This is a genomic window from Actinomadura rugatobispora (assembly GCF_055379765.1).
In genome coordinates this window covers 2,167,849-2,629,221 of sequence record NZ_AP029191.1, presented here as the reverse complement: position 1 = coordinate 2,629,221, position 461,373 = coordinate 2,167,849, and the positions used below count along the sequence as shown (strand labels likewise).

Genomic DNA, 461,373 nt, shown 5'->3' with positions numbered 1-461,373 from the left:
GCGGACGATGCCGTAGTCGTTGCCCGGGAAGCTGGTGCCCGACCGGGTGCCCAGCACCGTGCTGCCGCCGGAGTTGGCGTACCAGGTCGACCCGATGTTGGTGCAGTGCCCGGCGGTCAGGAAGTAGTCCGTGCTGCCGCTGCGCACGTTGAAGCCCAGCGAGCAGCGCGAACCGCCGGTGTAGATGGCCTGCCCGCCCCCGATGAGCGTGTTGAACGTGCCGGCGACGTGCTCCAGCCGGATCGTGTCGCCCTGCTTCTTCGCGACGCTCTTCAGCGCGGCGAGCTTGCTGCCCGTGACGGAGTCGTCGTAGGACAGGACGACCTTGTTGCTGACCGGGTCGACGGCCCACGCGGTGCCCGCGGTCTTGACCGAGCGGTTCAGCGTGTCGGTGACCTTCTTCAGCTCGTCGCCGTCGCGGGCGACGGTGCGGGGGACGGCTCCGGCGGCGCGCACCTGGTCGGCGGACTTGGCGTCGGTGACCGTGACGACGAGCTTGCCGTTGTCGAGGTAGGAACCGCCGGAACGGGTGCCGAGCCGTTCCGACAGGCTGGTGGCGAGCACGCCCGGGTTGTCGGACTGTACCTGCGGCGCCGCCGGCGCGGGTGCCACGGTCGCGGCGCTCGCGGCGGGGGCGGTGACCAGAGCGGTCGCGGCGGCGATGACGGCTGCTCCGACGACAGTGGCGGGGGGGATGGATCGCATCCTCACTGTGCCTCCAAGTCGTCAGGACGCCTCCGGGTGAGGTGTCCTGAGTGACTTGGATCTTCAAGGCACGGTCAATCCCGCACAAGACGGAGAAGTTGACCAATGATCTGACAGACTATGGCAACACTGAGAAAATGCCGTGTCAGTGTGGGGTCGGGGTACCGGTGTGTCGTCCGCGCCTGAGTGTGAGAGCTCCGGCTTGGCCGGATGCGGACGCTTCTGCGGGCGTCCGCCAAGATCGCTCCCGGCTCGGCGCGGAGGTCAGCGGTCGCCGCGGCGCAGGCCGCGCAGAAAGCGCCACAGCAAGGGCCGCGCCGGCCGGCGCGGCGGGCGGGTCCTGGATCGCTGCGGCGCTGATCGATCTGGGAGGGTGACGCTCTCGACGATGCGGGCGACGAGTCGGCCTTCGGCATCGCCTCGCAGGTGAAGCGCGACTTCATTGCGGGGCTGTGCCGCACCCGCAGCACGCACCACGGCGATTCCCGTGAGGCCGGACGCGCCACGTACGCCCGACTCCGCGCCTGCTACTCCCAGGGGCAGGCTGAATCCGGAGAGCCTGGCCATACTCGGTCGCATGAACGACGCAACGCGCGGCAAGTCCCTCCTCGGTGAGTTCCTCTCCACGCGTCGGGCGCGGTTGAAGCCGGCGGACGTGGGGCTGCCGGACTACGGCGACCGGCGGCGGGTGCCGGGGCTGCGGCGTGAGGAACTGGCCCAGCTCGCCGGTGTCAGCGTGGCCTACTACATCCGGCTGGAGCAGGGACTGTCGCTCAACGCCTCGCCGCAGGTCCTCGACGCGCTGGCCACGGCTCTGCGGCTGGACGACGCGGAGCGGCGGCACCTGCACACCTTGTCCGGTGATGCCCGGCAGAGACGCCGCCGGCTCCCCGCCGAGCGTGTCACCCCGGCGGTGCGCCAACTGGTGGATGCCTTCGGGGACTCACCCGTGGTCGTCCTCGGCCGGCGCTCGGACATCCTGATGTGGAACCCCGCCGGGCATGCGTTGTTCGCCGGGCACTTGGCCCCGGACAGCCCGGAGCAAGCGGCCACGCGGCCCAACACCGCCAGGCTGGTTTTCCTGGACGCCCACACGCGGGACCTGTACGTGGACTGGCCCAGGAAGGCGCGGGACGTGGTGGGCAAGCTGCGGCAGGCGGTCGGCGAACATCCCGACGACCCGCAGCTGGCCTCCCTCATAGGCGAGTTGACGATGCGCAGCCCGCAGTTCGCCACGCTGTGGGCCGAGCACCGGGTGCGCGCCTGGGACATGGCCGAGTACCGGATGCGCCATCCGGTGGTCGGGGAGCTGGACGTGCTGCAGCACTCGCTCCCGGTGCCCCGGGGGCAGGGGATCCGGCTGGTGGTGACGACGGCGGCGCCCGGCTCCGCCGCCCAGGCGGCACTGCAGTTGCTCAACCAGACCCTTGCGGACATGGCGGCAACCGCCCACCCCGTACGCGTCGTTTCTCCCGTGCACTCCTGACCCGGCCGTCCGGCCGCCGCAACACCCCGACCCGCCTGAACATCACCCGGCAGCCCCCGGCCCAGGGAGTACCGCGGGGACCTCGTCACGCGCGCCTCCCGTCGCCGATGACCCTCGATGCGGAAGCGCTCAAGGGGACGTTCCTGACGACGGCCGACGCCCTGGTCGCCGCCTTCGAGGTGCCGGGAGCTCGCCGCCCTGCTCGGACGTGACATCGCCGGGTGACCCCCGGGCGGCTCACCGCACTACACACCGACACCATTTCTCCCGAGGAGCGGAAACGATGAAGAGGACGAAGCTGAAGATCGCCATCGCGAGCGCGGCGGTCGTCGCCGTCGCGGCCACCGGGACGGCGTTCGCCATGAGCGGTCCCTCTGCCGGATCCGACTCCACGCAGCCCCGGATCGGGCGGAGCACGCAGAAGACGCCCGGCGTCATCAAGGCCGACGGCGCGAATGTGTTCCCGCACTCGCTGGACTTCGACGCGCAGTCGAAGACGTTCTTCGCCGGCTCGCTGAAGCACGGCAAGGTCTTCGCCGTCGGTCCGGACGGAACGGTGCGCACCCATATCGACGATCCGCAGCTGGTGTCGGCGCAGGCCGTCCTCGTCGACCGCGAGCGGGACCGCATCCTGGTCAGCAATGTGGACTACGGCACTGCCGGCCGTTCCAAGAAGGACAAGCCCTTCCACGTCGCCGGTGTGGGCAGCTACGACCTGAAGAGCGGCAAGCAGCGCTGGTGCGTCGATCTGACCGCGGTCGCCCTCGACGGCGAGCGGCATCTGATCTCCGACGTGACGGTGGCGCCCGACGGCACCGTCTACGCCGTCGACGAGCTGACCCCGACGGTGTTCCGCATCGACCGCAGGGGACGCGCCTCGGTCCTCCTGCGGAACGACCTGCTCAAGGGCACGCTGGACATCCCCGACTTCCTGAACGATGTGGGCATGTCAGCGGTGCAGTGGGTGAAGGGGAACCAGCTGATCATCGCCATGGCCGACGGCTCCCTGGTGCGTGTGCCCGTCCAAAGTCCCGAAGACGCGCAGAAGGTGAAGCTCGACAAGCCGCTGGGGGCGCCGACGGCCGGCATGCGGCTCCTGAAGGACGGCTCGATCGCGGCGGTCAGCAGCGGTCTGCTGTCCGGCAGGCCCGCCGATATCCAGCGCGTGGAGCCGCGCGACGGCTGGAAGGAGGCCACGGTGAAGGTCACCGACACCGTCAAGGATGCCGTCACCAGCGACGTGACAGCGGGACCCGGTACGACGACGTACGCGCTCAGCGGCGGGCTGGCCGACCTTCTCGCGGGCAAGCCCAACGACGGATTCGCCCTGACCCCCGTCGAGACCGGCTGAGCCGTAGGCCGTTCCCCGGCGGGCGCCGCTCCCGCGACCTGTCCCGGAGCCGGCATGGTGCGGTAGACCTCCCGCGGGCGGGCTACCGCACTTCTGGCCGTGCGGACGGAGCACGGCCGGCCGCCCCGTTCGGGCACGCCGGTGAACGCCTGCACGAGTGGATGTTCGCCACCCGGTTCTGGCATGCGATGGGCGGCGGCCGGGACGGGGGCACCGGCGCCGACCACGCGTTCGCCGCGGCGCACGGTGCCGGCTTCGGCGCGGAGATCATGGGCGTCGGCACGTTCGGCCCGCCCGGCTGGCAGGACGACCCCGGCTACGAGGGCGCGTGGGGCGCCAACCCGCCGTTCCGCACGCCGGTCTTCGTGCTCACCCACCGGCCGCGGCCGTCGATCGAGATGGAGGGCGGCGCCACGTTCCACTTCCTGGACGCCTCACCCGCCGAGGCGCTCAAGGCGGCCCGCGAAGCGGCCGGTGGCCAGGACGTGCGTCTCGGCGGCGGACCCTCGGTGATCCGCGACTTCCTCGCCGAGGGGCTGGTCGATCACATGCACGTGGTGCGGGTCCCCATCGTGCTCGGCCGCGGTGCAGCGGTGACCGCGAGGCGATCGAGCCGTGGGCGGCAGACCATGGACGCCTTTCGATGACGTGTCACCGGCGCCGGGCATGACCGGGATCTGGTGGGGCTTGCTCGCCTGGAAAGTGTCTTCTGGATTGGTGCGAAATGATCTCCGGCCAACTCTATCCGCCCTTCGCGGAGATATTCTTCTTGGCTGGACGGTCGCTCCCGGCGGGGGCTCGGGGCTAGGGGGTGGGCCTCCTGGTGGGGTGTCGGGCGGGCATGGCGGATGTCACGGTCCCCGTGCCTGAGTGGGGACCCTGCCTGGTCAGGTGCCTGCTAGGGGACGGCGGTCGAGGGCGCTAGGGGGGCGGGGGTAGGGGCGGCTAGGGGCTACCTCGCCTCCGGGTGCCGCATTAGAGTCCAGAATTGCTCATGAGTCGATAAACAATTGAATATCGGATTTCTTTGAGTCGAACCAGGGGAGCAATTCGTGCAATCGGCGACGGGGGAAATCGAAGAGGAGCCGGTGGTCCAGGTCGAGATCGGCGCGCTGTCGGGTGCCGACTCGCCCAGGATCTTCGGCGAGAATCCGGACCATGTGGAGGCGCTGGCCGCGGCCGGGGCCGAGCTTCCGCCGATCATCGTGCACCGCGCGACGATGTCGGTCATCGACGGGATGCACCGGCTGAGGGCGGCCGAACTCGGCGGCCAGGACACGATCGCGGTCAGGTTCTTCGACGGGGACGAGGCCGACGCCTTCGTGATGGCGGTCAAGTCGAACATCGCGCACGGGCTGCCGCTGTCGCTGGCCGATCGGAAGCGGGCGGCGCAGCGCATCATCGCCTCGCATCCGCGGTGGTCGGACCGGATGATCGCGTCGGTCACCGGGATCGCTCCGGGGACGGTGGCCGAGATTCGCAGGCGGGCGACGGCCGAGCCGGCCGCCGAGACGGCGCGGATGGGGCGCGACGGGCGGGTCCGGCCGATCAACGGCTCGGAGGGGCGGCGCATCGCCTCCGAGCTGATCACCGAGAACCCGGACCTCTCGCTGCGGCAGATCGCGCGGCGGGCGGGGATCTCGCCGGAGACGGCCCGGGACGTCCGGAACCGGCTGCGCCGGGGAGAGGATCCACTGCCGCGGCGGCGCAGCGCGCCCGTCAGCCTGGCCGGCCGGCGCGCGGGCCGGGCCGCCGCCGCGCCCGTGCCGGCCCGCGTGCCGGCCGACCGCACGGCGGTGGTGGAGAGGCTCAAGGCGGATCCGGCCCTGCGGTTCAGCGAGACCGGCCGGAACCTGCTGATACTGCTGAACATCCACACGATGAAGTCGGCGGACTGGGACGACATCATCAGCAATGTCCCTCCGCACTGCGGGGACATCGTCGCCCGGCTGGCCAGGGACTGCGCGGACGTCTGGGCCGATTTCGCGGCGAAGGTCGAACGGCAGGTCGCCGGCATCGTCTGACGGCGGGCCCGAACCGCGGTGGTCTTCCCTTCCGGGGGAGGCCACCGTTCGCCCTCCCCGCCGGTCAGCCATCGCCGCGCAGCCTCGCCCGCAGATCGGTGCGGCGGTTCACCTGGAGTTTGCGGTAGACCCGGGTGAGGTGCTGCTCCACGGTGCTGACCGTGATGAGCAGCTTGTCGGCGATCTGGCGGTTGGTCCATCCCTCGGCCGCCAGCGTGGCGATCCGGCTCTCCGCCTCGGTCAGGTCGCGGGCATCGGGCTCGGGGTCGGGGGCCCGGTCGCCGGGTGCGCCCGGGTTCCGGGTGCGGCCGAGCTCTCCGGCCGCGAGCGCCGACTCGTACCGGTCGCCGCTCTGCTCCAGGACGTCGACGGCCTCCTGGAGCCACGCGTTCCGCTCGTCTCCCTCGGCGGCCATCCCCCGCACCCGCAACGAGATGCCGCGCGTCCTGGAGGGGCCCGGCGGGACGAGGGCCAGTTGCGCCTCGATCAGCTCGACGGCGCGTCCGGCGTCGCCGAGGGCGATGAGCGCCTGAGCGGCGTCGCTCCGCCAGGTGATCAGCCCGGGCCGGTCGAATCCCCAGGCGGTCATGAGCCCGCCGCAGTGCTCGAAGTCGGCCAGGGCCGCGGCCGGATGCCCGGTCGCCAGGTGGTACCGCCCGCGGGCCTGCAGGTAGTGCAGCCCGCACGGGGACTGGAACGTGGCCTCCGGCACCGGGACGTCCAGGTAGGTGGCGGCGTCCTCGAACCGGCCGAGCGCGGTGGCGGCGAGCACCATCACCGACAGCGGCAGGCCGATGGCCACGCCCCAGCTCGCCGGGGAGATCCGGGTCAGGGCGGTCCGGGCGTGCCGCTCGGCCCCGGCAGGATCCCCCTGGCGAATGGAGATCACCGCGCGGGCGGCGGCCAGGACGGCATGGGCGACCGGTTCGCGCCGGGTCGCGGCCTCGGTCAGGAGCGGGTCGCACCACGTCGCCGCCTGATCCGGCCGGTCGGCGTAGACCAGCGCCGCCAGCGCGGCGAGGGGCGACTCCGAGAGCTGCTCGCCGAGCCGGGTTCCCTGCAGGACCTGTTCGGCGGTGGCGATCACGTCGCGGTCGGACGCGCCGGTCAGCACCGCCGACAGTGCCGAGGCGGCCCGCACCCGACGGTCCGCGGAGGCGGCGGCGTCCCGCCTGCCGGCGGTCGCCGTCGACCGGGGCGCCGCGCGGCGCACCACGTCCGGGTAGACGCACGACATCAACAGCGTCACGGCTTCGAGGTGGGCCGAGGCCCCGATGGGGCGCGGTGTCCCGGGAGCGGTCAGCCGCACCAGCAGCCCGGCGGCCTCCTTCACGCGCCCGCACCACATGAGGTGGCCCAGGAGCCGGGCCGTGTGCCGGCCGGTGAGCAGGCCGTCGCATGCGGCGGAGACCAGCGCGGGCAGCAGCCGGCCCGCGGCGGACGGATCGATCCGCCACTCGGTGCCGGCCAGCGCGCTCGTGATCCGTGCCCGCTGCCGCTCGTCGGAGTCGGTCCGGTGGGCCAGCCGCAGGCAGGACAGCGCGGTGTGCGTCTCCCTGGCGGCCAGCGCCTGTTCGGCCGCCTCCTCCAGCACGGGCACCGCCCACGCGGCCTCGGTGTCGCCCACCGCGACGAGCTGGCCGGCCACGACCGCGGGGGCCGCGCCGTGCTCGTGCAGCAGCCGGGCCGCCCGGCCGTGCAGCGCGGAGCGCTCGCCGGGGGCGATGCTGTCGAGCACTCCGGCCCGGGCGGCGGGGTGCCGCCACCGGCCGCCACCGAGGAGCCCGGCCCGGTTCATCAGCTCGATCGTGTCACGGACATGCTCCGCGTCCATGTCCAGCAGGCGGCCGAGCAGAGCGCGCGAGGGTGCCGGCTCCTCCAGGACGGCCAGGGCGCGGGCGACCGCGACCATCGCCGGCCCGCCCCGCCGCAGGCAGGTCAGCAGGGCCTGGGTGTACGCGGCGTCCACCAGGGGCTGGTCCGGTGGCCGGACCAGGTGCCTGTTGTCCTCGAGCAGGGCGTGGGCGAGCAGCGGATTGCCGCCCGTGATCGCCTGCCATGTCATGGCCAGCCGATGGCCGGCCGGGTCGCCGAACCGGGGTGCCAGCAGCCGGGCCTGGCCGCGTCGCGAGAGCGGGCGCAGGCGGATGTGCCGGCTGTGCGGCAGGCTCAGCAGCTCGGCGTTGAACGCGGGGTGCTCCTGCCACGGCCCGGCCGGCTCGTTGAGGACCATCAGGACGCGGGCCGATCGCACCCGGTGGGCGGCGTAGAGCAGGAATTGCAGTGAGGCGGTGTCGGCGTGGTGCGCATCGTCAATACCGATCACCAGAGGGGCGTGCCGAGAGGCGGTGAGTAGTACATCATTCAACTTCTGGAGGACGGCTCCGGTGGTCTCGGTGATGTCGATCGGGGAGAAGTCGTCTCCGGCGAATGCCGCGCCCATTGCCTCGTCGAGGAGCCGCGTCACATCCGATCCGCCGCACGGCAGGGAGGCGATGCCGCGGAATATCTGCCGCACCACCCCGAGCGGGATCTTCCGCCGCCCCGGTGTGGCCGCCGCGCTGAGGAAGAACGCGTCGGACGCCGTCGCGGTCTCGGCGAATGTGTGCAGCAGTGCGGTTTTCCCGGCGCCCACCGTGCCGCTGACGACGGCGACTCTGCCCCGGCCGGCCTGCGATTCGCTGAAAAGGTTCGTGAGCCTGGTCAGTTCTCGTTCGCGCTCGATCAGATTCATGCCCCTGCTCCCCGAGGATGGAGGCATGCCGACCCCGGCGGCGGGCGCCGTCGCCAGTGCCGAAACCACCGTCGCTGCCATCCCCGACTCCCTCGCGTCGCAGGTCGCCCGTCCCGTGGGGCGACGACGCCAGGAGTAGATCACGCATCGAGTCACAAGGACGTAACGAGCCGCGGCGGTGCCCCCGTGCACCCGAGACTCCTGGTCAGAAGACGTTTCCGCCGCCCCCGGCCGGTGAGTCTCACCCGCCGCCGGGGTTAGATCCGGGTCGCGCCCGCGAACCTCCGCGGCGAGGCGGCGGTCGAACCGGAGTGGGTCCGCCAGAGGGCTTCCCGGCCACGCGAAAGGGTGGCGGTGCGGGGTGTTCCCGAGAGGCGCCGACCCCGGAACCCGGCGCGGGCCGGGAACCGTCCGCACGCTGTCCACCGGAGGCCGAAGGGGGTTCTTGACGCGGCGCTCGAACGGTGTCAACTGATCATAGACCTTAGAGAGATTCAAATGGCAGAAAGCGGTCAAGGTGGGGCTATGGCTACAGAGCCGTTGATCAGGAAATAATGATCACGGATTCATCACGGGGGAGTCGAAGCGTCGTAACGGGGTGGTCGGCAGCGGAGCGAGTCAAGATCATGCCGTGCCGCACACCGGCACGGCCACGGCCGGTCAATGATCGGCCGTAGTTCTGCCGGCTTCGAGACGTCGCACGCGATGACGGAGTCCACGGGGGTGATTGGTCAATGGGGGTCGCCGATATTTCTCCTACCAGGCGCCCGGTCACCGGAAGGGTGATCCTGATCGAGGGGGCGGCCGCCACGGGAAAGACGCGGCTGATGCACATCCTCGCCGGGCGCGAGGCGGCGGCCGGCTCGACCTTCCTCAGCGCCTCGGCGTCGAGCGTCGAGCGCAACCTGCCGCTGAGCTCGGTGAGCCAGCTCTTCCAGCACCCCGCGCTGACGGCCGCCGAGAGCGAACGGGCCGAACGCCTGCTGGGCGACGGCACGCTCGCCGCGATGGCGCACCGGATCGGCGCGGAGCCCGGCCCCGACGGCGACGCGGACTCCGGTGCGGTCGCCCGGGTGCCGGCGACGATCTTCAACGGCCTGAGCGCCATCCTCCTCGAGGTGGCCGGACGCGGTCCGCTGGTGATCGGGATCGATGACATCCACCACGCCGACGAGCCGTCCCTGCAGTTCCTGCTGTACCTCGGCCACCGGCTGAGAACGACCTCCGTGCTGATGCTGCTCACCGAGTGCCTGCGCCCCACCCGGCCGCACTCGCCGCTGCTCACCGATCTGCTCCGCCAGCCGTACGCCCAGCGGGTCAGGGTCAGGCCCCTCACCGGGCAGGGAGTCGCCGAGATGCTCGCCGAGCATCTCGGTCCCCTGCCCGCCCGGCGGCTCGCGCCGGAGTGCCACGAGGTCAGCGGCGGCAACCCGCTGCTCGTCCAGGCGCTCGTCGAGGACCTGCGGATGTCGGGCCCGGCCCGCCCCGCCTGCTTCGTCTTCGGGGAGGCGTTCCGGCAGGCGGTCCTGACCTGCGTCCACCGGTCGGATTCCACGGCGCTCGCCCGGGGGCTGGCGGTGCTTCCCGACCATCCCTCCCCGGGGCTGCTCGGCGAGCTGGTCCGGCTCGACGCCGAATCCCTCGGCCTGACCCGCGAGGTGCTGCGGGCCACCGGTCTCATCGACGGCGGCGGCCGGATTCATGAGGCCGTCCGCGCGGCGGTGCTGAGCGGTATGCGCCCCGACGAGCGCACGGCCCTCTACCTCCGGGCGGCGGAGGTGCTGCACGCCCACGGTGCCTCCGCGGAGGTCGTCGCCGGCAGCCTCATCGCCGCCGACCGGGCACGGGCCCCGTGGGCCGGCGCCGTGCTCCGGGAAGCGGCGGGGCAGGCGCTGGCCGCCGGCGGGGTGACCGAGGCGGTCGGCTACCTCAGGCTGGCCCTGCGGGAGTGCGCCGACGACGACCAGCGGCCGGCGATCCATCTGGAACTGGCCGGCGCCGAGTGGCAGCTCGGCCCGGCGACCGCGGCCCGCCACCTGCCCGAGCTGATCCGCGGCCTGCGGGAGGGGCGGCTCCCCGCCCACGCGGCGGCGGTCCTGGTCGCCTGGCTGTTCTGGCTCGGGCGGATCGACGAGGCGCTCGAGCTCATGCACGAGGGGGCCGGCCCCGCCGACGCGCCGACGGTGACGTACGGCACGACGTTCGACGTGCCGCTGTGGTGGCTGCGCCACGCCTACCCGGGGTTGTTCCGGCAGGAGATTCTCGACGATCTGCCGTCCCTGCCCTGCGGCCCACGAGAGAAAGCGCTTCCCACCCCTCTGGCGCCGTCCTTCGGGTGCGAGGCCAGGCTGGCCGGGACACTGGTGCGCGGCGCCCACGAGGAGACGCTCGTCGAAGCGGAGGAGATCCTCGGCGCCGCGGGCCAGACGTTGCGGACGCTGGCCCCGGTCGTCGCCATCGCGGCTCTGGTCTATGCCGACGAGCCCGGTGAGGCGGTCCGATGGCTCGACTCCTTCGACGGGTCCGCGGCACGATCGACGCCTCTGGTCAACGCGTTCGCCAGTGTCCTGCGGGCACTGATCCATCAGCGCCACGGCGATCTGGAAGCGGCCGTGACATGCGCGCGGGGGGCCCTCACGGACCTGACGCCCAAGGGCTGGGGCGTGCTCGTCGGGTTCCCGCTGGCCATCCTGGTGCTGGCCCTGACGGCGATGGGGAGGTTCAAGGAAGTCGAGGAGCACCTGGACGTGCCGCTGCCGGGCCCGCTGTTCCGCAGCCCGCTGGTTCTGCCCTACCTGCAGGCACGCGGCCGCTACTACCTCGCGACCGATCGCCCGCACGCGGCGCTCGCGGAGTTCAGGGCGTGCGGCGAGCTGATGACCTTCTGGGAGTGCGACGTGCCGGGGTTCGTCGCGTGGCGGATCGACCAGGCGGAGGCCCATCTCGCGCTGGGGGAGCGCGAGGAGGCCGGCAGGCTCGCGGCCGACCAGCTGAAGCGGCTGCCCGACGGCCAAGGGCGGCAGGCCGGCGCCCAGCTGAGGACGCGCGGGATGACCCTGCGCGTGCTGGCCGCGGCGGCCGACGCCGACCGGCGCACGGCACTGCTCACCGAAGCGGTGGAGGCGCAGGAGAGCTCGGGCGACCGGCTTGAACTGGCCCGCGCGCTGCTGGACCTGAGCGCGTCCTACCGGAGTGAGGGCCGGTCGTGCCGCGCCACGGCGCTGGAACGGCGGGCTCGCTCGCTCGCGGCCGAGTGCGGGGCCGAGTTGCCGGTGAGCATGGGCCCGGCGAGTGCGGCGGACCCGGCGGACGTCGCGGAGGGCGATGGAGCCGACCCGGGCTCCGATCCGTTGTACGGGCTGAGCGAGGCGGAGCGGCGGGTGGCCGAACTGGCGGCCGACGGCTACACCAACCGGCAGATCGCACGCAGCCTGCACGTCACGATGAGCACCGTGGAACAGCATCTGACCCGCGTGTACCGCAAGCTGAAGATCGGCCGGCGAACCGATCTGCCGCTGTTTCTCATGCCCCTGTCACGGGATTCCACCGGCTAGGCCGAGAGTGGCATTCGTCACACGCGGCTCCCGGGGCCTTTCAATGGACACCTCCGATCTGGCGGTCACCCGTACGAGGGCGTTACGATCAATTCGCCCCCGTAGCCCAAATGGCAGAGGCAAACCCCTTAAAAGGGTTCTGGTTGTCGGTTCAATTCCGATCGGGGGTACCGCACCCGCCGCCCGGCCGAACGCGGGGCCCTCCTCCGGGGCCCCGCGTTCGCTTCCGGCGTCTCGACCGCGCACGGCCCCGCGATCACGGTCGGACGGCCGGGCCCGACCGGCACCGGCCGGACGAGCAAGAGAATGAACAAAGAATATGGCGTGCGGAAACTGTGCACCACCGTCACGTTGCGGACGGTCCGGCCCTATTGGGCTGTCCAACCGTGGAGGATTCCCGCTTGGACATGGACGCTCCTTGTCGGGCGGATGCCGTCGTGTAATCCTTGGCCGGGCTCAGGAAGCGCTCCACCATCAATGCCCGGGGGATCTTCATGGCCGGACGAGGCAGCGAACAGGGCACGTGCGCGGACGGTCGCCTTATGAAAGGCGCACCCGGCGATTTCGCGCGACCGGTGGAAGAGGGCATGAACCCCGTGCTGCGCGGGTTCGTCGCGGAGCGGGAGCGGCGGAACGCGGCCGATATCGCGGGCTTCGGCCGGACGGGCCTGCGGCCCCGCGGGGCGGGACGGCCGGCGGGCATCGGCCCGCCCGACCCCGCCACCAAGATCCTCGGCCGTACCTGGGCGGCTCCGCTGGCCGTCGCCCCGCTCGCCGGGCCGGACCTGGCCTGCCCGAACGGCGAACCCGCCATGGTGCGGGCCGCCGCCGCGGCCGGTGTCCCGGTCGTGGTGAGCGCGTACACCGGCCGGACCTTCGCCGAGCTCGCCGCGACCGCCGACACGACCTGCTGGCTGCGGCTCCCGCCGTACAAGGACCGCGCGGTGACCCGGCGGCTCGTCGAGCGGGCCGAGCGGGCGGGCTTCGAGGCGCTGATGGTGGCGGCGGACGTGCCCTGCCTGACGGTGGCCGCGGCGCCCGCGCACCTGGCCGGCCCGTCCGATGCCCACGGCGACCCCGCCGATCCGGTGGAGGTCGAGTGGCTGCGTTCGGCCTGCTCGCTGCCCGTGTTCGTCGCCGGGCCGCTGAGCGCGGCGGACGCCTCGCGCGCCGTCGACGCGGGCGCCGCGGGGATCGTGGTCACCGGCCGCCCCGGGGGGCGGGGAGCGATCGACGTCCTGCCCGAGGTCGCGGCGGCCGTGGCCGGTCGCTGCCCGGTGCTGCTCGACGGCGGGGTCCGCGGTGGAGCCGACGTCCTGATCGCGCTCGCCGCGGGCGCCGACGCGGTGTGCCTCGGCCGTCCGGTGCTCGACGGGCTGGCGGCGGACGGGGAGTCCGGAGCGGCGCGCGTGCTGGACGTGGTCGTCACGGAGCTGAAGGAGGCGATGACGTTCACCGGGGCGGGCTCGGTCGCCGACATCGGTCCCGGTCTCGTACGGACGCAGCCGGGCCCGGTCGCCTCGGACCCGCCGGGCTCCGGCCCGGTGGAGCCGGCGCCCCGGCCCGCCGGGGCCGACCTCCGCAAAAGGGAGCTGCACGGCAGCGTGTCCAGCCCGGTGCTGGACACGATGACCTTCCTCAACGAGATCACCCTGCGCTATCCGGACGCGATCTCGTTCGCGCCCGGCCGCCCCTACGACGACCTGTTCCAGAACGAGCAGATCTTCGGCTACCTGCGGCGCTACCTCGACCACCTGGCCGCCCAGGGCCGCTCTCCGCACGCGCTGCGCACCAACCTGTTCCAGTACGGGCCCACCGCCGGGCAGATCCAGGACGTCATCGCCGACTCGCTGCGGATCGACGAGGACATCGACGTCCCGCCCGAGTCCATCGTGGTGACGGTCGGAGCGCAGGAGGCGATGCTGCTGGTGCTGCGCGCGCTCATCGCCGGTCCCGACGACGTGCTGCTGGTGTCCAGCCCCTGCTACGTGGGCATCACCGGCGCCGCCCGGCTGCTGGACATCGCCGTGACCGGGGTCGAGGAGCGGGCGGGCGGCGTCAGCTGCGCCGACCTGGAGGCGGCGATCCTGGCCGAGCGTGCCCGCGGCCGCCGCCCCCGCGCCTTCTACGTGGTGCCCGACCATTCCAACCCGTCGGGGACCACGATGGACCTGCGCTCGCGGCGCGAGCTGCTCGCCGTTGCGGCCAGGCACGACATCCTCGTTCTGGAGGACAACCCCTACCGGCTGGTCAGCCCCGGCCCGCCGCCGCCGACCCTGAAGTCCCTGGACCGCGAGCGCCGGGTCGTGCACCTGGGCTCCTACTCCAAGACGGTGTTCCCCGGCGCCCGGGTCGGCTTCGTCATCGCCGACCAGCGGGTCGAGGACGAGACCGGCCGGACCGGGCTGCTGGCGGACGAGCTCGCCAAGATCAAGAGCATGGTGACCGTGAACACCAGCTCGCTCAGCCAGGCGGCCGTGGCGGGCGCCCTGCTCAGCGCCGGCGGCCGGCTCTCGGAGTTCAACGCCCCGGCGGCCGCCCACTACGCGGGAACCATGCGGGCCACGCTGGAGCACCTGGACCGGCGTCTCCCGGCCGGCCGCCGCGCCGCGCTCGGCGTGCGGTGGAACAAGCCCGCCGGGGGGTTCTTCCTCACGGTCGAGGTGCCGTTCCGGACCGGCAACGCCGCGCTGAACCGCTCCGCCCAGGAGTTCGGGGTCATCTGGACGCCCATGACCTACTTCCATCCCGAAGGAGGGGGCCACCACGCCCTGCGGCTGTCCACCAGCTACCTGACCTCCGCGGAGATCGAGGAGGGCACCGCCCGGCTCGCCCACTTCATCGAGGCGCAGAGCAACGAGGCGCAGGCATGACGGCCCTCCATGAGCAGCGAGACCACAGGCGCAAGCACGGGAACGTCCCACTGTGACGGGACGCGAGAGAAAGGCGCTTTCCGTGATCGAACGCGGAGTCACACCGATCAGGAGCAAGCCACGAATGTGGGGATGGACCTTCCGATGACCTTGAACCTCGAAACCCCGGAGAACCTCGGCGCCGTACCGGAGGCCGTACCGAACGCGGGACCGGACGCCGCGTTCCTCGACGCCGAGCCCGCCTTCTTACCGCCCGGCCCCCACCTCGCCCGGATGGTGGGGGTCGGGACGGCCGTGACCGCGACCTCCTACTCCCAGCAGGAGGTGCTCGCCGCGTTCGGGATCACCGATCCCAAGGTGCGCTCGGTCTTCCTCAACAGCGCGATCGACCGGCGCAACCTCGCCCTGCCCGAGCCCGGCGCGTCCGGTGCGCGGGTCTCCGAACCGCAGGGCGACCTGCTCGACAAGCACAGGCGGCTGGCGGTCGAGATGGGCGCCGAGGCGCTCCACGCCTGCCTGAAGCGGGCGGGCGCCGAGCTCTCCGACCTCGGGCACCTGTGCTGCGTCACCTCCACCGGATTCCTCACCCCGGGGCTCAGCGCCCTGCTCATCCGCGAACTGGGCATCGACCGGCACTGCAGCCGCGCCGACATCGTCGGAATGGGTTGTAACGCCGGGCTGAACGCCCTCAACGTCGTCAACGGCTGGGCCGTGGCGCACCCCGGCCGGCTCGCCGTCGTGCTGTGCGCGGAGGTCTGCTCCGCCGCGTACGCGATGGACTCCACCATGCGGACCGCGGTCGTCAACAGCCTGTTCGGCGACGGTGCCGCCGCGCTCGCGCTGATCGCCGAACCCGCGGTGGACGCCGGCGGGCCCGCCGCGGGCGCCGAGCGGGGCCCGCGCATCCTGAAGTTCGCCAGCTGCATCATCCCCGAGGCCGTGGACGCGATGCGCTACGACTGGGACCGCGACCAGGGCCGGTTCAGCTTCTTCCTCGACCCGCAGATCCCGTACGTGGTCGGCGCGCACGCCGAGATCGTCGCCGACCGGCTGCTGGCGGGCACCGGCCTGCGGCGCAGCGACGTACGGCACTGGGTGGTGCACTCCGGCGGCAAGAAGGTCATCGACGCCGTCGTGGTCAACCTCGAGCTGAGCAGGCACGACGTGCGGCACACCACCAGCGTGCTGCGCGACCACGGCAACGTTTCCAGCGGCTCGTTCCTGTTCTCCTACGAGCGGCTGCTCGACGAGGGCGTGACGAGGCCGGGCGAGTACGGCGTCCTCATGACGATGGGTCCCGGCTCCACGCTCGAGACCGCCCTGGTCCGGTGGTGAGCGGACCTGATGAACACCGATCCAGTGGTGATGGCGGAGCAGACGGGAAAGGGCGGGGCTGACATGTTCGAGGCGGGTACTCCGGCGGGCATCGATGAGGGGCTGACGGTCCGGGTCGACGGGGCGGCCGCGTTCTCGGCCGGGACGGTCAGGGCGCTCGGCGCGGTCTGCGACCGGGCCGAGGACCACGCGGGTCCCGGCGTCGTGGTCGTCCAGGTCACGGGTGCGCCCGAGGGCGCGTGGACCGGCGCCCTCGACACGCCGCTGGTCACCAAGTGGGAGCGCGTGCTGCGGCGGCTGGAGAGGCTGCCCATGACCACGGTCGCGGTCGCCGCCGGCGATGTCGGCGGTCCGGCCCTGGACGCGCTGCTGGCCACCGACCTGCGCATCGCCGGCCCGGACGTGCGGCTGCTGGTCGCGGGCGACGGCGTGGCGACCTGGCCCGGCATGGCGGTGTTCCGGCTGGTCCAGCAGGCGGGAGCCGCGGCGATCCGTTCGGCGCTGCTGTTCGGCGTGCCCGTCGAGGCGTCGCGGGCGCTGGGCCTCGGCCTGCTCACCGAGGTGGCCGACGACCCGGCCGCCGCGCTCACCGCGGCGGCCGGGCGGTTCGGCGGCTTCTCGGGCAGCGAGCTGGCGATCCGGCGGCGGCTGATGTTCGACGCGGCCACCATGAGCTTCGAGGACGCGCTCGGCGCCCACCTGGCCGCCTGCGACCGCGCGCTGCGGCAGCTCGCCGAGGCGGGGACGGCGTCGTGACGGCGCCCGCCACCGCGCCGCCGAGCGAGGCCGTAGGAGGCGCGGCGTCCAGGCGAACCGTGCAGTGGACAGTCCTCGCGGACGCGGTGCGTCGCTTCGAGGACCTGGTGTCGGCGGCGCCGGAGCCCGTGGAACGCTCGCCCGAGCAGCGCTCGGCGATCGCGGCGGCCGCCGCGGAGGCCCGGAGGCTGCGCACCCGGTTCATGGACGCGCACGCCGACGCGGTCTACGACGACCTGACCGGGGGCCGCACCGCCCACCTGCGGATCGGGGAACTGGTCGAGGCCGCCGCGAACGCCTACCCCGGGCTCGTCCCCACGGCGGAGCAGCTCGCCGTCGAACGGGCCCGCCCGCAGGCGGGCAAGGACGGCCGGGAGATCGACCAGGGCATCTTCCTGCGGGCCGTGCTGCGTTCCCCGGTCGCGGGCCCGCACCTGGTCGACGCGATGCTCCGGCCGACCCCGCGGGCGCTGCGGCTGCTGCCGGAGTTCACCCGGACCGGCCTGGTCGAGATGGAGGCCGTACGGCTGGAACGCCGCGACGGCGTGGCGTACCTGACCATGTGCCGCGACGACTGCCTGAACGCCGAGGACGACATCCAGGTCGACGACATGGAGACCGCCGTCGACCTGGCGCTGCTGGACCCGGCGGTCGGCGTCGGCATGCTGCGCGGAGGGGAGATGACCCATCCCCGCTACCGCGGCAGGCGGGTGTTCAGCGCGGGCATCAACCTCAAGCGCCTGCACTCCGGTGACATCTCGCTGGTCGGCTTCCTGCTGAGGCGCGAGCTCGGCTACATCAGCAAGCTCGTACGGGGCCTGCGCGTCGAGGGCGAAGGCGGCGCGGAGGGCGGTACCGGAGGGGACGGGGCGTGGCAGTGGCCGACGGCGGACAAGCCGTGGGTCGCCGCCGTGGACGCCTTCGCGATCGGCGGCGGAGGCCAGCTCCTGCTGGTCTTCGACCACGTGATCGCCGCGGCCGACGCCTACCTCAGCCTGCCGGCCGCGCAGGAGGGGATCATCCCGGGCGCCGGCAACTACCGGCTCGGCCGCCTCACCGGACCGCGGGTGGCGCGCCAGGTCATCCTCTCGGGCCGCCGCATCTGGGCGACCGAGCCCGACGCCCGGACGCTGGTCGACGAGGTCGTGGAGCCGCGCGACCTCGACGCGGCCATCGAACGCGCCGTGGGACGGCTGCGCGGCCCGGCGGTGGTCACCAACCGCCGGATGCTGAACCTCGCCGAGGAACCGCCGGAGGAGTTCCGCCGCTACATGGCCGAGTTCGCGCTGCAGCAGGCGCTGCGGATCTACGGGGAGGACGTCATCGACAAGGTCGGCCGCTTCTCGACCGGGCCGTCATGACCGGCGAAGCCGGCACCGGGTCCGCGGACGACGACGTCCGGGTGCGGTACGAGAAGAAGGACCATGTCGCCCGCATCACCCTGGACCGTCCGGCGGTGCTGAACGCGATGGACCTCCGCACGCACGAGGAGCTCGCCCTCATCTGGGACGACGTGGAGGCGGACGACGAGGTGCGGGTGGCGGTCCTGACCGGTGCGGGCGACCGTTCCTTCTCGGTCGGGCAGGACCTGAAGGAACGCGCCCGGCTCAACGCCGAGGACGCGCCCCCCACCACGTTCGGCAGCCGCGGCCTGCCCGGCTGGCCGCGGCTCACCGAACGCTTCACCACCCTGTCCAAGCCGGTGCTCGCGCGCGTGAACGGCTACGCGCTCGGCGGCGGCTTCGAGCTGGCCCTGGCCTGCGACATCATCGTCGCGTCCGAACACGCCGTCTTCGGCCTGCCGGAGGTGCGGCTCGGCCTGGTCCCCGGCGCGGGCGGCGCGTTCCGGCTCGCCCGGCAGCTGCCGCTGAAGGCGGCGATGGGGCACCTGCTCACGGGCCGCCGCATGTCCGCCGCGGAGGCACTGCGGTTCGGGCTGGTGAACGAGGTCGTCCCGCACGACGCCCTGGACGAGTGCGTGGACCGGTGGACCGGTGACCTGGTCCGCGGCGCTCCGCTGTCGGTGCGGGCGATCAAGGAGGCGGTGCTGCGGTCCGTCGACATGCCTCTGGAGCAGGCGTTCGCCACGCGTTACGTGTGGGAGGAGCGCCGGATGCGCAGCCGGGACGCGGTGGAGGGCCCGCGGGCCTTCGCCGAGAAACGGGACCCCGAATGGTCCGGACACTGAGGAGGACGGCGATGACGACCAGTCCTGGGGAGAACTACGAGAGCGGATCCGGGCGGTCGCACGCGGCCCGGGTGAGCGATTCCGGCCGGCCGGACGAGCAGGGGCAGGTCCGGAGCGGAGCGGAAGGCGGGCTGGAAGACGGGCCGGAACGGGGGAGCACTCCGCGGTCCGCACTCGCCCACGAGATCACCGAGATCCTGCTGGCGCAGGCGCCCGAGCTGCCGGGCGAGCAGGTCGTGCGGGTCCGGCAGAGCCTGCTGGACCTGGCCCGCGCGCACGGCTGGTCCGGCGCCTGACCTTTTCCGGAAACCCCGTGGAGAGGGGCTCGCCGATGAATTCGGCGGGCCCCTCTCTTTTGTCCAAGTGTTTTTCTGAACAGTTGGACGGTGCGGGTAAGTGTCCATTTATGCGGCGTTGCAGGGTTCTCGGGGTCGCCGCTATCTTTGCGAAGGAATGTGCAAGAACAAGTGCTTTCCTTTGTCAAAGGAGTGATCATGGCGAATCCTTTCGATGACGAGAACGGCACCTTCCTGGCCCTCGTCAACGACGAGGGCCAGTACTCGCTCTGGCCGTCGTTCGCCGACGTGCCCGCCGGCTGGACCGTCGCGCACGGCGAGGAAACCCGGCAGGCCTGCCTGGAGTTCATCGAGCAGAACTGGACGGACATGCGGCCCAAGAGCCTCATCGAGGAGATGCGCGAGTACGAGACCGCGCGGTGACCCGTCCCCGCCAGCGGCCACAGTGAGCGAAAGGAGGTTTCCGTGCCATGATCGGCGGTCCGGGGCCGATAATCATCAACGGGTTCGGCGATGACGAAGAGCCGCCGACCCGGCAGCGGATAAAGCCGGGCACCGTCCGGCGGATCCTCCCTTACGCGAGGCCGTACCGCGTGCGCATCGCCGGTCATCTGACGCTGACCGCGCTCACGGCGTTCATCGCGGTGTCGATTCCGCTGCTGTTCAAGTACATCCTCGACCAGGGCGTCATGCCCCGTGACACCGGCATGGTCGTGATCCTCGCGCTCGCGGTCGCCGGGCTGGCACTGCTGGAGGCGGGCTCCAGGCTCGCCCAGAGCCTGCTGTCGGGGCGGATCGGCGAGGGGCTCATCTACGACCTGCGCACCGAGGTGTTCGACCATGTCCAGCGGCAGCCGCTGGCGTTCTTCACCCGCGCGCAGACCGGGTCGCTGATCAGCCGGCTGAACACCGACGTGCTCCAGGCGCAGCAGGCGGTCACCTCGCTGCTGTCGAGCGCGCTGTCCAGCCTGCTGACCCTGGTGCTGGTGCTCGGCACGATGTTCTACCTCTCCTGGCAGATCACGCTCGTCGCCCTGGCCGTGCTGCCGTTCTTCCTGCTGCCCGGCAGGCTCGTCGGGCGCCGGCTGCAGCGGCTGGTGCGGGAGTCGATGCAGCAGGACGCCGCGATGGCCTCGGTGATGCACGAGCGGTTCAACGCGGCCGGGGCGCTGCACACCAAGCTCTACGGGCACCCGAAGGCCGAGGCCCGGCTGTTCGCCGCCCGCGCGGCCCGGGTCCGCGACATCGGCGTCATCACCTCCGTCTACGGCGAGCTGCTGCTGATCACGGTGATGCTGCTGACCTCGCTGGCCACCGCGATGGTGTACGGCCTCGGCGGCGTCCTGGTCATCGACGGCGCGATCCAGATCGGCACGCTGGTGGCCCTGGCGACCCTGCTGACCCGGCTGTTCGCCCCGATCAACCAGCTGTCGAGCATGCTGACCCACGTGATGACCGCGCTCGTCAGCTTCGACCGGGTCTTCGAGATCCTCGACCTGAAGCCGCTGATCGCCGAGCGCCCCGACGCCCGCGCCCTGCCCGTCCTGTCCGCCGCGTCCCCCGTGCCCGAGAACGGAACGGCGCCGGAGATCGAGTTCGAGAGGGTGTCGTTCCGGTACCCGTCCGCCGCCGAGGTGTCGCTGGCCTCGCTCGAGTCGTTCGCGCTGCCCGTACCCGAACGCGCCCAGAACGCCATGACCCTGCGCGAGGTGAGCTTCCGCGCGCCCGAAGGGAAGCTCACCGCCCTGGTCGGCCCCTCGGGCGCCGGCAAGACCACGCTCACCCACCTGGTGACGCGGCTGTACGACCCGGACTCGGGCGCCGTGCGGATCGCCGGTCACGACCTCCGCGACGTCACGCTCGACTCGCTGCGCGAGACGGTCGGCGTGGTCACCCAGGACGCCTACCTCTTCCACGAGACCATCCGGTCGAACCTGGAGTACGCGCGTCCCGGCGCCACCGAGGAGGAACTGATCGAGGCCTGCCGGGCGGCGCGGATCTGGGAGCTGATCTCCTCGCTGCCGGACGGCCTCGACACGGTCGTGGGCGACCGCGGCCACCGCCTGTCCGGCGGAGAGAAACAGCGCGTCGCCATCGCCCGGCTGCTGCTCAAGGCCCCGCCGATCGTCATCCTCGACGAGGCCACGGCGCACCTGGACTCCGAGTCCGAGGCGGCCGTGCAGCGCGCGCTGAAGGCCGCGCTGGCCGGCCGCACCTCACTGGTCATCGCGCACCGGCTGTCCACCATCCGTGAGGCAGACCAGATCCTGGTGCTCGACGCCGGTGAGATCGGCGAACGCGGCACCCACGAGGAACTGCTGGAGCACGAGGGCCTCTACGCCGAGCTGTGCCGCACCCAGTTCGCGGCCGCCCGTCCGTCCCCCCGGAACGGTGCTCCCGCCGGCTTCCCCGGCGGCCCGCCGCCCATGCACGTCGGCGGCCCGCCGATGGGCCCGCCGATGGGGCCGCCGCCGTTCGGCCCGCCACCGGGAATGCCTCCAGGGCCCCCGCCGGGCCCGCCGCCCGGACGGTGAAGGTGCGGAACCGAATGAAAGGGCCTCAGGTCGAGATGGAGCGGAACGACACGGCCCAGCCGGTGCCGGACGCGTCATTGGCGGAACTGTTCGAGCGGCGGGTCCCGCAGTCCCCGGACGCGATCGCGGTGGTGTCCGGGGATGTCGCCCTGTCGTACGCCGAGCTGGACGGGCGTGCGAATGGTCTGGCGCATGCGCTGGTCGGCCGTGGGGTGCGGCCGGGTGATCTGGTCGGTGTGGTGATGGACCGGTCGGCCGATCTGGTCGTGGCGTTGCTGGCGGTGTTGAAGGCGGGTGCGGCGTATGTGCCGCTGGATGCGGGGCATCCGGTGGAGCGGCGGCGGGCGATCGTGGCCGAGGCCGGTGTGTCGGTAGTCCTGACCGGCGAGGACTTGATCGAGGAGCCGCGTCCGGACGGCCCGGACGTGCGGGTGTCCGCGGAAGACCTGGCGTACGTGATGTACACGTCGGGGTCGACGGGTGTGCCGAAGGGCGTCGCGGTCACGCATCGCAACGTCGTCGCCTTCTGCCTGGACCGGTGCTGGCGTGATGACGTGGTGGAGCGGGTCCTGGTCCAGGCGAACCACGCGTTCGACGCCTCAACCTATGAGCTGTGGGTGCCGTTGCTGCGGGGCGGTCGGCTTGTCGTCGTTCCGCCTGGTGAGGTGGACGCGGTCGAGCGTGGTCGGTTGATCGCTGAGCACGGGGTGACCAACGTGCATGCCACGGCGGGGTTGTTCCGGGTGCTGGCCGAGCAGTCTCCGGAGATCTTCGCCGGGGTCCGGGAGGTCTCGACCGGCGGCGACGTGGTGTCGTCCGCCGCGATCCGGGCGCTGCTCGAAGAGCACCCGGGCATGGTCGTGCGGACCACCTACGGGCCGACCGAGACGACGGCGTTCACCACTCAGTTCTCCTTCACCGAGCCGGAGTCGATTCCGGCGTCGGTCCCGATCGGCCTGCCGATGGACAACACGCGCGTCTACGTCCTGGACGAGCTTCTGCGGCCCGTTCGACCGGGCGTGGTCGGCGACCTGTACGTGGCCGGTGCCGGGCTGGCCCGAGGCTATGTGCGGCGGGCGGGTCTGACGGCCGAACGCTTTGTGGCGTGTCCCTTCGCCGAGGGACGGATGTATCGCACGGGCGACCTGGCCAGATGGAACGACGCGGACGTCCTGGAGTTCGCCGGGCGGGCCGACGAGCAGGTGAAGATCCGGGGCTTCCGGATCGAGCCCGCCGAGGTGGAGGCCGTGCTGGCCGCTCACGAGCGGGTCGGCCAGGCGGCGGTGATCGCTCGTGAGGACCGGCCAGGCGTGAAGCGGCTCGTCGCCTACGTCGTCCCGGCCAACGGCCGATGCGAGGAGGGCGAGCTCCGTGACTTCGTGGCCGATCGGCTGCCGGACTACATGGTGCCCGCCGCGTTCGTGGCCCTGGAAACCCTGCCCGTCACCGTCAACGGCAAGCTCGACCGCGCCGCCCTCCCCGCTCCCGACTTCGCCGCGCGGGCCATCGGCCGTGCACCCGAGACTCCCACCGAGGAAGCGTTGTGCGCGCTGTTCGCCGAGGTGCTGGGCCTGGAGACGGCGGTGGGAGCGGACAGTTCCTTTCTCGAACTCGGCGGAGACTCGCTGCTGGCGATGCTGCTGATCGCCCGCATCCGGGCCGGGCTGGACGCCGAGGTCGGCATCGGCGAGCTGTTCGCCACCCCGACCGTGGCCGAGCTGGCCGCGCTGATCGAGAGCGGGCGGGACGGCGGGACCCGGGCGGCGCTCACCGTGCGAAACCGGCCCGAGGTCGTCCCGCTGTCGTACGCCCAGCAGCGCATGTGGTTCGTGAACCGGCTGGAGGCGGCGGGAGCCGGGGCCACTTACAACGTGCCCCTGATCCTGCGGCTGTCGGGCGAACTGGACGTCGGCGCGCTCGGAGCCGCGCTGGGCGACGTCGCGGACCGGCACGAGAGCCTGCGGACCATCTTCCCCGGCGACAGCGACGGAGTGCCGCGCCAAGAGGTTCTGCGGGGCGCCGCCGGCCGTCCGCAGCTGGTCGTGGACGACCTCGGCGACCGGGACGTCGCCGAGATCGTCGCCGCCGAGATGCGGCGCGGCTTCGACGTGGAACAAGAGCTGCCCTGGCGCGTCCGGCTCCTGGTCGCCTCGCCCACCGATTCCGTCCTGGTCGTGATGGCGCACCACATCGCGGTGGACGCCTGGTCCACCGGCGTGCTGGCGCGCGACCTCGGCATCGCGTTCGCGGCGCGGTGTTCGGGCGGCGTGCCCGAGTGGGAGCCGCTGCCCGTCCAGTACGCCGACTACACGCTCTGGCAGCGCGAAGTGCTCGGCGAACCCGACGACCCGGGCAGCCTGATCTCCACCCGGCTCGGCCATTGGCGCGAGGCGCTGGCCGGGCTTCCCGAGGAGATCGCCCTGCCGACCGACCACCCGCGGCCCGCGGAGGCGACGCACGAGGGCGGGGCGGTTCCGGTACGGGTCGCGCCGATGGTGCACGCCCGGCTCGCGGAGGTGGCGCAGGGCCACGGCGCGACGACGTTCATGGCGATCCATGCGGCCCTGGCGATGCTGCTGACCCGCATGGGCGCGGGAACCGACGTTCCGCTGGGCACCGCGTTGGCCGGGCGCGATGACGCGGCGCTGGAGGATCTCGCCGGGTTCTTCGTCAACACCGTGGTCTTGCGCACGGATGTGAGCGGCACCCCTTCCTTCGGTGAGATGCTCGCCCGGGTCCGGGAGACCGATCTGGCGGCTTTCGCGCACCAGGACCTGCCGTTCGAGCGGCTGGTGGAGGACCTCAACCCGGCGCGTTCGCTGGCACGGCATCCGCTGTTCCAGGTGATGCTGACCCTGCAGAACGTCCCCGAGGCGCAGACGCCCTGGGACCTGTCCGGCCTGCGGGTGAGCCCGCAGGCGCCGTCGGGCGCGACCGCGGCGGCCCGGTTCGACCTGTCGTTCATCCTCACCGAGCGCCGCGACGCGACGGGCGCCCCGGCCGGGATCGACGGCGGGCTCGAATATGCCCGCGACCTGTTCGAGGAGCCGACCGCCCGGTCTCTGGCCGACCGGCTGCTGCGGGTGCTGGAGCAGGTCGCGGCCGATCCGGACGTGCGGATCGACGAACTCGACGTGCTGGACGCCGGGGAGCGGCGGCGGGTGGCCGAGGACTGGAACGCCACGTCCCGGCCTGTGCCGGAACGGCCGCTGCCGGAACTGTTCGAGGCGCAGGTGGCGCGGACCCCGGACGCCGTGGCGGTGGTGGGCGACGGTGTGGAGCTGAGCTACGCGGAGCTGGACGAGCGGGCCAACCGGTTCGCGCACGAGCTGATCGCCAGGGGAGCGGGCCCCGAAAGCCTCGTCGGCGTGGTGATGGAGCGGTCGGCCGACCTGCCCGTCGTCCTGCTCGGGATCATGAAGGCGGGCGCCGCCTATCTGCCGGTCGATCCCGCCTACCCGGCGGACCGTATCGGGTTCATGCTCGCCGACGCCGGACCGGTGATCGTGGTGTGCGGCCAGGAGACCGCGGACCTGGTGGGCGATGATGCCGGGGTCGGCCGGTTGGTGTGGGACGATCCCGCGACGTCCGGCCTGCTCGCGGCCCGTCCCGCCACCGCGCCGACCGACGCCGATCGGGCGGCGCCGCTGCTTCCCGACCACCCGGCCTACGTGATCTACACGTCCGGGTCGACCGGGACGCCCAAGGGTGTGTCCGTCTCGCACCGGGGGATCGGGAACCTGGCGGCGGCGCAGATCGACCGGTTCGCGGTCGGCGCGGACGCGCGGGTCCTGCAGTTCGCGGCGCTGAGCTTCGACGCCTCGGTCTCGGAACTGTGCACGGCGCTGTTGCCGGGAGCGGCGCTGGTGCTGGCCGGCGCCGACCGCATGCCGCCGCGTGGCCGCCTGGAAGACCTGGTGGCGGAATTCGGCGTGACGCACGTGACGGTGCCGCCCTCGATACTGGCCGCGGTCGGCCGGCTGCCCGAAGGGCTGCGCACGGTGGTGGTGGCGGGTGAGGCGTGTCCTCCGGCGCTGGTGGAGCGGTGGTCGGCCGGTCGTCGGTTGATCAATGCGTATGGGCCGACCGAGACGACCGTGTGCGCCACGATGAGCCTGCCCCTGGCGCCCGGGGGCGCGGACGGCGGCGCGGTCCCGATCGGCGGGCCGATCTGGAACACGCGGGTATTCGTGCTGGACGACTTCCTGCGGCCCGTCCCGCCGGGTGTGACCGGGGAGTTGTACGTGGCGGGCGCGGGGCTGGCGCGCGGGTATGTGGGCCGGGCCGCTTTGACGGCGGAGCGGTTCGTGGCGTGCCCGTTCACCGATGGCGGCGAGCGCATGTACCGGACCGGCGACCGTGCGCGGTGGACCAGATCCGGGGAGTTGGTGTTCGCGGGCCGGGCCGACGACCAGGTGAAGATCCGCGGATTCCGGATCGAGCCCGGCGAGATCGAGCAGGTGCTGGCCGGTCACGACCAGGTGGGCCCGGTGGCCGTGATCGTGCGCGAGGACCGGCCCGGCCTCAGACGGCTGGTCGCCTACGCCGTCCCCGCCGAGGGGGCGACGCTGGACGGCGGCGCGCTGCGCGAGCATGCGGCGGCCCGTCTGCCCGACCACATGGTCCCGGCCGCGGTGGTGGTGCTCGACGCGTTGCCGGTCACGGTGAACGGCAAGCTGGACAGGGCCGCGCTGCCCGTACCGGACTTCGGGGCGCTCGCGCCGGGCCGAGGCCCCGTCACCGTGGCCGAGGAACTGCTGTGCGGACTGTTCGCCGAGGTCCTGGGCCTGGAGCGGGTCGCCGCGAACGTCTCCTTCTTCGAACTCGGCGGCGACTCGCTGATGGCGATGCGGTTGATCGCGCGGATGCGGGCCGTTCTGGACGCCGAGGTGAGCGTCCGCGAGCTGTTCGCCGCGCCGACCGTCGAGCGCGTGGCCGAACTGGTGAGCGGCCGCGACGGCTCCGCGGCCTGGACGGGACCGACGCCGCGGGAACGGCCGCCGGTGCTTCCGCTGTCGTTCGCCCAGCACCGGATGTGGCTGCTGAACCGCATCGAGGAGGACGGCGCGCGCGCCGCCTACAACATCGCGCTCGCGCTGCGGCTGTCGGGTGATCTGGACGTCGCGGCGTTGGAGGCGGCGCTGGGGGATGTCGCGGACCGGCACGAGAGCCTGCGCACGGTCTTCCCCGAGAGCGACGGGCTGCCGCGTCAGGAGATCCTGCACGGTGAGGCGGGCCGGCCCCGGCTGGCCATCGCCGAAGCCGGTGAACGGGACTTCGCGAGCGCGCTGGCCGCCGAGACCGGGCAAGGGTTCGAGCTGGCGCGGGAGCTGCCGTGGCGGGCTCGGCTGCTGGTACTGCCGGACTCGGAGTTCGTGCTGTCCGTGGTGGCGCACCACATCGCGGTCGACGGCTGGTCGATGGACGTCCTGGCCCGCGACCTGGGCACCGCCTACGCGGCGCGGAGCGCGGGCGGCGTTCCCGGGTGGGAGCCGCTGCCGGTCCAGTACGCGGACTATGCGTTGTGGCAGCGTGAGGTTCTGGACAGCGTGCTTCCGGCACAGCTCGCGTACTGGCGCGAAGCCCTGGCGGGCCTCCCTGAGGAGATCGCCCTCCCGGCGGATCGTCCCAGGCCCGCGGCCGCCTCTTTCCGGGGTGGTACGGCACCGATCCGGTTGGACGCGCGTGTCCACGCCGGGCTGGCGGAGGCCGCCCGTCGGAACGGTGTCACGATGTTCATGGTCGTGCAGGCCGCGTTCGCCGCTCTGCTGGCCCGGATGGGCGCGGGCACCGACGTTCCGATGGGCACGCCCGTGGCGGGCCGGGGCGAGGCGGCGCTGGAGGACCTGGCCGGGCTGTTCCTGAACACGGTGGTGTTGCGGACGGATGTGAGCGGCGACCCGTCGTTCGCCGAGCTGCTGGAGCGGGTGCGGGAGACCGACCTGGCGGCGTACGCGCATCGGGATCTGCCGTTCGAGCGGCTGGTGGAGGACCTGAATCCGGCGCGTTCGCTGTCGCGGCACCCGCTGTTCCAGGTGATGCTGACGCTGCGGAACATTCCGCCGGCGAGCTGGGATCTGCCCGGCCTGTGCGTGACCGAGCTGCCGGTCGAGACGCTGCCCGCCAAGGTCGATCTCGCCGTCACCCTGGCCGAGGAGCCCGACCGGGCGGGGATGACCGGTGTCCTCGAATACGCCGCCGATCTGTTCGATGAGGCCACGGCGAGGTCACTTGCACGGCGGCTGGTGCGGGTCCTGGAACAGGTGGCCGCCGACCCGCGGGCGCGGCTGGGCGACCTTGAGCTCTTGGAGCCCGACGAGCGGACCACGGTGCTCACCGGCTGGAACGACACGGCTCGTCCGGTGCCGGAGGCGTCTCTGGCCGAGTTGTTCGAGCGGCAGGTGGCCGAGTCTCCCGATGCGGTGGCGGTGGTGTTCGACGGTGTGGAGCTGACCTACGCCGAGCTGAACGAGCGGGCGAACGGTCTGGCGCACACGTTGATCGCCCGGGGTGTGCGGCCCGGACATCTGGTCGGTCTGAGGATGAGCCGCTCGGCCGATCTGATCGTCGCGTTGCTGGCGGTGTTGAAGGCTGGTGGGGCGTATGTGCCGCTGGAGGAGCGGCGGCGGGCGGTCGCAGCCGAGGCGGGCGTCTCGCTGGTCCTGACGGATGCGGATCTGACCGGGGAGTCTCGTGCTGACAACCCGGGCGTGCGGGTGTCGGGGGATTCGCTGGCGTATGTGATGTTCACGTCGGGGTCGACCGGTGTGCCGAAGGGCGTGGCGGTCACGCATCGCAATGTGGTCGCGTTCTGCTCGGATGGGCAGTGGCGTGATGACGTGTTGCGGGTCGTGTTGGTGCAGGCCAACCATGCTTTCGATGCGTCGACGTATGAGGTGTGGGCGCCGTTGCTGCGCGGCGGACGGCTAGTCGTCGTGCCTGCGGGTGAGGTGGATGCGGTTGAGCGTGGTCGGCTGATCGCTGAGCAGCGGGTCACGCATGTGGTTGCGGCGGCGGGGTTGTTCCGGGTGCTGGCCGAGCAGTCGCCGGAGATCTTCGCCGGGGTCCGGGAGGTGCTGACCGGCGGGGACGTGGTGTCGGCCAATGCCATCCGCGTGCTGCTGGAGACCCATCCGGGCATGGTCGTGCGGACGACCTATGGGCCGACCGAGAACACCGCGTTCACCACCCAGCTCGCGTTCACTGACGCGGGGGCCGTCCCGGCCCCGGTGCCGATCGGTGTGCCGATGGACAACACCCAGGTCTTCGTGCTGGATGAGTTCCTGCGGCCGGTTCCGCCTGGTGTGGTCGGCGAGCTCTACATCGCGGGCGCGGGGCTGGCGCGCGGCTACATGGGCCGGGCGGGTCTGACCGCGGAGCGGTTCGTGGCGTGCCCCTTCTCTTCCGGGCGCATGTACCGGACCGGTGACCTGGGCCGGTGGACGTCCGCCGGAGTCCTGGAGTTCGCGGGCCGGGCTGACGAGCAGGTGAAGATCCGGGGGTTCCGGATCGAGCCTGCCGAAGTGGAGGCGGTGCTTGCCGCTCATGAGCGGGTCGGTCAGGTCGCGGTGGTCGCTCGCGAAGACAGGCCCGGCGTGAAGCGGCTGGTCGCCTACGTCGTTCCCGCCGGTGTGAACGGTGTGGACGAGTCGGCGCTGCGGGCGCATGCCGCCGAGCGTCTGCCGGACTATATGGTTCCCGCCGCCGTGGTCGTGCTGGACGGGCTTCCGGTCACCGTCAACGGCAAGCTCGATCGTGCGGCGCTTCCGGCCCCCGATTTCGCCGGGCAGGTCACCGGCCGGGCCCCGGCGTCGGTGGCCGAGGAGATCGTGTGCGGGTTGTTCGCCGAGGTCCTGGGGTTGGATTCGGTCGGTGCGGACGACTCGTTCTTCGAGCTCGGCGGCGACTCGATCCTGTCGATGCTGGTGGTGTCGCGGGCTCGTCGTGCGGGCCTGGTGCTGTCGGCGCGGCAGGTGTTCGAGCACAAGACCCCGGCCGGGCTCGCACGCGTCGCCGACCAGGTCGATTCCACCGACCGCACCACCGAACGCGACGAGGCGACCGGCTCCGTACCGCTGACCCCCGTCATGCGTGAGCTGGCCGAGCGAGCAGGACTGGCGGGCAAGGTCGGCCAGTCGATGACGGTGGCGGTGCCGCCCACTCTCGACCTGGACCGGCTTGTAGACGCGGTCCAGGTCGTCCTGGATCACCATGACGTGTTGAGGGCGCGGCTGGAGGAGGACGAGGGGGACTGGCGGCTGAACCTGCCGCCCGCCGGTGCGTGTGCGGCAGTCGGCTGCGTGCGCCGTGTGGAGTCGGCCGCTCAGGATCCGATGCTGGCAATCGATGAGGCCGCCGGCCGGCTTGATCCTCGGGCCGGTGTGATGCTGCAGGTGGTCTGGCTGGATGCGGGGCCGGACGAGCCGGGGCGGCTGGTGCTGGTGGCTCATCACCTGGTGATCGACGGGGTCTCGTGGCGGGTGCTGGTGCCGGATCTGGCGGCGGCGTACGAGGGTGTCGTGCTGGAGCCGGTCGGCACGTCGTTCCGGCGCTGGGCGACCGAGCTGGCGGCGCAGGACCGTCGTGACGAGCTGCCTGCCTGGACCCGGATTCTGGAGGGTCCCGATGTCCGGCTGGAGAACACGGAGCCCGGCGGGGAGCGGCTGGCGGCGCTGACCCTCCCCACCCAGGTCACCGCCGAACTGCTCGCGCGCGTTCCGGCGGCCTTCCACACGAGTGTCGAGACCGTTCTGCTCGCCGGGCTGGTGGCGTCGGTCGGTGAGCGGCGGGACGTTTCGGGCGGCATCCTGGTCGATGTCGAAGGGCATGGCCGCGAGCCGTTGACCGGCGACATGGATCTGACCCGTACGGTCGGCTGGTTCACCAACTCCTACCCGGTCCGCCTCGACCCCGGCACCGGGCTGCCTCCCGGCCGCGTGGTCAAGCGGATCAAGGAGCAGCTCCACGCCGTTCCCGGTGACGGCCTGGGCTACGGCCTCCTGCGCCACCTCACCGATCTGCCCAGGCCGCAGATCGGATTCACCTACATGGGCCGCTTCACTGCCGCCCGAGCGGAGTGGTCCCCGATCGAGGAGGGGCTCGGGCGGACGTCCGGCGGCGATGTGCCCGCCGCACATGTCCTTGAGGCCGCCGCGCTCGTCCAGGACTTGCCCACCGGGCCCGAGCTCACGGTTTCACTCGCCTGTCCCGAAGGCCGGATCACGCGGGAGGCACTGGCCGAGCTGGCCGACGGCTGGGTGGAAGTACTGGAGGCTCTGGCCGCCGATCTGGACGGCGGAGGCCACACTCCATCGGACTTCCCGCTGGTGGCGCTCACGCAGGACCAGGTCGACGAGCTCCAGGCCGTCGAGCCCGACCTGGCCGATGTGTGGCCGCTGTCACCGTTGCAGGAAGGGCTGTTGTTCCACGCCCGCTACGACGACCAGGCGCACGACCTGTATGTGGAGCAGCGCGTACTGGAACTGGCGGGGCCTCTGAACGCAGACGTGCTGCGGGCCTCGTGGGACGCGCTCCTGGATCGGCATGCCAATCTGCGGGCCGGATTCCGGCAGCTCGTCCAGGTGATCGCGCACGAGGTGGCGGTGCCCTGGCGCGAGCTGGATCTGTCCGGCACGGCGGAGGCCGAGGCACGTGCGGACAGGCTGGCGGCCGACGAGCGGGCCCGGGGATTCGACCTCGAGGTCCCGCCTCTGTTGCGGCTGCTGCTGATAAGGCTGGACGACACGCGGTACCGGCTGGTGCTCACGATGCACCACATCCTGATGGACGGCTGGTCGCTGCCGATCCTGTTCGACGAACTGGCGCGGATCTATGCCGCGGGCGGCGACGCGAGCGCTCTGCCGCCGGTGACCCCGTACCGCGAGTACCTCGCGTGGCTGGCCCGCCAGGACAAGGACGCTGCCCGTACGGCATGGGCCGGTGCGCTGGCCGGTACGACGGAGCCGACGCTGGTCGGCCCGGCCGAGCATGGCGGGGCAGAGGTGCTGCCCCGCTATGTGTACGCGCAGGTCGACGAGCAGCTGACCGAGACGCTTCGCGAACTGGCACGCGGGCACGGCCTGACACTGAACACGGTGGTCCAGGGCGCCTGGGCGGTGCTGGTGGGCCTGCTCACGGGCCGCCGCGATGTCGTGTTCGGCACTTCGGTGGCCGGACGTCCGGCCGAGTTGCCGGGCGTGGAACGCATGGTGGGGTTGTTCCTCAACACCGTGCCCGTGCGGGTCGAACCGGACGCGGCGAAGCCTGTCGTGGAGATGCTGACCGAGTTGCAGGCTCGCCAGACCGAGCTGTTCGACCACCAGTACCTGGGGCTGGCGGAGATCCAGCGGGTGGCCGGTCCCGGAGCCACGTTCGACTCCCTCCTTGTGTACGAGAGCTTCCCGCGTGACCCGTCCGGGTCCTCGGACCCCGGCCACCTGAACATCGTCGGGATGACCGGAGAGGACGCCGCGCACTATCCACTGATCCTGGGCGTCCTGCCGGCCGAGGGCCTGCGAGTGCGGCTGGACTACCGGCCCGACCTGTTCGACGAGCGGATGGCCGAGGGCCTGGTCGCCCGGTGGGTCCGGCTTCTGGAGCAGGTCGCCGCCGACCCGAGCGTACGGGTGGGCGAGCTGGAGATCCTGGACGAGGCCGAACGGCGCCAGGTGGTGCTCGACTGGAACGACACGGCCCGTCCCGTGCCGGATGCGTCCGTGGCCGAGTTGTTCGAGCGGCAGGCGGTCCGGACTCCGGACGCGGTCGCGGTGGTGTCCGGGGATGTCACGTGGTCGTACGCCGAGCTGAACGAGCGGGCGAACGGGTTGGCGCATGCGTTGATCGGACGGGGTGTGCGGCCCGGACATCTAGTCGGCCTGAGGATGAACCGTTCGGCCGATCTGATCGTCGCGTTGCTCGCCGTCCTGAAGGCCGGTGGGGCGTATGTGCCGCTGGAGGAGCGGCGGCGGGCGGTCGCAGCCGAAGCGGGCGTCTCGCTGGTCCTGACGGATGCGGATCTGACCGGGGAGTCTCGTGCGGACAACCCGGGCGTCCGCGTGTCCGGGGATTCGCTGGCGTATGTGATGTTCACATCGGGGTCGACCGGTGTGCCGAAGGGCGTCGCCGTCACTCACGCCAACGTGGTCGCGTTCTGCTCGGATGGGCAGTGGCGTGATGATGTGCTGCGGGTCGTGTTGGTGCAGGCCAACCATGCTTTCGACGCCTCGACGTATGAGGTGTGGGCGCCGTTGCTGCGGGGCGGACGGCTTGTCATCGTGCCTCCGGGTGAGGTGGACGCGGTCGAGCGTGGCCGGTTGATCGCTGAACACGGGGTGACCAACGTGCATGCCACGGCTGGGTTGTTCCGGGTACTGGCCGAACAGTCTCCGGAGATCTTCGCCGGAGTCCGGGAGGTCTCGACCGGCGGCGACGTGGTGTCGGCCAATGCCGTCCGCGCGCTGTTGGAGGCCCATCCGGGCATGGTCGTGCGGACGACGTACGGCCCGACGGAGAACACCGCGTTCACCACCCAGCTCGCGTTCACTGACGCCGAGTCGATTCCGGTTCCGGTGCCGATCGGTGTGCCGATGGACAACACCCGGGCGTATGTCCTGGACGAGTGCCTGCGCCCTTGCCCGCCAGGTGTGGTCGGGGAACTCTACCTCGCGGGCGCGGGGCTGGCGCGCGGCTATGTGTGCCGGGCCGGGCTGACGGCCGAGCGGTTCGTGGCGTGCCCTTTCGCGGGCGGGCGGATGTACCGGACGGGTGATCTGGCGCGGTGGACCTTCGCCGGAGTCCTGGAGTTCGCGGGCCGGGTGGACGAACAGGTGAAGATCCGGGGGTTCCGGATCGAGCCCGCCGAGATCGAGGCCGTACTGGCCGAGCACGAGCAGGTCCGCCAGGCAGCGGTGATCGCTCGCGAGGATCAGCCGGGCGTCAGGCTTCTGGTCGCCTACGTCGTCCCCGCCGGTGTGGACGGTGTGGACGAGTCGGCGCTGCGAGCGCATGTCGCCGATCGTCTGCCGGACTATATGGTTCCCGCTGCCGTGGTCGTGCTGGACGGGCTTCCGGTCACCGTCAACGGCAAGCTCGATCGTGCGGCGCTTCCGGCCCCCGATTTCGCCGGGCAGGTCACCGGCAGGGCCCCGGCGACGGAGGCCGAGGAGATCGTGTGCGGTCTGTTCGCCGAGGTCCTGGGGCTGGAGGCGGTCGGTGCGGACGACTCGTTCTTCGAGCTCGGCGGCGACTCGATCATGTCGATGCTGGTGGTGGCGCGGGCGCGCCGCGCGGGCCTGGTGCTCACCGCGCGGCAGGTGTTCGAGCACAAGACCCCGGCCGGGCTCGCACGCGTCGCCGACCAGGCCGACTCGACCGACGGTCCGACCGAACGCGACGAGGCGACCGGCCCCGTACCGCTGACCCCGGTGATGCGCGAGCCGGCGGCGCGGACGGACCGCTTCTCCCAGTCGATGCTGATCACGGCTCCGGCCGGGCTGGACCTTCCCAGGCTGACACAGGCCCTCCAGACGGTCCTGGACCACCATGACGTACTGCGGGCGCGGCTGGAGCAGGTCGACGGCGAGTGGCGGCTGAACGTACCGCCTCCCGGTACGCGCGCGGCCGCGATCTGCGTACGTCGCGTCGTCTGGACCGGGCAGGATCCGGTGACCGTGGCCGACGAGGCCGCCGGGCGCCTCGACCCTCGGGCCGGTGTGATGCTGCAGGTGGTCTGGCTCGATACGGAGTCGGACGAGCCGGGACGCCTGCTGCTGGTGGCTCATCACCTGGTGATCGACGGGGTCTCGTGGCGGGTGCTGGTGCCGGATCTGGCGGCGGCGTACGAGGGTGTCGCGCTGGAGCCGGTCGGCACGTCGTTCCGGCGCTGGGCGACCGAGCTGGCGGCGCAGGACCGTCGTGACGAGCTGCCTGCCTGGACCCGGATGCTGGAGGGCTCCGACCCGCCGCTGACCGATCGGCCGCTGGATCCCCGCCGGGACACCGTCGCCGCGGGCATGCACCGCGTGGAGCTCCCGGTGTCGGCTTCGGTGACTTCGGCCCTGCTGACGCGTGTTCCGGCGGCTCTGCACACCGATGTCGAGACCGTTCTGCTCGCCGGGCTGGTGGCGTCGGTCGGTGAGCGGCGGGATGTCTCGGGCGGCATCCTGGTCGATGTCGAAGGGCATGGCCGGGAGCCGTTGACCGGTGACATGGACCTGACTCGTACGGTCGGCTGGTTCACCAACTCCTATCCGGTTCGCCTCGACCCCGGCACCGGGCTGCCCCCCGGCCGCGTGGTCAAGCGGATCAAGGAGCAGCTCCACGCCGTTCCCGGTGACGGCCTGGGCTACGGCCTGCTGCGCCACCTCACCGGCATCCCGACGCCGCAGATCGGGTTCAACTACCTTGGCCGCTTCTCCGCTTCGGCTCCCGCCGGGGCCGCCTGGCAGCCCGCCGGTGACGCGGCGCTGGGCGGGGCGGCGGACGCGGACACGGCGGCCTCCCATGCCCTTGAGGCGGGCGGGCTGGTGCTCGACCTGCCCACCGGGCCCGAGCTCACCCTGTCACTGGTCTCCCCGGCCGGTCTGCTGGACGTCGCGCAGCTGCGCGAGCTGGCGGCGAGCTGGGCGGACATGCTCACGCATCTGGTCGCGCACTCCGCCGAGCCGGACTCCCGCGGTCATTCCCCCTCCGACTTCCCGTTGGTGGCCCTCTCGCAGGACCAGGTCGACGAACTCCAAGACCTCGCTCCGGACCTCAGCGACGTGTGGCCGCTGTCGCCGCTGCAGGAAGGGCTCCTGTTCCACGCCCGCTACGACGCCGACGCCGGTGACGTTTACATCTGGCAACGTGCTCTGGACTTTACGGGGGCCCTGGATACAGGAAGGTTGCGGGCTTCGTGGCAGGCGTTGCTGGACCGGCACGCCGGCCTGCGGGCCGCGTTCCTGCAGCCGGCCGGGCTGGAACAGTTCGTTCAGGTGGTCCGCCGGGACGTGGCACCGCCCTGGCGCGAGATCGACCTGTCCTCGGCACCGGACGGCACCGCCGCCGAGGCCGAGGCCGGGCGGCTGGCGAACGAGGAGCGGGGGCGCGGCTTCGACCCGGCGGTGCCGCCCCTCATCCGGCTCCTGCTGATCAAGCTCGGGGAGCGCCGCCACCGGCTGGTGATCACGATGCATCACGTCGTGCTGGACGGCTGGTCCCTGCCGGTGCTGTTCGAGGAGCTGTCCGAGGTGTACGGGGCGGGCGGCGACGCGAGCGGCCTGGCGCCGGTGACCCCATACCGCGAGTACCTTGCGTGGCTGTCCCGCCAGGACAAGGACGCGGCCCGTACGGCATGGGCCGGGGCGCTCGCGGACGCCGGTGAACCGACGCTGGTCGGCCCCGCCGACTCCGCCGGGAGCGCCGCCATGCCGCGCCAGGTGACGATCCGGGCGGGCGAGCGGCTCGCCGAGACGCTCCAGGAGACGGCCCGTGCGCGGGGACTGACCGTGAACACGGTGGTCCAGGGCGCGTGGGCGGTGCTCGTCAGGATGCTGACCGGCCGCCGCGACGTCGTCTTCGGCGCGACGGTCGCCGGTCGTCCGGCCGAGCTGCCCGGCGTGGAGCGGATGCTGGGACTGTTCCTCAACACCGTCCCGGTGCGGGTCGTACTGGACCCGTCGAAGCCGTTCGCGCGGACGCTCGCCGACCTTCAGGATCGGCAGACCGCGTTGATCGACCATCAGCACCTCGGGCTCGCGGAGATCCAGCGCGTCGCCGGGGCGGGCGCCTCCTTCGACACCCTGGTGGTGTTCCAGAACTATCCCGCCACACCGCCGCGTTTCGGCGGGCCCCAGGTCGCCTGGGCGGGCGGCGAGGACATGGCGCACTACCCGATCACGCTGGTGGTGGCGCCGGCCGAGGGGTTCGAGGTCCGGCTGGAGTACCGCCCGGACCTCTTCACCGAGGAGACGATCACCGATCTCGCCGGGCGCCTCGTTCGGCTGCTGGAACGGATCGCGGACGACCCCGGGCTCCGGATGGGCGACATCGACGTGCTGGAGCCCGCCGAGCGCCGCCGGATCCTGCACGAGTGGAACGACACCGCCCGGCCGTTCCCGGACGGAACGCTGGTGGACCTGGTCGAGCGGCAGGCCGCCCGGACACCGGACGCGACCGCGGTCGTCGGCGGCGGTGTGGAGCTGACCTATGCCGAGCTGGACGAACGGGCCAACCGGCTCGCGCACGAGCTGATCGCCAGGGGAGTGGGCCCGGAGGACCTGGTCGGGGTCGTCATGGAACGCTCGGCCGGGTTGTTCGCGGTGCTGCTGGGCGTGATGAAGGCGGGCGCGGCGTACGTGCCGGTGGACCCGGGCTATCCGGGCGAACGGGTGGCGTTCATGCTGGGGGACGCCCGCCCGGCCCTCGTGGTGAGCACGCGCGCGACCGCTGGCCTGGTGGCGGACGCGGACGCGGGCCTCGCACAGATCGTCTGGGACGACCCCGCGACGGCGGCCGTCCTGGCGGCCCGCCCCGTCACCGCGCCCACCGACGCGGACCGGGTGGCGCCGCTCCACCCCCGCCACCCCGCCTATGTGATCTACACGTCCGGGTCGACCGGCGCTCCCAAGGGCGTGGTGGTCCCGCACCGGGGCGTGGTGAACTACGTGACGTGGCGGGCCGGCGCGTACGGCTGGCGCCCCGGAGACCGGGTGCTGCAGTTCGCGTCGGTGTCGTTCGACACCTCGGTCGCGGAGATCTACCCGGCGCTGGCGGTGGGCGCCACCCTGTGCGTGGCCCGCCGCGACACCGACCTGCGGCTCGAACTTGAGGAACTGGCGGTCACGGTCGCCACCTTCACCCCGTCGGTGCTCGACTCGCTCGCCCGCGACGGCGGAGCCGAGTCGCCGGCGCTGCGGAACATCCGGAGCATCGTCACGGCGGGCGAGGAGTGCGGTCCCGAGCTGGTGCGGCGGTGGGCACCGGGCCGGGCGTTCTACAACGAGTACGGCCCGACCGAAGGCACCGTCGACGTCACCTGCTGGACCTGCCCGCCCGAGATTCCGGACAGGGTTTCGCTGGGGCCGCCGATCGGCAACGTGCGGGTGTTCGTGCTGGACGGGTTCCTGCGCCCGGTGCCGCCCGGCGTGATCGGCGAGCTGTACGTGACGGGCGCCGGGGTGGCGCGGGGCTATGTGCACAGGCCGGGGCCGACGGCCGCGCGGTTCGTGGCCTGCCCGTACGGCGACCCGGCCGACGGCTCCGGCGGCCGGATGTACCGGACCGGGGACCTGGCGAGCTGGACGCCGGACGGCGAGCTGCTGTTCGCGGGCCGCGCGGACGACCAGGTGAAGATCCGCGGTTTCCGGGTGGAGCCGGGCGAGATCGAGGCGGTGCTGTCCGGTCACGAGCGGGTCGGGCGGGCCGCCGTGATCGCCCGGCAGGACCGGCCGGGCGTCAAGCGCCTGGTGGCCTACGTGGCGGGGGACGGCCTGGACCCCGCGGAGCTGCGCGCGTACGCGGCCGAACGGCTGCCGGACCACATGGTGCCCGCGGCCGTGATGGTGCTGGACGCGATCCCGGTGACCGTGCACGGCAAGCTGGACAGGGCCGCGCTGCCCGCCCCCGACTTCGCCGGGCAGGCCGGGAGCCGCGCCCCCGCGACCTCGGCGGAACGGCTGCTCTGCGAGCTGTTCGCCGAGGTCCTCGGGCTGGAGAAGGTGGGCGCGGACGACTCGTTCTTCGAGCTCGGCGGCGACTCGATCATGTCGATGCTGGTGGTGGCGCGGGCGCGCCGCGCGGGCCTGGTGCTCACCGCGCGGCAGGTCTTCGAGCAGCGCACCCCGGCCGGGCTCGCCCGGATCGCGGGCGTGGCCACCGGAGACGAGGGCACCGCACCGGCGGGGGCCGAGGACGTCGCGACCGGCCCGGTGCCGCTGACTCCGGTGATGCGCGAGCTGGTCGCGCGGTCCGGCCCGGCGGCCCTGGCCGGGCGGTTCTGCCAGTCGATGCTGGTGTCCGTGCCCGCCGGGATGCGGCTCGAACCCCTCACCGCTGCCGTACAGGCGCTGCTTGACCGGCACGACATGCTGCGAGCCCGGCTGGAGGCACCGTCGCCGACCGGAGGGTGGCGCCTGCACGTGCCGCCCGCCGGTGCCCCCGAGGCGCTCTCGGCGGTGGCCTGCGTGCGCAGGGCCGACGTGACGGGGCTTGACGGCGCGGCCCTCGCGGACGCCGTGGCGGCGCAGGAGGACGAGGCCGTCGGGCGGCTGGACTCGCCTGCCGGAATGCTCGTCCAGGTGGTGTGGTTCGACGCGGGACCGGACGCGCCCGGACGGCTCCTCCTGGTCGTGCACCACCTGGCCGTGGACGGCGTGTCGTGGCGGGTGCTGATCCCCGACCTGGCCGCGGCGTACGAGGGGGCCGCGCCGGCGCCGGCGGGGACGTCGTTCCGGCGGTGGGCGACCGAGCTGGAGGCCCAGGCGGGCGACCGCGGACGCGCCGGGGAGGCGGCGGCCTGGACGGAGCTGCTGGCGGGCGACGAACCCCCGCTCGCCCACCGTCCCCTGGACCCGCGCCGCGACACCGTCGCCGCGGGCATGAACCACGTCGCCCGGACCGTACCCGTTCAGATCACCAGGGACCTGCTGACCCGCGTCCCGGCGGCCTTCCACGCCGGAATCGACGACGTCCTGCTGACCGCGCTCGTCCTGGCGGTCGCCGAGTGGCGGCAGGGGCGGGGCCGGGACGCCGAGGGCGGCACGCTGGTCGACGTCGAGGGGCACGGCCGCGAGCCGCTGACCGGCGACATGGACCTGACCCGTACGGTCGGCTGGTTCACCAGCGCGTATCCGGTGCGGCTCGACCCCGGCGAGACGGACTTCGCCGAGCTGCGCTCCGGCGGGCCCGCCGCCGGCCGGGCGGTCAAACGCGTCAAGGAGCGGCTCCGTGTCGTACCCGGTGACGGGCTGGGCTTCGGGATGCTGCGCCACCTCAACCCCGGCACCGCGGCGGCCCTGGCCGCACTGCCCGTGCCGCAGATCGGGTTCAACTACCTGGGACGCTTCCCCGCGCCCTCGCCGGCGGACGGTACGGCCCTCGCGCTCTGGGAGCCCGCCGGGGAGACCGCCGTGGGAGGCGCGGCCGACCCGGAGATGGCGGCCGCGCACCTGATCGAGGCGGGCGGCCTGGTGCGGGACCTGCCCGAGGGGCCGGAGCTGACGGTGACCCTGATGTCTCCGGCCGGACTGCTGGAGGAGGCCGCGCTGGACGGGCTGGCCGAGAGCTGGGCCGCCATGCTCGGCGGACTGGCCGCCCACACCGCAGAACCCGGCAGCGGCGGCCGCACCCCGTCCGACTTCACCCTGGTGACGCTCGCCCAGGACGAGATCGACGAATTCGAGATCAGGCTCGCAGACGAGAGGCGAACACGGTGACCCAGATGCGGATCGAGGACGTGTGGCCGCTGTCCCCGCTGCAGGAAGGGCTGTTGTTCCACGCCGGATACGACGGGGACGCCCAGGACCTGTACGTGGTCCAGGGCGTGGTGGAGCTGACCGGGACGCTGGACGTGGCGGTGCTGCGCGCGTCCTGGGAGGCGCTGCTGGCCCGCCACGCGAGCCTGCGCGCGAGTTTCCAGCACCGCGCCTCGGGCGCGCCGGTCCAGGTGATCGCCGAAGGCGTGCCGCTGCCGTGGCGGGAGGAGGACCTGTCCGGCCTGGCCGGGCCGGAGGCCGAGGCGGAGGCCCGGCGGCTGGTGGAGCGCGACCGCGCCCGGCGGTTCGACCTGGCGGCACCGCCGCTGCTGCGGCTGACGCTGATCAGGATGGGCGAGGCGCGGCACCGCATGGTGTTCGCCTCGCACCACATCGCGCTGGACGGCTGGTCGCTGTCGGTGCTCCTGGAGGAACTGTCCGAGGTGTACGCGGCGGGCGGCGACGCGGGCGGCCTGCCGCCGGTGACTCCGTACCGGGACTATCTGGCATGGGTGGACCGTCAAGACAGGGACGCGGCGCGGACGGCATGGCGCGAGGCGCTGGCGGGCGCGGACGAACCCACGCTCGTGGCCCCCGCGGGCCCGGCCGACGACGACCCGGCGAAGCCCGGCCACGTGATCGTGACGACGGGTGCGGACGCGGCACGCGCGCTCGCGGCGACGGCCCGCGCGCGGGGCCTGACCGTGAACACGGTGGTGCAGGGCGCGTGGGCGGTGCTGGTCGGCCTGCTGGCGGGCCGCTCCGACACTGTGTTCGGCACCACGGTCGCGGGCCGTCCGGCCGAGTTGCCCGGCGTGGAGCGGATGCTGGGCCTGTTCATCAACACCGTCCCGGTACGGGTCGTGCTCGACCCGTCGAAGCCGTTCGCGCGGATGCTGGCGGAGCTCCAGGACCAGCGGACGGCGCTGATCGATCACCAGCACCTCGGGCTCGCGGAGATCCGGCGCGTCGCCGGGGCGGGCGCCTCCTTCGACACCCTGCTGGTCTACCAGAACTTCCCGCGCGACCCGTCCGGGCCGCTGCGGTTCGGCGGGGTGACGGTCACCGGCGGCCACAGCGAGGACGCCTCCCACTACCCGCTCACGCTGATCGTGACCCCGACCCCGGACGACGGTCTCGAACTGCGCCTGGACCACCGCCCCGACCTGTTCGGCGAGGAGGACGCGCGGGCGCTCCTGCACCGGCTGGCGCGGGTCCTCGATCGCGTCGCCGCCGACCCGGAGCTGAGCGTCCGCGACCTGGACCTCCTGTCCGGCGAGGAACGGCGGCAGGTGGTGACCGGGTGGAACACCACGACCCGGGCCGTGGCGGACAGGCCCCTGCCGGAACTGTTCGAGGCGCAGGCGGCGCGGACCCCGGACGCCGTCGCGGTGGTGGGCGACGGGGTGGAGTTGAGCTATGCGGAGCTGGACGAGCGGGCCAACCGGTTCGCGCACGAGCTGATCGCCAGGGGACTGGGCCCGGAGGACCTGGTCGGCGTCGTCATGGAACGGTCGGCCGAGTCGCCGGTGGTGCTCCTGGGGATCACGAAGGCGGGCGCCGCCTACCTGCCCGTCGATCCCGAGTACCCGGCGGAGCGGATCGGGTTCATGCTCGCCGACGCCCGTCCGGCCCTGATCGTGTGCACGAGCACGACCGCGGGCCTGGTGGGCGATGATGCCGGGGTCGGCCGGTTGGTGTGGGACGATCCCGCGACGTCCGCCCTGCTCGCGGCCCGTCCCGCCACCCCGCCGACCGACGCCGATCGGGCGGCGCCGCTGCGTCCCGGCCACCCGGCCTATGTGATCTACACGTCCGGTTCGACCGGGACGCCCAAGGGCGTGGCGGTCCCGCACCGGGGGATCGGGAATCTGGCCGCGGCGCAGATCGACCGGTTCGCGGTGGGGCCGGAGTCCCGCGTGCTGCAGTTCGCGGCGCTGAGCTTCGACGCCTCCGTTTCCGAGCTGTGCACGGCGCTGCTCGCCGGGGCCGGGCTGGTGCTCGCCGCCGCCGACCGCCTGCCGCCGCAGGGCGCCCTCGAGGACCTCGTCGCCGAGTTCGGCGTGACGCACGTGACGCTGCCGCCGTCCGTGCTGGGCGCGGCCGAGTCGCTGCCGGAGGGGCTGCGGACCGTCGTGGTGGCGGGTGAGGCGTGTCCTCCGGCGCTGGTGGAGCGGTGGTCGGCCGGGCGCCGGATGATCAATGCGTACGGGCCGACCGAGACGACCGTGTGCGCCACGATGAGCCCGCCCCTGGCACCCGGGGCCGTGGACGGCGGCACGGTCCCGATCGGCGAGCCGATCTGGAACATGCGGGTATTCGTGCTGGACGACTTCCTGCGGCCCGTCCCGCCGGGTGTGACCGGGGAGCTGTACGTCGCCGGCGCAGGGCTGGCACGCGGGTATGCAGGCCGGGCCGGTCTGACGGCCGAGCGGTTCGTGGCGTGCCCGTTCACCGGTGGCGGCGAGCGCATGTACCGGACCGGCGACCGTGCGCGGTGGACCGGGGCCGGGGAACTGGTGTTCGCGGGCCGCGCCGACGACCAGGTGAAGATCCGCGGATTCCGGATCGAGCCCGGCGAGATCGAGGCGGTCCTGACCGCCCACGAGCGGGTCGGCCAGGCGGTGGTGATCGCCCGCGAGGACCGGCCCGGCGTCAAGCGGCTGGTCGCTTACGCCGTCCCCGCCGACCAGCCCTCCAGAGTCGACGGGCGGGCGTTGCGGGAGCACGTCGCGGCCCGCCTTCCCGATCACATGGTCCCGGCCGCGGTGGTCGTGCTGGACGCGTTACCGGTCACGGTGAACGGCAAGCTCGACAGGGCCGCGCTGCCCGTACCCGACTTCGCGGGGGCGGTCACCGGGCGCGCCCCCGCCACCGCCACCGAGGAACTGCTGTGCGGCCTGTTCGCCGACGTCCTCGGGCTGGAGCGGGTGGGCGCCGAGGACTCGTTCTTCGAGCTCGGCGGCGACTCGATCATGTCGATGCTGGTGGTGTCCCGGGCCCGCCGGGCCGGGGTGGTCATCAGCGCGCGGCAGATCTTCCAGGAACGCACCCCCGCGGGGCTGGCGCGCGTGGCCGAGACGGTCGCCGACGCTGACGCCTCCGCATCCGAAGCGGCCGAGGACGTGGCCACTGGACGGGTACCGCTGACCCCCGTGATGCGCGAACTGGCCGAACGCGCGGGTCCGGCCGCGCTCACGGGCCGGTTCTGCCAGTCGATGCTCGTCTCCGTCCCGTCGGGGACACGACTGGAGCCCCTGATCACCGCCTTTCAGACCGTCCTCGACCACCACGACGCGCTGCGGGCCCGGCTGGACGCGGACGCCCGGTGCCTGGTGGTGCCGCCGCCCGGCGCCGCCGAGGCGCTCTCCGCGCGGGCCTGCGTGCGGCGGGTCGACGCCGTCGGGCTGCGGGATGAAGCGCTGGCCGAAACCGTGGCCGGGCATCGACGCGACGCGGTCGCCCGCCTGGACCCGTCCGGCGGCGTGCTGGTGCAGGCGGTGTGGTTCGACGCCGGTCCGGAGGTGCCGGGGCGGCTGCTGGTGGTGGCCCACCACCTGGCCGTGGACGGGGTCTCGTGGCGCGTGCTGATGCCCGATCTGGCGGCGGCGTATGCGGGGAACGCGCTGGAGCCGGTCCGGACGTCCTTCCGGCGGTGGGCGATCGCGCTCGCGGAGCAGGCGGTCGGTCAGGAGCGCGTCGGAGAGCTGCCGCAGTGGACCCGGATGCTGGCCGGGCCCGACCCGCTGCTCGGCGGGCGGCCCCTGGATAAGGAGACGGACACCGCCGCGGAAACCCGGCGCGAGGCGCTACGCCTCAAGGGCGAGGTGACCTCGGCGCTGCTGACCGGTGTTCCGGCGGCGTTCAACGCGGGGGTCGACGACGCCCTCCTGGCCGGACTGGTCGCGGCGGTGGACGAACGGCGCCGCCGCCAGGGCCGCCGCGCGCCCGGCGGAATGCTGGTCGATGTGGAGGGCCACGGCCGTGAGCCGCTGGCCGAGGGCATGGACCTGACCCGGACGGTCGGCTGGTTCACCGCGCAGCACCCGGTACGGCTGGACCCCGGCGGAACCGGCTACGCCGACGTGCGGGCCGGAGGCCCGGGGGCCGGGCTGCTGGTCAAACGGATCAAGGAGCAGCTGCGGGCGGTTCCCGGCGACGGGCTGGGCTACGGGTTGCTCCGCCACGTCAACGAGGCCACGGCGCCCGCCCTCGCCGCGCTGCCGGTGCCTCAGATCGCCTTCAACTACCTGGGCCGCTTCACCGCCTCCTCGTCCGCCGCCGGAGACGGCTGGCGGCCCGCGGGGGAGGCGGTCCTCGGTGGGGCCCCCGACCCGCGGATGGCCGCCACGCACGCGCTGGCGGCGTCCGCGCTGGTACGGGACCTGCCCGGCGGGCCCGAGCTGGAAGTGTCGCTGACCTGCCCGGCCGGTCTGCTGGACGCCGGCGAGCTCCAGGAGCTGACGGCCGGATGGGCGGCCATGCTGCACGGCATCGCCGCCCACGTCACCCGGACGGGCGGCGGCGGCCTCACCCCTTCCGACGTCCCGCTGACGGAGATCAGCCAGGACGAGCTCGACGAGTTCGCGGCACTGGCGGAAGACCTGGGGCAAAGGGGGATCGCGTCGTGACAGGTTCCGCGCTGGCCGAGGTCTGGCCGCTGTCGCCGTTACAGGAAGGGCTGCTGTTCCACGCCCGGTACGACGAGGGCGCCCGCGACGTCTATGTGGGGCAGCGGGCGCTCGACCTGACCGGCCCCCTGGACGCCGCCGTACTGCGGGCTTCGTGGGAGGCGCTGCTGGACCGGCACGCGAGCCTGCGCGCGGGTTTCCAGCGCCGCGGCTCGGGCGTCCCCGTCCAGGTCGTCGTCCGGGGCGTGGCCCTGCCGTGGCGGGCGGAGGACCTGTCGGACCTGGACGAGGAGGCCGCCGAACGGGAGGCCCGGCGGCTCGCCGCGGAGGAGCGGGACCGGCGCTTCGATCTCGCGGCGCCACCGCTGCTGCGGTTGCTGCTCATCGGCTTCGGACCCCGGCGGCACCGGCTGGTGATCACCACGCACCATCTGGTGATGGACGGCTGGTCGATGCCCGTCCTGGTCAGGGAGCTCACCCAAGTCTACGCGGCGGGCGGTGACGCGGGCGGCCTGCCGCCGGTCACGCCGTACCGGGACTACCTGGCGTGGCTGGCCCGCCAGGACAAGGACGCGGCGCGGCGGGCCTGGAGCGAGGAGCTCGCGGGCGTGACCGGGCCGACCCTGGTCGCCCCGGCCGACCCCGGGCGGGAGCCGGTTCTGCCCCACCACGTCATCGCGCCGGTCGACGCCGCCCTGACCGAGGCGCTGCGCGAGACCGCCCGCAGGCACGCGTTGACGTTGAACACGGTGGTCCAGGGCGCGTGGGCGGTCCTGGTGGGCCTGCTCGCGGGCCGCCGCGACGTCGTCTTCGGCGCGACGGTGGCCGGACGGCCGGCGGATCTGCCCGGTGTGGAGCACATGCTCGGCCTGTTCATCAACACCGTGCCCGTACGGGTCGGGCTGGACCCGTCACGGCCGGTGGCGGAGATGCTGGCCGAGGTCCAGATCCGGCAGGCCGAGCTGTTCGACCACCAGTACCTGGGGCTGGCCGACATCCAGCGCGCGGCCGGTCCCGGCGCCACGTTCGACACCCTCGTGGTCTATGAGAGCTATCCGCGCAGCCCGGACGGCCCGCCGAGGCTCGGTGACGTCGAGCTCGGCGGAGCCGGCAGCGTGGACGCCTCCCACTATCCGCTCACGCTGGTGGCCACCCCGGGCGACCGGCTCGAACTGCAGATCGACTACCGGCCCGACATGTTCGACGCGGCCACGGCACAGGCCCTGGCCGGTCGTCTGACGCGCGTCCTGGCCCAGATGGCCGCCGACCCGGAGGTCCGGGTGGGCGATCTGGAGGTGCTCGGCGAGGCCGAGCGTCACCAGGTCCTGGTGGAGTGGAACGACACGGCTCGTCCGCTGCCGGATGTGTCGGTGGCGGGGTTGTTCGAGCGGCGTGCGGCGGAGTCTCCGGACGCGGTCGCGGTGGTGTCCGGGGATGTGGAACTGACCTATGCCGAGCTCAACGACCGGGCCAACGGTCTGGCGCATGCGCTGGTCCGGCGGGGTGTGCGGCCCGGGGATCTGGTCGGTGTGCTCATGGAGCGGTCGGCCGATCTGATCGTCGCGTTGCTGGCGGTGTTGAAGGCCGGTGCGGCGTATGTGCCACTGGAGGAACGGCGGCGGGCGGTCGCCGCCGAAACGGGCGTCTCGGTGGTCCTGACCGGCGAGGACTTGATCGAGGAGCCGCGTCCGGACGGCCCGGACGTGCACGTCTCGGCGGACTCCCTGGCGTATGTGATGTACACGTCGGGGTCGACCGGTGTGCCGAAGGGCGTCGCCGTCACTCACGCCAATGTGGTCGCGTTCTGCGAGGACGGAAGCTGGACCGATGAGGTGGTCGAGCGGGTCCTGGTCCAGGCCAACCACGCCTTTGACGCCTCGACCTATGAGCTGTGGGTGCCGTTGCTGCGGGGCGGGCGGCTGGTGGTCGTTCCTCCGGGTGAGGTGGATGCGGTCGAGCGTGGTCGGTTGATCGCTGAGCACGGGGTGACCAACGTGCATGCCACGGCCGGGTTGTTCCGGGTGCTGGCCGAGCAGTCTCCGGAGATCTTCGCCGGGGTCCGGGAGGTCTCGACCGGCGGCGACGTGGTCTCGTCCGCCGCGATCCGGGCGCTGCTGCAAGAGCACCCGGGCATGGTGGTGCGGACCACCTATGGCCCGACGGAGAACACCGCGTTCACCACCCAACTCGCGTTCACTGACGCCGAGTCGGTTCCCGCCTCGGTACCGATCGGTGTGCCGATGGACAACACCCGGGCGTATGTCCTGGACGAGTTCCTGCGGCCTGTCCCGCCGGGTGTGGTCGGGGAGCTCTACCTCGCGGGCGCGGGGCTGGCGCGCGGCTATGTGGGCCGGGCCGGTCTGACGGCCGAGCGGTTCGTGGCGTGCCCTTTCTCCTCCGGACGCATGTATCGGACGGGTGATCTGGCGCGGTGGAACTTCGCCGGAGTCCTGGAGTTCGCCGGCCGGCTCGATGAGCAGGTCAAGATCCGGGGGTTCCGGATCGAGCCCGGCGAGATCGAGGCGTTCCTCGCCGCCCACGAGCAGGTCGGCCAGGTCGCGGTGATCGCTCGTGAGGATCAGCCGGGCGTGAAGCGGCTGGTCGCCTACGTCGTCCCCGCCAACGGCAGGTGCGATGAGGGCGTCCTGCGCGAGTACATGGCGGAAGGGCTGCCGGAGTACCTGGTCCCGGCGGCCGTCGTGGCGCTGGACCGGCTTCCTGTCACGGTCAACGGCAAACTCGACCGGGCGGCTCTGCCCGCGCCCGACCTCGCCGGGCCGCGCGACGGCCGGGGCCCCGCGACGCCGACCGAAGAGGTGCTGTGCGGGCTGTTCGCCGAGGTCCTCGGCCTGGAGACGGTGGGCGCCGAGTCCTCGTTCTTCGAGCTCGGCGGTGACTCGCTGCTGGCCATGCGGCTGGTCGCCCGCGTGCGGGCGGTGCTGGAGGCGGAGGTGAGCATCAGGCAGATGTTCGCCGCCCCGACGGTCGCCGGTATGGCCGGGCTCATCGACGGGGAGCGGCCCGGCGGCGCGCGCGCGGAACTGGTGGTGCGGGAGCGGCCGGAGGTTCTGCCGCTGTCGTACGCGCAGCAGCGCATGTGGTTCGTGAACCGGCTGGAGGCGGCGGGAGCCGGAGCCGCCTACAACATCCCCCTTCCGCTGCGGCTGACGGGTGACCTGGACATCGCCGCGCTGGAGGCCGCGCTCGGCGACGTCGCCGACCGGCACGAGAGCCTGCGGACGATCTTTCCGGCCGTGCACGGCGTCCCGCACCAGGAGATCCTGGAAGGCGCGGTCGGCCGTCCCCGGCTCGCCGTCTCCGAGATCGCCGAGGACGGGCTGCCGGAGGCGCTGGCCGCCGAGATGCGCCGGGGCTTCGACCTGGCCCGGGATCTGCCCTGGCGGACCACGCTGCTGGCGTTGTCGCCGACGGACCACGTCCTGGTCGTGGTCGCGCACCACATCGCGGTGGACGGGTGGTCGATGGGCGTGCTGGCCCGCGATCTGAGCACCGCGTACGCGGCACGGCGGTCCGGGAGCGCGCCCGGGTGGGAGCCGCTGCCGGTGCAGTACGCCGACTACGCGCTGTGGGAGCGCGAGGTCCTGGGCGACGCCGATGACTCCGGCAGCCTGCTCTCGGCTCAGCTCGCGTACTGGCGCGCGGCTCTGGCCGGCGTCCCCGAGGAGATCGCCCTCCCGGCGGATCGCCCGCGGCCCGCGGAGGCGTCGTTCGACGGGGCCTCGGTGCCGGTGCGCGTGGGGCCGCGGGTGCACGCCCGGCTGGTGGAGGTGGCGCAGCGGACCAGGACCACGACGTTCATGGTGGCCCAGGCCGCGCTGGCGGCGCTGCTGGCCCGGATGGGCGCGGGCACCGACGTCCCGGTGGGGGCGGTGGTGGCCGGGCGCGGCGACGCGGCGCTTGAGGACCTGGCCGGGTTCTTCACCAACACGCTCGTGCTGCGCACCGACGTGAGCGGCGACCCGACCTTCACCGAGCTGCTGGCGCGCGTACGGGAGACCGACCTGGCCGCGTACGCGCATCGGGAGCTGCCGTTCGAGCGGCTGGTCGAGGACCTCAACCCGGTCCGTTCCCTGGCGCGGCATCCGCTGTTCCAGGTGATGCTGGCCTTCCACAACATCCCGCAGGCCCGGACCCCGTGGGACCTTCCCGGCGTGCGCGTACGGCCCCTGCCGCCGCTGGAGGAGACGGTGACGGCCAAGTTCGACCTGTCGCTCGCGCTGGCCGAGCAGCGGGACGAGGCGGGCGCCCCCGCCGGGATCACCGGGGACATCCAGTACGCCACCGACCTGTTCGACGAGCCGACGGCGCGGGCGCTCGCCGAGCGGCTGGAACGGGTCTTCGAGCAGGTCGCTGCGGACCCGAAGCTGCGCGTCGGCCAGCTCGACCTGCTCGACGAGGCCGAACGGCGGCGGCTCGCCGCGCACCAGGCCGCCGTTTCGGACCGGCCGGCGCCGGAGGTGACGCTGCCCGAGTTGTTCGAGCGGCGCGCGGCCGAGACCCCTGACGCGGTGGCGGTGGTGTCCGGTGAGGTCTCCTGGACGTACGCGGAACTGGACGAGCGGGCGAACCGGCTCGCGCACGAGCTGATCGATCGCGGCGCGGGGCCGGAGACGCTGGTGGGCGTCGTCCTGGAGCGTTCGGCCGAGCTGGTCATGACGGTGCTCGCCGTGGTGAAGGCGGGCGCCGCCTACGTTCCGGTCGACCCCGGATATCCGGACGGCCGCATCGCCTACATGCTGGCCGACGCGGCTCCCGCCGTCGTCGTGTGCACGAACGCGACCGCGGGCGCGGCGGCGGCCGGCGGTGGCGGGGACGGGCGGCTGGTGCTGGATGATCCCGCGGTCGCCGCGGCGCTCGCCGCACGTCCCGGCACGCCGCCCGCCGATGCCGGCCGGGCCGTGGCGCCGCGCCCCGGGCACCCGGCCTACGTGATCTACACGTCGGGCTCGACCGGCCGGCCCAAGGGCGTGGTGGTCCCGCACGCCGGCGTGGTCCGGCTGCTGACCGAGACGGAGCACTGGTTCGGGTTCGGGCCCGACGACGTGTGGACGCTGTTCCACTCCTACGCCTTCGACTTCTCGGTGTGGGAGCTGTGGGGGGCGCTGGCGTACGGCGGGCGGCTGGTCGTGGTGCCCTATCCGGTGTCGCGGTCGCCGCGCGACTTCCTGGCGTTGCTGGCCGCCGAGCGCGTCACCGTGCTGAACCAGACGCCGTCGGCGTTCTACCAGCTCATGGCGGCCGACACGGAGGCGCCCGCGGCCGGTCTGGCGCTGCGGTTCGTGGTGTTCGGCGGCGAGGCACTGGAACCGGCGCGGCTGGCGGGCTGGTGCGCCCGGCGCCCCGAGGCGGTGCCGGTGAACATGTACGGCATCACCGAGACCACCGTGCACGTCACCCACGCGCCGCTGGACGCGCGGACCTGCGCGGAGGAGAGGGCGAGCGTCATCGGCGTGCCGATCCCGGACCTGCGGGTGCACGTCCTGGACGACTGGCTGCGGCCCGTGCCGCCCGGAGTGACCGGCGAGATCTACGTGGCGGGTCGCGGGCTCGCCCGCGGCTACCTGGGCCGCCCGGAGCTGACCGCCGCGCGGTTCGTCGCGGAGCCGGGCGGCTCCGGAGGCGCCCGCATGTACCGGTCCGGCGACCTGGCGCGGCGGCGCCCGGACGGCACGCTCGAGCACCTCGGCCGCGCCGACCAGCAGATCCAGCTGCGCGGCTTCCGGGTCGAGCCGGGCGAGATCGAGTCCGTCCTGGCCGCGCACCCGAGGGTCTCCCAGGTCGCGGTGGTCGCCCGCGAGGACCGGCCCGGCGTCACGCGCCTGGTCGCGTACGCGGTGGCCGGCGGCGTCGACGGACCGGCGCTGCGGGAGTACGCGGCGGCGCGGCTGCCCGAGCACATGGTCCCGGCCGCGGTGGTGATGCGGGACACGCTGCCGGTGACCGTGAACGGGAAGCTGGACAAGGCCGCGCTGCCCGCCCCCGACTTCGCGGGCGCGGCGAGCGGCCGGGGCCCGGCGACGCCGGTCGAGGAAGTGCTGTGCGGGCTGTTCGCCGAGGTCCTGGGGCTGGAGCGGGTCGGCGCGCAGGCGTCGTTCTTCGCGCTCGGCGGCGACTCGCTGCTGGCGATGCGGCTGATCGCGCGGGTCCGGGCGGTGCTGGGCGCCGAGATCGGCATTCGCGAGCTGTTCGCCGCGCCCTCGGTCGCGGGCGTCGCGCGGCTGGTGGCCGGCGACCCCGAGGGCGCGCGGGCCGAGCTGGTGGCGCGGCAGCGGCCGGAGACCGTGCCGCTGTCGTACGCGCAGCAGCGCATGTGGTTCCTCAACCGGCTGGAGGAGGACGGAGACCCCCTCGCGGTCGCCGCCTACAACGTGCCGATGGCGTTGAGGCTGATCGGCGATCTGGACGTCGCGGCGCTGGAGGCGGCGCTCGGCGATGTGGCCGACCGGCACGAGAGCCTGCGCACCCTGTTCCCGGACGCCGGCGGCGTGCCCCGCCAGGAGGTCCTGACGGGCGCGGCGGGGCGGCCGCGCCTGGTGGTCGGGAAGGTGGCCGAGCGGGATCTGCGGGAGGTGATCGGCGCCGAGATGACCGGGGGCTTCGACCTGGCCCGGCGGCCGCCGTGGCGGGTCCGGCTGCTCGTCGTGTCACCGTCCGAGTTCGTCCTGGTCATGGTCGCGCACCACATCGCGGTGGACGGCTGGTCGATGGGCGTGCTGGCCCGCGACCTGGGCGCCGCGTACGCGGCCCGCCGGTCCGGGAGGGCGCCGGGGTGGGAACCGCTGCCGGTGCAGTACATCGACTATGCGCTGTGGCAGCGCGAGACCCTGGGCGACCCCGACGACTCCGGCAGCCTCATCTCGGGGCAGCTCGACTACTGGCGGCGGGCCCTGCGAGGGGCGCCGGAGGAACTGGTGCTGCCCTGGGACCGGCCGCGTCCGGCGGTGGCCTCGTACGAGGCAGGGACCGTCCCCGTCGAACTCGACGCACGCCTGCACGCGCTGCTGGTGGAGGTGGCCCGGCAGAGGGGCGTCACGATGTTCATGGTGGCGCAGGCGGCGCTGGCGATGCTGCTGGCCCGGGTCGGTGCCGGCACCGACATCCCGGTGGGGACGGTGGTGGCCGGACGCGGCGACGCGGCCCTGGAGAACCTGGCGGGCTTCTTCGTGAACACGCTGGTGCTGCGGACGGACGTGAGCGGCGACCCGTCGTTCACCGAGGTGCTGGAGCGGGTGCGCGAGACCGACCTGGCGGCGTACGCGCACCAGGACCTGCCGTTCGAGCGGCTGGTCGAGGACCTCAACCCCGCCCGCTCGATGAGCCGGCACCCGCTGTTCCAGGTGATGCTGGCCGTCCACAACATCCCGCCGGTGGACTGGGACTTCCCGGGCGCGCAGGTGGCCCCCATGCCCGGCGGATCGATGTCGGCCAAGTTCGACCTCTCGGTGACGCTGGAGGAGCACCGGGACGAGGACGGCTCTCCGGCCGGTATCGGCGGTGAGATCGAGTACGCCGTCGACCTGTTCGACGAGGGCACCGTCCGGGAGCTGGCCGGACGGCTGGTGCGGGTCCTGGAGCAGGTGGCCGCCGACCCGGAGACCGGCCTGGGCGACCTGGACGTCCTGTCCGGCGAGGAGCGGCGCCGTGTCGTCGAGGAGTGGAACGACACGGCCCGGGAGGTGCCGCGCGATTCGCTGGCGGGCTTGTTCGAGGCGCAGGTCGCGCGTTCCCCCGATGCGGTGGCGGTGGTGTACGAGGGGGAGCCCTGGTCGTACGCGGAGCTGGACGCGCGGGCGAACCGGATGGCGCACGAGCTGATCGCGCGCGGCGCCGGACCGGGCGGCCTGGTCGGCGTCATGCTGGACCGGTCGGCGGATCTTCCGGCGGTGCTGCTGGGGGTCATGAAGGCGGGCGCCGCGTACGTTCCGATCGACCCGGAGTATCCGGCCGACCGCATCGCCTACGTGATCGAGGACGCGTCGCCGGGCGTGACGGTGTGCACGACCGCGACCCGGGAACTGCTGCCCGGAGCGGCGGGGCAAGAGTTGCTGGTGCTGGACGACTCGCCTGTGGCGGACCGTCCGGCGACCGCGCCGTCCGTGCCGCTGCACGCCGACGCCCTCGCGTACGTGATCTACACCTCGGGCTCGACGGGACGTCCCAAGGGAGTCGCGGTCGGTCATGCGGCGGTCGTCAACCAGCTGCTCTGGATGCAGGGCCGGTACGGGCTCGCGGCCGATGACCGGTCGGTGCAGAAGACTCCGCTGGGGTTCGACGTCTCGGTGTGGGAGCTGTTCTGGCCGTTGATCGTGGGTGCGGGCGTGGTGGTGGCCCGGCCCGGCGGTCATCGCGATCCGGCCTATCTGGCCGAGTTGATCGTGCGCGAGCGGGTCACCACGGCCGAGTTCGTTCCCTCGATGCTCGCGGCCTTTCTCGAGGAGGAGGGTGCGGTCAGGGCGGCGGGGAGTCTGCGCCGGGTGTTCTCGGGCGGGGAGGCGCTGCCGGCAGGGTTGGCGGCCGAGTTCGGTGAGCGGCTGGGGGTGCCGCTGGACAACTCGTACGGGCCGACGGAGGCGACGAACAGCGTGACGGCGTACACGTGCTCGTCCGTGGCCGGGACGGGTGCGGTGCCGATCGGGCGTCCGGTGTGGAACACGCGCCTGTTCGTGCTGGACGAGTTCCTGTGCCCGGTCCCGGCGGGAGTGGCCGGGGAGTTGTACATCGCCGGGGTCCAGCTCGCGCGGGGATATGTCGGCCGGGCGGGCCTGACCGCGGAGCGGTTCGTCGCGTGCCCGTTCACCGGCGCCGGTGCGCGGATGTACCGGACGGGCGACCTGGTGCGGTGGGACAAGGCCGGGGAGCTGGTGTTCGCCGGTCGCGTGGACGAGCAGGTCAAGATCCGGGGTATCCGGATCGAGCCCGGCGAGGTCGAGTCGGTGCTGGCCGGCGACGCGACGGTCGGTCAGGTCGCGGTGATCGCCCGCGAGGACCAGCCGGGTGTGAAGAGGCTGGTCGCCTACGTCGTCCCGGCCGACGGCGCCGGCGGCGTGGACGAGGCGGCGCTGCGGGCGCGCGTCGCGGACCGGCTGCCCGACCACATGGTGCCCGCGGCCGTGATGGCGCTGGACGCGCTGCCGTTGATGGTCAACGGCAAGCTGGACCGGGCCGCGCTGCCCGCGCCTGACCTGGCGGGCCGGGCGACCGGCCGGGCCCCGGCGACCGTGGCCGAGGAGATCCTCTGTGCGGTGTTCGCCGAGGTGCTCGGGCTGGAGACGGTCGGTGCGGACGATTCGTTCTTCGCGCTGGGCGGCGACTCGATCATGTCGATGCTGGTGGTGGCGCGGTCCCGCAGGTCGGGCCTGCTGATCACCGCGCGGCAGATGTTCGAGCAGCAGACCCCGGCCGGGCTCGCCCGGGTCGCCGAGCCGGTGGCCGCGGCCGGTCCGGCGAAGGCCGAGGACATCGCGACGGGGACGTTCCCGCTGACCCCGGTGATGCGCGAGACGGCCGAGCGGGCGGGCCCGGTCGCGTTGACGGGCCGGTACTGCCAGTCGATGCTGCTGACCGCGCCGCCCGGCCCGGACCTCGACACCATGGCCGCGACGCTCCAGGCGGTGCTGGACACCCATGACGTCCTGCGCGCGCGGCTGGAGGCCGACACCCCCGAGATCGCCACGTGGCGCCTGGTGGTGCCGCCCGCCGGGGCGCCGGCGGGGCGGACCTGCCTGCGCCGCGTGGACGTCGGCGGGCTGGACCCCGCGGCGGTGGCGGAGGCGATCGAGACCCACTCCTGGCAGGCGATGAGTCGCCTGGACCCGCGCGGCGGCGCGATGGTCCAGGCCGTGTGGTTCGACGCGGGCCGGGACGTGCCCGGCAGGCTGCTGCTGGTCGTCCATCACCTGGTCATGGACGGGGTGTCGTGGCGGGTGCTGCTGCCCGACCTGGCCGCGGCGTACGCGGCGGTGTCCGCCGGACGCGAACCCGACCTGGAGCCGGCCGGGACGTCGTTCCGGCGCTGGGCCGAGGAACTGGCGGCCCAGGCGGCCGGTACGCGGCGGACCGCCGAACTGCCCGAGTGGAGGCGGATGCTCGCCGGTCCGGACCCGCTGCTCGGCGACCGGCTGCCCGATCCGGCTCGCGACACCATGGCCGAGGGCATGAACCGGGTCGCGCTGCCGGTGCCGGGAGAGGTGACGTCGGCGCTGCTGACCCGGGTCCCGGCGGCGTTCCACGCCGGGGTCGACGACATACTCCTGGCGGGCCTGCTGGCCGCGATCGCCGAACGGCGCCGCGGGCAGGGGCGCGACCTGGTCGGCGGGGTGCTCGTGGACGTGGAGGGCCACGGCCGCGAGCCGCTGGACGACGACATGGACCTCACCCGCACGGTCGGCTGGTTCACCAACGGATATCCGGTGCGCCTGGATCCGGGCGGAGCGGATCCCGCCGGGGTGCGGGCCGGCGGCGAGGCGGCGGGTCACCTGGTCAAGCGGGTCAAGGAGCAGCTGCGGGCCGTGCCCGGGGACGCGCTGGGCTACGGGATGCTGCGCTACCTCAACCCGGAGACCGCGCCGGTGCTGGCCGCGCTGCCCACCCCGCAGATCTCGTTCAACTACCTCGGGCGCTACGCCACCTCCGAGGCGGACGGAGCCCCGGCCGCGGGCCGGCGGGCGGAGGTGCCCTGGCAGCCCGCCGGGGAGACGGCGCTGGGCGGCGGCGCGGACGCGGACATGGCGGCCACGCACACGCTGGAGGCCGCCGGACTGGTGCGGGACCTGCCCGGCGGGCCCGAGCTGACCGTGTCGCTGACGTGCCCGGCCGGGGTGCTCGACCGGACGGCGGTCGAGGAGCTGACCGCCGGGTGGGTGGACATGCTGGGCGGCCTGGTCGCTCACACCGCCGATCCCGAGAGCGGCGGATACACCCCGTCCGACTTTCCGCTCGTGGCCCTCGCACAAGATCAGATCGAGGAACTCCAGGCGAAACTCGCGCAAGGAATGGGCTGAGCCCGGCGGCGCGGCCCGGAAACAATTATCCGGCCGAATCGAACGAGGGATTCTGGTCAGTTGGACACGGCCTTACCAGGGCTCTCACTTGGTAAAGTCCAAAATTGGTTGAGTTTGCACGAGGCTTTGTTCTGGCGGGGCGAGAGGGAGCTCGATGACTCAGATCCGTATTGAGGATGTGTGGCCGCTGTCGCCCCTGCAGGAAGGGCTGCTCTTCCACGCCTGGTATGACGAGCGGGCGCGCGACGTTTATGTCGGGCAACATATTCTGGATCTGGCCGAACCCCTCGACACCGGGCTGCTGCGAACCTCCTGGCAGGCGCTGCTGGACCGGCACGCGAGCTTACGCGCGGGATTCCAGCAGCCCACCGGGGCGCAGCAGCTCGTCCAGGTGATCGCGAGCGGTGTGCGGGTGCCCTGGCGCGAGCTGGACCTGTCGGGACGGCCCGCCGCGGAGGCGGCGGAAGAGCTCGCGCGCGCCGCCGAGCAGGAGCGGTCGCGCAACTTCGACCTGTCGGTGCCGCCGCTGCTGCGCCTGCTGCTGGTGAAGCTGGCGGGCGGCGAGTACAGGCTCGTGGTCTCGATGCACCACATCGTGCTCGACGGCTGGTCGTCCCCGATCCTGTTCGACGAGCTGGCCCGGATCTACGCCGCGGGCGGTGACGCGGGCGGCCTGCCCCCGGTGACGCCGTATCGCGAGTACCTGGCATGGCTGGCACGCCAGGACAAGGACGCGGCGCGGCGGGCCTGGCGGCGCGCGCTGAGCGGGCTCACCGAGCCGACGCGCGTGGGCCCGGCCGAGCCGCCGAGCGCGCCGGTGATGCCGCACTACGTGACCGTGCGCGCGACGGAGGAGCTGACGGAGCGGCTGCGAAGCCTGGCGGGCGGCCGCGGCCTCACCCTGAACACGGTCGTCCAGGGCGCCTGGGGACTGGTGCTCGGCAAGATCACCGGCCGGGCCGACGTGGCCTTCGGCGCCACGGTGGCCGGGCGTCCGGCGGAGCTGCCGGGCGTGGAGCGCATGCTCGGGCTGTTCACCAACACCGTCCCCGTGCGGGTCCGCCTGGAGGCCGGCGAGCCGTTCGGAGAACTGCTGGCCAGGCTCCAGGGCGAGCAGTCGGAACTGCTGGCCCACCAGCATCTGGGCCTGGCGGAGATCCAGCGCGTGGGCGGTCCCGGCGCCAGGTTCGACAGCCTCATGGCGTACCAGAACTACCCGCGCGTCGGTGGCGGCGGTCAGCCGGGCCCCGGCGGCCTGAAGGTCACCGGCGCCGAGGGCGAGGACGCCTCCCACTACCCGCTCACCCTGCTGGCCGCCGCCGCGGACCGGCTCGACCTCGGCCTGGAATACCGGCCGGACGTGTTCGGCGAGGAGGCGGCGCAGGCTCTGCTCGACCGGCTGGTCCGGGTGCTGGAGCAGGTCGCCGCCGACCCGACGGTCCGGACGGGACAGGTCGGGGTGCTGTCGGACACCGAACGCCGTCATGTCGTCGTGGAATGGAACGACACCGTCCGGGATGTGCCGGGCGAGTCGTTGGTGGACCTGTTCGAGGCTCAGGTGGCGCGGTCCCCGGACGCTGTGGCGGTGGTCTGTGAGGGGACCGGGTGGTCGTACGCGGAACTGGACGCGCGGGCGAACCGGATGGCGCACGAACTGATCGCGCGGGGGACCGGGGCCGGCGCCCTGGTCGGTGTCGCGATGGACCGGTCGGCGGAACTGCCCGCGGTGCTGCTGGGGATCATGAAGGCGGGCGCCGCGTACGTTCCGATCGATCCGGAGTACCCCGCCGACCGCATCGCCTACATGCTCGGCGACGCCCGCCCGGCGGTGGTGGTGTGCACGACCGCGACCGAGGAACTCCTGCCCGGCGAGGCGGGAGCCGAGCGGCTGGTGATCGACGAACCGTCGGCCGCCGCCGCGCTGGCGGCTCGTCCGGCGACCGCGCCGTCCGTGCCGCTGCACGCCGACGACCTCGCGTACGTGATCTACACCTCGGGCTCGACGGGACGTCCCAAGGGAGTCGCGGTCGGTCATGCGGCGGTCGTCAACCAGCTGCTCTGGATGCAGGGCCGGTACGGGCTCGCGGCTGATGACCGGTCGGTGCAGAAGACTCCGCTGGGGTTCGACGTCTCGGTGTGGGAGCTGTTCTGGCCGTTGATCGTGGGTGCGGGCGTGGTGGTGGCCCGGCCCGGCGGTCATCGCGACCCGGCCTATCTGGCCGAGCTGATCGTGCGCGAGCGGGTCACCACGGCCGAGTTCGTTCCCTCGATGCTCGCGGCCTTCCTGCAGGAGGAAGGAGCCGTGCCGGCCGCCCGGACCCTGCGCCGGGTGTTCTCGGGCGGGGAGGCGCTGCCGGCAGGGTTGGCGTCCGAGTTCGGTGAGCGGCTGGGGGTGCCGCTGCACAACCTGTACGGGCCAACGGAGACGACGATCGGTGTGACCGCCCAGCCATGTTCCGGTATGGGCGGGTCCGGTGCGGGCGCGTCCGATGCGGTGCCGATCGGTCGTCCGGTGTGGAACACGCGGGTGTTCGTGCTGGACGAGTTCCTGCAGCCGGTCCCGGCAGGGGTCGCCGGGGAACTGTACGTCGCCGGGGCCCAGCTTGCCCGTGGGTATGTGGGGCGGGCCGGTCTGACGGCGGAGCGGTTCGTGGCGTGCCCGTTCACCGGCGCCGGTGAGCGGATGTACCGGACGGGCGACCTGGCGCTGTGGAACGAGGCCGGGGAACTGGTGTTCGCCGGTCGCGTGGACGAGCAGGTCAAGATCCGCGGTATCCGGATCGAGCCGGGTGAGGTGGAGGCGGTCCTGGCCGCCCACGAGCAGGTCGGCCAGGTCGCGGTGATCGCCCGCGAGGACCGGCCGGGTGCCAAGCGGCTGGTCGCCTACGTCGTCCCCGCCGAGGGGCGGACGGACGCGAGCGCGAGCGCGCTGCGGGAGTACGCGGCCGCGCGCCTGCCCGAATTCCTGGTGCCCGCGGCCGTGGTGGTGCTGGACGCGCTGCCGGTGATGGTCAACGGCAAGCTGGACCGGGCCGCGCTGCCCGCACCCGACCTGGCGGGCCGGATGACCGGCCGGGCCCCCGCGACCCTCACCGAGGAGATCGTCGCCGGCCTCTTCGCCGAGGTTCTCGGGGTGAGGAGGGTGGGAGCGGAGGATTCGTTCTTCGAGCTGGGTGGTGACTCGCTGCTGGCGATGCGGTTGATCGCGCGGGTGCGGGCCGTTCTGGAGGTCGAGGTCAGCGTCCGTGAGTTGTTCGCCGCCCCGACTGTGGCGGGTCTGGCGGGTCTGGTCGACACCGGGCGGGGTGGTGCGCGGACGGCTCTGACGGCGCGGGAGCGTCCGGAGGTCGTGCCGCTGTCGTACGCCCAGCAGCGCATGTGGTTCCTGAACCGGCTGGAGGGAACCGGTGCCGGGGCCGGCTACAACGTGCCGCTGGCGCTGCGGCTGTCGGGTGATCTGGACGTCGCGGCGCTGGAGGCGGCGCTCGGCGATGTGGCCGATCGGCACGAGAGCCTGCGGACGATCTTCCCCGCGGTCAACGGCGTGCCACGTCAGGAGATCCTGCACGGCGCGGCGGGGCGGCCGTCGCTGGCGGTGACCCGGACCGATGAGCAGGGTCTCCCCGAGGCCGTGGCCGTCGAGCTCGGGTACGGGTTCGAGGTCGACCGCGAGTTGCCGTGGCGGGCGCGGCTTTTGGAGTTGTCGGGGTCGGAGTTTGTGTTGGTGGTGGTGGCGCATCACATCGCGGTGGATGGCTGGTCGATGGATGTGCTGGTGCGTGATCTGGGCGTGGCGTACGCGGCGCGGCGTTCGGGCGGCGTGCCCCAGTGGGAGCCGCTGCCGGTCCAGTACGCCGACTATGCGCTCTGGCAGCGCGAGGTTCTCGGCGACCTGGACGATCCGGACAGTGTGATCTCGGCTCAGCTTGGTTTCTGGCGTGAGGCGCTCGCGGGCATTCCCGAGGAGCTGGCGTTGCCGGTGGATCGTCCGCGTCCGGCGGAGGCGTCTTTCCGGGGTGGGTCGGTGTCGGTGGGTGTGGGTGCGGAGGTGCATGCGCGGTTGGTGCGGGTGGCTCAGCAGCGTGGTGTGACGATGTTCATGGTGGCGCAGGCGGCGTTGGGGATGTTGCTGGCGCGGTTGGGTGCGGGGAGTGATGTTCCGGTAGGTACGGCGGTGGCCGGTCGTGGTGAGGAGTCCCTCGAAGACCTCGCTGGGTTCTTCTTGAACACGTTGGTGTTGCGGACGGATGTGGGTGGTGATCCGTCGTTCGCTGAGGTGTTGGAGCGGGTGCGGGAGGCCGATCTGGCGGCTTTCGCGCATCAGGATCTGCCGTTCGAGCGGCTGGTGGAGGACCTCAACCCCGCCCGTTCGCTGGCACGGCACCCGCTGTTCCAGGTGGCGCTGACGCTGCATCACGTGTCCGAGTCCCGATCGCTGAACGTGCTGCCCGGCCTGGACGTCCGGCCGCTGCGGACCGACGAGATGGTCTCGGCACGGTTCGATCTGGAGATCACCTTCGCCGAGTTGCGCGACGAGCGCGGCGCCCCCGCGGGCATGAGCGGAGCGATCGACTACGCCGTGGACCTGTTCGATGAGGGGTCTGTGCGGGCGTTGGCGGAGCGGTTGGTGCGGGTGCTGGAGCAGGTGGCCGCGGATCCGCGGGTTCGTGTCGGGGATCTGGAGGTGCTGGCGGCCGATGAGCGGCACCGGGTGCTTGAGGGGTGGAACGACACCTCCCGGTCGGTGCGGGAGGGGACGCTGGCGGAGTTGTTCGAGGCTCAGGTGGCGTGTTGCCCGGATGCGGTGGCGGTGGTGTTCGAGGGCGCGGAGCTGAGCTATGCCGAGGTGGATGCCCGTGCCAACCGGGTTGCGCATGAGCTGATCGCTCGGGGCGTGGGCCCTGAGGATGTGGTCGGTGTGCTGGTGGAGCGGTCGGTGGACCTTCCGGTGGTGGTGCTGGGGGTGGCCAAGTCCGGTGCCGCTTACCTGCCGATCGACCCGGAGTATCCGGCCGATCGGATCGGCTTCATGCTCGGTGATGCTCGTCCCGCCGTGGTGGTCTGCACGCAGGCGACCGCGGGCCTGGTGGAGGGTTTCGGGGTTGAACGCCTGGACCTGACGGCCGTCTCCACTGGTCGGGATGCCGCGCCCACGGATGCGGACCGGGTGAGGCCGTTGCGTGCCGGTCATCCGGCCTATGTCATCTACACCTCGGGGTCGACGGGGACGCCGAAGGGTGTGGTGGTGACGCATGCGGGTGTGGGGAGTCTGGCGGACTGGCAGATCGAGCGGTTCGGGTTGGGTGAGGGTGCGCGGGTGCTGCAGTTCGCCGCGCTGGGGTTCGATGCGGCGTTCTGGGAGCTGTGCATGGCCCTGCTGACCGGTTCTGCCCTGGTGCTGGCGGATCCGGATCGGATGCAGAGTGATCTGGAGGGGTTGGTCGGTGAGGCGGGGGTCACGCATGTGACGCTGCCGCCGTCGATGCTGGCGACGGTCGGGGAGTTGCCGGCCTCGCTGGGAACGATCGTGGTGGCGGGTGAGGCGTGCCCGTCAGGTCTGGTGGAGCGGTGGTCGGCTGGGCGGCGGATGTTCAACGCCTACGGGCCGAGTGAGTCGACGGTCTGCGCGACGATGAGCCCGCCCCTGGACGGTGATGGGGTCGTCTCGATCGGCGGGCCGATCTGGAACACGCGGGTGTTCGTGCTGGACGACCTGCTGCGCCCGGTGCCACCGGGCGTGGTCGGCGAGCTCTACATCGCCGGTCCGGCGCTGGCCCGTGGATATGTCGGGCGGGCCGGGCTGACCGCCGAACGGTTCGTGGCGTGCCCGTTCAACGGTGGGCGGATGTATCGCACGGGTGACCTGGCCAGGTGGGACGAGGCGGGCGTCCTGGAGTTCGCCGGTCGTGCGGACGAGCAGGTGAAGATCCGGGGCTTCCGGATCGAGCCCGCCGAGGTGGAGGCCGTGCTGGCCGCTCACGAGCAGGTCGGCCAGGCGGCGGTGATCGCTCGTGAGGACCAGCCAGGCGTGAAGCGGCTCGTCGCCTACGTCGTCCCGGCCAACGGCCGATGCGAGGAAGGCGTGCTCCGTGACTTCGTGGCCGATCGGCTGCCGGACTACATGGTCCCCGCCGCGGTGGTCGTGCTGGACGCGTTGCCTGTCACGGCGAACGGCAAGCTGGACCGGGCCGCGCTGCCCGCCCCGGACTTCGCGGGCGCGGTCACCGGTCGCGGTCCGGCGACACCGACCGAGGAGGTGCTGTGCGGGTTGTTCGCCGAGGTCCTCGGGCTGGAGACGGTGGGAGCGCAGGACTCCTTCTTCGAGCGTGGCGGGGACTCGCTGCTGGCGATCCGGCTGATCGTCCGGATCCGTGCGGTCCTGGACGTCGAGATCGGCATCCGCGAGCTGTTCGGCGCCCCGACCGTCGCCGAACTGGCCCGAATCCTCGACAACGACCGGCCCGGCAACACCGGCGTCGCGCTCACCGCACGCCAACGCCCCCAGAACGTGCCACTGTCCTACGCCCAGCAGCGCATGTGGTTCCTCAACCGACTCGAAGAAGCCGGCGCGGGCGCCGCCTACAACGTCCCGCTCGCACTGCGCCTGTCGGGTGACCTGGATGTCGCGGCGCTGGAGACGGCGCTGGGGGATGTGGCCGACCGGCACGAGAGCCTGCGTACGGTTTTCCCCGAGAGCGAAGGGGCCCCACGTCAGGAGATCCTTGAGGGGCGGGAAGGCCGTCCCGGGCTCGTCGTCACCGAGATCGGTGAAGAGGAACTGGACGCGGCCGTCGCGAGGGAGGTCGGGCGAGGGTTCGACCTGCGCCGGGAGCTGCCCTGGCGTACGACGCTGCTAGTGCTGTCGCCGACCGAGTACGTGCTGATCGTGGTCGCGCACCATGTCGTCGTGGACGGCTGGTCGATGGGCGTCCTGGCCAACAACCTGAGCGTGGCGTACACGGCGCGGACGGCAGGGGCCGCCCCCGCGTGGGAGCCGTTGCCGGTGCAGTACGCGGACTACACGCTGTGGCAGCGCGAGGTGCTGGGCGACCTGGACGATCCCGAGAGTGTGATCTCGGCGCAGCTCGGCTACTGGCGGCAGGCGCTGGCGGGGATTCCGGAAGAACTCGTCCTGCCGCTGGACCGGGCGCGTCCGGCGGAGCCGTCCTTCCAGGGACGTGCCGTACCGATCCAGGTGACCGCGGAGACGCACGCCGCGCTCGTGGAGATCGCCCGGCAGCGTGGTGTCACGATGTTCATGGTCGCGCAGGCGGCGCTGGCGCTGCTGCTGGCGCGGATGGGCGCGGGGACCGACATTCCGCTCGGCACGGCGATCGCCGGTCGCGGTGAGGAGGGCTTGGAGAAGCTCGCGGGCTTCTTCATCAACTCGTTGGTGCTGCGAACGGATGTGAGCGGCGACCCGTCGTTCGCCGAGCTGCTGGAGCGGGTGCGCGAGACCGACCTGGCGGCTTTCGCGCACCAGGACCTGCCGTTCGAGCGGCTGGTCGAGGACCTCAACCCCGCCCGCTCGCTGGCACGGCATCCGCTGTTCCAGGTGATGCTGGGCGTCGACGCCGTCCCGTCGGCAGAGACCCCCTTGGACCTGCCGGGTCTGCACGCCCAAGCCCTTCCGCCGGACGAAACGCAGGTGGCCAAGTTCGACCTGTCGGTCACGCTGGCCGACCATCGGACCGAGGACGGCCTGCCCGCCGGCCTCGGCGGAGAGATCCTCTACGCGACGGACCTGTTCGATGAGGCGACCGCTCGGGCGCTGGCGGACCGGTTGGTTCGCGTTCTGGACAAGGTCGCGGCCGATCCGTGGGTGCGGGTCGGTGATGTGGAGGTGCTGGAGGAGGTCGAGCGGCGTCGGGTGCTGCTGGACTGGAACGGCACTGCCCAGCCGGTGCCCGATGCATCTCTGGCCGAACTGTTCGAGCGGCAGGTGGCCGAGTCTCCGGACGCGGTGGCGGTGGTGTTCGAGGGTGCGGAGCTGACCTACGCCGGGTTGAACGAGCGGGCGAACGGTCTGGCGCACGCGTTGATCGCTCGGGGTGTGCGGCCGGGTGATCTGGTCGGTGTGCTGATGGACCGCTCGGCCGATCTGATCGTCGCGTTGCTCGCCGTCGTGAAGGCCGGTGGGGCGTATGTGCCGCTGGAGGAGCGGCGGCGGGCGGTCGCAGCCGAAGCGGGCGTCTCGCTGGTCCTGACGGATGCGGATCTGACCGGGGAGTTTCGTGCGGACAACCCGGGTGTCCGCGTATCTGGGGATTCGCTGGCGTATGTGATGTTCACATCGGGGTCGACCAGTGTGCCGAAGGGCGTCGCGGTCACTCACGCCAACGTGGTTGCGTTCTGTTCCGATGGGCAGTGGCGTGATGATGTGTTGCGGGTCGTGTTGGTGCAGGCCAACCATGCTTTCGATGCGTCGACGTATGAGGTGTGGGCGCCGTTGCTGCGGGGCGGTCGGCTTGTCATTGTTCCGCCGGGTGAGGTCGACGCGGTTGAGCGTGGTCGGCTGATCGCGGAGCAGCGGGTTACGCATGTGGTTGCGGCGTCGGGGTTGTTCCGGGTGCTGGCCGAGCAGTCGCCGGAGATCTTCGCCGGTGTGCGGGAGGTGTTGACCGGCGGGGATGTGGTGTCTGCCAATGCCATCCGGGTGCTGTTGGAGACCCATCCGGGCCTGGTCGTGCGGACGACGTACGGACCGACCGAGAACACCGCGTTCACGACGCAGCTCGCCTTCACTGACGCCGAGTTGGTTCCGGTTCCGGTGCCGATCGGCTTCCCGATGGACAACACCCAGGTCTTCGTACTGGATGAGTTCCTGCGGCCGGTTCCGCCTGGCGTGACCGGCGAGCTCTACATCGCCGGTGCGGGGTTGGCGCGCGGCTACATGGGCCGGGCGGCTTTGACCGCGGAGCGGTTCGTGGCGTGTCCCTTCTCTTCCGGGCGCATGTACCGGACCGGTGACCTGGGCCGGTGGACGTCCGCCGGAGTCCTGGAGTTCGCGGGCCGGGCCGACGAGCAGGTGAAGATCCGCGGTTTCCGGATCGAGCCCGCCGAGATCGAGGCCGTCCTCGCCGCCCACGAGCAGGTCGGTCAGGTCGCGGTGATCGCTCGCGAGGACCGGCCCGGTGTGAAGCGGCTGGTCGCCTACGTCGTTCCCACCGATGAAGACACCGGCGCGGACGAGGCGGCGCTGCGAGCGCATGTCGCGGCGCGACTGCCGGACTATATGGTCCCTGCCGCCGTGATGGCGCTGGACGAGCTTCCGGTCACCGTCAACGGCAAGCTCGACCGTGCGGCGCTTCCGGCCCCCGACTTCGCCGGGCAGATCACCGGCCGAGGGCCGGCGACGGTGACCGAGGAGATCGTCTGCGGGCTGTTCGCCGAGGTCCTCGGGCTGGAGACGGTCGGTGCGGAGGACTCGTTCTTCGAGCTCGGTGGTGACTCGCTGCTGGCGATGCGGCTGATCGCCCGGGTGCGGGCCGTTCTGGACGTCGAGGTCAATATCCGTGAGTTGTTCGCCGCGCCGACGGTCGCGGGCATCGCTCGGCTGGCCGATGGCGAGCAGGCCGGTGGCACGCGGGCGGCTTTGGCGGTGCGGGCGCGTCCGGAGGTCGTGCCGCTGTCGTACGCCCAGCAGCGCATGTGGTTCCTCAACCGGCTCGAGGAGAGCAACGTCCGGGCCGCCTACAACGTCCCGCTCGCCCTGCGCCTGTCGGGTGATCTGGACGTCGCGGCGCTCGAGGCCGCGCTGGGGGACGTGGCCGATCGCCACGAGAGCCTGCGCACGGTCTTTCCGGAGACCGGCGGGGTGCCGCGGCAGGAGATCCTGCACGGTGAGGCGGGCCGGCCGTCGCTGACCGTCGTGCGGGTCGACGAGCGTGAGGCGGGCGGGACCGTCGCCGCCGAGATGGGCCGCGGGTTCGACCTCGGCCGCGAGTTGCCCTGGCGGACGACTCTGCTCACGATCTCGGAGTCGGAGTACGTGCTGGTCGTGACCGCGCACCACATCGCGGTGGACGGCTGGTCGATGGGCGTGCTGGCTCGCGAGATGGGCGTGGCGTACGCGGCGCGGCGTTCGGGGAGTGCCCCCGAGTGGGAGCCGCTGCCCGTCCAGTACGCCGACTACGCGCTCTGGCAGCGCGAGGTTCTCGGCGATCTCGACGACCCGGACAGCCTGATCTCCGCGCAGCTCGCGCACTGGCGTGAGGCCCTCGCGGGCATTCCCGAGGAGCTCGCCCTGCCGGTGGACCGTCCCCGTCCGGCGGAGGCGACCTTCCGGGCCGGCTCGGTGCCGATCGAGGTGGACGCGCGGACCCACGCCGGGCTGACGGAGACCGCCCAGAAGAGCGGCGTCACGATGTTCATGGTGACGCAGGCGGCGTTGGCGTTGCTGCTGGCGCGTTTGGGCGCCGGTACCGACATTCCGGTCGGTACCGCCGTCGCAGGCCGCGGTGAAGCCGTGCTGGAGGATCTCGCCGGCTTCTTCATCAACACGTTGGTGTTGCGGACGGACGTGAGCGGCGATCCGTCGTTCGCCGAGCTGCTGGGGCGGGTGCGGGAAGCCGATCTGGCGGCGTACGCGCATCAGGATCTGCCGTTCGAGCGGCTGGTCGAGGACCTCAACCCGGTCCGGTCCCTGGCGCGGCACCCGCTGTTCCAGGTGATGCTGACCGTGCAGAACCTCCCGCAGGATGAAGCTCCCATGGAGCTGCCCGGTCTGCGTGCCCGTCCGCTGGTCGAAGCGGAGGAGGAAGCGGCGTCGGCCAAGTTCGACCTCTCGTTTTCGCTGGCCGAACACCGGACCGCGGACGGCGCTCCGGCGGGGATGAGCGGGGGCATCCACTACGCCCGCGACCTGTTCGACGAGGCGACCGCCCAGGCCCTGGCGGACCGCATGGCGCGGGTGCTGGAACAGGTCGCCCGCGATCCACAGGTGCGGGTCGGTGATGTGGAAGTGCTCGGCGAGGCCGAGCGTCACCAGGTCCTGGTGGAGTGGAACGACACGGCCCGTCCGGTGCCGGAGGCGTCTCTGGCCGAGTTGTTCGAGCGGCGGGTAGCCGAGTCTCCGGACGCCGTGGCGGTGGTTTTCGAGGGCGCGGAGCTGACCTACGCCGAGCTGGACGGCCGAGCGAATGGTCAGGCGCATGCGCTGGTCGGCCGTGGGGTGAGGCCGGGTGATCTGGTCGGTGTGGTGATGGACCGGTCGGCCGATCTGATCGTCGCATTGCTGGCGGTGTTGAAGGCTGGTGGGGCGTATGTGCCGCTGGAGGAGCGGCGGCGGGCGGTCGCAGCCGAGGCGGGCGTCTCGCTGGTCCTGACCGATGCGGATCTGACCGGGGAGTCTCGTGCGGACAGTCCGGGCGTGCGCGTGTCGGGGGATTCGCTGGCGTATGTGATGTTCACGTCGGGGTCGACCGGTGTGCCGAAGGGTGTCGCCGTCACTCACGCCAACGTGGTCGCGTTCTGCGGGGACGGAAGCTGGACCGATGAGGTGGTCGAGCGGGTCCTGGTCCAGGCGAACCACGCGTTCGACGCCTCAACGTATGAGGTGTGGGTGCCGTTGCTGCGCGGTGGCCGCTTGGTGATCGTTCCTCCGGGGGAGGTGGATGCGGTCGAGCGTGGCCGGTTGATCGCTGAGCACGGGGTGACCAACGTGCATGCCACAGCGGGCTTGTTCCGGGTGCTGGCCGAACAGTCCCCGGAGATCTTCGCCGGGGTCCGGGAGGTCTCGACCGGCGGCGACGTGGTCTCGTCCGCCGCGATCCGGGCGCTGCTGCAACAGCACCCGGGCATGGTCGTGCGGACGACCTACGGGCCGACGGAGAACACCGCGTTTACCACGCAGGTCCCCTTCACCGACCCGGCGGCTGTTCCGGCCTCGGTGCCGATCGGTGCGCCGATGGACAACACCCGGTCGTACGTGCTGGACGGATTCCTCCAGCCGGTGCCACCGGGTGTGGTGGGCGAGCTCTACATTGCGGGCGCGGGTTTGGCTCGGGGGTATGTGGGGCGGGCCGGGCTGACGGCGGAGCGGTTCGTGGCGTGTCCGTTCGACGGCGGGCGGATGTATCGCACGGGTGACCTCGCCAGGTGGAGCGAGGCCGGAGTACTGGAATTCGCCGGTCGCGTGGACGAGCAGGTGAAGATCCGTGGTTTCCGGATCGAGCCCGCCGAGGTGGAGGCCGTGCTGGCCGCTCACGAGCAGGTCGGGCAGGCGGCGGTGATCGCGCGTGAGGACCAGCCGGGCGTGAAGCGGCTCGTCGCCTACGTCGTCCCGGCCAACGGCCAGTGCGACGAGGGCATGCTGCGTGACTTCGTGACGGAACGGCTCCCGGACTACATGGTCCCCGCCGCGGTGATGGTGCTCGACACCCTGCCGGTGACCGTGAACGGCAAGCTGGACCGGGCCGCGCTGCCCGCCCCGGACTTCGCGGTCGCGGTCACCGGTCGCGGCCCGGCGACACCGACCGAAGAGGTGCTGTGCGGCCTGTTCGCCGAGGTCCTCGGGCTGGAGACGGTCGGTGCGGAGGATTCGTTCTTCGCACTGGGCGGGGACTCGCTGCTGGCGATGCGGTTGATCGCACGGGTCCGGGTCGTCCTGGACGCGGAAGTGGGCATCCGGGACCTCTTCACGACGCCGACCGTCGCCGGTGTGGCGCGTCTGGCGGACGCCGACAGGGGTGGGGTACGGGCCGAACTGGCGGCGCGGTCGCGTCCGGAGGTTCTGCCGCTGTCGTACGCCCAGCAGCGGATGTGGTTCCTCAACCGGCTCGAAGAGGACGGCGCGGGCGCCGCGTACAACATGCCGCTGGCGCTGCGGCTGTCGGGTGATCTGGACGTCGCGGCGCTGGAGGCGGCGCTCGGCGATGTGGCCGACCGGCACGAGAGCCTGCGCACGATCTTCCCCGAAGCCGACGGGGTTCCTCGCCAGGAGATCCTTCACGGCACCGCCGGCCGGCCCGCTCTGCCGGTCACCCAGGTCGGCGAACGCGACCTGGACGACGTGCTGGCCGCCGAGATGGGCCGCGCGTTCGACGTGGAGCGCGAGCTGCCGTGGCGGACCCGGTTGCTCAAGCTCTCTGACTCGGAGTTCGTGCTGGTCATGGTCGCCCACCACATCGCGGCGGACGGCTGGTCGATGAGTGTGCTGGCCCGCGACCTGGGCACCGCCTACGCGGCGCGGAGCGCTGGCGGCGTTCCCGAGTGGGCCCCGCTGCCGGTGCAGTACGCGGACTACGCGCTCTGGCAGCGCGAGGTCCTCGGCGACCTGAACGACCCGGAGAGCGTGATCTCCACTCAGCTCGGCCATTGGCGCGAAGCCCTGGCCGACCTTCCGGAAGAGCTTGCCCTGCCGATGGACCGTCCCCGTCCGGCGGAGGCGTCCTTCGCCGGTGGGTCCGTGTCGGTGCGGGTGGACGCGGATGTGCACGCGAGGCTGGTCGAGATCGCCCGGCAGCGCGGTGTCACGATGTTCATGGTCGCGCAGGCGGCGCTGGCGACGCTGCTCGCCCGGACGGGTGCGGGCACCGACATTCCGATGGGCACACCGGTGGCCGGACGCGGTGACGCGGCCCTCGAAGATCTGTCTGGGTTCTTCCTGAACACGCTGGTCCTGCGGACGGACCTGAGCGGTGATCCGTCGTTCGCCGAGCTGCTGGACCGTGTGCGGGATGCGGACCTGGCGGCTTTCGCGCACCAGGACCTGCCGTTCGAGCGGCTGGTCGAGGACCACAACCCGGTCCGGTCCCTGGCGCGGCACCCGCTGTTCCAGGTCATGATGACCTTCCAGAACGTCCAGGCGGAGACGCCCTGGCTGCTGCCCGGACTGCGTGTTCGGCCGCTTCCGCCGCCGGACGGCGCGGAGGCCGCCAAGTTCGACCTGTCGGTCACCTTCGCCGAGATGCGTGACGAGCAGGGCGCTCCGGCCGGAATCGACGGCGGCATCCAGTACGCCACCGACCTGTTCGATGAGGCGACCGCTCAGGGACTCGCAGACCGGTTGACCCGGGTGTTGGAGCAGGTCGCGGCCGATCCGTGGGTGCGGGTCGGTGATGTGGAGGTGCTGGAGGAGGTCGAGCGGCGTCGGGTGCTGCTGGACTGGAACGGCACTGCCCGGCCGGTGCCCGATGCATCTCTGGCCGAACTGTTCGAGCGGCAGGTGGCCGAGACTCCCGATGCCGTGGCGGTGGTGTTCGACGGTGCGGAGCTGACCTACGCCGGGTTGAACGAGCGGGCGAACGGTCTGGCGCACGCGTTGATCGCTCGGGGGGTGCGGCCGGGTGATCTGGTCGGTGTGCTGATGGACCGCTCGGCCGATCTGGTCGTCGCGTTGCTCGCCGTCGTGAAGGCTGGTGGGGCGTATGTGCCGCTGGAGGAGCGGCGGCGGGCGGTCGCCGTCGAGGCGGGCGTCTCGCTGGTCCTGACGGATGCGGATCTGACCGGGGAGTCTCGTGCGGACAGTCCGGGTGTGCGGGTGTCGGGGGATTCGCTGGCGTATGTGATGTTCACGTCGGGGTCGACGGGTGTGCCGAAGGGTGTCGCCGTCACTCACGCCAACGTGGTCGCGTTCTGCTCCGATCGGGAGTGGCGTGATGATGTGTTGCGGGTCGTATTGGTGCAGGCCAACCATGCCTTTGACGCGTCGACGTATGAGGTGTGGGCGCCGTTGCTGCGCGGCGGACGGCTAGTCGTCGTGCCTGCGGGTGAGGTGGACGCGGTTGAGCGTGGTCGGCTGATCGCGGAGCAGCGGGTTACGCATGTTGTTGCGGCGTCGGGGTTGTTCCGGGTGCTGGCCGAGCAGTCGCCGGAGATCTTCGCCGGTGTGCGGGAGGTGCTGACCGGCGGTGATGTGGTGTCGGCCAATGCCATCCGGGTGCTGCTGGAGACCCATCCGGGCATGGTCGTGCGGACGACGTACGGACCGACCGAGAACACCGCGTTCACGACGCAGCTCGCATTCACCGAGGCGGGGGCCGTCCTGGCCTCGGTGCCGATCGGTGTGCCGATGGACAACACCCAGGTCTTCGTGCTGGATGAGTTCCTGCGGCCGGTTCCGCCTGGTGTGACCGGCGAGCTCTACATCGCGGGCGCGGGGCTGGCGCGCGGCTACATGGGCCGGGTGGCTTTGACCGCGGAGCGGTTCGTGGCGTGCCCCTTCTCTTCCGGGCGCATGTACCGGACCGGTGACCTGGGCCGGTGGACGTCCGCTGGCGTCCTGGAGTTCGCGGGCCGGGCTGACGAGCAGGTGAAGATCCGCGGATTCCGGATCGAGCCCGCCGAGATCGAAGCCGTCCTCGCCGGCCACGAGACGGTCGGTCAGGTCGCGGTGGTCGCTCGCGAGGACAGGCCCGGCGCGAAGCGGCTGGTCGCCTACGTCGTCCCCGCCGATCACGACGCCGGCGTCGATGAGGTGGAACTGCGGACGGGCGTCGCGGTGCGGTTGCCCGACTACATGGTCCCGGCGGCCGTGGTCTCGTTGGACGCTCTCCCGGTCACGGCCAACGGCAAGCTCGATCGGGCCGCCCTTCCCGCCCCGAACTTCGCCGGGCTGGTCACCAGCCGTGGCCCCGCCACGGCGGGCGAGGAGATCCTTTGCGGGCTGTTCGCCGAGGTCCTCGGCCTGGAGACGGTCGGTGCGGAGGATTCGTTCTTCGAGCTGGGCGGTGACTCGCTGCTGGCGATGCGGTTGATCGCGCGGGTGCGGGCCGTTCTGGACGTGGAGGTCAGCATTCGTGAGTTGTTCGCGGCGCCGACGGTGGCGGGTCTGGCGGGTCTGGCCGATGCTGGGCGTGGTGGTGCGCGGGCGGCTTTGTCGGTGCGGGAGCGTCCGGAGGTCGTGCCGCTGTCGTATGCCCAGCAGCGCATGTGGTTCCTCAACCGGCTGGAGGAGGCCGGGGCGGGCGCGGCGTACAACGTGCCGCTGGCATTGCGCCTGTCGGGTGACCTGGACGTCGCGGCGCTGGAAGCAGCGCTGGGCGACGTTGCGGACCGGCATGAGAGCCTGCGCACGGTCTTCCCCGAGACCGGCGGGGTGCCGCGCCAGGAGATCCTGCACGGCGAGGCGGGCCGGCCCCGCCTGACGGTCAGCGGAATCGACGCCGAGGACCTTGGTGGAACCCTGGCCGCCGAAGTGGCGGAGGGCTTCGAACTGAGCCACGGGTTGCCGTGGCGGGCGCGGCTTTTGGAGTTGTCGGGGTCGGAGTTTGTGTTGGTGGTGGTGGCGCATCACATCGCGGTGGATGGCTGGTCGATGGATGTGCTGGTGCGTGATCTGGGCGTGGCGTACGCGGCGCGGCGTTCGGGCGGCGTGCCCCAGTGGGAGCCGCTGCCGGTCCAGTACGCCGACTACGCGCTCTGGCAGCGCGAGGTTCTCGGCGAACTCGACGACCCGGACAGCCTGATCTCGGCTCAGCTCGGGTACTGGCGTGAGGCCCTCGCGGGCATTCCCGAGGAGCTCGCCCTGCCGGTGGACCGTCCCCGCCTGGCGGAGGCGTCTTTCCGGGGTGGGTCGGTGTCGGTGGGTGTGGGTGCGGAGGTGCATGCGCGGTTGGTGCGGGTGGCTCAGCAGCGTGGTGTGACGATGTTCATGGTGGCGCAGGCGGCGTTGGGGATGTTGCTGGCGCGGTTGGGTGCGGGGAGTGATGTTCCGGTAGGTACGGCGGTGGCCGGTCGTGGTGAGGAGTCCCTCGAAGACCTCGCTGGGTTCTTCTTGAACACGTTGGTGTTGCGGACGGATGTGGGTGGTGATCCGTCGTTCGCTGAGGTGTTGGAGCGGGTGCGGGAGGCCGATCTGGCGGCTTTCGCGCATCAGGATCTGCCGTTCGAGCGGCTGGTGGAGGACCTCAACCCCGCCCGTTCGCTGGCACGGCACCCGCTGTTCCAGGTGACCCTGACCCTGCAGAACCTCGCCCAGAACCAGTCGTCGCCCTGGGAACTGCCGGGTCTGCGCGTGCGAGGGCTGGAGTCCAACGAGATGGTCTCGGCGCGCTTCGACCTGTCGATCACGTTCGCCGAGGCGCGCGACGAGTACGGAGTCCCGGCCGGGATGGACGGTGACATCCAGTACGCCGTGGACCTGTTCGATGAGGCCACCGCGCAGGCCTTGGCGGAGCGGTTGGTGCGGGTGCTGGAGCAGGTGGCCGCGGATCCGCGGGTTCGTGTCGGGGATCTGGAGGTGCTGGCGGCCGATGAGCGGTATCGGGTGCTTGAGGGGTGGAACGACACCTCCCGGTCGGTGCGGCGGGGGACGCTCGCGGAGTTGTTCGAGGCTCAGGTGGCGCGTTGCCCGGATGCGGTGGCGGTGGTGTTCGGCGCGGAGGAGTTGACCTATGCCGAGGTGGATACCCGTGCCAACGGGGTTGCGCATGAGCTGATCGCTCGGGGCGTGGGCCCTGAGGATGTGGTCGGCGTGCTGGTGGATCGGTCCGAGGATCTGCCCGTCGTGGTCTTGGGCGTGGCCAAGGCCGGTGCCGCTTACATGCCGATCGACCCGGAGTATCCGCCGGAGCGGATCGGCTTCATGCTGGGTGATGCCCGTCCGGCCGTGGTGGTCTGCACCAGCGCGACCGCGCACCTGGTGAGCGACCGGGAACGTCTGGTCTGGGACGACCCGGCGACCGCGTCGGCACTGGCCGCGGCGCCCTCCGACGCCCCCCGCCGGGCGTCCCTCCGGCCCGACCACCCCGCGTACATCATCTACACCTCCGGCTCCACCGGCCGTCCCAAGGGTGTGGTGGTCACGCATGCGGGTGTGGGGAGTCTGGCGGACTGGCAGGTCGAGCGGTTCGGGGTGGGTGAGGGTTCGCGGGTGCTGCAGTTCGCGGCGTTGGGGTTCGACGCGGCGTTCTGGGAGCTGTGCATGGCTCTGCTGACCGGCTCTGCCCTGGTGCTGGCGGATCCGGATCGGATGCAGAGTGATCTGGAGGGGCTGGTCGGTGAGGCAGGGGTCACGCATGTGACGTTGCCGCCGTCGATGCTGGCGACGGTCGGGGAGTTGCCGGTCTCGCTAGGAACGATCGTGGTCGCGGGCGAGGCGTGCCCGTCGGGTCTGGTGGAGCGATGGTCGGTCGGACGGCGGATGTTCAACGCCTACGGGCCGAGCGAGTCGACGGTCTGCGCGACGATGAGCCCGCCCCTGGACGGTGATGGGGTCGTCTCGATCGGCGGGCCGATCTGGAACACCCAGGTGTTCGTGCTGGACGACCTCCTGCGCCCGGTGCCACCAGGCGTCGTCGGCGAGCTCTACATCGCCGGTCCGGCGCTGGCCCGTGGATATGTCGGGTGGGCCGGGCTGACCGCCGAACGGTTCGTGGCGTGCCCGTTCACCGGTGGTGGCGAGCGCATGTACCGGACCGGTGACCGTGTGCGCTGGACGCCGGCGGGTGAGCTGGTGTTCGCCGGTCGTGCGGACGAGCAGGTGAAGATCCGCGGTTTCCGGGTCGAGCTCGGCGAGATCGAGGCGGTGCTGGCCGGTCACCCGACCGTCGGCCAGGTCGCGGTGGTCGCGCGCGAGGACCGGCCGGAGGTCAAGCGGCTGGTCGCCTACGTCGTCCCGGCCGACGGCCGGTGCGATGAGGGCGCGCTGCGCGACTTCGCGGCGGAACGCCTTCCGGACTACATGATCCCCGCCGCGGTGGTCGTGCTGGACGAACTGCCTGTCACGGTGAACGGGAAGCTGGACCGGGAGGCGCTGCCCGCTCCCGATTTCGCCGGTCCGGTGATGAGCCGTGGTCCGGCGACACCGACCGAAGAGGTCCTGTGCGGCCTGTTCGCCGAGGTCCTCGGCCTGGAGACGGTGGGGGTACAGGACTCCTTCTTCGAGCGCGGCGGGGACTCGCTGCTGGCGATCCGGCTGATCGTCCGGATCCGTGCGGTCCTGGACGTCGAGATCGGCATCCGCGAGCTGTTCGGCGCCCCGACCGTCGCCGAACTGGCCCGAATCCTCGACAACGACCGGCCCGGCAACACCGGCGTCGCGCTCACCGCACGCCAACGCCCCCAGAACGTGCCACTGTCCTACGCCCAGCAGCGGATGTGGTTCCTCAACCGACTCGAAGAAGCCGGCGCGGGCGCCGCCTACAACGTCCCGCTCGCACTGCGCCTGTCGGGCGACCTGGACATCGCGGCCCTGGAGGCCGCCCTCGGAGACGTCGCCGACCGGCACGAGAGCCTGCGCACGCGGTTCCCCGACGAGGGCGGGGTGCCGCGCCAGGAGATCGTGCACGGCGCCGGCGGCCGTCCTGAACTGGTGATCAGCGAGGTCGCTCCCGACGGCCTGGACGAGGCCGCGGTCACCGAGATGGACCGCGGCTTCGACCTCGCCCGCGAACTGCCGTTCCGCGCCCGGCTCCTGGCCGCGCGCTCCGCACCGGCGGCGGAACCGGAGTACGTGCTGGTCGTGGTCGCGCACCACATCGCGGTGGACGGCTGGTCGATGGGCGTCCTGGCCCGCGACCTCGGTACCGCCTACGCGGCCCGCCGCGCCCACGGCGCACCGGGCTGGGAGCCGCTGCCCGTCCAGTACGCCGACTACGCGCTCTGGCAGCGCGAGGTCCTGGGCGACCTCGACGACCCGGACAGCGTGATCTCGGCGCAGCTCGGCTATTGGCGTGAGGCCCTCGTGGGCATTCCCGAGGAGCTCGCGCTCCCCGCGGATCGTTCCCGCCCGGCGGAGGCGTCCTTCCAGGGCGAGTCGGTGCCGCTGTGGGTGGGGGCCGACGTTCACGAACGCCTGCTGGAGGTGGCGCAACAGCACGGCGTCACGATGTTCATGGTGGCGCAGGCGGCGCTGGCGATGCTGCTGGCCCGGGTCGGCGCGGGCACCGACATCCCGGTGGGGACGGCCGTCGCCGGACGCGGGGACGCCGCGCTCGAGGGCCTTGCCGGCTTCTTCGTGAACACGCTGGTGCTGCGGACGGACGTGAGCGGCGACCCGTCGTTCAGCGAGGTGCTGGAGCGGGTGCGCGAGACCGACCTGGCGGCTTTCGCGCACCAGGACCTGCCGTTCGAGCGGCTGGTCGAGGACCTCAACCCCGCCCGCTCGCTGGCACGGCACCCGCTGTTCCAGGTGATGCTGACCCTCCACAACCTGCCCGAGGCCCAGGAACCCTGGGAACTGCCGGGCCTGGACGTCCGGCCGCTGGACACCGAGGACAAGCTGGCGGCGCGGTTCGACCTGTCGGTCATCCTGGCCGAGCAGCGTGACCGGCAGGGTGCCCCGGCCGGAATGGCGGGCGGCGTCCACTACGCCACCGACCTGTTCGACGAGCGGACCGCGGAGGTCCTGGCAGGCCGGCTGGTGCGGGTGCTGGGACAGGTCGCCGCCGATCCGGGACTGCGCCTGCGCGAGATCGAGGTGCTGGACGCGGACGAGCGGCGCCAGGTCGTCCGCGACTGGAACGCCACCGACCGGCCGCTGCCGGCCGCCTCGCTGCCGGAGCTGTTCCGGCGCCGCGTGGCCGAGACCCCGGACGCGGTCGCGGTCGTGTCCGGTGATGTGGAGCTGACCTACGCCGAGCTCGGCGGGCGGGCCAACCGGCTGGCGCACTCGCTGATCGATCGTGGAGTGCGTCCCGGGGATCTGGTCGGTGTGCTGATGGACCGGTCGGCCGACCTGATCATCGCGTTGCTCGCCGTCGTGAAGGCGGGTGCGGCGTACGTCCCGCTGGACGCCGGTCATCCGGCCGAGCGGCGCCGGGCGATCGCGGCCGAGGCGGGCGTCTCGGTGGTGCTGACCGCCGAGGATCTGGTCGAGGGGTCGCGGGCGGACGACCCGGACGTGCGGGTGTCGGCGCAGCAACTCGCCTATGTGATGTACACGTCGGGGTCGACCGGCGTGCCGAAGGGTGTGGCGGTCACGCACGGCAACGTGGTCGCGTTCTGCCTGGACGGCAGCTGGGCCGACGAGGTGGTCGAGCGGGTTCTCGTCCAGGCCAACCACGCCTTCGACGCCTCCACGTACGAGGTGTGGGTCCCGCTGCTGCGCGGCGGCCGGCTGGTCATCGTCCCCGCGGGCGGCGAGGTGGACATCGCCGAGCGCGGCCGGCTCATCGCCGAGCACAAGGTGACCAACGTGCACGCGACCGCCGGGCTGTTCCGGGTGCTGGCCGAGCAGTCACCGGAGATCTTCGCCGGGGTGCGGGAGGTGTCGACGGGCGGTGACGTGGTGTCGGCCAACGCCGTCCGGGCGCTGCTGGAAGAGCACCCGGGCATGGTCGTGCGGACGACGTACGGGCCGACCGAGAACACCGCGTTCACCACGCAGCTCGCGTTCACCGAGGCGGGCGCCGTCCCGGCCTCGGTGCCGATCGGTGTGCCGATGGACAACACCCGGGCGTACGTGCTGGACGGGTTCCTGCGCCCGGTGGCGCCGGGCGTGGTCGGCGAGCTCTACCTGGCGGGTGCCGGGCTGGCGCGTGGATACGCCGGCCGTCCCGGTCTGACGGCGGAGCGGTTCGTGGCGTGCCCGTTCACCGGTGGACGGATGTACCGCACGGGCGACCTGGCCCGCTGGACGTCCGCCGGCGTCCTGGAGTTCGCGGGCAGGGCCGACGAGCAGGTGAAGATCCGCGGGTTCCGGATCGAGCCCGCCGAAGTCGAGGCCGTCCTCGCCGCCCACGACGGCGTCCGCCAGGCGGCGGTGATCGCTCGCGAGGACCGGCCGGGCGTCAGGCGGCTCGTCGCCTACGTCGTTCCCGCCGATGGGGGCACCGGCGCGGGCGAGGCGGCGCTGCGGGCGCATGCCGCGGCGCGGCTGCCCGACTACATGGTCCCGGCCGCCGTGGTCTCGCTGGACGCGCTCCCGGTGACGGTCAACGGCAAGCTCGACCGTGCCGCGCTCCCCGCGCCCGCCCTCGCCGGGCCGGTGACGAGCCGTGGCCCGGCGACGCCGACCGAAGAGGTGCTGTGCGGGCTGTTCGCCGAGGTTCTCGGCCGGGAGACGGTGGGCGCGGAGGACTCGTTCTTCGAGCTGGGCGGTGACTCGCTGCTGGCGATGCGGCTGATCGCCCGCGTGCGGGCGGTGATGGACGCCGAGATCAGCGTCCGTGAGCTGTTCGGCGCCCCGACCGTCGCGGGCCTGGCCGAACTGGCCGACGGTGATCGTGGCGGCGCCCTCCGGACGGAACTGGCGGTGCGAGAGCGTCCGGAGGCCGTGCCGCTGTCGTACGCCCAGCAGCGCATGTGGTTCCTCAACCGGCTGGAGGAGGCCGGCGCGGGCGCCGCGTACAACATGCCGCTCGCGCTGCGCCTTTCAGGCGACCTGGACATCGGCGCCCTCGAAGCCGCGCTCGGCGACGTGGCGGACCGGCACGAGAGCCTCCGCACGGTCTTCCCGGGCGACGGCGGGACGCCCCGGCAGCAGGTCCTGGAAGGCGAGGCCGGACGGCCCCGGCTGACGGTGACCCGGGTCGACGAGCGCGACCTGGACGGGGTGCTCGGCGGCGAGATGGCGCGCGGGTTCGACGTGGAGCACGAGCTGCCGTGGCGGACCCGGCTGCTGGAGCTCTCGGAGGCGGACCACGTGCTGGTCGTGGTCGCGCACCACATCGCGGCGGACGGCTGGTCGATGGGCCTGCTGGCCCGCGACCTCGGGATCGCCTACGCGGCTCGAAGCGCGGGCGGCGCGCCCGGCTGGGAGCCGCTGCCCGTCCAGTACGCCGACTACTCGCTCTGGCAGCGCGAGGTCCTCGGCGAACTCGACGACCCGGACAGCCTGATCTCCGGACAGCTCGGCTACTGGCGCGAGACCCTCGCCGGCCTGCCGGAGGAGCTCGCGCTCCCCGCGGACCGTCCCCGCCCGGCGGAGGCGTCCTTCAAGGGCGGCTCGGTGCCGTTGCGCGTCGACCCCGACGTGCACGCCCGCCTCGTCGAGGTCGCCCGGCGGAACGGCGTCACCATGTTCATGCTGGCGCAGGCGGCGCTCGCGGTGCTGCTGGCGCGGACGGGCGCCGGAACCGACATGGCGTTCGGCACCGCCGTCGCGGGCCGGGGCGACGCGGCCCTGGAGGACCTGGCCGGGTTCTTCCTGAACACGCTGGTCCTGCGGACGGACGTGAGCGGCGACCCGTCGTTCGACGAACTCCTGGCGCGGGTGCGGGAGGCGGACCTGGCGGCGTACGCCAACCAGGACCTGCCGTTCGAGCGCCTGGTCGAGGACCTCAACCCGGTCCGGTCCCTGGCCCGGCACCCGCTGTTCCAGATCTGGATGACCTTCCAGAACATCCCGCAGGCCGACACCCCCTGGGAACTGCCCGGACTGCGCGTCCGGCCGCTGCAGCCGCCGGACGAGACGGAGACGGCCAGGTTCGACCTGGCGGTCACGTTCGCCGAGGTCCGCGACGAGCGCGGCGTCCCGGCCGGGATCGACGGCGGTGTCCAGTACGCCGTCGACCTGTTCGACGAGGGCACAGCGCGGCTGCTAGCCGATCGGCTGGTCCGCGTGTTCGAGCTGGTGGCCGCCCACCCGGACCGGAAGGTCAGCGGGCTGGACGTCCTGTTCGACGACGAGCGGGACCGCGTGCTCGAAGGCTGGAACGACACGTCCCGCCCGGTGCGCGGGGGAACGCTGCCCGAGCTGTTCGAGGCGCAGGCCGCGCGCGTTCCGGACGCGCTCGCGGTGACGTACGGCGAGGCGGAGCTGACCTACGCCGAGCTGGACGCCCGCGCGAACCGGCTGGCGCACACCCTGATCGATCGCGGAGCGGGCCCCGAGGGCCTGGTCGGCGTGCTCATGGATCGTTCGGAGGACCTGCCCGTCGTGGTTCTGGGCGTGGCCAAGGCCGGGTCCGCCTACCTGCCGATCGACCCGGAGTATCCGCCGGAGCGGATCGCCTTCATGCTGGGTGACGCCCGTCCGGCCGTGGTGGTCTGCACCAGCGCGACCGCGCACCTGGTGACCGACCGGGAACGCCTCGTCTGGGACGACCCGGCGACCGCGTCGGCACTGGCCGCGGCGCCCTCGGACGCCCCCCACCGGACGTCCCTCCGGCCCGAACACCCCGCGTACGTCATCTACACCTCCGGCTCCACCGGCCGCCCCAAGGGCGTGGCAGTCACGCACGGCGGTATCGGCGGCCTCGCGGACTGGCAGATCGACCGGTTCGGGCTGGGCGAGGGCTCACGGGTGCTGCAGTTCGCCGCGCTGGGCTTCGACGCGGCGTTCTGGGAACTCTGCATGGCCCTGCTGTCGGGCGGCGCGCTCGTCCTGGCCGACCCCGACGGCATGCAGGACAGCCTGGAAGCCGTGGTGACGGACGCCGGTGTCACCCACGTGACGCTGCCGCCCTCGATGCTCGCGACGGTGGAGGACCTGCCCGAATCCCTGAGCATCATCGTGGCCGGAGAGGCATGCCCGCCCGCCCTCGCGGCCACGTGGTCGGCCGGCCACCGGATGTTCAACGCCTACGGCCCCACCGAGTCCACGGTGTGCGCCACGATGAGCGCGCCCCTGACCCCCGGAGGCGGCATCTCCGTCGGCGGCCCCATCTGGAACACCCGGGTCTACGTCCTGGACGAGTTCCTGCGCCCCGTCCCGCCCGGCGTCACCGGCGAGCTCTACATCGCCGGCCCCGCCCTGGCCCGCGGCTACGTCGGCCGCCCCGCGCTCACGGCCGAACGCTTCGTCGCCTGCCCCTTCGCCCCCGGACGCATGTACCGCACCGGCGACCTCGTCAGCTGGACACCGGCCGGCGAACTCGTCTTCGCCGGCCGCGCCGACGACCAGATCAAGATCCGCGGCTTCCGCGTGGAGCCGGGCGAGATCGAGGCGGTCCTGTCGGCCCACGCCCAGGTCGCCCAGGCCGCGGTCATCGCCCGCGAGGACCGGCCGGGCGTCCAGCGCCTGGTCGCCTACGTCGTCCCCACCGAGGACGGGGTGCCCGCCGACATGCTGCGGGAGTTCGTGGCGATCAGGCTGCCGGACCACATGGTCCCGGCCGCGGTCGTGCTGCTGCCCGAACTGCCCGTCACGGTGAACGGCAAGCTCGATCGCGCGGCCCTCCCGGCGCCGGACTCCGCCGCGGCCGGCCGCCCCCCGGCCACCCCGGCCGAGGAGATCCTCTGCGACCTGTTCGCCGAGGTCCTCGGCCTGGACCGGGTCGGCGCGGAGGACTCCTTCTTCGAGCTGGGCGGCGACTCCCTCCTCGCGATCCGCCTGATCTCCCGGATCCGCGCGGTCCTGGACGTCGAGGTGAGCATCCGCACGCTGATCGGCACCCCGACCGTCGCCGAGATCGCCGCGTCGCTCCACGAGCACGACCGCACCGGCGACTTCGCGCCGGTGGTGGCCTTCCGTACCGAGGGCGACAAGCCCCCGATCTTCTGCGTCCACCCCGGCGGCGGCCTCGGCTGGAGCTACGCCGGACTGGCCGACCACTTCCCGGACCACCCGGTGTACGGCCTCCAGGCGAGTGGACTCGACGGCGAAGGAGACCTCCCCGACACCGTCGAGGAGATGGCCGACCACTACCTGTCCCGGATCCGCGCCATCCGGCCGACCGGCCCGTACCACCTCGTGGGCTGGTCCTTCGGCGGCGTGGTGGCCCAGGCGATCGCGGCCCGCATCCCGGACGAGGTCGCGATGCTGGCCGTCATCGACGGCTACCCCTACCGCGAGACGGAAGGGGCGGGCGTCGCTCCCCGAGCCCGCCTCCGGCCGGTCGCGGCCGAACCCGACGCGTCGCTCTCGGCCCTGCACAAGGTCGCGGAGAACAACACGCGCCTCCTCATGGAGCACGTGCCGGCCCCGTTCCCAGGCGACCTCCTCCTGTTCGTCGCCAAGTTCAACCGGCCCGACGACACACCCGCCACCGAGGCCCCGGAAGCCTGGAAGCCCTACATCGAGGGCACCGTCCGCAGTCACGACATCGCCTCCGACCACCACCGGATGCTGGAGGGCGAACCCCTCCAGGAAATCGCCCAGCTGATCTCCACCGCCCTCCGCGCCTTCTGAAACCGCCCCGAAACCCTTGCGGCGATAGAACTGTTCAGGAACAGACAAGTCGTCAGAGGGAGAAAAAGCAATGACCGGAAATACCGGAAGGTTCAGGGGTGTCGCAGTTCCGTTCGCCGTGGGGCTGAGCGCGTTCGCGCTGCTGACGAGCGCCTGCGGCTCGTCCGGAGACGACAAGCCCAAGTCCGTGGCGGTGGCGCCCGGCGGGAGCGCCGCGCCCTCGCAGAGCGGCAACGGCGGCGAGAAGATGCCGAGCGATAAGGAGATCTACGCCGGCCTCCTCAAATACTCCCAGTGCATGCGGTCGCACGGGGTCAGCAATTTCCCCGACCCGGTACCCGGCAAGGGCCTCCAGGTGAATGGCAATGCCGTCGGGGCCAACTCCGCGACCACCAAGGCCGCCGAAAAGGCGTGCCAGTCGCTGATGCCCGCCGGCGGAAGCGGCGACAACCCCGCGCAGGACCGGGCCAGGGCGCTGAAGCACTCGAAGTGCATGCGCGACCACGGCGTGACCAGGTTCCCGGACCCCAACCCCAACGGCGGGGCCGCCCTCGACGGCGACAAGATCGGCATGGCGCCGGACCACCCGGTCTACCAGGCGGCGGAGAAGGCCTGCCAGAAGTACGCCGGCGGCGACACCCACGGAAGCTCCGCCGGCTGACCGGCGTCGACGCATCGACGGCCCGGCCGGGCTCCCGTACCGACCCCCGTACCGGGCCCGCTTCTCCACCGGCCCGCTCCCCGTACGGAGGTTCTGCGTGTCCACGTCGCACGGTCCGTTACCGACGACGAAGGAAGATCGTTCCGACGCTCCCGCGCCCCCCGCCGGAGCCGCGCCGAGGCCGCGCCGCCGCTGGGAGGTGTGGCGCTCGCCGGACGGGCAGCCGCCCTGGGCCCGTCCGGCGCTGCTGGCCGTCGCGGCGGTCGCCGGCCTGCTGTTCTCCTGGAATCTGCACGATGCCGGGTACGCCCCGCTGTACTCCGTGGTCGCCAAGAGCATGTCGATGAGTTGGAAGGCGTTCCTCTTCGGCGCCGTCGACCCGGCCGCCACGTCCACGGTCGACAAGCTGGCCGGGTCCTTCGTGTTCCAGGCCCTGTCCGTCCGGATCTTCGGGTTCCACGAGTGGTCGCTCGCGCTGCCGCAGGCGATCGAGGGCGTCATCACGGTCCTGGTCATGTACCGGGTGGTACGCCGCTGGCAGGGCCCGGCGGCGGGGCTGCTCGCCGCCGGCCTGCTCGGGCTGACGCCGATCGTGACGTCGATGTTCGGCCATTCCATGGAGGACGGGGCGCTGACGATGTTCCTCGTGCTGGCCGCCGACTGCTACCAGCGGGCGGTCAACGAGGCGCGCCCGCGTTCCCTGGTGCTGGCCGGCGTCTGGATCGGCCTCGGGTTCCAGTGCAAGATGCTGCAGGCGTGGATGGTCGTCCCGGCGCTGGCCCTGGGGTACCTGCTGGTGGCCGACGTCGCCCTGCGCCGCCGGATCCGGCACCTGCTGATCGCGGGGGCCGCCCTGATCGTCGTGTCGGCGTCCTGGACCATGCTCTTCGTGCTGACGCCGGCCGCGGACCGTCCCTACGTCGACGGCACCACCAACGACAAAGCGCTGTCGATGGTGTTCGGCTACAACGGCCTGGACCGCCTCGGGATCATGGTGCCGGGGACGCTCCGCGGCGCCGGATCCCAGGACGGCGGCAACGGCCCGGCGACCCAGAGCAAGGGCACCGACCCGAACGCACCCGGTGCCCCGAGCGGCCAGGACGGTGGTACGAGCCAGGGCGGAGGGCCCGGCAACGAGGACACCGGCGGCCCGGGAACCCATGAAGGCGGGGGACCCGGCGGCAAGGACGATCGGGGCCCGGGCACCACGAGCGGAACGGCCGACAGCGGACCCGACACCGCACCCGGCACAGGACCGGACGGCGCCGCCCCCCGGGCCGGGACGTCGGAGAGCTCGGGAGGCTGGACCAAGCTCCTGAGGCCCGACATCGCCACGCAGACCGGCTGGCTGTATCCCGCGGCGCTCCTGTCGCTGGGCCTCGGCCTGGTGTGGCACCGCCGGGCCGGCCGCACCGACCGGACCCGTGGCGGGTACCTGATGTGGGGCACGTGGTTCGCGCTATCCGCGCTCGTCTTCTCCAAGATCGATGTGTCCCACAAGGCCTACCTCGCGACCCTGAGCGTCTCGATCGCGGCCCTGGCCGCGGCGGGAATCGTCGCGATCTGCCGCGCCCACCGCGCGGGCGGCAGGCGTGCCTGGGCCCTTCCGGTGCTGGTGGCCGCCGAACTGGCGTGGACGATCCACCTCTCCAGGGACTACCCGAGCTTCCTGCCGTGGCTGGTCCCGCTCGTCTCGGCGGTCGGCGGGGCGGCGCTGGTGGTCCTGGTGGTGGCCCTCGTCAAGCCCTGGGCGCGCCCCCGCATGGTCACGGCCGCGCTGGTCGCCGGAGTCGGCGCGGTCCTGCTCACGCCCACCGTCTGGGCCGCCTCCGTACTCGACTCCCGCTACGCGGGCGACTCCTTCGAAGCCGGCGCCGGACCGGGCAACCACCGCGAGCCGGGTTCGCACTACGAACTGACCGGCCACCAGCGCGCGCTGCTCCGCTACACCCGAGCCCACGCCAGGGGCGCCGACCACCTCTTCGCCACGACGTCCTTCGACACGGCCAGCACCTTCATCGCCGGTGCCGGCGCGAAGGTGCTGCCGATCGGCGGCTTCCGCGGCTCCGTACCCGCACCGACGCTGTCACGGATCAAGGAGCTGGTGGCCGACGGCGACCTGCGCTTCATCCTCGTCGGCGGCTCGGCCGACATCGGCTACTCCGGTACGCCCATCACCCCGACCGTCAACGACGTCATCCAGTGGACGCGCTCCGCCTGCACCCCGGTGCCCGAATCGTCCTATGCGGGCGCGGGCGCCGCCCAGCCCAACCCCCAGGAGCTCCTGTACGACTGCGGCAACTCCTGACGAACGAACGCCGAGGCCCCGCGGTGGGGCCTCGGCGTTCTCTTGTCTTCTCGAGCATGTCTCGAAGTGGCCTCAAGTACCGCGCGAGCGCGCTACCTGCCCGGTGAGGCGAAGCCGAAGGCGAGCCTCACCGGGCAGATCGCGAAGCGATGTCGCGCTCGCCAAGGCCCGGTTAGGTGCGAGCCGCCAGGCGAGTGCCGTGGGCCGGGACTAGAGACACAGCCGCCAGGCGAGCGCCGTAGGCCGGGACTAAATAGAGCACGGGCGGTGGAGCCAGGACAGGAGGTCGGGGGAGGCCATGGTCTCCACGCGTTCGCGGTAGTGGGCCAGTTCTTCGCCAGCCAGCAGGGCGCGGCCCGAGCCGGAGGTGCCCTTGCGGAAGAACGCGCGGTTGTCGGTCAGGGCCTTGGCCGCCTTGGGGACCAGCAGGTCGGCGCGGGCGCGCATGTGCTTGAACGTGGCCGCCTCCACGAGGGCGGGCCAGGTTCGGTCGGGGACGCTGATTCCCAGGCGGCCGGCCAGGCGGCGCATCTCGTGGTCGAGGTCGAGGGACAGGTCTTCGTAGTGGACGAGCACCACGTTGGGTTCGTCGCGGCGCTCCCAGGCGTCGGAGAGGTGCCAGACGAGGCGCTGGAGCGAGTCGGGCTGCCAGTCGTCGCGGTCGACCCAGGACAGCACCCATTCGCGCACGGGCGGGATCCGGGGGCGCTCGCCGGCCGGCAGCCCCTCGAAGTGGTGGTAGCGGGAGACCGCCACGTCGAGCGGGTGCCGGGCGACGACGATGTAGGTGACCTCGGGGGCCAGCGGCAGCCCGTCGAGCGGGGTGTGGGTCTTGATGAAGCGGCGGTGCTCCTGGGCGGCCAGCGAGGCGTACACCTCGTCGGCCGGGGTGACGAGCTGGTCCAGCCAGGGGGACAGCTCCGCGAGCGGGGCCGGCAGCTCGGGGGTCTGGAAGACCAGGAGCGCACAGATCATCTGGGTCCAGGTCGTGCCGCTCTTGTGCGCCGTGCTGACGACGATGTCGCCCGGGCGGAACGGGAAGCCGAGCCACCGGGTGCTGTCGTCCTCGGGGGTGCGGTAGACCATCGCGGGCTTGCGCATGGTTCCTCCCGCTCAGAAGTCCGGCAGGGCTTCGATCAGGCTGAGGGCGTACGGCAGCTCGATCACCCGGTTGGGGCGCAGTCCCGCCTTGCCGAGCAGGGCGAGGTACTCGTCCTCGCCGCGTTCGCGGGCGCCGTCGTAGAGCGCCAGCATCCGCATGTCCAGGTCCTTGCCCAGGTGGGGACGGTCGTCCTCGGGCAGGAGGATGTCCAGCAGCAGCGCCCGGCCGTGGTCGGGCATGACCTCGCGCATGTTGGTCAGGATGCGCAGGGCGCCGTCGTCGTCCCAGTTGTGGACGATGTTGGAGAGGATGTAGGCGTCCGCCGCGGGGACCGAGGTGAAGAAGTCGCCGGCGACCAGCTCGCAGCGGTCGGCGACGCCCTGGTCGGCGAGGAAGCCGGCGGCCCGGGCGACGACCGGTTCGAGTTCGAACAGGAGACCGCGCAGGTTCGGAGCGGCCCGCAGGATCGTCGCGAGCACGGTGCCCACGCCGCCGCCCAGGTCGGCGATGACGCCGATCCCGGAGAAGTCGTACTCGGCGACGACGGCCTCGGCGATGGAACGGGACCGGGTCGACATGTGGGCGTCGAAGTGGTGCCGGGCCTCGGGGTGCTGCTCCAGATAGCCGTACATCGTTCCGAAGCGGGTGGCGAACGGGGACCTGCCATCGCGGACCGCCTCGGCCAGGGAACCCATCGCCTCCAGGAAGTCCGGCGCCCCCTGCGGGATGACGACCGAACGCATCGAGCGCGGCACGTCGGTGCGCAGGGTCTCGCCCGCCGGGGTCAGGGCGTACCTGCCCAGGCCGTCCTCACCCGGGACGCTGCGTACGATGCCGAGACCCGCGGCGGTGCGCAGCAGACGGCTCAGGGCCAGGCGGTCGCCGCCGCAGCGTTCGGCGAGCGTGTCGACCGTCAGCGGGCCCGAACCTAACCGGTCCGCGAGTTCGAGGTCGACGAACGCGTACAGCGCGGAGAATCTCCACTGGCCGCGCAGCACTTCCCAGATCTGCGCGCGCGGGTCGTCGTCGTCGACGACGTTCTTGTCGCGCACGGTCGTGGTCTCGAGCACTTTCCGCCTCCTTCAGCGGGGGATGTCCTCCGGACGTCGCTCGACTCCGGACAAGAGCGGGAGCAGGTCAAGCGCGCGGCCGGGCGGGTCCCGCGCCGTTCGCGAGGGAGGGGGCGCGCCGGTGGGCGGGGGCGGGCGGGTCCGGGGCCTGGAAGCTCACGGTGATCTCCAGGCCCCCGCCGGGGCGCGGCTCCACGGTGATGCCGGCGTCGTGGGCGTCGGCGACGGCCCGCACGATCGGCATGCCCAGGCCGAGGCCGTCCTTGCGGGTGCGCTCGGCGCCGAGCCGCTCGAACGGGCGGAAGAGCCTGTCGACGGCGTCGGCGGGCACGACGGGGCCGGTGTTGACCACCGTCAGGACGGGGCGGCCGTCCCGGACCCCGGTGCCGACCCGGACGTGGCCGTCCGGGACGTTGTGGCGCAGCGCGTTGTCGACGAGGTTGACGATCAGGCGTTCGGCCAGCCGGGGGTCGCCCACCGCCGTCGCGGGCGAGAACCGCGTGCCGATCCGCAGGCCGCGCTGCTCGGCGTCTTCCTGCCGGATGATGACGACCTCCTCGGTCAGCCGCGCCAGGTCGAACGGCTCGCGGGCGCTGAGCCCGGCCTGCCCTCGGGCCAGGGTGAGCAGCGCCGCGATGAGCCGTTCCTGCTGCGCGCCCGCGGCGAGCACCCGCTCGTGGGCCTCCCGGAGCGTGTCGGCGGTGGCCCCGGGGTCGGACAGCGCGACCTGCGCGACGGTGCGCTGCCGGGCCAGCGGCGTGCGCAGCTCGTGCGAGGCGTTGGCGATGAACTGGCGCTGCGTCAGGAACGAGGACTCCAGCCGGGCGAGCAGCTCGTCGAAGGTGTCGCCGAGCTCCTTGAGCTCGTCGCGCGGGCCGTCGAGGGCGAGCCGTTCGTGCAGGTTGGTCGCCGAGATGTCGCGCGCCGCCGCGGTGATCGTCCGCAGCCGGTGCAGGATGCGTCCCGCCACGATCCAGCCCAGCCCGATCGAGATCACCGTCATGATCCCCAGGGCGATGCCGGACTGGATGATCAGCTGGTGCATCTGCTCCTCGTGCTGCCGTTTGGCGAGGAGCTCGGCCGTCCTGGCGTCGGCCATCGGCTGCTCGGCGGCCGGGTTCGGGTCGACGCCCTCGAGCTGCCCGCTCTGGCTCTGGCGGCCCTCCGGGACCGGCGGGTACCCCTGCGGCGGCTCGGGGGAGCCGACCATCGCGTTGACGCTGTTGTCCTTGCCCTTGTAGATGTAGCCGTCGGCCGTGGCGTGGTCCATCAGCACGTACGTGATCGCCAGCAGCGCGGTCCCGCAGACGAGGAACAGGGCGCCGTACAGCAGGGTGAGGCGGAGCCGGACGGTGCGGTTGGGCAGGCGGAGCCGCGACGTGCGCGCGGCGGCCCGTGCCGCGTGCCGAGCGGACGGCCGTCCCTGGGCGGCGGGCCGCTCCTGGGCGGGGGGTTCTTCCCGGGCGGCGGGCTGGTGCGAGCGCATGGCGGCCTCAGATCCGGTATCCGGACTTGGCGACGGTCTCGATGACCGGCGGGTCGCCCAGCTTGGCGCGCAGCCGGCTCATGGTGACCTTGACGGTCTTGGTGAACGGATCGGCGGCCTCGTCCCAGACCCGTTCCAGCAGCTCCTCGGAGGAGACGGTACGGCCCTTGGAGGCGATCAGCAGCTCCAGGACGCCGAACTCCTTGGGGGCCAGCTCGAGCGGCCGCGACCCGCGGTGGGCGCGGCGCCGGGCCGTGTCCACGACGATGTCGCCGTGCTCGAGCACCGGCGGGACCATCGGGTGGGCGCGGCGCGCGAGCGCGCCGATCCGCGCGACCAGCACCGGGAAGTCGAAGGGCTTGGGCAGGTAGTCGTCGGCGCCGATGCCCAGCCCGTCGACCATGTCCTCGGCGGTGGCGGCCGCGGTGAGCATGAGCACCCGGCTGCGGCACTGGGCGGCGATCAGCTCGCCGCAGATCTCGTCGCCGTGCAGGCCGGGCAGGTCGCGGTCGAGCACGACCACGTCGTAGTCGTTGAGCAGGGCGCGTTCGAGCCCGGCGGGGCCGTCGAGGGCGAGGTCGACGGCCATCCGGGCCCGGCGCAGGCCGGTGGCGACCGCCCGGCCCATCTCCTCGTCGTCTTCGATCACAAGAACACGCACTGCCGCTCCTCCCGATGGGGATCGAGGGCCCCCGTCTGAACAATTCGCGCAGTTGGACGGAAAGCCCCACGGCGCCGCGGGCCCACAGCCACAGGCGCCCGCGTGCCCACGGCGCCCCGCGCTGTCCCGCCTCTCCCATGATGCCCGGCGATGGGTTTCAGCGCGGTTTCGGTCAGACCCCGCAGGTTATTCCTGCCAGTCGGCTCCCCTGGCCGGGGCGGCCTTCAAGGTCACCGGCAGGCTGCTCATTCCGGACAGGAAGTTGGAATAGATGTGACGGCCGGGCCCGGTTTGTTCGATGTCGTCCACAAAGGTGCGCAGACCGTCCAGCATCGCGTTGATCTCGACGCGGCCGAGATGGGCGCCCAGGCAGAAATGGCGGCCGTAGCCGAGGGACAGATGCTTGTTGGGGGAGCGGGACAGGTCGAACCGGTCGGGTTCGGAAAAGGCTCTTTCATCCCGGTTGGCGGAGGTGAACCACAGGGTGACGAGGTCTCCGGAGGCGATCGTGCGCTCGCCCACGGGGACGTCGACGAGGGCCGAACGCCCGAAATGCATGGTCGGCGTGGTCCAGCGGAGCACCTCCTCCCCCGCGCTCTCCACGGTCACCTCGCGGTTCTTCAGGGCCCGCCACTGGTCGGGGTTCTCGACCAGGGCCCGCACGGCGCCGATCATCGACAGCCGGCTGGTCTCGTCCCCGCCCATGATCAGGCTGTAGCAGTTGAGGACGATGTCGTCGTCGCCGAGCCGCCGGCCCCCCACCTCGGCGGTCGCCATGAGGCTGATCGGGTCGGTGCCGGGGCGGCGGCGGCGCTGCCGGAGCAGGTCGGTGAAGTACAGCAGGATCTCGCCGCGCGCCATCCGGTCGACGTCGGATCCGGGCGACTCGTAGTCCGAGGCCAGCGCGGACTTGGTGAGGCGGAGCACCTCCCGCCGGTCGGAGACGGGGACGGCGAGCAGGTCGCAGATCGTCTCCAGCGGGATGACGGACGCGATGTCCTTGGCGAAGTCGCATTCGCCGCGCTCGGCGGCCTCGGTCAGCAGCGTCCTGACCAGCCCGCGGACCCGCAGCGTCACGTCCTTCAGGGCGCGGGGCGCGAAGGCCTGCAGGAGAAGGCTGCGCAGGTCGGTGTGGTGCCGGCCGTCGGTGACCGCGAGCATCCGGCCGGCCCCGGTGTCGCCGCCCTGCAGCATCGTGGCCAGCACGTTCCCGCGCTCGGAGGTGAAGCGCTCGTCGTCGCGGAGGATCCGCGCGACGTCGTCGTGGCGGCTGATCACCCAGAAGCCCGGCCGCCCGGCGGCCGCCGGATGCCGGTACACCGGCTCCTCGGCCCGGAGCCGCCGCCAGACCTCGATCATGTCGTGGTCCAGATGGCTCTTCGGGTCCACCAGGTCCGGGACCGCGATCTGCTGGGCAGTCATGCGAGAACCAACTCCTTCGGCTGCGGGCGGGACGCGCGAATCGACGCGCGGAGACAATGTGCGAACGGCATGGGCGCGGAGTGCCATTCGCCGCGGTCACTTACTGCGGCTGATCAGCGCAAACCGGCGGGGTCCATCCGATTTTTCACCGTACCGGACCGGTTTCGCGTTCTCAAGGGAGTGCCCGCGCCGCCGCGAATGGCGAATTTGGACAGTCGCGGAAAGAGGCGCGTTCATGCATGGTGGGCTGGGCGGAAAAAGAAGTTTCGGTCACGCGGCGCCGCTTCGCGGGGTCGCCGGATAGCACACATCACGGTGTCAAAGCCACCCGCCGACGGGTTCCGCTCTGATACCTCGCCGAAACCCCCTGGCCCGTAGAACGGGCCCCATCGAGGTTCAGCCTTGGCCGAGGGCATGGAAAAGGAGCTGCACATGGACGCGAGCACAGAACACGACGGCGGCCGGGAGGCCCGGCCGCGCGCACGTCGGCGCCGTGCCTGGCCGGTGACCGGCTCGCTGGTCACCGGGGCGGCGGCCCTCGCCCTGCTGGTGGGCGGTTGCGGGGGAGACCCGGAGGGCGAGGGCAAGGAAGTGGCGAACGTCGGCCCCAGCGGCGGATCGTCCGCGCCGGCCAACCAGGGCGCGGGCCCCGGGGTGTCCAAGGACGAGGTCAAGAAGATGGCGCTGGCCTACTCCCAGTGCATGCGCAAGAACGGCATCACCGAGTTCCCCGACCCCGACTCCAACGGCGGGCTCTCGATCGACGCGCAGAAGGTCCAGCAGTTCTCGCCGCAGTTCAAGAAGGCCGACGCGGCGTGCAAGTCGCTGCTGCCCGCGCCCCCGGCCGGCGGCGTCCCCGAGAACCGTGCCGCGGGCCTCAAGTACGCCAAGTGCATGCGGGAGAACGGTGTCCCGAAGTTCCCGGACCCCAAGCCCGGCGGCGGCATCGGCATCGATGGCGACAAGCTCGGCGTCGACCCGGCCGGACCGGTGTTCAAGAACGCCGAGAAGAAGTGCCAGCAGCACCTCGCCGGCGGCGGAAAGGGCGACACGCAGGGCAGCGGCCCCGGCGGCCCCTGATGGTGGACGACGGCCCCTCTCCGAGATTCGCCGGGCACCCCGGCCCGAAGGTTCGTGGAACGAATCGACCCCGGGCCCGGTGAGCGAACCGCGCCGTGTGCCGCGCGACGAACCGCGATCTTGAACCCTTTCCAGCCTGGCAGGCGGCGGACCGGCACCGCCAGGCTGGGGAGGGTTCGCTCCGTGCCGCCGTGGCGGCGTTTCCTCATGTCCGATACCTGCGCGGGCAGTTCGCGGCGAAGCCGAGCGGAACGAAACTGTTCCGAAACCGCCGGTCCCGTAAAACCTACTTAGAGCGCCTCAGTGCGACTTCGAGCACGACCCGGCATGCGGATGAGGAGTTGCCATGGAAAGCGGTGGTGAGTCGTGAACGCACTTCCCACATCATTGCAGAATGACGCCGACAAACCGGTCGAACCGTCGGCCGCGCAGCGCCGCCGGCGCCGCCGGGTCGTGCTGCCCGCCGTGGTGGTCGTCGTGGCCGGGCTGGGCATCGCCTACGTGATCACCGGTCCGCTCGACGACGGCAAGGCCGGGGACACCGGCAGCGTGGCCCCCACCGGCACGGCGACGATCACGAAGGGCCGGCTGTCCGCCCGTACCTCGGTGAACGGCACGCTGTCCTTCGCCGGCTCCTACCAGGCGATCAACCAGGGGTCCGGGACGTACACCAAGCTGCCGAAGACCGGCAGGGTGTACCGGCAGGGCGAGGTGCTGTACCGGGTCGACGGCAAGCCGGTGATCTTCCTCGAGGGCGCGTCCTCCCCGTTCTACCGGGACCTGAAGCGCGGCCTGTCGGGCACCGACGTGCGCCAGCTCAACGCGGCGCTGGTCGCGCTGGGCCACACCGCGGGCGGCTATCTCGACCCGCGCTCCAAGTACTTCGGCTGGGCCACCGAGGACGCGCTGCAGGATCTTCAGGACGACCTCGGCCTCGACGACACCGGGACGCTGACCAGGAGGCAGGCGGTGTTCCTGCCCAAGGACAAGGTCAGGATCACCTCGGTGCCCGTGACCTCCGGCACCGCCGCCAAGGCGGGCGAGGTCGTGGTCAAGGCCGGCTCGACCGAGCGCACGGTGACCGTCGCGGTGGACGCGGCCATGCAGTCGCAGGTCAAGGAAGGCGACAACGTGACGATCACGCTGCCGAACATGAAGAGCACCCCCGGCGTGGTCACGTCGGTGGGCACGGTCGCCAAGAAGACCTCGACCGGCGGCGCCACCATCACCGTGCGCATCAGGCCGACGGACGAGAAGGCCACCGGCACGCTCGACCAGGCCCCGGTGGGGGTGTCGATCGTCACCGAGAGCGTCGAGGACGTCCTGGCGGTCCCGGTGAACGCCCTGCTCGCCCTGCTCAACGGCGGCTACGGCGTCGAACTGGTCGAGGCGAACGGCGCGCGCCGCATCGTCCCGGTGACGCTGGGCCTGTTCGACAACACCAGCGGCACGGTCCAGGTCAGCGGCAAGGACCTGGCCGCCGGCCGGCGCGTCGTGGTGCCTGCGTCATGATCGGCGGGAAGGCCGCGGCGCCGACGATGCCGGACCCGGCCGGCGTGACCGGCGGCGGCGACGACCGGGCGGTCCTGCAACTGGACTCGGTGAGCAAGCTGTATCCGGCGGCGGAGCCCGTGGTGGCCCTGGCCGGGGTGAGCTTCACCATCCAGCGCGGCGAACTCATCGCGATCGTGGGCCCCTCGGGTTCGGGCAAGTCGACCCTGCTGCACGTGATGGGCACGCTCGACCGCCCCACCTCCGGCGTCGTGCGCATCACCGGCATGGACGTCGCGCGGATGAGCGACCGCGACCTGGCCTCGCTGCGGGCGACCACGATCGGCTTCGTGTTCCAGCAGTTCTTCCTGGCGCAGCATTCCACGGCGCTGGAGAACGTGGCGGACGGCCTCCTCTACGCGGGCGTGAACCGCGCGGCGCGCCGCGCGGCGGCCGCCGAGGCGCTCCACCGCGTGGGGCTGTCGCACCGGGCCGACTTCCTGCCGTCCAAGCTGTCCGGTGGCGAACGGCAGCGGGTGGCGATCGCCCGCGCCCTGGTCGGACGGCCCGCCCTGGTCCTGGCCGACGAGCCCACCGGCAACCTCGACAGCAAGACCGCCGAGTCCATCTACGGGCTGCTGACCGACCTCAACGCCGAGGGCGCCACCATCGTCGTGATCACGCACGACCGCGACCTGGCCGCCCGGCTGCCCCGCCGCATCGAGGTCCTGGACGGCCGCATCGTCAACGACGTCCGCCACCCCGCGGCACCTGACAACGAGGCCCGAGCGGACGCGCCCACGGCGCTCCGGGCCGACCGCACCGAAAGGCCGCACCCGTGACCGTCATCGCTCCGCGCCGGATGCAGCCGGCCGACCTGGCCCGGGTCGCCAGCGTCGGGTTGCGCACCCGGCGGATGCGCGCGGCTTTGTCGGCCCTCGGCATCGCCATCGGCGTGGCGTCCATCGTCGCCGTGCTCGGCCTGTCCGCCTCGTCCCAGGCGGGGCTGCTGGCCGAGATCGACCGGCTGGGCACCAACATGCTGACCGTCAGCACCGGCAAGGACCTGTCGGGCAAGGAGGTCCCGCTGCCCAAGACCGCACCCGGCATGATCGCCCGGATCGGGCCGGTGGAGCAGGTGCAGAGCACCGGGGCGACGAAGGCCAAGGTCTACCGTTCGCCGCTGGTGCCCGCCGTCAACACCAACGCGCTCACCGTACGGGCGGCGACCCTGCAACTGCCCGAGGCCGTACGCACGACCGTGCTGCGCGGCCGCTACCTGAACGCCGCCACCGCGACGCAGCCGGTGGCCGTGCTCGGATCCAGCGCGGCGCAGCGGCTCGGCATCGACCGTGTCCGCGCCGGGCAGCGGATCTGGCTCGGCGACCAGTGGTTCTATGTCGCGGGCATCCTCGGACCGGCCAAGCTGGCACCCGAGATCGACTCCTCCGTGCTGGTCGGCTTCAAGGCGGCCGAGCAGTACCTCGGCTTCGACGGTCATCCGACCACCATCTACGCACGGTCGCAGACCGACCAGGTGGACAACGTGCACGCCGTCCTGGCGGCGACCGCCAACCCGCAGTTCCCCGGCCAGGTCACGGTCAGCAACCCCTCGGAGGCGCTCGTCGCCCGGGCCGCCGCCGAGTCGGCCCTCAACGGCCTGTTCCTGGGGCTCGGCGCGGTCGCCCTGCTGGTCGGCGGAGTCGGCGTCGCCAACACGATGATCATCTCGGTCCTGGAACGCCGCTCCGAGATCGGCCTGCGCCGCGCGCTCGGCGCCACCCGAGGACATATCCGCACCCAGTTCCTGAGCGAGTCCATCCTCCTGGCCGGCCTCGGCGGCGCGGTCGGCGTCGCCTGCGGGGTGCTGGCCACGGTCGTCTACGCCTCCGCCAAGGACTGGGCCGTGGTGATCCCGCCCACGGCCTGGGGCGGCGGAGTGGCGGCGGCCGTGGCGATCGGCGGCGTCGCCGGCCTCCTGCCCGCCCTGCGCGCGGCCCGGATGCAGCCCACCGAAGCCCTGCGAACGGTCTGAGGGAGCACCATGCCCATCGTCAACGGCATCAACTACGAAGAGTACGGCGCCGGCGACCCCGTCGTGCTCCTCGCCGGCACCGGAGCCCCGGGCCGGGTCTGGCGCACCCACCAGGTCCCCGCCCTGATCAAGGCCGGCTTCCGCGCGATCACCGTGGACAACCGCGGCATCCCGCCGTCCGAGATCTCCGCGGAGGGCTTCACCCTGGCCGACATGGTCGCCGACACCATCGGCCTGATCGAGCACCTCCGCCCGTCCCCCTGCCGCCTGGTCGGCTTCTCCATGGGCGCGATCATCGCCCAGGAACTCCTGACCACCCGTTCCGACCTGGTGAGCCAGGCGGTCCTGATGGCCACCCGAGGCCGGACCGACGCCCTCAGCGCCGCCGCCTCCCACGCCGAACTGGAACTCCTGGACAGCGGCGTCAAGCTGCCCCCTCGCTACGAGGCGGTCGTCAACGTGGTCCGCGGCTTCTCCCGCCGCACCCTGAACGACGAGCGCCTCGTCCGCGACTGGCTGGACATCTTCGAGATGTCCCCGATCAGCACCATGCTCAGCCGTTCACAGCTCTCGATCGACACCATCCCCAACCGCCTGGAGCGCTACCGGACGATCGAGTCCGCCTGCCTGGTCATGGGCTTCACCGACGACCTCATGGCCCCGCCCCACCTGGCCCGCGAGGTGGCCGACCACATCCCGGGCGGCACGTACCGGGAGATCGCACACTGCGGCCACTACGGCCAGCTGGAGCAACCCGAAGCCGTGAACGCGGCCATCCTCGACTTCTTCCGTCCCTGACCAGGAAGGACTTCTTCCGGATGGCGATGGCTTCACCGCGCCGACGCTGCCGTGGTGGCATCATTCCGGCATGGGCAGAGCCGACAGCGACGAGGCGTACGTCATCGGTCTGTGCAGCGAGGTCCTGGGTGAGCAGGCCGTGACCCAGCACCGGTTCGATTGGCTGCTGGGCGACCCGACCGCTGACGGTCGAAGGGCCAGGCTCCCTGTCGATGGCTACTGGCCGGGCCGCGGGCTCGTGGTCGAGTACCGGGAGCTTCAGCATGACCGGCCCGTACCGCACTTCGACAAGCCCGACAGGTTGACCATCAGCGGAGTGCACCGTGGCCGGCAGCGGGCGATCTACGATTCCCGGCGCGACACCGGGATCCCGGCGCACGGCCTTCGGCTGGTGGTGATCCGCCCGTCGGATCTGGACGCCGACAGCCGGGGCCGACTGCGCCGCGCCCGGGCATCCGACCTGGCGACGGTACGCGCACTCCTCGCCTACGACAGCGACGAGGACCGGGTCGTCCACGTCTTTCGCACGTGGCTGGTCGCTCAGGGCTGGAGACCGGTGACGCCGACCGACCGGTGGACCGATCTGGAGGCCACCCGCGGCCAGGAGCGGCTGGTCTGCGAAGCCAAGGGGCGTACCGGCGAAAGAGGCATCGACACCGACATCGCCTACGGGCAGTTGCTGCGTCGCATGACCGATGAATCAGTATCCGTGAGTTACGTGCTCATCTTCCCATCGTCTTCACTGCAGGCGGCCAGGCGCGTCCCAGCCCACGTACGGCGCATGCTGCGGATCGAGCTGTACGAGGTGACCGATGACGATCGAGTGTGCCACCACCCCGCTCAAGCCACATTGCGGCGCTAGGTCACCAGGTCAGACGACCCGTTCCACGCGCACGCGGGGAACGCGGACACCGCGGTAACGCGATCAGATCGGGCAGAGCCCGTCGCTGATCCAGGCCTGCAACCAGATCGAGCTGGCATCGTGCCGGCGCCGCAGGTGATGAAGAGGCTGACGGAACTGCGGCAGCCGAACTTCGGCGGGGAGCCAGCGCGAATTCGACGTCGCCGGGTACGGGCGGAAGGCCGGCGGCATCACCAACGCGAGGGCCGACGGCAAGGTCAATGCCTGGCTCGGGGTGAAGCTTCTGACCACGGTGATCCCGGCGGCGGGCGGCCCGGGCAAGGCGTGGCTGGACGAGGAGAAGGCGTTCGACACCGGCGGCGTGACGGCCCCGAACAACTTCACCGCGCCGGTGGACGTCGCGCCAAGAACGCCTCTGCGTTCAAGAGCGAGATCCAGAACGGGCAGGCTCGTGGTCACCGGCACGAAGCCGTTCGGCCGCCGGACGTGTGGTACGGGCCGGCGCTGGAGGGATTGCGGAGTGAGTGATTACTGACTACGCTTCGGCTCAGGTCGGGTGTGGTGCCGGTCACAACATCGGGGCCACTCGCACTGTGGGAGTGACATGCGCATTCGTCATCGGTCCATGGCCACGCTCGCCGCGGTTTCGCTGGGCGCGACGGGGTGCGGCCCGGCCGGGGGGAGCGCGGCGGACGGCGACGGCCCGATCAAGCTGGGCATCATGGCGGGGCTGCAGACCAACTCCTACTCCCATCCCTGGGTGCCGCAGGGGGCCAAGATCGCGGCGGCGGCGGTCAACGACGCGGGCGGGATCGGCGGCCGCAAGGTGGAGATCGTCGTCTGCGACGACAAGGGCACCCCGCAGGGCGCCGCGCTGTGCGCGCAGAAGCTGCTGAGGCAGGACAAGGTCCTGATGATGGTCGGCAACGACGGCAACATGGAGGCGGGCCTCGTCCCGACGCTCAAGGCGACCAAGAGCATCTCGTGGGCCAGCCTGGGGTCGAGCCTGGATTCGCTGAAGAACGACCGGGTCTACGTGCTGCAGCCGGTGCTGGTGCAGTACTGGATCCTGCCGCAGATGCTCCCGCCGGCCACCAAGAAGGTCGCCTACGTCTCCTCGGACAGCGTCATCGCCCGGGAGAGCCAGAAGCGGGCGACCACCTACTACCCCAAGTCGATCTCGATCAGCTCGGTGACGCTGCCGGCGACCACCGCCGACTTCCAGCCCGCCTGCCTGAAGATCAAAGAGTCCGGCGCGGACACCGCCGTGCTCGCGATCAGCGCGGGCCAGAGCCCCATGCTGATCCAGACCTGCCACCAGATCGGGCTGACCGGGCTGCGCTGGGCGATCCCCAGCATCGAGGTGTCGCCGCAGCTGACGAAGACGCTGATGCAGTTGCGGCAGCCGAACCTCGGCGTCCTGGCCTACGGCGGGACCGTACGCAAGGACTTCGAGGCCGACGTCGCCAAGTACGGGCCGAAGGTGGGCGGCCTCACCAACCCCATCGCCGACGGCGTGATCAACGCCTGGCTCGGAGTGAAGCTGCTCACGAAGGTCGTCCCGGCGGCGGGCGGGCCGGACGCGGAGAAGATCAAGGCATGGCTGGACAAGCAGAAGGCCTTCGACACCATGGGCGCGACGGCTCCGATCGACTTCACCGCGACGCCGGTGCCCGCCATGCCGCGGATCAAGAACACCTCGGCGACCAGGGGCGAGTACCAGAACGGCAAGCCCGTGGTCACCGAGCCCAAGCCCTACACCATCAAGACCCCCTAGCCCCAATGCCGGGTAGTTAGGCCTGTGGGCTGGTTGTCCAGGGGTTTGGTGGATCTTGGAGACGTGGGAACGGAGATCCAGTAGAACGGGTGATCTTCTACCATCGTCCGTCTGACCTACTGGATCTCCGTTGGGTGTTGAGTCTGCCAGGTCTGCTGGGGCCTGTGCCATGGGTTCGGTCGACCGTTGGGCGGGCGGGGTGTTCGCGCCCGGGCATCTGGGGGAACTGACCCGGATCGTGCCGTTCGAGATGGTGGACGAGGTGCTGGCCGAGACGCGGTCGGCGCAGCGGCGGGTGCGGCGGTTGCCGTCGCGGGTGGTGGTGTATCTGCTGCTGGCGGCGGGGTTGTTCGAGGGGCAGGGCCTTGGGCAGGTGTGGGCGCGGCTGGTGTCGGGCCTGGAGGGGCCGGGGTGGGTGCCCTCGTCGTCGGTGCTGGCCCAGGCCCGCCGCCGGGTGGGGGTCGCGCCGCTGCGGGCGTTGTTCGATCTGCTGGCCGGTCCGCCCGCGGGGGCGGTGCGGTGGCGGGGGCTGCTGGTGTGCGCGATGGACGGCACCACGATGAGTGTCCCCGACAGCCCGGCCAATCTGGCGGCCTATGGTCATCAGAGCGGCAGTCATGGCGGGTCGGGCTATCCGCTGGTCCGGCTGGTCGCGGTGGTCGCCTGCGGCACCCGCACCGTGCTGGGGGCCGGGTTCGGCCGGTTCGCGACCGGTGAGACGGCCTACGCGCCCGAGTTGTTCGGCTGCCTCAAGGCGGGCATGCTGCTGCTGGCCGACCGCAATTTCGCCGTCAAAGCCCTGGTGGCGGCGATCGCCGGTCCGCAGGGCACCGGCGCGGACCTGCTGATCCGCTGCAAGAGCAACCGGCCGCTGCCCCGTCTTGAGACCCTGGCCGACCGATCGTGGCGTTCGGTGCTGGGCGGGGTGCCGATCCGGGTGATCGACGCCCAGATCACCCTCACCCTGTCGGGCGGCGGGCACCGCACCGGCCATTACCGGTTGATCACCACCCTGCTGGATCCGCGCCTCCACCCGGCTGCGGAGATCGTGAGGCTCTACCACCAGCGGTGGGAGATCGAGACGACCTATCTGGAGCTGAAGTCCACCATGCTGGGCGGCCGTGTCCTGCGCTCGCGTACCCCGCAGGGCGCCGACCAGGAGATCTACGCTCTGCTGGCCGTCTACCAGGCGTTGCGGCTGGCGATGGCCGACGCCACGGCCGGCGGCGGCCTCCCCGCCGACCGGGCCAGCTTCACCGTCGCGCTGCTGGCCGCCCGCGACCAGGTCGTCCACGCCGCCGGGGTCATCGCCGGCACCGTCATCGACCTGGTCGGACAGATCGGCCGGGCGGTCCTGGACAACCCGCTGCCCGCCCGCCGAGACCGCAGCTGCCCCCGCATCGTCAAACGAGCGATCTCCAAACACCGGGCAAAAGGCCAGGTCGACCGCACCAACCACCGGGCGACCCTCACCATCGACATCCTCCACCCACCTGAGTTGACGCCCACCCCAAGCCCTTAACTACCCGGCATTGCCCCTAGCCCTCCAGAACGTCCTGGCCCGCTGAGACGTCCCACCCCTTCAAGGTGTCGGAATCCGGGCAGGCTGGTCGCTTGGTGGGTCGACTCGCGACCCTCGCGGTGGGGCCATCGCCGAATCCTCGGTCCGGGGCATCGGATCGGTGAGGGCGCCGTTCGGCCGCGATCCTGGCCGCGGCCGGGCGGGTGTCGTGGCGCGCGACTTCCTGCACTGTTGCTGTTCCCTGGCCACCCCTCTGGGCAGCGGTGATGCCGATCTCTCGATCCATCATTACAAAGATTGCAAGACTATTGCCTTTGGTTGGGGCAAGCGTTAGATTCGGCTGTTGAGAACCTCGTTCTCTTCCAGGTGATACGTTCACGCCGAGCTCGCTGGGAGTCCGTCACCATGGTGATGCAAGGGGCGCGCTGGGCCGGAGCGGCTCACCCCGCCGAGTCGGCCGTTCGGCGCCAACGGCCTGCGCACCGGTCGTCCGGACGACCGCGTCCACGTGGCGCAGGTGGCTGCTGCGCCCCCGGCCAGGCGCTGAGAGTCAACGGCGGACGCAACATGTGATCGCCCAGCAAGAACCCGCCCCCAATCAACCACCCCCCCGAGTAGCCGAAGCGCCTAGATCCGGGCCTGCGAAGCCGCAGGCCGATGTCGTCGTGCTCGGAAACGGGCCGGACTCGTCCGACGGCCTCGGCATGGCTTCACCCCACGCGCCCAGCGGCCGTCCGGCCCGGCGCCCACCACCCCCTACGGAACGCCATCACCGAATGGCGTCGAAAGAAGGCGAACGATCACATGATCGGGATGCTGAAGCTCACGTCGATCGCCCGCGCACCGGCCATCACCGCCGGGGGCGGGGCGGGCGCCTCTGCCGGAGCATCGGACGACGACGCCATCACGATCGGGGCGGGTGGTGTCAGCGGACACCGGGATCTCGGCCGGGCCGAGGACGTCACCGGCCAGAACATCGGGGTCAACGCGGACGCAACACCTGACCAGAAGGAAAGATCATGAGAGCACCGCGCATCCTCGTGGCCGCCGTCGCCGCGATGACGATGGCCGCCGGCACGGCGTGCGGCCCGGGAACCGACGCCTCGGCGCCGTCGGGGACGGGGCCGGGCGGCAAGCCGTTCAAGATCGACGTTCTTCTCGGTCTGAGCGGCGACTACGCGCCGGTGGGCAAGGTGATGGCCCAGGGCGCACGCGCGGCCGCTTCCGTGATCAACCAGCAGGGCGGCGTCTTCGGCAAGCCGGTCGAGCTCAACGTCATCGACACCGCCGGCGACCCTGTCCAGGCCGTCACCCAGACGCGGAAGCTGGTGGCCGACGGTCGCCCCCAGGCCGTGGTCCCCGGCATGGTCACCGCCGACATCATGGCGACCGCGCCGCTGCTGGCCCAGGCGAAGGTCTTCATGGCCACGCACGGGCCGGATCCCAGGCTGAACGACCCGAAGAAGTACCCGTACCTGTTCGGCACCACCTACCTCCGGGACCAGATGGCGACCTCCCTGGCGGCGGAGTTCACCGCGAAGGGATTCAAGAAGGTCAGCCTGATCACCGCGGAGAAATCGGGCTCGGTGGGCGCCCAGACCATCAAGGACGTGCTCGGGACCAAGGGCATCACCACGAACATCGTGACGGTGCCGGTGGCCGCCGTCGACGCGACGTCCCAGATGCAGCAGGCGCTCGACCTCGACCCCGACGTCCTGGTCCTGGACTCCTACGGGCCCCCTTCCGCCGCGATCGTGCAGGCCCGCACGAAGCTGAAGCCCGACGTCCCGACGTACGCGAGCCAGAACTTCTCGTCGGGCGACCTTTCGGAGAACGGGCCTGCGAGCGCCTACGACGGGGTGCGGCTGCAGTCGCTCTCCTTCGCCGTCAAGGGGCATCCGACCACGCAGACGCAGGCGTTCAAGGCCTTCTTCGACGCCACCCGCCAGCAGACCGGCGGCACGTTGGAGTTCAGCATGAACACCTACGTCGTCACCTATAACGACGTCATCCTCGCGGCCTACGCGGCCAAACTCGCCAACAGCACCGACCCGGCCAAGATGACCGCCGCGATCGAGAAGGCGGGTCCGGCGCAGATCCCCTACTTCCTCGGGCCGGTGAACTTCTCCTCGAGCAACCACTACCCGAGCTTCGGCCCGGAGTGGTGGGCGTTCGCCGGCTACAAGGGCATGGACAACTCGCAGATCGTTCCGGCCACGCCGTGACGACCATCTGGACGGGCCTGGCGATCGGCGCCGTGTACGCCCTCGTCGCCGTCGGCTACAACATCACGATGGCCCAGAGCGGGGTCTTCAACTTCACGCAGGGCCAGATCATGGTCTTCAGCTGCTTCTTCGCGTGGTTCATGATGGTCGACCTGGACCTTCCGTGGTGGGCGGCCGCGATCGCCGGCGCCGTCGCGTGCGGCCTGATCGGGCTGCTGGTGGAACTCCTCGCCATTCGCCCGGTCGTCGCCCGCCACGGAGCGCACGGCCACGCCGTGCTCGTCACCACCGTCGGCGCCTTCGTCATCATCCTGGGCGTCCTGGCGGCGACCTGGGGGCGGACGCCCAAGTCGCTGCCCTTCTTCGGCGGCACGGAGACCGTGACGCTGCTCGGCGGGAAGCTCGCCCCGGTGGACATCTGGCTCGTCGCCCTCGCCGTGGTCGCGGCACTGGCGATGCACCTGGTGTCCGGACGCACCGCGTGGGGGCTCAGCGGGCGCGCTGCCACCGACAACCCCGACGCGGCGAGGGCGAAGGGCGTCAACGTCACGGCGCTGCGGACCACCGCGTTCATGCTGGCCGGTGGCCTCGGGGGCCTGCTGGGACCGGTGATCGCCCCGAAGGTCGGCGTCAGCGTCTCCATCGGGGTCTCGCTCACGATCTACGGCTTCGTCGCACTCGCCCTCGGCGGGTTCGGGAGCTACCTCGGCTGTCTCGTGGGAGGCGTCGCCGTCGGTCTCGTCCAAGCGTTCGCCGGCCGGTACTTCGGCGCGGAGTACCCGCCCCTGATCCTGTTCGGGCTGCTGGTGATGATCCTGCTGGTGAAGCCCACCGGCTTGTTCGGCCATCGCGGATTGAGGGTCGTATGAGCATGCGTCAACGGCTGTCCGCCCTCGCGCTGGACACTCCGGCCCCCGCCATCGCGGCCTTCGTCCTGGTGGCACTGCTGCCCCTGTTCGGTCTGGCCGGCTACTGGCAGCAGCAGCTCGCCCTGATCGCCATCTACACCCTGATCTGCAGCGGCCTGAACCTGAGCTTCGGTTACGCCGGCGAGCTGGCACTCGGGCAGGTCGCCGTCTTCGCCTCCGGCTCCTACATCAGCGCGATCCTGTACCAGCACGGGGTCACGGACATCCTGGCGGGCTTCGCCGTCGCGGCCTGCCTGGCGGCCGTCACGGGACTCCTCACCGGAATTCCCGGCCTGCGCCTGAGCCGATGGGCGCTCGCCCTGGTGTCGTTCTTCTACGTCCTGCTCGTTCCGGAACTGCTGAAGCTCTTCGAGTCCGAGACCGGTGGTACGGCGGGACTCGCCGGCATCCTCGCTCCGACCTTCTTCGGCTGGCCTCTCGGCACGACCGGGTTCTACGTCGTCGCGGTCGTGGTGACCCTGCTCTGGCTGCTGCTCCAGCGCAACCTCATCGTGTCCCGCTTCGGCCAGTTCCTGCGCATTCTTTCCGCGAGCCCGACCCTGACCGAGAGCCTTGGCGGCTCGGTGTACCGGTTGCGTGTCCAGGCGTACGTCATCGGCGCGCTTCCTGCCGGGCTCGCGGGAGTGCTCTACACGTACCTCACCGGCTTCGTCAGTCCGGAAGCCTTCACGCTGCACATGCTCATCGCGCTCCTCGCCGCGACGGTCGTGGGGGGTGCCGCCAGCGTCTGGGGCGCTCCCGTCGGAGCCGCGATCCTGGTGCTCGGGCCGCTGCAACTGAAGTCGTTCGAGGAGTACTCGACGCTGGCCTACGGTGTCTTCCTCGTCGTCATCGGGACCGCCTTCTCAGGAGGCCTCGCCGGCCTCGCCCGGAAGTTCCGTGACCGGGCGCTCCCTGGCCGCGGATCGCAGGGCACCGTCGAACGTCCCGCGGATCTGTCGATTCCCGGCACGCGGATGGTCGTGGCCGGGGTGGAGAAGAGCTTCGCGGGCCTGCGCGCGCTTTCCGGCGTCGACCTCACGGTGGAGCCGGGGACGATCGCCGCGATCATCGGCCCGAACGGCGCCGGCAAGACCACGCTGCTCAACCTCGTCTCCGGCCTGCTGCCGGCCGACGCCGGCCGGGTCGAGCTGGCCGGTCGTGAACTCACGGGCCTGCGGGCGCACCGGGTCAGCCGGCTCGGCGTGGGCCGGACCTTCCAGACCCCGGTCGGCCTCGGGTCGATGAGCGTCCTGGAGGTCGTCGAGTCCGGCCGGTTCCGGAAGGGGGACATCGGCGCCCTGTCGGCCGTCCTCCGGCTGCCGAAGTACCACCGGGTCCGGAAGGCGGACCGGGAGGCGGCGGTCGCGGCGCTGTCGTTCGCCGGCCTCGAGCATGCCGCCGCCCAGGACGCGGCGTCCCTTCCCCTCGGGACCCGGCGGCTGCTGGAGGTCGTGCGATCGGTGGCGGGCGAGCCGAGCGTCCTGCTCCTCGACGAACCGGCAGCAGGCCTGGACGACAACGAACTGCGGGAGCTGGGCATGCTGATGCGCCGGATCCGGGACGCGGGCGGGACCGTCGTGCTGGTCGAGCACAACGTCCCGTTCGTCATGGACGTGGCGGACCAGGTCTTCGTCATGGAGCTCGGCCGCGTCATCGCGGCCGGACCACCCGAGGTGGTCCGGCGTGACCAGCGCGTCATCGACAGCTATCTCGGCCGCCGCGGCCGGCGGGAACCGGACGACCTTGATTCGAGGACGACGTGATGGATGAGTCGACCAGCCCGCCCGCCCTCGATGTCGCCGACCTCCAGGTCGCGTACGGCGACCTCGTCGCGGTCTGGGAAGCCTCGCTGCAGCTGATGCCCGGCAGGATCACCGCGCTGGTCGGCCGGAACGGAGCCGGCAAGACGACGTTGCTCTCCGGGATCTGCGGACTCCTGCCGACGCGATCGGGCAGCGTCGCCCTCGACGGACGGACCATCACCGGCCTGCCACCGCATAGACGCGTGCGGCTCGGCATGTCGATCGTGCAGGAGGGCAAGCAGGTCTTCCGGGACCTGTCCGTTCACGACAACCTGCGCGTGGGTCTGCGCGGCCGCCGATCCCGTCAGGACGACGCGACGATCCTGGAGGAGCTGTACGAGCGCTTCCCGGTCCTCGGGGAGCGGCGCAGGCAACGAGCCGGGGCGCTGTCCGGCGGCCAGCAGCAGATGCTGGCGATCGCCACGGCGCTTGCCGCCCGGCCCCGGGTGCTCCTCGTCGACGAGCCGTCCTCGGGGCTGGCCCCCGTGATCACTGATCAGGTGTTCGAGCTTCTGGACCGGCTTCGCGCGGAGGGCCTCGCGATCCTGCTCGTCGAGCAGCTCGTCGACGAGTTGCTGGGCGGCATCGCCGACGACGTGGTCGTCCTCGACCGGGGACGGGTCACCCTCCGGGACCGTGCCTCGAACCTCTCCGCCGAGACCATCGCGAACAGCATCTACTCCTCCCTCTGACCACGACGGCCGCGTCCGGCCCGACCTTGTGAGCGTGCGGCCCGGTTCCGGACGGGATCAGTGTTCGCGCAGGAGGGCGCCCGCGCCGTACACCCGGTCGTGGACGCCGTTGTCGCGCAGTGCCATCCACCACGTGGCGGCGTTGATGGCGATGACCGGCAGGCCCAGCCAGCGTTCGGCCTCGTCGGCCAGCCGCACCATCGACAGGTTGGTGCCGCATTGGACGAGCGCGTCCACCTCGCCCCGCGTCAGCTCCTGCAGCGCCTCCCGCAGGTCCTTCTCGGGTACGTGCGCGATCGACACCGCGGTCGGGCACCTGAGGCCGATGATGCGGTCGACCTCGAAGCCGAGCTCGGTGAAGAACCGCTCGACGTTGGCGTCGCCGACCGGCTGGTACGGGGTGACGATCCCGATGCGCCGCGCGCCGTAAAGGTGCAGGGCGCGCTCGCAGGCCTCCGCGCCGGTCGCGACCCGCAGGCCGGTGATGTCGTGGATCTGCTTGACGAACTCCTTGTTGCCGGCCACGCCGCCCCAGAACGTCTCGGCGGACATGCCCATCACCATGTAGTCCGGCTCACAGGTCAGCACCCGTTCGCAGGCCGCGCCGATCTCGTCGCGGATCTGCTCCAGCAGCCGTTCCATGCCCGCGTCGCCGGCCATGTTCTGGTCGCGGATGTGGATCCGCGAGAAGTGGGACGTCACGCCCGGGACGCCCATCCGGGAGAAGTCCGGTTCCACGATCGTGTTGGTGGACGGCGCGATCACTCCGAACTTGCGCCGCCAGCCGAGAGCATCGGTCATGCCGCTTCCTTCCCTGTCGGTACGGGCTCGCGGGCCGTCCTGGCGAGCCGCCAGGCGGCGAACGCGAACGCCGCCTGCGCGACGGTGTTGCAGGACTGCTCCACCCATTGCAGGGCGATGGACTGCTCGGACCTGGCCGCCATCGGGCCGAGCAGGTACTGACCGGCCAGCCAGAGCCCGAACAGCACCGCCGCGAGCACGTCTCCCTCGCGGCGGGCGGCCCGTACGAGCAGCACGGCCACGACGGTCACGGCGATGATCGTCCACACCATTGCGGGCCAGGTGTCGCGCAGGACGGCAGCGGCCGCGAGCACCGCCGACAGCGGGACGGCGAGCACGGCGGCGTGCGGCGTGCGGCGCAGGTCCCGCGACAGCGCGTACGCGAGCACCGTGAAGCCGAGGGCCAGCAGCGGGAACAGCGCGTGGTACAGCCATGGCAGGTCGGGGCCGTCGAGCGCGACGATCAATTTCCAGCCGGCCTTCGCGAACCCGCCCGCCAGCAGCAGGCCCGCCGCAGCGGGCACCAGGGGGTGCCGGTGCCGCAGCAGCATCACGCCGGCGGCGGTGAGCGCCACCGGGACGAAGTCCTCGGCGGCCAGCGCGATCGGGTAGTCGGTCATGCCGGGCGCTCCGCGTCCCCGAACAGGTCGCGCTTCCGGAACGTGGCCAGCGCGAACCGTCCCATGATCTTGGGGGTGGTGAGCCAGGCGACGGTGCCGCCGTTGCGGGTACCGGCCAGGACCTTGTCCGCCAGCCAGGGCGTCACGGTCTCCACCTGGTCGGCGAGGATGTTGAAGACCTTCTTGGCCTTCGCCAGCTCCTTGGGGGAGTAGTCCCGGATCAGCAGATCGGTGACGACCATGCCGGGGGACAGGTGCGCCACCTTCACGGGCCCGCCCTTGACCTCCTTGGCCAGGCCGGTGGTGAGGTAGTCGCTGCCGCGCTTGGTGGCCCCGTACGCGATGAGCCCCGCCACGGTCCGCCCGTCGCTGCCGAGTCCGGCCATGTTCCACACGGTGCCGCCGCCCTGGGCCGTCATGCCCCGTACCGCGACGGCGCTGCCGTGCAGGACGCCGAGGAGGTTGGCCGACACGACCGTCTCCAGCTGGTCCGGCGGCAGTTCGGTCAGGGGGCGCCGGGCGGTGGAGACCCCGGCGTTGTTGATCCAGTGGTCGATCCGGCCGAACGCCCCGGCGGCCTCGTCCCAGAGAGCCTGCACCTGGTCGCGGTCGGCCACGTCGCAGACGGCCCCGACCGCGCCGTCGCCCAGCTCGGCCAGCGCCTTGCCGACCGATTCCGGCGACCGGCCGCAGATCGCCACCCGGGCGCCCCTGGCCAGGAACTGCCGGGCGAGGCCGAGCCCGATGCCGCGGGTGCCGCCGGTGACGACGACCGCGGGCCCGCTCCCGGTCATGCCGCCTCCCAGGCCAGCACGCCGTGCAGGACGCCGGCGAGGACGTTGCCCTTGAACAGTTCGTACACGACCGCGAGCGTCTCGCCGGCGGACATCCCCGGCCGCGCGTCGATCATGAATTCGCGGCCCTTGGCCTTCCACACGTCGCCGAAGTGCAGGACGGGGTAGTTGGCGCGCCCGAACGCCTGGGCGTTGCCCCAGGCGCCCGGCCCTTCGTAGAAGGAGCGGAACCCGTCCCGCCGGACGTCCACCGTGTGGTTCCGGTCGAGCGCGCCGGACCAGGTGACGCGATGGCGGGTGCGCAGCAGGTCGAGGGGCTCCAGCTCGATCGACACGGCCACTTCACCGGCCGGTTTCTGGTCGGCGCCCCACAGCTCGCACGTTCCGCTGTACGCGCCGCTCGCCTTGGTCGGGAGGACGTACGGGACCGGCCCGTTCCGGGTCTCGCCGTCCAGGAACCGTTCGATCTCGGCCCGGGTCCCGGCGTTGGTGTCGTAGTCGGTGCTGCGCCTGTAGACGCCGTTGAAGCAGCCCACCAGAGCCCACCCCTGGTAGAGGGTGGACGAGTACACCTGGGTCTCGCCGTCGGGCAGCACGTGGTTCCAGGTGTTGAGGTCCACCTGCCAGCCCGGTCCGTAGTAGTGCGCGTCCACGAACCCGCCGTACGGTTGCCCCGTACCGTGGAAGTCGGGCCCGGTGTAGACCCGGTCGCTGTCGGAGTCGACCACGCCGAACGCGAACGGCGCCCCCAGCCGGAACCTCCCGGCCAGCGGGCCGCCGCCCTCCAGCCCGCCGTCCATGTAGTACGTGGTGCTGCCGTTCTCGAACACCGAGGAGCGGCGGATGTCCTCGTACCCCTGCCAGGTGCCGGTGGCGTCGAACAGCGACGGGCGGCCGTGCCATTCGCCGGCGATCCGGGTCTGCCACTCGCTCGGCTCAGCCATGGGAGGCCCCCGTCTCGTTGGTGAGCAGTTCGGCACGGAGTTCCTCGGCCTGCTCGTCGCCGAGGAGACGGGCGACGTTCGCCCAGACGGGGTCGACCTCCGGGCTGAAGAGGGCGGCGCGGTTCCGGGCGTCGCGCGCGGCGAGGCCGGTGTCGGAGAGCGTGCCGAGCACGTCGTCGGGGACGCCCTTCACCAGCAGCTCGCGCCAGTGCTCGAAGTAGCGGTCGAGGTAGGCGCCGATCTGGTCGAACTGCTCCTCGGTGGCCCGGTCGACGAGCATCCAGGGCGACATCATGGCGTGCTGGCGGGGCCCGATCGCGGCCGTGGACGGGCCGAACCGTTCCCGGACCTCCTCGTAGGCCGGGGTCAGCGGCTGGAACACCGCGTTGACGTACTCCAGGTGCGCGCCGAGGTCGGCGCGCGGCACCAGGTCGATGTGGTACGCCAGGTTCCCGCCGGCCATGACCGCGTCGAGCGTGAAGTGCGGGACGGCCGACTCCGTGCCGGTGAAGGCGAAGACCATGTGGCTGTCCATGCCGATGGCCTCGACGGTCAGGCCGATGCGGACGATCTTGGCGATCCGTTCGCCGCGCAGGACCTCCAGCGTGCCGACCGGTTCGGGGGACATCGGTCCGGTCAGGTCCTTCGCGCGGACGGTGGTCAGCTCTTCGATGCCGGCCAGCGCCGCCATGGTCCGGTCGCTCAGGGCCTTGGGCCGCGACACGCTCACTCGCTCTCTCCTTCGGTGGTCCGTTCGCGGGGGCGGGGGTCGGCGCCGCGGGCGCGGTGCTGCCAGGCCCGTGCCAGCTCGGGGTTCTCCCGGCGGGCCGGGGAGGGGATGACGGCGGCGTTCCCGGCCCGGCCGCCGGCCACCGCCGCGTCGTCGTCGCCGACCCACCAGCCGTCGGCCATGAGCTTCTGGCGGCGCCGCCGGTAGGCGACCTGGAGGGCGTCGCTGCGCAGGTGCAGCTCGTCGGGCAGGTCGTAGGGCAGCAGTTCGGGGCGCTGGCTCTCCACCACGGGCTTGTCCTGCAGCAGGATGCTGCGGATCCGCTTGCGGGCGTCGCGGTCGGCCCACCTGCCGGTGAAGAAGTTGCGGTACCCGACGATCTTGACGAGGGTGCGGTCCCGGCTCAGCGGGATGTTGTGGTCGTAGAGGATCATGTCGCCGAACGGCAGCCGGACGTGCAGCTTGACGATGTTCGGCAGGTACCAGCCGTTGGTGACCACGACCTCCGCGGGCCGCTCCTTGTAGAGCCGCTTCCACAGACCCCGGGCCGGCGGCGGGCTGAGCCGGATGTCGGCCACCGCCGACCAGTCGTCCTCGGTGATGTCGTAGTCGGGGATCTGCGGCTTGTCGGGGTTGCCGAACCGGGTGCCGTGCACGAACGGCGTGTGCGCGGCGTCCACCACGTTCTCGAACGTCCGCTCGTAGTTGGCCTCGATGACCATGTCGACGTACACGGTGCTGAACGCGGGGTCCTCGTGCTCGGGGAACGCCGGGATCGGCGGGCGCTCCTCCGCCGGCAGGTCGCCGAGGAACGCCCAGATCAGCCCGGCCTGCTCGCGGACCGGGTAGGAGTCGACCCGGGCCTTCTTGGGGATGCCGCGCCCCTCCGGATTGGCCGGGATCTTCGCGCAGGCGCCGTCCGGCTCGTACTGCCACCCGTGGTACGGGCAGGCGATCCGGTCGCCGACCAGCGAGCCCGCCGACAGGGCGGCGCCGCGGTGCACGCACAGATCGGAGAGGCAGACCACGCTCCCGTCGCGCTTGCGGTAGAGCACGAAGTCCTGGCCGAGACACGTCACCTTCGTCGGGGCACGGGTGACCGCGTGCGCGAACTCGACCGCGTACCAGAAGTTCTTGAGCATGGGGCTCCCTATCGGCGCCGCAGGTCGATGAGCGCCGGGTCGGCGTTCGGGGTCACGTCCTCGCCGCGCACGTGGGCGCGCAGGAACGTCACGACCAGGTCGGTGAAGGCACGGCGGCTCTCGCCGGGGTCGGTGTCGGGGTCCAGGTCGAGGAAGGCGCGGGCCGCGGTCGGGTCGACCGGGTCGGCGACGGCGAAGTGGTTGGCGCCCTTCACCACGGCGAGCAGGTCGCCGGGGCCGGCCAGCGCCTCGGTGAACGTGCGGGTGACCGGGTCGGACGGGACCGGCTCGCCGTACCGGTCCGAGCTGCCCGCGATCACGCCGTCCCGGGTGCCGACGCCCAGCAGCACCGGGCAGTCGGCCTGGGCGGGCAGCACGGTGCCGGGCGGCCAGCCCAGCATGGTGGCGACCATGGTGTGGGTGCCGTAGGCGAAGCAGGCCCGCACACCGGGGACGAAGCGGGCCGACTGGAGCACGACGGTGCCGCCGGCCGAGTGCCCGCCGAGCGCGATCCGGTCCAGGTCGAGCACCCCCTTGAGCAGGTCGATCCCGCCCAGCGCGTCCAGCACGGCGGGGATGGCCGGGCAGGTGGGACGGGTGCCGTACGCGTCGGGCCGGGCCGCGTCCACGTCCACGCCGGGTGTCAGCCCGTACTGCCCGCCGAACAGTTCGGCGACCCGGTCGAAGGTCACGACGGCGAAGCCGGCGGCGGCGATGCCGGCCGCCAGGGGCCGGTAGGCGGCCTGCTCGACGTTCACGCCGGAGCAGAACAGCACCACCGGGTACGGGGCGCCCGCCGGATCGGGCGGGAACACCCCGGTGAGCCGCTCGGCGTCGGTGCCCTCGGCCCGGGCCGGATAGTAGACCTTCAGGTGGGCGGTACCGAACGGCGAGGGGCCGCCGGTTCCGGCCGGCCACCACAGGGAACGCACGTTCATGGGCGCGGCAGTTCTCGGTCGCCGCCCCACAGGGCGCGGACGAGGCGGTCGGTGGTCTCCTCGCCGAAGTAGCGGACGCCCATCACGTTCGCGGGGTCGCGTTCGGCGATGTTGCGCCGGGCGGCGAGGTCGGCGGCGGCCAGCGCGGCCCGTTCCTCCCCGGGTACGGGCGCGGCCTCGTCGACCCAGCCGAGCCAGCGGTCCACGTGCTCGTCCAGCAGCCGCTCGACCAGGTCGATGTTCTTCTCCGAACGGGGGAAGGAATAGCAGTGCGCGGTGGGCGAGAGGCTCGCCCGGATGAAGCCGGCGCGGCTGGTGAACCACTCCAGTTCCGGGTTCTCCTCCCGTACGGCCAGCCACGCCTCGTCGAGGGGCCCGTAGTAGGCGTCGTAGTACGCGCCGTCGGCGAGCAGGTTGGTACGCGGGACGGAGTCGACGTAGAACCAGCCCTCCGGCCAGACCAGGAGCGCGATGCCGAGGTGCGGGACCCGGATGTGCGGGCCGAGCCACACGGTCAGGTGCAGATTGGCGAACCCCGCCGTCGGATCGCCGAGCCAGGAATGCACCATCCAGTCGACCTCGGGCCCGCTGTAGGCGGCCAGCCGCCCGCCGGGGCTCTCAGGAGGGTTCCCGTACGACTCCAGGGCCTCGGTGGAGGGGTCCCGGGACAGCTCGAACCGCGCGTCGATCTTCGCCTTCAGCCCGGTCAGGATGGACTCGTAGCGGTGGAGGGTCTCGGTCACGTCGATGACGGGGGACTCGTCGAGCATCTGCTCGACGTGACGCAGGGTTTCCTTCAAAGGGGGCTCCGCTCAGTGCGTGACGGCGGGTGTTTCGCCGGCAGGCGCGTCGCCGGCCGGCGCGGCCAGCGCGGCGAGGGCGTGCGCGGGACGCCCGCCGACCAGATCGGTGTTCTTGGAGACGAGCCGGTTGACGGCCTGGGCGGGGTGGACGGCCGCCATCGTGACGGGGCGGGAGGCGCGGGTGACCACGGGATGGCTGATGCGGCCCTCGAACGGCCCGTCCCAGGAGGTCCACAGGGTGAAGTCGGCGGGGAGGGCCAGGACGAGGCCGTCCTCCGGACCGGAGGCGATGACGTTCAGCCGGTTCTCGGCGGCGCGCTCGGGCAGGCCGAGCGCGGTCTCCCACTCCTCCAGCGGCGTGAACGGCACCGCCACGGCGTCGGCTTCGGCGATGGCGGCGAGCCGGAACGTCTCGGGGTAGAGCGCGTCGTCGCCGACGACGAGCGCGAGGCGTCCCCACGGCAGCGTGAAGATCTCCAGGCGCTCGCCGTATTCGGTGGCCCAGGGTGCGTGCCGGGAGCTGGCGTGCAGCTGGGGCTGGCCGCCCGCCAGGCCGTCCGCGTTCACCAGGTAGGCGGTGTGCGCGCTGCCCGCCCGCACGCTCGTCACCACATGCGCGGAGGTGCCCTCGACCGCGCGGGCCAGGGTCTCGACGACGGCCGCCGGGTCGGCGCCGGTGCCGAACGCCAGCTCCGGCAGGACGATGAGCTCGGCGCCCGCCCGCGCGGTCTCGCCGGTCAGGTCGGGGGAGCGGACGGCGGCGGCCGCCAGCTTCCCCGCACCGGGCGCGGCGGTGCGGGGAAGCGGCGGCCGGACGATCGGGGCGTACAGCCTCGGCCTGCGGGCGGCGAACACGTCGGTGCCGTCCGGGCGGGTCTTGGGGTCGGCCAGCGCGGGGTCGATGTCGGCGACGACGACCGCCTCGCCGGTGCGCGGCCCCTTGGCCAGCACCGTCCCGTCGGGGGCGACGATCTGGCTCTCGCCCGCGCCGTCCAGCAGGCCGGGCGGCACGCCGAGCCGCCCGGCGATCGCGGGCAGCAGGTCGGCGGGCAGCAGCGGGCCGACCTTGTTGGCGGCCACCACCCACACCCTGTTCTCGGCGGCCCGGACCGGGACGTGCAGGCTCGCCTCGTCGGTGGCGAAGGAGTTGAGGCTGTTGAGCAGCACCTGCGCGCCGCGTACCGCGAGGTCCCGGGGCACGTCGCTGGTGACGCCCTCCATGCAGGAGTACAGGCCGAGCCTGCCGTGCGGGGTGGCGATGACGGGTCCGGCGGTGGTGCCGGGATCGAGGTGGTCGCCCTCGGCGCCCATCAGGGTGAGCTTGTCGGACCGGCCGAGCAGCGCGCCGTCCGGGCCGTACAGGAGGCCGGCGACGGTGACCCGGCCGGCTTCGGCCAGCGTCACGTTGATCTTGAGATGGACCCGGTGCTCGGCGGCCTTGGCGGCGATCGCGGTCAGGAACGGACCGTCCAGGGTGCAGGCGTGCCGGCGGGCGCTGGCGCGGTCCTCGTACCAGGACAGCCGGTTGCAGAATTCCGGGAACGCGATGAGCCGCGCCCCCTCCGCCGCCGCCCGGTCGGCCATCCGCAGGCAGGTGGCGAGGTTGCCGGCGACGTCCAGGCCGGCGGCGAACTGGACGGCGGCGACCCGGACCGATCCCATGCGGCCTCCCGGCTCTCGAAGGGCGGTTCTGCGGACTTGGTTCCACTAGCGAAACGGCGTTTCCAAACTCTACAATCGCGGTCCACCCGCCCGCCAGATCCCCGAGGCGGAAACTTCACCCGACCAGCCCGGAGGCCCGCGGATGCTCACCCACGTCGTCCTGATGAAGTTCACCGACCCGGCCGACGCCCCCCACGCCAAGGAACTGCTCGAAGGACTGGCCGGCAGGGTCGCCGAGATCCGCTCCATCACCGTCGGGCTGGACGTTCTGCGCACGGAGGCGTCCTTCGACCTGTGCATGACCACCACCCATGACTCGGCGGAGGCACTGCGCGGCTACCAGGAGCATCCGGCCCACCTGGAGGCGGCCGGCTGGCTCCGGCCGCGGCTGGCCGCCCGCTCCGTGGTCGACTACGAAGGCGGCGATCACGAGGGCTGACCGGCGGGCGGGACGGCGCGGGCCGCCGCGGCGTCGGCGTCGGCGTCGTAGTGCCGCCGCCCGCCGAAGGTGACCAGGGTGCCCGCCAGCAGCGGCAGCAGCAGTGCGGTGAACGCGCCGCGCAGCGAGCCGGTCAGGTCGGAGGCCGCGCCCACCAGGAGCGGTCCCGCCGCGCCGCCCAGCGTGATCAGGAACTGGAGCACCGCGAATCCCAGCCCCCGGCGGTCGGCGCTGACGACGTCGGCGGTGGCCGCCGTCAGGTTGGGGATCGCGATGGAGAAGCCGGTGTTGGCCAGGAAGTAGAACGCGATCTGCCCGGGCAGCGCCGGGATCAGCACCGCCCCCGCCAGGCCGGCGGTGCCGATCGCCAGGCCGATCGCGCCGATGTGGACCCGCCACCCGGGGGACAGGCCGTGCCGCCGGTCCCCGTACCGGCTGCCCAGCAGCGTGCCGAGGACCATTCCGGCCAGCCCCACGCCCCCGGCGATGGCGGCCGCGGGCCCTTCGGCCAGGTCGTAGGCGCGCTGGTAGTAGCTGGGCATCCAGTAGAAGAGGCCGCCGAGCCCGAAGAACAGCATCGTCAGGCCGAGGACCACCGAACGCAGCGTGGGGATGGCCAGCAGGGTGCGCAGTTGCGCGGCCACCGGCTCCGGGGACGCCGCTCCCGCGGTCTTCGTCGTGCCCGTCGTGCCCGTCGTGCCCGTCGTGCCCGCCGTGCCCGCCGTGCCCGGCGCCTGTGCAGGTGCCGGGTCCGGTGTCGTGTCGGGTGTCGTGTCGGGTGCCGGGTCCGGTGGCGTGCCGGGCGTGGCGTCCGCACGGCCGGCGCGCATGGCCTCGATGCGGTCGCCCAGGCCCCGCACCGGCTCGCGGACGGTCAGGCAGAGCAGCGCGATGACGGCGCCCGGCACGGCGACCAGGAAGAACATCATGCGCCAGCCGAAGGCCTGGGCCAGCGCGCCGCCCGCCATGATGCCCAGTGGCAGGCCGGAGTAGTAGGCGAAGCGTTCCAGCCCGTACGCGCGGGCCCGGCCGGGGCCGGGGTAGTAGTCGGCGATGAGGCTGGAGCCGGAGGGGTTGTAGAGCAGTCCCGCCCCGCCGAGGAAGACCCGGACCGCGAACAGCGTCGCGTACGACTGGACCAGGCCGCTGCCCAGCGTCAGCAGCGACCAGACCGCCACCACGGCGGCGATGGTCCAGGTCCGCCGGGTGCGGTCCGCGAGCCGCCCGGCCGGGATGAGCAGGATCACCCCGGCCAGAGCGGCGGCGGTGGCGATGGCGCCGCCGGCGGTGTCGGAGAAGCCGAACTCCTCCTGGATCCGGGGGAGCGCCCCGGCCATCAGGTTGGCCTCGACCCGGTCGATCAGCGCCACCAGGGCGACGCAGACCGCCGGCCACCAGCCGAACGGGGCGGCCCGCCCCGGATCGACGGGGACCGGCGGCCGCCCGGCATACGCCGTGATCCTGGGGAGCGGGGCCGGTGAGGGTTCGGTGGTGGCGGTCATCGTGCCCCGTTCTCTCGGTGGAGACAGCGTGCGGGTGGTGCGGTGGCCCCGGTCGGGGGGCGCCGGGTCAGGAGGCGCCGGTCAGCGTCTCGATCTGGCCGGCGTTCAGCAGGCCCTGGTAGTAGGAACCGCCGGGCAGGTACGCGGCCGTCTGGGTGCCGTCGAAGGCGTCCTTGACCCAGGCGCCCGCGAATGTCTGCAGGGCCGCGATGTCGGTGGCCTTGGGCGTGCCGCACGCGACGGTGCCCACGGCGTCGGTGCTGGCGCCCTCGGCGTCGGTGTGCGCGCCGCCCGTGAGGCGGACGCCGACGAACGGTCCGCTCACCTTGGCCTGGACGGCGTCGGTCCCGCTTCCGCTGTTGTTGCAGATGCCGTCGGGCGCGGAGATCGTACGGACCGTGCGCCCGGTCCCGCGCAGCGCGTCCAGGCCGGTGTCGAGGTTGCCGCCGATGAACGACTTCACCGGGTCCAGCAGGACCAGGCCGCGCACTCGCGCCCATGCGGCCGGGTGGTTCCCGCGGATCCGGCCCGCGACGTAGGTGACGGCCTCGCCGCCCGCCGAGTGCCCGGAGAAGACGAGCTTGTCCGGCAGGGTGAGCTCCGGCCGGCCCGCCTCGGCCTTCGCCTTGGCGAAGCTCCGGCCGAGCTTGTCGGACGGATCCGCCATCTTGCCGAACAGATCGGCGACGTTGCCGAGGAAGTCGGTGTTGTTGCCGATGTTCTGCAGCGTGCAGCCCAGCAGGTGGGCCGAGGGCAGCGTGGGCGCGAAGACCAGGTAGCCGGCCGAGGCGTACTTCCCGGCCAGATCCGCGATGTGGTCGTTGGCGCGGGCGAAGCCGTGCTGGAGCCACACCAGGCCCTTCGGGGAACCCGCCGGGAGGTACCAGTCGGCGCTCTGGTTCAGCATCGTGAACGCGCAGCGGATCTCGACGGTGGTCTGGACGCGGGTGACCGCGGCCTGGGCGGGGGCGATGGGGCCGAGAGCGGTCACCGCGAGTGCGGCGGTGGTGGTGGCGGCGAGGGTGCGGATGGCATGGACGCGCATGCTGCCTCCGAAGGCAACCAACCCCGTTTCTCTAGAGGAAACGGAGTTTCCAATATTGCCTTCATTAAGCGGTCCCGCGGAGCAGAAGGCAACGGGGCGTGGAACGCGATTCGGTAACGCTCTCGCGGCCGTCACAGCGGGTAGGCGCCCGCGTCCATCCCGCCGCCGCCCGCGCGGAACGCGGCGGGGGCGTGGACGGCGCACGTCTGCACGTACTCCAGCAGCCCCTCGACGCCGTATTCGCGGCCATGGCCGCTGCGCTTCACCCCGCCGAACGGGGCGTGCAGCGCCATCCCGGTGCGGTTGTGGGTGTTGACGAAGGTGAAGCCAGCCTCGAAACGGCGGGCGAACGCGAACGCGCGCTCCTCATCGGCCGACCAGACCGAGGCGCCGAGGCCGAGCTCGCCCGCGTTGGCGCGGGCCACCGCCTCGTCCTCGGTGTCATAGGGCAGCAGCGGCACCACCGGGCCGAACTGCTCCTCCGCCACCACCGGGGCGTCGTCGGCCACGTCCGTGACAAGGGCCGGACGAACGAAGTGGCCCCGTTCCAGGTCGACGCGCACCGCGCCCAGCCCGGTGACGGTGCCCCGTTCCGCCGAATCCGCGATGAGCGCCCGTACCCGCTCGGCGGCCGCCGCCGAGACGACCGGGCCGACCGTCGTCCCCTCGGTGAGCGGGTCGCCGAGCACCAGCGCCCGCTCCGCCGCCGCCAGGTACGCCTCGCGGACCTCGGCCAGCCGCGACCGCGGCGCGTACAGCCGCTTGGCCGCCATGCAGACCTGCCCGGCGGTGGCGAAGGAGGCCATCACCAGCCGGTCCATCGCCGCGTCCGACAGGTCCGCGTCGTCCAGCAGCACCACCGGGTCGTTGCCGCCCAGCTCGAGCACCGCCGGCGTGAGCGCGGCGGCGGCCGCCGCCCCGATCGCGCGGCCGGCCGCGGCGCCGCCGGTGAAGGCGACCCGGTGGACCGAAGAGTGCCCCACGAGCGCGCCGCCCGCCTCGGCCCCGCCGTGCACGACGTGCACCAGTCCGGGCGGGAACGCCGCCAGTACCCGCGTGACCGCCAGCGGTGCCAGCGGGGACGGCTTGACCACGGCGGTGTTGCCCGCCGCGAGCGCCGGGCCGACCTTGAGCAGCGCGAGGATGACCGGCGCGTTCCAGGGCGTGATCGCCGCGACCACCCCGTACGGGCGGCGCCGCAGCACCAGCCGCCCGGCCGCGTCGTCGGTCTCGCGGTCGGCGTAGGCGGCGGGCGCCCGCGCGGCGGCCCAGCGCAGGTACGCGACGGAGAACCGCAGCTCGCCCGCGCAGTCGGCCAGCGGCTTGCCGGTTTCGCGGGCCAGCAGCACCGCCGTGCCCGGCAGCATGGCCTCGACGGCGTCGGCGGCCCGGAGCAGGACCGCGGCCCGCTCCCCGGCGGGGACCTCGCGCCAGGAGCGTTGCCGGTCCGCGGCGGCGCGGACGGCCCGGTCCACCCCGGCCGCGTCCGCCACCGGGACGCGGCCCACGATCTCCGCCCGCCGGGCCGGATTCTCCCGGACGATCTCGGCCGGCATCAGGCGACGTCGCGCAGTGAGGCGATCATGGAGCTGCGCAGCAGGTACCGCCGTGCCTCGACGGGGTCGGCGGCCAGCCTCCGCAGCTCGTCGTGGTACTCGCCCGGATCGCCGGAACGGAGCCGCTCCCAGTTGGCGTGCGTCGCCCGCCGCACGAACGTTCGGGCCGTTTCGCGGCGCGCTTCCGCCACGGCGTCGAGCGCCTCCTCGGGGCCGCCCTCGATCACGGCGGCGAGGGCCCCCGCCATGAGCACGGCGTCGTGGATGCCGCTGTTCATGCCCATGCCGCCGAGCGGGTTGTTGACGTGCGCGGCGTCCCCGGCCAGCAGCACGCGGCCGGCGCGGAAGCTTCCGGCGATCCGCTGGTGCACCCGGTAGAGGGTGGCGTGCGCGACGTCCCACGCGGTGTCGGCGACGCCGCGGAGCCGGTCCGGAAGCCGCTTGAGTTCGTCGCCGTCGTCGGTGCCCTCCGGCGTCGGGAACAGCACCCGCCAGTGGTCGGGCGTGCGCAGCAGCACCAGCCACTCGGCCGGGTCGAAGACGTAGTTCACCGCGGCGATGCCGGGCAGCAGCCTCGCGACGTCGGTACGGGTCGAGGCGACCAGGAACCGTTCCGGGTACGTCATGCCCTCGAACGGCACCTTCAGGGCGCGCCGGACCGCCGAGCCCGCGCCGTCCGCGCCGATCAGCCAGTCACCGCGCACCCGGCCGCCGTCCGCCAGAGCCGCCTCGACCCCGCCCGCGTGCGGCAGCACCGACCGCACGGCCGCGCCGAAACGCACTTCGCCGCCCGCCGCGAGCAACCGGTCCCGCAGGAGCGGGGTGAGCTTGCTCTGCTCGCACTGCACGCGGAACGGGTACGGGGTGTCGCCCGCCAGCACCGACAGGTCCAGCTCGGCGATGATCCCGCCGCGCCGTTCCCGGTACTGGAAGGTCCGCGAGACGAGGCCGCGCCCGATCAGGTCGTCGAGCACGCCGAGATCGGCCAGCATCTCCAAAGACGGCGGATGGAAGGTGGAGGCGCGCGACTGCGCCGCCAGCTCCGGGCCCGCCTCCAGGACCGTGACCGGTACGCCGCGCCGGGCCAGGGCCAGCGCGGCGGTCAGCCCGACCGGTCCCGCCCCGGCGACCAGCACCCGCGTCACGGCGTGTCCCTGGACTGCGGCGTGTCCCGGGAGTGCAGCGCGAAGCCGTCCTCGACACCGACCACGCGCGGGTTGGTGAAGAAGCGCAGCGTCTCGGCGGTGCCCTCCTCGCCGAGCCCGGACGCCCCCCACACGGGGCGCGGCGCGAACAGGTGCAGGCTCAGCACGCTGGAGCCGTTGACCTTGACCTCGCCGGCGCGGATCCGGCGGGCGACGGCCAGCGCCGCGTCCTCGTCGGTGCCGGTCACATACCCTTCCAGCCCGTACGCCGTGCCGTTGGCCAGCGCGACGGCCTCGTCCAGCGTCCGGTACGGGTGGACGGTCGCGACCGGCCCGAAGATCTCCTCGGTGGCGTCGACGGGATCCACCCCCGTGACCAGCGCGGGAGCCAGGTAGTTGCCCCGGTCGGGCACCGTGGTGGCGGACCGGACCCGGCCGCCGAGCGCGTCGCGGCGGGCGGTGACGCGGTCGCGGTGCCGGGAGTGGACCAGCGGCCCGAGATCGGTCTCCGGATCCAGGGGCGGGCCGGCGCGCAGGGCCGCGAGCCGCTCGCCGATCGCCTCCAGCAGCGGGTCCAGGGCGCCCGCCGGCACGATCAGGCGGCCGAGGGCCCGGCACCACTGGCCGTTCAGGGTGGTGAGCAGGTCGACGGCGGCGCGCGCGGCGCGCCTCAGGTCGGCGTCCGGCATGACGACCAGCGGGTTGTTGCCGCCCAGCTCCAGCTGAACGGGCTTGATCCCGGCGGCGCAGGCGGCGGCCACCGACCGGCCGCCGGCCGTCCCGCCGGTGAACGACACCGCGCGGACACGGGGATCGCCGGTCAGCCGCGCGCCGGTGCGGGCGTCGCCGTGGACGAGCTGGAAGGCGCCGCCGGGGACGCCGCGTTCCGCGAGCGCGCCCGCGACGGCCTCGGCGAACCGCTGGCTTCCGTACGGGGCGTACTCGCTGGGTTTGAGGATCGCCGGGCAGCCGGCGGCCAGCGCGTTGGCGACCTTGTGCGCGGCCATCGGCGCGGGGGCGTTCCACGGGACAAGGCACAGGGCGGGACCCCAGGGCAGCCGCCGCACCTCGACCGGGCGGCCGTCCTCGCGGGTGCGGGCCGTGTCCAGGCCGCCGCCGCGCAACTGCTCGGCGGCCAGCCGGAACGCGCCGGTCACGATCACGCCGAGGGGGGCCGCCTGCCGGATCGGGACGCCGGTGGCGGCGGCCTCCAGCGCGGTGATCTCGGCGGCCACGGGCTCCAGGGCGCCGCTGACCGCGTCCAGCAGGTCCGCACGTTCGGCGGCCGGGACGGCGGCCCAGCCGTCCGCCGCGCTCTCGGCCGCGGCCAGCGCGCGTTCCAGGCGTTCCTCCGGGGTGACGGGGGCCGGGCCCAGTGCCTCGCCGGTGGCCGGGTCCTCCAGGATCGGGCCGGTGCCGGCCGGGGAGGCGGCCCACTCCCCGGCCACCAGATCGCGATGCGGCGGGGTCATTCGGGCACGCTCGCGAACAGCTCGTTCTCCTTGTTCTCGGTGATGATCTGTGCCGCTTCGAGCCGGCCGCGCTCGGCCGGGAACGTCATGACCAGCCCCATCGCCAGGTCGCGCAGCGCGCGCCCGACGATGCCGTCCATCGTCGCCGTGGAGGTGCCGCACGCCTTGAACGCGCCGAGGGCGACCTGGAAGCACGCCTCGGCGATGTCGCCCTTGGCGATCCGCCACTGCCGGTAGACCTCGGGTTTGGGCCGCAGCGGCGGCTCGGAGGTCTCCAGCTCCAGCTGGCGGCGGATCCAGAGGCAGGCCGTCTCCAGCCGCTCGGTCATGTCCCCGATGATCACCTGGTGCATCGGGGAGGACGCGATCGGGCGCCCGGAGTCGGCGAAGGTCTTCCGGGTGAGCCGGTCGACGGCGAAGTCGTACACCGTCCGCGCCGCTCCCAGGTAGCAGGCGGAGATGGCCACCTGGTTCCCGACGAAGCTGCCCCGGCTCATCGTCAGCATCCGCACGAAGGCGCCGGGGACGGTGAGCGCCTCCTCGGCCGGAATGAACACGTCGGTGAGCGTCACCCCGTGGTTGTTGGACGCGCGCATGCCCAGCCCGTTCCACGGGGTGCGGGACGCGACGCCGGGCGCCTCGCGCGGTACCAGGAACAGGGCCAGCCCGTCGGCGTCGGACGTGCCGTCCAGGCGGGCGGTCACGAGATAGGTGTCGGCGACCCCGGTGGCGCAGCCGAACGACTTCACCCCGTTCAGCACCCAGCCGCCCTCGGCCGGGACCGCGGTCGTGGCGATGGCGATGTTCGCACCGGAGCTCTTGACCTCCTCGCTGGCGAAGTTGGCCATCCACGTCCCGGCGGCCATCCGGTTCAGTACCTTCTCGGCGAACGCCCGGACCGGCTTGACCTCCTCGTCGCCGGTGAAGAGCCCGGCCTCGATCGCCTCCAGCGGGAGCAGGCCGCGCGAGGCGCTGGTGTTGTGGAAGAAGTACGCCAGGGCGGTCGACGGGCAGGCGGTGCCCATCGCGTAGGTGGCGGCGGCCAGGTCGCGCAGCCCGCCGCCGAGCCCGCCGTACTCGGCGGGCACCACGAGGCCGAGCAGCCCGGCCTCGCGCAGCAGCGCCACGTGCCCGATCGGGAACTCGGCGGCGCCGTCCGCGGCGGCGGCCGCCTCGCGCAGCGCGGGCAGGACCGACTCCACGCGTTCGGCCCGTTCGCGTTCGGCCGCGGTCATGTTCTCGACGAGCCGTTCGCCTGTGGATGTCATCGGAACGGTCCCCCTTCGCTTGGTCCGGATGCGGGGCGGTCGAGGCGGTAGGTGCGTCCGGGCAGTGCCGAGCCCCATATCGCCTCCAGGTCCGTGGCGGCCGTCACCAGTGCGGCCCGGTCGATCGGTGCGGCGACGCCGAGGCGGGCGGCGAGGAACAGCACGTCCTCCGCGCACAGCCCGCCGTCGATGCCGCCGAGTGTCGCGTCGAAGTGCCGCACGCCGCTCTTCATCGCGGTCAGCGCGTTGGCCGGCCCCAGGCCGTACGCCTCGCGCAGCCGCACGCGCAGGGGCACCGGCCGGACCCGGGGCACCGCCTCCTGGAGCAGGTTGCGGACCTGCAGCGGCGAGGCGGCGTCCGGGCCCTCGTCCAGGGCGACCTCGGCGCAGCCGGCCGCGACCAGCCGGTCGGCGGCGGCGAGCACCTCGGTCTCCCTGGCGGGCGCGAACGCGTCGGGCACCCGTCCCACCACGCCGAGGCCGCGCTCGCGCGCCGCGCCGATCAGGCGGAGGGCGCCCGGGGTGTCGGTGACCTCGACCATGATCGGGGCGCCGTGCGGCAGCACGGGCAGCCGCGCCGGCTCCTCGACCAGCGTCGACCAGGACGGGCGGCGGGGGACGGCGGCACCGGGTTCGTCGGCACCGGGTTGGTCGGCACCGGCCTGGACCGCCGAGGGCAGGGCGGTCGCCGGGACCCGGACGCGGACCCCGGCCGCGTGGACGGAGTCCAGCAGCAGGGCCGCCCCGGCCGGGGTGACCCGGGTCCGGGCGGAGCCGAAACCGCGCAGCCGGCGGTCCAGCGCGGCCGCCAGGCCGGTGTCCGCGAGCGTCACCTCGTCCGGCAGCGGGTCGGCGAGCTGGCCCCAGGCGCGGGAGTGGAAGAGCAGCGGCGCGGTGCGGCGGGAGACCTCGGCGGCCAGCACCTCGCCCACGAAGATGGTGTGGTCGCCGCCCGGATAGGCGTGCGCGACCCGGCAGTCCAGCCAGGCCAGCGCCCCGCCGAGCACGGGGGCGCCGGTGGGCGCGGCGGTCCACGGCTGCCCGGCGAACCGGTCGCCGCGGTCGCGGCCGGCGAACCGGTGGCCGATGCCGGTCTGGTCCTTGCCGAGGAAGCTGACGGCGAAGACGCCGCTGCGCTCGATCAGCTCGTGCGTGTGGATGCCCCTGGCGAGGCAGACCAGGACCAGCGGCGGGTCGAGGCTGACACTGCTGAACGAGCTGGCCGTCATGCCGTGCCAGCGGTCTCCGGCGGTGGTGGTGACGACCGCGACGCCGGTCGGCCACTGGCCCAGCACCGCCCGGAACGTCTGCGCGTCGACCGCCACGGCATCGTTCCTTCGTTTCGCTAGAGGAAACATTGTAACGCTCACGGTAACGATCGCCGGATCGGGTGTCAACGCCCGAGCGGGCCGCAGGTGTTTCCCTAAGGGAAACGCCATGCCCTAGACTGCGACTGGCCCACCCTGGTCCGTCGGAAGGAACCGCCGTGTCGCGCAATGCGACCTCCCAGAACGCCCCCGCACCCGCCGCCGAGGAGGGCGAGGGACAGAGCCGCTCGATCGCCGCCGTCGAGCGCGCGATGGACGTGCTGCTGCTGTTCGGCCGGAGCGCCCGGCCCGACCTGGGGGTGACCGAGATCGCCACCGAGCTCGGCCTGACCAAGGCCGCCGTGCACCGCATCCTCACCGCGCTGCGCAGCCGCGACCTGATCACCGTCGACCCGGTGAGCCGCAGGTACGCGCTCGGGCACGCCGCGATCGGGCTCGGCCGCGCCTACCTGGCCCGGATGGACCTGCGCGCGATCGCCGCCCCCGAACTGCGCCGCCTCTCCCAGGAGGTGGGGGAGACCGCCACCCTGTCGATCCGCCGGGGCGACACCCGGCTGTACGTCGACCAGGTCGTTCCGCCGCACGAGCTGCGCGTCGACGTCAGCCTCGGCATCCCGTACCCGCTGCACGCGGGCAGTTCGTCCAAGGCGATCCTGGCCTTCCTGGACCCGGTGGAGGTCGATGGCCTGGTGGCCCGGCACGGGCTGGAGGCTCTCACCGGCAGGACGATCGTCGACGAGTCCCGGCTGCGCAGGGAACTGGCGGCGATCCGCAAGCGCGGCTACGCCTCGTCCCAGGGCGAGCGGCAGGAGGGCACCGCGTCGATCGCCGCGCCGATCTTCGACAATGACGGCCGGGTGATCGCGGCGTTGAGCGTGGCCGGCCCGCTGACCCGGTTCAAGGCGCGGATGGCCGAGTGCGCGCCGCCGCTGCTGGAGGCCGCGAGCCGCATCTCCGGCCGGCTCGGCCACGACGGCTGAGGGAGCGGCCACCGCTCACAGGTCGGCGCCGGGCTTGAACACGCCGAGGGCGGCCGCGCCCAGGACGGCCGCCCAGATTCCGAACACGTACGGCAGGCAGCCGTCCACCGAGCGCTTGAGCGCACGCTCGACCTGCGGGGTGGAGCCGCCGCCCAGCAGCGCGTCGAAGGCGGGACCGAACGGGCGGAGCGTGACGCGGATCCCCAGCCCGCAGGCGATGGCGAGGGTGTAGAGGGCCAGCTTGGCGCCGAGCCAGCGCGGGTCGGTGCCGACACCGAACGGGCGGTCGGCGAGCAGGGTGTAGCCGGCGACCACGGCGAGCGCCGCCACCAGGGCGATCCGCACCGCCCAGTCGGCGCGGCGCACCCAGGGGAACCCGCCGTGCGTGCGGTGGTCGGCGACGGTGGCCGCCAGCCAGGCCAGCGCGAAGATCCAGACCAGCGTGACCTGCCACCAGCCGAAGGCGGGCGCGCCGAACAGTTCGGCGCCGTGCGGATCCAACGCCATCAGCGTCACCCCGCTCGGCAGGAACAGCACCAGGCAGACCTTCGGGCCGAGGTCGAGCCCGCTCATGACGCTGAGCGCGGCGGCGCGGGCGGCCGGGGCCAGATCGGGCTTGAGCACGTACCGGCTGGAGTAGAAGACCCCGAGGTCGCCGCCCAGCCAGAAGACGAAGAGCACCAGGTGCAGCAGGATCCACCAGCCGTGCGCGTGAGCCCCCACGACCATCCCCTTGCTTTGGAAACGAAGTTTCGTTGTGGGGAACGTTAACACGTGCCGGTCAGGTGCCGGCGGCGCGCGCCCGCCGGCCCGCCAGCTCGGCGAAGACCACCAGCCGGTAGGCGGCCGAGAACTTCGGATGGCAGGTGGTGAGCGTCAGCATCGCCTTGCGGGGCTTGCGGCCCGGCTTCATCGGCACCGGCGCCGCCACGTCGGTGCGGCTCGGCCGCACGATGGTCCGGCCGGTCACCTTGTAGACGTACGTCGTGGTCGCGGTGTCGACCAGGATCTCGTCCCCGCGCGCCAGCTCGCCGTTGCGCTCGAACGGCCCGCCGTAGGTGGTGCGGTGCCCGGCGACGGCCAGGTTCCCGACCTCGCCCGGACCGGCCGTCCCGGGATAGTGGCCGGGTCCCTTGCGCAGGTCCGCGACGCCCACGCCCTCCACGACCGCGTACCGGTACGACGAGCCGAACCTCGGCACGCGCAGTAGCGCGAACGCGTCGCCCTCCGGCACGGCCGGGGGCGCGGCGCCCCGCCCGCCGCCGCCGTCCGAGCCCGTTCCGGCCAGGGCCCGCACGCGTTCGGAGTTCCACCGGCGTTCGAGATCGTCGTGCAGGTCGCCCTGCCGCCGTTGCGTGAACCCGCCCGTCCCCCAGGACAGGTAGCCGACGAACATGGCGAGGATGAGGCCGGCCGTCAGCGACATCTCGGCAAGGCTCCTCAGGACCGTGCGCATGGCCACGAACCGTAACCCGGAAAAAGGGAAACGGCGATCCCCACAATGAAACGATTCTGTTTCCGGCGCGGGCCATCCCTTGACATCGTGCGCCCGCACGGCTTCGCTATGTCCACGTTGCGAAACTATGTTTCCCTATGCGAAACAGAGTGCGGCGGAGAGGAGTGGCGACACACGATGAGACGCTCACGAACGGCTCTGCGCGGCGCGGCCGCGGCCATCACCGCGGCCGGCGCCGTCGCGATCCCGGTCGCGGCGGGCACCGCGTACGCCGGCACGGGACAGATCCCCTACCAGTGCCAGATCTTCGGTACCCGGTTCGATTACAACGCGACCGTGACGGTGACCGCCCCGGCCGCGGCGAAGGTCGGGGACGAGGTGAGCGTCGACGTCGACTTCTCCGACCTCCCCGGGGTCGCGCCGCTGCCCGTCCAGAAATGGACCACCTCCGGATCGGTGACCGTCTCCGGGGCGCAGTCGGGCACCCTCCCGATCAAGGCGCCCGAACGGACCGGCCCCGTCCCGGCCTACGGACCGCTCCCGATCGGCAAGGTCTCCGGCAGGCTCACGCTGAGCGCGCCCGGTGACGTCGGCCTCGCGCCCGCCGGGCTGTCGATCCTCGCCGACGCCGGCGCCCAGGCGACCATCGCCTGCACGCCCGTGACCACCCCCGCGCCACTGGCCACCATCAAGGTCGAGGAGGGCGGGCAGGACGGCCCGGACGCCTCGGTCGAACCGCCCACCGTCGTCCAGGGCGGCGCGTTCACCGTCTCCGGCACCGGCTGGCGGCCGGGCGCGGCGGATCTGACGCTGTGCGACGCCAACGGCGCCGCCTGCGAGCCGGACGATCTCACCGGCGTGACGGCCTCGGCCGACACCGCGGGCAGGCTGACCGCGTCCGGGAGCATCGCCGAGTCCGCCGCCGTCGGTGCCCGCACCCTGATCATCGCCCAGGGCGCGGTCACCAAGAGACTCGCCCTGACCGTCACGGAGAAGGTGACGCCGCCCGACGGCGGATGCGGCGACAAGCCGGCCTCCGAGTGCGGCGAGCAGAAGATCAACCTGACCGTCAACGGCGGTCCGCTCACCATGTCCCGGCAGCCGGGCGAGGTCGACCTGACCCCGGTCACGCTGAACGGCACGGAGCAGAACGCCACCGGCTCGCTCAAGGACGTCGAGGTCGTCGACGCTCGGGGCGGCACCACCGGATGGTCGCTCACCGGCACGCTGACCGACTTCGGCTCCGCCGCCGGCACGAAGATCCCGGCCGGGAACCTGTCCTGGACCCCCCGCTGCACCGCCGGCCCCGGTGCCGGCACCGTGACGCCCGGCAGCGCGGGCGCGCTCAGCACCACCACGGCCGCGACCCTGTGCCGCGCGCCCGACGGCGCCGGGAAGATCACCGGCGGCACCTTCACCGCCGATGCCGGCCTCGACCTCAAGATCCCGCCGACGACCGGCGCCGGCCGCTACACCGCCATCCTCACCCTCACCCTGTCCTGACCGTCCCGCATCCGCTCGACGCCACCCGAGGTGATCGATGAGCCCGCGATCCCGGATCGCCGCCGCCGCGGCGTCGGCGGCCCTGGCCACCGCGCCCGGTGCCGCCCTCGCGGCGGCGCCGGCCGGGACCGCGGCGCCGCCCGCGCCCGCGCCCGCGAACGGGAACGGGTCCTGGTCGGTGGGCCCGGTCAACCGCAGCGCGGCCCTGGCCGCGCGGCCCAACTTCGCGCTGGAGGCACCGCCCGGGGAGACCGTCCGGGACGCCGTGCGGATCACCAACCTGACCGCGGCCCCCATCACCTTCCGCCTCTACGGAGCCGACGCGTACAACACGCCCAGGGACGCGGGATTCGCGCTGCGCACGGCGGAGGAGAAGGCCCAGGACGTCGGCGCCTGGATCGCCCTGAAGAGCACGACGCTGAAGGTCCCCGCGCGTACCGCGAAGGAGGTCCCCTTCACCGTGAAGGTCCCCGCGCACGCCACCCCCGGCGAGCACATCGGCGGCATCGTCGCGCTGAACACCGCCGTCGAGAGCGTCCAGGAGAGCGGCGGCGCCCGCGTCGGGATCCGGCGGGCCGTCGGTGCCCGCGTCTACCTGCGTGTCAGCGGGCCGCTGACCCCCGGCCTGCGCCCTGACGGGCTCACCGTCGCCCGGACCGAGCCGCTGGTCCCGTTCCTGCGGAAGGGGCGGGGAACGATCCGCTACACCGTCGTCAACACCGGCAACCAGCGGATCACGCCGACCGCGCGGGTCTGGGCCACCGGGCTGTTCGGCCGCCGGATCGAGCAGTGGCCCGACCGGCGGCTGCCGGAGATCCTGCCCGGCCAGCGCACCGAGATCACGCTGCCGTGGAACGGCACCCCGCCGATCGACGCGGTGACCGTCCGCGTGGAACTCACCGACGGCGACGGGATCAGAGCCCGCACGCAGGTCGGTTTCACCACGGTGCCCTGGGCGGTGCTGATCGTCCTTGCCGGCTCCATCTTCCTGGTGTGGTCGGTGCTGCCCCGGCTGATCCGCCGCTGGCGGGAACGGGCCGGCCTGGGCGGAACCGACGAGACGGGGGTGTTCCTGTGAGGATCCACGCGCTCGCGGTGCTGCTCGCCGCCGGGCTGGCGGTCCCGGCGTCGGCCGTTCCGGCGCAGGCCGTGCCCGGAGTCATCCGGGCCGCCGCCCCCGGCGTGGGCGTCCAGCCCACCGGCGCCGCGGCCGGCACCGCGGCCCGGGTACGCGGCAGCGAGTGGACGCCCGGAACGACCGTGCAGATCCAGATCTGCGGTGCCGGCGCGGTGCACGGCTCGGCCGACTGCGACACCGAGCGCGGCGTCACCGCGATGGTCGCCCCCACCGGGACGTTCGAGGCCGGCCTCACCGTCGGGGCACCGCCCGCCGCCTGCCCCTGCGTCGTCCGGGTCGCCACCATGCCGGGCGGTACCGCCGCTCCGGCCACCGCCACCGCGCCGTTCACCGTCGAGGGGCACCGCGTCGAGCGCATCGTCCGCGACGCCGTGCCGGTCCGCGCCGACGTGGTCGGCATGGAGATCGTCGGCGGCGGGGAACGCGGCGAACTGTTCGGCGGCACGCCGCGCCGCACGCTGGTGCTCCGGATCCGCAACGCGGGCCCGGAACCCATCGTGGACGCGCCGCTGGTCGTCGGATGGGGCGCCGGGGCCACGGCCGACAGCCCGCTGGACGCGCCCGCGACCGGTACCCTCCGGCCCGGCCAGACCGCCACGTACCGGGTTCCGGTCCAGTTGCCGCCCGCCTCGTTCGGACGCTTCGTGGTCGGCGGCCGGTACGCGGGCTCGGTCCCGTTCGAGAGCTCCTTCAGCACCTATCCGTGGGGACTGCTCGGCGTGAACCTGCTGGCGGCGCTGCTCCTGCTCCTCGGGATCCGGCTGGCGCTGGGCCGCCGCGCGGCGGCCCGCCGCCGTCGGCGTCTCGCGGCGGTCCCGGCGGCGTCCCGCCAGGCGGCTCCGGACACCGGGCCCGTGGTCGAGGTCACCGACCTGATCGGCTACCTGGACTCGGCGGCGCGCTCACCGTCGGGAGCGTACGTGGTCGACCGGGACGAGCTGATCGGCTACCTGGAGGGACGGCGCGGCGGCGCCGCCGACGCCGTCGACCTGGAGGCGCTGGACCGGTTCCTCGCCCCGGCCGGGGAGGAAGGCCGATGACCACCCGGCCGATGACCACCGGGCCGATGACCACCGGGCCTGCGCCGCCGCGCGGCCGCGCCACCGTCGCGGCGGCCGGCCGGCTCGCCGTGCCCGCCGCCGGAACGCTCGCGGGCGGCACCGTGCTGCTGCTCGCCGACGCCCTCGGCGGCGTCGTGAAGGTTCCCGGCGACGTGGTGACCTACATGGCGCTCACCGGGCTGCTGCTCGCGTGCGCCGGGCTACCGCCCGTGCTGTGGCAGGCGCGGCGAATGCCCGCGCACGGCGCGACCGCGGTCGCCGGCGCGCTCGCCTGCCTCGCGATCGCGCTGGCGGGATCGGTGCCCGCCGTCCCGGTCTTCGCCACCGGCGTGATGCTGGCGGGCCTCCTCGCCGCCCCGCTGCTCGCGGTGCCCCGGGCGCAGGCCGTCCGGGCGCCCGGGGCGCCGGCCTGGTGCCAGGCCGCCGCGCTCGCCGGAGCGGCCGTCGCCGCCTGGCTCGCGACGGCCCACTCCGCCGAGCCCGGTACGGCACTGCTCTTCGCGGGCCTGCCGGCCGCCCTGCTGGCGCTCGCCTCGATCGCGGTCCCGTACACGGTCCCGGCACCGCCCGCCCGGCCGGTGGCCCGGCTCCGGGACGTCGCCGGCGGGGACGTGCGCGCCGCCCTTCCCGCCTACCTGGCGGCAGGCTGGGTCGTCGGCGCGTCGCTCATGGGCGGGCTGCACCTGCTGCTCTTCCGCTGGAACCTGGTCGGTGAGCAGCCCGTGCGGCATCTGGCCTGGGCGCTGCCGCCCGCCGTGGTGCTGGTCGTGCTCGGGCGCCGGACGGCGGAGGCGGCGCGGACCCTACCGTGGCTCCTGCTGGCCGGCGCGGCGGCGCCGGTGCTGATGGCGACCGCCCCTGGGCCGGTGCTCCTCGCCGCCGGATTCACGGTCGCCGCGGCCGCCGCCTGCCTGGCCGTCGCCGCGCTCGACACCGCCGTGCTGCGCCCGCTGCCGTACGAGCGGCACCTGCCCGCCGCCGGGCTCACCGCGGTCGCGGCCGTGGCCGGCGGCCTCGCGGGGTACGGCTGCGTCACCGCCCTGCGCGGGATGCTCGCCGAGGGATCCGCGCTGACGCTGACGGCCGTCCCCCCGATCCTCGCCGCCCTCGCGGCCCTGCGCGTACGCGGCCGGGAGGCGCGGCGGCCGCCGCCGTTTCTGGAGGTCCGCGCCCTGGTGGTACCGCGGGGGCCGGTCCGGCTCCGCCGGATCCACCTGAGGGTGGAGGCGGGGGAGATCGTCGCGCTCACCGGCCCCGGCGCGCGGGTGCTGCTGGCCGCCCTGGCCGGCCGGGTCCCGTCCCGGGGCAAGGTCCTGCTCGGCGGCGCGGATCTCGCCTCGCCGGCCGCCCGGCGGCGGACGGGGCGGGGGCTGTGCCACCTCGCCGGCCCCGATCCGGGCGTCCCGGACGCGCTGCCGATCGCCGAGGGACTGGCCGGCCGCGCCCGCGCGATGGGGGCCGTCCGGCCGGAGGACGCCGCCCGTTCCGTACTGGAGGTGTTCCCGGCACTGCGCGGGCGCGGCGCTGATCTCGCCGGGACGCTGGACGCGCCCGAGCGGAGCCTGCTCTCGCTCGCCGAGGCCCTGCTGGCCCGCCCCGGGCTGCTGCTGGTGGACGGCATCGCCGACGGGCCCTGCGCCGGCGCCGCGCACGCCGTTCTGCGGCGCCTGGCGGCCACCGGCACCGCCGTCGTGCTCGCCGGACCGGCGGGACCCGGAACCAGGGCACTCGCCAGCCGCGTCTGCGCCGTCGGCCATGACCGCGTCACCGAACTCCCCGATCCCGCACCCGCCGAGGCCCGCCGGCCGTCGCCGGCGGCCTCCAGCACCGGAGGTCCCGCCCTGTGATCGCGATCGTGCTCGCCGCGCTCGTGGCGGCCCCGCTCGCCGTCCCCGCACCCGCCGTCCCCGCACAGGGGGCCGCCGCGCCGGCGCTCCGGGTCAGCCGCAGCACCGACCTCTCGGAAGGCGACGCGATCACCGTCACCGGGAGCGGTTTCCGTCCCGGGCTGAAGTCGGTGGCCGTGGGGCTGTGCCGGGAGGGCTACACCAACGGGCTCAGGGACTGCGATCTCGGCGGCGGCGCCACCTTCGTCAACATCGACGCCAAGGGCGCCTTCCCCACCGTGAAGCTCAAGGCTCGTGTGAAGTTCAACGGCATCGACTGCATGGCGCGCCAGTGCGTCATCGGTGCCGCGCCCCTGCCCACCACCAACCCGCCCGCCGTCGTCAACGCCAACACCGCGGTCGTCCGTGTCGGCTTCAAGGGGTCGTCGTTCAAGGGCGGCGCCACCCAGGCGCCCGCGGCGGCGCCCGCGCCGTCCGCGGCCCCGGATACGGGCGGCCCGTCGATCGCGCTCTGGGCCGCCACCGCGGCCCTGCTGATCCTTGCCGGAGCCGCTGTCGCCGCCGTCCAACGCCGCAGCCGATGACCAGAAGGAGCGATCCATGACCGCCATCAGAAAGCGTGCCGGTACCGTCGCCGCGCTCAGCGGAGCCTGCCTGCTGGCGCTCGCCCAGCCCGCCCTGGCCGCACCGAAGATCGACGCGAGCAAGACCACCGGGCTCAAAGCGGGGGACACCATCACCGTCACGGTGACCGGCCTGACCCCGGGCGAGACCTTCGTGACGCTCGGCCTGTGCGAACCCAAGCCCAAGTTGCCGACCGACTGCGCCGCGCAGTCCACCGGCGCCGCCATCCAGGGCACCTCGGACAGCGGCGGCAACTTCCTGACCCAGGCCGGTGCCAAGGAGGCCAAGCTCAAGATGGTGGCCAAGGCCGGGGACGTCACGTGCGCGTCCAAGGCGGGCGCCTGCGTCGTCGCCGTCACCGCGCTCGGCGCCAACATGGCGGCCAACACCGCGGAGATCCCGCTCACCTTCACCGGCGGCGGCGGAGGAGACGGAGGCGGTGGAGACGGCACTGGCGGCGGCGACACCGGTGGTGGTGGCGGTGGCGACGGGGGCGCCCTGCCGAACACGGGCAGCCCCGACGGCCTGCCCACCTACGCCCTGATCGCCTCCGCGCTGATCATGGCCAGTGGCGCGGTCCTCTTCATCATCCCGCGCCGCCGCAGGAACGAATCGTGAGGCGGGGTCGGACGGCCGCGGCCGCTCTCGCCGGCGCCCTGCTCGCGGCCGCCGCGTTCCCGGCCGCGGCCGCGGCGGCGCCCGGACCCATCACGTACACGACCACGGTGAACGGTGACCCGGCCGACGTGTACGCGCCGGCGCCCGGCGACATCAAGGCCGACCTGCCGGTGGCCCTGCTGCTCCAGGGCGCCAACGTGGACAAGTCCGCGTACGCGGCGTACGCCAGGGCGGTGGCGGGGTACGGCTTCACCGTCGTGGTGCCCAACCACCACCGGGTGGTCTTCGGGCAGCCGGGCCTGTTCGCCGAGGAGGCCCAGGCGACCTGGACCGTCGCCTGGGCGCGCGGCGAGGACGGACGGAGCGGATCGCCGCTCGAGGGCAAGATCGACACCGGCTCGCTGGTGCTGCTCGGCCACTCGTTCGGCGGCGCGGCCGGGCTGACGCTGACCACCGGCGCCTGCGTTCCCCCGTTCTGCGGTACGCCCGCGGGTAAGCCGGCCGAACTGAAGGGCGCCGCGTTCTTCGGTACCAACAACACCCCGCCCGGCGGATCGGGCAACCCGCCCGTCGCCAACACCGTCCCGGTCGCCCTGGTCCAGGGAACGGCGGACGGGGTGGCACCGCCGGCGGCGGCCCAGGGCACCTACGGCGCCCTGCAGTCGCCGCCCAAGATGCTCGTGTCCGTCACGGGCGCCAACCACTACGGGATCACCGGCACGCAGAACCCGGCGGGCGCCCTTCCCGACCCGTCCCCGCAGACGGTGTCCCAGGAGACCAGCGTCAAGGCCTCCGCCCGCTGGAGCGCCATGTTCCTCCGGACGGTCCTGGGCGACGCCTGGTCGGGAGTCTGGCTCTGGAACGTCGGGGATTCGGTGGACGACGCCGTCACGGTCCAGTACGTCCGCTGACGACCGGCGCTCCCGCGGGCCGGCGCTCCCGCGGCCCGCGGGAGCGCCGGCTCAGCGGGGTTCGGCCAGGTAGGCGAGCGCCGCGTCGAGGGAGATCACCTCGGCGTACTTGGCCTGCAGGTCGAACAGGCTCGCCTCGTGCGGGCGCGGATCGCGGTCCCCGCAGGCGTCCCGTACCACGAGGGGCACGAATCCGTGCTGTACGGCGTCGACGGCGCTGGCACGCACGCAGCCGCTCGTGGACAGCCCGCACAGCAGCACCGTGTCGATGCGCATGGCCGTCAGCGTGGCGGCCAGCGAGGTACCGAAGAACGCACTGGCGTACTGCTTGACGATGACGGTCTCGTCCGGTTCCGGGCGCGGGTCGGCCGGGAATCGGCCGAGCGGGTTGCCCGCCTCGAAGCAGGCCAGCGCCGGGACCTTGCGGTAGAAGAGCCCGCCGTTCCGGCCGCCGGGATCGAACTCGACCCGGGTGAACAGGACCGGCACGTCCCGGCCGCGTGCCCCGGAGACCAGCCGCGCCGCCGCGGCCACGGCCTTCTCCACTCCCGCGTACAGCGGCGAACCCCGGTCGAGGTAGGCCCGGACGATGTCGACGGCGACGACGGCAGGGCGGGCGCCGGGCGCCAGCGTCCCGCCGAAGCCGGCCGCCTCGTAGTCGGATTCCAGATCACCGGTCATGCGCGCGGCCTCCTCCATCGACTCGGTGCGCGAAGGCGAACCCCGCCGCGCGGAGCCGCCCCGACGTCACCGGTACGGCCGGAGTCCGGATCTCGCCCCGGTAGACCAGCTCCGGCAGCCCCTCGGCCGCGCAGATCTTCCCGAACGCCGCCGCGTTCGTCGGCGGCACCGTCGCGTCCGGGACGGCGTTGTAGACACCGGTGAGCTCCCGCTCCACCACGAACTCGAGCGCCCGCGCCGCGTCCCGGTGGTCGATCCGGTACAGCAGTGACTCCGCCGCGAACGGCACGCTTCCGCCCAGCACCTCGTGCGCGAACCGGACCCGGGCCGGGTAGTCGATGTCCCGGGGATGTCCGTACACGTCGGGGATCCGTACCACCGCCCCCCGCGGCGAGGACAGCACCGCCTCCTCCGCCGCGACGAAGTTGCGCGGCGACGCGTCCGCGTCATCGGTCGTGGGAGTCGCCTCGTCGATCAGCGATCCGCTCCCGGCCCCGTACACCGACGTCGAGCTGGTGAACACCACCCGCGGATGGACGGCCACGGCGGTCCGCGCGCTCGCCGCCAGCGTGTCGGCGTACTCGGCGACCCGCCGCGCCGCGTCGAAGGAGCGCGACAGGCGCGGGCTCACGGTCAGCACCACCGCGTCCGCGCCCCGCGTCGCCTCCGCCACGGCCGCGCTGTCGGATCCGCGCAGCACCGCGACGTCCGAGCAGACCTTCCGCAGTTCCCCGACCCGCTCGGACGAGGTCGTCGTCCCGGTGACGGCATGCCCCGCCGCACGCCACCGCCGCGCGAGCTCCATCCCGACATTGCCGCACCCGATGATCACGTACCGCACGCCCACCTCCATGGAAACGACGTTTCCATCATCTCACCCGGACGCGTTCCCGCGCACCCGTCGGACGCCGCCCGCCGGCTCCGCCCAGGGGCGAGCGATCACCGCGCCCGCCCGGCGGCCAGGCGACGGCCCAGCAGGCGGCCGAAGGTGAGGGCGGGGGTGATGAGCATGCCGCCGCAGAAGCTGTTGCCGCAGGTGGCGGCGGCGCCGATCACCTCGCCGGCGGCGTGCACCCCGTCCATCGGGGTGCCGTCGGTACGGCGCACGCGCAGGTGTTCGTCGACGTCCAGGCCGGAGAACGTGACGAGGGCGATGGCGTGGTTCCGGATGGCGAAGAACGGGGGTTCCGCGATCGGGGCGGGCAGGTGGGTGCGGCCGAACTCGGCGTCGTGCCGGGCGGTGACCGCCTCGTTGTAGCGCTCGACGGTGGCGGTGAGACCGTCCGGAGCGATGCCGGCGAGCGCGGCCAACTCGGTGAGCGTGTTCGCCTTGTGGACGCCGGCGCGTACGCCCGCCTTGGCCGAGACGTCGTCCGGGCTCCAGCCGACGACCATCGGTACGGAGCTGCGCCGCGCCTTGTCGTCGAAGACCGTCCAGAACGTCCCGTCGGCGGACGTGGCGAGCGCGCGTTCCTTGAGGTCGATGCTCGTCTCGTCCTCGGCGACGAACCGGAGCCCGGTCCGGTCGACGTAGATCTCCCAGGGGAGCCGTTCGGAGGCGATCAGCAGCGGGCGCTCGTCGTAGTACGCCCTGCCGGGGGTGGTGGGATGCGGGAGCCCGCCGAAGGTCGGCAGGTACAGGCCGCGTCCGGCGATCGCCGCGCCCGCCTCCCGCGCGATGACGATGCCGTCGCCGGTGGACGTCGGATGCGCGGCACTGACGAGGGCCGCTCCCTCGAGCTCCTCGAACAGCTCCCGGTCGGAGGCGAAGCCGCCGGTGGCGAGCACGACCGCGGGGGCCGGCACCTCGACCTCGTCGACACCGCCGCGCAGGACGGTGACGCTCGGCGCGCCGCCGGGCCGTTCGGTGAGGCCGATCGCGGCGCTGCCGAGCCACAGGTCGACGCGCCCGGCGGCGATCTGCTCGTCCAGCAGGCGCCTGAGCACGGCGAGGATGGACAGGCCGGCGTCCTTGCCGTAGTGGGTGCGCGGGACGCGGTACGGCTCGTGGCCGTAGACCAGCCGGGGCGACTCGGGCGCGAACTCGAACCCGTGGCCGTCCAGCCAGTCGATGGTCTCGGGAGCATGGCGGGCGGCCAGTTCGACCAGGTCGGCGCGGGCGGTGCCGCCGCTGATGCGTTCGATGTCGGCGATGTGCTCCTGGACGGAGTCCTCGATGCCGCGTTCGCGCTGCCTGCGGGTGCCGGCGGCCGACATGTGGCCGCCGCTCGTGTGCAGGGTGCCGCCGATCCTGGAGTCCTTCTCCACCAGCAGCACCCGTGCGCCGTGGCCCGCGGCCTCGACGGCGCAGGGGATGCCCCCGGTGCCGGCTCCGACGATGACGACGTCGTACTGGTGATGCATCGGCAACACCCGCTCCTTTGTTCCGGATAAAGGAACAAGGTTCCATTGATCAGGCTTCCATGGTGCCTGCCGTGCCGCCTCCGTGCAATCCGGGTGGGGCCGCCGTCATACCGGGCTCGTCAGGCGGGACGGTGGCCGAACCGCTCCGACAGCCGCCGCACCGCCTGCAGCAGCGCCTCGGCGCAGGCCTCGGCCTGCTGGGTGAACCGGTCGATCGGGCCGCTGACGCTGATCACGGCGATCGGCCGGTCCCTCTCATCGAGGATCGGCGCGGCGACCGACGCCGCGCCCGCCTGCCGCTCGGCGGTCGAGCGGGCGTAGCCGCGGGCGCGGATCTCCTGGATCTCGCGCCGCAGCCCGGGAGCGTTCGCGATGGTCGCCGGGGTGAGCCGCTCCAGCGCGGGCTGCGCCAGATAGTGGTCCACCTCGTCGTCCGGCAGGAAGGCCAGGAACGCCTTGGACGACGCGCCGGCGTGCAGCGGGTAGGGGACGCCCAGCGTCACCGACATGATCAGCTCGCGGCGCGGCAGCACCTGGTCGATGTAGGAGCGCGTCCAGCCGGACCGGACCGACAGCGTCGCGGTCTCGACCGTGAGCTCGGAGAGCGCGACCAGTTCGGGACGGGCGACCGTCCGCACGTCGATCTGCTCCAGGTACGCCATCCCGAGCTTCATCGCGCCGAGACCGAGCGAGTAGCGCCGCGTCGCCTCGTCCAACTCGATCAGCGCGTGCCCGCGCAGCGAGGTGAGGATGCGGTGCACCGCCGCCTTGGAGAGCCCGAGCGCGTTGGCGACCTCGGTGACGCCGAGGGTGGCCGACCGCTGCTCCGCGAAATACATCAGGACGTCGGTGGCCCGCTCCACCGTGGAGATCGTCTGGCTGGTGCCTCCGCGCTCCTCGGCGCCGGGCGAGCGCTCGCTCGAGCGGACGGTGCTGCTCATGGACGTGGTTCCTTCCAGATCCTCTGGCCGGACATCGGCGCACGCCGGTCGGGCGTGAGGCGGTTTCGTTTCGTTAAGTGTAATTCCGTTCCACTGGGCGGGCCCTCTGCCCCTCCGAGAACCGTAGCCGACCGCGAAGGGAACACGAACCTACGATGTGAACAGGGGGCCGTCCCCTCGGGCGCAGCGGCTGGGCGGTGCGCACCCGCGACCTGGACGCGGCGCCGGCCGGCGTCAGGTGCACGGGCGGCCGGGTCCTCGGAGAGCCGGCCGAGGGCGCCGACCCCCTGCACGGCAACGGCGCCGCGACGCCGACCACCACACCGAACGGCGTCTCCAGGCAGGCGGCACCCCGTCCGGCGGCGAGGCGCAGATACCCTCCCGTCTATCCGGTCCTACATGCCGTCGCCGTTCCAGCGGCCGGCGGAGCGGCTGCGGACGGGGCGGCTGGACAGGATCGGGGCGGGGATGGGGTCGCCCTTCCGCCAGTTGCGGCCGGCGCCCCAGACGTAGGCGAGGTCGTCCGTGCGCTCGTCGGGGTGCTCCAGGGAGCGCGGGTCGGCACCCCAGTCCGCGTTCACCGGAGCGTGCTCGTGCTCGTGGTCGTCGTCGCCGTGGCCGCCCTGGAGGCGGGCGGCGTCCACGGCCTTGGCGATGGCGAGGAGGCTCTTGTCGGTGCCGGTACCGTGCTGGACGTACTCCTCGTCGATCTCCCCCTGCTCGCGCTGGTACCGGACGGAGGCGCGCAGGTCGGCCAGGTCGCGGTCGCTGCGGCCGGGGGCTCCGGCGCCCAGGTCGTGCGAGGACGTCGACCAGCGCATGCGGCCCTCACCCGGGCCGTAGTTGATGGCCTCGCCGCCCCAGCGGACCCACTCGCTCTGGGTGTACCAGTTGAACAGCTCACCGTCGGAGCGCAGCAGCCAGGTCGCGCCGCCCTCCAGGCTGGTGAAGTGGCCGTGCTTCACGCGGGCGGGACGGAAGAAGTAGGTGCCGAGGTCCAGGGTGCCGAAGTTGTACTCCATGTGCCCCTGGACGGTGTACGCCTCCTCGTAGCACGGGTGGTGCGCGAGGCGGTGGTCGGTCCATCCCTCCTGCGCGTGCACGAGCCGGGTGTAGAAGCCGGTCTCCGGATCGACGTGCAGGTACTTGATGAACAGGCCGGGCATCGGGCCGGGGTTGGGAACGGCGTCCCACGTCATCGCCTCGGTGTCGATGACGATGACGTCCTCGCGGGCACCCTTCCAGCGCGTCGCCCTGGTGCTCTCCACCGCGTCGAAACCGGCGTCGCCGTACTCGCGGTAGTGCAGCAGGCGGGTGCCCTCGCTGAACGTGATCGCCTCGGTCGGGACGCCCTTGGGCGCGTAGACGTAGCCGCCCTTGCCGATCTCCTTGCCGTTGTAGGTCATCGACCCTTCGAGCACGTGGTATTCGGTGTTGGCGTGGTGGATGCCGGGGCCGCGTCCCCAGTCGGTGTGGAAGTCGACCCGGAGGGAGCAGGAGCCGTCCTCCTCGTCGACCGACAGCCGGCGCTCGCTGGCCCGGCCCTCGCCGCCGACCAGTTCGGCGCCGTGCCAGACGTAGTCGTTCTCCTGGATGAGCTCGACGTGGGGTCGCATCAGGGCACCTCTCCGGTATTCGGCGTATTCGGGGAATCGGTGGTGGCGGGCCGGGCGGTCAGCGGTCGCGGAGCTCGCGCTTGAGGACCTTGCCGGCGGCGTTGCGGGGAAGCGCGGTGAGGAACTCGACGCTGCGCGGCACCTTCGGGCCGGACAGCCGCTCGCGGCAGTGCGCCTCGAGCGCTGCGACGTCGACGGACGCGCCGGGGAGGGCGACGACGTAGGCGGCGACCCGCTCGCCCCACCGCTCGTCCGGCAGCCCGACGACGGCGCAGTCGGCGACGCCGGGGAAGGTGCCGAGGACGTCCTCGATCTCGCGGGGGGCGATGTTCACCCCACCGGAGATGATCATGTCCTTCTTGCGGTCGACCACGTAGATGAAGCCGTCCTCGTCCCGGGTGACGATGTCGCCGCTGGTGAGGAAGCCGTCAGCGGTGGTGCAGCCGCCGGTGGCGGCGTCGTCGCGCAGGTAGCCGTTCATCAGGAACGGGGAGCGGCTGAACAGCTCGCCGCGTTCGCCCGGCCCGACGGGCTCGCCGGCGGGATCGACGACCCGGACCTCGGTCATGTACCAGGGCAGCCCGACCGATCCGGTGCGTTCGGCGTCGGCCGGCCGGCAGTTGGTGACGATGCCCGCTTCGGTGGAGCCGTACAGCTCATGGACTCCGGCATGGGGGAAGGCCTCCATGACCCAGTCCTTGAGGACGGCGGGCAGGGCCGCCGCGTTGAAGTAGAGGGTGTCGAGGCTGGAGGCGTCGTACCGGTCGAGGGCATCGGACGCGCGAAGCGTCTGCGCGTGGGTCGGCACGAGGAACGCGGACTGGGCGCGGTGCCGCTCGGCGAGCGCGAGCATGTGCTCGGGGTCCCACTTGGGCAGCATGACCACGGTGCCGCCGGCCACGACGGGCGCGTAGTCGAAGACCATCCCGGCGCCGTGGTACATCGGTGCGACGGCGAGGCTGACGCGGCGGGCGCCGAGGCGCCATTCCATGGCGGACAGGTAGCACATCAGCGTCCGGGCGCGGTGGCTGCTGAGGACGCCCTTGGGCTTCCCGGTGGTGCCCGAGGTGTAGTAGAGGCAGCAGGCGTCGTTCTCGTCGACGGGGACCATCGGGTCGGTGGCCGGCGCGGACTCCAGCGCCTGCTCGTACGAGGCGACGCCCGTCCCGCCGATCTGGAGGACGACCTCGACCGGCACCGGCGGTTCCGTGTCGGAGATGTGGGCGCGTGCGCCGGAGTGCTCCAGGATGTGGGTCGTCTCGGCGTCGGTGAGCCTGGTCCCGATGGGGACCAGGACCAGTCCCGCCTTGGCCGCCGCGGCGATGACCTCGGGGTACTCCAGGCGGTTGCCGAGCCGGACGGCGACGCGGTCGCCGGGCCGGAGCCCGCCGGCGAGCAGTGCCCGCGCCAGCCGGCTCGACCGTTCGTCCAGGGTCCGGTAGGTCAGGCCGCGGTCGCCGTCGATGACGGCGACGGTGTCCGGCGTCGAGGCGGCGAACTCGCGCACGCCCCCGGCCATCGTGAGCGACGCGCCGCCTGGGAGTAGTGCCATGACACCACCTCCGTGGTCAGCGGATCCGTGTTCCACAATATGGAATTGAGTTCCGTTGTGCGTACCCGAGAGCTTGCCGGGTGTGCGTATCGCTCGTCAATGCCTGGCTTCGGGAAAGTCTGACGTTTAACGTACGATGGCGCGCGTGACCGCCGACAGGGCCCCCGACCGGCCGCCAGCTCCCGTCCCGGCGTACGCCGGGATCGCGGCCAAGCTGCGCGAGCGCATCATCGCCGGGGAGTTCAAGCCCGGTGACCGGCTGCCCATCGAGCCGGAGCTGTCGGCCGAGCACGGGGTCAGCCGGAGCACCGTCCGGGAGGCGCTGCGGCTGCTGGCCAGCCAGAACCTCGTCACCACGACCCGCGGCGTCGCCGGCGGCAGCTTCGTGGCCTATCCGCGGCCCGACCAGATCACCGAGTACCTGGCGACCAGCCTCAACCTGCTCACCCTGGACACCAAGATCACGGTCGACCAGCTGCTGGAGATCAGGGAGATGCTGGAGGTGCCCGCCGCCGGGCTGGCCGCCGCGCGCGGCGACGAGGCGGGCCGGGCGGAACTGCGCGGCTCGCTGTTCGACCCGAGCGCGCTCGACCCGGCGGAGATCTTCGCGCCCAACCGGCACTTCCACGCGGTGCTGCTGAAGATGGCGGGCAACCCGTTCCTGGAGGTCGTCACGCAGCCGGTGTTCCGCGTGCTCAACGAGCGGTTCCTGCGGGAGAACGCGCCGGTCCGGTTCTGGTACCGCGTCGACCACGACCACCGGGAGATCCTTTCCCGGATCGAGGCGGGGGACGAGGCGGGCGCGCGGGAGGCGTGCCACGCGCATCTGGAGAACCTGCGCGAGACCTACACCACCATCGATCGCACCCGCCTGACCGGCGCCTGACCGGCACTCGACCGGCCCGCCGGGCGCAGCCGATCCCGACCTCGTCGATGAGGGTGCACCGGTGGCGGGCGCCGTTCCCGATCCACTGCCGCCGGAAAGCCGATCTCCACCTCCCTCAGCTTGTCGGAACGCCGTCACGGTAAGCGGAACCAATGGGCCGTGCGCGAGGGGCGAAGGGTTGACGGGCTAAAAGTCTGACCTTTAGGTTCGGAAGGGCCCCTCGAGGGGCCCTTCCGGAGGAGGCGCGGGTTGACCGTCCACGAAGCCCAGATCGGCCGCTACTACGAGGACTTCGCCCTCGGCGAGGTGTTCCGGCATCCGTTCGGACGCACGATCGGCGAGAGCGACAACACCTGGTTCACGCTGCTCACGCTGAACACGAACCAGAACCACTTCAACGCCGACTTCGCCGGACGCTCGCCCACCGGCAAGGTCATCGTGAACTCGGGCCTGACGGTCGCGCTCGTGCTCGGCCTGTCGGTGATCGACATCAGCCAGACCGCGCTGCTCAACCTCGGCTGGACCGACATCAGGCTCACCCATCCGGTGTTCGTCGGCGACACCCTGTACGCCGAGTCGCTGATCACCGAGATGCGCGAGTCGGCGTCCCGGCCGTACGCGGGCATCATCACCGCCCGTACCCGCGGCCTGAACCAGGACGGCGACGAGGTCGTCTCCTGGACGCGGACGGTCATGGTCTACAAGCGCGGCGCTCCCCACGACAAGAACTACTTCCCAGCGGCCAAGAGCGGGCCGATGACGGGATGAGGATCACCTACGGGCCGTGGGGCGAGACCTTGGCGGAACTGGTCGCCGCCGCCCGGGCCGCCGAGGAGGCGGGAGCCGAGGCGCTGTGGCTGCCCGAACTGCACCGCAGCGCCACCGTCTCCGCCGCCGCCGTCATCGCGGGCACCGGCCGCGCCCAGGTCGGCACGGCGATCGCGCTGGCCTTCACCCGCAGCCCGATGACCACCGCGCTGGAGGCCCTCGACCTCGCCGAGATGTCCGGCGGGCGGTTCGTCCTCGGCCTCGGCACCGGCGTGAAGCGGCTCAACGAGGACTGGCACGGCGTCCGGTGGGAGCCTCCCGCCGCGCGGCTCCGCGAGACCGTGGCGATCATCCGGCACTTCGCCGCGCACGCCGGATCCGGCGAGCCGATGACCGTCGAGGGCGAACTGGAAAGCCTGCGCGTGCGCGGCTACCGGCGCCCGTTCCCGGCGACCCGCTTCCCGCTCTACCTCGCGGGGATGGGGCCGGTGATGACGAAGCTGGCCGGAGAGATCGCCGACGGCTGGATCTCGCACGAGCTGTGCTCGCCCGCGTGGCTGCGCGAGCGCGCCCTCCCGCTGCTGCGTCCCGGCGTGGACGCCGTCGTGTCCGCGGCCTGCTCGATCGATGTCGACCCGGCCGAGGCGCGCCGCCGCGCGGCCGGGCTCACCGGCTTCTACGCCTCGGTCCGCAGCTACGCCGGCTTCTTCGCCTTCCACGACCTCGCCGCCGAGCAGGAGGCGGTGATCGAGGCGTTCCGTTCCGGCGCCGGCGCCGCCGGTCTCGCCGCCGCCGTGCCCGCTCGGATGGTCGACGCGCTCACCCTCGCCGGCACCGCCGACCAGGTCGCCGAGCGCATCGCCGGCTACGCCGGGCACGCCACCACGATCAAGCTGACGCCCCCCGTCCACGGGCTCGCACCCGGGGAGATCCGGACCGCGCAGGCCCGGATCATCGACCTGATCAAGGAGCTGCCATGAGGCCGCTGGAGGACGTGCGGATCGTCTCGCTGGAGCAGTACGGCGCCGGACCGTTCGGCTCCCTGCACCTGGCCGACCTCGGCGCCGAGATCATCAAGATCGAGGACCCCCGGACGGGCGGCGACGTCGGCCGCTACGTCCCCCCGTACGCCGAGGGCGAGGACTCGCTGTTCCACGAGGCGTTCAACCGCAACAAGCGCTCGGTGCCGGTCGACCTGACCACCGAGGCCGGGCGGACGGTGTTCGAGGAACTGGTCCGGATCTCCGACGCGGTCTACTCCAACCTGCGCGGCGACGTGCCCGCCAAGCTCCGCATCACCTACGACGACATCAAGCACATCAACCCGCGGATCGTGTGCTGCTCGCTGACCGGGTTCGGGATGACCGGGCCGCGCGCCGAGGAGCCTGGCTACGACTACATCCTCCAGGGCCTCGCCGGGTGGATGCACCTGACCGGTGAGCCGGACGGGCCGCCCGCCAAGTCGGGACTGTCCCTCGTGGACTACTCGGGCGGCTACGTCGCGGTGCTGTCGATGCTCGCCGCCCTGCACGCCGCCCGCCGCGACGGCGTAGGCATGGACTGCGACGTCTCGCTGTACGACACGGCGATCTCGATGCTCACCTATCCGGGCGTGTGGCACCTCAACGCCGGGTTCACCCCGTCCCGCACCCGGTACTCGGCGCACCCGTCGCTGGTGCCGTTCCAGAACTTCCGCGCCAAGGACGGCTGGCTCGTCGTCGGCTGCGCGAAGGAGAAGTTCTGGCGGCGGCTCACGGCGGTCCTCAACCGCTCGGAGCTGGCGGACGACCCGCGCTTCGCGACGTTCGCCGACCGCCAGCGCAACGCCGCCGAACTGCTCGGCCTGCTGGAACCGCTGTTCCTGGCCCGGACGGTCGCCGAGTGGCTGGAACCGCTGTACGCCGCGTCCATCCCCTGCGGGCCGATCAACGACGTGGCCGCCGCGCTCGCCGAGGAGCACACCGCCGCCCGCGGGCTGATCGTGGAGACCGACCATCCGCGCTACGGGACGGTGCGGAACCTCGCCTCTCCCGTCCGTGCCGGTACCGAACCGCCCGCCTACCGCCGCGCCCCGCGGTGCGGTGAGGACCTCGCGCACGTCACCACCGAGGTCCTCGGCTTCACCGAGGAGCGCGTCGCCGAACTCACCGCCGCCGGTGCCTTCGGGCCGGAGCGCGCCCCATGACCGTCGCCCGCGACCTGGCGGGATGGGCGCTCGGGCTCACACTCGACACCGTTCCCGAGCCCGTGCGCCGGGCCGCCGTCCGGCACATCCTGGACGGGCTCGGCTGCGCGGTGGCGGCGGCCCGGAGAGGAGCGGCCGACGCGGCCGTCCTGACCGCGCGCGAACTGGGCGGAGGGCGCCCCGAGGCGAGCATCATCGGGCAGCCGCGCGGTGCGGTACGCGTGACACGCGCGGAGGCGGCGTTCGCCAACGGCGTCCTGACGCACGCACTCGACTTCGACGACACCCACGCGGGCGGGCTCGTGCACGCCTCCGCGCCCGTCGTCCCCGTCGCGCTGGCCGAGGCCGAGGCGCTCGGCCTCGGCGGGCCCGACATGCTGCTCGGGACCATCGCCGGGCTGGAGGCCATCTGCCGGCTCGGCGCCGCCGCACCGCACGGCTTCCATGCCCGCGGTCTGCATGCCACCGCCGCCTGCGGTGTCCTCGCCGCCGCGCTCACCTCGTCCCGGATGCGCGGGCTGAGCGCCGACGCGACCGTTCACGCGCTGGGCATCGCGGGCAGCCAGGCAGGCGGGCTGCTGGAGTTCCTCAACACGGGAGCGTCCACCAAGCGGCTGCACCCCGGTTTCGCCGCGCGCGCCGGAGTGCTCGCCGCGACCTTGGCGTCCCATGGCGCGACCGGACCGGACACCGTGATCGAGGGCGAGTACGGCCTGTACGGAGCGCTGCTGGGCCGTCGCGTCGAGCCGGCGGCGATCACCGGCGGGCTCGGCGAGCGGTGGGAGCTGACCCGGATCACCGTCAAGCCCTATCCCGCCTGCCAGCTCATGCACGCGCAGCTTGACGCCGCCCGCGAACTCCACGGACTGGAGATCGCGGATGTCACCGCCGAGGTGCATCCCGACGCCGCGTCCATCGTCTGCGGGGACGGCAAGGAACGGCCGCGCACGTCCTACGACGCCAAGTTCAGCCTGCCGTGGAGCCTCGCGGCGATGATCGTCGACGGTGCGGTGACCGCCGCGACCTACGACCGGATCGACCGTCCCGAGGTGCTCGACCTGGCCGCCCGGGTCCGTACGGAGGTCGCCGGCTACGGTGGCGCCGCCGCCGACCAGCCGGGACGGCTGCGCGCCGTCACGCCCGGCGGCCGGGAGATCCTCGCCGAGGTACCGCGGAGCGGCGGCGGACCGGACGACCCGGACATCGAGCGCGCCGTCCGGGACAAGGCGTGCGCCAACCTCGGTTCCGCGGACCATGTGGACCGGATCCTCGGCCTGCCCGGCTTCGCGTCGGTTCGACCGCTGCTCACCGTTCTGGAGGAAGAGTGACCGTTCGCCTGTCCGCCTGCACGGGGACGATCGCAAGCGCGTACGAGAGGGCCTTCGCGGCGCTGGCCGAGGCCGGCGCCGTGCCGGGCGACGTCGTCCACGTCATCGAGTACGCCACCGCCGCCGCGCTCGGGTCCTACGCCGGCGTCGAGGCCGCGCGGCGGGCGGCGCTCGGCGACCACCGCGTGCCCGTGGCGACCGTGGCCGTGGAAGCGCTCCCCGGCGGGGAGGACCTGGCCGTCGAGCTGACCGCCCACCCCGGTGGCGGTGAGCTGATCGAGGCCGCCCCGGACGACGGCATGCACCGCGGCGGTCTCCGGATCGCCGGCGGCATCGTCTACCTGCCGAGCGTCCATCCGCGCGGCGGCGACTTCCGCTCCCAGTACCGGCAGTGCCTGGAACAGGCCGCCGACCTGCTGAAGGCCGCCGGGCTCGGCCTCGGCTCGCTCGTGCAGACGATCGACTACACCGCGAGCGCGACCCGCGCGGAGTACCCGCGCTGCGGCCGTCCCCGCAAGGAGCTGCTCGGCACCGAGGACGGCGTGTTCCCCGGCGCGGCGGGCATCATCGTGGACCGGCCGGTGATGCCGGGCGCGATGGTGTCGCTGGACGCGATCGCCTCCACCGCGAAGCTGCGGACCGTCAACCCCGGCTGGAAGCGGTACGACACGCTCACCTACAAGCCAGGGGTGGCGGCCGGCGACACGCTGTTCCTGTCGGGTTTCGGCGCGCTCGAACCGGCCACGCAGAAGAGCGTCTTCGACGGCGACCTGCTCGCCCAGGCCGAGTACACCTACGCGTCCATCGCCGCGACGCTGCGGGAGGCGGGCCTCGGCGACCGGCCTCCCTACGGGAGCGTGGTCAGGCTCGTCGAGTACATCACTCCCGCCGCCGTCGAAGGCTACGACCAGGTCGCCGAGATCCGCCGGACGTACTTCGGCGACGCGCCCGCGCTCTCGTCGCTCGTCTGCTCCGCGCTGCTGCGTCCCGAGTTCCTGATCGAGGTCGTCCCCACGGCGGTGCTCGCGTGAGCCTGCTGACCGAGGAGATGCGGGCGCTCATCGGACGCGAGGTCGTCTACACGGCGCCGGAAGAGCTCGGCCGCGCCTCGATCCGCTACTTCGCCGAGGCCGTCGGCGACCGCAACCCGCTCTACACCGACGACGCGTACGCGCGCGAGCACGGGTACGCGGGCGTGATCGCCCCGCCGACCCTGATCTTCGAGACGAACCAGTACACCGGCCTGCGCCGCGGCGACGACGGCTTCGCCGGGCACACCTGGCATCTGGACGTCCCCGGGACCCGGCTGGTGCGCGGCGGCAACACCTACGAGTTCCACCGGCCCGTCCGCCCGGACGACGTGATCACCGCGACCTGGCGGATCAGCGACATCACCGAACGGGTCACCGGCCGGGGCCAGGCGATGCTCGTCGTGACCTCCAGAGCCGACTACACCGACCGGCACGGCGAGCGGCTCGCCGCCAACGAGGAGACCCTGATCTACGTGGAGATCGCATGACGGCCGTGGGGGACACGGTCCCCGAACTGGTCCGCCGTATCGAGCTCGCCGACATGGTCGCCTACGCCGGCGCGACCTGGGACTGGCACCGCATGCACTACGACCCGGCGTTCCTGGAGCCGCGCGGTCTGCCCGCCCCCGTCGTCGACGGCCAGGTGTTCGGGGCGCTGCTCGCCGAGCAGGTACAGGACTGGCTCGGTCCGTCCGCGCGGCTGACGAAGCTCGGCTTCCGGTTCAAGAACCTGGTGTTCGCGGGCGAGACCGTCCGCTGCACCGGAACGGTGACCGCGACCGGCGGCGGCCTGCTGACCATCGAGCAGCAGATCGAGGTGGTGGAGGACGGGCGCGTCGCCGTCGCGCCCGCGGGCTGCGAGGTCCGGCCGTGACCGTCGCCATCGCCGGCGTCGCCGAATCCGACCTCGGCGTCACCGGAGCCTCCATCCTCGGGCTCCAGGCACAGGCGATCACCCGCGCGCTGGACGACGCCGGGCTCGCGCTCGCCGACGTCGACGGCATCGCCACCACCGGGGTCTCCCGGTTCTCCGCCACCCAGATGGCCGACTACCTCGGGATCCGGCCGTCCTGGACGGACTCGACGTTCGCCGGCGGATCCGCGTTCGAGATGTTCGTGGCGCGGGCCGCCCAGGCGATCGAGGCGGGGCAGTGCCGTACCGTCCTCATCACGTTCGCCTCCGACCAGCGATCCGCGCGGTCGCGTTCGCTGAGCGGTGCCGTCGAGGCGCACACCCCCGAAGCGATCTTCGAGTCGCCGTACGCGCCGCTGTACCCGATCTCGTACTACGCGATGGCCGCCCAGCGGTACCTGCACACCTACGGCGCCGCCCGCGAGCAGCTCGCCGAGGTCGCCGTCGCCGCCCGCGCATGGGCGCTGCTCAACCCCAAGGCGTTCCGGTACGGCAAGGGGCCGATCAGCGCGGCGGACGTCCTCGCCGCGCCGATGATCTCCACACCGCTGACCACCGCCGACTGCTGCCTGGTCACCGACGGCGGTGGCGCGATCGTGCTCACCTCCCTGGAACGGGCGCGCGACCTGCGCCGGCGTCCCGCGCTCGTGCTCGGCTACGGCGAGTCCACGACCAACACCGGCATGACCACCGCCGACGACCTGCTGCGGCCGGGCTCGTTCGACTCGGGGCGCCGGGCGTTCGCGATGGCCGGGCTGACGCCGTCCGACGTGGACGTCGCCGAGGTCTACGACTCGTTCACGATCACCGTCCTGCTGACGCTGGAGGGTCTCGGCTTCTGCGCACCGGGCGAGGCCGCCGGGTTCGTCGCCGGCGGCCGGATCCGTCCCGGCGGCGACTTCCCGCTCAACACCAACGGGGGCGGCCTGTCCTACTGCCATCCGGGCCAGTACGGGCTGCTGCTGCTCGTCGAGGCCGTCCGGCAACTGCGCGGCGAGTCCGGTGACCGGCAGGTCCCCGGCGCCGAGATCGCGCTCGCGCACGGTACCGGCGGCATCCTGTCCAGCCACGCCACCGTCCTGCTGGGAGCGGACCGATGATCGAAGACGAGTGGTGGGACGCCACCCGGGAGCGCCGCCTGGTCGTCCAGCGATGCCCGTGCGGGCATGTGCAGCACTACCCGCGCGAACTCTGCACCGGCTGCGGCGGTACCTCCCTCACCTTCGCCGACACCTCGGGGCACGGCACCGTCGACTCCTTCACCGTCGTGCACCGCGCGCCCGCGCCCGACCTGGACGTGCCGTACACCGTGGCGCGGGTCCGGCTCGCCGAGGGCCCGATCATCCTCACCCATCTGGACGGCCCCGGGCCGTGGACCTGCGACGAGCCCGTCCGGCTCGGCTGGCGGCCGCTCCCGGACGGCCGGAACCTCCCCGTCTTCATGAAGGAAGCCCGATGGACTTCGAACTGACCGAGGAGCAGCGGCTCTTCCGCGACACCCTCCGCGACTTCGTGAACCGCGAGATCCGTCCGGTGGTCCGGGAATGGGAGGCCGCGGACCGGTACCCCGCCGAGATCGTCGAGACGATGAAGGAGCTCGGGCTGTTCGGGCTCACCGTTCCCGAGGAGTACGGCGGTCTCGGCGTCGACATGGTCTCCTTCGCCCTGGTCTTCGAGGAGATCTCCAAGGGCTGGATGGGCATCGCCGGGATCCTCGGCAGCCACTCGCTGTCCTGCTGGATGATCGCCAGGCACGGCACCGCCGAGCAGCGGGACCGCTTCCTGCCCGACCTGGCCGCCGGCCGCCGCCGTACCGGCATCGGCCTCACCGAGCCGGGCTGCGGCACCGACCTGCAGGGCATCACCACCACCGCCCGCCGCGACGGCGACCACTACGTGATCGACGGACGCAAGACGTGGATCACCAACGCGCGCCATGCCAGCCCGCTGCCCGTCCTGGTCAAGACGGACCCGGCGACCTACCCGGCGCACCGGGGAATGTCCGTCCTGCTGGTCGAGGACGGCTTCGAGGTGCTGCGCGACCTGCCCAAGCTGGGCTACAAGGGCACCGAGTCCTGCGAGATCGTGTTCGACGCCGTCCGCGTCCCGGCGGGGAACCTGCTCGGAGGGGTCGAGGGACGCGGCATGCAGCAGGTGCTATCCGGCTTGGAGACCGGCCGCATCAACGTCGCCGCCAGGTCCCTCGGCATCGCGCAGGCGGCCTACGACGAAGCCCTGCGGTACGCGGCGCGGCGGGAGGCGTTCGGCCGGCCGATCCACGACTTCCAGGCGATCCAGCTCAAGATCGCGGAAATGGCGATCAAGGTCCAGGCCGCCCGTCTCCTGGTCTACTGGGCCGCGTCCCGGGCCGACGCCGGCGACCGCGTCGACATGCAGGCCGGAATGGCCAAGACCTTCGCCAGCGAGGCCGCGATCGAGTGCGCCCTGACCTCGATGCAGGTCCACGGCGGCTACGGGTACTCCAAGGAGTTCGCCGTCGAGCGCCTCTACCGCGACGCGCCGCTGATGAGCATCGGCGAGGGCACCAACGACATCATGCGCACCGTGATCGCCAAGGCGCTGACCTCCGGCAAGGAGACGGTCGGGTGACGACCACCTGGCTCTACGTGCCGGGCGACCGCCCGGACCGGCTCGCCAAGGCCCTGCGCACCGGTGCCGACGAGCTGATCGTCGACCTGGAGGACGCGGTTCCCGTCGCCGCGAAGGAACGCACCCGGGAGTCGGTCGCCGGCTGGCTCCGCTCGCTGCCCGCCGACCGGCCGGCCGTCACCGTCCGCGTCAACCCCGGGGAGCTCGGCCACGCCGACGTCCGGGCGATCGCCGGTGCCGGCCTCGACGGCCTGTGCGTCGCCAAAGTCGAGAGTGCCGGCGAACTGCGTACCCTGGACATCGTCCTCACCGGCGCGGGCATGCCCGGCCTTCCGGTCGTCCCGCTGCTGGAGTCGGCGGCGGCGGTCCTGGCGGCGCCGGAGATCGCGGCCGCGCCGCGGGTCGCCCGGCTCCAGCTCGGCGAGGCCGATCTCGCCGCCGACCTCGGTGTCACGCCCGGGCCGGACGAGTCCGAACTGCTGTGGGCCCGGTCCCAGGTGGTCGCGGCGTCCGCCGCGGCCGGCCTGCGCCCCCCGATCGCCCCGGTCTCCACCGAGTTCCGTGACCTGGAGGCGTTCCGCGTGACCACGCTGCGCCTCAAACGGCTCGGATTCCGTGGCCGTGCCTGCGTTCACCCCGCCCAGCTTCCGGTCGTCGCGGAGGTCTTCACCCCCTCGTCCGCCGAGCTGGATCGGGCCCGCGCCATGCTGGCCGGCTACGAGGCCGCGCTGGCCGCCGGCTCCGCCGTCTTCGTCGGCGACGACGGCCGCCTCGTCGACGAGGCCGTCATCCGTGCCGCGCGCGAGCTGCTGGCCTGAGGCCCGGGGCGCCGACGCCGCGCTTCCAGAGAGGTCCGGCACCGGACTCCGGCCGGGCCTGCCGGTGCCGATGACTCTGTCACCCCATGCCTGGATGAGTCCGCCGAGTCGAGCACGGCGCAGGACGCGGATGCCGTCGACGCCAAGCCGTTCAGTGAATGCAGGGCGGTGTATTCATGATCGAGAACGTAGGCCGGCCGCGGCCGCAGGGAGGATGACCGGAGTCGCGAGGTGCTCCTCCAGCCGAGTGGCCATGGAGTTACACGGGGGATGGCTGCCCCCACACCCGCCCCGGGCGCGATATCACAAGCGTTAGGTGACGGCTCCTAGGAGGGCGGGGGATCGATGAAGACGTCCCGGTCAAGGCGTGACCTGTCCAGTTGGGCGGTCAGGGTGGCGAAATCGAACGCGTCCACAGCGGCGGTCGTGCCGGTGAAGACGGCTGAAGCGCTACCTGCCGGAACGACCACTTCCGCGGGGACCTGCAGCACCTGGTTGTCGCTGCTCAGCTTGATGGTGAGGGGCACATCGGTAGTGGTGCCCAAATGGATTGTCCCTTGGAACGTCTGACCTCCGTACAGCGGCCAGGGTATTTCGACGTCCTTGATACCCGGCCGTACGCGAACGTTGAAACTGCGGCTTCCGACGCCCTCGATGTCTGCGGTGACAGTGGCATTGCCGTCAATATCGTAGGGCGCTGAAAACTGGAAGTTCAGTGTGCCGCCGACCCCTTCGTTCAGCGTCCGGGAACTGGGAAGGTCGAGCCGCGGGTTGTCCGAGGAGAAAGTGACTTCCACGCCCCCGTGCGGGACGGGGTTGGGTAGGTTGAGGGTCATACCGTATGCGCCGCTCCCGTACATCTCCTGCGGACCGGTCAGACTCCAGTCGCCAGGGTCGTAGGTCCACGCCCGTAGTGCGATTACGGAGGACCTGTTCTGGCCCGGTAGTTTGGCGGTGACGGTGACGTTGGCGTCCTGTGGAATACGGACGGTCCTGCCGAAGGAGCCTGCAGTCCCCAGAGTTCCGCTTTTTATGGTGATGGACGTGGGCAGTTGGAGCGCGTCGTTGTCGCTTTCCAGCGTGATGGTGATGCCGCCTTCAGGGGCGGTGCCGTTCAGGCCCACGTCGAGCCAGACGGCATCGCCGCTTATGACGGAACTGGAGGTCGACAGGAACTTCAGGCCGGGCTGGAGTTCAAGCGGTCGGCTGAGTTCCTGGCCATGCAAGGTCGCGGTGACGGCGACGTTGAACGGTCCGTAGATGTAGTCCGGTTGATGCGTGCCGATGGGAACGGTGGCCTCGGTGGCACCGGCCGGGACGGTGACGCTGTGCGGCACGCTCACCCATGTCGGGTCCGCGGAGGCCAGTGCCACGGTGACGGCCCGGCGCGACGCGCAATCCAGCCGTACCTTGCCTTGTGCCGCAGCGCCCGAGTGCACTTTCTCGCTCGGCAACTCCAGGCCGACGAGTGCCGGATGGCAAGCAGGCGATCCCCGCATCTCGGCATTGGCCGGCATTATGAGACCGGGGTATCCGATGACGAGTGCAACGATCGCGGTCCGGATGAGGCTCCGCAACCCCTTGACCTGATACAAGCCACGTCCTTTCATGACGTTCGGCGGTTGTACGGCTCAGTGGAACCTGACCCGACGTTCGGGGGGCCCGGCGCCGGCCACGGCCGCCGAACGATTCCCACCTGCCGGGGAGGGGCTACTTGTAGACGGCTTTGAAGGTGAGGCCAGGGCCTTGTTGACCCGCGTAGGCGGATCGGCCGAGGTAGAGGTAGGGGCCGCGGTATTTGGCGTCGTTGACGGTGGCACCGGGTGAGGTGACGTCGTAGCGGCGGATGTAGATGCCGGTTCCGGTGACCTTGATCTGCAGTTTGGCCAAGGTGCCGGTGACGGGGGCCTTGGTGTTGATGCTCTTCAGCAGGACGGTCCTGCTCGGCTCCTTGCGGTAGAGCTGGAGTTGGCCGTTCTGGCGGAGGATGAGGTTGTATCCGGCGTTGTGGGGATCCGCGGCGGCGTCGGTGAAGGCGTGGTCGCGGTCGGCGGAGAAGTAGACACCGCCCCCACGTGTCTTGTCGGCTCCGAGAGCGGTGAACTTCATCCAGACGCGCAGCTCGTAGGTTTTGGGAACCGGTGAGGCCCAGCCCTGGCGGACGAACATCGGGTAGCTGCCGCGGGGCACGCCCCACCAGTCGGGGGCGGTGAAGGAGCCGCGGTCGGGATGGGCGGCGGCGAGCCGGTTGGCGGCCTGCACCTGGCCGAGGTGGCCGTACCACCAGTTCTGGGTGGCGAACGGGTCGCCGGCACGGCGGTAGCGGGCATGGTCACCGCGGGCGTAGGTGGGGTCGTCGCTGTCGATGCCGCGGACGCCGAGGGCGTAGAGCTGGTCGCGGCGGTAATGGCGGTTGACGTCGTAGCAGGTGACGACGAGTCCGGCGGTCACGTACTGCTTGATGGTGCTGTCGGGCAGGCCCTGCCACAGGGAGACGCGGTCGATGCCGTCGGCCTTGATGGCTTCCGGGGTGTCAATGGCGGCCTGCTGCGCGTTTCCGACGATGACCTGGACGGTGAATCCGGCCCGGCGTGCCAGGACGGCGTCGGAGCGGGAGAAGGTCTGGACCTGGACCGTGTTCTGCAGACCGCGTCGTGTGAGCGTGTCGATGGTGAGCCGCATGGCGGCGGTGTCCTTGGGGTGGGCGAGCAGCGGCTTGAGGCCGGCGTAACGGTCCAGGAGTTCGTTCAGCAGCAGAGGATGGGTGTCGGCGGCGGTGCCGCCGAACCAGGAACGCGGGTCGATCACCAGTTTCTTGAACGCGGCGCTGTCGAGATCGGTGACCGGGCCGGTGGATGTGGAGATGCGGTCGACGGTGGGGTCGTGCCAGACGGCCCCGGCGCCGTCCTTGAGTACCTGGACGTCGAATTCCAGCATGTGCGAGTCGGGGTCGGCCACGCCCCGGTCGAATGCTGCCGTGGTGTTCTCCGGGGCGAGAAAAGCGCCTGATCCCCGGTGTGCGATCACGAAGCGTTGCGGGAGTTCATTGATGCGTGCCCGGGTGTACGCGGATGCGTTTCCGTCAGTGCTTTGGGCGACGACCAGCAGGGGTGACAGGCAGGCGGCGACGACCGCAACGGATGTGAGGCGCACGAACGTGGAGTGTAAGCCGGTGGCTCCAGTTCAAGGGTGGCCGGCACCGGCCGGTTTGAATTGTTATCGAGCCGACAGCCGGGATGGCATACCTCTTTTCCTGACTCCTTGATCGGCAACTTGGTTTACCGGTGGACACACGATTGGTCATGTGGCCTATGTCACAAGATCGCCCTCTGGGGAACTTGATCACTGCTTGATACGTTCACGCTGCTCAAGTCGGATCCTGTCGCTTGGGCTTCATGTTCTGTTCTCCTTGGTGGGGGTGCAGTGTCCGCAGTCGATGGGATCCCGAGTCGCTTCGCACGCACTCGCCGGACTAGCCGCAGGTCGGTCGCCTTCCTGCTCGTCGCCGGTATTGCTGGCGCCTTCTTGCAGGCCGCCGCCACAGTTCCGGCATTCGCCGAAGCAGGTCCTCCGGCGCCGCCCGAGGGTTCGGAGGCGGCGGCCGGCCTTGAGGCGGCGAGAACGGGGAAGCCCGTTGAGGCGACGGCACTGCGCACGGAAACCTCGACGACCTGGGTCAACCCGGATGGCAGCGCCAAGCTGGAGGTGACAGGCCTTCCTCAGCGTGTACGGCGCGCGGATGGGTCGTGGACTGGAATCGACCTCACGCTCAAGCGGCGCTCCGACGGCGCGTTGGAGCCGGTCGCGAGTCCGGCGAAGGTGGCATTCTCCGGAGGAGGCAGCGGGCCCCTCATCTCCTTCACGGACCGCAGCGGGCTTCGTTCGATCCAGCTCGGCTGGACGAGAGAGCTGCCCGAGCCGACCGTGAACGGCGCGACCGCCACCTATGCGTCAGTGCTTCCGGACGTGGACCTGAAGGTCACGGCGACCGTGTTCGGCTACAGCGAGGTTCTGGTCGTCAAGACCGCCGAGGCCGCCAAGAACGCAGCGCTCGCCGAGATCCGTTTCAGCACGCGGACACAGGGTGTGTCGCTGCGTTCGGACGGCCACAACGGCGTCGACGCCGTCGACGAGGCAGGCCGGCGGATTTTCCACGCCGGATCGCCGAGGATGTGGGACTCCGGTGGTGCGGCACCGGCGCAACGGTCGGGCACCACGGTGTCGGCCTCGGACGAGCCCGCGGTCGAGATGCCCACGAAGATCGGGCCGGACTCGATCAGCATCGCTCCGGATCAGCGGATGCTCACGGACCCGGCCACCAGGTTCCCCGTCTACATCGACCCCGACTTCACCGAGGGCCGGAATCACTGGGGCTACATCGACAAGGCATATCCCAGCAATGTCTGCTGGGACAACTCCTGCAAGTACAGCGACGGGGACCCGATCCCGCCCAGGTCGGGCAGCTATAACGGCGCGGGGCCGATCCGCTCGCTGTTCCTCATGGATGTCGACCCACTGCCCAAGGGCTCCTTCGTCGGGCAGGCGGTCTTCTCCATCACCGGTACCTGGACTCCGGACTGGTCCTGCACGGCCAAGCCCGACGTGGAACTGTGGCAGACCTACACCGTCAACGGGAACGAGACCTGGAACAACTTCACCGGATCCGACCATTGGCTGGTCAGGCAAGACGTGCAGAACGCGTCGCTGGGCCATGACAACTGCGGATCGAAGTCGCTGGAGTTCAACGCGCTGGCCGCGACCCGGCGCGCGGCGGCGGGTGGATGGAACAATCTGGCGCTGGGGCTCAAGGCACCCAGTGGCAGCGAGGACAGCAACAGTTCCTGGATGCGTTTCAAGCTCGACCCGAAGCTGACCGTCTACTACAACCAGCGCCCGAACCAGCCGTCCCAGCTCAAGGTCAATGGCAAAACGTGTTCGGCGACCACGTGGCCGCTGATCGGGAAGATGTCGGGGCGTCAGGCTCCGGTGGTGTCGGCCATCGGCACCGATCCTGACGGCGCCAAGGGGCAGAAGCTGACGGCAATGGAGTTCGAGTGGGGAACCTACGACCCCGCCACCAAGATCATGACGAAGGTCGGTGCCCCGCACGACACGCATGATGACGACTCGGGCCGAACGTGGCAGACCGCGATTCCTCAGGATCTGTCGAAGAGCCTGAGCGACGGGACGTACTACGTCAAGGCTCGCTCGTACGACACCTGGCAGACCGATGAGCAGGGCGTCAGCTACTGGAGCAACCCCTGTTACTTCAAGGTCGACACCGCGGTGCCCGACGAGGTCGTCACCATCACTCCGGTCGCCGGCGAGGGGGAGACGGCGCCTGTGTACGGGGCGGACACCTGGGGCGGCGGTATCAACCGGGCGGGATGGTTCGAGATCAAGGCTCCGCAGGTCGGGACGACCAACGACGTGGCCTATTACCAGTGGTCACTGGGCAGCGACCAGCCGACCAACCGGGTCACCGCGGGCACCGACACCGACCGCACCGCCCGGATCAGTGTGACGCCCGCGCAGTTCGGCCCTGCCGTTCTGTACGTGAAGGCATACAGCCAGGCCGGCAACACTGGGCACTCGCTGTTCTCCTACACCTTCAATGTGCAGGCCCCCGATTGTGGTGAGGGCGCTTACCGGCCGTGCCCGCAGATGAGCGCCGGTTTCTGGACGATGGGGGAGGGGAGCGGCGGGGTGAGCCAGGACATGTCCGGCAAGAACCGTCCGCTCATGTTCGGCGCTCCGGCCTTCTGGGCGGAGGGCCGGCCCGGCTTCGGCAAGGCGATCGGCTTCGACGGCCTTGCCGCATGCGGTAACACCAGCACCCAGGTCATCTCCTGCCCGAACAACCCAAGCGCCAAAGTTCCCGTGATCCGCACCGACCAGAGTTTCACGGTCTCGGCGTGGGTCAATCTGAAGAGCCTGCCCCGGCACAACATGGTCGTGGTGAGCCAGTCCGGCAACCATGGCCCCGGGTTCTCGCTGTACTACAAGTACATCAGTGACACCGAGAGGTACTGGTCATTCCTCATGACCAAGACCGATGCGCTGCCGTCCGATCCGAACTACGAGGCGCGCCGGTCGATATCCAATGGCGAGTATCCGGCGCAACAGGGAGTGTGGACCCATCTCACCGGGGTCTATGACTCCAACGAGGGCACGCTCAGCCTGTACGTCAACGGCAGGAACGTCGGAGAAACCGATGTCGTCGACCCGAACGGGTTCCGCCCGAACTGGAACGCTGTCGGCAGCGTTCAGGTCGGGCGCAATTGGTACAACGACAAGTACACCGACTACCTGGACGGCTATATCCAGGACGTCCACATATACCCAGGAGCGTTCAACGGGACGCTCGCGGGCCTGGTGAGAGCGGACGCCAATCCCAACGTGCGGCTTCCGCCGACCGGCTCCTGATTGTCAGCCGTAACGGACGGCGGGGTCGGTAGGGATGCCCGGCCCGCACCGCCGATAGCACGACCGTGTCCCGTTCAGCGTTCTCGATGCGTGGATTTTCCTCGGAGGAAACGTGCGTGGCTGGCTGAGCAGTGCCTGGTGGTCGGGGTGGCGTAAGGTCCTCCTGGCCTCGGTTATCGCGCTTGCGTTGCTCGCGGAGTTGCTGGCGACGACGCCCGCCTCGGCCTATCCCACACCGCGCGGTGACCAGCGTCCCAAGACGCAGCAGCAACGTCCGGTCAAGACGCGCAAGGTACCGGCGAAGTCATCCAGGATGAAGACCTCGAACGGCCATCGACCGGTGGTGACCGATCGGGGACCGAAAGCCGGCAAGGCCGTCGTCGAGATACCCGAGGCCGCCGAGGCTGACCGGCAGCCGACGGCCCAGCGGACGACTCCCGTGGTGCAGGCCGGTGACCTCCCTGTCTGGATCGGCCCTGGGCAGCCACCGGCCGGGCAGCGCGCCGGCACACCTGCTCCCGGAGCGCGGCCGGAGAAAGTGGACGTCGAGGTCCTCGACCGGAAGACCGCGGACCGAGCGGGCGTGCAAGGCGCTCTCATCAAAGTGGGTGCCTCCGCGACCGCGCTGTCCACCACCACATCCTCAGGCGCAAGTTCGATCTCGTTGCAGCTCGACTACTCCGGATTCCGCAGCATGGGAGGCGCAGGCTGGGCACAGCGCCTCCGGCTGGTCAAGATGCCGGACTGTGCGCTGACCACGCCCGACCACCCGCAGTGCCAGCCGCAAGCACTCCCGCGGTCCCGCAACGACGCGCATTCCAACCGGCTGAGCGCGGACGTTGAACTCGCCCCCGCGGGCGGGGCACCCGTGCTGCTGGCGGCTGTCGCCTCGGTGTCCGGGGCGGCGGGCGACTTCTCCGCCACGCCGCTGTCAGCGTCGGCGACCTGGCAGGTGTCTCCCCAGTCCGGAGCGTTCTCCTGGTCCTACCCGGTGCGGACGCCTCCGTCGTTGTCCGGTCCGACACCCAAGATCGGCCTTTCGTACTCCTCGTCCGCGGTCGATGGGCGCACGTCGTCGACCAACAACCAGACCTCCTGGCTGGGTGAGGGCTTCGACTACTGGCCCGGCTACATCGAACGCAAGTACAAGGCGTGCCCGGACGACGGTCACACCGGCAACCCGCCGCCGGGCGACCAGTGCTGGGGCGGCGACAACGCGACCATGTCGCTCAACGGCTCCGCCACCGAACTGATCAAGGACGAGGACACCGGGGTCTGGCGGCCGAAACTCGATGACGGCTCCAAGATCGAACTGCTCACCGGGGCCACCAACGGGGACGACAACGGCGAACACTGGCGGGTGACCGTCGCCGACGGCACCCAGTACTACTTCGGCCTGAACCGGCTCCCCAAATGGGCCCTCAACAGCCCCGAGACCAAATCCACCTGGACCGTCCCCGTCTCCGGTGACGACACCGACGAGCCGTGCAACAGGTCTTCCGGGTTCGCCGACTCGTTCTGCGACCAGGGCTGGCGTTGGAACCTGGACTACGTGGTCGACCCGCGAGGCAACGCGATGTCGCTGTGGTACGGCACGGAAACCAACTACTACGCCAAGAACAAGGTCACCAAGCCCGGAACCCTCTACATCCGCGGTGGATACCTCTCCCGGATCGACTACGGTCAGCGCAGCGACACCATCTTCTCGGCGAAGGCCCCCCAGCAGATCGTCTTCGATGTCCAGGAGCGCTGTTTCAAGGCGGCGACCGAATGCGTCGACAGCAAGTTCACCGAGGCCAACAAGGCGAACTGGCCCGACGTCCCGGTCGACCAGCATTGCGCCAAGGACGCCACGTGCACCAACAAGTTCGCACCCACATTCTGGACGCGCAAGCGCCTGGCCGCAATCACCACCCAGGTGCTGAACGGCACCACCTACAAGCCGGTCGACACCTGGACCTTCGACCAGTCCATCGTCGCCGCCGGGGACACCTCGGACCCGTCCCTCCGGTTGAACGGCATCACCCACACCGGCAAGGCGACCGGCGCCGGCGTGACGGGCGGTGCCGTCAGCCTGCCGAAGATCAAGTTCGGCTACAGCCAGATGCCCAACCGGGTGGACGGCATCGGCGACGGCCTGCCCGCGTTCATCAAGTGGCGCCTCACCGGCATCGAGAACGAGCACGGCGGCGCCACCAACGTCACCTACTCGGACGTCGACTGCGCGGGTTCGTCGCTGCCCGCACCCGCGAGCAACACCCGGCTGTGCTTCCCGCAGCGCGTCACCCGCCCGGGGGCGACCGATCCCAACGACCTGATCACGGACTGGATGCACAAGTACGTGGTCAAAGAGGTCAACAACGCCGACTACGTCGGCGGCGCGCCCGCCGAGGTCACCCAGTACCAGTACCTCGACCAGCCCGCCTGGCACTACGCCGACGACGACGCCCTGGTCCCGGCCCGCTACAAGACCTGGTCGGAATGGCGCGGCCACTCCAAGGTCCGCACCCTGCACGGAGCTCCGGGCACGATGCAGACCCGTACCGACTCGCTGTACTTCCGCGGCATGGACGGCGACCGTACCAAGGCCGACGGCTCGGAGACCCGAACGGTCAAGGTCACCGACTCCGAAGGCACCGAGATCGGCGACCGCGACCAGTTGCAGGGGTTCCTGCGCGAGCAGATCAGCTACCAGCAGGCGTCCGGCGGAGAGTTGTCCGCCACGATCAACAGCCCCTGGGAACACGGCCCGACCGCCGAACGCGGTGGCAACAAGGCCTGGCGGATCGATACCGCCAAGATCCGCACGCGCACCGCGCTGAGCACGCCCGGCTCCTACCGCCGTACCGAACTCGTCAAAGACTTCAACGACGACGGCACGGTCAAACAGCAGTGGGACAAGGGGGACATCGGCACCACCGTCGGTGACGGGGACGACCTGTGCACCAAGACCACCTACACAGGCAACGACGCGAAGGGAATCTGGGGCCTGGTCGACAGGTCGTGGACGGTCGCCAAACCCTGCGGCGAGACCCCGTCCCTGCCCACCGACGCCGTCTCCGACGTCAAGACCACCTACGACCTGGCCTACGGCGAGCAACTCAAGACAGAAGAGGTCGATTCCTACACCAACGGAACCCCGGCCTACACCACCACCTCGCGAACGGTCTACGACGGCCTCGGCCGCGTCAGCGAAACCTACGACGCGCTGAACAACAAGACCACCACCACGTACACGGCCACCGGCGGCGTGGTCACAGGGCGGACGGTCACCAACGCGCTCAACCATGCCGCCACCCAGACGCTCGAACCCGCATGGGGCCTGCCCACGCAGACCAAGGACGCCAACGGCAACACCAGCACCATGCAGTACGACGCCCTCGGGCGTCTGGTGAAGGCCTGGGGACCTGGCCGCACAACCGACAAGACACCCAACGCCGAGTTCGCCTACCAGATCAGCACCACCGCGCCCACGGTCATCACCACGAAACAACTGATGCCCAACGGGCAGCAGAAGGCCGGCTACCAACTCTTCGACGGCCAACTGCGCGCACGGCAGACCCAAGGACCGGCCAGCGGCTCAGGCCGAGTCCTCACCGACACCTACTACGACAGCCGTGGCCTGGCCTGGAAGACCAACGCTCCGTACCTGGACACCACCGGCGCCCCCGGGACCACGCTGCTCACCCCCGTACAGGACAACGCCGTCCCAAGCCAAACCCTGGTGACCTACGACGGCGCTGCACGTCCCACTGCCAGCACCCTCTACAGCTTCGCCACCCGCAAGTGGGCGACCACCACCGCCTACGGCGGCGACCGCACCACCGCCACGCCACCGCAGGGCGGCGTCCTGTCCACCACGCTCACCGACGCGCGTGGCAAGAAGACCGAGCTACGCCAGTACAAGAACGGCGTCGTCAGCGACAATCCCGCTGACTACGACGCCACCAAATACACCTACACCCCGGCCGGTGAGCCGAAGACCCTCACCGATCCGGCCGGGAACCAGTGGAAGTACGACTACGACCTGCACGGCCGCCTCAAGACGGTCGACGACCCTGACCGCGGACCGGCGCAGTTCGAGTACAACGCCGCAGGGGGCCTGACCAAGAGCACCGACGCCGAGGGCCGCGTCCTGAAGTTCACCTACGACGCGCTCGGCCGGCGCACCTTCGAGCACCAGGTCCGCGACGACGGCACCGAGACCAAGCTCGCCGAATGGACCTACGACAAGGTCGTCGGCGCCCTCGGCAAGCCTTCCGCCTCCATCCGCTGGGTGGGCGACCAGCCGTACAAGCAGGAGATCACCAAGTACGACGCCGCCTACCGGCCGCTGGAGAGCCAGGTCACCATCCCCGCCGCCGAAGGCGGCCTGGCCAAGACCTACCAGACCAAGCTCACCTACAACGCCGACGGCAGCATCGACACCCTCGGCATGCCCGCCGCCGGCAACCTCGCCGGCGAGACGATATACCACGGCTACAACGGCCTCGGCCAGCTCACCACCGTCGACGGCCTGGACGCCTACGCCCAAGGCGCCACCTACACCGACTTCGGCGAACTCTCCCAGCTGTCGCTGGGCACCCACACCTCCAAATGGGCCTGGCTCACCAACTACTACGACGACGCCACCCGCCGGCTCACCCGCTCGCGCACCGACCGCGAGAACATCGGCGCGGGCGACGACGACGTCAACTACACCTACGACCCGGCCGGCAACGTCACCAAGATCGCCGACACGCCCGCGAACGCGCCCGCCGACGTCCAGTGCTTCGACCACGACTACCTGACACGCCTCACCCAGGCCTGGACCGCCACCGACGACTGCCGGCAGAAACCCACCAAGGACAACGCCGGTCAGATCGTCGGCGGCCCGCAGCCGTACTGGCAGTCCTTCTCCTACGACCTCACCGGCAATCGCACCAAGAGCACCAACCACGACGTGGCCGGTGACACCACCAAGGACCACACCAGCACCTACACCTACGACGGCAACGGCAAGGGACAGCCGCACACCCTCACCTCGGTCACCACCACCTGGGGCGGACCCGGCGTCCCCGAGAGCGGCACCGCGCAGAACACCTACGAATACGACAAGACCGGCAACACCACCCTGCGCCAACGCGGCGGAGACGACCAGACCCTGAGCTGGGACGCTGAGGGCCGCCTGGCCAAAGTCACCGACCCCGACGGCAAGACCAGCAGCTACCTCTACGACGCCAACGGCAATCTGCTCATCCGCCGCGACGCCGACGGCAGCAGGACCCTCTTCCTGGACGGCCAGGAACTCGAACTCGACGCCTCCGGGACCGTCACCGGCACGCGCTACTACAGCCACGGCGACTCCATCATCGCCGTCCGTACCGCCAAAGGACTGTCCTGGCTCATCCCCGAACGCCAGGGCAGCGCCCAGATCGCCATCGACGCCAAGACCCAGGAGATCACCCGCCGCCGCTACCTGCCCTTCGGACAACTGCGAACCGCGCCGACCGACTGGCCGGGCAACAAGGCGTTCGTCGGCGGCACACCCGACCCCAACACCTCGATGCTCCACCTCGGAGCCCGAGAATACGACCCCGAAACCGGGCGCTTCGCCTCCGTCGACCCCATCCTCAACGCCGGCGACCCCCAATCACTGAACGGCTACGCCTACGCCAACAACAGCCCGGCCACCAACACCGATCCCGACGGGCTGATGTGCCATTCGATCGAAGGCAAGATCGAATGTTTCAACGGCGACGGCGTCAACCGCCAGCCCACCAAGGACGGCAAGGGCTACAGGGTCGTCGGCCGCCCGAACGGCTGGGCCCCCGGGTTCTATGCCCCCAGGCGCAGCTCCGGTCCCTCCGCCGCCGAGGTCCGAGCCCAGCTTCTCGAGGCCGCGGCGGCCGCCATGCGCGCCCGCGTCGCCGGCGCCCAGGCCCGCATCGCCAATGCCGCCAAGGTCCTCGCCAAGATCGCAGCCGACGAACTCGGCATCACCGCGGGCATCGACTGCTTCACCACAGGAGACCTGGGCTCCTGCGGCGAAACCGTCCTCAACGTCGTCACCAGCGCCGCCGGCGGCATCGCCGCCAAACTCATCGGCAAGTACGCCCTCAGATGGGGCAAGGCCGCCCGCCTGGTGAAACGCCTCTGGGGAGCCGTCTCCGACATCGCCGGAGGCATCAAGGACTGGTTCAAGGCCAACCGAGCCCTCAAAGCCGCCGAAAAAGCCGCCAACACAGCCAGAGCCGCCGCCGACGCCGCACCAGATTTCCGTGATGGGACTCAACCCAGGTTCTCTGTCGATAAAGATGGGGTAGCCACCGACCACCATGCCGACCCGAATGACTTGGTTAATCCGCTAGAGGGAACGACATATACACAAAAAGTTCGAGATCAGATCGAAAGCGGCGACAATCACGGATTCCCGGCAATTATCGACACAATTCCCATGGCAAGAGATGCCTCCGAAATTGCTGGCGGCGATGGCGTTCTTAGGATCCATGTTAAGCTGCCGGGGGCGGTTAACGGTAGACAAGGGACATTTCATTGGATCATTGAGCCAGATGGAATGATCAACCACAGATTCTTTGATCGGAGAATGAAGTAGTGGCGGCACCGAAGCAAGAACGACTCCTCGCGGCACTTCCGCATAGGTTGCAGGCCCTGGCCGTTGACCTGAGTAGCGAGGGATCCTTCGAGTACGCATTTCCTGTCGCTAATTGTGACGAGGTCTTCGAGGCGCTTGTGGCGTCGGGGTTCGTACCGACGGGCGGAGACCTTTGGGAGCCGCTCAGTGATGGATTCGGTTCCACAGGTGAGGGCTGGTACTTCCAGCGCGATGAAGGTTCTTCCGCAGCGGAGACCTTGACGCTCGCTAGACGCCGTTGGGACGCATTTAGGATGACCTTGCTTGACGGGGACGTAAGATATGTAACCTTTATGGGGAGCTTTCCTGAAAATGAAGTGAGGTAGACGTGGGGCCGTGTCATTGGGCGGCATGTCGAAGCAGACCATCGACTTTGGGTCACTGATTGGCATATATTATAAAGACGTGTCAAAATATGAATATTGGCGCACGAATTGTCCTCCAAGGCCACCTGAAATACCGTGCATGATGCTGAACGTCGGTTGGTTGGCATGTGGCCATTCATACGAAACGGGAGTGTTTCCGGAACCGGCACTGGAGAGATTGATCGAGCTGGCAGCCAGCCTGGCAGTCGGCCCAATTCGCCCAACTAGTGCCCCGTATCTGAAGTAGCTTTACTCTTGCCCCGAGTGAGATCATGCCGATTGTGGATCTTTCGAAGCGGCAGCGTTCGGCGCTTGAATCGGTGGTCGGTGAGGGCGGGTATGACGGGTCGGTCGCGGCTCGTGCGCAGATTGTTCTGTGGTGGGCGGACGGTCGTTCGGTGGCCGAGATCGTGCGGTTGTCGGGAGCGACGAAACCGACGGTGTACAAGTGGCTGGACCGATATGAGCGGTCCGGGCTGGACGGTTTGATCGATCTGGAGCGGCCGGGCCGGCCACGCGGGATTTCGCAGCGGGTGCGGTCCCGGATTGTGGCGCTGACCCGGACATCGCCGCCCGAACGGCTGGGCGCCCGGGTTCTATGCCCCCAGGCGCAGCTCCGGTCCCTCCGCCGCCGAGGTTCGAGCCCAGCTTCTCGAGGCCGCGGCGGCCGCCATGCGCGCCCGCGTCGCCGGCGCCCAGGCCCGCATCGCCAATGCCGCCAAGGTCCTCGCCAAGATCGCAGCCGACGAACTCGGCATCACCGCGGGCATCGACTGCTTCACCACAGGAGACCTGGGCTCCTGCGGCGAAACCGTCCTCAACGTCGTCACCAGCGCCGCCGGCGGCATCGCCGCCGAACTCATCGGCAAGTACGCCCTCAGATGGGGCAAGGCCGCCCGCCTGGTGAAACGCCTCTGGGGAGCCGTCTCCGACATCGCCGGAGGCATCAAGGACTGGTTCAAGGCCAACCGAGCCCTCAAAGCCGCCGAAAAAGCCGCCAACACAGCCAGAGCCGCCGCCGACGCCGCACCGAAGTTGTGCAAGAAGAACAGTTTTCTGCCTGACACAAGGGTCAGGTTGCCCGACGGCAGGACCAAACCGATCAAGAAAATCAAGGCCGGGGACAAAGTGCTGGCCACTGATATCAGGACAGGCAAGACTTCACACCGCACCGTTGTGGCGACGGTCGCCGGGGCCGATATCAAGAACCTCGTACAGGTGAATATTGATAGTGACGGGGACCGCGGCGTCAAGGCCGACGTGATCATTGCCACCGGCAATCATCCCTTCTGGGTCCAATCCCTCTCCCGCTGGCTGCCCGCCGAGCAGGTGAGGGCTGGAATGTGGCTACGTTCCGACACGGGCACCCAGGTTCGGGTAACCGCCATCCGGACTTGGAGCCAGTATCAACATGTCCACAACCTCACCGTCGCTATCGATCACACCTACTATGTTGAAGTCGGTGCGACTACGAATTTTGGATTGGTCTCCATGATCAATGCCATGACCGACCTTCCTGGGGCATTCGCAAGAGCTCAAAGCTCGGGCGATGGGGTTCTTCATTTCTACGAGCGCGATGGTCACCTGACCGTGCAGCGCCACGCTGATCGAGTTCGCGTGACATGCAGCTATGTCGACGGGGTCATGGACGTGAGCGATAAAGAGCTGGCGATCGCCTTGCTTGACTTTGTCCATAAGGGCACCACGTCTCTTATTGAGGATTATCCGGATCTCTTGAAAAATCCCAGCTTCCTCGGTCTCGCTTACAAAAATTGAAGTAAGCATGTTAAGAGGGGGAGCCGGGCGGGTCAACGGGGTGGGCGTCGGGAACGCCATCTATGATGAACGCGCCATAGTCCGCGGCCGCCTGCCGGTGGGCCAGCGCCTCCTGGCAGGGGGCTCTCGCGCCATACGTTTGCCTCTCTGACGCTCGGAAACCGGTGGATCAAGGACGCCGTCGAACGGCTCGCCCTCAAGGGGCTTGATCGCGTCATACCCGACGGCGGGTGTTACCGGGTGGCCTACCCGCGGACGACGCCACCCGCCGGCTCACCCGCCCGCGCACCGACCGCGAGAACATCGGCGCGGGCGACAACGACATCAACTACACCTACGACCCCGCCGGCAACGTCACCAAGATCGCCGACACGCCTGAACGAGCTGGAGACCGAGTCGCTGCGGTCCACCGGCGCGGTCCTCACCCCGGCCACCGTCCGGGCCGTCTACCAGCTCGGAGCCGACGACGCCGAGGTGCTGTTCAGCGCGGTGACCTGGCTGCGTCGGCACCCGGACGCGGGAGCGTGGACCGCACGTCAACTCCCGGTCCCCGGCATGCACACCAAGTGGCTCGACACCCATGGCGCGCTGCTGCGCGACGTCGCGGGACGCGACGTCCGGGACGAGGTCCGGCCCCGGCCGGCCGTGCTGCACCTGACCTACGTCGACCCAGGCCACGCCGCGTCGGGCCGTCGCAGGCATGACGCCTGGACCACCGGCGACACGCACGACATCGCCTACCGGCCGCGGATCGTTCTCGTCGTCGAGAACCGCGACTCCCGGCTCTGGTTCCCACCGGTGCGGGACACGATCGTGGTCGAGGGCGGCGGTAAGGCGGCCGGGACCCTGCTCGCTAACGTGCCCTGGATCCGCGCTGCGGAGCACGTCGCCTACTGGGGAGACATCGACGCGGACGGATACGCGATCCTCGACCGGTTCCGCGCCGCGCTGGCCGAGCCCGGACCGGACGAAGCGCCACCGAAACCGGTCACCTCGATCCTGATGGACGCCACGGACCTGCACCGCTACGCCCGGCACGGGGTGAACCATGACAAGGCGGGTCGCCCCATCAAGCCGTCCCCGGTGATCCTGCCGCACCTCACCGAAGCCGAGACGACCGCCTATGACACCATCGCGACTGCAGGCCCCACCCCGTTCCGCCGGATCGAACAGGAAGCCATTCCCCTCGCCCACGCCGCAACCCGGTTGCTGGACGTCTGCATGAGATCCCCTTCGTCACCGGGCCGCAGCCGTTGTCACCCGATCGATGGGGCGTAGGGTTTCAAGCCTGTTCGCCAAGCGGCGGGCCCGTCTCAGGAAGCCTCGCGTGCCGGCCGGAACATCGTGTTCGACACCGGCGGCGTACGAGGATGGACGCAGCGGGGATTGTGGGGACACCGGTTTCCAGGTCGAGGTGGCCAGTCTGACGACCTGTCCGACCAGGAAGGTCGATCTCGCGGTGGAGGCTCCGCCGTCGGCTTCTCCGGTCATGACCATGGCAGGTCCGGCGCCGGCACCGCTGGAGTCGGCGGGCAGGAGGCCTCTCGCGCTGTCCGGTAGGGCGGAGGCGCGTGATCTCGCCGGCTCAGCTCTCGCCGTTTCCGGGCCCGTTGCCGCCGAGGAAGTAGAACACCGCGAAGGTGAACAGCACGGTGGCTCCGAACACTCCGCACCCGTACTCGATCGCCTGCGGAAGCGAGTCGCCGTCGAGGCGCTGCAGGATGCCGCCGACCAGCGCGGCGATGACACCGAGGAGGACGGCGATCGTCGCGAGCAGGGCACGGACGGTACGCGATCTGTGCGACCGGGGGGCGGTCATGATGCTCCCTCCAGGGTGTGGACGGTTTCCAGCAGGCCGTTGACCAGTCCGTCGGCCAGAGCATCGCGTGTGGTCTCGGCGGCCTTCACCAAGGCGTGGTGCGCGATGATCTGCGTGTCGAGGGCGTCGACCGCCAGGCCGATGCGGCGCTGCTCGTCGGCTGGCGGCAGCTTCACCGGAAGCGCCCCGAGGTTCGCGGCGCTGATGGACGGGATGGCACTGGCCGCCCCGCTGCGCGCCTCGATCCACTTTTGGACCGTCGGAGACGAAAGGAGCGCCAGCAGGTAATCCGGTTCCACGCCGTCGTCGGGGCGCAGACGCATGAGGTTGGTGGACGGCAGCCACCCCTCCTCCGCCGCGGTGACGAGCGCCGTCGGACCGACCGAGCCGGTGCGAACGATGAGAACGTCGCCTTGCCGGACCTGGTACTTCTCCAGTGCACGCGCGCTCTCGACAGAGAGCAGGACGGGGTCTTCGACCGATATTCGATGGTCCCTCAGGTGCGCGGGCATCACCAGAGGGACGCCATGGGGCGCGCGTTCGGCCTTCTTGACGAGGCTGTGGGACGGGCCCGCCTGGATGCGGCACAGATCAGCCAATCGCACCTCCCGCCGGTCACTGACGCGACCGCGCTCGTCCAGCGTCCGGTGCGCGATGCTGATGCGGGCGGCCCGCGCATCGGCTTCCCGGGCCTGCTCCGTCTGGAATTCCAGCGCGGCCGCCGGTCGTGGAACCTGGATTCCGGTCTCACCGCCGGGCCAGAACGGCGTCTCGGGAAGGTGGTCTGAAGGGACGAGTGAATGGCTGCGCTCCGCGATGTCCGCGACCGGGACGGCGGCGGCCGCGCCGCGACCGCCCAGCGCCTCAAGCCACCTGTCGTCCCCGGAACGCCACCGGTGCACGCACTCGACCAGGGCGTCGATCTCGTCCTGGGCGAGGACGCGCTGCTTGCCGGTCTTGACGCCGAACCGGCGGGCGTCGATCAGCAGGATGCGCCCGCCCTGTGCCGCCACCCGACCGGTGGGATGCCTGAGGACCCAGATCATCGCTGGAGCGGCGGTTCCGGCGAAGAGCTGGCGGGGCAGGGCGATGACGCACTCCACCGCCCCGTCCTCGATCATCCTCCTCCGGATGTGCAGTTCCCGGGCGTCGGTGGACACCGCCGCCCGATTGGGCATCAGCACACCGGCCCGGCCGCCCGGTGCGAGTGACCCGAGGATGTGCTGGAGCCAGGCGTAGTTGTCGTTGTGCGGTGGTGGAGATCCGTAGACCCAGTCCTTGCCCGGCTCCTCGTGGCGGCCGTGCCGCCGGCTGTTGAACGGCGGGTTGGACACAACGACATCGACCTGCGCGGAAGGCGAAGCGGTCTGATGAGGCTGAGGAGCCACACTCAGGTCCACCTGCGGGACGCCCAGCGCGTGGAGCCTCATCCCTGCGATCTCCAGCAGGTCCCGCGAGGGGCTGGTTCCCGAGAACCGCAGGCCGGGGGAGACCTCCAACGCCCCTGCCAGGAACTCTCCGCCGCCCAGGAAGGGGTCATGGATGCGCCCGGCGGCGCGGCCGTCCTTGAGCAGCAGATCGATCATCGTCCTCACCACCGAGCGCGGGGCGAAGAACGCCTCGTCGGCCGGTTTGCTCCAGGTCTGGAAGCGGTCGAGCAGTGGGTGGAAGGCGTCCACCCCGAGTTCCTCGCACAGCCGCACGATGTGCGCCACGTCGTCGACGGCCTCGGCGTCGAGGTCGTCGAGCCGGACCGCCGATCCCGGTGGCAGGCCAGCCGATTCCAGCGCCGCCGCGACGCGGCGGCCGATCGCCCGCAGCAACTCCTGCGGAGACCATTGCTCGTCGAGTGCGCCGCGCACATCGTCGCGCAGCCGGGACCATGCCGGACTGTCTCGGTGGCGCAGCAGGATGAGGGAGGACAGGAGGTGGAGGTAGACGGTCGGGTGCTCGCGTCCGCGGACTCTCACCGAGAGCGGTCCGAAGAGCTCGGTCAGGATCTCCTGGGTACGAAGGGCGGCAGCGTCCTCGTCCGGGGCGGCGGTCATGAAGCAAGTCTCGGGGAAGGACGCCCTGAGGGCAACTGCGCATCATGATGCGCACTTCCGCTGAGCCGGGAGAAGCCGGCCGGCCTGCTGACCGAGCGGCAGGACGCGATGGCCGCCCCGGAACGGGTTCTCGCGCCACACAGGGAACCCCGACTCCGACACGCCCAGGACGCGGCAGCACGCCTTGATAGGCAGCCGCCGTCCGTCCATCACCTCGATCGCTTCGAACCGTTTTGGGGCACGGCCTGCTGCATAGGTTGGATCGCCCGCTGGGTCACCGCCGGTTCGGTCTCCACGCGCGCGATCCGGCGCCGGGACGCCGCGAGTCCTGCGTGGCCGGCCGCTGCCAGCCTCGGCTCCAGACCCGCGTCGATGTGGTCCTGGCCCAGCCGGATGTAGATGCTCCGGTTGGGCATCTGCACATCCGCAGCGCCCTGCCGGACCGGCGGGCCGTCCTTGACCGGATGCAGCACTCGCGGCGGAACTCGAGCGGTGGCTCCCGGGCCCTTCTTCAAGATCCGAGTCAGGGACGTCACCGAACCCGGTGAACTGGATTGCCAGACGCTCGGGACGTACTTCTGGTTGTCGGCCGGGTCTGGCCTGGGGGCCGAGGGCGGGCCGTGGCCCGTCGGCTTGCGTTCCTGACGACGCCCGAGTACGACAGTGATCGGGTTGTCAGGACACGGCCTGCAAGGGTGAGTCTGGCTCGTATCATGACTATCTGCACGACGGGCGATCCAGTGTGGCGGTGATGATGCCGGCGCGGCGAGGCAGGTGTGCATGGATGACCTCAAGCCATCCGACCCCCGCGTGATCGGAGGCATCGAGTTGCGGGGCAGGCTCGGTGAGGGTGGCATGGGGGCTGTCTATTTCGGGCTTACCGCGGACGGGGAGCAGGTTGCGGTCAAGGTGATCCGGGACGCGATGGTCGGCCATCAGATCGTCCGTGAACGGTTCAACCGCGAGATCAAGGTGATGGACATGATCCGCGGGCCCGGTGTGGCGGGGCTGGTCGCCGCCGCGGCGGAGGGCGAGGAGCCACCATGGCTCGCCATGGAGTACGTGCGCGGCCTCACGCTGCGGCAGTACGTCGAAGGCCGCGGCACGCTGGCCGCGGCGATGGGCGCCGCGCTGGGTGACCTTCTCGTCGAGGCGCTGATCGCCGTCCACACGGCCAAACTGCTGCACCGCGACCTCAAGCCCGGCAACATCCTGCTGGGGTCGGAGGGGCCGAAGATCATCGATTTCGGGCTGGCGGGGCTGCTGGAGGCGCTGGAGGATCAGGAGCTCACCTCGACGAACGAGACCTTCGGCACCCCGGTCACCATGTCTCCGGAGCAAGTGGAGAGCGCCAAGAACCTGACGCCGGCGGCCGACGTGTACTCGCTGGGCGCGACGCTGATCTACGCCCTGGCCGGTCACTTCCCGTATCAGCGTCCGAACAAGAACGCGCTCTTCCACGCGATCACCGACTCGAACATCGCGCCGGACCTGAGCGGCCTGCCGCCCACGCTGGAGCCGGTGATCGTCGCGATGGTGGCGCACGAGCCGGCTTCGCGCCCGACCCTGGCCGAGGCCGCCGACGAGTTTCGCCGAGTGTGCAAGGAAGCGGGCCTGTCGCCGAGGGACGCTCGTGTGCACCTGGCTACCCTCACCTTCGTCAAGCGCGACACCGACCCGCCGTCCGACTTCGACCCGCCCTCGCAGGCGTGGCGCCGCCGTCCCGTCACGGTCCCCGTGCCACGGCCCGCGATCCAGGCGCTGGCGGACCGGATCCGCGCCGCCTACGCGACCTCGACACGGCTTTGAGATGAAGGAGTTCTGCGAGTGACCATCGCACATCCGCAGGCCACGCCGTTCGCGAACGGCGCGCGGATCGAGGTGCGCGACGCCGAGTGGATGGTGCGCACCTGCACCCCGGTCGAGCGGGGCTACATGGTCCGGGCGGTGGGGGTCTCGGAGTTGGTCCGGGACGAGGACGCGATCTTCTTCACTGACATCGAGGACGTGCGCCCTTTGCGTCCGGAGGACACTGAGCCGGTCGCCGACACCACGCCGGCCTTCGCCCGCGGCCGCCTCTACCTCGAATCCGTGCTGCGCCGCACTCCTTTGCCGCAGACCCAGCGCGGCCTGGCACTGGCCGATCGGTTCCTCCTCGACCCGCTCACCTACCAGCAGCGCCCCGCCGAGCTGGCGCTGCAAGGGCTGCGCCCCCGCATCCTGCTGGCGGACGTGGTCGGCCTCGGCAAGACCCTGGAGATCGGCCTGATCCTCGCCGAGCTGATCAGAAGGGGCCGGGGGGAGCGGATCCTGGTCGTCACGCCCCAGCAGGTTCTCGAGCAGTTCCAGCACGAGCTGTGGACGCGGTTCGCGATCCCGCTGGTCCGGCTCGACTCGGTCGGCCTCGAGCGCATCCAGCGTGACATCCCGGCCGGCCGCAATCCGTTCCTGTTCTACAAGCGCGCCATCATTTCGGTGGACACGCTGAAGAACCAGGGCAAGTACGGGCAGCACCTGGAGAACATGCACTGGGACGCCGTCGTCATCGACGAGTCCCACAACCTCATCAACGAGGGCAATCTCCGCAACCGGCTGGCCAAGCTCCTGGCCGCCCACACCGATGCGCTCCTGCTGGCCAGCGCGACCCCGCACAACGGCAACGCCGAGTCGTTCGCCCAGCTCGTCCGGCTTTTGGACCCCGCCGCGATCGCCGACCCGAAGAACTACTCGGCCGATCAGATCAAGCACCTCTACCTGCGCAGGACGAAGGTCAGCCCGGAGGTACGCGACCAGATCGGCGGCCGCTGGCCGGACCGCGGCCCCTCCGTCGCGGTGCGCTGTCCGGCCACGCCCAAGGAAGAGCGGATCTTCGAGGAGCTGACCCAGGTCTGGCTGGACGGGCCGGAGCGCACCGGCGGCCCCCTGGCCGGCCCGGACCGGCGGCTGTTCCCCTACACGCTGCTCAAAGCGTTCCTGTCGTCCCATGTCGCGCTCGCCTCGACGGTGGGACGACGCCTCAAGAACGCGACCGAGCCCCGCGAGATCGAGGCCCTCACCGACCTGGCCGCTCTTACCGGAGCGATGCAGGACAAGGACTCGGCCAAACGCCGCGCCCTCATCGACAAGCTTGAGGAAATCGGAGTCGGAGGCGGCAAGGCGACCCGCGCGGTGGTGTTCTCCGAGAGCGTTCCCACCCTGAACTGGTTGACGGAAACGGTCCCGGCCGAGCTGGGCCTGCGGCCCGATCAGGTGCTGCTGATGCACGGCGGCATCGGAGACCAGGAGCAGCAGCGGATCGTGGAGGAGTTCTCCCTGCAGGACAGCGAGGTCCGGCTGCTGGTCACCGGTGACGTGGCGTCCGAGGGCGTGAACCTGCACCGCCAGTGCCACCACCTGATCCACTACGACCTGCCGTGGAGCCTGATCCGGATCGAGCAGCGCAACGGCCGTATCGACCGCTACGGCCAGGAGCACCAGCCGCAGTTCCACGCGCTGATCCTCACCTCCGAGATCGAGGGCGCCAAGGACGACACCACCGTCGCCGAGAAATTGCTGCGCCGGGAGGAGGAGGCGCACCGCAGCCTGGGTACGGCCGAAGCGGTCACCCGCGAGTTCACCGCCAAGAAGGAAGAGGACCGACTCATCAAGGACCTGCTCGCCGGCAAGACCGTCGAGCAGTCCCTGGACGAGGCGCCGCCCGCCGGGTTCGACTTCCTGGCCGACCTGATGGGCTCCATGGAGCAGAACACCCAGGAACCGCCGCCCAGCGCGCCCGACCCGAAACTGTTCGAGTCCACCGAGGCGTTCGTCCGAGAGGCGCTGCGGACGGTGGTCCCCGGCCTGCGCATCGACGACGACGGGGAACTGCTGGCCTTCGAACCGCCGCCGGACCTCATCCAGCGGATGTCGGCCCTGCCCGCCTCCTACCTGCGCAGGCACAAGGTGCACGAGCGGATGAAGGTCACCTTCAACCGCGCCCTGGCCCAGCGCAAGCTGGACGAGGCCCGCCGCACCAAGACCATGTGGCCGGACATCGCCTACCTGTCGGACCTGCACCCGATGGTGGAGTGGCTGGTCGACAAGGTGCAGGTGCAACTCGTACGGCAGCAGGCACCCGTGATCACCGCCCAGGTGGACGAGCCGGCGTTCCTGCTGCAAGGCATCTATTCGAATGCTCTGGGGCAGCCGCTCGTCGTGGAGTGGATGGCGATCGACGGCCTGCCGCACTGCCCGCGCGTCCGTGACATGTTCGAGGTGCTCGCCGAGGCGGGAGTCGGCCCCCAGATGATCAACACGCTGCGTCCGCCGGACCTCGACCGCCTGCGCCCCCTTGTCCGGAACGCGGTGGAAGAGGCCCGCCGCCGCCTGGACGCCCGCCGCGACGAGCACGCCGAGCAGGTCGAGAAGCAGCTCAGCGGGCCTCGCGAGCGGCTCGTGGATTGGGAGCAGACGTCCCTGTCCGGCATTCCGGCCGAGGGACGAGGCGCCCGCAAGCGCGACGACGTACGCGACACGGCCGACCAGCAGCGGCGGCTCATGGAGAGCATCCGCACCACTGGGGAGCCGCTGCTGCGCGTCCTCGCCGTCCTGGTTCCGCATGATGACTGAGCGGAGCGAAGGACTGACCGCTGTTCTTGCTGGGGGTGTGGGGGTTCGTCCCCCCACAGGGGGAGGGGAGTGACCATGACGTTCGATTCGCTGGTCAACCGCGGCGACTACTTCTCGGCGCACTACCTGGCCGAGGTGCTGCCCAAGGACCTCAAGAAGAAGGACGGCCTGTTCGCCCGCTGGACCGAGCAGGAGAAGCGCTGGCGCGACGAGCACAAGGGTGGCGAGGAGAACCAGGACGAGGAGAGCGGCTGGCCGACTCCCCGCGCCGGTCTGCGCGCCCTCCGCAAGCCGTACTTCAAGGCGCGCCCCACCTTCGCCGACTACCTGGAAGCCGTCCGGGACGACGCGCCCGTCCGTCCCGACCCGCTCGAGTACAAGAAGTCGCTGCACGAGCTGCACGGCCACGTCCTGCGCGCTCTCGGGTACGAGGCGGAGCCCCGCACACTCACCGTCACACATTCCGGCGGTGCCTATGAGGTGGACGTCGCGTACGCGGGCCCGCACGACCGCCCTCTCGTCGTCGCGATCGAATGCGGCTGGGCCCCCGATGTGGACGCCGCCCTCGACCCCGAACTGTCCGGCCTGCTGCTGCGCGGGGTCGAGCTTGACGGCAGGGAGACGATCGAGACCGGGGACAAGCTCGCGTCCTGGCTGCTCAACAGCGAGGACCCGCCCCGCTACGTGCTCATCCTGGCGGGCGGTGTGGTCATCCTCGCGGACCGGATGACCTGGGGCGAGGGCCGCTACCTCGCGGTCAGCCTGGACGTCGCCCTGGGCCGCGGCACCGCCCTGCCCGACGAGCTCGGCACCATCGCGGCCCTGTTCGGCGCGGACACGCTGCTGCCGCCCGAAGAGGGCGGGACGGAACGGCTGGCCGAACTACTCACCAGCTCCCGCCAGCACGCCGTCGGCGTCTCCAAGGAATTGCGCGATGGACTCCGCGACTCCGTCGAGATCATCGCCAACGAGGTGCTGAATCGCCTGTACGAGCAGGGCGTGAAACCCGCTGACCTCATGGAGCCCGCCGCGTTCGCCAAGGAACTCGGCCGCGAATCCCTCCGCTACCTGTACAGAATCCTCTTCCTTCTGTACGCCGAGGCACGTCCCGAACTGCACGTGCTGCCCGCGGACGATGAGGCGTACGTCAAGGGGTACAGCATGGCCCGCCTCGGCGACCTGCTCATCCGGGAGTTGGTGTCAGAGGAGTCCCGCCGCGGATTCCATTTCTACGATTCGCTGGACCTGCTGTTCCGCATGGTCAACGACGGCTACAACCCCCGTGGAGGGACGGAGCCCGGCGAGTCCGAGGGCGAAGGACTGCGCTTCGAGCCTCTCAAGAGCGACCTCTTCGACCCGGAGCGCACCAGGCACATCGGGACGTTCGTCCTCGACGATGACGACGAGAACCCACGCCGCATCGACACCCGCCTCCGCAACGAAGCCCTCCGGAAGGTGCTTCGCCTTCTCATGCTGGCCAAGGGGAAGCGGAAGGAGCGGGGAGGTTTCATCTCCTACGCCCAGCTCGGCATCAACCAGCTGGGAGCGGTGTACGAGGGGTTGATGTCGTACACGGGGTTCATCGCCAAGGAGGAGCTGTACGAGGTCGCCAAGAACGGCGACCCCAAGGACGGCTCCTGGATGATCCCCGCCCACAAGGTCGCCGACTACGACGACTCGGTGTTCGTGCGCCGCATCGACGAAAATGGAATCAAGACCGGCGAGTGGGTCAGCTACAAGCCCGGATCGTTCGTCTACCGGCTGGCCGGCCGCGACCGCCAGACCAGTGCCTCGTACTACACGCCCGAGTCCCTGACCCAGGTCACCGTCCAACTCGCGTTGCAACATCGACTTGACCAGGACGGGACGACCACCAAGGCCCGCGAGATCCTCGACTGGACCATCTGCGAGCCCGCCCTGGGCTCCGGCGCGTTCCTCAACGAGGCCATCAACCAGGTCGCCGCCGAATACCTCAAGCGCCGCCAAGCCGAGTTGAGGAGTGAACGCCTCGAAGGTGAGCGCTACATCCAGGAACTCCAGAAGGTCAAGGCGTACATCGCCCTGCACAACTCCTATGGAGTGGACCTCAACGAGACCGCCGTGGAACTGGCGGAGGTCTCGCTCTGGCTGAACGTCATGCACGAGGGCCTCCAGGCCCCCTGGTTCGGCCTCCACCTCCGCCGAGGCAACTCACTCATCGGTGCAGGCCGCCGCCTGTACGCCCCGGACGCTCTGAAGAAGGGTGCCTGGCTGACCACCGCCCCCAACGACCACCCATTCCGGGACGGTCCGATCCCCCATGGACACATCCACCACTTCCTGCTACCCGCCCAGGGCTGGGGAGCGGTAGCGGGCGAGAAGGAGGCCAAGAACCTCGCCCCCGAAGAGGCGAAGCAACTGGCCGCCTGGCGCAAACGCCTCCGCACCTCCCCTTCTACTGGGAAGAAGCGCTCTCAGACTGAACGCCTTCAAGGCTTGGCTCGCCGGGCCGAGTTCCTGTGGGGCCTGGTCATCAGGCGGCTGGAGCTTTCCGAACGTGAGATCAGTCGGCGTGTGGACGTCTGGGGCGCTGAGGATCTGCCCGAGCCCAAGGAGGCTATCCCCAGGGAGGAGATCAAGGAGAGGCTCACCAGGCAGGGGTCGCCCTACTGGCGCCTCAAGACCGTCATGGACGCCTGGTGTGCCCTGTGGTTCTGGCCGCTCGACAAGGTCGGTCTCTTGGACGGAACGGACGAGCAGTACGAGGTGCTCAAGGCCCCGCACGTTATCAGCCGTGTCGCCGAGCCGCAGAAGGCGGAAGAAGCAGCCACTACGGACTCGCTCGTTGTTCAGCAGCGATGGGAGGCGCCCACCCTGGACGGGGCGCTACCTCCTGCCCAGCAGGAACTTGCTCTCCAGAAGCAGCGCCGCAAGAGCCAGCCAGCCAAGCCGCGCGTCAAGCGCCGCACGGTGACCCCGTTGAACAGCCTTGACGACTGGCTCGACTTCGCCGAGGCACTCCTGGGCGCCGACGACTTGGACGAAGAGCGTTCTCTGTTCCCGAAGTCTGACCTTCTCAGCGACCTAGACCAGTACGAGAGGGCGCTTCCGACTTGGATGGGCATGGAGGACGAGTGGAGACTGGAAGAATTCTTCCCCTGGCTCCACACCGTCCAGAACATCGCCGAGCAGCAAGGCTTCTTCCACTGGGAACTGATATTCGCCCAGATCTTCAACAAGGGCGGCTTCGACCTCCAGGTAGGCAACCCACCCTGGGTACGACCCCGCTGGGAAGAGGCAGTTGTACTGGCCGAACTTGCACCCTGGTTCGTGTTGGCGACGGAGCAAAATTCTATCTATAAGGAAGAACGGAAGCGGAAACTTCTCGAGCCGAACTCTTCGCGCGACTACTTCCTGAGTGAACGGACCAGAATCAGTGGTATCGGCAGCTTCTTGCAATCTGAGCCAACTTTTTCACTGCTAGTTGGCACGCAGCCAGATCTGTATCGCGCATTCATGTGCCGTGTGTGGAATAGTCTCAACGGTGCGGGAGTTGGCGCATTGATACACCCCGACACTCACTTTGGTGGGGCTCGCGAAGGGCGTTTGAGGGCTGCTGCATATAGGCACCTGCGCCTACATGCAACTTTCGTGAATGCTGGTAACTGGGCATTCCAGGACCTGGTGCGGACGCAGGAGTTCGGACTGCATGTGTACGGCCCTCGCAGTGAGATCAGTTTCGTCCATTTGAGCGATCTATATAGTGCTCAGGTGCTCTCGAAATCGTTGGTGCACGATGGGCAAGGGGAACTTCCCGGTATCAAGTACAAAGGCACCTGGGATACCCGTCCTCATAAGGCTCGGGTCATCAGTGTTGATGAAGAGGTGCTGGACGGCTGGAGAAAGCTCACCGTAGGCGCCGAAGTTCCTGTTGAGGAGACACCGTTGCTGTATCCGGTGACAACGGCGGAAGCGGACGGTATCGAGTTGTTGGCCGCTTATCCTCGACGCTTGGGGGATAGTAACCCTTATGTTAGTAGTGGATATCATGAAAAGGGGGCCAAAGACGAGGGTTTGATTCAGTGGAAAACAATGCGGCCAGAATCGCTGGACGACGTGGTCCTGCAGGCACCGCATTTTGCGATTGGGACACCCTTCTACAAGCAGCCCAAGATCCCTTGCCGCACCCATCACGACTATGTGGCGTGGGATGTTAGGCAATTGACCTCAGATGCGATCCCTATCACAAATTATCAGAGGGCTGCCGATCCCTCCCGTTTTCAATTGGCCCAAGATAGGTGGGGCGATTCTCGCTATACGGAACACTATCGCATGGCATGGAGGTCATTTATCGACCCAAAGGCTGCCGAGCGATCGCTGTTCGCAGCGTTGATCCCGCCAGGACCTGCCCATGTCCATACCGTCTACAGTATGGCAGTGCCCGTGGAGGGGAAAACTGGCACTCTGGGCAATGGTGTGAATATTGATAATCACGCCACTGCCCTCTTGGTCGGTTTCTGGGCCTCTATTCCTCTGGACTACCTGCTTCGCGTGACAGGTCGTGGGCATCTCCAGCGAGCTGAAGCTTTTGCGATGCCCGTGGGGGAACTGCGCCACCCATTTGCATCGGCAATGCTTTTGCGGACATTGCGGCTTAACTGTATGACAGAGGCCTACGCTGCATTGTGGAAGAGCGTATATTCTGCCAGTTGGTCAACGGAGACATGGGTCGTCAACTGGCCGCAAATGCCAGCGCTGGAAGCAGTGGGGCCACAGTGGGATCGAGTAACGCCGCTGCGTACGGAATACGAACGTCGTGCAGCCCTCGTCGAGATCGATGCGCTTGTTGCTGCATGGCTTGGGTTTTCGGTGGAGCAGTTGATTGCGATCTACCGTGCCCGCTACCCGATATTGGCTGATCGTGATTCGGCGATGTGGTTTGACAGCTCCGGTCGAAGGCTTTCAGCGGACCCATATGCATTTGGTTATGGGCAGACGAAAGAACACTTCAAGCACCTCCAGGAGCATCTGGAGCATCCGGAAAGGGTTCCTGCTCCGGAGGGGTACACGCCGCCGTTCTACAAGGCGGATCGGGAAGCTGAGTATCGGCAGGCACATGCCGTGTTCTCGGAGCGGCTGGAGCGGGCTAAGGCTGAGGGGTGGACGCCTGATGGGGAGTCGGCGTCGTGAACTCGGCTTCGACTGGCTTTGAGGCGGCTCGTTGCGTCGGCCAGGGCGTGAGGCTTGGGTGTGATCGGCAGCAGGCATATGGCTGCGGCGGCTCGTCTACCGGCCAAGACTCGGGAGGGGTGGGGTGTGTCAGCGAAGCTGCGCGTCTCTGATGCGTCCGCTGGCTCCATGCCCGATGTCGTGGGGCGGTTCCGGTTGGGGCGTCTTAAGGGGCGCAGGCCTGTTGCCTTGGACGGATGGCGGGTGACGACCGGCGATCAGCGTGTTGCCGACAACGTGGCCGCGCTGTTGGGTGGCACGCCGGAGGAGTGGGTTACCGAGGGCGAGGACGACATTGAGGTCCTGACGGACGCCGATGCCGTTGAGGTGATCTTGGATGGCCCCGACGCCATAGCGGCGGACCTCATGCTGTGGGGGATGGATGGGACCATCCTTCACCACTGTGATAGCCAGGCGTTTCTGAGTGGTGACCGTCCCGGGCAGCCGTGCGGGTGCCCTGAGCTGGTGGCAGACCGCAAGGCTGCGGCGAAGTCGGGACGGGGGCCTAAGCCCCGTACGAGGATCACGTTTCGGCTGCTCGGCGCTCCTGGCCTCGGGAAGTTCTGCATGACATCGGGGTCGTGGGATCTGGTTCGCGTGCTGCACGAGTATGCGGACGCCCTTGAGGGTGTTGGCGGGCCTGCTGCATGCGTGCTCAAGCTTGAAACGGTGTCCTTCACCCCTGAGCGTGGGCCGTACAAGGGGCGGGTGATCTCGTACAAGAGGCCGGCCTTGGCGGTTTGTGGTGCGTATGAGCATGGTGCGTCTGGCTAGGCCCGCGCCCGTCGTGGAGTCGTCAGGGCTTGAGGCGGGCCCACACCCACTTGCCTCCGCTGGGATCCCTCGTATAGCCGCAGCTGCTGGCGATCGTCGCGACGATGTTGAGGCCCCAGCCGCCGTTGTCGTCCCAGTGCTCGGGGGAGAGGTCGAGATCGTCGAGCGTGGGCTCGGTCGGCTGGCCGGGTGTCGGGACACGGTCGGACGAGTCCCAGACGGCCACGAGGATCTCTTTGGCCTCCCGGCTGAGCCGGTACGTGATCTGTTGGCCGGGCGTCGCGTTGACCGCATTGTTGATCAATTCGGAAGCGACGAGGAACGTGTCGTCCGAAATGTGAGAGTGGCCCCACTTTATAAGTCGGGCATTTGTAAGCGTTCTGGCCATTCCAGCTGCTGCTGCCGATGCCAGCATGGGAAGGATCAGTTCGTCCGTCTTTGTTGTCACGTCATCCTGCCCCTGACTTTGTTGTCGCTTTCTTGTGGCAAGGATCACGCGGTCGCTCTACTCTCGCCTGTATCAACAGAAGGCGAAAACCTGGAGGGCCCGTGGTGAACGTTCGAGACCCCCTAGACCCCAAGATCTCGATGTGGCACTTCCTCGCCTACTACCTTCGGTTCGTACGCGAGAAAGAAGGGCTGTCCCTCGCTCAGTGGGGGAAGATCATCGGGATGGCGCGATCGAGTGTTTCGAATATCGAAGCCGGGCGCGCCAAGCTCCAGGTGGACTACGCGAGACGTCTGGACGTGAAGTTCGAGACGGGTGGGCTGTTCGAGTTGCTTCTCTGGTACGCCCGCATGGCGCACGATCCGAACTGGTTCCGCCAGTACAGCCAGCACGAGAAGCAAGCGGCCGACATCAAGGTCTACCACGGGCAGGCAGTGCCGCTCCTGCTCCAGACCGACGACTACACCGAGGCTTACGGTCGACTCAGTATGTCCATGGACCGCGAGGCGGTCCTGGCCGGGCGTATCTCCAGGAAGCGGGCCATCCTGGAGCGGGAACACCCGCCCTGCATCTGGGCCCTCCTGGACGAGGCCGCTCTCGCACGTCCGGTCGGTGGCCCAGAGGTCATGGCGGCTCAGCTCCGGCATCTCCTGGAAATGGCGGATCGCTGGAACGTGATCCTGCGGATCATTCCTTTCTTGGCGGGAGAGTACGAGGGAGCCGACGGGTTCTTCCAGCTCATCGGCCTGCCTGACCGGGACATCGCCTACGCGGGCGCCCAGGGAGGCGGACGGCTGATCGAGATGGCAGACGAGGTCAAGTCGTACGTTGATACGTTCGAGCGTATCGGCGCAAAGGCCGAATCTCAGGCGAGGTCACGTGACGTGATCAAGCAGTACTTGGAGAGGTACCCATGACCGTTCAGTGGCGCAAGAGTTCCTACAGCGGCACAGCGAATGACGACGTGTGCGTTGAGCTTGCGCGTCTTCAGCAGGGCGTCGGAATCCGGGACTCCAAGGACCCGGACGGGGATCGGTTCACGGTGAGCGGTGCCGTGTTCGGGGTGCTGGTGGAGAAGATCAAGGCGGGTGGCCTCGACCGGCCGTGACGGCCTCCGTTAGGGTGCGGCGGGCCTCCTGACCTGGCCCGCCGCGCCGGGCCGGTCGGGTGGACGACACAGAACGAAAGGGGTGCGTGGTGAGGCCGACGCTGGCAGCCGATGAGGTGCGGCGCAATCTGACCCAGTACCTCACCACGACGTTCGCGCTGGCGGACGACCAGGTGCGCGAGGGGCTCGAACGGTTCCTCAACCATGACGAGCAGGGCATCTTCCGTGGGCCCTACCTGCGGATCCGGACGCCCTTCCGCAAGGTCGGCGACGACTGGCGCAACCCGCTGGAGTTCATGCCGGACGGCCCGGCGCCCTACCTCCACCAGGCGAAGGCGTTCGAGCGGCTCAGCACCTTCAACAAGGAAGCCCAGCCGACGCTGATCACGACGGGGACCGGGTCGGGCAAGACCGAATCCTTCCTCTACCCCGTCCTGGACCACTGCCGGCGGGAGCGCAAGAAGGGCAAGACCGGGGTCAAGGCCCTCCTTCTCTACCCGATGAACGCGCTGGCGACCGACCAGGCGAAGCGGCTCAGCGACTACCTGTCCCAATCCGGCCTGGGGGAGGTCACCGCCGGGCTCTACATCGGTGACACCCCCGACACCGAGTACCCCAGGGTGCAGACGCGGCGGACGGTGATCCGGCGGGAGCGGCCGGACATCCTCATCACCAACTACAAGATGCTCGACCTGCTACTCCAGCGGGCCGCTGACCTCCCGCTTTGGAAGGACGCCGACCTCGCCTACATCGTGGTGGACGAGTTCCACACCTACGACGGGGCTCAGGGCACGGACGTGGCCATGCTCATCCGGCGCCTGGCGGCGGCAACCGGGCACAGCCGTCCCGGCAGGCCGCTCGGGAAGATCTGCCCGGTCGCGACGAGCGCGACGCTGGGGCAGAGCGGGCCTGGCGCGGCGGCACAGATCCGGGCGGTGGCCGAGACCGTCTTCGGTACCGCGTTCCCCGAGGGCTCGGTGATCGGCGAGGACCGGCTGCCGGTCGACGCATGGATGGGGAGGATCGACTTCGGGCTGCCGATTCCCGAACCCCACGAGCTGGCGGCCCTGCCCGACCCGCACGACGACCCCGGCGCGATGGACCGGATCATGGAGGCGGTCACCGGCACCCGCGCGCTCACGCCGCCCGAACTCGGCGAGAAGCTGCGCGCCCACATCCTCACCCGCGCTCTGCTCGAAGTGCTGGACGGGGAGCCCAAGACCCTTGAGGAGATCCTGGAGGTCCTGCCTCTCAAGGGGGCCTACAGCTGGGGTGACGCCGTCCGCCGGTCGCCCACGCAGGCCGCCGTCGCCCTGTCCCGGTTCGTGGCGCTGCTGTCGGTCGCCACCGAGGTCGCCGACTCCCGCGAGCGTCCCATCCTGCATGTCGAGACGCACCTGTGGATCCGGGCGGTGTCGCGGCTGCTGCGCGCGGTCGGGCCCCGTCCCGGGTTCGGATGGTTCGGCGAGGCGCCCCCGCCGATGGACGCGGAGACCACGCTGGCCGGCGGCGGGCGGGAGATGCTGCCCTCCATCTACTGCCGGCACTGCGGCCGGGCGGGCTGGGCCGCGATCTCCCCGGAACGCGACCCGCAGCAGCTCGACACCGACCCCGCCCGCATCTACCGGGCCGCGATCGCCGAGAAGGGCCGCGTCCGCCCGATGATCACGGCGACGGAGAGTGAGGTCAAGGCTCAGGCCGAGGGCAAGCCGGGCCCGCCCGTGCTGGTCCTGACCGACGGAGGGCACCGGCTCCGCCCGCTCGACCCGTCCAGAGATCTCGGCGAGAACCGCGACACCCGCGATGTCTGTGTGCTCGCCGACATCGCCCACAACAGGACGAGTGTTCGCGCCGCCGAGAACGACCACTGTCCCGCTTGCGGCATGGAGCAGGGCACCCGATTCCTGGGAGCGGGGCTGGCCGCGCTGGCGTCCGTGGCCGTCACCGAGCTGTTCACCGGTGGTCAGCTCGAGGGCCCCCAGCGCAAGACGCTGCTGTTCAACGACGCCGTCCAGGACGCCGCGCACCGGGCCGGGTTCGTCGCCAACCGCTCCTTCGGCTTCTCGCTGCGGCTGCTGCTGGCCCGCGGGCTGGACTCCGAGCGTCCCGTCCCGCTGAACGAGCTGATGGCCGAGGTGGTGAAGGAGGCCAGCGTGCCCGAGTACCTGCCCTCCGTCGTCCCGCCCGACCTGCACGACCGTGACGACGTTGACGCGTTGCTGGCGGGGGAGAGCGAGGGGGCCGCCCGCACCTGGGACCTCATCGGCGAGCGGCTGGCGTTCGCCACCGTCATGGAGTTCGGCCTGCGTTCCCGGCAGGGCCGCACGCTGGAGCTGACCCGCACCGCCGCCGCCGAGGTCCTGCTGGCCGAGCCCGAACGCGTCGGGACGCTCGCCCGTGACCTGTTCCTGGGCACCGCCGCGAGACTCGAGGGCATGCCCGACGAGACCATGTTCATCCGGTATGTGCGAGGCCTGCTGGAACGCATCCGGATGCGCGGCGGGATCAAGCACCACTGGCTCGATCCCTGGATCGAGCAGGCGGGGACCAAACGCTTCCTGACCATCTGGGGACGGCGGCCCGACGGCATGCCCGCCTTTCCCCGGGGACTGCCCGCACCCCGCTTCGTCCTGGACCGGCCCAAGGGACCCAGCGAGTTCGACGGGATTCACGGGACCGCCGGACAACCCTCCTGGTACCAGTACTGGACCGCCCGATGCCTCGGACTGGACGCGGCGGGCGCCACCCACTACCTCAGCCGTGTCCTCGACATGCTTGTAGACGAGGGCGCCCTCGCGCGCCGCACCACAGGGGACGGCACCACGAGGATCTACGGACTGCTGCCCGGCCACATCCAGGTCTGGGGACTGGCCGACCCCCAGGCGCCCGCCGCCGGCGTCCACTGCGTCGTCTGCAACTGGAAGCAGACCGTCCACCCCCTGCGCCTGCACGAATGGGTGGACGCGCCCTGCCCGCGCTACCGCTGCGGCGGGCACCTGGCCGCCAACCAGGACGAGCGGTTCCGGGACGACTACTACCGGCGGCTCTACCAGAAGCGCGCCCCGTTCCGAGTGATCACCGCGGAGCACACCGGCGCCCTCACCCGCCCGCAGCGCGAGAAGGTGGAACGCGCGTTCCGCGAGGGGAACCGTTACAACGACCCCAACGTCCTGGCCTGCACGCCGACGCTGGAGCTGGGCATCGACATCGGCGACCTCTCCGCCGTGGTCATGGCGTCGCTGCCGCCCGCGCCCGCCAACTACGTGCAGCGGGCCGGTCGTGCGGGACGCCAGACCCGCAACGCGCTCCTGCTCACCTTCATCGGCCGCCGGGCGCGCGAACGGTACTACCTGGCCGAACCGCGCGACATGATCGCCGGGGACATCGTCCCGCCCGGCTGCTACCTGTCGGCCATCGAGATCCTGCAACGCCAGTACCTCGCGCACCTGGTCGACCTGGCCGCCCGGGAGAGCACGCTTCCCGGCGTCCTGCCCATGCCCCGGCTCGCCTCCGCCCTCTTCGGCGACTCCGGCTGGTTGACAGGGTTCCGCGCCGCCGCGCTGGAGCACGGCCCCGCCCTGGTCGAGCCGTTTCTCGCCCTGTTCGGCCCCGTCGGCGGCGAGCCCGAGCGCGGCCTCACCGAAGAGGCCGCGCGGCGATTGCGTGCCTTCGCCGCGGAGGGCATCGGGGAGGCCATCGACCGGGCCGCCGCCCTCTGGGACGAGCGCCTCACCGACCTGCGCGGCCGCACCGAGGTGATCGAGGCGGCGATCGGGGCGCTGGTGGAGTCCGACCCCACGCACAACGCCCGTCAGCGTGAACTGCGCGCCGAGCGGGACGCCGTCCGCAGGCGCATCGGGGAGATCGGCCGCGCCGACGCGCACGGCACCATGGTCGAGTTGGGGCTGCTGCCCAACTACTCGCTGATCGACACCCCCACCGCACTGGAAGCCACCCTCACCTGGGAGGAGCGGAACACCGACGCGGACGGGCCGGTCGCGGGCGGCGAGCCGGAAACCGGGCCGGGCCGTCCCGGACGACGCCCTGGGACGCCGCGCGGAGCCGACCGCCGCTACCACAGCGAACTGCGCGAGTACGAGCGCTCCGCCGCCCAGGCGCTCACCGAACTCGCACCGGGCAACTACTTCTACATCCGCGGGTACCGGCACCAGATCACGGGCGTGGACGTCGGGACCCGGCAGCGTCCCACCTACGAGAAATGGCGGATCTGCCAGAAGTGCGGCTACGTCCGCACCCCGCCCGCATCCGATGACACCAGCCGATGCCCGCGCTGCCGCAACCATCTGATCGGTGACAGCAGCGCGCTCCATACCGTGCTGGTCCCGACCAAGGTCACCGCACACGACCGCCGCGACGACGCCCGCATCCGCGATGACCATGACGAACGGCAGCGCCGCTACTACGAGCGCGCCGTGGCCGTGGACATCCCCGGCGAGACCATCGAGCGCCCCGGATCGTGGCGGCACGCGCACCGCGCCTTCGGCATCGACTTCACCCGCCAGGCCAAGATCCGCACCTTCAACCTCGGGCCGCTGCGGATGGACCGTCCCGCGGGGGACCCCTTCGCCGGGGAGCTCAGGCGCATCTCACCGTTCGTCGTCTGCACCGAATGCGGCGGTGCGACGGCCGAGACCGCGCAGGGCGGCGTCCAGCAGGGCTTCGACCCGGCGGGCGGTGGCGCGGGGTCCGCCACCTCCGGGTACGACTTCTCCGAAAGCCACCACCGGCCCTGGTGCCCCCAGCGGCGCGGCGGCGACGCCCCGCAGGAGCGGATGATCCTCGCCCATGAACTCGAGACCGAGGCGCTGCGGATCCTGGTTCCGGTGGCGACGACGATGATCCCCGAGCGCACCGCCACGTTCAAGGCCGCGCTCATGGCCGGCATCGCCCGCAAGTACGGCGGCGACCCCGACCACCTGCGGATCACCCCCGCCACCATGCCCGACCACCTGCACCACAGCGGGCACGAGCGGCGCTTCCTGGTGCTGTACGACACGCTGCCCGGCGGCACCGGCTACCTGCACCGGCTGTCCACCGAGTCCGGGCTGAAGGAGGTCCTGGAACACGCCCGGGACGTCGTCGGGAACTGCGTGTGCGCCGGCGACGACACCAAGAGCGCCTGCCACCGCTGCCTGCTCGCCCACGCCGCCGACGACGAGTTCGACATCGTCGACCGGGGCCTGGCGGAGGAGATGCTGGACGACCTGCTGGACGGCTGGGAGTCCGCCGAGGTCGCCAGCACCGACGACATCTCACTGTGGGACCAGGTCGAAAGCGAACTGGAGGCGCGGTTCGTCGCCGGGCTGCGCACGTGGGCCGCCGAGCCCGGGGCCGGGCGCGCGCTCGGCCCGGCCGGGCGGATCAACGACCGCCGCACGGCCGACCTGCGCGTCACCGGCCGCGACGGAACCGTCGTGCACTGGCAGGTGATCCTGCAGAGCGCCATCAAGGGCACCCGGCCCGACGTGATCTTCCGGCGCCTGGACGCCGCGCCGCTGGAGGTCGCCGTCTACCTCGACGGGTATGAGTACCACGCGTCCCAGCGGCACAACCGGCTCGCCGACGACGCCGCCAAACGCGCCCGGCTGCGCGCGCACGGACGGGTGGTCCTCCAGCTCACCTGGGACGACATCCGCCATTGGGAGACGGGCGAGGAAGCCGCCGACCCCGTCTGGCACCCCTACGGTGGCGTCGCGCAGGATCGGGCGCGGCAGACGTACCGGCAGGCGGGCCTGGATCCCGCCGAGCTGCCCGACCTGATCTGGACCAGCCCCATCAACACCCTGCTCGCCTTCCTGGCCGATCCAGATCAGGAGCGCTGGCTGCGGCGTGCGGAGGCCGCCGTGGCCGGCGCCGCCAAGGGAGCGTCGTGGTTCACACTCTGCCCCTCCGATCGCGTCCCCGAACTGGCGGCAGCCGTGTTGCGGGGGCAGACCCCTCCGGCCGTGCGCCAGGGTGACGTGATGCTGTTCCGCGCCGAGGACGCTTCCCAGTGCCCGGTCGTCGGGCTGGCCACCGCCGCGGGCGTATGGAGCGGGTTCACCCTCGTCGACGACCGTCCCGAAACGGTGCACGACGACGACCAGGCGCACAGGCGCCGCTGGAAAGCCTGGCTGTATTGGGGGAACCTGCTCCAGTTCCTCTCCCATGGGAGAGGCGAGGGCGGGCAAATCGCCGCGACCGCACTGGACACCTTCGACACCGGAGCCCTCGCCGCCGCCGGCGGCCACGGTCTGTTCAGTGAGCTGAGCCTGCTGGACCTCGACCCGGACGACACGGCAGGCGGCCTGGCCACCCAGCCGGGCGGCGAACCGGACGAGAACGAGTCGGCCGAGGACGCGGCCGCGGCCGCGGCCGCGGAGCCCGCCGCCGAGCCCGTCCCGCGCGGCGCCGGAGAACCCATGGAGCCGCCGCCTGGCTCGGCGTGGGCGGAGGTGCTCGACCTGCTCGACCCCGACGAACCGGGGCTCGCCGAACTGGCACGCGGCCTCATGGAACGCGGCCTGCCAGTGCCCGAAATCGGCTACGAACTGGGCGAGAACGCCTGGCAGGCTGAGCTGGCCTGGCCGGACCGCAAGGTGGGAGTCGTGCTGGCGGGCAACGACCAGGAGGCCACCCAGCGGTACCAGGCGTACATGCGCGCGAACTGGGAGGTTCGCACCGCCCGCTGGTGGACCGTGGACGAACTTGACGAGCGGATCAGGGGAGAGGACACGTGAGCGAGCGTGCGAGCGGACCGATGAGCACAGCAGTCTTGCTCGCGGCGCCGACGAAGGAGGTCGCGTGAGCGGGGCGACGCTGCGGCTGCTGCAGGAGGCGGACGACGAGATCCGGAAACTTCCCAGAATCGTCAAAGGCGCGATCTACGACTTCCAGCACAAGTTCCGGGAGAACCCTGACGCCCCCGGTTTGCGCCTCAAGCAGCTCAAGGGCGGCGGCCCCCGGCTGTTCTCCGCGCGGGTCAACGCCGAGTACCGGGCGCTGCTGCTGCACATCGATCGGCGCAACTACGTCCTGGTCGCCGTTCGGCACCGCAAGGACGTCTACGAGAATCTCGACCGCTACCGGTACCAGATCAACGAGGTCACCGGTGCGATCGAGTTCATGGACATGGTGTCGGTGCGGGCGGGTGCCTCGTCCCCGGCGCCGGAACCCGCGCCGTCACCGGAGCCGCTGTTCGCCGCCCACGGGCAGGAGCGGCTGCGTGAACTCGGTGTCGCCGAGCCGCTGCTCCCGCTCGTCCAGAAGATCACCACGGAGGAGGAGCTGCTCGGCCTCATCGAGTACGCGCCCGCGCACACCCGCGAGGTGCTGTTCGCGCTGTACGAAGGCAAGACCTTCGACGAGGTCTACGACCAGGTCACCGCCCCGGTCGCCGCGCCGGCCGAGGAGTCGATCGATACCACGGACTACGTGACCGCGCTGGCCCGCCCCGCCACCCGCGTCACAACGGAGGACGTCGCGCTCCGCCCTGTCCTCGACGGTGCCTTCGACCGCTGGAAGGTCTTCCTGCATCCCACCCAGCGGCGGCTCGTCGGACGCGACTACTCCGGCGCCACCCGGGTCAGCGGCGGTCCCGGCACCGGCAAGACCATCGTCGCGCTGCACCGGGTGAAGTACCTGGTGGACCGGCTTCAGCCCGGTGATGACAAGGCCGTGCTGCTCACCACGTTCAACAAGAATCTGGCAGCCGACCTGGAGAAACGGCTGAAGGAGCTGGGCGGGGAAGAGCTGGCCGCCCGGGTCCGGGTGGTCAACATCGACAAGCTGGCCACCGAGATCGTCAGCAAGGCCGAGCCGGGCGGGCGCCGCCGCTGGATCGACGACGGACGCGCCATTCAAGAATGGCGCGACATGCTGACCGAACTCGGCCACATGACCTGGGACGCCGATTTCCTGCACGCGGAATGGACCCAGGTGATCCTCGGTCAGGCGATCAACTCGCGCACCGCCTACTTCCGTGCCCGCCGCGCCGGACGCGGCCGCAACATCGGCCGCGCGCAACGTGACGAGATCTGGAAGCTGGTCGAGAAGTTCAGCATGCGGTTGGACGAGAAGAACCTGTGGACCTACCGGCAGGTCGCCGAGCGTGCCGCCCGACTGGAGATGGCCCGCGCCGAGCGGATTCGGGAGCACGCCGCGCAGGAGATGAACATCCACGCACAGGACGCCTCGATCGCCCTGAAGAAGCCCCGCTATCAGCATGCCGTCGTCGACGAGGCGCAGGACCTGGGCGCCGCGCACTGGAAGATGCTGCGGGCCATGGTCCCCGAGGGCCCGAATGATCTGTTCATCGTGGGCGACACGCATCAGCGCATCTACGAGAACTACGTCTCTCTCGGCAGCCTCGGCATCAACATCCGGGGGCGCTCGTCCCGGCTGACGCTCAGCTACCGCACCACCCACGAGATCCTCGGATCCGCGCTCGGCCTGCTCGGCGAGCAGTCCTGGGACGACCTCGATGACGGCACGGACGACCTGGACGGCTACAGGTCGCTCCTGCGTGGCCCGCTACCCGTCCTGCGGTCCGCCGCGTCCTGGGAGGCGGAACTGGACCTCATCGCCGAGCAGGTCGCCGAGTGGAACGACGGGCCGGGTGCTTCGATCGCCATCAGCGTCCCGGAACGGCACATGGTCGCCGACGTGGAGTCCAAGCTGGGCAGGGCGGGCGTCCTCGCCGCCGCCATCGGCCCGGACGGCCCCAAGAAGGACGACGTCGTGCACGTCGGCACGATGCACCGCTTCAAGGGCTTGGAGTACCAGCACATGATCATCGCAGGAGTGGCGGACGGGCTCGTCCCCCAAAGCTACGTCCGCCAGTACGAGACCACCGACCGTGTCCGGTACCGCAGAGAGATACAGCGCGCCCGCTCCCTGCTCTTCGTGGCCGCCACCCGCGCCCGGGATTCTCTGGTTATCACGTGGCACGGCACCCCCAGCCCGTTCCTCCCCGCGCCCGGCACGTAGCCGGCTCTTCGCTGGTCTGCCCTGCCTCAAGGTCACTCTGGGGGGCCGGCCCTGGTGGGACAGTTCTTTCGAGCAACGCTGGAACCTCGTCCGGCACGCTCAAGTAGGTCGTTTCGACCCCATCGGGATACTGAGCGACGAAGACCGGCAATACTTGACCGCTCTCGCCGTTGACGGCCTGCAGGACCAGGCGACCTCATCGTCGTCCCGCATGCCGTTGTCGCCGCCTCGGCGACGTTCTGGGCCGACCCCGAGTGGAGCGACGTGCCGCCCCAGGGCGTCGAACTCCTCCAAGGCGCCGCCGGGGCAACCCGCACATGCTCGTCTCGGAACCCGGGACGTGCCGCTGGACCGCCAAGGATTTCGACCGCGAGACCCTGGCGATCGGCGTCTTCGAGGCCAAGGCCGTCGTCTACCTGATGCACCCGAGCACGGCGCCTCCGGGTGCGGGCTCGGCACCTGCGTCGTCCGGCGGCGGCGCGAGCACGAGAGCGGCCGCTCCCCTGGTCGCCGACCGGCAGCCTGGTGGCCGGCTGATCGTCCGTTTCAGGCCGTCTGTGGATATTCGCGTTGATCCCTGATCGGGCGGGGCCCAAGATACTGCTGTGACGAAGTGGCAGAGGGCGACGGGCGTCGCCGTGACGGTGTCGGGTGCGCTGTGCTTGAGCGCGTGCGGCGGCGGGACGACACCAACTTCGCGTGCGGCGGGGTCGCCGTCCGCGACGCCGGTATCGATGGAGCAGTACCGCGCCACGCTGAAGAGCGCCGTCGATCCGCTGGAGACCGAGCTGGCAGACTTGGCGAAGGCCAAGGCGTACAAGGGCTTGCAGGGTCGCGTCAACGACGTCAAGGCCGCCGTGACCCAGGCCGCCGCCAAGCTCCGTCCGGTCACCCCGCCTGCCGAGGCCGCCCGGGAGCACACAGGCCTCGTCAGTGCCCTCGAGCGGTTCGAGAGCGTGGTCGGCGGCCTGGGCGGCGAGGTCGGCTCGCGGAACCTGTGCACCGGGGCGGCGGTCCGGGCCAAGATCGGCGACGCGGACGGCACGGGCGCGCTCCGCTCCGCCATGGCGGCGGTGCAGGCCAAGGTGCCGGGCGGGCGGCGGACGCTCACGCTGCCGTCCGCCGGCCAGAAGCCGGGGTCGCGCCCGTCCAACGGGGCGCTCATCCGGTCGGGCGGCGGCGGTGGCAGCGGGCGGCTCACCATCGACAACAGCGGCGGCTCGGACGACGCGCTGGTGACGCTCGGCAAGGGAAGCAAGCCGATGCTGTCGGTCTTCGTCCGGCAGGGTAAGAAGCACACGGTCAACGGTGTGCCGGACGGCGCGTACACGGTGTTCTTCACCGGCGGCACCAACTGGGACGGCGCGGCCAAGGCGTTCGGCCGCGAGTGCGCCTTCCAGAAGTTCGAGGATCCGCTCGACTACACCACCACCCGGACAGCCACCCAGATCCGGTACAGCACATGGAGGATCACCCTTCAGGAGGTCGTCGGCGGGAACGCGCGCACCTCGGACGTGGATCCCGACGACTTCCCCGAGTGACGGTCACGAGATCGCGTCGCTGTAGGGTCCGGCGGGCTCAGCCTCGCACCACGCCGTCACAGCCGACGAGTTCGCAACCGTGAGGACTTCGCTCGATCTGTTGGTCGCTTGCGTCGGGGACGTGGCAGGAACTGCGCGCCGGGTGGCGGGAGTTCACCGCGCACCGCGGGTGTGGATCCTCACTCTCCAGTTCACCGCGGTTCCCGGGCCTGGGGCGTCATCACCGCTGTCGAGGCCGTGGGCGCGTTCCTCGGTGCCGTGATCGCGGCCCGGCAGACTGCTGCCGTCGCTGCGTTGGCCCTCGCCTGCGTGCGGGCGACGATCGGGCCGGTTCCCCGACTGGTCCGGGATGAAGAGGAACAGGGCGTCCCGGCCGAGAGCAGCGGTGTGCGGGGGGCCGTTTCGGCGGCGCATGAGGCCGGGAAACGGCCGCCGATATGGCCATTGGGGGCGCGGGTGTCACGGCGAGCGAACATGGAGCAGCGTGGGTGGGCCAAAAAGGGCCCATAAAGACTGATGGGCATTCGCGATACTGCTGCGAATGCCCAAGCCGTGGCGGGTGCGCCGTCAGGGACTTGAACCCCGAACCCGCGGATTAAGAGTCCGCTGCTCTGCCAATTGAGCTAACGGCGCCTGTCGGTGTGGAGGGGGGTGGTGCGTCCCCTCCTGGCGACAGGAAGAAGGTTAGCAGGACGCGCGGACCAGTGCGAATCGATTAGTCCTGGGCCGGGAGGACGCTCATCATGCCTCGCCAGAGGGCGATGGCGGTGGCTCGGGAGCCGACGCCCAGCTTGGAGTAGATGCGGTTGACGTGGTTCTTGACGGTCTTCTCGCTGAGGAAGAGCTGGCGGGCGATCTCGCCGTTGGAGCGGCCGGTGGCGATCAGGTCCATGACCTCGGCCTCGCGGGCGGACAGGCCCAGGGTGAGGCGGCTGGCGGCGCGGAGGCCGCGGATCAGGTCGGGGACGGTGAAGGAGCCGGGGACGAGGTGGCCGCAGGCGCCGGCGCGGAGGGCGGGTTCGGCGGCGTCCCGGTCGGGGGCCAGGACGAAGACCCGGGAGGCTCGGCTCAGGGGGGCGGTGTGGTGGGTCGCGTGGGGGGTCAGGAGGACGACGTCGGGCCGCAGGCGTTCGGCCAGGGCGATCGCGTCATCGGAGGTCTCGGCGACGACCTCCAGTTCGGTGCTTCCGTTCAGGAGGGAGACCACGTCGGCGCGGGCGCGGGGGTCCTTGTCCACTACGAGAACGCGCAGGGGGGCCGTTTCGTCGACACTCATCCCGGCTCCGGTGGGGTGTCAGTGGCGGGTTATTGCGTCGGAGCATAACCGGCCGATCTTCAGGAGTCGACGAGCTTGCCTGACAGCTCGGTGGCGTAGAAGTCGAAGAAGCCGTCGACGTCGGGGCCCGCGTTCATGAGGGTGAGATGGTCGAAGCCCGCGTCGGTGAACTGGCGGACGACCTCCGCGTGGCGGTCGGGGTCGGGGCCGCAGCCGAAGGCGCGGCGCATGTCGTCCTCGGTGATGGACGCGGTGGCGGCCTCGAAGTTGATCGGGTTGGGGAGTTCGGACTGGACCTTCCAGCCGGTCAGGCCGAAGCGCATCAGGCGGTGCGCGGACGCGGCGGCGGTGGCCTCGTCCTTGGCGTAGGCGAGGGGGACCTCGCAGTAGCGGGGGCCGGTGCCGCCCGCCCCGGTGTACGCGGCGATCACGTCGGCGTCGGCCTCGGTGGCGAAGAGGCCGTCGCCGAGGGACGCGGCGATCTCGGCGGCGCGGTCGCCCGAGGCGGCGACGGCGATGGGCGGGAGCTCGGACGGCAGGTCGAACACGCGGGCGTCGTCCAGGACGAGGTGCTTGCCCTCGTAGGAGTGGTATCCGCCCGACCAGAGCAGGCGGATGATCTCCAGGGCCTCGCGGAGCATCGCGTGCCGGACGGTGACCGACGGCCAGGGGGCGCCGGTGACGTGTTCGTTGAGGCGCTCGCCGGACCCGACGCCGAGGGTGAAGCGGTGGTCGGACAGGATCGCGGTGGTGGCCGCCGCCTGCGCGATGATCGCCGGGTGGTAGCGGATGAACGGGCAGGTCACGCCGGTGGCCAGCCCGATCCGTTCGGTGCTCGCGGCGGCCGCGGCGAGCATCGACCAGACGAAGCCGCTGTGCCCGTGGCTGTAGAGCCAGGGATGGTAGTGGTCGCTGATCTCGACGAAGTCGAAGCCGGCCCGCTCGGCCTGCCGGGCCTGCCGCACGATCTCCTTGGGGTCGTACGCCTCGGCGAAGAGCTTGTAGCCGATCTTCACGGATGCCTCCCGGTGACGGTGCGTAGTGGGGAGGTCTGCCCGTGAGCGGTTCGGTTACACGTAAGGGCCCGGTCGCCGTTTACCGGCGGCCGGGCCCTTGTGCGTGGGGTGAGTGACGGGATTCGAACCCGCGACATCCAGGACCACAACCTGGTGCTCTGCCGACTGAGCTACACCCACCGTGGCCGGGACGCGACCCGGCTTCAAAGAGTGTAGCGGTTCCGGGAGGGTGGTTGGCCACCCGGTTTTTCAAGCGTCGCCCACGATCTGGGCGGCGAGGGACCGCGCGGTCTCCGAGTCGGGGCCCGGATGCGGGACGAAGATCGCAGAACGGTAGTACCGCAGTTCCTGGATGCTTTCGGTGATGTCGGCGAGGGCGCGGTGGCCGCCCTTCTTCTCCGGGCTGGCGAAGTAGACCCGCGGGTACCAGCGGCGGGCGAGCTCCTTGATGCTGGAGACGTCGACCATGCGGTAGTGCAGGTGGGCGTCCAGCGCGGGCATGTCGCGGGCCAGGAACGAGCGGTCGGTGGCGATGGAGTTGCCGCACAGGGGGGCCTTCTTGGCGTCCTTGACGTGCGTGCGGACGTAGCGCAGCACGGTCTCCTCGGCCTCGGCCAGGGTGACGCCGCCGGGCAGGACGTCCAGGAGCCCGGAGGAGGTGTGCATGTCGCGGACGACCTTGGACATCTGGGTGACCGCCTCCTGCGGCGGTTTGATCACCACGTCGACGCCCGCGTCCAGAATGTTGAGCTCGCTGTCCGTCACCAGTGCCGCAATCTCGATCAGCGCGTCGTCGCGCAGGTCGAGTCCCGTCATTTCGCAGTCGATCCAGACCAGCCGCTCGTTCATGGGTCAACCCTACGACCAGGAATGACCGCGCGGGTCATCGAGTATTGATCGACTTTACCCGGTGAGGTGGGGCGGGACGGGGATTCCGGGGCGGAGCGCGGGGTCGGGGACGGGGTCGCCGAAGACCTGCCGGACGGGGAGGACGCCCGCCCAGACGTCCAGGGCGTGGTCCTCGGCGTCGTCCGAGGGAGGGCCCTGGCGTACCTTGACGGACGCTTCCCGCAGGGAGAGGGCGAGGACGGTGGTGGCGGCCAGTTCCTTGGGGGTGGGGCGGCGGGCCAGGTCCCACTGGCCGGGGGCGAGGCTTTCGGTGATGGCGCGGAGGCCCTCGAGCTTCTCGTCGTCGCCGATGAGGCGGTGGGGCGTGCCGTAGATGACGGCGCTCCGGTAGTTCACCGAGTGGTGGAACAGGGAGCGGGCGAGCACGATGCCGTCGAGGTGGGTCACCGTGACGCAGATGTCCTGGGACGGCCCCGCGAGGAGGCTGCTGGCCCCGGTGGAGCCGTGGAGGTACAGGGTGTCGCCCGAGCGGCCGTATCCGGTGGGGATGACCCTGGGGGAGCCGTCGACGACCACGCCGAGGTGGCAGATCCGCGCCTCGTCGAGGATCTCGTAGAGCGCGGAGCGGTCGGTACGGGAGCGTTCGTTCCTGTACCGGCCGAGGCGGGTGCGGTCTGTCGACGACAAGGGTGTGCTGCTCATGGGTTCTACGCTAGGAAAGAAGTGGCATGGCATGAAGGGCCACTTGGCGCCGATACGTGGAGACCACTTTGACCTTCGACCTGCCGTTGTCGGTGGAGCGGGCCTCTGGCGAGCCTCTGAACGAGCAGCTGGCGGTGCAGTTGCGGGCCGCGATGCGCGAGGGACGGCTCCTGGCGGGGGAACGGCTGCCTTCCAGTAGGGCGCTGGCCGGGTTGCTCGGGGTGAGCCGGACGGTGGTCATGGAGGCCTACGGGCAGTTGTACGCCGAGGGCTGGCTGGAGGGCAGGCACGGGTCGGGGACGTTCGTCGCCGACATCGCGCCGCCTAGCCCTGTGCGGCCTTTGCCTGAGGCGAGCGTGCGTGGTGAGGAGGACGGGCCGCGGATCGATCTGAGGCCGGGGATCGCCTGGGTCGGGGCATTGGACACGCCGGCGTGGCGTCGTGCCTGGAGGCAGGCGGCGGCGGTGACCACGCCCCTCAAGTGGGAGCCGTGGGGGCTGCACGGTCTGCGCGTTGCCCTGTCGGACTACGTGCGCCGCAGCCGAGGCGTGGCGTGCACCGCCGAACGGCTTCTGGTCACCAGAGGTGCCACGAACGGGCTGGACCTGCTCGCGGCCACTGTTCTGGGCCCCGGGGACAGAGTGGGTGTGGAGGAGCCGGGCTATGTCAAGGCTCGCCAGGTGCTGCAGGCGCGAGGCATGGAAGTGGTGCCGTGCCCGGTGGACGGGCAGGGGCTGGTCGTGGACGGGCTCCCCGAGGACCTGAAACTGGTCTACACGACGCCGTCCCACCAGTACCCCTTGGGAGGGGTGCTTCCCGTGCCGCGCCGCCAGGCTCTGCTGGGCTGGGCCCGGCGCACGGGCGCCTTGGTCGTTGAGGACGACTACGACGGGGAGTTCCGGTACGACGTCGCACCGCTCCCCGCCCTCTACGGCCTCGATCCCGAGGTGGTCGTCTATCTCGGTACCTCGTCCAAGATCCTGACGTCGAACATGGGGGTCGGCTGGCTGGTGGCCCGTCCCGACCTCGTCGAGGCCGTCGCGCGTCGCAGGGAGGAGCTCAGCGACCGTACGGCCGTCGGTCCTCAGGAGGCGCTCCGCGTCCTGCTCGAACGCGGAGACCTGGAGCGGTATGTAAGGCGCATGCGTGCCGAGTACGCGCGCCGCCGGGCGGAGGTGACGCGGGCATTGGAGGGCATGCCGTTGCGCGGGGACACCGCCGGCCTCCATCTGGTGGTGGAGATGCCGGCGGCGGTGACCAGGAAAGTGGTGCGCGAGGCGTACCGGCAAGGGGTGCTGCTGGACGACCTCGAACGCCACTACGCCCAGGCCCGGGGTGTGTCCGGGCTGGTGGTCGGTTATGGAGCGGCGGCGAGCACGGGTGAGCTCAGGACCGCATGCTCGCTGGTTCGGGAACTGGCGTTCCGGTTGATGGAGGGGGTGCGGGTATAGGGGCCGCCGCGCCGTCCGAGGGAGACGGGGCCGAGGTCGCCAGCGGTGCGGAGATCCGGCGCGGTGGGGGTGTGCTCCTGGGGTAGAGGGGCACGGCCTTGGTGTCCTCTGGTTTCGCCTGGGGCACGCTCGCGGGCTCCACGGGATCGGTGATGTTTCCCAGGGGGTCCAGGGGATAGTGCTGGGCGACGGACACCACCGCTCCCAGAGGGGCGGCCCTCCGCGGTAGTGGGACGGCCACGCAACTTCCGTTCGTCCCGGCCGAGCCCTCCGCCGAGCCCCCTGCGGTGCCCCCCGTGACGGATCCGGCGACGGCGGGGACTGCGCCGGCGGGTACGGGTTCAGGGGTGTCCTGCGGGGGCACAAAGTCTGGAGAGTCCCGCATGGGTACCGGCCGCGGTGCGTCCCCCACCGGCGGTGCCTCCCCAACCGGCACGGGCCGGGGCTCCTGCTGTGCCGGGATCGGACGCTGCCTCGGGAGCGCGGTGACCGGGGTGTCGGGGCCGGTGACGCGCCGGATGTCGATGCCGCCGGGGTCGGGCCGGTGCAGTCCGGGCACCTGGGACGCGCCGAAGTGGCCGCCGCGCGCCCAGTCCCGGCGGCCCCGCTGGGAGTGGTACGACTGCGGCGACGGCAGCGGCGGACCGGCCGGCCAGCGCCGGACGACCCCCCACGCGTCCAGCCAGCCCATGATCGTGTCGAGGCCGTGCAGCAGCGTGCCCGTGAACGGGTCGCGGGCATGGCCCACCACCATCACCTGCACGCACACCCGGCCCTCGTGGCCGACCGTGCCCTCCAGCAGCCCGCCGGCACGGGTCACCGGGACCAGTTGGATGATCTCCCCCGAGCACGGGTTCCATACCAGGTGCGCCGGCGTCTCCTCGCGGAGCAGGTCGGCGGCGACGGAGCGGGCCGAGACCACGCGGGGGTCGGACTCGCTGCTGAACCAGACGACGCGCGGCGCACCCCCTCGCAAGGCTCCACCGTCCTGTTTCACGGGCATGCGGCCTACTCTCGGCAGCCATGCGTCTGCCACGGTGTGTCCCCCCCAATCGGGCGGTCTGGCCCCGAATGGTGTAGTTGCTCGTTCTAGTCCTCGTTCGTAGCCCAGCCGGACTTATAAGTCCAGCCTGCCGCCCGTGGGCTGTTTCGACGGACGACAGGGGGGCTGTCCAGTGGGTCCCATTTTGATCGACTATGGGGGCCGCTGCGTACCCTCCGGGCATGGTGAATTACCCTCGGGACACCGCGTTGAGGCGGCCGCGAGGCGCCCGGTGCCGGGCGGTACGGCGTTGACGCAGGTGGTGGACGGAAGTCAGCCGTCCCGAAAGTATCTTGCGGCGAACGGCCAGAAGTGGCCGAGGAGTTACGAAGCGGCTACGGAGATCATCCGTTGCCGCCACCCAGGAGGGGCCGCGGGGCGAGACGGGCCGGACGGGCCGGATGGGGCGGTGCGGGGAGGCGGTCGCCCGGTCTCGCCGGGGGGGTGGGCTTCCCATGGCCGACCGAGCAGCGTTCTAATAATGGGTCATGACCGTTGACGCTGAACTTCCGGCCGGGGTCCCCGGCATCGACGTCCCCCGGTTGGCGGACTGGCTGGCACGCACGCTCCCCGGCACCGGCCGGATCACCGCGATCGACCTGATCGCGGGCGGGCGGTCCAACCTGACCTACGGGATCACCCTCGACGGCGGCCGCCGCGTCGTGCTGCGCCGCCCGCCCCTCGGCCACGTCCTGCCGACCGCCCACGACATGGGCCGCGAGTACCGCGTGCTGTCCGCCCTCGGCGGGGGCAGCGACGTGCCGGTGCCGGCCACGCTGGCGTTCTGCGACGACGAGGAGGTCATCGGGGCGCGCTTCTACCTGATGGACTTCGTGGACGGCCGGGTCCTGCGGTCCAGGGACGACGCCGCGGGCATGACGCCCGAGCAGGCCGCCGCCCTCAGCGAGCGGCTGGCCGAGGCGCTCGCCGCGATCCACACGGTGGACCTGGCGGCGACCGGCCTGGAGGACTTCGGGCGGGCCCAGGGGTACATGGCCCGCCAGCTCAGGCGCTGGGGCAAGCAGTGGGACAGCTCGCAGGAGGCCGTCCGGGCCACCGGCGCCGAACGCGACCTGCCCGAGTACGACCGGCTCGTCGCGCGGCTCGCCGAGCGCATCCCGGAGGGCGGGGACGGCCCCGCGGGGCTCACCGGGCTGGTGCACGGCGACTTCCGGCTCGACAACGCGCTGGCGCGGCTGGAGCCGCGTCCCGAGATCGCGGCCGTGGTCGACTGGGAGATGTCGACGCTCGGCGACCCGCTGTCCGACCTCGGCCTGACCCTGGTCTACTGGGCGGAGGCGGCCGACTCCGAGAAGGTGATCCTGCCGGTCGGCGGCACGATCACCATGGCGCCCGGGTTCCACTCCCGCCGCCGGTTCGCCGAGCGCTACGCGGAGCTGAGCGGGTTCGACCTGGGCGCGCTGGACTTCTACGTCGCGTTCGCCTGCTTCAAGCTCGCCGCGATCCTGGAGGGCATCCACGCCCGCTACCTGCAGAAGGCGACGGTGGGCGAGGGGTTCGAGAAGATCGGCGAGGGTGTCCCGGTGCTGCTGGGCCGCGCGCACGACATCCTCGACGCGGGCTCGGTCTGGTGAACTGAGCCGGCGTCCGGCCGCGGCCGGACGGCCGGACGGGACGCGGGGCCGGGCGGGCGGCGGATCGCCCGGCCGGCCCCGTCCCGTCTCAGCAGTAGGAGACGGAGGCCGAGCCGCCGGGCGAGAACGACACCGAGCCGCTCCGCTTGCCCCAGCACCAGCCGTTGGTGCGGGACACCCGGACGCCGGTGGACTCTCCCGCGCCCAGCCGTCCGGAGCCGCCCGCGCTGAGTTCGCCCGAGGCCCCGGTGACGGTCCAGTTCACCGCGCCGCCGACCGCCGTGATCCGGATGGTGCACGACTCGTTCACGCCCATGCTGCAGCCGGCCACCGACAGCGTGCCGGGCCGCGGCGGTCTGGGCTTGGACGTGGTGGGCCGCGGCGTGGGCGACTCGGTCGTCGGGGTCTCCGACGGCGACGGGCTCTCCGACGGCGAGGCGCTGGTCGAGGACACCGACGGCGACACCGACTCGCTCGGGTCCACGCCGCCGGGGAGGGACGGGTCCGGGCCGGGACCCGACGGGTCCGCCGACGTGCCGGGCGACTCCGGGCCGGTCGCGCCGGTGTTCTCGTTGGCGCCCGCCCCGCCGATGGCGGTCATCGCGACCGCGACGAGGGCGATGGCGGCGACCCCGCCGCCGATCGCGGCCACCAGCCGGCCGTTGCGGCGCCCTCCGGCGGCGCCGCGGTCGCGGGCGCGCGGCGGGGGCGGCTGGTAGGGGACGGGCCAGCCGCGGGCGGTGAACGGCTCGGCGTAGGCGGCGATGGCCCGCCGGTTGTCGGCGCGGTCGGCGGCGGTCGCCGCGGTGAGGACGTCCAGCCGCAGCTCGCCGGGGATGGCCGCGATGGGCAGCACCGCCAGCAGCCGGTCGGCGGGCAGCGGCGGGGTGTCCCGGCCGCCGCAGGTGGGGCAGCTGTCCACGTGCCGGATCAGCGACCGGGCGGCCTGCGGCGCCAGCGGCCACGACTCGGTGAGCGCGGAGACGCTGGGGCAGTCCTCCCAGTGGTTCTGGGCGATCAGCGCGGCGTGCAGCGCGATGCCGAGGTCCTCGAGGGTCTCGTCGAGGAGCTGCGCGGCCTCGTCCGGCGGGATGCCGAACAGCCCGGCCAGGTCGGTGGCGTCCAGCTCGTGCCGGGCCGCCAGGTCGATCGCCTCGCGCTGGCGTCCGCTCAGCGCGGCCAGCGCGCTGTGCGCCAGCGCCCGGCGCTCCTCGCGCCGGGAGAGCTGCTCCTCGGTGAGGTCGCCGTCGTCGGCCTCGGGCGCCTCCTGCCCGGTGTGCCGGTTCGGGCTCTCCCGCCGGCGCATGCACTCCTTGCGGGCGAGCGCGTACAGCCAGCCGCGCAGCCGCTCCGGCTGGCTCAGGCGGCCGACGTGCTCGCGCGCCATGATCAGCGTGTTGCGCAGCGCCCCCGCCGCCTCCACGCGGTCGCGCAGCAACCCGTGGCAGTAGTCGAAGAGGAACGGCGCGTAGGTGTCGTAGACCTCGGTGAGCGCGATGACGTCGCCGGCACGCAACGCATCCGCCAGCCGAGGATCGTCGAACTGACCGGGACCTGGCCCAGCGGACACGGGAATCGCCCCCAGGTGATCGGTGATCTCGGATTGCCCCCGAGGAGGCCCTGACGCTTGTCATGGCGCTCCGGTTGCCCGATCTTGCCACCAAATAGGAGAGATTTCTGCATCTTGTGGGATTCGTGTGACCGGTGTAACACGGCCCGTGGTCATAACAGCACGTCACGGGCCGGTTTCTGAATACATGACGAATCGGAAAAACTTCGGGGAGGCGGAGGTATGGAGCGTTCCGTACAAAACGACCCCCGGAGGTCCGGGGGTCGTCGCCTTCCACCAAGCCGGGGCGGCCGGCCCAGGTCGGCCCTGCGCTCAGCCGCCGGGGCCACCGGGCTGGCCGCCGCCGTCGTTGTCACGGCACTCCCAGCTCACGGCCGCCGAGCCGCCGGGTGAGAAGGAGACCGAGCCGGTACCCGAGCCGCCGTCGCAGCCCGGACCAGATGCCATCACGGTCGTCGACGCGCCCGCGGCCAGCCGCCCGCCGCCGCCCGCCTGGACGCCGCCACTTCTGCCGATGACCGCCCAGTTCACCGCTCCGCCCACGGCTTGCACCGTGATGGGGCAGGCCCGCTCACCGCGTTCGATGGTGCAGCCCGACACCGACAGGGTGCCGACGGACGGACGGCTCGACGACCTGGTCGGCGTCGGCGTCCGGGACGCGCGCGTGCGCGTCGGGGTCGGCGTCGTCACCGTCGGCGTCGGTGTCGGGGACGTGGTGGTCGGGGTCGGCGTCGGCGACTCCGACGGCGACTCCGACGGGTCGGCGGGCGACTCCGACGGCCCCGGCGCGGAGGAGCCCGCGCTCGGGCCCACGGCGCCCGTGCGGTCGTCCGAGGAACCCGGGAGCACCATGAACGCCCCCACCGCCAGGACGATCACCGCCGCCGCGGCGGCGATCGCCGGCCACAGCCGCGGCGTCCCGGACCGGCGCGGCTCTCCGTCACCGCCACCGCCGCCACCACCACCGGCGGCGGCGCGCTCGGCGGGCAGCGGCCAGCCGTGCCCGTCGAACGGCTCCGCCGCGTACGCGATCGACGCCAGGTCGCCCGCGTAGGCGGGGTCGGTCGCCGTGGCCAGGATCCGCCCGCGCAGGTCGGCGGGCATCAGCGCGACCGGCAGCGCCTGCAGCAGCCCCGCCGTGGACACCGTGCGGTGCCGCCGCTCGGTGCACGTCGCGCACGTGTTGATGTGCCGGATCACCTTGCGCGCGACCGCCTGCGGCAGCGGCCACTCGCCGCCCTCGGTCAGCGCCGCGACGGCCGGGCAGTCACCGCGCCCGTCGCGGGCGATGACGACCGCGGCGAGCGCGCCGTCGAGACGGTGCCGCGCCTCGGCCGCCAGCTGCTCGGCCTCGTGGGACGGGACGCCCAGTACCCCGCCGATCTCCACGGTGTCCAGCCCGTGCCGCAGCAGCAGGTCGAGCGCCTCGCGCTCGCGGCCGCGCAGCCCCGCCAGCGCGTTGTGCACCAGCCTGCGGGTCTCCTGGCGCTGCGCCCGCTCGTCGGCGTCCAGGAACATGTCCTCGACCTCGGGCGCCTCGAAGCGCTCGGCCGGACGGTCGGGGTCGTGCAGGCGGCGCAGGCACTCGTTGCGGACCAGCGCGTACAGCCAGCCGCGGAACAGGGAGGGGTCGTACAGCCGACCGGCGTGCGCGTACGCGGCGAGAACGGCGTCGTGCAGCGCGCCGGCGGCCGATTCCTGGTCGCGCAGCAGAGCGTGACAGTAGTCGTACAGTCGCGCTGCATAACGGTCGAGGAGCTGGATGAGGGCTTCGGCGTCGTTCCCGGCGGCGAGCGAGCGCGCCAGGCGTTCGTCGTCCGCACGGTCGGGACTCGGCCAACCGGAACTGGACCAACCGGACACAAGGTCCTCCTGCGGGGGGAGACATCAGCGGCCGTTCGACGGCCTGTGAAACCACATCCGGGGGATCGCCGGGCGATCGCTCCGCGGATCTCGTCTGCCCCTGACCGGGGACTGCCCCGCCCTCGTGCGCGGGTAGGTCGGAGGCCCGACGGCCCCGCTCCCCGTCGGGCCTCCGAATACAAGACGAGCGGCGCCCGCGTCTGGTTGACACGGGTTGGCCGAGAAATCTCGGAGATTTCGGAGCCGACGGGGCCGAGAGGGAGAGTTCCAGGTCAGGGACGGTGCTGGGGGAAGGGATGGACTAGTTCTGGATGCGCCGGGAGAGCATCTGAAGGAAGATCTTCGAGATCTCCTGCGGGGTCATCGCGACCGCCGTCGCGCCGCCGGTCGCCTTCGCGATCCTCTCCAGCTCATTGCGGTCCACCCCGTCGCCGAACCCGATCATGTTGACCTGGATCGGCTTGTTGGGGTCCTTCATGTCCTCCAGCCTGGCCAGCGTCTCCTTCAACGTCGGTCCGTTGTCGTCGTCGTTCTTGCCGTCGGTCAGCAGCAGGATCGAGTTGCCGAACTCGGGCTTGTAGGTGTCGCTCATCTTCTTGTACGCGGCCAGCACGACGTCGTACAGGCCGGTGTCCCCGTCGGGCTTGGGACGCATCTGCTGCAGCGTGGACAGCACCAGCTGGCGGCGCGTGATGGAGCCGATGCGCTCGCCGAGCGGGCCGATCGACACCGTCTCCCGCCAGTCCTGGCGCCCCTGCATGTTGGTGGAGAACAGCCACTGGCCGAGCTCGGTGTCGTTCGACATCATCGCCAGGCCGCCCTGGGACACCTGCGCGATGGCCTGCAGCCGGTTGGTGTTCGGCCCGACGACCTCGGCCATCGAACCGGACACGTCGATGAGCGTCAGCATGCGCAGGCTCAGCGACAGCTTCGCCCACGACTGCATGACCGCCGCCACGTCGCTCGCCTTGGGCGCCGGCAGCTGGCGCGGCCGGGACGGGCTCACCCCGAGCCTGGCGTCGAACCCGGTCGGCGCCTTGCCGTCGGCGGCGCGGAACCCGAGCGCGCGCACGTCGTTGCGGGTCGCCTCGCTGTTCATCGCCCGCTCGAACTGCCGCGCCGCGGCGCGCTTGGCGTCGTCGTCGGCGGTCACCGCGAGGGGGTAGTCCATCGACAGCGTGCCCTCGATCGGGTACAGCGCCACCGCGGGCTCGGCCGGGCCCTTCCGGTTGTAGGTCCACAACGCCTGCTCCGACGACAGCGAGATCGGCTGCTTGCCGGTACGGCCCTTCCTGAACTGGGCGAACTGGGCGTCCACGGTCGGCAGCGTGCTCTCGCGGACGGTGCGGACGATCCCCGTGAAGATGGACTCGCGGTTGGGGTCGTTGGTGAGCAGCGTGCTGGTCACCATCAGCGCGCCCATGCCCGCGCCGTTGCGGACCGGGTCGGGCACCAGCAGCCGCACCGCGCCCTGCGGGATCATCTGGTTCTTGGTGACGCCGCCGCCCGCGGTGCCGCCCGCGGCCTTCAGCAGGTTGTCCCAGGACGGCGTCGCGGTGACGCCCTGCCGCTTGAGCTGCGACGCCAGCGTCTGCGGCAGCCCGACCACGATCGGGCTGCTGGCGACGGAGGTCTTGGTGGTCTGGACGGCGTCCTTGCCCTTCTCCGAGCTGCCGACCAGCGACGTCCACAGGGACGAGTCGGGGATCCACACGTCGGGGCGCTGGTTGGAGCCGGTCGCCACGCCCTGCCCGGACAGCAGCGTGGTGACGGCCGCCGGCTCGGACTTGGCGACGGTGGCCTGGACGCACTTGCCGCCGGACTCGTTCTTCGCGTTGTTGAAGCGCTCGGCGGCCTTGACGACGGCGGGCTGGATGTCGGGGGCGGCGGCCACGTTCAGGGTGATGGCGTCGCCGCTGTCGCAGTCGGCGCCGGCCCCCGCGAACGCGTACACGCCCACGCCGAGCAGCACCGCGAGGCCGACGGCGCCCGCCATCGGGCCGATGAGCGCGGTGGCGCTGCGCCGCTTCTTGCGGCGCGTCCCGTAACCGCCGGTGCCGTAACCGCCCGAGCCCGAGGAACTGGACGGTCCGCCCGGACCGCCGTAGCCGCCCGAGCCGCCATACCCGCCCGAACCTCCTGGGCCGCCGTAGCCGCCGGAGCCTTGGGAACCGCCGTATCCGCCCGAGCCGCCGCCCGTTCCGCCAGAGCCGCCCGAGCCGCCCGAGCCGCCCGTGCCGTACGGGCCGGAAGCGGGCGCTCCGCCGTACGGCGACGACGGCCTGCCCGGCCCGGTCGGACCGCCGTCGGAACTGCGGATCGAGTCGTACTCGCTGTACCCGGAACCGGGAGGCTCCGGGGGAACCGGAGCGCCGAGAGGAGAGGACGCCGCGCTGTACCCGCCGCTGGACGAGCCGCGGCCGAGGCCGTACCCGCCCGCGTCGGAAGCACCCGAGAACGGCGAGCCTCCCGGCGGACGCTGCACGGACCAGTCGGGCTCATCGGCGCCGCCCGGTGCGCCCGGTGGTCCGGCCTGATTCTGGGGGATGGGCTGCGCGGGCCGGCCCGGCGGCGCGCCGAACCAGTCGGAGGAACCGTCGTTGGCAGGACCGAAGACGGGCCTGGACGCGTCATGCCCGTCACCGCCCGGCGGCTCGTCCGGGATGTCATTTCTATGACGTCCACTCACGATTGCCCTCGATTCACCCGAATCCCTCGATGTTCCCCGGCACTGTAGTAGTACGAACGGAAGGTTACAAAGAACTCATATCGGAAGACCATGCAGGTCATCCGCTTGACTCTGTAGGATCCGACGATCGCCGTCGGTGTTGTCACGCACCGCGTTCGAAGCCGTACGCGACGGCACGGCAACTTCCCGCCCCGGCCGGGCATCAGACGGACGAGGGCTCCAAGGGGGACGGAGCGTCTCGCCCGCGAGGGCGCGCGGCCGACGAGGGGATGCCGTGAGCGACACAGAAGTGCCGCAGGAGCAGCCGCGGCAACAGCCGCGATCCGCGGAGCGGAAGGCCGTCCCGAAGCCGGCCTTCCGTGTGGAAGAGCCCGCCCGCTGGCGGCCGCTGCTGGCCTGGGCGGGCGTCGTCGGCTGGGGGAGCTGGGCCGTGCTGCGGCTGGCGGGCGGCGACCGCATCCCCGGTGTCGGCGCGGCCGCCGCGCCGCTGCTGGCCGTCACCCCGTTCGTGGTCGCCGCCTCACCGATCCCCGTCCTGGTCGCGCTGCTGACCCGCCGGTGGTGGGCGACGGCGACGGCCGCCGCGATCGCGCTGGCACTGGTGGCGTCGGTCGCGCCGCGCGCGGTCGGAGGCGGCCAGCCCGCCGCGCACGGCCCGGCGCTCCGCGTGATGAGCGTCAACCTCTTCGTCGGCGAGGCCGACGCGGACGCGCTCGTCGACCTGGTCCGGCGCGCCCGCCCCGACGTGCTCAGCGTGCAGGAACTCAGTCCCGGGGCGGCCGGGCGCTACGAGCGCGCCGGACTGTCGCGGCTGCTGCCGCACGCCGTGCTCGACGCGCGCTGGGGCGCGTCCGGTTCCGGCCTCTACTCCCGCCTCCCGCTGCGCGAGCTGCCGCCGCCCGGCCCCACCCAGATGGCCACACCCAGGGCGGCGCTCACCCTTCCGGGAGGACGCGCGGTGGAGGTCACCGCCGTGCACCCGGTGCCGCCGATCACGTCCCGGGCCTACATGGCCTGGAAGCACGACATCGAACTGCTCCCGTCCGCTCCGGGCGGGAGCGAGCCGGTGCGGATCCTCGCGGGCGACTTCAACGCCACCCTCGACCACGCCACGCTGCGGAAACTGATCGGCCGCGGCTACGCCGACGCCGCCGACCGCGCGGGCGCCGGGCTCATCCCGACCTGGGGACTCGGCGGACCGCAGCCGCCCCTCACCCTCGACCACGTCCTGCTCGACCGCCGCTGCGCCGTGACCGGATTCACCGTCCACGACGTCCGGGGCAGCGACCACCGCGCCGTCGTCGCCGAGATCCGCCTCCCCTGACGGGGCCCGGAGGCCGACCGGGCAGAATTGGAGCATGGCCGCCCGACTCGTTCCCGTCTCCGACCCGGGGGACCCGCGCCTGGCCGACTACGTGCGGCTGCGCGACGTCAACCTGCGCAAGAGCCTGGAGACCGAGCACGGGCTGTTCATCGCCGAGGGCGAGAAGGTCATCCGCCGCGCCGTCGGCACCGGGTACCCCGCGCGGTCCTTCCTGATGGCCCGCCGCTGGGTGGAGCCCCTCGCCGACCTGCTCGACACCGTCGACGCCCCGGTGTACGTCGCCGACGACGCCACCGTGGAGGCCGTCGCCGGATTCCAGGTCCACCGCGGCGCGCTCGCCTCGATGGAACGGCTCCCGCTGCCGCCGGTCGAGGACACCGTCGCCGGGACGCGCCGCATCCTCGTCCTGGAGGACCTGGTCGACCACGCCAACGTCGGCTCCATCTTCCGCTGCGCGGCCGCGCTCGGCATCGACGCGATCGTGCTGTCGCCGCGCTGCGCCGACCCCCTCTACCGGCGCGCCGTGAAGGTCTCGATGGGCGCCGTCTTCGCGATCCCCTACGCCCGCATGACCAACTGGCGCGACGGACTGGACGCGCTCCGCGAGGCGGCCGGGTTCACGCTGCTCGCGCTCACCCCCGACCAGTCGGCCGTGCCGCTCGACAAGGCCGCCCTCGGCGAACGCGTCGCGCTGCTGCTCGGGGCCGAGGGCGACGGGCTCTCGTCACGCTGGCTCGCCGAAGCCGACGAACGCGTCTGCATCCCCATGAGCGGCACGGCCATGGCCAACGGCGTCGACTCCCTCAACGTGGTCGCCGCGGCGGCCATCGCCTGTCACGCCCTGATGCGCTCCTGAGCCGCCGCGCTCACTTCCCGAAGAGGCCGCGGCGGGGGCGCCGGTGGTGGCCCTTGGACCGTCCGGCCGCGCGGGCCGTCCGCGCCGACACCGGAACGGTCCGGCGGCGGCCCAGCCGCAACTGCGTCATCAGCAGCGAGAACGCGACCAGCAGCGCGGCCAGCCACGCGATCTGCGTGCTCGCCATCCGCTCGAAGGTGAGGTCCTGCGCGACGGGCGCCGTGTTGTTGCGCAGCCGGCTCTCGGGGGTCGGCGCCGTCTGCGGCGCCACCGACGGGCTCGGCGGTGCGATCGGCGGCAGCGCCACCTGCGGGCTCGCCGGAGCGCTCGGCGTGTTGAACGAACCGTTCGGCGTCGGCGGCGCGTACGAGGACCCCGACCCGGACCCGCTTGACCCGCCCGAGTCGTTGTCGTCATCGTCCTTGTCGGACGACTTCGTCGGCGTGGGCGTCGGCTTCGGCGTCTTGGTCGGCGTCGGCTTCTTCGTGGGCGTCTTCGTCGGCGTCGGTGTCGGCGTGCTCACCGGCGTGTACGTGACCGTGCTGGTGGCGACCTTCTCCTCGGTGGTGGAGGAGTCGACCGTGAACGTCACCGTCACCTTGGTCGTCTTCGTGATGTCCTTGGGCACCGTCACCGAGGTGAGCGGAATGACCTGGCCATCGTCGGCGGGGGTGAGCTTGGGCGTCAGGTCGCAACTCGGCACGCACGCGCCCTTGAGGTTGATGTCGACGCCGGTCGCGGGCTCGGCGACGGCCGTCAGCGACGTGACCTTGACGACCTCGGCGTCACCGTTGACGGCCTTCACCGACGCGGGCAACTCCACGATCGTCCCGGCCCTGGCCTCCTTGGCCGCGTCGAGCACGACCTCCAGCGCGGGCTTGAGGTCGTCCTCGGGGGCCGCCGCCTGGACCTGTGCGGCGCCGACGGCGAGGATCGCCGCCGTGCCGAGCCCGATGAAGACCGGTTTGCCTGTCGACCGGGGAAGCACAGCCCCAGCACCTCCGTCGCGCCGTCGCGTTGGTCGCAGCAATCATGCGAACACGGATGGGTGGGTCAAGGCAACCCGTCGTCCGCATCTTCATACGATCAGATGAATTCTTCCTGCAGATCCTCGATCTCGGCGCGCGGCGCCCAGCTCTGCCACACGCCGTGGTCGATCCGGTCCAGGCCGAGATGTTCGGCGACCGGGGCGCGGCCCCCGCTGTACTCGACGCGCAGCCAGCCGTCATGCTCGCCCACGACGACGAACCGCTCGCCGCGCCACCGGCAGATGGTGCGGATGTACCGCAGCTCCTCCACCTCGGAGGCCGGGACGACGCGACGGAAGCGGCCGGGACGGAGCTCCTCGAAGCCGTCGGTGGGCTCCGGCGTGTAGAGCCGGATCTCCCCGTCGGCGCCGGGGGACGCCTCGAACTCGCGGCCGAGCCAGCGCGCGAGGTAGCCGTCGCGGATCACTGTGCCGCCCCCTGTCCGGCCTGGCCTTCCCAGCCCTCCTGCCAGCCCGGCGTGCCGGTCTCCGGGCGCAGCCAGGCGAGCCGGTCGGGATCGTACATCGCCACGAACCGCTCCGTCCGGTCCTCGGCCAGGTAGTACATCTCCGCGCCGTACGGCAGCCGGACGCTGTCGACCTTGTACTCGCGGATGGAGCCGGCGCTGCCGGGCGCGAAGCCGCCGCCGTGGAACGGCGCGCGCTCGATGACCCAGCCGTCCTCGCCCCAGGCCGCCAGCTCCTCCTCGGTCTGCCCGCCGAACGGGATGCGGTACAGGTCGGGGCAGTACGCGGGCCAGCGGATCACGTGCACGCCCTGGTCGCCGGGCTGGAACGAGGAGTCGTCGTAGAGCAGGCCGAGCGCCTCGTACAGCTGGATCGGCGTCTGCAGTTCGGCGACGTCGGAGGTGGGGTGGACGAAGCCGCCGACGCGGTCGTAGCCCTGCTCCAGGTACCACTCGACGTGCCGGTGCGACACGACCTTCTGCATGATCGTGGGATGGGCGACGCGGTCGCCTTCGGGTTCGGGCAGCGGTGCGGGCGCCGGGCGTTCCGGCTCGGGCGCGGGCGGCGGTGCCTGCGGTCCGGGGGCGTCCTGGTCGTGGACGGCGGGCAGCGGCACGTCGGTGGCCGTGGCGCCGGCGACGGGGTGGGGCGTGTGCGCTTCCGGCGGCGGCTGTGCCGCCGGCGGGTGCGGCTGCTGCTGCGGAGCGGCCGGTGCCGCCGGAGGGGGCGGGACTTCGGGGCGCGGCTGCACGAGCCCGACCCGCACGGCCCATTCGCTGAGCGCCTGCACCTGGTCGCCGCGGAGCGACGCGCCGATGCGGGTGCCCGTGTTGAGGAGCATGGCCCAGTCGACGTGCGGCCAGGAGCCGATGAGCTCGCGGAAGTCGGCGTACACGAACCGGGACTCCGGGAGCACCTCCCGCAGCCGGACCAGCGAGGTGAACACCCGCACGGCCGAGTCGCCGCGCAGCGCCGCCTCCCAGCGGAACTCCCGCTGGACGGGGGTGACCTCCAGCGGCGCGTCGGCGGGGATCGGGACCAGCACGTTCGCGGCCAGCAGCACCCGCAGGAACGCGTCGGAGTCGCCTGCGAGCGCCGCCTCGTACAGCTCCTGGTCGATGCGGTTGCCGGGCTCGAACTCGGCCTCCGGCGGCGCGGGACGCGTCTCGGGCGGCGGGTCCTCGGCGCGGATGGGCTCCGTCGGCGTGGGGGCGGGCGGTACGGGGGCGGGCGGTGCGGGGGCGGGCACGTCCTGCGGTTCGGCCGCTTCGGGCTCGGGCGCCGCGGGGGCGTCCGCCGGTGGGGGGACGGGCGCGGCGGCGTCCTGGGGCAGCGGCTCGGGCGCGGGCACCGGCTCGGGCAGCGGTTGCCGCGGTGGCTCCGGCTGCGGCTCGGCCTTCGCCTGCGCTTCCGGCTGCGGTCGCGGTTCCGTTTCCGGTTCCGGCTGGGCGGCGGGCGGCGCCGCGGCGGCGGCGTCCGAGCGCGCCGGGCCGCTGAGCGCGCGGGCCTGCTCGCCGGGCATCGTCGCGTCGATGGGCGTGCCGGGGTTCAGGACGAGCGTCCACTCGGTGTCCGGCCAGGCCGACACCATCTCCAGCAGGCTCGGCATCACGAACCGCGACGTCCCGATCGCCTCGGTCATCCACTTGAGCGAGGTGAACAGCTGGATGGAGACCTTGCCGTGGACGGGGACCGGGCGCCACGGGAACTCGGCGCCGTCGGGCGCGATGCCCCACGGCGTCTCCTGCTCGGCCGGGACGAGCACCTGCGCGCCCAGCAGCACCTTGAAGAAGGCGTCGGTGTCGCGGCGCAGCGCCGCGTCGAACAGCCGCTGCTCGACGTCGTTCTGCGGCTCGAAGGACTCCGACATGCGGCGGGCCGCGCGCTGGTCCGCCCAGGTCGCCAGGCCGGACAGCTGCTCGGCCAGGATCGTCCCGCCCGCGGGGGAACCGGAGTTGATCGCCAGCGGCCGGTCGCGGTCCGGCCAGTAGCGCAGCACGACGGTGAACGGCAGCGTGATGTAGTCGGTGCCCGCTCCGGCGGTCGCGGCGGCCTCCACCAGGCGCTCCCTGGAGGTGAACAGCGGGATCACCGTCGCCCCGTCGATCTCCCGCGTCTGCCACGGGAACCCGGGACGGCCGGGCCGCAGCAGGTAGTCCATGTCCTCCGGGATCGGCAGCAGCACCTCCGCGTCCGCCAGCGTCTGGAGGAACAGGTCGTGGTCGTTGTTGGCGGCGGCGCGCAGCAGCGAGCGCTCGACTTCGTTGGCGGGACGGAACTCGGGCCGCCGGGGCTCCGCGCGCGGCAGGTCGCGGTGCTGCTCCTGCAGTTCCTCCCAGGGCGCCCCGTCGGCACCGGCGGGCGCCGTGGCGGCGGGGGGCTCGGTCGCGTCCGCCGGGATGGCGGGGGTGTCGAGCCGCGTGGCGTCGGCGGCGTCGGGCGGCGGCACGGTCGTGTCGGCGCCGAGCGCGGCGGCGACCCCGCCCTCGGGCAGCTGCGACAGGCCGTCGGGCGGCGCGTCCGGAGCGGGCGCGTCGGGCGCGGGCGGCGGTACGGCCGGGGCGCCTTCCTGCACGGGCACGCCGGGCTCTGCACCCACCGGTGGCGGCGGCGTCTGAGCAGGCGGGGACGGCGGCTGCGCGTTGTGCTCGCGCTCCACCGCGTCGAGCGGAGCCGACGGAACGGGCGGACTCGGCGGGCTCGGCGGAGCCGCCGGGACGGGCGGGGCGGCGTGCTTGCCCAGGCCCTTGCCCGCCGCGTGCGCCGGGGCCCGCCGGCCGTCACGCAGCGGATCGGCCATGCCCCGGCCGACCTTCGGCGGACGGCTGTCGCCCTCCACCACCTGCTTGATGAACCACGACGGCAGGCGCGACTCGATGGGCAGCACCACCTCGTCCGCCCCGCGCGCCGGCGCGTCGACCGCCAGCCACCACCGGGTGTCCGGCCACGTCTCGGCGAGGTCGCTGAACCTCAGCGTCAGGAAGTGCCGGTACGCCGGCCCGAGGCATTCCCGCATCGCCGCCGCCGAGGTGTAGGCCAGCACGTGCGTGCGGCCCTCCTCCTCCTGCACCGGCCAGGTCGCCTGGGCCCGGTCGGCCAGCACCTCGTCGGCCAGGTCCGGCGGCACCGGGATCACCAGTTCGCTCTCCGCGAGGACGCGGAAGTAGCCCTCCTGGTCCCCGGCCCGCACCGTCTCCTGTAGTCGGCGCTCGAGTTCCGACGTGGGTCGCCACGCGTCGGCCACGATCGCCACCCCCTGTATCAGTCACGCCTGCGTCAATCCCGCGCCGCCGTCGCGCCGCCCTCGTCCGAGCACCGCCGGTGACCCGGCGAGGCTCAATCCTGCCCGTCCCGGGCCCGATGACCGGGCTCTTGACGCGCAAGTTACGGACTCGCCTTACGCTACATGGGCGAACAGGACCAAAGTGCCCCCGGCGACGCTCCGCCCGGCGGACGATCCGCCCCGCGCACCGTCCGGCGGCCGGGGAACGAGCCTCAGCCGCGCGGCTCCCGGACGAGCTCGGCCAGCGCCCGCAAGAGCCGGTCGACGTGCTCCTCACCCGTCCCCAGTCCGAAGCTGGCGCGCACCGCCGTGTCGCCCTCGCCGCACCCAGCGCCGTCCGCGGCGGCGCCGGAGAGCAGGTGCCCGACGAACGGATGGGCGCAGAACTTCCCGTCCCGGACACCGATGCCGTACGACCCCGACAGCGTAAGCGCAGCGTCGCGCGCGTTCCACCCGTCCACCACGAATGACACGATCCCGACGCGAGGCACGCCCGTGCCCCACAGCGTCAGCTCCCGCACGCCCGGCAGCGCGGCGATGCCGCGGCGCAGCCTGGCCAGCAGCCGCTCCTCCCGCCGGACCAGCGCGTCCCAGCCGGTCGCGGCGAGGGTGTCGCAGGCGGCGGCGAGGGCGATGGCGCCCAGCACGTTCGGGGTGCCCGCCTCGTGCCGCCGCTGCGCGTCCGCGGACCAGCGGACCCGGTCGCCGTGCGCGCTCACCGAGTCGCTGGCGCCGCCGCCCTTGAGGAACGGCTCCGCGGCGCGCAGCCAGTCCGACCGGCCCGCCAGCACCCCGGCGCCGAACGGCGCGTACAGCTTGTGCCCGGAGAAGGCGACGTAGTCCACGCCGAGCGCGGTCATGTCGAACGGCCGGTGCGGGACGTACTGGGCGGCGTCCACCGCGATCCGCGCCCCGTGCCGCCGCGCCGTGCGGGCCAGCTCGGCGATCGGCCACACCTCGCCCGTCACGTTCGACGCCGCCGTGACCACCAGCAGCCTCGGCCCGGCCGGCGCCGCCGCCAGGGCCCGGTCGGCGGCCTCGATCGCCTCGGCCGGGTTCGCGGGGGCGGGCAGCCGCACGGCGCGCCGCCAGGGCAGCAGGCTCGCGTGGTGCTCGGTCTCGAACACGACGGCGGTGGTGCCGGGCGGGGCCGCGTGCGCGAGCAGGTTCATCGCGTCGGTGGTGTTGCGAGTGAAGACGACCGCCGCGCGCGTCCAGGCCCCGAGGAACCCGCGTACGGTCTCGCGCGCGCTCTCGTAGGCGTCGGTGGTGACCTGCGAGGCGTATCCGGCGCCGCGGTGCACGCTGCTGTAGTACGGCAGCGTGCGGGTGACGGCCTCGTGCACCGCCTCCAGACAGGGGGCGCTGGCGGCGTAGTCGAAGTTGGCGTAGGCGATGCTGCCGCCGTCGTCCAGGGGGACCGGCGCGCCGGTCCCGATGACGCGCGGGAGGTCCGGCTCGTGCCGGGGGACGCTCGGCTCACGCGGCGGTACGGGGGTGCGGGGCGCCGGAGCGGACGGAACGAGCGTGGAGATACCGGCGGACGACATGCGTGCGACCCTCCCAGGGTCCCGGGGACCCCATGGAGTGTCCGGCCCTGACGGCCGCGACCGGGTGGGATCCGCGCTTGCCGGGACGCGGGTTCGCGTCCGGCCAGGTCCTCACCCGGGGCACCCCATCGCGGACGAAGGGTTGCCGGTCAGCAAGCCGGGGCTTGTCGCTGACGCTCATGACCTAATGCGGAAGTATATGCGGGTGCCGACGGGGAGCAAAGAGAGGGATGCGATGAGGAACGCGGCGGTTCGAGCGCTGACCGGGGGAGTGCTGGCGCTCGGCGCTCCCGGGCTGCTGGGCGGGTGCGGGCTTCTGGGAGGCGACAACTCCGCCCAGGTCTGCGCCGACACCAGGAAGGCGTTCGAGCAGTACATCACCCAGGTCAGGAGCGTCGCCGCGAACAAGCCCGAGCAATGGAAGCAGGCCACCGAGCAGCTCGCCGGAAAGGTCGAGGGGCTGTCGGGCCAGGCCGAGAACCCCGAGCTCAAGAAGGCGCTGAAGGAGGAGGGCGGCCGCCTGCGCGGGGCCGCCACCTCGGTCGGAACGGGCGACGCCGCCCAGCTCAACACGGTGATCACCCAGACGCCGCAGCGGATCGGCCGCGCCTGCGCCTGACCCGCCGCCCCTGGCGGTCGAGCGCGCGGCGGCCGAGCGTGGCACCGTGCCGAGGCGCGTCGTCTCGGGTGACGAGGAAGGGGCCCGGCGTTTCCGCCGGGCCCCTTCTCTCATCCGCGTAGTCGGCCGGGATCGGTGCCGCCGCCCCCACCACCGGGGTCGCCGGGATCGCCGGGGTCACCGCCCCCGCCGCCGGGATCGCCCGGGTCACCGGGCTCGGGCGGCAGCGGCAGCTCGGGGCCGTCGTCGGTGGGCGGGGTCGAGGGCTCGCGGCCGGGCCCCTCGGAGCCGGGCGGGCGCGACGGGCCGGGCCCGGTCGCCGGCGGCCCGCCGGGACGGTCGGACGGCTGCCCGGAGTACCCGCCGCCGGGGGTCACCGACGGCGACCCGAACGACTTCGGCGAGTAGTTCATGATGGAGACCGCGTCCGCCATGAAGGTGCGCCACACCTGGGCCGGAAGGGCACCGCCGTACGTCCCGTACCCGGGGATGTTCAGCGGCCTGCTGTCACTGCGGAACATCGACACCGTCGTGGCCATCTGCGGGATGAACCCGTTGAACCAGATCGCCCGGCCCGCGTCGGTGGTGCCGGTCTTGCCCGCCACGTCGCGGCCGTCGGCCAGCTGCGCCCCGGTGCCGGTGCCGCCGCGGACCACCTGCTGCATCGCGTACGTGGCGTCCCGCGCCACCTGCTGGCTGAAGACCCGCTCGCCCTTCTCGGTGAACGTGCGGGTGTGCTCCTTGTTGTCGGTCACCGACTTCACCACGAACGGGGTGCGGTGCTGGCCCTCGGAGGCGAACGTGGCGTACACCCCGGCCTGCTGCACCGGGTGCACCGAGATGACGCCCAGCGGGAAGGTCGGCGCGGTGTTGGCGCCGTTGGCGGTGAGCTGGCTCCTGGGGATGCCCATCTTCTCGGCCATCGCCGTCACCTTGTCGAGGCCGACCTTCTGGCCGATGTGGATGTAGGCGGTGTTGACCGAGTTCTGGGTGGCGCCGACCAGGTTCACGTAGCCGAAGCTGCGGCCGCTGTCGTTGCGGACGGGGGTGCCGGCGAAGTACTGCGGCGAGGACCCGTCGACCGAGTCGTACAGCTTCATCCCGTCGTCGAGCGCGGTGGCCAGCACGATCGGCTTGAACCCGGACCCGGCCTGCGCCCAGTCGCCGAACGAGCTGCTCAGCGCCTCCACCAGGTAGTCGCGCCCGCCGTAGAACGCCAGCACCTGCCCGGTCGCCGGGTCGACCGACACCATCCCGGTGCGGATCTTCTTGCTCATCCCGGCCGGGGCGTTGGCGGTGACCGCGCGGCGCGCCGCGTCCATCAGCCGCTTGTCGAAGGTCGTGGTGATCTTCAACCCGCTGCGGTTGATCTCGTCCTCGCTGTAGCCGCGGCGCTCGATCAGCTCCTTCTTGGCCACATTGACCATGTAGCCCTTCTGGCCCTTGAGGATGTTGGTGATCTTCTGCTTGACCGGCATCGGGAAGGTCATCGCCGCCGCGTCGGCCTGGGTGACCGCGCCGTCCCGGACCATGTTGTTCACCACGGCCCGCCAGCGCTGCTCGGCGTAGACGCGGTTCTGGCCCTCGGGCTCGGCGAAGTTGCTCGGCTGCTGGATCGCCGCGGCGAGGAAGGCGCCCTGCGCGGGGGTCAGCTGGCTGACGTCCTTGCCGTAGTACGCCTTGGCGGCGGCCTGGACGCCGTAGGCGTCGCGGCCGAAGAAGATGGTGTTGAGGTACTGCTCGAGGATCCAGTCCTTGGACTTCTCCCGCCCGACCTTCAGGGAGACCATGATCTCCTTGAGCTTGCGGGTGACCGAGCGCTCCTTGCCGATGCCGCCGTAGTAGTTGCGGACCATCTGCTGGGTGATGGTGGAGCCGCCCTGCAGCTGCTCGCCGGTGACCGTGGACCAGAACGCCCGCCCGGTGCCCCGCACCGAGACCCCGGGGTCCTCGTAGAAGCTGCGGTTCTCGGCCGCGATCACCGCGTCGCGCACGCCCTCGGGGATCTGCTTGATCGGCACGGCGTCGCGGTTGGTGCCGGTCTTGGCGATCACCGTCTTGCCGTCGGCGTAGTAGAACGTCGGGCCCTGCGCGATGGCCTGCTGCTGCGGGGAGGGGACGGGCGTCAGGAGATAGGCGACGCCGAACGCGGCCACCGCGAACCCGAGGAATGCGAGAACGGCGAACAGGGTGCGGCGCGCGTAACGGACGGGCCTGCTGCGCTTCTTCTTGGGCGGCTTCTTACCGCCGCCCCCGCCCTTTCCGGGGGCGCTGCCCGCGCCATTGCCCGCGCCCTTCTTGCCGCGCCTGCCCTTCTTCCCGGGAGGGGCGTCAGGGGACGCGGCAATGGGGGAGGCGACGGTGGCGGAGGGGTCTTCGGCCGGGGGCTCGGCGGGGGCGGAGCCGTCGGAGGTCGCGTCGGAGCCGCCGGCGGGGGCGGGCTCGGCGGGGGCGGGGGAGAGGGGCTCCGAGGGGGCGGGGGCGGGCTCGTCGAGGGGGGCCGGTGCGGTCTGCGGCGCGGCCTCCGCCTCGGTGGCGGGTTCGGTGGCGGGGTCGGCGGCGGGCTCGGCGGCCTCGCCGGTGCCGGTGGTCTCGGTGGCCGCCTCCTGCCCGTTCAGGACGGGGGCTTCGAGGGCGTCGACGGGCTCGAAATCGCGGGTCGTACCGGAATCGGAGCCGAGGCCGGTGCCTTCGTCCAGGTCGGGGGCCTGGTCCGGGAGAGGCTTCTCGGACGGGTCCGTGACCTCGTCCCGGGGAGCGTCCGTGCCGGTGGTGTCGTCGTCGACGATCGGGGTTCCGTCGCGGACGGTCTCGCCGAGGGGCGGGTCGTCCGGAGGCGTCTCGTCCTCGGGCGCCGCCTCGTCCCTGGGCGCCTCGTCCGCCGGGGGGTCGTCCACGGGAGTCTCGTCCGGAGGTGTGTCGGCCAAGGTGGCCTCGTCCGCGGGGTCGGGGTGGTCGTCGGTGCCGGTCCCGGTCGTGCCGGGGACGCCGTTGTCATTCATGTTCGCGGCGATGTCGTCATTCTCGGATTTGTCGGATTTGATGTGGTCCGGGGCGGTGCCCTTCACCCTGCCGCCCGCGGCCGGGCCCTCATCATTACTGCTCACAAGCCCCCCGTGATTCATTTGTTACCGACGATACCCGAGGGGTTCGCCGGGTTCGGCGGGTCAAGCGCACTGCCATGGCTTTCCCTCAATAAGGACGGCCCGGAAGCCCGAACGGTTGTCGTGATCGTTACCGGGCCTCGTTTCCGTGCCCCGCTCCCGGGGCGCGCGGAACGCCGGACGGCGGGCCACCCCTCCGGATGCCCCGCCGTCCGATGTCGCGGAACCGCGCCAGGCGCGCTCTAGGCGGCCGTCACTTGGGCACGGTGCCCAGGATGTCGACCAGGAAGACGGTGTGGTCGGTCCCCTTGATCCCGGCCTGCGGGTTGCCCTCCTTGCCGTACCCGTCCCCGGGCGGCAGGAGGAGCATCACGCGGCTGCCGATCTTCTGCCCCTGCAGGCCCTTGAAGAAGCCGGTCATGCCCTCGGTGGCGTTGAGCGGGAAGGTGGCCGGCTCGCCCTTCTCCCAGCTGGAGTCGAACTGCTTGCCGTCGCGCCAGATCAGGCCCTTGTAGTGGACCACGGCCACGTCGTCCTTGGTGGTGGCCGGTCCCGTGCCCTCGATCAGGGTCTTGACCTGCATCTTCTCCGGCGGGTCGGCCTTGGGGATGGTGACCTTGGGGCCCTTGCCCGGCTCGACCGCCCCGACCGTCGGCAGGTCCTTGTCGTCGAGCGGCTTCGGGGTGCCCTTGGCCTCGGCGTTCTTCGGGTACGAGGCCAGCACGTCCACCACGAAGACCACCGAGTCGCCGCTCTGCAGGCCGAGCTGCTGGCCCTGCTCGCCGAAGCCCTCCTTGGGCGGGATCTCCAGGATCACCCGGCTGCCGGCGGTCTGGCCGGCCAGGCCCTTGTCGAGGCCCTTGAGCTCGGTCTTGCCGATGGTCATCGGCAGCACCTGCTGGCCCGCCGGGCGCTCCCAGGACGAGCTGAGCTTCTTGTTGGTGCTCTCGTCGGGCTTGTCCGGGTCGGTGCTCTTGGCCCACTGGTAGAAGGTGAACTTCACCAGCGTGGTGTCCCCGTTGGCGATCTTGGTGCCGGTGCCCTTGATGGGGGTGGTGACGTTGAGCCGCCCGGTCGGCTGGAGGTTCTTGGGAATGCTCACCTTGGGCGCCGAGCCGAGCGCCCCGGTGGCCTTGATCTCCGGCCCGGGACGGCTCAGGTAGTCGGGGACCGAGTCGGGGAGGAACCGGTGCCCCTGGGTGTAGCTGATCGCCCAGGCGACGGCCACCACGGCGACCACCGCGACGGAGATCCCCGCCATCCGCTGCCGCTTGGCCTGCGCCGCGGTCTTGCCCGACGGGCGCGGGCCGCGGCTGCGGCTGCCGCCGCTGATCCCGTGCGGGGTGAACTCCGGGCTCCGGATGTTCTTGGCGTTCGGCAGCTTGGCCTTGGCCTTGACCGTACGCTCACCCCGGGGCTTGTCATCCTCGGACATGTTTCCTCACTCGCTCCGGGCTCGACGACACCACGAGGTCACACCCTGCCACCGTGGACCTAAGAAGGCTGTGAAAACAGGGCAAAGAAGACCGGCCCAATGTACCGGCTCCGACGCAATCTACCGGTCGGGGGAGTCGAGGACCCCGTTCAGGAAAATCGCGGTGATGGCGGAGCTGGCCTCCTCGACGCCGAGCCGGCCGCGGATCACCCGTGACACCGCGCCCTCCAGCAGCGCCACATAGATCTCGATCATCGTGGCCACGGAGACGTCGCCGCGGAAGGAGCCCTCGGCCGCGCCGCGCTCGAACAGCCCGCGCATCGGCTCGATCAGCTCGCGGTCGAGCTTCCTGGCGTCGCCGGGCGTCTTGTGGAACAGCTCCAGGGCCCGCCATTTGCCGGCCGCCCCGACGAACGCGCGGGTCAGCCGGGCCAGGCCCTCGGGCACCGTGGCGGTGTCCAGCCCGGCGTCGGCGACGCGCGCGGTGAGGTCGGCGAAGGCGGCGTCGTACAGCGCCTGCCGCAGTGCCTCGCGGTTGGGGAAGTAGCGGTAGAGGGTGGCCCGGGCCACCCCGGCGGCCTCCGCGATGTCGGTCATGCTCGCCGACTCGCCGCGCTCGGCCAGCACGGCGGCCGCGGTCTCCAGCAGGCCGGTGGCCACATGGTCGCGAAGGGCGGGACTCCTCATCATCATCACGGCCGACTCTATCTCCCTGTCCCAGTATTTGACAGCCTTGTCTCTAAGATGAGACATTCTGTCTCGCTACAGAGATGTGATGACAAAAGATCTGATGGGAGCCTCAGGTGGCCGCGTACTTCTACCGGCTGGGCCGGTTCGCCTTCCGCCGACGGCGCTGGGTCCTGCTCGTCTGGGTGCTGCTGCTCGGGCTCAGCGGGACCGCCGCCGCGACCCTGTCCGGGCCGACCGACAACGCCTTCTCGATCCCCGGCACCGAGGCGCAGCGGGCGATCGACATGCTGGACGAGCGCTTCCCGCAGGCCGCCGGAGGCGGTGCCACCGCCCGGGTGGTGTTCGCCGCCCCCGAAGGGCGGCGGCTCACCGAGCCGTCCGCGCGGGCGGCGGTCGGGCAGGCCGTGGCCGCGCTCAGGGCGGGGCCGCAGGTCGCCGCCGTCCAGGACCCGTACCAGGCCGGTGCCGTCAGCGCGTCCGGGGCCGTCGCGTTCGCGCAGGTCACCTACCGCGTCGGGGCCACGGACCTGAGCGAGGAGGCGCGCGCCGCGCTGGAGCGGGCACCCGACCCCGCCCGCGCCGCCGGGATCCGGGTCGAGATGGGCGGCGACGCGACCGAGGCCGAGGGGGGGCCAGCACCTCATGGAGGTCATCGGGGTGCTGGCGGCCGCGGTGGTGCTGGTGGTCACCTTCGGCTCGCTGGTCGCCGCCGGGCTGCCGCTGCTCACCGCGCTGCTGGGCATCGGGATCGGGGTCACCGCGATCACCGCCGCCACCGGGTTCACCGACCTCAGCTCCTCCACCCCCACGCTGGCGATCATGCTGGGGCTGGCCGTGGCGATCGACTACGCGCTGTTCATCGTCTCCCGCTACCGGCAGGAGCTGGAGTCCGGCGGCGACCCGGAGGAGGCGGCCGGACGGGCCGTCGGCACGGCCGGGACCGCCGTGATGTTCGCCGGGCTCACCGTTGTGATCGGCCTGGCCGGCCTGACCGTGGTCGGCATCCCGATCCTCACCGAGATGGGGCTGGCGGCCGCCGCCACCGTGGTCGTGGCCGTCCTGATCGCGCTGACCCTGCTGCCGGCGCTGCTCGGCTTCGCCGGCCCGCGCGTCCTCGGCCGCCGCGGCCGGGCACGGCGCTCCGCGAACCCGGACGCCGCCGGCGGGTCCCGGGCGGCGGCACGAGGCCCGATGGGCATCCGCTGGGCACGGCAGGTGACGCGGCGGCCGATCCCGTTCCTGCTGGCCGCCGGAGCCGTGCTGATCACCCTCGCCGTCCCGGTGACCGACCTGCGGCTCGGCCTGCCCGACGACAGCATCTCGGCGCCCGACACCACCCAGCGCCAGGCCTACGACCTGCTCGCCGAGGGCTTCGGCCCCGGCTTCAACGGACCGCTCACCCTGGTCGTGGACGCCGCCCGCAGCGACGACCCGCGGGCCGCCGCCCGGCACGTCGGCGACGTGGTGTCCCGGACGCCCGGCGTCGCCGCCGCCCGGCCCGCCGCGTTCAACCAGGCCGGCGACACCGCGCTGATCACGGTGATGCCGCGCAGCGGGCCGAGCGAGCAGGCCACCACCGACCTGGTCGAGCGGCTCCGCGGGCAGGCCCCGGCGATCCGCGCCGCGACCGGGGCGTCCATCGCGGTGACCGGGCTGACCGCGCTCAACATCGACATGTCCGCCACGCTGGCCGACGCGCTGGTGCCCTACCTGGCCGTGGTCGTCGGCCTGGCTCTGGTGCTGCTTCTGCTGGTGTTCCGGTCGGTGCTGATCCCGCTGAAGGCCACCGCCGGGTTCCTGCTGAGCGTCGCGGCCACCTTCGGCGCGGTCGTGGCGGTGTTCCAGTGGGGCTGGGCCGGGGCGCTGTTCGGCGTCGAGCAGACCGGCCCGATCATCAGCGCGCTGCCCATCTTCCTGATCGGGCTGGTGTTCGGGCTGGCCATGGACTACCAGGTGTTCCTGGTCACCCGGATGCGCGAGGCGTACGTGCACGGCGCGGACCCGAAGGAGGCGGTGGTCACCGGGTTCGCGGACGGAGCGCGGGTGGTGACGGCCGCCGCGATCATCATGGCGGCGGTGTTCTCGGGGTTCCTGCTGGCCCCCGACCCGCTGGTGAAGTCGATCGGGTTCGCGCTGGCCGCCGCCACGCTGTTCGACGCGTTCGTGGTGCGGATGACGATCGTGCCCGCGCTGATGACGCTGATGGGCCGCACCGCCTGGTGGCTGCCGCGATGGCTGGACCGGCTGCTCCCTGGGATCGACATCGAGGGCGACTCCCTCGCGCCGGCGCCCGCCGCCCCGCCGGGGCCGCGCGAGCCGGAGGCCGCGGCCCAGGGCGCCGGGACCCGGGGCGGTGCCCAGTGAGCGCCGACATGACCGGTAAGACCGTGGTGATCACCGGGGCCAGTTCCGGCATCGGCGCCGCGGCGGCCCGCCGCCTCGCCTCGATGGGGGCCGACGTCGTCCCGGTGGGCCGCTCGCCCGAGCGCACCGCCGCCGTCGCCGCCGGGCTCGGCGTCGAGCCCCTGGTCGCCGACTTCGCCTCGCTCGACCAGGTCCGCCGGCTCGCCGACGACCTGCTGGAGCGCTGCCCCCGCATCGACGTGCTGGTCAACAACGCCGGGCAGCTCGTGCCGTCCCGGAAGCTGACCACCGACGGGCACGAGATGACCTTCCAGACCAACCATCTCGCCCCGTTCCTGCTCACCACCCAGCTGCTGCCCCGGCTGCGCGACAGCGCCCGGCACGGGCCGGTACGGGTGATCACCACCTCCAGCCTGGGCAACCGGTTCGGGCGGCTGCGGCTGGACGACCTGGAATGGGAGCGGCGCCGCTACGGCGGAGGGTGGATCGCCTACTCCACGACCAAGCTGATGAACGTCCTGTTCACCCGGGAACTGGCGCGCCGCACCGAGGGGACGGGGATCGAGGCCGTGTGCTTCCACCCTGACCCCGGCCCCCGGCGGGACCGTCCCGCCGGGGCGGTCGTCCCCACCCGCGACGAGGCCGAGGGCGCGACCGTGACCCAATTCGCCTCCGGGTCCCGGGCGGTCAGGGCCGTCTCGCGGACGCCGCTGCGCAGGTTGCAGCTCAACAGCGGTGTCGGTGCGAGCCCGCTGGTGTGGCTGGCCTCGGCCCCGGAGGCGGGCGGGGCGAGCGGCTCCTATTTCCACGGGTTCCAGCGGGACGCCAAGGTCCACCCCAAGGCGGACGACTCCGACCTGGCGGCCCGTCTGTGGGGGCGCTCGGCCGTGCTCGTCGCCCCCTACACATAGAAGGAGGAGTCACGCCGCCGCGGGGCTCGGCTGGAAGGGACCGATCAGCCGTTCGGTCACCTCCCACAGCCGCGCGGCGGCGTCCCGGTCGCGGGCGGGGGGCGACGGCGCGGACAGGGCCGCCCGGTCGTAGTAGCCGCCGTTGCCCTCCACCGGCTCGACGGCGAGCCTGATCACGGCCGGTGCGGCACGGTCCGTGCTGATCGCCGTCGCCTGCGTCGCCAGCACCAGCAGCCGGGGGAACTCGCGGCCCAGGTCGCTGCGGACCACGCCCGGGTGCAGCGCGTTCACGATCAGCTCGTCGCCGTGGCGGCGGGCCAGTTCCAGCGTGAACAGCATGTTGGCCAGCTTGGTCCGGCTGTAGACGAGCGCGGGCTCGTACCCGGACTCGGCCTGCAGGTCGGCGAAGTCCAGCGTCGGGTTCCGGTGCCCGCGCAGGCTGGTGTGGTGCCCGGCGCTGTTGACGTTGACCACCCGCGGCCGGTCGCGTCCCGCCGGGTCGCCGGGCACCGACCCCTTCCGCAGCAGCGGCAGCAGCGCCCCGGTGACGGCGAACGGCGCCAGGTGGTGGACGGCGAAGTTCAGTTCGTGGCCGTCCTCGTTCACCCGCCGCCGGGGCAGCATCACCCCGGCGTTGTTGATCAGGGCGTCGATCCGGCCGGTGAGGCCGGGCACCGCGCCGGTGAACGCGCGCCGTCCGGCCACCGTGGACACGTCGCCGACCAGGACCTCCGGGTCGGGGCCCGGCCGCCGGCGCAGCTTGTCGCGCAGCGTCGCGGCCCGCTCGGCGTCCCGGCCCACGGCGATCACCCGGTGCCCGCGCTCGGCGAGCTTCAGCGCGACGGAACGGCCGACGCCGCTGGTGGCGCCGACCACGACCACCGTGCGCGGGGCGGCCGGGTCCGGCCCGCGGGCCGCGCCGGTGCGCCTCACCGGGCACCGTCCCCGGCCGGGGCGCCCCCCGGCGCTCCGGCGCCGGCCTCGGCGGCCGCGCGCAGCCCCAGCGCGCCCGCCAGGACCCGGTCGCGGACCCGTACCGGCAGCCGGGAGATCGTCAGCAGCAGCCGGGCGTCCCGCCCGGCGTTGTAGACGGCCTTGGGACGGCGCGCCTCGACCGCCTTCACCAGGGTCTTCACGACGCCGCCGGGCTCGGCGCCCGCCGTCCGCGCGGTCGCCCGCTCGACGGCGTCCAGACCGGGCCGGTAGAGGTCGACCACGCGCGGGTCGATCTGGGCGAGCGACTTGCGCGCCGCCGTCTCCGCCTTCCCGAAGATGGCGGTCCGCACGGCTCCGGGCCGGACGATGCTGACCGGGATCCTGAACGGTGCCAGCTCGACCCGGGCCGCGGCCGAGAACGACTCCAGCGCCGCCTTGCTCGCCGAGATCGGGCCGTTGTAGGGCATCGCGAGGCGGGCGGTGGGCGCGCTGACGTTGACCACGCGGCCGCGGCCCTCGCGCAGCAGCGGCAGGAACGCCCGCGTCACGGCCATCGGGCCGTAGACGTTGATCTCGAACTGGCGGCGCAGTTCGTCGGCCGGGACCAGTTCCACCGGGCCCTGCACGATGATCCCGGCGTTGTTGACCACCGCGTGCAGGCCGTTCCCGGCGCGGTCTTCGCGGACGCGGGCGGCCGCCGCCTCGACGGCCGCCGGGTCGGTCAGGTCGAACCGCAGCGGCCGGACGCCGGGCAGGCGGGCCAGATCGGCGGGCAGCTCGCCGCGCGCCGCCGCGTACACCGTGTACCCGCGCGCCGCCAGCGCGGTGGTCAGCGCGTGGCCGATCCCGCCGGTGACCCCCGTCACCAGCACGGCCTTTCCTTCGGTCATGATTCGATCTCCCTTACCTGGGGACATGTACCTAGGGACATAAGTCTGCATGGTCCGGCGGACATGTCAAGATGGGGCCCACATTTCGGGGCGGTTGACGGAGGAGCACATGTCGCTGCGGTACGGCCTGCTCGGCCTGCTGGCCGAGGGGCCCGCCAGTGGTTACGACCTGAACAGGCGATTCCAGGAGACGCTGGGCGCGGCCTGGCCCGCCCAGCACCCCAAGATCTACGCCGAACTCGGTCGGCTGGAGTCCGACGGGCTGATCGAGGTGGACAGCCACGGCCCGCGGCGGCGCAAGGCGTACCGCATCACCGAGTCCGGCCGGACCGAGGTGCGCCGCTGGCTCGTCAAGGGCGCGGACGAGGGCGCCGACCACACGCTCCGGTTCGAGCCACTGCTGCGCACCTTCTTCCTCTGGCTGATGGAGAAGGACGACGCGATCCGCTACCTGGAGGGGGAGGCCGAGTACTACAGCGAGTGGGCCGACCTCTTCCGCGGCATGGCCGAGGCCAAGGACAGGGGCGACTACGGCACCGCCCCGTCCGTGCAGTCGTTCCGCATCACGATCGAGGCGGCGATCCGCATGTACCAGGGGCTGGCCGACTGGGCCCGCTGGGCGGCCGAGTTCACCGAGGAGGGACGGCTGCACCAGCAGGACCCAGAGGGCGACGAAGCGGGGCAGGAGCCGCAGGACGGGCAGGGCGGCTGACCGTCCCTGGCCTTAGCGCGAAAGGCGCGGCCTCGGGCCTGTGTAGCGCAGGACGTAGATTCCCCGGTTCTTGTCGCTGATGTAGATGAACCCGCGCCGGTCCACCACCACGTCCTCGGTCTGCGTCACCAGCTTGTCCTCGGGCAAAGGCATGTAGCGCTTCTTGGGGTCGGCGGGCAGGAAGTGCCCGATCTCCTGCGGGAGCCTCCTGTTGGAGACGTCGTAGATGCGCAGCCCCGCGTTGAAGTGCGCCATATAGAAGATGCCCTCCTGACGCTCCACCGCGGGGTGGTACTGATGGTGGTTCATGTTGTGAGGGCCGCCCCAGCCCCCGCGCGTGTAGAAGTCCTCGTAGGGCGCGTCGGGGTGCGGCACGGGCTCAGGGAGCAGTGACAGCAGAAACGGCTTGCTCGGGTTGGAGATGTCCACGATCGAGGCGTGGTGGGCCGCGCCCTTGCCGTAGGAGACGTCCTCCGAGTTCACGAAGGCGATGCCCTGCTCGGGCAGGGGCAGCACGCCGTGCACGCCGAAGAGCGAATGGAACGGCGGGCTGAACGGCAGCGTGCTGACCGGCTTGGGATCCGACACGTCCGAGATGTCGAGGACGACCATGCCCGCCCCGCCGTAGGGCAGGTAGGCGAGGTTCCCCGACACGTACGCCGGGCCGTGCAGGGAGACGGTATTGCCCGCGCCGCAGCAGAACCCGTGGAAGTGCCCGGAGCTCGTGCCGCCGTGCGCGGGCGTCTCGCCCTCCTTCTGTCCGGGCACCCACCACCGCCCGGCCTCCTTGGGACGGCTCCGGTCTGAGATGTCGAGGATGACGTAGATGTTGCCGCGGTAGCCGGGCATCCCCGCGGCGAGGTGGACGTAGCGCCCGCCCGAGTAGTGGTTGCGGTGGGTGCCCGTGCCCTTGGTCCTCCAATGGCTGAGGCGGCGCGGGTTGACCGGGTCCTTGATGTCCCAGATGACCACGCCCTCCTCGAACGGGTCGTCCGGGGTCGGGTCCAGGTGCACGGGGAACGGCTTCTCCAGCGCCGTCACCATCGTGTCGCCGGACAGGTCCATCTGGAGCGTCATCGTGTGCACCGGCCCCGGGATGTGGTTCACCAACTCGGGCTCGCGCGGGTCGGTCACGTCGACGACGCTCCAGCCGCCGAGGTAGTCCGGGGCGATGTTGAAGTGCGCCACGTATAGGTACCAGCGTCCGTTCACCTCCCGGACCGCCATCTTGAAGCCGGGGTGCTCGCGCAGGTCGCTGTAGCCGACGACCTCCACGTTGTGCGCGTACGACCCGTCGGGGAGCTTCGTCCCCACGGGCCGCCCGGCCTGCCGCGCGGGCGGGGCCGCGGCCTGCGCCGTCCCCTGCTGGGACGCCGCCGCCGCGAGCCCGCCCAGCGTCGCCGCCGACGCCTGGAGCGCCCGCCGCCGGGAGATCCGGTTCTGGTCCGCCACGTCTTCCTCCTGACATCAAGACCTCTATATGTCCTTAGGAACATATGATGCTGGACATGAACCTTGGTAGATGTCAAGGCTGCCAGGTGGCGGGCGCGGGGTCAGAGCCCTGCCAGCGCGCCGCCGTCCACCAGCACCGAGACCCCGGTCTGGAAGCTCATGTCGGGCGAGGCCAGGGCGAGCGCGGCGGTGGCCATCTCGTCGGGCGTCGCCATCCGCTTGAGGCCGTCCACGTTGGCCTGGGCCCAGCGCGCCTTCTCCCGGCGCCACTCCTCGTCCGACATGGGCGGGTAGAAGGCGCGCTGCGCGTCGATCATCGCGGTGTCGGTGGTGCCGGGCGCCAGCGACACCACCCGGATCTTCGGGCCGAGCTCCAGCGCCGCCGCCCGCACGATCCCGCTCACCCCGCCCTTGCTCGCCGAGTACGAGCTGAGCCCCGGACGGCTGGCGAACTCGTTGGACGAGCCGGTGACCAGGATCACCCCGCCCTTCTCCTCCATGTGCGGGACCTGGTGCTTGATCGACAGGAAGACCCCGCGGGTGTTGGTCTCCAGCGTCGCGTCGAACTCCTCGACGGTCTGGTCCCTGAGGGGCTTGAACGTCTGGATCCCGGCGTTGTTGAGCGCCACGTCGAGACCGCCGTACCTGCGCGCGACCCGGTCGACGAACGACTTGACCTCGTCCGGCCGCCGCACGTCGGCCCGGATGTAGGTGGCCTCGCCGCCCTGCCGCCGGATCTCCGCCTGCACCTCCCGCCCGAGGTTCTCCCGGCGGCCGCAGAAGCCGACCTTGGCGCCCTCCCGCGCGAACGCGATCGCGGCGGCCCGGCCGATGCCGGAGGTCGCGCCGGTGATCACCACCACCTTGCCCTCGTAGCGGCGCTGTGCCCGTCCCGCCTGCGGCGCCGGCGCGGTACGGGCCGCGGCGGGCCCCGCGGCCATGCCCAGCCCGGCCGCCCCGGCGGCCAGCGCCCCGCCCGTCAGCATCGCCCGCCGGCCGAGCGCGCCCCGTTCGTCACCCATGATCGTCTCCTTCAAATGCGAGTGATCGCTCGTATTGATCCGAAGAATACGAGCGATCACTCGTATAGGCAAGGCGGGCTGGAGTTCGCGGCGCCCGGGGCTGCCGTCTGAGGCCCCCTGCCGGTTGAGGGCAGCCCGCCGTCGCGGTCGTCGGGCCCGGGGGCAAGGCCGTGCCGCCGCGGACCGTTGCCGTCAAATATTCTCGCCCCGTGTCCAAAGGTGATCGACTCCGGTAATGAATCCGCGTTTTTAGCGGTGCCTTTTTGTGGCGGCCGGGTGCCATTTCAGAAGTCGCCGTCATGGGCCGGGAGGGGCGGGCGTCCGGCCCCCCGGGGGGAGTAAGGGTTTCCTGGCTTCCGGGATAGATCCGGCTGGGAGCGCGGTGCGTCCAAGCGACCAGTCCCCGCAATGCCGTCCCGCACTACGGAAACGGCCGGATCCGGCCGTGGCATGACCATCGTCCGCCGCCGTGCCCGCGGTGGCGGACGCGAGCCCTTCCGCCTCTCCCCGGAGGCCGGCCGGGAACGCGGTCCGAAATGGGAATGAACATTCTTGTTCTTTCCGTCATCTCAATGGATATCCAATTGCCAGGGGGCACCACGATGGCGTCAGGTCATGTCCACTCCCGCCTGCCGACCAGGAGACCCACCCGCGCGCGGGGGCCCGGAACCGACGCGACCGCCTTCACGCCGATCGTCGGCCGCGACGCCGAGCTGGGCCTCCTGCGCGAGCAGCTCGCCGATCCCTCCGTCCGGCTGCTGACCATGACCGGGCCCGCCGGGGTGGGCAAGACCCGGCTCGCGCTGGCCCTGGCCGACGACCTGGGCGGCCCGCCCGAACTCCACGACCTGGCCGGATACGACCGGGCCGCCGACGTCCTCGACGCGCTGGCGGCACGGCCCGGCGAACGCGACCGGCTGATCGTCCTGGACCAGGGGGAGCACTTCACCGAGGCGCTGGCGGCCGGGCTCCCGAGGCTGCTGGCCGACCGGCCCGAGACCCGGGTGCTGCTGGTGAGCCGCGAGCCGCTGCACCTGTACGGGGAGCGGGTGCTGCGCGTCCCGCCCCTGGCCCGCGTCGCCGCGCTGGAGCTGTTCCGGCAGCGCGCCGTCGCGGTCCGCCCCGGCTTCTCGCTGGACGGCGGCGTCCGCGCCCAGGTGACCGGGCTGTGCGAGCTGCTGGACGACCTGCCGCTGGCGATCGAGTTCGCCGCGGCACGGTTGAAGCTGTTCCGCCCGGCCGAGCTGCTGGACCGGCTGCGCGCCGGGCAGGACGTCCTGTACGGCGGCCCCACCCTGTCGCACCACGCGAGCATGCGCGCGGCGATCGGCTGGAGCTACGACCGGCTCACTGGGCAGGAGCAGGCGGTCTTCCGCGCGCTGGCGGTCCGCGAGGGAGCGTTCTCGCCGATGGACGACACCGATCTGGCGCCCGAGCTCATCGAGACGCTGGTGGACAAGAACCTGCTGGTCCCGCTGCCGTCGCGGGGCGGCGAGCCGCGGTTCCGGGTGCTGAACGTCGTCCGGTCGTTCACCCGCGACCTCGGCCGGTCACCGCACGTCCCGGCGCCGCGCGCGGCGGCCGGGGCGGAGCCCGCGCGCTCCCGGACGCAGCCGCTGACCCCGCGCGAGCAGGAGGTGGCGATGCTGGTCGCGCAGGGGCTGACCAACCGCCAGATCGCCGGGCGGCTGGGCATCGCCGAGTGGACGGCCGTCAACCACGTGCGGAACGTCATGCGCAAGCTCGACTGCACCTCGCGCGTCAACGTGGCGAGCTGGGTCCTGCGGGACGGCGCGGTCGCCGGCGCCGTCGACTGAACGCTCCACACGAGAGCGGGCGGCCGGAGGGATTCTCCGGCCGCCCGATTCCGGGTGGAGGTCAGGAGGCGATGGACTCCAGTGCCTCGGTGTCCAGGGAGTCGAGGTCGTAGCCCATCTCCTCGGCCAGTTCGAGGGCCTTCTCGATGAGCGTTTCGACGATCTGGGCCTCGGGGACGGTCTTGATGACCTGCCCCTTCACGAAGATCTGGCCCTTGCCGTTGCCGGAGGCGACGCCGAGGTCGGCCTCGCGCGCCTCGCCGGGGCCGTTCACCACGCAGCCCATCACGGCCACGCGCAGCGGCAGGTCGAGGCCGTCCAGCCCGGCCTGCACCTCGTTGGCCAGCCGGTAGACGTCGACCTGGGCGCGTCCGCAGGACGGGCACGAGACGATCTCCAGGCCGCGCTGCCGCAGCCCCAGCGACTCCAGGATCTGGGTGCCGACCTTGACCTCCTCCACCGGAGGAGCCGACAGCGACACCCGGATGGTGTCCCCGATCCCCTGCGACAGCAGCGCACCGAACGCCACCGCCGACTTGATCGTCCCCTGGAACGCCGGACCCGCCTCCGTCACCCCCAAGTGCAGCGGATAATCGCACGCCGCCGCCAGCTGCCGGTACGCCTCGATCATCACCACCGGATCGTTGTGCTTCACCGAGATCTTGATGTCCCGGAACCCGTGCTCCTCGAACAGCGAGCACTCCCACAACGCCGACTCCACCAACGCCTCCGGAGTCGCCCGCCCGTGCTTCTCCAACAGCCGCTTGTCCAGCGACCCCGCGTTGACCCCGATCCGGATCGGCACCCCCGCCTCCGAGGCCGCCCGCGCGATCTCCCCCACCCGGTCGTCGAACTTCTTGATGTTCCCCGGATTCACCCGCACCGCCGCACACCCGGCATCGATCGCCGCGAACACGTACTTCGGCTGGAAATGAATATCGGCGATCACCGGAATCGGCGACTTGCGCGCGATCACCGGCAACGCCTCCGCGTCATCCTGCGACGGCACCGCCACCCGCACGATCTGGCACCCCGACGCCGTCAACTCCGCGATCTGCTGCAACGTCGCGTTCACATCCGCCGTCAGCGTCGTCGTCATCGACTGCACCGACACCGGCGCGTCCCCGCCCACCGGCACATCCCCCACCATGATCCGCCGGGACGCACGGCGCGCGGCCACGGGCGGCGGCGGTTCCCCGGGGCGGCCGATCGGCGGTATTCCGAGTGCGACGGTCATGTTCGTCCTCCAGACGTGGTGAGAGCGGTGAGCGGGGCGGCGGACTCGACGGCGGCGGCGATGCGCGGGCCGGTCAGGCCGCAGTCCTCCAGGATGCGCGGGCGCTTGCCGTGCCCGATGAACCGTTGCGGGACGGCCAGCGCGGTGACCGGGACGCGCACCCCGGCCTCGCGCAGCAGCGCGGCCACCGCGTCGCCCACGCCGCCCGCCTCGCCGTTGTCCTCGACGACCGTGACCGTCGCGTGCGCGGCGGCGAGTTCGGCGAGGGCGGGGTCCAGCGGTGCGACCCAGCGCGGATCCACCACCGTGGACGCGACGCCGCGCGCCTCCAGCAGTTCCGCCGCCTCCATGCACGGCCCGGCCATCGCCCCGGCGGCGACGATCAGCGCGGCGTCGCCGCCGGGCGCGGTGCTCTCGCGGAGGACGTCGACCGCGCCGTGGGAACGGACGGCCGCCACGTCCGCCGCGACGGCGCCCTTGGGGAAGCGGACCGCGGTCGGCCCGTCGTCGACGTCCACGGCCTCGGCCAGCAGCTCGCGCAGCCGGCGGCCGTCGCGCGGCGCCGCGACCCGCAGCCCCGGCACCACCCGCAGGATCGACAGGTCCCACATGCCGTTGTGGCTGGGCCCGTCGTCGCCGGTGATCCCGGCGCGGTCCAGGACGAACGTCACCGGCAGCCGGTGCAGCGCCACGTCCATCATGAGCTGGTCGAACGCCCGGTTCAGGAACGTCGCGTACACCGCCACGACCGGGTGCAGCCCGCCCAGCGCCAGCCCGGCCGCGGACGCGGCGGCGTGCTGCTCGGCGATGCCCACGTCGAGCGTGCGGTCCGGGTGCGCGGCGGCGAACGCGGACAGGCCGGTCGGCTCCAGCATCGCCGCCGTGATCGCGACGAGGTCCGAGCGCTCGCCGCCGAGCCTGGCCAGCTCCGCTCCGAAAACGTCCGTCCAGGTCTCCTGGGCGGGGCCGGTGCCCGAGGCCATCGGGCGCACGGCGTGGAAGCGGTCCAGGTCGTCGTTCTCCGCCAGGACGTAGCCCGCGCCCTTCACGGTCACCGCGTGGACGACGACCGGGCCGCCCATCGCCCGCGCCTCCCGCAGCGCCTGCTCCAGGGCGGGGATGTCGTGCCCGTCCACCGGGCCGATGTAAGCGAGGCCCAGTTCCTCGAAGATGGACGCGCCGGCACTCCCGGCGCGCAGTTCGGCGAGGTGGCGGGCGAGGCCGCCGACCGTGGGCGCGTACGAGCGGCCGTTGTCGTTCAGGACGACGACCACGTCCGCGTCCGGGTCTCCGCCGATGTTGTTGAGCGCCTCCCAGGCCACGCCGCCGGTGAGGGCGCCGTCCCCGACCACCGCGACCACGGCGCCGCCGTCGCGGTCCCCGGCGATCCGCCGGGCGCGGGCGAGCCCGTCGGCGATGGACAGGGCGGTGGAGGCGTGCGAGTTCTCGATCAGGTCGTGCTCGGACTCCTCCCGGGACGGGTAGCCGGAGAGCCCGCCGGGCTGCCGCAGCCCGCCGAACCCGCCGGCCCGCCCCGTGACGATCTTGTGGACGTACGCCTGGTGGCCGGTGTCCCACAGGATCCGGTCCCGGGGCGACGCGAACACCCGGTGCAGCGCCAGCGTCAGCTCCACCACCCCGAGGTTCGGGCCCAGATGCCCGCCGGTCCGGGACACCCGGTCGACGAGGAAGCGGCGGATCCCCGCGGCCAGCGACCGCAGCTCGTCGGGCGGCAGGCCGCGCAGATCCTCCGGGCCGGTGATCGTCTCGGGTGTCATGTGAGGGCCCTCCCGTCGTCTCCGCTCGTCCCGCCGAGGCCGCCCGGCAGGGCGAACACGACGTCCTCGGTGGCGGTCCGCTCGATCTCCAGCCCCGTGTAGCCGAGCCCCGCCAGCCGGTCCACCAGTTCGTCCACGAGGATCTCCGGGGTGCTCGCCCCGGCGCTGACGCCGACCGCCTCGACGCCGTCCAGCCACGCCCCGTCCAGGTCGGCGGCCGACGGGACCAGGTGGCCCGGCGTCCCGGCGGCGCGCGCCACCTCGACCATGCGCAGCGAGTTGCTGGAGTTGGGGGAGCCGACCACCAGCACCAGGCCGGTGCGGGCGGCCAGCGCCTTCACCGCCGTCTGCCGGTTCTGGCTGGCGTAGCAGATGTCGTCGGAGCCGGGGCCGCGCAGCCGCGCGAACCGCTCCCGCAGGGTGCCGACGATCTCCGCGGTGTCGTCGATCGACAGCGTGGTCTGGGTGAGGTAGGCGACGTCGGCGTCCGCGTCCAGGTCGAGGGCGCGGGCGTCCTCCGGGGACTCGACGACGATCGTGCGGTCCGGCGCCTCGCCCTGGGTGCCCTCGACCTCCTCGTGCCCGGAGTGGCCGATCAGCAGGATGGTGCGGCCGTCGCGGTCGAACCGGCGCGCCTCCTGGTGCACCTTCGACACCAGCGGGCAGGTCGCGTCCAGCACCCGCAGCCCGCGCCGCGCCGCGTTGTCCCGCACGGCGGGGGAGACCCCGTGCGCGGAGAACACGCAGACCGCGCCCTCGGGCACCAGGTCCTCGGTGTCGGTGAAGACCGCGCCGCGGCGCTCCAGCTCGCCGATGACATGCCGGTTGTGGACGATCTCCTTGCGCACGTACACCGGCGGGCCGTGGATCTCCAGGGCGCGCTCCACCATCCGGATCGCGCGCCGCACGCCCGCGCAGAACCCGCGCGGCTCGGCCAGGACGACCCTCTTCACGGCGCGCTCCGCAGGCGGGCGGCGGCGCCGTCCCAGGTGATGAGGACCCGCTCGGGCGCCTGCGCCGCGGTGTCGCTGTTCCACGGGACCTCCGCCTCGGGCACGGCGAGCGCCAGCCCCGGCAGCCGGTGCAGCAGCGCGTCGAACGCCAGCTCCAGCTCCATCCGCGCGACCGGCGCGCCCACGCAGAACGCGGGCCCGGCGCCGAACGTCAGGTGCTGGTTCGCCGTGCCGCGGCCGATGTCGAACCGCTCCGCGTCCGGGAAGTGCGCCTCGTCGCGGTTCCCCGAATGGCGGGCGACGAAGACGGTCGAGCCCGCCGGGATCAGCACTCCGCCGACCTCCACGTCCTCGACCGCGTACCGGGCGATGCCGTAGCCGGCGCCCGGCGGGGTGAAGCGCAGCAGCTCCTCCGACACCCGGCGCAGCCTCGCCTCGTCGCGGTGCGCCCGCGCGGCGGCCAGCTCGGCCGGGTGCCGGAACAGCGTGAGCAGCCCCTTGCCGATCTGCGCCGCCGTCGTCTTGTACCCGGCGACCAGCAGCGTCATGACGGTCACGAACAGCTCGTCGTCGTCGAGCCGGCCGTCGTCCTCGTCCCGGACCGCGACCAGCGCGCTCAGCATGTCGTCGGCGGGGGTCCCGGCGCTTGGCGTCCGCCAGGGCCTTGGCGTAGTCGATCAGCGCGGCCGCGGCCTCCATCCGCCGCTCGGAGGTGAACGCGGCGTTCAGCATGTCGTCGATCCAGCCGCGGAAGCGCACCTGGTCGGCCACGGGCACGCCGAGCATGTCGCACAGCACGGTGATCGGCAGCGGGTAGGCCAGCGCCTCCATCAGGTCGGCGTCCGGCCCCCGGTCGATCATCGCGCCGACCAGCCGGTCCACGATCGCCTGGATGCCGGGCCGCATCCGCTCCACCCGGCGCGCGGTGAACGCCCGCGCGACCAGCCGCCGCCAGCGGGTGTGGTCCGGCGGGTCGGCGAACGGGTTGCCGTGGTTGCCGAACCCGATCGCGGTGTTCATCCGGGCCGCGTCCGGGCGGGCGGTGTCGCGGCTGAACCGCCAGTCCGACAGCACCGCCTTGGTGTCGGCGTACCGGGTGACCAGCCAGGCCAGGTCGCCGCTGGGCAGCCGGACCCGGGCCACCGGCTCGCGCTCCCGCAGCTCCGCGAATTCCGCCGGCATCGTCATCGGATCGGTCTTGGCGAAGGGGAAATCATGCGCCACCGGGCAGGCGCTCGGCTTGGCGGCCATACGGCGTTCCTCCTCGTGGATGGGAATGAGAACGCATCGTAGGAAGGAGCGGCCGCGAGGGGGATGGCAGGCAATGGTCGGCATGTTCCTGTCGGCTGGATCCTGCTGGCTGAACCTTGCTAGCTGGGGGTTGCCAGTGCGTCCGACCAGCACTTCCGCCTACTTTCGGAGCGACCCAGAGTGGACTGGGGCCCCGCGCGACCAGTTTCCGATCGTCGAAAGGGGTGGTTCCGCGTGCAGTCACACGCCGGAAAGACCGCCGATCCGTCGTCCGTGCCGGACGGGGCGCGCGCAGTTCCCGGAGAAGGCGTGCTCCCGCAGGAATACCTGACGCTGCTGAATTCGGAATTCGAGTTGTGCTGGGCGGGCGGGGACCGGCTGCTTGACGCCATCTGCCGGTACGCGATGGCGCCGGGCGGCAAGCTGCTGCGGCCGATCCTGCTGCTGGAGTCGGCGGTGGCGGCCGGGGGCCGGGCCGCCGACGTGCTGCCGGCCGCGGTCGGCACCGAGTGCGGGCACGTGGCCAGCCTCGTCCACGACGACATCATCGACGGCGACGACACCCGGCGCGGCCGTCCCGCCGTGCACCGCGAGCACGGCCGCGACAACGCGATCATCGCGGGCGACGCGCTGATCTTCTTCCTGTTCCGCTGCCTGTCCGACTGCCGCGCCACCGGGGTCGGCGACGACCGGATCGTGTCCGCGCTGCGGGTGGTGGCGCAGGCCGGCTACGACATGTGCCACGGCCAGTCGCTGGAGGCCGAGGTGTGCGGCGACCTGAGCTGCGACACCGAGACCTACCTGGAGATGATCCGGCTCAAGACCGCCGCGTTCTTCCGGGCCGCGTGCCAGAGCGGCGCGATCCTGGGCGGCGGGTCGGCCGAGGCGGTGCGGGTGCTCGGGGCCTACGGCGACCACCTCGGCGCCGCGTTCCAGATCCACGACGACCTGCTCGCCTACGACAGCACGCCCGAGGCGACCGGCAAGTCCGCGGTCAGCGACATCCGCAACCGGCGGCTGACGCTGCCGGTGATCCTGGCCTACGAGACCGGCTCGGACGCCGACCGCCGCACGCTGGAGGACGTCCTGCGCGGCGTCCAGGACGACACGCTCGGCGAGGACGCCGCGTTCGCCGCCGTGCACGGCGTGCTGGAGCGGACCGGGGCGCTGGAGTCCTCGCGGGGACGCGCCCGGTGGCACTCGGCGCGCGCCCGCGAGCAGCTGGCGGTGCTGCCGCCCAGCCCGAGCGCGGACCGGCTCGCGCACGTCGCCCGGCTCGCGGTGACCAGGGACCGGTGACCCGATGATCAGGGCGCATCTGGAGACCTGGCGGCCGTACACCCTGTTCTACCCGGGTCTGGTCGGCCTGGCCGGGGCGGTGCTGGCCGCGCCGCACGCCTCCGGCTGGCGGCTGGCGGGCGCGTGGGCGGTGCCGACGCTGGGCTGGCTGGCGGGGCTGTACGGCGGCGACTACTTCGACCGCCGGCTGGACGCGGCGGCCAAGCCGCACCGCCCGATCCCGTCGGGCCGGATGCGCCCCGGCACCGCGCTGGCCTGCATGATCGCGTGCGTGGCGGCGGGCGCGGCACTCGGCCTGCTGCTGAACTGGCGCACCGTGCTGCTGGCGGGCGGCGCGCTGGCGGCGGGCATCGCCTACAGCACCGTGTTCAAGGCGCGCGGCGTCCAGGGCAACCTGGTCCGCGGCGGGATCACCGCGCTGGCCCTGGGGTTCGGAGCGCTCGCCGCGACGGCCGAGCCGGGGGCGGCGGTGCTGTGGGCGGCGGTCCTGTTCCTGCTGCACGACGCGGGCTCCAACCTCGTCGGGACGCTGCGGGACGTGGACGGCGACCGCGAGGGCGGGTACGAGACGCTCCCGGTGCGGCGCGGCACGGGCTTCGCGCTCGGGGTCTGCGCGGCGCTGTACGCGGCGTGGCTGGCGCTGGCGGTGTCGGCGCCGCTGGTGCTGCCGTCGGCACCGGGCGCCGCGGCGTTCGCCGCGCTGCTCACGGCGGCGGCGTGCGGCGGGCTGGCCGCGCTGGTGCTGCTGGCGCGCTCGCCCCGTCCGATCCCGCGGCGGGCCGCGCTGCGCGCCCACGAGATCCTCGTGCTGGAGCGGATCGTGCTGGCCGGGGCGTTCGTCGCGCTGGGCGGCGGGCCGCGGCTGGCGCTGCCGGTCACGGCGGCGGCGCTCGCGGTGACGTGGGCGGCGCAGCGGCGGATGCGGCTGCGGTACGAGTTCGCCGCGTCCGCGGCGGAGGCGGAGACCGCGCGGGACGGCGACGCCCCGGCGGTCGGCGCGGACGCCGTGGTCGACTACGTGCGCCGGCAGCTGGCCGCGCTCCCGGACACCCTCAGCTCGCTGCGGCGCTGGGACCGGCGGATCGTCATCGAGATCACCGACCTGGACCTGAGGGTGGAGCTGGCCGTCGCGGGGGGCCGCATCCGCCTGGTCGAGCCCGGCGACTCCGGGGCGGCCGACGGTGCCGCGACCGTGTCGATCTCGACCGCGAGCCACGTCTTCCGCGACATCTTCCTGCTGGCCCGTACCAGCCCGAGGCACGCCTACATCGCGGGCGCCATCGACATGAACGCCTCGCCCCGCGACATGATCCGCCTCAACCAGGTCTTCAACGAGTTCCGCCGCAACGCGAAGGCCGACGCCCCGGTCGCGCGGTTCTCCGTCACCGAGCGTTCCCAGCCCGTCCAGGAGGACGAGGAGAGCCTGCCGCCGCGGGTCGTCATCAGCGACACCACCCTGCGCGACGGCGAGCAGATGCCCGGCATCGCGTTCGGCGTCGCGGAGAAGGTGGAGCTCGCCCGCCGCCTGGACGCGCTGGGCGTGCCGCTGATCGAGGTCGGCTACCCGTCGGTGTCGCCGGAGGAGGCCGAGGCGGTGCGCGCCGTCGCCGGACTCGGGCTGGACGCGACGATCCAGGTCATCGCGCGCCCGGTGCGGGCCGACATCGACGCCGCCGTGCGGTCCGGCGCCGACAGCATCGCGCTGTTCGCCGGGACCTCCGACGCCCACGTGCGGGCCAAGCTGCGCACCACCCCCGAGCGGCTGCTCGCCCGGGTGCGCGGCGCGGTCGTGCACGCCAAGGAGTCGGGACGGCAGGTGGTGTTCGCCGCCGAGGACGCCACCCGCACCGACCCCGGCTACCTGGTGGAGATCTTCACCGCGGCGGCCGACGCGGGCGCGGACGCGGTCGGCGTCGCCGACACCGCCGGGGTGGCCACGCCGTGGCGGATCGCGCGGCTGGTCCGCGAGGTGGCCGCGCGCACGTCGCTGCCGATCGCGATGCACTGCCACAACGATCTGGGCCTGGCGACCGCGAACTCGCTGGCCGGGCTGCTGGCGGGCGCGTCCGCCGTGCAGTGCTCGGTGCTGGGCATCGGGGAGCGGGCCGGGAACGCGCCGCTGGAGGAGGTCGTGCTGGCGCTGGAGACCGCCTACGGGCATCCGACCGGGCTCGACCTGACCGCGCTGACCCCGCTGGCGCACCATGTGGCCGCGCTGGTGGGGGAGCGGGTGCCGCCGACCCGTCCGGTGGTGGGCGGGCACGCCTTCACCCACGAAAGCGGCCTGCACGTCGACGGGCTCGTGCGAGACTCGAGCAGTTACGAGCCCTACCCGCCCGAGCTCACCGGCCGCCGCCGCCGCTTCGTCTTCGGCAAGCACTCGGGCCGTACGGCGCTGCGCCAGGTCCTGTCCGACCACGGGCTCAGCCCCAGCGAGGACGAGCTGGCCGCGCTGCTGGCCCATGTCAAGCGTTCACCGGGGGCCGACGACCGGTCCGTCCTGGAGGCCGCCCGCACGCTCGCCGAGAGCGCCGCCGGCGGGGAGGGCACCGCACTGAGGAGTGAAAGGTGACGATCCAGACAATGCCCCAGATTACGCACCCTACCACCATCGAGGTGCGCGGGCTGGCCAAGCGCTACGGCCGCCGCCGGATCTTCGAGAACGTCGGATTCACCGTCCCGCGCGGCGCCCTCGTCGGCATCGAGGGCGAGAACGGGGCCGGCAAGTCCACCCTGCTCAAGTGCCTGGTCGGGCTGCTGAAGCCGGACGCCGGGACGGTCGCGCTGCACGGCCGGATGGGCTACTGCCCGCAGGAGCCGCTGCTGGCCGACAGCCTCACCGCGCGCGAGCACTTCACGATGTTCGGCGCCGGCTACGGCCTGAGCGCCCGCGAGACGGCCTGGCGCTCGGAGCGGCTCATGGAGACCTTCCGCTGCGAGAAGTACGCGCGCACCCGGGTCGACCGGATGTCCGGCGGCAGCCGGCAGAAGATCAACCTGATCGTCGCGCTGCTGCACCAGCCCGACGTGCTCGTCCTGGACGAGCCGTACCAGGGCTTCGACTACGAGACGTACCAGATCTTCTGGGCCTACGCCGAGCGGTACTGCCAGGAGGGCGGCTCGGTCGTGGTGGTCAGCCACATGCACACCGAGAAGCACCGCTTCACGACCATGCTCCAGCTCGCCGAGGGCACCCTCGCCGAAGGGAGGGCGTCGTGACGGTCACCTCCGCCGCCGAGCCGGCCCCGGCCGCGCAGCGCATGAACGGCACGCTCACCGTGACCCGGATGTTCGTGGTCGAGCTGGCCCGCCGCTGGCCCTCGGTGCTGTTCATGATCTTCATGCCCGCGTCGTACTTCCTGGTCAGCTATCTGACCACGGCCGGCGACGCCCGGGTGCCCGACCAGGTCTGGACCGGCGACGGCCACCAGACCGTCAACGTCCTGGACCGCGACCTGCGCGCCATCTACCTGGCCGTGCTCGGCACCAGCGTGACCAGCTCGTTCGCCGCGCTCACCACCGTGCGCTCCAGCATGGGCGTGATGCGGCGGCTGCGGCTGGCCGGCTACCGCGCGGGGCAGCTGCTGTCGGCCCGGCTGCTGGTGCTGCTGCTCATCACCGCGCTGTCCACCGCCGTGTTCATGGCGATCTTCGTGCCGCTGGTGAACCTCCAGTCGGTGCTGATCGTGACCGGCGCGTTCCTGCTGGTCGGGCTGATCGGGGTGGCCATCGGCACGCTGGTCGGGCTGGTCGTGCCCCGCGAGTTCGAAGCGTTCATGCTGGTCGTCGCCATCGCCGGGGTGCAGATGGCGCTCGGCCGCGGCGACTCCTCCGCCGAGGAGTACATGCCCTACACGCCCGCGATCGACGCGATGAAGGCGGGCGCGTTCACCCGGACGGGCGATCTGGCGCTCCAGTTCGGACAGGGCCTGGTGTACGTGGCCGTCGTCTTCGGCCTCGTCTTCGCCGTCTGGAACCTGCGCACCCGCGTCTGGAAGAGAGGGGAACGCCCATGAACGCCGCCACCGCGGCAGCCACGGGTACGACCGGAACGTCCTGGCTGGAGAACTACATGGACCGGGCGTCGGCCGGCGCGCTGGCCGCGCCGCCGTCCGCCTGGTGGATCGTCACCCGGGCCTGCAACCTGAAGTGCTACTACTGCTTCGCCGACGCCCGCAAGCGCGATCCCGACGAACTGGACACCGCGCAGGCCAAGGCGGTGCTGGACGACTTCGCCGACAGCGGCACGATGTTCGTCACCTTCCTCGGCGGCGAGCCGCTCACCCGCAGGGACATCTACGAGCTCGTCGACCACTCCACCGACCTCGGCATCTACACCGCGCTCCTCACCAACGGCCTCAACGTCCGGAACAACAAGATCGACCGCCTGGTCGAGGGCGGGCTGGAGATGATCGGCGTCTCCATCGACAGTAAGGACGACGCCGTGCACGACGCGGTGCGCGGCGTCCCCGGCTCGCTGGCCGGCGCCAAGGGCACCATCCGGCACGCGATCCGGCGCGGGCTGCGCACCAGCGTGCGGATCGTGGTCACCGAGGACAGCTACCCGGCCATCCCCGACCTGTTCCGCTGGGCGATCGACGAGGGCGTCGAGGAGCTGATCCTGCTGCCGATCTTCATGGTCGGGCGGGCCGCGGGCGGCGCCGAGGACCGCCGCGCCGACATCGCCGGCAAGGAGCTGTTCCTGTCGACGCTGCGGCGGCTGCACGACATCGGCGCGCCGCTCGGCATCAGCGTCCCGCTCCAGGAGAAGCTGGCCTGCCCGCAGGGCATCGAGCTGAACGCGCCCGACGACGAGCTGCACCACGCCGGGCACGCGGTCGGGTTCGAGAAGTCGGTCGGCTGCAAGGTCGGGCGGTTCATGGTGAGCGTCCAGCCGAACGGGACGGTGTACCCGTGCCCGTTCGTGCACACCGAGATCGGTGACCTGCGGGAGCAGAGCATCACCGACATCTGGCAGGCGCCGCTGATGCGCCGGGCGCGCGGCGAGGACCTGGGCTGCCTGGCCCGCTCGGTGATCCACACCGGCCGCGCCGACGCCCTCGACCCGACCTACCACGGCGACCCGGAGGAGCTGCTCGCCGCGCTGCCCGAGCCGGAGGGCCGCCGCCGCAAGCTCGTCACCGTCCCGGGCACGATCCCCGGCACCGCCCCGGCCGCGGCCGCGCCGCGCGTCGTCGAAGGACTCTCGCTCGCCACCCACCGGACCCGGAGCGCGTCATGACCGTTTCCCCCACCTCCCCCGAGTCGATGACGGCGGCCGACGTGGTCGCCGAGCTGCGCGAGATCGTCGCCGCCGGGCGCGGCAACGACACCCTCGCCCGGCGCCTGGAGGGCGGGTCGCTGATCGTCCTGTTCGAGTTCCCCGAGCCGTACACGATGCGGGTGAGCGGCGACGACCGGCGCGTGGACGAGGGCGGGGTGCCCTACGAGGACGCCGACGTCGTCATCCGCGCCGAGCCGCTCACCCTGCACCGGCTGACCAGCGGCGAGCTGGGCGGCCGGGAGGCGATCGTGGGCGGGCTGCTGGACATCCGCAAGGCGCCCGAGCTGAACAAGCTGCTGCTCATGCGGGGGATGTTCAACGTCCACAAGAAGGCCCGCGCCCGGGGAGAGGCGCCGTGACCGCCGAGATCACCGGGACGGCCCCGGCCCCCGCGCGGGTCCGGGACGCGCTGGCGGCGGCGCTGGACGGGGTGTTCGCGCTCCAGCGCCCGGACGGCTCCTGGCAGGGCGTGCTGCCCTCGTCGGCGGTGTCCACCGGCTCGGCCGTCATCGCGCTGCACGCCGCCGGGGAGTCGCCCGACCTGGTGACGGCGGGGGCGCGCTGGCTGCGGTCGGCGCAGGAGCCCGACGGCGGCTGGGGCGACGCTCCGGGCGGGCCGTCCACGCTCAACGCGACCGCGATCGCCGTGGCCGCGCTGCGCGTCGTCGAGGGGCGCCGCGCGGACGACGCCGTGGCGCGGGGCCTGCTGCGCATCGATGCGTTCGGCGGCATGGACGCCGTCGGCGACCGCGAACGCTGCACGCTCAAGGCGGTCTGCCAGCAGTACCTGGCCGAGGCGGGCCTGTACCCGGAGGAGCGGCTGGGGCGGATGCCGTACGAGCTGCTGCTCGCCCCGGCCTGGCTGCGCAACAAGCTGTCGTTCACCGTCCCCGGCCTGGCCGCCTGGGGCGTCATGCAGGGCCGCACCCGGGAGTTCGGCTCGGTGCGGCGGCTGGTCAACCGGTTCGCCGAGCCGCGCGCGCTGGCCTACCTCGACGACATCCGGCGGTACGAGGGCCCGTCGGGCGGCGTCGAGGAGTCGCCGCTGATGGCGTCGATCGTCGCGTTCGGCTACCACCGCGCGGGGCTGCGGCCGGTGCCGTACCTGGACTACCTGCGCGGCACCGTCCGCCCGGACGGCTCGTGGCCGATCGACCGCGACATCGAGTTCTCCGTCAGCGTCTACCTCGTCCAGGCGATGTTCGACGCGGGCCTCGACGGCGACGAGCGGCTGCGGCGGATCGAGCCGTGGATCAGGGCCGCGCAGCGGTCCTCCGCGTTCGCCCCGACCGGCTGCCCGCCCGGCGGCTGGGGCTGGTCCATGCCGTCGGGCTGGCCGGACACCGACGACACCTCGGGCGCGGTCGCTTCGCTCGCCGGGCTGGGGGCGGGCAAGGGCGACCCGTCGCTGCGCCGCGGCGTCGCCTGGCTGCTGCGCATGCAGAACCGCGACGGCTCCTGGGGGTGCTTCACACGGAACGCGCGCGTGTCCATGGACGCCCCCTGCGCCGTGATGACCGCGCACGCGGTGCTCGCGCTGTGGCGGGCCGGGGCGGGGGACGGCACGTCCGGGGCGACCGCCAGGGCGGTGCGGTGGTTCGCGCGTGCGCAGCGCGGCGACGGCTCGTTCGCCACGCCGTGGTTCCGCGACTACACCACTGGGACGGCCCGCGTACTGGAGGCGCTGTCACGGCTCGGGCTGTCCCGTACGCCCACGGGGGTGCGTGCACGGAACTGGCTGCTCGCCCACCAGCACCCCGACGGCGGCTGGGGTGACGGGCGCGGCGGGGCCGCCACCGTGGAGGAGACCGCGTGGGCCCTCATCGGCCTGATCGGGGCCGGTGACGCCGACGACCCCGCCACCGCGCGCGGCATCGCCTGGCTGCTGCGGCACCAGCGGGACGACGGCCTGTGGGAGCCCGCCATGGTCGGCGTCTATTTCCTTGACCTGACCTACTGGTGCGACCACTTCGCCAACGCCTACGCCCTCCAGGCCCTGGCCCTCTACGCCTCTGCCCTGGACGGGGGCGACGGTGGCTGACCACGACGCGATCATCTGCGGAGCGGGTGTCGCGGGCCTCGCCCTGGCCCGGACCCTGCTCCGCCAGGGGCGGCGCGTGGTCGTCCTGGACAAGCAGCCGGGCGCGCGTGACGTCCACAAGGGGGAGCTGATCCAGCCGCGGTCGTTGCAGATCCTCGAATCGCTGGACGTGCTGGACGGCCTGCGCCGCCAGGGGGCGATCGCCGCGCACAGGCTGTGCTGCCGCACGGCCGACGACGACGAGATCGCCTCCCTCGACTACCGGCCGCTTCCAGGGAACTTCAACCACTGCCTGGTGCACTACTACGCCTCTATACAGCGAGCACTTTCGATTGATGTCCCCGTCTCGTACGGCACGCGCGTAGAAGAGCTGGTGTTCGACCCCGCCGGCCGGGTCGCCGGTGTGCGCCTGGCCAGCGGCGAGGAACTGCGGGCTCCGCTCGTCGCCGCGTGCGACGGGCACTCCTCGCGGCTGCGCGCCCAGGCCGGGATCGACGCGTCCCGCCACACCTACGGCCACCAGCTCGTCGGCTACGACTTCGCCGCACCCGGGCTCGGCACCGACATCGTCGCCCACCTCACCGACGCCGGGCTGCGGCTGCTGTTCGCGATGCCCGGCGGCCGGGCCAGGCTCTACGCCCAGATCGACCCTGAGGAGCGCCGCGCGATCGGCGGCCGGGACGGGCTCACCGCCTGGACCCGCCGTATGGCCGACGCCGTTCCCGCGCTCGCACCCCTGGCCGACCCCCTGATCGACAGCGCCGCCGACGCCCGCGTGATGGCGGCCTGGCGGTTCAACGCGCCGCACTGGACCCGTCCCGGGCTGGCGCTGCTCGGCGACGCCGCGCACTGCGTCCACCCGATGGCGGGCCAGGGCATGAACGCGGCGATCGCGGACGCCTGGGCCCTCGGCGAGCACCTCGCCTCCTTGGACGCCCTCACCCCCGGGACCGTCGATCCCGCCCTCGCCCGCTACGACGCCACCCGGCGCCCCCGCGTCGACTACGTCGCGCGGCTCTCCCACAACCTGGCCGGCCTGTTCACCGACACCTCCTGGAAGGGACGCGTCGTCGCCCGCCGCATGCTCCGCCGCAACCGGCACAACCACAGGCTGCAGCACATCATCACCTACAACATGTCCGGCCTGGGCGTGCGCCGCTTCACCACGCGCGACCGCTTCATCCAGCTCGGGCTGATCAGGGACAGGCGCTCCCACGTCCTCCCGGAGGTGTCCGTTGACTTCTGAACGACGCTCCGTCCCGCCCGGCGCGCTGCACCCCCTGGTCCTGGTCGGGCTGGCGTGCGGGCCGTTCATCTCGATGATCGACTCCAACGCCGTCAACGTCGCCATCCCCGGCATCGTCCGCGAGATGGACAGCACGGTCTCCACCGTCGGCTGGATCGTCGGCGCGTACCTGCTCGGCATCGGCGCGTTCCTGCCCGCCACCGCCTGGCTGGCCGACCGCTTCGGCAACCGCCGCGTCTACATGGTCGCGCTGGCCGCCTTCGGCGCGGCCTCGGCCGCGTGCGCGTTCGCGCCGACCATCGAGGCGCTGATCGCGCTGCGCGCGGCGCAGGGCGTGGCGAGCGCGCCGATGATCCCGCTCGCGCTGGCGCTGCTGTTCGCAGGCGGCTCGGCCGGCGGGTCCGGCGGCTCGGGCGGCGGCGAGCGGGCCCGGCCGCCCATGGCCGCGGGCCTGTGCTTCTTCCTGGCCCCCGCCCTCGGCCCCAGCGCCGGCGGGATCCTGGTCGAGGCCGCGAGCTGGCGGTGGATCTTCCTGGTGAACGTGCCGCTGGTGATCGCCGGCCTGCTCTCCTGCCTGAAACTGCCGCGCGACCGGCCCGTCCCCCGGGCGGACCGCCGCCCCCTCGACACGGTCGGCATGCTGCTGCTGGCCGCCGGCGCCACCGGGGTCGTGCTCAGCTCCTCGATCATCCCGACCGACGCCCGGCTCGGCTGGGCCGTCGCCCTGGTCGGCGTCGACCTGCTGGCCGCCTACATCTGGTGGCAGCTGCCGCTGCGCCGCCCCGCGCTGTCGCTGGGCCTGGTCAAGAGCCTGGCCGGCGCGATCCCGGTGGCGGTGTCCGTGGTCGCCTCGCTGGTGCTGTTCGCCGTGCTGTTCCTCATCCCGATCTTCATGATGGAGGTGCAGGGCCGTTCCGCCATCGCCACCGGCCTGGTGCTGCTGCCCCAGGGCATCGTGATGGGGCTGTGCACCGGGCTGGGCGAGAAGCTCGTCGGCTCCCTCGGGTTCCGCGCCACGGTCGGCGGCGGCATGCTCGTCCTGGCCGCCACCTCCGCGCTGCTGCTCCTGGTCACCCCCGGCACCCCGGCGTGGACGATCGCGCTGCTGCTGGCCGGGCGCGGGATCGCGCTCGGCCTGACGCTGCAGCCGATCATCATGGGGACGCTCGGGCGGCTGCCCCGGACCGAGGTCGCCGACGTCAGCACGCTGTTCAACGTCGTCCAGCGTCTCGGCGGGTCCCTGGGTGTGGCCGGATTCGCCGCGTTCTACCAGTTCCGGTCGTCGTCCGAGGGGGCGGCCACGGCCGTGCCGTTCCACGAAACGGTGTGGCTGATGACGGGCCTGGCCCTGGTCGGGGCCCTGCTGGCGATGTTCCTCCCCGGACGCACCGCCCCCCGAGAGCACACCGCCCACACCCACACGCACCAGGACCCGTGCGAGACGGTGCCCGACAAGATCGTGGCGGCCGCACCGCCACCGGTGCCGGCGGCCCCGCCCTCGGAGCCGCCCTCCTCTGAGCCGCCCTCCACGGCGCCGGCGCCGCTACCGCCGCTGCACAGCTGCCCGAACTGCCACCACCCGATCTCGATCACCACGCTCGTCCTGCCGTCCCCGATGGACGTCACCACCATCACCACCGGGCCCCACCGCATACCGGTGAGCACGGGCCCGCCCAGCCGGTGAACCGGTCGCGCGGCGCGTACCCGGCCCCCTACCGGAGAGGGTGCGGGCGGCGGCCGGGCAGCGCCCCGGGCATCGCCGGAAGGCGTCCTGCGTGTCGGCGCGCCCGTTCGGTCCGCCTGGGCCGAGACGCGGTTGATTTGGGTTCGACTCCTGCCGGGCGGTCCTCTCCGGCCACCGGCCGGGGCGCACGGCCCTGCGGGCTCCCGGTACGTGGCGACGCGTCCGGGAACGCCCCCGCCGTGCCCCTGCGGCCGGAGAGGCCCGCTTGCCCGGCGAACCGGAGGTAGGCGCGATGGCACAGGTGACGGTCATGGAGCGGGAGCGCGTCAGCACCACGGTCACCTGGGCGGTCGGCGACCCGATCACGTTCACGACCGCCGCCGCCTCCGCCCGCGACATGCTGTACGCGGCCGTGCAGGAGGCGATGTGGGACGCCGTGGCGGGCGCCGCGCTGGACGACCTGGTCGCCGACCGGGAACGGCTGTCGTCCGGGCTGCTGCCCGCCGTGGCAGGGCACCCTGCGGGCCGCCGCGGAACCGGGCACGCAGATCGTCCTCGACCCGCGTCCCCGTACGCCATGATCGGAGGCCGGCGAACAGGAGGAGGACGGGCATGGCCGACATGTCGTGGCTCGTGGGTGAATACTCCGAACGGAAGGCGGCGGCCGAGGCGCACGTGACCGAGTGGGTCCCCTACTCGGACGCGGCCTTCGAGACCGAGCCCCTCTACGGACTCCGCAACCGCTTCCGGGCAGGGATGCCGGTCGACGACGCCGCCGAGGCCCACTACATGTACGGCCTGGACGGGGAAGGCCGCGCCTGGGCGGAACGGCAGGCGGTGGAGTTCGAGGGCCAGTTCTACGAATCCTTCCGCGTCCTGGACGACGGAGGCCGCGTCCTGGAACTGGCCCTCTACGACTACACGCCGCAGAAGAACCCGATCCGCCACCAGACCTTCTCCTACGAGAACGGCGTGCTGGCCGAGACCGCGTACCAGGCGAAGGGCGGATACGGCCGGACGCGCTACGTCCACGAGGACGGGCGGCTGGTCCGCATCGAGGACGAGCACGGCGAAAGCCCGGAGCGGCTGCGGCCCTTCGCGCGGGTCCTCGTCCACTACGACGAGCACGGTGAGATCGCCAGGCTGACCCAGGACGCCATGACCATCTACCGGGCCTGGCCTCCGGACCTCACACCGGACGACGCCGAGCGGGCCTTCCTCGATCTCTTCGCCGAGGCGCTGCCCGCCGCCGTGGCCGCCGCGTCGCCGCCGGTCCGGCCCGCCTGCCTCTGGCTGCAGTACATGCCCGGCCAGTTCAGCGTGCTCCCGCCCCTCGCGCTCTTCCCGGAGGAGGACGGCGACGCCGGGATCGCGGAGATGCTGACCGACTTGACCGCCCACGAGATCGACCTGGACGAGGACCGCCACCCCAGGCTGCACGAACTCGCCGGGCTGCTCGACCAGACCCCGCTCGACGACGACCGCGTGGGCGCCCTGATGAGCCGGGCGGCCCGGCGCCTCAACGCCCTCGACTGGACCCGTCACCTCCCGGTGCCCGGCGACTTCTTCGTCTTCGCCGCCGACATCGAGCAGATGTGTCTGGAGGATGCTCTCCGCGAGGCCGCCGGAGCGGAAAGGGCACGGCGCCTCCTCGCCCTCATCGAGAGGTGAGGCGGGCCGCCGCTATTCGCGCATCGGATTCCAGGAGGTCACACCGGTCACGTCCTGCTCGCGCATGGTGCGCAGGTACGGCCGTGCCCGGCCGCCCTTGACGCTGCCGTGGTGGCAGGCGAGCGCGTCCGGCTCCAGGGCCTCGATCTTGTCGAGGGCGGCGTCCAGATGCTCCCTGGACGGGAAGACCCCGACCGTCTCGTAGAACCCGATCATGGCGTCGGAGTCGTCGCCGTCCGACACCGCCCGCCCGCCCAGGGTCGGGGTCGCGAAGACGTCCGAGGCGAACAGCGTCCCGGTCGCCTCCTCGTAGGCCAGCATGCCGTCCAGGGTGGGCACGTACGGCGTGATCAGCGCGACCAGCCGGTGCTCGCCCAGATCCAGTTCGTCGCCCTCCTCCAGGGCGAGCGGTGCGCGGTCGCCCACCTCCGGCAGGGTGGTCATCGCGCCGATCGGGCTGCCCACCGGCAGCGCGTGCGGCGCCTGCCCGAGGAAGGGCTCCAGGGCGCCCGCCTCGTCCCCCTCCCAGTGCGGGACGACGATGTAGCGCAGCCCGCGCGGGTCGATCACCCGCCGGACGGCGTCGTAGGTGTCCTGGTAGGCCTTGCGGAAGCCGGTCTCGACGAGCGTGGGGGCCTCGTCCCGGATGACGAAGCAGCTGACGTCGAAATCCGGCTCGAGCTCCAGGTTGACCCGGAAGATGTCGGTACCGACTTCGGAGATGGTCGACATGGTCGCCTCCCGAACCTCGCGGACCATCACGCCCGGCGGCCGCCGGGCCGTCCCTCCCATTGAACCACCGCACCCCGCCGACCAGGGAGATCAGTCCGCCGGGCGGGGGATTTGTCCGTTCGCGGATCGGGGGGCCGGGGGGACTGCTTAGATCATCGGCATGCAGATGGTGCGGAAACCGTGGGGTGTGGCCGCCTACGGCGCGGCCAGCGTGAAGGCGATGCCCGACCTGGTGCGGGCCAGGTTCATGGTCGTCCGCCTGGAGCAGACGCCGTCCGAGGCGTTCGCCTCGGCCAACCGCGCCGTGCAGGCGGTGCGGGAGACGCTGCGCCGGCACGGGGTGCCCGACTCCGCCGTCGAACGGTCCCGGCTGGGCCTCAAGAGTTCGTGGGCCTATGGGACGGAGCGCAAGTTCCTCGGCTACCAGTGCCAGGCCGCGTTCTCCGTCGAGTCCGGGAACCTGGAGGACGTGCAGCCCCTTCTGGTCGATCTGGTCGACGCCGGAGCGAACGAGATCGAGGCCGTCGACTTCGACGTGACCGGCAAGGGCGAGATGCGGGCCGAGGCCCGCCGGAAGGCGGTCAAGGCGGCGCGCAGGAAGGCCGAGCTGTACGCGGAGGCCGCCGGGGTGCGGCTGGGCGCCGTCCTGCACATCGACGACGTCGACCCCGAGCAGGTCGGCACCGAGCGTTACATGAGCCACTCGTCGGCCGGCGCCGCGTCCGGGGAGGACCTGGCCCCGGGGCACGTGGTGGTCTCGGCGGCGGTCGTCCTCGGGTTCGCCATCGCCCACGGCTGAGCCGCGCAGGCCGGCCCCCGCGGGGAGCCGGCCTGAAGGGCGGGGGCGGTCAGGAGATCTTGCCGAGGCCGCGCGCCAGCACGGTCGTGGTCTTGGCGAAGACGGTGTCGTCGACGGCGCCGTCCTCGGTGTTCCGGTTGGTGTAGACGGCGATGATCAGCGGTGCGCCGGACGGCGGCCAGGCGATCGCGATGTCGGACGCGGCCCCGTACACGCCGCCGGTCCCGGTCTTGTCACCGACGGTCCAGCCCTCGGGAAGGCCCGCGCGGATGCGCTTGTCGCCGGTGGTGTTGGCGCGCAGCCAGTCGTTGAGGCGCTTGCTGTCCTGCGCGACGAGGGCCGGGCCGAGCGTCAGCTTGCGCAGGTCGGCGGCCATGAACGCGGGCATGATGGTGTCGCGCTTCTCGCCGGGCGCCCAGATGTTGAGATCGGTCTCCCAGCGGTCGAGCCGTCCGACCGGGTCGCCGAGGGAGCGGTAGAAGCGGGTGAGCCCGGGCGGGCCGCCGATCTGCTTCAGCAGCACGTTCGCGGCCGTGTTGTCGCTGGTGGTGATGGTCGCGTGGCAGAGCCGCGCGGAGGTCAGGCCGTTCTCGATGTTCTCCTTGAGCCCGGTGACGGGGGAGTGCGAGACCACGTCGTCCGCCGACCAGCGCAGCGTGCGGTCCAGCAGGCCCGGATCGGCGGTGCGCGACCTGTGCAGGATCGCGCCGCACAGGATCGCCTTGAAGGAGGAGTTGCTGGGGAAGCGCTCGTGCGTCCGGTAGCCCACGCTCCTGCCGGTGGCCGTGTCGATGGCGAACGCGCCGATCCGTCCCTGGTAGGAGGTCTCCAGGCTGCGCAACTCCTTGGCGACGTCTGCCTGAGTCGAGGGGCCCTGCTGGACGGTGGTCCCGGTGCGCGCCGCGCGCTCGCCGGCGGTCGAGGTCCCGGCGCCGCAGGCCGCTCCGGCGAACAGCGTGGTGATCGCCAGGGCGGAGGCCCCGAGTTTCGCCCGGAGCCCCCGGTGGTGGACGTGCCGCATCACAGATTCCTCGCTCTCGCCGACTGTCTTCGTTCCGGCACGAGCAGACCAGAGCGCCTTCCGTGATGTCCAATACTGATATTGGGCTCCGGCTGATACGGGTTTCCATATCCACCCAGGTCGGACGGGGCGCGGGGGCGGATCTACCTATGCGCGGTCGAGTACCCGGGCTCATGACGCGGGCCGCCGGCGCGCCGACCATGGGCCCATGGTCCGAAACGTGCTCGCCTACGCCCTGCTCGTGGTGCCGTGGAACGTGCACTTCCAGGCCCGCCGGCTCGTTCAGGAGATCGGGGCCGGCCGGGCACGCGGGCTGGAGGTGCCGCCGGAACGCGAGGCCGAGGCCCGCCGGATCGCGGCGCGGGCCCGGACGGCCGCCGTGTGCGGCCACGCGGTCTCCGCGGCCGTCGTCGCGGTGATCGCCTTCTTCTCCGGAGCGGTGATCGGGTACTACTTCGCCGGCTTCTACCTGCTCAGCACGTTCTTCCGGCCCGCCCACGCGTGGTTCGCCCACCTGCGCAGCCGGCTCGGCACGATGCTGCGGGAGGTCCGGTATCCCCGCGACGACGTCCTCGACCTGGTCGAACGGCTCACCTTCCTGGAGGGCCGCGTCGAGGCCATGCGGCTCACCACCGAGCACCTCCACCAGGCCGATCACACGCTCGAACGGCGGCTGGAGGCGGTGGACCTCACGGGCCGGCGCGCCGCCGCCGACCTGAACGGCAGGCTGGACGCCCTGGGCCGCCGGTTCGAGACCACCGTGGCGCAGCTGACCGACGACCAGGAGCTCATCACGGGCATCAAGGCGTTCCTGCGGCTCCTCCGCGCCGACCCCGCCTGATCGGCGGGGTCGTCCCGCAAATAACCGGGCGCGCCGCGGAGGGCCTCCGGGGTAGTGTCCCGGCGATGGTTGACGACGATGGCCACTTCGGCGAGTCCGTCGCGGCGACGTACGACGAGGCGTCGAAGGAGATGTTCGAGCCCGGCGCCGTCGAGCCCGCCGTCGACGTCCTCGCGGAGCTGGCCGGCGACGGCCGGGCCCTGGAGCTGGGCATCGGGACCGGCCGCATCGCGCTGCCCCTGTCCCGCCGCGGCGTCCCGGTCCACGGCGTCGACCTGTCGCGGGCGATGGTCGCGCGGCTGCGCGCCAAGCCGGGCGGCGACGCGATCGGCGTGACGATCGGCGACTTCGCCACCACCCGCGTGGACGGCTCGTTCTCCGTCGCCTACCTGGTCTTCAACACCATCATGAACCTGACGACGCAGGACGCCCAGGTCGACTGCTTCCGCACCGTCGCCCGGCACCTGGAGCCGGGCGGCCGCTTCGTCGTCGAGGTCGGCGTCCCGGACCTGCGCAGGCTCCCGCCCGGCCAGGACGCCGTGCCGTTCCAGGTGGGGGAGACGCGGTGGGCGTATGACGTGTACGACGTCGCCACCCAGTCGATGAGCTCCAACTACGTCGAGATCGTCGACGGCCGCGGCACGTTCACCTCGATCCCGTTCCGGTACGTGTGGCCCTCGGAGCTGGACCTCATGGCGCGGCTGGCCGGGATGCGGCTGCGCGACCGCTGGGCGGGCTGGACGCGCGAGCCGTTCACCGGCGAGAGCCGCGGGCACGTCTCGGTGTGGGAGAAGCCCGCTCCCTAGCCTGTGACCGGCTCCGGCCGCCGCGTGGTGATCTCTACGGCTTCGTCGGCCAGTACGGTCTGGGCGAACGCACGACCCGGGTAGATGTAGGGCCGGGGGCGGACGATGGCCGGGAGTGGATGATGGCGGAGCGCACCGCGGTGATCGCCGGCGGCGGGATCGGTGGCCTGGCCGCGGCGGTGGCGCTGTCCCGGCGGGGGTGGCGGGTCGAGGTCTGCGAGCGGGCCGCGGAGTTCACCGAGATCGGCGCGGGCCTGTCGCTGTGGCCCAACGCCCTGAGGGCCCTTGCCGCGCTCGGCCTGGACGGCCAGGTCAGGGAGGTGGGCGCGGTCGAGGCCGGCGGCGGCGTGCGCGACCGTACGGGACGCTGGCTCGCGCGTACCGACAACGCCGTCCTCGAAGCGCGGTTCGGGGCGCCGCTGGTCGTGCTGCACCGCGCCGAGCTGATACGGATCCTGGCCGGGGCGCTGCCGGACGGGGCGCTGCGCCCGTCGACCACGATCACCGGGGTGCACGACGACGGCGACGCGGTGGTGGCCGAGCACGACCGGGGAAGTCTGCGGGCCGCGCTCGTGATCGGCGCCGACGGCCTGCGCAGCGCGGTGCGGCGCGCCGGGTGGCCGTCGGCCGCGCCGCCCCGGTACGCCGGGTTCACCGCCTGGCGCATGGTGACCGAGCCGCTGCCCGAACCGCTCGCCGGCGGCGCCGTGACCTGGGGGCGCGGCGAGGAGTTCGGCTTCACCTCGATGAGCGGCGGCCGCGTCTACTGTTTCGGCGCCGCCGCGACGCCGGAGGGCGGCGCCGCCCCGGACGGGGAGCGGGCCGAGGTGCGCCGCCGGTTCGAGGCGTGGCCCGAGCCGATCCCCGCCCTGCTCGCCTCGGTGCCCGAGGGCGGCGTGCTCCGCCACGACATCTACACCCTGCCGCCCCTGTCCACGTTCGTCAGCGGCCGGATGGCGCTGCTCGGCGACGCCGCCCACGCGATGACGCCCAACCTGGGGCAGGGCGGGTGCCAGGCGCTGGAGGACGCCGTCGTCCTGGCCGAATGCCTCGGCGGCGCCGCCGGGGACGTCGCCGCGGCCCTGGCCCGCTACGACCGCCTGCGCCGGCCCAGAACGCAGCGCGTGGCACGCCGTGCGGCCCGCCTGGGCGCCGTCGGGAACGTGGCCTGGCCGCCCGCGGTCATGGCGCGGAACGTCGCCGCCAGGCTGCTCCCCACGTCGGTCACGCTGCGGTCCATGGCACCGATCCTGGGCTGGAGAGCCTGATGCCCGACTGGACCTACCATCCGCTGCGCGGGCCCGCGGGCGCGCTGCTGGGGACGCGCCGCTCGCAGCGGGCCGCGCTGCGCGCGCTGGCGACGCTGACCTCGCTGCCGGGCGGGCGCCGGACGATCGAGGCCGTGTTCGGTCACACGGCGCCTCCGTCCGCGCTGGCCGGGACCGTCGCCGGCATCGCGGTCGGGTCGCGCCTGGGCGCGGTCGTGCCGCCGGACGTCGCGCGCGACGCCGTCCGCGCGCTGCCCACGCAGGGCGCCGGTCTGGTCGTCGTGGAGCCGGTCGGCCCCGGCGACGTGGACGCGGTGCGCCGGGCCGCCGCCGGGCGGCGGTGCCCCGTGCTCGTGCGGACGGACGATCCCGAGGTCACGGCCGCGCTCACCCCCCATGTGGACGCGGTGCTGGCCGTCGGCGGCGCGGAGACGGCCGAGCCCGCGACCGCCGCCGTCGCCGATGCCCTGGCCGCGCTGTCCGCCGATCCGGGCGGGGCGGTCCTGGCGACCCCGGAGATCCTGGTGGAGGCGGGGCCCGGCTGGTTCCAGCGGGTGGCCGAGGCGGTCACGCCGACCGATCCCGCGCCCCGCGTGCGCGAGGTGGGGCTCGATCCGCGGCGATGGCCCGCGTGGTGGTGGGGGATGTGCGTCGGGATCGGGATGATCGTCGCCGGTCTGGGCGCGGCCGCCATCACCCTCGGCCCGCTCCTGCTCTGGTACGACCAGGGCTTCCTCGGCCTCGACCGGGCCGGGCTCCACGGAGCCAACCACCAGCTGGTGCACTTCCTGCAGCACGACCGGATCACCATGGCCGCCACGATGGTGACCATCGGCGTGCTCTACACCGGGCTGGCCGCGGGCGGGATCCGGCGCGGGTGGCCGTGGGCGCGCAACGCCTACCTGGTCTCCGGGTTCATCGCGTTCCCGACGCTGTTCTACTTCCTGGCGTTCGGGTTCGTGGAGCCGCTGCACACCGCCGTCACCGTCACGCTGTTCCCGATGTTCGTGGTGGCCGTGCGGCGGCGTCCCGTCCTCCCGCGCTGGACGCTCGCGGCGGACGGGCCGGAGACCGAGCGGCGGCGGGCGCTGCTGGGGCAGCTCCTGCTGATCGTCACCGGGGTGGGGCTGTTCGCCGGGGGCGCGGCCGTCTCGACCGTGGGGCTCACCCACGTGTTCGTGCCCAGCGACCTGGCCTTCCTCCAGACCACCTCCGGCGAACTCAGCGCCGCGAACCCGCGCCTGCTGCCGTTCATCGCGCACGACCGGGCGGGGTTCGGCGGCGCGCTGATGGCCGCCGCCGCGGCGATCACGCTGCTCACCGCCTGGGGCTGGCGGCGCGGCGAGGCGTGGCTGTGGTGGTCGCTGGCGGTGGCGGCGGTCGTGGGGTTCGTCCCGCCGGTGGCGGTGCACGCGCACATCGGCTACACCGACCTCCTGCACCTGGCGCCCGTCTACGTCGGGATCGTCCTCACCGCCCTGGCGCTGGTCCTGGCCCGCCCCTACCTGTGCGCGCGGCGGTGACGTCCGCGCCCGTCAGGTGGTGACGAGCGTGGACAGGTGGGTGAGCATCCGGTCGGGGTCGGGCTCCAGGCCGGTGAAGAGCCGGAAGGCGTCGGCGGCCTGGAAGACGACCATGCCGCCGCCGTCGAGGGTGCGGCAGCCGAGCCGGCGGGCGCGCTGGAGGAGCCGGGTGTCGAGCGGCCGGTAGACGATGTCGGCGACCCAGAGGCCGGCGTGCAGGTGGCCGGCGGGGAGCGGAGTGCCGGGGTGCGCGGTCATGCCGATGGGGGTGGTGTTCACCAGCCCGTCGGCGTGCCGGAGGGCGGCGGCCAGGTCGGCGGTGGTGGCGGTGCGGGCGCGGCCGGAACCGAAGTGCCGGGCCAGTTCGGCGGCGAGGCTGCGGGCGCGGGCGGGGTCGGTGTCGACGAGGGTGAGGCGGTCCGCGCCGAGGGTGAGGAGGGCGTGGGCGACGGCGGCGCCCGCTCCTCCGGCGCCGAGCTGGACGATGTGGCCGGTGGGGGCGTCGGGGAGGCCGCGGGCGAAGGAGTGCGCGAAGCCGGTCCAGTCGGTGTTGTGGCCGATGGCTCTGGGGCCGTCGAAGGTGACGGTGTTGACGGCGCCGAGGCGGGCGGCGTCGGGGGACAGCTCGTCGAGGTGGGGGATGACGGTCTGCTTGCAGGGGTGGGTGATGTTCAGCCCGGTGTAGCCGAGCCTGCGGGCGGCGCGGATCAGCTCGCCGGGATCGTCCGGGGCCACGTCGTCCAGGTCGATGATCTTGTAGAGGTAGCGCAGGCCGTGGTGGTCGGCCTCGCGCTCGTGCAGGGCGGGGCTGAGGGAGGTGGCGATGCCGGAGCCGATCAGCCCGATCAGATGCGCGGTCATCCCGGCCCGCTCCTTCGGCTGTGTTGTACGAACTAGTACGTTCGTAAGCCGATGCTACCGGACGGCCGCGACGATCAGCAGTGCCGCGGCCGATCCGCGCCTCCGGGAGCGGCCGGATCAGCCCGGGGCGCCGGGGGACGGCAGGGGGCGGTGGCCCAGGGCGGCGAGCAGGCCGGTCATGAGGCCGATCTCCTTGCGCTGCTCGGCGGCCATGAGCCTCGCCGTCCCCCGCACCTGCGGATGGGCGGCGTCCCGCGCGGCGGCGGCCGCCATGACCAGCCCGCCCTCGTGGTGGCGGATCATGAGCTGCAGGAACCGCACGTCCAGGTCGCGGCCCTTGGCCCGGCCCAGCCGGTCCAGTTCCTGCTGCGTGGCCATGCCCGGCATCGCACCGCCCCCGCCGCCCCCGCCGCCCCCGCCGCCGCCAGAGGCGCGATGACCGGCCGTCCCGTGACCGGTGTGGCCGGGGCGGTCCGGGGCCATCCAGGTCATCGGCGGGCCGGAGGGCACCTGGGGCGCGTTCCAGAGGCCCAGCCAGCCCTGCATCTGGCCGATCTCCTTGATCTGGTTGAGCTCCATCGCGGAGGCCAGCTGCGCGACCGACGAGCCCGTCCGCCCGCGGACCGCCTGGGCCATCGTGACGGCCTGCTGATGATGGACGATCATGTCCTGGCTGAACCCGACCTCGACCTCGCCGGGGGCCGCGACCCGTGCCGCGGCCCCTCCCGCCGGCCCGTCACCGGGCAGCAGCATCACCGACCCCGCGCCCAGCACCATGAACCCGACGGCCGCGAGCACGCGTCCCGCGGCGGCCCGCGCGCTCATCGCAACGGGTAGGCGTTGTTGCTGAAGCGCAGCAGCAGCGCCCCGTTGTCGTCGCACGACACCCACAGCCGGTCGCCGTCGAAGCGCGGCGGCGACATGCACCAGTCGGCGGTCATGTCCGTCTCGCCCGTGTAGAGCGGCGGCTTGCCCGGGTAGTTCTCGAGGATGTCGGAGAAGTGCGCGCCGAACGGGACGAACGCGTGCGCCGAGTTCCGCAGCTGGTCGCGCTTGCCGACCTGCGCGGGCGGGTTGAAGTAGGCGATCTCGCGGGGCGCCCGCAGGTCCCGGATGTCGAACACGCGGATCCCCGACTGCGCCCAGCCGCAGGCCATCGCGGTCGGATCGGCGAGCCGGTCGAGGGTGCAGTAGTGCGAGTCGTAGCCGAAGATCCCGTTCTTGGCGGTGTCGGCCCCGCGCCGCTGGGCGTGCTCGGGCCGGTTGATCTCCAGCTTGAGCTGCCGCACGGTGACCGGCTTCGTCTCGTCGGACATGTCCAGGATCCGCGCGCCGCCCGACCCCAGCTCGTCGACCGCGACCATGTAGGGCCGCCCGCGGTGGGTGAACGGGATCGTGTGCTGGGTGACCAGCCCGTCGGACCACGTCGTCCCGGAGACGCGGCGCAACTGCGGCTGCGGCTTGCGGTCCTGGATGTCGCCGGCGTCGAGGGTGGTGAAGCCGGTCGGGATGTCGGCGACGTGGATGCGCCTGCCGTCCGCGCTCACGCCGATGCCGTGGTTGACCAGTCCGGTGGAGCCGTTGTAGAGCACCTTCGGGGACCTCGGGTCGGACATGTCCAGCGCGGCGATGGTGCCGCCCACCGTCCCGGTCGTCCAGTACGTGCGGCCGTCGGCGGACCAGGCGGCCTCGTGGCCGGGGAACAGGCCGGGCAGGGTGAGCTTGGTGCCGTTGATCCCGTTCAGCAGCCGGGGCTTGGCGCAGTCGGTCTTGATGTCGTACACGGAGACGAAGAAGCCGCCGCTGAGGAGGCCGACCGACACCGCGGCCAGCAGCCCGCGGCCCTCGTGCACCTTGAGGGTCTCCCACGTCCCGCCGAGCGTGGCGGGGCTGACCAGCGAGTCGCTCAGCCGGGGCCGCGCCGGATCGGACATGTCGACGACGTTCACGCCCGGCCGCTTGGCCGACACCGCGCTCGGCAGGATCGTCCCGAGGTACTGGCAGTGGCCGTAGGACGCGCCGACCGTCGCCTGCCCCTGGCCCTGGTAGCGGCTGAGCAGTTTTAGGTTGCACTCGTAACCGCGCTGGCTGCGTCCGCTCTCGCGGTCGGCGAGGGGGACCTGGCCCTGGAGGCCGGTCTCGGGCGCCGAGCCCGGCCCGCAGTCGGCGCGGGCCACGGTGGTGTCGACGGGTGCCTGCGCCGCGGCCCGCTCGACGCCGCCCGCCACCAGCGACCCGGTGATCGCGGCCAGGGCGAGCGCCCCGGCGGCGCGTCTGCCGGTACGCCGGGTCTGGACGGGGGCGGGCGCGGGCGCGTCCGGCACTGGGGCGCCGAGGTCGGTCGGCGTGCTCATGGGAGGCTCCTGGGGGGTGGGAGGCCGGCGGACGCCTAGCGAAACGCTCGCGTTCTTTTGAATGCCGACCCACTGTAAGCACGCCCTTGCCATCTGTTCAGTGCTCCAGGGTGAGTGATTTCCGGGCGGATTTGTGGCCGCCGATACAAGCCGGAAAGGAGCGCACCTCCGGATCCGACCGGTGAACCGCCGGGGCGGGCACGGCCGTACGACCTTCCGTCAGGCCCCAGACGACCACGGCCTCCGGCGAAGCTCTCCCGGCACAGCCCGGCGTGACGCGCGCCCGGACCCTCACGGAGGATCGCGTGCACGGAGGAAAGACGGTTCCACCGACGAGCCCCCCGGCCGCGTACGACGACACGTACGGCGGCGACCGGGATCGGCGGCGGGCCGCGGCCATGCGCCGCACCGTCCCCGACCTGGCGTGGCCTCCGCCGAGCGCGCCTCCGCACGGGCCGCCTCCGCACGGGCCGCCTCCGCAGCGGGCGGCGCCGCGTCCTGCCGTGAGCCCGGACAACCTGACGGCCCCCCTGGTGAACGACCCCCGGGCCCAGCCCCCGCGCTACGCCCGGCACGGGGACCAGCCGCTCGCCCGGCGGGAGCGGCCGTCCAGAGCGCAGGCCGCGCCCGCACGGCAGAAGGCGCCCGCCGCGAAGATCGCCGGCAACCGGCTCCTGGTGGTCATGCTGTTCTGGACGATGCTGTCCGCCAGTGTCGCGCTCTGGGTGTTCAACACCCCGCCCAGCGCGGTCAGTGAGCCCGCCGAGGTCATCACCGCGGCCGGGCGGGTCACCGGTCTGGGCGGCGGGTTCCTGCTCCTGGCGCAGGTGCTGATGATGAGCCGGGTCGCCTGGCTGGAGACCTGGATCGGCGGCCACGACCTGATGCGCTGGCACCGCCGCCTGGGCGCGTGGCTGCTGGTGATGGTGCTCGCGCACGCCGGGTACATCACGGTCGGCTACGCGCTGACCGAGGACGTCACGATCGCCGACGAGACCGTCACCCTGTTCACCACCTACGACGGCATGGTCGGCGCGTTCACCGCCACCGGGATCATGGTGGCGATCGCCGCGCTGGCGATCCGCGGCGTCCGCCGCCGCCTGCCCTACGAGCTGTGGCACTGGCTGCACCTGGCCACGTACGCGGTGCTGATCCTGGGCTACGGGCACCAGTTCGCCAACGGCGCCGAGCTCTCCCGCGGGGGCTTCGCCGCCTGGTACTGGGCGGGCCTGTACGCCCTGGTGATCGCCTGCCTGGTCTGGGGCCGGGTGGTCGAGCCGCTGTGGCTGAACCTGCGGCACCGGCTCCACGTCATCGACGTCGTGCCCGAGACGGAGACGATGTTCTCCGTCTACGTCGGCGGCCGCCGCCTGGACCGGCTGGAGGCCCGCGCCGGGCAGTACTTCCGCTGGCGGTTCCTGAACGGCGGGGGCTGGTGGCAGTCCCACCCTTTCTCGCTGTCGGCGGCGCCCAACGAGCAGTGGCTGCGGCTGACCGTCAACGCGGTCGGCGGCCACACCGCGCGGCTGCGCCACCTGCGGCCCGGCACCAGGATCCTGGCCGCCGGACCCTCGGGAACGTTCACCGCCGGCCACCGCGTCCGCCAGCGGACGCTGCTGATCGCGGGCGGCAGCGGCATCGCCCCGATCCGCGCGCTGCTGGACGAGCTCCCGAGCGACACCGTGGTCATCTACCGGGCCGCCGACGCCTCCGGCATCGCCTTCGGCGACGAGCTGCGCGGCCTGGCCCGCCGCCGCGGCTTCACCGTCCACTACGTGCTGGGCTCGCGCGACGAGCCGGGCCCGCGCCGCCTGCTCACGCCCGAAGGGCTCCGGGAACTCGTCCCGGACGTGCGGCACCGCGACGTGTACCTGTGCGGCCCGCCCGGCATGGTCGAGGCCGCGATCGCCACACTGCGCCGGCTGCGGGTGCGCCGCCGGCAGATCCACCGTGACCCCTTCGAGTTCTGAGAACCCTGAGCCGCGACCGACCCCTGGGAGACAACGAGATGCGCCGAACCACCGCGGCCGTCGCCGGCACGCTGACCGGGACGGCCCTGCTGCTCGCCGCCAAGTTCGGGACGAGCCCGCCCGACCCCGTCGCGACCGACCAGGCCGCGGGCGAGACGGACGGGGCCGCCCCCGCACCCGCCCCGTCGGGCACCGCGCGCGCCGGGGGCGGGGGCGCGGCCGCCGCGAACGGGCTCAAGAACGGCGTGTTCCGGGGCACGGCCTCGGTCAACCCGCACGGCCCCATCCAGGTCACCATCAGGGTCGCGGGCGGGCGGATCACCGGGGTCAGCGCCACCCACGCCACGTCCCCGGCCAAGACCGTGCAGGTCAACCGGCGGGCGATCCCCGTGCTCCGGCAGGAGACCCTGACCGCCCAGAGCGCCCGGATCGACACCGTCTCGGGCGCCACGTACACCAGCGGCTCGTTCACCGCCTCGCTGCAGTCGGCGCTGGCGGCGGCGAGGGCCTGAACGGGAGCGCGAGCATGCATCACATCGAGCACGTCATGGGGACGGCGGTCAGCATCGACATCGCCGACCTGCTCCCGCGCCGCGACCTGGCCGGCCTCGTCGAGCGGACCTGCGCCTGGCTGCACGAAGTGGACCGGAGGTTCAGCACCTACCGCGCCGACAGCGAGGTCAGCCTCTTCGACGACGACGACGACGGGCCGGCCGGCCTCGACGGCTGCTCGCCCGACCTGCGCGCCGTCCTGGAAGCCTGCGCGGACCTGCACCGCCGCACCGATGGCTACTTCGACGCGCGCGCGACCGGGAGACTGGACCCCTCCGGGTACGTCAAGGGCTGGTCGGTCGAGGTCGCCTCGGCCCGCCTGGCCCGCGCCGGCTCCCTCAACCACTGCATCAACGCGGGCGGCGACGTCCGCTGCCGGGGCCGGTCGGCGTCCGGCGGCGCCTGGCGCGTCGGGGTGCGGCATCCGTGGGAGCCGGACAAGGTCGCCTGGGTGGTGACCGGGACCGATCTGGCCGTCGCCACCTCCGGCACGTACGAGCGCGGCCACCACGTCCTGGACCCGCACACCGGCGAGCCGGTCCGCGCCCTGCGCTCGGTGACCGTCACCGGCCCCGACCTGGGCGTGGCCGATGCCTACGCCACGGCCGCGATGGCGATGGGGGCGGACGGCCTGCTGTGGCTGGCGCGGCTGGCCGACTCGACGTACCAGTCGGCCGCCGTCACCCGCGACGGCCACGCCTACCGCTCCGACCGGTTCCCGGTGGCCACGGACGAGCCCGCCCCCGTCCCCGGAAACGCCCTCACGGACGGAACCGGCCTCGTGGCGGACGCCGTTCTCGCCGTGTCCGCCCCACGCCCCTGACCCGCCCCGGGAGGACCGCCGTGCACAAGTTCTTCCTCATCCTCATCACCGCGGCGCTGGCCGTCGGCCTGGGCATGGCCGTCTCGCTCAGCGTCACCGGCTAGAGAGCAGCCCCGAAAGCTCGCCGAGGGCCGTGATCCGGAACACGCCTTCCGGGACGGCCGCCTCCGCGCCCGCGCGGTCGAGCCAGATGCCCGTGAGCCCCGCGCGGTGCGCGCCCACGGCGTCCACATCGAGCCGGTCACCGACATAGGCGACCTTGGACGGAGGAAGGCCCAGCGCCTCGCAGGCGGCCAGGAACGCGGAGCGGTCGGGCTTGGCGCAGCCGAGCCGGTCGGAGCACAGCAGCACCTCGAAGTGGTGCCGCAGCCCCAGCGCGCTCATCCTGCGCTCCTGGTGGACGGTGCTGGAGTTGGACAGGATGCCCTGCCGGTAGGGGAGCGCGTCCAGTACCGCGGCCACGTCGGGGAACGCCGTCCACGCGGCCTCGAACAGCACCTCGTACCGGCCGTACCAGGCGTCGGCGTCGCCGTCGCCGACCGGACGCCCGACGAACCCGCGGACGCGCCGCCGCCGCTGCTGCTCGTAGGTCAGCTCCCCGGCCGCGAACCGCCCGTACTCGGCGTCGGTGATCCGCCGCCACCGTTCCAGCGCCGCCTCGTCGGACGGCAGCCCCTCCGCCGCGAAATGCCGCAGCAGGCCCGCCCGTTCCGAGCCGGAGAAATCGAAGATCGTGTCATCGACGTCCCACAGCACCGCCTCGATCACACCCGCGAGCCTCTCATGAAAGGCTGGAGGCCATGAGCGGAGACCAGCCCGAGGCCGCGACGGAGCACCCCGAACTCTGGGGGTTCCTGGCGTCGCTGCGTCCCGGCGAGGTCCTTTCCGGCACGGTGGCCGCCATCGAGAGGTTCGGCGTGTTCGTGGACCTGGACGACGGCCCCGACCATCCCGTCTTCCCGGGCGTGGGCTTCGTGACCATCCCCGAACTGGCCTGGGAGCACTTCGACGACCCGGCCGACATCGTGCGGGTCGGGCAGCGGGTCACCGGCGAGTTCCTGCAGTTCGACACCACCAACGGCGAGGCCCGGCTGTCACTGCGCGCGCTGCGGCCCGACCCGTTCAAGGAGTTCGCGCGCCGTCACCACGCGGGGCAGAGCCTGGACGGCACGGTCACCAAGGTGGTCCCGTTCGGCGTCTTCGTCCGCGTGGCCGACGGTGTCGAAGGGCTGGTCAAGGGGGCGGACGACGCCGTACGGCCCGGTGAACGGGTCACCGTCGTCATCACCGCGATCGATCTGGAGCGCCGCACCCTCAAACTGGCCCGTTAGTGGCGAGGCGGGCCAGTTCGGTGCGGTTGGCGACGTGGAGCTTCGCGTAGACGTGGGCGAGGTGGGTCTTGACCGTGCCCCTGCTCATGAACAGGCGGGCGGCGATCTCGGGGTTGGACAGGCCCTGGACGGCGAGGTCGACGACCGACCGCTCGGTGGGGGTGAGGCTCTCCCAGCCTGAGTCGGGACGGCGCCGCGGCCCGCGTGCTCGGGCGGCGTAGGAGATCGCGTCCCGCAACTCCATGCAGCGGCCCTGGTCGAGGGCCTCGCCCGAGTCCGCGGCCAGTTCGTCGCGCAGGGCGGCCGTGGACGGTCCGGGGCCCGCTCCGGCCTCCGAGCGGGCGCGTTCCGCGGCGCCCGCCAGGATCCCGGCGGCCTTGCCCGTGCCGCGGCGCAGTGCCAGGAGGGCCAGCGACTCCAGGGAGTCGGCGCAGCACAGGACGAGGCCGTGCGCCGACGCGATCCGCAGGACCTCGTGGTGCAGGTCGAGCGCGCGTTCGGGGTCGGCGGCGCGGGCGAGGACCGCCCTCTGCTCGGCCACGGCCGCCCGGACGCGCGGCATCGAGCCGATCAGGGGAGAGCCCGCCAGGCCGTCCAGGATCTCCGCCGCGGCGGCCTCCTCGCCCGAGGCCCGCAGCGCCTCCGCCAGCACCAGCCGGGTGTCGGGGGCGAGGTGCTCGTCCTTCGGCTCGGCCCGCCACCGCCCTTCCCGGCGGCACCATTCCACAGCCTGGCCGGGACGGCCCCGGCCGAGCGCGAGCAGGGCCTTGACGCGTTCCCAGCCGGGGATGAAGACCGGTTCGCCGGAGTCCGCCACGAGACGGTCGATCGGGGCGATCGCGTCGGCGGCGTCCTCGACACGGCCCTGCAGCGCGCGGACCTCGGCCAGCACGCCGCGCGCCGTGCCGATCCGGTGGAAGTCGCGCAGCGGCTCGGCCGTCGCCACGGCGCGTTCGGCCAGGTCGGCCGCCTTCCTCAGGTCGCCCGACCTGGCCGCGGCCAGCGCGTGCCAGCCGAGACTGGAGGACGCCACGCCGCGGTCGCCGCGGCGCAGCAGCCCCTCCAGGGCGGGCTCGAAGCAGGCGATCGCCTCGGCGTACTCGTCGCGGAGCAGGTGGACGAGCCCGGCCAGCGCCAGCGAGGAGTCCGCGACGAACCCGTCGCCCGCTTCCAGGGCCTCGTCCCGGACGGCCATCGCCGCGGTGTGCGCGCCGTCCAGATCCGTGGCCAGCAGGCCGATGGCGGCGAGCGACCCGGCCAGGCGCCCGGCGGCGGGCGCGCCCGCCTCCGCCGCCAGCTCGCGCGCGGTCCGGGCGGTCTCGTACGCGTCCCCGCCCGCGAGCGCGGTGTCGGCGACCAGGGCCTGCGCCACGAGGACCTCCGCCTGCAACGCGCCGCGCTCGCCCGCCCCGCGCCCGGCGGCCAGGCGCAGCAGCCGGACGCCCTCCGGCCCGCGGCCCTCCAGGTGCCACAGCCACGCCATCGACGCGGCGAGCCGCCGTCCCCGCGCCGCGTCGTCGCGCGACAGTCCCCATTCGATGGCGGCGCGGATGTTGGCGTACTCGGCGCCAGCCCTGGCCCGCCAGGCGTCCTTGTCGGTGTCCAGCAGCGGGGCCAGCCCTTCGGCCAGCGACAGGTAGAGGTCAAGGTGCCGGTCGCGGACGGCGTCGGCGTCGCCCGCCTCGTCCAGGCGGGCCCGCGCGTAGGCGCGGACGACCCCGAGCATCCGGTAGCGCGCCACGGGTCCGGCCGTGTCGGCGACGACGAGTGACTTGTCGATGAGCCCGCGCAGGGCCTTCAGCAGGCGCCCCGGCGGCGGTCCGCCGAGCGCGGCGAGGCCCGCGACGGCGTCGGAGGCGAAGCCGGGCTCGAACGCGCCGAGCCAGCGGAACAGCACCCGCTCGTCCTCGTCGAGGAGGCGATGGCTCCACCGCATCGACTCTTCGAGCGTCCGCTGCCGGAACGCCGCGGTGCGCGCGCCGCCGTCCAGCATGGCGTACGGGTCGCCCAGCGAGTCGGCGATCTGCGCCGGTGACAGCGTGCCCGCCCAGCCGGCCGCCAGTTCCAGGGCGAGCGGGAGCCGGTCGAGCCGGTCGCAGACGCGCCTGGCACCGGCCCGCGCCTCCGCGCCGAGCTCCGTCCCCTCCGTCGTGCGGGCGCGTTCGAGGAAGAGGCTCAGCGCGTCGGACAGGTCCAGCGGCGGGACGCGCCACACCCGTTGACCGCCGATCCCGAGCGTGGCGCGGCTGGTGGCCAGGATCGCCACGTGCGGGCATTCCGCCAGGATCCCGGCGATGACGTGCGCCGCTCCGTCCAGGACGTGCTCGCAGTTGTCCACCGCGATGAGCGCCGAGCGTCCCCGCAGCGCGCGCACGAGCGCGGGCAACGGGTCCGTCCCCTCGGGGAGCGGCACGTCCAGCGCCCCGGCCAGCGCGCGGGCGACGCCGCCGTCCTCCGGTTCGTGCTCCAGGCCCGCCCAGAAGACACCGTCGGCCCAGGCCCCGGCCTGCTCCCGGCAGGCGCGGACCGCCAGCCGGGTCTTGCCGCACCCGCCCGGCCCGACCAGCGTCAGCGCGCGGCCGGCGGCGAGCAGGCCGCCGATCGCCGCCAGCTCGCCGGTCCGCCCGACGAACGACGTCAGCTCCTGCGGGACGCGGTCGACCTCGGACATCGCGGGAAGTCTGCCACCATCCGGGCCGCCGCGCCCACCTCGGCCACCGCGCCAGCGCATATCGGCCACCTGGCAGATGTTCCCGGGCCGCGCCGGCGACACCATCGAGGGAGACGGCGCCGCGAGGGCGTCCCGACCACAGGAGCACCACCATGACGACCACCACCGGCGGCCAGGCCCGCAAGGTCATCGCCAACATCTCCCTGTCGCTGGACGGCCGCGTGCACGGGCGCGGCGGCGAGTACGACATGGGCTGGATCGGCCCGCACGCCGTCTCCGACGCGCCGCGCGACCTGATGGTGCGGATGGCGGGCTCGGCCACCACGGTCCTGCTGGGCCGCAAGAACTACGAGGGCTTCGGCGGCTACTGGCCGGCCGTCGCCCAGGACGAGAGCGCCGAGCCCCGCGACCGCGAGATGGCGCAGTGGCTGGACGAGGTCGAGAAGGTCGTCTTCTCCTCGACGCTCACCGGCGCGCCCTGGAAGAACTCCCGGATCGTGAACGGCGACGCGGCCGCGGAGGTGCGGCGGCTGCGCGCGGAGCCCGGCGGCGACATGGTCGTGCTCAACAGCGTCAGCGTCATCAAGGCCCTGGTGGCGGCCGGGGAGCTGGACCGGCTGACGATCACCCTGTGCCCCGAGCTGGTCGGCGGCGGTGCGCGCCTGTTCGAGGACGGCGTTCCCCAGACGTCCTGGACGCTGACCGACCTGTCCACCTCCGGCACCGGCGCCATCTGCCTCACCTACGACAGGAAGCCCGCCGGGAGCTGACCCGGCCGTCGGTGAGAAGCTCATTCTCCGGAACAGGCAGTCATGATCTCGTGCCAGGTTTCGGTGCGGTGCCCGCGGGGGATGAGCGCGCCAGGCGGCGGCGCGGCGCCGTCCGGCCGCGACCTCGGCCGATCCTCGTTCTCGTATCCGGATGCTTGCTTCGCTCTTGCTGAGAATGTAGTTTTCAAGCGTCGGGGAGGTTTCCGGAGGCCCCGGCGTGCGCGCCGCGGGCGGGCACGGGTCGCTCACGACCAAGCGGGACACGCGCGTCGCGGTGTCGAAGGGAACGGTGCTGACGGTGAAGGACTACGAGGCGCTCGACTTCTTCCGGGGTGAGGAACTGGTCGAGGACCCCTACCCCTACTTCGAGGCGCTGCGCGGGCAGTGCCCGGTCCAGCGTGAACGCCACCACGACGTGGTGATGGTGACGGGGTACGACGAGGCGGTGCAGGTGTTCAACGACACCGATACCTTCTCCTCGTGCACGTCGGTGACCGGCCCCTTCCCCGGTTTCCCCGTCCCGCTGGAGGGCGACGACGTCTCCGAGCTGATCGAGCGGCACCGCGACGAGCTGCCGATGAGCGACCAGCTCCCGACGCTGGACCCGCCCGTGCACACCGCGCACCGCGGCCTGCTGATGAAGCTGATCACCCCCCGGCGCCTCAAGGAGAACGAGGGCGCCATGTGGCAGATCGCCGACGGGCTCCTGGACACCTGGCTGCAGGGCGACGAGGGCGAGTTCATCAACGGGTTCGCCGCGCCGTTCACCCTGCGGGTCATCGCCGACCTCCTCGGCGTCCCCGAGGAGGACCGCGAGGAGTTCGCCGACGCGCTGCAGCACGGTCCGCCCGGCGACGGCGGGGCCATCGGCGGCACCGGAGAGAAGAGCCTGGCGCACACCCCGCTCGAATACCTGTACGGGCGCTTCACCACCTACATCGAGGAGCGCCGCCGCGACCCCCGCGGGGACGTGCTCACCGGGCTGGCCACCGCGACCTTCCCGGACGGCTCGACCCCCGACGTCGGCGACGCGGTGCGGGTGGCGGCCAACCTGTTCGCGGCGGGCCAGGAGACCACCGTGCGGCTGCTGGGCTCGGCGCTCAGGATCCTCGCCGAGAACCCCGACCTGCAGCGGCTGCTGCGCGAGGAGCGCGACCGCGTTCCCAACTTCATCGAGGAGACCCTCCGGACCGACAGCCCGATCAAGGGCGACTTCCGGCTCTCCCGCGTGCCGACCACGGTCGGCGGGGTGGACATCCCCGCGGGCACCACGCTGATGGTGCTCAACGGCGCCGCCAACCGCGACCCGCGCCACTTCGACGACGCGCAGACCTTCGACGTCGGCCGCAAGAACGCCCGCCACCACATGGCGTTCGGGCGGGGCATCCACACCTGCCCCGGCGCGCCCCTGGCCCGCGCCGAGGCCCGGGTCGCCATCGAGCGGCTGCTGGACCGCACGACCGACATCAGGATCTCCGAGCGCGTGCACGGCCCGGCCGGCGAACGCCGCTACCGTTACATCCCCACCTACATCCTGCGCGGCCTGACCCACCTCCAGCTGGAGTTCACCGTGGCGGCCGAGGGCGAGGGCGAGAGCCGATGAAGGTCACCGTCGACGACGACCGCTGCCGGGGCCACGGCGTGTGCACCGCGCTGTGCCCCGAGGTCTTCACCCTGAACGACGACGGCTACACCGTGGTGGAGAACCCCGAGGTCCCGGCGGAGTTCGAGGACGCGGTGCGCGACGCCGTCGCGCAGTGCCCCGAACGCGCCATCACGGCCGTCTGACATCCACGGCAACCACCCAGCACAGCTTGAGGAGGGGCGATGCCCAAGGGGTACGTCATCTTGACCGAGGACATCAAGGACCCGGCCGGCATGGAGGCCTACAGCCGGGCGGCCGGAGCGGCGATGGCCGGCGGCGGGGTCACCGTCCTGTCGGTCGAGCGGACGCCGCAGGTCCTGGAGGGCGAGTGGCACGGCACCCAGACCGTCGTCCTGGAGTTCGAGTCGGTGGAGGCGGCCCGCGCCTGGTACGAGTCCCCCGAGTACCAGGAGGCCAAGAAGCTGCGTGAGGCCGCGGCCGACACCAACGCCGTGATCGTCTCCGGTTTCGGGGCGCCCGGGAAGGGCTGAGTCCCGGCGCCACCATCGAGCACGGAACGGCCTGGCCCGGCGCGGCCCGGCCGTGCCGACGCGCGGTCCGCGCGTAAGTCGAAGCCCGCGGTGCCCCCCTTGCCGCGGGCTTCGTCGTGCCCGAGGCCGCCCGCTCAGCCGGCCTCGGGCGGCAGGACGGCTTCCATGAGGCGGTGCATGGAGGCGCGGAAGGACTCGCGCGCGTGCGGGTCCGAGGGGCCGGACACGGTCCCGTCGAACTTCTGGATGCCTCCGACGACGAACCCCCGCAGGCACCAGTCGAGGATGTTCGTGCTCATCCGGTACTCGTCGGTGAGGTCCAGCAGGCGCGAGCCTCCGAAGGCGTCCGCGACGAGCCTGTAGATGGGCCTGCTGTAGCGCTCCTCGATGTCGGTGAGATCCGCCGCGTCGGACAGCGCTCGATGCGACCACAGGAAAAGCGACTCGGGGTGCTCGAAATAGAAGTCCATGTGGGCGTCCAGTAAAGCGTGCAGCCCCGCTCTGTCCCGCGACACCCGGGTCAGCGCCTCGCGGGTGATCTCCGCCAGTTCGTCATTGGCGTGCTGCATGGCCGCGTGGTAAAGCCCGGCCCTGCCGCCCGCCCTCATCACGGTCTCGCGGGTGACCCCCGCGGCTTCGGCGAGCATGTCCGTGGTGGTCCCGTCGTAGCCGAGGCTCGCGAAGAGCTGGAGGGCCGTCTTCAGCAGCCGGGCCCCAGCCTCGTCGTCAGAGCTCTCAAAACTCACATTTCACAGGGTAGCCCGGCCCGCCTCCCGCCCATCTTCGCGGCCGCACAAATTCTCCATTGCCGCAATCTGGCAAAGCATTACCCGCATAAAGGCGGCCGGACTTCGCGGGAAACAAAAACGCCGGACAGAAAGCGCGGATATGTGCGGGCCGGCCGATCTCGCACCCGGAATGCGCGATCCGTCCTGGAGTGTCGTGGGCCGGCTGTAGGATCCCCGGCCATGACTTCACCCCCGACCCCGCTGGACATGGCCGTGGCGCTCCTCCGCGAGGGACGCCCGATCGACGCTCAGGAACTCATGGTGCGCGAGCTCCAGAAGATCGAGCGCGAGCACGGGCGGGGCGGCCCCGCATGGGCGTCGGCCCAGTGCGACCTCGGGCACGTCCTGCTCAACTCCGACCAGTTCGACCGCGCCGCCGAGTGCTACCGCCAGGCGTGCTCGGGTCCGGTGCCCGCCGACCAGGAGCACCGCAAGGACCAGATCACCTACCGGCTCAACCTGGGCATGGCGCTGCAGCACGCCGGCCGCCTGGACGAGGCCGCGGACGAGCTGCGCCGCAACGTCCAGGAGCGCATGGCCTTCTACGGCCGCGAGCACGCCGGGTACGCCTTCGGCCTGGAGGCGCTGGCCGACGTGCTCTACCGCCGGGGCGACCTGCGGGAGGCGCTCGAGGCGGCCGAGGAGACCGTCGCCACCTTCTGGCGCGACGGCCACGAGCGCGTCGCCGGGGCGCTGGCGCAGCGGGCGGAGATCCTCAAGGCCGCCGGGTCCGAGGGGCCCGCCTTCACCGGCCTGGAGCCGCTGCCGGACGAGATCATCGAGCGCATGGCACTGGAGGCCGTGAACCGGATCGACCGCGCCGACCCGCAGACGGGCGCGGCCGTCCTCACCGATCTGGCCTCGCTGCTGGAGGCCCGGCTCGGCCCCGACCACCAGGCCACCCTCAACGCGCTGTCCACCCTGGCCAACCTCGGGCACCACCTCGGCGACCAGCGGATGCGGATCGAGACGATCCGGCGGGTGCTGGCCTCCTACGACCGCCAGGGCGCTCACGAGCAGGCGCTCATGACCGTGCTCGGGCTGGCGATGGCGTACGGCGACGCGGGCGACACCGACGCCGGGCTGCACGAGTACGCGCAGGCCCTGGCGCGGGCCCAGCGCATCGACCGGCCCGAGATGACCAGCCAGGTGCTGCGCAACTGGGGCCTGGCCCTCAAGGAGGCGGGACGGAAGGAGGAGGCGGAGCGGCGGCTGCGCGAGGCCGTCACCGAGGCGCTGCGCGGCGCCGACCACGAGATGCTCGGCCGCGCGCGGATCGCGCTGGGCCTGTTCCTCCAGCACGAGGAGCGGCTGGAGGAGGCGCGCTCGATCGTGTCGGAGGCGCTGGCGGGCATGGACCCGGCCCATCCGGACGCGGTGGTCGGCCGCAGCCATCTCGGCGCGATCGCGGAGGGCCGCTCGTGCGGCTGCGGCGACATGGGCGGCGCCGTCGCCGAGGCGTTCCGGCAGTTCGTCGTGCACCAGCTGCCCGCGGGGCTGCTGAGCAGGTTCGACGTGACGGTCGAGGACGGCGACTTCAAGATCCAGGTCGAGCTGAGCCGCGAGCCGGAGCCGGAGGAGCTGGAGCGTCTCGACCGGGTGATCCAGACCGGGTACGCCGACTTCAGGCGCCGCCTGACCGCCCGGGTCTGACGCCGTCCCGGGCGGACACCGGTCGCCTCGCGGACGTCGCCGGCCGGCCCTGATGCGGTCTATTCGGATTCCGCGACGGCGGCGGGCGGGCCGTCCACCTCACCGGGCCCCGCCTGCGGGCCGGCGGCCCGGGGCTCGGCGGCGGTGGCCTCGGTGCGCAGCTCCCGGACGGCGCGGATGATGGGGACGCAGGCGCGGAGCAGTCCGGCGAAGGCTCCCAGCACGTGCGCGGACGCGCCGAGGATGACGACGATGGAGCCGATCAGGGCCAGGACGCTGCTGACGGTCACGGGCTCACCTCACTCGATTCACTCGGTCCGCCGCGCGGGGCGTCCCGCGCGGCCGGGACATGCTTCATGCCGCGATTACGCCCGAGCCGGCGACCACCGGGAAATCCGGTTTCGGCGGTGGGCGGGCGGGAGCGCCGGTCGGCGGTCTACGGTGAGATCTCCGGTCCGGATCCGGTGGCCGGATCCCGGCCGGATCCGGTGGCGGGGCGGCGGCGTCCAGAGACGGAAACCGAGGAACACGCACGGGATGCGCGAGAGGGCCGAGTCGGGGGACGACGCTCGCGTTCCGGACGCCGGGGACACGAGCGGCTGGCAGGGCAGTGCACGCGAGCGCAGCGCCCGCGAGTTCAGCGCGCAGGAGCTCGACGCGCGGCGCGCCGGGCCGCCCGAACAGCGGGAATGGCAGGGCCGCGAGCGGGACGCCTTCGCGGCGCGCCTGGCCGAACTGCTGCGGGCCTCGGGCCTGACCCAGCAGCGGGCCGCCGAGCACGTCCGGCAGCGCTGGCCCGGCGCCGCCTGGAAGGTGACCGCGCAGCGGATCAGCGACTGGAAGCTCGCGCGCGACCTGCCGCGCCCCGAGCCGCTGAAGGGCCTGCTACGGGTCCTGATCGAGCAGGCCCGCCGCCGTACCGCCGACCCGGCCCGCCTCACGCCGGGCCTGCTCAGCGAGGAGGTGTGGCAGCGGTGGTGGCGTGCCGCCGAGGCGAGCCCGGCCCGCCGGGACGCGCCGGACGCCGGACGCGGCGGGCCCGACGGCGAGCGGAGCGTCCCGCCGGGCGCGGTCAGGAGCCGCGAGGCGCGGCCGCTGCTGCTGGGCGTGCACCGTCCGATCGAGGCGGACGGCGCGGACGCGGACGCGCTGCCCTCCTACGTGGCCCGCGATGTCGACGAGGATTCCGGCGGCCTCCGGGCCCGGGTGCGGGCCGCGGCCGGGCGGGGCGGGTTCGTGCTGCTGGTGGGCGAGCCGTCGGCGGGCAAGACCCGTACCGCCTACGAGGCCGTGCTGGGCCTGCTGCCGGACTGGTGGGTGCTGCACCCGCGCGACGCGGCCGAGGTCGACGCCTTCGCCCGCCGCGTCCCTCCGGCGGGCCGGGTGGTGGTGTGGCTGGACGACCTGGAGGGGGTGCGAACTGTTCGCCTGTGAGGTCGGTGTAGTGAACATGCGGGTGATCAAGTGATCCGGCTTGACTTTCTGTATTGGTCTCTGTACTTTCGGTAGCGCGATCTGGGACGCCGGGTTCGATGTCAGCGTGCGGGGCCCCCTTTCCACCGGAGTGATGGTCTGGGGCCTCCCCGTCGCCTCTGGTCGAGCCCACCTGGCCAGGTCGCGTAGGGAACCGGCCTCCCGGGAACGGACCACGCACAGGATGCGTGTCGCCGCCTCGGGGTCGAGTACGCCGGGGACCAGTGCGTCCAAGACCGTTCGGGGCGCGCGGCTGAGCAAGTTATGCACAGTCCTTAGGAACGGTATCTCGACGGCCCGCACGGGCTCACCGCCGCCACGGTGCGCGCGCTGCTGAACGCCGAGGGCCCGGTGCTGCTGATCGCGACGATGCGGTCGCGGCGCTACGCGTCCGGCTCGGGCGCCGCGTCCGGTGCGGCCGGCGCCGGTGCGGACGGGCGGCCGGTGCTGGGGCTGGCCGAGGTGGTTCTGCTCGGCGCACGCCTGAGCGGGGAGGAGCACCCCCCTCAACGGCGGGGTCAGGGCGCTCGCGCCCGTGGGCTCGCCGAGCGGCGGAATGGGCGAGGTGGCCGGGTACCGCGTGGCCGACTACCTGCTGCGGCACGTCCGCCGACTCCGCGAGGCGGAACCCGGCCCCGGCGCGCTGTGGGACGCCTTCGTCGCGCACGCGACCGACCCCGATGACCTGCGCAGGCTCGCCGACGCGGCCGAAGCGCGAGGTCTCCACCAGAGCGCCGCACAGCTGAAGGAGGCCGTCGCCTCCGCGGGCTGAACCGGATGCGCCCGGCAGCCCGATTCCGCATACGGTGGCGATCAGCACGGCGAGCCCGCGCGGCCTGGTGGAGGCCGCCCGCTACCGGCCGAACGTGATCGTCCGGACCGAGGGCCCCGGTGACGAGGAGAACGCCTGGGCGGGCCGTGACCTGGCCATCGGGGGCGAGGTCGCCCTCACCGCCCGGTTCCTCTGGGGACCCGGCAGGTTACGGTCGCGTCATGAGTGACCGTGTGCTGTACCTGGTGTGCTGTGGAGCCCCGCCCGCGGGGTACGCCGTCCAGGCCGTCGACCTCGCACGCGCGCGCGGCTGGGACGTGTGCGTGATCGGGACGACCGCCGCGACGAAGTGGCTGGACGTCCCCGCCCTGACCGAGGCGACCGGCCATCCGGTCCGGACCGACTACAAGGCCCCGGACGAGCCCGACGTGCTGCCGCCCCCGACGGGCATCCTGGTCGCCCCGGCCACGGTCAACACCATCAACAAGTGGGGCGCGGGCATCTGCGACACCCTGGCGCTCGGGCTCATCGTGGAGGCGATCGGGCTCGGGCTGCCGATCGCGGTGATCCCGCACAGCAACCGGTACCACGCCGCGCATCCGATGGTGGAGGTCAACCTGAACCGCCTCCAGGAGTGGGGCGTGCGCGTCGTCGGGGACATACGGACCCTGCACGAGCCGTCGCAGGGCAATCCGGAGGCGTTCCCCTGGGCATCGGGGCTCGACGCCCTGGAGCGCCCCTGAATCAGCGGCGCGGGTAGGTGCGCAGGACCTTGCCCTTCATATCGGCGGCCAGGTACGCCGCGCCGTACGCGTCGGAGAGGTAGACCAGCAGCACGGGCCGGTCGTCGGCGAACGCCCACGCGGGGTCCACGATGAGGTAGCGGCTGGTCGGCTTGACGATGCCCAGCTTGCTCTCCGCCGTCTTCATCAGCTTCGGCACCGCGTCCCAGGCGAACGACCTCAGCTTCACGGTGGCGTCGCCGGATCCGAGGGTGCCGCCGGCGCCTGTACGGATGGCCTGCCCGTCCCTGTAGGAGAACCGGTCGTAGAGCTTGCCCCGTCCGGGCACGGGTGCCTCGGCGGCGGCGTGTTCCGGGTACACCGAGAAGCGGGAGAACTCGACACCGCCCGAAGCCTTCTCCAGCGCCGCGACGACGGCGCGGAGCCGGGCCGGAGCCAGCAGGCTGCCCGACCCCGCGGTCTCCGTGCCCTGCATAGCGTCGGTGGCGCTCGGGGTGGGGCGGTCGGTGACGGAACGGAGCCGGTCGCCGGCCGCCTCTCCGGTCTCCCTCACCAGCGTGGGCAGCACGATCACGACCGTGGCCAGCATCGCGGTGAGCAGGCCCACGGCCAGGACGGCCACCGCGACCAGCGGCGCGGCGCGGCGTCTGCGCGGCCGCACCGCCGGCGGCCCGGGAGGCAGGCCCATGCGCGGGTCGGTGCCGCCCACGGGGTGGGTGTTCGGCCCCGGCGGGACGGGTCTGAAAGGCGGCACCGCGTGCGCGGGCCGCATCGGGGCCTGGCCGGCCGCCGGGGTCTGGCCGGCGGCCGCCTGCGCGAGCATGCGGTCGAGCTGCTCGGGCGCGGGCCGCGCGGCGGGGTCGGGCACCAGCAGCGCGGACAGGACGGGGGCCAGCGGCCCGGCCTGGCGGGGCGGCGGGACGGTGCCGTTCATGACGGCCGCGAGCGTGGCGACCGGGCTGTCGCGGCGCATCGGATGGTGCCCCTCGACCGCGACGTACAGCAGCATGCCCAGCGACCAGAAGTCCGAGGCCGGGTTGCCCTCCTCGCCGCGCAGCCGCTCGGGGGCGATGTACAGGGGAGAGCCGACCAGTCCACCGGTGGCGGTGACCCGGGTCGACTCGCGCAGCGCCGCGATGCCGAAGTCGGTCAGGACCGGGCTCCCGTCCTGGCGCAGCAGCACGTTCGCCGGCTTCACGTCGCGATGGGTGATGCCCGCCTCGTGCGCGGCCCGCAGCGCCGCCAGGATCCCGCGCCCGGCCGCCGCCGCCTCCGCGGGCGCCATCGTCCCGTCTTGGAGTCGGTCCTCCAGGGACCTGCCGCGCACCAGTTCCATGACGATCCACGGGTGCGCCATGCCGGGCGAGTCGACGATGTGGTGGACGGTCACCACGCTGGGATGGTCGAGCCGGGCCAGGGCGCGGGCCTCGCGCAGCACCCGCTCGCGCATCTTCGCGGCCCGGACCGGGTCGTCCTCAAGCGAGGCGTCGACGACCCGCACTTCCTTCAGCGCCACCTCGCGGTGGAGGGCGAGGTCCTGCGCGCGCCAGACGGTGCCCATCCCGCCGCTTCCCAGCCGCTCCAGCAGCTCGAAACGCCCATCGATCACCATCTGCGCAGACGCCACGGGCACAGCCTAGAGCCACGGCCGCAACAAACACCTCATTCCGTAACAACTCGGCCTCGGTGGCGCCGATGCCGGGGCGGACAAGCCGGGTATGCAGGTGAAGGAGGGGGTACGAACGGGGGGCTGGGGCATGGCCGAGGTGGATTTCACGCAGGTGTTCGACGCCGCGCCCGCCCCTTTGGCGGTGCTGTCGCCGGAGCTGGTGTACCTGGCGGTGAACCGGGCGTACGAGAAGGTCTCGGGCCACAGCCGGGACGAACTGCTCGGCCGGGAGGTCTTGGATGCCTTCCCCGGAGGGCCCGCCGCCAGCGAGGCGGTGGCGTTGCGGACCTCGCTGGAGCGGGTGCTGGCCGAACGCGAGACCGACGTCATGGGGCTGCAGCGGTACGACGTCGCGGTCCCCGGAGAGCCGGAGAGGCTCGAGGAACGCTACTGGAACATCGTCAACGCCCCGATCCTGGGCCCGGACGGCGAGGTCCGCTGGATCTACCATCGGCCGGAGGAGGTCACCGGCTTCGTCCACGAGCTGCGCAAGGCCGGTGCGAGCCCGCCCAGAGGCAGCCGCGGCTCGGCCATCGCGAAGATGCTGGCGATCGAGGCCGAGCTGTTCGCCCGGTCCCGCGAGATTCAGGAGGTCAACCAGCGGCTCCGCCGCGCCCAGGCGGGCGAGCGCCAGACGATCGAGGGGCTGCGGCGCGCGATGAGCCGGCAGCGCGAGGTGGTCGCCGACGCCTCCCACGACCTGCGCGGCCCGATCACCGGGCTGCAGACCCGGCTGCAGGACGCCCTGATCGACCCCGACACCGACTGGCGGCGGATCGTGCTGGCGGCCCTGCAGGACGCCGAGCGGCTCGGCGACATCGTTTCCGACCTGCTGGAACTGGCCCGTCTCGAGGCCGGCACGCCCCCGCCGCTGATCGAATCGGTCGATCTGATCCACCTGGTGGAGGACGAACTGTCGCGGCGGCATCCCCCCGCCGTCACCATCACCATGCGGGAGCGGCCCGGCCCCGTCGTCGTGCGGGGATCCGCCCTCCAGTTGGCGCGCCTGCTGGAGAACCTGATGACCAACGCCGAACGGCACGCCCGCGGCCGGATCGAGGTGTCGGTCGCCCGCGACGACGGGTGGGCGGTCCTGGAGGTCGTCGACGACGGGCCCGGCATCCCGGTCGCCGACCGCAAGGCGGTGTTCAGCCGCTTCCACCGCGGCTCCGACGCCCGCCGCGCCGACCCCGCGGGCACCGGGCTGGGCCTGCCCATCGCCCGGGAGATCGCGCACGCCCACGGCGGCACCCTCCACATCGCCGACAACCCGACGGGCGCGCGCCTCGTCCTGCGCCTGCCCCGGCTCTGACTTGGCCGAGTGTTTGGCCGCCCTTGGTCAGGGAACGGCCTGGCCGTCTTGACGAAGGGCGGCGCGACGTGGCGGGCACAGGAGTGCGGGAGGCGGTCCGCAGGACCGCGGGGCATGCGTGGTTCCACCATCTGACCCGCGTCGGGCTGGTCGGCCGCGGCGCCATCTACCTGCTGATCGGCCTGCTCGCCGGCCGGATCGGACTGGGGCGCGGGCACGGCGAGGCCGACCAGAAGGGCGCCCTGACCGCCGTGGCCGGCACGCCGGGCGGCACCGCCGCCCTCTGGCTGATCGTCGCCGGATTCGCCGGGCTCGCCCTGTGGCAGTTCGCCGAGGCGCGGTACGGCCGCCCCGTCCGGGACGGCCACCGGGCCCACAACCGGCTCATGTCCTTCGCCCGCGGCCTGCTGTACACGATGGGCTTCGCCGCCTCCCTGGCGTTCGCGGCCGGGCACGGCGGCGGCTCGTCCGACCAGCAGTCGCGGACCTTCACCGCCAGGGCGATGGCCGAGCCCGGCGGCCGCTGGGTCGTGCTGGCGGTCGGTGCCGGATTCCTGGTCGTGGGCGCGATCACGATCGTGAAGGCGGTCCGGCGCGAGTTCCTCGAGGAGCTCAAGACGGCGGGGATGCGCATCCGGACCCGCCTGACCGCCACGGTCCTCGGAACGACCGGCAACTGCGCCCGCGGCCTGGTCCTCGGCGGGGTCGGCGGCTTCCTCGTCCACGCCGCGCTCACCTTCGACCCGGGCAAGGCCAGGGGCCTGGACGGCACCCTGCGGGAGTTCGCCCGGACGCCCGCCGGCCCGTGGCTCCTGCTCGCCGTCGCCGCGGGCCTGGCCCTTTTCGGCGCCTATTCCTTCTTCGAGGCCCGCTGGCGCAAGGTCGAAGCCACCACCTGACGCCGTTCACCGCGCAAAGCGAACCCCAACCCCTGGGTAAAAGAAACATGGATGTTCCCCGTGATGCCAGGTAAGCCTGCCGTGAAGGTGACGACGACACACAGGCTTATCGCCACGGAGGTGAACGGTCATGAGTTCGGCCGTACTCGAGGGTCCCTGGAACTCCGGCCCCGGCCCTCAGCAGCGGCTCCAGATCCGCACCGGCGACCGCGGTTGCGCGGTCGTCGTCCACGTCGAGGGCGAGATCGACTACACCACCGCCGACCTGCTGCGCGAGCGCGTCCGCACGGCGGCCGAACCGCTCACCCCGCCCCGCGTGGTGCTGGACTTCGACCGCGTCACCTTCTGCGACTCCTCAGGCCTGGGCACGCTGGTGTCCATGTGGAAGACCGCCCGCGCCGCCGGCGGCGACCTCCTGGTGGCCAGACCGCCCGGCATCTTCAGACGCATACTGGAACGCACCGGCCTGGAACGCCACATCACCATGACCCCCACCCTCGACCAGGCCCTCACCCTCCTCACCCCCCACCCCCGGGGCGCGCCGGGTCGTCACAGCGCCTTCACGCGGTCCTCCATGGCGTCCAGGAAGGACGGGTCGTAGAAGTCGTCGACGTGGTCGCTGTTCCACAGCCCCGAGGTGCGGACGTTCCCGTTCTCCGCGTTCAGACCCAGCCAGCCGAGCGCGACCTGGTGAACGCCCCCGGAGTGCCGCATGGACAGCAGGGCGATCGAGTTCGCCCGGATGGCCTTCCGTTCCTCGCGGTCGGGGACGTCCAGCCAGAGCAGCGGCATTTCGGTGATGCGGCCGCTCACGGATCGCTCCAGGCGGTGTTCGGCTCCCCGCTGGAGCGGGCTCACGTTCTTCTGGTGCCAGGACTCCGAGACGCCGGCGGGCCACGGCCCGGTGTTCAGGAGGGCGGTGCCGACGTGGTGGCGGAACACGGAACCGCGGTGATTGCCCACTCCCGCGTTGGCGCCCTTCACCGGGCCCCGGTGCTGGGCGAGCCTGGACCAGAACGTCGCCCGCGATGCGGCGCGCAGGGCGTGGCTGCCCACCCGGACGACGCGGAGCCCTTCCCCTCCGGCGCGGGCCTGGCCCTCTTCGAGGAAGAACTCCACGCCGAACCGCGGCCAGCCGGTGGCCTCGGAGCAGTCCCGGAGCCGCCGGGCCCCGCCGACCCGTTCGGCCAGTTCGTCGAGAAGGGCGTAGAAGCGGTCGGTGTCCCGCCCGCGTGCGGCCGACGGACCGCTGACCTCACCGTCGAGGGGCACGGATTCCTCCTGTCTTCTCTTGTCGGCGCGTCCGGGGCGGGTCAGGGTTTGCGGCCTACGGCGCAGAAGAAGCCGAGTTCGCGGTCGGCGTAGAGGGTGTTGGGGTCGGGGCGCCAGCGGGGGAGGGAGACCAGGCCCGGTTCGAGGAGTTCGGTTTTCTCGAAGAAGCGGGCGAGCTGGGCGGCGTCGCGCAGGGCCGCGGGGGTGGCGCCGCTCTCGTTCCAGCGGCGCACGACCTCCTGCATCGCCTCGGTGTTCACCTCGCTGGTGGGGCAGGCGATCGCCAGGTGGCTGCCGGACGGGACGGCGTCCAGGAGGCGGTTCACGATGGGGTACGCCTGGTCGTCGGGGACGAACTCCAGGATGCCCAGCAGGGTGATGCCCACGGGGCGGGAGAAGTCGAGCGTGCGCGCGGCGGCGGTCAGGATCGCCTCGGGGTCGCGCAGGTCGGCGTCGATGTAGTCGGTCGCGCCGCTCGGGGAGCTGGTGAGCAGGGCGCGCGCGTGCGCCAGGACGATGGGGTCGTTGTCGACGTACACGACCCGGCTCTCGGGCGCGAGGCGCTGCGCGACCTCGTGGGTGTTGTCGGCGGTGGGGATGCCGGTGCCGATGTCGAGGAACTGCCGCACGCCCTCGGCGACCATGTGGCGGACGGCGCGGCCCAGGAACTCCCGGTCGGCGCGCGCCCAGATGACCACCTCGGGCATCGTCTCGTTGAGGTGGTCGCCGACCTCCTGGTCGGGAGGGTAGTTGTCCTTGCCGCCGAGCCAGTAGTCCCAGACGCGCGCGGGATGCGCCACGGAGGTGTCGATCTCGATCTCCGGTTCGTGCCCGGAGGGGGTCGCTTCGGTGGTCACGGCGTCACCTTTCCCACGGCTGCGTCGGCGTCGGCGGGGACAAGTCTGACCGGTGCCGGGGGATCTCGCCAACCGGGTGGTCAGGGGGTGTCGCCGATGATCCGGTCGAGGATTCCGGCCGTCTCCCGCGGCGGGGACGCGTTGACCGACAGGCGGTCCAGGCACTTCTTGTAGACGACCAGGTCGGCGGGCTTGTCAAGGTAGAGGGCGCTGGTCAGCTGCTCCAGGTAGACCACGTCGGGCAGGGTCGGCTCGGCGAACCGCAGCAGCGTGAACGGCCCGCTGAGCGCCGCGATCGCGCCGCGGTGCGGCGGGACGACCTGCAGCGTGACCGACGGCGAGCCGAGCGCCTCCCGCAGCCGCCGCAGCTGGGCCCGCATGACGGCGTCCCCGCCGACCGGGCGGCGCAGCGCCGCCTCCTCGACCACCGCCCACAGATGGGGCGGGCGGGGGCCGTCCATGATCTGCTGCCGGCGGGTCAGCACCCGGACGCGGCGCTCGATCTCGCCGGTGGTGGCCTCGGGGTGGCTGAGCGCGATCGCGGCGGCGGCGTACTCCTCGGTCTGCAGGAGTTCGGGGACGAACCGCGTCTCGTGGATCCGCAGCGCCGACGCGGCGCCCTCCAGGCCGATGTAGACCTCGAACCAGGGCGGCAGGACGTCGCCGTAGTGGTGCCACCAGCCGGGGGCGTTGGCGCGCACGGCCAGGCCGAGCAGCGCGTCCCGTTCGCCCGGGTCCCGCACGTCGTACAGGGTGAGCAGGTCGGCGACGTCGCGCTCCTTGAACCCGACGCGGCCGAGCTCCAGCCGGCTGATCTTGGACGCGGAGGCGCGGATCGTCTCGCCGGCGGCGTCCCGGGAGATGCCCCGGGCCTCCCGCAGCCGGCGCAGCTGGCCGCCGAGCAGGATGCGCAGCACCGTCGGGCCGCCGTGCGCCAGGCTGCGCACGGCGCCGGTCGTTTCCGGAGCGTCGTTCGAATCAGGTGTGCTCACTGCCGGCCCCCCGAAAAATCGCGCGAAATCAAGTGTCGCACCACGACCGGGCTGCTCGGCGGGTCTCCGGGTGACTTTCCCGCCGAATTCGGTAGCGGGATTTGTTGCTATCTGACGAGATTGAAGGACTATTCCGTCATGCGGGTTCGGAGATCGTCTGGTAGGCGGCGCGTGCCGGGCCTACCTTACAGACAGTGATGTCTGTATAATGGGGGGTCACGAAGGCGTGGCAGGGAGGGTCCTTCCGCGGACGTTCCCGCTCAGCGCGCCCACTCAGCCGTTCCCTTATGGTGGTCGGATGCCGGACTCTCCACCCCGCCGGTTGCCCCGGGGGCGCCACGCGCTGGCCCCCGAGGAGGTGCGGCGCATCCAGCGGTCGCGGCTGTGCGCCGCCATGGCCGAGGTGATGGCCGAGAAGGGGTACGTGGCCACCTCGGTCGCGGACGTCCTCCAGCGCGCGGGGGTGTCGCGGCAGAGCTTCTACGCGCTGTTCGACTCCAAGCTCGACTGCTTCATGGCCGCCTTCGAGTGCGCGGGCGAACTGCTGATGGACCGCCTGGTCGAGGTGGTCGGTGACTCCACGGGCGGGCCCTCCGCGGGCGGGCCCGGCACGGTGGACGACCGGCTGGCGCTGTGCGAGCGGGCCATCTCCGCCTACGTGGACGCGCTGGCCGAGGAGTTGCCCTACGCGCGGCTGTTCCTGGTCGAGGTGTACGCGGCCGGGCCGGAGGCGATCGCGCGGCGCAGCCGCACCCAGGAGATCATCACCGCCGCGCTGGCCGACCTGATCGGGGCCGCCGACGAGCCCGCCCGCTTCGCCTGCCGGATGATCGTGGCGGCGATGAGCGCGATGGTGACGCCGCCGGCCGCCGAGATGGACGCCGCCGCGCTGCGCGCCCTCGGGCCGTCCCTGATCGAGCATGTCCGCGTCCTGTGGCGGGCGGGCGTTCTCGGCGGGGTTCCCGCCCGGTCGCGTTCCTGACGGACCCGCCCGTTCCCGATGGCGGCGGGCCCGCATCGGCGCGGGCAACTATTCACTCAGTACATACATCGAGTGTATAGTGCGGGCATGTCGACTCCGCAGATCCTGCTGGCGCTCCTCGCCGAGCGTCCCAAGCACGGGTACGAGCTCAAGCGCGAGCACGACGAGCGGCTCCCGGGAGCCAAGCCGCTGCCCTACGGCCAGGTCTACTCGACGCTGCAGCGGCTGGAGCGCGACGGGTTCGTAGCGGTCGCCGAGGTCACCCGGGAGGGCGGGCCCGAGCGCACCGTCTACGAGCTCACCCCCGAGGGCGACGCGCGGATGCGGGCGTGGCTGGCCGAGACCGAGCCGCCCGCGCCCTACGTCACCGGCGCCCTGTTCACCCGGGTGGTCATGGCGCTGGTGGTCGGCGGCGACGCGCGCGCCGGCCTCGACCGGCAGCGCGCCGCCCACCTGGACCGGATGCGGGAGCTGACCCGGGACAAGACGGCACCCGAGACCTCCGCCGCCCGAATCTTGGCCGCCGACTACGCCCTGTTCCACCTGGACGCCGACCTGCGCTGGATGGAACTGGCCCTCCAGCGCATGGCCGACCTGACCAAGGAGATCAGCCGATGAGCCCCCTGCTGCAAGCCCGCGACGTCGCCAAGTCGTTCGGCCGGACCCTGGCGCTGCGCGGCGCGTCCGTGACCGTCGGCGCCGGGGAGGTCGTGGCGATCACCGGCCCGAGCGGCTCCGGCAAGAGCACGCTCCTGCACTGCCTGGCGGGGATCGTCGTCCCCGACGCCGGGGAGATCCACTACGGCGGGACGCGCCTGGACGAGCTGGACGAGGACACCCGGACCCGGCTGCGGCGCGAGGCGTTCGGCATCGTCTTCCAGTTCGGCGGCCTGGTCCCGGAGCTGACCGCCGCGGAGAACGTGGCCGTCGCGCTGATGTTCGGCGGGCTCGGCCGCGCTGAGGCGTCCGCCGCCGCGCTGGACTGGCTGAAGCGCGTCGGCGCCGGCGACTGCGCGCCCCTGCGGCCCGGCGACCTGTCCGGCGGGCAGGCGCAGCGGGTCGCGCTGGCCCGGGCGCTGGCGCCCGCGCCCAAGGTGGTCTTCGCCGACGAGCCCACCGGCGCGCTCGACAGCGTCGCCGGCGAGGAGGTGCTCGGTCTGCTGCTCGGCGCGGCGCGGGAGCACGGCACCACCGTCGTCCTGGTCACTCACGACAATCGGATCGCGGCCTTCGCCGACCGCGAGGTCGTCGTCCGCGACGGCGCCGTCTCCGAGGTCCCGGCGGTGACCCGGTGAACGGGGGCAGGGGGCGGGTGCTGTTCGCCGTCGCCGGGATGCTGGCGCGCGGCACCTCCCGCGCCGACCGGCGCCGCCGGCGCCTGATGACCGGCGGCGCCGCGCTGGCCACGTTCTTCCTCATGGGCGCGGTGAACCTGCTGCTGATCCGGGGCACGACCTACACCGCGTGGGCGGGCCTGGTCAGCGAGTCGGGGCTGCGGCCGGGCACCGCGCTGGCGCTGGCGCTGCTGGTCGTCCCGGTGCTGGCGCTGCTGCACCAGGTGGGACGGGTCGCGCAGGCCACCCAGGAATGGCGCCTGGCCGCGCTGCGGCTGGCCGGTGCCACGCCCGGCGACGTGCGGCTGCTCGGCGCGGCCGAGGCCGTCCGCGTCGGCGCGCTCGGGGCGGTCCTCGGGGGCATCGCCTACGTGGGCGGGCAGCGGGCGGCGATGGCCTGGTTCGGCGTGCGGGACACCGCCCGGTACGCGATCCCGGCCTGGCCGGTGCCGCTGGTGGCCGTCGCGGTGGTGGGCGCCGCCGCGGTGGTCAGCCTGCTGGTGTCGCGCCACGTCGTCACCTCGCCGCTGCACGTGGCGCGGCGCGCGGCCCGGCCCCGGCCGGCCTGGTACACGCTGCTCCCGCTCGGCATCGGCGTGGTGCTGATGGTCTCGGGCTCGTTCACCGAGAACGTGGACAAGGTCGGGGTGCCGCTGTTCTTCGCCGGGGGCACGCTCAGCGTCCTCGGCGTGGCGGCCGGGGCCAGCCGCCTGGTCCTGATGTCCGCCCGCCTGGCGGGGCGCTGGGCCCGCACGCCGGAGACGCTCCTGGCGGCACGCGCCCTGGAGGCCGACCCTCGCGCCTGGGGACGCACCATGGCCGTCGTCGGCCTGGTGGTCATGTTCGGGACGGGCACCGGCGTCGTCGAGTACGACGTCTTCCAGGGCGCCAGGGAATTCGACGGGTACATCGACGGCTTCTGGCTGGTCAGCCTGGGGCTGACCAACGCGGCGCTGCTGTTCGCGCTGCTCGTGGCGGTGTCGGCGCTGGTGGTGCACCGGGCCGAGTCGCTGCTGGAGAGCGGCCGGTCGACGGCGGTGCTGGTCGCGACGGGCGCCCCGGTCAGGTCGCTGCGCCGCTCCGCCCTGCGGCAGACGGTCATCGCGGCGGCCCCGGTCTCCCTGATCGCCGCCCTGGCCGCGCTCGTCGGCATGACGCCGGGCATCTTCGAGCTGTCGGTGAACCCGGCGATGCTCGCCTGGACGGCCGGTCGCGCGCTGCTCATGGTCGTCGTCGCGGTGGCGGTCGCTGTGCTGGTCGCGCTCCTGTCGGGACGGCTCGTGGCCCGCGCCGCCTCACCCGTCCACCTCCGGACCCAGTGACGGCGGGGCCGGACGCGTGCCGGCGGCCAGGAAGGCGCCGGCGAGGGCGACGAGGGCCAGGACGGTGAGGGCGGCGGTGTAGCCGCCGAGCAGTCCGGCGAGGAACGCCCCGGCGGCCGGCGCCAGCGCGACGGCGAGGGCCGTCGGGGCGGTGGCGAGCCCGTTCAGGGTGGCGAAGCGCCGCACGCCCCAGCGGTCGCTGACCGCGGTGGCCTGGACCAGGGTGTAGACGCCCCGGACGGCGCCCGCGAAGACGGCGGCGGCGATCAGCAGCGCCGGCGGGCCGGGGACGACCGCGAGCAACGCGATGCCTGCCGCCGCGGCGGCCAGGACGGCGACCGTGCGGGCCCGGGGGCTGCTTCTGCCGGTGAGCGCCGGGTAGCCGATCCGTCCGAGGACCTGCCCGGCGCCGCACAGCCCCAGGGCGGTGGCCGCCGCGGCGGTCCCCGTGCCCCGGTCGACCAGCAGCGGGACCAGGTTCGAGGTGGCGGCGTACAGGCCGAACCCGCCCAGGGCCATGCCGGCGGCCAGCAGGAGGAAGGCCCGACTGGAGGCCACCTCGCGGATGGACGGTCCGGGCGCCTCCCGCGGGCTCGCGGACGCGCCGGGCCAGGCCGGGGTCAGGAAGAGCAGGTGCAGCGGGAGGGTGATCGCGCACAGCAGCGCGGCGAGCACCAGGTAGGTCGTCCGCCAGCCGAGATGGGCGGCCAGCAGGGCGGTCAGCGGCGCGTAGACGGTGCTGGCCAGCCCGCCGACCAGCGACAGGGTGGTCAGCGGGCGGACGCGGTCGGGGCCGTACCAGCGGGTGAGGGCGGCGAACGCCGGCGGGTACAGCAGCGCCGACTGGGCGAGCCCGGCGAGCATCCAGGCGGCCGTGAACCAGGGCAGGCCGGGGGCGGCGGCCACGGCGAGCAGGGCCGCGGTGCCCAGCGCCGAACCCGCGGTCATCACCGGGCGGGGGCCGCGACGGTCCAGCAGCCGCCCGACCGGCGCCCCGGCGAGCGCGCTCACGACCAGGCCCGCCGAGTACGCGGTCATGGCCGTGGCCGTCGACCATCCGGTGTCCCGGGTCACCTCGATGAGGGCGACCGGGAAGGAGTAGTACAGGATTCCCCAGCTGGTGAGCTCGGTGACGCAGAGGGCGAGGAGGGCCCTGCGCAGGCCGCCCTCGTCCCGGCTCATCGGCCGTGCCCGCCGTCCTCCACCGCGCCGGACGGCAGGGCGCGCTGCATGAGGATCGTGTCGATCCAGCGGCCGTGCTTGTACCCGACGCCGGTCAGCCGCCCGGCGTGGACGAAGCCGTGGCGGCCGTGCAGCGCGGCCGACGTGCCGGACCCGGTGTCGGCGATGACCGCGATCACCTGCCGCGCGCCCGCCTGGGCGCACCCGGCCAGCAGGGCGCCCAGCAGCGCACCGCCGAGGCCCTGGCCGGTGCGGGCGGGGGCGAGGTAGATCGAGTCCTCCACGGTGTGCCGGTAGGCGGGTTTGGGACGCCAGGGGCCGGCGTAGGCGTAGCCCGCCACCTCGCCGCCCGCGTCGGCGACCAGGAAGGGCAGGCCCTTTGCGTCCAGGGCGGCGAGCCGCTCCCGCCACCGGGCGACGGTGGGCGGGGTCTGCTCGAAGGTGACCGTGGAGTGCAGGACGTAGTGGGCGAAGATCTCGGCCACGGCCTCCAGATCGGCGGGGAGCGCCGGGCGGATGCCGGTCTCAGGGAGCGTCACGGCGATGAATTCCTCTATAGCGAAAATTACCTCTATTATAGAGGAATGGTCGATCTTGCGGCACTGGGCGGCCGCGTCCAGGAACTGCGCCGCGCCAGGAGCCTGACGCTCCAGCAGCTCGCCGACGCCGCCGACGTCAGCGTGAGCATGCTGTCCTCGGTGGAGCGCGGGCAGAAGGCGCCCACCATCGTGACCCTCGCGCGCATCGCCGACGGCCTCGGCGCGCCCCTCGCCGACCTCCTCCCCAGGCCCGGCGACGACCAGGTCATCGTGCGCCGCGCCGCCGCCCAGGACACCGTCGACGAGCCGGGGGGATGGCGGCGGACGGTCCTGACCCCCGTGGTCCCCGGCGTGAACTTCGAATGGGTGCGCTCCACGCTCCCGCCGGGCTGCGACGCGGGGGAGTACCCGGCGTACGCGCCGGGCTCCCACGAGTTCGTCGCCGTCGAGTCCGGCACCCTGCGGCTCACCGCCGGGGAGCGGGTCATCGACCTGGAGGCGGGGGACTCGGTCTACTTCGCCGCCCACGTCACCCACGCCTACGCCAACCCCGGCGGCGAACCGTGCACGTACCACGTCGCCGCCCTGATCATGCGCCCCCGCACGCCCAAGCCGCGCGGCCGCTGAGCGCACTCCCCACGGAGCCCTGCCGACGGCGCAGGCCCGGCCGGAGAACCCGGCCGGGCCCACGCCGTCCTTTCCGGGGTCCTTCCTAGAAGACGCCGCCGAGGTCCTGGCGGAGGATCGCGGCCATGCTGTGCTCGGCGAGCGCGGCGATGGTCATGGACGGGTTGCAGGCCCCGGTGGAGCCGGGGATGCGCGCGCCGTCCAGGACGTACAGCCCGCGGTGGCCCAGCACCCGGCCGTGGCGGTCGACCGCGCCGCCCATGGGGACGCCGCCGAGGGCGTGCCAGGTCGAGGGCACCTGGGCGTCCCGGTCGATCATCATCCCGCCGCCGACCCGGACCATCTCGTCCATCCGCTGCTTGATCAGCGCCTGCAGGTCGGCGTCGCCCGCCGGGTTCCAGGTCAGGCGGGCGTCGTCGGCGGACGCGTCGTAGGCCCAGGTGCCGGTGGCCTTGACGATCCCGAACCCGACCACGGTCATCATCCTGGTCCCGTCGGGCGGCAGCATCGGGGACCCGGCGTGGATGATCGTGTACGGGATCGGGCTGCCGGCGACGCGCCCGCCGACGCAGGCGGGGCCGCCCTGGGGGCGTCCAGGGTCGCCGTTCATCTGCACCCAGGCGAAGATGCGGTCGCCGTTGTTGCCCCACTGGGTGCCGATGGCGTCGGGCAGGTCGGGCACGAGGTTCTTGGCCCGCGCCTTGACCATGAGCCGGGTGGTGCCGGGCGACCCGGCGTTGAGGAACACCGCGTCGGCGGTGATGCGCTTGCGCTCCTGGACGACGCCGTCGGTGTCGATGCGGTCGACGTGCAGCACCCAGCGCTTCAGCGCGTCCATCGTCAGGTCGCGGACGACGTGCAGGGGTTCCACCCGGACCCGCCGGGTGGCCTCGGCGGCGGCGAGGTAGGTGACGTCGATGGAGTGCTTGCCGCCGTTGTTGACCCCGAAGGTGAGGTCGCTGGTGGTGTAGGTCGGCTGGTACCTGCCCTGCAGTTCGCCGCGCACGAAGTTCCAGTCGACGGGCAGGGGGACCTTGAAGGTCTCCATGCCGGCCTTCGGCGCGACGTCCAGGAACAGCCGGGACGAGCGGTAGGGGTCGGTGGCCAGCACGTCGTCGGGCACCGTGGTGATCCGCAGCATGCGGGCGACGGTGGGGTAGGCGTAGCGGTCGAGCGCGTCGTAGTCGTCGGCGATCATCGGCATCGAGGCGGCGAAGGCCGCCTCGGTCGGTTGCAGCGTCATGCCGTGGTACGTCAGCGACCCGCCGCCGACCGCGGAGCCGCAGTTGATGGTCATGCCCTGGCCTTCCACGGTCTCCAGCACGCCCGTGTAGGGCTTCCAGGTGCCGGGGACGCCGGGGATCGGGCTGTGGTCGGTCAGCCAGGAGGACCGGCGGTCGACGTTGGCCATGCGGCAGAACGTGGTGGCGTTGGGCCCGGTCGGCCAGCGCAGGCCGCGTTCCAGCACGAGCGTCCGGACCCCGGCCAGGCCGAGCCTGAGGGCGGTCACGCCGCCGCCGAAGCCGGACCCGATGACGACGGCCCGCTCTCTCTGCTCGGTGACGGGGACCCTGGTCCGCCGGGTCGCGGCGTGTGCCGTCCCGGTGCCGAGTCCGGCGGCGAGGCCGAACCCGCCGAGCGCGGCGGCGCCGAGGACCTTGCGGCGGCCGACGCCGGGGCCGGGGCCGGGGTGGTGGGGAGTGGAGGCGTTGTCGGGCATGGCGTGCTCCATGTCGGGGGTGGGGGAACGGGAGCGAGATGAGCGCGCGCCGGGCAAAAGATCTGCCCTCTCCGGACCTGGAAACTACATTCTTGTAGGTCGAGAATCAACCATTCATCGCGTCCTGGGAATGGCGATGGATGCATTTCGGAAGAATTGGTTTCGGGCACAATCAAAGCCCGCCCGGGGTGTGGCCGTCCCTGGGTCGGCCCGGCCGGAACCCGGGACGGTCGCCGTCCCGATGCAACCGCCGGGCCGCTCCGCCCCGAAGTCATGAGCGACGGGCCGGATGGATCGGGCGGCGGCGACGGAGGCGACGGTGATCTTTGATGACGGCGGGGCGGGGGACCGCGTACCGGGTGAGGACCCCTGATGGGCGCGGGCGATCCGGTGGTGGTCGTCGGGGCCGGGCTGGGCGGGCTGGCGGCGGCCGTCCACCTGGCCGCGCGCGGGCGGGAGGTGCTGGTCGTCGAGGCCCGCGGCGAACCGGGCGGATGCTGCGGCTCCGCGCACCTCGGCCCCTACCGGTTCGACACCGGGCCCTCCGTGCTCACCATGCCGGAGGTGCTGGCCGACACGTTCGGCGCCGCGGGCGAGGACCTGGAGGACGTGCTGCCGCTGCGGCGGCTCGACCCCTTCTACCGGATGGCCTTCCCCGACGGCTCGCACCTGGACGTGGTGGCCGGGGCGGAGGAGATGGCCGCGAACGTCCGCGCCCTGTGCGGCCCGGCCGAGGCCGCGCGGTACCTGCGGTTCCGGCGGCGGCTCGCCGCGCTGTTCGCCGTCGAGTGGCCGTCGTTCATCGACGCCGACATGACGAGGCTGCGCGGTCTCGCGCGCCCGTACGCGCTGCTGAGGCTGGCCGCCGCAGGTGGATTCCGGCGCCTGGACCGGTTCGCCGCCGCTCACCTGACCGACGAGCGGCTCATCCGCGCGCACACCTTCCAGTCGCTGTACGTGGGGCTCGCGCCGCAGAAGGCGATGGCCGTCTACGCCGTCATCGCGCACATGGACACCGTCGGCGGCGTCTACTTCCCCTCCGACGGCGGCATGCACGCCGTCCCGCAGGCCCTCGCCCGGGTGGCGGAGAAGGCGGGAGCGTGCGTCCGGTACGGGACGCGCGCCACGCGGGTCGAGACGGACGCCTCGGGAGCGGCGGCGGCCGTCCGGCTCGACACCGGTGAACGGCTCCGCGCGAGCCACGTGGTGATCGCCTGCGACCTGCCCGCCGCGCACCGGGACCGCCTGCTGCCGGAGGCCGCGCGGGACTGGCGGCTGCGCCGGCCGCGCTTCGCGCCGTCCTGCCTCGTTATGCATCTGGGGCTGGACCGGCGGCCTGCCGGGCGGGCGCACCACACCCTGCACTTCGGCCGCGGATGGGCGAGCACGTTCTCAGCCCTGGAGGCCGGGCGCCCCCAGCCCGATCCCAGCCTGCTGGTCACCTGCCCCGGGCCGGACACCACCGCCGCCCCGGCCGGGCACGCCACCCTGAGCGTGCTGGAGCCCGCGCCGAACCTGGCGACCGGCGCCGACTGGGAGCGGCTGGCGCCGTGGCTGCGCGACCGGCTCCTGCGGCGCCTGGCGGACCTCGGGTACGGCGACCTGTCGGCGGCGCCCCGCATGACCTTCGACCCGCCCGCCTGGGCGCGGATGGGCCACTCCGCGGGGACCCCGTTCGCCCTCGACCACCGCTTCCGCCAGACCGCGTGGTTCCGGCCCTCGGGGCGGAGCCGCCGCGTTCCGGGCCTGCACTTCGCCGGGATGCACACCGCGCCGGGCGTGGGCGTTCCCCCCGTACTCATCTCCGGGCGACTGGCCGCGGCCCGGATCCTGGAGGACGGCCGATGACGCTGACCGCGAGCTACGAACGGTGCCGCCGCCTCAACGCCGACCACGGGCGCTCCTACTACCTGGCCACGCTGCTGCTCCCCGCGTGGAAGCGGCGGCACGTCCACGCGCTGTACGGGTTCGCCCGCCACGTGGACGACATCGTCGATTCCGCCGGTGCCCCCGCCGGACGGGCCGCCGCGCTCGACGACCTCACCTCGGCGCTGGCCGCGTGCCTGGCCGGGGAGCCCGCCCAGGGGCCGGTGCTGCCCGCCTTCGTGCACACCGTGCGGTCCTTCGGCATCGAGCGCGCCGACATCGACGCCTTCCTGCGGTCGATGCGCGCCGACCTGACCGTCACCCGCTACGAGACCTACGGAGACCTGCTGGAGTACATGGAAGGCTCGGCCGCGGCCATCGGCCTGATGATGCTGCCGGTGCTGGAGACGGTGCCCGGGGCCGGGCGGCTCGCCCGCGAACCCGCCCGCGAGCTGGGCCGGGCGTTCCAGCTCACCAACTTCCTCCGCGACGTCGCCGAGGACCTGGAGCGCGGCCGGGTCTACCTCCCGCGGCGCGACCTGGCCGAGTTCGGCGTGGCCGAGGACGACCTCGCCCGCGGCCGCGCGTCCCCGGAGCTGCGGGAACTGGTCGCCTACGAGGAGGACCGCGCCCGCGACCACTACCGGCGCGCCCTGGAGGGGGTGGACCTGCTGGCGCCGTCCTCGCGCCCCTGCGTCCGCGCCGCCTACGAGCTGTACGGCGGCATCCTGGACGCGATCGCCGCGCGGAACCACGACGTGCTGGCCGGGAGGGCGCGGGTGCCGCGCCGCCGCCGCGCGGTGATCTTCGCGCGGCACCTGCGGGCGGCGTCGGCGGCCCGGCGGGCCGAGCGCCGCGCCCCGGCGGGTGCGCGGTGACGGCCATGACGCCCCGGTCACGGGCCCGGAACGACGCGCTCGCCCGGCCGGGACGGGTCGTGCTGGACGCGATGGGCGGCGACCACGGCCCGGTGGAGACGGTGCCGGCCGCGGTGGCGGCGCGGCGCAGGTTCGGGGTGCCGGTGGTGCTCGTCGGCCGGTCCGAGGAGATCGGCGCCGAGCTGCGGCGGCACGGCTCGTCCGGCGAGGTCGAGGTGGTGGACGCCCGGGACGCGGTGCCCATGACCGAGCGCGGCGCGCGGGCCGCCGCCCGCCCGGAGTCGAGCGTCATGGTGGGCTGCGAGCTGGCTCAGGGGGACGGCGGCGCGTTCGTGTCGGCCGGGTCGACCGGGGCCGTCGTGACGTGCGCCGTCCGCGCGCTCGGGCGGCGGGAGGGCGTGCTGCGCCCGGCGCTGGCGGTGGCGCTGCCGTCGCTGACCGGCACGACCGTCCTGGTGGACGCGGGCGCGACCGCCGACCCGACCGCGGAGATGGTGGCGCAGTTCGCGCTGCTGGGCACCGCCTACGCTCGGCGGGTCCTGGGCGTCGCCGACCCGTCGGTGGGCCTGCTGTCGCTCGGCGCCGAGCCCGGCAAGGGCAACCGGCTCGCCCGCGAGGCCGGCCGGCTCCTGCCCGCGCTGCCGGTCCGCTTCCACGGCAACGTGGAGGGCCACGACGTGCTCGCGGGGACGGTCGACGTGGTCGTGACCGACGGCTTCACCGGCAACGTCGTGCTGAAGAACATCGAGGGCAACGTCCGCACGACCCTGGAGTTGGTCGCCAGGGCCGGCATCGCCAAGCCCGCCCGGCTGCGCGAGGTCGCGCGGCTCTACGCCGCGGAGACCCACGGCGGCGCGGCGCTGCTCGGCCTGTCCGGGACGGTCGTCGTCGCGCACGGCTCGTCACGGGCCGCCGCGATCGCGCGGGCCTGCCGGGTCGCGTGCGATCTGGCGGCGGACGACACCCGCGCGTCCGGGGACGGGGCCGGCGGGTGAGGCGCTCACAGTGTCGCGGCGTCGCGCAGCGGGTCGCGGCCGTCCCAGGCGCCCTCGCTGCCGTACGGGGTGAAGCGCGCGAAGAGTTCCTCGGCGTACCAGTCCTCGTTCCGCACCCGGCCGATGACGTCGCGATGGGCGCCGTCCCGGTAGGCGAAGCGGGCGACGGCCGCCTCGTCCCGCCACAGCGAGAACGTCGCCTGGCGGGCCAGCGGCCATTCGCCGGCGCCGACCGAGGCCAGGCAGCCTTCGTGGAGCCGCAGCAGCCGGTCCACCTCCGGGACCGACCGGTAGAACGCCACCAGCCGGAACGGGCGGATCGAGGCCCTGGTCAGCACGGCCACCGGCGCCCCGTCGCGTGCCCGGTCCAGGGCGGCCGCTCCGGCGAACGGGTCCCGCCCGGCCCAGGCGCCCCGCGACGCGAGCGGCGCCAGCCGTACGTGCCAGGCTTCCACGGCCTCCCGCCGCCAGCGGTCCGCGACCGGCGACCGGCGCAGGAAGTCCGCCAGCGCGGCCTCGCCGTCCCACACCGCGAACAGCGCCCAGCGGCGCGGGTCGGCGCCCAGGCCCATGGACCGGCCGCGGCCCGTCCCCAGCAGCCGCCAGAACCGCAGGCCGGCGGTGCGGCGCAGCCGCGGCCGGTCGAAGGCCATGTGCCGCATGGCGTCCACACCCGCGTACCTGATGAGGTGGAACGAGGCGATGACTCCGGTTCTCGTGGCGGTCACCGCCGGCTACCTGCTCGGATCGGTGCCGGTCGCGGTGCTGGTCGGCCGCCTGCACGGGTTCGATCCGCGCGCCGCCGGCGACCGCAATCCCGGTTTCTGGAACGTGATGGAGCTGCTCGGGTGGCGCGCGGCCGTGCCCGTCTTCGCCGGCGACCTGCTCAAGGGGACGGCGGCCGGGCTGGTCGGGCTGGTGGCGGGCGGCACGGAGACGGGCCCGCTCTGGGTGGTGGACGGCGCTAGCGTCCTGCCCGTGTACGCGGCGGTGGCGGCCGCGATGGCCGGGCACGCGTGGCCGGTGTTCGCGGGGTGGCGGGGCGGCCGGTCGATCCTCACGTTCGCGGGCGGCTTCGCCGTGATCTGCCCGCCGGCGTTCGGGCTCGGGCTCGCGCTGCTGGTCGGGGTGAGCCTGGCCCGGGGCTCGTTCGCCTGGGGCACGCGCGTGGCGGTGTTCTCGCTGCCGGTGCTGCAACTGCTGTTCATGCCGCCCGCGCTGGTGGCGGCGACCGGCGGGCTGATGTGCCTCATCGGGCTGCGTTTCGGGCAGGCCGCGCTGGCGGGACGGCGCCGCGGACGAGCCCGGCGGCGGCGCGTCCGAGGCCCGGCGGGCTGACCGCGTCGTCGCCGTAGGTGCGGCCGCGCCAGGTGCGCACCGGCCGTACCGCGGCCTGTGTCAGGCGCACCGCCGTGGCCACGTCGAGCAGCGGCGAGAGCGCCAGGCCCAGACGGGGCCCGGCGTAGCTGCCGCGCAGCGCGGCGGCCAGCAGCAGCCGTTGCGCCAGCAGGCCGAGGTCCAGGGGCGTGGGCCGTCCCGCCGCCAGCCGCAGCACGGGCAGCGCCGTGGTCAGCCACAGCACCGCCACGTCCAGGACGAGCCGGTCGGGCGCGGTCACGTCCCGCAGCGGCAGGGAACGCCCCCACTCGCGCCACACCTGCGCCGCCGACTCGTGCATGTCGACGCCGAGCAGGGCGCCCGCGTCCACGAACCCGACCCGCCAGCCGTCCCGCGCCAGCAGCCGCGCGAGGGCGACGTCGTCGGTGAGGTGGCGGCGGACGCGGGCGAACCCGTCGGCCTCGACCATGGCGTCCTTCCGGAAGGCCATGCACTGGCCGTTGGCGAGGATCCGGTCGGGGGACGGCGCCGCCGGCCCGATCGGCCCGAACCGGTAGACCAGCCCGGCCAGGAAGGAGGCGTGCAGCGCCTGTTCGGCGACACCGCCGCAGAGGAACCGCGGCCCGGCCGTCACCAGGTCGCAGGTGCGCAGCCGCTCGGCCAGCGCGGTGCACAGGCCCGGTTCGGGACGGGTGTCGGCGTCCAGGAGGACCACGACGGGCCCGGCCGCGGCGGCGACGCCCTGGTGCAGCGCCCACTGCTTGCCGACCCAGCCGGCGGGCAGCGGGCGCCCCCGGACGACGGTGGCCCCCAGGCGCTCGGCGAGCCGCGCGGTCTCGTCGCGGGACTCGTCGTTCACCACGATGACCTCGCCGACCGCCGGATCCTTGAGCAGCGGGACGAGGCAGCCCGCGATGCGGTCCTCCTCGTTCCGCGCGGGGATCACCACGGAGATCCGCTGATCCGGGGGAGCGACGGGCGGCGCGGGCCGCGCGAGCGGCGCGGGACGGCCGCGCCCCCGCGCCAGCCGCGCCGCCACGGCCACGGCCGCCGCCGCCTGCAACACGGTGAGCACTCTCATGCCGTCCTCTTTTCCCTTCCGCGCGGGAAGTCCTGCTCGACCAGGGACGCGACGATGCGCCCGCCCATAGCGACCAGCGGCAGCCCGCCGCCCGGATGCGCCGAGCCGCCCACCAGGTACAGCCCGCGCCGCGGCCCCCGGTTGCCCGGCCTGCGGACCGGCGCCAGCCGGCCCCGGTAGGCGCTGCCGTAGATCGCCCCGCCCCACGCGTCGTACCGGTCCCGCAGGTCCGCGGGCGTGAACAGCTCCGTGAACCGCAACCGCCCCGACAGGTCGTGCCCGCGCCGGGCCAGCCGTTCCAGGACCAGGTCGCGGTAGGACTCCGGGGACATCGGCCAGCGGCCGGGATCGCCGGACGGGACGTTCACGAGCATCACCCAGTTCTCGGCGCCCGCCGGGGCCTGGGACGGGTCGTCCACCGCCGAGCAGCCGATGTACACGGTCGGGTCCAGCGGGGGCCGCCGCCGCTGGAAGATGTCGGCGAACTCGTGCCCGTAGTCGGCGGAGAAGACGACGGAGTGGTGGGGGAGGCCCTCGGTCCGTCCCTCGACCCCGGCCAGGATCAGGAACGCCGACGACGACAGGCCCAGCCGGGCCAGCCCGCGCAGCCGCCGCCGGTCGGGCAGCAGCCGCCCGTGCAGCGCGGCCGCGTCGGCGTTCACCACCACCGCGTCGGCCGCGTCCCGCTCGCCCGAGGCCAGCCGCACTCCCGAGACCGCCACGCGGCCGGCGACCACCTCGGCCACCTCGGTTCCGGTGCGGACCTCCACGCCCGCGTCCGCGAGCAGTCCGGCCAGGTCGTCGGCGAGGCGCGGCAGGCCGCCCGGCACGTACCAGCCGCCCTCGCCGTGCTCGATCGCCGGGACGCAGCCCAGCGCGGCCGGGGCCGCGTACGGGCTCGACCCGGCGTACGTCGCGTATCGCCCCACGTACTGGCGCAGGCGCCGGTCGCGGAAGAAGCGCCGCGCCAGGCTGTCCAGCGTCCGTCCGGGCGCGACCGCGAACAGGTCGCCCAGCCTGGCCTGCCCCGGCGGGCGTCCCGGCGGCCCGGCGAAGAAGGTGCGCCGGGACGCCGCCAGGCAGCCCTCCGCCCAGCGGTGGAAGGCGCGCCAGGACTCGCCTTCGCCGGGCGCCAGCCGGTCGACCTCCGCGGCCATGCGCGACGGGTCGCGGAAGGCGCGCAGCCCGGACCCGTCGGCGAAGCGGTACCGGCACAGCTCGTCCAGCCGCAGCAGGTCCCGTCCCACGCCCAGGTCGCGGAAGACGCCGGGCAGGGTGAGCAGCGACGGGCCGAGGGAGAACGCGAACCCGTCGCGCCGGTGCTCGGCCAGCTTGCCGCCCAGCCGGTCCAGCCGCTCGTACAGCCGCACCCGGTGGCCGCCCCGCGCCAGCAGCAGCGCGGCGACCATCCCGCCGACCCCGCCGCCGACCACGATCACCTCGGCCATCGACGCCTCCACGCCAGCACCGCGAACGTCCCCATCGACAGCCCGCCCGCCGCCGCCACCAGCCGGTCCGGCGGCTGGAACACCGCCGCGAACGCCAGCGTCTCCATCGCGGCCATCACCGAGTAGAGGGCGAGCAGGCCCCGGGACGCGGCCCTCTCCGCCCGTCCCACGATCGCGTCGATCACCACCATGACCAGCGCCGACACCGCCAGCCAGCCGGCGAAGTTGCTGAGCGGCACGCCCCGGTACGGGCCCGGGTCAGCCCACGTCCACAGGCCCAGCCGCAGCATCTGCGGGTCGAGGAACAGGTCCCACGCCGTGAGCGCCGCCGCGCCCACCGCCACCCGCGCCACGCCCCCGGACGGGACGATCGCGGTCGCCACCGCGTGCGCCGCCAAGCCCATGCCGCCCCAGGCCGCCGCCACGACGACCGGCACACCGCCCACCTGCGGCCACAGCACCGTCGTGTAGGAGTACTCCCCGAACGGCACGCCGGTGCGGACTCCGATCCACTCCGCCGCGTACCCCACGGCCACCGCGGCGGTGAAGGCGCCCGCCGCGCGCCCCGGCCCGCGGCGGGCGGTGAGGAACGCCACGGCGCTCGCCCCCAGCAGCAGGACCACGACACTGGTCAGCCGGACGGGCTCGGGCCTGATGCCCGACGCGACCTGCGCCGCCACCATCGCGAGGAGAAGCCCGGCCCCGGCGGCGACCGGAAGCCGCGCACGCATCCGCGCACGCGGCCTGACGGCATGCCCGCCGCGTACGTGCCCCATAGTCACCTTCTTGGCCGTGAACGACCGAGCTTGGAGGCCCGGTGTTCACACCTCGTCGCGCTCTCCGGCGTGGCTGGCTGCCGTGCCGGGGGCGCATCACCCTTCTCTCCGTGCCTGGCCCGGGTGGGCTGGTGTGGGGGGTGGGGGCCGGGCATGGTGACAAATGCCCACGCCGTGCGCGCCCGCTGACGGACGTTCACGGCGGCGATGTCGTCGGCCGGGCCGGCGAGCCCGCACGCGACGCAACGGAAGGTGCCCCGGGTGGGGCGGTTCTGGCGGGAGACGTGCCCGCACCACGGGGTGGGACATCTCTGTGAGGTGTAGGCCGGGTCCACGTGCAGCAACGGCACCCCGGCCCGGCGGGCCTTGTATTCCAGGAAGGTGCCGAGCTGGTGGAACGACCAATGGGACAGCGTGGCCCGCTGGTGCCGCCTGAGCCGGACCCGGTCGCGGATGCCGTCGAGTTGCTCGACGGCGATCCCGCGTCCGGTGCGTTGGGCATCGGCCACGATCTGTTTGCTGATCTTGTGGTTCTCGTGGGTGGCGTGCCGGGCCTCCCGTGCCGACCGCCTGGCCAGCCTGCGCGCGGCCGACCTGGACCCGGCGGCCTTCTTGGCCTGCAGTCCGGCACGGGCCCGCGCCATCGCGCGCCGGTACCGCTTGAGCGCCTTGCCCTGGTAGTTGTTCCCATCGGAGGTGGTGGCCAGGTTCTCGATCCCGCGATCGACACCGATCCAATCGGCAGGGGCGGGATTGAGCGGCGCCTCGGGGATGTCGCAGGTCGCGGCCAGGAACCACGTGCCATCCTGGTGCACCAGGTCGCTTTCGCCCGCGCGATGCTCGGCCAGGGTCTTCAAATGTGACGGGCTGCCGGTGAACGCGATCGCCTTCAACCGGCCCGCCGTGGTCCAGATCGACACCGTGCGGGCGTCGTACCGCCAGGACAGGCAGCGGTCGTCGAACGGGTGCGCCGCGTCGGGCCGGAAGGTGATCGGTTTGGCGGTGGCCTTGCGGCGGCGCTTGGAATTCTCGCCGCCCAGCAGTCCGGCATCGATCTGGGCGTGCAGTGTGGTGTAGGCGTCGGCGGTCTTACGGATCACGTGCAGCGCCGGCTGCGCCGACAGCCCGGACGCCTTCAGTTCCGCATAGACCAGCTTCTGCAACCGGGCCCGGGAGAACACCTTGTGCTCGTACGCCGTGGCCGACACCCGGTTCGCGGCCGCGTTGCAGGCGTGCAGGGTCGCTGTCAGCGCATCCGCCTGCTCGGGCGTCGGCAGCAGCTTCACCCGCACCACCAGTTTCACACCCATCACTCTACGTCCCCGGACATCAACGGAAAGTGCTCATCGGGCATCAAGGAATACATCGACCGGTGGCCCGACTAGCCAGGCCAGGCGGCGCTAACGCGCCGCGACCCACCGGAAGCGATGCCTCCCGGCCGTGAACAGCCGGGATTCCTCGGTAGAACCCTGTTAAAGCCTTCGGAGCGGCGGACGTTCCGGATGCATCCGCCTCCGGAAGCGGGCGGATCAGGTCTCGGAGGCGTCGGCGCGGTGCGCGGCGAGCTCGTCGTTCAGGGTGCGCAGGAAGCCGAGCACGACCTCCAACTGGTCGCCGGTGAGGCGGGCGCGCGCCTCCCGGGTGCTCTCCGACAGCGGCAGGACGTAGCCGCGCGTCACGTCCATCGCGGCGGGCTCGTGGCGGAGGTGGACGACCCGGCGGTCGTGGGCGTCGCGGACCCGCCTGATGTGGCCGGAGCGTTCGAGCCGGTCCAGGCACGCGGTCACCGCGCCCGAGGTGAGCTTGAGCTCATCGCCCAGCCGGCCCGGGGTCATGGGGCGGCCCGGGGTGAGCCGCGGGGCGTCCATGATCAGGACGAGCGCCTGGACGTCGGTGGGATGCAGGCCCTGCGCGTGGGCGAGCGCGTGCGCGATCCGGTTGATCTGGCCGTTCATCCGGCGCAGCTCGACGCCGAGCGCGCGCGTCCCGTCCGGGTCGTCGGTCGGGTCGGCGGCCCGGTGCTCGGGCCCTTCGCCGGGGCTGCGCATGGCACGACCCTACAATAACTTGATGATTGAGATACTTGATTATCGTGATATACCTGGCGGCGAACGGTAACGGCCCGAGCGAGGACGTGATGAGCGCACCGGTACGGAAACTTCGTTGGGCGATCCCCGCCCTCCTGGTGATCGTGTGGCTGGCCGTCGGCGGCGCCTTCGGCCCCTACGCGGGCAAACTCGGCGAGGTCTCCAGCAACGACCAGGCGGCGTTCCTACCCAGCAGCGCCGAATCCACCCGGGTACTGGACGCGCAGAAGGCGTTCAACCAGGAGGAGACGATCCCGGCCATCGTGGTCTGGACGTCCTCGGGAGACGCGCCCGTCTCCACCGCACAGCGGGACGCCGCCACCCGCGCCCTCGCCTCGCTCGACGGCGCCCCGGGCGTCGCCGCCACGCCCACCCCCGCCCTGGCGTCGCAGGACGGCCAGGCCATGCAGGGCATCGTCCAGCTCCGCCCCGACCTCGGCGAAGAGCTTCCCGAGGTGCTCGACCGCATCCGCTCCACCGCCGGGGGCGTCCCGGGCACACAGGCCCAGCTCGCCGGCCCCGCCGCCAGCCAGGCGGACCTGTCGGACGCCTTCGCCGGGATCGACGGGCTGCTCCTCGGCGTGGCGGTCGCGACCGTCCTGGTCATCCTGCTGCTGGTCTACCGCAGCCTGATCCTGCCGTTCGCGATCATCATCGGGGCCGTGCTCGCCCTCGCCCTCGCCTGCGCCGTGGTGTACGTCCTGGCCGACCACGACCTCATCCGCGTGGACGGGCAGGTCCAGGGCATCCTGTTCATCCTGGTGATCGGGGCGGCCACCGACTACGCCCTGCTGCTGACCGCCCGCTTCCGGGAGGAACTGGGCGCGCACGGCGACCGGTTCACCGCCGGCCGGGTCGCGGTGCGGCGCTGCCTCGGCGCCGTCGTCGCCAGCGCCGCCACGGTCGCGCTCGGGCTGCTGGCGCTCCTGCTGAGCGGCCTCACCAACAACCAGGCCCTCGGACCCGTCGGCGCCATCGGCATCCTCTGCGCCGTCATCAGCACCCTCACCTTCCTGCCCGGCGTCCTGATCCTGCTCGGCCGGGCCGCGTACTGGCCCACCAAGCCGAAGGCCACCGGGCAGGCCGGAGGGCACGGCGTCTGGCGCCGCGTCGCCGCCCTGGTCGACCGCGCGCCGCGCCGCGTCTGGGCCGGGACCCTGGTCGTCCTGCTGGCCGGCGCCGCGTTCGCGCCGATGCTGAAGTCCTCGGGCGTGCCCCTGGAGGAGACCTTCGTCAACGACGCCCCCTCGGTCAGCGCTCAGCGGACCCTGGCCGAGCACTTCCCCGCCGGATCCGGGCAGCCCGCCGTCATCATCGCCGGAGCCGACCGCGCCGGCGCCGTCCTGGCCGCCGCGAACGCGACCGGCGGCGTCGCCTCGGCGGCCCCCGTCACCGCCTCCGGCCGGCCCGGCGGCGGCCCGCCCCTCGTCGTCGACGGCCGCGTCCGCATCGACGCCACCCTCACCGCCGCGCCCGACAGCGACCCGGCCAAGCGCACCGTCGAGCGGCTCCGCGCCGCCGTGCACGCCGTCCCCGGAGCCGACGCCCTGGTCGGCGGCTACACCGCCCAGCAGTACGACACCCAGGCCACCGCGGAACGCGACCGCCTCCTGATCATCCCGGTCGTCCTGCTGATCATCCTGCTGATTTTGATCGGGCTGCTGCGCTCCCTGGTGACCCCCGTGCTGCTGGTCGCCACGGTCGGGCTGAACTTCCTGGCCACCCTCGGGATCTCGGCGCTGGTCTTCACCTACCTGTTCGGCTTCACCGGCACCGACGCGTCCGTCCCCCTGTACGGGTTCGTCTTCCTCGTGGCGCTCGGCGTCGACTACAACATCTTCCTGATGACCCGGGTCCGGGAGGAGAGCGTCCGGCACGGCACCCGCGAGGGCGTCCGGCGGGGCCTGGTCTCCACCGGCGGCGTCATCACCTCCGCGGGCGTCGTCCTGGCCGCCACCTTCGCCGCCCTGATCGTCATCCCGCTCGCCTTCATGGCGCAGCTCGCCTTCATCGTGGCGTTCGGCGTGCTGCTCGACACCCTCGTCGTCCGCTCCCTGCTCGTCCCCGCCCTCATCCGCGACCTGGGTTCGAAGTCGTGGTGGCCCGGCCCCCTCGCCCGCGCCGACCGGACGCCGGACCCCGCCCCGCAGGAACAGGCGTCCGCCAGGCACTGACAGGCCCCGATAATCACCCTGCGAGATCGAACAATTACTGTATGTTGTCCAAGTCTTGGTCTCGCATCGACGGATCGGAGCCCCCCATGCTCTCCACCACGTTCGCCCGCTTCGCGACGCTCGTCGCGGCATCGGCCGCCGGCCTGTTCCTGACGGTCGGCACGGCCGCCGCCAACGCCGCCCCCGAGGAGGTGGAGAACCGCGACGACGTCCAGGGCATCGCCGTCCCGGTGACCGCGAACGTGTTCGGCAGCACGTGCAGCGTCAACGTGATGGCCGCACCCGAGAAGTGCAACAACGTGCCGGACGAGGTCACCGACATCGGCTTCTGACCCGGCGTTCCGGCCGGCGTGCCGGCGTCAGCCTGGACGCCGCGCCCCGCGTCGTCGAGGGGCGCGGCCCCGAGCCGTCTGTTCGTTACACCGACGCCCACCCGATCGAGGCCGGCGTCTGAGACCCGTGAGCCGCTACCGGTCGGTGGAGAACAGGTCGCGGCGGTAGGCCTCGCCGACCGCCGCGGCGCGGTCCCGGACGCCCAGCTTGTTGTAGATGTGCGCCAGGTGCGTCTTGATGCTGGCCTCGCTGATGAACAGCGCGGCCGCCGCCTCCCGGTTGCTCGCACCGTCCGCGACCAGCTTGAGCACCTGCAGCTCCCGCCTGGTGAGCGGCCCTTGCGCCGGTTTGCGGGCGGCCCGCATCAGGCGGGCCACCAGCGCGGGCGACAGGACCGACCCGCCGCGGTGGACGGTGCGCACGGCGTCGAGCAGTTCGGCGGTGGGCGCGTCCTTGAGGAGGTAACCGGCCGCGCCCGCCTCGATCGCGGGCACCACGTCGCCGTCGGCGTCGTAGGTGGTGAGCACCAGGATCGCCGGAGGCGTCCCCGACCTCACCAGCCGCCGGATGGCGGTGACGCCGTCCATGCCCGGCATGCGCAGGTCCATCAGCACCACGTCGGGCCCGAGCCGGGCGACCTGGACGAGGGCCTCGGCGCCGTCGCCCGCCTCCCCGACGACGGCGAAGCCCGGCTCGTGGCCGAACGCGGCGCGCAGGCCCTCGCGCACGATCGGATGGTCGTCCACGATGAGCAGCCGGATCGCGTCCCCGGCGGCGGTCAAGGACCGTCCTCCGCGGCCGGTTCCGGAACGGACACGCTGACGGCGGTGCCCTCGCCCGCCGCGCTCTCCACGACCAGGGTGCCCCCGACCTCGTCCAGCCGCTGCCTCAGCCCTCTGGGACCGCAACCGCTGCGATCGCGTGCGAAGCCGGTTTCGAGCCTGCGAGAAACCGATCGCGCAGCGAGCCGCCAGGCGAGTCGGAGCGATGCAGCGATCGCGCCGTTGCCCGCCGAAGGAGGGCGTTCTGCGCCCGACGCCAAGGGCGACGAAGACAACTCGGGAGCCGGGAGCCGGTCAGCGGCCCGGGACGCAGGGCCTGCACGGAGCGGCGGGCCTCGTTCAGGCTGTCGGTCGCCAGTGACTCGACCCGGTCCAGGTGGAAGCCGAGCCGTCGCGGGTCGCCGGCCGCGCGCCCGGCCGCGCGGACGTGGGTGACGATCCCGGTCAGGCCCTGGGCCAGGGTGTCGTGGATGTCGCGGGCCAGCCGCCGCCGCTCGTCCAGGCGCCCCGCCTCCCGTGCCTGGGCGACCAGCAGTTCCTGCAGGCCCGCGTTCTCGGCCAGCGCGTCCTCCAGGCGGCGGTTGGCCTCGGCGAGCCCGGCGTTTGGCCCGCCGGGCCCGCCGCTGCTCGACCGCGGTGATCCAGCCGGCCACCGCCACCGGCGCGAAGGCGCCGAGGGGCAGGAGGTAGACCATCACCTCGCTCGGCACGCCCACCGCCAGCAGGGTCGTGTACTGGGCGAGCGCGTTCGCCGTGACGCCCGGCAGAATCCAGGGCGACCCGAACAGGGTGAAGGCGTAGAGGTAGCCGATCCACGAGAAGCCGAAGAAGGCGGGGCTGACGAGCACCAGCACGGTGGCGATGGCCAGCAGCCCGGCGAAGAAGGCCACCGCGGGCCACCGCCGGTCGCCGGCCGGGCGCACCGGAAGCGCCAGCCACGCCAGGGCGAGGACGGCCAGCGCGAGGACGGCCGGCGCCGGCGCGGCGGCCGTCCCCGTCGCGGCGCCCGCGCCACCGGCCAGGTGGAACACGGTGGAGACGGCCAGACCGGCGGCGCCGAGCGCGAAGAACAGCCACCGGTCCCGCGCGCGCTCCTGTGTCACTCCCACCGGAACAGTTTGACGGCGGCCGCGCCGAACACCAACGCGAAGACCGCCAGCACCAGCAGGTGGGACGTCTCGGGGAACGAGCCGCTCCGCGAGTCGCGCAGCCCGCGCATGGCCGCCCCGAGCGGGGTGTACTCCCCGACCCTGGCCAGCCCCGGCGGCAGCGACTCGGCGGGCATGGCGACCCCGCTCAGGAACAGGCTCGGGAAGAACGCGAACAGGCCGATCCCCGTGGCCATGCCGCCGGTGACGGAGATCGAGGCGATGAACAGGCCCAGCGCCAGCAGCGCCGCGACGCCCAGGACGAACGCCACCGCGACCCCGGCGAGGTCGCCCGGCGCCGACCAGCCGAACACCAGCGTGCCGGTCACGGTGATCAGCAGCAGCGTGGCCACCGCCATCGCGGCGCTGATCAGCGTCTGCGCGACCAGGACCAGCCCGGGCCCGGCCGGGGTGGTGGCCAGCCGCCGCAGGATCCCCTTCTCGCGGTAGCCCGCCAGGGTGGACGGCATGATCAGGATCGTCAGGATGGCCAGCGTCAGCACCATCACCATGGCGGGGAAGTAGGCCAGCAGCGAGTCGCGCAGCCGGTCGGGCGCCCCGCCGGGGTCGAGGATGACCCCGAACACCACCACCAGCAGCAGCGGCAGGCCGGGCACGAAGAACACCGATTCGGGGGCCCGCAGGAACAGCTTGAACTCGGTCAGGGTCATGTGGCGCAGGGCGCGCATCGCCGTCTCTCCTCAGCTCTCGAACGTGCGGCCGGTCAGGGCGACGAAGGCGTCCTCGAGCGTGGGCCGCTCCACCGACAGGTCGCGGGGCCGGATCCGGTGCCGTGCCAGCGCCACCGCGACCTCCTGGACGACGTGCTCGCCTCCGGTGACGGAGACCCGGTCGCCCGAACGGCGCACTTCCATGACCTCGGGCAGGTCGGACAGCAACCCGTCCGGGATGGGCTCGGCGGTGCGGAACAGAACGCGCCGCCCGCCTTCGGCCCGCGCCACCAGCTCCCGGGGGCCGTCCAGGGCGGCCACCCTGCCGTCGCAGAAGACCGCGACGCGGTCGCACAGCCGCTCGGCCTCCTCCATGAAGTGCGTGAGCAGGATGACCGTGACGCCGCCGTCGCGGATCTCCTCGATCATCCGCCAGGCTCCCCGGCGGGCCTGCGGATCGAGCCCGGTGGTGAGCTCGTCCAGGACGGCGATCTCGGGGTCGCCGACCAGGGCCAGGGCGATGAACAGCCGCTGCTTCTGGCCGCCGGACAGCTTGGCGAAGGGGGTGTCGCGCTTGCCTTCGAGCCCCCACTGCCGCATCAGCCGGTCCGGGTCGGCCGGGGCGCGGTAGAACGAGGCGTACAGTTCCAGCGACTCGCGCACCGTCAGCCGTTCTGGCAGCTCGCTCTCCTGCAGCTGGACGCCCACCTCGCCGTGCAGGCGGCGCCCGTCGCGGGACGGGTCCAGGCCGAGGACCCGGACCGTCCCGCCGTCCGGGTCGCGCAGGCCGGTGACGCATTCGACGGTGGTGGTCTTCCCCGCCCCGTTGGGCCGAGAATGCCGAAGATCTCTCCCTTCTCGACCGTGAACGACACGTCCTCCACGGCGACCTTGTCGCGGTAGAGCTTGCGCAGGTTGGTCACTTCGATGACCGGCATCGGCCCGTCCCCTCGTCGGTGGTGCCGGCGGTCTCGCCGCCGGCACCACCGACGATGCCGTCGAGCGGGGCGGGCGGGATCGCCCCGCCGGTTCACCGATGGGATGATCCGGACCGTCCCCCGGACGGCCGGGGCATCATCCGAACGGGGGATGCGAGGGGAACCGGTCGAGGGCGGCCTCGATGTCGGTGGGGATCTGGAGGTTCGGCGCCGCGAGGGCGTCCTCCAGGTCGGCGATCGTGCGGGCGTCGATGATCGTGGCGGTGACGGGCGGCCGGGTCAGCTGCCAGGCGAGTGACAGCCGCGCGGTGGTGCAGCCGAGCGCCGCCGCCGCCTCCCGCACGGGCGCGTCGTCGATGGCGGGCGGGCCGTCGGTGATGAGGCCCACCCCCTCCTCTTCCAGGAGGGGGAGATGCTCGCGCTCCAGGGTCCGCGCCTTGAGGTCGTACCGGCTCCGCAGCGAGACGAACCGCGCCTTCTCCTGCCGGTCGCTGACCGACAGCGCCTTCATGAGGCGGTACGCCGGGAAGTCCGCCACCCCTATGTAGAGGACCTTGCCCGCGCGCACGAGGCCGTCCAGCGCGTCGATCGTCTCCTCCAGCGGGGTGGCCGGGTCGTCGGAGCCGAGTTGGTAGAGGTCGATGTGGTCGGTCTGGAGGCGGCGCAGGCTCGCCTCGCATGCCGCGATGATGCGGCGGCGGCCGTTGCCGGCATGCTCGTCCGCCGGGCGCGTGGCCAGGACGACCTCTGAGCGCCTCTGCCCGAGTACTCGGCCGCAGATCTCCTCCGGCACGCGGCCAGAGGTGTCGATGACGTTCCCTCCGGCGTCGAGGTAGCGGTGGACGAGCCTGGCCGCGGTCCGCTCGTCGCAGTCCCGCGTGCCGAACGCCGCTGTGCCCAGCGCGAGCCGGGAGACGAGCGGGCCGCCGCGGCCCAGCGGCCGGACCTCCGTCCGCCCGGACGGGACGGGCGCCGGGGCCGGGGCGCGGGAGCCCCGGACGAGCAGGCCGTTGAGGAACAGCTCCACGGCGTGCCCGATGTGCTGTTCCTCGACCTCGGGCGTCCGGTGCACGCCATGGGCCGCCAGCCACGACGGCATCGCGCCGACCATGGCGAAGAACTGCTCGGCCGCCATCTCGACGTCCCGGACCGCCACGGTCCCCGCCCGCTCGTGCCGGCGGATCAGCTCCATGATCACCCGGATCCGCGGCGACCAGGTGACGGCCTGGGTGTTGGCCGCGAACTCGGGGAAGCGTTCCGACTCGGCGATCGCCATCCGGCTCAGCCGCACGATGTCGGGGTCGACCGAGCGCGCCACGATCGACCGGGCGATCACGGTCAGGGCGGCCGCGAGGTCGCCCGGCAGCGGTTCCGGCACCCGGTCGTGCCGCTCCTGGCGGGTCAGGGCCCACGAGCTCACGGCCATGAACAGCGTCCGCTTGTCGGGGTAGCGGGCGTACAGCGTGCTCTTGGTGATGCCCGCGGCCTGGGCCACGGCCTCCATGGTGGTGCCGTCGTAGCCGTGCTCCAGGAAGGTGTTGACGGCGGCCCGCCGGAGCCGGTCGGCCAGCCGGGCCGCCTGCGACGACGTCGGCCGCCCGGCCCGGGAACGCTCGCCGTTCGCACTGGAGTCCACGCGCTAAATGTACGGGGCCGTCCAATTGGCCTCAAGGTGGTGGCCGATACCTGGGCTGACCTGCGCGGACGTGCTTTCCGGCCCGTTGGCGGGACCCCGGCTGTCATCCAAACTAGACGGGATCGTACGGTTCTTCACATCATGGGGTGGTCGGAACGGATCGGAAGGCGGGGCGAGGGCGTGCGGTCAGCGTGCGGTCCAGCCGCCGTCCACGACGACCGTCTGCCCGGTGACGTAGCGCCCGGCGTCGGAGGCGAGCCACAGGACGGCGCCGACGATGTCGTCCGCGCTCCCCTCCATCGGCAGCGGGGTGTTGCGGCGCAGGTACTCGGCGGCGCGCTCGCTCTCGTAGAGCGGGGCGGTGATCTCGCTGCGGAAGAAGCCGGGGGCCACCGTGTTCACCCGGATCATGTGCCGCGCCCACTGCACCGCGAGCTCGGCGGTGAGCCCGGACAGGCCGGCCTTGCTCGCCGCGTAGGACGCCTGGGGGATCCCGGGGAGGCCGACCCGGCCGCTGATCGAGGAGATGTTGACGACCGAGCCCCGGCCGATCTCCCGCATGTGGGGGAAGGCGTCCTGGGCGAGCCGGAACGGGGCCAGCAGGTTGAGGTCGATGGTCCGGCGCAGGGCGTCCAGCGGCTCGGACTCGGCGCGCTCCTCGGTGAACATGCTGCCCGCGGCGTTGACCAGGATCTCCGGCGGGCCCAGCCCGTCGGCCACGGCCGGGACGACGGAGCCGACCAGGTCGAGGTCGGACAGGTCGCAGGCGACGGCGAGGCCGTCGATCTCGGCGGCGAGGCCGTCCAGCCTGTCCTTGCGGCGGGCCACGACGGCGACGCGGGCGCCGGCCGAGGCGAGCGTCCGGGCCACGGCGGCGCCGAGGCCCGAGGAGGCGCCGGTCACGATCGCGACCCGTCCGTCGAGGTCGAACATCCGTGCGGCGGCGCGGTCGGGTGCCACGTGCGTCTCCCTTCGGCAGCGGGACGCGGCGCGGCCGGATGGCGCGCCGGCGGCCGCGCGGACGTCCGCGGGCCGGTCCCGGGCCATCGTAGCCCTGTCCTTGCCATCCTTACAATGATTGAAATTTTGGAAGGCGCCGGCTCAGCCGTGCCGGAACCGCATCCGGCTCCGGGTGGACGCGGCGTCGATCACCCGGTCCCGGAACGAGCGGCACACCCAGCGCTGGGTCGCGGTGAGATGCTCCTCGGCGATCCGGCGGGCCTCGTCGGGGTCGCCCTTGGCGATGCCGGCGACGAGGCGCTCGTGCGCGCGGTGCGCGACGGTGCGGTCGGCGCGGGAGGGGTAGACGCCCTGCGACATCTGCGCGTCCGCCCACGCCTCCTCCTGGACCGACCAGAGCGAGGTGAGGCTCATCACGACGACCCGCAGCGTGGCGTTGGGCTCGAACGCGACGAGGGTGTCGTGGAAGTCGCGCGAGGCGCGGGTGAACTCGGCGCCGTCGCCGAGGTGGCGCTCGCCCTCGGCGAGCAGCTCCTCCAGCCTCGGCACGACGGTCTCCGCGCGGTCGGGACGCTGCGCGCTGTGCGCCGCGGACAGCGGTTCGAGGGTGGCCAGGGCGGCGCCGAGGTCGGGGACCCGGACCTGCATCGCCTGGAGCGTCAGCCCGACGGCGTAGCCGGCGGTGCCGATGTCGGGGGCGTGCACCGTGGCGCCGCCGCGGTTGCCGCGCCGCACGGTGATGAAGCCCTCGGTCTCGAGGATGCGCAGGGCCTCCCGCACCGAGGGGTAGCTGACGCCGAACTCCGCGACCAGCTCGTCCTGTTTGGGGAGGGTCGAGCCGTCGGTGATGCCGCCCGCGAGGATCCGGTCGCGCAGCGCGGAGGCGACCAGCTCCGCCATGCGCAGCTGCCCGATCTTGGAGTGCTCGCCCCCTGCAAGTTCCATGCTTATAAGGTTAGCAGCGTCAGGCCGCCCCGCCCCTCAGACCGTTCCGGGCCGGGGACGGGGATCGACGAGGTCGGACAGTCCGGCGCGCGGGACCTTGCCCATGGCGTTCACCGGCAGGGCGTCGACCTGGGTCCAGATCTCCGGGACCTTGTACGACGCGAGCTCGCGCCGGCACAGCTCGGTGAGCTCGTCGAGGTCGAGCGGGGGGCCGGCGCTCTCGACCAGCGCCGCGACCCGCTGCCCGAGCCGCTCGTCCGGGACGGGGCACACGGCGACCCGGACGACGTCGGGGTGCGTGGCGATGACCCGCTCCACCTCCAGCGGGTAGATGTTGGCCCCGCCGCGGATGATGACCAGCTTCTTGCGGTCCAGCACCGTCAGCCAGCCGTCGGCGTCGACCGTGCCGACGTCGCCGGTGGGGACCGGGCCGGGTTCGGCCGGGCGGACGCGGCCGTCCTCCCAGTAGCCGAGCAGCGGGGTCCAGGCGCCCGCCCACGGGCCGCCGGCGGCCCCGTCCAGCCGCAGCTCGCCGAGGGTGCCGGGCGGGAGCCGGCGGCCCTCGTCGTCGTAGGCGGCGACGTCGTACTGCGGCATCACCCGCCCGCTCGACCTCGGACGCCACTCCTCGCCCACCGGGTCGATCGACACGACGGTCGGCGCCTCGGTCAGGCCGTAGGTGGCGCGGGGGACGATCCCGTGCGCCTCGGCGAACGCCCGCCGCAGCTCGTCGGGAGTGTCGCTGGCGCCGCTCCACACCTCCTGGAGGGAGCTGAGGTCGAGGTGCGGGCGCGCGGCGAGGTCGTGGACCTGGGCGGGCGCGCCGTTCCATGCCGTGACGCGCCGCGTGGAGATCCATTCCGCGACGCCCTCGACGTCGCGCCGGTCCATGATGACCGCGCATCCGCCCGCCTGCGCGGTGAGCAGGGTGGACAGGACCATGAGGTTGAGGACCGTCAGCGGGAAGCTGTCGCCCTTGCGCAGCTCCGGGCCGAAGCCGCGGGTGGCGACGAGGGCCGCGCCCGGCAGGAGCAGGTTGCGCTGGCTGTGCACGACCGCCTTGGGCCGTCCGGAGGTGCCGCTGGTGAAGGCGATCCCGGCGGGCGCGGCGGCGTCCAGGTCGACGGCGGGGGCGGTCTCGCCGCGTCCGAGGAGGTCGGCCCAGCGGTCGGGGTCGACGCAGTCCTTCGAGGTCAGCCGGCAGCGCGGTCCGGCCAGCACCACCGAGGGCTCGCAGATGCCGTACAGGTCCTCCTGCTCGGCCGCGGCGAGCGCCTCGCCGATGCCCGCCCAGATCGCGCCGATCCGCTGCGCGCCGTGGAAGGCCGCGATGATGTCGAGGTCGTTGGGCAGGCAGGCCGCGACGCGGTCGCCGGGGCGCACGCCGAGCGACCACAGCGCGCCGGCGGCCCGGCGGGCCCGGTCGTCCAGCTCGGCGTACGACCACGTGCCGGAGGCCGCCTCGACCGCCGGGGCGCCGGGGCGTGCGGCGAGCGCGCCGTCCAGCACCGCGGCGATCGTGGCCGGGACGGTCGCGCTCCGGGCGGGCGAGGTCTGCGGGGCTCGCGGGGGACGGGCGTCGTGACTGCTCACGCCCCTTTGATATCACTATCCTTGCAAGGATTCTATCCTTGCAAGGATAGGTCTGGAGTCTTCGCTGAGAAGGGGGCGGTGATGTCGGAGCCCAAGCACCCGGGCCCGCTGGCGGGCGTGCGCGTCGTCGATCTGACCGCGATGGTCATGGGACCGTACTGCACCCAGATCATGGCCGACATGGGGGCGGACGTGATCAAGGTCGAGCCGCCCGCCGGCGACAACACCCGCTACATCTCGGTCGGCCCCGAACCGGGGATGGCCGGCGTCTTCGTGAACGTGAACCGCGGCAAGCGCAGCGCCATGCTCGACCTGCGCACCGACGAGGGCCGCGGCACGCTGCGCGAACTCGTCGCGGGCAGCGACGTGTTCATCCACTCGATGCGCGCCAAGGCGATCGCCAGGCTCGGCTTCGGCTACGAGGACGTGGCCGCCGTCAACCCCTCGATCATCTACACCAACTGCTACGGCTACGGCCGCCGCGGCCCGGACGCCGACCTCACCGCCTACGACGACACGATCCAGGCCGAGTGCGGCCTGCCGTCCGCGCAGCGGCAGCTGACCGGGGAGGCCGGCTACGTCGGCACCATCATGGCCGACAAGGTCGCGGGGATGACCGCCCTGTACGCGACCATGATGGCCCTGTTCCACCGCGAGCGGACCGGCGAGGGCCAGGAGGTGGAGGTCGGCATGTTCGAGACCATGGCCTCCTTCATGCTGGTCGAGCACGCCAACGGCGCGATGTTCAGCCCGCCCCTGGGCCCCGCCGCCTATCCCCGCGCGGTCACGCCCAACCGCAAGCCCTACCGCACCAAGGACGGCCACATCTCCGCGCTCGTCTACAACGACAAGCAGTGGACCGCGTTCGTCAACGCGGTGAAGCCGCCGTGGGCCGGGGAGCACTTCGCCACCCTCGAACAGCGCGCGCGCCAGATCGACACCGTCTACGCCCTGCTCGGGGAGACGTTCCTGGAGCGCACCACGCAGGAGTGGCTCGTCCTGCTCCGCTCCCTCGACATCCCCGCGGCGCCGGTCCGCACCCTCGACGAGCTGTTCGACAACCCGCACCTGAACGAGGCCGGGTTCTTCGAGACGGTGGACACGCCGAACGGCCCGGTGCGGTTCCCCGGCATGCCGGCCTGGTTCTCCCGCACTCCCGGCCGCGTCGCCGGGCCCGCCCCCAGGCTGGGCGCCCACACCCAGGAGGTCGTGGACGAACTCCGTACCGCCGCCGGAGAGGAGGGCACCGGCCGGCACGAGGCACGGCCGCCGGACGAGGTTCCCTGACGGCCGGCGCAACCCCCAGACCCCACAACTCCCCAGACGTCAGCGCGCACACAAGGATCGGGACCGTGGATTTCTCCCTCACAGAAGACCAGCAGGCCATTCGGGACGGGGTGCTCGACTTCTGCTCCCAGTACGACGACGACTACTGGCTCGAACGCGACCACGAAGGCGTCTTCCCGCTCGACTTCCACAAGGCGATGGCCGAGGCCGGCTGGCTCGGCGTGGCCATGCCGGAGGAGGTCGGCGGCGCGGGCCTCGGCATCACCGAGGCGGCGATCATGATGACGGCCGTGTCCGAGTCGGGCGGCGGGATGTCGGCCGCGTCCAGCATCCACGGCCCGGTGTTCAGCATGCAGCCGGTGGCGCTGTTCGGCACCGAGGAGCAGCGGCGGCGCATGATCCCGCCGGTGCTCGCCGGCACGGACCGCATCTGCTTCGCGGTGACCGAGCCCAACACCGGGCTCGACACCACGAAGCTGAAGACCCGGGCGGAGCGGCGCGAGGGCGGCTACCTGGTCAACGGGGAGAAGATCTGGATCTCCGTCGCCCAGGTGGCGAACAAGATGATGCTGCTCGCCCGCACCACCCCGCTGGACCAGGTGAAGCGCAAGACCGAGGGGCTGTCGCTGTTCTTCACCGATCTCGACCGGTCGAAGATCGAGGTCCGCAAGATCGCGAAGATGGGGCGGCACGCGGTCGACTCCAACATGCTGTTCATCTCCGACCTGTGGATCCCCGAGGAGGACCGGATCGGGGCCGAGGGCGACGGATTCAAGATCATCCTGCACGGTCTCAACCCGGAGCGGATCCTGCTGGCCGCCGAGGCGATCGGGCTCGGCCGCGCCGCGATCAAGCGCGCCTCCCGGTACGCCAAGGAGCGCGTCGTCTTCGACCGGCCCATCGGCATGAACCAGGGCATCCAGCACCCGCTGGCCAAGTGCTGGGCGCAGCTGGAGGCCGCGAACCTGATGGTGATGAAGGCGGCCACGCTCTTCGACAAGGGCGTGGACTGCGGCGTCGAGGCCAACGCCGGCAAGTACCTCGCCGCCGAGGCCGGGTTCGAGGCGTGCCACACCGCGATGCTCACCCTGGGGGGCATGGGGTACGCCCAGGAGTACCACGTGGAACGCTATCTCCGGGAGATCCTCATCCCGCGCACCGCGCCGGTGAGCCCGCACATGATCCTGAACTTCCTGGCCGAGAAGGTGCTCGACCTGCCCAAGTCGTACTGACGGCGGAACGGCACCGGCCCCCCGGAGGAGTAGTAGTAGAAGATGACCGGCATCGGAGAGACCTTCAGCGCGCGTTCCTGGCTGTTCGCCCCCGGCGACAGCGAGAAGAAGATGGAAAAGGCCACCGCCGGCCCGGCGGACGTCGTCATCTTCGACCTTGAGGACGCGGTGGCCGAAGACGAGAAGCCCAGGTCCCGCGAGATGATCTCGGCCTTCCTCGGGTCCCGTCCCGTGGCGGACCGGGCGCGGCTGTGGGTGCGGGTCAACCCCCTGGACGGCCCCCACACCCTGGCCGACCTCGCCGCGGTGGTCCCCGCGCGGCCCGGCGGCATCATGCTGCCCAAGGCGCGCGGCCGCGAGGACGTGGAGCGGCTCGACCACTACCTCTCGGCGCTGGAGGTCTCCGCCGGCATCGAGGAGGGCTCGACGAAGGTCATCGTGCTGGTGACCGAGACGGCCGAGGCCATGTTCACCACCGGCACCTACAAGGGCGCCCCGCGGGTGGTCGCCCTGACCTGGGGCGCGGAGGACCTCGCCGACGCCGTCGGCGCCAGCGAGAACCGCGAGCTCGACGGAAGCTACGGCTTCACCTACGAGCTGGCGCGCAGCCTGTGCCTCCTGGGCGCGGCCGCCGCCGGGGTGGAGGCCGTCGACACCATCCAGGGCGACTTCCGCGACCTGGACGGGCTGCGCAGGCGGGCCGAGAAGGTGCGCCGGGACGGCTACCGCGGCATGCTCGCCATCCACCCCGCCCAGGTCGACGTCATCAACGAGGCGTTCACCCCCACCGAGGAGGAGCTGGCCGCCGCCCAGGAGATCGTCGACCTGTTCGCCGCCAACCCCGGCGCCGGGACCATCGGGCACAAGGGCGCCATGCTCGACCGCCCGCACCTGGCCCGCGCCCGGGCGCTGCTGGCCTCGGGAGGACGCGCGTGAAGGTCATCTCCGACCTGGACCTCACCAAGATCCTGCGCCCCGGCGACCGCATCGTCATGGGCCAGGCGTGCGGCGAACCCACCACGCTGGTCGAGGCGCTGATCGAGCAGGGCGGCGCCATCGGCGGGCTGTCCGCGTTCATCGCCACCAGCTTCTCCGGCCTCTTCACCCCCGCGGCGGCGGACGCCTTCACCGTGTCCAGCATGGGCGCGATCGGCACGCTGCGCGCGCTGGCCAAGGAGCACCGGCTCAGCGTGGTCCCCTGCCACGTCAGCCAGGTCGGCCCGATGATCGAGGAGGGGCTCATCGGGTGCGACGTGGCCTTCGTCCAGGTCAGCCCGGCCGACGCCAACGGCGACCACAGCTGCGGCCTGATCAGCGACTACGTGCACGCCGCCGTCGCCAAGGCGCGCGTCGTCGTCGCCGAGGTGAACGAGCAGGTCCCCTTCACCCACGGCGGGCTGCTGTCCGGGAGCGAGATCGACTACGCCGTGCACGTCTCGCGCCCGCCCGTCGAGGTGCCGCCGGCCCGGATCGGCCCGACCGACGAGGCCATCGCCAAGCACGCCGCCGCCTACATCGGGGACGGCTCGGTCATCCAGACCGGGGTCGGCGCCGTCCCGGACGCCATCCTCCGGCTGCTGCACGACCGCAAGGACCTCGGCGTGCACTCGGGCATGCTCGGCGACGGGCTGGTCGACCTGGTCGAGGCGGGCGTCATCACCAACGCCCGCAAGCGCATCGACAAGGGGATCTCGATCAACGGGGCCCTGATCGGCACCGCGCGCCTGTACGACTTCGCCCACCGCAACCCGCGGGTCCGCATGTGCGCCACGTCCTACACCCACGATCCGGCCGTGCTCGCCCGGCTGGACCGGCTGGTGACCATCAACTCGGCGGTGGAGGTCGACCTCACGGGCCAGGTCAACGCCGAGCAGAGCGGCGCGGCCTACCTCGGCGGCACCGGCGGCCAGGTCGACTTCGTCCGCGCCGGCGCCCGCTCCCCGGGCGGGCACGCCATCATCGCGCTGCCCGCCACCGCCAAGGGTGGCACCGTCAGCCGGATCACCGCCGGCCTGTCCGGGCCGGTCACCACGGCGCGCAGCGACGTGGACGTGATCGTCACCGAGTTCGGCGCGGCCGAGCTCAAGGGCCGGACCCTCGCCGAGCGCGCCCGCCGGCTGGTCGCCATCGCCCATCCCGACTTCCGGGAGACGCTGGAGCGCGAGGCCCACACCATCGAGCAGAGAGGGTTCTGATGAGCGACGCCGTACTCTTCGACGCCCGGGACGACGGCATCGCCGTCATCACCCTGAACCGTCCGGAGACCCGCAACTGCCTGGCCCGGGACATCCGGGAGGGCCTGTACGCCGCCTGGGACCGCTTCGAGCGCGACCCGGCGCTGCGCGTGGCCATCCTCACGGGCGCGGGGGAGAAGGCGTTCTGCGCCGGCGGCGATCTCAAGGAGATGGTCGAGACCGGCCTGAAGACCCCGCCCCGCGACATGTTCCCGCTGCCCTACGACACGGTCGAGCTGTCCAAGCCCACCATCGCGGCGGTCAACGGGGTCGCGTTCGCGGGCGGCTGGATGATCGCCCAGGCGTGCGACCTGTGCGTGGCGAGCACCGCCGCGCGGTTCGCGGTGACCGAGGTCAAGGTGGGCCGCAGCTCGCCGTGGGCCTCGCCGCTGATCCACATGATCCCGCAGCGGATCATGATGGAGATCCTGCTCACCGGCAAGCCGATCACCGCGCAGCGGGCGTACGAGATCGGCCTGGTCAACCGGCTCGCCGAGCCCGAGGACCTGATGGACGCCGCGCTCGCGCTGGCCAAGGAGATCCTCGACGGCGCCCCGCTGTCGGTGCAGGCGGCGCGGGAGACGGTGATGCTCTCCACGGAGATGGGCCGTTCGGCGGCGCTCAAGGCGGCCAGGCACGCCTCCGAGCTCTGCTACAACAGCGAGGACGCCCAGGAAGGCCCGAGGGCCTTCGCCGAGAAGCGCCCGCCCCAGTGGAAAGGCGCCTGACCCATCGCGCGCTACCTGGGCATCAGTGATGCCCAGGTAGCACTCGCGGACCGCAGCGCCTACACCGAGTCTGCCGCTGACCCTCGTGTTGAGCGCGGATTAAATGTCAGTGGGAACGCGGACTGGTTGTCAGTGGTCGGCGCGGAGTGGTTGTCAGTGCGCGGGGCCGTCGGTGACGGTGCCGTCCGGGTTGGTCTCGACGGCGCCGGGCCACGGGTCCCGGTGGGGGTTGAACGGCACGTCCTCGCCGAGTTGGCGGGCGAGTCGGGTGTCGTCTTCGTAGCGCAGGCTGAACAGCACGTCGGGGTGCACGCCGATGCGGTGGGGGCCGCTGTCGCTGTAGAGGATCCCGGCCTCTTTCAGCGCGGCGATCGTGGCTTGGTAGCGCGGGTCGGTGCGGAGCGCGTTCCAGTTGGTTTCGTATGGCCAGCGGTTGACGCCGATCGCGGCGAGCAGGACGGTGGCCTCGTGCTCGGTGAGGGTGGCGTGGTGGCGGGTGGCGCCGGCCAGGGCGTGGTGTTGCTCGGTGGTCAGCGCGTCCAGGCGGGGTGTGAGGGTGTAGGCGTCGGGCGGGACCCGGCGCAGCGCGAGCGGCCCGGCGAGCTGGGGATGGTTCAAGGCGTGGTCGAGTGCCTGCTGGGCGCGGTGGAGTGTCCAGTCCAGCGCCTGGGCGAGTGCGTCGCGGGTGAGCGGGACGGCCGCGACGGTCAACGCGGTCAGCACCGTCCGGGCGTCCTGGTCGATGTCGGGTTCCCGGCTGGCGGGTGCGGTGCGGCGCTGGTTGCGCAGGATGCCTTCCAGCGCGGGCACCAGGTCGGTGGGATGGGCGTCGAGGCGTCGGCAGATCTCGATGAGCACGGTGACCGAGCGTTCGTGCAGATCGGGTTGTTGGCCGCGGAGGTAGTGGGGGTGGATGCCCAGCAGGTCGCCCAGTTCCCACAGCGACAGGCCGCTGGCGCGCAGCCGGTCGGTGAAGTCCATGGCGGGCGGAGGCGTGCCGGGCTGCTGGGTCATGGGGACTGGTCGATGTCGGAGGCCGGCCCCGGCGTCGGCGCATCAGGCGGGAGCGCCCGGGCGTGGGGAGTGCGGGTGATCCAGCGGGGCCGGTTGTCGGTGAGGTCCAGGTGCTGCAGGGTCAGCGCGGCGGCCAGGTCGGGGTCGAGGGCGGTGACGGTCAGACCGCGTTCGACCAGCCATCCCACGGTGCGGGGGATCTGGCCGACGTCCAGGCCGTTGACGCAGCTGCCGGGGTGCATCCACGGCGGGTCCAGGCCCAGGGTGCGGCAGGTGCGGCGGATCGTCTCGCGCAGCATCGTGACCGGGTTGCGGTGCTGGGGGTGGGGGAACAGCGGGTCGTCGTCGGTGGCGTCCTGGCCGCGCCGGTAGGCCAGGTGAGCGGTCAGCAGGGTGCGGGCGTGGCGGGGGACCAGGATCGGTTCGGGGCCGGCCACCTCCCGCCAGGCGGTGTCTTCGGCGCGTGGACGGGCGGCGTCGAAGATGCTGGGCAGGCGGTGGACGCGGCGGGCCGGAGGGCGGCCGACCCCGGGGCCGCGGACTTGGGCTCCGTCGGGTGCGATGTCGGCGAGGGTCAGCTCGCCCAGGCGGGAGGCGGTGTGGTTGAGGTGCAGGGCCAGCGCGGTGGCGGCGGCCGCGTCGGTGCGGGCGATGGTGTGCAGCCGCGCGGCGATGGTGGGGGTGAGGTCGCCGGGCAGGCGGCGGGCGGGGTCGGGGCCGAGCGCGTCGGGCTGCCAACGCAGCAGGATCCCGCGCACCAGCAGGGCGGCCTGGACGGCGCGCAGCCGGATCAGCGCGGCGTGCGGGGTGGGGGCGGGGCCGACGGTGTGGTCGCGCAGCCACCCGGTGACCGCGCCGGTCACCTGCGCGCCGGTCAGCCCGTGGGTGAGGTGCAGGTGGGGGCCGGCGGGGTCGTCCAGGACGGCCTCGTACCAGGCATCGGTGGCCTCGGCGGTGTCGTAGAACACCGCCTGGACGGTCGCGAACTGCTCGCGCGGCAGGCGGCGGCGGCAGGCGGCCAGGAAGGTGGTGAAGTCGGCGGCGGGCAGCGCCGGCCAGGTGCGCTGGTCGGTGTGCCCGGCCGCCAGCGGCGGCCGGGCGGGCGGCGGCAGCCGGCGCTGGAACTCCCACAGGTCCAGCATCTGGGTGCGGTCGTCGAACAGGCCGCGGGCGCGGGCCACGGCGTGGTCGTGGAAGGGGTTGGTCGGCGTCGACCACAGCAGCCACAGGTTCGCGCCGATGGTGATGGCGGTGGCGGCGAGCCGGGTGAGCTGGTCGGCGCCGAGCAGGTGGGCCCGGTCGATGATGACGTCGCGGGCGCCGGTGCCCTCCAGCCAGGCGGTGCCCAGCTCCCAGCTGAAGCCGGTGCGGCGTTCGTTCTTGGCCGCGCGGGGGTGTTTCCCGATCGCCACCAGCAGGTCCAGGCCGAGCGTGGCCACATCGCCGGCGCCGGGGGTGGGGCGCACCACCACCCGCCCGTGTGGTGGGTGGCCCAGGGCGGCCAGATGCCGGGCGGCGGCGACGTCGTCACCGGCGTTGTCGACCACCATCAGGTGCGGCGGCGGCCGGTCGGCGGGCGGAGACGGCGGCCCGGTGTGCGGGGTGATCGGCCGCAGGTTCCAGGGGTCATCGGGATCGGGGCGGACACCGGAACGGGGACGCGGTTGCGGGTGCGGGTGCGGGCTCAATTCAGCCCTCCGCCCAGCAGCGCGTAGGCGTTGGCGACCACGTCGGCGTCCAGCTGGTCGCGGCCGGACTCGGCGCACAGCATCGCGGCGGTCTGGGTGAAGGCGGCCCAGTTGCGCAGCGTGCCGTGGCCGTAGCCGTCGTCGACCTCCAGCAGCAGCTCGTCGGCGGCGGGCGCGTAGATGGCGTGGTAGGTGCGCATCAGCGCGGGGACCTGGTCGCGGGGCAGCTTCTTGAACGGCAGGCGGCGGAACACCCGGGAGGCCAGCATCGGCTCGCGCGAGAGCACCTCCCAGCAGCCGTCCCCGCCGACATACAGCAGCGCGAAGCGGGTGTCGGGATGGTCGTGCAGGTGCCGCAGCAGCTCGATGCAATCGCCGTTGAGGCGTTGCGCCTCATCGATGACGACCAGCCGCTGCGGCCCCGACAGCTCCTCCACCAGCGCGGCGGTCAGGTAGAAGCGGTTGCGGCTGCGCGGGGCCGCCGCTCCGGTCAGCGCCTTGAGCAGTTCGTCGGCGACCAGCCGCATGCTCGGGCGGCTCGGGAACGCCAGCGTCACCGCGGTGACGCGTCTCGGCGAACCGCTCGATCCGCATCGGCCGCACCTCGGCCTCGGCGGCGCGTGCACGTGCCGGCGCCCGGTCATCCAGCGGCCCGTACAGCCTCCCGGCGGCATCGCGCGGGCCTTCGGTGAATCCGGGCAGCCCGCACAGCAGCGTGGAGTCGATGGTCTCGTGCAGCCGCTCCACCTTGCCCTTGCGGTGCGGCTGATGAGCGGGCAACCGGTGCGGGGCCACGCACAACGCGGCGAACACATCACGCACCGCGCGGGCGGCGAACTCCAACCCGCGGTCGATCCGGAACCCCGCCGGCACCGCACCGAACGGGCCCCTCGCCGGGTCGTACACCAACGCCATCCGGATCGCGGTCAGCACCGTCCCGGCATGCGGCGTCAACGCGATCGCCCAGCCCACCAAGGCCCGTGTCCCATCGTCCACGACCGTGGTCAGCCACGGGCACACCGCAGGCCCGCGCGGCGGCAGCACCAGAATCGGCAGCTGCTTGTGGTCCAGTTCCCATGTCTGGTTCCGCCGCCCGGCCGGGCGGGTGAGATAGACCCCGGCCGCCCGGCGCCCTTCCTCCCCGGTGCGCCAGGCCGCGCGCTCGGCCGGGGTCAGCTCCCGGGCGAAGCACTCCTGCAACGTCCGCAGCGACACCGGCGGCGCGTCCGCCCACCCGGCGCGCAGGAAGTCCGGCACCGCCACCCCCGCGGCGCGGGCCGATCCCGAAACCACGGCGGCCCGCGCCCGGTGCACCGCGGCGACGTTCCCGCGAAACTAGGCGTAGGCCTCCCGGTCGGTACCGGTCAGCCGGTACGGCGCCCGGCCCGGCCGCCCCGGGCGCTCTGCGCCGCCCGCGCCCAGCCACCGCCACACCGTCCGCTCGCTGACCCCCAGCCCGGCGGCGGCCAGCCGCACGTGCGCCGACGACAGATCTCCCGCCTGGCGCAACTGACGCAGCCGCGCAGTGGTGGTCTCACGCTGCTCCGGACTGACCCACGGCACGCCGACCTCCGCCATACCAGCCAACACACTGGGATGCCTCGCAGACCATCACAGAACGCACCCGACCACACCGATTTCACGAAACCCGGCATGGGCGACGTCTTCAAATAACCTTCGTTATCTGAAGATCACTCGCGGCGTGTCGATGTCCGAACTCATCTGCACGGTTGTCCTGGGGTTATGGACTGGTTTGCAGAGAACTTCGGATCCTCCTGCTGTCCGTAGTCGTGTGCACTACGGTCACTTTTTGTCCGTACTCGTGTGCGCAACGGTGAGGTCGTGGCTTGGGCGAGGGGCTGTCCGTTAGGGGAACGCTCACCGGACGACCGCGATCACGCAACGAGTCGGATCGCCACCTGCGACGACTCCGGCTCACATAGGTGGTCCGCGAAAGTGTCCGGTGATGGGGGGCTAAACGATACGATCGGCGGGTGGGAGAACTCATCGGCTACGCCAGATGCTCAACCGTCCTGCAAGACCTCACCGCCCAACGCGAGATCCTCGCCGGTCTCGGCGTCCCCGGGGAACGGATCTACCTCGACCAAGGACTCACCGGCACCAACCGCGCCCGTCCCGGCCTCGACCAGGCCCTGGCGGCTGTACGCGCCGGCGACACCCTGGTCGTCCCCAAACTCGATCGGCTCGCCCGCTCGGTGCCGGACGCCCGCGACATCGGCGACACCCTGGCCGGCCGCGGCGTCCGGCTGTCGCTGGGCGGCAACGTCTACGACCCCACCGACCCGATGTCGAAGGTGTTCTTCAACATGCTCGCGGTGTTCGCCGAGTTCGAAGCCGACCTGCTCAAGATGCGCACCCGCGAGGGCATGGCCATCGCCCGCTCCCGCGGACGCCTCAAGGGCCGCCAGCCCAAGCTCACCCCGCGCCAGCAGGCCGAACTGGTGCGCATGCACGGCACGGGCGACTACACCATCGCCGAGCTGATGGAGGTCTTCGTCGTCGGGAGGGCGACGGTGTACCGGGTCCTCAACCGCGCGCCCAAGGCATCAGAAACCCAGGCGATCAGCAACGCCACCACGTGACCAGGCGCAGCGAACGGGAGAAGGAGCCGGCAGAATGAACGAGCCGCCCGCGGTGCACCAGGCGATCGTCTGCGTCGACGTGGAAAAGTTCACCGATCAGCACCGCACCAACCCCCACCAACTCGCGGTACGCCGAGGCCTCTACCAGGCCCTCGATCGTGCGTTCGACCGCGCGGGGGTGCTATGGCAGGACTGCTACCACGAAGACCGTGGCGACGGGGCGATGATCCTCGTGCCCCCAGAGGTGCCTAAGAAGTTCCTCGTCGTTGATGTCCTCCACCAGATGGCCGCAGCGCTGGCCGAACACAACGACATCCATGACGAACGGGCGCGGATCCGGCTGCGGATGGCGCTGCACGCCGGGGAGATCCACCGCGACGACCACGGCGTGGTCGGCGAGGCGATCAACTTCACCTTCCGGCTGCTGGAGGCCACCCCCCTCAAACAAGCACTGGCGCAATCATCCGGCGCACTCGCCGTGATCGCCTCCCAACGGATCTTCGAGGACGTCATTCGACACACGCCGGCCAGCCGCCCAGCGTCATATCGGCAAGTCCAGGTCTCGGTGAAGAACACCGAAGCAAGCGCATGGATTAGCAGCCATGACGATCCCCATCCCCCAGTCGAGCAAGTCACACCGTTTCGCGATCTTTTGTACCTGTCCGAGAACAAGATGCGGGTCTTGAGCCCGCAGGTCCCGCAGCAGATATGGAAGAAGGCCGGCTTCGAGGCGGGAGTCAACGGTGGGCCCGCCTTCAGCCAAGGCCCCGCTTCCCGGCCTTTTTGGGCGAGGCTGTTCCCCGCGCGGGCCCGGGGGGACGCCCCCCAGTCGTCCGTCACCATGCTTGACCCGGTCATCGAAATGATCGAACAGCAGCGGAAGGTCAGGTGGTTCACGGACGAGCGACTGCATGCGGGCGACTGGGTCCAGTTCGAGGACGAATTCTTCTACGGTGACGCAGCACCCGCCGGGATGAGCTATGACGAGGTGGTGGTGGTCACTGGGCTCGTGTACTTCGCCGCCCGACCCCAAGGAACACCGTTCGTCCTGATCGGCTCCTCCGCGAACGTCCTGGACCGCTGGCAGCCGCCGGATTCGCACATCAAGACGGTGGGCGCCTACTACGTGGAGGCCGTGCGTGCGTACGCGGCACGCCTCGCCCGTCTACCTGACGAGGCCGCAGAGAGCGAGTTCACCCCTCCGCGCTCCAGACGCTCCAGCGACCACAACCTCGTGCAAGCGCTCCGGTACTTGGCTCCCACCGCCAGATCGGTCGAACCACATTCCGGCTGGGCGGCGGGCCCGGTGACGCTCAGGGGACACGCGCGGGTCCTGGCCACGCCCAAGGTCGAAATCTGGGGACGTGCGATCCTCGCTACTCCTCTCTACGTCGAGTACGCACCCGACGACGATTGATCGGCTCCTGCGCGACCATCCCTATTACTGTGCGTTGTCGGGCCTCGTCGGACACCCGCGTGACCTCATCCCACTACGTGCAGATGACTGCAGACATCTGTGCAGGCCACTTCGGAAATCGACACACTCGCGGCGATCCGGCGCCCCCGGAAATCCCTTCAGAAACCCCTTCAACAAACTGGGCCGTTCAACAAGCCGCAAGCGCCGTTTGTTGAGACGATCCGGGGTGTGACCACCACCCCGACGACCGCGCTGGAACTCCCGGCCGATCCGCTGACCGCCTTCCCTCTCCAACTCACCCAGATCCGCATCGGCTACGCCCGCGTCTCCACCACCGGGCAGAACCTGCAACCGCAGATCGACGCGCTCAAGGCCGCCGGATGCCGCAAGGTGTTCGCCGACAAGAAATCCGGCCGCACCGCCCAACGCCCCGAACTGACGGCCTGCCACGCCTTCCTCGACGCCGGCGACACCCTTGTCGTCCCGAGCCTGGACCGCTACGGCCGCTCCCTGCAGGACCTCATCGCCATGGTCGCCGAGCTACGCGCCCGCCAGATCGGATTCACCAGCCTGCGCGAGAACCTCGACACCACCACCCCCGGCGGCCGCCTGGTCCTCCACGTCTTCGCCGCCCTGGCCGAGTTCATCCGCGAACTCATCGTCCAAGGCACCCGCGAGGGCCTGGCCGCCGCCCGCGCCCACGGCCGCGTCGGAGGACGCCCCACCGTCGTCAACGACGACCTACTGCGCGCCGCCCGCGACATGCTCCCCAACCCCCAGCACTCCATCACCTCGATCGCCAAGCTGCTGGGCGTCTCCGCGGGGACGCTGTACAACCACATCCCCGAGTTGCGCGACCTTCGCGCAGCCGGCCGCGAGCTCGCCGACCGCTGACCCCCGCCTTGCGCAGACCAGGAAGGCTCTGCCCGTGATCCGGATGCTGATATCAATCGCCCTCAACCGCTCCATGGCGAGTGATCCCCGCTGGATCCGCTGCGCGCAGTGCGCCAACATCGGCAGTGACGGAACCATGCGGATCTGGAGCTCGACCACGTACCGCCACGGTCAACCCGTCGACAGCATCCAAACACCGCCCGAATGGACCTGCCGCACCTGCGGCCGAGCCGGACCGCTGGAGATCGGCGAGCTGCTCCCCAACGACACCCCGGTGAGCTGCCGCCGTACCTTCCTGTGCCGCTACGCCTGGAAGGTCCCCAGCAGCCTCACCACTATGACGTGCCCACGCTGCTACACCACCCAGCCCGGGCCCGCCGCTGACAATAAATCGGCGTGAAGCACTGACAATAGATCGGCGCTCAACACCTCGCCTGCCCGCCCGTGCAGGGCCCGCACTGTGACCGGATCGGCTCACAGCGAAACCCTCGCAGACCCACTTGCCGCGCGGGTCGGTCCTGCGCACCCCGCACTCGGACGACAGCGCCTCCACGATGGGCAGGCCCCAGCCGCCTGTGCCGTCGTCGTGCCCTACGGTCAGCGCCTCCGGATCGGGAGCGACGTCCGCCTGCGAGACCGGGACTCGCCTGCTCACAGGTGACCTGTCCGAGCGGTCCCAGACCCCGAGTAGGAGGCTGTGCCGTTCGCGCGCGAAGCTCACGCGGATCTCGCCGTCGGGCGTGGCCTCCAGCGCGTTGGTGATCAACTCGGTGGCGATCAGGTACACGTCGTCCGCGACGTGCAGGAGCCCCCATTCCGTGAGCCGGAACCTCAGGTGCGTACGAACCTGCCCGGGAGCCGTCGCCGCCGCCAGGAATCGCACCTCCAGCCCGGCCGGAGTCACCGTGTCCGCGCTCATCCGAACCTCCGATGGCGCCTTGGCGTAATCATTCGATCACCTCTAGTCATTAGAACTTTAATGGATATCGCGATAAGCGCACAAGTGGAACCGTGAGAAGCTGACCGCAGGAGACGCGTGCCGTTGGACGGTGCCGCTCTGCTGCGGCTGGGTCTGGTGGAGCGGGCGGAGCCTGCGCCGGTACTGGCTGACCTGGCGCGATGGCGAGGAGCCGGAGGGCCGTGGCGCATCGAAATCGCACATCCCAGCCGCCGCGCCTCACGTTGGCGCGCATGATCGGCAAGTCTGCTCGCCCGCGGATCAGAGCGTCCATAATGGGTTTCGCGAGAAGTGCTAGGACACGAGGGGGAGCGTCGTGTGGATCGTGAGTTCTCTGCCGTACCTGTCGCCCCGGCAGGAGGGCCAGGCTGATGCATGGACCGAGGAAGCCGCGCAGGCCGGCCGGGTCGGTACGCAACGGTTGCGGGAGGTCTCGGTCGCGGTTCCGCCCCCGGACGTAGGGTCGGCGCTGAGGCTGGATCCGGAAGCTCCGGCCGTCGTGCGCCGTAGAACGATGCTCCTTGACGGTCAGCCCGTCGAGCTGACTGATTCGTGGTACCCGGCCGAGATCGCAGGCGGCACCGCTCTGGCCGCCATGGGCAAGATCAAAGGTGGAGCCGTAACCCTGCTCGCGAGCCTGGGCCACTCGGTGCACGAGGCGCGGGAGGACATATCGTTTCGGGCCGCAACGGCGGATGAGGCCACCACGTTGGGGGTACCGGTGGAGACACCAGTGATCGTTCTGTCGCGCACCTGCCTAAACGCCAAAGGTATGGCGTTCGAGGCGTCGGTCATGGTGATGCTTGCGGAGGGGCGTCACCTCCGGTACCGGCTGATCGCGAGTTGAGGGCGTTGGCGCAACGAGCGGACGACCGGCCTCCGTATGAGCAGATGGCGGCGGACATTCGGGCCCGGATCATGGCCGGAGACCTGTTGCCGGGCACGCAACTGCCCTCCACAGCACATCTGGTCACCGAGTTCGGCGTCTCCAACACGACCGTGCAAAAGGCTCTTGCGGTACTCAAAGCCGAGGGCTTCCTGACGAGCCGTCAAGGCAAGGGCGTCTACGTCCGGGATCGTCAGCCGTTCCGGATAGCGGTCGGGGCCTACTTCCCGCCCACCCCCGGTGGCTACTCCTACGAGCTGCTGGAAGTCGGGGAGGTCCCGGCGCCGAATGAGGTCGCCGACGCGTTCGGCATCGCCCCTGGTGATCGGGTGCTGCTGCGTCGGCGATTGCTGCGCCACGGTGGTCGGCCGGTAGAGGTCGACCGGTCGTACTACCCCTTGGAGTTGGCGGGCGGTACCGAACTGGCTGGGCCACGCAGGATCCCCGGCGGCGCCCACCGCGTTCTGGCCGATCTTGGGTACGGCCTGCAGCACTTGGTGGACGCGGTGTCCTCGCGTGCGCCAACGAGCGAAGAGGTCGACCTGCTGGGACTGCCAGAGGTTCCGGTGATCCGGCAGTTCCGGGTCGCCTACTCGCACGACGAGCGGCCCGTAGAGGTCTCGGTACTCGTCAAGGGCTCCCACCTGTACGAACTGGTGTACCGCTTGCCCGTCTGACCACCTGGAGCGACGTGCCCAGAGGTCCGGCTGACTGTTCCCCTGAGGCCATTGCAGCGTCGACTCCTGCTTCCTTGGCCGTCCGGGGCTTGCCGTGATCGGGATGCTGCGAACGCCGAACCGGAGACCGTTCGCCAACTATGCGCGATCCGCGTACTCGTCCCCACCCCCGCCTGACCGGTGCGTCGGGCTCAGCGCCGATCATGTCGGTTCGGTAATTCGTCATAGAGCCCGGCAGGTAGCCCGCTTATCATTTCCCGGTCCGACAACGAGGGGTGTGACGTGGGCAAACACGGAAAATGGATCCATGCGGCATGTGCAACGGCACCAGCGAGATCAAAACCGGCAGCGTATGGCAGGGCTGACGCCTGCCGACTTCCGCCGAGCCGTACCTCGCGAGGCATTCGTCCCCGATGACGCGCGTTCGGGTGGTGGCCGATGAGAGCAGAGTCCCGCATCCCCGCCACCGCTGGGCGGCCGCCGAGGCGCTGGGAGTTGATGAGGCCGTGCTGTGGCCCGAGAGCATCCGGAAGAACGTCAAGACCGGACCGGACAGGGAGATCCTCGCGGTCTACCCTCACCGATCAGACTGTCCCAAGTCCGTGTGGCGCAACCTGATCCAGGAAGCTCGTCGTGACCTCACCTTCGCCGGCTACACGAACTACTTTCTGTGGCTGGAGATCCCCAACCTCGGAACCGCACTTCGCAGCAAGGCCGAACGCGGATGTCGCGTCCGCTTCCTGGTCGGTGACCCTGCCAGTGAAGTGACACGACGCCGCGAGGAGCAAGAGCAGGTTGCCCTGACCGTGGGCACGCGTATCCGGGTGACGCTGGACGAGCTACAGAAGATCATGGACGCACCTGGTGTCGAAGCCCGGTACGGGGACGACCACATTGCCATGAGCGTCTTCATCTTCGATGATCAGATGTTGGTCACACCGCACCTCGCACACCTGGTCGGCCACGATTCACCCATGCTGCATCTTCGGAAGCAGCAGAGCGATGGTCTGTTCGACCGGTTCACCCAGCACTTCGTCCAACTGTGGAACGAAGGGCGCCCCATCGCCGCGCAGTGAACGGCTTAGTACTCCAGCCGTAGAAGGTGATCTTTATCGTTTCCGGGTGGATTGTCGCTGGTAGTGGCAGGTGCGGGCGCGGGCTTGGTGGCGTCGCCGCCAGTGCGACCAGTGCAGGCAGTGCGCGGGATCAGGGGCCGTGCGTGAGGTCATGCGGGTCAGTAGCCGCTGAACCTCGGCCAAAGTGATCGGGGCCAGGTCGGGTTGGTCGCCGAGGCGGGCGCGTTCGGCTGTGGTCACGGCGGCCAGGAAGGCGTGCGCGAGCATGGCGAGGGTGGTCCACCGGTACCAGGATCTCCAGGTGCGGACCTGGTGCTGGTCCAGACCGCACAGGCCCTTGCCGGCCTGGAACGCCTCCTCGATGGTCCAGCGCCGTCCGGCAACCTTCACCAGCGCCGCGACCGGCACCGGGCCGGGCGCGTAGCAGCGGTAGAACGCCAGTTCCCGTGTGCGGCGGTTGCGCCGGATCAGCAGCCACCGGCATCCCGGCCGGTCGGTCCGCCGGTCGGTGTCGACCAGCGCCCAGTCATAAAGACGATGGCCCTTGGCGCCTGCCCCGGCCGACAGCCGCTGCCAGGCCCGCTGGGGAAGGGCGGCGGCCACCTGGTCGGCACGGCGGGCGCCGATGGGCAGGGCGACCCGGTGGGAGGCCGCCACCGCCAGCACATATCCCACGCCGCGTTCCTCCAGCTCACGGCGCAGGGCAGGGTACTGGCCGTAGACCTCGTCGGCGGCCACCCACTCGGCCTGCGTTCCGGCGTCCAGCGCGCGGGCGATCATGCGGCGGGCCAGCTCGCCCTTGGTGGCGAAGGCTCGGTCGGCGGGCACTCGGGCGTCATGGCGTCGCTGGTCGTCGCCGGCCCAGACGTGGGGCAGATACAGCTCCCGGTCGATGAAGGCGTGCCCGGCGTCGGCCGCGTAGGCCAGGAACACCGCGACCTGGCTGTTCTCGATGCGGCCGGCGGTGCCGGTGTACTGGCGTTGCACCCCGGCCGTGCGGGTGCCCTTCTTCAGGTCGCCGGTCTCGTCCACCACCAGCACCGCCCCGGCGCCGGCGAGGCGGGCGGTCACGTACCGGCGCAGATCATCGCGTACGGCGTCGGCATCCCAACTCGCCCGCGACAGCAGATGCTGCATCGCGTCCGGGGTGGCGTGACCGGCGTGCTCAGCCAGCGTCCAGCAGTTCTTGCGCGGCAGCTCGGCCAGCAGCCCCAGCAGCATCGCCCGGGCCGTGCGTCGTGGCTCCACCCGGGTGAATCGGCAGGCCAGATGGCCCATCAGGTCATCGAACATGCTCTGCCAGCGGCCAGGGTCTACGCTGTGGCCAGCGGCCACCGCCCGGTTTTCGTTTGTCCTCACAAACAACGATGATCACGCGGTGGCCGTCCTGCTTCCAAACGCCCTTAACCAGCAAGATCGCGATCTACAGCTGGAGTATTAGGGTAACCGCTGTCCAGTCCCAGGAGATGCTTGACGTTTTGGTCCAGGCATGTTTGACGGATGCTCTAGGAATCATGGGGCGGCCTTGCGGGCGCGTGGGCCTTGATGCCGCGGGCCTTGCGCGGCGGCCGACGGCGCGGTCCGCGCCGGGAGCGGATCGCGGGCAGCGCCATGAACAACGGCTTGAACGTATCGACCGGATTGGGGCCGGTCAGTGTGCCCCCTTTTTCGCGCGGACGGCGGCGGCGTCCACGATCGCGGTGAACACTTCTCGGAAGAAACCGTGGTCATGGATCGAAAGATGTGCGGAACACGGGGATTCGATAATGACTGGAATCACAGTTGCCGCAGGTACATTGAGCACTTCTTGGCGCCCGGTCGCAAGTTGCATGTGGTGGACGGAGACGGCCACACAACGACATGCCCAGGAAAGGCCGACGGATCTTGACCTACCATGCAGGCGTGCCCACGGGCTACAATCAGGGCACGAATATCGCTTTGGACTCCGAGGAATCCTTGGAGCGGTTCATTTCGCTACTGGCGCGCCCTGGGTCGCCCGACGCCGTGATTCAGGGCGACGACGGAGAGGACGGCTTGCTCGTCGTCCATGTCGCCCATGGATTTGGTTACCTGGCATATTACGGTTCATCGATGTTCGGCCACAGCGTCGGCGAACCTGCCTCACCTGCGTTGGCAGCGGAGTCCGAGGCTGGATGGCCTGCCGGCAGCGGTGTCCCGCTGACGACGTTCCGCGCCACCCTGGTTGAGTTCATCCAGCTGCGAGGACAGGTACCGCAAGCGGTGCGGTGGCAACCTAAAGATCCCTAAAGGTCAAGGAAGGCGTGCGACCATCGGTCGCGCGCCCCATGGGCGAGCGCGTCAAGAAGGTCCCTTGCGGCATGTGCCAAGATGACGGGTGGGCAGTCCCCATCACCTGCCAGGACCACCCTCGGGAACGGGAACGCGTCGTCGGCGCCAACGACCGGTACATCGCGAAGCCGGCCGCCGAGGACAAGTTCTCCGGAGTGGTGCTGCTGTCGCACCGGGGCCGGACGGTGCTGTCGCGCAGCTACGGCATGGCCGACAAGGAGAAGGGGATCGGTAACCACGAAGGTGCCGCGTTCAACCTCTACGGCGGGCCGTTCCTCAGCCTGTCCATCGTGCAGCTGGCGCAGCGGGGCAAGGTGAAGCTGTGGGACACGGTGGCACCTACCTGACCGGTTTCGCCAAGGAGATCGCTGAGCAGGTGCGCATCCACCACCTGCTCATGGGCACCTCGGGGCTGTCCTTTCCGGAGCACGACCACCAACGCATCTTCCACAGCAAGCAGGAGCAGCACGAGTGCCACCGGCAGGCGAAGCTGGACGCGGCCCCCGGCGCGGGTTCGAAGAAACCCGGCTGGGGTGCGGAAGTCGTCGTGCAGATCGTCGAGGCCGTGACCGGCATGACAGCCCACATCGTCGAAGACCGGTGGGAGCTCGGGCGCGGCGGCCCCCACCCCGGCAGTTGCACCTACTGGAGCGTCTACCCGGACACCGGGTGGGTCGGCGTCGTCCTCGGCAATCACAACGACATACCGCTGGGGGAGATCGTCGGAAAGCAGTCGCAGGCCATCACCGGGGCTTCACCCGGCGACGGCGACGGCTGACGCGCGGCCACGGCATGGCCGACCCGAAGAAAGAGTCCCTGCCCGGGGCGGTTCACATTGCTCGGCGATTTCTCAGCTCTGCGAGCCATTGCCGCACCTGTTCGTCATCGCGCAGGAAGCCACCGCTCTCATACGTGGGGAGATCGATTCCGTAGAGACGGTTCAGTGCCCACCAGGAGAGGTCGTCCCAGACGATCCTGTCATCCAAGAGCCTCCCCGCCCGGCGGTCGGCACGGTGGAGGTCGAGTGGATCCGCCAGGCCAGTGTGACCTACTCGGAGGAGCCCAGGAACAGGGCCGCCAACCGAGGTAGCCGGCGGTGCATCTCGGCGGAGTCATCGAAGTCGAAGTCCTCACCCATGTCGTGCTCCCCAGACTGCTGCGGATGCCGCTGCTCCTGAGCTTCGAAGAGACCGTCGTTGCCTGTAATGCGTTCGTAGGCATGAGACGGGGCGTAGGTGAACTCCTCGTAGAAGATGTCCTCGCCGTCGTCTCCAGCCAAGGCGGATGTTTGAACGAGCGAGAGGGCTGCGAGGCCGTCCGGGTTGGTGAGGGCGATCTGGTAACTCTCACGCCCCCGGGCGATGATGCCTGCTCGGAAGTCCATGAAGGAGTCGTCGCTGCAGCCACCGCCGATCAGATAGGCGGCGGCCCAGACATCCCAGCGGTAGAGCGCCGCCTTGTGCTCGTCGTAATGCTGGCGATAGTCAACGACTACCTCGGCCGGCATGCCTGCCAGGACTGTTTCCAAGGCCTCATGGAGAGGGCCGCCCAGATCGCGGGCTCGTTCGATGATCGGCCAGAAGTCATCGTGATCCATGGTGGGATGGTGTCAGAGAAGACGGACCTGAGCTTGAGGAACTCGTCGATGAAGTCGATCACAGGGTTGAGTGTGGCGCAGTGATGGAGACGTCCGGCCGTCAGGGGCGTCGGGATCACCGATGCGGTGAGTCGTAGGGCTCGCGAGCCGAAGGTGCGCTGCTATTCGTTTCTGACTCGTGGAGGCCGTGGGTCCTGGCTATTGCGTGGGCGAGTGGCCTGGAGAGTTTGATGCTGGTCCGCAGGCTCTCGGTGGCTCTGCGGTCTGTTTCCCAGGCGTGGCCGAGGAGGGGCGCGAGACGTTGCGCCAGCTCGGCGGGGTCGGGGAGTTGCAGGAGGCACTGGGCGAGGTGGAAGATCGCCGCGCTGGTGAGGGCGTCTGGTGGTGCCACTGACCAGGGAAAGGTCACTTGACGTTTCCAGGAGCGTTCCGATCATTACGCGGATGAGTTCCGCGCCCAGGAACTGGTGATCTGTGCCGTTGGGGCAGGTGTGGTGGAGGAGCCGCTGGTGGCGGGGTTCATGCGAACACCGCGGGCAGATAACCAATGCCGCCGCCACGGGCCTCCGAGTTCGGTTTCCAGGGGCTTCCGGCACCGGCCAGGCACTGTCGCGAACCTCCTCGGCTGGTCTCGGAGTATCCATCGGTGTGTACCGACCAGCCGAGGAGGTTCGCGACGGTGGCCGGTCGGGTTCGGTGTGGTCGGGTAGTGGGTCCGGGCTGCGCGGGAGCGGCTGAGCCCAGACGGCCGCGACGCCGGTGTTTCCGAAGCACCGGTGCGACCGGAGGGGCAGCGGGTGCGGCGAGCCCCCGTTGCCGCCGCCCCCGCCATCGGTGCCCTGACCGGCCAGGGCCCGCGCCTCGGCCGGTCGGTAGACCGCGCGTCAGGTGCCACCCCTGCACGGTGCCCTCGCCGGCCTCCACCGCTCCTCGGCGCACGCCGTGACGGACCGATTCCGCCGCGCAAGGGCCGTGGCCTGGGCGAAGGGGCCGGGCCTGAGGCTCAAGGCGCATCCGGTTATGTCTCGACGCCCTGCCAGCCGCTTTCGTCGCCGATGTCCCCGTCCTCGATCTCCTGGACCCGGTAGGTGATCAGGTTCTTCTCGCCGTTGGAGAGCTTTTCGGCGAAGTCCTTGTTGCAGGTCACGGTGCCGTTGTTGGAGCCGTTGCCGTCCACGCAGTTGCCGGACCGCCCATCGGCGGTGTGCCACTTCACCCGGACGCCCCAGCCGTCCCAGCTGGTGTCCTTGACCCTGATGATGTCGCCGTACGACTGGTAGCAGCCCCAGCCGCCGCCGACGTAGAACTTCTTGCACGTCTTGGAGTCGGCGTTGGCCGGACCGGCCGCGAGCGAGACGGCGCCGACGGCCACTACAGCCGTCGCCGCACAGCGGGCGAGCTTGCCGAACCGGGTCATGTTTCCCCCGTTCTCGATGAACCGCCTGGATGACATCCGATTCTGGGAAACGAGGCCGATTGGCGCGAGAAGTGTTTTGGCCAAGGGCGATCGGTTTCAGGACAGCCTGTGTGAGAACGTGTTGCGGTAGTCGGTCATGGTGACTCCGAGCAGCCGCCGGAAGTGCGGGCGCAGCGCGGCGGCCGAGGAGAATCCGCACGACCGGGCGATCTCGTCGACCGGCAGATCACTGAGCTCCAGCAACTGCTGGGCCCGAATGACCCGTTGATGGGTCAGCCATCTCCCCGGCGCGGCTCCGGTGATCTCCCGGAACCGCCGGTCGTAGTTGCGCCTGCTCATATGCGCCCTTTCCGCCAGCAGGCTCACCGGCAGGGCGGTGTCGAGTCTGGTGTGCGCCCAGGCGATCGTCTCGACCACCGGATCATCGGTGTCGCCATCCGGGACCGGTGTCTCGATGAACTGCGCCTGCCCGCCTGGTCGGTGCGGTGCGACCACCATCGCCCTCGCCATCCGGTTGGCGGCCGAAGCTCCCATCATCGTCCGGACGAGGTGGAGACCGACGTCGATCCCCGCAGCGCCGCCGCCCGCGGTCAGCACGTCGCCGTCATCGATGTACAGGGCGGACGCGTCGACGCGAACCCTCGGGTACATTTCGGCCAGCCGGTCGGCGAGCGCCCAGTGCGTCGTCGCCGGGCGACCGTCCAGCAGACCGGCCGCCGCCAGGACGAACGTCCCGCTGCACAGCCCGGCGACGCGGGCACCCCGGCCATGCGCCGCGCGCAGTGCCTCCAGCGCGGGCTCGGGCGGATCCTCGGCCGAAGGTTGAGGCAGGTTCGGCACGACGACCAGATCGGCGACCCGGACCGCCTGCAGGTCGTAGGGGACCGCGCAGGTCAACCCACCGCCCGTGAGCGTCGAGCCCGGTTCGCCCGCGACGACCGCCACCTCCGCCCCGGGGAGGGCCCCGTAGTGGGAGGCGAGATCGAACACCCCGAACGCGAAGGACATGCTGGCCAGCAGAGCCCCGTCGAAGAGCATCACGACAATGCGCCGATTCTCCTCGTCCCAATCTCCAACGAAAGCCTTACGGAGAGATCCGGTGCTCACCAGCAGCCGCCTTCCCTGTGCCCGGAGGGATGGAGCCATGATGCCCACGGCCGTGCTGGATTGTCAGCGATCGGTCCGAAGGCCGGGCCGCCGAGCCATTGCCGCGAACGGATCGGGCGGAGATCCGTCCCGGCCGCGCTATTTGGGCGTCAGTCGATGCCCAGGTAGCGCTCGTAGATCTCGCCCGTGTCCAGTTCGCCCGCCTCGCCGGTGTGGACGACCTCGCCGCGGCTGAGGATGTAGACCGTGTTCGCCAGGGCGAGCGCCTTGTTGACGTACTGCTCCACGATGACCAGCGACATCCCCTCCTCCACGAGACGGGCCAGCGCGTCGTAGATCTTGTCCACGATCAGCGGCGCGAGGCCCAGTGATGCCTCGTCGACGACGACCAGTTTGGGGCGGGTCAGGTACGCCCTCGACAGGGCGAGCATCTGCTGCTCACCGCCGGACAGGCTCCCGGCGGTCTGGCGCAGCCGGTCGCCGAGGACCGGGAACAGCCGCGTCGCCTCCGCGATCGCCTCGTCCCGCTCCCGGCCGCGGGCCTGGATCGTGAGGTTCTCCTTCACGGTGAGGGACGGGAAGATGCCCCGGCCCTCGGGCAGGTGGCAGACGCCGCGCCTCGCGAACTCGTGCGGCGGCCTGCCGGTGACGTCGTCGCCGCGGAAGGCGATCCGGCCGGACCGCGGCTTGACGAACCCGGTGGCCGTACGGAGAAGCGTCGTCTTCCCCGCGCCGTTCGGGCCGAGGAGGGCCACGACATCGCCCTCGCCGACCGTGAAGCTCACGTCCCGCAGGACGGTCGACTCGCCGTAACCGGCGGTCACGGACTCAAGCGTCAGCATGCTCACTCACCTGCCAGTGCGACGGCGTCGCCGAGGTACGCGGCGCGCACCCGCTCCGAGGCGTGCATCTCCTCGGGCGTCCCCTCGAAGATGAGCGACCCGAAGTCGAGGACGTGGACGCGGTCGCAGACCTCGCGGACCAGCGTCATATCGTGTTCCACCAGTAGGATCCCGGTGCCCCGCTCCCGGACCACGGTCTTCAGGACCCGCCCGAACTCCTCGGTCTCGTAGGCGTCGAGCCCGGACGACGGCTCGTCCAGGAGCAGCAGGTCGAACGGCCCGGCCAGCGCCCGCGCCAGCTCCACCAGCCGCCGCTGCCCGATCGGCAGCAGGCCCGCCTGGACGTCGGCGATGCGGTCGGTCCCGGTGAGCGCCATCGCCTCCTCGGCGGCGTCCGCGACCAGCCGGGCGGCGTGCCGGGAGCCGGCGAGCTGGGCGAGGGGGTTGCCGCCGGCCAGCGCCGCCTCGCGGCCCATGGCGATGTTCTGCCGCACGGTCAGGCTGCCGAACAGCTCGGTGCGCTGGAACGTGCGGCCCAGGCCGCGCCTGGCCCGGCGGGCGGGGCTCGCGCGGGTGACGTCCGCGCCGTGCAGCAGGATCCGGCCCGAGGTGGGCGAGTTGAGGCCGCTGCACGCGTTGAACGTCGTCGTCTTGCCTGCGCCGTTCGGGCCGACCAGACCGGTGATCGCGCCGGGCGGAGCCGTCAGGCTCACGTTGTCGACCGCGGTGACGCCGCCGAAGCGGACGGTCAGGTCTCGGACCTCCAGCCCCTTCCCGGCGGGCTCCTCGCGTCGCACGGTGACGGGGGCACGGGGCGCCGGACGGGCCTCGCCCGTGGTGGCCGGGGCGGGGCGGCGGCCGCCCAGGCGGTCCAGGAAGTTCCGGACCGGTTCGGGCGTGCCGGCGGCACGGGTGGCGTACACGGCGGTGACGGCGCCCAGCCCGAAGAGCAGCTGCAGCACCGAGTTGGTCGTGGCCCCGCCGTGCAGGTAACCCGGAATGACCGAGTACGCGATCGCCGCGATGACCGCGTACCAGGGGCTGCCTACCGTGACCAGCAGGACCACGGCCACGATGAGGATGGAGTTGAACCATTCGAAGTAGGTGCCGATGCCGAACTGGTAGAGCATGCCCGTGAACGCGCCCGCCAGGGAGGCCAGGGCCGCCGAGAGGCAGAAGACGATCACCTTCAGGACGCTGGAGGTCGCCCCGTGCGTCTCCAGGGCCAGCGGCGAGTCCGCCATCGCCTCCAGCAGCCGGCCGAGGCGGCCGTGGCCGATCGCCACCACCAGCACCACCACCAGCAGCGCCGCGACGAGCAGGAGGTAGTAGAAGCCCTCGTCGGTGGAGAAGTCCAGGGAGCCGATCGTGAAGGTCGGGCGCGGCGCGGGGATCCCCATCGTGGAGTCCCCGAACATGAAGCCGCGGGTGTAGAAGACCTGCTGGGCCAGGATCCCGAAGCCGAGCGTCGCCAGCGCCAGGAACACCCCCGACACCCGCACCGCCGGGATCGCGATCAGCGCGCCGACGGGCACCGCCACCAGGGCCGCCAGCAGCAGCGCCGCCGCCCAGGGCATGCCCTCGACGGCGGCGAAGTGCGCGAACGCCGCCGCCCCCACCGCCGCGAACGCCATGTGGCACAGCGAGATCTGCCCGGACTGCCGGATGAGCAGCCCCAGCGACAGGAACAGGATGATGTGGACCAGGGCGGCGGACCAGACGGCGATCTGCGCGCCCTGGACCGCCGGCACGAGCGCGAGCAGGCCCACCGCGACCGCCCCCGCAGCCAGGCGCACCCGAGCCGGCGCGTGGTAGGGGCGGTACGCCTGCGCCTGGGCCACCAGGCGCCGCTGCACCAGCTTTCCGCGGGGCGTCACGATCAGCACGACGAAGAGGATCAGGAACGGCAGGCTCGGGGCCATCCCGCCGACCCAGTCGACGGTGGCCGCGTACTTGTCGACCATCGCCACCGCGACGCCGATGAGCAGCCCTCCGGCGAACGTCAGCGGCAGGCTGGAGAAGCGGCCGACCGCGGCGGCGCCGAAGGCGGCGAAGACCACGGTCGACAGCGTCACGCCGTCCAGCGGCTGCGCCGAGGCCAGCAGCAGCCCGGCGACCACGGAGAACATCGTCCCGAGGATCCACGCCCACCGGCGGACCCGCACCGGGTCGTCCCCGGACATCGACACCAGGTCGGGGTCGTCGACCACCCCGCGCATGACGATGCCGAAGCGCACCGACCGGAAGAACCAGAACAGCACCGCCGAGGCCGCCAGCGAGAAGGCGAACAGGACGATCTGCTCCCAGGTGACGTTGACGCCCAGCAGCCGCACCGTCGACTGCGGCAAAAAGGGCGCGAACGTCGGCGGGTTGTCGGGGTGCCACAGCGCCCCGAGGGCCGCGACGATCAGGATCATCCCGACCGTCGTGACCACCTTGATCGTCTCGTTGGCCCCGGCCAGCGACCTGGCGAGCAGTTCCAGCAGCAGGCCCATCGCCGGGGCGAGCACCCCCAGGCAGACCGCCGCCGCGATCGGCCAGGGGATGCCCAGGTCCGCCCGGAGGAAATGGAACAGGAAGGCGCTCAGCGCCGCCACCGCTCCGTAACCGAAGTTGAAGATGCCCGAGGTCTTGTACGTCAGCACCACCCCGAGCCCGGCCAGGCCGTACACCGCCCCCGTGGCGAGCCCCGCGACGATGAAGGGAAGGAATTCGTTCACTGGGGACCCCTCAGGAGGCGCAGGTGACCTTGCCGTCGTTGGCGACCATGGGCCTGCCGTTCTTCACCTGCGCGGTGAACCAGCAGTCGACCTTGTGCGGCTTGCCCGGCTCGAACGTCAGCGGCGGCGCCAGGCCGTCCACGGTGTAGTCCTTGAGCGACTCCAGGCCCTTCACGACCTGGGCCGCGGTCGGCTTCTCGCCCGCGGCGGCGCCGCTGTTCTTGATGGCCTGTTCGAGCAGCTTGGCCGAGACCCATCCCATGAACGCGTTGTGGATGAAGACGCCCGTGTTCTGCCGGACGCCGGGGTAGTGCTTGTCCATCGCGGTGTTGAAGGCCCGCACGGCCGGTGTGTCGGCGAAGAAGGGGAGGGTCGCGAACTGCATCCAGAGGTTCTGGCTCAGCCCGGGGGCGGAGGCCATGTTCATGCCGAAGGCCGCGCCCTGGGTGATGTAGATCGGGTTCCATCCCTGCCGGGCGCAGTCGGCGGCGACCTTGGCGGCGACGGCCGACGAGCTGCCGATGTAGAGCGCGCTGACGCCCTGCTGCCGGGCCGCGACGCACTGCGCCGTGTAGTTGGGCGCCGTCGAGGAGATCTTGGTGTTGTAGACCACCGGCACGCCCTGCGCCTTGCCGGTCGCCGCCAGCTTCGGGACGGACTCGGCGCACACGGGCGCCTCGGCGCAGTACATGAAGCCGAGGTTGGCGGCCCCCGCGCCCTTGGCGATGGAGACGACCGCCTTGTGGATCTGGCCGCCGGTCTGGCCCTCGGGGAAGAAGTACGGGTTCGTCTCGAACGGCTTGGTGTTGCTGAACACGCCGACGACCGGGACCTTCGCCTTCTCCACGGTGGACGCCCAGGTCTGGTCGATCATGGACATGTTGATGATGGCGGCCACCTTGTCCGCGACGAGCTTCTTGGCGGCGGTGAGCGCGGTGCCGGGGTTGAGGCCGTCGTCCTTGGCGACGATCTCGACCTGGCGCCCGTTGAGGCCCCCCGACGCGTTCACCGTCTTCGCCCAGGCCATGACGGCGCTCTGCACGGGCACGTTGAAGCCGGTCATGCCGGCCTTGCCCGAGCAGCTGCAGATGACCCCGATCTTGATCGTGTTCCCGGACGAGGTCTCCGACGAGCCTCCCGCCGAGGAGCACCCCGCGGTGACGGCCAGTGCGCACAGGGCGGCCGCGAATCTGCGCATGCTGATCATCTGATCGTTCTTCCTCTCGGGACCATCCCGGGCATGGCGCTCCGGCGGGGAGGCGGGCCGCGGGGATGAACGGCTCGCTGGCACGAGCCGGGGAGCGGCGGCGCGGCCGTTCCACGGCGATGCGCCGACTCGCCCAGGGCGGGGGGGTGGGGGAGAGGCCGACCGAAGCGGGCGGCCGAAGAGGGAAGAGGTGCGGCGCGGGGCGCCGATGAAGTGCGGACCGGTCAGGCCCGGCCCGCGGTCGGGGCCGGCCCGGGTCAGGCCGGCCCGGCCGCGTCAGGTGTTGCGTCCGCCGTTGACGCCGATGATCTGGCCGGTGATGTAGCCGGCCTCCTCGCTCACGAGGAACGCGCAGGCGGCGGCGATGTCCTCGGGCTGCCCGATCCTTCCGACCGGGGTCTTCGCCACCTGCTGGTCGAGGTTGAACAGGCCGCCCTTCATGCTCTCGCGCAGCATGGGGGTGTCGATGAAACCGGGCGGGATCGTGTTGGCGGTGATGCCGTGCTTGCCGAACTCCAGCGCCAGGACCTTGGTCAGCCCGACCACGCCCGACTTGGACGCCACGTAGCCCGACAGTCCGACGCTTCCGCTGTGGACGCTCGACGAGGAGATGTTGACGATGCGTCCCCAGCCCTCCTCGACCATGCCGGGGAGCACCGACTGGCAGCAGTCGAACGTGCCCGTCAGGTTGACGGCCAGCAGCCGGTTCCAGGTCTCGGCGGACAGGTCGAGGAACGGGCCGTCGATGGTCACCCCGGCGCTGTTCACCAGGATCGTCGGCGTGCCCAGCCGGGTCCGCGTCTCCGCCACCCCGGCGTCGATGCCGGCGCGGTCGGTGACGTCGACGGCCAGGCCGACCGCCGTGCCGCCGTCCTTCTCGATGGCCGCGGCGGCGTCGCGGGCCGCGCCGCCGTTGCGGTCGAAGATCGCCACCTTGGCGCCGCCGGCCGCCAGCCGGCGGGCGATGGCGCCGCCGATGCCCGAGGCGCCGCCGGTGACGACGGCCGTGCGCGCGCTCACTTGATCGCCTCGTCCCCGGCCAGGGTGGTGCGGTGCATGCGGCGCGGCTTGGTCCGGTCGAACTCGCAGGCGCGGTGGACCAGGCCCCGGTTGTCCCAGATCACCAGGTCACCGATCGTCCAGCTGTGCCGGAGCACCTTGTCCGGGGTGGTGGCGCGCCGCGTGATCTCCGCGAGCAGCTCCTGGCTCTCGTCGACGCCCATCCCGACGAACTTCTCGATGGTCGGGCCGAACACCAGGGAGTGCCGTCCCGAACGGTGCTCCCACACCAGCGGATGCTCCCGCGCGGGCCGCCTCGCCCACTCCGCGCGCTGCTCCGGTGTCGGGTCGGGGTAGGACTTGCGCTGCACCGCCTCGAAGGTGTGGACCGCCCGCATCCCGGCGTAGCGCTCCTTCTCCTCGCCGGTGAGGGCGTCGTAGGCCGCGTAGGTGCTGGCGAACTCGGTCTCGCCGCCCGCCTCGGCGACCACGTGGGCGCTCAGCACGCCCGCCTTCGCCGGGATGTCGTCCAGGGAGCCGTCGATGTGCCAGTAGTCGTTGCTCGCGAAGTACTCGGCGTTGGGGTTGGACGGGTCGAAGCTGATCTCCATGACCTCGGGGATCCGGTACGACGGGAACCGGACCAGGTCGCCCAGCCTCCGGCAGAACGCCACCTGCGCCTCGTCGCCGGCGTGCAGCTCGCGGAACAGCAGCACGCCGTGCTCCTCGAGCGCGTCCAGGCACGCCTCCGGCAGGTCGTCGTCGTTCAGCAGCCGGTCGACGTCGACGTCCCGGACCTCCACTCCGACATGCTCGCTCAGTTTCTCCAGGGCGATCGCGGCCATCGGTCGCTCCTCCTCTCACCGGCCCCCGCGGCCGTTTCCGGCGCGGCGCGAACGGCGGCCGCCTTCCGGCGCGCCGACGTTTTCGCGGAGGGGGCCTGACACTTTGAATGCTCGGAATTCCAGCCCGGATTCTTCGGAACGGGCGAATTCTGGTTCTGCTGGCGGGTTATATCATGGAATCTATGCGGCGGTCGGAGGAATGTCAATATTTCGGCCGGTTCACTTTTCCTTTCCTGACGGTGAGGAAAGGGCGGGATTATTGGCCGCGCGCAGGTTGACCAGCGGGCGGCGGTACGAGGGGTCGTCCTTGTCGCGTGAGGGCGCGCCGTTTCCATGGACGTCCGGCACGTCCGCGAACGGCAGCGGCAGGGTCGGCAGCGCGCCCGACCATTCGATCGCGTTGGTGCGCATGGCGATCCGCCACGCGCCGCCGCGGAATTCCAGCCGGTCGATGTAGCGGCCCCCGGCGATCCAGTTGGACTCGTCGCGGTTGCGGCCGACGAAAAGGTAATAGGTCTCCGCGTGCGCGGTGTGCCCGCCGATCTCGCAGGTGTGGTTCAGCAGATCGTGCTGCGTCGCCACCTGGCCCTGCTCGTGCATGGCCGACGCCCAGTCGTACAGTTCCTTGGGGCCGCCGACGAAATCGCCGGCGGCGATGGTGGCGTCCGGGTGGAAGGCCGACAGGAACAGCTCCCGGTCGAAACGGTCCATTCCGCGGCTGAAGCGGACGAGGCAGTCGAGGATGTCCTGCCGGTCGAGCATCCGCTCCAGCCGGGCGGTGCGGTCAGCGTCCATGGCCTGCCTTCGTGATCGGGTCCCAGAGGGGCGAGCCGCGCTCGGCCCGCAGCGAGGGGATGACCTTGCCGTCGATGTCGGTGATGCCGTAGTCCCGGGCCACCTCGGCGGTGATGAACGTGCCGCCCGACCGCCGCATGATCTCCGGGTCGGCGGCGAGCGCGGCGATCACCCGGCCGGGGAACTCCGGGCTGCAGCCGACCGCGGGCTTGGTGACCGTCTGCTCCTTCATCGACGGGTCGCGGGCGAGGTTGCGGTTCGCCCGCTCGGTGAAGGTCAGCCCCTGCCACAGCGACAGCGACGCGACGGAGTACGGCTCCAGCTCGATCGCCATGTCACGTGCCATCCGGTCGACCGCCGACTTGCACGTCCCGAAGACCACGCCGTAGGTGTAGGTCACCCCGACGTAGCCGGAGACGGCGACGATCAGGCCGGACCCGCGCGGGGTCATGAGCTTCGCGGCGTGGTGGGCCGCCACGAAGTTGGACCGCACGCCGACGTCCACCATCTCCCAGTTGGACAGCGGCTTCTCCCAGAACGGCCGCGGCTCGGTGAGGTCCTCGGGCAGCGAGAAGGCGTTGTTGACCAGGATGTCGAGCCGTCCCCGCTCCCGCTCCACCCGGGCGAACAGCGCCGCGACCTGCTCGTCGTCGGCGTGGTCGACCTGGACGGCGACGCCCTCGCCGCCCCGGCGGCCCACCTCCTCGGCGGTCTCGCCCACCGTGCCGGGCAGGGGGTGGGAGCCGGGCGCGACCGTGCGCCCGGTGACGTAGACGGTGGCCCCCTCGGCGCCGAGCGCCAGCGCGATCCCCTTGCCGATCCCGCGGCTGGCGCCCGTCACCACGGCGACCTTGCCCGTCAGCGAACCCGTGCTCGACGTCACGTCCGCCCTCCGAAGAAGGCCGTGCTGTGGTCGCCGACGGCCCGGCCCGTGTAGTGGTCCCCGCTGAACGGGGCGCCCATCACGCCCTTCGACCAGTCGGCCGACAGGCCGAAGTCCTGCTGCCAGTCGTAGAGCATCGTGCGCCGCGCGATCCGCCAGCCGCCGTCCCGCTTCTCGGCCCGGTCGAGGTAGCGGCCGCCGATGACGGCGTCGCGCTCCTCCTCGCCCGTGTCGATCCGGTGGTACGACAGCACCTGGGTCTCCACCAGCGCGGTGCCGTCCAGCAGCTTGATCACGCTCTGCCCCAGGAAGTGCTGCGTCACCGGTATCGCCGGCGAGCCGGGCACCACCCAGTCCAGGTACGCGTCCAGGTCGCCCTGGAAGAGGCCGTAGTCGACGGTCGCCTCCGGCCAGAACGCCGCCCTGATCAGGCCGGCGTCGCGGCGGTCCTCGCCACGGGCCAGGAGGGCGACGCACTCGCGGATCCGCTCGCGGTCGAGCAGGCCGGCCAGCTCCTCGGTGAGGCCGCTCACGAGGCGGCTTCGTCGGGCGCGTACCCGAGGACGCCCTTGATCTCCAGGTAGTCGTGGAAGCCGAACTCGCCCCACTCCCGCCCGTTGCCGCTCTTCTTGTAGCCGCCGAACGGCGCCAGGAAGTCGAACCCGTCGTTGATCGCGACCGAGCCCGCCCGGATCCGCCGCGCCACCGCGCGGGCCTGCTCCAGGTCCGCGCCCGCGACGAAGCCGGCCAGGCCGTACTCGGTGTCGTTGGCGATCTCGATGGCGTCGTCGAGATCGTCGTAGCCGAGGATCGTGGCGACCGGCCCGAAGATCTCCTCGCGGGCGATGGTCATGTCGTTGGTGACGTCGGCGAAGACGGTCGGCTTGACGTAGTAGCCCTTCTCCAGGCCGTCCGGGCGGCCGGTGCCGCCGGCGACCAGCCTGGCGCCCTCGTCGATGCCCTTCTGGATCAGTCCCTGGACCCGCTCGAACTGGTCCTTGGCGACCACCGGGCCGATCACGACGTCGCCGTTGGGGTCGCCCACGGTGACCTCGGACGCGGCCTTCCGGGCGGCCTCGACGGCCTCCTCCATGCGGGCGCGGGGCACCAGCATGCGGGACGGCGCGCTGCAGGTCTGCCCGGAGTTGCCCATCATGCTGGCGACGCCCTTGCCGACGTTCTCGGCGAACGCGTCGTCGTCCAGGATGATGTTCGGGCTCTTGCCGCCCAGCTCCTGCGCGACCCGCTTGACACCGGGCGCGGCGTTCTTCGCGACCTCGACGCCCGCACGGGTGGAGCCGGTGAAGGAGACCATGTCGACGTCCGGGTGGGAGGCCAGCGGCACGCCCACCCCGGGGCCGTCGCCCTGGACGAGGTTGAACACCCCGGCGGGCACGCCCGCCGCGTCCAGGATCTCGGCGAAGATCTGCCCGGTGAACGGCGACCGTTCCGACGGCTTGAGCACCATCGTGCAGCCGGTCGCCAGCGCCGGGAACACCTTCACGGCGATCAGGTTCATGGGCCAGTTCCACGGCGTGATCAGGCCGCAGACGCCGATCGGCTCCTTGACGACGAGGCTGGCGCCGCGCCGCTCCTCGAACGCGAACTCCTTGAGCACCTCGATCGCCGTGGACAGCTGCCCGACGCCGAGCTGCACCTGGAAGCCGCCGGCGAGCGAGGCCGGCGCGCCCATCTCCTCGGTGAGCGCGGCGGCGAGGTCGGCGGACCGCTTCTGGTACGCCTCCAGGATGTTCTGGAGCAGGTCGATCCGGTCCTGCTTGCTGCTGGCCGACCAGCCGGCGAAGGCGCCGCGGGCGGCGGCGACCGCCCGGTCGACGTCGGCGGCCGAGCCGACGGCGACCTTGCCCGCGACCTCCTCGGTCGCGGGGTTGACGATGTCCAGGGTCCGGAGCTCCGCCGGGTCGGTCCACTGGCCGCCGATGTAGAACTTCAGGTATTCGCGCATGCCTACTGCTGTCCTTCCGCGTACCAGGTCCGGAACTTGTCGTAACTCGGCATCTCCTCCGAGTTGGCCTTCGGGTCGACCGCGACGTGGATGACGGCGGTCTTGCCGCTGGCGTAGGCGCGCTTGACGGCGGGGGCGATGTCCTCGTCGCGCTCGACGTACTCGCCGTGGCAGCCGAAGCCCTCGGCGACCTTGTCCAGGCGCGTCTCCGTGCTCCAGTGCACGCCGGTCTCCCGCGACCCCTGGCCGAAGGTGCGCTTGTAGACGCCCACCTCCAGGCCCCAGGCGTAGTCGACGCCGACGACGCAGACCAGGGGCAGGTTCAGGCGCGCGGCCGTCTCCAGCTCGGCGATGTGGAACTGGAAGGACGAGTCACCGGTGATCAGCATCAGGGGCCGGTTCCCGCCGTCGGCCACGCCGGCGCCGACGGCGTAGGGCAGGCCCGTGCCCAGGTGGCCGAAGTTCTGGTTCCAGATCACGTCGTGCGGCTTGGCCTGCGAGTACGTCCAGCCGAAGATCGTGGTGGCGCCGCCGTCGCGGATCATGATGCCGTTGGCGGGGAACTCCTTGGTCGCCTCGACGATCAGCCGCGCCGGATGCACCGGCGACCCGCCCGAGGGCGCCGTCTCGGCCAGCTCCGCCAGCCGCGCCGCGTCCTCCCTGATCCAGCCCTCGAACTCGGGGGTCGGGGTGCGCGGGGTGTCCTTGAGCGCCTCGGTCAGCTGCGGGACGATTGCGCGCAGGTCGCCCACCAGCGGCACGTCGATCGGCCGGTTCACGCCGATGGCCTGGGGGTCCTGCTCAACGAGGATCCAGGTGCGGTTCGCCTCGTTCTCCACCCAGTGGAAGTTGCGCCCGAAGTGGACAGGCTCGCCCAGCTCGGTGCCGATGGCCAGGCACAGGTCGGACTTCACCACCGCGTCGGTCGCCGCGTCGGAGAAGGCGTACTGGAAGGTGCGGTCCTCCAGGCCCTCGATGTAGGAGGTGCCGCCGGAGGTCTGGATGACCGGGCAGGCCATCAGCTCGGCCAGCGCCCGGACCGAAGCGCCCGCGCGGGAGGTGTGGACGCCGTGCCCGACCAGCAGGATCGGCTGCTCGGCGGCACGGATGGCCGCCGCCGCCTCCGCGATCTTGTCGGCTCCGGCGGTCTGGCCGACCAGGCGGTACCGCTCGGGCGGCAGCGGCTCCGGGACGTCCAGCTCCTCCAGGATCACGTGCGAGGGGTACTCGATGTAGGCCGGGCCGGGCGTCCCCGACAGCGCCTTGCGCAGCGCCTCCCGGACGATCTCGTCGGTCTGCTCGGCGTACTCGATGCTGGCGGCGTACTTGACCGAATCCTCCACCAGCGGGGTCTGCTGGACGAACTGGATGCGGCCGCGGCGGACCCGCTGCTCGGTGATCCGGGCCCGCTGCCCGCCCAGGAAGATGACCGGCGAGTTCTCCACCAGGGCGCACTGCACGGCGGGCGCCATGTTGGCCATGCCGGGGCCCAGCGTGCCGATGCAGACCGCCGCCTTGCCGGTCATGCGCGAGACCGCCTCCGCCATGAACCCGGCGGACGCCTCGTGGTGGGGCGCCACCACGTTCCAGCCGCGCTCCTCGGCGAGATGGAACATGTGCACGAAGTTCGGATCGGGGATCCCGAAGATCGTGTTGATGCCCTCGGCCTCGAAGAGCTGCAGAATGCGCTCGTAGACCTTAACCGGCATTGTCGGTTCCCTTCGTGGCCATGGCGAAACTGTTGCGGATGTGGTCGACGTGCGCCGACGGGACGGGCGGCAGGACCCACGGGTCGCTCGTGTCGCGGATCCCGGCCAGCTGCTCGCCGACCTCCGCGATCGTCCAGGACGGCCGGTACACGCCGGGGGACTCGGCGACGAACGCCCGCGCCACCCGTCCCGCGATCGACACGAGCATCTCCCCGGTGATCGAGCAGGACTCGTGCGCCAGCCAGCCCACCACCGGGGCCACCAGCTCCGGGCCCATGGGCGGGTAGGCCGAGATGTCGATGCCCTCGGCCATCCGCGTCACGGCGGCCGGGACGATGACGTTGCACTTCACGCCGTGCTCGGCGCCCTCCAGGGCGGCGACGTTGGACAGCCCGATCACGCCCGCCTTGGCGACGCCGTAGTTGGCGACCCCGTGGTTGCCGTACAGGCCGCCGATCGAGGAGGTCAGGACGACGCGGCCGTACCCCGCCTCGCACATCAGGGGGAAGGCGGGCCGGACGACGTGGAAGGCGCCGCGCAGGTGGACGTCCACGACGGCCTCGAAGTCCTCGTAGGACAGCTCGCGCAGGGACCCCGCGCGGACGTTCCCGGCGTTGTGGACGAGGACGTCGATCCGCCCGTAGTGGTCGAGCGCGGTCTGGACGATCGCCTGACCGCCCTCGGGCGTCGCCACCGACTCGGTGCAGGCGACGGCCTCGCCCCCGGCCGCCTTGATCTCCCGGACCACCTCGTCGGCGGGCCCGGCGTCGTCGCCGTCGCCGCGCAGGGCGCCGCCCGGGTCGTTGACGACGACCTTGGCGCCCTTCGAGCCGAGCAGCAGCGCGTAGGCGCGCCCGAGCCCCCGGCCGGCGCCGGTGATGACGGCCACCCGGCCGTCGAACCTGAGGTCGGTCGCGGGGTCAGTCATCGGACGCCCCGTCCAGGGCGAGGCCCTTCAGCTCGCCCGTGTCGCGCCATGCCTGGAGCAGGTCCTCCAGGACGTAGAAGCCGCCCCAGAAGGGATCGCCCAGGAACGACCGGCCGTTGGGCTCGCCCTCGGCGTTGTAGTACCCGGGCGTGCACTCCCGGACGAAGTTGCTGTTGTCGACCGAGTTCTCCCTGATGGTCGCGATCCACCCCTCCTCGGCCTCGGCGGTGGGCTCCACCAGCGTGGCGCCGCGCCCCACGGCCTCCTTGAGGATGTAGGCGATGTGGTCGGCCTGCTGCTCGAACATCAGCGTCGTGGACGCGGTCACCCCGCCCTGGATGAACCCCGTGAAGAACAGGTTGGGGAACCCGTGCGCCGTGGTGCCGTGCAGGGTGCGGAACCCCTTGCCCCAGTGCTCGTAGATGGACTTGCCCCCGCGGCCCGCGAACGGCTTGATGTTGTACTGGGCGTCGAGGGAGCCCGTGATCTCGAAGCCGCTGGCGAAGATGATGCAGTCGACCTCGTACTCGACCCCGCCGGCGACGAGGCCCTTCTCGGTGATGCGCTCGACGCCCTTGGTCTCCGACACGTCGATGAGGGTGACGTTGGGGCGGTTGAAGGCGGGCAGGTAGTTGTCGCTGAACCCGGGTCGCTTGCACAGGAAGCGGTAGTAGGGCTTCAGCGTCTCCGCCGTCTTCCCGTCCTCGACGATCTCGTCGATCCGGGCGCGGTTCGCCTCCATCACCCGGTAGTCCTCGTCCTCCTTGAGGGCCATGAACTTCTCGGGCGTCAGCTCGGCCCAGCCGTTGGTGGCGTCCAGGTGCGCGGCCACGTTGCGGGAGACCTCGGTCCAGGCGTCGCAGATGAGGTCGGGCTCGCCCGGGGAGTAGAACGCGTACGCCGCGTTGTGGAAGTTGCGCTGCCGCTCCGCGCGCCAGCCGGGCCGCAGCGTCTTCACCCACTCGGGGTCGGTCTTCGCGTTGCCGCGCACGTGGATGTACGACGGCGTCCGCTGGAAGACGTAGAGCTGCTGGGCGGACGCGGCCAGGTGCGGGATGGCCCCGATGCCGCTCGCGCCGGTGCCGATGATGGCGACCCGCTTGTCGGCGAGCTTGTCCAGTCCGCCGTGCAGGTCTCCGCCGGTGTACTCGTAGTCCCAGCGCGCGGTGTGGAAGGTGTGGCCCTGGAAGTCCTTGATGCCGGGGATGCCGGGCAGTTTCGGCCGGTTGTACGGGCCCTGGCACATGACGATGTGCCGGGCGCGGATGTCGTCGCCCCGGTTGGTGGTGATCCGCCAGCGCCGGATCCCCTCGTCCCACTCCAGCGAGCGGATCAGCGTGTGGAAGATCGCCTTCTCGTAGAGGCCGAAGTGCTTGCCGATGCGCTGCGCGTGCTCGTAGCACTCGTCCCCGTAGGAGAACTTCTCCTTCGGCATGTAGCCGGTCTCTTCGAGCAGCGGGAGGTAGCAGTAGCTGTCGGAGTCGATCTGGATGCCGGGATAGCGGTTCCAGTACCAGACGCCGCCGAAGTCGCCGCCCAGCTCGATGATCCGGAAGTCGTCGACACCGGCCGTGTGCAGGCGGTGGGCCGTGATCAGCCCCGCGAAGCCGCCACCGAGGATCGCCACCTCGATCTCGTCCGAGATCGGCTGCCGCGGCACGACCGGCAGGTGCGGATCGCCCTCGTAGAACTCCGCGAAGTCGTCCTCGGCCTCCAGGTACTGCTTCTGCCCCTCGGGGCGCAGGCGCTTGTCGCGCTCGGCCAGGTACTTGGCCCTCAGGGCTTCCTTGTCGACCTCGGGCGGCTGTGTAGGTTCGCACTTCTGCATGCAAAGTCCTCGGATCGGGGCGGTCTAAGGTCCTGCAGGCCCGTCCGGGCCCGGGGCGACGGGCCTGGACGGGCCTGCAGGAGGTCAGGCGAGGTCGCGCGGCGCACCGGTGCCCATGTACTTGGACAGGTTCCGGTGCAGGTTCACGGTGGAGCGCTCGCGGTAGGGGTTGGGCTTGGTGCCCGAGAAGCCCTGCGTCTTCATGCCTTGCTGGACCGCCGCCATGTTGGAGAAGTCCTGCGGCAGGACGGTCCGCCAGTCCGGGTCGTCCTGCGGCGTGTAGAGCCACTCGGTCTCCGGCTCCTGGCCCTCCGGGTAGAGCTGGTAGACGGCGGCCTCGAAGATGCACTTGTCGGGGTCGTAGCCGTAGGGGCGGGCGCCGTAGCACAGCATGTTGTTCTGGCCGTGCCCGATCTGGAAGTTGGGGAAGATCTGCCAGGCGGTGCCGCTCTTGGCGACGGCCTCGGGGGCGACGGTCGGCCAGTCCACGCCGCGCTCGGCGTCCTCGCGCCGGGCCGTCTCCAGCCAGTACTTCGCCACCTGGTCGGGCGGCGTGCCCTCCGGCAGCTCCTTGACCAGCCGGTTGGCGACGTCCACGAGCGTCTCGGTGGTGTTGGTGTTCGCGTTCTCCCAGATGAAGTTCTGCATCTCGGCCGTCGACACGCGGGCGTCGACGCCGCCGCCGATCCGCAGCTTGCCCTGGTTCTCCTCCAGGCCCTTGGGCGCCTCGAACCCGATGTTGCTGTGCCGGCCCTGGGCCCTGGACCACCCGAGGAAGCTCCCGAAGGGGATGAACTCCGGGTGGGTGTAGGGCACGTGGTAGGTCTCGTTGAACGCCTCGAGCGCGACCTTCCAGTTGCAGTCGAAGACCAGCCAGCGGCGCCACCGGTAGCGGAACCGCTCCAGCTGGAAGGGTTCGAGCAGCGTGGCCGCCGGCTCCAGGTAGTCCCGGAGCGGCTCGGACTCCGGGTCCATGTTGATGAAGATCCAGCCGCCCCAGGTGTCGACCTTGACCTCGCGCAGCCGGATCTTGTCGTCGGTCAGGACGCCCTGCCAGTCCTCGCGCTCGGGCACGTGGGTGCACCGGCCCTCGATGTCGTACCGCCAGCCGTGGAAGCCGCAGACGAACTGCCGGCCGCGGCCGCGGGCGTTGCGGGCGCGCGGCGGGGTGTCGACGAGCCGGCGGCCGCGGTGCGAGCACACGTTGTAGTACGCGCGGATCTTGTTCGGAGCGGTGCGCATGACGATGATCGAGTCGTCGAGGATCTCGTAGGTGATCCAGCTGCCGACCTCGGCGATCTCCTCGACCCGGCCGACCTGCTGCCACACCTTTCTCCACAGCCTGTCGCGCTCGGCCCGGGCGTAGTCCTCGGAGAGGTACGCCTCCACGCCGATCGTGAACGGCTCCGACAGCGCTTCGGCCGTCGCGGTTCCCTGGACGTCTTCGAGGGTTTCGCTCATGACATTTCTCCATCCCGCGTCGGGAGGTCGTCGGTACGGGGGCGGTCGCCGTGTGCGTGCGTAGGCGGGGGCGGGTGGGGGTGCGGGTGCCGGGGCGTCAGCGCGTGATCGCGGCGCGGAAGCCCTCGTCCTTGAGGAAGAGGGAGGTGTTGTCCGAGCCCAGATGGGTCCACTTGAGGTTGAGACCGCCGTCCACCAGGATCGTCTGGCCCGTGATGTAGGTGGACAGGTCCGACAGCAGGAAGAGGATCGCCCCCGCCTGCTCCTCGGGACGGCCGCGCCGCCCCATGGCGATCGCGGTCCGGTCGCGCTCGGGGTCCTCGTCCACGTAGGTGCGTGACGACGGGGTCTCGGTCACGCCGGGCGCGACCGCGTTCACCCGGATGCCGTCCAGGGCCAGCTCGACGGCCATCGTCCGGGTCGCCGCCACCAGCGCCGCCTTGGCGGTGCCGTAGGCGATGTGGAACGGCGCGGTGTTCATGCCGCTGATCGAGGAGATCGAGACGATCGAGCCGGGCCGGGCGCGCGACTTGAGCTCCGCCGCGACCGCCTGGCTCATGAAGAACATCGTCTCCGCGTTCTGGTGGAACAGCGCCCGCCAGTCCTCGCGGGTCACCCGCGTCGACGGCATCCAGGTCGCGGGCGCGGCGCCGCCGGCCACGTTCACGAGCCCGTGCAGCTCGCCCTGCGTCCGCCCGACCCGCTCCATCACGGTCGCGATGCCCTCGTCGGTGGACGCGTCCGCCGTGACCGGGACGACCTTGAGGCCCTCCGCCGCGAGCGGGCCCACGTGCGTGTCGAGGTTCTCCTTGGAGCGGCTCACCGCGATCACGGTGGCGCCGGCCTGGGCGACCATGCGCGTCACCGTGGTGCCGATGCCGCCGCCGCCCGCGCCGGAGACGATGACGATGCGCCCGTCCAGTCCGAAGAAGTCGTGTGTCATGACCCTGCTCAACCTTCCTTGCGGAGTGCCAGGACGCTGCCTTCGGCGTCGGCGGAGACGTAGAGGGTGCCGTCCGGTCCGGCGGCGATGCCCGCGAAGAGGCCCTGCGGCCCGGAGAACGGCTGCAGTCCCTTCAGGGGCTTGGGCTCCACCCCGAGCGGGGCGCCCACCGGCAGGTCGCGGGCGATCGTGGTGCGGGCCTTGCTGCCCAGGTCGACCTCGACCAGCGTCTTGGCGCCCGCGTCCACGACCAGGAGCCGGCCGCCGCGCACCAGGAGGCCCTGGGGCGTTTCGAGGCCGTCCACGACCGTGTCCACGCCCGAGCCGGTGACCGCGACGACGCGTCCGGCGCCGGACTCGGAGACCAGGCAGGTGCCGTCCGTGCCGAACGCCACGCCCATCGGCCGGTCCAGGCCGGAGGCCAGGGTGGCCACGTCGCCGCCGCGCACCGACACCACGCGGCCGGTGCCGAGCTCGGCGGCCACGACCTCGCCGCCGGGCGCGACCGCCACGCCGTAGAGCTGGTCGAACGGCTCGGTCTCACCGGCCAGGACGTCGTGCTCGCCGCTCGCGGGCCGCCACCGCGCGATCTGCCCGTTGGAGGTGGTGACGACGAACTCGCCCTCGCCGGCGGCGGTCACGCCGCGGATGTAGCCGGGCCAGCCGGGGCTGAACAGCATCCCGAGCATCTCCAGGCCGCCGTCCGGCGCGAGGACGTAGAAGTGCGTGCCGTCCGAGATGTAGAGGGTGCCGTCGCCGCCCACCGTGAGGTCCAGCGGCCAAGTGAGGCCGCCCGGCAGCACCGCCCGGGTCTCGCCGCCGCCGAGGATCTCGGTGATCTGCCCGGTGAAGCCGGAGACGAACAGCCGGTTCCCCACGAACGTCAGGTTGTCCAGGCCGGGGGCGATGGTGGCCAGGACGGTGCGCTCGCCGCTGCGGGGGTCGATCCGCAGGACCTCGCCGGTGCCCACCTGGGTGGAGACGATGTAGCCCTCGGAGTCGAACTTCACCGCGTCCGGGACCCCCAGGTCGCCCACCACGCGCTCGGGCTCGCCGCCGTCGGGGTCGATCCGCCAGATGTCGTTGCTGCCCAGCACCGGGTAGTACAGCTTCCCGTCCGGGCCGACCTCCATGGCGTTGGGCATCGGCAGGTTCTCCAGCAGCACCTTGGGCGCGCCGCCGTTGAGGTCGAGCTCCAGCAGGCGGCCCCCGATCCGGCACTCGTCGATGAACAGCCGGCCCTGGTGGAAGGTGATGCCGTTGGCGCCGGGCAGGTCGTCGCGCAGCACCCGCGTGCGCCCGTCGGCCCCGCGCACGCTCACCCGCCCGTCGTAGTACTCGGTGGCGTAGAGGTCGCCGTCGGCGTCGAAGGCCACGTCGTCGGGCGCGACGATGTCGCCGCCCTGCGCGCTCACGGTCTCCAGCTCGCCGGTGTCCACGTCGAGCGCGCTGATCTGGCTGCCGGCCACCTGCGCCACGTAGATGCGGCCGTCCGGCCCGGTGCGGAGACCGTTCGCGCCGAACAGCCGGCTCGGCGGGGAGAGCCGTTCCAGGCTCCAGCCCGCGGCGAGACCGATCGATGCGGCGCTGGTATAGCGCGTCCCTTGCTGCGACATGGTGACGGACTCCCGGCAGTTTCGTCGTTGAGGTGGAATGTGCCGCCGTGATGAGAAGACTTCGCAGGCGGAGCGGTGCGCGGGCCGTAGGAGGGCGCCGCGCGGCCCGCCGACCTCCGGCCGGACGCCGCGTCCCGGGGTCTCCGGTCCGCGCGCGGCTGTGGGCCGGCGGCGTCGGTGCTGCTCACGACAACTTGGTATCACTAATCCTTGCAAGGATTCAATCCTTGCAAGGATTCGACCGAGGGTGGCCGCCCCGGGAAGGCGGCGAAGCGGGCTACGGGGCGCCGTGCTCCGTCCGGCGGGACGCGGCGCGGTGGACGACCGCCGCGGCGGCCAGGTCGGCGAGCCCGCTGCCGACGGCCTTGAACACCGTGATCCGGTCCGCGTCGGGACGGCCCGGGACCTCCCCGCGGCACAGTTGCGGCAGCGTGCCGGCGATGTCGTCCCGCGCCAGGACCCCGGCCGCGATCGGCCGGGTGAGGTCCCCGGACTCCTCCAGCGCGACCGGGGTGTCGATGTAGACCAGGCCGCGGCGCACGCACTCGTCGTCCGACTCGCGCATGCCCGGCCGGAAGCCGCCGACCAGGTCGAGATGGGTGCCGGGGGCCAGCCACGCGCCCCGGACGATCGGCTCGGCCGCCAGCGTGGCGCACGTGATGACGTCGGCCTCCGCCGCGGCCTCCGCCAGGCCGGTCACCGCCCGCGCGTCCACGCCCCCGGCGCGCAGGCGGCCCGCCAGGCGCTCGGCGTGCGCGGGCGTCCGGGAGTGGACGAGCACGGTCCGCAGGCCGTCCAGGACGCTGCGGAACGCGTCCGCCGCGAGCCCGCCGATGTGCCCGGCGCCCACGACCAGCAGGGTCCGGCTGTCAGGGCGGGCGAGGTAGGAGGCGGCCAGCGCGGAGGTCGCCACGGTCCGGCGGCGGGTCAGCTCGTTGCCGTCGATCACCGCGAGATGCCTTCCGGTGGCGGCGTCGGCCAGCACGTACGCCGAGGACAGCGCGGGGAGCCCGGCCGCGCTGTTGGCGGGGAAGACGTTGACCAGCTTGACCCCGAGGTACTCGCCGTCGGTCCAGGACGGCATGAGCAGCAGGGTCGCGTCCGCCGCCTCGTCGATGGTGTGGTGGTGCCGGGCCGGGGTGTGCGCGCCCCGCGCGAAGCCCTCGCGCAGTGCCGGGACCAGCACCTCGAACGGCAGCGCCCGCGCGGTCTCCGCCGCGGTGATGTTCAGCATGGCGTCCAAGCTAGGTCGTTCCCGCGTGCGGAACCGGGGCCGGAACCGCACCGTCGAATGCGGCATGGGCGGCAGAAGAGTCATCGCTGTGGGTGTCGTCGCCGTGCTCGCGGTGGCCGGCCTTGTGGTGGCGGCCCTGTGGCCGGAGAACGGCCCGCGCGTCCTCCCGGTGGCCAGTACGGTGAAGGCCGAGCTGCTGACCTTCCACCAGGGGCACGGCCTGCCCGACGTGTCCACGGTGCTGCGCAGCCGCACCGACGCGCGGGCGGTGCGCGGCTGGTTCGCCGAAACGGGGGGCGGGCGGGGCGCGCCGGACGCCGACGATGTCGAGAAGCTCGCCGCGGGACGCGACTTCGGCCGGGAGGCGGTGGTGCTGTTCTCCTACACCGGCGGCTGCGACTCCGCCCGCGGCGCGCGCCTGACCAGTGACGGCACGCGACGGCTCAGCATGGACCTCACCGGTGTCACCGAGCACGACGAGTGCGAGGCGCCCTACGACAACCTGGCCATGTTCGCCGTCGACAAGGCCAGGGCACCGGCGGACGGGCTCATGCTGGGCGGCTCGCGTACGGGCAGCCCCGACCCGGTGAGCCCGGGGACGCTGCTGGCGTTCGAGCGGCTCACGGGGCCGCCGCCTGCCTCCGGCTCTCTGCGGGCGGCCGAGGTGAGCCAGCCCGATCAGCTGGAAGGGTTCCTCACCTCGCTTCCCGGAGCCACGGCCGCCCGGCTCGGCCGCCTGGCGGCCCGCCAGGACGGCGGGCGGCGGTTCGCCTTCGTCGTCTCCGGCTGCCGAGCGAAGACCGCCCTCATGATGATCGACGAGGAGCGGCTCGCGGCCGAGCCGGTCGGCGGCGACGGCGGCGGCGGTGGCGCGGCACGGTGCGGGACGGCCGAGCACTACGTGGCGGTGTTCAGCGTCGAGGCGCCGCACGTGCCGTCCGGCGCCCGGATCGGCTGAACGCCCCCGCCGGACCGCCGTGTACAGATTCCATACCTAGGGGTATGGTCTCCATGCCATGGAGTATGGAGACGAGATCGTCCGCCGCGTCCGTGACCTCGCGCCGACGCTGACCGAACGCGCCCGTGCCGCCGAGGACGCGCGGCGCCTGCCCGACGAGACCATCGCGGACCTGGCCGCGACCGGCCTGTTCGGCATGCTGGTGCCGGAACGGTTCGGCGGTTCCGAACTCGGCTTCGACGCGATGGCGGCGGCGTGCCGCGAGGCCGGCGCGGGATGCGCCTCGACGGGATGGCTCTCGGTCATCTACACCCTGCACAACTGGATGGTCGCGCTGTTCCCCGAGGAGGCGCAGGCCGAGGTGTGGGCCGAGCGCCCGTACGCCCTGATCCCCTGCACCCTGGCGCCCAGCGGCACCGCGGAGCCGGTCGACGGCGGCCACCGCGTCACCGGGCGCTGGTCGTGGGGGAGCGGGGTCGTGCACGCCGGGCACGTGCTGGTGATGGCCCTGGTCACCGCCGGGGACGGGATCGAGCCGAGGCTGTTCCTGCTGCCGCGCGAGGACGTGACCGTCCACGACGTCTGGCACACCAGCGGGATGCGGGGCACCGGCAGCAACGACATCGAGGTCGCGGGCGCCTTCGTGCCCGGGCACCGCTCCGTGCCGCTGGCCGAGCTGGCCGAGGGGCGCGCGCCCGGATCGCTCGTCCACCCGGGGGCGCTGTACCGGACCCCGCTGGTGCCGGTGTTCGCGCTGACCGGCGCGGCACCCGTGCTCGGCGTGGCCGAGGGCGTGCTGGCGCGGTTCACCGAGCGGATGCGGGGGCGGGTGATGGCGTACACCGGTGAGCGGCAGCGCGACCAGATGAGCGGCCAGATCCGGGTGGCGTCGGCGACCGCGGACCTGGCCGCCGCCCGGCTGCTGCTGGAGGAGGCCGTGCGCGACCTGACCGATCCTGAGGGGGCGGACGGCGACGGGATCCGCTCGATCCCGCGGCGGGCCCGCGCCCGGCTGGTGGCCGCCCACGTGGCCGGGACCGCCCGCCGGGTCGTGAACGAGCTGTGCGCGGCGGCCGGCGCGAGCGCGCAGTTCGCGGACTCGCCGTTCCAGCGGGCGCAGCGCGATATGAATACGATCTCCACGCATGTGGTGTTCGACCAGGACGCGGCCTACGCCCTCTACGGCAGGGTCGAGCTGGGGATGGACCCCGGCCCGATGACCCTCGTGTGACGGCGCCCGCGCGCCGGGACGTGAGCGGGGGAGCGATGACGGCCCGTACCAAGGTGGCCAGGCGGGACTGGATCGAGGCCGCCTACCAGGAGCTGGCCCGGGGCGGCGAGCGCGGCGTGGGCATCAACGCGCTCGCCGCCCGGCTGGGCGTCACCAAGGGCAGCTTCTACTGGCACTTCAAGGACCGGTCCGAACTGCTGCGGGCGCTGCTCGACCGCTGGGCGCACGAGCGCACCGACGAGGTGCTGGGACTGGCCCTCGGCAGCACCGCCGACCCGCGCGAGCGGCTCCGCCGCATCCAGGCGCTCGGCCGCGAGATCGCGCCGATCGACCGGGCCATGCGGCTCTGGGCCCAGCACGACCCCGCCGCCGAGGAGGCGGTGCGGCACGCCGACCGGGCGCTGCTCGGCCACATCACCGGCTGCCTGGAGGACCTCGGGTTCGACGCCGGGGAGGCGCGGCTGCGGGCGCTGCTGATGCTGCGCGCGTGGGCGGGCGGCTACCTCGTGCCCGCCCCCTCGGGCACGGCCGTCCCCGACCCGCACGACCACGTCCTGGAGATCTTCCTGGCCCCCGTGAAGGACGCCTAGCGGTGGTCAGGCGGTGTCGCGCTGGGAGGCGCCCAGGCGGCGCCTGGCGAGGACGAGGAGGGGCCCGGCGGCGACCAGGACGCCGAGCGCGGCGTACCCGTGGCCGAGCCCGGCCTGCGTGGCGACGGCGGCGACCAGGAGCGGGCCGCCGGCGTCGCCGAGTTCGCGGCCGAGTTCGGCGGCGCCCATGGTCTGGCCCAGCCGTTCGGCGGGGGTGGCGGCCGCCAGGGCGGCGAAGCCCAGCGGGGTGATCAGGCCGGTGCCGGCGCCGATCAGCACCGCCGCGGACAGGATTCCGGCCAGGCCGGGGAGCGTGGCGCAGCCCAGCCCGGCGGCGGTGAGCAGGAGCCCGCCGGTGACGCCGCCGCGGGCGGTGAGCCGTCCGGTGTCCAGCGCCCGCCCGGCCCGCGGCTGGACGAGCGCGGCGCAGGCGGCGAGGGCGGAGACGGCGGCGCCGGTGGCGATGGTGCCCAGCCCGGCCGCCCTGCCGGACACCGGCAGGAAGCCCACCCCGACCGACAGGGCGGCGGTCGCCGCGGCCAGCGCCGCGGTGGGCGCCAGGAAGGCGGGGTCGGCCAGCCGGCGGGCCAGGTCGACGACCGTCTGCCGCGCCTTGGGCAGCGGCGGGACGGCGGGCACGGCCAGCGCCGCCCACACCGCGACCCCGGCGCCGAGCACGGCGAGTACGGCGAACAGCAGCCGCAGTCCGCCCGCCCACACCAGCACGCCGCCGAGCAGCGGGCCCAGGGTGTAGCCGATGGACTTCCAGAACCCGTACGAGCCGAACGCCCGGCCGTGACCGGCCGCCGGATTGAGCCGCGCGACCAGGGCGGACGCCGCCGGCGAGAACGCGGACGCGGCGGCCCCCTGGCCCAGGCGGGCCGCCCACAGCCAGCCGGGGGCGTCCGCGACGACGTAGACGGCGGAGGCGGCGGCGAACGCGACCAGCCCGCCGATCATGACGGGCCGGGCGCCGACCCTGTCCGCGAGGGTGCCGAAGACCGGCTTGAGCAGCACCTCGGCCCCGTCGTACAGGGCGAGCAGGCCGCCGAGCACCAGCAGGGAGGTGACCGCGTCCGCGGAGAAACCGCCCAGGTTGGCGGCGATTCCGTGGGCGCCGAACGCGGTGGTGAACCCGGCCGCGTACAGCGGCCACATCCGCCCCGCGGCACGGTTGGGTCTCACCAGACGAGGGTACGACCGAGCCGGGACGGCACTCGCGCCCGGGATCTCCTGACGGCCCGCGCTGGGCTCCGCCGTGCCGCCGCGTCCGATAACCGCTCTGACCTGGTGCTTCGTTTCGTATGCCCTGCTCCGGGACGTCCTGGCATGTTCTGGAAATCGGATTCTTGACTGATTCCAGAAAATGACTAACCTGTGTCCCGTGACCGCGCCCTTGGACTTCCAGCAGATGCTGCGACGCGCCGCGCTGCGCGTTACCCGTCCTCGGGTGGCGGTGCTGAGCGCGGTGCACGAGCATCCCCACGCCGACACCGATTCGATCATCGGTGCCGTGCGGAGGGAGCTCCCGAAGGTGTCCCACCAGACCGTCTACGACTCGCTGCACGCGCTGACGGCGGCCGGTCTGGTACGGCGCATCCAGCCGCACGGCTCCGTGGCCCGCTACGAGTCACGGACCGGGGACAACCATCACCACGTCGTATGCCGGTCGTGCGGGGCCATCGACGACGTCGACTGCGCCGTCGGCGAGGCGCCCTGCCTGACCGCGTCCGACGACCACGGCTTCTCGATCGACGAGGCCGAGGTCATCTACTGGGGCCTGTGCCCCGGTTGCTCCGCCCCCCAGAGTTCCTGAGTTCATCCCCGCCCTGGAAGGAACCACATGTCCGAGAACAACGAAGTCATTACTCCGACTCCCGCCGAGGCCACGGAGAGCGGGGGCGGGTGCCCGGTCGTCCACGGACGGGCACCGCACCCCACCCAGGGCGGCGGCAACCGAGGCTGGTGGCCGAACCGGCTCAACCTGAAGATCCTTGCCAAGAACCCCGCCGTGGCCGACCCGCTCGGCGGGGAGTTCGACTACGCCGAGGCGTTCAAGAACCTCGACCTGCCCGCCGTGAAGCGGGACATCGCCGAGATCCTCACGACCTCGCAGGACTGGTGGCCGGCGGACTTCGGCAACTACGGCCCGCTGATGATCCGGATGGCCTGGCACAGCGCGGGCACCTACCGCATCAGCGACGGCCGCGGCGGCGCCGGGGCGGGCCAGCAGCGCTTCGCGCCCCTCAACAGCTGGCCGGACAACGGGAACCTCGACAAGGCCCGCCGCCTGCTGTGGCCGGTCAAGAAGAAGTACGGCCAGAACCTGTCCTGGGCCGACCTGATGGTCCTGGCCGGCAACGTCGCGCTGGAGTCGATGGGCTTCAAGACCTTCGGCTTCGCCGGCGGCCGCGCGGACGTCTGGGAGCCCGAGGAGGACGTCTACTGGGGCCCCGAGACCGTCTGGCTCGACGACCAGCGCTACTCCGGCGACCGTGAGCTCGAGAACCCGCTGGGCGCCGTCCAGATGGGTCTCATCTACGTCAACCCGGAGGGCCCGAACGGCAACCCCGACCCGGTCGCCGCGGCCCGCGACATCCGCGAGACGTTCCGCCGCATGGCGATGAACGACGAGGAGACCGTCGCGCTGATCGCCGGCGGCCACACCTTCGGCAAGACGCACGGCGCGGCCCCCGACAGCAACGTCGGGCCCGAGCCCGAGGGCGCCCCGATCGAGGCCCAGGGCCTGGGCTGGAAGAACGCCCACGGCACCGGCAAGGGCGCGGACACGATCACCAGCGGTCTCGAGGTCACCTGGACGCCCACCCCGACCGCGTGGGACAACAGCTTCTTCGAGACCCTGTTCGCCTACGAGTGGGAGCTGTTCCAGAGCCCGGCCGGGGCGAACCAGTGGCGGCCGAAGGACGGCGCCGGCGCCGGCACCGTCCCGGACGCCTACGACCCGTCGAAGAAGCACCAGCCGACGATGCTCACGACCGACCTCTCGCTCCGGTTCGACCCGGTCTACGAGCAGATCTCGCGGCGCTTCCTGGAGAACCCCGACGCGTTCGCGGACGCCTTCGCCCGCGCGTGGTACAAGCTGACCCACCGTGACATGGGCCCGATCGTCCGCTACCTCGGGCCCGAGGTGCCGTCCGAGGTGCTGCTGTGGCAGGACCCCGTGCCGGCCGTGGACCACGAGCTCGTCGGCGCCGAGGACGTCGCCGCCCTCAAGGCGAAGATCCTCGACTCGGGGCTGTCGGTCTCCCAGCTGGTCTCCACCGCGTGGGCGGCGGCCTCGACCTTCCGCGGCAGCGACAAGCGGGGCGGCGCCAACGGCGGCCGCATCCGCCTCGCGCCGCAGAACGACTGGGAGGTCAACGAGCCGGAGAAGCTGGCGCCGGTGCTGCGCACCCTGGAGGGGATCCAGGAGTCCTTCAACGCCGCCCAGACCGGCGGCACGAAGGTCTCGTTCGCCGACGTGGTGGTGCTGGCCGGGGCCGCCGGCATCGAGAAGGCGGCCAAGGCCGCCGGCTTCGACGTCGAGGTCCCCTTCACCCCGGGCCGTACGGACGCGACGCAGGAGCAGACCGACGTCGAGTCCTTCGCCGCGCTCGAGCCGCAGGTGGACGGGTTCCGCAACTACGTCGGGAAGGGCGACCGGCTGCCGGCCGAGTTCCTCCTGATCGACAAGGCGAACCTGCTCACCCTGAGCGCGCCCGAGCTGACCGTCCTCGTCGGCGGCCTGCGGGTGCTGGGCGCGAACTACCAGCAGTCGTCGCTCGGCGTCCTCACCGACAAGCCCGAGACGCTGACCAACGACTTCTTCGTGAACCTGCTCGACCTGGGCACCACGTGGCGCCCGACGTCCGAGGAGGCCGAGACCTTCGAGGGTGTCGACGACGCCACGGGCGCGGTCAAGTGGACGGGCAGCCGCGCCGACCTGGTCTTCGGCTCGAACTCCGAGCTGCGGGCGGTCGCGGAGGTCTACGCGAGCGATGACGCGCGGGAGAAGTTCGTGCGCGACTTCGTGGCGGCGTGGACCAAGGTGACGAACGCCGACCGGTTCGAGCTCTGATCCGGGCGTCCGGGCCGGTCCGCGTGCGGGCCGGCCCGGACGTGTTCCCGGGGAGCGCCGAGGCGGTCAGCGCAGCGCCAGGCCCTCGGCGGCCAGCGCCTCCGACAGGATGCGCACCGCCTTGGGGCCGACCCCGTGCAGGGCGAGCAGTTCGTCCTCCGAGCGGGCGGCGACCTGCGCGAGCGTGCTCAGCCCGGCCCCGAGCAGGGCCTGCGTCGCCGGCCTGCCGATGCCGGCCGGCAGGTCGGAGCCGGCCGTCCCGGCCCCCCGGTCGGCGGCCGCGAGGGAGGCCGCCAGCCGCTTGGGGGCGCGGCAGTACCAGGCCGCCCGGACCAGGGCGTTGAGGTCCTTGCCGTTGACGTCGTCCAGCGGGACCCGGAAGCCGATGAGCTTGCCCATCCTGACCAGCCGCTCCCCGCTCGGATGCGCGGCCTCGGCGGCCTCGACCTCGGACTCCGGCAGGTGGAGCTGTGCCTGGCCGTCCTTCGACACCGAGACGAACCCCTTGCCGCGCACCGAGAACGCGACCATGCCGAAGTGCGTGCCCTCCTCGACCTCCGGAAGGGCGAGCGCGGCCTTGCGCAGCTGGGACAAGGTGGTCATGGGCCGATGCTAGACGCCGCCCCCGACAACCCCGCGGCCCGTGGCGGCCGGCAGCCCCTTCCTCCGTGATCTCGGCGTGCGACGCCGCGGCGGGGACCTCGTCATGCGGGTCGCCGAACCGCACACGAGGTCCGGGGCGCTGCACGGCGGCGCGATCGCGGCACTGGCCGCGGCCTCGGCGCAGGCGACCATGCGGGCCTCAGACGCGGACCTGGAGCCCAGCACGACGGTGCGCCGCGCGAGCTCGGGTTCTACGCGAGGCCGGCGACGTGATCGCGAGCGCGTCCAGCACGCTCGCGGACGCCCGGAGCGGCGGCCGACCTTGCGCTTCCGGAACCTGAACGGGGGACTGGCCGTGCCGGGCTTCGGCGAATCGCCCCCGCAGCCCGCCGCGAGAACGAGCGGCGGCAGATGATGATCGCGCCGCCGCGCCTGCCGGGCTGACGCCTTCCCTCTGACAGGCGGTTCCCGGAAAACTCACCGCGAACGTCATGTCCCGCCCACGCTTGCCCAGGTCACGGGCGGGGGTTACTATCCCAACGCAAGCAAGGGAGCGTTCACTTAGTTATTGAATCGCTCCGCAAGGCGGATTCCCGATGGATGTGGCGTCCGTCCCGTCGCGTTCCCCCACCCCCCATGGCTCCGGTCTCGTCAGGCGGTGACCGCCAGGTTCCGCCCGGCCAGGACAAAGGAGAGTCGGTTGACTCACAAGGACGCACTCGGCGCGGTCGACGCCCAGATCGACCGCAAGATCTCCCTCCGCCTCCTTCCCTTCCTGTCCCTGCTCATGTTCGTCGCGTTCATCGATCGGATCGCCATCTCCTACGCCGGTCCGAACGGGATGAACGAAGAGCTCGGGCTGACGGCGACGGCCTTCGGCTTCGCCGCCGGGATCTTCTTCGCCGGCTACATCCTGGTCGAGGTGCCGAGCAACATCGCGATGCACCGCTTCGGCGGGCGCGCGTGGCTGGCCCGCATCATCACCACCTGGGGCATCGTCCAGACGCTCACGGCCTTCAGCCCGAACGCCCCCGTGCTCTACGCGCTCCGCTTCCTGCTCGGCGTCGCCGAGGCGGGCTTCGCGCCGGGGGTCATGCTCTACCTGACCTTGTGGTTCTCGCACTCCTACCGGGGACGCGCGGTCAGCCGGTTCTTCTTCTCCACCCTCGTCGCCACGGTCGTGGGCGCGCCGCTGTCCCTGTGGCTCATCTCGTTCGGCGACGGCAGCCGGCCCCTCGGACTGGTCGGATGGAGATTCCTGTACGTGTCGACGGGCGTCGTGGCGGTGATCCTGGGGGTGATCGCCTGGTTCTACCTCGACGACCGTCCCGACAAGGCGAAATGGCTGTCGGCGGACGAGAAGGCCCGCATCCGCACACGCCTTGAAGCCGACCGGTCCGACGCGACGCCCGCCGAGGGCGGCGGCATTCTGGGGGTGTTCAAGAGTTCACTGCCGTGGCTTCTCGGGCTCTGCTATTTCACCTTCGTCTACGGCGCCTACGCCTTGACGTTCTTCCTGCCGACGATCGTGTCAGGATTCGAGGAGCAGTTCGGCGTCCGGTATTCGTCGGCCCAGGTGGCGCTGCTGACGTCGGTGCCCTTCTGCTTCGGCGGCGCGGCGCAGCTGTGGCTCGGCCGGCGGGCCGACAAGAAGGGGCGGCTCGGGCTCCTCGTCGCCGCGACCGCGGTCATCGGCCTGGTCGGCGGCGTGGCCGCGACGTTCGCGTCGGACCCCCTCGTGCTCATCCTCTTCATCTGCCTGCTGTCGATCGGGACCGCGGGCGGCGCCACCACCGTCCTGATCATGGCGACGCGGATGTACTCGGGAGTGAGCGCCGCGACGGCCATCGCGCTGGTGAACACGGTCGGCATCTCCGCCGGATTCTTCGGGCCCTATCTCACCGGGTGGCTGCGGGACGCCACCGGGAACGACAAGGGCGGCATCCTGCTGATCGCGCTGCTGCTGGCGCTTTCCGCCGTCATCGCGCTCATGGTCGACCGGCCGAGGCGGATCAGGGCCGGCGGGGGCGATTCCCTCGGCCTCGGCGATTCGGCCGGCGTCCAGAGATCGCCCAGCGCCCAGCGCTGAACGAGTGACCGCTCCGTGGCCGCCGGGGAACCCCGGCGGCCACCGCCTTCCCGCGGTCACAGCATGGCCTCGATGCCCGCGATCAGCATGGTCAGGACCGATTCGAAGAGGGCGTCCGGGGGCTCGGGGACGATCTCCGTCGCGATGCGGTCCAGCTGCGTCAGGCCCGCGCCCGCCGAGTTCGGCGGCACCCCCGCCCAGGCCGGGGGATCCGAGCCGGGCGGCGGCCGGTCGTGCCAGGCGTCCCAGATCTCGGCGAACCCGGCCACCTGGAGCACGGTGATGGACCAGGCCCGGTAGGCGTCCTGGGGAGAAAGCCCCACGTCGAGGAAGAGGCCCACCAGCGCGTCGTCGGCCCGCAGCGACTCCGCCGAGGCGAACGGCGTCAGGTCCTCGGCCCGCGCCAGGGCCAGCATCCCGGGATGGGTCCGGTACCAGGACCGGAGATCCCGGCAGTAGGCGCGGAGGCCGTCCTGCCAGTGCGCGGGGTCCAGCCGGGGCGCGGGACGGTCGCGCAGGCAGACCTCCACGATCTCGCGGAGCAGGTCCCGGCGGTCGGTCACGTAGTTGTACAGGGCGCGCGGCGAGACCTCCATGCGGGCGGCGACGGCGCGCATGGTCAGGTCGGACGGACCCGTGTCGCCGAGGATGGCCAGGGCCGCCCGCGCGATCCGCTCCCTGGTGAGGGTGGGGCGCCCCTTGCGGAACTCGGGCCGCCTCCGGCTCGTGGCGCCGCTCTCGCCCCCGGGGGACGGCTCGGTGTCTCGTCCGGGCACCGGATCATCCTAGCGGGCCTTGAACTTCACACCCTGTTGACTTTAAGCTCCATCCCAACTTAGGTAAGCCTTACCGAACTGATGTCGAAGGGGTGGGGCATGGAGTGGTCGACGATCGTCGGATACGGCCTCGGATACGGGCTGGTGCTCAGCGTCCTGTTCAGCGCGGCGGTGCTCGCCGGGGCGGCCGTCAGCACCGACTTCCTGCTGAACGACTATCCGCCCGCGCTCCAGGAGCGCTACGGCAGACCCAAGAGCGCGCGCGGCCGGCGGGTCGCGGTGGCCTTCGGCGTCTTCGTCTGGGGGGTCTGCGGCCTGCCCCTGATGACGATCGCGATGATCACGCTCGACGGGGCGCTGGACGGCGGGCTCGGCTTCGTCTCGGCGGCACTGTGCGCCGCCCTGATCTTCGCCACCCTGAGCGTCTTCGACCTGGTCGTGCTCGACTGGATCGTCTTCGCCGGCCTGCGTCCCCGCGTCCTGGTCCTGCCCGGCACCGAAGGCATGGCGGAGTACCGCGACCTGCGCTTCCACCTCGTCGCCGCGGCCAAGGGCAGCCCCCTGATCCCCGCCGTCGGCCTCGTCACCGGCGGCGCCGCCGCCCTGATCGCCTGAACCCCCAGGTCAGCAGCCACGGGTGGCGAACGCCAGGAACTGCGTCACTTCGCCGGAGTCGAAGTTGTCGTCGGAGCCGACGACCAGCGTGCACTCCCCGGTGGCCAGCCGCGGCCCCCAGGCGAGGCCCTCGAGATTCTGCACCGGCGGCCGGACCGTGCTGAGGTCCAGGACCAGGCGCTTGGCGACCGGACGGTAGGGCCGGCCGTCCGTGAGACCGGGCCGGGACAGCACGTTGGTGGCGCCGCGCAGGTCGAACTCGTACAGCTTGACCTTGTAGCCGACGCCTTCGAGCCAGGAGCGCTCCAGGGCCAGGTACCGGTGGTCGTCGATGGCGAGGATCTCGGAGATCCCGGTGTCGGTGTGGCCGTCCGGCGGGTCCGGCGCGGTGGGCAGCGGGTCGATGGCGTAGGCGTACTGGCCGCGGACGGTCCCGGCGCGGTTCCACGTCGTGATGCGCGCCGGCGCGCCGCGCCGCACGGTGGGCGGCTCGCCGTCCTCGTACCGGGGCCCTTCGATCGCGGCGGCGATGGTGTGCGGCGTGACCGCCAGCGCCTCGAAGCCGAAGTTGCGGCGCGGCCCGCGGTCGGTGTCGGTCAGGTCCAGGTTGCCGGGTTTCCGCAGCCGGCCGTGGTCCCGGCCCTCCCCATCGGTCCAGCCGATGAACTGGTCGGACACCGGAATGTCCGAGCCCTCCGCAGGCCGGTCGCCTTCGTTGCCCCAGAGCAGCCGGCGGCTCCGCGGGTCGAAGCGGATCGTCTCGGGGTCGGCCGACTCCGGCTGCCCGTAGGGCGGGTAGGGGGTCCCGTCCTGGCGCCGCAGGGTGGTGACCCCGGTCAGGCGCACGCCGGTGAACGCGCCGGTGACGCGGTCGATCTCCAGGCTCCCGGTGTAGAACCGGGCCGGGTTGTAGCGCCACCGGTCGTCGGAGACGAAGTACCAGGTGCCGGTGCGGGGGTCGCGGTCGAAGCCGGACAGGCCCCCGACGGTCGTCCCGTCGAGCGGCGTCTTGTGCGGCACGCGCTGCTCGCCCAGGAAGCGGGTGACCTCGACGGCCTTCGCCCGCGCCTCCGCGCTCGGCGGGCCGGTGCCGACGACGCAGAGCCCGGTCGCCGCGGCCGTGGCCGCCAGTATTATTCGCCAGCCGGTCAAATGATCTCCTCGGGAGCGTGCGCGATCACGACCGTGCTCACTTTAGGTAGTTCGGCGGCGACTTTCTGTTTCCTGACGGTAGGTCGCCACTGACCATCCCGACGGGGAAATGTGCCGACCACGCTCCCGCCGTGCCCTATCCCGTGAAGTCGCCGTACGCCGGCTTCCCCGCGGGCTCGTAGACGCTGAGGACGCAGCCGCTGCCGGTCGTCCTGGACTCGATCAGGCGCAGCGCCGTCGGCACCCGCCCCGGCTCGAACAGCCGCTTGCCGCCGCCCAGGACGACGGGGTAGTTCCACAGGCGGAGCTCGTCGACCAGTCCGTGGTCCAGCAGCGACCGTGCGAGCACGCCGCTGCCATGGATCTGGAGCTCCCGCCCGGGCCGGCCCTTGAGCTCGGCCACCTTCCGCGGGACATCGGACTTGATCAGCGTTGAGTTGTTCCACTCGACCCTGTCCAGCGTCGTGGAGACGACGTACTTGGGAAGGGCGTTGAGCCGTGCCGCGATCACGTTGCCCTCGTCGGTGACGGCGGGCCAGTAGGCCGCGAAGATCTCATAGGTCCTCCGGCCCAGCAGGAACCCGTCGGCCTCGTCGAACCACGCGGCGGTGCGGGTGCCCAGTTCCTCGTCGGCGTAGGGGAACTGCCAGCCCCCGTGCTCGAACCCGCCACTGGTGTCCTCCGTCGGCGTCCCCGGCCCCTGCATGACCCCGTCCAACGTCAGAAACGTCGTCAAGGTGATCCGCATCGTCGTGCTCCTCTCACTCGGGATACGTCTACCAATGCAGACACCCCCCACCCCCCGAAACTCATCGCCCGACCACCGCTCCTTAAACGATCACGGGATCGTCGCCGCCGGTCACGGACCCGTTGTGGGGGATCACCTTCTCGCTCGGCACGTTCACGCCGCATCTCGGCCGATACGTCAGTCGGGCGTCCCGCGGGACCCTCCGGGCGGGCCGGCAGCGCCGATCCTCCGTGGGAAAGTGAAAGCGGGTTGCGGGTGATCATGTTGCCGCCGGCCGTCTTGTCGTACAGCGGCGACGCCTTGTCCATGATCCGGTCGAAGTTGAGCTTCAGCGCCGCGGCGTCCAGCGGGGTCCCGTCGGAGAACCGCACGTTCTCGCGGAGCGTGAAGGTGTAGGACCGGCCGTCCTTGGAGATCGTCCAGAAGCCGGCCAGGGCGGGCTGAGCGCCGGCGCCCGGCCGCGGGACCCGCGGGTGAGGTCCTCGCGGACGAGCGGGTCGAACATGGCGTCAGCGTGCCGGCGCTCCTCCAAAGGGGCCGCCCGTCCCGCAGCCGGACGCCGCCAGGACGCCGGCGAGCCCGAGGACCAGGAGGGCGTGGGCCCGCCGCCCGCGTCGCGTGAGCCGCATGCCGTTCACCGCACCGGGCGGCTCAACCCGCCGGCCCAAGGCCGATCGGGCTTTCCGGGCGCGGGTCGTGCGGGTCGGGGTCGGCCGGATGCCACGCCAGGGGGTGGACGGTCAGGTCCATCCACGGCCAGACGGGCAGGCCGCTGAGGATCTCGTGCAGCTCGCTCGCCGACGAGGCCCGCCACACCCCCCAGTTCTCCCGCCGGCCGGGGACCCGCCAGATGCGGACGAGATGCCCGGCCTCGGCGAGCCGCGCGGCCATCGCGCGCTCCTCCGCCACGATGCGCGCCCACCGCTCGGGGTCGCCGTCGGCGGGCCACTCGATCTTGATGTTGACGAGGAATTCCATGGTCTATCGCCTTTCCGCGGTACGGTCGCGCAGGATCACGCGACCGGCGTTCGGGCAGCCCGGCGTACCGGGGCGGCCCGTCCAGCTCCAGGACGACCTTGAAGGTCGATCCCCGCATCGGTACCGCCGCCACGGCCCTCCGGAGCTCCGGCCCCAGGGCGTCGTCGAGCAGGTCGCGCGCCAGGTGGACGCATCATCAGGCCGAAGGTGACCCGGGCGGACGGCTTCCCGCACCCCACCGGAGAGCATCGTGCGCAGGACATGGGCCGTCCCTCAGCACTCCCGTCCTACGCTGACCGCTCACCCGGGGATTGTGCGGGGGCTGCCAGCAGGGCGTCGAACCGCTCACTCGTGAACAGGTCTTCGGTGGTCTCGTCGATGAGCGTGCGGCACTCGGCCGCGTGTTCGGCGAACACGGCCCTGCACTCGGCGCGCTCCGGGTGGTCGAGGTCGAGGCCGTTGAGCGTCACGTCGAATGGTGTGCTGTTCTCGTCGACCGGCCGGGACAGCACCGCGATCAGCAGCACCCATTCGGCCATGTCGGCCCGGACGGGCACGCTGGAGTCGGTCGCGAGCCGGATCAGGAACGGCAGCGCCGTGGGCATCGCCGCGCTCACGTGAAAAAGGCCGTCGGTGAGCACGATCTCCAGCACGCGCAGCGCTTCGGCGCCGGTGGAGCGGTCGAGCAGCCCCGCGAACAGCGCCGGAACTCCGGCAGGGCATCCCGGGAAGGTGGCCCATGAGATCTCGGCGACGCCGTCCAATGCCGGGTGCTTCACCGCGGCCGGGTGGTCCGGGTGAGCCTGGATGTAGTCGGCGACCAGCGCTTCCTTGGCCTCCGGTTCGTGCACGCACATTCGCCCGCTCCTCGGTGTCCTCGCGATGGTAGCGCCGGAGACGATCACTGCGATAACGAATTCCCGGACGCCGAGGCCGGCTCCGCGAGCGGTGAGCGGCCATGAAGCCGGTCTGCGATCACGGGTGGTCGCGGGGGTTCCGACCGTCCCTTTACGGACATATGTGGTCGGCTAACGATGCCGTCCCTAACCGGGGCGATGTTCACTGGGACGGGAAGTGGCCGGAATGAGACGGCCGATCAAGACGGGTTTGATGATCATGGAATTTGAGAAGCATATATGGCGACAAAGTAGATAACGGCGCAGCGCGGCGCTCGACCGTACTGGGAGCTGATGGGCGTGCCCGGTCACACGGACGGGGTCGAATGGCCCGGCGCACTGAATGTGTCGGAGCTCGTGGCCGAGGGGTGGACGCCCACACCGTTCAGGCAGTTCATCCTGAAGATTCACAGCAGATGTAATCTGTCCTGTGACTACTGCTACATGTACCACATGGCCGATCAGAGCTGGCGCGAGCAGCCCCGCACCATGGCGCCCGAACTGATCGACAAGGTGGCGGAGCGGATCGGCGAGCACGTCCGAGCGCACCGCCTTCCAAGGATCGAGTTCATCCTGCACGGTGGTGAGCCGCTGCTGGCGGGACCCGCCCGAATCCGGCGCGCCGTGACCGCGGTCCGCGCGGCCGCGGCCCCGGCAGAGGTCCGCGCCTATGTGCAGACCAACGGTGTCCTCCTCGATGAGGCCTTCCTCGACCTCTTCGCGGAGTTGTCGATCCGCGTCGGCGTCAGCCTGGACGGCGGCGAGGCGAGCCATGACCGGCATCGCCGTTTCGCCAACGGACGCGGAAGCCACGCGGCGGTGAGCGCGGGCATCCGGCGGTTGGCCTCGCCGGAATACCGGCATCTGTTCAGCGGCCTGCTCGCGACCGTCGACCTGCGCGCCGGCGCTCCCGTCGCCACCTACGAGGCCCTGGCACGGCACGCTCCGCCGGTCGTGGACTTTCTGCTCCCGCACGGCAACTGGAGTGCTCCGCCTCCCGGACGCCACCGGGACGACCCCGCCACCCCGTACGGGGACTGGCTTGTGGCCGTCTTCGACCACTGGTTCGGGGAGACCGACGACAAGCCTCGCATCCGCCTCTTCAGCGAGATCATCCGGTTGCTCCTGGGCGGGAGGTCCCGCACCGAGGCGGTCGGCCTGTCGCCGGCGGCGATGGCGGTGATCGAGACCGGCGGGCAGATCGAGCAGGTCGACACTCTCAAGTCCGCCTATCACGGGGCGGCCCGCACGGGCTTGAACATCGTCGACGATCCGTTCGACAGGGCGCTCCTTTCCCCATGGACCGCCGCACGCCAGATGGGAGCGGATGCTCTCGCCTCGTCCTGCCGCTCCTGCCCGGTCGGGCGCATCTGCGGCGGAGGCATGTACCCGCACCGCTACCGGGCGGGGAGCGGCTTCGCCAACCCGTCCGTCTACTGCCCCGACCTGATGCGCCTCATCAGGCATGTCCGCCGGACGGTCGCCCGCGACCTGGTCGCCACCGGTCATCTCGACGCAGTCGTCCCGTGACCCGTCACATCATCCCGGGCAAGGTCTTCTACGGCCTGGCCTCAGGCGGGGGCGGTGCGTACGCGGTCGGACACCTCAAGGCCGCCCAGTACAGCAAACGCGTCCTCCTGCTCCGCGCCGTACGCGATGCGGCCAGAGCCGAAGGGGCGACCCGTGCGAGGCGGGCGAGGCAGGCCTACGCGTTGCTGGCCGAGATCCAGAGAACGTGCCCCGACGCGGTGGACGCCGTGATCCGGTATCCGACCGTGGGAGTGTGGGCGCGGGCCGCCCTGCAGGGCCAGGGCGATTCCGGAGCACTGGCTTCGCTGGCGGCGGCCGCCCTTGTACGGGCTCGCTTCCCCCGGGCGATCGAAGTCGAGATCTCCAGGGAGAGCGCTGTGCTGCCGTCTCTCGGACGTCTGCTCCTTCCGGGGGAGGCGGAGGGGCGGTACGTGATCGTGCGCACCGCCGGCGGCCGGCCCGAGATCGCCGCGCCGGACGCACGGGTGCGGATCCCCGCCGACCCCCATGGCGACACGTCCATGTGGCAGGGGCTACGGCGGCTCGACGCCGAATACCACGGCCTGACCATCAGGCTGGTCCTCGACGACTGCGATCCCTATCGGACGCCCGGCACGCCCGAACTGGAGGCGGCGCCCCGCCTGGCCGCCGCCGAGGTGGAGGCGTGGCGGGCCTCGCTCCGCCGGGCGTGGCGGCTGCTCGTGCGCGGGCACGCGGAGACGGCGGGCGAGGTGGCCGCCGCGATCAGCGTGCTGGTCCCGCTCCGCGCGGACGGACCCGACCACACCAGTGCCACCGTGCCCATGGCCTTCGGTGCCGTCGCCATGTCCCCGCCCCCGGACGATCACGCGCTCGCGGTCACCCTCGCGCATGAGGCCCAGCACGCCAAGCTCGGTGCGCTCAACGACGTCGTTCCGCTGACGCTGCCCGACGACGGGAGCCGCTTCTACGCTCCGTGGAGGGACGATCCCCGCCCGGTCGGCGGCCTCCTCCACGGTGCTTACGCGCACCTGGGCGTCGCCGGGTACTGGCGGGCCGAGCGGGGGCGTGAACGAGGAGACGGCGCCTTGCGAGCGCACACCGAGTTCGCGCACTGGCGCGACGCGTGCGCCCTGGTCATCCGCACTCTCAGAGGCTGCGGGCGGCTCACCGAGGCCGGTGAGCAGTTCGTCGCCGTCATGGACAGGACGGTGCGTGCGTGGCGGCGCGAGCCCGTCCCCTCCGTCGCGTTGGACGCGGCGCGTGCCATCGCCGAACGCCATCGCGGGAGGTGGCAGGCCGCCCACGCGGGGCGGGGAAGGGCACCGGGCTGATCAGATCGGTGGGGGATCGAAGTCGCAGTCCAGGTGGTGGCGTGCCGTCGCGGCGAGTGTGTCGAAGTGGGTCGGGCCGAGAGCACGGGTGTAGCGGTCGAGGGTGTCCTCGTACAGGACGGTGCCTTCTCCCTCGAGTCCGTCCGCGAGCAGGTCCGACGCCACGTTCGCGGCGCACGCCAGCGTCATCGGGTGGTCTTCGCCGAGCAGGGCGCGCAAGCGTCCCAGGGTGTCGGTGCCGAGTTCGTGCGCCGATCTCAGGTCCCCACGCGCGGCCAGGTCGCTCGCCAGATTGGTCGCGACGGTCAACGGGTAGAGATGGTTGCGGCCCAGAGCCTTCTCCAGGCCCATCAGCGCGTGCTCGTTGGCACGCCGTGCCTCGTCGAGGTCGCCGCGGACGCGATGGAGGATCGCCACGTTGCTCGCGCAGCCGTGGTAGTACGGATGCTCCTCGCCGTACACGCTTGCGTAGCGGATGAGGGCGGCCTGGATCATCTCGTACGCGGCGTCGATCGCGTTCATGCTGCGGTGGATGTTGCTCAGGCAGACGACGACGGCGAGGGTGTCGGGGTGGTCGGACCCGAACAGGCGCTGGCACCTGTCGTGGGTCTCCGTCGCCAGTGCCAGCGAGTCCTCGTACTCCCCGGTCCTGCGATAGGCGATGGCCAGGTCGATGCCGGTGCGCAACGTCAGCAGATGTTCAGGGCTCAGGACGTCGGCGCCATAGGAATGAGCGGCCTCGCCCAGGTCGACGGCCTCCTGGTAGTTGCCGCTCAACCGGACCGCGCGGGCCAGCCCTCCCCACGCGGTGAGGACGTTGGTCGCGCCGATGCCCGCGCCTCCGGTCTCCACGCCGGCGTAACTGCGCTCGTGCAGTTCCCGTGCTGTCCGGAAGTCGCTGATGAGGCCGAAGTCGAGGGCGAGGTTGTTCACCACCCGCAGGACGCGCGCGTCGTCGGGACCGTAGGCGGCCTCGTGCTCTTCCAGGGACTTCTGGTCGTGGTCGAAGGCGCCGCGGAAGTCTCCGCGGCCTCTCAGGTCGGCACCGATGCTGTTGACGACCTGGAGCTGCACGTCCCGGAAGGGCTCGTCCGTACGGCCGATGCGCCGCATCTGCGCCAGCGTGCCCTGGTTGAGCTCGTAGGCCTCGGTGAACCGCCCGAGCGCGCGGACGATGTTGGCGCGCTGTCGGCGCAGGTCGAGCACGTCCAGATGGTCCTCGCCGTTGAGGGCGACCCAGTGACCCTCGAAGTTGTCGATGTACTCCACGGCCGAGCTGTGGTGGCCCGCCAGCCACAGGTACTGGACGAAGCCCAGGGCCAAGGCGTGCACGTCCGGATCCTGGCAGGAGGGCAGCCCCGCGGCGAGGACGTGCGGGAGCAGGGCCGCGTAGCCCGGCCAGTTCTGAGGCTGCGTCGGGTCGTCCGGGGCGGCGCTGACCATCAACCGGTGCACGTGGTGGCGGATGCGGTCCTGGTCCTCGTCGTCCAGCGAGTCGCGCAGAAGGGCCTGGACCAACCGGTGCACCTGAATCGTGCGCCCAGGGTTGTCGATCTTGGCCAAGGCGAACCGGTTGAGTTCTCCGATGGCCCGGTTGAGCAGGATGGGGTCGCGGAGAATTCCGGTCAGATGCGGGCTCAGCTGTTCGGCCGTGCGGGAGAACACGGCACGCGGGATCGGCTCGGCGCCGAAGAACGCGCAGCAGCGCAGCAGTTCCACGGCTTCGGGGAGCTTGTCCTCCAGCGTGCTCACCGACAACGCCCAGGCCGCGGTCATCGACTTGGGGTATTCGGGTGGCTTGCCCTCGGCCATCAGGCTGCTCAGGTGCTCGTCGAGGAGTTGCAGATACTCGTCCACGGGCATCCCGGTCTGCGCCTGGAGCGCGCCCGCCTGTTCCAGCGCCAAGGGCAGATCGCCCAGCGACTCGGCCAGCATGTCGGCGTCCGCCTCGGTGATGGCGTGCGGCACGCGCCTGGTCAGGAACGCGAGGCTTTCATCCCTGGTGAACACGTCGATGCGGACCGCGTCGACGATGTCCTCCCAGCGATGGTCCCGAGAAGTGATCAGAACGTGTCCGGGGCCGCGCGGGATGATGGTGTTCAGTTCGTCCGGCCTGTCGGCGTTGTCGAAGATCAGCAGCCAGCGGGGGTAGGGCTCGCCGCGCCGCAACGCGTCCAGCACGGCCTGGGCGGCATCCTCGATGCCCGTGGCGGTGGCCGACGGGAGGTCCAGGAACGGGGCGAGTGCGGCCAGCGAGGACTGGACCAGGAACGCCTGGTCGGAGGGCACCCACCACACCAGGTCGTAGTCGCCGCGGTAGCGGTGGGCGTATTCGACCGCCATCTGGGTCTTGCCCACACCTCCCATGCCGTGCAGGGCGTGCGGGACCACGGCGGTGACCTCACCGGCGATACCCTCCCGGAGCCTCTCCAGCAGGTCTGTCCGCCCGGTGAAATTCTTGTTTCTGGGGGGTACCCCGCCCCACACCGTGGGCTCGGAGCTTCCAGGTCGTCTCGTGTAACCGTCGCGCGTCACGGCCGCCTCCGTGTCCGTCCCACCCGTGAGAACATCTTATGTCGTCGGCTTCTGGAAATAACCACGAGGTGAAGTGGTGATCGTAATCCAGTGGCACGCAATGGTCGATCGGTATGCGGCTAATCCAGAAACTCATTTTCGGCCTGGCCGTCGAAAGCATGGAATGCGGTGCCGGCGCGGAGAGATGTGCTGTGCCCTGTTTGGTGATCAATAGGCGTGGTACCGTGCGAAGGAAGCGTTGACCGCGCAGGGAGGTCGAATGAGTGACGCCGAAGACTTCGGGGGTGTTCTGCTCGATTTCTCAGAGGTCTCGCTCGATGACGTGGCCGCCGTCGACGCCGCCGTCGTCGAACGCGAGTTGCGCTCTCTGCTCACTTCGGATCACGGCGATGACGCGGTGGCCAGATTCGACGCCGTCGTGGACGATGTGTGACACACGGCCCGGCCGGCGTCGTGCCTGCTCGGGTCGGGCGTGTCGTCGATTCGACCGAGGCGCTCGTCGACCCTTCCGTGGCCGCTCTGGAGTGACCTCCCGCGTGCCCGGCCCTGACCGGCACCGCGGCCAGGGGCGTCTCTAACCGCCTTCGCCTGACCGGAGCCGTCGACATGAGCGCCGCTGACTCGTTTCTCGGACGGTCTTCCTCCGGGGGGTGGCCGGGCTCCCTCACCGTTCATGACCGGCGCCGGCTGATCGGGCGCGGCGAGGAGATCGCCCAATTGTGCTCGGTCTGGCAACGGCACCGCCTCACGGTGTTGTGCGGAGCGAGCGGTTCGGGCAAGACATCCCTTGTCCGGGCGGGTGCGGTGCCGTGGCTGCGGTCCCGGCGCGCGGACGTCCTGCCGGTCGCCTCGGTCTCCATGGGACCGTCCGAGGAGGCCGGCTATCCGGTCGCCGGCCTCCCCCCGCAGAATCCGTTCACGCGCACGCTGCTGGAAGCGTGGCGGCCCCGCGAGCCGTTGACCCGCCTGACCGGCCTGTCCATCGCCGATCACCTGCGTCGTCGGGTGCACGTGCGCGACGTCGCAGCCACTCGTGGTCCCGCCGCGGGTCCGGTTCTGGTGGCGATCGACCAGGCGGAGAGGCTTTTCCGGGATCCTGACTCGCGTCGCACGCGGGGCTTCGTCGATGAACTGCACCGCGCCCTGGAGGCCGTTCCCCATCTGCGCCTGCTGCTCGTGGTGCGGGAAACGCGTCTCGACGATCTCACCCGGCTCTTCAAGACATTCGACGCCGGGCCGATGGGGTGGCTCGCGATACCCTCCGTCGGCCGTGAGGAGGCCCGGCGGGCCCTCACCGATCCGCTCGAGGGCTCCCGCCCCCCTTTCACGGACGCTGCCGCGGATCAGCTGCTGGACGAACTGTCCCAGCGGGAAGGGCCTGCCGGAGAAGGCATCGAGCCTGTGCTGCTGCAGTTGCTGTGCCGGCCGATGTGGGATCGGCGACCTGGCGGCGCCCGCGAGATCACCCCGCGTGATCTACCGGATGTCGACGAGGTTCTGACGGATTTCTGCCGGGCCGCGATCAGCGATGTGGCGGTCGACCATGACCTCCCGTCGCCGGTCGTGGCCGCGTGGCTGAGCCGCATCGGGCATCCGGACGCACACGATCATCTCGACACCCGCGATGGGGCGATCCCGTTCGAGGTGCTCGACGCGCTGGAGGAACGTTTCCTGCTGACAACGCGTCGGCACGGCGGTGTCTGGCGGCACGAGGCGAGGCACCCGCTGCTGGTCCGGGCGATCGACCGGGTGCGGCGTGAGGACCGGCCGGAGCGGGAGTCCGATGCCGCCACCCGTGTCCGGGCCGCCGGCCGGGCACTGGCACGAGGAGATCTGGAACTGGCCGAACGCCAGGCCAGAGCGGCGCTGAACCGTTCGGGCGAGCCGGACATGCGCGTTCGTGCCGAGGCGGAGTCCTGTTTGGGGGGACATCGCCTGCCTGGGCGCCGCCGATGAGGCGGCGATCCGCCATTACCGCACCGCCGCCGCGCTGTTCGAGTCGATTCCCGACTCGCCCGCCGCCGGGCGCCAACTCGGCGCGATCGGCAGGCTCCATCTGGCCAGGGGAGAGGGACACGAGGCTCTGGAGATCCTCGACCGCGCGTCCACGCGAGCCCCGAACGACCCTGCTGTGGGCACGGCCCTCGCCCTCACCTTCTGGCACGTCGGTAAGCCGCGTGCGGCGCAGGCCGTGCTCCGGGAGGTGCTGGCGGCGGACGGTGACAATCCTGAAGCGCTCCAGTTGCGCGGTGAGATCCTGGCCGACTCCGGCCAGGCCGAGTCGGCTCTGCGCGATCTCGACCGGGTGGGGAGCGACCCGCCGGCCTCCGTGCGGGCGGCGCGAGGGCTGGCGCTGGCCGCGATCGCCCGTCCCGGCGCCATCGAGGCGGCCAGGCGTGACTTCGAGCAGGCCGTCGCCGAGGCCGACGACAATGGACCGGTCCTGCTGCGCGTGGCCAAGGGCAAGCGGGAGACGGGCGACCGGCGTGCCGCCACCGAGCTGGCATCCCAGGCGGTCAAGGCCAGCCGTCCTCCGCTGCCCTCTCACCTGCGCGACGAGGCGCGGCGCCTGCTCGAAGAAGTGTGACCGATGAGGTGGTGACGCGCTGACCGGGCTCCCATCATCAGGACATGTCCGACGCCGCGCTGGTCGCGCTCATCACTGGTCTGTCGACGCTCTTCGCCGCGGGGCTCGTCACCTGGCTGCAGGTCCTGGGAGAGGGGCGCCGTGCCCGCCAGCAGCGCCGGCAGGAGGCCGATGCCCGGGCGAACGCGCGCCGGGAAGCCGACCGTGACCGTCTCTTCGAGAGCTACGCCGAGGCGCAGGCGGCCGTGCTCAGGCTGGCGTTCACCATGCGCTTCTGCGCCGAGATCCGCAAGGTGACGAGCGGAAGCGTGAAGAACGAGGAACTCGGTGCGGCGCTCGCACGCGCCCACCAGGAGTATTTGGACGCCGACAACGCCACCATGACGATGTGGGTCCTGCTCGGCGATTCCGAGGAGACCGGCACCGTGGTCTCGGAACTTCTCGCGGACACTGCCATCGCCTACCAGTTCATCCGCAACGGTGGCGGGCTGGACGGCGCCGTCGCTACGGAGCAGCGGCTCCGGCGGGCAGTACGGAATCTTGGCGGGATCGCGGAGCTTCTCCGCACTCCGCATCGTCCGGGGGATCAGGGGAATCTGACACCGGGGGCGACGGCAGCGCGCGGTCGCGCGGTCGGCGGACCCGATACTTCCAGGCTCCCCACAGAACCGCGGCCAGGATCGCGATAGCCCCCGGAACGCACCAGGCGACCGCCGTCGCCCCGATCCAGAAGACGAGCGGGCCGCCGACCACGGTGCCGATGGAGGTCCCGCCCATCGTGCAGAACCGGACGACACCGTTCACCCGCCCGCGCATCGCTTCGGGGGTGTACACCGACTGGTAACCGTTCAGGGCGATGTTCATCAGGGTGCCCACGAAGCCGACCCCGCCCCAGGCGATCAGCCAGATCCACGGGTTCCCGGTGAGCGGGATGGCGGAGGTGAGCACCAGCCAGCTTCCCAGGCAGATGGAGACCATCCGCAGCGGGTGGCTGCTGAGGAACCGCAACCGGTGATGCTGTGACACCGGCTCCGTCTCCGTCTCCGTTTCGGTGGCGGGTGCCGGGGCCGGCTCAGGATGTGCCGTGGACGGCTCGCGCGGACACGGCATCAGTTCCCGCAACCACCCAAAGCGGGGCTTGGCCGTGTAGCAGGCGGCGATGAACCCGCCGAGAGCGGGTGCGCCGAGGATCAGCCCGATCAGCCAGGAGCCTTCTCCCTGATCACGAGTTCGCACCATCAGTATCAGGACCATCACGGAGAACAGCGCGTTGGTCAGCGTGCAGGTGATCAGAACGGTGCGAAGGAAAAGCCGGCGCCACAGCCAGACGGCGCTCTCGGTGAAGTCGGGCCCGAGACCGCGCAGTCCCTGGGGGCGTTCACCGGTCGTGGTGCGCTTGAGACGCGATCTTATGGTGAACAGGGTCGCCAAGGTCGCGGTGCTCAGCGCCGCGTCGATGGCGAAGGGCATCGTGCTCCGTCCCGGAACGGCCAGTGCGCCGCCCAGCAGACGTCCCACCAGTGACGAGAGGTTGCCGCGCAGTTCGTTGGTCGCCGCGGCCCTTTTCCGGTGGCTGACGGGGACCAGTCGCGGGACGGTCTTGGTCTCGGCGACGTTGTAGAAGGTCGTGCAGATTCCGCTGAGGGCGGCCGCGCAGAGCAGCATCGAGACATGCAGTCGCCCCGCGGCGGTCACGCACACCATCGCCACTGCCACCGCCAGCCGGACGGCCAGGCTGACCTGCATCGTCCGTCGCTCGTCGAACCGGTCGACCACGAGCCCCGCGGGCAGATAGAGCAGGTTGGGCAGGGTGCCCGCGGCGAACACGGCACCCGTGACGACGGCCGATTCGGATTCCGCGAGGGCCAGGAGCGGCGCGGTCATGGCGACGCTCGTGCCCCCGAGCGTCGAGGCCGCGGAACCGAGCCACAGCCACCCGAACTCCCGCCGCCACCGGTCGGGTCGGTCGGGAGGGCCGACACCATCGAGCACGACTCCGGCGTCGCCTCCTCTTCCGGTGCTGGGGGACCGCGTCATCGATGTTCGTGCCCCTCGATCACGGTTCCTTGGCGAGCCGATCGATCGACCGCGTGGACGGACCCGGGTGGGCGAGATCTTCCGTGACGGCTGACGATGACTGGCACAACGAACCGGTTCCGCCAACGCTAGGGGAGCAAGGACTTGACAAGCGAATTTAAAGAGCTTACTCCCCTTATTGGATTTACCCAGAGTGATGGGGCTGACACTCGACCCTCGGTCGCCGAACCCAGGTCGCCAGAAGGGCGGCCAAACCTAATAATCTGGGATTTATCCGCCAAGAACTGTTATTGCAGGCATGAACGGCATATACCGTCAAGCGGCATTGAGATTCCAGCGGGTGTGCCAACGTGATCTGCCGCCGTCTTCTGGCTCAGGTCGGCGTTTCCGCTGGCGGAGGTGGCGGGCGGTGGAGGGCCAGGACGCTCAGCGAGGTCGGGCGGGGGGCACTGTTTCGGGGTGGGGGCCTGTCGGGGTCAGGGTGATGGTGGTGGGGGCGCGTTCGCATTCCCAGGTGGTGACGTTCGCGTAGGTGATCCCGTCGCGGTGCCACAGGCCGCCGTCCTGGTGGATGTGGCCGAACAGGTGCAGCTTGGGGCGGACCTCGCGGACGCGGGTCAGGAGGTCTTCGCAGCCGTGGCGTCCGGGCATGGCGTTCGTGTCGCCGATGCCCAGGGGAGGGCCGTGCGTGACGAGGACGTCGACGCCTTCGGGGATCAGGGCCCAGCGCTCCGCCAGGGGACGGCCGCGGGGCAGGTTGAACGCCCAGTCGTTGAACTCCGGCTGCCAGGGGCTGCCCCAGAAGGTCACGCCGTCGATCTCGGTGCCGCTGTCCTGGAGGTAGCGGATGCCGCGGTCGGCCAGGACGGCGCGGGCCCGTTCGGGCTGGTCGAGGAACATCCAGTCGTGGTTGCCGGCGACGACGACCTTCGTCGGGTGGGGGAGAGCGTGCAGCCAGTCCGCGGCGTCCTCGAGTTCCCGGAGGTCCTTGCCGCGCCGGCACAGGTCGCCCGCGTGGACGAAGACGTCGCCCTCGGGGACGGTGAGTTCGTGGTGGAACGTGTGCGTGTCGGCGACGGCGACGATGCGCATGCGGGCCTCTTCTAGGGGGTCTGGCTGCGGTCGATGAGGTCCAGGACGGCTTTCCGGGTCTCGTGGAAGATGGCCAGGGTTCGGTCGGCGGCCGCGGTGACGGCGGGGCGGGCGGGTGCGGCGGGTGGTTCGAAGAGCACGGCGATGGTGTCGGCCAGGACCTTTCCGGGGTCGTCCACGCCGGTCGTGGGGTCGGCGGTGGTGGCGAGGAAGCCGGTGAGCAGGGCGTGCATCGTGTAGGTCTGGTCGGGCAGGGGGCGGTCGTGGCGGATCAGGCGGTGGCGGTGCAGGACGGGCATGACCGCTTCGCACAGGGCGCTGGGCCGGGTGCGGGCGAACAGTTCGTGGTCGGCGGGGTCGGGGGTGAGCAGGCGCAGGAGGTCGGGGTCGTTGCCGTGCACGAGGCGGGCCAGGGGACGGGTTCCGGCGGCGCGCAGGAGGAGCGGGGCCAGGTGGCGGGGCTGGACGGTGGCGGCGTCGGCGGTGAGGCGGGTGATGAGTTCGTCCATGCCGGTCAGCAGGTCGCGGGCGAACAGGCCGCGGATGAGGTCTTCCTTGCCGGGCCAGTAGAGGTAGACGGTGCCCTTGCCGACGCCCGCGGCCTGGGCGATCTCGGCGACGGTGACCTTGCCCGCTCCGTGGTCGAGCACCAGTTCGCGCGCGGCGTCCAGGATGCGGGCGGCCTTGCGGGAGTTGTGCTCGACCAGCGGGTTCATGGCTCTCTCAGGGGGAGGCGACGTCGATGTTCTTGGCCTTCATGTCCTTGGCCATTATCCTGCGCGCGGCGTGTCCGACGGCGGGTGCGCGCATCAGGCGCATCATCCCGGCGCGCATGATGTGCTCCTTGCGGTCGTGCGGGGTGAAGAGGCGTCGCGAGGTGAGGGCGCCGGTCTGCTGGGTGTGGATGAAGGGGCGCATCCGGGCCTCCCACGCGTGCAGTGCGGCGGGCAGGTCGTGGCGTCGCAGCATGGTGCCCAGCAGTTCGGCGCCGGCGATGCCGGTGGACGCGCCCATGCCCGAGTACAGGGTCAGGCACCAGGCGGCGTCGCCGAGCAGGACGACCCGGCCGCGGTGCCAGCGCGGCATCCTGACCTGGTGCACGGAGTCGAAAAGGGCGTCGGGGGCCTGTTCGTAGCGGGTGAGCAGGCTCTCCAGGAGGGGGCCGGTGGGCTGGGGGCCGAAGGCGGCGCGGATGGACTCGATCGGCGGGCGGGCGAACTCGGCGTCGATGTCGGTGGTGCGGTAGGAGAACAGCAGGCTGGGCGCGTGGTCGGCGAAGGGGAAGGCCCAGGCCGAGCGGCCCGGTTCGGCCAGCATCAGCCCCTCGGACAGGCCGAAGCCGTCGACCGGCTCGTCCAGGAGCGCGGCGCCGATCATGTAGTCGAGCGGGTGCAGGAAGTCCTGGGGGCCGAAGGCCAGTTCTCGTACCGTGGAGCGCATCCCGTCGGCGCCCACCACCAGGTCGAAGCGCTCGGTGGCGGTGGTGCCGGCCGTGGTGTCGTGCAGCGTCACCTCGGCGGCGGTGTCGTCCTGGACGATGCCGGTGGGGACGGTGGAGTAGCGGATCTCCACGTCGTCCGGCAGCGCTGAGAAGAGGCCGCGCTCCACATCGCCGCGCAGCAGCGCGCGGGGGGCTCCGGGGGCCATGGCGGCCGGGTTCATGCCTGGACGGCGACGCCCGGTCCGATCGACCTCGTGCACGGTGACGTGGGGTCCGCCGCGGTCGCCGATCCGGTCCAGGACGCCGAGCCGCCGGGCGGAGGCGACGCCGGTGCCGAACAGCATGATGAAGTACCCGCCCGAGCGGCGCGCGGGCGCCCGTTCGACCAGCACCGGCTCCCAGCCGATCTGGCGCAGCCGCACCGCGGCGGCGATGCCCGCGATCCCCAGCCCCACCACCAGCGCACGGCCGCCCCTGGACGCGTCCGTCATGAGGACCTCCTCGGTAGGTTCCTCCTTCACTCTATAGAACGAACTGACCAGATCGGTTCGTTTGGTCAGTCGCTGTGTTCTGGACCTGCGTCGGCGTGCGCCATAACCTCCGGTGGGAACCCTCCGAAACGGCATGGGAGACGCGCATGGGCAAGCTGGACGGCAAGGTCGCGTTCATCACCGGGGCGGCGCGGGGTCAGGGCCGGAGCCACGCGGTACGGCTCGCGCGGGAAGGCGCCGACATCATCGCGATCGACACCGCGGCCAAGGTCGACAGCGTCCCCTACCCGCTGGCCACGGCCGAGGATCTGGCCGAGACCGCGCGGCTGGTCGAGGCCACGGGCCGCCGGATCGTCGCGCGCGACGCCGACGTCCGCGATTCGGCGGCGCTGGCGGCGGCGGTGGAGGCGGGGGTCGCGGAGTTCGGCCGGCTCGACGTGGTCCTGGCCAACGCGGGCATCTCCTCCCCGGCGCCGACGCTGGAGATGAGCGACGAGACCTGGCAGGACATGATCGACATCAACCTGACCGGGGTGTGGAAGTCGCTCAAGGCGTCGGTCCCGCACATCGTCGCCGGTGGCCGGGGCGGCGCCGTCGTCATCACCAGCTCGCTCGCCGCGATGTACGCCCACGAGAACACCGCCCACTACTCGGCCGCCAAGGCGGGGCTGGTCATGCTCATGAAGGTCATGGCCAAGGAGCTGGCGCCGCACAGCATCCGGGTCAACACCGTCCACCCGACGACGGTCGCGACCGACATGGTCCTGAACGACTCCACCTACCGGCTGTTCCGGCCCGACCTGGAGGCCCCCACCCGCGCGGACTTCGAGGAGGCGGCACGCGCGGTCAACCGGCTGCCGGTCGTCGCGCTCGAATCGGAGGACATCTCCAACGCGATCCTCTATCTCGTCTCCGACGACGGCAGGTTCGTCACCGGCGCCACCCACGTCATCGACGCGGGCGTGGCCTTGTAGCGCTTTCTTACCTAAGATTGCACCATCGTTCTCATCGCGGACCGAAGGAGCAATCCGGCCATGGATCGAGACGAAGCGCTCCGGGACCTGGCCGGCAGGCTCGGGCGGCTTGAGGACCTGGACGAGATCCGCCGGCTGTACATCGACTACGGGCGCCATCTCGACGCCGGCGATCCGGTCGCGTACGCGGCGCTGTTCTCGCGGGACGCCAAGCTCCGGCTCGGGCCCGTCATGCGCGCCGACGGCCGCGAGGAGATCGAGCGGGCGGCCGCGAAGGTGCTCCGGTCCGAGAGCGCGAGGAAGTCGGTCCACGTGATCGCCTCGCCCAGCATCGAACTGGACGGGGACACCGCGTCCGGCGAGTGCGTGTGGGCGGCGGTGTCCGGGGCGGCCGAGGGCGGCGCGCCCGGGGTCCTCGTCGGGCGGCACGTCGACGAGTTCGTCCGCGAGGACGGGCGGTGGCGGTTCGCCCGGCGAGCCGGGCACATCGACGTCGGCGCGCTCGGCTGAGGGCCCCGCACATGGCGGTCGGCGCGATGGACGTCCAGGCCGGCGTCACCGGGCGGAAGGGCTGAACCGCCGTGGCCCCGTGGCGGATCTCCGGGTTCGACGAAGTCCGCGAGCTGGGCTCGGGCGCGCAGGGGCGCGTGGTGCTGGCCCGGCCCACCGGATCGCGGTCCCCGGTGGCGATCAAGTACGTGCACCGGCGTCCGGGCGACGAGGCGGCCATCGACCGGCTGCGGGCCGAGGCCGTCATGCTCGGCCGCGTCACCGACCCGCATGTGACCCGGCTCTACCGGTTCGTGAGCGGCGAGGACGGCGCGGCCATCGTGATGGAGGCCGTCAACGGGGTCTCGCTCAAGGCGATCCTGGCCGAGCACGGCAAGCTCGCACCCGAGGCCGCGCTGGTCGTTCTGAAGGGCTCGCTGCTGGGGCTGGGCGCTGCGCACGCGCTCGGGGTCGTCCACCGTGACTACAAGCCCGCCAACGTGGTCGTCCAGAGCGACGGCCTCAGCAAGCTCGTCGACTTCGGCGTGGCCACGGTTTCCGGCGACGGGGCCCGGATGGGCACGCCTGCCTACATGTCGCCCGAGCAGTGGGAAGGACGGGCCGCCTCGCCCTCCACCGATGTGTATGCGGCGACCTGCGTGTTCTTCGAGTGCGTCACCGGGCACCGGCCGTACCGGGCGACCGGCCTGCCCGGGTTGAGGCGGCAGCACCTCACCGAACCGGTCCCGGTGGAGGAGGTCCCCGAACCGCTGCGGCCCCTGGTCACGGCGGGCATGGCCAAGGATCCGGACGGGCGCCCGCCGTCCGCCCGGGATTTCCTCACGTCGCTGGAGGCCGTCGCGTCCGAGGCGTACGGGGCCGACTGGGAGCATCGCGGCGTCCGGGCCCTGGCCGCGGGCACGGTGGCCCTGGCGGCGCTGCTGCCCCTGGGCGCTCTCATCGCGCAGGGGATGGCGGGCGGCGGGGCCGCCGCCGCGGCGCAGGGCGGGCTGCTGGCCACCACCGGAGCGAAGATCACCGCCGCGGTGCTCGGCACCACGCTGGTGGCCGGGGCCGGGACCGCCGGGACCCTCGCCGTCCAGGACGAGACGGCGCCGCCACGACCGACCGCCACCAGGACGGCCGCCGTGGTCCCCGTGCTGTCCTGCGCGTTCGACCGGGAGCGCTCGTCACCCTCCCGGATTCGGCTGCCGCCCCAGGTCGCGTTGCCGGCGCGTGCGGCCGTCTACCAGGTGCCGTTCCGGGACGTCCGGTTCATCGGACCCGCCGGGCAGGACTGCGGCGGAACCGGCGGAAGCGGGATCGGCATGGCGGGCACCCGAGGCGTGATGGTGGTGCTCTACACGCGCGGCTACGAATGCGGCTTCTTCCCCGACAGCAACGAAGCGGCCCAGCGCAGGCGCACCACGCCACAGCACTGCGGCTCCCCCCGAGCAGTCTCGGACCGGGAGGACATTCCGATCGGCCTGCCGGGCCACCTCGCCTATCTGGTGTCCGGCCATCCGATGAACGACCAAACCGACGGCGTGTCGTTGGTCATGCACACCCCGATGCGCTCCGACCTCGTGGACGCCGGTCCGTACATCCACTGCTACCTGCCCCGCCGGGACGCCGACATCTGCGCCGCCGCGCTCATCCACCGCCTCGACGAGATCATGCGGCCGCGCGGTGTCGGCCAGGCCGCCCTCGACCGCGCGGCCCGGCAGATCACCCGCTACGTCGGCGCCCACCTCTGATCGAGGGACGCCGGCGTTCGCGGTCTCCAGAGGCAGGAGGCGACGAGGACGAGTGTGAAGAGGAGGACGACGACGCGGGCGGCCTCGTACTGGGGGGGTGGCGATGCCGATGCCCGGCAGGACGATGGCCGTGAGCAGCGCGCCGCGGACGATGAGGAGTTCGTCGAGCCGGCTGGGCCGGACGAGTGCGAGGAGGGGGAGGAAGGCGGCGTCGTACCAGGGGTACTGGACGGGGGAGAGGACGACGCAGGCGACGGCGAAGGCGGCGATCGGGCGCGCGTCCAGGACCGCCTCGGGGACGAGCGGTGACCGGCGGTTGAGGCGCCACCAGATGAGGAGCGCCAGGCCGCCGGTGGTGGCGGCGATGGCGGGGGTGTAGAGCGCCGGGCGTTCGAGCAGGGCGCCGGGGACGGGGAGGAAGAGGTCGTTGTCGTGGGCCAGGCGCCTTGTCAGGGAGGCGATGGCGGCGGGCCCGGCGACGAGGTAGCCGGTGGCGAGGGTGACGGCGCCGCCGAGTGCCCCGGTGGCCAGAAGGCGGGGGTGGCGCAGGCCCGCGATCGCCAGTCCGAGGACGGGCAGGGCGAAGGTGGCCTTGACGGCGACGGCCGCTCCGGCGAGGGAGCCGGCCAGGAGCGCGGGACCGAGCGCGGCCCGGTTTCCGACGACGAGGACGGCGCCGACGAGGAATGTGATCGCGAGGGCGTCGGCGTGCCCGCTGCCGATCATCCAGAACAGCATCACGGGGTTGAGCGTCCACAGGAGCGCGGCGCGGGTGCGGGCGGCGCGGTCGGGGCCCGTGAGCCGGTGGAGCATGTACGCGGTGGCCGTGAACGCGGCCGCGTGGAAGAGCTTGAGCCAGAGGACGATCCAGGCCATGGAGGCGCCGCCGAGGTGTCCGGCGAGCGCGTGGACGGCGGTGGCGGCGGGGCCGTAGACGGTGGGGTGCCCGGCCCAGGGCTCGGGACGCAGCAGCCCGACCGGGTCTCCAAGCCGGTACAGGTGTTGCGGGGTCATGGTGTACGGGTTGTGCCCCAGGTCGGTGATGCGGCCGTAGACGGCGTAGTTGAGGATGTCGACCGATCCCGCGACCGGAAGCACCGTCATGAGCGCCGCGGCCGCCGCGCCGAAAGTGAGGATGACGCGCGGGGGCAGCCCTTTCCACCCCCGCCGCAGGGCCCACAGGACGGCGAGGGTGCCGGCGGCGGCGCAACCGATGGCGGTCCGGCCGAGCCAGGTGACCGTTGTGCGGGAGAGGCCGAGCGAGCCGGAGAGGAAAGGGCCTTCGGAACCCCGTTCGGGGACCAGTCCCGAGGGTCCGGCGGCCATCCCGGCGCACAGCAGGACCATGCCGGCTCCCATCAACGCCAATCCTGTCAGCGCGAAGGTCGTACCGGACCGGCCCGGCCGTGAAGCGGCGGCCGTCGGGAGGGGATTCGAGGTCGGGGCGGAGAGCGACACGGACGGAGACCGTAAACGACCAATATGGCCAAGAGATGTCACCCGGGAACTGCTCGAACTCCACGAGACCGGGTTCGCCATTCACATTCTCGAAAGGCGAGCATTTCCTCCGCCGAACCTTGTCGTTAAGTGATAAGGAGTGTGCGGCCCGTGCCTGTTCGGAAACGGACGGTGAGTTTTTCTGGCCTCACCCGGCCAGGTCCTCGCCGGCGGGAAGCCAGCGCAGCGCTTCGGCCTGGAACGGGACCTCGGCCTCCAGCCGGCACAGCACTCCGATGCCGACGCCCAGGGCGCGCTGCGCGTGGACGGCTCCGGGCGGGAACGCCATGCTGAGCCCGACCGGCATCGAGGCGGTGATGCCGGCGAGCGCGTCCCGCAGGTACGCGGCGTCGAACCTGAACGACTCGGCGAACGCGGGCGCGCCCGAACGCAGGAACAGCTCCCGCAGCCGCACCGGGTCGGCCCGGACGCCCGGACGCAGGAAACCCGCCTCGCGCAGTGCCTCCTCCAGGTCGGCGCCGTCGTCCAGTGCCGCCAGGTGGACGTTCATCCACCGCTCCAGCGGCGTCACGGTCCCGGGCGGGTGCCGGTAGACGGCGCCGAAGTCCAGGACGCCGAGCCGCCCGTCGTCCAGGAGGCGGAAGTTGCCGGGGTGCGGGTCGCCGTGCATCATGCCGCAGCGCGGGATCCCGGAGAACAGCAGGCGGGTCAGCAGCAGTCCGGCGCGGTCGCGGGCCTCCCGGCTCCCGGACTCGGCGACGCGCGCCAGCGGCGTCCCGCCGACCCAGCCGGTGACCAGGACGCGGCCGCGCTGCAGCACGACCTCCGGGACGAGGAAGCCGGGGTCGTCCAGGTAGGCGGCCCGGAACGCCCGCTGCGCCGAGGCCTCGCCGGCGTAGTCGAGCTCCTCGGCGATCCGGTCCATGAGTTCGGTGGCCAGCGCCCGGCCGTCGAGCTCCGGCGACAGCAGCCCGGTGAACAGGCGCATCGCCAGGACGACCGCGTCGCGGTCGCCGAGCAGTTCGTCGCGGGCCCGCGGGTACTGGACCTTGACCGCCACGGCCCGGCCGTCCGCGCCCCAGCGCGCCCGGTGCACCTGACCGAGGGAGGCGGCCGCGGCGGCGTCGAGGTCGAAGGAGGCGAACAGGTCCCGCCAGCCGGGTCCCAGGTCCTCGGCCAGCACCCGCTCCACCGTGCCGGCGCTCTCGCGGCGCGCGTCCTCCTGCAGCACGGCCAGCCTCCGCCGGTACACCGCCGACACCGCGGGCGGCAGCACCGCCTCGTACACCGACAGCACCTGGCCGAACTTCATCGCCCCGCCGCGCAGCCCGCCGAGCACCTCGACGAGCTGGTCGGCGGTGCGTTCGTGCAGGTCGAGCGCGGACTCGTCGGTCAGGCGCCCGAGGGCCCGCAGCCCGCCCGCCAGGACGAGCCGCCGCGTGACGCCCACGGGGACCGCCGACAGGCGCGCCATCCGGGAAAGCGATCGGATCCTCATGGACGCCAGCGTCGCCGCCGCGCCCCCGTCCGCGCATCGCCCCGCGGGCGCCGGCCGGCCTATGACCGGGGTCGCGGCCGGGTACGACCACGGTCCGATGACGGCGCGCGGCGGCGCTTCCTAGGATCTGCGCATGGGTCGGATCGAGGCCGTCTTCCTCCGCCATCCCCCTCCGTGGCCGGTGCTCCGCTTCTTCGGCTGCGTCGGCGTCGCGTGGGCCGTCCTCGCCGTGGCGCTGTCACCGGCGCCCATCGCGAGGACCGTGCCGGTCGCCGCCTACATCGCGGTCTGGACCCTCCAGGTGGTGCGGCCGTGGCGGGTCCCGCCCGCGCTGGTGCCGTGGGCCGTGCTCGCCGTCCTGGCGCCCCTCGTCCTGGCGCCGCCGGCGCAGAGCGCGCCGGGGGAGTTCCGGCCGTTCCCGTTCACCGAGGGCACCTTCGCCGACGGCGCCCTCGCGGTGGCCACCGCGCCAGCCTGGGCGCATCTGGCCATCCTCGCGCGGACGCGGGACCTGGTGTGGTGCGCGCCGGTCGCGCTGGCGCTCGCCCCGCTGCAGCGGTTCGCGGCCGGGAACCTGCCGCTGTGGCCCACCTGGATCATGTGGGGGATCGGCTTCCTCCTGCTCGGCCTGGCGTTCCGCCTGCACACCGCGCTGTACGAGGCGCGGCTGCGGCTGGACCGGGAGGCGGTCGCCGAGGAGCGCCGCAAGATCGCCCGCGAGGTGCACGACCTGATCGGCCACGGGCTCGGCGTGGTGCTGCTCAACATCGGCGCCGCCCGGCGCGCCGCCGCACGCGGGGACGCCGCCGCCGCGGTCGGCGCGCTGGAGGAGGCCGAGCGGGTCGGGCGCCGCGGCGTCCGCGACGTCCACCAGGGCCTGGTCCTGCTCCGCGACCCCGGTGCGGCGGCGGGACCGATCGCCCCGCCGCCGCCCACCGCCGAGGACATCCGCGCCCTCGTCGACGGGCTCGGCGCCGACGGGCTGTCCGTCGAGCTGACCACGAGCGGCGACCTCGCGTCCGTGGACCCGGCGGTGGGGCTGACCCTGTTCCGCGTCGTCCAGGAAGGGCTGTCCAACAGCGCCCGCCACGCGCCCGGCGCCGCCGCCGCGGTCACCGTCAGCGTCGGCGCCCGGCACGCGCTCGTCACGGTCGCCGACCGGGGCGCCGCACCGCCGGGCGGCCGGACCGCCCCGCCCGCCGGCGGCGGGCTCGGCCTGGTCGGGATGCGCGAGCGCGTCACGGCGCTCGGCGGCACCCTGCACGCCGGGCCGGACGGCGCCGGGTGGCGGATCGACGCCGCGATCCCGCTCGGCGGCGTCCGGTGACCGCGCTCCTGCTGGTGGACGACCAGCCGCTCGTGCGCGCCGGGCTCGTCCGGATCTTCGAGGGCGAACCCGGTCTGGAGGTCGCCGGCGAATGCGCCGACGGCGACGAGGTGGTCCGGGCGGCGGCCCGGGTGCGGCCCGACGTCGTCCTCATGGACGTCCGGATGAAGCGGGTGGACGGTGCCGAGGCCACCCGGCTGCTGCGCGCCGTCCCCGGCGCGCCGCCCGTGCTGACGCTCACGATGTTCGACGATCCGGCGGTCGTCGCCGCCGTGCTGGCCGCGGGCGCCGCCGGCTTCGTTCTCAAGGACGCCCCGTGCGAGGAGATCATCCAGGCGACCCGGGCGGTCGCCGCGGGCAAGGGCTGGCTCGACCCGGCCGTGGCGCCGCAGGTCCTCGACGTCTACCGCACGCGCGTCGGCGCGACACCGCCGCCGCCCGCGCTGGCCGGGCTGTCCCCGCGCGAGCGGCAGGTGCTCGCCCTGATCGGGGAGGGGGCGACCAACCCCGAGATCGCGGTCCGGCTCAGCATCGCCGAAGGGACCGTCAAGACCCACATCGGACGCGTGTTCACCAAGCTCGGCCTCCGGGACCGCGCCGCCGCCGTCATCTTCGCGCTCCGCCACGGCCTCACCCCCTGAAGGGGCCAGAAGTCGCCGCCCTGCCGGCCGGACGCAAAATCCGGGCCGTCGGCGGGGTGGCCGCGTCAGTGCCGCGTCAAGACTGGCGGCCTCCTCGTCAAGGAGTCGTTAAGGGGGGTCGAAGCGCCCAGAATGCGGCGATTTACTCACCGAGGGCCCCGAGAGGCGCGGGCCGCTCGTGATCCGGTATTCGACAGAGGTGACCGACCAATGAGTGATGTGGCGTTCGTCCTGCTGACCGTGGCGATCTTCGCCGCGCTCGGCCTGCTGGTGAAGGGCGTGGAGCGGCTGTGAGCGCCGAGAACCTCATCGGGCTGGTGCTGGCCGCCGCCCTGATCGTCTTCCTGATCGCCGCCCTGCTGTATCCGGAGCGTTTCTAGTGAGTCCGACGGCCGCGGGGCTCCTCTTCCTGGGGTCCCTGGTGCTCGCCGTGGCGGTCGCGTACCGGCCGCTGGGCGACTACATGTACCGCGTCTACAGCGGTACGAGGCATTCGCGCGTGGAGCGCGTGCTCTACAAATGCATGGGCGTCGAGCCCGGCGGCGAGCAGACCTGGGGCGTTTACGCGCGCAGCGTGCTCGCGTTCTCGGCGATCAGCGTCCTGTTCCTTTACGGCTTCCAGCGGCTGCAGAACCATCTGCTGCTGAGCCTGGGCATGGATCCGGTCAAGCCGGACCAGGCGTGGAACACCGCGGTCAGTTTCGTGACCAACACCAACTGGCAGTCGTACTCGGGCGAGTCGACGATGGGCCACCTGGTGCAGATGGCCGGGCTGGCGGTGCAGAACTTCGTGTCGGCGGCGGTCGGCATGGCGGTCGCGATCGCGCTGGTGCGCGGGTTCGCCCGGAAGAAGACCGAGCACCTTGGCAACTTCTGGGTGGACCTGACCCGCGGTGCGCTGCGCATCCTGCTGCCGATCGCGTTCGCCGGCGCCATCGCGCTGATCATCGGCGGGGTCGTGCAGAACTTCGACGGCGGCACGACGGTGACCACGCTCACCGGCCACCCGCAGACGATCACCGGCGGGCCGGTGGCGAGCCAGGAGGCCATCAAGGAACTGGGCACCAACGGCGGCGGGTTCTACAACGCCAACTCGGCGCACCCGTTCGAGAACCCGGTGTCCTGGACGAACTGGCTGGAGATCTTCCTGATCCTGCTGATCCCGTTCGCGCTGCCGCGCACGTTCGGCCGGATGGTGGGCCAGAACCGGCAGGGCTACGCGATCGCCGCGGTGATGTCCCTGATCGCGATCGCGAGCATCGCGCTGACGATGACCTTCCAGGGGATCCACCACGGCACCGTGCCGACCGCCGTGGGCGCCTCCACCGAGGGGACCGAGACGCGGTTCGGCGTCCTGAACTCGGCGGTGTTCGCCGCCGCGACCACGCTGACCTCGACCGGCGCCGTGAACTCCTTCCACGACTCCTACACCAGCCTCGGCGGCATGATGACGATGTTCAACATGATGCTGGGCGAGGTGGCGCCCGGCGGGACCGGCTCGGGCCTGTACGGGATGCTGGTGCTGGCCGTGATCACGGTGTTCGTGGCGGGCCTCATGGTGGGCCGCACGCCCGAGTACCTGGGCAAGCGGATCGGCTCCCGCGAGATCAAGTTCGCCGCGATGTACTTCCTGATCACGCCGATCCTGGTGCTGGCGGGGACCGCGGCGGCGATGGCGACCGCGAGCGGCCGCGAGGGCATGCTCAACACGGGGCCGCACGGGCTGAGCGAGGTCCTGTACGCCTTCACCTCCGCGTCCAACAACAACGGCTCGGCGTTCGCCGGCCTGACGGTCAGCACGGTCTGGTACGACACCGCGCTGGGCCTGTGCATGGCCTTCGGCCGGTTCCTGCCGATCATCTTCGTGCTGGCGCTGGCCGGGTCGCTGGCCCGCCAGGGGCACGCGCCGGCGTCGGACGGCACGCTGCCCACGCACCGGCCGCAGTTCGTCGGCATGGTCGCCGGGGTCACGGTGATCCTGGTCGCTCTCACGTTCCTGCCCGCGCTGGCGCTCGGGCCGCTGGCCGAAGGGATCCACTGATGCCCACGCAGACCTTGCGGAAGACCGGGCAGGTGCCGGGCGCCCCGGCGTCCAAGGGGGGCGGCCGGGTCCAGGGCGGGCTGCTGGACCCGAAGCTGCTGGTGACGACGCTGCCCGACGCGTTCCGCAAGCTGGACCCGCGGACGCTGTGGCACAACCCGGTGATGCTGATCGTCGAGGTCGGGGCGGTGTGGAGCACGGTCCTGGCCGTGCTGGAACCCACCGTGTTCGCCTGGGCGATCGTGGCGTGGCTGTGGCTGACGGTGCTGTTCGCCAACGTGGCGGAGGCGGTGGCCGAGGGGCGAGGCAAGGCGCAGGCGGACACGCTGCGCAAGGCCAAGACCGACACCGTCGCCCGCCGGCTGCCCGAGTGGGCCCCGGGCCGTCCCGGCGGCCTCCGGGAGGAGCGGGTCGGCGCGGCCGACCTGCGGCAGGGCGATGTCGTGGTCGTCGAGGCCGGGCAGACCATCCCCGGTGACGGGGACGTGGTCGAGGGCATCGCGAGCGTGGACGAGTCGGCGATCACCGGCGAGTCCGCCCCGGTGATCCGGGAGTCGGGCGGCGACCGCTCGGCGGTGACCGGCGGCACCAAGGTGCTGTCGGACCGGATCGTCGTGCGGATCACGCAGCGGCCGGGGGAGTCGTTCATCGACCGGATGATCGCGCTGGTCGAGGGTTCCAGCCGGCAGAAGACGCCCAACGAGATCGCGCTCAACATCCTGCTGGCCGCGCTCACGATCATCTTCCTGCTGGCGGTCGCCACCCTCCAGCCGCTGGCGATCTACTCCAAGGCCGGCAATCCGGGTGTGCCGGACTCCCTGGCGCTGGACGGGAACGGCGTCACCGGGATCGTGCTGGTGTCGCTGCTGGTCTGCCTGATCCCCACCACGATCGGGGCGCTGCTGTCGGCGATCGGCATCGCGGGCATGGACCGGCTCGTGCAGCGCAACGTCCTGGCGATGAGCGGGCGGGCGGTCGAGGCGGCGGGCGACGTCAACACGCTGCTGCTGGACAAGACCGGCACGATCACCCTCGGCAACCGGCAGGCCGCCGAGTTCATCCCGGTCGACGGGGTGACCGAGGACGAGCTGGCCGGCGCGGCGCAGCTGTCCAGCCTCGCCGACGAGACTCCCGAGGGCCGCTCGGTGGTCGTCTTCGCCAAGCAGCGGTACGGGCTGCGCGAGCGCGAGCCCGGCGAGCTGGCGCACGCGACCTGGGTGCCGTTCACCGCCGAGACCAGGATGAGCGGCGTCGACCTCGACGACCGGGGCGGCCGCCGCCGGATGCTGCGCAAGGGCGCGGCGAGCGCGGTCGCGGACTGGGTGCGCGAGCGCGGCGGGACGGTCTCGCAGGACCTGGGCGCCACCGTCGACGGCGTCTCCGCGTCCGGCGGAACCCCGCTGGTGGTCGGCGAGGTCGTGCACGGCACCGCCCGCGTCCTCGGCGTCATCCACCTCAAGGACGTGGTGAAGGAGGGCATGCGGGAGCGGTTCGACGAGATGCGCCGGATGGGCATCCGCACCGTGATGATCACGGGGGACAACCCGCTGACCGCCAAGGCGATCGCCGACGAGGCCGGGGTGGACGACTTCCTGGCCGAGGCCAGGCCCGAGGACAAGCTCGCCCTCATCCGGACCGAGCAGGAGGGCGGCCGGCTCGTCGCGATGACCGGGGACGGCACCAACGACGCCCCCGCCCTCGCCCAGGCCGACGTCGGCGTGGCGATGAACACCGGCACCTCGGCCGCCAAGGAGGCCGGGAACATGGTCGACCTGGACTCCGACCCGACCAAGCTCATCGAGATCGTCGAGATCGGCAAGCAGCTGCTGATCACCCGGGGCGCGCTGACCACCTTCTCCATCGCCAACGACATCGCCAAGTACTTCGCGATCATTCCCGCGCTGTTCGTGGCGCTGTTCCCCGGCCTGGACGCGCTCAACATCATGCGGCTGCACAGCCCGCAGTCGGCGATCCTGTCCGCGGTGATCTTCAACGCGCTGATCATCATCGCGCTGATCCCGCTGGCCCTGCGCGGCGTGCGCTACAAGCCCGGCGGCGCGTCCAAGCTCCTGTCGCGCAACCTGTACGTGTACGGCCTGGGCGGGATCGTCGCCCCGTTCATCGGCATCAAGCTCATCGACCTGATCGTCCAGTTCCTCCCGGGGATGTCCTGACATGCGTCTACCAAGCTGGATCCGGCAGCACCTGGCCGCGCTGCGCGCGCTGCTGGTCTTCACCGTGCTGCTCGGCGTCGCCTACCCGCTGGCCGTGTTCGCGGTCGGCCGCCTTCCCGGCCTGCAGGACAAGGCGGACGGCTCGCTGGTCTCGGCCGGCGGCCGGACGGCCGGCAGCGCCCTCATCGGGCAGTCGTTCACCGGCAAGGACGGCGCCCCGCTCAAGCAGTACTTCCAGAGCCGCCCGTCGGCCGCCGGCGACGGCTACGACCCCACCTCCTCCGGCGCGAGCAACCTGGGCCCGGAGAGCATCGTCGACACGCTGCCGAACCCGAAGCTGGTCGCCGCCGGCAAGGAGGACGAGAACGCCTCGCAGAGCCTGCTCACCCAGGTCTGCGAGCGCAGCAGGAGCGTCGGGGAACTGGAGGGCGTCAGCGGCGCCCGCCCGTTCTGCACGCCCGGCGGGGCCGGCGCCGTCCTCGCGGTCTTCGGCGCCCGCACGGCGGCCGGGGACGTCCCGCACCCGACCCGCGTGGTCAGCCTGAACGAGCAGGCGGGCGTGGTGCGGGCCCCGTTCATGGCCACCTACAAGGGCGTCCGGGTCGAACCGGCCCGGTACGGCGAGGACTACTCCGCCGGACTGGTCGTCCCGGTCAGGGGGAGCGCGCCCGCGCAACCCGCCGTGCCCGCCGACGCGGTCACCGCCAGCGGCAGCGGCCTGGACCCGCACATCAGCCTCGCCTACGCGCGGCTCCAGGCCGGGCGGGTCGCCCAGGCCCGCGGCGTCTCCCCGGCCCAGGTCGAACAGCTCGTGAAGAAGGAGGAGACGGGACGGGCCCTCGGGTTCATGGGACAGCCGGCGGTCAACGTCCTGAAACTGAACATGGCGCTGGACGGAAGGTTCCCGTACCGCGGTTGACCCCGCGGTAACGGGTGACGCGGGGCCGGGAGGAACACATGGGCCGGGGAAGTCTGCGCATCTACCTCGGGGCCGCGCCCGGGGTCGGCAAGACCTACGCCATGCTCGCCGAGGCGGGGCGGCGGCGGGAACGCGGCACTGACGTGGTGGTCGGCTTCGTGGAGACGCACGGCCGGGAGCGGACCGCGCGGCTGCTGGACGGGCTGGAGACCGTCCCGCGCCGGGAGCTGGCCTACCGGGACGCCTCGTTCACCGAGCTGGACGTGGACGCGGTGATCCGGCGCGGCCCGGCGGTGGCGCTGATCGACGAACTGGCGCACACCAACGTGCCCGGCTCCCGCAACGCCAAGCGCTGGCAGGACATCGAGGAGATCCTGGACGCCGGCATCGACGTGATCTCCACCGTCAACGTCCAGCACCTGGACTCGGTCAACGACGTCGTCGAGCGGATCACCGGGGTGCCGCAGCGCGAGACCGTCCCCGACGAGGTGGTCCGCCGCGCCGACCAGATCGAGCTGATCGACATGACCCCGCAGGCGCTGCGGCGCCGGATGGCGCACGGCAACGTGTACGGGCCCGACAAGGTCGACGCCGCCCTCGGCAACTACTTCCGGGTCGGCAACCTGACCGCGCTGCGCGAGCTGGCGCTGCTGTGGCTGGCCGACAAGGTGGACGACCAGCTCGACCGGTACCGAGCCGACCACGACATCCGCGGCACCTGGGAGGCCCGCGAACGCGTCGTCGTCGCCCTCACCGGCGGCCCCGAGGGCGACACGCTGATCCGCCGCGCCGCCCGCATCGCCGACCGCACCAAGGGGACCGACCTGCTCGCCGTGCACGTCACCCGCGCGGACGGCCTCACCGGAGCCGGGCCCGCCCATCTCACCCGCCAGCGCGCCCTCGTGGAGAGCCTGGGCGGCAGCTACCACCAGGTCGTCGGCACCAACGTCCCCGAGGCGCTGCTGGACTTCGCGCGGGGCGTCAACGCCACCCAGCTCGTCCTCGGCGCGTCCCGCCGGGGCCGGATCGCCCAGCTGTTCTCCCGCGGGGTCGGCGTCACCGCCACCGCCCAGTCCGGCTCGATCGACGTCCACCTGGTCACCCACGAGGAGACCAGCCAGGGGAGGCGCTGGAAGGCGCTGCGCACCGCGTGGGGCGTGCCCGCCAAGCGGCGCAACGCCGGGTTCGCGGCCGCGGCCGCGGGGCTGCCGCTGCTCACCTTCTTCCTCGACCACACGCGCGACCAGCTCTCCCTCACCAGCGAGATCCTGCTGTTCCAGGCGGCGGTGATCGGGGTCGCGATGATCGGCGGGCTGTTTCCCGCGATCTTCGCCGCGATCGCCGGCTCGCTCCTGCTCAACTACTACTTCACGCCCCCGCTCTACACCTTCACCATCAACCAGCCCGAGGCGTTCCTCCAGCTCATGGTGTACGTGGTGGTGGGGATGACGGTCAGCACCATCGTGGACGTCACCGCGCGCAAGAGCCGGGAGGCGGCACGGGCCCAGACCGAGTCGCAGATCCTGTCCATCCTCGCCGGGGACATCCTGCGCGGTGACGCCCCCGCCGGCGGGCGCCGCGACTCCACGGCCCTGGCCGGCATCCTCGAACGGCTCCGCGAGACCTACGGCCTCGCCTCCGTCACCCTGCTGGAACGCGATCCCGACGAGCCCGCCACCCCCGACACGCTCCGCGACCCCGACGCCTGGATCGTCGTCGCGACGGTCGGCGGCGAGCCGTGCACCAGCCCGGACGCCGGCGAGACCGACATCCTCGTCGATGACGACGCGCTCGCGCTCGTGCTGCGCGGCCGCACGCTCCCGGCCGCCGACCGGCGGGTGCTGGAGGCGTTCGCGGCCCAGGCCGCGGTGGCGCTGCGGCACCGGCGGCTGGCCGAGGCCGCCGAGCAGGTCCGCCCGCTCGCCGCCGCCGACCGCATGCGCACCGCGCTCCTCAACGCCGTCAGCCACGACCTGCGCACCCCGCTCGCCTCCGCCAAGGCGGCCGTCGACAGCCTGCGCAGCCCCGACGTCGACTGGAGCGCCGAGGACCAGGACGAGCTGGTCGCCACGGCCGCCGAGTCGCTGGAACGGCTCGACCGCCTGGTCGCCAACCTCCTCGACATGAGCCGGCTCCAGGCCGGGTCGCTGGGCGTCACCCGGCGCCCCCTCGCCGCCGAGGACATCGTGCCCCGGGCCGCCGGGGACGCGACCGGCGTCCGGATCCGCGTCCCCGACGGCCTGCCCGAACTGCTCGCCGACCCGGCCCTGCTGGAACGCGTCCTGGCCAACCTCATCGGCAACGCCGTCCGGTACAGCCCGCCCGGCGAGCCCGTGCTGGTCACCGCCAGCGCGCACGCCGGACGCCTGGAGCTGCGCGTCATCGACCGCGGCCCCGGGATCCCGCCCGCCGACCGCGACCGCGTCTTCGAACCCTTCCAGCGCCTGGGCGACCGCGACAACCACACCGGCGTGGGTCTCGGCCTGGCCCTCTCCCGCGGCCTGACCGAGGCCATGGACGGCACCATCGACATCGAGGAGACCCCCGGCGGCGGCCTCACCATGGTCGTCACCCTGCCGGCGGCGGAACCGGGCGGCGACCTGGCGGCCGGCGTGCCCGGCGGGCGCGAAGGAGACGAGGAATCATGACGCGCGTGCTCGTGGTGGACGACTCCCCGCAGATCCTGGCCACCCTGCGCATCAACCTGCGCGCCCGCCACTACGACGTCCGCGTCGCCGCCGACGCGGGCCGCGCCCTCACCTGGGTCGCGGACTGGCGGCCCGACCTGGTCGTCCTGGACCTGGGCCTGCCCGACGCGGACGGCATCGAGGTGATCCGGTCGCTGCGCGGCTGGACCTCGGTGCCGATCCTGGTGCTGTCGGGACGGACCGAGAGCACCGACAAGGTCCACGCCCTGGACGCCGGCGCCGACGACTACGTGACCAAGCCGTTCGGCGTCGACGAGCTCCTGGCCCGCATCCGCGCCATCACCCGCAGGGCGCCCGCCGACCAGGTCTCCCCGATCGTCCAGGTCGGCGACCACACCGTCGACCTGGTCCGCAAGACCGTCACCGGCCCCGGTGAGGCCAAGGTCCACCTGACCCCGATCGAATGGAAGCTGCTGGAGATCCTGCTGCGCAACCCGGGCACGCTGGTGCCGCAGCGCCGCCTGCTCGCCCAGGTCTGGGGCCCCAACCACGTCAAGGAGACCAACTACCTGCGGGTCTACATGGCCTCGCTGCGCCGCAAGCTGGAGAGCGAGCCCGCGCGCCCCGCACACCTGATCACCGAACCGGGGATGGGCTACCGCTTCGAGCCGTGACCATCGCCCGGCTTTCTCGCGATGAAGCGGAACTGGTAGTCGCTGACCGTCTCGACCACGGTGCCGGTGAAGCCCACGGCCTCCAGCCGCTGCCCGAGCGTGGCCGGATCGACCGGGACATAGGTGTCGTCGACATGGCCCCGGCGGATCATCTCCCCGTCGATCGACTCGACTCCCAGCAGTGCCGCGCCGGGACGGAGCGCGCCGTGCAGCCGCGCGAACAGCCGGTCCTGCGCCGCGGGCGACTCCAGGTGGTGGAGCATCGAGAAGCAGGTCGCCGCCGAGAACCGGTCCGGTGCCAGGTCCAGGGCGCCGGCGTCGCCCTCGATCACCTCCACCGGGGCGTCGCCGAGCCTGGCCCGCACCTCCGCGGCGAGCCGGGGATCGATCTCGACGGCGGTGACGCGGGGCGCCAGCGACACGAGGAGTTCGGTGGTGAGGCCGTAGCCGGGGCCGATCTCCAGGACGTGGTCGCCGAGCTCGGCCACCTCCTGGAGCCAGGGCAGCAGGTCGGTGCGCAGCGCCTCGGCCCACTCCGGGCTGGACAGGTAGGCCAGATGGGACTTGTTCATCATGACGCCATTACCTCACCCATCGGCGTGACCGGCTGTGCGGCAACGGCCGACCTGTTGCCCCGCGCGGCCACGCGGACAACACGGCGGACAACACTTGTTGCGTGTGCCTCGTAGTTGCGAGCGACTTGTAATAAGTGCGGCGGGCACGTTACCGTCCTGGCCGTGGGCGGTACTTCGCGTGCTTTGGTGAAGTTTGTCGTGGCCTCGGTCGCGATCGGAACGGTGGCGGCGGCCTGCGCCGCCCCCCAGGAACAGACCGGCGAGGACGGCATCGTCCTCGCCGACCCCTACGAGGACGAGTCGCTGCACCCGCTGATGGGGTTCGCCGAAGACGGCAAGGGCAAGATCTTCGACGGCCTGGTGACGCACGACGCGCGGCGCCGCCCGCAGCCGGCACTGGCCGCGGCCGTGCCCGCGCCGTCGGCGGACGGGAAGACCTGGACGGTGCGGCTGCGTCCCGGCGTCACCTTCCACGACGGGTCGGCCTTCGGCCCCGAGGACGTCGTCGCGACCTACCGGACGCTGCTGGACCCGAAGGCCGCGTCGCCGGTGGCCTCCTCGTTCCGGATGCTGGAGGAGGTCCGGCAGGCCGGGCCGGACTCGGTGGAGTTCCGGCTGCGGCACCCGTACGCGCCGTTCGTGCACAGGCTCCTCCTGGGCATCGTGCCGTCGGAGGCGCTGGCCGGCGGCGGCAGACTGGAGTCGTCGGCGTTCAACGCCCGGCCGGTGGGCACCGGGCCGTACCGGTTCGCCGAGTGGCGGCGGGGCGAGCGGCTGGTGCTCACCGCCAACGACCGCTACTGGGGCGGGGCCCCGCGGATCAAGAAGGTCACGGTGGTGTTCGTCCCGGACGACAACACCCGGGCCCAGCGGATGCGGCGCGGCGACTTCGACGGCACGGTGCTGCCGCCCGCGCTCGCCGGCACGTTCTCGCGCGTCGACGGCATGACCGTGCACGGCCACGACAGCGCCGACTACCGCGGCGTGATGATGCCGCAGAAGAACCCGGTGACCGGCGACCTGGCGATCCGGCGGGCGCTGAACCTGGCCGTCGACCGGGACGGGATGATCCGGGCGCTGCTGGCCGGGCGCGGCGCGCCGGCCTACGGCCCGATCCCGCAGGTGCTGCGCGAGTTCGCCGACCCGTCGGCGGTCTTCCGGCACGACCCGGCCGAGGCGGGGCGGATCCTGGACGCGGCGGGCTGGCGGGCCGGGAGCGACGGCGTCCGGGCGCGCGACGGCCGCCCCGCACGGTTCAACCTCATGTATCCGGCGGAGGACTCGGTCCGCAGGGCCCTGGCCGGCGGGTTCGCCTCCGACGCGGCCAAGGTCGGCGTCAAGGTGGACCTGGTCGGGCTGGGCTGGGACGCGATCGAGCCGAGGATGGACCGGGACGCGGTCGTCATGGGCGGCGGCACGCCCTTCGATCCCGACCTGGTGGCCTACGGCGTGCTGCACTCCTCGCAGGCCGAGGACGGGTTCAACAACCCGGGCTCGTACCGGGACGCCACCGTGGACGCGGAACTGGACAAGGCTCGCCGCGCCACCGACCCGTCCGCCAGGGCCGAGGCGTACAGGGCGGTGCAGCGCAGGCTGACCGAGAACCCGCCGTGGGTGTTCCTGGTCTTCCTGGAGCACGCCTACGTGGTGCGCGGCCAGTGGTCGGGCTACCAGCCGGTCGTCGATCCCCACGTGCACGGCGTGCTGATGTGGGGGCCGTGGTGGAACCTCGAGAAGTGGTCCCCCCGCGCGTGAACGTTCTCAAGACGGAACCCCGCACGCGGCGGGGGCGGGCCGGGCTGATGGCGCTGCGGCGCGCGCTCGTGGCCGTGCCGCTGCTGCTGGTGGTGTCGGGAGTGGTGTTCCTGCTGGGCGCGGCCTCGCCGTTCGACCCGGTGCACCAGTACTACGGCACGCGCATCTTCACGGCCGCCGAGGCCGACATCGCGCGCACCCGCGCCGAGCTCGGCCTGAACGAGCCGATCTGGCGGCAGTACGCCGACTGGCTGGGCGGGGTCCTGACCGGCGACTGGGGGACCAGCCGCAGCTTCGGCCAGCCCGTGGGCGAGGTGGTGTCGCAGCGGTTGCCGTGGACGCTGCTGCTGGCGGGCACCGGCCTCACCCTGGCCGTGGCGATCGCGCTGACGCTCGGTGTGGTCTCGGCGTGGCGGCAGGGCGGCTGGGTCGACCGCTTCACCGTCACCGTGGCGCACGCACTGGAAGGTCTGCCGACCTTCCTGCTCGGCCTGGGCGCGATCGCCGTGTTCGCGGTCGCGCTGCCGCTGCTGCCCGCGGGCGGTATCAGCGACGCCACGGGGACCGCCGGGTTCGCCTCCACCGCGCGCCATCTGGCCCTGCCCGCGCTCGTCCTGGCGGTCGCGCAGCTGCCCTGGCTGATCCTGACCGTCCGGCAGCAGATGCTGGTCGGGCTCGCCGACGACCACGTGACCGCGGCGCGCTCGCGCGGCCTGCCCGAACGCGGGGTCGTGCTGCGGCACGGGCTGCCGACGGCGCTGCTGCCGTTCGTGACCACGGTCGGCACCCGCCTCCCCGAACTGGTGACCGGCGTGGTGCTGGTCGAGGAGGTGTTCTCCTGGCCCGGCGTGGCCGGGGCGATGGTCAAGGCCGGCCTGAACGTCGACTTCCCGCTGCTGGTGGCGCTCACCCTGCTGGCGACCGCCGCCGTCCTGGCCGGCAACCTGTGCGCCGACGTCGCCGTCCTGCTGATCGATCCGAGAGCGTCCGCCGATGGGTGAGGCCATGAACGAGCAGACCGCCGGGGGCCGCCCCCGGCTCCAGGAGTGGCGACCCGCGGGCCGGCGCAGACCCGGCGGCACGGCCCGTCCGGGCGCCGCCGCCTCCGCCCGCGCGCGCGTCCTGGCCGCGGTCGCGGTCCTGGTGCCGCTGGTCGCCGCCGTCGCGGTGCTGCCGCTGATGGCGGGGGACGCCGCGACCGGCGCGGTCGACTACGACGCCGTCCGGCAGGCCCCCGGGCCGGGCCACCTCTTCGGCACCGACGACTCCGGGCGCGACGTCCTGACCCGCACCGCCGCCGGAGCCCGCGTCTCCCTGATCGTCGCCGTCACCTGCGCCCTGGTGGCGACGGTGCTCGGCACCCTGGTGGGCGCCGCCTCGGGCGCGGCCGGCGGCGCCGTCGACGCGATCGTCATGCGGCTGGTGGACGGCGTCAACGCGGTGCCCCACCTCCTCCTGGGCATCCTCATCGTGGCGCTGTACCGCGGCTCGCTGTGGGCGGTCATCGCCTCCATCGCGCTGACGCACTGGACGACCGTGGCCCGGATCGTCCGCGCCGAGGTGCTGTCGCTGCGCTCCCGCCCGTACATCGACGCGGCCATCTCGGGCGGCGCGTCCAGGATCGCCGTGCTCACCCGCCACCTGCTCCCGGCGGTCGCCCCGCAGTCGGCGCTGGCGGCGGTGCTGCTGCTGCCGCACGCGGTCTGGCACGAGACCGCTCTCAGCTTCCTGGGACTCGGCCTCCCCCCGCACCTGCCCAGCCTGGGGACCATGGTCGCCGACAGCCGCGACGACGTGCTGCTGGGCGCCTGGTGGACGATCGCCGCGCCCGCCGGGGTGCTGGTCGCGGTGACGCTGGCGGTCGCGGGCCTGGCGGGCTGGTGGAGGGACCGGATCGTCCCCCGGCGCCGCTCGGAGCTGGCCCTGTGACCGGCCCGGGTCCGCTGCTGAGCGCCCGGGACCTGTCGGTCCGGTTCCGGTTGCGCGACTCGGTCGTGCAGGCCGTCACCGACGTGTCGTTCGAGCTGCGGCCCGGCCGGCTGCTCGCGCTCGTCGGGGAGAGCGGCTGCGGCAAGAGCGTCCTCGCCTCCGCCCTGCTCGGGCTGCTCCCCGGCAACGCCGAGATACGCGGCGAGGTCTGGCTGCACACCGGCTCCGAACCCGTGGAACTCACCTCGGCGCCCGAACGCGTGCTCGCCCGCCAGGTGCGCGGACGGCGCGTCGCGCTGGTGCCGCAGTCGGCGGCCACCGCCCTGACCCCCGTCCGCACGGTCCGCGCCCAGCTCGTCGAGACCCTGCGCGAACTGCGTCCCGGCAAAGGCGACCGGCACCGGGAGGCCGACGCCCTCGCCGAACGCGTCGGCCTCGCCCCGGGCGCCCTCGACCACTACCCGCACGAACTGTCGGGAGGCATGATCCAGCGCGCGGTGCTCGCCTTCGCCCTCGCCGCCGACCCCGACGTCGTCCTCGCCGACGAACCCACCTCCGGCCTGGACCGGCCCCTGGTCGACCGCACCGTGGACGCCCTGCGCGGCATCGCCGAGGACGGCCGCGCCGTCCTGCTCATCACCCACGACATCGCCGCCGCCGAACGCGCCGCGACCGACGTCGCGGTGATGTACGCCTCCAGGATCGTCGAGCAGGGCCCGGCCGCCGACGTGTTCGGCGACCCCTGGCACCCCTACACGCGGGGCCTGCTCGCCGCCACCCCCGCCCGCGGCCTGCACCCCCTGCCCGGACATCCGCCCAACCTCTCCGACCTCCCCGCCGGCTGCGCCTTCCGCCCCCGCTGCCCCCGCCGCGACACCTGCACCGGCGACCCCGCCCTCGCCGGCCTGCCCGGGCCCCGCGCCCTCGCCTGCGCCCGCCCCCCGAACGGAGACCGGCCATGCTGAGCGCCACCGCCCTGACCGCCGGCTACGGCCGCGGCCCCGACGTCCTGACCGGCGTCTCGCTGACCCTCGAACCCGGCCGCGTCATCGGCGTCCAGGGCCCCAGCGGGTGCGGCAAGTCCACGCTCATCCGCGTGCTCGCCCTCCTGCACCCGCCCCGCGGCGGAAGCGTCCACCTGGACGGGGAGCCCGTCCGCCGGTTCCGCTACGCCGCGCCCGCCGCCCAGCGCCGCCGCGTCGGGGTCGTCTTCCAGCATCCGCGCGCCGCCGCCGACCCCCGCCACACCCTGCGGCGCATCGTGTCCGCCCACCTCCCGCCGTCGGCGCCCGACGGCGAGACCGAGCGGCTGGCCGACCTCGTCGGGCTCACCCCCGACCTGCTGCGCCGCAGGCCCCACGAGGTCAGCGACGGCCAGCTCCAGCGCGCCTGCCTGGCCCGCACCCTCGGCGCCGGACCGCGCTACCTGCTCTGCGACGAGATGACCGCCATGCTCGACGCGTCCAGCGCCGCCACCCTCGTCCACCTCATCCGCGCCCAGGTCCGGCAGGACGCGCGCGCCGCCCTGATGGTCAGCCACGACTCCGCGCTCCTGGAGTCCTGCTGCGACCAGACCCTCCAGTGGCACGACCTCGCGGCGGTCACCGCGGGCTGAGCCGGACCACCGGGTACTCCCGGTCGGACTTGCCCTGGTACTTCGCGATGCGCGGCTGGGCGGTGGCGATGAGCCGCCACGCCCGCTCACGCTCGGCGCCGTCCAGATGATGCGGCGTCACCGGCACGGGGTCGCGGCCGGGCAGCTCGATCGCCGCCTGTTCGGGATGCGCCATCAGGTTGTCGAACCAGTCCGGGTTCCGGCTCCCGCCGCCCGACGCGACGATCAGCCGGTCGTCCGCACCGTCGGCGAACCACGCCACGGGCGTCTCCCGCCGCTGCCCGCTCCGGCTGCCCACCGTGTTCAGGATCAGGACGTCCATGCCCATGAACGTGCCGCGCCCCCGCCGCACCTTGCGGTTCATCCGGGCGTTCGCCCGGTGCTGCATCCACCGCGAGAACGCCCCGGGCGTACCGGGCCTGCGCGCCTGCTGCTTCGCCGTCATCACTGCCTCCAGCCGGTCGACGAAAAGTCCATGCAGGTCACGCTAGGCGCGCCCCGGCCGCGGCCGCTTCTCGAATCCTGATCGGCTCAGAGGCTCCGGGCCGCGGTCTCGGCCTCCCAGATGGCGTTGAAGATGCGGCGGGGTGCCTGGGCGTCGCCGATCAGATGGACGTCCAGGCCGGTGCCGTCGAGCTCGCGGGCCAGCGCGTCGTCGGCGGCGTTGCCGAGGACGAGCACCACGCCGTCGATGTCGGTCAGCCGGGAGAGCTCGCCGGTGTGCACATCGGCGAGCGTGACGGTGTCCTCGTCGATTGCAGTGACCTCCACGTTGGGCGTGAACGTGACGCCGGCGCGGCGCAGCCGGCCGAACGCGAACGGCAGGTCGTGGGAGTCGGCGAACGCGTGGCCCAGCTGGGGGAAGGCGGAGACCACGTGCACCGCGTGGCGGCGTCCGGCCAGGTACTCGGCGGTGGCGAACGCCTGCCGGTCGCCGGTGTCGTCCACGACCAGGATCCGGTGCGGCGGGGTCTCGCCGCCGGACAGGATCTGCGCCGGGGTGTAGACGTTCCACTGGCCGGAGCCCGGCAGGGCGGCTGCGTCGGCGGCCCAGCGCGCGGGCCGCCGGGCCGTCCAGCCGTGCCGGACGGGGGTGGAGCCGGTGGCGACGATGACCGCGTCGTACCGGTCGAGGAGGTCGTCGGCGGTGGCCCGGTGCCGGAGGCGGATCTCGGCCTTGGTGCGCCGGAGCCGGTCGGCCAGCCAGTCGGTGACGCCGGACCACTCCCGGTAGGACGCCGCCTGCGCGAGGAGGTTGACCTGCCCGCCGAGGGCGCCGCTCTGCTCGAAGAGGGTGACCCGGTGCCCCAGGTCGGTGGCGCTGAGGGCGGCGCGCAGCCCGGCCGGGCCGCCGCCGACGACCGCCACCCGGCGGGACCGCCGCGGCCGCGCGTCGTCCTGGCGGAACTCGCGCTCGCGGCCCACGTGCGGGTTGTGGAGGCAGGTCACGGGGCCGCGGGCGAAGGACGCGACGCACCAGTTCGCGCCGACGCAGGGGCGGATGTCGTCGGGACGGCCCCGCTCGGCCTTGGCGGGCCACAGCGGGTCGGCGATGAGCTGGCGGGCCATGCCGACGAACTGCGCCTTGCCGGAGGCGAGGACGTCCTCGGCCATCTCCGGGGTCGTGATCCGGCCCACCGCCATGACCGGCACCGAGACCGCGGCGGTGATGTTGGCGGTGTCGGCGACCTCGTAGCCCGCGGGCCGCGCGGCGGAGGTGCCGTAGATCTGCATCCGGTCGAGGTAGGTGCCCTGCGTGGTGGAGATGTAGTCCAGGACGCCCCAGCCGTCGACCTCGGTCGCGATGCGCACCCAGTCCGCGTTGCGCAGGCCGTGCTCCACGTCGCCGTCGTCGCTGTTGAGGCGGATCCCGAGCACCCGGTCGGCGGGCACCGCCGCGCGCACCTCCTCGACGATGCGGCGCACGATGCGCAGCCGGTTCTCGAACGAGCCGCCGTACTCGTCGGTGCGGTGGTTGGTGGCGGGGGAGAGGAACTGGCCGAGCAGGTACCCGTGCGCCAGGCCGTGGATCTCGATGCCGTCGACGCCGCCCTCCACCGCGTGGCGGGCCGACAGGACGTAGTGCGCGACGATCTCGTCGATCTCCCGGCGGTCCATCGCGTGCGGCGTCTCCCGGTACACGGTGTCGGGCACCGGGCTGGGCGCCCAGGTCGGCAGCCGGGAGATGATGCCGTCGGTCTGGCGGCCGCGGTGCCACAGCTGCGCCATCAGCAGCGCGCCGTGCGGGTGGACGGCGGCGGCGACCTTGCGGTAGCTGTCCACCACCGCGGCGTCGTAGGCGTGGATGACGCCGCGCCGCGGCTGGGTCGTGGGGTGCACCGCCATCGCCTCCATGGTGATGACGGCGACGCCGCCGCGGGCGCGCTCGGCGTAGTAGTCGGCGCTGGCGTCGGCGAACGTCCCGTCGGTGGAGAACTCGGTGGCGTGCGCCGCCATCCAGACGCGGTTGCGCGCCGTTCGCGGTCCCAGCGCGATGGGGGAGAACAGGGTCGGATAGTCAGCGGGCAACGCGGGTGCCTCCCAACGGCTAGTGGCTCGCCAGCAACCGGCCGAAGCCGTCCATCTGGTCGGTGATGCCGTTGCTCCGCAGCGCGTGCCAGTACGTGGCCGTGTTGACGGCGATCACGGGGAGGCCCAGCCAGTGCTCGGCCTCGGCCGCCGTCCGTCCCATGCACAGGTTCGCGCCGAACTGGACGATCGCCCGCGGGCGCTTCTCCGCGATCTCCTTGAGCCCCTGGACGAGGGTCTCCCTGGGGGTGTGGGCGATCTGCACGGCGGTCGGGGCGCGCAGGTGGACCGCGGTGCTCAGCTCGTACCCGCAGCCCTCGACGAAACCGCGCAGGTGCTGTTCCGATCCGGGCTGGTACGGGGTCAGCACGCCGATCGGGCCCTCGTTGACGCCGACGGCGCGCAGGGCCGCCGGGATCGCCGCGCCCGCGTGCACCAGCTGCAGGTCGTCCCCGAACCTGGCGCGGAGCCGGTCGCGGATCGCGTCACCGGCCTTCGGGTCGCCCCAGACCGCCTCGATGGACACCCCGAGCACCACGAGCGCGGGCTCGCAGGTCAGCACCCGCTCCACCGCGTCGTCGACACCGGCGTCGATGTCCTGGACGAGCCCGGCGAAGTCCTCGTCGTCGTTCACGACCCAGTCCCGGATGTGGATCCGCGCGATGTGGTTGGTCACCCCGCGCGGACGCATGTCGTCGTATTCGGGCTGGACGATGGTGTTGACCGAGGGGGTCACCACCCCGATCTTCAGCCGCCAGCCCAACGGGTCGGTCATCGTCGGCTCCGTTCCGGTCGATCCACGCCCACCACCGAGGTTCCCATATTGCATACACCAGCCCGATACGCATGGGCAACAAGCGAGATTCTTGCGGTTTGTTCGGCGATATTGCATACAAGATGGGTGGAGCGAGAGTGTGGTGCGCACGGACGACGGGAGGCGCGGATGCGCTTGCAGGGCAAGGTCGCGGTCATCACGGGCGCGGGGTCGGGGATCGGCAGGGCCGCCGCGCACCGGTTCGCCGGCGAGGGGGCGAAGGTCGTCTGCGCCAGCGTCAGCGGCAGCGCGATCGACGTCGCCCGGGAGATCGGCGGCGCGGCGATCGGGCTCCGGACCGACGTCGCCGACGAGGCGGACGTGCGGCGCATGATCGCGACGGCGGAGGAGGAGTTCGGCCGGGTCGACGTCCTGGTGAACAACGCGGGGTTCGGCGGCGGGCTGAAGCCGCTGCACGAGCAGACCACCGAGACCTGGGACCGCGTGCACGGAGTGAACCTGCGGGGGGTCTTCTTCTGCATGAAGTACGGCATCATCTCGATGCGCGGCACCGGAGGCGGCTCGATCGTGAACGTCTCGTCGGCGACCGCGGTCGTCGGCTTCAAGCACCACGGCGTGTACGGGGCGGCCAAGGCGGGGGTGAACCAGCTGACCAAGGTCGCCGCCCTCGACTACGCCGACGACGGCATCCGCGTCAACGCGGTGTGCCCCGGAAGCATCTGGACCGGCCTGGTCGCGCGGTCCCGGGAGTTCCCGGAGCCGCCCCCGGGGACGTTCCGCATCCCCGGGATCCCCATGGACCGCTGGGGGCTGGCCGAGGAGATCGCCTCGGCGGCGCTGTTCCTGGCCTCCGACGAGGCCTCCTACATCACCGGGCTCCTGATGCCGGTGGACGGCGGCTACTCCGTCGGGTTCTCGGGCATGGGCGCCGAGAAGACCGGCGGCGCCGGCCTGTGAACCCGTCCCGGCCACCTTGCCTATCATTATTGCAAAACTTACAATGATTCCGACGGTGGCGGCGACAGGGCTGAGGTGAACCGGTGGCGGTGGAGCTGGGACTCAGTCCGGACATCCGGTGGGACAGCGCCGTCGGCGACCTGGTGGGGGCGGCCCGGCAGGCGGGGTTCTCGGCCCTGGGGCTGTCCGCCGAGTGGGTCGGCGCCGACGCGCCGGCCGTCTACGACGCGGCCGGGCTGCGCTGCCACGAACTGCTCGTCCTCATGGTGGACGGTGACGACGCGGCGACGCTGGCGGCCGCCGAGCAGCTGGCGCGGACGGCCGCCGCGGTGCGGGCGGAGTGGATCCCCACGCTCTTCTACACCGGGCTCACCGAGGAGACGGCCAAGGTGGTCGAGCGGTGCGCGGCGATGTTCGCCGACGCCGGCGCCGGGATGGCGGTCGAGTTCAGCCCGCTGGGACCGGTGTCCTCGATCAGGACGGGCCTGGAGGTCGTGGACGCCGCGGGCGCCGGCCGGGCCGGCCTCCTGATCGACTCGTGGCACTTCTCCTTCGGCGACAGCACCTGGGACGACCTGGCCCGCGTGCCGCTGGACCGGATCGCCTACGTCCAGTTCGCCGACGCGCCGCCGCCGGTGTCCGGCGACATCGCGGAGGAGACCTCGCAGCGCCGGGCGATGCCCGGGAACGGCGTCCTCGAACTCGACCGCTTCGCCTCCACCCTGCTCGGCCGCGGCTGGGAGGGCCTGGTCAGCGTCGAGGTCCTCAACACCGAACTGCTCGCCCTCCCGATGCCGGAGTTCGCCCGCCTCGCGCGCGACTCCGCGGCGCGCTACTGGTCGTGACACGCCGGGCCTGGACCCCTCCGGAGGCCCGTCCGAGAAGTCCGTTGCCGCTACGCTTCTGCGGACGCGACCGTTTTGATTTCCCTTTATAGGAAGCGCTCTCCATGACCGACACGCCCCCCTCCGTGGATCTGCGCACCGACGAGCCGCACCCCGCCCGGGTGTACGACTTCTACCTCGGCGGCAAGGACCATTTCGGCGCCGACCGCGAGTTCGGCCGGCGCATCCTCGGCATCTGCCCGCAGCTGCGGCCGCTGGCGCAGGCCAACCGCCGGTTCCTGGCCCGCTCCGTCGGCGTGCTCGCGCGCGAGCACGGGGTGCGGCAGTTCCTCGACCTCGGCACCGGGCTGCCGACCTCGCCCAACCTGCACGAGGTCGCCCAGGGCATCGCCCCCGAGTCCCGCGTGGTGTACGTCGACAACGACCCCATCGTGCTCGCCCACGCCCGCGCGCTGCTGACCAGCCGGCCGGAGGGGGCCACCGACTACATCGACTCCGACGTCGTCGACATCGACCGCATCGTGCGGGAGGCGGCCCGGACGCTCGACTTCAGCCGTCCGGTCGCCGTCAGCGCGCTGGCCCTGTTCCACTTCCTGCCCGATCCCCGGCCCGCCGACCTGCTGGCCCACCTCCGCGAGCGGCTCGTGCCCGGCAGCTTTCTGACGATCAGCCACGTGCTTCCGGCCCTGGAGGAGGTCGCCGAGGCGTACCAGGGGACGATGGGCCTGGGCACGCTGCGCGACCGCGACGAGATCACCGCCCTGTTCGGCGACTTCGAGTTCCTGGAGCCGGGCCTGGTCGACCCGTTCCGGTGGCGGCCGGAGCTGGAGCCCGCCGAGCAGGAGCCCGGCGACGAGATCGCGAACCTGGGGGCCTGCGCGGTCGCCCGCCGCCCGTAGGAACGATCCCTCCCCGCTCCGCGGCGAGGTGTCCTGGGAATGTCGCGTGCGGACGCCGGCCTCTTCTCGGAACGGCCATTCCGCACGGCCCTGACACGGTTTGCGTGACGGTCGTGCTCGCGCTCGGAAGCGCCGAGAGGGAAGATCTTTTGGCCGGCCCGCCGGGCCGCGCGGCGCCGCGGGACGACGGCGTCCCGCCGTCGTCGGGGCCGTTGAAACCCCTTCACCTGCGGAAATACTGTCCTTTTTTGGCGAGAACGATCTTCTACCGGCTTATGGACATACCAGCTTCTCCTGGTTACCATGACCCTGCCAGCGCCTCAGAGAAGGGCACACCCCGGCCCCGGAAAGTCACCTTGGCCCGCGCTGTGCAATAGCCGAAGACCATGTGATCCGAACCATTCCATCGGCAATTCCAGCTCCGGATTCCGCGGATTTCCCGCGCGCGACGTCCGAGCCGACTCCGGCAATCCCACCCCACGCCTGGAGAAGCCCATGTCCCTCTCGCCGGACAGCGTCACCCCACCCCGTGAGGACGCGCACACGCGCCTCCTCATCGTCCTGATCGTGATCGAGGTCTTCGCGGTCTTCGAGACCGCGATGGCGATCGCGGCCATCCCCACCTTCATGAAGGTCTTCGACGCCGACGCCGCCGCCGTCGGCTGGACCACCACCGCCTACCTGCTGGTGGGGGCCGCCGTCGCCGCCACAGCCGGGCGCCTGGGCGACATCTTCGGCCGCAAGAACGTCCTGGTGACCGTGCTGTGCGTCGCGGCCTGCGGCTCCTTCATCAGCGTGCTGGCCACCGACCTGTGGATGGTGGTGCTGGGCCGCGGCGTGCAGGGCGTGGCCGCCGGCGCGCTGCCGCTGTCGTTCGGGCTGGTCCGCGAGCTGCTGCCGGAGCGGCGGGTGCCGCTGGCGATCGCGCTGCTCGGCGGGATCGTCCCGATCTGCGCCGGAGCCGGGGGGCTGCTGGCCGGGGTGCTGATCGACCACAGCGGCTGGCGCCTGATGTTCATGGTGGCCACCGGGATGGGCGCCGCCGCGGTGCTCACCACGCTGGCCGGGCTGCCGCGCACGCCCGGGATCAGGCCCCGCCCCCCGGTCGACATCGCCGGTGCCGTGCTGCTCGTCCCGGCGAGCGGCGGCCTGCTGTTCGGCGTCACCCAGGGCGAGGACTGGGGCTGGACCGACGGGCGGGTGCTCGCCTCGCTGCTGGTCGGGCTGGCGTCGCTGGCCGCCTGGGTGTGGTGGGAGCGGCGCGTCCGCGAGCCGATCGTGGACGTCCGGCAGTTCACCCACCGCAAGCTGGCGCTGACCACGCTGGCGACGATCGCGATCGGGGTGGGGCCGATGGGGGCGGCCTCCATCCTGGGGCACATCATCCTGCAGCTGCCCGCGTCCGCGCCGGTCGGGCACGGCCTCTCGGTCACCGAAGCCGGCTTCGTGCTGCTGATCGCCGCGGTGGTCGGCTACGGCGGCTCGGCGCTGAGCGGGCGGATCGCCCAGGTGGTGGGCGCCCGCTGGTCGATGGTGATCGCGTGCGTGCTCTACCTCGTCGGGGCCGGTCTGCTGATGGTGACGGTGCAGAGCCTGGTGGGCGCCTCGATCTGCCTGGGCCTGCTCAGCGTGGGCTCGGCGTTCGCCTTCACCGCGATGCCGAACCTGGTCGTGGAGGTGGTGCCGGCCGAGCAGACCGGCGCGGCGACCGGCATGAACCGGGTGATCATGAACGTGTCGATCGCCACCGGACTGTCCCTGGCCTCGGTGATCATGGCCACCTCCACCGCGCCGGGCACCCACCTGCCGACCGAGGCGGCGCTGACGTCGGTGTGCCTGTTCATGATCGGCGCCACCCTGGTGTGCCTGCTCATCACCGCGTTCATCGCCAACGCCGGGCGGGCGGGCGTGAGACGCGAGCCGACGCCGGATCTCGGCGGCGCCAAGCAGGCGGCCGCCTGACCGGACCTCCCCCATGTAGCGAACATTTTCGCAGGTAGCAGACGGCGTCCCGCGCCCTGGTGCGCGGGACGCCGCCGTCTCGCATCGCCGCCGCGCCCGCCGGCGGCGATGCGAGACATTCTTTTTGCGCCCCTTGACAACTTCTGTCGCCGGTGTTCCCCTCGTTTAGGGAACAGCGTTCTCTAAACCAGGGAGGCGATGTGACGGAGCGGGCGCTGCGGCTCACCGGAATCGGCGGGCAGGGCGTGCAACTGGCGGCCCGGACACTGGGCGTGGCCGCGGCTTCGCAAGGGCTCTCGGCGATGGTGTTCGGCGAGTACGCGGGCATGATGCGCGGCGGCAACACCGACGCCACGGTGGTGATCGGCACCCGGCGGCTCGTGACGCCGCCGACGGTGTCGCGCCCATGGGGTGCGATCGCCATGCACCACGAGTTCTGGGCCGACGTGGAACGGCGGATGTCGCCCGGCGGCGTCGTGATCGTGGACGGCAGCGTCTTCCGGGGCGAGCCGGCCCGCGACGACCTGATCGTGGTCACGGTCGAGGCCACCGCGGCGGCGACCGGCCTCGGCAACGCCCGCGGCGGCTCGATGGTGACGCTGGGGGCGCTGGCGGCGGCCACCGGCGTGGTCACCGTGGAGTCGCTCGAAGCGGCCGCCGGGGAGGTGCTGCCGTCCTACCGGGCCCAGCACGCCGAGGCCAACGCCGCCGCCATCCGCGCGGGCTACGAACTCGTGGCCGAGCGCGCCACCGAGGCCTGGCCGGACGAGAAGCGGGAAGCCGAAGTGGGGGCGGGACGATGACGGAACCGATCGTCACCAAGGGCACGGTGGTCATCGACGTCGAGCGCTGCAAGGGCTGCGAGCTGTGCATCGACGCCTGCCCGCCCGACGTCCTCGCGATGACGGTGCACGAGCGCAACGAGATGGGGTTCCAGTACCCGCTGCTCGTCGAGGGCTGCATCGCGTGCCGCGCGTGCGCCAAGGTCTGCCCCGACTACGTGTTCCAGGTGTGGAAGTACGACGAGCCCGTCGTCACCACGGTCGACGCCGAGGAGGGCGAGTGATGGCGCCGCGTCTTGCCGAAGGGGCCGAGACGATCGCGGAGGCGATGGTCGCGGCGGGATGCCGCTTCTTCGCGGGCTACCCGATGACACCGTTCACCGAGGTCCTGGAGCACATGGCCCGCCTCCTGCCGGACGCCGGCGGCACCTGCGTCAACGCCGAGAGCGAGCTGGAGGCGATCGGCATGACGTGGGGCGCGGCGGCCGCCGGCGCCCGCGCCGCGACCGGCTCGGTCGGGCAGGGCCTGTCGCTGATGCAGGAGTCGATCTCCGAGCTGTGCCGCGCCCAGGTGCCGCTCGTCGTGCTGAACATGTCCCGCGGCCAGACGGACTACTTCCAGAGCACCCGGGGCGGCGGCCACGGCGACTACCGCCACCCCGTCCTGGCCCCGGTGGACGCGCCGGAGGCGGCCGAGCTGGTCCAGTACGCCTTCCACCTGGCCGACCAGTGGCGCAATCCGGTGCTGCTCTACGGCGACTACTACCTGGCGCACGTCCAGGAGTCCGTCGAGGTGCGGCCGCTGGACTTCGGGCCGCTGCCGCCGAAGGACTGGTGCGTGGACGGATCCGCCGCCGGCACCGGCAACTCCAAACTGGTGTCGCCGCTGTCGCGCGACAAGGCCCGGATGGAGGGCGAGGGCGGGTACGGCGCCCACCTCGCCTTCGTGGCGGAGCGGATGTCGGCCATGGCCGCCGGGATCACGCCGATGGTCGAGACCGGCTTCGTGGACGACGCCGAGTTCGTCGTCGTCTCCTTCGGCACGGCCGCCCGCTACGTCCGGTATGTCGTCGGGCTGCTCCGCGAGGAGGGGCTCCCCATCGGGTTCGTCCGCCCCATCACCCTGTGGCCCTTCCCGAGCGAGACCGTCGCCGAGGTCGCCGCCCGCGCCCGGACGGTCGCCGTCTACGAGCTCAACAACGGGCAGATGGTCGAGGACGTGCGGCTCGCGGTCAACGGCCGCGCCCCGGTGCGGTTCATCGGCGACCTGACCCTGGACATGTCCGGTTTCGGCATCTCCCCCGACTACGACGTGGAACGGCTGTCGGAGCGGCTCCGCACGGCGTTCGACGCCGAGACGCGAAAGGTGTGACCACGTGAAGATCGTGCCCACCGACCAGGCGCCCGCCGCCCCGGCCCGGCTGCTCGAGGACTTCGCGCCCGCCCTGGTGCGCAACGAGGCGCACCACCTCTGCCCCGGCTGCGGCGAGCCGATCGTCATGCGCGCCATCGCGGAGATGATCTCCGAGCTCAAGATCGCGTCCAGGGCGATCGGGGTGGTCGGGATCGGCTGCTACACCGGGTTCTCCACCGCCGCCGACATCGACATCGTGCAGGCCCTGCACGGCCGGGCGCCGTCGCTGGCGACCGGGGTCAAGCGGGTGCGGCCGGACTCCTTCGTCTTCACGCTGCAGGGCGACGGCGACATGGTGAACGAGGGCCTGCAGGAGATCCTGCACACGGCGGCGCGCGCCGAGCGGGTGACCGCGATCCTCGTCAACAACGGCGTCTTCGGCGAGACCGGCGGCCACATGACCGCGGCGAGCGTGCTCGGCCAGCGCACGAAGAACACGCTCGAAGGACGCGACGCGGCGCAGCACGGGTTCCCCATTCCGATCGCCGACCTCCTCGCCCGGCTCGAAGGCGTCGCCTACGTGGCCCGCGGCGCGGTCAACAACGCCGCCAACGTCACCCGCACCCGGCGCGCGCTCCGCCGGGCCTTCGAACTGCAGGAGGCCGGCGCGGGGTTCACCTTCGTGGAGGTCCTCACCATGTGCCCGACCGGATGGTTCCTGGAGACCCGGCAGGCGCCGGACTACCTCGACGACAAGCTGGCCGCCACCTACAAGCTGGGCGTACTCAAAGACCTCTCCGCGTCCTCGGGCTGATGAGCGAGCTGCTGCTGCACGAGGCGTTCCTCGCCGCCGCCGCGCGCCACCCCGGGCGCGTGGCGGCGTCCCGGGGCGGCGAGTCGGTGACCTACGCGCAGGTGGCGGAGGCCGTCGAACGGTGCGCCCGCGCCCTCGCCGCGGCGGGCGTCCGCCGCTCGGACCGCGTGGTCTGGCGGGGCGAGACCCATCTCGACCTCGTCCCGCTCTTCTTCGCCACGGCCGCGCTCGGCGCCGTGTTCGCCCCGATGAGCCCGAAGCTCACCGGCGACGAGGCACGGGCCGTGCTCGACCTGGCCGATCCCAGGCTCGTCATCTCCGGCGAGGGGTACGACGGCGACCTGCGGCTCGCGGACGTGACGCGCTCGCCCGCCGCGTCCGGCATCGACCGCGCCGGCCGGGCCGGGCCGCGGGAGACCGACGGCCACGTCATGTACTTCACCAGCGGGACGACCGGGCTGCCCAAGGCGATCGTGCTGTCCCACCGCACCACGATGATCCGGGCCCTGTCCGCCCTGTCGGACTTCCCGACCGGGCCCCTGGTCTCGATGTTCCCCCTCTTCCACATGGCCGGCTGGAGCAGCGCCATCGGCCCGTGGCTGTGCGGGGACGAGGTCGTCCTCGCCGACGGGGGCGGCGCCGAGGACCTGGTGCGGGCCATCGAACGGCGCCGGGCCCACAGCTTCTACGCCATCCCCGCGGTCTGGCGGCGGATCCTGGACCTCGACCTGACCGGGTTCGAGCTGGGGTCCCTCCGGCGGGCCGACACGGGCACGTCCGCGACGACGCCCGAGCTGCTCGCCGGCATCCACGCGGCCCTGCCGCGGACCACCACGACGATCACCTACGGGTCCACCGAGGCGGCCGGCGTGTGCCGGCTGCCGTTCGAGGACGTCCGGCGCAAGCCGGGCAGCGTCGGCCCGCCGGTGCCCGGGGTGCGCGTCCGGGTCGAGGACGGCGAGCTGTGGGTCAGGAGCCCGTTCCTGTTCGACGGCTACCACCGCGACGAGCGGGCCACCCGGGCCGCGCTGGTGGACGGCTGGTACCGGACGGGCGAACTGGCCGAGATCGACGGCGAGGGCTACATTTCCATCGTGGGCCGAGTCAGCGACATGATCCGCAGTGGCGGGGAGAGCATCGCCCCGGCCGAGGTCGACGGCGTGATCGCGACCCATCCGGCCGTCCTGGACGCGGCGGTGGCGGGGGTGCCGCACGACGACTGGGGCGAGATCGTCACGGCGTTCGTCGTCCCGCGCCCCGGGGCCTCGCTCAGCCTGCCCGAGCTCCAGCGGCACTGCGACGGCCGCCTCGCCCGGTTCAAGGTCCCCAGGCGGCTGGTCGTGGTGGACGCCATCCCGCGCACCGGCGCCACCCGGCAGGTCCAGCGGCGTCAACTGGCGGCCGGGGCATGAGCCCTCGCCCCCGCCTGCGGGAGGACGAGAAGGAGGAGTACGCCCGGCGCCTGATCGAGGCCGCGTTCCGGGTCATCGCCGCCACGTCCGACAGCGAACCGGCGGTCCGGGCGATCCTGCGCGAGGCGGGCCTGTCGCAGCAGGCGTTCTACCGGTGCTTCTCGTCCAAGGACGACCTCCTGGACGCGGTGCTGGCCGAGGGGCGCCGGCTCCTGGTCGAGCATCTCACCCGGCGCATGTCCCGGGAACCGACGCCCGAAGGCAGGATCCGGGCCTGGGTGGGCGGGGTGATGCAGCAGGCGGAGGCCAAGTACGCGGCCGACCGGACGCGGCCGTTCGTGGCCGGCACCGGGCGGCGCGGGGCCGCGGACCCGACCGAGGCCACCGAGACCGAGCGGCAGCTGGGCGGCCTGCTGGAGGAGGTCATCGCGGCGGGCAACGCCGACGGCTCGTGGGCCTGCGCCGACCCCGCCGGCGCCGCCCTGATCATCCATGACTTCGTCCTCGCCAGCCTGCGCCGCCACCTGATCAACGGCGTCGCGCCCTCGCGCAGCACTTCACAAGACCTCGCCGACTTCGCGCTCCGCGCGCTGCGGGGCCGGCCGGACGACCGGACGGCGTGATCAGGACGGGCCCTCCCCGCCCCGTTCCGGGCTCGGCGCGCCGAGGCCGTCGCTCAGCTGCCGGGACGCCGCGAGCAGCGCCGCGGCGATGTCGGGCACCTCGGCGTCGTGGTCGGTCTCGAAGATGACGCCCATCAGGGCGGCCACCCGGCCGTCGGCGCCGAAGACGGGGGCGGAGACGAACGAGTGCCGGACGGTGCGCGACTCGACGCGGGCCACCCGCACCAGCTCGTCCTGGGCCAGCGCCTGCTCCATCGGCCGCCGCCGCTCCTCGGGCAGGTCGGCGAGGCCCGATTCGAGGTCGCGGCGGGTGAAGGAGTCGAGCACGATGCCGTAGCCGAGCGTCCGCACGCTGGCGGCCGCCTCCCGCAGCCGCGTCTCGCCCTCGCGTCCGATCCCGGGTGCGCGCGCGATCCACCGGTCGAGCTCGGCATCGTCCCAGGCCGCGAACGCCAGGCCGTTCGGGGGCGCGAGCGGGAACGCCTGCCCCTCCATCATCGTCGCCGACAGCAGGAACGGCGGGCCGACGCGGCCGACGTTGACCAGCTGGTCTCCGGCGGGCAGGTAGCCGATCACCTCGCAGCCGGTCTCCTGGTACAGGCGGCGCGTGGCGGCCCGCAGCAGCCCCACCACCGCGGCCCCCCGCTGCGCCGCGGCGCCGATCGGGATGAGGCCGGCGCCGAGGGTGTAACCGCTCTCGGTGCGCCGGACCCAGTTCGGCGGTTCGAGGGCCAGCAGGACCGCCTGGCAGGTCGCCCGGCTCTGCCCCAGCCTCCGGGCCAGGTCGGCGACGGCGAACACCTCGCCCGGATGGTCGGCGAGGAACCGGACGATCTCGACACCGCGCTGCGCCGACGGTGCGGGTTGCAATGCCATCACGCGGTCGACCCTAACGGCGGATCGAGCGCTCGATCATGCCATAGGACTCCTCGCCGTCCCACCGGTACCTGGCGATGCCCTGCTGCAGGTCGGGGAAGGTCCTGCCGCCGCCGATGGGGCGTTCCGGCGTGAACGCGGAGGCGAAGGTCTCCGCCTCGATGGCGATATCGCCCTCGGGAGCGCGCAGGGTGAACGAGACGTCCTCGCCGCCGGACCGCATGTCCCCCAGCCATGGCGTGTCGACGACGCGGGCCGGCAGGACGGCGCCGCCGTCCAGCACCCAGCCCTCGTGGTACTTCACCGACCCGTCGGGCCGCGGCCGGTAGTGGATGAAGCCGAAGGCCCGGCCGCCCGGGAAGAGCGCCGACTGCCAGCAGTGCCCGAAGAAGTCGGCGTAGTCGCTGCGGCCGCCGCCCTTGCGGTGGATGCGCAGCCCTCCGCCCTCGAACCCGGTCGTGACGCCGTCGATGCTCACCGTTCCGGTCGCGGTGAAGAGCTGCTCGAACCGCTGCTCGCCGGGGATGAACCGTCCTTCCGGATCGTGGGTGCCCTGCACCCAGGGGGGAGCGGCCATGCGGCCGTCCACCTCGATCCTGAGCGGGACGGTCGCCGCGGCGGTCAGCGCCGCCCCCCGCGCGGCGCGGCCGGCGATCTGGTCCGGCACGGTCGTGGGAGCGGCATGGCCGTCGAAGACCAGCCGCCAGTGGGTGAACGGCTCGACGCACACGAACCGCAGCGGCCCGGTCCCCAGGACCCTGGGGAGACCGCGCCCGTCGGCCGCCGGCAGCGCCGGATGCTCCGCGTGGGCGACGAGGACCCGTCCGTCGGGGAAGGCCAGGTTCAGCGAGAGGTACCGGGACTCGTCCCAGGTGGCGCCGACCGCCTCGACGCCGATCCGGGGGAGGGCGAGCCGTCCGGCGCCGTCCCAGATCCACATCGACACGCCCTCGCGGTAGGCGGGGGAGCCCGGGGTCTCCGCGGTCACCTCGTCGGCTTCGGGCGGCATGCCGCCGGTGAGATCGAGGGTCATGCCGCGATCCCGGTGAGCGCGCCGAACCGGTCGATGTACCCTCCGAACGCCCGCCGGATCCGCTCGGCGCTCAGGCCGAAGTCCTCCGGCGCGTAGACGTGCCGGCCCCGGTCCCCGCGCCGGTTCGCGGCCGCCCAGGCGGCCATCGCCGCCCGGACCTGCGCGGTGAGGGCCAGGCCGAGGAAGTCGTAGATCCGCTCGGCGGCGCCGAGGGGATCGTTCTCGATCTCGTGCTGCCCGACGTCCAGGAAGCGCTCCTCGCCGAGCCTCCGCCGCTCCGCGATCGCCCGGAGGGTGCCTTCGGCGAAGTGCTCGAGGAGATCGCGGCCGAGGTCGCGGGGGTCCTGGACCCGCGCGGGCACCGCGCCCTTCTGGGAACTGGCGACGGTGCTGCACGCCGACGCGAGCGCCACCGCCGGGTCGCGGTGCGTCATGACGAAGCGGACGTCGGGATACCGCTCGGCGAGCCTGGCCACCTGGAAGAGGTAGGCCGGGGCCTTCAGCAGCCACCGGCACGAGGCCGAGTGCGAGTGGAGCAGCCGCAGCACCCGCTCGTGGTAGGCGAACGTGCTGGTCAGGTCGGCGTCGCGCCACCACCGGGTGTACGACGGCAGCGGGAGCAGGAGGTCCTGGTTGTGGAAGTGCAGGCCGAGCGGGCCGACGTCCTCCACCGGTCCGTCGACGGTCTTGATGTGGCGGACGTTCCCGCGGCCGTTCGCCGCCGCCCGCCGGGGGTCGTCGCTCTCGGTCGCGGCGACCGGCGGAGGGACCGGGTCCCCGCTCTCCCAGGCCCGCAGGTACCGGAACCGCGGGTCGACGGCCAGCAGGTAGTGGAGGGCGGTCGTGCCCGTCCGGGGCAGTCCGAGGATCACCACCGGGCCCTCGACCCGGGGGATCTCCGCCTCGTCGTGCCGCGCGTACCAGTGTTCGATGCGCAGGCGGTTGACCAGCCGCCCGAGGATGATCGTCTCGATCGCCTCGGCGGCCCGCGGGTCGGACCCGATGTCGACCGGGACCGCGGCGAGCAGCCGGTCGAGGCCCTCCTGCCAGCCGTCCGGACCGAGATCCGCCAGCCCGGTGCGCTCGCGCGCCCGGTCGATGAGCAGTTCAGACGTGGAAACCATGGTTTCCCCCCAGAAGCACGAGTGCTGACAACCTAACAGGGGTGCTGCTAGGTCAACAAGGGGAGCCGGTGCAGGGCAGGAGCGCGCACCTGCCCTGCACCGTGGGCGTGCGAGGCGTCAGCGGCTCCGGTCCGGCGCGGTCCGGGCGAGGACGTCGGCGGCGAACCGGTCGGGGATCTCGATGTGGGGGCAGTGTCCCGCGTCGGGATAGGTGACCAGGTCGGGATCGGTGAGCCGTTCCGGCAGGGCCGCCGCGATGGCCGACCCCGAGACCGGATCCTGCAACCCCCACAGGAACGACAGCCGCGCGCTGTTGTCCTGGATCGCCGCCGCGTAGCGTGCGCCGGCGGCGCGGCGTTCGGGGATGTAGTCGAGGAGCCGGCGCTGCAGCGTCCGCCCGGGACCGCCGGCCCGGAGAGCCTGCCAGTGCTGCGCGGCCTGCACGGGGTCCAGCGGATGCTCGCGGCTGTAGACCGCCGACCAGGTCTCCCGGAACGTCCGCTCGTTGGCGGCGAGCGCCGCGAGCAGCGTGCCCACCACCGGGGCGACGGACAGCTTCTGCACCCGGCGCGGCCGGTACAGGTCCGGGAACAGCCCGGTGTTGGACAGCACGACCCGTTCGGGCAGCACGCCGCGCGCCAGCAGTTCCTGGACGACGATCGTGCCGTAGTCGTAGGCGAGCACCGAGAAGGCGCCGATCTCCAGCTCCCGCAGCAGCGCCTCGACGAGATCGGCCTGCTCGGCCAGCCGGTAGCGGTGCCGGGCGGGCTTGTCCGAGGCGCCGAACCCCAGGAGGTCGAGCGCGACGACCCGGTGCGCGGCGGCCAGCGCGGGCCATACCCCCGCCCACTCGAACGACGAGCCCGGATAGCCGTGCAGCAGCACCAGCGGCGGCCCGGAGCCCTCGTCGCGGACGAAGATCCGGCGGTCGCGTCCCGCCACGGGCAGGGTCACGTGCCGGCCGCCCGCCCACCAGCCCTGGACGCCGGTCATCGCGCGGTCCTCAGCACGACCTTGCCGGTCGCCCGGCGGTCGTCGAGGGCGGCCAGCGCCGCGGCCGCGTCCTCGAGCGGGAAGGCCGGGCCCACCAGCGGGGCGACGGTGCCCTCGCGGGCCATCCGCGCCAGGTCGTCGGCGATGGCGCGCGAGACCTCCGGGCGGGTGTCGACGAAGTGGCCCCACGCGGCCCCGATGACCGAGACGTTGCGCAGGAGCACGCGGTTGAGGGCCAGCGACGGTATCGCGCCGTCGGCGAATCCGATCACGATCAGCCTGCCCTCCTGGGTGAGGAGGCGCAGGCTCTCCCCGGTGCGCTCGCCGCCGACGGGATCGTAGACGACGTCCACGCCCCGGCCGCCGGTGAGCTTGCGGACCTCGGCGGCCCAGTCGCCGGCGAGCACGACGTCGTGGGCGCCGGCCCGGGCCGCGACGGCGGCCTTCTCCCCGGTCGACACCACGCCGATGACGCGGGCGCCCAGGCCGCGGGCCACCTGGATCGCCGCGGTCCCCACGCCGCCGGCCGCCCCGTGGACCAGGACGACCTCGCCGGCGCGCAGCCCGCCGCGGCGGTGCAGCCCGAAGTGGGCCGTCTGGTAGTTCATGATCAGGCCGGCGCCCTGCTCGTCGGTCAGCTCGTCGGGCAGCGGGAACGTGGACTCCTCGGGCGCGACGAACCGTTCGGCGAAGGCGCCGAGGGCGAACGCGGCGACCCGGTCTCCCGGCCGCAGCGCGCTGCCCGCCGGGGCGTCCAGGACCCGCCCGGCCGCCTCCAGGCCGAGCGTGAACGGCGGGTCGGGCTGGACCTGGTACCTGCCCTTGCTCATGAGCAGGTCGGGGAACGACACCCCGGCCGCCGCGACCTCGATCAGCACGCCCGTGCCGGGTTCCGGTTCGGGAACGTCGGCGACGGTCACGGCGGACGGGCCGTCCGGCCTGGTCACCCGGACCGCGCGCATCACTCCACCTCCAGGCCGGCGCGCCGGGCGTACAGGTCGTCGATCAGCGCGCCGTAGCGCTGCGCGATCGGCGTCCGCCGCAGTTTCATGGTCGGGGTCAGCTCGGGACCTCCGGGCGCCCACTCCTCGCCGAGCACGGCGACCCGCTTGATCTGCTCGACCCGCGAGAGCCGGGTGTTGGCCCGCACGATCGCTGCGCGCACGGTCTCCAGCAGGTCCTCGCGCTCCGCCAGCCCGTCCGGATCCGGGGGGAGGCCCTGCTCGGCCGCCCAGCCCCGGAGATGGTCGGGATCCAGCACGACGATCGCGACGTTGTAGGGCCGCCGGTCGCCGATGGCGACGGCGCGGCCGATCAGCGGGGACGACGCCGTCAGCGCCGCCTCGATGGCGACGGGCGACATGTTCTTTCCGTGTGCGTTGATGATGAGCTCCTTCTTGCGGTCCACGATCGTGAGGTAGCCGTCCTCGTCGAGCCAGCCGATGTCGCCGGTGTGCAGCCACCCGTCCTCGTCGATGGCGGCGGCGGTCTCGGACGGGCGGTTCCGGTAGCCGCGCACCACGCTCGGGCCGCGGACGAGCAGCTCCCCGTCGTCGGCGATGCGCAGTTCCACCCCCGGGGTCGGCAGCCCCGCCGTGCCGATCCGCACCGCGCCGGCCGGACTGACCGTGCCGTTGGCCGTCGTCTCGGACATGCCCCACAGCTCCGAGAGCGGTACGCCGAGGGCCTGGAAGAAGACGATCGTCTCCTGGGGGCAGGGCGCGGAGCCGACGTGCGCGGCGCCGATCCGGTCCAGCCCGGCCTCGGCCCGCAGGCGGGCGAGCAGGTCGTGGTCGAGTTTCGCGGCCGGCTCCGGCGGGACTTCCTTGCCCGCCTGCCGCAGGTGCACGGCCTCCTCGGCGGAGGCGATCGTCGCGGCGACCCGCTCGCGTTCGGGGCCGGGGAGCCGGTCCCAGCTCGTGCGGAGCCGTGCCTCCAGCTTCTCCCAGACGCGCGGGACCCCGAAGAACCAGGTCGGCCGTACCGCGCCCAGGGCGTCGCCGATGGCGCCCGGGTCGGGGCAGAAGGTGACGGTCGCCGCGTGCACGACCGCGGTGTAGTGGTTGGCGACCCGCTCGGCCATGTGCGCGGCGGGCAGCCACGAGATCAGCCGCGGGTGGTCGCCCTGGGGGATCGCGCCGGACATCGACGCCACCGTCGCCAGCACGTTCCCGTGGGTGACCTCGACGCCCTTCGGCGGCCCGGTCGTCCCGGACGTGTAGACCAGGGTCAGCAGGGCGTCGGGGCCCAGCCGCGACGCGGCCCGCCTCAGGTCGATCGGCGGGGCGTCCCGCAGGCCCGCCACGTCCGGGTCCGCGCCGGGCCGCTCGCCGAGCACCAGGACCTGTTCGAGGCGCGCGCCGCCCGGCCGCCGCGACACGGCGTCCAGCACGCCGGCGTACCGCGGCTCGCACAGTGCGATCCGGGCGCCGGAGTCGGCCAGCAGGTACTCGACCTGCTCCGGTGACGAGGTGTTGTAGATCGAGAACGGGACGGCCCCCAGGCTCGCGGCCGCCAGGTCGGCCAGCGCGAACTCCGGGCGGTTGCCCATCATCAGCGCCACGGTGTCGCCCCGCCGGACGCCGTGCCGCATGAGCCCGCCGGCCACCCGGGCCACCACCTCGACCACGCGCGACCAGGTCAGCGCGATCGTCCCGTCGAGCGTGGTGAACGCGACCCGCCGCGGATGCCGGCACGCGGCGTCGAGCAGGGCCGCGCAGAGCGTCTCGTGAGAAGGGCGGGGAGAGGCCCCGCCACTGCTGGTGCTGCGCACGCGCGCCCTCCCGGAAGTCTACTTGCGAATGGCAAGTACTATCGATAAAGTAGTGGACTGTTCCGAAGGGCGCAAGGAGGGCCATGTCTCGGCGCGAGCAGATCCGGATGACCGACGAGGAGATCGAGGGGTTCCTGGCGGACGGGCGGGTGGTGACCTGCGCGACGGTCGGGCCCGCGGGCCGGCCGCACCTGCTGCCGCTGTGGTACGTCCCGGACGGCCTCGACGTCCTGTGCTGGACCTACCGGTCCTCGCAGAAGACGGCCAACCTGCGGCGGCTCGCCGAGGCCACGCTGCAGGTCGAGGACGGCGAGCGGTACGAGGACCTCCGCGGCGTCATGATGGAGTGCGGAGTCAAGATCGTCGAGGACGCCGACGCGGTCGCCGAGGTGGGCCTGGCGGTCGCGCGGCGCTACACCCCGGGGCTCGCGCCCGGCGACCCCGTCCCGCCCGAACTCGAGCGGGCCGCCGCCCAGCAGGCCGTCAAGCGCGTCGCGCTGCGGTTCTCACCCACCAGGATCGTGAGCTGGGACCACCGCAAGCTGGGAGGCGTGTACTGAAAGCGCGGAGCGCGGCGGACGGTAACCTGCCGGGCATGGCCGAGCACCGCCCACCCGGACAGGCCCCCAGCGCGGCCGCGATCTCACTGCTGGCCGAGCGCTGGACCTACCTGGTCATACGCGAGATCTTCTTCGGGGTGCGCCGTTTCGGGCAGATCCAGCGCGCCCTCGGCATCGCGCCCAACATCCTCACCTCGCGGCTGACGATGCTGGTCGACGTCGGCATCCTCGTCAAGCACCGGTACCGCACCGATCCCGACTGGTACGAGTACCGGATCAGCGAGAACGCGCAACTGGTCGTCCCCCCGCTGCTGGCGATCGCGCAATGGGCCGAGGAGCACCTCGGGGACGACCCCGTGATGCGCGTCCTGCGGCACGAGTCCTGCGGGAAGATCACCCACCCGGTGCTGGCCTGCTCCGAATGCGGCGAGCAGGTCACCGCACGCGGCCTCCTCCCCGAAACGGTGGACCGCCCCGGCCGCGAACCCCGGTGAACCGGACCCGGCGAGGGGAGGTCGCCGGGCGGCGGCTGAAGAAACCGGCCGCCCTGCCGCACCTCGGCCGGTGCTCCGGGAAACACCTCCCCTGACACCGGTCTGGTTGGGCGCATAGCCGGGAACATCCCTATCAGGGGTGTTTTGGTTGGGTTTGCCGTCTGCCAGTGCGGTGCTCTCGCCCGATCTGCCGTGCCGCGAGTGCGGCCGGCCGATGCTCGCCGTCGTCGGCGACGGGTACGCCTACTGCGGCGCCGACCGGTGCACGGCGCGGGCGCTGCCCGAGACGATCTCCCGGATCGCCGACCGCCTGGCCGCGGCCGCCGGCGTCGATCCCGACCCGCCCGGGTGGCCCCGCCCGCGTGCGGACGAGCGGCCCGTCCCGTGGATCACCCCGGTGACGGGCGGGCGGGTGTGGTGGCGCCTGGTGCACAGCGAGCGCCTCAAGGCGTGCCAGCGGCGCTGGCTGTGCCAGGTGTGCGGCCTGCCGGCGCCCGAGGCCGCCGCCGCCGTGGTCGACGCCGCCGGCGACTTCCTCACCCCGGCGCCGGCATGCCCGGAGTGCGCCGCCCTGGCCGCGGCGGTCTGCCCCCATCTGGTCGCGCGACCGCCGCACGTGGTGCTGGCGACCCCCGCCGACATCCTCAGCGGCGACCGGCCCCTGGCCGACAGCACGGCCTCGCCAGGCCCCACTCGCCCGTGGCGCCTGGCTCGGCCGCGCACCTGCTACCGCACTGCCTGACATCGCCTGACATCAGGCCAGTTCGGCGACCTCCAGGTAGATCTCCTGGACGATCTCCAGGTCGGCGGTGTAGGTGACGACCCCCGCGCGTGAGGGCTGGCCGGAGAACAGTGCCTTGAACGTCCCGGGTGCGGTCAGTCGCTCCGCGGGAACGTCGTGGCGTCCCTGGAAGTACGCCGGGTCGCCCAGATTGAACTGGGCGGCGGTTTCATCGGGCACCGGGTCGCCCTCGTCGTTCTTGATGCTGCCGGGGACAAGCCGGGCCTGGAGAACGTGGTCGAAGTCCGGCCGGGCCGTGATGTAGTGCGCGAGGTGGAAATCCCCGGCGCGCCCGAGGACCAGGTACCTCAGGTCGGCGTTGTTGTCGTGCGCCGCCTCCAGGTCGAGCAGCTGGAAGTACACGACACGGCTTATCCGCACCGTGATCTCCTCGGAGATCGGCTCGCCACCGTGCTCGAAGTGGCCGTGGTAGAGCGTTCCCCGCAGCGAGGTCCGGACCGGCCCCGGACCGGACGGGTCGAGCTCGGTGATGTCGAACACCTCGGGCTTGAAGCTGAAGATGTTGTCGGACTCCGCCTTGCGATCGGCGTCCAGCACCCCCTTCGTGGCGCCGTCGAACCCCACTTCGAGGATCACCTGGGAATGGTGCGGCGGCTGGAACATCGGGAAGTGCGAGAAGCGCGGCACATCGTCGCCGAACACCAGCATTCCGTGGATGCCGGTCGTCTTCCCCTGGAGAGTCTGCGTGCCTGAACGCTGTGTACTCATGTCGCCTCCTTCGGTGATGGTCGTGATGACGTCCGCCGCCCGCCGTTCAGGGCGGCCGGACGGTGAAGTCGCCTTCGTCGGGATGGGGTTCCGCGATCACCTCGCCCGAGGACAGCTTCGCCCGCAGGCGGAGAGTCGCACCCGGTGCCGCGTTCCCCAGCAGGTCGTGCCGGACGGCCAGTTCCAGCCGTTCTCCGGCGCGCCGGGACAGCAGGTCCGCCCGTCCCGGGACGGGACCGGCGTCCAGCACGTCCATGAGCACCCGGTCCCAGCCCGCCAGGCGCGGATGCGGGCCGATCTCGGCCACGCGCCCCGTCAGGGCGGTCAGGTTGTCGATGGACTGGACCATGGTGTCCACGGCACTTCCGTCAGCGGACCGTCGCCGCCAACGGCCGCCTGGCGCCGGCGCCGTCTCCGGCGGTTCCCGTCTCGCCCACGAGCGCCTCCGCCCGCACCGCGACGGTCGCGGTCATCTCCGCACCGGGCGCGGAGATCCGGGTGACCGCCACCTCGGTGTCCTCGCCCGTGTAGGAGCGGGTGTTCGGGTTCGTGGAACCGGTGAGGGACGCGTTCCCCGTGCTGCCGGGATAGGCGTCCCCGGCGTCGCCCCGGTTGCGGGCGCGTTCGAGGTCGCGCTTCCCGTCCGCCTGGAGCAGGGCCACCTTGTAGTGGTTCTCGTCGGTGTTGTCGGGCTGCCTCTCGTCCACCTTCCAGACCAGCAGCCCGCCCGTGGGCAGTGCCCCGTCGTAGTCGTCGCGCTGGCGGTTCTCGACGAGGAAGTACTCGTCCCCCTGCTCTCCGCCGCGCCAGAGCCGGTGCACCTCGAAGCCGGTCTTGACATCGGGAATGCGCAGCGTTCCGTTGGCGGTGACGTTGGTCTCCCTGACCCAGCCCTGGCGGATCTTGCACCAGGCGGACGGGTGGACCGGCCTGGCCCCGCCGCCGCCCCAGGACCCGGCGCCCATCAGGCACCAGTTGCCGACGCCCTCCGAGGTGCCGTCGACGTCGTAGAGGTCGGGGAAACCGAAGAGCAGGTGGCCCAGTTCGTGCGCGCAGACGCCGATCTTCGCGTCCTCCGCGACGGTGAGGTAGGCGAACACCTTGGTGTTGTCGGCGTTGTAGACCTCGGGGAGCGTCCACTTGTGGGCCCAGATGTCGCCCGGGTTCCCGGTGGCGTCCCCGCTGGGTCCGGCGTGGACGACGATGCAGGCGTCGACGTAGCCGTTCCCGTCGTTGTCGTACGGCGTGAAGTCGACCGTCGGATCGGCCTTCACGACCGCGTCCCGGGCCATGATGTTCGCCCTGGCCTCACCGCTCGGACGGCCGATCCCGAAGTTGTTGTTGGCGTACCAGGCGAGCGTCCGCGGGAGCCGCACCGGCTCGACCACCTGGCCGACGATGTCGACGAGGCCGTGCGTGACCTCGCGGTAGTACTCGCGCACGCTGCCCTGCTCCATCGCGCCGAGCGAGAAGAACAGCTCTTCGAGCCGCTCGTTCGTGGTCGTCATGGCCCGGTCGGAGAAGTCCGCCGGGATGACGATGACCCGCACCTGCCCGCGCAGCGGCGCCCGGTCGGCCGCCGCCGATCTGATGGTCGACTCCGGGGTCCCCCGCGCGTACTCGTCCGCGGGGAAGAGGGTGGCGTCGTCGAAGCCGCGCATGCGCGGAGCGTGGCTCATTCCCAGCAGGTTGACCGAGCCCGGCCCGCGCTCACGGATCTCTTCGAGTTCCCGGTTCAGCCGCTCGCGAAGGTCGGGGCTGGGCGCGACGGCGCACAGATCCGGCCAGACGGCCCTCGCATGACCGCACTCCTTTAAATGCTCAGACATTTTCCCTTCTCCGTTCGCATTCGTTCACCGGCCCTTCGGCTGATCCGCTCCCGGACACCGGTGCGGCGGCGCCTCGGGCCCACTCTCGGTTATTCACTGTAGGCACCGCTATTTCCGCAGTCCAGTGGTGTTCCGGCAGACGTGCGCGGCGCTACGGCCCGCGGCCGGGTAAGGGTCAAATATCAAACTTTCACATAAAGGCCCGGGTGATAGTCGGCGCCCCGCCCGCCAAGCCCGCCCAAAGTATCGTCCGCATCGGCGGCGGGCCTTCAACAATTCCTTGTGAGGAGACGCGCTCCGGCTCCATTGAACCCTTTGTAATATCTGCACAGGGCAGGTCAAAGGGCGGCGTGCGGGCGGCCGCCGGGGCAGGGGCGGCGCTTCGGTAATCTCGGGGCGAGGTGGAGGAGGGGCGTTGTGCGCAGGCATGGATGGTCGGGCGACCTGCCGGGGGACGACGAGGAGGCCGTCCGGCGGATCATCGGCGCGACCCGCGTCTGCATCGACCGGTCGGGGGTCACCACGAGCCTGGCGGACGTCGCCCGCGAGCTGGGGGTGACGCGGCAGACGGTCTACCGGTACTTCACCAACACCGAGGACCTGCTGGTGGCGACGGCCATCGACGCCACCGGCGCGTTCATGGACAAGATCGAGCGGCATCTGGCCGAGCACGTGGCGCTGCGCGGGGGCACGCCGGCCGAGGTGGTGGTGGAGGGGGCGGTGTACGCGCTGGAGCAGGTCCCGAACGAGCCCTACGTGGGGATCCTGCTGTCGTCCGGGCGGGGCGGCGCGTTCGCCAAGGGGTTCACGTCGCAGCCCGCGCTGCGGCTGGGGCGCGGGCTCATCGAGCGGTTCCCCGTCGACTGGGCCGCGGCCGGGTTCGGCGCCGAGGAACTGGACGAGCTGGTCGAGCACATGCTGCGGATCATGCAGTCGTTCGTGACGGACCCCGGAACGCCCGCCCGCACGGGAGCCGGCCTGCGCCGTTACCTGATGCGCTGGCTGGCCCCGGCCATCACCGCGCAGGCCGGTGAACGCGGTGAACGGCCGGCGCCGGCTCCCGGTTGAGACGGTTTCAGGCGGTCTGGGGTGACGTGCGGGCGGGGTGCCCGGTCTCCGGTGTGCGGGCGGCGGGTGCGAGCCGGGCGGCGCGCCACAGCACCCATACGCACACGGCGGCGCAGGCCAGCGCGTAGAAGGGGTTGCCGACCGGGGCCCCGTCGCCGGTGCGGCCGCCCTCGGCGGCCAGCAGATCCGGTGTGGCCGCCGCCCACAGCAGGGCGAAGACCGCCAGGTAGACCGTGCCGTGCAGCAGGGCATAGCGGTCGAGGAAACGGTCGCCGGTGGCCGGCGCGTCCGCTGGCGCGCTCCTGGCGACGGCCGCCACGGCGACCACCGCCGCGACCGCGATGGCCGTGTACAGCACGGCCGCCATGACGGCGCGGTTGGGCGTGTCGGTCAGCGTCAGGTAGGACACCGGCGCGCTGAACACCGGGAGCGACACCGTGGTCAGGACGCCGACGAGCAGCACGCGGACGGCGACCCCGGGAGCGCCGAGCGGGCCGCGCCCGGCCGGCTCGGGGGCGGGCTCGGGGAACAGCGTCCGCCACCAGAACACCAGCAGCGCGGGCGCCAGGAACCCGAAGATCACCGTGCTGACCAGCGGGACCGAGCCGAGCGCCGGATCGTTGACGGCCGCACCGGTGTTCCAGGCCCACCAGCGCAGCTGCGGGCCGAGATGATCGAAGATCTCGTAGAAGCAGTGGTTGACGAACCCCACGCATACGGCCCCGACCACCCGGCCGTGCCGGCGGAACACCCCGAGCCGGGTGACCAGGGCGCAGGCCAGGTAGAAGCACGCCGGGTACAGCGCCACGATGTACAGCGGCATGCGGTCGAACAGGAACTGGACGCTGAACACGTTGTGCACGAACAGCACGTCCAGGTACTCGCTGATGCCGAACTGCCGGGGGAAGTACAGCGGGGGCTCCAGGATGAGCACGAAGGCCACGGCGGCGCTCCACAGCGCGGGACCGGCCGGATCGCCGGTCCGCCGCCAGGTCCGCACCGCGTGCAGCAGGGCCAGCACGGCGCCGGCGATCATGAGGGCCTCGACCACCGGCAGGGTCCAGCCGGTCAGGCCCGCGGGGTCGCGGAGGGTGCCGACCGGATCAGCGTCGCAGGAGATGCCGCCGAGCCGGTCGGCCATGACCCGGAACGCCTCGTCGCACGGGCCGCTCATGACGCGCTCTTCAGCGCCGCGCCCTCGAACCGCGTCATGTCCGTTCCCCGGTCGTAGGCGTCGAACCAGGTGGCGGCCAGGGCCGGCAGCGGCTCCTCGGCCGGGCGGTGGCGCGGGGCCTGCGAGCGCAGCAGCCGGACGAAGGTCATCGCGAGCTGGGCCATCGGGACGCCCTGGAAGGGGGTCGGGTACCGTCCGGCGGCCACGCGGCGGCCGGCGACCGGCAGCCGGGCGCCCATCTCCCGCAGCCAGATCTGCCTCGGCATCACCCGGCGGGTGTCGACCAGCCGGTCCCGCCGCGGCACGTGCCGCTCGAACCCCTCGATGATCCCCCGGTAGACGCCGACCGCGTGGCCGAAGGCCCGGCGGGCGACGCGGGTGCGGAACCAGGGGTCGTCGACGAGCCCGTGGTAGATGACCAGGGCCGAACTGCGGTGCTCGATCTCCTCGACGAAGTGCCACACGAACAGCGACGCCACCCGCGCGTCACCCGGAGTGAACAGCGACCGCCGGTTGTCGAGCATCATCTTGAACAGCGGCGTGAACGTCGCCTCCAGGGCGGCGATGTAGGCGACGTGGAACTCCACCGGCTCCCGTTCGCGCAGCCGGTCGTAGTCGGCGACCGCCTCGTCCAGGGTGGAGCGCAGACCGGGGTAGCGCTTGATGAGCGCGTTGATGTGCAGCCGGTGCGCCCGCGCGTGCTGCGCCTCCTGCCGGAGGAAGGCGTCGGCCTCCTCGGCGACCTCCGGGTCGCGCAGCCGCGGCATCACCTCCCGGGTGACGGCCACGATGTACTTCTCGAACGCGATGGCCAGCATGCCGATGGCGTTGGCCATCAGCCCGAAGTCGGGATTGGCCGGGTTCCACTGGAACGGCACCTGCTCGTCGAACTCGAACGGGATCCGGCGAATCTGCAGCTCGGTCATCCCTGGGCCTCCTGGTGTCCGGGGCTCGTCCTGCGTGCCGACCGCGCCGCACCGCACGCTCCGTCCCTCGGACCATACACATCGACTCATATGTATGGTCAAGACCCCCGCGCCATCTCCCTGCGCCCGGGAAGCGCGAAGGGGGGACCCGGCGGGTCCCCCCTTCGTCATGAACCGGCCCACTCCACTGGCCCGGTCCGCTGCCGTTCCCGACCGTCAGCCCGTAGCACCGCGACCAAACTCGGGGAACTTTCCGCGACGCCCCTCGGCGTGCGACTCGTATTACACATCAAACAAGTGATCACGCACGAGCGGGACGCTCATTTCTTGACGTTCCGCACCGGTCTTCACCACTTCCGCACGCCGCGCAACACCCGGAGTCGACGGTATATCACCTGGTAGAGGGCGGTTCAGTGCGGTTCGGTATGTGGTTTTTGTAGATCCTGCGCCAACGCCCGCCGATGCTGCGGCAAGATAACGCGCCAGAGACCGGACGGTGAGGACTCCACTCCTCCCCTCGGGATCCGCATGCCCGCATTCCGCACGCCCGTAGCACCGGCGACCCACAACGAAAGGGAAACTCCAGTGAGATCACCGGGGCCCTTCCGGCCCGCCCGAACAGGACCGCCGATGAGGCCGCCGATGGTCGAGGACGGCACCCGGCCCGACATCGGCGAGCTGAACGAGGCCGAGACCCGCGCGCGCCGCGAGCAACTGCGCCGACACACCACCGGCCTCCGCGCCCGGCTGAACCTGCTGCTGGCCAGCACCATCCAGACCGAACTGGACCGGATCGCCGGCGACGACGGCGTCGAGGTGATCGCCTCGGCCGCCGCCGTCGAGCCGACCGAGGTCTGGAAGATCCTGGCCGGGGACCACCAGCTCACCAGCGGCACCTGGAAGCGCATCGAGCGCATCCTGATCATGTGCGGCCCGGCCCAGAAGGACCCCGCCCGGGTCGTCACCGCCAAGGAGCTGTTCGACCGCGTCCGCGACCTCAACCGCGAGATCGAGCTGCTGACCGGGCGGCTGCACGACTTCCAGCGGCAGCGCCGCGCCGCCGAGGTCATGGCGCTCTCCCACGACCGGCCCCGTCCCGGCCGCCCGCACCCCGACGCCCGGCCCAGACGCCCCGGCACCCCCTCCTCGTCCCCCGCGCGCTGCCCCACCTGCGGCCAGGACGAGGACGCCCCGCCGCCCTCGGCGATCGGCGCGCCCGCCTGCCCCGACCCCTGGTGCCCGGCCGAACCGGCCAGGTCCGGGGACGAGCCGGAACCGGCGACCACCCCGCAGGCCACACCGGACGTCCACGGGCACAACCGCCGCCCCGACCCGCTGCGCGCCACCAGCCAGCGGGAATTCATGGCGATGCTGCGCGCCTACCGGATCTGGGCCGGCAACCCCAGCCTGCGCCAGATGCAGGACCGCTGCGCCAAGAAGCTCTCCTACACCACCTTCCGCAACACCCTGGCCGCCGACACCATCCCGGCCAAACTCACCACCGTGGAGACCGTGATCAAGGTGCTGGGAGGCACCGCCGAGGACCTCCAGCGCTGGGCCACCGCCTGGCGAACCTTCGCCATGGAACCCGAGTAGGCGCGGACCGCCCTTGGCCGCCCTCCACGGGCGGCCAAGGGCGGTTCAGCTGCCGGAAGGTCTGCGCGCGAGGACGAGCCCGTACCGCGGGCTGCCGTCCTCGCGCTCGCCCAAGGCCGGCAGGGGGGCCGTCGTCACGGTGAAACCGGCCGCCGTCAGGTCGTCGCGGATCTCGTGCAGCGGGCAGGTGCGGTAGTACATGACGAACGGGGGACGCCACACGGCGTTCCGGACCCGCATGACCAGGTCGAACCCGAGCAGCGTCCAGTACCAGACCGACGAGATGGGCGGCGGCGCGGCGATCGGGAAGGCGAAGAGACCGCCGGGCCGCAGCGCGCGGTACACCCCGGAGAAGAGCGCGGGCCGCTCGGCGGGCAGGAAGTGGCCGAGCGCCCCGAAGCTGACCGCGAGATCGTACGCCTGCTCGAAGGGCAGGTCCCGGACGTCCGCCCGTACCCACTCGGCGTCCGGATGCGCTTCACGCGCCTGCGCGAGCATGCCGGCGCTGAAGTCGACGCCCGTGACCCCTCCCTGGCACAGGGGCTTGAGGACCCGCATCCCCGCGCCGGTGCCGCAGCACACGTCCAGCCCCTGATCGAACGGGCCGAGCGGCCCCAGCGCGTCGGCGGTGGCGGCGAGAAGGCCGTCGGGGGTGCGGAAGGGCGTGTGGTCGAACTTCGGGGCGAGCAGGTCGTAACCGCGCTCGACCGAGGACAGCGCCTGGATCGCCAGTTCGCGCAGAGACGGACCTTGGGGCGAGAACACCGGCCAAGCCTATGCCAGGCGGGCCGCCGGACCGGAACCGGAGATCAGGACGGCGGGGCCGGCCGGGCGTGGACCAGGTCCGGGACCAGGTGCAGCTCGTAGGCGGTGTAGCACTCGCTGATCTCGGTGCCGACGTCGGTGCCGCAGGGGCACCTCATGTTGAACCCCGCCCTGCCGGTCAGGCCGCAGCAGCCTGCGTCGTCCGGCTTGGGCGAGTACTGGAGCACCGGGGCGTCCTCCGGGTGGAGGACGATCGTGTCGCGCGGACCGGCGGACACCAGGAAACCATCGCCGTCCGGATCGCCCACGCACGGGCCGCCCGGGAAGATCGCCTCGGCGTCGTCCGTGGGGACGAACGGCGGCCCCCACGGCTCGGGGTCCAGCGCGTAGTACCCCCGCGCCACCGTGGCGGGCGCCCGGCGCGACCCGTCACCGGACTCGAAGCGCGCCTCGAACGGCGGCCGCCCGGGAAGGGTCTTCAGCCGCTCCAGGCGCTCGGTCAGCGCTGCCCCGCAGGCCGTGCAGACGAATACCGTCACGCTTGCCATGCCTATCACGCCGAGCCTGGATCGCGGCTGACGCCTCCGCGGTGTGAGCGTTACGTGGTGCCGTCGGTGGTCGCCCCGGCGTAGTCGTCGAGCCGTGCTGACGCGTCGGCGAGGTCGGCCGAGGCGACCACGCAGGCGGTGATGTGGTCGTCGAGCGTCCGGTACAGCCAGGGCGGCGCGGCGTCGTGCGCGCCGAGCCTGGACGCGAGGCGGCGCAGCCGTGCGGCGCACTCTTCGAGCACCTCGGCGTCGGCCCCCAGGACTCGGGCGTGGGCGGTGATGGCGTCGGTGCGTCCGGGCACGGGATGCCTCCGGGGTCAGCGGGCGGGCAGGGGGACGGCCGGTGTCCGCAGGCTGCTGCGGGCGGGGGCGACCAGGCACAGCACCGGCCGGGCGCCGTCGAGGCCGAGTGCGTCCAGCCGCTGCGCCAGGGGGTGCTCGGAGGAGCCGACGGTGAGCCGCATGCCGGGGGACGGGTGCACCCGCCGGCGGCCGCGTTCCCGGATCTGCGAACGCAGCGGGGTGCCGTCCCGCCGCGAATAGACGACCAGATCCCGTCGCACGAACGGCAGCCCGCGGCCGAGCGGACCGGCCAGCGTCAGGATGGGGCCGCCGGTGTCGGCGACCGTCACCGACGCGGCTCGGTCGTCGCCCTCCACGCGCACCCCGGCCACCGACGCCGAATGCCCCCAGACCTCGGACGCCACGGCGCACGCCAGCTCGGTGGTGAGCACCGAGTGCAGGAAGCAGGTGCCCAGGCCGCGGTGCTCGCCGGACGGCAGCAGTTCGCGCCACATCCGGGACGGGCGCGGCCCGTCCGGGTCGGCGACGACGACCCCGAGGTGCAGCTCGCCGTAGTCGCCGAGCGCGGCGCCCCGGTTCTCGAACGCGTGGAGGGTGACGAGCGCGCGGCCGCCCACCCGTACCGCGCGCCCGTGCTCGCCGAGCAGTTCCGCGGCGGCGGCCGGATCGGCGGTGAAGTAGGCGGTGAACGCGTGGCCCTCCGGGCTCTGGAGGGGCAGTTGGACGGGGCCGCCGCTGGTGGTGACCGTGGCTGTCCCGGGCTCGCGGTCGTACAGCCGGTAGAGCTGCGACCGGACGACCGGGCCCTGGTAGGGCCGCAGTTGCTCGTCCAGGTGGGCGCGGACCTCGGGGAGGTCCTTGGTGATGTTGGCCGTGTAGTGCTCGATGCTGTGGCAGGCCGGGAACACGTGCGCGGGGTCGGTGTAGTCGACCACGTACCAGTCCGGGTGCAGGTCGAAGCAGGAGCCGGCGCCCTGCCCGTCGAGGCTGGGGATGAGGTCGTGCTGGTTGGTGATGCTGGCGACCCAGGTGTCCGGGGAGACGGGCCGCTTGAAGTCGATCGGCGAACCGACGGCCACCACGTGGGTGACGGTGTGGCGGGCGCAGAACTCCGGGTCCTGCGCCAGGTTCATGACCGCGGCGCCGCCCGCGCTGTGGCCGATCAGGGCGACCTCCTCGCCGGCCGGCACGCCGTAGTCGTCGATGGCCTTGGCGAGGGCGCGGCTGAAGGGGGCGCTGTCCCTCAGGGTGCTGCTGAACGCGCCGAGCAGGTCGGCGGGCGACTCCAGGTCGGGGTTGCCGATCCGCATCCCCGGGACCTGCACGATGTGCCGCCGGGTGCCGTCCGGGCCGGTCACGGTCTGCACCAGGGCCCGGCCGGTGGGGCCGACGACGAGGATGTTGGTGAGGAAGCCCAGCAGCGACCCGTGCGTCCCGAGCCGCGCGGACTCCTCGGGGCCGGGCTCGGTGCGGCGGGCGGCGCCCTCGCCGACGTCCAGGGCGGCGATCGCCCGGTTGCTCAGGCCGGTGATGGGGTCGGCGGTGGCGACGGCCTCGCCGCCGGCGATGAGCCAGGCGGTGCGGTCGTTGAGCGGGTTGCGGTCCAGCAGGGCGCGCAGCGCCAGGAACTCGCTGAAGATCGGCGCGATGGCGGTGAGGGCGCGGGCCGTGCCGCGGTCCTTGACCAGGGCGCACAGGGCGCGCAGCGCGTCCATCTCGCGCTCGGCCGCCACCGCCTCGTGCAGCCGCGCCAGCAGCGGATCGGTGACCAGTTCGGGGTTGTCCAGGCAGACGGCGGCGATGCGCAGGCGCAGCGAGGTCGTCATCATCCGGACGGCCAGGCTCCGCGTCCCGGCCATGCCGCCGAGCTTGGAGCCGAGCGCGCCGACCGGGCCGCCCGTCACGGTGTAGCCCAGCCCGCGGCGGTCGGTGACCGCGCGCAGCACCGCCCGCTGCGCCCGCGCCCCGGCGGCGGGCGCCCGGTGCAGCGAGCCGTAGACGGCTCCGTCGGTGGCGGCGGCGGTGGCGCGCCGGGAGACCTCGCGCAACGTGGTGGCGATCTCCGCCAGCTCCCGCGCGGCCTCGCGCAGCACCGCGGAGTGCTCGGCGGAGTGCTCGGCGCCGTCCTGGGGGACGGGCTCGGGTTCGCCGGTCACCGGGCGCCTCGCCAGGTCATGCTGACGAACCGCGGCCGCGGGTCCTCCGGGACGTTGCGGTGCAGCACGTCCGAGACGGTGCGGGTGGTCCCGATGATCCGCATCCCGACCGGGGAGAAGGTGTCGGCGTTGCACAGCCGGGGCGCCAGCAGCGGATTGGTCAGGGCCTGCGAGAACGCGTCGATCGCGATGATCTTGGTGAGCAGCGGCGGGAGGATGGCCCTGGCCGACCCCGGCTCCTCGGCGAACAGGCCCACGTACAGGTCGACCTCGTCCACGCTGCGGTACAGCTCGCGCAGGGCCCCGTGGACGCGGGGATCGCCGGAGATCTGCTCGAAGCGGCGGACGCGCGGGAAGCGGCAGTGCTCGCGGTAGTCGTTGTAGGGGGCCAGGTCCACCGCCCGCGCGCCGGCGACGCTCGCCACGTCCACCTCCCGCAGGACCGGGTCGGTGTTGAACAGCCCGATGCGCCCGGCCCGCTGCTCCGAGGCGTCCTCGAACAGCCGCCCCAGCCCCGCCTCGGGCAGCAGCGCGCTGCCGAACAGCGTGCCCGCCAGCGGCAGCTCCCGGCCGCCGACGACCAGTTCGGACGGGACCAGGCTGTGCCAGCGGTAGACCAGGTTGAACTCGATGGACGCCCAGTTCTGCCGGTGCCAGGGCGCGCGGGCCAGCCGCGTGCTCAGCGCCGGGTCGAGCAGGAAGCGGAAGTGGTACGGGGTGATGTGGTTGATGTACTCCTCGACCACCAGCTTGATGACGAGGGCGAGCACGATGTTGCGGGCGGTCTGGAACAGCCGCTCGTCGTCCCACTTCGGGTAGGCGTCCGCCAGCTCCCGCGCCACCCGGTTGTGCTCGCGCAGGAAGAGCACGGTGAACATGGTGAAGCCGACCTGCGCGTTGCCGCGGTCGCCGCCGGTGGCGAAGAGGGTGTCGCGCCGCGCGTCGTCGATCCGGTCGAACAGGGCCACGCTCAGCGCCGAGAACTCCGGCTTGATCTTCCCGTTCTCGCAGAGGAAGAGGGGGAACTCCCCGCCGTTGACGAGCTGGCTCTTGAGCAGCCCGCCGTCGAAGGCCCGGACGGCGGCGGTCTGCTCCTCGTCGAGCCCGTAGACGGGGTTGACGTCGATCTCGTGGTTGGAGCTGGTGCGGCGCGGATCCCGGGGGACGTGCGTGTCGCCGCGCAGGAACCCGTCGGTGAACCACTGGGCGAAGTAGGCGAACAGCACCGTCGACCGGGGGCAGGGGATCATCTCCTCGCCCCGGGCGAACAGGTCGGCGGCCTGGTCCACCGGCGGCCGCCCCTCGTCGCCGGCGGGCACGGGGGGCAGGTGCCGGGCCATGTAGGTGCGGTCGGTCAGGGACGCCCAGGAGGTGTAGTCCGCTCTGGTGCTCAGCGGCTCGGGCCGTCCGGGCATCTCCCGGACGGCGCTGTCGATCAGCGCGGCGTTGAGCCGCAGCCGCAGCCCCGGGCTCGCCTCCGCCATCCGCCACAGCGGGCGGCCGTGCGTGAGGGCCAGGTAGCGCAGCCGGTTGGCCGCCCCGTCGGTCGCGATGCTCCGTGCCTTGGTCCGCTCGTTGCGCATGTTCATCCCTCGCGGTCGCCGATCCCCAGCCAGAACCGGTCCGGGAAGATGTCCCGGTCCCGTACCACCGTCCCGTCCGGCGGGTCGAGCAGCCGCAGCCCGGGACGCGCGAGCAGGCGGCGCACCGTCTCGGAGATCACCGCCGCGCCGGGGTGCACGCCCACGCACGCGTGCGGGCCGTGACCGAAATGCAGCCGTGTGTGCGGCGGCCGGTCGGTGCGGAACAGGTCGGGCTCGGGCACGGCGGTCTCGTCGAACATCGCCGAGGCCACGGCGGCCAGGACGAGGGTCCCGGCGGGCACGGCGGTCTCGCGCGGGGTGCCCGCCGCCAGGACGTGGTCGCGCGCGCACACCCGCGTGATCACCTTGAGGAACGGGTCGAAGCGCAGCGCCTCCCAGACGTGGCCGTCGAACTCCGCGGGGTCCGGATCGGCCGCGGCCAGGGCGGCGGCCCGGTGGATCTCCGGGCGCAGCAGGATCTGCCGCACCAGGTGGGTCATCGACCCGACGGCGTTCTCCAGGAAGCCCAGCAGCAGCCCCGCCACGTTGACCGCGGTGCGGTCGTCGTCCCAGGCCAGCTCGCCGGGCAGGGCGGTGCGCAGCAGCCGGGCGAAGACGTCCCGGCTCCGCGCCTCGGCATCGCCGGCGCGGCGGTCGGCGAGCGCGCCGCGCAGGTGCTCCATCATCTCCCGGCCGGCCTCCAGCGACGCGGCGTGGACCGCGGGGTCGCCGGCGAGGTTGGCGGTGACATCGGTCATGATCGTTCTGGACCAGCGCGCCAGCGTCCCGGGGTCCGGGCCGGGGAAGCCGAAGTACTCCGCGCACACGGTCGTGCAGACGGGCCGGAACAGCTCGCCGACCGCGTCGATCCGTCCCGCCGGGGCCGCCGCGTCCAACGCCCGGTCTGCCGTCTCCGCGACCAGCGCGCGGACCGCCGGCACGTCCTCGGGGGGCAGCATGACCTGCATGAGGCCCTTCTCGCGCCAGTTCAGCGGGGTGCCGTCACGGGTGAGCATGACCGGTGCGCCGAGGGCCGGATCGAGCTTTGCGGCATATCCGCTCACCGTGAATATGTCGCCGTTCCGGAGCACTTCACTGACGTCCGAAAATCGGGTCACGACGGTGAAGGCGGGGGTGCTGAGAATCGGTCGGCGGGCCCGAAGTTCGGCGAAGAGGGGACGCCATTCGGTGCGCAGCCACCCGGCCAGCAGCGCCAGTGCCTGCAGCGGATCTCCCTCGGCGGCCGCCTCGTACCGATCCACATAACCGTCCGCTGTGAGGTGCCGCGGTGCATCGCCCACGCGGTGTCTCCATTTCCGTCGGAGAAGGGTCGGAAAAGGGCATGCGTCATCGCCCGACCAACAACCGGTCCGTGACGCGAGGTATCTGGAAGCTAACCATCCAGGACCGAATACACAAGCGTCTGACCGCAGAAAGTATTGAGTTGACTACGACAAGGGATATTTCCCTGGCCGCGAGGTCACTGGCGAGCCGCGCGGCGCATGCCCTTCAATCGGCAGCGTCCGTCGTCCGGACACGAAGGAGACGGCATGTCCGCGCCCACGCGCAGGCCCGACCGGCCGACGGCCGGCACCTTCGGCGTGTCCACCGGCCGCCGCACCGCCTACCTGGTCGTGCTGGTGGTGGTCCCGCAGGTCGCGCTGGTCGCGGCGGTGGCCGCGCTGTGGGGCCGCGGCATCGGCCCGCGCGACCTGGTGATCGCGGCCGTCATGTACGCGGTCAGCATCTTCGGCATCAGCGTCGGCTACCACCGGCTGCTGACGCACCGCGCGTTCCGGTGCCGCCGCCCGCTGCGGATCGCGCTGACCGTCGCCGGCGGCCTGGCCCTGCAGGGGCCCGCGAGCCTGTGGGCGGCCGAGCACCGCAGGCACCACAAGTACGCCGACCGGCCCGGCGACCCGCACTCCCCGTGGGCGTACGGCGAGAGCGGGCCGGCCCTGCTGCGCGGGCTGCTGCACGCCCACGTGGGCTGGTTCTACACCGCCCGCCGCCGCTCGGACCGCCGGCACTGGGTCCCCGACCTGCTGGCCGACCCGGACATCCGGCGGCTGGACGCGCTGTACCCGGTGACCGTGGCCGCGTCGTTCCTGCTGCCCGCCGCCGCGGGCGGGCTGTGGTCGGGGTCGTGGGCGGGCCTGTGGTCGGCGCTGTTCTGGGGCGGGCTGGTCCGCTACGCGGTCGTCCACCACGTGACCTGGTCGGTCAACTCCGTCGCGCACACCTTCGGCGACCGGGCGTTCGACACCCGCGACCGCTCCTCCGACGTGTGGTGGGTGGCGCTGCTGACGTTCGGCGAGGGCTGGCACAACTGGCACCACGCCGATCCCACCTGCGCCCGCCACGGGGTCCGCAGGGGGCAGCTCGACCCGAGCGCGCGGCTGATCCGCATGTTCGAGCGCGCCGGCTGGGCCCACGACGTGCGCTGGCCCGACCCCCGGCGGATGGCCGCGCGCCGCACCCGGGCCGCCGACGACGGCCCGGAGCCCGGAGAAGCCGAACCCTAGCGGTGCGGATCAGGAGCGCCGCGGGACGACCAGGCCGGACTCGTAGGCGAACACCACCAGCTGGGCGCGGTCCCTGGCGCGCAGCTTGGTCATCGCCCTGCTCACATGCGTCTTGGCGGTGGTCGGGCTGATCACCATCTGCGCGGCGATCTCGTCGTTGGACAGGCCGCGGGCCACCAGCGCGGTGACCTCCCGCTCGCGGTTGGTCAGCACGTCCAGCCCCTCGGGCGCGGGCTCGGGACGGCGGCTGACATACTCGCCGATCAGGCGGCGGGTGATCGCGGGGGACAGCAGCGCGTCGCCGCGGGCCGCGACCCTGATGCCCTGCACCAGGTCGGCGGGCTCGGTGTCCTTGACCATGAAGCCGCAGGCGCCGGCGCGGAGCGCGTTGAAGACGTACTCGTCCAGCCCGTAGTTGGTGAGGATCACCACGTGCACGCCGCTCAGCCGCTCGTCGCCGGCGATCAGCCGGGTCGCCTCGATGCCGTCCATCACCGGCATCTGGATGTCGACGAGGGCGATGTCGGGCCGGTGCTCGACGGCCAGCGCCACGCCCTGCTCGCCGTTCGCGGCCTCGGCCACCACCTCGATGTCGTCCTCGATCTCCAGCAGGGCCCGGAAGCCGCCGCGGATGAGCGCCTGGTCGTCCACCAGGAGCACGCGGATCACGACGGCTCTCCCAGGGGGAGCTCGGCGCGCACGGTGAAGCCGCCCTCGGCGCGGGGCCCGGCCCGCAGCCGGCCGCCGAGCGCCGCGACGCGCTCGCGCATGCCGAGCAGGCCCGTGCCGGGCACGGGCGGCGCGTCCGGGTCGGCCTTGCCGTCGTCGTCGACCTGCACCACCAGCTCCCCGTCCGCGTAGTCGACGCGCACCGCCGCGCCCGCCCCGCCGGCGTGCCTGGAGACGTTGGTGAGCGCCTCCTGGACGATCCGGTACGCGGCCCGGTCCACCTCGGCCGGCAGGTCCCGCCGCGCGCCGGAGATCGTCACCGTGGTCGGCAGCCCGGTCGAGCGGGCCCGCTGCACCAGGTCGTCGAGCCGGTCGAGGCCGCTGGCCAGGGCCTCGCCGCCGGAGCCGCCGGAGCCGCCGGAGCCGTCGGAGTCGCCGGTGTCGCGCAGCACCTCCAGGGTGGCGCGCAGCTCGCGGATGGCGTCGCCGCCGGCCTCCTGGATGGCCAGCAGCGCGGGGGGCACGTCCTCGCCGCGCCGGCGCGCCAGGTGGACGGCCACCCCGGCCTGGACCTTGATGATCGAGATGCTGTGGGTGAGCGAGTCGTGCAGCTCCCTGGCGATGCGCAGCCGCTCCTCGCCCGCGCGGCGCAGGGCCGCCTCCTCGCGGGTGCGCTCGGCCTCGGCGGCCCGCCGCTCGGCCTCCTCCAGGTACGCCTGCCGGTGCCGGGTCACCGTCGCCACCACGCCGGCCGCCACGAACCAGCCGACCAGCAGCGAGATGTCCTGGAGGTTCTGCCCCGACTCGTCGGCCCCGGACAGGTTCACCGCCAGGCCGGCGCCCAGGAACGCCACGGCCGCCAGCGCCGCGACCACCCGGTGACCGGCCCGGACCGCCGCGAACACCGACACCATCACGGGATAGGCGGCCGCCGGGCCCGGCTGGACGTGCGCCCCGACCGCGAGCATGCAGACCGTGCTGACCAGCAGCGCCACCAGCGGCGCCCGCCGCCAGGCGACGAGCGCGAGGGACCCGGCGAGGGCGCCCGCGAGATCCAGCGCGCCCGCGCCCGGCGTGTTGACCACGATGACCGACAGCAGGACGGCCATCGCCGCGGCGAGCAGGCCGTCCTGGGCGAGCGGCCGCCCCCGGTCCAAGAACCTCATTCGACAAAGGTTAAGGTCGTCTCCGCCGGGCTTCCTCCGCAGCACGGCGTAATTGCCCACTACTCCCCGCGAAGTAGTCGCGCCGGACGTACTTCCCGGGTGCCGGTCGCAGAAGTCTCCCTGGGCACGATGACCGCCGACCTGCCCGAACACCACCATGTCCGGCATGAGAAATTCGGCAGGCGGAAACATGGCCGCCGGGGCGGGGGCCCGGCCGGGGCTCACCCTCGCCGCGGTGGCCGTCGCGCAGTTCATGGTGTCGCTGGACCTGTCGGTCGTGAACCTCGGGCTCCCGCAGATCGCCGCCGGCCTCGGCTTCGGCGCGGTGGGCCTGACCTGGGTGATCCACGCCTACGCCCTCGCCTTCGGCGGGCTGCTCCTGCTGGGCGGCAAGGCCGCCGACCGGTACGGCCGCAAGCGGGTCCTGCTGCTCGGGCTCGGCCTGTTCGGCCTCGCCTCGTTCGCCGGCGGCTTCGCCCAGGAACCCGGCCATCTCGTCGCCGCCCGCGCCGCGCAGGGCGTCGGGGCCGCCGCGCTGGCCCCGGCCGCGCTGGCGCTGCTGATCGCGGCGTTCCCCGCGGGCCGGGCCCGGGTCCGGGCCTTCGGGGTGTGGAGCGCCATGAACGCCGCCGGAGGCGCCCTCGGCGTCCTGATCGGCGGCGTGCTCACCGAGTACGCCGGCTGGCGCTGGGTGATGTTCGTGAACGTGCCGATGGCCGCCGGCGCGCTGGCCCTGGCCTGGCGCGGCGTCGCCGCCGGCCCGCCCCCCTCCCGCGGCGGCCGTCCGGACGTGCTCGGCGCCGTCCTGGCCACGGCGGGCATGACCCTGCTGGTGTTCGGCGTCGTCCGCACCGACCAGCACGCGTGGACCTCGCCGGTCACCCTGACGACGCTGGCGGTCGCCGCCGCGCTGCTGGCCGCGTTCGTCCAGGTCGAGCGGACCACGCGCCGCGAGCCGCTGGTCCGCCTGGGCCTGTTCGCCAACCGCTCGGTCGCCGGCGCGAACGCCTCCATCCTGCTGGTCGGCGCCGCCATGGCCTCGGCGTTCTACTTCATGTCCCTCTACCTCCAGCAGGTTCTGGACACCGAACCGGCGCTGACCGGGCTGATGTTCCTGCCGTTCGCCCTCGGTGTGGTCGCCGGCTCGGTGCTGGCCGTCAAGCTCGGCTACCGCCTCGCCCCCCGGACCCTGCTGGTCTTCGGCGGGCTCCTGACCGCGGCCGGGTTCGCCTGGTTCGGCCTGATCAGCGCCGACGGCGCCTTCACCACCGACGTCCTGGGGCCCTCGATCGTCGCCAGCGTCGGCTTCGGGCTCTGCCTGGGACCGGTCGTCTCCGCCGGCAGCGCCGGCGTCGCCTCCCACGAGGCCGGTACCGCCTCGGCCCTGCTCAACAGCTCGCGCCAGATCGGCGCCTCGCTCGGGCTCGCCGCCCTCGGCACCGTCGCGCACAACCGCACCGGCCCGGCCGTCACGCCCGAGACCCTCAACGACGGATACGCGCTCGGCCTGACCCTGAGCGCCGCGCTCCTGGTCGCCGCCGCCCTCGTCGCCCTCACCATCCCGCGCCCGGCGCCGCCGCAAGCCGACCAGGCCGAGCGGGTCGGCGACCGCAGGAAGGACGTTCCGGCATGACCGCCACCGACCTTGCCGAGGCGAGACAGCGGCCCCTGCCGCCACCGGAGGCCGACTCCGCGGCCGGACAGAGCGTGGCGGGGCTGCTGCGCCCGCACTTCCGAGGGTTCGCCGCCGTGGTGATCCTGCAGATCATCGGCGCCGTCGCGGGGCTGGCGCCGCTGCTCGCGGTCGCCGAGCTGGGGCGCGCCCTGCCGGCGCCCGGCCCGATCGATCACGACCGGGTCTGGACCGCCGTGATCGCGGGCGCGGCCGGCCTGCTCGCGCGGCTGCTGTTCACGGCCGCGTCCTCGGGCGTCGGGCACGTGCTCGACGACCAGGTCCAGCTGTCCTTCCGGCGGCGGCTGGCGGCGCGGCTGGGGCGCGTGCCGATCGGCTGGCTCTCCCGGCGCCGGACGGGCGAGCTGGCGAAGATCGTGGGGGAGGACGTGAGCGCCGTGCACCCCTTCATCGCGCACACCCCCGGCGAGCTCGTCTCCGCCTTCGTGGTGCCGCTGGTGTCGCTGGTCTACCTGTTCACCGTCGACTGGCGGCTCACGCTGATCACGCTGACCCCGGTGGCGCTGGCGGTGGCGCTGGTGCCCCTGATGATGACGCCGGCCCGGCTGCGCGAGCAGAAGGAGTTCGACGCGGCCATGGACCGGATCGCGAACTCGGTCGTCGAGTTCGTCCAGGGGATCGCCGTGGTCAAGGCGTTCGGCGGGGGCGAGCGCGCCCACCTGAAGTTCCGCACGGCCGTGGACGACTTCGTCCGCAGTTTCTACCGGATGGTGCGCGGCCTCTCCGGGATCGCCGCGGGGATGCAGCTGGTGCTGTCGCCGCCGTTCATGCTGCTGGTCGTGCTGGCCGGCGGCGCGATCCTGATCACGAACGGTTTCCTGCCCGCGGCGGACCTGCTGCCCTTCCTGCTGCTGGGACTGGGACTGGCCGCTCCGGTGGAGGTCCTCGGCCACGGCTTCGACGACATGCAGACCGCCGGGCGCGCGGTCGGCCGGATCCGGGACGTCCTCGCGGTGCGGTCGCTGCCGGAGCCCGCGCACCCCGTCGCGCCCCGGGGGCACCGGGTGGAGCTGCGGGACGTCCGCTTCGGCTACGACGCCGACCACGAGGTGCTGCGCGGGATCGACCTGGTGCTCGAACCGGGGACGGTCACCGCGATCGTCGGGCCGTCCGGGAGCGGAAAGTCCACGCTGGTCCGGCTGCTGCCGCGGTTCTTCGACCCGACGCAGGGCTCGGTCGCCCTCGGCGGCGTCGACCTGCGCGAGCTCGGCTCCCGGGAGCTCCACCGGATGGTCTCCTTCGTCTTCCAGGACGTCCGCCTGCTGCGCGCGTCGGTCGCGGACAACATCGCGCTGGCGGTGCCGCACGCCGGCCGCGACGACGTGGTCCGCGCCGCCCGGCGGGCGAACGTCCACGACCGGATCCTCGAACTGCCGCGCGGCTACGACACGGTGATCGGGGAGGACGTCGAACTGTCGGGCGGCGAGGCGCAGCGGATCGCGATCGCGCGCGCACTGCTGGCCGACGCGCCCGTACTCGTGCTCGACGAGGCGACCGCCTTCGCCGACCCGCAGACCGAACAGGCGGTGCGCCGGGCCCTGGCCACGCTGGAAGGCGACCGGACGATCCTGGTGATCGCCCACCGCCTGGAGACGGTCGCCGACACCGACACCGTCGTGATGCTGGAGAACGGGTCGATCGTCGAGCGCGGCGCGCCCGCCGACCTGCTGGCGCGGGACGGGAGGTTCGCCGCGTTCTGGCGATCCCACCGATCGGCGGCCGACGATACCGACACCCGTGGCGGCGTACCGCAAGGAGACGAGTCCTGATGATCCGGATGCTGATGCGCGTGCTCGGACCCGAGTACGCGCGGCCGGTACGCCGCACCGTGGCCCTGATGACGGCGGCCGCGGTGGCCGAAGGACTGTCCTACGCGCTGCTGGTCCCGGTGCTGCGGGCGCTGTTCGGCGGCACGCCCGCCGACGCCCGCCCCTGGCTGATCGCGTTCGGGGCCGTGGTCGCGGTCTTCGGGGTGCTGCGCTACGCCGGGGACCTGTCCGGTTTCCGCGGCGGGTCGACGCTGCTGCAGGGCATGTACCGCCGGCTCGGTGACCATCTGGCCCGGCTGCCGATCGGCTGGTACGGCGCCGGCCGCGTCGGGGAGGTGTCCGTCCTGGCCGGCCACGGCGTCCTTCAGGCGATGAGCGTGATCGCGCACCTGCTGGCCCCGCTCATCTCCGCCTGCGTGACGCCCCTGACGATCGTCGTGGTGATGCTCGCGTTCAGCTGGCAGATGGGCCTGGCCGCGCTGCTCGCCGTCCCGGTCGTGGCGGCGATCCAGATCTGGACGGGACGCTCCATGGCCGCCGCCGACGCCGAGCGCGCCGCGCGCGACCACGACGCCACCGGGCGGGTCATCGAGTACCTCCAGGCCCAGCCGGTGCTGCGCGCCGGCGGCCGGACGGCCGAATGCTTCCGGCTGCTCGACGACTCGCTGCGCGAACTCCAGCGCGCCTCCCGCCGCTCCATGCTGTCGGTGCTGCCCGGTGTCCTGGGCCTGACGCTCACGGTGCAGGCGGTCTTCACCGCGCTGCTGGTCCTGGGCGCCTACCTCGCGCTCGGCGGGACCATCGGCGCCGCCGAGGTGCTGGCGATCCTGGTGCTGGCCGCCCGCTGCGCCGACCCGCTGCTGTCGCTGTCGGACATCGGCGGCCGGCTCCACGCCGCGCGTTCCCAGCTGGTGCGGCTCGACGAGGTGCTGCGCACCGAGCCGCTTCCGGAGCCGCGCGAACCGGTCCGCCCGGTGCGCCACGACCTGGAGTTCGACTCCGTCACCTTCCGGCACGACGACCGCACGGTGATCGACGGCGTGTCGCTGTCCGTGCCGCAGGGGCGGCGGCTCGCCGTCGTCGGGCCGTCGGGCGCGGGCAAGACCACGCTGCTCCAGCTGCTCCCGCGGTTCTACGACGTGGACGCGGGCGCGGTCCGCGTGGGCGGCGCGGACGTGCGCGCGATCAGCACCGACGTGCTGATGGAGCAGATCGCCGTCGTGTTCCAGGACGTCTACCTCTTCGAGGGCACGATCGAGGAGAACGTGCGCCTCGGCCGTCCCGGCGCCGGCGCCGCCGAGGTCCGGGCGGCCGCGACCGCGGCGCGCCTGGACGAGGTGATCGAGCGGCTCCCCGGCGGATGGGAGACGAACGTCGGCGAGGGCGGCGCGCTGCTGTCGGGCGGCGAGCGCCAGCGCGTCTCGATCGCGCGGGCGCTGCTCAAGAACGCGCCCATCGTGCTGCTGGACGAGGTGACCTCCGCACTGGACCCGGTGAACGAGGCTGCCGTCCACGAGGGCATCGAGCGCCTGATGGCGGGCCGGACGGTGGTGATGGTGGCGCACCGGATGCGGACCGTCCGGCGCGCCGACCGCATCGTCTTCCTGGACGCGGGCCGCATCGTCGAGGAAGGAAGCCACGACGAGCTCCTCCGCCTCGGCGGCCGCTACGCCGGCTTCTGGAACATCTCCGTCAGGAGCTCGTGAGGATGACGAGCTGCCGGGTCGCCCGGGTCATCGCGACATAGCGGTCGACCGCCCCCTCGATGCCCTCGCCGAACGCCTCCGGGTCGACGAGGACGACCAGGTCGAACTCCAGCCCCTTCGCCAGCTCCGGCGTCAGCGACCGGACGCGGGACGTCGCCGGGAACGCGGGATCGCCGATGACGCAGGCGGTCCCGTCGGCGTTCTCGGCGAGCCAGGCGCCGAGGACCGCGTCCAGCTCCGCGACGGATCCGCGCACGACGGGGACGCCGCTGCCGCGGATCGAGGTCGGCACGTTGGCGTCCGGGAGCGCGGCCCGGATGACCGGCTCGGCCTCCGCCATGACCTCTTCGGGCGTCCGGTAGTTGACGCTCAGGGACGCCAGCTCGATCCGGTCGAGCCCGATCCGCTTGAGCCGGTCCTCCCACGACTCGGTGAACCCGTGCCTGGCCTGGGCGCGGTCCCCGACGATGGTGAAGCTCCGGGACGGGCAGCGCAGGAGCAGCATCTGCCACTCCGCGTCGGTGAGTTCCTGGGCCTCGTCCACGACGATGTGCGCGAACGGGCCGGCGAGCAGGTCCGGGTCGATGCCGGGCAGCTCGCTCTCGTCGACCAGGGAGTTCTGGATGTCCTCCCCGCGCAGCATCGTCACCAAGCCCTCACCGTCGTCGTCGGCCTCGATCAGGTTGTCGACGACCTGCGCCATGCGGGCGCGCTGGGCGGCGATGGAGGCGTCGTGGCGGCGCTTGCGCCGGGAGTCCTCAGGGTCGCCGAGCCGCTGCCGCGCCGCGTCCAGGAGCGGCAGGTCCGACACCGTCCAGGCGTGGGCGTCCTCGCGCTGCAGCTTCCGGACGTCGTCGGGGCCGAGCCAGGGGGCGCACATCCGCAGGTAGGCGGGGACCGACCACAGGTCTCCGACGAGGTCGGCCGCCTCCAGCATCGGCCACGCCCTGTTGAGGGCCATGAGCAGGTCCCTGTCCTGCAGCAGCGACCTGCGGAGCAGGTCCGCCGAGACGTCGCCCTCGTGCTTGTCCACCAGGATCGTGAGCAGCTCCTCCAGGATCTGGTCGCGCGCCTCGTTGTGCGGGGTGCCGGGGTCCGGCGCCCGGAACGCCTCCGCCCAGTCGTCCGCGCTCAGCCAGACGTCGGACCAGTGGGTCGTGACCGTCATCCCCTTGGCGGGCGGATTCTCGTAGAACCTGACGGCCTTCTCGATCGCCTTCACCAGATCCGCCGACGACTTCAGGCGGGCCACGTCCGGGTCGGCCTCGACCGCCGCCGCGGTTCCCTCCGCCACGAGGTCCCGCAGGGTGCAGGTCTGCACGCCCTCCTCGCCCAGGCTGGGGAGGACGTCGGCGACGTAGGCCAGGTAGGGCTGGTGCGGGCCGACGAACAACACCCCGCCCCGGTGGTGGCCGAGCCGCGGATCGGAGTAGAGCAGGTAGGCGGAGCGGTGCAGGGCGACGACGGTCTTCCCGGTGCCCGGACCGCCGTCCACGACGAGCGCGCCGCGCGAGCCCGCGCGGATGATGGCGTCCTGGTCGGCCTGGATGGTGCCGAGCACGTCCCGCATCCGGGCCGACCGGTGGCTCCCCAGGCTGGCGATGAAGGCGGACTGGTCGTCGAGCGCGGCGTGCCCGTCGAACCCGTCCGCGGCGAACACCTCGTCCCAGTAGTCGCTGATCCGGCCGCCGGTCCAGCGATACCTGCGGCGGCTCGCCAGACCCATCGGGTTGGCATGGGTCGCCCCGAAGAACGGCTCGGCCGCGGGGGACCGCCAGTCGAGCAGCAGCCGGCGGCCCGAAGCGTCCTTGAGGCCGAGCCGTCCGACGTAGACGGGTTCGGAGTCGTCCGCGCCGACCATGCGCCCCAGGCACAGGTCCAGACCGAAGCGGCGCAGGGCGCGCAGGCGGGCGCTCAGCCGGTGGATCTCCATGTCGCGGTCCAGCGCCTTCTGGCCGATGCCGCCGGGCGCCTTCCGCTCGGCGTCGAGACGGCCGGACAGGTCGGCGATCGACGTCTCGAGGCTCTCCGCGATGGCCGCGAAGTGCTTCTCGTCGTCGCCGATCAGCGCCGGGTCGGCCTTGGGCGCGAGGCGCTCGGGAAGGTCGAACGCACTGGTCGTCAAGGATTTCAACACGCGCATTTCCGCGTCCCCCGGGTCTGTCGAATCTGGCTTCGACCAGCGATTCTGAGGTACGCCCGGGGTCTTGCCGCAAGCCCCCCGGTGCGCTATAAGTTGAGAGTGGAGAGGAGCGGCCGTGGCCGCTCCTTCTTTGCTTTGCGGGGGCAGAAACCGGCGGGCAGCGGTCCCTGGGCGCGCCAGACGGTGCCGCGGCGCTCGTAGGCGAACAGCTCCCCGGCGTGAGCCCGCACTTCTACCGCCGCGCCTTCAGCTGAGACCACGCGGCCGGCTGGCAGCATGGCGGACATGGACAGAGCCGCCGGCGGTGGTGCGGATCGAGGTCCACTACCTGAGCGACGACCGGTCGCGCTGGCGCGACCTGTGGATCCTGCGTTTCGCCCCCGACCGGCCCGACGGCCACTGACCGCGTCTCCCCATCGACCCGAGCCGGCGCGCGTTACGTCCACCTTTAGTGGAGGAAACGGGAAACCCTCTTTCAGTGGCCGTTCTCGGACGTTCTTTTGCCATGATTGCCGGGGGCGCTGCTATTGTCGGACGTGCTTGGAATGATCTGGAACTCGTGCCAGGCGTCCAGGAGCGCGATGATCACGACCGGTAGCGTGAGCGGCAACCGGTGGATTCCCTCCGCATGCAGCTCGATCACACAGGTCAGCGCCGCCCAGGAGTGGAGCGTGCCGCGCACCCCGGGCCGCGGGAGAAAGCCGTGCCGGCCGGGTTTCGAGTGCGCTGCTCGACGGATCATCGCTGTCCTCCCTGTCGACCCGAACGCCGTCCGGCAATTCGGTGGCGCGGGCGGTTCGTCCGGTCGGTTCCCACTGTTCGTCGTCTCGCGTGTTCGCAGGTAGGCGTTGTTCGCAGCCTCTGGCAGCGGCAACGGGAAACCGGGGTAAGGGTGGCCGAGCGGGTGACAACATTTGGTGTGGAGCTTCGGCGGCGGAGAATGGCGGCCGGGCTGTCACTGGCGCAACTGGGTGCTCTGCTGCACTACAGCAAAGGACATCTGAGCAAGATCGAGAATGGCGGTAAAACCCCTTCACCCGAGCTGGCGCGGATGAGCGACGCGGCACTCGGTGCCGATGGGGCGCTCCTCTCGCTGGCGCCCGCGCAGCCATCGGAAACGCCACTGCCCGACGCAGGAACAGACGACGACGAGGTGTGGCTGATGAATCTCTCCGACAGCGGAACCAGCTGGTTCCATCCCGTCGACCGGCACGAGGCGTCGGCGATGAGCACGTCCTCCCTGCTGGGTTTCGGGCTGAGTTCCCAGGGCCTGACCGCGACCGCGAAGGAGCCGACCGCGCTGGAGGCCTTCCGCGGGCTGTTCGACCAGTTCCGCGGCCTCGGGCAGACCGCCAGCCCGGGGGCGGTGCTGCCTCCGGTGATCGCGCAGACCCACGTCCTGCGCAGCCTGTCCGCCCGGGCGCCCGCGGACCTCAGGGACGAGTTCCTGGTCCTGGGCGCGCGGTTCGCCGAGTACGCCGGGTGGATGGCGCAGGAGTCGGGCAACGACCAGGCCGCCCTCTGGTGGACGGCGAAGGCCGTGCGGATGGCCGCCGACGGCAACGACCACGACCTGGCCGCCTACTCCCTGGTGCGGCGCGCGCTGGTCACCCTCTACCGGGAGGACGCCACGCAGACCGTCCGGCTGGCGCGGCAGGCGCAGGTCTCCCCGGAGACGCCGGACCGGATCCGGGGCCTGGCCGCGCAGCGCGAGGCGCAGGGCCACGCGCTCGCGGGCGACCACCGGGCCTGCATGGAGAGCCTGGAGCGGGCCCGCGAACTGCTCGACCGCGCGTCCGGGGCGTCCGGGGCGTCCCGGGATCCGGTGCTCGGCTCGGTGAACCTGGCGGACCCGGTCGCGATGGTCACCGGCTGGTGCCTCTACGAGCTGGGGCGGCCCGAGGAGGCCAGTGAGATCCTGGACGCCGAGGTGGCCCGGCTCAGCCCGCGGGCGCTGCGCTCCCGCGCGCGGTTCGGGGTCCGCCGGGCGCTCGCGCACGCGGCGGCGGGCCGGGTCGACCACGCCTGCGCGCTGACCGCCGAACTGCTGCCCGTCACCGATGTCGTCAGCTCCGCGACGATCGCGACCGACCTGCGCCGGCTGGCCCGCACGCTGGCGCGCTGGCACACCGACCCCGCGGTGCGCGGGCTGTACCCCGCGCTGACCGAGTCCCTGAGCTCGCCGGACGTCTGAGCCGGAGCCGAGAGCCGAGAGAGCAGAGAAAGCGACCATGACCAAGGTCTTCGTCAACTACATGACGGGCGACGAGGAGAACGTCGCCGCGATGCTCGACGAGCACCTGTCGGACCGATTCGACTCGAAGGTGTTCTTCCGCGCGAGCAAGTCGATCCCGTACGGGGACGACTTCCGGCCCGCGCTGCTGGAGGCCGTCCGTGCCAGCGACGCCCTGCTCGCCGTCATCGGCGCCCGCTGGCTGGCGGACGCCGAGGACGGCCGGCGCAGGATCGACCGGGAGGACAACTGGACGCGGCGCGAGATCGTGGAGGCGTTCGACCACGGCGTCCGCGTGATTCCCGTGCTGGTCGGGTCGGCCGGCGCCCTGACCGCGGAGGTGCTCCCGCCCGAGCTGGCGCGGCTGGCCTACTGCCAGTACGCGCGGCTGGGCCACCGCAACCTGGCGGGAGACCTCGACCTTCTCGCGGCGAAGCTGAAGGAGCTCGTCCCCGGGCTCACCGAGAAGGAGCGGTCCGCCGAGGGGGCGCACGTCGTGAACAACGCTCACGGCAACGCGAAGATCGGCATCCAGGGCGTCGTCCACGGCGATCCCAGTTTCGACTTCGGCGGGAAGCCGTGAGCCCGGCGCGGCGAGAGGGGCGTTCCGCCGAGGTCCGCAACGAGGCCGGCGGCAACGCGACCATCGGCGTGCAGGGCGTCGTCTACGGGGACGTGCGGTACGAGGTCAAGAGCGAGGACCCGCCCGAGAGGAAGTTCTGGGTCGCCAAGAACTGCCTCGCCGGCGGCATGCCGCGGCGCGCGGAGGAGCTGATCCAGGAGGTGTTCCAGGTCGGCTTCGCCCGCCCGCCGTCCACGCTGGCCAACGAGGTCGCCTTCCACTGGGTGCTCGCGGTGCTGGGCGACCGGTCGTTCGAGCTCCTCGGCCACGAGGAGTTCGGCGATATCGAGCGGGCCCGGACGCTGGCCGCCGACGGGCCCGCCGACGACTGGCGCCGGGCGCTCGACGTCCTGCTCGAACTCGTCGACTGCCTGCGGCTCCAGGAGCGGACGGGACGGGACCACCCGGAAAGGCTCGACGCCTGCTTCGCCGGGTTCGATGGGCTTTCCGAGTCCCTGCGTGAGGAGATCCGGCGCCATCTGGACCTGATCCTGACCGGCGCGATCCAGGACCACCTCGACGCGAGGTTCGCCGAGGTCGTCCGGCGGGCGCGCACGGCCGACCGGCGGGAGGAGCGGGTGTGGAAGTTCTTCGAGCCCGAGCCGGCCGAGCCGCAGCCGATACCGGTCCGCGAGCCGGGCCTGGAGGTGCTGCAGCAGACGGCGGCGGCGGGGGGCGCCCTGCTGGGCGGCGGGGCGCTCATCCTGTCCTTCGCCCTGCTCGCGCTGCTCAGCGTCAAGGCGGCGGTGATCGTCGGCGTCGTGCTCGTGGCGGGCGGCGGGCTGCTCGCCTTCTGCCTCCCGTCGCACTTCCCCAAGCGCTACTCGGCGTTCGCGCCGCGGAATCCGGGCCCCAAGGACCCCGACTTCGCCGCGCGGGTCGAGGAGATCGTCCGGCGGCAGTTCGCCCGCCGCGCGCCCGAGGACGCGCTGCGGGGGGCCGGGTGGCACGTCGCGATGGGACGGTTCCGGGCCAGGCTGGCCGAGGAGCTCGTCGACCTCTACAGCAGGCCCGGGACCGAGCCGAGCACGATCGAGTGGCTGGCCGACTGGCACGCCAAGAAGATCGCGCGCAGGTGGAGGAGCGGTGAGCTGAGGGACACCCGGCGCGTCGTGAAATGGCTGGGCGTCGTCCCCGGCGCGGGCGTCACGGCGTTCACCGTGCTCTCCATGCTCTGGAAGATCTACCAGTCGGAGCCGCGGATCACGCAGGTGGCCGTCGGCGGGTTCCTGGGCGGCGCCCTGCTGCTGGCCCTCGGCCGCGCCGACGTCCACCTGTGGAGCCGGATCACCTACACCAGGAACAGGTCCGAGGCCGAGACCCGCACCCGCGAGGAGAGGGAGGCCTACGAGCGGCGGGTCGCGCTCCTCGACGACCGGCCCGACGACGCCGACATGGTGCGCTGGCTGGACTACGACAAGATCTACCTCAGGCGGCTGGCCATGAACCAGCACGGCCTGGCCAACCGGGACGTGGTCGCGCACGCGGTCCTGACCGAAGCCGCGCCGCAGGCCCGGCGGGCCCGGTTCAGCAACGGCCCGCCGCGGTTCTCCGCCTACCGCGTGTGGATCTTCCTGTTCACCCTGGACGGTGTGCGGGAGATCAACGTGCGCCTGGACTTCCCGACGGGCATCGCGCAGGACCAGCAGCGCATCGAGTTCCGCTACGACGTGATCGCCGCGGCGCGCGTCACCGAGGTCGGGCTGCGGTTCGACGACGGCCACCGCGAGATCATCCTGCCCCGCGCGGAACGGCCGGGCGAGGGCGCCAAGGAGCGGCGCGACGCCGGCCCGTCCTCGTTCATCCTCTTCCAGGAGTTCCGCCTCACCCTCACCAGTGGCGAGCCGATCTCCATCACGGTGGAGAACCTGGACGGGGCGATCCTGGAGGACGACCAGAACCGCGTCCCGGACGACTCGGAGTTCACCGGCGCGCTCCGCATCCTGGAGGCGGTCGCCGCCGACGGCCGGGACTGGATCGCCCGCGCGCGCAAGCGCCGCGACCACCGCGACCACCGCGGCCACGCCCACGCCTCGTCCAACGGCGACCGGCCATGAGATGCCGCTACTGCGGGAACCTCGACCTGTCGCCCCTGCCCTTCTGCACGCACTGCGGCGAAGAGCAGCCCCCGGCCGAGGCCCCGCGTACTCCGGGGACGGCGTGGGAGGTCCCCCGCCACCAGCGCCCGCGGGACCCGGCGGCCGAACGGTGGATGAGCATCGGACTGTCGGCGCTGGTCCTTGTCGTGCTCATCGGCGGCGGCGTGATCACCTTCCGGCACTGGCCCACCCGCGACCCCGGCCGCGTCGCCGCGGTGTCGCCGTCCGGGCCGGCCGGCTCGGACGCACCGGCCGCGCAGGTCGGCGCGATGGCGACGCTGCTCCGGTCGATCAGCGCGTCGAGCGGCGACCTGCCGGGCACCCTGGGCTCCTGTTCGAGCGTCGAGTCCGACATCGGGCCGCTCCGGCGGCTGATCGAGGAACGCACGGGCCACCTCCAGCAGGCGCGGAACCTGCGGACCGACGCCGTACCGGACGGCGATTCGGTGAAGCAGGCGCTGGTGTCCATGCTCCAGGTCACGCTTGACACCGACCAGAAGTACCTGACCTGGGCCGAGCGCCCGCTGTGTACGAGCGCCTACGGCGATGCCGCCATCACCGAGGCCAACAATGCCGCCACAAGGTCGAAGCAGACGTTCGTCGGCCTCTGGAACGGCCTCGCCACCGAATACGGCCGGCAGACCTACACGTGGGACGACCTCTGACCGCGACGTCCGAGGCGGGCCGTAGGGTCGGACGCCATGGAAGATCACATCCCCGAGCTCCCCGAGGGCCGACGGCCCTATCCGCGGCGTAACGGCCCGTACGTGTCCGAGGCCGTGCCGGACCCGGCCGCGGCGGCGCGCCTCGACGCGTCCGTTCGCGCGGAGGACGATCCCGCGCGGGCGGCCGTCGCGGCGATGGCCGCGCACGGGAACGGCACGCGCGACTGCCCGGACTGGCTCCCGGACGCGTGGACCGCTGAGCGGGGGGTCGCGTTCGCCGCGTGCGCGGTCGCGGAGCTGAGCGGGTACCAGTACCGCTGGGAGACCGGCGGCACGTTCGTGCCCGTCAAACCGCTGCAGGACGACAGCCTCTATGTCCTCGGCGGTGCCGGTGTGCAGCGGATGCGCGAGCTGCTGGCCGCCGCGGGCGAGGAGGAGTACGCGGCGGCGGAGCGGCGGCTGGAGGGTCACCGGCGCACCCGGGGCCAGCGGTTCGTGGCGGCCTTCCTGGTCCCGACGCGGACCGACTGGGTGGACGAGTGCTGCGCGCACCCGCCCCTCTACAACAACCACGTCATGACCGAACAGTATGAGCTGCTGCTGTGCTCGCTGAGCACGCCGCACCAGGTCGGCCTGCTCCGCCCTCTCCCATGGCCCCGCTACACCGTGCTGACGGAGAGGCTCGCGGACACGCTGGTCGACGGGCTCGGCGCGGAGGCGCTGCCGCTGCTGCTGGACCTGCTGGAGAACCAGATCGCCGAGAGCCGCCGGCAGGTGCTGCGGGCGCTGGCGACGCTGCCGTCGGACGCGGCGTTCCAGTGCCTTGTCGACCGGGTCGGCGACAAAGAGGCCCCGCCCGCGCTGCTCAGGGCCATGGAGGCGTTCCCGCGCCGGGCGCTGCGCCTGCTGCCGCCGGCCGCCGCGGGTTCCACCAAGGCCGCCGGCGTCGCCGCCGACCTGCTGCGCCGCCACCTGCGGGGGCACCGCGACCTGGCCGCCGAGGTGGTGCCGGGCCTGCCGGACGGCGCGCGCAAGGTCGCCGAGCGGACGCTGGCCGAGATCGACGACGCGGCCTCGGAGGCCCCCGCCGCGGCCCTGCCCGCCGTGCTGGCCTCGCCGCCGTGGGCGGTCAAGCGGAAACGGGCCAAGGCCGTCGTGATCCGGGGGCTGGAGCCGCCCGCGCCGGTCGCCGTTTGGGAGCCGGGCGAGCGGGAGGGGTGGGCGCCGATCAGGTCGAACGGGTACTGGTACATCTCCGACCGCGGCCAGGACCCGGAGGAGATGGCCCGGAAGTTCGGCAGCCTGGACCCGTTCCGGCAGGGGAAGACCCTGGCGACGGTGTCGGAGGAGGTCGCCCGGCCGCGGCTGGCGTCGTGGGTGCCGCGCTACCTCTACCCCTGGGACATCTGGGAGAGGGCGCTGCTGGCCCGGTTCGAGCTGGACGCGCTGCACGTGGTCGGGCTGCTCGGCAAGAGCCACCCCGACTTCGCGGCCGAGCTGGCGCTGCCGTTCCTGGACACCGGGCTCGTCGAGCTGGTGGCGCGCTGCCTGATGCGCGTGCGGCGGGCGCGCAGGGCCGCCGTCGCCTGGTTCGCGCGGCACGGCCTGGCCGCCGTCCCGTACCTGGTGCCCGCCGCGCTCGGTAAGCCGGGCGCGGTGCGGCGCGACGCCGAGGGCGCGCTGCGGCACCTGGCGGCGGAGCACGGAGCGGGCCCGGTGGTGGCGGCGGTGCGGCCGTACGGGCAGCAGGCGGCTGACGCGGTCGCCGGCATGCTGGCCACCGACCCGCTGGAGGTGCTGCCCGCCTCGTTCCCCAAGCCGGCGGCGTGGAGCGATCCGCGCACGCTCCCGCGGATCCGGCTGAAGGACGGCCGGGCGCTGTCGGCCGAGGCCACCGGGCACGTGCTGACGATGCTGTCGATCAGCAAGCCCGACCAGGTGTACCCGGGGGTGCCGATCGTCCGGGACGCGTGCGATCCGGGGTCGCTGGCCGCGTTCTCCTGGGAGCTGTTCCGCGGCTGGGACCTGCACGGCGCGCCGACCGCGGCGGGCTGGGGGTTCCAGCAGCTCGCCTGGCTGGGCGACGACTCGACGGTGCGCCGGCTGGCGCCGCTGATCCGGTCCTGGCCGGGCGAGGGCCGCAAGCAGACGGCCGCCACCGCGCTGGGTCTCCTGGCGGGCATCGGCACCGAGACGGCGCTGGCGCACCTGTACGGGATCGGGCAGAAGGCGCGGTCGGACTCGCTGAAGAAGCGGGCGATGGAGTGGGTCGACGAGGTGGCCGCCGATCTGGGGCTGTCGCGCGGGCAGCTCGCCGACCGGCTCGTGCCCGCGCTCGGGCTGGACGCGGACGGCAGCATGACGCTCGACTACGGGCCGCGCCGGTTCACCGTCGGGTTCGACGAGCAGCTCAAGCCGTACGTGCGCGACGAGGACGGCCGGGCCCGCAAGTCCCTGCCGCGTCCCGGCGCGGGCGACGACCCGGGGCTGGCGCCCGCCGCGCACCGGCGCTTCGCCGAGCTGCGCAAGGACGTGGCCAAGGTCGCCGAGGACCAGGTGCGGCGCCTGGAGGAGGCGATGGTGCGCGGCCGCCGCTGGCCGGAGCCCGAGTTCCGGAAGCTGATCGTCGATCATCCGCTGCTGTGGCACATCGCGCGCCGGCTGGTCTGGGTGGACGACGCGGGAACGGCCTTCCGGATCGCGGAGGACCGCACGCTCGCCGACTCCTCCGACGAGCCGTTCACCCTGCCCGCCTCGGCCCGGGTGGGCATCGCGCATCCCGTCGGGCTGGGCGAGAAGGGCGTGGCGGCCTGGTCGGAGGTGTTCGCCGACTACGAGATCCTGCAGCCGTTCCCGCAGCTCGGCCGGCCGGTGCACGAGCCGACCGAGCGGGAGCGGGGCGCCTCCTCGCTGGAGCGCTTCGAGGGGCTCAAGGCGGCGGGCGGGCCGGTCATGGGGCTGCGGCAGCGGACCTGGCACGACGGGCCCGCCGACGACGGCCTCGCCCGGGAGGTGGCCGAGGGCGTCCACGCGGTGGTCAGGCTGTTCCCGGGCTTCGGCTACGGCGGTGCGCGGGACGGCGAGGAGCAGGAGATCCAGCGCGTCCACCTCACCGAGGGGACGTGGGGGGACCTGGATCCCGTCATCGTCTCCGAGGTGATCGCGGACCTGACTACGCTGACGTGGCGGCGTCCTTGAGGACGGTCAGGTCGCGGAGGAGTTCGGACGCGGTGACGTCGTCGAGGTCGCCGAGCCGGACCGGGTCTCCGGACGGCGTCCCGAACCGGTCGCCGGACACGAACGCGTGGGTGAGGGTGTGCTCCTCGAACGCGTGGGCGTCGGCCGCGACGAAGCCGGGGTCCAGGTGGAGCAGCGCGTACCGGTCCTCGGGGAGGGGGCGCAGGAAGGCGTGCTCGATGCCCGCGTCCTGCGGGTCGCCGCGTTCCCAGCCCCGTGTGGTCAGGCCGAGGATCACGCCGGCCGGCACGGTCAGGCCCTCGAACCGTTCGAGCCGGGAGCCGCTTCGCTCCTCGTCGGAGAGGCGGTGGGTGTCGCGGCTGAGCTGCGGGAACGGCTGGGTGATCTCGTAGTCGGCGAAGATCTGGGCCCAGGTCGCGAGGTCGCCGCCGAGGTCGAGGGGGTGCGCGATGCCGATCCGGGCGCCGGCGGGGAGGGCGAAGGCGTCGTCGGCGGCGTCGGCGGGGGTGAGGTCCTCGGCGATGCGGAACGTGCGCGTGGTC

The 461,373-nt window shown here is 72.2% G+C and carries 346 protein-coding genes, 3 tRNA genes, 4 pseudogenes and 1 riboswitch (2 of these 354 cut by a window edge); of the genes and pseudogenes, 194 read left to right on the top strand and 159 right to left on the bottom strand.

What is annotated here, in order from left to right:
• A protein-coding gene (locus ACZ466_RS10820) for a S1 family peptidase (RefSeq protein ID WP_378290259.1) crosses the window boundary here: on the bottom strand, window positions 1-705 show its 5' portion. The gene continues 363 nt to the left of window position 1, outside the view; the window shows 705 of its 1,068 coding nt (coding positions 1-705); it begins with the start codon at window positions 703-705; its stop codon lies off the left edge, out of view.
• 577 nt (window positions 706-1,282) lie between these two features.
• On the opposite strand from ACZ466_RS10820, the gene ACZ466_RS10815 reads away from it, so the two are divergent.
• The 4 genes from ACZ466_RS10815 to ACZ466_RS10800 all read left to right on the top strand — a co-directional run bounded on the left by ACZ466_RS10815 (window position 1,283) and on the right by ACZ466_RS10800 (window position 5,566).
• Window positions 1,283-2,191 carry a helix-turn-helix transcriptional regulator gene (locus ACZ466_RS10815; protein ID WP_378290261.1) on the top strand — a complete coding sequence of 303 codons (909 nt, stop codon included), beginning with the start codon at window positions 1,283-1,285 and terminating at the stop codon, window positions 2,189-2,191.
• 283 nt (window positions 2,192-2,474) lie between these two features.
• Window positions 2,475-3,542: a hypothetical protein gene (locus ACZ466_RS10810; RefSeq protein WP_378290263.1), complete on the top strand. Its 1,068-nt coding sequence runs from the start codon at window positions 2,475-2,477 to the stop codon at window positions 3,540-3,542.
• A gap of 161 nt (window positions 3,543-3,703) precedes the next feature.
• Window positions 3,704-4,189, top strand: coding sequence for a dihydrofolate reductase family protein (locus ACZ466_RS10805; RefSeq protein ID WP_378290265.1), 486 nt, complete (start codon window positions 3,704-3,706; stop codon window positions 4,187-4,189).
• 405 nt (window positions 4,190-4,594) lie between these two features.
• Window positions 4,595-5,566 carry a streptomycin biosynthesis protein gene (locus ACZ466_RS10800; protein WP_464043348.1) on the top strand — a complete coding sequence of 324 codons (972 nt, stop codon included), beginning with the start codon at window positions 4,595-4,597 and terminating at the stop codon, window positions 5,564-5,566.
• Window positions 5,567-5,630: 64 nt separating this feature from the next.
• Here ACZ466_RS10800 and ACZ466_RS10795 read toward each other — a convergent pair whose 3' ends face one another.
• Entirely contained in the window at window positions 5,631-8,300 is a 2,670-nt protein-coding gene (locus ACZ466_RS10795) for an AAA family ATPase (RefSeq protein ID WP_378288890.1), read from the bottom strand.
• Window positions 8,301-9,034: 734 nt separating this feature from the next.
• On the opposite strand from ACZ466_RS10795, the gene ACZ466_RS10790 reads away from it, so the two are divergent.
• From ACZ466_RS10790 to ACZ466_RS10715, 16 genes are all read left to right on the top strand, one after another.
• Window positions 9,035-11,854 (top strand): helix-turn-helix transcriptional regulator, encoded by a 2,820-nt coding sequence (locus tag ACZ466_RS10790; RefSeq protein WP_378288888.1) that lies wholly within the window; start codon window positions 9,035-9,037, stop codon window positions 11,852-11,854.
• A gap of 95 nt (window positions 11,855-11,949) precedes the next feature.
• Window positions 11,950-12,024, top strand: a tRNA-Leu gene (locus ACZ466_RS10785).
• A 417-nt stretch (window positions 12,025-12,441) separates the two neighbouring features.
• Entirely contained in the window at window positions 12,442-14,727 is a 2,286-nt protein-coding gene (locus ACZ466_RS10780) for an aminotransferase class I/II-fold pyridoxal phosphate-dependent enzyme (RefSeq protein ID WP_378288886.1), read from the top strand.
• A 144-nt stretch (window positions 14,728-14,871) separates the two neighbouring features.
• Window positions 14,872-16,062, top strand: coding sequence for a 3,5-dihydroxyphenylacetyl-CoA synthase DpgA (dpgA, locus tag ACZ466_RS10775; protein WP_378288884.1), 1,191 nt, complete (start codon window positions 14,872-14,874; stop codon window positions 16,060-16,062).
• Window positions 16,063-16,071: 9 nt separating this feature from the next.
• On the top strand, window positions 16,072-16,818 hold the full coding sequence (gene dpgB, locus ACZ466_RS10770; protein ID WP_378288882.1) for an enoyl-CoA-hydratase DpgB: 747 nt from the start codon (window positions 16,072-16,074) through the stop codon (window positions 16,816-16,818).
• Window positions 16,819-16,877: 59 nt separating this feature from the next.
• Window positions 16,878-18,179: a (3,5-dihydroxyphenyl)acetyl-CoA 1,2-dioxygenase DpgC gene (gene dpgC, locus ACZ466_RS10765; protein ID WP_378288880.1), complete on the top strand. Its 1,302-nt coding sequence runs from the start codon at window positions 16,878-16,880 to the stop codon at window positions 18,177-18,179.
• Window positions 18,176-19,006 (top strand): enoyl-CoA-hydratase DpgD, encoded by an 831-nt coding sequence (gene dpgD / locus ACZ466_RS10760; protein WP_378288878.1) that lies wholly within the window; start codon window positions 18,176-18,178, stop codon window positions 19,004-19,006. Before dpgC ends, dpgD begins: the two co-directional genes overlap by 4 nt.
• A gap of 11 nt (window positions 19,007-19,017) precedes the next feature.
• Window positions 19,018-19,302: a hypothetical protein gene (locus tag ACZ466_RS10755; RefSeq protein WP_378288876.1), complete on the top strand. Its 285-nt coding sequence runs from the start codon at window positions 19,018-19,020 to the stop codon at window positions 19,300-19,302.
• A 198-nt stretch (window positions 19,303-19,500) separates the two neighbouring features.
• Complete coding sequence (locus tag ACZ466_RS10750) at window positions 19,501-19,725, top strand: MbtH family protein (protein WP_378288873.1); 225 nt, start codon at window positions 19,501-19,503, stop codon at window positions 19,723-19,725.
• A 47-nt stretch (window positions 19,726-19,772) separates the two neighbouring features.
• Complete coding sequence (locus tag ACZ466_RS10745) at window positions 19,773-21,836, top strand: ABC transporter ATP-binding protein (RefSeq protein ID WP_378288871.1); 2,064 nt, start codon at window positions 19,773-19,775, stop codon at window positions 21,834-21,836.
• Window positions 21,837-21,850: 14 nt separating this feature from the next.
• The gene (locus tag ACZ466_RS10740) at window positions 21,851-40,249 is read left to right on the top strand and encodes a non-ribosomal peptide synthase/polyketide synthase (protein ID WP_378288868.1); all 18,399 of its coding nucleotides are present in this window, start codon (window positions 21,851-21,853) and stop codon (window positions 40,247-40,249) included.
• 5 nt (window positions 40,250-40,254) lie between these two features.
• Window positions 40,255-44,919: an amino acid adenylation domain-containing protein gene (locus ACZ466_RS10735; RefSeq protein ID WP_378288866.1), complete on the top strand. Its 4,665-nt coding sequence runs from the start codon at window positions 40,255-40,257 to the stop codon at window positions 44,917-44,919.
• A complete protein-coding gene (locus ACZ466_RS10730) occupies window positions 44,916-55,940 on the top strand; it encodes a non-ribosomal peptide synthetase (RefSeq protein WP_464043338.1) in 11,025 nt (3,674 codons plus the stop codon). The genes ACZ466_RS10735 and ACZ466_RS10730 overlap by 4 nt, the downstream gene beginning before the upstream one ends.
• Window positions 55,941-56,094: 154 nt before the next feature.
• The gene (locus ACZ466_RS10725; RefSeq protein ID WP_464043336.1) at window positions 56,095-81,897 is read left to right on the top strand and encodes a non-ribosomal peptide synthetase; all 25,803 of its coding nucleotides are present in this window, start codon (window positions 56,095-56,097) and stop codon (window positions 81,895-81,897) included.
• A gap of 118 nt (window positions 81,898-82,015) precedes the next feature.
• Window positions 82,016-82,558, top strand: coding sequence for a hypothetical protein (locus ACZ466_RS10720; RefSeq protein WP_464043334.1), 543 nt, complete (start codon window positions 82,016-82,018; stop codon window positions 82,556-82,558).
• 97 nt (window positions 82,559-82,655) lie between these two features.
• Window positions 82,656-84,866 carry an ArnT family glycosyltransferase gene (locus ACZ466_RS10715; RefSeq protein WP_378291879.1) on the top strand — a complete coding sequence of 737 codons (2,211 nt, stop codon included), beginning with the start codon at window positions 82,656-82,658 and terminating at the stop codon, window positions 84,864-84,866.
• A 249-nt stretch (window positions 84,867-85,115) separates the two neighbouring features.
• Here the strand turns inward: ACZ466_RS10715 and ACZ466_RS10710 are convergent, their stop codons facing one another.
• The 5 genes from ACZ466_RS10710 to ACZ466_RS10690 all read right to left on the bottom strand — a co-directional run bounded on the left by ACZ466_RS10710 (window position 85,116) and on the right by ACZ466_RS10690 (window position 90,607).
• Entirely contained in the window at window positions 85,116-85,967 is an 852-nt protein-coding gene (locus ACZ466_RS10710; RefSeq protein ID WP_378291882.1) for a sulfotransferase domain-containing protein, read from the bottom strand.
• A gap of 12 nt (window positions 85,968-85,979) precedes the next feature.
• The gene (locus tag ACZ466_RS10705) at window positions 85,980-87,038 is read right to left on the bottom strand and encodes a methyltransferase (protein ID WP_378291884.1); all 1,059 of its coding nucleotides are present in this window, start codon (window positions 87,036-87,038) and stop codon (window positions 85,980-85,982) included.
• A 67-nt stretch (window positions 87,039-87,105) separates the two neighbouring features.
• Window positions 87,106-88,524 (bottom strand): sensor histidine kinase, encoded by a 1,419-nt coding sequence (locus tag ACZ466_RS10700; protein WP_378291885.1) that lies wholly within the window; start codon window positions 88,522-88,524, stop codon window positions 87,106-87,108.
• A gap of 7 nt (window positions 88,525-88,531) precedes the next feature.
• Window positions 88,532-89,185: a response regulator transcription factor gene (locus ACZ466_RS10695; RefSeq protein ID WP_378291887.1), complete on the bottom strand. Its 654-nt coding sequence runs from the start codon at window positions 89,183-89,185 to the stop codon at window positions 88,532-88,534.
• Window positions 89,186-89,371: 186 nt separating this feature from the next.
• Window positions 89,372-90,607: a cytochrome P450 gene (locus ACZ466_RS10690; RefSeq protein WP_378291889.1), complete on the bottom strand. Its 1,236-nt coding sequence runs from the start codon at window positions 90,605-90,607 to the stop codon at window positions 89,372-89,374.
• Window positions 90,608-91,039: 432 nt separating this feature from the next.
• Here ACZ466_RS10690 and ACZ466_RS10685 point away from each other — a divergent pair, with 432 nt between their 5' ends.
• The 6 genes from ACZ466_RS10685 to ACZ466_RS10660 all read left to right on the top strand — a co-directional run bounded on the left by ACZ466_RS10685 (window position 91,040) and on the right by ACZ466_RS10660 (window position 96,873).
• Window positions 91,040-91,687: a hypothetical protein gene (locus tag ACZ466_RS10685; protein ID WP_378291892.1), complete on the top strand. Its 648-nt coding sequence runs from the start codon at window positions 91,040-91,042 to the stop codon at window positions 91,685-91,687.
• A 366-nt stretch (window positions 91,688-92,053) separates the two neighbouring features.
• On the top strand, window positions 92,054-93,199 hold the full coding sequence (locus ACZ466_RS10680; RefSeq protein WP_378291894.1) for a peptidoglycan-binding protein: 1,146 nt from the start codon (window positions 92,054-92,056) through the stop codon (window positions 93,197-93,199).
• Entirely contained in the window at window positions 93,196-94,020 is an 825-nt protein-coding gene (locus tag ACZ466_RS10675; RefSeq protein ID WP_378291896.1) for an ABC transporter ATP-binding protein, read from the top strand. Before ACZ466_RS10680 ends, ACZ466_RS10675 begins: the two co-directional genes overlap by 4 nt.
• A complete protein-coding gene (locus ACZ466_RS10670) occupies window positions 94,017-95,213 on the top strand; it encodes an ABC transporter permease (protein ID WP_378291898.1) in 1,197 nt (398 codons plus the stop codon). Before ACZ466_RS10675 ends, ACZ466_RS10670 begins: the two co-directional genes overlap by 4 nt.
• Window positions 95,214-95,222: 9 nt before the next feature.
• Window positions 95,223-96,011, top strand: a complete 789-nt coding sequence (locus ACZ466_RS10665) for an alpha/beta fold hydrolase (protein WP_378291900.1) — start codon at window positions 95,223-95,225, stop codon at window positions 96,009-96,011.
• Between the two features lie 70 nt (window positions 96,012-96,081).
• Window positions 96,082-96,873 (top strand): hypothetical protein, encoded by a 792-nt coding sequence (locus tag ACZ466_RS10660; RefSeq protein WP_378291902.1) that lies wholly within the window; start codon window positions 96,082-96,084, stop codon window positions 96,871-96,873.
• Between the two features lie 63 nt (window positions 96,874-96,936).
• Here the strand turns inward: ACZ466_RS10660 and ACZ466_RS10655 are convergent, their stop codons facing one another.
• Entirely contained in the window at window positions 96,937-97,332 is a 396-nt protein-coding gene (locus tag ACZ466_RS10655; RefSeq protein ID WP_378291904.1) for a hypothetical protein, read from the bottom strand.
• Between the two features lie 145 nt (window positions 97,333-97,477).
• Here ACZ466_RS10655 and ACZ466_RS10650 point away from each other — a divergent pair, with 145 nt between their 5' ends.
• The 7 genes from ACZ466_RS10650 to ACZ466_RS10620 all read left to right on the top strand — a co-directional run bounded on the left by ACZ466_RS10650 (window position 97,478) and on the right by ACZ466_RS10620 (window position 105,802).
• Window positions 97,478-98,650 carry an ABC transporter substrate-binding protein gene (locus ACZ466_RS10650; RefSeq protein WP_378291906.1) on the top strand — a complete coding sequence of 391 codons (1,173 nt, stop codon included), beginning with the start codon at window positions 97,478-97,480 and terminating at the stop codon, window positions 98,648-98,650.
• A gap of 169 nt (window positions 98,651-98,819) precedes the next feature.
• Window positions 98,820-100,172, top strand: coding sequence for an IS4 family transposase (locus tag ACZ466_RS10645; protein ID WP_378293554.1), 1,353 nt, complete (start codon window positions 98,820-98,822; stop codon window positions 100,170-100,172).
• 813 nt (window positions 100,173-100,985) lie between these two features.
• Window positions 100,986-101,195: a hypothetical protein gene (locus ACZ466_RS10640; protein WP_464043326.1), complete on the top strand. Its 210-nt coding sequence runs from the start codon at window positions 100,986-100,988 to the stop codon at window positions 101,193-101,195.
• Window positions 101,192-102,397: an ABC transporter substrate-binding protein gene (locus ACZ466_RS10635; protein WP_378287232.1), complete on the top strand. Its 1,206-nt coding sequence runs from the start codon at window positions 101,192-101,194 to the stop codon at window positions 102,395-102,397. Before ACZ466_RS10640 ends, ACZ466_RS10635 begins: the two co-directional genes overlap by 4 nt.
• Entirely contained in the window at window positions 102,394-103,266 is an 873-nt protein-coding gene (locus ACZ466_RS10630) for a branched-chain amino acid ABC transporter permease (RefSeq protein WP_378287231.1), read from the top strand. Before ACZ466_RS10635 ends, ACZ466_RS10630 begins: the two co-directional genes overlap by 4 nt.
• Window positions 103,263-105,071, top strand: a complete 1,809-nt coding sequence (locus ACZ466_RS10625; RefSeq protein ID WP_378287230.1) for a branched-chain amino acid ABC transporter ATP-binding protein/permease — start codon at window positions 103,263-103,265, stop codon at window positions 105,069-105,071. Before ACZ466_RS10630 ends, ACZ466_RS10625 begins: the two co-directional genes overlap by 4 nt.
• The gene (locus ACZ466_RS10620) at window positions 105,071-105,802 is read left to right on the top strand and encodes an ABC transporter ATP-binding protein (protein WP_378287229.1); all 732 of its coding nucleotides are present in this window, start codon (window positions 105,071-105,073) and stop codon (window positions 105,800-105,802) included. Before ACZ466_RS10625 ends, ACZ466_RS10620 begins: the two co-directional genes overlap by 1 nt.
• A gap of 57 nt (window positions 105,803-105,859) precedes the next feature.
• Here ACZ466_RS10620 and ACZ466_RS10615 read toward each other — a convergent pair whose 3' ends face one another.
• The 9 genes from ACZ466_RS10615 to ACZ466_RS10575 are packed head-to-tail and all read right to left on the bottom strand — an operon-like array spanning window position 105,860 to window position 114,236.
• Window positions 105,860-106,603: a maleate cis-trans isomerase family protein gene (locus tag ACZ466_RS10615; RefSeq protein ID WP_378287228.1), complete on the bottom strand. Its 744-nt coding sequence runs from the start codon at window positions 106,601-106,603 to the stop codon at window positions 105,860-105,862.
• Window positions 106,600-107,223 (bottom strand): hypothetical protein, encoded by a 624-nt coding sequence (locus tag ACZ466_RS10610; RefSeq protein ID WP_378287227.1) that lies wholly within the window; start codon window positions 107,221-107,223, stop codon window positions 106,600-106,602. Before ACZ466_RS10610 ends, ACZ466_RS10615 begins: the two co-directional genes overlap by 4 nt.
• A complete protein-coding gene (locus tag ACZ466_RS10605; RefSeq protein ID WP_378287226.1) occupies window positions 107,220-108,017 on the bottom strand; it encodes an SDR family oxidoreductase in 798 nt (265 codons plus the stop codon). The genes ACZ466_RS10610 and ACZ466_RS10605 overlap by 4 nt, the downstream gene beginning before the upstream one ends.
• On the bottom strand, window positions 108,014-108,961 hold the full coding sequence (locus ACZ466_RS10600; protein WP_378287225.1) for a hypothetical protein: 948 nt from the start codon (window positions 108,959-108,961) through the stop codon (window positions 108,014-108,016). Before ACZ466_RS10600 ends, ACZ466_RS10605 begins: the two co-directional genes overlap by 4 nt.
• Window positions 108,954-109,691, bottom strand: a complete 738-nt coding sequence (locus ACZ466_RS10595) for a hypothetical protein (RefSeq protein WP_378287224.1) — start codon at window positions 109,689-109,691, stop codon at window positions 108,954-108,956. Before ACZ466_RS10595 ends, ACZ466_RS10600 begins: the two co-directional genes overlap by 8 nt.
• Window positions 109,688-110,833, bottom strand: coding sequence for an aromatic ring-hydroxylating dioxygenase subunit alpha (locus ACZ466_RS10590; RefSeq protein WP_378287223.1), 1,146 nt, complete (start codon window positions 110,831-110,833; stop codon window positions 109,688-109,690). Before ACZ466_RS10590 ends, ACZ466_RS10595 begins: the two co-directional genes overlap by 4 nt.
• Window positions 110,834-110,841: 8 nt before the next feature.
• Entirely contained in the window at window positions 110,842-111,771 is a 930-nt protein-coding gene (locus tag ACZ466_RS10585; protein ID WP_378287222.1) for an alpha/beta hydrolase, read from the bottom strand.
• Complete coding sequence (locus tag ACZ466_RS10580; RefSeq protein WP_378287221.1) at window positions 111,768-112,571, bottom strand: oxidoreductase; 804 nt, start codon at window positions 112,569-112,571, stop codon at window positions 111,768-111,770. The genes ACZ466_RS10585 and ACZ466_RS10580 overlap by 4 nt, the downstream gene beginning before the upstream one ends.
• Window positions 112,572-112,583: 12 nt before the next feature.
• Window positions 112,584-114,236, bottom strand: coding sequence for a nitrilase-related carbon-nitrogen hydrolase (locus tag ACZ466_RS10575; protein ID WP_378287220.1), 1,653 nt, complete (start codon window positions 114,234-114,236; stop codon window positions 112,584-112,586).
• Between the two features lie 142 nt (window positions 114,237-114,378).
• Here ACZ466_RS10575 and ACZ466_RS10570 point away from each other — a divergent pair, with 142 nt between their 5' ends.
• Window positions 114,379-114,675: a Dabb family protein gene (locus tag ACZ466_RS10570; protein WP_378287219.1), complete on the top strand. Its 297-nt coding sequence runs from the start codon at window positions 114,379-114,381 to the stop codon at window positions 114,673-114,675.
• On the opposite strand, the gene ACZ466_RS10565 is transcribed toward ACZ466_RS10570, so the two are convergent.
• From ACZ466_RS10565 to ACZ466_RS10535, 7 genes are all read right to left on the bottom strand, one after another.
• Complete coding sequence (locus ACZ466_RS10565; protein ID WP_378287218.1) at window positions 114,663-116,177, bottom strand: MFS transporter; 1,515 nt, start codon at window positions 116,175-116,177, stop codon at window positions 114,663-114,665. The two genes, ACZ466_RS10570 and ACZ466_RS10565, sit on opposite strands and share 13 nt — an antisense overlap.
• 67 nt (window positions 116,178-116,244) lie before the next feature.
• Window positions 116,245-117,222, bottom strand: a complete 978-nt coding sequence (locus ACZ466_RS10560; RefSeq protein WP_378287217.1) for an alpha/beta fold hydrolase — start codon at window positions 117,220-117,222, stop codon at window positions 116,245-116,247.
• 131 nt (window positions 117,223-117,353) lie between these two features.
• Window positions 117,354-118,778, bottom strand: coding sequence for an aldehyde dehydrogenase family protein (locus ACZ466_RS10555; RefSeq protein ID WP_464043318.1), 1,425 nt, complete (start codon window positions 118,776-118,778; stop codon window positions 117,354-117,356).
• A complete protein-coding gene (locus ACZ466_RS10550; protein WP_378287215.1) occupies window positions 118,778-119,923 on the bottom strand; it encodes an FAD-dependent oxidoreductase in 1,146 nt (381 codons plus the stop codon). The genes ACZ466_RS10555 and ACZ466_RS10550 overlap by 1 nt, the downstream gene beginning before the upstream one ends.
• On the bottom strand, window positions 119,920-121,395 hold the full coding sequence (locus ACZ466_RS10545; RefSeq protein ID WP_378287214.1) for an aldehyde dehydrogenase family protein: 1,476 nt from the start codon (window positions 121,393-121,395) through the stop codon (window positions 119,920-119,922). The genes ACZ466_RS10550 and ACZ466_RS10545 overlap by 4 nt, the downstream gene beginning before the upstream one ends.
• On the bottom strand, window positions 121,392-122,663 hold the full coding sequence (locus tag ACZ466_RS10540) for an acyl-CoA dehydrogenase family protein (protein WP_378287213.1): 1,272 nt from the start codon (window positions 122,661-122,663) through the stop codon (window positions 121,392-121,394). Before ACZ466_RS10540 ends, ACZ466_RS10545 begins: the two co-directional genes overlap by 4 nt.
• Window positions 122,660-123,988: a flavin reductase gene (locus tag ACZ466_RS10535; RefSeq protein ID WP_378287212.1), complete on the bottom strand. Its 1,329-nt coding sequence runs from the start codon at window positions 123,986-123,988 to the stop codon at window positions 122,660-122,662. Before ACZ466_RS10535 ends, ACZ466_RS10540 begins: the two co-directional genes overlap by 4 nt.
• A gap of 161 nt (window positions 123,989-124,149) precedes the next feature.
• Here ACZ466_RS10535 and ACZ466_RS10530 point away from each other — a divergent pair, with 161 nt between their 5' ends.
• Window positions 124,150-124,971 (top strand): IclR family transcriptional regulator, encoded by an 822-nt coding sequence (locus ACZ466_RS10530; RefSeq protein ID WP_378287210.1) that lies wholly within the window; start codon window positions 124,150-124,152, stop codon window positions 124,969-124,971.
• Window positions 124,972-124,986: 15 nt separating this feature from the next.
• Here ACZ466_RS10530 and ACZ466_RS10525 read toward each other — a convergent pair whose 3' ends face one another.
• Together ACZ466_RS10525 and ACZ466_RS10520 are read right to left on the bottom strand one after the other, a co-directional pair.
• Window positions 124,987-125,700, bottom strand: coding sequence for a hypothetical protein (locus ACZ466_RS10525; protein ID WP_378287209.1), 714 nt, complete (start codon window positions 125,698-125,700; stop codon window positions 124,987-124,989).
• 52 nt (window positions 125,701-125,752) lie between these two features.
• On the bottom strand, window positions 125,753-126,427 hold the full coding sequence (locus ACZ466_RS10520; RefSeq protein WP_378287208.1) for a class E sortase: 675 nt from the start codon (window positions 126,425-126,427) through the stop codon (window positions 125,753-125,755).
• Window positions 126,428-126,604: 177 nt separating this feature from the next.
• Between ACZ466_RS10520 and ACZ466_RS10515 the strand changes: the two genes are divergently transcribed.
• Genes ACZ466_RS10515 through ACZ466_RS10485 form a run of 7 tightly spaced genes read left to right on the top strand, consistent with a single transcriptional unit; the run spans window position 126,605 to window position 134,129 of the window.
• On the top strand, window positions 126,605-127,930 hold the full coding sequence (locus ACZ466_RS10515; protein ID WP_378287207.1) for a WxL domain-containing protein: 1,326 nt from the start codon (window positions 126,605-126,607) through the stop codon (window positions 127,928-127,930).
• Between the two features lie 37 nt (window positions 127,931-127,967).
• Window positions 127,968-129,008, top strand: a complete 1,041-nt coding sequence (locus ACZ466_RS10510) for a hypothetical protein (RefSeq protein ID WP_464043313.1) — start codon at window positions 127,968-127,970, stop codon at window positions 129,006-129,008.
• Window positions 129,005-130,108 carry a hypothetical protein gene (locus ACZ466_RS10505; RefSeq protein WP_378287205.1) on the top strand — a complete coding sequence of 368 codons (1,104 nt, stop codon included), beginning with the start codon at window positions 129,005-129,007 and terminating at the stop codon, window positions 130,106-130,108. The genes ACZ466_RS10510 and ACZ466_RS10505 overlap by 4 nt, the downstream gene beginning before the upstream one ends.
• Window positions 130,105-131,976 carry a hypothetical protein gene (locus tag ACZ466_RS10500; RefSeq protein ID WP_378287204.1) on the top strand — a complete coding sequence of 624 codons (1,872 nt, stop codon included), beginning with the start codon at window positions 130,105-130,107 and terminating at the stop codon, window positions 131,974-131,976. The genes ACZ466_RS10505 and ACZ466_RS10500 overlap by 4 nt, the downstream gene beginning before the upstream one ends.
• On the top strand, window positions 131,973-132,560 hold the full coding sequence (locus ACZ466_RS10495) for a neocarzinostatin apoprotein domain-containing protein (RefSeq protein WP_378287202.1): 588 nt from the start codon (window positions 131,973-131,975) through the stop codon (window positions 132,558-132,560). The genes ACZ466_RS10500 and ACZ466_RS10495 overlap by 4 nt, the downstream gene beginning before the upstream one ends.
• 16 nt (window positions 132,561-132,576) lie before the next feature.
• Window positions 132,577-133,218: a neocarzinostatin apoprotein domain-containing protein gene (locus ACZ466_RS10490; RefSeq protein ID WP_378287200.1), complete on the top strand. Its 642-nt coding sequence runs from the start codon at window positions 132,577-132,579 to the stop codon at window positions 133,216-133,218.
• On the top strand, window positions 133,215-134,129 hold the full coding sequence (locus ACZ466_RS10485) for an alpha/beta hydrolase (protein ID WP_378287199.1): 915 nt from the start codon (window positions 133,215-133,217) through the stop codon (window positions 134,127-134,129). The genes ACZ466_RS10490 and ACZ466_RS10485 overlap by 4 nt, the downstream gene beginning before the upstream one ends.
• A gap of 51 nt (window positions 134,130-134,180) precedes the next feature.
• On the opposite strand, the gene ACZ466_RS10480 is transcribed toward ACZ466_RS10485, so the two are convergent.
• The 6 genes from ACZ466_RS10480 to ACZ466_RS10455 all read right to left on the bottom strand — a co-directional run bounded on the left by ACZ466_RS10480 (window position 134,181) and on the right by ACZ466_RS10455 (window position 141,283).
• Complete coding sequence (locus tag ACZ466_RS10480; RefSeq protein WP_378287198.1) at window positions 134,181-134,810, bottom strand: isochorismatase family protein; 630 nt, start codon at window positions 134,808-134,810, stop codon at window positions 134,181-134,183.
• Entirely contained in the window at window positions 134,800-135,663 is an 864-nt protein-coding gene (locus ACZ466_RS10475) for an NAD-dependent epimerase/dehydratase family protein (RefSeq protein WP_378287197.1), read from the bottom strand. Before ACZ466_RS10475 ends, ACZ466_RS10480 begins: the two co-directional genes overlap by 11 nt.
• An 86-nt stretch (window positions 135,664-135,749) precedes the next feature.
• Window positions 135,750-137,174 carry an FAD-dependent oxidoreductase gene (locus ACZ466_RS10470; protein WP_378287235.1) on the bottom strand — a complete coding sequence of 475 codons (1,425 nt, stop codon included), beginning with the start codon at window positions 137,172-137,174 and terminating at the stop codon, window positions 135,750-135,752.
• A gap of 119 nt (window positions 137,175-137,293) precedes the next feature.
• A complete protein-coding gene (locus tag ACZ466_RS10465) occupies window positions 137,294-138,115 on the bottom strand; it encodes an IclR family transcriptional regulator (protein WP_378287196.1) in 822 nt (273 codons plus the stop codon).
• Window positions 138,116-138,510: 395 nt separating this feature from the next.
• Window positions 138,511-139,731, bottom strand: coding sequence for a DUF4437 domain-containing protein (locus ACZ466_RS10460; RefSeq protein ID WP_378287195.1), 1,221 nt, complete (start codon window positions 139,729-139,731; stop codon window positions 138,511-138,513).
• Between the two features lie 58 nt (window positions 139,732-139,789).
• Window positions 139,790-141,283, bottom strand: a complete 1,494-nt coding sequence (locus tag ACZ466_RS10455; RefSeq protein ID WP_378287194.1) for a class I adenylate-forming enzyme family protein — start codon at window positions 141,281-141,283, stop codon at window positions 139,790-139,792.
• 145 nt (window positions 141,284-141,428) lie between these two features.
• Between ACZ466_RS10455 and ACZ466_RS10450 the strand changes: the two genes are divergently transcribed.
• From ACZ466_RS10450 to ACZ466_RS10395, 12 genes are all read left to right on the top strand, one after another.
• Entirely contained in the window at window positions 141,429-142,169 is a 741-nt protein-coding gene (locus ACZ466_RS10450; RefSeq protein WP_378287193.1) for a FadR/GntR family transcriptional regulator, read from the top strand.
• Between the two features lie 249 nt (window positions 142,170-142,418).
• Window positions 142,419-142,937: a MaoC family dehydratase gene (locus ACZ466_RS10445; RefSeq protein WP_378287192.1), complete on the top strand. Its 519-nt coding sequence runs from the start codon at window positions 142,419-142,421 to the stop codon at window positions 142,935-142,937.
• Complete coding sequence (locus ACZ466_RS10440; protein WP_378287191.1) at window positions 142,934-143,917, top strand: LLM class flavin-dependent oxidoreductase; 984 nt, start codon at window positions 142,934-142,936, stop codon at window positions 143,915-143,917. Before ACZ466_RS10445 ends, ACZ466_RS10440 begins: the two co-directional genes overlap by 4 nt.
• On the top strand, window positions 143,914-145,122 hold the full coding sequence (locus ACZ466_RS10435) for a CaiB/BaiF CoA transferase family protein (protein WP_378287190.1): 1,209 nt from the start codon (window positions 143,914-143,916) through the stop codon (window positions 145,120-145,122). Before ACZ466_RS10440 ends, ACZ466_RS10435 begins: the two co-directional genes overlap by 4 nt.
• On the top strand, window positions 145,119-146,450 hold the full coding sequence (locus ACZ466_RS10430; RefSeq protein ID WP_378287189.1) for an MmgE/PrpD family protein: 1,332 nt from the start codon (window positions 145,119-145,121) through the stop codon (window positions 146,448-146,450). The genes ACZ466_RS10435 and ACZ466_RS10430 overlap by 4 nt, the downstream gene beginning before the upstream one ends.
• Window positions 146,447-147,481 (top strand): RidA family protein, encoded by a 1,035-nt coding sequence (locus ACZ466_RS10425; protein ID WP_378287188.1) that lies wholly within the window; start codon window positions 146,447-146,449, stop codon window positions 147,479-147,481. The genes ACZ466_RS10430 and ACZ466_RS10425 overlap by 4 nt, the downstream gene beginning before the upstream one ends.
• On the top strand, window positions 147,478-147,969 hold the full coding sequence (locus ACZ466_RS10420) for an FAS1-like dehydratase domain-containing protein (RefSeq protein ID WP_378287187.1): 492 nt from the start codon (window positions 147,478-147,480) through the stop codon (window positions 147,967-147,969). The genes ACZ466_RS10425 and ACZ466_RS10420 overlap by 4 nt, the downstream gene beginning before the upstream one ends.
• A complete protein-coding gene (locus ACZ466_RS10415) occupies window positions 147,966-148,355 on the top strand; it encodes a MaoC/PaaZ C-terminal domain-containing protein (protein ID WP_378287186.1) in 390 nt (129 codons plus the stop codon). Before ACZ466_RS10420 ends, ACZ466_RS10415 begins: the two co-directional genes overlap by 4 nt.
• Complete coding sequence (locus ACZ466_RS10410) at window positions 148,352-149,494, top strand: acetyl-CoA acetyltransferase (protein ID WP_378287185.1); 1,143 nt, start codon at window positions 148,352-148,354, stop codon at window positions 149,492-149,494. The genes ACZ466_RS10415 and ACZ466_RS10410 overlap by 4 nt, the downstream gene beginning before the upstream one ends.
• Window positions 149,491-149,865, top strand: coding sequence for a Zn-ribbon domain-containing OB-fold protein (locus tag ACZ466_RS10405; protein WP_378287184.1), 375 nt, complete (start codon window positions 149,491-149,493; stop codon window positions 149,863-149,865). The genes ACZ466_RS10410 and ACZ466_RS10405 overlap by 4 nt, the downstream gene beginning before the upstream one ends.
• The gene (locus ACZ466_RS10400) at window positions 149,850-151,004 is read left to right on the top strand and encodes an acyl-CoA dehydrogenase family protein (protein ID WP_378287183.1); all 1,155 of its coding nucleotides are present in this window, start codon (window positions 149,850-149,852) and stop codon (window positions 151,002-151,004) included. Before ACZ466_RS10405 ends, ACZ466_RS10400 begins: the two co-directional genes overlap by 16 nt.
• Window positions 151,001-151,822 (top strand): HpcH/HpaI aldolase/citrate lyase family protein, encoded by an 822-nt coding sequence (locus ACZ466_RS10395; RefSeq protein WP_378287182.1) that lies wholly within the window; start codon window positions 151,001-151,003, stop codon window positions 151,820-151,822. Before ACZ466_RS10400 ends, ACZ466_RS10395 begins: the two co-directional genes overlap by 4 nt.
• A 326-nt stretch (window positions 151,823-152,148) precedes the next feature.
• On the opposite strand, the gene ACZ466_RS10390 is transcribed toward ACZ466_RS10395, so the two are convergent.
• Window positions 152,149-153,417 carry a hypothetical protein gene (locus ACZ466_RS10390; RefSeq protein ID WP_378287181.1) on the bottom strand — a complete coding sequence of 423 codons (1,269 nt, stop codon included), beginning with the start codon at window positions 153,415-153,417 and terminating at the stop codon, window positions 152,149-152,151.
• A 115-nt stretch (window positions 153,418-153,532) separates the two neighbouring features.
• Window positions 153,533-154,849: a glycerophosphodiester phosphodiesterase gene (locus ACZ466_RS10385; protein WP_378287180.1), complete on the bottom strand. Its 1,317-nt coding sequence runs from the start codon at window positions 154,847-154,849 to the stop codon at window positions 153,533-153,535.
• 396 nt (window positions 154,850-155,245) lie between these two features.
• Between ACZ466_RS10385 and ACZ466_RS10380 the strand changes: the two genes are divergently transcribed.
• The 7 genes and pseudogenes from ACZ466_RS10380 (at window position 155,246) to ACZ466_RS10350 (ending at window position 168,301) form a co-directional block, all read left to right on the top strand.
• Window positions 155,246-158,248 (top strand): LamG domain-containing protein, encoded by a 3,003-nt coding sequence (locus tag ACZ466_RS10380; protein WP_378287179.1) that lies wholly within the window; start codon window positions 155,246-155,248, stop codon window positions 158,246-158,248.
• 112 nt (window positions 158,249-158,360) lie between these two features.
• A complete protein-coding gene (locus tag ACZ466_RS10375; RefSeq protein ID WP_464043302.1) occupies window positions 158,361-164,843 on the top strand; it encodes an RHS repeat domain-containing protein in 6,483 nt (2,160 codons plus the stop codon).
• Complete coding sequence (imm40, locus tag ACZ466_RS10370) at window positions 164,843-165,208, top strand: Imm40 family immunity protein (protein ID WP_464043300.1); 366 nt, start codon at window positions 164,843-164,845, stop codon at window positions 165,206-165,208. Before ACZ466_RS10375 ends, imm40 begins: the two co-directional genes overlap by 1 nt.
• Window positions 165,209-165,233: 25 nt before the next feature.
• Window positions 165,234-165,494 carry a DUF7919 family protein gene (locus ACZ466_RS10365; RefSeq protein WP_464043298.1) on the top strand — a complete coding sequence of 87 codons (261 nt, stop codon included), beginning with the start codon at window positions 165,234-165,236 and terminating at the stop codon, window positions 165,492-165,494.
• Between the two features lie 25 nt (window positions 165,495-165,519).
• A pseudogene (locus tag ACZ466_RS10360) lies at window positions 165,520-165,846 on the top strand (helix-turn-helix domain-containing protein); the annotation flags it as partial.
• Window positions 165,847-165,919: 73 nt separating this feature from the next.
• Complete coding sequence (locus ACZ466_RS10355) at window positions 165,920-167,023, top strand: polymorphic toxin-type HINT domain-containing protein (protein ID WP_464043296.1); 1,104 nt, start codon at window positions 165,920-165,922, stop codon at window positions 167,021-167,023.
• Between the two features lie 240 nt (window positions 167,024-167,263).
• Window positions 167,264-168,301, top strand: coding sequence for a Wadjet anti-phage system protein JetD domain-containing protein (locus ACZ466_RS10350; RefSeq protein ID WP_378286935.1), 1,038 nt, complete (start codon window positions 167,264-167,266; stop codon window positions 168,299-168,301).
• Between the two features lie 307 nt (window positions 168,302-168,608).
• Here the strand turns inward: ACZ466_RS10350 and ACZ466_RS10345 are convergent, their stop codons facing one another.
• The 3 genes from ACZ466_RS10345 to ACZ466_RS10335 form a co-directional block, all read right to left on the bottom strand.
• Window positions 168,609-168,842, bottom strand: coding sequence for a hypothetical protein (locus ACZ466_RS10345; protein ID WP_378286936.1), 234 nt, complete (start codon window positions 168,840-168,842; stop codon window positions 168,609-168,611).
• Window positions 168,839-170,890: an N-6 DNA methylase gene (locus ACZ466_RS10340; protein ID WP_378286937.1), complete on the bottom strand. Its 2,052-nt coding sequence runs from the start codon at window positions 170,888-170,890 to the stop codon at window positions 168,839-168,841. Before ACZ466_RS10340 ends, ACZ466_RS10345 begins: the two co-directional genes overlap by 4 nt.
• A gap of 209 nt (window positions 170,891-171,099) precedes the next feature.
• Window positions 171,100-171,363: a hypothetical protein gene (locus ACZ466_RS10335; RefSeq protein ID WP_378286938.1), complete on the bottom strand. Its 264-nt coding sequence runs from the start codon at window positions 171,361-171,363 to the stop codon at window positions 171,100-171,102.
• A gap of 355 nt (window positions 171,364-171,718) precedes the next feature.
• On the opposite strand from ACZ466_RS10335, the gene ACZ466_RS10330 reads away from it, so the two are divergent.
• From ACZ466_RS10330 to ACZ466_RS10315, 4 genes are all read left to right on the top strand, one after another.
• Window positions 171,719-172,699, top strand: a complete 981-nt coding sequence (locus tag ACZ466_RS10330) for a serine/threonine-protein kinase (protein WP_464043293.1) — start codon at window positions 171,719-171,721, stop codon at window positions 172,697-172,699.
• Between the two features lie 18 nt (window positions 172,700-172,717).
• Window positions 172,718-175,498 (top strand): DEAD/DEAH box helicase, encoded by a 2,781-nt coding sequence (locus tag ACZ466_RS10325; RefSeq protein ID WP_378286940.1) that lies wholly within the window; start codon window positions 172,718-172,720, stop codon window positions 175,496-175,498.
• A gap of 75 nt (window positions 175,499-175,573) precedes the next feature.
• A complete protein-coding gene (locus ACZ466_RS10320; RefSeq protein ID WP_378286941.1) occupies window positions 175,574-180,667 on the top strand; it encodes a class I SAM-dependent DNA methyltransferase in 5,094 nt (1,697 codons plus the stop codon).
• A 78-nt stretch (window positions 180,668-180,745) separates the two neighbouring features.
• The gene (locus ACZ466_RS10315) at window positions 180,746-181,480 is read left to right on the top strand and encodes a recombination directionality factor (RefSeq protein ID WP_464044013.1); all 735 of its coding nucleotides are present in this window, start codon (window positions 180,746-180,748) and stop codon (window positions 181,478-181,480) included.
• Window positions 181,481-181,502: 22 nt separating this feature from the next.
• Here ACZ466_RS10315 and ACZ466_RS10310 read toward each other — a convergent pair whose 3' ends face one another.
• Window positions 181,503-181,976 carry an ATP-binding protein gene (locus ACZ466_RS10310; protein ID WP_378286943.1) on the bottom strand — a complete coding sequence of 158 codons (474 nt, stop codon included), beginning with the start codon at window positions 181,974-181,976 and terminating at the stop codon, window positions 181,503-181,505.
• Between the two features lie 56 nt (window positions 181,977-182,032).
• On the opposite strand from ACZ466_RS10310, the gene ACZ466_RS10305 reads away from it, so the two are divergent.
• The 6 genes from ACZ466_RS10305 (at window position 182,033) to ACZ466_RS10280 (ending at window position 193,565) form a co-directional block, all read left to right on the top strand.
• Window positions 182,033-182,845: a helix-turn-helix domain-containing protein gene (locus ACZ466_RS10305; protein WP_378286944.1), complete on the top strand. Its 813-nt coding sequence runs from the start codon at window positions 182,033-182,035 to the stop codon at window positions 182,843-182,845.
• Complete coding sequence (locus ACZ466_RS10300; protein WP_378286946.1) at window positions 182,842-183,036, top strand: DUF397 domain-containing protein; 195 nt, start codon at window positions 182,842-182,844, stop codon at window positions 183,034-183,036. The genes ACZ466_RS10305 and ACZ466_RS10300 overlap by 4 nt, the downstream gene beginning before the upstream one ends.
• A gap of 89 nt (window positions 183,037-183,125) precedes the next feature.
• Window positions 183,126-189,776 (top strand): DEAD/DEAH box helicase, encoded by a 6,651-nt coding sequence (locus tag ACZ466_RS10295; RefSeq protein WP_378286947.1) that lies wholly within the window; start codon window positions 183,126-183,128, stop codon window positions 189,774-189,776.
• A 64-nt stretch (window positions 189,777-189,840) separates the two neighbouring features.
• Complete coding sequence (locus ACZ466_RS10290; RefSeq protein WP_378286948.1) at window positions 189,841-192,024, top strand: UvrD-helicase domain-containing protein; 2,184 nt, start codon at window positions 189,841-189,843, stop codon at window positions 192,022-192,024.
• A gap of 317 nt (window positions 192,025-192,341) precedes the next feature.
• Complete coding sequence (locus tag ACZ466_RS10285) at window positions 192,342-192,605, top strand: hypothetical protein (protein WP_378286949.1); 264 nt, start codon at window positions 192,342-192,344, stop codon at window positions 192,603-192,605.
• Window positions 192,606-192,758: 153 nt separating this feature from the next.
• Window positions 192,759-193,565: a hypothetical protein gene (locus ACZ466_RS10280; RefSeq protein ID WP_464043287.1), complete on the top strand. Its 807-nt coding sequence runs from the start codon at window positions 192,759-192,761 to the stop codon at window positions 193,563-193,565.
• A gap of 560 nt (window positions 193,566-194,125) precedes the next feature.
• Here the strand turns inward: ACZ466_RS10280 and ACZ466_RS10275 are convergent.
• The 6 genes from ACZ466_RS10275 to ACZ466_RS10250 form a co-directional block, all read right to left on the bottom strand.
• A tRNA-Lys gene (locus ACZ466_RS10275) sits at window positions 194,126-194,198 on the bottom strand.
• Window positions 194,199-194,280: 82 nt separating this feature from the next.
• Entirely contained in the window at window positions 194,281-194,841 is a 561-nt protein-coding gene (locus tag ACZ466_RS10270) for a response regulator transcription factor (protein ID WP_378286951.1), read from the bottom strand.
• A 59-nt stretch (window positions 194,842-194,900) separates the two neighbouring features.
• Window positions 194,901-195,857, bottom strand: a complete 957-nt coding sequence (locus ACZ466_RS10265; RefSeq protein ID WP_378286952.1) for a TIGR03557 family F420-dependent LLM class oxidoreductase — start codon at window positions 195,855-195,857, stop codon at window positions 194,901-194,903.
• A 104-nt stretch (window positions 195,858-195,961) separates the two neighbouring features.
• Window positions 195,962-196,037: transfer RNA gene (locus tag ACZ466_RS10260), tRNA-His, on the bottom strand.
• Between the two features lie 69 nt (window positions 196,038-196,106).
• The gene (orn, locus tag ACZ466_RS10255; protein ID WP_378286953.1) at window positions 196,107-196,706 is read right to left on the bottom strand and encodes an oligoribonuclease; all 600 of its coding nucleotides are present in this window, start codon (window positions 196,704-196,706) and stop codon (window positions 196,107-196,109) included.
• A 54-nt stretch (window positions 196,707-196,760) separates the two neighbouring features.
• On the bottom strand, window positions 196,761-197,408 hold the full coding sequence (locus ACZ466_RS10250; RefSeq protein ID WP_378286954.1) for a pyridoxamine 5'-phosphate oxidase family protein: 648 nt from the start codon (window positions 197,406-197,408) through the stop codon (window positions 196,761-196,763).
• Window positions 197,409-197,476: 68 nt separating this feature from the next.
• Here ACZ466_RS10250 and pdxR point away from each other — a divergent pair, with 68 nt between their 5' ends.
• Entirely contained in the window at window positions 197,477-198,859 is a 1,383-nt protein-coding gene (gene pdxR / locus ACZ466_RS10245; protein WP_378286955.1) for a MocR-like pyridoxine biosynthesis transcription factor PdxR, read from the top strand.
• Between the two features lie 1,530 nt (window positions 198,860-200,389).
• A complete protein-coding gene (locus tag ACZ466_RS10240; protein ID WP_378286957.1) occupies window positions 200,390-201,496 on the top strand; it encodes a phosphotransferase family protein in 1,107 nt (368 codons plus the stop codon).
• 88 nt (window positions 201,497-201,584) lie between these two features.
• On the opposite strand, the gene ACZ466_RS10235 is transcribed toward ACZ466_RS10240, so the two are convergent.
• The 3 genes from ACZ466_RS10235 to ACZ466_RS10225 all read right to left on the bottom strand — a co-directional run bounded on the left by ACZ466_RS10235 (window position 201,585) and on the right by ACZ466_RS10225 (window position 207,618).
• Window positions 201,585-203,012, bottom strand: a complete 1,428-nt coding sequence (locus ACZ466_RS10235; protein ID WP_378286958.1) for an RNA polymerase sigma factor — start codon at window positions 203,010-203,012, stop codon at window positions 201,585-201,587.
• A gap of 366 nt (window positions 203,013-203,378) precedes the next feature.
• Window positions 203,379-204,929 (bottom strand): RNA polymerase sigma factor, encoded by a 1,551-nt coding sequence (locus ACZ466_RS10230; RefSeq protein WP_378286959.1) that lies wholly within the window; start codon window positions 204,927-204,929, stop codon window positions 203,379-203,381.
• Between the two features lie 301 nt (window positions 204,930-205,230).
• The gene (locus ACZ466_RS10225) at window positions 205,231-207,618 is read right to left on the bottom strand and encodes a substrate-binding domain-containing protein (protein ID WP_378286960.1); all 2,388 of its coding nucleotides are present in this window, start codon (window positions 207,616-207,618) and stop codon (window positions 205,231-205,233) included.
• A gap of 274 nt (window positions 207,619-207,892) precedes the next feature.
• Here ACZ466_RS10225 and ACZ466_RS10220 point away from each other — a divergent pair, with 274 nt between their 5' ends.
• Window positions 207,893-208,942: an endonuclease/exonuclease/phosphatase family protein gene (locus ACZ466_RS10220; RefSeq protein WP_378286961.1), complete on the top strand. Its 1,050-nt coding sequence runs from the start codon at window positions 207,893-207,895 to the stop codon at window positions 208,940-208,942.
• A 34-nt stretch (window positions 208,943-208,976) separates the two neighbouring features.
• Window positions 208,977-209,798 carry a TrmH family RNA methyltransferase gene (locus ACZ466_RS10215; protein WP_378286962.1) on the top strand — a complete coding sequence of 274 codons (822 nt, stop codon included), beginning with the start codon at window positions 208,977-208,979 and terminating at the stop codon, window positions 209,796-209,798.
• Window positions 209,799-209,808: 10 nt separating this feature from the next.
• Here ACZ466_RS10215 and ACZ466_RS10210 read toward each other — a convergent pair whose 3' ends face one another.
• The 4 genes from ACZ466_RS10210 to ACZ466_RS10195 all read right to left on the bottom strand — a co-directional run bounded on the left by ACZ466_RS10210 (window position 209,809) and on the right by ACZ466_RS10195 (window position 216,126).
• A complete protein-coding gene (locus ACZ466_RS10210) occupies window positions 209,809-210,786 on the bottom strand; it encodes a hypothetical protein (protein WP_378286964.1) in 978 nt (325 codons plus the stop codon).
• A gap of 98 nt (window positions 210,787-210,884) precedes the next feature.
• Window positions 210,885-211,253, bottom strand: coding sequence for a hypothetical protein (locus ACZ466_RS10205; RefSeq protein ID WP_378286965.1), 369 nt, complete (start codon window positions 211,251-211,253; stop codon window positions 210,885-210,887).
• Window positions 211,250-214,537: an SseB family protein gene (locus ACZ466_RS10200; protein WP_378286966.1), complete on the bottom strand. Its 3,288-nt coding sequence runs from the start codon at window positions 214,535-214,537 to the stop codon at window positions 211,250-211,252. The genes ACZ466_RS10205 and ACZ466_RS10200 overlap by 4 nt, the downstream gene beginning before the upstream one ends.
• Before the next feature lie 251 nt (window positions 214,538-214,788).
• Window positions 214,789-216,126: an aminotransferase class V-fold PLP-dependent enzyme gene (locus ACZ466_RS10195; RefSeq protein ID WP_378286967.1), complete on the bottom strand. Its 1,338-nt coding sequence runs from the start codon at window positions 216,124-216,126 to the stop codon at window positions 214,789-214,791.
• A 68-nt stretch (window positions 216,127-216,194) separates the two neighbouring features.
• Window positions 216,195-216,311: riboswitch (SAM riboswitch) on the bottom strand.
• A gap of 50 nt (window positions 216,312-216,361) precedes the next feature.
• Between ACZ466_RS10195 and ACZ466_RS10190 the strand changes: the two genes are divergently transcribed.
• Window positions 216,362-216,745, top strand: coding sequence for a hypothetical protein (locus tag ACZ466_RS10190; RefSeq protein ID WP_378286969.1), 384 nt, complete (start codon window positions 216,362-216,364; stop codon window positions 216,743-216,745).
• A 110-nt stretch (window positions 216,746-216,855) separates the two neighbouring features.
• Here the strand turns inward: ACZ466_RS10190 and ACZ466_RS10185 are convergent, their stop codons facing one another.
• The 3 genes from ACZ466_RS10185 to ACZ466_RS10175 all read right to left on the bottom strand — a co-directional run bounded on the left by ACZ466_RS10185 (window position 216,856) and on the right by ACZ466_RS10175 (window position 221,977).
• On the bottom strand, window positions 216,856-219,852 hold the full coding sequence (locus ACZ466_RS10185; protein WP_464043279.1) for a transglycosylase domain-containing protein: 2,997 nt from the start codon (window positions 219,850-219,852) through the stop codon (window positions 216,856-216,858).
• 250 nt (window positions 219,853-220,102) lie between these two features.
• Window positions 220,103-221,284, bottom strand: coding sequence for an FKBP-type peptidyl-prolyl cis-trans isomerase (locus tag ACZ466_RS10180; protein WP_378286971.1), 1,182 nt, complete (start codon window positions 221,282-221,284; stop codon window positions 220,103-220,105).
• A 120-nt stretch (window positions 221,285-221,404) separates the two neighbouring features.
• On the bottom strand, window positions 221,405-221,977 hold the full coding sequence (locus ACZ466_RS10175; RefSeq protein ID WP_378286972.1) for a TetR/AcrR family transcriptional regulator: 573 nt from the start codon (window positions 221,975-221,977) through the stop codon (window positions 221,405-221,407).
• A 281-nt stretch (window positions 221,978-222,258) separates the two neighbouring features.
• Between ACZ466_RS10175 and ACZ466_RS10170 the strand changes: the two are divergent.
• The 3 genes and pseudogenes from ACZ466_RS10170 to ACZ466_RS10160 all read left to right on the top strand — a co-directional run.
• Window positions 222,259-222,531 (top strand): annotated as a pseudogene (locus tag ACZ466_RS10170) (MMPL family transporter); the annotation flags it as partial.
• An 85-nt stretch (window positions 222,532-222,616) separates the two neighbouring features.
• On the top strand, window positions 222,617-224,338 hold the full coding sequence (locus tag ACZ466_RS10165) for an MMPL family transporter (RefSeq protein ID WP_464043276.1): 1,722 nt from the start codon (window positions 222,617-222,619) through the stop codon (window positions 224,336-224,338).
• Between the two features lie 8 nt (window positions 224,339-224,346).
• The gene (locus ACZ466_RS10160) at window positions 224,347-225,249 is read left to right on the top strand and encodes an SDR family NAD(P)-dependent oxidoreductase (protein ID WP_378286974.1); all 903 of its coding nucleotides are present in this window, start codon (window positions 224,347-224,349) and stop codon (window positions 225,247-225,249) included.
• A 9-nt stretch (window positions 225,250-225,258) separates the two neighbouring features.
• Here the strand turns inward: ACZ466_RS10160 and ACZ466_RS10155 are convergent, their stop codons facing one another.
• Together ACZ466_RS10155 and ACZ466_RS10150 are read right to left on the bottom strand one after the other, a co-directional pair.
• Window positions 225,259-226,182, bottom strand: coding sequence for an SDR family NAD(P)-dependent oxidoreductase (locus ACZ466_RS10155; RefSeq protein WP_378286976.1), 924 nt, complete (start codon window positions 226,180-226,182; stop codon window positions 225,259-225,261).
• The gene (locus ACZ466_RS10150) at window positions 226,179-227,075 is read right to left on the bottom strand and encodes an SDR family NAD(P)-dependent oxidoreductase (protein WP_378286977.1); all 897 of its coding nucleotides are present in this window, start codon (window positions 227,073-227,075) and stop codon (window positions 226,179-226,181) included. Before ACZ466_RS10150 ends, ACZ466_RS10155 begins: the two co-directional genes overlap by 4 nt.
• A gap of 109 nt (window positions 227,076-227,184) precedes the next feature.
• Here ACZ466_RS10150 and ACZ466_RS10145 point away from each other — a divergent pair, with 109 nt between their 5' ends.
• The gene (locus tag ACZ466_RS10145) at window positions 227,185-227,787 is read left to right on the top strand and encodes a PadR family transcriptional regulator (protein WP_378286978.1); all 603 of its coding nucleotides are present in this window, start codon (window positions 227,185-227,187) and stop codon (window positions 227,785-227,787) included.
• Between the two features lie 12 nt (window positions 227,788-227,799).
• On the opposite strand, the gene ACZ466_RS10140 is transcribed toward ACZ466_RS10145, so the two are convergent.
• Window positions 227,800-228,975 (bottom strand): LVIVD repeat-containing protein, encoded by a 1,176-nt coding sequence (locus tag ACZ466_RS10140; RefSeq protein ID WP_464043274.1) that lies wholly within the window; start codon window positions 228,973-228,975, stop codon window positions 227,800-227,802.
• 88 nt (window positions 228,976-229,063) lie between these two features.
• Here ACZ466_RS10140 and ACZ466_RS10135 point away from each other — a divergent pair, with 88 nt between their 5' ends.
• Complete coding sequence (locus ACZ466_RS10135) at window positions 229,064-229,252, top strand: hypothetical protein (protein WP_464043272.1); 189 nt, start codon at window positions 229,064-229,066, stop codon at window positions 229,250-229,252.
• Between the two features lie 88 nt (window positions 229,253-229,340).
• On the opposite strand, the gene ACZ466_RS10130 is transcribed toward ACZ466_RS10135, so the two are convergent.
• On the bottom strand, window positions 229,341-230,261 hold the full coding sequence (locus ACZ466_RS10130; RefSeq protein WP_378286980.1) for an SDR family NAD(P)-dependent oxidoreductase: 921 nt from the start codon (window positions 230,259-230,261) through the stop codon (window positions 229,341-229,343).
• A 602-nt stretch (window positions 230,262-230,863) separates the two neighbouring features.
• On the opposite strand from ACZ466_RS10130, the gene ACZ466_RS10125 reads away from it, so the two are divergent.
• Window positions 230,864-232,078 (top strand): LuxR C-terminal-related transcriptional regulator, encoded by a 1,215-nt coding sequence (locus tag ACZ466_RS10125; RefSeq protein ID WP_378286981.1) that lies wholly within the window; start codon window positions 230,864-230,866, stop codon window positions 232,076-232,078.
• Window positions 232,079-232,139: 61 nt separating this feature from the next.
• On the opposite strand, the gene ispG is transcribed toward ACZ466_RS10125, so the two are convergent.
• From ispG to ACZ466_RS10105, 4 genes are read right to left on the bottom strand one after another with little or no spacing between them, the layout of a single operon-like run.
• Window positions 232,140-233,315, bottom strand: coding sequence for a flavodoxin-dependent (E)-4-hydroxy-3-methylbut-2-enyl-diphosphate synthase (gene ispG / locus ACZ466_RS10120; protein WP_464043269.1), 1,176 nt, complete (start codon window positions 233,313-233,315; stop codon window positions 232,140-232,142).
• Window positions 233,312-235,093: a 1-deoxy-D-xylulose-5-phosphate synthase gene (locus ACZ466_RS10115; RefSeq protein ID WP_378290148.1), complete on the bottom strand. Its 1,782-nt coding sequence runs from the start codon at window positions 235,091-235,093 to the stop codon at window positions 233,312-233,314. The genes ispG and ACZ466_RS10115 overlap by 4 nt, the downstream gene beginning before the upstream one ends.
• The gene (locus ACZ466_RS10110; RefSeq protein ID WP_378290146.1) at window positions 235,090-236,046 is read right to left on the bottom strand and encodes a 4-hydroxy-3-methylbut-2-enyl diphosphate reductase; all 957 of its coding nucleotides are present in this window, start codon (window positions 236,044-236,046) and stop codon (window positions 235,090-235,092) included. Before ACZ466_RS10110 ends, ACZ466_RS10115 begins: the two co-directional genes overlap by 4 nt.
• The gene (locus ACZ466_RS10105; RefSeq protein WP_464043266.1) at window positions 236,043-236,669 is read right to left on the bottom strand and encodes a cytochrome P450; all 627 of its coding nucleotides are present in this window, start codon (window positions 236,667-236,669) and stop codon (window positions 236,043-236,045) included. Before ACZ466_RS10105 ends, ACZ466_RS10110 begins: the two co-directional genes overlap by 4 nt.
• Here ACZ466_RS10105 and ACZ466_RS10100 point away from each other — a divergent pair.
• From ACZ466_RS10100 to ACZ466_RS10045, 12 genes are all read left to right on the top strand, one after another.
• Window positions 236,668-237,339, top strand: a complete 672-nt coding sequence (locus tag ACZ466_RS10100) for a hypothetical protein (RefSeq protein WP_464043264.1) — start codon at window positions 236,668-236,670, stop codon at window positions 237,337-237,339. The two genes, ACZ466_RS10105 and ACZ466_RS10100, sit on opposite strands and share 2 nt — an antisense overlap.
• 267 nt (window positions 237,340-237,606) lie before the next feature.
• Window positions 237,607-238,596, top strand: coding sequence for a polyprenyl synthetase family protein (locus ACZ466_RS10095; protein WP_378290142.1), 990 nt, complete (start codon window positions 237,607-237,609; stop codon window positions 238,594-238,596).
• Between the two features lie 4 nt (window positions 238,597-238,600).
• Window positions 238,601-241,168: a UbiA family prenyltransferase gene (locus ACZ466_RS10090; RefSeq protein ID WP_378290140.1), complete on the top strand. Its 2,568-nt coding sequence runs from the start codon at window positions 238,601-238,603 to the stop codon at window positions 241,166-241,168.
• Between the two features lie 11 nt (window positions 241,169-241,179).
• Entirely contained in the window at window positions 241,180-241,815 is a 636-nt protein-coding gene (locus ACZ466_RS10085) for an ABC transporter ATP-binding protein (protein ID WP_378290137.1), read from the top strand.
• Window positions 241,812-242,612, top strand: a complete 801-nt coding sequence (locus ACZ466_RS10080) for an ABC transporter permease (RefSeq protein WP_378290135.1) — start codon at window positions 241,812-241,814, stop codon at window positions 242,610-242,612. Before ACZ466_RS10085 ends, ACZ466_RS10080 begins: the two co-directional genes overlap by 4 nt.
• Window positions 242,609-243,838, top strand: coding sequence for a radical SAM protein (locus ACZ466_RS10075; protein WP_378290133.1), 1,230 nt, complete (start codon window positions 242,609-242,611; stop codon window positions 243,836-243,838). The genes ACZ466_RS10080 and ACZ466_RS10075 overlap by 4 nt, the downstream gene beginning before the upstream one ends.
• Entirely contained in the window at window positions 243,835-244,239 is a 405-nt protein-coding gene (locus ACZ466_RS10070; RefSeq protein WP_378290131.1) for a hypothetical protein, read from the top strand. Before ACZ466_RS10075 ends, ACZ466_RS10070 begins: the two co-directional genes overlap by 4 nt.
• Window positions 244,236-245,921: a prenyltransferase/squalene oxidase repeat-containing protein gene (locus ACZ466_RS10065; RefSeq protein WP_378290129.1), complete on the top strand. Its 1,686-nt coding sequence runs from the start codon at window positions 244,236-244,238 to the stop codon at window positions 245,919-245,921. Before ACZ466_RS10070 ends, ACZ466_RS10065 begins: the two co-directional genes overlap by 4 nt.
• Window positions 245,914-247,167 (top strand): FAD-dependent oxidoreductase, encoded by a 1,254-nt coding sequence (locus ACZ466_RS10060; RefSeq protein WP_378290127.1) that lies wholly within the window; start codon window positions 245,914-245,916, stop codon window positions 247,165-247,167. The genes ACZ466_RS10065 and ACZ466_RS10060 overlap by 8 nt, the downstream gene beginning before the upstream one ends.
• Window positions 247,157-248,851, top strand: a complete 1,695-nt coding sequence (locus ACZ466_RS10055) for an MFS transporter (protein WP_378290125.1) — start codon at window positions 247,157-247,159, stop codon at window positions 248,849-248,851. Before ACZ466_RS10060 ends, ACZ466_RS10055 begins: the two co-directional genes overlap by 11 nt.
• Window positions 248,852-249,143: 292 nt before the next feature.
• Window positions 249,144-249,530 (top strand): SPFH domain-containing protein, encoded by a 387-nt coding sequence (locus ACZ466_RS10050; RefSeq protein ID WP_378290123.1) that lies wholly within the window; start codon window positions 249,144-249,146, stop codon window positions 249,528-249,530.
• Entirely contained in the window at window positions 249,464-250,522 is a 1,059-nt protein-coding gene (locus ACZ466_RS10045; protein ID WP_378290121.1) for a hypothetical protein, read from the top strand. Before ACZ466_RS10050 ends, ACZ466_RS10045 begins: the two co-directional genes overlap by 67 nt.
• Before the next feature lie 12 nt (window positions 250,523-250,534).
• Here the strand turns inward: ACZ466_RS10045 and ACZ466_RS10040 are convergent, their stop codons facing one another.
• Window positions 250,535-251,254 (bottom strand): oxygen-binding di-iron domain-containing protein, encoded by a 720-nt coding sequence (locus ACZ466_RS10040; RefSeq protein WP_378290119.1) that lies wholly within the window; start codon window positions 251,252-251,254, stop codon window positions 250,535-250,537.
• Window positions 251,255-251,414: 160 nt separating this feature from the next.
• Between ACZ466_RS10040 and ACZ466_RS10035 the strand changes: the two genes are divergently transcribed.
• A complete protein-coding gene (locus ACZ466_RS10035) occupies window positions 251,415-252,053 on the top strand; it encodes an SIMPL domain-containing protein (RefSeq protein ID WP_378290117.1) in 639 nt (212 codons plus the stop codon).
• A gap of 49 nt (window positions 252,054-252,102) precedes the next feature.
• On the opposite strand, the gene bla is transcribed toward ACZ466_RS10035, so the two are convergent.
• Complete coding sequence (bla, locus tag ACZ466_RS10030; protein ID WP_378290115.1) at window positions 252,103-253,074, bottom strand: class A beta-lactamase; 972 nt, start codon at window positions 253,072-253,074, stop codon at window positions 252,103-252,105.
• A gap of 208 nt (window positions 253,075-253,282) precedes the next feature.
• On the opposite strand from bla, the gene ACZ466_RS10025 reads away from it, so the two are divergent.
• The 4 genes from ACZ466_RS10025 to ACZ466_RS10010 all read left to right on the top strand — a co-directional run bounded on the left by ACZ466_RS10025 (window position 253,283) and on the right by ACZ466_RS10010 (window position 257,512).
• Complete coding sequence (locus tag ACZ466_RS10025) at window positions 253,283-253,915, top strand: hypothetical protein (protein ID WP_378290113.1); 633 nt, start codon at window positions 253,283-253,285, stop codon at window positions 253,913-253,915.
• 65 nt (window positions 253,916-253,980) lie between these two features.
• On the top strand, window positions 253,981-254,721 hold the full coding sequence (locus tag ACZ466_RS10020) for a class I SAM-dependent DNA methyltransferase (protein ID WP_378290111.1): 741 nt from the start codon (window positions 253,981-253,983) through the stop codon (window positions 254,719-254,721).
• 119 nt (window positions 254,722-254,840) lie between these two features.
• A complete protein-coding gene (locus tag ACZ466_RS10015; protein ID WP_464043256.1) occupies window positions 254,841-255,989 on the top strand; it encodes an FAD-dependent monooxygenase in 1,149 nt (382 codons plus the stop codon).
• Complete coding sequence (locus tag ACZ466_RS10010; protein ID WP_378290107.1) at window positions 255,989-257,512, top strand: hypothetical protein; 1,524 nt, start codon at window positions 255,989-255,991, stop codon at window positions 257,510-257,512. Before ACZ466_RS10015 ends, ACZ466_RS10010 begins: the two co-directional genes overlap by 1 nt.
• A gap of 12 nt (window positions 257,513-257,524) precedes the next feature.
• Here ACZ466_RS10010 and ACZ466_RS10005 read toward each other — a convergent pair whose 3' ends face one another.
• The 3 genes from ACZ466_RS10005 to ACZ466_RS09995 form a co-directional block, all read right to left on the bottom strand.
• Window positions 257,525-258,373 carry a shikimate dehydrogenase gene (locus ACZ466_RS10005; protein ID WP_378290105.1) on the bottom strand — a complete coding sequence of 283 codons (849 nt, stop codon included), beginning with the start codon at window positions 258,371-258,373 and terminating at the stop codon, window positions 257,525-257,527.
• A 117-nt stretch (window positions 258,374-258,490) separates the two neighbouring features.
• Window positions 258,491-259,198, bottom strand: a complete 708-nt coding sequence (locus ACZ466_RS10000; protein WP_378290103.1) for a DUF305 domain-containing protein — start codon at window positions 259,196-259,198, stop codon at window positions 258,491-258,493.
• The gene (locus ACZ466_RS09995) at window positions 259,195-260,727 is read right to left on the bottom strand and encodes an LVIVD repeat-containing protein (RefSeq protein ID WP_378290101.1); all 1,533 of its coding nucleotides are present in this window, start codon (window positions 260,725-260,727) and stop codon (window positions 259,195-259,197) included. The genes ACZ466_RS10000 and ACZ466_RS09995 overlap by 4 nt, the downstream gene beginning before the upstream one ends.
• A 305-nt stretch (window positions 260,728-261,032) precedes the next feature.
• On the opposite strand from ACZ466_RS09995, the gene ACZ466_RS09990 reads away from it, so the two are divergent.
• From ACZ466_RS09990 to ACZ466_RS09980, 3 genes are read left to right on the top strand one after another with little or no spacing between them, the layout of a single operon-like run.
• On the top strand, window positions 261,033-262,697 hold the full coding sequence (locus ACZ466_RS09990) for a ferredoxin reductase family protein (RefSeq protein ID WP_378290099.1): 1,665 nt from the start codon (window positions 261,033-261,035) through the stop codon (window positions 262,695-262,697).
• A 38-nt stretch (window positions 262,698-262,735) separates the two neighbouring features.
• The gene (locus tag ACZ466_RS09985) at window positions 262,736-263,209 is read left to right on the top strand and encodes an FMN-binding protein (protein ID WP_378290097.1); all 474 of its coding nucleotides are present in this window, start codon (window positions 262,736-262,738) and stop codon (window positions 263,207-263,209) included.
• 14 nt (window positions 263,210-263,223) lie between these two features.
• Complete coding sequence (locus tag ACZ466_RS09980; RefSeq protein WP_378290095.1) at window positions 263,224-264,072, top strand: FAD:protein FMN transferase; 849 nt, start codon at window positions 263,224-263,226, stop codon at window positions 264,070-264,072.
• Window positions 264,073-264,165: 93 nt separating this feature from the next.
• On the opposite strand, the gene ACZ466_RS09975 is transcribed toward ACZ466_RS09980, so the two are convergent.
• On the bottom strand, window positions 264,166-264,840 hold the full coding sequence (locus tag ACZ466_RS09975) for an HAD family hydrolase (protein ID WP_378290093.1): 675 nt from the start codon (window positions 264,838-264,840) through the stop codon (window positions 264,166-264,168).
• 32 nt (window positions 264,841-264,872) lie between these two features.
• On the opposite strand from ACZ466_RS09975, the gene ACZ466_RS09970 reads away from it, so the two are divergent.
• Window positions 264,873-265,403: a S1 RNA-binding domain-containing protein gene (locus tag ACZ466_RS09970; RefSeq protein WP_378290091.1), complete on the top strand. Its 531-nt coding sequence runs from the start codon at window positions 264,873-264,875 to the stop codon at window positions 265,401-265,403.
• On the opposite strand, the gene ACZ466_RS09965 is transcribed toward ACZ466_RS09970, so the two are convergent.
• Window positions 265,387-268,074, bottom strand: coding sequence for a helix-turn-helix transcriptional regulator (locus tag ACZ466_RS09965; RefSeq protein ID WP_378290089.1), 2,688 nt, complete (start codon window positions 268,072-268,074; stop codon window positions 265,387-265,389). The genes ACZ466_RS09970 and ACZ466_RS09965 overlap by 17 nt on opposite strands.
• A 152-nt stretch (window positions 268,075-268,226) precedes the next feature.
• Between ACZ466_RS09965 and ACZ466_RS09960 the strand changes: the two genes are divergently transcribed.
• From ACZ466_RS09960 to ACZ466_RS09945, 4 genes are all read left to right on the top strand, one after another.
• Window positions 268,227-268,844 (top strand): dihydrofolate reductase family protein, encoded by a 618-nt coding sequence (locus ACZ466_RS09960; RefSeq protein WP_378290087.1) that lies wholly within the window; start codon window positions 268,227-268,229, stop codon window positions 268,842-268,844.
• Between the two features lie 217 nt (window positions 268,845-269,061).
• Window positions 269,062-270,447 (top strand): cytochrome P450, encoded by a 1,386-nt coding sequence (locus ACZ466_RS09955; RefSeq protein ID WP_464043250.1) that lies wholly within the window; start codon window positions 269,062-269,064, stop codon window positions 270,445-270,447.
• Window positions 270,444-270,632 (top strand): ferredoxin, encoded by a 189-nt coding sequence (locus tag ACZ466_RS09950; protein ID WP_378293465.1) that lies wholly within the window; start codon window positions 270,444-270,446, stop codon window positions 270,630-270,632. Before ACZ466_RS09955 ends, ACZ466_RS09950 begins: the two co-directional genes overlap by 4 nt.
• 39 nt (window positions 270,633-270,671) lie before the next feature.
• Window positions 270,672-270,980, top strand: coding sequence for a DUF1330 domain-containing protein (locus tag ACZ466_RS09945; RefSeq protein WP_378293467.1), 309 nt, complete (start codon window positions 270,672-270,674; stop codon window positions 270,978-270,980).
• Between the two features lie 134 nt (window positions 270,981-271,114).
• Here the strand turns inward: ACZ466_RS09945 and ACZ466_RS09940 are convergent, their stop codons facing one another.
• Window positions 271,115-271,726: a TetR/AcrR family transcriptional regulator gene (locus tag ACZ466_RS09940; RefSeq protein ID WP_378293469.1), complete on the bottom strand. Its 612-nt coding sequence runs from the start codon at window positions 271,724-271,726 to the stop codon at window positions 271,115-271,117.
• Window positions 271,727-271,948: 222 nt separating this feature from the next.
• Between ACZ466_RS09940 and ACZ466_RS09935 the strand changes: the two genes are divergently transcribed.
• Complete coding sequence (locus ACZ466_RS09935) at window positions 271,949-273,421, top strand: tetratricopeptide repeat protein (protein ID WP_378293471.1); 1,473 nt, start codon at window positions 271,949-271,951, stop codon at window positions 273,419-273,421.
• Window positions 273,422-273,480: 59 nt separating this feature from the next.
• Here ACZ466_RS09935 and ACZ466_RS09930 read toward each other — a convergent pair whose 3' ends face one another.
• Window positions 273,481-273,711, bottom strand: coding sequence for a hypothetical protein (locus ACZ466_RS09930; protein WP_378293473.1), 231 nt, complete (start codon window positions 273,709-273,711; stop codon window positions 273,481-273,483).
• A 247-nt stretch (window positions 273,712-273,958) separates the two neighbouring features.
• Here ACZ466_RS09930 and ACZ466_RS09925 point away from each other — a divergent pair, with 247 nt between their 5' ends.
• From ACZ466_RS09925 to ACZ466_RS09910, 4 genes are all read left to right on the top strand, one after another.
• Window positions 273,959-274,855, top strand: a complete 897-nt coding sequence (locus tag ACZ466_RS09925; RefSeq protein ID WP_378293475.1) for a hypothetical protein — start codon at window positions 273,959-273,961, stop codon at window positions 274,853-274,855.
• A 574-nt stretch (window positions 274,856-275,429) separates the two neighbouring features.
• The gene (locus tag ACZ466_RS09920; RefSeq protein WP_378292087.1) at window positions 275,430-275,666 is read left to right on the top strand and encodes a hypothetical protein; all 237 of its coding nucleotides are present in this window, start codon (window positions 275,430-275,432) and stop codon (window positions 275,664-275,666) included.
• 34 nt (window positions 275,667-275,700) lie between these two features.
• Window positions 275,701-275,895, top strand: a complete 195-nt coding sequence (locus ACZ466_RS09915) for a hypothetical protein (RefSeq protein WP_378292085.1) — start codon at window positions 275,701-275,703, stop codon at window positions 275,893-275,895.
• Complete coding sequence (locus ACZ466_RS09910) at window positions 275,888-276,409, top strand: flavoprotein (RefSeq protein WP_378292083.1); 522 nt, start codon at window positions 275,888-275,890, stop codon at window positions 276,407-276,409. The genes ACZ466_RS09915 and ACZ466_RS09910 overlap by 8 nt, the downstream gene beginning before the upstream one ends.
• A gap of 1 nt (window position 276,410) precedes the next feature.
• On the opposite strand, the gene ACZ466_RS09905 is transcribed toward ACZ466_RS09910, so the two are convergent.
• Window positions 276,411-278,036: a serine/threonine-protein kinase gene (locus tag ACZ466_RS09905; RefSeq protein WP_378292081.1), complete on the bottom strand. Its 1,626-nt coding sequence runs from the start codon at window positions 278,034-278,036 to the stop codon at window positions 276,411-276,413.
• Window positions 278,037-278,166: 130 nt separating this feature from the next.
• On the opposite strand from ACZ466_RS09905, the gene ACZ466_RS09900 reads away from it, so the two are divergent.
• The 3 genes from ACZ466_RS09900 (at window position 278,167) to ACZ466_RS09890 (ending at window position 280,890) form a co-directional block, all read left to right on the top strand.
• Window positions 278,167-279,390 carry an ATP-binding protein gene (locus ACZ466_RS09900; RefSeq protein WP_378292079.1) on the top strand — a complete coding sequence of 408 codons (1,224 nt, stop codon included), beginning with the start codon at window positions 278,167-278,169 and terminating at the stop codon, window positions 279,388-279,390.
• Window positions 279,391-279,458: 68 nt separating this feature from the next.
• A complete protein-coding gene (locus ACZ466_RS09895; protein ID WP_378292077.1) occupies window positions 279,459-280,289 on the top strand; it encodes a DUF1206 domain-containing protein in 831 nt (276 codons plus the stop codon).
• 130 nt (window positions 280,290-280,419) lie between these two features.
• Window positions 280,420-280,890 (top strand): STAS domain-containing protein, encoded by a 471-nt coding sequence (locus ACZ466_RS09890; protein ID WP_378292075.1) that lies wholly within the window; start codon window positions 280,420-280,422, stop codon window positions 280,888-280,890.
• Here ACZ466_RS09890 and ACZ466_RS09885 read toward each other — a convergent pair.
• From ACZ466_RS09885 to ACZ466_RS09875, 3 genes are all read right to left on the bottom strand, one after another.
• Window positions 280,839-281,561, bottom strand: a complete 723-nt coding sequence (locus tag ACZ466_RS09885; RefSeq protein WP_378292073.1) for a hypothetical protein — start codon at window positions 281,559-281,561, stop codon at window positions 280,839-280,841. The genes ACZ466_RS09890 and ACZ466_RS09885 overlap by 52 nt on opposite strands.
• A 41-nt stretch (window positions 281,562-281,602) precedes the next feature.
• On the bottom strand, window positions 281,603-282,418 hold the full coding sequence (locus ACZ466_RS09880) for an SAM-dependent methyltransferase (protein WP_378292071.1): 816 nt from the start codon (window positions 282,416-282,418) through the stop codon (window positions 281,603-281,605).
• 80 nt (window positions 282,419-282,498) lie between these two features.
• Window positions 282,499-283,410, bottom strand: a complete 912-nt coding sequence (locus ACZ466_RS09875) for a helix-turn-helix domain-containing protein (RefSeq protein WP_378292069.1) — start codon at window positions 283,408-283,410, stop codon at window positions 282,499-282,501.
• Between the two features lie 298 nt (window positions 283,411-283,708).
• Here ACZ466_RS09875 and ACZ466_RS09870 point away from each other — a divergent pair, with 298 nt between their 5' ends.
• The 4 genes from ACZ466_RS09870 to ACZ466_RS09855 all read left to right on the top strand — a co-directional run bounded on the left by ACZ466_RS09870 (window position 283,709) and on the right by ACZ466_RS09855 (window position 287,048).
• Entirely contained in the window at window positions 283,709-284,392 is a 684-nt protein-coding gene (locus tag ACZ466_RS09870) for a TetR/AcrR family transcriptional regulator (RefSeq protein ID WP_378292067.1), read from the top strand.
• An 87-nt stretch (window positions 284,393-284,479) separates the two neighbouring features.
• Window positions 284,480-285,010, top strand: a complete 531-nt coding sequence (locus ACZ466_RS09865; protein ID WP_378292065.1) for a PadR family transcriptional regulator — start codon at window positions 284,480-284,482, stop codon at window positions 285,008-285,010.
• A complete protein-coding gene (locus ACZ466_RS09860; RefSeq protein WP_378292063.1) occupies window positions 285,007-285,687 on the top strand; it encodes an ABC transporter ATP-binding protein in 681 nt (226 codons plus the stop codon). Before ACZ466_RS09865 ends, ACZ466_RS09860 begins: the two co-directional genes overlap by 4 nt.
• The gene (locus ACZ466_RS09855; protein WP_378292061.1) at window positions 285,684-287,048 is read left to right on the top strand and encodes an FtsX-like permease family protein; all 1,365 of its coding nucleotides are present in this window, start codon (window positions 285,684-285,686) and stop codon (window positions 287,046-287,048) included. The genes ACZ466_RS09860 and ACZ466_RS09855 overlap by 4 nt, the downstream gene beginning before the upstream one ends.
• Here the strand turns inward: ACZ466_RS09855 and ACZ466_RS09850 are convergent.
• Both ACZ466_RS09850 and ACZ466_RS09845 read right to left on the bottom strand, forming a co-directional pair.
• A complete protein-coding gene (locus ACZ466_RS09850) occupies window positions 287,022-288,230 on the bottom strand; it encodes an MFS transporter (protein WP_378292059.1) in 1,209 nt (402 codons plus the stop codon). The genes ACZ466_RS09855 and ACZ466_RS09850 overlap by 27 nt on opposite strands.
• A complete protein-coding gene (locus ACZ466_RS09845) occupies window positions 288,227-288,769 on the bottom strand; it encodes a GNAT family N-acetyltransferase (protein WP_378292057.1) in 543 nt (180 codons plus the stop codon). Before ACZ466_RS09845 ends, ACZ466_RS09850 begins: the two co-directional genes overlap by 4 nt.
• Before the next feature lie 45 nt (window positions 288,770-288,814).
• Here ACZ466_RS09845 and ACZ466_RS09840 point away from each other — a divergent pair, with 45 nt between their 5' ends.
• Entirely contained in the window at window positions 288,815-289,396 is a 582-nt protein-coding gene (locus ACZ466_RS09840) for a helix-turn-helix domain-containing protein (RefSeq protein WP_378292054.1), read from the top strand.
• An 85-nt stretch (window positions 289,397-289,481) separates the two neighbouring features.
• Here ACZ466_RS09840 and ACZ466_RS09835 read toward each other — a convergent pair whose 3' ends face one another.
• The gene (locus ACZ466_RS09835; protein WP_378292052.1) at window positions 289,482-291,116 is read right to left on the bottom strand and encodes a GMC oxidoreductase; all 1,635 of its coding nucleotides are present in this window, start codon (window positions 291,114-291,116) and stop codon (window positions 289,482-289,484) included.
• 372 nt (window positions 291,117-291,488) lie between these two features.
• Between ACZ466_RS09835 and crtI the strand changes: the two genes are divergently transcribed.
• From crtI to ACZ466_RS09820, 3 genes are read left to right on the top strand one after another with little or no spacing between them, the layout of a single operon-like run.
• Window positions 291,489-292,964 carry a phytoene desaturase family protein gene (gene crtI / locus ACZ466_RS09830; protein WP_378292050.1) on the top strand — a complete coding sequence of 492 codons (1,476 nt, stop codon included), beginning with the start codon at window positions 291,489-291,491 and terminating at the stop codon, window positions 292,962-292,964.
• The gene (locus tag ACZ466_RS09825; protein WP_378292048.1) at window positions 292,961-293,860 is read left to right on the top strand and encodes a phytoene/squalene synthase family protein; all 900 of its coding nucleotides are present in this window, start codon (window positions 292,961-292,963) and stop codon (window positions 293,858-293,860) included. The genes crtI and ACZ466_RS09825 overlap by 4 nt, the downstream gene beginning before the upstream one ends.
• A 5-nt stretch (window positions 293,861-293,865) precedes the next feature.
• Window positions 293,866-294,855, top strand: a complete 990-nt coding sequence (locus ACZ466_RS09820) for a phosphate acyltransferase (RefSeq protein ID WP_378292046.1) — start codon at window positions 293,866-293,868, stop codon at window positions 294,853-294,855.
• A 5-nt stretch (window positions 294,856-294,860) separates the two neighbouring features.
• On the opposite strand, the gene ACZ466_RS09815 is transcribed toward ACZ466_RS09820, so the two are convergent.
• Window positions 294,861-295,583: a spheroidene monooxygenase gene (locus ACZ466_RS09815; protein WP_378292044.1), complete on the bottom strand. Its 723-nt coding sequence runs from the start codon at window positions 295,581-295,583 to the stop codon at window positions 294,861-294,863.
• On the opposite strand from ACZ466_RS09815, the gene ACZ466_RS09810 reads away from it, so the two are divergent.
• On the top strand, window positions 295,558-296,193 hold the full coding sequence (locus tag ACZ466_RS09810) for a glycerol-3-phosphate acyltransferase (protein WP_378292042.1): 636 nt from the start codon (window positions 295,558-295,560) through the stop codon (window positions 296,191-296,193). The genes ACZ466_RS09815 and ACZ466_RS09810 overlap by 26 nt on opposite strands.
• Here the strand turns inward: ACZ466_RS09810 and ACZ466_RS09805 are convergent.
• From ACZ466_RS09805 to ACZ466_RS09785, 5 genes are all read right to left on the bottom strand, one after another.
• Window positions 296,105-297,274 carry a glycosyltransferase family 2 protein gene (locus tag ACZ466_RS09805; protein ID WP_464043236.1) on the bottom strand — a complete coding sequence of 390 codons (1,170 nt, stop codon included), beginning with the start codon at window positions 297,272-297,274 and terminating at the stop codon, window positions 296,105-296,107. The two genes, ACZ466_RS09810 and ACZ466_RS09805, sit on opposite strands and share 89 nt — an antisense overlap.
• Window positions 297,271-298,722, bottom strand: coding sequence for a phytoene desaturase family protein (locus tag ACZ466_RS09800; protein WP_378290854.1), 1,452 nt, complete (start codon window positions 298,720-298,722; stop codon window positions 297,271-297,273). Before ACZ466_RS09800 ends, ACZ466_RS09805 begins: the two co-directional genes overlap by 4 nt.
• Window positions 298,710-299,498 carry a carotenoid biosynthesis protein gene (locus tag ACZ466_RS09795; protein ID WP_378290852.1) on the bottom strand — a complete coding sequence of 263 codons (789 nt, stop codon included), beginning with the start codon at window positions 299,496-299,498 and terminating at the stop codon, window positions 298,710-298,712. Before ACZ466_RS09795 ends, ACZ466_RS09800 begins: the two co-directional genes overlap by 13 nt.
• Window positions 299,499-299,500: 2 nt before the next feature.
• A complete protein-coding gene (locus tag ACZ466_RS09790) occupies window positions 299,501-300,808 on the bottom strand; it encodes an RNA-guided endonuclease InsQ/TnpB family protein (protein ID WP_378290850.1) in 1,308 nt (435 codons plus the stop codon).
• A 219-nt stretch (window positions 300,809-301,027) separates the two neighbouring features.
• The gene (locus ACZ466_RS09785) at window positions 301,028-301,546 is read right to left on the bottom strand and encodes a MarR family winged helix-turn-helix transcriptional regulator (protein WP_378290848.1); all 519 of its coding nucleotides are present in this window, start codon (window positions 301,544-301,546) and stop codon (window positions 301,028-301,030) included.
• A gap of 89 nt (window positions 301,547-301,635) precedes the next feature.
• On the opposite strand from ACZ466_RS09785, the gene ACZ466_RS09780 reads away from it, so the two are divergent.
• On the top strand, window positions 301,636-303,759 hold the full coding sequence (locus ACZ466_RS09780; RefSeq protein ID WP_378290846.1) for an MMPL family transporter: 2,124 nt from the start codon (window positions 301,636-301,638) through the stop codon (window positions 303,757-303,759).
• 86 nt (window positions 303,760-303,845) lie between these two features.
• Window positions 303,846-304,091, top strand: coding sequence for a hypothetical protein (locus ACZ466_RS09775; RefSeq protein ID WP_378290844.1), 246 nt, complete (start codon window positions 303,846-303,848; stop codon window positions 304,089-304,091).
• A gap of 135 nt (window positions 304,092-304,226) precedes the next feature.
• Here ACZ466_RS09775 and ACZ466_RS09770 read toward each other — a convergent pair whose 3' ends face one another.
• The 8 genes from ACZ466_RS09770 to ACZ466_RS09735 all read right to left on the bottom strand — a co-directional run bounded on the left by ACZ466_RS09770 (window position 304,227) and on the right by ACZ466_RS09735 (window position 312,765).
• A complete protein-coding gene (locus tag ACZ466_RS09770) occupies window positions 304,227-304,874 on the bottom strand; it encodes a response regulator (protein ID WP_378290842.1) in 648 nt (215 codons plus the stop codon).
• Window positions 304,875-304,980: 106 nt separating this feature from the next.
• Window positions 304,981-305,313 (bottom strand): hypothetical protein, encoded by a 333-nt coding sequence (locus tag ACZ466_RS09765; protein WP_464044012.1) that lies wholly within the window; start codon window positions 305,311-305,313, stop codon window positions 304,981-304,983.
• Window positions 305,314-305,973: 660 nt separating this feature from the next.
• Window positions 305,974-306,711: an ABC transporter permease gene (locus ACZ466_RS09760; protein ID WP_378290840.1), complete on the bottom strand. Its 738-nt coding sequence runs from the start codon at window positions 306,709-306,711 to the stop codon at window positions 305,974-305,976.
• A 12-nt stretch (window positions 306,712-306,723) separates the two neighbouring features.
• Window positions 306,724-307,677, bottom strand: coding sequence for an ABC transporter ATP-binding protein (locus ACZ466_RS09755; protein WP_464043232.1), 954 nt, complete (start codon window positions 307,675-307,677; stop codon window positions 306,724-306,726).
• Between the two features lie 90 nt (window positions 307,678-307,767).
• A complete protein-coding gene (locus ACZ466_RS09750; protein ID WP_378290838.1) occupies window positions 307,768-309,267 on the bottom strand; it encodes an aldo/keto reductase in 1,500 nt (499 codons plus the stop codon).
• Between the two features lie 186 nt (window positions 309,268-309,453).
• Window positions 309,454-310,227 (bottom strand): SDR family NAD(P)-dependent oxidoreductase, encoded by a 774-nt coding sequence (locus ACZ466_RS09745; RefSeq protein WP_378290836.1) that lies wholly within the window; start codon window positions 310,225-310,227, stop codon window positions 309,454-309,456.
• Between the two features lie 141 nt (window positions 310,228-310,368).
• Window positions 310,369-311,172, bottom strand: coding sequence for a FadR/GntR family transcriptional regulator (locus ACZ466_RS09740; protein ID WP_378290834.1), 804 nt, complete (start codon window positions 311,170-311,172; stop codon window positions 310,369-310,371).
• Window positions 311,173-311,208: 36 nt separating this feature from the next.
• The gene (locus ACZ466_RS09735) at window positions 311,209-312,765 is read right to left on the bottom strand and encodes a class I adenylate-forming enzyme family protein (protein ID WP_378290832.1); all 1,557 of its coding nucleotides are present in this window, start codon (window positions 312,763-312,765) and stop codon (window positions 311,209-311,211) included.
• A gap of 81 nt (window positions 312,766-312,846) precedes the next feature.
• On the opposite strand from ACZ466_RS09735, the gene ACZ466_RS09730 reads away from it, so the two are divergent.
• The 5 genes from ACZ466_RS09730 (at window position 312,847) to ACZ466_RS09710 (ending at window position 318,246) form a co-directional block, all read left to right on the top strand.
• Window positions 312,847-314,052 (top strand): CaiB/BaiF CoA transferase family protein, encoded by a 1,206-nt coding sequence (locus ACZ466_RS09730; RefSeq protein ID WP_378290830.1) that lies wholly within the window; start codon window positions 312,847-312,849, stop codon window positions 314,050-314,052.
• A 65-nt stretch (window positions 314,053-314,117) separates the two neighbouring features.
• Window positions 314,118-315,284 carry an acyl-CoA dehydrogenase family protein gene (locus ACZ466_RS09725; RefSeq protein WP_378290828.1) on the top strand — a complete coding sequence of 389 codons (1,167 nt, stop codon included), beginning with the start codon at window positions 314,118-314,120 and terminating at the stop codon, window positions 315,282-315,284.
• A gap of 42 nt (window positions 315,285-315,326) precedes the next feature.
• Complete coding sequence (locus ACZ466_RS09720; RefSeq protein ID WP_378290826.1) at window positions 315,327-316,220, top strand: HpcH/HpaI aldolase/citrate lyase family protein; 894 nt, start codon at window positions 315,327-315,329, stop codon at window positions 316,218-316,220.
• Window positions 316,217-317,479, top strand: coding sequence for an acetyl-CoA hydrolase/transferase family protein (locus ACZ466_RS09715; RefSeq protein ID WP_378290823.1), 1,263 nt, complete (start codon window positions 316,217-316,219; stop codon window positions 317,477-317,479). The genes ACZ466_RS09720 and ACZ466_RS09715 overlap by 4 nt, the downstream gene beginning before the upstream one ends.
• Complete coding sequence (locus ACZ466_RS09710) at window positions 317,479-318,246, top strand: enoyl-CoA hydratase/isomerase family protein (protein WP_378290821.1); 768 nt, start codon at window positions 317,479-317,481, stop codon at window positions 318,244-318,246. Before ACZ466_RS09715 ends, ACZ466_RS09710 begins: the two co-directional genes overlap by 1 nt.
• Before the next feature lie 153 nt (window positions 318,247-318,399).
• On the opposite strand, the gene ACZ466_RS09705 is transcribed toward ACZ466_RS09710, so the two are convergent.
• The 4 genes from ACZ466_RS09705 to ACZ466_RS09690 all read right to left on the bottom strand — a co-directional run bounded on the left by ACZ466_RS09705 (window position 318,400) and on the right by ACZ466_RS09690 (window position 322,511).
• Entirely contained in the window at window positions 318,400-319,260 is an 861-nt protein-coding gene (locus ACZ466_RS09705) for a hypothetical protein (RefSeq protein WP_378290819.1), read from the bottom strand.
• Window positions 319,257-320,948 (bottom strand): hypothetical protein, encoded by a 1,692-nt coding sequence (locus ACZ466_RS09700; RefSeq protein ID WP_378290817.1) that lies wholly within the window; start codon window positions 320,946-320,948, stop codon window positions 319,257-319,259. Before ACZ466_RS09700 ends, ACZ466_RS09705 begins: the two co-directional genes overlap by 4 nt.
• Window positions 320,945-321,475, bottom strand: a complete 531-nt coding sequence (locus ACZ466_RS09695; protein ID WP_464043227.1) for an AAA family ATPase — start codon at window positions 321,473-321,475, stop codon at window positions 320,945-320,947. The genes ACZ466_RS09700 and ACZ466_RS09695 overlap by 4 nt, the downstream gene beginning before the upstream one ends.
• A gap of 808 nt (window positions 321,476-322,283) precedes the next feature.
• The gene (locus ACZ466_RS09690; protein ID WP_378290813.1) at window positions 322,284-322,511 is read right to left on the bottom strand and encodes a hypothetical protein; all 228 of its coding nucleotides are present in this window, start codon (window positions 322,509-322,511) and stop codon (window positions 322,284-322,286) included.
• 431 nt (window positions 322,512-322,942) lie between these two features.
• Between ACZ466_RS09690 and ACZ466_RS09685 the strand changes: the two genes are divergently transcribed.
• The 4 genes from ACZ466_RS09685 to ACZ466_RS09670 all read left to right on the top strand — a co-directional run bounded on the left by ACZ466_RS09685 (window position 322,943) and on the right by ACZ466_RS09670 (window position 326,262).
• Window positions 322,943-323,551, top strand: coding sequence for a recombinase family protein (locus ACZ466_RS09685; RefSeq protein WP_378290811.1), 609 nt, complete (start codon window positions 322,943-322,945; stop codon window positions 323,549-323,551).
• A gap of 34 nt (window positions 323,552-323,585) precedes the next feature.
• The gene (locus tag ACZ466_RS09680) at window positions 323,586-324,968 is read left to right on the top strand and encodes an SAVMC3_10250 family protein (protein ID WP_378290809.1); all 1,383 of its coding nucleotides are present in this window, start codon (window positions 323,586-323,588) and stop codon (window positions 324,966-324,968) included.
• A gap of 228 nt (window positions 324,969-325,196) precedes the next feature.
• Window positions 325,197-325,862, top strand: coding sequence for a recombinase family protein (locus ACZ466_RS09675; protein ID WP_417281735.1), 666 nt, complete (start codon window positions 325,197-325,199; stop codon window positions 325,860-325,862).
• 34 nt (window positions 325,863-325,896) lie between these two features.
• Entirely contained in the window at window positions 325,897-326,262 is a 366-nt protein-coding gene (locus tag ACZ466_RS09670; protein WP_464044074.1) for a hypothetical protein, read from the top strand.
• A gap of 105 nt (window positions 326,263-326,367) precedes the next feature.
• Here ACZ466_RS09670 and ACZ466_RS09665 read toward each other — a convergent pair.
• Window positions 326,368-326,781 (bottom strand): annotated as a pseudogene (locus ACZ466_RS09665) (ATP-binding protein); the annotation flags it as partial.
• A 355-nt stretch (window positions 326,782-327,136) separates the two neighbouring features.
• On the opposite strand from ACZ466_RS09665, the gene ACZ466_RS09660 reads away from it, so the two are divergent.
• From ACZ466_RS09660 to ACZ466_RS09650, 3 genes are all read left to right on the top strand, one after another.
• Window positions 327,137-327,667 (top strand): GntR family transcriptional regulator, encoded by a 531-nt coding sequence (locus ACZ466_RS09660; RefSeq protein ID WP_378290807.1) that lies wholly within the window; start codon window positions 327,137-327,139, stop codon window positions 327,665-327,667.
• Between the two features lie 44 nt (window positions 327,668-327,711).
• The gene (locus ACZ466_RS09655) at window positions 327,712-328,383 is read left to right on the top strand and encodes a GntR family transcriptional regulator (protein ID WP_378290805.1); all 672 of its coding nucleotides are present in this window, start codon (window positions 327,712-327,714) and stop codon (window positions 328,381-328,383) included.
• 431 nt (window positions 328,384-328,814) lie between these two features.
• Window positions 328,815-329,459 carry a DUF5919 domain-containing protein gene (locus ACZ466_RS09650; RefSeq protein WP_378290803.1) on the top strand — a complete coding sequence of 215 codons (645 nt, stop codon included), beginning with the start codon at window positions 328,815-328,817 and terminating at the stop codon, window positions 329,457-329,459.
• A 33-nt stretch (window positions 329,460-329,492) separates the two neighbouring features.
• Here ACZ466_RS09650 and ACZ466_RS09645 read toward each other — a convergent pair whose 3' ends face one another.
• Window positions 329,493-330,737, bottom strand: coding sequence for an IS701 family transposase (locus ACZ466_RS09645; protein WP_378293571.1), 1,245 nt, complete (start codon window positions 330,735-330,737; stop codon window positions 329,493-329,495).
• A gap of 624 nt (window positions 330,738-331,361) precedes the next feature.
• Between ACZ466_RS09645 and ACZ466_RS09640 the strand changes: the two genes are divergently transcribed.
• From ACZ466_RS09640 to ACZ466_RS09630, 3 genes are all read left to right on the top strand, one after another.
• Entirely contained in the window at window positions 331,362-331,727 is a 366-nt protein-coding gene (locus tag ACZ466_RS09640) for an Imm1 family immunity protein (RefSeq protein WP_378285636.1), read from the top strand.
• Window positions 331,728-331,798: 71 nt separating this feature from the next.
• Entirely contained in the window at window positions 331,799-332,116 is a 318-nt protein-coding gene (locus tag ACZ466_RS09635) for a serine hydrolase family protein (protein WP_378285635.1), read from the top strand.
• Window positions 332,092-332,547: a serine hydrolase domain-containing protein gene (locus tag ACZ466_RS09630; RefSeq protein ID WP_378285634.1), complete on the top strand. Its 456-nt coding sequence runs from the start codon at window positions 332,092-332,094 to the stop codon at window positions 332,545-332,547. The genes ACZ466_RS09635 and ACZ466_RS09630 overlap by 25 nt, the downstream gene beginning before the upstream one ends.
• A gap of 52 nt (window positions 332,548-332,599) precedes the next feature.
• Here the strand turns inward: ACZ466_RS09630 and ACZ466_RS09625 are convergent, their stop codons facing one another.
• The 20 genes from ACZ466_RS09625 to lhpI all read right to left on the bottom strand — a co-directional run bounded on the left by ACZ466_RS09625 (window position 332,600) and on the right by lhpI (window position 355,866).
• Window positions 332,600-332,755, bottom strand: a complete 156-nt coding sequence (locus ACZ466_RS09625; RefSeq protein ID WP_464043222.1) for a hypothetical protein — start codon at window positions 332,753-332,755, stop codon at window positions 332,600-332,602.
• A gap of 62 nt (window positions 332,756-332,817) precedes the next feature.
• Window positions 332,818-333,366, bottom strand: a complete 549-nt coding sequence (locus ACZ466_RS09620) for a DUF4240 domain-containing protein (protein ID WP_378285633.1) — start codon at window positions 333,364-333,366, stop codon at window positions 332,818-332,820.
• A gap of 1,018 nt (window positions 333,367-334,384) precedes the next feature.
• Window positions 334,385-334,783: a hypothetical protein gene (locus ACZ466_RS09615; protein ID WP_378285632.1), complete on the bottom strand. Its 399-nt coding sequence runs from the start codon at window positions 334,781-334,783 to the stop codon at window positions 334,385-334,387.
• Between the two features lie 96 nt (window positions 334,784-334,879).
• The gene (locus tag ACZ466_RS09610) at window positions 334,880-335,821 is read right to left on the bottom strand and encodes a GlxA family transcriptional regulator (RefSeq protein WP_378285640.1); all 942 of its coding nucleotides are present in this window, start codon (window positions 335,819-335,821) and stop codon (window positions 334,880-334,882) included.
• Window positions 335,822-336,039: 218 nt separating this feature from the next.
• Entirely contained in the window at window positions 336,040-336,732 is a 693-nt protein-coding gene (locus ACZ466_RS09605) for an ABC transporter ATP-binding protein (protein WP_378285631.1), read from the bottom strand.
• A 2-nt stretch (window positions 336,733-336,734) separates the two neighbouring features.
• Window positions 336,735-339,452, bottom strand: coding sequence for an ABC transporter permease subunit (locus tag ACZ466_RS09600; protein ID WP_378285630.1), 2,718 nt, complete (start codon window positions 339,450-339,452; stop codon window positions 336,735-336,737).
• Window positions 339,453-339,462: 10 nt separating this feature from the next.
• Window positions 339,463-340,650 (bottom strand): ABC transporter substrate-binding protein, encoded by a 1,188-nt coding sequence (locus ACZ466_RS09595; RefSeq protein WP_378285629.1) that lies wholly within the window; start codon window positions 340,648-340,650, stop codon window positions 339,463-339,465.
• A gap of 285 nt (window positions 340,651-340,935) precedes the next feature.
• A complete protein-coding gene (locus ACZ466_RS09590; protein ID WP_378285628.1) occupies window positions 340,936-341,679 on the bottom strand; it encodes an SDR family NAD(P)-dependent oxidoreductase in 744 nt (247 codons plus the stop codon).
• A complete protein-coding gene (locus tag ACZ466_RS09585) occupies window positions 341,676-342,503 on the bottom strand; it encodes a TauD/TfdA dioxygenase family protein (RefSeq protein ID WP_378285627.1) in 828 nt (275 codons plus the stop codon). The genes ACZ466_RS09590 and ACZ466_RS09585 overlap by 4 nt, the downstream gene beginning before the upstream one ends.
• Before the next feature lie 219 nt (window positions 342,504-342,722).
• Window positions 342,723-343,298, bottom strand: coding sequence for a nuclear transport factor 2 family protein (locus ACZ466_RS09580; protein ID WP_378285626.1), 576 nt, complete (start codon window positions 343,296-343,298; stop codon window positions 342,723-342,725).
• A complete protein-coding gene (locus ACZ466_RS09575; RefSeq protein ID WP_378285625.1) occupies window positions 343,288-344,181 on the bottom strand; it encodes an SDR family NAD(P)-dependent oxidoreductase in 894 nt (297 codons plus the stop codon). Before ACZ466_RS09575 ends, ACZ466_RS09580 begins: the two co-directional genes overlap by 11 nt.
• Window positions 344,178-344,714 (bottom strand): nuclear transport factor 2 family protein, encoded by a 537-nt coding sequence (locus tag ACZ466_RS09570; protein WP_378285624.1) that lies wholly within the window; start codon window positions 344,712-344,714, stop codon window positions 344,178-344,180. Before ACZ466_RS09570 ends, ACZ466_RS09575 begins: the two co-directional genes overlap by 4 nt.
• The gene (locus ACZ466_RS09565) at window positions 344,711-346,147 is read right to left on the bottom strand and encodes an aldehyde dehydrogenase family protein (RefSeq protein WP_378285623.1); all 1,437 of its coding nucleotides are present in this window, start codon (window positions 346,145-346,147) and stop codon (window positions 344,711-344,713) included. The genes ACZ466_RS09570 and ACZ466_RS09565 overlap by 4 nt, the downstream gene beginning before the upstream one ends.
• A 2-nt stretch (window positions 346,148-346,149) precedes the next feature.
• Window positions 346,150-347,856, bottom strand: coding sequence for a thiamine pyrophosphate-binding protein (locus tag ACZ466_RS09560; protein ID WP_378285622.1), 1,707 nt, complete (start codon window positions 347,854-347,856; stop codon window positions 346,150-346,152).
• On the bottom strand, window positions 347,846-348,784 hold the full coding sequence (locus ACZ466_RS09555; protein WP_378285621.1) for an SDR family NAD(P)-dependent oxidoreductase: 939 nt from the start codon (window positions 348,782-348,784) through the stop codon (window positions 347,846-347,848). Before ACZ466_RS09555 ends, ACZ466_RS09560 begins: the two co-directional genes overlap by 11 nt.
• Window positions 348,777-350,612 (bottom strand): flavin-containing monooxygenase, encoded by a 1,836-nt coding sequence (locus tag ACZ466_RS09550; protein WP_378285620.1) that lies wholly within the window; start codon window positions 350,610-350,612, stop codon window positions 348,777-348,779. Before ACZ466_RS09550 ends, ACZ466_RS09555 begins: the two co-directional genes overlap by 8 nt.
• Before the next feature lie 84 nt (window positions 350,613-350,696).
• Window positions 350,697-352,073 carry an aromatic ring-hydroxylating oxygenase subunit alpha gene (locus ACZ466_RS09545; RefSeq protein WP_378285619.1) on the bottom strand — a complete coding sequence of 459 codons (1,377 nt, stop codon included), beginning with the start codon at window positions 352,071-352,073 and terminating at the stop codon, window positions 350,697-350,699.
• A gap of 97 nt (window positions 352,074-352,170) precedes the next feature.
• A complete protein-coding gene (locus ACZ466_RS09540) occupies window positions 352,171-353,016 on the bottom strand; it encodes an SDR family NAD(P)-dependent oxidoreductase (protein ID WP_378285618.1) in 846 nt (281 codons plus the stop codon).
• A gap of 8 nt (window positions 353,017-353,024) precedes the next feature.
• Window positions 353,025-354,632 (bottom strand): SMP-30/gluconolactonase/LRE family protein, encoded by a 1,608-nt coding sequence (locus ACZ466_RS09535; protein ID WP_378285617.1) that lies wholly within the window; start codon window positions 354,630-354,632, stop codon window positions 353,025-353,027.
• Window positions 354,633-354,909: 277 nt separating this feature from the next.
• Window positions 354,910-355,866, bottom strand: a complete 957-nt coding sequence (gene lhpI, locus ACZ466_RS09530; RefSeq protein WP_378285616.1) for a bifunctional Delta(1)-pyrroline-2-carboxylate/Delta(1)-piperideine-2-carboxylate reductase — start codon at window positions 355,864-355,866, stop codon at window positions 354,910-354,912.
• Window positions 355,867-355,954: 88 nt separating this feature from the next.
• Here lhpI and ACZ466_RS09525 point away from each other — a divergent pair, with 88 nt between their 5' ends.
• Genes ACZ466_RS09525 through ACZ466_RS09515 form a run of 3 tightly spaced genes read left to right on the top strand, consistent with a single transcriptional unit; the run spans window position 355,955 to window position 358,645 of the window.
• Window positions 355,955-356,824, top strand: a complete 870-nt coding sequence (locus tag ACZ466_RS09525; RefSeq protein WP_378285615.1) for a hypothetical protein — start codon at window positions 355,955-355,957, stop codon at window positions 356,822-356,824.
• Window positions 356,825-356,882: 58 nt separating this feature from the next.
• Window positions 356,883-358,055: an acyl-CoA dehydrogenase family protein gene (locus tag ACZ466_RS09520; RefSeq protein ID WP_378285614.1), complete on the top strand. Its 1,173-nt coding sequence runs from the start codon at window positions 356,883-356,885 to the stop codon at window positions 358,053-358,055.
• A 35-nt stretch (window positions 358,056-358,090) separates the two neighbouring features.
• A complete protein-coding gene (locus ACZ466_RS09515; protein ID WP_378285613.1) occupies window positions 358,091-358,645 on the top strand; it encodes a TetR/AcrR family transcriptional regulator in 555 nt (184 codons plus the stop codon).
• A 6-nt stretch (window positions 358,646-358,651) separates the two neighbouring features.
• On the opposite strand, the gene ACZ466_RS09510 is transcribed toward ACZ466_RS09515, so the two are convergent.
• A complete protein-coding gene (locus ACZ466_RS09510; RefSeq protein ID WP_378285612.1) occupies window positions 358,652-359,830 on the bottom strand; it encodes an MFS transporter in 1,179 nt (392 codons plus the stop codon).
• Between the two features lie 226 nt (window positions 359,831-360,056).
• On the opposite strand from ACZ466_RS09510, the gene ACZ466_RS09505 reads away from it, so the two are divergent.
• A complete protein-coding gene (locus tag ACZ466_RS09505) occupies window positions 360,057-360,461 on the top strand; it encodes a Fur family transcriptional regulator (RefSeq protein WP_378285639.1) in 405 nt (134 codons plus the stop codon).
• 27 nt (window positions 360,462-360,488) lie between these two features.
• Window positions 360,489-362,723 carry a catalase/peroxidase HPI gene (gene katG / locus ACZ466_RS09500; protein ID WP_378285611.1) on the top strand — a complete coding sequence of 745 codons (2,235 nt, stop codon included), beginning with the start codon at window positions 360,489-360,491 and terminating at the stop codon, window positions 362,721-362,723.
• Window positions 362,724-362,789: 66 nt separating this feature from the next.
• Here the strand turns inward: katG and ACZ466_RS09495 are convergent, their stop codons facing one another.
• Window positions 362,790-363,326: an MmcQ/YjbR family DNA-binding protein gene (locus ACZ466_RS09495; protein WP_378285610.1), complete on the bottom strand. Its 537-nt coding sequence runs from the start codon at window positions 363,324-363,326 to the stop codon at window positions 362,790-362,792.
• A 700-nt stretch (window positions 363,327-364,026) separates the two neighbouring features.
• Between ACZ466_RS09495 and ACZ466_RS09490 the strand changes: the two genes are divergently transcribed.
• Complete coding sequence (locus tag ACZ466_RS09490; RefSeq protein WP_378285609.1) at window positions 364,027-365,415, top strand: MFS transporter; 1,389 nt, start codon at window positions 364,027-364,029, stop codon at window positions 365,413-365,415.
• A 56-nt stretch (window positions 365,416-365,471) separates the two neighbouring features.
• On the opposite strand, the gene ACZ466_RS09485 is transcribed toward ACZ466_RS09490, so the two are convergent.
• Window positions 365,472-366,191, bottom strand: coding sequence for a TetR/AcrR family transcriptional regulator (locus ACZ466_RS09485; protein WP_378285608.1), 720 nt, complete (start codon window positions 366,189-366,191; stop codon window positions 365,472-365,474).
• A 99-nt stretch (window positions 366,192-366,290) separates the two neighbouring features.
• On the opposite strand from ACZ466_RS09485, the gene ACZ466_RS09480 reads away from it, so the two are divergent.
• Window positions 366,291-366,806 carry a hypothetical protein gene (locus tag ACZ466_RS09480; RefSeq protein WP_378285607.1) on the top strand — a complete coding sequence of 172 codons (516 nt, stop codon included), beginning with the start codon at window positions 366,291-366,293 and terminating at the stop codon, window positions 366,804-366,806.
• A 9-nt stretch (window positions 366,807-366,815) separates the two neighbouring features.
• On the opposite strand, the gene ACZ466_RS09475 is transcribed toward ACZ466_RS09480, so the two are convergent.
• The 5 genes from ACZ466_RS09475 to ACZ466_RS09455 form a co-directional block, all read right to left on the bottom strand.
• Window positions 366,816-367,826, bottom strand: coding sequence for an esterase-like activity of phytase family protein (locus tag ACZ466_RS09475; RefSeq protein WP_464043213.1), 1,011 nt, complete (start codon window positions 367,824-367,826; stop codon window positions 366,816-366,818).
• Between the two features lie 268 nt (window positions 367,827-368,094).
• Window positions 368,095-368,706: a dihydrofolate reductase family protein gene (locus ACZ466_RS09470; protein ID WP_378285605.1), complete on the bottom strand. Its 612-nt coding sequence runs from the start codon at window positions 368,704-368,706 to the stop codon at window positions 368,095-368,097.
• Window positions 368,691-369,140, bottom strand: a complete 450-nt coding sequence (locus ACZ466_RS09465) for an ABC transporter substrate-binding protein (RefSeq protein WP_378285638.1) — start codon at window positions 369,138-369,140, stop codon at window positions 368,691-368,693. The genes ACZ466_RS09470 and ACZ466_RS09465 overlap by 16 nt, the downstream gene beginning before the upstream one ends.
• A 217-nt stretch (window positions 369,141-369,357) precedes the next feature.
• Window positions 369,358-369,684 carry a muconolactone Delta-isomerase gene (locus ACZ466_RS09460; RefSeq protein WP_378285604.1) on the bottom strand — a complete coding sequence of 109 codons (327 nt, stop codon included), beginning with the start codon at window positions 369,682-369,684 and terminating at the stop codon, window positions 369,358-369,360.
• 287 nt (window positions 369,685-369,971) lie between these two features.
• Complete coding sequence (locus tag ACZ466_RS09455) at window positions 369,972-370,541, bottom strand: hypothetical protein (RefSeq protein ID WP_378285603.1); 570 nt, start codon at window positions 370,539-370,541, stop codon at window positions 369,972-369,974.
• Window positions 370,542-370,874: 333 nt separating this feature from the next.
• Between ACZ466_RS09455 and ACZ466_RS09450 the strand changes: the two genes are divergently transcribed.
• Window positions 370,875-372,110, top strand: a complete 1,236-nt coding sequence (locus tag ACZ466_RS09450; protein WP_378285602.1) for an FxsB family cyclophane-forming radical SAM/SPASM peptide maturase — start codon at window positions 370,875-370,877, stop codon at window positions 372,108-372,110.
• Window positions 372,107-373,423, top strand: coding sequence for an HEXXH motif domain-containing protein (locus ACZ466_RS09445; RefSeq protein ID WP_378285601.1), 1,317 nt, complete (start codon window positions 372,107-372,109; stop codon window positions 373,421-373,423). The genes ACZ466_RS09450 and ACZ466_RS09445 overlap by 4 nt, the downstream gene beginning before the upstream one ends.
• Here the strand turns inward: ACZ466_RS09445 and fxsT are convergent, their stop codons facing one another.
• On the bottom strand, window positions 373,424-375,910 hold the full coding sequence (gene fxsT / locus ACZ466_RS09440; protein WP_464044011.1) for an FxSxx-COOH system tetratricopeptide repeat protein: 2,487 nt from the start codon (window positions 375,908-375,910) through the stop codon (window positions 373,424-373,426).
• A gap of 307 nt (window positions 375,911-376,217) precedes the next feature.
• Between fxsT and ACZ466_RS09435 the strand changes: the two genes are divergently transcribed.
• The 3 genes from ACZ466_RS09435 (at window position 376,218) to ACZ466_RS09425 (ending at window position 378,545) form a co-directional block, all read left to right on the top strand.
• The gene (locus ACZ466_RS09435; RefSeq protein WP_378285599.1) at window positions 376,218-376,391 is read left to right on the top strand and encodes a hypothetical protein; all 174 of its coding nucleotides are present in this window, start codon (window positions 376,218-376,220) and stop codon (window positions 376,389-376,391) included.
• Window positions 376,392-376,564: 173 nt separating this feature from the next.
• Window positions 376,565-377,914: an ATP-binding protein gene (locus ACZ466_RS09430; protein ID WP_464043209.1), complete on the top strand. Its 1,350-nt coding sequence runs from the start codon at window positions 376,565-376,567 to the stop codon at window positions 377,912-377,914.
• The gene (locus tag ACZ466_RS09425; protein WP_464043207.1) at window positions 377,859-378,545 is read left to right on the top strand and encodes a tetratricopeptide repeat protein; all 687 of its coding nucleotides are present in this window, start codon (window positions 377,859-377,861) and stop codon (window positions 378,543-378,545) included. The genes ACZ466_RS09430 and ACZ466_RS09425 overlap by 56 nt, the downstream gene beginning before the upstream one ends.
• A 504-nt stretch (window positions 378,546-379,049) precedes the next feature.
• On the opposite strand, the gene ACZ466_RS09420 is transcribed toward ACZ466_RS09425, so the two are convergent.
• The 4 genes from ACZ466_RS09420 to ACZ466_RS09405 all read right to left on the bottom strand — a co-directional run bounded on the left by ACZ466_RS09420 (window position 379,050) and on the right by ACZ466_RS09405 (window position 383,606).
• Window positions 379,050-380,582, bottom strand: a complete 1,533-nt coding sequence (locus ACZ466_RS09420) for an MFS transporter (protein WP_464043205.1) — start codon at window positions 380,580-380,582, stop codon at window positions 379,050-379,052.
• A gap of 426 nt (window positions 380,583-381,008) precedes the next feature.
• Window positions 381,009-381,674, bottom strand: coding sequence for a metallophosphatase domain-containing protein (locus ACZ466_RS09415; RefSeq protein WP_378285596.1), 666 nt, complete (start codon window positions 381,672-381,674; stop codon window positions 381,009-381,011).
• An 11-nt stretch (window positions 381,675-381,685) separates the two neighbouring features.
• Entirely contained in the window at window positions 381,686-382,390 is a 705-nt protein-coding gene (locus tag ACZ466_RS09410; protein WP_378285595.1) for a TetR/AcrR family transcriptional regulator, read from the bottom strand.
• Between the two features lie 7 nt (window positions 382,391-382,397).
• Window positions 382,398-383,606, bottom strand: coding sequence for an FAD-dependent monooxygenase (locus ACZ466_RS09405; RefSeq protein WP_378285594.1), 1,209 nt, complete (start codon window positions 383,604-383,606; stop codon window positions 382,398-382,400).
• A 146-nt stretch (window positions 383,607-383,752) separates the two neighbouring features.
• On the opposite strand from ACZ466_RS09405, the gene ACZ466_RS09400 reads away from it, so the two are divergent.
• The 4 genes from ACZ466_RS09400 (at window position 383,753) to ACZ466_RS09385 (ending at window position 387,135) form a co-directional block, all read left to right on the top strand.
• Window positions 383,753-384,580: a mycofactocin-coupled SDR family oxidoreductase gene (locus tag ACZ466_RS09400; protein WP_378285593.1), complete on the top strand. Its 828-nt coding sequence runs from the start codon at window positions 383,753-383,755 to the stop codon at window positions 384,578-384,580.
• A 60-nt stretch (window positions 384,581-384,640) separates the two neighbouring features.
• Window positions 384,641-385,090 (top strand): nuclear transport factor 2 family protein, encoded by a 450-nt coding sequence (locus tag ACZ466_RS09395; RefSeq protein ID WP_378285592.1) that lies wholly within the window; start codon window positions 384,641-384,643, stop codon window positions 385,088-385,090.
• A 71-nt stretch (window positions 385,091-385,161) separates the two neighbouring features.
• Entirely contained in the window at window positions 385,162-386,826 is a 1,665-nt protein-coding gene (locus tag ACZ466_RS09390) for a serine/threonine-protein kinase (protein ID WP_378285591.1), read from the top strand.
• A 54-nt stretch (window positions 386,827-386,880) separates the two neighbouring features.
• Window positions 386,881-387,135, top strand: coding sequence for a hypothetical protein (locus tag ACZ466_RS09385; RefSeq protein ID WP_464044073.1), 255 nt, complete (start codon window positions 386,881-386,883; stop codon window positions 387,133-387,135).
• A 255-nt stretch (window positions 387,136-387,390) separates the two neighbouring features.
• Here ACZ466_RS09385 and ACZ466_RS09380 read toward each other — a convergent pair.
• Both ACZ466_RS09380 and ACZ466_RS09375 read right to left on the bottom strand, forming a co-directional pair.
• A pseudogene (locus tag ACZ466_RS09380) lies at window positions 387,391-388,152 on the bottom strand (polyprenol phosphomannose-dependent alpha 1,6 mannosyltransferase MptB); the annotation flags it as partial.
• A 319-nt stretch (window positions 388,153-388,471) separates the two neighbouring features.
• Window positions 388,472-389,782: an ABC1 kinase family protein gene (locus tag ACZ466_RS09375; RefSeq protein WP_378285589.1), complete on the bottom strand. Its 1,311-nt coding sequence runs from the start codon at window positions 389,780-389,782 to the stop codon at window positions 388,472-388,474.
• 133 nt (window positions 389,783-389,915) lie between these two features.
• Here ACZ466_RS09375 and ACZ466_RS09370 point away from each other — a divergent pair, with 133 nt between their 5' ends.
• The 8 genes from ACZ466_RS09370 to ACZ466_RS09335 all read left to right on the top strand — a co-directional run bounded on the left by ACZ466_RS09370 (window position 389,916) and on the right by ACZ466_RS09335 (window position 400,206).
• Window positions 389,916-391,109 carry a sensor histidine kinase gene (locus ACZ466_RS09370; protein ID WP_464043199.1) on the top strand — a complete coding sequence of 398 codons (1,194 nt, stop codon included), beginning with the start codon at window positions 389,916-389,918 and terminating at the stop codon, window positions 391,107-391,109.
• Window positions 391,106-391,750 (top strand): response regulator transcription factor, encoded by a 645-nt coding sequence (locus ACZ466_RS09365; RefSeq protein ID WP_378285587.1) that lies wholly within the window; start codon window positions 391,106-391,108, stop codon window positions 391,748-391,750. The genes ACZ466_RS09370 and ACZ466_RS09365 overlap by 4 nt, the downstream gene beginning before the upstream one ends.
• 290 nt (window positions 391,751-392,040) lie before the next feature.
• Window positions 392,041-392,130, top strand: coding sequence for a K(+)-transporting ATPase subunit F (gene kdpF, locus ACZ466_RS09360; RefSeq protein WP_378285586.1), 90 nt, complete (start codon window positions 392,041-392,043; stop codon window positions 392,128-392,130).
• Entirely contained in the window at window positions 392,130-393,791 is a 1,662-nt protein-coding gene (gene kdpA / locus ACZ466_RS09355; RefSeq protein WP_378285585.1) for a potassium-transporting ATPase subunit KdpA, read from the top strand. Before kdpF ends, kdpA begins: the two co-directional genes overlap by 1 nt.
• On the top strand, window positions 393,791-395,965 hold the full coding sequence (kdpB, locus tag ACZ466_RS09350; protein ID WP_378285584.1) for a potassium-transporting ATPase subunit KdpB: 2,175 nt from the start codon (window positions 393,791-393,793) through the stop codon (window positions 395,963-395,965). Before kdpA ends, kdpB begins: the two co-directional genes overlap by 1 nt.
• 1 nt (window position 395,966) lies before the next feature.
• Entirely contained in the window at window positions 395,967-396,884 is a 918-nt protein-coding gene (locus tag ACZ466_RS09345) for a potassium-transporting ATPase subunit C (RefSeq protein WP_378285583.1), read from the top strand.
• Window positions 396,885-396,922: 38 nt separating this feature from the next.
• Complete coding sequence (locus ACZ466_RS09340; protein ID WP_378285582.1) at window positions 396,923-399,532, top strand: ATP-binding protein; 2,610 nt, start codon at window positions 396,923-396,925, stop codon at window positions 399,530-399,532.
• The gene (locus ACZ466_RS09335) at window positions 399,529-400,206 is read left to right on the top strand and encodes a response regulator (protein ID WP_378285581.1); all 678 of its coding nucleotides are present in this window, start codon (window positions 399,529-399,531) and stop codon (window positions 400,204-400,206) included. Before ACZ466_RS09340 ends, ACZ466_RS09335 begins: the two co-directional genes overlap by 4 nt.
• Here the strand turns inward: ACZ466_RS09335 and ACZ466_RS09330 are convergent.
• Window positions 400,188-400,781, bottom strand: coding sequence for a class I SAM-dependent methyltransferase (locus ACZ466_RS09330; RefSeq protein WP_378285580.1), 594 nt, complete (start codon window positions 400,779-400,781; stop codon window positions 400,188-400,190). The two genes, ACZ466_RS09335 and ACZ466_RS09330, sit on opposite strands and share 19 nt — an antisense overlap.
• Before the next feature lie 186 nt (window positions 400,782-400,967).
• On the opposite strand from ACZ466_RS09330, the gene ACZ466_RS09325 reads away from it, so the two are divergent.
• Genes ACZ466_RS09325 through ACZ466_RS09305 form a run of 5 tightly spaced genes read left to right on the top strand, consistent with a single transcriptional unit; the run spans window position 400,968 to window position 406,080 of the window.
• Window positions 400,968-402,536: an ABC transporter substrate-binding protein gene (locus tag ACZ466_RS09325; RefSeq protein WP_378285579.1), complete on the top strand. Its 1,569-nt coding sequence runs from the start codon at window positions 400,968-400,970 to the stop codon at window positions 402,534-402,536.
• Window positions 402,533-403,537: an ABC transporter permease gene (locus ACZ466_RS09320; RefSeq protein WP_378285578.1), complete on the top strand. Its 1,005-nt coding sequence runs from the start codon at window positions 402,533-402,535 to the stop codon at window positions 403,535-403,537. Before ACZ466_RS09325 ends, ACZ466_RS09320 begins: the two co-directional genes overlap by 4 nt.
• A gap of 4 nt (window positions 403,538-403,541) precedes the next feature.
• Window positions 403,542-404,465, top strand: a complete 924-nt coding sequence (locus tag ACZ466_RS09315; protein WP_378285577.1) for an ABC transporter permease — start codon at window positions 403,542-403,544, stop codon at window positions 404,463-404,465.
• Window positions 404,462-405,430 carry an ABC transporter ATP-binding protein gene (locus ACZ466_RS09310; protein ID WP_378285576.1) on the top strand — a complete coding sequence of 323 codons (969 nt, stop codon included), beginning with the start codon at window positions 404,462-404,464 and terminating at the stop codon, window positions 405,428-405,430. Before ACZ466_RS09315 ends, ACZ466_RS09310 begins: the two co-directional genes overlap by 4 nt.
• A complete protein-coding gene (locus ACZ466_RS09305) occupies window positions 405,424-406,080 on the top strand; it encodes an ABC transporter ATP-binding protein (RefSeq protein WP_378285575.1) in 657 nt (218 codons plus the stop codon). Before ACZ466_RS09310 ends, ACZ466_RS09305 begins: the two co-directional genes overlap by 7 nt.
• Here ACZ466_RS09305 and ACZ466_RS09300 read toward each other — a convergent pair.
• The 3 genes from ACZ466_RS09300 to ACZ466_RS09290 all read right to left on the bottom strand — a co-directional run bounded on the left by ACZ466_RS09300 (window position 406,067) and on the right by ACZ466_RS09290 (window position 409,384).
• On the bottom strand, window positions 406,067-406,525 hold the full coding sequence (locus ACZ466_RS09300; RefSeq protein WP_378285574.1) for a nitroreductase family deazaflavin-dependent oxidoreductase: 459 nt from the start codon (window positions 406,523-406,525) through the stop codon (window positions 406,067-406,069). The genes ACZ466_RS09305 and ACZ466_RS09300 overlap by 14 nt on opposite strands.
• Before the next feature lie 86 nt (window positions 406,526-406,611).
• On the bottom strand, window positions 406,612-408,609 hold the full coding sequence (locus ACZ466_RS09295; RefSeq protein ID WP_378285573.1) for an oxidoreductase: 1,998 nt from the start codon (window positions 408,607-408,609) through the stop codon (window positions 406,612-406,614).
• A gap of 19 nt (window positions 408,610-408,628) precedes the next feature.
• Window positions 408,629-409,384, bottom strand: coding sequence for a maleate cis-trans isomerase family protein (locus tag ACZ466_RS09290; RefSeq protein WP_378285572.1), 756 nt, complete (start codon window positions 409,382-409,384; stop codon window positions 408,629-408,631).
• Between the two features lie 168 nt (window positions 409,385-409,552).
• Here ACZ466_RS09290 and ACZ466_RS09285 point away from each other — a divergent pair, with 168 nt between their 5' ends.
• The 10 genes from ACZ466_RS09285 to ACZ466_RS09240 all read left to right on the top strand — a co-directional run bounded on the left by ACZ466_RS09285 (window position 409,553) and on the right by ACZ466_RS09240 (window position 419,032).
• Window positions 409,553-410,341, top strand: a complete 789-nt coding sequence (locus tag ACZ466_RS09285; protein ID WP_378285571.1) for an SDR family NAD(P)-dependent oxidoreductase — start codon at window positions 409,553-409,555, stop codon at window positions 410,339-410,341.
• A gap of 83 nt (window positions 410,342-410,424) precedes the next feature.
• Window positions 410,425-411,186, top strand: coding sequence for a sugar phosphate isomerase/epimerase family protein (locus tag ACZ466_RS09280; RefSeq protein WP_378285570.1), 762 nt, complete (start codon window positions 410,425-410,427; stop codon window positions 411,184-411,186).
• A 104-nt stretch (window positions 411,187-411,290) separates the two neighbouring features.
• Window positions 411,291-412,085 (top strand): SAM-dependent methyltransferase, encoded by a 795-nt coding sequence (locus tag ACZ466_RS09275; RefSeq protein ID WP_378285569.1) that lies wholly within the window; start codon window positions 411,291-411,293, stop codon window positions 412,083-412,085.
• Between the two features lie 495 nt (window positions 412,086-412,580).
• Window positions 412,581-414,047: an MFS transporter gene (locus ACZ466_RS09270; protein ID WP_378285568.1), complete on the top strand. Its 1,467-nt coding sequence runs from the start codon at window positions 412,581-412,583 to the stop codon at window positions 414,045-414,047.
• Window positions 414,048-414,247: 200 nt separating this feature from the next.
• A complete protein-coding gene (locus ACZ466_RS09265) occupies window positions 414,248-414,850 on the top strand; it encodes a 2-oxoacid:acceptor oxidoreductase family protein (protein WP_378285567.1) in 603 nt (200 codons plus the stop codon).
• On the top strand, window positions 414,847-415,113 hold the full coding sequence (locus ACZ466_RS09260) for a 4Fe-4S dicluster domain-containing protein (protein ID WP_378285566.1): 267 nt from the start codon (window positions 414,847-414,849) through the stop codon (window positions 415,111-415,113). The genes ACZ466_RS09265 and ACZ466_RS09260 overlap by 4 nt, the downstream gene beginning before the upstream one ends.
• Window positions 415,113-416,201 carry a hypothetical protein gene (locus tag ACZ466_RS09255; protein ID WP_378285565.1) on the top strand — a complete coding sequence of 363 codons (1,089 nt, stop codon included), beginning with the start codon at window positions 415,113-415,115 and terminating at the stop codon, window positions 416,199-416,201. Before ACZ466_RS09260 ends, ACZ466_RS09255 begins: the two co-directional genes overlap by 1 nt.
• Window positions 416,202-416,205: 4 nt before the next feature.
• On the top strand, window positions 416,206-416,997 hold the full coding sequence (locus ACZ466_RS09250; protein ID WP_378285564.1) for a thiamine pyrophosphate-dependent enzyme: 792 nt from the start codon (window positions 416,206-416,208) through the stop codon (window positions 416,995-416,997).
• Complete coding sequence (locus ACZ466_RS09245; RefSeq protein WP_378285563.1) at window positions 416,997-418,409, top strand: class I adenylate-forming enzyme family protein; 1,413 nt, start codon at window positions 416,997-416,999, stop codon at window positions 418,407-418,409. The genes ACZ466_RS09250 and ACZ466_RS09245 overlap by 1 nt, the downstream gene beginning before the upstream one ends.
• Window positions 418,406-419,032, top strand: a complete 627-nt coding sequence (locus ACZ466_RS09240) for a TetR/AcrR family transcriptional regulator (protein WP_378285562.1) — start codon at window positions 418,406-418,408, stop codon at window positions 419,030-419,032. Before ACZ466_RS09245 ends, ACZ466_RS09240 begins: the two co-directional genes overlap by 4 nt.
• Here the strand turns inward: ACZ466_RS09240 and ACZ466_RS09235 are convergent, their stop codons facing one another.
• The 6 genes from ACZ466_RS09235 to ACZ466_RS09210 all read right to left on the bottom strand — a co-directional run bounded on the left by ACZ466_RS09235 (window position 419,033) and on the right by ACZ466_RS09210 (window position 425,831).
• On the bottom strand, window positions 419,033-419,908 hold the full coding sequence (locus tag ACZ466_RS09235; protein ID WP_378285637.1) for a helix-turn-helix domain-containing protein: 876 nt from the start codon (window positions 419,906-419,908) through the stop codon (window positions 419,033-419,035). It lies immediately after the preceding gene.
• A gap of 13 nt (window positions 419,909-419,921) precedes the next feature.
• Window positions 419,922-420,941, bottom strand: coding sequence for a DUF7064 domain-containing protein (locus tag ACZ466_RS09230; protein WP_378285561.1), 1,020 nt, complete (start codon window positions 420,939-420,941; stop codon window positions 419,922-419,924).
• Window positions 420,938-422,065 carry a sulfotransferase family protein gene (locus tag ACZ466_RS09225; RefSeq protein WP_378285560.1) on the bottom strand — a complete coding sequence of 376 codons (1,128 nt, stop codon included), beginning with the start codon at window positions 422,063-422,065 and terminating at the stop codon, window positions 420,938-420,940. Before ACZ466_RS09225 ends, ACZ466_RS09230 begins: the two co-directional genes overlap by 4 nt.
• A 117-nt stretch (window positions 422,066-422,182) precedes the next feature.
• A complete protein-coding gene (locus tag ACZ466_RS09220; RefSeq protein ID WP_378285559.1) occupies window positions 422,183-423,058 on the bottom strand; it encodes an alpha/beta fold hydrolase in 876 nt (291 codons plus the stop codon).
• Window positions 423,055-424,020 carry an NADPH:quinone oxidoreductase family protein gene (locus ACZ466_RS09215; protein ID WP_378285558.1) on the bottom strand — a complete coding sequence of 322 codons (966 nt, stop codon included), beginning with the start codon at window positions 424,018-424,020 and terminating at the stop codon, window positions 423,055-423,057. Before ACZ466_RS09215 ends, ACZ466_RS09220 begins: the two co-directional genes overlap by 4 nt.
• Window positions 424,020-425,831, bottom strand: a complete 1,812-nt coding sequence (locus tag ACZ466_RS09210; RefSeq protein ID WP_378285557.1) for an AMP-dependent synthetase/ligase — start codon at window positions 425,829-425,831, stop codon at window positions 424,020-424,022. Before ACZ466_RS09210 ends, ACZ466_RS09215 begins: the two co-directional genes overlap by 1 nt.
• An 83-nt stretch (window positions 425,832-425,914) precedes the next feature.
• On the opposite strand from ACZ466_RS09210, the gene ACZ466_RS09205 reads away from it, so the two are divergent.
• The 3 genes from ACZ466_RS09205 (at window position 425,915) to ACZ466_RS09195 (ending at window position 427,627) form a co-directional block, all read left to right on the top strand.
• A complete protein-coding gene (locus ACZ466_RS09205) occupies window positions 425,915-426,391 on the top strand; it encodes a pyridoxamine 5'-phosphate oxidase family protein (RefSeq protein WP_378285556.1) in 477 nt (158 codons plus the stop codon).
• A gap of 35 nt (window positions 426,392-426,426) precedes the next feature.
• Window positions 426,427-426,885 carry a winged helix-turn-helix transcriptional regulator gene (locus ACZ466_RS09200; RefSeq protein WP_378285555.1) on the top strand — a complete coding sequence of 153 codons (459 nt, stop codon included), beginning with the start codon at window positions 426,427-426,429 and terminating at the stop codon, window positions 426,883-426,885.
• A gap of 148 nt (window positions 426,886-427,033) precedes the next feature.
• Window positions 427,034-427,627 (top strand): hypothetical protein, encoded by a 594-nt coding sequence (locus ACZ466_RS09195; RefSeq protein WP_378285554.1) that lies wholly within the window; start codon window positions 427,034-427,036, stop codon window positions 427,625-427,627.
• A gap of 12 nt (window positions 427,628-427,639) precedes the next feature.
• Here ACZ466_RS09195 and ACZ466_RS09190 read toward each other — a convergent pair whose 3' ends face one another.
• From ACZ466_RS09190 to ACZ466_RS09180, 3 genes are read right to left on the bottom strand one after another with little or no spacing between them, the layout of a single operon-like run.
• On the bottom strand, window positions 427,640-428,395 hold the full coding sequence (locus ACZ466_RS09190) for a hypothetical protein (protein WP_378285553.1): 756 nt from the start codon (window positions 428,393-428,395) through the stop codon (window positions 427,640-427,642).
• A gap of 46 nt (window positions 428,396-428,441) precedes the next feature.
• The gene (locus ACZ466_RS09185; RefSeq protein ID WP_378285552.1) at window positions 428,442-428,753 is read right to left on the bottom strand and encodes a hypothetical protein; all 312 of its coding nucleotides are present in this window, start codon (window positions 428,751-428,753) and stop codon (window positions 428,442-428,444) included.
• Between the two features lie 10 nt (window positions 428,754-428,763).
• Window positions 428,764-430,224, bottom strand: a complete 1,461-nt coding sequence (locus tag ACZ466_RS09180) for a M6 family metalloprotease domain-containing protein (protein WP_378285551.1) — start codon at window positions 430,222-430,224, stop codon at window positions 428,764-428,766.
• A gap of 417 nt (window positions 430,225-430,641) precedes the next feature.
• On the opposite strand from ACZ466_RS09180, the gene ACZ466_RS09175 reads away from it, so the two are divergent.
• Entirely contained in the window at window positions 430,642-431,292 is a 651-nt protein-coding gene (locus ACZ466_RS09175; RefSeq protein ID WP_378285550.1) for a TetR/AcrR family transcriptional regulator, read from the top strand.
• A gap of 7 nt (window positions 431,293-431,299) precedes the next feature.
• On the opposite strand, the gene ACZ466_RS09170 is transcribed toward ACZ466_RS09175, so the two are convergent.
• Together ACZ466_RS09170 and ACZ466_RS09165 are read right to left on the bottom strand one after the other, a co-directional pair.
• Window positions 431,300-432,466 carry a hypothetical protein gene (locus ACZ466_RS09170; RefSeq protein ID WP_378285549.1) on the bottom strand — a complete coding sequence of 389 codons (1,167 nt, stop codon included), beginning with the start codon at window positions 432,464-432,466 and terminating at the stop codon, window positions 431,300-431,302.
• Window positions 432,463-433,392, bottom strand: a complete 930-nt coding sequence (locus ACZ466_RS09165; protein ID WP_378285548.1) for a metal-dependent hydrolase — start codon at window positions 433,390-433,392, stop codon at window positions 432,463-432,465. Before ACZ466_RS09165 ends, ACZ466_RS09170 begins: the two co-directional genes overlap by 4 nt.
• Before the next feature lie 630 nt (window positions 433,393-434,022).
• On the opposite strand from ACZ466_RS09165, the gene ACZ466_RS09160 reads away from it, so the two are divergent.
• A complete protein-coding gene (locus tag ACZ466_RS09160) occupies window positions 434,023-434,988 on the top strand; it encodes a hypothetical protein (RefSeq protein ID WP_378285547.1) in 966 nt (321 codons plus the stop codon).
• Window positions 434,989-435,033: 45 nt separating this feature from the next.
• On the opposite strand, the gene ACZ466_RS09155 is transcribed toward ACZ466_RS09160, so the two are convergent.
• Genes ACZ466_RS09155 through ACZ466_RS09130 form a run of 6 tightly spaced genes read right to left on the bottom strand, consistent with a single transcriptional unit; the run spans window position 435,034 to window position 441,644 of the window.
• A complete protein-coding gene (locus ACZ466_RS09155; RefSeq protein WP_378285546.1) occupies window positions 435,034-435,753 on the bottom strand; it encodes a class I SAM-dependent methyltransferase in 720 nt (239 codons plus the stop codon).
• Between the two features lie 44 nt (window positions 435,754-435,797).
• A complete protein-coding gene (locus ACZ466_RS09150; RefSeq protein WP_378285545.1) occupies window positions 435,798-436,292 on the bottom strand; it encodes a hypothetical protein in 495 nt (164 codons plus the stop codon).
• A 59-nt stretch (window positions 436,293-436,351) separates the two neighbouring features.
• Window positions 436,352-436,603 carry a hypothetical protein gene (locus ACZ466_RS09145; protein WP_378285544.1) on the bottom strand — a complete coding sequence of 84 codons (252 nt, stop codon included), beginning with the start codon at window positions 436,601-436,603 and terminating at the stop codon, window positions 436,352-436,354.
• Window positions 436,604-436,618: 15 nt separating this feature from the next.
• The gene (locus ACZ466_RS09140; protein ID WP_378285543.1) at window positions 436,619-438,760 is read right to left on the bottom strand and encodes a lipase family protein; all 2,142 of its coding nucleotides are present in this window, start codon (window positions 438,758-438,760) and stop codon (window positions 436,619-436,621) included.
• A complete protein-coding gene (locus ACZ466_RS09135) occupies window positions 438,757-440,343 on the bottom strand; it encodes a peroxidase family protein (RefSeq protein ID WP_378285542.1) in 1,587 nt (528 codons plus the stop codon). Before ACZ466_RS09135 ends, ACZ466_RS09140 begins: the two co-directional genes overlap by 4 nt.
• A 2-nt stretch (window positions 440,344-440,345) precedes the next feature.
• Window positions 440,346-441,644 (bottom strand): cytochrome P450, encoded by a 1,299-nt coding sequence (locus ACZ466_RS09130; protein ID WP_378285541.1) that lies wholly within the window; start codon window positions 441,642-441,644, stop codon window positions 440,346-440,348.
• Window positions 441,645-441,893: 249 nt separating this feature from the next.
• On the opposite strand from ACZ466_RS09130, the gene ACZ466_RS09125 reads away from it, so the two are divergent.
• On the top strand, window positions 441,894-442,868 hold the full coding sequence (locus ACZ466_RS09125) for an acyl-CoA desaturase (protein ID WP_378285540.1): 975 nt from the start codon (window positions 441,894-441,896) through the stop codon (window positions 442,866-442,868).
• 9 nt (window positions 442,869-442,877) lie between these two features.
• Here the strand turns inward: ACZ466_RS09125 and ACZ466_RS09120 are convergent, their stop codons facing one another.
• A complete protein-coding gene (locus tag ACZ466_RS09120; RefSeq protein ID WP_378285539.1) occupies window positions 442,878-443,537 on the bottom strand; it encodes a response regulator in 660 nt (219 codons plus the stop codon).
• Window positions 443,534-444,703, bottom strand: coding sequence for a sensor histidine kinase (locus ACZ466_RS09115; protein WP_378285538.1), 1,170 nt, complete (start codon window positions 444,701-444,703; stop codon window positions 443,534-443,536). Before ACZ466_RS09115 ends, ACZ466_RS09120 begins: the two co-directional genes overlap by 4 nt.
• 166 nt (window positions 444,704-444,869) lie before the next feature.
• Between ACZ466_RS09115 and ACZ466_RS09110 the strand changes: the two genes are divergently transcribed.
• From ACZ466_RS09110 to ACZ466_RS09100, 3 genes are read left to right on the top strand one after another with little or no spacing between them, the layout of a single operon-like run.
• Window positions 444,870-446,336, top strand: a complete 1,467-nt coding sequence (locus tag ACZ466_RS09110) for an MFS transporter (protein ID WP_378285537.1) — start codon at window positions 444,870-444,872, stop codon at window positions 446,334-446,336.
• Entirely contained in the window at window positions 446,333-448,165 is a 1,833-nt protein-coding gene (locus tag ACZ466_RS09105) for an ABC transporter ATP-binding protein (protein WP_378285536.1), read from the top strand. Before ACZ466_RS09110 ends, ACZ466_RS09105 begins: the two co-directional genes overlap by 4 nt.
• Entirely contained in the window at window positions 448,165-449,871 is a 1,707-nt protein-coding gene (locus ACZ466_RS09100) for an ABC transporter ATP-binding protein (RefSeq protein WP_378285535.1), read from the top strand. The genes ACZ466_RS09105 and ACZ466_RS09100 overlap by 1 nt, the downstream gene beginning before the upstream one ends.
• Here the strand turns inward: ACZ466_RS09100 and helR are convergent.
• Both helR and ACZ466_RS09090 read right to left on the bottom strand, forming a co-directional pair.
• Window positions 449,858-452,014, bottom strand: a complete 2,157-nt coding sequence (gene helR / locus ACZ466_RS09095) for an RNA polymerase recycling motor ATPase HelR (protein WP_378285534.1) — start codon at window positions 452,012-452,014, stop codon at window positions 449,858-449,860. The two genes, ACZ466_RS09100 and helR, sit on opposite strands and share 14 nt — an antisense overlap.
• A gap of 475 nt (window positions 452,015-452,489) precedes the next feature.
• Window positions 452,490-452,756 (bottom strand): hypothetical protein, encoded by a 267-nt coding sequence (locus tag ACZ466_RS09090; RefSeq protein WP_378285533.1) that lies wholly within the window; start codon window positions 452,754-452,756, stop codon window positions 452,490-452,492.
• A gap of 150 nt (window positions 452,757-452,906) precedes the next feature.
• Between ACZ466_RS09090 and ACZ466_RS09085 the strand changes: the two genes are divergently transcribed.
• The 5 genes from ACZ466_RS09085 to ACZ466_RS09065 are packed head-to-tail and all read left to right on the top strand — an operon-like array spanning window position 452,907 to window position 460,831.
• On the top strand, window positions 452,907-454,208 hold the full coding sequence (locus ACZ466_RS09085) for a helix-turn-helix domain-containing protein (RefSeq protein WP_378285532.1): 1,302 nt from the start codon (window positions 452,907-452,909) through the stop codon (window positions 454,206-454,208).
• 37 nt (window positions 454,209-454,245) lie between these two features.
• Window positions 454,246-454,830 (top strand): toll/interleukin-1 receptor domain-containing protein, encoded by a 585-nt coding sequence (locus ACZ466_RS09080; RefSeq protein WP_378285531.1) that lies wholly within the window; start codon window positions 454,246-454,248, stop codon window positions 454,828-454,830.
• Window positions 454,827-456,926, top strand: a complete 2,100-nt coding sequence (locus ACZ466_RS09075; protein ID WP_378285530.1) for a hypothetical protein — start codon at window positions 454,827-454,829, stop codon at window positions 456,924-456,926. Before ACZ466_RS09080 ends, ACZ466_RS09075 begins: the two co-directional genes overlap by 4 nt.
• Complete coding sequence (locus ACZ466_RS09070; protein ID WP_378285529.1) at window positions 456,923-457,633, top strand: hypothetical protein; 711 nt, start codon at window positions 456,923-456,925, stop codon at window positions 457,631-457,633. The genes ACZ466_RS09075 and ACZ466_RS09070 overlap by 4 nt, the downstream gene beginning before the upstream one ends.
• A gap of 36 nt (window positions 457,634-457,669) precedes the next feature.
• Window positions 457,670-460,831 carry a DUF4132 domain-containing protein gene (locus tag ACZ466_RS09065; protein WP_378285528.1) on the top strand — a complete coding sequence of 1,054 codons (3,162 nt, stop codon included), beginning with the start codon at window positions 457,670-457,672 and terminating at the stop codon, window positions 460,829-460,831.
• Here the strand turns inward: ACZ466_RS09065 and ACZ466_RS09060 are convergent.
• Window positions 460,806-461,373, bottom strand: partial view of a DUF4132 domain-containing protein gene (locus tag ACZ466_RS09060; RefSeq protein WP_464043176.1) — the final stretch only. 2,819 nt of this gene lie beyond the right edge of the window; only the last 568 of its 3,387 coding nucleotides appear in the window; its start codon lies beyond the right edge, outside the window; the stop codon is at window positions 460,806-460,808. The genes ACZ466_RS09065 and ACZ466_RS09060 overlap by 26 nt on opposite strands.

Bases quoted from the DNA above. Each gene is read 5' to 3' on its own strand.
- ACZ466_RS09995 (WP_378290101.1), bottom strand. From the start codon at position 260,727: ATGAGCACGCCGACCGACCTCGGCGCCCCAGTGCCGGACGCGCCCGCG.
- ACZ466_RS10605 (WP_378287226.1), bottom strand. From the start codon at position 108,017: ATGACCGGGAGCGGGCCCGCGGTCGTCGTCACCGGCGGCACCCGCGGC.
- ACZ466_RS09505 (WP_378285639.1), top strand. From the start codon at position 360,057: ATGCTGCGACGCGCCGCGCTGCGCGTTACCCGTCCTCGGGTGGCGGTG.
- ACZ466_RS09835 (WP_378292052.1), bottom strand. From the start codon at position 291,116: ATGCCCGACAACGCCTCCACTCCCCACCACCCCGGCCCCGGCCCCGGC.
- ACZ466_RS09375 (WP_378285589.1), bottom strand. From the start codon at position 389,782: ATGAGGATCCGATCGCTTTCCCGGATGGCGCGCCTGTCGGCGGTCCCC.
- ACZ466_RS09160 (WP_378285547.1), top strand. From the start codon at position 434,023: ATGAGGCCGCCGATGGTCGAGGACGGCACCCGGCCCGACATCGGCGAG.
- ACZ466_RS10150 (WP_378286977.1), bottom strand. From the start codon at position 227,075: ATGACCGAAGGAAAGGCCGTGCTGGTGACGGGGGTCACCGGCGGGATC.
- ACZ466_RS09545 (WP_378285619.1), bottom strand. From the start codon at position 352,073: ATGAGCGAAACCCTCGAAGACGTCCAGGGAACCGCGACGGCCGAAGCG.
- ACZ466_RS09620 (WP_378285633.1), bottom strand. From the start codon at position 333,366: ATGGATCACGATGACTTCTGGCCGATCATCGAACGAGCCCGCGATCTG.
- ACZ466_RS09910 (WP_378292083.1), top strand. From the start codon at position 275,888: ATGAGTGACCGTGTGCTGTACCTGGTGTGCTGTGGAGCCCCGCCCGCG.
- ACZ466_RS09080 (WP_378285531.1), top strand. From the start codon at position 454,246: ATGACCAAGGTCTTCGTCAACTACATGACGGGCGACGAGGAGAACGTC.
- ACZ466_RS09090 (WP_378285533.1), bottom strand. From the start codon at position 452,756: ATGATCCGTCGAGCAGCGCACTCGAAACCCGGCCGGCACGGCTTTCTC.
- ACZ466_RS10710 (WP_378291882.1), bottom strand. From the start codon at position 85,967: ATGCGCAAGCCCGCGATGGTCTACCGCACCCCCGAGGACGACAGCACC.
- ACZ466_RS10780 (WP_378288886.1), top strand. From the start codon at position 12,442: ATGAACCCCGTGCTGCGCGGGTTCGTCGCGGAGCGGGAGCGGCGGAAC.
- ACZ466_RS10475 (WP_378287197.1), bottom strand. From the start codon at position 135,663: ATGGAGGTGGGCGTGCGGTACGTGATCATCGGGTGCGGCAATGTCGGG.
- ACZ466_RS10045 (WP_378290121.1), top strand. From the start codon at position 249,464: ATGGCCGACATGTCGTGGCTCGTGGGTGAATACTCCGAACGGAAGGCG.
- ACZ466_RS10075 (WP_378290133.1), top strand. From the start codon at position 242,609: ATGAACGCCGCCACCGCGGCAGCCACGGGTACGACCGGAACGTCCTGG.
- ACZ466_RS09070 (WP_378285529.1), top strand. From the start codon at position 456,923: ATGAGATGCCGCTACTGCGGGAACCTCGACCTGTCGCCCCTGCCCTTC.
- ACZ466_RS09710 (WP_378290821.1), top strand. From the start codon at position 317,479: ATGAGCGACGCCGTACTCTTCGACGCCCGGGACGACGGCATCGCCGTC.
- ACZ466_RS09110 (WP_378285537.1), top strand. From the start codon at position 444,870: ATGAGAAATTCGGCAGGCGGAAACATGGCCGCCGGGGCGGGGGCCCGG.
- ACZ466_RS10700 (WP_378291885.1), bottom strand. From the start codon at position 88,524: ATGCGCTCGCACCAGCCCGCCGCCCGGGAAGAACCCCCCGCCCAGGAG.
- ACZ466_RS09585 (WP_378285627.1), bottom strand. From the start codon at position 342,503: ATGGCCGCGATCGCCCTGGAGAAACTGAGCGAGCATGTCGGAGTGGAG.
- ACZ466_RS09480 (WP_378285607.1), top strand. From the start codon at position 366,291: ATGGAGTGGTCGACGATCGTCGGATACGGCCTCGGATACGGGCTGGTG.
- ACZ466_RS09805 (WP_464043236.1), bottom strand. From the start codon at position 297,274: ATGAGAGTGCTCACCGTGTTGCAGGCGGCGGCGGCCGTGGCCGTGGCG.
- ACZ466_RS10270 (WP_378286951.1), bottom strand. From the start codon at position 194,841: ATGAGTGTCGACGAAACGGCCCCCCTGCGCGTTCTCGTAGTGGACAAG.
- ACZ466_RS10465 (WP_378287196.1), bottom strand. From the start codon at position 138,115: ATGAGCAGCACCGTCCGCTCGAGCGAGCGCTCGCCCGGCGCCGAGGAG.
- ACZ466_RS09190 (WP_378285553.1), bottom strand. From the start codon at position 428,395: ATGAGTACACAGCGTTCAGGCACGCAGACTCTCCAGGGGAAGACGACC.
- ACZ466_RS10175 (WP_378286972.1), bottom strand. From the start codon at position 221,977: ATGATGATGAGGAGTCCCGCCCTTCGCGACCATGTGGCCACCGGCCTG.
- ACZ466_RS09800 (WP_378290854.1), bottom strand. From the start codon at position 298,722: ATGGCCGAGGTGATCGTGGTCGGCGGCGGGGTCGGCGGGATGGTCGCC.
- ACZ466_RS09235 (WP_378285637.1), bottom strand. From the start codon at position 419,908: ATGGCATTGCAACCCGCACCGTCGGCGCAGCGCGGTGTCGAGATCGTC.
- ACZ466_RS09635 (WP_378285635.1), top strand. From the start codon at position 331,799: ATGTGCCAAGATGACGGGTGGGCAGTCCCCATCACCTGCCAGGACCAC.
- ACZ466_RS10285 (WP_378286949.1), top strand. From the start codon at position 192,342: ATGCTCGTCTCGGAACCCGGGACGTGCCGCTGGACCGCCAAGGATTTC.
- ACZ466_RS10160 (WP_378286974.1), top strand. From the start codon at position 224,347: ATGACCGGTAAGACCGTGGTGATCACCGGGGCCAGTTCCGGCATCGGC.
- ACZ466_RS10035 (WP_378290117.1), top strand. From the start codon at position 251,415: ATGCAGATGGTGCGGAAACCGTGGGGTGTGGCCGCCTACGGCGCGGCC.
- ACZ466_RS10560 (WP_378287217.1), bottom strand. From the start codon at position 117,222: ATGCGCGTCCATGCCATCCGCACCCTCGCCGCCACCACCACCGCCGCA.
- katG (WP_378285611.1), top strand. From the start codon at position 360,489: ATGTCCGAGAACAACGAAGTCATTACTCCGACTCCCGCCGAGGCCACG.
- ACZ466_RS09960 (WP_378290087.1), top strand. From the start codon at position 268,227: ATGACGACCACCACCGGCGGCCAGGCCCGCAAGGTCATCGCCAACATC.
- ACZ466_RS10180 (WP_378286971.1), bottom strand. From the start codon at position 221,284: ATGTCCGAGGATGACAAGCCCCGGGGTGAGCGTACGGTCAAGGCCAAG.
- ACZ466_RS10600 (WP_378287225.1), bottom strand. From the start codon at position 108,961: ATGGCTGAGCCGAGCGAGTGGCAGACCCGGATCGCCGGCGAATGGCAC.
- ACZ466_RS10400 (WP_378287183.1), top strand. From the start codon at position 149,850: ATGGACTTCGAACTGACCGAGGAGCAGCGGCTCTTCCGCGACACCCTC.
- ACZ466_RS10005 (WP_378290105.1), bottom strand. From the start codon at position 258,373: ATGACCGCGCATCTGATCGGGCTGATCGGCTCCGGCATCGCCACCTCC.
- ACZ466_RS10750 (WP_378288873.1), top strand. From the start codon at position 19,501: ATGGCGAATCCTTTCGATGACGAGAACGGCACCTTCCTGGCCCTCGTC.
- ACZ466_RS10810 (WP_378290263.1), top strand. From the start codon at position 2,475: ATGAAGAGGACGAAGCTGAAGATCGCCATCGCGAGCGCGGCGGTCGTC.
- ACZ466_RS09840 (WP_378292054.1), top strand. From the start codon at position 288,815: ATGGTCGATCTTGCGGCACTGGGCGGCCGCGTCCAGGAACTGCGCCGC.
- ACZ466_RS09345 (WP_378285583.1), top strand. From the start codon at position 395,967: ATGCGTCTACCAAGCTGGATCCGGCAGCACCTGGCCGCGCTGCGCGCG.
- ACZ466_RS10130 (WP_378286980.1), bottom strand. From the start codon at position 230,261: ATGGGTGACGAACGGGGCGCGCTCGGCCGGCGGGCGATGCTGACGGGC.
- ACZ466_RS10565 (WP_378287218.1), bottom strand. From the start codon at position 116,177: ATGACCGCCACCACCGAACCCTCACCGGCCCCGCTCCCCAGGATCACG.
- ACZ466_RS09245 (WP_378285563.1), top strand. From the start codon at position 416,997: ATGAGCGAGCTGCTGCTGCACGAGGCGTTCCTCGCCGCCGCCGCGCGC.
- ACZ466_RS09495 (WP_378285610.1), bottom strand. From the start codon at position 363,326: ATGACCACCTTGTCCCAGCTGCGCAAGGCCGCGCTCGCCCTTCCGGAG.
- ispG (WP_464043269.1), bottom strand. From the start codon at position 233,315: ATGACCGTCGCACTCGGAATACCGCCGATCGGCCGCCCCGGGGAACCG.
- ACZ466_RS09180 (WP_378285551.1), bottom strand. From the start codon at position 430,224: ATGTCTGAGCATTTAAAGGAGTGCGGTCATGCGAGGGCCGTCTGGCCG.
- ACZ466_RS10745 (WP_378288871.1), top strand. From the start codon at position 19,773: ATGATCGGCGGTCCGGGGCCGATAATCATCAACGGGTTCGGCGATGAC.
- ACZ466_RS10575 (WP_378287220.1), bottom strand. From the start codon at position 114,236: ATGGGATCGGTCCGGGTCGCCGCCGTCCAGTTCGCCGCCGGCCTGGAC.
- ACZ466_RS09220 (WP_378285559.1), bottom strand. From the start codon at position 423,058: ATGACCGGCGTCCAGGGCTGGTGGGCGGGCGGCCGGCACGTGACCCTG.
- ACZ466_RS10690 (WP_378291889.1), bottom strand. From the start codon at position 90,607: ATGACTGCCCAGCAGATCGCGGTCCCGGACCTGGTGGACCCGAAGAGC.
- ACZ466_RS09205 (WP_378285556.1), top strand. From the start codon at position 425,915: ATGTCTCGGCGCGAGCAGATCCGGATGACCGACGAGGAGATCGAGGGG.
- ACZ466_RS09330 (WP_378285580.1), bottom strand. From the start codon at position 400,781: ATGATGAACAAGTCCCATCTGGCCTACCTGTCCAGCCCGGAGTGGGCC.
- ACZ466_RS09340 (WP_378285582.1), top strand. From the start codon at position 396,923: ATGGGCCGGGGAAGTCTGCGCATCTACCTCGGGGCCGCGCCCGGGGTC.
- ACZ466_RS09775 (WP_378290844.1), top strand. From the start codon at position 303,846: ATGCTCTCCACCACGTTCGCCCGCTTCGCGACGCTCGTCGCGGCATCG.
- ACZ466_RS10650 (WP_378291906.1), top strand. From the start codon at position 97,478: ATGCGCATTCGTCATCGGTCCATGGCCACGCTCGCCGCGGTTTCGCTG.
- ACZ466_RS10365 (WP_464043298.1), top strand. From the start codon at position 165,234: ATGTCGAAGCAGACCATCGACTTTGGGTCACTGATTGGCATATATTAT.
- ACZ466_RS09695 (WP_464043227.1), bottom strand. From the start codon at position 321,475: ATGCGGCTGGTCGCCGACGAACTGCTCAAGGCGCTGACCGGAGCGGCG.
- ACZ466_RS10480 (WP_378287198.1), bottom strand. From the start codon at position 134,810: ATGACCGGTGATCTGGAATCCGACTACGAGGCGGCCGGCTTCGGCGGG.
- ACZ466_RS10280 (WP_464043287.1), top strand. From the start codon at position 192,759: ATGGAGCAGTACCGCGCCACGCTGAAGAGCGCCGTCGATCCGCTGGAG.
- ACZ466_RS09730 (WP_378290830.1), top strand. From the start codon at position 312,847: ATGTCGGAGCCCAAGCACCCGGGCCCGCTGGCGGGCGTGCGCGTCGTC.
- ACZ466_RS09335 (WP_378285581.1), top strand. From the start codon at position 399,529: ATGACGCGCGTGCTCGTGGTGGACGACTCCCCGCAGATCCTGGCCACC.
- ACZ466_RS09435 (WP_378285599.1), top strand. From the start codon at position 376,218: ATGAGTGACGCCGAAGACTTCGGGGGTGTTCTGCTCGATTTCTCAGAG.
- ACZ466_RS10515 (WP_378287207.1), top strand. From the start codon at position 126,605: ATGAGACGCTCACGAACGGCTCTGCGCGGCGCGGCCGCGGCCATCACC.
- ACZ466_RS09315 (WP_378285577.1), top strand. From the start codon at position 403,542: ATGAACGAGCAGACCGCCGGGGGCCGCCCCCGGCTCCAGGAGTGGCGA.
- ACZ466_RS10805 (WP_378290265.1), top strand. From the start codon at position 3,704: ATGTTCGCCACCCGGTTCTGGCATGCGATGGGCGGCGGCCGGGACGGG.
- ACZ466_RS10675 (WP_378291896.1), top strand. From the start codon at position 93,196: ATGATCGGCGGGAAGGCCGCGGCGCCGACGATGCCGGACCCGGCCGGC.
- ACZ466_RS10660 (WP_378291902.1), top strand. From the start codon at position 96,082: ATGGGCAGAGCCGACAGCGACGAGGCGTACGTCATCGGTCTGTGCAGC.
- ACZ466_RS09740 (WP_378290834.1), bottom strand. From the start codon at position 311,172: ATGGAACTTGCAGGGGGCGAGCACTCCAAGATCGGGCAGCTGCGCATG.
- ACZ466_RS09645 (WP_378293571.1), bottom strand. From the start codon at position 330,737: ATGGGCCATCTGGCCTGCCGATTCACCCGGGTGGAGCCACGACGCACG.
- ACZ466_RS10025 (WP_378290113.1), top strand. From the start codon at position 253,283: ATGGTCCGAAACGTGCTCGCCTACGCCCTGCTCGTGGTGCCGTGGAAC.
- ACZ466_RS10040 (WP_378290119.1), bottom strand. From the start codon at position 251,254: ATGTCGACCATCTCCGAAGTCGGTACCGACATCTTCCGGGTCAACCTG.
- ACZ466_RS09135 (WP_378285542.1), bottom strand. From the start codon at position 440,343: ATGCGCAACGAGCGGACCAAGGCACGGAGCATCGCGACCGACGGGGCG.
- ACZ466_RS09165 (WP_378285548.1), bottom strand. From the start codon at position 433,392: ATGACCGAGCTGCAGATTCGCCGGATCCCGTTCGAGTTCGACGAGCAG.
- ACZ466_RS09105 (WP_378285536.1), top strand. From the start codon at position 446,333: ATGACCGCCACCGACCTTGCCGAGGCGAGACAGCGGCCCCTGCCGCCA.
- ACZ466_RS09950 (WP_378293465.1), top strand. From the start codon at position 270,444: ATGAAGGTCACCGTCGACGACGACCGCTGCCGGGGCCACGGCGTGTGC.
- ACZ466_RS10620 (WP_378287229.1), top strand. From the start codon at position 105,071: ATGGATGAGTCGACCAGCCCGCCCGCCCTCGATGTCGCCGACCTCCAG.
- ACZ466_RS09535 (WP_378285617.1), bottom strand. From the start codon at position 354,632: ATGTCGCAGCAAGGGACGCGCTATACCAGCGCCGCATCGATCGGTCTC.
- ACZ466_RS09985 (WP_378290097.1), top strand. From the start codon at position 262,736: ATGCGCCGAACCACCGCGGCCGTCGCCGGCACGCTGACCGGGACGGCC.
- bla (WP_378290115.1), bottom strand. From the start codon at position 253,074: ATGCGGCACGTCCACCACCGGGGGCTCCGGGCGAAACTCGGGGCCTCC.
- ACZ466_RS09615 (WP_378285632.1), bottom strand. From the start codon at position 334,783: ATGACCCGGTTCGGCAAGCTCGCCCGCTGTGCGGCGACGGCTGTAGTG.
- ACZ466_RS10405 (WP_378287184.1), top strand. From the start codon at position 149,491: ATGATCGAAGACGAGTGGTGGGACGCCACCCGGGAGCGCCGCCTGGTC.
- ACZ466_RS09945 (WP_378293467.1), top strand. From the start codon at position 270,672: ATGCCCAAGGGGTACGTCATCTTGACCGAGGACATCAAGGACCCGGCC.
- ACZ466_RS09170 (WP_378285549.1), bottom strand. From the start codon at position 432,466: ATGAGCGGCCCGTGCGACGAGGCGTTCCGGGTCATGGCCGACCGGCTC.
- ACZ466_RS09610 (WP_378285640.1), bottom strand. From the start codon at position 335,821: ATGCTCTTCGACGGGGCTCTGCTGGCCAGCATGTCCTTCGCGTTCGGG.
- ACZ466_RS09450 (WP_378285602.1), top strand. From the start codon at position 370,875: ATGGGCGTGCCCGGTCACACGGACGGGGTCGAATGGCCCGGCGCACTG.
- ACZ466_RS09470 (WP_378285605.1), bottom strand. From the start codon at position 368,706: ATGCGGATCACCTTGACGACGTTTCTGACGTTGGACGGGGTCATGCAG.
- ACZ466_RS10100 (WP_464043264.1), top strand. From the start codon at position 236,668: ATGTCGTCGGCGGGGGTCCCGGCGCTTGGCGTCCGCCAGGGCCTTGGC.
- ACZ466_RS09870 (WP_378292067.1), top strand. From the start codon at position 283,709: ATGCCGGACTCTCCACCCCGCCGGTTGCCCCGGGGGCGCCACGCGCTG.
- ACZ466_RS10570 (WP_378287219.1), top strand. From the start codon at position 114,379: ATGCTCACCCACGTCGTCCTGATGAAGTTCACCGACCCGGCCGACGCC.
- ACZ466_RS10125 (WP_378286981.1), top strand. From the start codon at position 230,864: ATGGCGTCAGGTCATGTCCACTCCCGCCTGCCGACCAGGAGACCCACC.
- ACZ466_RS09780 (WP_378290846.1), top strand. From the start codon at position 301,636: ATGAGCGCACCGGTACGGAAACTTCGTTGGGCGATCCCCGCCCTCCTG.
- dpgA (WP_378288884.1), top strand. From the start codon at position 14,872: ATGACCTTGAACCTCGAAACCCCGGAGAACCTCGGCGCCGTACCGGAG.
- ACZ466_RS10415 (WP_378287186.1), top strand. From the start codon at position 147,966: ATGACGGCCGTGGGGGACACGGTCCCCGAACTGGTCCGCCGTATCGAG.
- ACZ466_RS09515 (WP_378285613.1), top strand. From the start codon at position 358,091: ATGACGGCCCGTACCAAGGTGGCCAGGCGGGACTGGATCGAGGCCGCC.
- ACZ466_RS10815 (WP_378290261.1), top strand. From the start codon at position 1,283: ATGAACGACGCAACGCGCGGCAAGTCCCTCCTCGGTGAGTTCCTCTCC.
- ACZ466_RS09550 (WP_378285620.1), bottom strand. From the start codon at position 350,612: ATGCAGAAGTGCGAACCTACACAGCCGCCCGAGGTCGACAAGGAAGCC.
- ACZ466_RS10685 (WP_378291892.1), top strand. From the start codon at position 91,040: ATGGACGCGAGCACAGAACACGACGGCGGCCGGGAGGCCCGGCCGCGC.
- ACZ466_RS09455 (WP_378285603.1), bottom strand. From the start codon at position 370,541: ATGTGCGTGCACGAACCGGAGGCCAAGGAAGCGCTGGTCGCCGACTAC.
- ACZ466_RS09460 (WP_378285604.1), bottom strand. From the start codon at position 369,684: ATGGAATTCCTCGTCAACATCAAGATCGAGTGGCCCGCCGACGGCGAC.
- ACZ466_RS09215 (WP_378285558.1), bottom strand. From the start codon at position 424,020: ATGCGCGCGGTCCGGGTGACCAGGCCGGACGGCCCGTCCGCCGTGACC.
- ACZ466_RS10020 (WP_378290111.1), top strand. From the start codon at position 253,981: ATGGTTGACGACGATGGCCACTTCGGCGAGTCCGTCGCGGCGACGTAC.
- ACZ466_RS09275 (WP_378285569.1), top strand. From the start codon at position 411,291: ATGACCGACACGCCCCCCTCCGTGGATCTGCGCACCGACGAGCCGCAC.
- ACZ466_RS10470 (WP_378287235.1), bottom strand. From the start codon at position 137,174: ATGCATCACCAGTACGACGTCGTCATCGTCGGAGCCGGCACCGGGGGC.
- ACZ466_RS10085 (WP_378290137.1), top strand. From the start codon at position 241,180: ATGCCCCAGATTACGCACCCTACCACCATCGAGGTGCGCGGGCTGGCC.
- ACZ466_RS10050 (WP_378290123.1), top strand. From the start codon at position 249,144: ATGGCACAGGTGACGGTCATGGAGCGGGAGCGCGTCAGCACCACGGTC.
- ACZ466_RS09655 (WP_378290805.1), top strand. From the start codon at position 327,712: ATGGCGGCGGACATTCGGGCCCGGATCATGGCCGGAGACCTGTTGCCG.
- ACZ466_RS09890 (WP_378292075.1), top strand. From the start codon at position 280,420: ATGAGTTCGGCCGTACTCGAGGGTCCCTGGAACTCCGGCCCCGGCCCT.
- ACZ466_RS10795 (WP_378288890.1), bottom strand. From the start codon at position 8,300: ATGAATCTGATCGAGCGCGAACGAGAACTGACCAGGCTCACGAACCTT.
- crtI (WP_378292050.1), top strand. From the start codon at position 291,489: ATGGGCGCGGGCGATCCGGTGGTGGTCGTCGGGGCCGGGCTGGGCGGG.
- ACZ466_RS10215 (WP_378286962.1), top strand. From the start codon at position 208,977: ATGGCCGCCCGACTCGTTCCCGTCTCCGACCCGGGGGACCCGCGCCTG.
- ACZ466_RS10635 (WP_378287232.1), top strand. From the start codon at position 101,192: ATGAGAGCACCGCGCATCCTCGTGGCCGCCGTCGCCGCGATGACGATG.
- ACZ466_RS09270 (WP_378285568.1), top strand. From the start codon at position 412,581: ATGTCCCTCTCGCCGGACAGCGTCACCCCACCCCGTGAGGACGCGCAC.
- ACZ466_RS09580 (WP_378285626.1), bottom strand. From the start codon at position 343,298: ATGGACGCTGACCGCACCGCCCGGCTGGAGCGGATGCTCGACCGGCAG.
- ACZ466_RS10610 (WP_378287227.1), bottom strand. From the start codon at position 107,223: ATGACCGACTACCCGATCGCGCTGGCCGCCGAGGACTTCGTCCCGGTG.
- ACZ466_RS09255 (WP_378285565.1), top strand. From the start codon at position 415,113: ATGGCGCCGCGTCTTGCCGAAGGGGCCGAGACGATCGCGGAGGCGATG.
- ACZ466_RS09115 (WP_378285538.1), bottom strand. From the start codon at position 444,703: ATGAGGTTCTTGGACCGGGGGCGGCCGCTCGCCCAGGACGGCCTGCTC.
- ACZ466_RS09705 (WP_378290819.1), bottom strand. From the start codon at position 319,260: ATGACCCAGCAGCCCGGCACGCCTCCGCCCGCCATGGACTTCACCGAC.
- ACZ466_RS09680 (WP_378290809.1), top strand. From the start codon at position 323,586: ATGAACGAGCCGCCCGCGGTGCACCAGGCGATCGTCTGCGTCGACGTG.
- dpgB (WP_378288882.1), top strand. From the start codon at position 16,072: ATGAACACCGATCCAGTGGTGATGGCGGAGCAGACGGGAAAGGGCGGG.
- ACZ466_RS09400 (WP_378285593.1), top strand. From the start codon at position 383,753: ATGGGCAAGCTGGACGGCAAGGTCGCGTTCATCACCGGGGCGGCGCGG.
- ACZ466_RS09900 (WP_378292079.1), top strand. From the start codon at position 278,167: ATGGCCGAGGTGGATTTCACGCAGGTGTTCGACGCCGCGCCCGCCCCT.
- ACZ466_RS10190 (WP_378286969.1), top strand. From the start codon at position 216,362: ATGAGGAACGCGGCGGTTCGAGCGCTGACCGGGGGAGTGCTGGCGCTC.
- ACZ466_RS10500 (WP_378287204.1), top strand. From the start codon at position 130,105: ATGACCACCCGGCCGATGACCACCGGGCCGATGACCACCGGGCCTGCG.
- ACZ466_RS10665 (WP_378291900.1), top strand. From the start codon at position 95,223: ATGCCCATCGTCAACGGCATCAACTACGAAGAGTACGGCGCCGGCGAC.
- ACZ466_RS09970 (WP_378290091.1), top strand. From the start codon at position 264,873: ATGAGCGGAGACCAGCCCGAGGCCGCGACGGAGCACCCCGAACTCTGG.
- ACZ466_RS09260 (WP_378285566.1), top strand. From the start codon at position 414,847: ATGACGGAACCGATCGTCACCAAGGGCACGGTGGTCATCGACGTCGAG.
- ACZ466_RS09230 (WP_378285561.1), bottom strand. From the start codon at position 420,941: ATGACCCTCGATCTCACCGGCGGCATGCCGCCCGAAGCCGACGAGGTG.
- ACZ466_RS10520 (WP_378287208.1), bottom strand. From the start codon at position 126,427: ATGCGCACGGTCCTGAGGAGCCTTGCCGAGATGTCGCTGACGGCCGGC.
- ACZ466_RS09540 (WP_378285618.1), bottom strand. From the start codon at position 353,016: ATGACACACGACTTCTTCGGACTGGACGGGCGCATCGTCATCGTCTCC.
- ACZ466_RS10640 (WP_464043326.1), top strand. From the start codon at position 100,986: ATGCTGAAGCTCACGTCGATCGCCCGCGCACCGGCCATCACCGCCGGG.
- ACZ466_RS09850 (WP_378292059.1), bottom strand. From the start codon at position 288,230: ATGAGCCGGGACGAGGGCGGCCTGCGCAGGGCCCTCCTCGCCCTCTGC.
- ACZ466_RS10460 (WP_378287195.1), bottom strand. From the start codon at position 139,731: ATGCGACCCCACGTCGAGCTCATCCAGGAGAACGACTACGTCTGGCAC.
- ACZ466_RS09200 (WP_378285555.1), top strand. From the start codon at position 426,427: ATGGCCGAGCACCGCCCACCCGGACAGGCCCCCAGCGCGGCCGCGATC.
- ACZ466_RS09405 (WP_378285594.1), bottom strand. From the start codon at position 383,606: ATGACGGACGCGTCCAGGGGCGGCCGTGCGCTGGTGGTGGGGCTGGGG.
- ACZ466_RS09760 (WP_378290840.1), bottom strand. From the start codon at position 306,711: ATGCGCGCCCTGCGCCACATGACCCTGACCGAGTTCAAGCTGTTCCTG.
- ACZ466_RS10555 (WP_464043318.1), bottom strand. From the start codon at position 118,778: ATGCCGGCCGAGATCGTCCGGGAGAATCCGGCCCGGCGGGCGGAGATC.
- ACZ466_RS09935 (WP_378293471.1), top strand. From the start codon at position 271,949: ATGACTTCACCCCCGACCCCGCTGGACATGGCCGTGGCGCTCCTCCGC.
- ACZ466_RS10435 (WP_378287190.1), top strand. From the start codon at position 143,914: ATGAGGCCGCTGGAGGACGTGCGGATCGTCTCGCTGGAGCAGTACGGC.
- ACZ466_RS10490 (WP_378287200.1), top strand. From the start codon at position 132,577: ATGACCGCCATCAGAAAGCGTGCCGGTACCGTCGCCGCGCTCAGCGGA.
- ACZ466_RS10000 (WP_378290103.1), bottom strand. From the start codon at position 259,198: ATGAGCGCGCGGGCCGCCGCGGGACGCGTGCTCGCGGCCGTCGGGTTC.
- ACZ466_RS10525 (WP_378287209.1), bottom strand. From the start codon at position 125,700: ATGGTCGTGGGGGCTCACGCGCACGGCTGGTGGATCCTGCTGCACCTG.
- ACZ466_RS09420 (WP_464043205.1), bottom strand. From the start codon at position 380,582: ATGACGCGGTCCCCCAGCACCGGAAGAGGAGGCGACGCCGGAGTCGTG.
- ACZ466_RS09605 (WP_378285631.1), bottom strand. From the start codon at position 336,732: ATGCTGACGCTTGAGTCCGTGACCGCCGGTTACGGCGAGTCGACCGTC.
- ACZ466_RS10725 (WP_464043336.1), top strand. From the start codon at position 56,095: ATGACTCAGATCCGTATTGAGGATGTGTGGCCGCTGTCGCCCCTGCAG.
- ACZ466_RS10195 (WP_378286967.1), bottom strand. From the start codon at position 216,126: ATGTCGTCCGCCGGTATCTCCACGCTCGTTCCGTCCGCTCCGGCGCCC.
- helR (WP_378285534.1), bottom strand. From the start codon at position 452,014: ATGCGCGTGTTGAAATCCTTGACGACCAGTGCGTTCGACCTTCCCGAG.
- orn (WP_378286953.1), bottom strand. From the start codon at position 196,706: ATGAACGAGCGGCTGGTCTGGATCGACTGCGAAATGACGGGACTCGAC.
- ACZ466_RS10165 (WP_464043276.1), top strand. From the start codon at position 222,617: ATGGAGGTCATCGGGGTGCTGGCGGCCGCGGTGGTGCTGGTGGTCACC.
- ACZ466_RS10545 (WP_378287214.1), bottom strand. From the start codon at position 121,395: ATGACCCCGCCGCATCGCGATCTGGTGGCCGGGGAGTGGGCCGCCTCC.
- ACZ466_RS09720 (WP_378290826.1), top strand. From the start codon at position 315,327: ATGACCGGCATCGGAGAGACCTTCAGCGCGCGTTCCTGGCTGTTCGCC.
- ACZ466_RS09560 (WP_378285622.1), bottom strand. From the start codon at position 347,856: ATGCCGGTTAAGGTCTACGAGCGCATTCTGCAGCTCTTCGAGGCCGAG.
- ACZ466_RS09240 (WP_378285562.1), top strand. From the start codon at position 418,406: ATGAGCCCTCGCCCCCGCCTGCGGGAGGACGAGAAGGAGGAGTACGCC.
- ACZ466_RS10340 (WP_378286937.1), bottom strand. From the start codon at position 170,890: ATGACCGCCGCCCCGGACGAGGACGCTGCCGCCCTTCGTACCCAGGAG.
- ACZ466_RS10540 (WP_378287213.1), bottom strand. From the start codon at position 122,663: ATGACATCCACAGGCGAACGGCTCGTCGAGAACATGACCGCGGCCGAA.
- ACZ466_RS10250 (WP_378286954.1), bottom strand. From the start codon at position 197,408: ATGAGCAGCACACCCTTGTCGTCGACAGACCGCACCCGCCTCGGCCGG.
- ACZ466_RS09305 (WP_378285575.1), top strand. From the start codon at position 405,424: ATGCTGAGCGCCACCGCCCTGACCGCCGGCTACGGCCGCGGCCCCGAC.
- ACZ466_RS09810 (WP_378292042.1), top strand. From the start codon at position 295,558: ATGACTCCGGTTCTCGTGGCGGTCACCGCCGGCTACCTGCTCGGATCG.
- ACZ466_RS10430 (WP_378287189.1), top strand. From the start codon at position 145,119: ATGACCGTCGCCCGCGACCTGGCGGGATGGGCGCTCGGGCTCACACTC.
- ACZ466_RS10590 (WP_378287223.1), bottom strand. From the start codon at position 110,833: ATGCTCAAGAACTTCTGGTACGCGGTCGAGTTCGCGCACGCGGTCACC.
- ACZ466_RS10440 (WP_378287191.1), top strand. From the start codon at position 142,934: ATGAGGATCACCTACGGGCCGTGGGGCGAGACCTTGGCGGAACTGGTC.
- ACZ466_RS09820 (WP_378292046.1), top strand. From the start codon at position 293,866: ATGACGCCCCGGTCACGGGCCCGGAACGACGCGCTCGCCCGGCCGGGA.
- ACZ466_RS10320 (WP_378286941.1), top strand. From the start codon at position 175,574: ATGACGTTCGATTCGCTGGTCAACCGCGGCGACTACTTCTCGGCGCAC.
- ACZ466_RS10010 (WP_378290107.1), top strand. From the start codon at position 255,989: ATGCCCGACTGGACCTACCATCCGCTGCGCGGGCCCGCGGGCGCGCTG.
- ACZ466_RS09370 (WP_464043199.1), top strand. From the start codon at position 389,916: ATGGGTCGGATCGAGGCCGTCTTCCTCCGCCATCCCCCTCCGTGGCCG.
- ACZ466_RS10510 (WP_464043313.1), top strand. From the start codon at position 127,968: ATGAGCCCGCGATCCCGGATCGCCGCCGCCGCGGCGTCGGCGGCCCTG.
- ACZ466_RS09100 (WP_378285535.1), top strand. From the start codon at position 448,165: ATGATCCGGATGCTGATGCGCGTGCTCGGACCCGAGTACGCGCGGCCG.
- ACZ466_RS10070 (WP_378290131.1), top strand. From the start codon at position 243,835: ATGACCGTTTCCCCCACCTCCCCCGAGTCGATGACGGCGGCCGACGTG.
- ACZ466_RS09520 (WP_378285614.1), top strand. From the start codon at position 356,883: ATGGAGTATGGAGACGAGATCGTCCGCCGCGTCCGTGACCTCGCGCCG.
- ACZ466_RS09430 (WP_464043209.1), top strand. From the start codon at position 376,565: ATGAGCGCCGCTGACTCGTTTCTCGGACGGTCTTCCTCCGGGGGGTGG.
- ACZ466_RS09795 (WP_378290852.1), bottom strand. From the start codon at position 299,498: ATGGGGCACGTACGCGGCGGGCATGCCGTCAGGCCGCGTGCGCGGATG.
- ACZ466_RS10735 (WP_378288866.1), top strand. From the start codon at position 40,255: ATGCGGATCGAGGACGTGTGGCCGCTGTCCCCGCTGCAGGAAGGGCTG.
- ACZ466_RS10645 (WP_378293554.1), top strand. From the start codon at position 98,820: ATGGGTTCGGTCGACCGTTGGGCGGGCGGGGTGTTCGCGCCCGGGCAT.
- kdpB (WP_378285584.1), top strand. From the start codon at position 393,791: ATGCCCACGCAGACCTTGCGGAAGACCGGGCAGGTGCCGGGCGCCCCG.
- lhpI (WP_378285616.1), bottom strand. From the start codon at position 355,866: ATGCTGAACATCACCGCGGCGGAGACCGCGCGGGCGCTGCCGTTCGAG.
- ACZ466_RS10145 (WP_378286978.1), top strand. From the start codon at position 227,185: ATGTCGCTGCGGTACGGCCTGCTCGGCCTGCTGGCCGAGGGGCCCGCC.
- ACZ466_RS10115 (WP_378290148.1), bottom strand. From the start codon at position 235,093: ATGACACCCGAGACGATCACCGGCCCGGAGGATCTGCGCGGCCTGCCG.
- ACZ466_RS10625 (WP_378287230.1), top strand. From the start codon at position 103,263: ATGAGCATGCGTCAACGGCTGTCCGCCCTCGCGCTGGACACTCCGGCC.
- ACZ466_RS09300 (WP_378285574.1), bottom strand. From the start codon at position 406,525: ATGACGGCGAAGCAGCAGGCGCGCAGGCCCGGTACGCCCGGGGCGTTC.
- ACZ466_RS09285 (WP_378285571.1), top strand. From the start codon at position 409,553: ATGCGCTTGCAGGGCAAGGTCGCGGTCATCACGGGCGCGGGGTCGGGG.
- ACZ466_RS09595 (WP_378285629.1), bottom strand. From the start codon at position 340,650: ATGCGCAGATTCGCGGCCGCCCTGTGCGCACTGGCCGTCACCGCGGGG.
- ACZ466_RS09860 (WP_378292063.1), top strand. From the start codon at position 285,007: ATGAGCCCCCTGCTGCAAGCCCGCGACGTCGCCAAGTCGTTCGGCCGG.
- ACZ466_RS10015 (WP_464043256.1), top strand. From the start codon at position 254,841: ATGATGGCGGAGCGCACCGCGGTGATCGCCGGCGGCGGGATCGGTGGC.
- ACZ466_RS10790 (WP_378288888.1), top strand. From the start codon at position 9,035: ATGGGGGTCGCCGATATTTCTCCTACCAGGCGCCCGGTCACCGGAAGG.
- ACZ466_RS09290 (WP_378285572.1), bottom strand. From the start codon at position 409,384: ATGACCGACCCGTTGGGCTGGCGGCTGAAGATCGGGGTGGTGACCCCC.
- ACZ466_RS09125 (WP_378285540.1), top strand. From the start codon at position 441,894: ATGTCCGCGCCCACGCGCAGGCCCGACCGGCCGACGGCCGGCACCTTC.
- ACZ466_RS10345 (WP_378286936.1), bottom strand. From the start codon at position 168,842: ATGACCGCCCCCCGGTCGCACAGATCGCGTACCGTCCGTGCCCTGCTC.
- ACZ466_RS10240 (WP_378286957.1), top strand. From the start codon at position 200,390: ATGACCGTTGACGCTGAACTTCCGGCCGGGGTCCCCGGCATCGACGTC.
- ACZ466_RS10740 (WP_378288868.1), top strand. From the start codon at position 21,851: ATGAAAGGGCCTCAGGTCGAGATGGAGCGGAACGACACGGCCCAGCCG.
- ACZ466_RS09980 (WP_378290095.1), top strand. From the start codon at position 263,224: ATGCATCACATCGAGCACGTCATGGGGACGGCGGTCAGCATCGACATC.
- ACZ466_RS09410 (WP_378285595.1), bottom strand. From the start codon at position 382,390: ATGAACCCGCTGGTCGAGCACAACTCCCGCAAGGCCGCCCGCATCCTG.
- ACZ466_RS10090 (WP_378290140.1), top strand. From the start codon at position 238,601: ATGATCAGGGCGCATCTGGAGACCTGGCGGCCGTACACCCTGTTCTAC.
- ACZ466_RS09785 (WP_378290848.1), bottom strand. From the start codon at position 301,546: ATGCGCAGCCCCGGCGAAGGGCCCGAGCACCGGGCCGCCGACCCGACC.
- ACZ466_RS09565 (WP_378285623.1), bottom strand. From the start codon at position 346,147: ATGCGCGAATACCTGAAGTTCTACATCGGCGGCCAGTGGACCGACCCG.
- ACZ466_RS10300 (WP_378286946.1), top strand. From the start codon at position 182,842: ATGACCGTTCAGTGGCGCAAGAGTTCCTACAGCGGCACAGCGAATGAC.
- ACZ466_RS09225 (WP_378285560.1), bottom strand. From the start codon at position 422,065: ATGGTTTCCACGTCTGAACTGCTCATCGACCGGGCGCGCGAGCGCACC.
- ACZ466_RS10355 (WP_464043296.1), top strand. From the start codon at position 165,920: ATGCGCGCCCGCGTCGCCGGCGCCCAGGCCCGCATCGCCAATGCCGCC.
- ACZ466_RS10585 (WP_378287222.1), bottom strand. From the start codon at position 111,771: ATGAACGTGCGTTCCCTGTGGTGGCCGGCCGGAACCGGCGGCCCCTCG.
- ACZ466_RS09555 (WP_378285621.1), bottom strand. From the start codon at position 348,784: ATGACTGACCCCGCGACCGACCTCAGGTTCGACGGCCGGGTGGCCGTC.
- ACZ466_RS10615 (WP_378287228.1), bottom strand. From the start codon at position 106,603: ATGACCGATGCTCTCGGCTGGCGGCGCAAGTTCGGAGTGATCGCGCCG.
- ACZ466_RS10315 (WP_464044013.1), top strand. From the start codon at position 180,746: ATGGCTGCGGCGGCTCGTCTACCGGCCAAGACTCGGGAGGGGTGGGGT.
- ACZ466_RS09825 (WP_378292048.1), top strand. From the start codon at position 292,961: ATGACGCTGACCGCGAGCTACGAACGGTGCCGCCGCCTCAACGCCGAC.
- ACZ466_RS09065 (WP_378285528.1), top strand. From the start codon at position 457,670: ATGGAAGATCACATCCCCGAGCTCCCCGAGGGCCGACGGCCCTATCCG.
- ACZ466_RS10105 (WP_464043266.1), bottom strand. From the start codon at position 236,669: ATGCTGAGCGCGCTGGTCGCGGTCCGGGACGAGGACGACGGCCGGCTC.
- ACZ466_RS09925 (WP_378293475.1), top strand. From the start codon at position 273,959: ATGCGCGAGAGGGCCGAGTCGGGGGACGACGCTCGCGTTCCGGACGCC.
- ACZ466_RS09965 (WP_378290089.1), bottom strand. From the start codon at position 268,074: ATGTCCGAGGTCGACCGCGTCCCGCAGGAGCTGACGTCGTTCGTCGGG.
- ACZ466_RS10455 (WP_378287194.1), bottom strand. From the start codon at position 141,283: ATGGCACTACTCCCAGGCGGCGCGTCGCTCACGATGGCCGGGGGCGTG.
- ACZ466_RS09395 (WP_378285592.1), top strand. From the start codon at position 384,641: ATGGATCGAGACGAAGCGCTCCGGGACCTGGCCGGCAGGCTCGGGCGG.
- ACZ466_RS09790 (WP_378290850.1), bottom strand. From the start codon at position 300,808: ATGGGTGTGAAACTGGTGGTGCGGGTGAAGCTGCTGCCGACGCCCGAG.
- dpgD (WP_378288878.1), top strand. From the start codon at position 18,176: ATGACCGGCGAAGCCGGCACCGGGTCCGCGGACGACGACGTCCGGGTG.
- ACZ466_RS09415 (WP_378285596.1), bottom strand. From the start codon at position 381,674: ATGCGCATCGTCGCCGTCGCCGACACGCACACGTTCCACCACGAACTC.
- ACZ466_RS09865 (WP_378292065.1), top strand. From the start codon at position 284,480: ATGTCGACTCCGCAGATCCTGCTGGCGCTCCTCGCCGAGCGTCCCAAG.
- ACZ466_RS10755 (WP_378288876.1), top strand. From the start codon at position 19,018: ATGACGACCAGTCCTGGGGAGAACTACGAGAGCGGATCCGGGCGGTCG.